Genomic DNA, 461,373 nt, shown 5'->3' with positions numbered 1-461,373 from the left:
TTGGGCAAGAACACATCAGGTTCTTATCACCATAAGCATCATCGACGCGTGCCACACTTGGCCAGAACTTGTGAGCACGGACATAAGGTAGCGGGAACGCAGCAGTATCACGGCTGTATGGATGCGTCCATTCGCTATCAGTAATCATAGAAGCTGTATGCGGTGCATTGACCAATGGGTTGTCTTCTAGTGTCCAATTATCTTCGCCTGCTTTAGCTTTCATTGCTTCAGCTTTGATAGATTTTAAGGCACTAATAAAGCGATCTAGCTCTTCTTTAGATTCAGACTCTGTTGGTTCAATCATCAACGTACCTGATACTGGGAAGCTCATCGTTGGTGCATGGAAGCCATAATCCATTAAGCGTTTAGCGATATCACTCTCACTGATGCCCGTCTCTTCTTTTAGCGGACGAATATCAATGATACATTCATGCGCGACTTGACCATTTTTACCAGTATATAAAACAGGGTAGTGGTCTTTAAGCTGAGAGGCAACATAGTTGGCATTTAATAGCGCCAGATTGGTTGCTTCAAGCAAGCCATCACGGCCCATCATCGCGATATACATCCACGAGATTGGTAAAATGCTCGCTGAACCATACGGTGCTGCTGATACTGCTGAACAGTCCTTTTGAGCGTTATGGACTGGACTGATGGTATGGTTGGCCATAAATGGTGCCAAATGCGCCTGCATACCGATAGGACCCATGCCAGGACCGCCGCCGCCATGTGGAATACAGAATGTCTTGTGCAAGTTCATATGTAGTACATCTGCACCAACGTCAGCAGGCTGCATGATACCAACCTGAGCGTTCATGTTAGCGCCATCCATGTAGACTTGACCACCATGCTTATGAATAAGGTCACAAATCTTACGGATGCCTTCTTCAAACACGCCATGCGTTGATGGGTAGGTAATCATCAAAGCGCCAAGATTTTTGCTGTGCTCTTCACACTTAGCCGTTAAATCGTCGATATCGACGTTACCGTTATCATCAGTTCTGACCACAACGACTTTCATGCCCATCATCATTGCTGTAGCAGGGTTAGTACCGTGCGCTGATTGAGGAATGAGGCAAACATCGCGGTCAGTTTCACCTAGTGACTCATGATAGCGACGGATAGCAAGAAGACCTGCATATTCACCTGATGCGCCAGAGTTTGGCTGCATAGAAACATCATCGAAACCAGTAATAGCTTTTAGCTGCTCTTGTAAGCTATCGATCATATCGATATAGCCGCTTACTTGGTCACGCGGTGCAAAAGGATGCACGTTTGCAAACTCAGGCCATGTGATAGGTAGCATCTCACTAGTAGCGTTTAGCTTCATTGTACAGCTACCGAGTGGAATCATACTGCGGTTCATCGCCAAATCTTTATCTTCAAGCGACTTTAAATAACGTAGCATTTCATGTTCGGTATGATGCGAGTTAAATACTGGATGCGTTAATATATCATCTGTACGTAAGTGCGCCGCATCTAAAGATACACTGGCCGCTTCAGGTAAGTTATGCGACTTGCTAACGAAAAGCTGAGTTAAGACATTAAAGTCTTTTTCATCACTAATTTCACTAAACGATACACCCAGTTTACTATCGCTCAGACGCCACAGGTTATAGCCAACATTGTCTGCATTTTCAAAGATTTGAGTTGCCATCTTTTCTGAACCGCAATCAACCACAACCATGTCAAAGAATTGCTTATGGACGACATTTAATTGGTTGTCGCTACCTGCATTGCTAATAACATCAGCGAAGGCAGTTGCGAACGCATGAATACGAGTAGCAATACGCTTCACACCGCTTGGGCCATGATAGACGGCATACATGCCAGCAAGGTTGGCAAGCAATACTTGTGAGGTACAGATATTTGAGTTGGCTTTTTCGCGGCGAATATGTTGCTCACGAGTTTGTAGCGCCATACGTAGGGCAGTGTTGCCTTGCGAGTCTTTTGAGACCCCAATGATACGACCAGGTGCTGAACGTTTTGCTTTATCAGAGAAAGCAAAATAGGCAGCGTGTGGACCGCCAAAGCCCATAGGAATACCAAAGCGCTGCGTGCTACCTAATGCAAGGTCTGCACCCATATCAGCAGGTGACTTTAATAACACCAAGCTCATGATATCGCTGACGACTGATGTGTAGGTTTTGTTTTTCTTAACGGCGCTAATAACGTCCGTTAAATCTTTGACATCGCCTTCTTTACCAACATACTGAAATAGTGCACCGAAGTAATCACCAGATTTTGCCAGTTCAAAATCACCAACGATAACTTCCCAACCAAAGTACTTAGCACGGGTATGGATAACGTCTAGCGTTTGTGGGTAGATACGGTCATCAACGAAGAATTGGTTTGATTTGCTTTTGCTCATGCGTTTTGACATTGCCATCGCTTCTGCAGCGGCAGTCGCTTCGTCAAGTAATGAAGCACCAGCAAGCTCAAGTCCAGTCAGATCAATACAAACTTGTTGGAAGTTAAGCAATGCTTCTAGACGACCTTGAGCGATTTCAGCTTGATAAGGCGTGTAAGCAGTATACCAACCTGGATTTTCTAGCACATTACGTTGAATAACGGCTGGCATACGCACAGGCGAGTAACCTTGACCGATATAGCTCTTGTTGACCGTAATGTTATCAGCCATGGCACGTAGTTTGGCAAGGGCTGCATGCTCACTCATCGCGAGCGGCAAGTCTAATTCTTTATGTATGCGTACTGGCTCAGGGACCGTATCATTAATAAAGCTTGCCATGTCGTTATAGCCAATCGCATTTAGCATATCGGCTTGCTTGGTATCGTTAGAACCTAGGTGACGATAAACGAATTCAGTTTCATTAAATAAACCTTTAAAAGTATCAAAGGTAGGTTTTTGAGAATTAGTCATGACAATCCTTAATAGACTGGATAAAAAAGTAATAAGTTAGGATAAAAGGGTAGAGCAAAATTGAGACGGTAACTTTAATTTAATAATCACTAAATCAAGGAAAAGCTATAGGCCGAATCAGGCAATCAGTTAAACATAGTGGACAAACTGGTCTTGGTCAAAGCGGAACTGCGAGTTATAAATACCTTTGTCAGAGCGCTCACCTGCACCAATCATCATGACAACGTGATGATCATCGCTAAGTCCAAGCAGTTTTTTCATCGCAGGCTCGTCAAATCCGCCCATAGGACAGCTATCGAAACCGTGTGCTCGCAGTGCTAGCATCAGATTTTCAGCAGCCAATGCAGTATTATTGGTCGCCCAGTTTTTGATATCTTCAGAAGTATAGTAGGGCGATTTTATCGGACCTTTTACTTGTCTGAATACTTGGGTAGCGCCCCATTTAACTGCAGATACTGTATTCACCGGACCACGTAAAAAGTCTACTGCTACCACCTTGGTGTAGTAGTCTTTGACCTTTTTTGGTACAGGCTTATCAGGGTATTCACGTAAAACTTGCTGAGCATGCTCATGCCAAATATTAGTACGGGCGACAACGGCAATTAAGCGGGCAGATGTTTTTGCTGCATTTTGATTCATACAGTTTTTGACAGCACGTTTGCGGCTATCTGTACTATCAATTACATAAAACTCCCACGGCTGCAAGTTGCTAGAATTTGGCGCTAGCATGGCCAGTCGTAGGCATTCTGCGAGCACACCATCAGGAATAGTGGTATCCGTAAAACGACGTACTGAACGACGTGATTCTATAACTTCACGAAAGGCTTGCAGTTGCGGCGTATAGCTAGGTGTTGCTAGATTAGCTGTTTTATTTCTGTCCACATGAGTACTATGCGTATCGGCTGCATCAGTATGATTGGCGTTAGAATCTGCTTGACTCATATGAGGCTCCAAAACATAGCGTTAGTATAAAGAACTATAAAAATAGGTAATCGTAGCGTGATACGAATAAAGTCATACAACAGTTAGTTTATTCGTTGAATTAGGTTGTCTGTATATTACTAAATATAAGCAGATACCAGCTGACGCTAATATCTGCAGTTTTTGGACAGCTAGTATTATTTACTAGCTTCAATACTTTAGAAGCTTACAGCTCGTTTTGGTACTCTTCAGCCGTTAGTAGCGCTTCGTAGTCATCCATGTTGTCAGGCTTCATTCTAAAGAACCAACCTTCACCGTATGGGTCTGAGTTGATGATTTCAGGATCATCTTCAAGGCTTTCGTTGACTGCGACGACTTCACCTGAGATAGGAGCATAAACGTCAGATGCCGCTTTTACTGATTCTACCACTGAGATTTCATCATCAACGACGATAGTGTCACCAACTTCTGGTAACTCAACGAACACCACGTCACCAAGCAAGTCTTGGGCATGGTCAGTGATACCAACGGTAATAGTACCGTCTTCTTCTAAGCGTAACCATTCATGGCTGGCGATGTATTTTAATTCTGCTGGAACATTGCTCATGGTGTCTCTCCTAAGTGATAGAGGCTGGATAATAAAACATATTAAGAAATCATAAAAGCCAATAATAGGCTGTGGTTAATCGAAGTTATCATTTTGGTCGTTGAAAGTTTCGATTAACCCACAATCAAACAGTATTCGTTAAGCTTAGTCAATATTAAAATCAGTCAAACTGCTGCTTGCCATTGCGTACAAATGGTAACTTAAGGACACGAGCATCTACGAACTTACCTTTACCGCGTAAGTCGATTTGTACTTTATCGTCGTCTGATAAGCTGGCTGGAACGCGTGCGATAGCGATAGAGTTTTTGAGGCTAGGGGAGAACGTACCACTGGTAATGATGCCTTTTTGCTCATTATCTGTGCCCTGATTGATAGTCACTTCCATGCCTTCACGTAAAACGCCACGGGTAGTCAGTAGTAAACCAACTTGCTTCATCGCAGTGCTGTCATCTTTTGCTTGCTGACGTTTGCTAACCATTGCTTCACGGCCAACAAAGTCGCGCTCGTCTTTTAGTGCCAGTGTCCAACCCATGTTGCACTCATAAGGACTGATATTTTCGTCCATATCATGACCATAGAGGTTCATGCCAGCTTCCATACGTAGGGTGTCACGCGCACCAAGGCCAGCAGGTTTAATGCCATTAGCTTTTAACTGTTCAAAGAATGCGGGCGCATCATCAGCATGCATAATGACTTCGACGCCATCTTCGCCAGTGTAGCCAGTACGAGCGACAAACCAATCTTTACCTTCTATATCAGTAAGGTCAGCACCAACAAAGGGCTTAAGCTCGTCAAGAATATCAGCCCAGCTTGGTTTAGCTTGTGCCAGTTTTGCTACTGCATTTGGCCCTTGAACGGCAAGCATAGCAAGATCTGGACGTTCGGTAATAGCAACCTCAAAAGCTTCAGCAACTTTATCAAAGTGAGCGATGTCCTTATCACGGGTACCAGCATTTGACACGATACGATATTCGGTTTCATCCGCATTCATCAAGTAAACAATAAGATCGTCAATGATGCCGCCTTGCTCATTAAGCATAGGCGAGTATAAGGCTTTACCAACGGTTTTTAGTTTATTGACATCGTTTGCTAGTAGTTTTTGTAGCCATGCCTTGCTTTCAGCGCCTTTGACGTCAGCCACTACCATATGTGAGACGTCAAACATCCCAGCATCAGTACGTACTGCCTCATGCTCTTCGATTTGTGAGCCGTAATGAATTGGGAGCTCCCAGCCAGAAAAATCCACCATTTTGCCATCACTATCGACGTGAGACTGATATAGAGGTGTACGTTGAGGAGCTTGGCTATTATTGTCTTGAGAACTAGTATCGGTCATAACAAATCCTTGTGTGTACGTCATCAGTACTTTGTAAAAAGCACGAGGTTGATGAGCGTCGTAACAGTAGCGAGAAGCAAGATTGCAGGGTGCAAACATTGCCACAAAGGGTAACACAAAACATAAAGCAGTGAGCCAAACAGACGCGTAACGTCCGTTTAAGCAAAAGCCCTATCTGTCCTGTGACCTGAGATTTTCAATACGACAGCTGTTTATCAGAGGCTATGCACTCAATATGAGCTCAGAGCGTGTAGTGTCGTATTTTCTCCCCTTCGGTGGGTAAGGCGTCGTCCGTCCTTACCACTCTCCAGATTTGTTATGCCACTTGTTTATGATTGCAAAATTAAAATAAAAAATGCAAATAAACAGTGGGGGCATGCGTTTTTCAGTCCTTTTACCTGAGCGATTGGCAGGGTAGATGCGCCTTCGGTGGTCGTATGACAGTATGAATAGCGCACAATGAGCGCTCATTTCTGCCAAAAAACTCTCTCCTGAAAAACGCTTTTATTATGAAAGGTTCATAGCTGTTTTACAAGTCATCAATTAGATTAATGCCAATAATTTCATAAAAAGTCGCTTTTCTGCTGGTTTTGAACGTCAAATATGCCCTAAATCATGCTTCAAGTTTCATTGATAGTTCATTCGTTAGTAATAATAAATGCTAATACAAAATATAAGTAGTAGGGAAAGAGCTGGCTGCTTTGTGAAAAAGCTACCATTGAAAGCGAGTATTGATAATAAAGTGAATCATGATAGGCTATAATCCTATTATCCATAAGTATGTTGCATGACTACTTTAATTTGCAATTTGCTTTAAACTTTAGTGTTAGATAGGTGTTCTATGCATTGTGATATTTATAAATTTCCCAAACATGACGATATGTATGTCTATATCGCGCGTCCCGATTATCCTGATGATACTGATGAAATCAAGGATTGGTTGGGTGTATTGCCAAAAGACTTTCGAGCCAGTTTAGGTATGAGTAAATTCGTTATACATCTGGATTTGGAAACGACGCCAAAGCTTGCCCGCGTCGACAAGGAAGAAGTATTGGCGAAGCTAAAATCACAAGGGTATTTTGTCCAAGTGCCACCGCAAGATGTGATGCGCCGTCAAGCAGAACTGCGCGCTCGCGAGTCTCAGGATAATATTTACGACTAGGTTATGGCTAGGCACTTATAATTCTGCCAGTGAAAACACAAGTAAGGTGATGGTAGCTGATAGTCTAAAACCACTAAATAAGCTACCAAAATCCCACGTAAAAAAGTCTTTGCACAAGAGGCTAATATGCTTTTTGCTATAAAGTCGTGATAAACTAGTCACCTATCAAGCTTGCACGTTAGGGCTGAGTTGCTAATTAATTTAGTGACTACTCAATGACTCTATTGCTAATTACAAACGTAGGTATCTAAACACGCATGGACTGGTTAAAAAGTATCTTAGAAAGCTTACCTCTGGAAAAGCTTAGTGACATTCTTGGTGAGATTGTCATTTGGTGGAGTCAGATGGTCAAAAACGTACCACCCGCCGACCTGCCAATGTACGCTTATCTCGGTGGCTCCATCGTGGTATTACTACTTTGGATTTTGGTCGCACGCATGTTACCGCGTCCATTAGGTGGCATGAGCTGGATGGTATTGTTTGCTGTGCTCTTGGCACCAGGTACTGCACTTAGTGATCCTAGTGTCATAGCGCCCGCAAGCATCAGTGTCGTTTATGCGATTATGATGAAGGATACTGCCACTGCTATTACCAATGCGCTACCAATTCTAGTGGTATTGGTCGTTGGGTTATTCGTTGGTTTTGTCTGGCAGCTTATTCGTGGCGCTTTTGATTCAAGTTTGGACAAAGCGCGTCGCCGTAGTGCTGAAGATGCGCAAGCAAATATGCAACTGGCAACGGGTAATTATATAGAAGAGAAGAATAGTGAGCCATTACCAGTAAACATTCCAGTAACTACCAAGCCTTCAAATAATGATGCTATGAATGCCAAGCAAGAGATTAATTTGAAAAAGCAAAGTTCTAACGATAATATAGATAAGAGGTTAAGTACGACAAAGCCTAGTACACAAGTTGATGATGGTTCGGTTGATTCAGATAAGAAGCTATAGTTAACAACTTACATCAGCTAGCAAGTTTTTTGTAAACTGTAGGAAGTAAAATAAAAGACACCGTTGCGTGTCTTTTTTTATGGCAATACGTTAACTTTAGATTAGCCAAATGCTTAAGATTTGTTAGCTACTGCGAACGCATGAGTATTTGGGCATTAAGAAAGGCTGTGCTAATCTAAACTATTATTTTTTGACATATATCCATATTGATTACAACGACTGAGATTTGACCATGAGCACTGAAAATAAGACTGCAAAACCAAGCTTTACAGGTACTGAGAGTTATATTGCCACCGATGATCTGCAACTGGCAGTCAATGCGGCTATGACATTACAAAAGCCACTGCTAATCAAAGGTGAGCCGGGCACAGGTAAGACCTTACTGGCAGAAGAAGTTGCCAGCAGTTTAGGTATGCCGCTTATTACATGGCATATCAAATCAACGACCAAAGCTGAGCAAGGGCTCTACGAATACGATGCAGTATCGCGCCTACGTGATTCACAATTGGGTGATGACAAGGTGTATGAAATTGGTAACTACATCAAGCCTGGTAAACTTTGGGAAGCTTTTACCAGTAAAGAGCGTAGCGTGCTGCTGATTGATGAAGTAGATAAAGCGGATATTGAGTTTCCAAATGACTTGTTGCATGAGCTTGATAAAATGTCTTTTTATGTCTATGAGACGGGCGAGACCATTACTGCTGAGCAGCGCCCTGTCGTCATTATCACCTCAAACAATGAAAAAGAGCTACCGGATGCATTTTTGCGTCGCTGTTTTTTCCATTATATCGACTTCCCAGAAGAGCAAACCATGCGTCAAATTATTGATGTCCATTTTCCTAATATTCAAGAAAAACTGGTCAATGATGCACTCGATATTTTCTATAAGTTGCGTAATATTCAAGGGCTCAAAAAGCCACCTTCAACCTCAGAGTTGGTCGATTGGTTAACCTTATTGCTGGCTGATGACATGGCACAAGAAGAGCTAGAAGAAAACTTGCGTGGTGAAAAATCTATCCCACCTTTATATGGCGCACTTCTTAAAAATGAAGCTGATGTGAACTTATTACAGCGTTTTGCCAATATGATGCGCCGCTGAGGTTAAACATTATGTTTATCAAACTATTTTATACCTTACGTACTTATGGTGTCCCTGTTAGTACACGCGAGCTGCTTGATTTAAATGCTGCGCTTGAGCATGGGTTGATGATGCAGCCGCATCCTGAATATCCAGATGACCCAGCACTGCGCGATTTTGCCAGTCGGGAAGACATGTATCGCCTTATTCGTCTGTGTATGGTCAAGGACGAACGTCATTTTGATAAGTTCGATCGGGCAATGGCAGATTATTTTGAAGGAGTCGATAGCTTAGACATTGATGAATTGATGGCGAAGCTGACGGACGTTCCCAAAGAGTGGCTGGACTTAAAGTTAGATCCAAAAAATCTAACAGAAGAACAGCGGCGATTGCTCAAAAAGTACGGTTCGCTTGAAGAGTTGATGAAGGCTTTAGAAGAGCGTCTCAAAGAGCAAAAAGAGCGGCATCAAGGTGGTAGTAAATGGGTCGGCACCGGTGGCACCTCACCGTTTGGCGCTTATGGTGATCATCCAGAAGGCGTACGTGTCGGCGGAGAGTCACGTAAACGCAGTGCAGCAAAGGTTTGGGAGCAGCGTAAATACCGTAACCTTGACGATGATAGTTTACTTGGTACGCGGCAAATTCAGATGGCACTGCGTAATTTGCGCCAATTTGCACGCACAGGTAGCGCTGACGAGCTAGATATTAATGAAACCATCAAACGTACTGCTAAGAAAGGTGTACTCGATATTCATATGCAGGCTGAGCGTCGCAATCGTGTCAAAGTACTGATGCTATTTGATGTGGGCGGCAGTATGGATATCCATGTTGAAGCATTAGAAAAGTTGTTCTCAGCGGCAAAAAACGAATTTAAAACCTTAGATTTCTTTTACTTTCATAACTGTTTGTATGATTATGTCTGGAAGGATAACAATCGTCGTCATAGTGCGCCTATGCCAACCTTTGAGCTACTAAATAAATATGGCCGCGAGTACCGAGTGATATTCGTTGGTGATGCCTCAATGTCACCATATGAGCTATTTTCAGTGGGTGGCAGCGTTGAATACATGAATAATGAAGCTGGCGTAGTGTGGTTGAAAAGGGTACTTGACCATTTTGACAAGGTCGCATGGTTGAATCCTGAAACCCCAGCTTATTGGCAATATACCCAGACTATTGGGGAAATCAAAAAGTTATTCAATAATAACATGTACCCTATGACACTACATGGAGTGGAAGATATGACAGCCTATTTAGCTCGCTAGCTGTCCATAAATTTTTACTTTTAATAAACTATAAAAACCACTGCTATGAAATAATAGTAGTGGTTTTTTGTATCTAACAGTATCATATTTAATTTAAAGTAATTATAAATTTAGAGCCGCTTAACAACAAATGTTGCTAGAAACAATTGAGTTGAGTAGGGCGATGCTATTTGTCAAGAAAATTTAACTATATAACTATTGACAATTTCAAAATATGGATAGTAATGATTATGTATTAACTGGTTGATAAGATAGGGTTTGCAGCTTCCTAACAATATACCTATATTTGATATTAAACAATGCGAATACGATAAATGAATCTATGTAATTGTTAAAGACTCACTTGTATCCTATATGATTACCTCACTACTTCCTATGCTTAAAAAATTTATCCTCAGATATCAAAAGCACAAATGAATACGAATCTTCAAAGATCTGATATTTAAATATTTATTATGTGTGGGGAGCATGATTGTAAGGTTGATAAGTAGTTGACAGACAGTAGTGTTCACAGGCTTTATTCTATTTAGCACTAAAATAAGATGGAAGGTCATAAAGTGATAATTAAGAGGGCTGAGTAATGGAAGACTAACCAAAAATACTGCCTTCATCTCTGGACCTACATAACCAAATTCAGCAACTTTTCTCAAATTATTGGCACAAATCCAATCAAATTCTTATCTCTCCCTGATAATAAATGACTTCAAAATCCCGACGAACGGACATTTTTTGCTATTTAGCTGGTAAGCAGTAAGAGTGTTATACAGTTCATTGATTGATATATGACAGGCAAGCTTGCACATTACAGAAAAAACTCTCCAATTAATAATTAATTCTATTGTCTTCTGTGGCAATTTTAAGACTCCCAACCAATACGCTGGTTTAAATCTTTAATTATAATCATATATTTGTGTATTTCACCAAGGTGAGTGCAGAGACAAAAAGACCTCAAGGCTATTAAATGCTTGGGATCTTTTTGTCTTTGTTGATATTGAATATGGTCGATAATGACTAATAATTTTGTACTAAAACGAGAATTTAGTCATAAGTTTTTTAAGATATTAACAGTTGACTTTGTTGTTAATATGTAAAGATATTGACGAACGGTTGTAAATAACTGTCTAACGGTATTGTTTCTATATATGTATATCCGTTAATATGAATACATATATCCGGAATTATGAATATATATGGAAACAGTAAGTTTACAATACAAAAAGTTTTCGCTTCTTAAAGCTTAGTAGCTGGTTACATTTCAATAAAATGTTTCTTCCGTATAAGATTAAGACCCGTTTCATTTTGGTATTTAAGCTCTCTGTAACATAGATTTTGGTTTTGTTCTTTATATCTAATAGGTCTATTTGGGAGTACACATTATGAATCGCAATTATAAAGTCATCTGGAACGACGCCCTACAATGTTTTACAGCCGTTGCTGAAAACGCTAAAGCAAATGGCAAGTCATCTAAGTCTAGCGTAAGTTCTAACGCTTCAAGTGCATCTGCTAACAAGCTGACAGCAGGTGCTTATAGCTTACGCCTTAGTGCATTACGTTCGGGGTTATTTGCGGTAGGTCTAACAGGTTTGGCAATCGGCATGTCTTCACAAGCCATTGCTGCAGTAGGGGTAAGCGGCGGTATAGGTAATGGTATGGCTGTTTCCAATTCCGAATGTACTAATGTCAGTCAAGCAAATTCAGGCACTAATAAAGAAAACATCGCTATTGGTTGCGCATCCTTTACCAATGATATTGGATATCAAATCGCTGATCGTGGCAATCCTTATTATACCAATAATGTGGCTAATGCCAGTACCGTTGATGCAGGTGATAGACAAGAATATGCGTCAGAGAGAAGGAACGCAGGCTCGGTCGCCATAGGTACGGGAGCACGCACTGAAGGTGCATTGGGATTGGCAATAGGTGAATATGCAAAAACTACGGATGTTGCTGGCGTTGCTATAGGTGTCGACTCTTTATCCGCAGGCAATACTGCTTTAGCGATAGGACGACAATCTGTTGCTACAGGTGATTATTCGCAAGCCATGGGTAACGTTGCTGCCGCAACAGGCACAGGCTCGTTAGCTGTAGGTCATTCTGCAACTGCAACTGGATATCGTGGTATCGCTATTGGCTCTGCTGATATCGAAAATGCCTCTACAGTTTCTGGACAGCAAGGTGCTGCTTATCAATCTGTGCAGCAAACTAAAGCATCTGGTAGAGACTCTATTGCGCTTGGTAGCGGCGCACAAGCGACCACTGAGGGTTCAGTGGCGATTGGTACCAATTCGAATACCTTGGCTAATGCGAACAGTGTCACAAGCGCTACTATAAATGGCGTAACTTTTGGCAACTTTGCTGGGGCAACTAATATCGCAGCAGGTGATCAGGTATCTGTTGGCGCTGCGGGTCAAGAGCGTCAAGTGAAAAACGTTGCGGCAGGCAATGTAACGGCGGCTAGTACAGATGCTATCAACGGTAGCCAGCTGTTCTCTGTTGCAGATACGTTGAACACAGATATTACTGATAATAGAAATAATATTACTAATAATACGACTAACATTACCAATAATACCACTAGCATCAATCAGGGTATTAACTTCGGAAATGGCGTTACAGCTAATAATTTTAAATTAGGTGCCACTATTGCCGTTACTGGTGATGGAAATATAACGCCAGTGACCACAGCCAATGGTGTGCAACTTCAATTGAACAGAGACTTAGGTTTAAACAGCGTCACTACTGGCAACACCCTTGTTAATAATGACGGTGTTATTCTGACTGGCGGTTCTAATCAAACTATTAGACTGAGCAACAATGGTCTAAACAATGGCGGTAACAAAATCACTAATGTTGCTAGAGCTACAGATGGCACAGATGCGGTTAACTTTGATCAATTAAATGAAGTCAGAAACAGTGCTGCTGCTAAAAGCACAGTTTCTGAAGGTAAAAATATTGTTGTGACTTCAACCGCTAATGAAGATGGTTCTACTAACTATCAGGTGGCCACTGCAGACGACCTTGATGTTACTAGTGTTACCGCTGGTAATAGCACTCTGAGCAATTCCGGCCTAGCTATTAATGATGGTACAGGTAATACAACGGCAGTGACCGCAAGTGGCACTACAGTAACTAATGCTGATGGTGATACAACGGCATTGACTGCAAGTGGCACTACAGTAACCAATGCTGCTGGTGATTCAACTAGCTACGGTGCAAACGGCTTTACGGCTAGTGATAACGCTGGTAACAGCACTGTTGTTAATCAAACAGGCGTAAGCTTTACTAATAGCGATGGCGCTACTGGACCTAGTATTACTGCAGGTGGTATTAATGCAGGCGGTACCGTAATTACTAACGTTGCAAGTGGTGGGACTACTTTGACTAACGCTGCCAACATCGGTGATATACAAGCAGCTGCTGCTGGCTCTAGAACTGAAGTTGCTGCTGGTACTAACATCACTAATGTGGTTAAAACAACAGGTGAAAATGGACAAGATATCTATACCGTTAATGCGAATGGTGCCAGCGTTTCTGGTTCTAGTGCAGTGACCGTAACAGCTGGTAATAAAAATGCCGCTAACGTTACTGACTATGCTGTAGATCTCAGTCAGGCCAGTAAAGATAGCTTAGTGAAAGCAGATAGTGCCATGCAAACAGTCGTTACTCAGATTGATGGTAATAATGTCAAGACTGTTAACCAAGCAAACAATACGGCTAACTTTGTCACCGGAAATAACATTGTCCTGAGTAATGACAATGGTGGTATTAGAGTAGCTACTGCCGAAAATATAGTAGTGACTAGTATTAAAGCTGGCAATACGACGCTTGATAGCAATGGTCTGGATAATGGTGGCAATACAATTACTAATGTCGCCGCTGGTGTTAATCCTACTGATGCTGTAAACGTGAGTCAGCTTGATACTGTCGATAGAGCAATTAATGGTGAGCTTGTGACTATTGACAGAAACGTTAATAATTTAGGCTATAGAATTGGTGAGGTTGAAGACAATGCCAATGCTGGTATCTCAGCCGCGATGGCGATGTCATCATTGCCACAAGCTTACATCGCAGGTAAGTCGATGATAGGTGGTGGTATTGCCTCATATAACGGCGAAAGCGCAGTTGCTATCGGTGTCTCAAGAGTCTCTGATAACGGTCGCTGGGTGATGAAAATAAATGGTACAGCCGATACTCAAGGTAATGCTGGCGGTGCTATCGGTGCAGGCTTCCATTTCTAATCCAATCAAACGCATTATGACAATGTCTGTACTCGGGCAGATATTGTCAAATCACTCATGACACATTAAGGAATAAACAATGAACTTATCTATTTATCGCCACGGATTGTTGGCTACTGCTCTTTTATTTGCTGTAACTGGCTGTACTTGGCATGTCAGTCCGGGCGCTCAGCATGGCTCTGTTAATCCTGATGATTTGGTATTCCCTGTTCAAAGTTCAGCATGGCAAAGAGAGGGCAGGATCGTTGAGCAAAATGATGTTGCAAAAATTAAAGTTGGCACGACTAAAAATGAGATTTACAAACTCATTGGTACTCCGCATTTTCAAGAAGGCTTCAATGCTCGCGAATGGGATTATATCCTTAAATTCTATGATGCCAATCAAAATGTAGAAACTTGCCGTTATAAGATTATTTTTGACGATAGCTATGAAGGCATACTGCGTAAAGACGAGTTTTATGCTACAGAAACTTACTGGCAGCCTGCATCATGCGCGAAGTATTCACAATTTACTAGATAGTCTGACTTAATTGTAAGTAGTGAAGAATAACAATAAAAATAAAAATAAAAAAAGAACAAGGCATTTAGTGTCTTGTTCTTTTTTTCTGAATATAGGGTAAGAAAATCTATTGTTTAAAAAATAGAGATTTATAAATAATTTTCTAAGCTTTAATTTTACTAAGCTCTGAAAACCAACATAAGAAAAGAGGCATCTATAACCATATTAAAGCTTATTTTCTGAAATGAAAATATCGTTGTGTTTAAATACTTCTTTCACCTATATATTTTTTCAATTTAACACCTTAAGTACCTGAGTAATAAGTCACTCTGTTATCACGTAAGAATCCAGCCAAGCCCAAGCTATAACGCTCGGCGACACGAACGGCGGTACTGGTAGGGGCGGACATACCAACTAACCAAGGTATACGACCACGAATGGATTTCTGCACCAGCTCGATTGATAAGCGTGAAGTCATAAGGACGCATTCAACCTCCGTCTTGTTGCGCAGTTGCCAGCCGATAAGTTTATCGAGCGCGTTGTGACGTCCTACATCTTCAAACAAATATAATTGTTGATTATACATCGTTGCGGCGGCATGTACGGCACCTGTCAACTGATGTGTATGTTGCATGGCATCGACTTGTTGCCGTATTTCTAATAGATAGCTAAGGCTTGGGGTATTTGCTTTGACCTGCTGCATGTCTTGACGATAAGCACTCAAGTCGGGCAGTGCCTGCGTTAGTCCAGTGATACCACACATACCGCAACCTGTACGCCCTGCGAGCTGCCGCTTTTGTGCTTGGATACGCTGATGACAGCGTTGATTTAGCACCAGCTCTACCACATAAATATCGTAATCTTGCAGTGATATTAAGCTTTGCTCAAATGCTTCAAATTCAAGACTTTCATTCATAGGGTTTTTTACATGCGAATCCTGCCCAAACGAATCTTGCGTAAACTTTTGATAACTTGCGATATCTGTAAGCTGGGTAACCTCCCAATCAAGCAGCTCATGACTGTGCTGAATTAAGCCTTCACTAAATAAGAATCCAACAGCTAAATATTCTAGCTGGTGAGGACTTGCCATCAATACCGCATAGTGAATACCGTTAATAACGATAGCAACCGCAGCTTCCACTGCTAAGCTAGCTGACTGGGAGTCAACTCTGATTTGATCAGTACTAGTCTGAGCAACACTGGTCCCAGCAATACTATGATGACCATACTTATCTGACGGATAATAATGCTTTTGCGCTAAATGATTACGCGCAAGTGGTACCGCAGATAATTCTATAGTTTCTGAAATTTTATTTGCCAATTTATTATTTACTAAGAATTGATCGCTATATTTCGCGTCAGTTTCAGCATTGCTTTCAGCTATCATGATGGCTCGTTATATCTTATGGGCATTGACATAGTTATTACCGTTTTCCTTTTAAATATATTCATAACTCAATCATTATCTCACGCTTACTATGCAGGGTCGGCTATGCCAGCGTTTGCATCAACACGTTGCAGAACAACGGTCGTTGATTTATAAGCTGGTATGTGGGAGTCTGGCGCATGCGTGTCTAAATCAAATAAATCATTACACTCAGGGTAGTAAGTTGCGACGGCGTTGGATGCGATATCCATCTCAGTCAATACTAAAGGCCCTAATGTACGTGGTTTATCTGTGCCGTCTGTAATGTTTGAGCTATTTGAGCTGGCTTGACGCGATACCACAACATGGTCACCTTCTTGCCAACCTAAACGGCTCATCTCATCAGGATGCATAAATAGCACATCACGGCGATTGGTTTGGCGATAGCGGTCTTGATAACCAAATATCATAGTATTGAATTGGTCATGGCTACGGACACTGGTCAATTGCCAGATTTTTTGCTCATTATCTTGCGTGCTATCGATATTGTTATCTTCTCTCGCATTGTCTATAAGGGCTGAGGTTGTCTCTGCCATCTGTGCTGCGACATAAGTAATCGGATATTTCGGTACTTCAAACTGTGCTTTGCCACTGTCGGTATTCCACACGCGATGGCGCGCTGGATGATATAAATGAAAGCCACGCTCAGCCGCACGAATACGCTCGTTAAAGTTCTCAAAACCATCAATCGCTTGTGCAACATAGTCACGAATGATGTCAAAGTCTTCACTCATTGCTTGCCAAGGGATAGATGAGTCAACTCCAAGCACGTGAGTAGCAATGTCTGCCACAATCTGCGCTTCCGACTTTAACGTATCGCTAACAGGTTTAAGGTTGCCCTGAGTAGGTACAATCTGACACATAGAGTCTTCGATAGTGGCAAACTGCTCACCTTTAGCGGTAATTATGCGTTCAGTACGACCTAAGCAAGGTAAGATGAGGTTATTTGCGCCCGGATACAGCATGGTCTCATTCAGCTTAGTTCCTACGAAAACATTGAGCTGAGTCGTGGTCAAGGCTTGTTGAATGGCACTGCTATCAGGCGCGGCAACGGCATAATTACCGCCCATACTCATAAAGACTTTGAGCTTACCAGCAATTAATGCTTTGGCGCCAGCCACCACATCAAAACCGTCCTCTTGCGGCATTGGACGCTCAAAAACGCGCTCAAGGCTATCAAGCAAAGCCTGTCCGGGACGTTCATGAATGCCCATGGTGCGATCGCCCTGCACATTGGAATGTCCACGCACTGGGGAAGCGCCTGCACCATCAATCCCAATCATACCCATCAATAGTAGCAAGTTGGTAATCATCGCCACATTGTCATCACCTTGCACATGCTGGGTGATGCCCATACCCCAAGTACAAATCGTCGCAGGACTGTTGGCAACCAGCTTTGCGATATTGATAATTTCTGTTTGAGCAATACCGCAACCAAGCTCGATATCCACCCATGACTGTTCTGTCAGCCACTGTTTTAATGGCTCAAAACCTGACGTATGCGTCGCAATAAAGTCGTTATTAATTTTATCGTTCTCAATCAGCCATTTTGCAATACCAGTCAACAGCGCAGTATCACCACCGATTTGAATTTGAATGACATCGTCGACCATATCATCACTTTGACCTGCCGCCATATGCGTGGGCTTTTGCGGATTTCTAAATTTACTTAAGCCTTGTTCACGCATGGGGTTTATCGAGATGATTCGACAGCCTTGCTCATGAGCATGGGCGAGCATTTCAAGCATGCGTGGGTGGTTAGTCGCAGGATTTTGCCCAAACATTAATATCAGTTTGGCTTGCTCAAAATCTTCTAACATCACCGTCGCTTTGCCAACGCCTAACTGTCTACCGAGCATTACTGAGGTTGGCTCGTGACACATGTTTGAGCAATCTGGTAAATTATTGGTGCCAAAACAGCGCACAAACAGTTGATACATAAAGGCTGGCTCGTTGGTCACACGGCCTGAAGTATAAAATAGCGCCTCGTCTGGCGAATCAAGCTGTGCTAACTGCTCAGCGATACGCTTGTAAGCAGCTTCCCAAGAAATCGGTACATAGCGGTCTTGGGTCGCATCATAATATACTGGCTCTGATAAGCGCCCACTATGTTCAAGCTCGTAGCCAGACCATCCTTGTAGCTCGGTTACCGTATGCCGTGCAAAGAATTGTGCATCTGCCTTTTTTGACATGGTTTCACTAGCGATAACTTTAATGCCGTTTTCGCAGACATCAATCATCTTATGTGATTTATGATCTGGCCAAGCGCAGCCTGGACAATCGAATCCGCCTTTAGGCTGGTTGCTTTTTAGCACACTTAAACTACCACGCAAAAAAGTCTGATAATCCATCAATTTACGAGTAGAGGAAATCAGCGCAGGCCAACCGGCAGCAGGGTGGGAATAAACAGGAATTTTGCGCATAACAGACCTCATAGGTAAATGGCAGCAAATAAGCTTTATATAACAACTATATAATGGCTAGCGAAAAGTTTGTAGAAGCATTAACTATAGATAACAAAAAACCTTCAAGAAAAGAGTGTTTTCTTGAAGGTTTATAATTTGATTGTCAACTAATACATCTCTTGCGAAAATAGCAGCCGTTGGGTTATTTAACTCAAAATCAAGCTGTCATCTTCAACTTTCTCACCGCGCGTTTGCTCAAACATATCAAGTAAGTCATGCACAGTCATATCTTTACGTATGTCACCAGCGACATCTAATACCACTTGTCCTTGATGCAGCATCACTGTACGCGTGCCATGCGCTAATGCTTGTTGCATTGAGTGCGTGACCATCATGGTAGTAAGTTCATTATCAGTCACAATTTTATCTGTTAGCTCTAAAACAAAAGCGGCAGTTTTAGGGTCAAGAGCAGCAGTATGCTCATCAAGCAATAAAATCTTAGAGGGTTGTAATGATGCCATCAGGAGGCTCACTGCTTGACGTTGCCCGCCAGATAATAACCCCATACGGTCGGTCAAACGATTTTCTAAGCCTAACTTTAGTACTGATAACTTTTCTCGGAATAGGTCACGGTTATTTGGGTTCAGTGCAAAGCTCAGACCGCGTTTACCACCGCGCTTATAGGCTAATGCCATATTTTCTTCAATGGTGAGCGCTTCACAGGTGCCAGCCATTGGATCTTGGAATACGCGAGCAACCCAATGAGCGCGTTGATGCGCTGTTTTTTTGGTGACATCGATGCCGTTTAGTAAGATTGAGCCACTATCGACACGCGTGGTACCACTTACGGCGTTTAGAAAAGTCGATTTACCTGCGCCATTAGTACCAATAACAGTCACAAATTCGCCATCAGCGATGTTTAAATTAATACCACGGAGGGCAGGGTTTTCGATAGGCGTGCCCGGGTTAAAGGTCAACCGTAAATCTGTGGCTTGCATCATAATCGTTATTCCTTATTGTCTCTTCAAGCTTATTACAGTTTTTTACCGCCTGCTTTGACTGTCATTGAACGCGAACTTTACGAGATAAAAACTTAGTTTTTGCTTTTGGCAATACCAGTGCTAATACCACAAGTAGGGCAGTAATCAAGTTCAAATCTTGCGGGCCAAAGCCAATACTACGCAGCGTATCGCTCGATAGCGCGACCTGAATAAATAGCTTATATAGTACCGCACCAACGATTACGGCAAAGGTAATCAGCCAAATACGCTTGGCAGGGATGATGGTCTCCCCAATGATGACTGCTGCTAGACCAATGACAATCGTACCGATACCGATAGAGATATCTGCGCCACCTTGGGTCTGTACAAACAGCGCCCCTGCTAAAGCAATTAGGCCGTTAGAGACGGCCATACCGATAATCGTCATCCAAGAGGTGTTAATGCCTTGCGCTTGGGCCATACGGAGGTTTGAACCAGTTGCACGCATGGATAAGCCAGTTTCAGTGCTATAGAACCAATCTAAGAATAGCTTGGCAAGCAATATGACCACACCAATGATAAGGCAACGCATCCAATAGCCATTTTCGTCATTGACCAAAGTGCTAAATACTGTGGTTTCACCTAACAACGGCAAGTTGGGCGCGCCCATGATGCGTAGGTTGACAGAATATAGCGCGACCATGACTAAGATGCTGGCAAGTAGTTGCAAGATACCAAGTTTGACGTGTAGCCATGCAGTGACGATACCAGCGACTGAACCTGCTAGCATACCAAAAGCACAGGCCAACCATGGATTGACACCAGCGACGATAGAGATGCCAGCGACGGCGCCACCTAATGGAAAACTACCATCAGCGGTCAAATCAGGAAAGTCGAGCGTACGAAATGAGATGAGCACACCAAGTGCTACTAGGCCGTAAATTAGACCGCTTTCAAGCGCACCAAAAAAAGCAATTAGAGACATAAGATATCAGTAAGTCATAACCAAGCGTTTAGTAAATAACATTCTATTTATTAACTCACAGAGTAAGTGGCTTATACCAGCGTGCTCTTATCTATAAATTTATAAGTCAATTTTAGCTAAACGGCTAAGCGGTGAATTTAACAGATTAAGCAATCTGCGGTTAGGGTAAACCAAAACATGTCACGATGAAAAGCTATCATAAGCTACCTTGGTTCAAAGCTTTGGTTCAAGATATCGCAAAATTTAAATGCTATGTTATAAGTGCTATGTAAATAATAAAGTCCTAAGCAAATACCTTGGCACTTATAAGTATTTTATAAGTAATGAGCTAAATAAAAGCATTTAAATAACCGCTACTTAATAATAGCCTTTTAAATAAGAAGCCCAGCCTACTAATTCATAGCTGGGTTTCTTATGTTAAACATTTAGCTTCATCGCATAAAGGTAGCTGGCGGCTGACACGCAATCTATCAAACTCGGTATCTATATTATGATTGCTATGATGAGCCAACTATAAAAGTGCGTTATTCTACCACTTCTTTTGCTTTATCGATAACCGCTTGTGGCAAAGTAATGCCTTGTTCTTTGGCATGGTTTGGACTGACATATAAATCAAGCATTTGCGGCGTATAAACAGGAATGGCGCCGGCTTCTTCACCGTTTAGAATGCGTACAACGATTTTACCAGTTTCGCGGCCAAGATCGTAATAGTTTACGCCTAAGGCAGCAATGGCACCGCGCTCAACTGAACTGGTATCTGAGGCAATCAGTGGGATTTTGCTCTCTTTAGCGACTTGATATAGTGATTCGTAGGCCGATACGACGTTGTTATCGGTTGAGGTATAGATCATATCAACCTTACCTTCGAGGCTACGGGCGGCCATCGCAATATCAGTGCTACGCTGGGCAGGCGCTTCGAGTACGTTGATACCTAGTGGTGTCAGTTTTTCTTTTAAGTTTTTCAAGATAATCGTTGAGTTGACTTCGCCTGGGCTATAAACATAACCGACATTTTTTAAGCTAGGAATGATTTGACGCATCAATTCAATTTGTGGCTCATAAGGTAGTGCATCAGAGCCACCAGTGACATTGGTGCCAGAGCCATCTAGTTTTGTGACTAGTTTGGCTGCGACTGGGTCAGTGACTGCTGAAAATACTAGTGGGATACTGCTAGTCGCAGCAGCTACTGACTGCGCTGATGGAGTGCCGATCGCGATGATAACGTCTGCATTGTCTGCAACGAATTGCTTGGCAATCTGTCCCGCCGTGGCAGTATTGCCCTGTGCACTTTGGAAGTTGACCGTTAAGTTTTCACCGTCTTTAAAGCCGGCATCATTTAGCTCATCGATGACACCTTTACGGACATCATCTAGCGCTGGATGTTCTACAATAGCAGTGATAGCGACCGTCTTCATAGCTACTGCGGCATCGCCAGTAGCAGCCGCGTCAGTAGTGCTAGTATCTTGTGCTGACTGATTACAACCAGTCAAGATAGCAGTACAAACGCCGCCTAATAATAGCGCTTTACTAAAATTGAAATGACCAAAACGATTTTGATACAACATGGGTCTTACTCCTAAAATAATAGTGTGTCCATACACTATATAAATAATTAACGTGCTAATTAATAGCCTACTACTTTCTATTTGGTATTGGTATCAGTATCAACGTTAATGGCATTCTTCAACAAATCTGCTGGCAAGCTGACACCTTGCTCAGCCGCGTGCTTCGGACTTGCATACAAGGTTAATTTATTCATGACTTCAGGCTTAATGGTATTGACAGCCTCGCCATTTAACACGCGATAAACCATTTTTCCAGTGGTACGGCCAAAGTCATAATCGTTGACACCTAGCGCAGCAGTGGCACCGCGTCTTACACTAAACTCGTCCGAGGCAATGACTGGAATATCAAGCTCGTTAGCGGCACCTGCCATTGCTTCAAATCCTGACACAACGTTATTATCTAACGAGGTATAAATGACATCGACGCGACCAGCAAGACTACGAGTCGCCATAGCAACGTCAGTTGGACGGTTGGCTGTCACATCTAATATTTTGAGTCCACGCGCTGGCGCGAGTTTTTTAAGCTGATTGAGCACTACTACAGAGTTAATCTCACCTGGGCTATAGACGTAGCCAATGGTTTTTGCATTGGGTACAATTTTTTGAATATTGTCTAACTGCGGCGCAATAGGTAACTCGCTTGATAGGCCTGTCACATTAGATTGGATAGGTACGTTATTTTCGTTAATAAGCTTCGCTGCAATAGGGTCTGAGATAGCAGTATAAATAACCGGAACGGTTTTGGTTGAGGCAACAATGGATTGGGCAGATGGCGTTGAAATGGCGACGATCGCGTCTGGATTGTCTCCTGCAAACTGCTTGGCAATCTGTCCTGCTGTCGCTGTATTACCTTGGGCACTTTGGAAGTTGATAGTTAGATTTTGGCCTTCAACATAACCATTATCAGCCAGCTCATCAATGATACCGCGGCGCATCTCATCTAACGATGGGTGTTCAACGATTTGAGTAATGGCCAACGTTTTAGCGGGTTTGTCAGTATCAGCGGCTGCACTTTCATCAGTCGTTGCAGCAGTATCGGTAGAATTTGAGCAGCCAATTAATCCAAGGGTGGCGCTAATAGCAGCGCCATATAGGCTTAAGCGTAAAGTAGAAGCAATAGTCATTATTAGGTTAACTCATAAGTTATATCAATCGTAAAAACCAAGTTAACATTATCAGAATCGCTATGTCTACTCATGGTAGTACTTGCATTCGTCTTCGTTATATTTGGTTTTAAAGATGATACTGGAAAATGCAGGTTAGCCGAGTCAATGCTATGTTGATGCCAAAATAGCAGGCTAACAATAAGGTAATCGTTCCGTCGATCATTATGTTCATATTATGACAGTAATGTAAGTTATCGCAATAAAAAATTAAGGCGTATTCGTCATAGCTGTGATTGAGTCATGTATTGATGGTTTTATTAACCTATATACTATAAAAAACGACATAAAAAAAGACGCCACTAAGGACATCTTTTTTTATGTCAATGCTGAATGGAGCAGTTAAGCTAAAGTATCACCAACCACGCAATCATCAGGCAGGGTAACAACTGTTAGACCTGTCTTTGGATCGCCAGTCGATAACACCATGCCTTCCGAGATACCAAATTTCATCTTACGTGGTGCAAGATTAGTGACGCAAATCACCTTTTTATTAAGTAATTGCTCAGGCTCATAAAATTTACGGATACCGCTAAACACATTGCGCGGCTTGTCTTCGCCAACGTCTAAGGTGAATTGCAGAAGCTTATCTGCGCCTTCGACATGGTTACACTCTAAGACGTGTGCGACTTTCATCTCAACTTTGGCAAAGTCTTCGATACCAATATAGTCAGCTTGCTCAGTACTTATATCAGTATCTGTTTCTGGTTGGATGTTTTTAGCGTCTGGTTTATTATCTTCGCTAGCAACTGGAGTAGCAGTTTGAGCTAATGACTCTTTTGACGCTTCAACCATCGCTGCAACGTCTTTTTCTTCGATACGCTGCATTAAAGGTTTAAATTTATTGATTTTATGACCAAGCAACCATTGGTTACGGCTAGCGAAACTCAAGTCATCAATGTTTAAAAATTCTTTGGCATTGGCAGTCAGCTCAGGTAATACTGGCGCTAGATAAACCATCAATTGACGGAAGATATTAATCGCAACCGAGCAAACGTCTTGAACTTCTTGCTCAGTGCCTTCTTGCTTGGCAAGCGACCATGGTTTTTTCTCGTCAATATACTCGTTGGCCTTATCTGCACATTGCATGATTAAACGCATAGCGCGCGAGAATTCGCGATTCTCATAAGCAGCAGCAATTTCATCACCAGTTTTGGTAATATCTTCTAGAAGCATTGACTCTACGCAAACGTCCGACAGCATACCGTCATATTTCTTCACTAAGAAACCAGCGCTACGACTGGCAATATTAACGACCTTACCAACCAAGTCAGAGTTGACCTTTTGCATAAAGTCTTCTAAATCAAGGTTAATGTCCTCGACTTTGTCAGACAGTTTGCTAGCAAAATAATAACGCAAGTATTCAGGGTGTAAATGATCAGCGTAAGTTTCGGCTTTAATAAAGGTGCCACGTGACTTACTCATTTTTTCACCATTAACCATCAAGAAGCCATGGGCAAAGACACCAGTCGGCGTACGGAATTCACTGCCGGCAAGCATGGCTGGCCAAAATAACGCATGGAAATAAACGATGTCTTTACCAATGAAATGATAAACCTCGGTCTTATGCTCGTTTTCTTGCATCCAATAACGGTCAAAATCAAGCGCTTTATCTGTACCTGCACGCTTATCACATAAGTTTTTAAAGCTTGCCATGTAACCGACTGGCGCATCTAGCCATACATAAAAATATTTGTCTGGCTCGTCGCTTGGGGTATCTGGAATTTGGAAACCAAAATATGGCGCATCGCGTGAGATATCCCAGCTGGTCAGGCCAGCGTCAAACCATTCTTGCAGTTTATTAGCAACCGATGTTTGCAAGCGATTATCACTACGCGTCCAATCCTTTAAGAATTGCTCAAACTCAGGTAAATCAAAGAAATAATGCTTAGAGGTTTTTAGGACAGGTGTGGCGTCAGACAACGTCGAGTAAGGATCTTTAAGATCTGTTGCATCATACGTTGTGCCGCACACTTCACAGTTATCGCCATATTGATCAAGCGCACCGCATTCAGGGCAAGTGCCTTTGACAAAACGATCCGCTAAAAACAATTGCTTTTCAGGATCAAATAATTGCTCAACGTCTTTGGTACTGATATGTCCAGCGCTATCAAGACGACGATAAATCAGCTCGGAAAAATGCTTGTTTTCTTCTGAATGCGTGGAGTGATAATTGTCAAAGTTAATCAAAAATTTAGCAAAGTCCGCTTCATGCGAGGCTTTAACTGAGGCAATTTGCTCTTCTGGCGTGATGCCATTAGCTTCTGCTTTGAGCATGATCGCCGTACCATGTGCATCATCCGCGCAGACATAAGTGACCTGATGGCCTTGTGCCTTCATCGCACGCGCCCAAATATCAGTCTGAATATATTCTACAAGATGCCCCAAATGGATATAGCCATTGGCGTAGGGCAGCGCACTGGTTACTAGAATCTCACGCACTTTCATCACCTATACTTTATATAAACGGGTTGGTTATCAAACGTCGCAAGCAGTTTATGGCGAGCAGACGCGATACTATTAATATCAAACTATCAATACTAAAACTTCTAAAAATGAAAATTCAAAAAGTGCGCCTATGATACCGTAAATCGGTCAAATTTGTGACATTACCATACTAATTAATACAGTAATTAATGTGATAACCAATACGGTAACCAATATGGTAGTTAGCTCCGTATGGTACATAAATGGTCGCTCATTTATTAGATATAAATAATACGCCCTAGCTTTGCTCGTTATAAAGTTATTATTAAAAAACCCACCAAGCAATTTGCCAAGTGGGTTTTGAATTTACACATTAAAACTCATTCATATTCAAAGCTCAAGAAACCGCTTAAAGCTTAAACGGTTTCTAAAATGAGCCAAACATCGTCCCTAAGATGATAACAGCGACCACAGCGATGAGTGGAATAATCATCGTGACCATCGCAAGATTCAGGTATGACTGCTTATGGGTCAAGCCACAAATCGCAAACAACGTGATGACCGCGCCACTGTGTGGAAGAGTATCAAGCCCGCCCGCTGCCATAACCGCCACGCGGTGCATAAGCTCTGGATCAATACCAGCTGCGACCGCCATTCTCAGGTAATCTTCGCCCAACGTCGATAGAGCGATACTCAAACCACCTGATGATGAGCCCGTAATACCAGCAAGCGTGGTCATAGCAACGGCTTCTGAGATTAGTGGGTTATCAGGATTTAGGTTTAAGATACTGTCACGAATGATAAGGAAGCCTGCAAGTGAAGCGATAACCGCACCGTAGCCAACTTCCGATGCGGTGTTAAAAATCGGCAACATCGAATCATAAGTACCACGGTTGATGGTTTTTTGTAGATTGTTCCAATGACCGATACGCAGCAAAATCAAAACAATACAGGCAACGACTAACGAGATAATAATCGACCATAGACCGAGTGAGCCGGCGATATTTAAATCCGGAAACTGAGCTTGTAAGCTGCTAAAGTCTATCGAAGGGAAAATAGCATAAGTTAATAAAGCGTTTAAAGCGATGACTAATACCAGCGGAATCATAGCAACCGTAAAGGAGGTGTGATGAGTATTTAGCACTTCGGCTTCTTTTTTTGCTGCACCAACGCCGCCTACATCCTCTTCGTCATGCTGACCGTAGCCTTCACCTGCCGCATTGGCTTTTCTAGCCCGTGACTGTAGCCATAACCAACCACAAATAAACATGATAGTACCGCCGATAATACCTAGGATAGGCGCGGCAAATACGTTGGTATTATAATAAGGAATTGGAATGGCATTCTGAATGGCTGGCGTGCCCGGCAATGCGGTCATCGTAAAGGTAAATGAGCCTAAGGCAATCGCTGCTGGAATCAAGCGCTTAGGAATATCAGCGGCTTTGAATAAGTCTTTGGCGATTGGATAGATAGCAAACGCTACGACAAATAACGATACACCACCATAGGTTAAGATAGCACAGACTAAGATGACTGCTAGAATGGCTTTGCTGGCACCAAGCTTTTCGACCACGGTATTGGCAATTGCTGTCGCCGCTCCAGAGTCTGCCATCAAACGACCAAACAATGCACCTAACAAGAAAATAGGGAAGAATTTGAGTAAGAATCCACTCAAAGCACCCATAAAGACATCGGTATAGGCAGGAATACTACTTAAAAAATCCCCTGATAGGAATACAGCTAATATCGCCATAATCGGTGCCAAAATCAGCACTGAATAACCGCGATAAGCAAAGAACATTAATAGAAATAAAGTAATAACAATAGCAAGTGTGCTAAACATGATCGCCCTCCTTGGCAAAATTCAGTCAGCGATTATGCAGTGCTTGCTAGTAGAGGTCAACACAAGATATCAAATACTTAGTAATAGATTATATTTAGTATGCATCTGTACTGATATGATTATGACCTATAATATTTTTATTCACACTACCAATCGCAACCTCTATAATCTTAAAGTTATTCTCTAGTCGCTATGAGAATAATATGTTAAGTTAGCATAAGTATCGCATATATGATATATCGATATAAATTGTATTATTATGGTTGTACTTGTATTGAGTGCTATGGATAAACTACCATATTTAACAAGCAGTAATCTACTAACAATAAGTTTGAACCATAAACATTAAATCGACAAGGAATGTGGATATGTTTAGTGCTATTACCAATGCGAGCGTACAACTGGTAAATCGGTATTTACCATCCCCCTTTGTATTCTCTATTGTTTTAACGCTCATTGCTTTTGTCGTTGGACTCGCTATTACGGGCCAAAACGTAATAGCAATGGCAGGACATTGGGGCAATGGGCTGTGGTCACTACATAGCTTTGCCATGCAAATGGCGCTCATACTAGTGACAGGCTATGCGTTTGCTAGTGCGCCATTCATTCAGCGTCTACTGGATAATATTGCCAGTCGTATTCATTCCCCTTCGACCGCTATCATAGTATCAACCTTGGTGGGTCTGGTTGGTTCATGGATAAACTGGGGTTTTGGTCTAATTATTGGCGCTATCTTTGCCAAGTCACTCGCAAAAAAAGTAGCTAATGTCGATTACCCCTTATTGGTAGCGGCCGCATATTCAGGGTTTGTTATCTGGCATGGAGGCTTTTCAGGGTCGATACCGTTAACGTTAAGCTCAGGCGGTGACACCTTGCTCACGCTATCGGGCAATGCAATAACCGAAGCAGTGCCTTTATCACAAACCGTGTTTGCCGGATACAACTTACTCATTGTTGGCTTGTTAGTAATAATCTTGCCTCTGTTAAATCGCTTTATGCACCCAAAAAATCCTACCGTTATTGACCCTAAGCTCATTAAAAAAGAAGCTTATGTGTCGCCTCGCCGAGATACCCCAGCGCAAAGATTAGATGACAGCCGTATTATCGCTGTCATTCTGCTGGCGTTAGCTTTGATGTACTATATTAGTGAGTTTGGCAGCAATGGTTTTAATCTAGGATTAAATATAGTTATTGGGCTATTCTTGTTTATAGGATTGTTATCGCATGGCACCCTAGAGCGTTACTATCGCGCAGTAAACTCAGGTATAGGCGGCATCACCGGCATTGTATTACTGTTTCCGTTTTACGGTGGCATCATGGGTATCATGACCGGAGCAAACGCTGACGGCATCTCTATTAGTACGCAAGTTACCGAATTCTTCGTCAATTCCGCTTCAGCAGACAGCTTTCCTATTTTTGCATTTCTAAGCGCAGGTTTGGTCAACGTCTTTGTACCATCGGGCGGCGGTCAGTTTGCTGTACAAGGGCCTGTCATGATACCTGCTGGTGTCGAGCTTGGTGTCAAACCAGCAGTCACGGCAATGGCGATTGCGTGGGGCGATGCGTGGACGAATATGATTCAGCCATTTTGGGCATTACCGTTATTAGGTATTGCCGGCTTAGATGCTCGAGCTATCATGGGCTACTGTCTGATAGTGCTTGCAGTATCAGGGGCAATTATTATGGGTGTGTTTTGGTTAGTGGTATAACTGGTATGGCGTGTAAATGAATACAGAAGGTAATAAAAACAACAAACTTAATGAAACGATTCAAAGGCAACAATAGAACGGATACATAATAAAGTTAAACCATTATTAATCTATGGGTTAATTAAAAAATCATAAACGATAATTATAGGAGACAACCATGAGTCAATCAAAAGTATATAGTAGTGCAGAAGAAGCGTTAAAAGGTATTGTAAGTGATGGTCAAACCCTCGCAATCGGCGGTTTTGGTCTGTGTGGTATTCCTGAAGCTTTAATCGAAGCATTGCGTGATAGCGGCGTTAAAGATTTAACCTGTATCAGTAATAACGCGGGTGTTGATGACTTTGGCTTAGGATTACTATTACAAACTCGTCAAATCAAAAAAATGATCTCATCTTATGTCGGTGAAAATAAAGAGTTTGAGCGTCAATACCTAGCTGGCGAGTTAGAAGTTGAATTGACCCCGCAAGGTACATTGGCTGAAAAGCTACGTTCGGGTGGCGCTGGTATTCCTGCGTTCTATACTGCAACTGGCGTCGGCACACTCGTCGCGGAAGGTAAAGAGACGCGTGATTTTGATGGTCGCACATATGTGCTTGAACATACATTGCGTGCTGATGTGTCATTAATCAAAGCGCAAAAAGCAGATAAATCGGGTAACTTAATGTTCAACAAAACCGCCCGTAACTTCAATCCAGACTGTGCAATGGCTGGCAAAATTACCATTGTCGAAGTAGAGGAAATCGTAGAGACTGGCACGTTCGATCCTGATGAAGTGCATCTGCCTGGTATCTTTGTGCAGCGTATTGTATTAAACAGCAACCCTGAAAAACGTATCGAAAAAACGACAACTAAAGCAGTTGAAAACGCTTAAATAAAGAGTCTGTCAAAATATTTTTTAACTTTTTAGATTAATGATAATAGAACATTGTAAAAAATAAGGAAATTACCATGGCATGGACAAGAGAGCAGATGGCGCAGCGCGCTGCGAAAGAATTACAAGACGGTTATTATGTGAACTTAGGAATTGGTCTACCAACTCTAGTGGCTAACTATATTCCTGAAGGCATGGATGTTTGGCTACAGTCAGAAAACGGTCTGTTAGGTATTGGTGAGTTTCCAACCGCTGAAAACGTAGATGCTGACTTGATTAATGCAGGTAAACAAACGGTGACAGCAGAGCCGGGTGCCAGTTATTTTGCTAGCTCAGAGTCATTTGCCATGATTCGTGGCGGTCATGTCAATTTGGCAATATTGGGCGCGATGGAAGTCTCGGAGCAGGGCGACCTTGCCAACTGGATGATTCCTAAAAAGATGGTCAAAGGCATGGGCGGTGCCATGGATCTAGTTGCAGGCGTGCAACGCGTGATTGTATTAATGGAACAAGTTAATAAACACGGCGATCCAAAAATTCTTGCCAATTGTGAGCTGCCATTAACCGGCAAAGGCGTAGTGGATCGTATCATCACTGAGCTTGCCGTATTAGATGTCACTGACAATGGTTTGAAGTTGGTTGAGCTTGCAGATGGCGTTAGCTTTGAAGAACTACAAGAAAAGACGCCAGTGAGCATTGCTCAATAAGCATGTTGCATACATATATCTTGCACAGGCATTAAAACAAGCTATTTGATAAAGGAATATAAAATATGGCGACTCAATTACAACAAGATTTGACAGGTAAGGTAGCTTTAGTCACAGGCTCTGCAAGTGGTATCGGACGTGATATCGCTGAGACTTATGCCAAAGCAGGGGCAGCGGTTGGTATTGCAGATATTAATCTTGAAGCGGCGCAGCAAACGGTCGATGCTATTGAGGCTGCTGGTGGACGCGCACTGGCGATTGCTATGGATGTGACATCAGAGGATGCCGTAAATGATGGCGTGCAACAGCTAGTTGATACTTTTGGCGGTATTGACATTCTCGTCTCCAATGCCGGTATTCAGATTATTGATCCGATTAATAAAATGGCATTTGATGATTGGAAAAAGATGCTCGCCATTCATTTAGATGGTGCATTTCTGACTACCAAAGCTGCCGTACAGCATATGTATAAAGACGATAAAGGTGGTACGGTCATTTATATGGGTTCAGTACACTCGCATGAAGCCTCACTTTACAAAGCACCTTATGTGACTGCTAAACACGGCTTGCTTGGATTGTGCCGTGTGTTAGCCAAAGAAGGCGCTGAGCACAATGTACGCTCACATGTGATTTGCCCAGGATTTGTTAAAACGCCGTTAGTCGAAAAACAAATCCCGCAACAAGCGGCAGAAAAAGGCATCAGTGAAGAGTCGGTGGTTAATGACATTATGCTGGTCAATACAGTCGATAAAGAATTTACCACCGTTGATGATATTGCTCAATTAGCGCTATTTTTAGCAGCGTTCCCAAGCAATGTGTTTACAGGGCAGTCTATCGTTGCCAGTCATGGTTGGTTTATGAATTAAACAGGTTTGATTGATATTTTATTAGTTTAGTATTCATTAGCTTGCTAATAAAAGACCAATCCATTAGCATCTAGTTTCTATTAATTTGAGCCAATAATATTGGCTCTTTTTTATGAGCTTTTGCTGCACCGTTTTGGGACGCACGGAGTAAAAATAATGAATAATAAAGATTTTGCCGAAACTTTTGCAGCGAAATTAGGCCGTGCCATCGAACAACAGCAATTCGAACAAGCGATTAATCAAGTACAAGATTTGCGACCTATTGATATCGCTGATGTGCTCGCACTCATGGAGTCCGAACTTGCTTGGCAGCTATTAGAGCGCTTATCTAATCGTTCTACCATTTTTTCTTATCTAGAACCTGATGTTCAGGTCGCTATGGCACATGAGTTTCCTCGAGATAGCATGGCGATATTAGTAGGGGAGATGCCCGCTGATGAACGCACCGATTTATATAAGCATCTAAATCAAGATCAGCGCGACGCTTTACTACCAGCACTAGCGCAAGCAAAGCGTGAAGATATTCGCAGACTATCTGCCTATGAGGAGCGCACTGCTGGCGCCTTAATGACGTCTGATTATGCTACTTTAGCTGCTCGGATGACAGTAACTGAGGCATTGGATGCGCTACGACTGGAAGCCCCCGATGCTGAGACCATCTACCATGCTTATGTGATTGATGATGAACGTAAGTTGTTAGGAGTTGTGTCGTTACGAGTACTAATTTTAGCGTCTCCTGAACAGTTAATTAATGACATTATGATGAGCACTGTGGTGTCTTGTAATGTGAACGACGATCAAGAGGACGTCGCCAAAGTAGTGGCTCGTTATGACTTGATTGCACTGCCAATTACTGATGACAGTGGTGCCTTGGTAGGCATTGTCACCCATGATGATGCGATGGATGTCGCTAGTGATGAGGCAACTGATGACTTTCATAAGTCAGGCGGTGTCACGACTATGGTTGGTAGGCTCAAAGATGTCAGCGTTAGAGTACTGTATCGTAAGCGCGTGTTTTGGCTGGTGTTTTTAGTATTTGGCAACTTGCTTTCGGGCTTTAGTATTGCCAATTTTGAAGAGGTAATTGCGGCCAACTTAGTGCTGGTGTTTTTCTTACCACTCCTAGTCGATAGTGGCGGTAACGCTGGTTCTCAGTCTGCCACCTTGATGGTGCGTGCGCTAGCGACGGGCGATGTCGTCATGCGAGATTGGCTCTCGCTATTGGGACGAGAAGCTGTAGTCGCGCTAATGCTAGGCGCTACTATGGCAGTTGCTATCTCTATCATTGGTTATGTGCGCGGCGATGCGGTAGTATCTTTGGTGCTCGCGCTTAGTATGATGTCCGTGGTTATGATTGGCTGTGTGATTGGAATGAGCTTACCTTTTGTATTAAATAAAATAGGTCTTGACCCTGCCACTGCGAGCGCACCTTTAATAACCTCAGTATGTGATGCCTCAGGCGTGCTGATTTACCTGTTTATTGCTTCTCAGTTTTTATCTATATAACTTTAATGATAGTCAATTTAATTCAGAAATACACAACGCTGCTGGGATATTTTATTTTAAAAACTAAGTCGTGTAGCCTCTGTCAGTGCCATGGTCGAATGTTAAACACTCCCTAGTCGCACGCCAAAAAGTTTTATACCTTTTTTTATTTTGAACTGACTATATATAATAGCTTATTAGTAAATAATCGTGAGCGCCAATTATAAGAGGGTAGCGAACAGCTAGAATATAGAAGCTTTTCATTGCAGTCTTTTTATTAATAACAACTATTAGTATTATAGTTTTTTTAATATTCTCAATTCAGATACACTGACTATCCCAAGAATATTTACTATTAAATTCTTAAAAGTCATGTCATCAAACCTATTCATATAGAAGTAAAGGTAGCTATGTTCAACTTTATAAAAAAAATAACGTCAGAAAAACCTGAAACTCCGCAACAGCAGGCAGAGCGTGATAGTGCTGTGGATAAAGTATTGCTTGGCTATGAAGTAGGTACTATTAGTATTGCCACTATGGTAACGGGGCTGGAACGTGATGGCGACCAATTAACCTTAGACTTACGTTTACCAGCAGATACTGATCCTGAAATTATTCAGCAAGAGCTTGGGCGACTGCTGCATCCGCACGGTATCAAAACCATTCATATGAATGTACGTCTATCAGCGGCAGCTAAGGGCGCAGGCTCAAGCTTACCGAAGCAAATGCCAAAGACGACGGATGCCATGGCTAAGCAAGCCAAGCCTACCGCACAATCCAATACAGACAGCGAACCACCGATTACTAAAGCTGCACCAACACAAGCGTCACTAGCGCCGCATCCGCGTATTCGTCATATTATCGTAGTCGCGTCAGGTAAAGGCGGTGTGGGTAAATCAACTACGACCGTTAATATTGCCTTAGCATTACAAAAGCTAGGCAACCGTGTTGGCGTACTCGATGCTGATATTTATGGCCCTAGTATGCCAACGATGCTAGGCGTCGCCGATGTAAGGCCGCAACTAGAAAATGAGCAGTTCGTTCCTGTCGATGCGCATGGCATGGCGATGTTATCGATTGGTAGCTTGCTCGATGGTGATAATACACCTGTCGCTTGGCGTGGGCCAAAAGCCACTGGCGCGCTGATGCAGCTGTATAACCAAACCAATTGGCCGCAGCTAGATTATTTAGTGATTGATATGCCGCCAGGTACGGGTGATATTCAACTAACGCTAGCACAGCGTATTCCAGTCACTGGCGCAGTGATTGTCACGACGCCTCAGCATATTGCACTACTTGATGCGCAAAAGGGCGTTGAGATGTTTAACAAAACTAATATTCCGGTACTTGGTGTAGTTGAAAACATGGCATTGCATACTTGTAGCAACTGTAACCATACCGAAGCTATCTTTGGTACTGGTGGTGGCGAGTTTATCGCTGAGCAATATCAGGTACCGCTGTTAGGGCAGTTGCCACTTGCCAGTGGTATTCGTGCCCAAGTGGATAAAGGCGAACCAAGCGTACTCGCTGATGATGAATTTGCGCCGTATTATCTGAGTATTGCTAAGAATATCGAAGCCAATATTAATAAATTCGCTAAGCCTATCGATGATAAGCGTATTTTTTGATGGTTCTTAATGGTATTGAAATAGCCTGAACGGTTAACCTGTAAAGTGCTTGTATTTTAAAAAGGAAGTATTGTGAGCTTATCTATCTATCAAAGTCATTTAGATAATATTCCCAAACAGTATAAGTTCCTAAAATTATTGCGCCCTCCGATATATGTGATTGAACTCTCAAACAATCAATTGATTGGCGTTTGCTACTATAAAGATGGTAGTAGCAAACGTCATCAGGTTAAAGCTGACTTTAGCAACCGCCGGATGGTGATTGCTGATTTTAATAAGTTTTCAAAGGCTCTCGCTGACCTGTTAATTAAGTTTCCTAGACACTTTTTATGGATGAGTGTAATGGCATCAACGAATGTGACAGAAACGTTAGTTGATGGGTGGACCAGCATTGAAGTTAAGGTAATAACGGAAGCATTTTTTGTGGCTTCTGCACAGGCAAAAAGAAGAGTTTTACACACCACAGTCAGCTATCAAGGAAAGATAGTCTCTTTTAATAAATAGTCACTCTAAGCAAATAGTCTCTTTAAAAAACCAGTACCTTTAGAAAAATTTGGCTAGGATGCCTTGACGATGTATCAAAATCGCAACGAACAAGATCAGCAACACTTATCCACCAGCTTGCGACCAGTTGCTCTTGACGAGCTTATTCAAAATGGTCAGCCTACCTTTGGCGTCTTTGCTCACGTCAAGAGTATCAACTATCTTGACTATTATAGTTATCTTATCTCACAAAAGTCCTTACCCAATTGGCGCAAAGCGCTCAAAGCCAACCAATTTTGCTTTATCCAAATTATTCAGCCTCCTTATCGAGTCTGTTTAGCACTGGCGACCATTAAGCTTGCGACTAGTGCCTTCGTCTATCTTTATAACGATGAGACTGATGAGTTAGAGGTTGATGAAGCGCTACAACCTTTGACTCGCCAAACACATTTAACAGGTGATTGCTATCAAGGGCAGATTGCGTTTGTTCATGCAAAGCTGACAGTTACTTTAGATTTTACGCCCGCGCAAGTTATCGTTGCGCTAGACAGTCAAAACCTTGCACTCCATGCAACCTTAGCAAGGCAGTCGCAGCCACTCGCTGTCTGTACACCAACGGGCAGGCGAGGCTGGACGTTCACTCAAAAAGAACCTTTGACAGCCATATCTGGGCATTTACTCATTAAAGGCAAGTCAAAGTTTAACGTTAATGCTTCTAATATTCCTGATTCTAAAGCCAAGCAAATAGACTTTACTAATACCACCATTGCCAATCTAGATTGGACACTTGGTTATATGCGTCACAAGACCAATTGGTTTTGGACGTGTATTAATAGCTATTTACCAGATGGTCGTCATTTTGCATTGAACTTATCGATGGGCGTTAATGAGACAGGAGCCAGTGAAAATGCGTGCTGGCTTGATGGACAGATATCTTACTTGCCGCCCGTGATGTTTATACGTAAAGATTTGGACGCATCAGCGCAGAATATTTGGAGTGTCTATCATCAAAACTTAGGTTGGAGCAATGTCGACATTGATTTAACCTTTACGCTTATTACTGTCTATAAGAAGACGGATAACTTTGGTGTGCTTGCCAGTATCTTTGAGCAATGGATTGGACTATATAGTGGTGAAATACGCTTAGGAAACGAGGTGATTAGAATTGATAAGATGATAGGGCTGGCAGAAGATCATTTTGCCAAATGGTGAATCATGATAGGTAATAAGTCCGTTAATATCGTTATGGATTTTAAAGTCGCCACTGCTCTATAAATTAAGCCGCCAATTCCGTATAATCGTCGCTATTAAATATTTGCTAAGGAAGAACAATGTCTATCAAGTCTGACCGCTGGATTCGTAAAATGGCTGAAGAGTATGGCATGATTGAGCCATATGAACCGGGTCAAGTACGCTTTAATGATGCAGGCGAACGCTTGGTTAGTTACGGCACCTCAAGCTATGGTTATGACGTACGCTGTGCGCCTGAGTTTAAAGTATTTACCAACGTGCATTCAGTAGTGGTTGATCCTAAAAACTTCGATGAAAAAAGCTTTATCGATATTGTAGGTGATGAGTGCATCATTCCACCCAACTCATTTGCATTGGCACGTACGATGGAGTATTTCCGCATTCCACGTGATGTATTGACGATTTGCCTTGGTAAATCAACTTATGCACGCTGCGGTATTATCGTCAACGTGACGCCACTTGAGCCTGAGTGGGAAGGGCACGTGACTTTAGAGTTTAGTAATACCACTAATTTGCCAGCACGTATTTATGCAGGTGAAGGCGTGGCACAGATGCTATTCTTCCAAAGTGATGCTGATGATGTCTGCGAGACCAGTTATAAAGACCGTGGCGGTAAATATCAAGGTCAAAGAGGTGTTACATTACCAAGAACCTAATACGGTCTTTAGGGATGCAAGCCCTTTGAACCGGCAACAAAAAAGCTGGGCGTATCTAATACGCTCAGCTTTTTTATGTCTCAGTGTTTATTAACTTAAGCTTTATTATTTTAAGACTTTTAAACCTGCTTTGTTATCACGTTTTGGCTTAGGAGTGACAGTAGGACTCTTCTTAGCAGCAACTTCTGATTCGTCCTCAGGCTTATAGTTTTCATATTCACTAGGATCAAAGAACATACCCTGTGAGTTTTCTTTTGCATAAATACCCATCACAGCAATAAGCGGTACCCAAATCTCTTGTGACACCCCACCAAAGCGTGCACTGAAATGGATGTATTCATTTTCCATACTCATGTTGCCTGTAGCACGGCTAGCGATATTTAGCACGATACGACCATCTTGGACGTGTTCGGTTGGTATTTGTACATTCTCAGCAGTGGCATCTACCATTAGATACGGTGTCAGGGCATTGTCTTCTATCCATTCGTATAATGCACGCACCATATAGGGGCGGGTTGGGGTAATAGACGTGGTTTCGCTCATCTGATGATTTCCTATATTTAATGGTCTTTAATGATTAAAAAATACCTTGTTCAGCTTTTCATTAACGGATAAAACATCAATGAAATTTGCTTATCTTTTATTTTATTAGCTTGTATTGGACTAATTTCCATTTTAATCAAGCTGTCTGCAGTCGTCTAATTAGCGAACGCTTTTTTTAAAGCTCTCACGCTCAAAGAGTCGTGTTTGATAGTCAAACAATGGACGACTGATAGCTCGAGGTAGTTCGATACCCATCTCTTCAAGACGCCATAACAAGGGCGCTAACAGCACATCGCACCAGCCAAATTCATCTGCCATAAAATAAGACTTATGAGCGAACAGTGGGGATAGGGTAATCAATGAATCAGCCAACTGTTTTTTTGCCACGGCAGCTTGGGCTTTATTAAAGCTATCTGGATGCATGAGCAGTCGTTTACCAAGTACCAGCCAATCACGCTGGATACGCCATGCTAACTGTCGAAATTGTGCCCGCTCTTGCGGGGTATCAGGCAGCAGTTTGTTTGCGTGATAACGTTCCTCAAGATACTCAAAGATAACGTTAATCTCATATAGCGAGATTTCACGTTGTTGTAAGACAGGCAAAGTATGATAAGGGTTTAGCTCGGTCAGGTCTTCAGGGCGCTCAGAATGTAAGCGTGATAAATAGTAAGCGAGCTTCTTTTCTTCAAGTAATAGGCGTACCACATGACTGTCGTAGCCATCATCAGCATATAAAATTAGCTGACTACTTGGAATGTCATTCGCATCAATCATGAAAGCCTAATGTTAATAGTTAAGGCTGCCATCGTAAACAAAGTTGCCTCGTTTATCAAGGTAGTAAGCGTAAACTATATCGAGTATCAGTACTAATAGTGCTTAATACAAAAGTATTAGAATATTCCTTAATGCAAAACAAAAAAAGAGGCACTACCGAAGTAATGCCTCTTTTTATAAATAAATATAGAATTTACATATCACATTCAATTGTTTGATTATTTTACGTCTTTCCAAAACTCTTTGTTTAGTAGATAAACAGGAATCAATAAGACGAGCAAAAATAGAATAACGAACATGCCGATGACCTGACGATCATGACGAACAGGTTCGCCCATCCATGCCATGAAGTTAACTAAATCACCAACTTCGCTTTCAAACTCTTCTTTACTTAAATCTTCTTGTAGATTATGCAGTACATGAGGCATAGCTGCATTCGCCAACACTAAGTTGTTAGCACCCCAAGGACGACTTGGGTCCTCATAGAATGATAACAAGTAAGTATAAACCCAGTCGTCACCGCGTAATCTGGTCTCAAGCGATAAGTCTGGTGGTGCTGCCCCAAACCATGATGCTTGAATCTCAGGATCAATTTCAGCATCAATATGATCACCAATTTGATCAGTGGTCACCATCAAATACTTTTCGACCAGCTCAGGTGGTATCTCTAAGTCTTTCGCTATACGTGAATGACGAACGTACTTCGCTGAGTGACAACCTGCGCAGTAGTTCATGAACATCTTAGCACCGTTCTGTAACGAACCCTTATTGGTAAAATCAATTGGGGCTGTGCTACAAGCTAAATGTTCTTCGACACCTTCGGCATTAGTGAACGTACCGCATCCACTACCTGCGGCCAGTGCAGTACCAGCAGTCAGGGTTAATGCCGCACCTAAGCCCAAACCAGTTAAGGATTTTGTTAGCGTGTTCATTAGTGACCTCCGGTAACGCGTTCTGGTGGCTGTTTACACTTCTCAATGGCAGTGTAAATCGGCATCAATAAGAAAAACAAGAAATACAATATAGTAAATATACGAGCCATTAATGTCGCTGTTGGCGTCGTTGGCGTCGCACCTAAATAGCCAAGTACCAAAAAGCTAATTGCAAAGATGGTTAGAGCAATTTTAGATAAAATACCTTTGTAACGTATCGAACGTACAGGAGATCTATCAAGCCATGGTATTAGGAACAACACTGCAATCGCAGCACCCATCGCTATAACACCACCAAGCTTATCAGGAACCGCACGTAAGATGGCATAGAAAGGAGTGTAGTACCATACTGGCGCAATATGTGCAGGCGTTTTTAGTGAGTTAGCTGCTTCAAAGTTTGGTGGCTCAAGGAAGAAACCGCCGCCTTCTGGGAAGAAGAATACCACTGCAAAGAAGCAAATAAAGAACACTACAATACCAACCATATCGTGTACGGTGTAGTAAGGATGGAACTCAATACCATCTAATGGTATGCCGTTTTTATCTTTGAGCTTTTTGATGTCGATACCATCTGGATTGTTTGAACCCACATGATGCAAAGCCACTAAATGCATAAATACTAAACCGACCAATACTAGTGGAATAGCAACTACATGTAAGGCAAAGAAACGGTTTAGAGTAATACCTGAGATAATATAATCACCGCGTACCCATTCAGCAAGACCGTCACCAATAACTGGTAGCGCAGCAGGAAGATTCAAAATAACCTGTGCACCCCAAAATGACATGTTGCCCCACGGTAGTAGATAACCGAAGAAGCCTTCTGCCATCAAGGCTAAGTAGATGCCCATACCGATAAGCCAAATAAGCTCACGTGGTTTCTGATATGAACCATAGAGCAAGGCTCTAAACATATGCAAATAGACTACTACAAAGAATGCTGATGCCCCAGTCGAGTGCATATAGCGAATAAGCCAGCCGCCTTTGACGTCACGCATGATGTATTCAACAGACGCAAATGCTCCTTCGGCACTTGGGTTGTACATCATCGTAAGCCAAATCCCAGTGACCAATTGGTTGACCAATACCACCATTGATAAAACGCCGAAGAAGTACCAAAAGTTAAAGTTCTTCGGTGCATAATATTTGGACATGTGGTATTCATAGGTTTCAGTCGCCGGAAAGCGCGCGTCTACCCAATGCATTAACTTTTTACCCATACTCATATTAAGCCTCCCCAACCGTCAAGATGGTACCATCCATACTATATTCTGGGATGGGTAAGTTAAGCGGTGCCGGAACGCCACTATAGACGCGACCCGCTAGGTCATACTTAGACCCGTGACAAGGACAGAAAAATCCACCGTACCAGTCATTACCACCTAAGTCAGCAGCACCAACATCAGGACGGTAATTTGGTGCACAGCCTAAATGCGTACACACGCCTTCTACAACCAATACACTTGGTTCTAAAGAACGAGTAGGATTCGTACAGTATTCAGGTTGTAGTGATGCACTAGAATCAGGGTCAGATAATAATGGCTTTACTGATTCAAGCGTACCTAACATGTCTTCAGTGCGTTTGACTACAAAGATAGGTTTGCCGCGATATTTTACGACAATCATTTGTCCTTCTTCGATAGAACCGATATCTTGGGTAACTGCAGCGCCTGCAGCTTCTGCTTTAGCACTTGGATACCAAGAACGAACAAAAGGTGTCGCCACAGCAGCTACCCCAGCTGCACCAATCGCGGCAGTCGAGGCAATAAGAACTCTACGGCGTTGTACATTAACGCCTTCGGCATGGCTCATTAATACTTCCTCCAGGTGAATGAAATGGGATTATCCCACACTGGGTTTGTGACTTAGAAATTTACAATACCAATATATAAGCCACGTTAGCTGTGCCTAATTTTGCTAATTGTTGCTATTCTAAGCTATTTTGGTCATAAAATAAATTATTGTGTCAAAAATAAAACTACTCTGACAGCACATCTTTTCTAGCTGTAACCTTACTAAAAAGTTACAGCCAGTCTAAAACTAACATTTCATTATATTAAAATATGATTTTAACAATTACCCTAGAATCAATAAGGATATTCAAAGACCGAGAATGATACTTGAAATTACGGTAATGTTCACTAACTTTCCATACATTTACTACTATTTGTCTCATTAAGACATATTCAAGATAACTGACAACTATTTGTCTGTTTTTTGCCTAACAATACTATATTGATTGTCTTTATCATTTTGATTGGCTAACCAAAAGCACTTCAATCATTTTCAAGGGCTTCCCAACGTTCAAGCTTATTCATCATTTCATCTTCAATGACTAACAGTCGCTCGCTTGCAACAGTTGCCGCCTCGAAGTCTTGAATGAACCATGAACCATCAGCCAATTTTTCTTGTAGCTGAATTTGCTCTTGTTCAAGAGCGGCAATCTCTTTTGGTAGATTATCAAGTTCGCGCTGATCATTATAGTTCAGCTTTTTTGCCGCTTTATTGGGCTTGGCTACTGCTGTCGACTTATTAGGAGACTTACTATTTTCAGCACCTTTGTTAGTAGACTTAACTGCATTGGCTGCTTGTGCGCGATTCTTCTGTATCAGATATTCTTGGTAGCCACCGACATATTCTTTAACGATACCTTTGCCATCTTCATCTTGGTCAAACACCCAAGTAGAAGTGACTACGTTATCCATAAATGAGCGGTCATGGCTAATCAAAAGAATGGTACCGTTAAAACTACTGACGGACTCTTCTAACAGCTCAAGGGTGGCCATGTCCAAGTCGTTGGTTGGCTCATCAAGTACCAGGATATTAGCAGGTTTTAGCAGCTGTTTGGCGAGTAACACACGGTTACGCTCACCACCAGATAGGGCTTTAACTGGGGTACGTGCACGTTCTGGAGCAAATAAGAAATCTTGTAAATAGCTCATGATATGCGTCTTACGTCCACCAACCTCGATGAAATCTGAGCCTTCTGACACGTTTTGAGCAACAGTAGCTTCAAGGTCTAACTGATCTCGAAGCTGATCGAAAAATGCGATTTTTAAATTCGTGCCTAGCTCAACGCTACCACTTTTGGTCACTTCGTCATCAGACATATCGAGTAGGGCTTTGATAAGTGTGGTTTTACCTGCGCCATTCGGCCCTATGATACCGATCTTGTCGCCACGCATAATAGTAGTGGTGAAATTATCGACCAATACATTGCCGTTGTACTCAAGATGTAGATCTTTAACCTTACAGACCAGCTTGCCGCTTTTTTCACCTTCGCCCATCGTAATATTAACGTTACCGACTTGCTCGCGGCGGTCGCTACGTTCTTCACGGAGCGCTTTTAGTTCACGTACGCGGCCTTCGTTACGGGTACGACGCGCTTTAATGCCTTGGCGAATCCAAACTTCTTCTTGTGCTAGCTTTTTATCGAAGTTTGCGTTATTTTTTTCTTCTGCTAATAGCTGTTGCTCTTTGAGCTCTTGGTAACGTGCATAACCTGTTGCACCTTGAGTGACGTCATAGCTCGTTAATTGACCACGATCAAGCTCCACAATACGAGTAGAAAGCTTATCAACGAATGCTCTATCATGGGTGACAAACAGCAGGGTCAGGCCTTGCCAATCGAGCAAGAAACGCTCTAACCATTCAATACTATCAACGTCCAAATGGTTGGTTGGCTCATCAAGTAATAGCATATCAGGCTTCGTTACTAATGCACGTGCAAGCAGTACACGACGCTTACGACCACCGGATAGAGATGATAAGTCATCTTCAGGGTCAAGTCCCATAGTAGTGATCAGACGAGTTGCTTCGCGTTCTAGATCCCAACCGTGAACGGCATCAATATCATGCTGCAACGTTGCCATACGCTCACAAGCATCCATATCACCATCTGCACATAGATTAGTCTGCTGGTTGTATTTAATCAATAGGTCAGCGGTACGACGACTTCCACCCATGACGATGTCTAATATTCTACCGCTAGTCTCAGGTACGTCCTGCTCAAGCATTGCTACGCTTGCACTACCGTTAATGATGACCTCACCACTATCAGGCTGCAATGAGCCGTTGATTAGTTTAAATAAAGTAGATTTACCTTCGCCATTGCGGCCGATCAAACAGACGCGCTCGCCTTCGTTGATGCTAAAGTCAATGCCATCGAGAACAGGAGCAACGCCAAAGGCGAGATGGATATTTTTTAAATGTATCAGTGCCATAAATTATCTTAAGCTTATATATAGTGGTGAAAGTGATGATTGAACGATAGTGATATAAAGGATGTTGCTAAATTGTCAGCAGTATAACATGCTGCCACACGACTTTAGCGTGAGCAAAGATTTTTTATCATGTCTATTATGGTTAAAGTACGAATATAAATGAGGTAATTTTCACTTTAGCACTATCATCTTATTAGTAACAATCATCATGACTAACCCCTCGTTAACTATAAATGACCTATAATATGAGACCTATACTATAAATAGTCATGACATTGAGAAAAGTATGAATACCGCATTAGAAAATACAGAAGACAGTACAAGCCAAAAAGATAGGATATCAGACCATTCTGAGCTATACACACAAATGGTTGAACTACAAATGAGTATGGCTCATCTTGAATTAACAATAGAGCGTCTTGATGAAGTGGTTACTCGCCAAGACAAACATATTCATACACTGCAGCGTCAGCTAAAGCTGGTATACAAGCAAGTGGAAAGTCAAAGTGCTGACGATGGTATTGCGCCCTTTGATGTAATAGCAGATAGACCGCCACATTATTAAATTTGAGGAAATTACCTATTATTTATCTTGGTTTTTGGTAACTTTTTAATTAACTCAACTATATCTCTATAAATAGATATACCTATTATTCTGTGACCAAACGGTCATAAACGAGAAATAATATATATTTTTTGTTGTCTTAACGTTCAAAAGACATTAACATCCTTCACCGAGGATACCACCTGCATAATGATGATTATCAGGAAGGTATGACAATGAGGACGTTTGGAGAAATATAATGGGCCCTAATTTTCATTTAAAAACACTTGTAGTAGCTATTGCAGCCTTTTCTGTTGCTAGTATAGGTAACGCCGCTGGTCTTGATCGCTCAGGGCAAGATATCACTGCATTCTTACAAGACGGCCTGTACGCAGAAGCCAGTTATACTTATATTGATGCTAAAGTTAGTGGGCATGATAATGCTTATATCGGTGATGATAACAACGGTTATCAACAAGATAAAAAAATTGATGACATCGCTGAGTCATATGACTTTTTCCGTTATGGTGTAAAAGCGGATATTAACGATACTTTTAGCGTTGGTATTTTATATGATGAGCCTTTTGGTGCAGCCGCTGACTATAGCGGTGATAATAATTTTGTTGCAAAAGGTGATACAAGTGCGACTATTAACTCTGTTTCTAGCGGAAAATTTGCCAATGTGACCGAAGCATTAGGTGCACAAGCTTTTTTACAAGGTGAAATTGATCGTACAACAGATCCAGAATTGAAAGCAGCTCTGACAAAACAAAAAAGAGAGGTAGATGTTGCTTTAGGTGCTACCCAAGCAGAACTTAATAGTAAAGGTGAAGGTACTAACGTTGAAGTACGCAGTGAAAGTATTACTGGTATTTTAGGTATGAACTTTGGTGTCAATAAAAACTTCCAAGTCTATGGTGGTCCCGTTGCACAGCAAATCCAAGCTGATGTAAAGCTACGCGGTCTTGCCTATGGTCCTGCTACGGGCTATACCGCTCATCTTAGTTCTGGTAAAGATTATGGCTGGTTAGCTGGATTATCATATAGCAAACCAGAAATTGCCTTAAAAGCAGCATTGACTTATCGTTCTGAGATTGACCACAGCATACCTATCCATGAGCAGTATCCAGCAGTTGGTCTTGAAATGGGTAGTAGCATCGATATTACTACCCCTGAATCTGTGAACTTTGATTTCCAAACTGGTGTTAACCCAACGACACTAGCCACTGCAAAAGTACGCTATGTACCATGGAGCGATTTTAATATCGTACCACCATTATATACAGCAGTTAGTAAAGCCAGATATCCTGATGGTCTACCGCTAGTCAGCTATGATGATGATCAATGGGTTGTCGAGCTTGGTTTAGCCAAACGTCTAACGCCAGCATTAGCGGTTATAGGTAATATCGGTTGGGATAGTGGTGCTGGTAATCCGGTAACGTCATTAGGTCCTATCGAAGGCTACTATAGTGCAGGCCTTGGTGCTAAATATAACGTTACTGAGAACTGGGCAGTTTCAGCAGGTGGCAAATATTTATGGTTCGGTAATGCAAAAGGCAAAACCCCAACTCAAAACATCGTTAGCAACTTTGAAGATAATGACGGTTACATACTGGGTGTTAAAGTCTCTTATCAAGCTCAATAATCTGAGTATATTCAGACTTATACTGACGTAAAAGTTCTTAACTGCATTTCTATTATTTTAAGCTATAAAAAAGCGATCCATAAGGGGTCGCTTTTTTTGTAGATAAATCTAAGTAAAAAAGGTAAATAAAGAAATCCTGCTGTTAGCATATTATTGATATTAAGAAGTCGATTTAATAGAGCTAGATTTATATATAACCCTTAGCTACGATTGATTAAAGATATGGTTATAATTAAGAACTGTCCAGTCATATTAGAGAAATAAAGCACTTTAAGTGTTGTCTTAGTGTGAGAAAGCCATTACTATTCAAATTAGGAGACCGTTTAAATAACGAGCATAACGTGGTAAATATTATCACTGGCTAATTATGGTAACGGTAAAACAACGAGGATGTTTGGAGATACACAATGCGCAATACTTTTCACTTGAAAACACTCGCGGTAGCAATCGCAACAATTTCTGTAGCTAGTTTATCTAATGCTGCTGGTCTTGATCGTTCTGGTCAAGATGTCACCGCATTCTTCCAAGATGGTACTTATGCTGAGGCTGTTTATACTTATATTGATGCTGATGTCAGTGGTAAAGATAGTGCTAACGTTATACCTACTAGTAATACTTATGTCGAAGGCGGTGATACTGGCGATATTGCTGAATCTTATGATTTCTTCCGTTATGGCGTAAAAGCTGATATTAATGATACTTTTAGTGTAGGTGTTATATACGATGAGCCGTTTGGTGCCGCTGCTGAATACACTGAGGGCAACTTTGTAGCTCAGGATGGAGACAACCGTGAGGCTACTATTACGGCTATTTCTGGAGGTGCTATTGGTCCAGGTTCACCGCTTGGAGTTACTAGTTTTGCTCAGGCACAAGGTACAGTCACTGCTCTTCAAGGTATATTGGCACAGGGTGGTACTTTGACGCCACAGCAGCAAGGTGCATTGGCAGCGTTGGCTCCAGCAGTTGGTATTGTAAATGGAGAGTTTAGTACGGCTGGTGAAAATACTAACGTTGAAGTACGTAGTGAAAACTTAACGGCTTTACTAGGGGCTAAATTTGGCGCCAATAAAGAATTCCAAGTGTATGGTGGTCCAGTCGCTCAGCGTATTCAAGCTCAAGTGAAGTTACGTGGATTGGCTTATGGTCCTGCTACTGGTTACACATCAAACAGCAATCCTGATATGGATTATGGTTGGATCGCTGGTATGTCATATAGCAAACCTGAAATTGCTTTAAAAGCGGCGTTGACTTATCGTTCTGAGATTGATCATGATATACAGATATCTGAGACTTATCCTCTAGCAGGAACGTTAGCAGGTAATCCAGCTGCTGCTACTCAAAGCAGTACTTACGAGATTACTACTCCCGAATCAGTAAACTTTGATTTTCAAACAGGTATCAACCCAACGACTTTAGCAACAGCAAAAGTACGCTGGGTACCTTGGAGTGATTTTGTAATTACACCACCACTATATAACCAAGTTAGTCAGCGTAGTTATGGTCCTGATGGTTTAAATTTGGTCGAGTATGAGGATGACCAATGGCAGGTAGAATTGGGTCTGGCTAAGCGTTTAGCACCAGCACTTGCTGTGAGTGGTACAGTTGGCTGGGATAGCGGAGCTGGTGATCCAACGACTTCACTAGGTCCTATCGATGGCTATTACAGTGTTGGTCTTGGTGCTAAGTACAACGTCACTGAAAACTGGGCAGTCTCAGCGGGTGGCAAATACCTATGGTTCGGTGATGCACAAGGTCAATTGCCAAGTGAAAAAATCGTTGCTGATTTCCAAGATAATGATGGATACATTGTTGGTGTGAAGCTTTCTTATCAAGATTACTAATAATTTCTTTATTTGCTAGTAACTGACTTTCAAAAAAATAAAAAAGCGATCCATGATGGGTCGCTTTTTTATTATTTTAATTAAGAGAAAGATAAAGGGTATGAGTGTTATAGCAGGTTTAAGGCAATGTAAATCGCGTAGATTCAGTCTCTCATTGTAAACTTGGAGGTAGCGACAATAAGGGTTATAAGTTTAGCTGATAAAAGCTTTTTTGCTTGCTGTGAGTAAGCCTATCATAGGCTGGGTAAACTCATCATAGCTACACTATATCTGTGATTAAAATGAATTGACTATAGTTACACTCATTTTCCCTGCTACTCAAATTGATGACACGCCCTAAATGATCGCTGAGCTAATGCAGATATAAATCATCAGACAGTAAAAAAAGCCAATAAAAAACCCTCGCTACCATGATAGTAACGAGAGTTGTGATAACAACAAAATATGTCGATAGCTTACTTATCTAAGTTAAGTTCCATTTCTTCAAACTTCGCAATAACAGAAGGTTTAGGACCGCCAGTAGCCATACTGACTACGACGATAGCAATCGTACTTAATATAAAGCCTGGGACAATCGCGAATAACCAGCTACCAAGTTCAGTACCGTCAGCTAGAGTGAAGCCACCATAAATCCATAGGATAACGGTCAACGCACCAACGACCATGCCTGCAACAGCACCGTTACGGTTCATACCTTTCCACATTAGACTAATAATAACTAGTGGTCCAAATGCCGCACCAAAACCTGCCCAAGCATTAGACACTAGCTTTAGTACCGAGCTGTCCGGATCAGATGCGAGTAAGATTGATACCACAGCTACAGCGACTACTGATAGTCGGCCGACCAATACTTGGCGAGCTTCTGGTGCATCTTTATCAAAGAATAACTTATAGACATCTTTAGTTAGCGAGCTTGATACTACTAACAGCTGTGATGAGATAGTACTCATGATGGCTGCTAAGATAGCTGCTAATAAGAAGCCCGATACTAGGGGATGGAATAAAAACTGTGTAAACACTAGAAAGATAGTTTCAGGATCATCTAGGGTCATTGCTGTTTTTTGTACATAAGCACGACCAGCAAAACCAGTCATCAATGCACCAATCAAGCTCACAACCATCCAGCTCATACCGATATTACGTGCGGTTGGTACATCTTTAACCGAACGTATTGCCATAAAACGCACAATGATATGTGGTTGACCGAAATAGCCAAGACCCCATGCCATCAAAGAGATAATACCAATCACACTCATGCCACTAGTAATATCTAGCAGGCTTGGATCAATGTTTCTTACTGCTGTAGTAGTCGCCGATATACCACCAAGATCGGTGAAAGCAACGACAGGTACAATCACCATCGCAAATAGCATGATGATACCTTGCACAAAGTCAGTCATTGAGACCGCTAAGAAACCACCAAATAAGGTGTAAGCGACAACAACGCCAGCGGTAACCCAAAGACCAGTACTATAAGATAGGTTAAGTGAGCTTTCAAAAAGCTTACCGCCACCCACTAAGCTTGCAGCAGTATAGACGGTGAAAAATAAGATAATAACCACTGCTGATATGACACGTAGCATGTGCGACTTGTCTTCGAAGCGGTTAGCGAAATAGTCAGGTAGAGTAATTGCGTTATCAGCGACCTCGGTATAAACGCGAAGACGCGGCGCGACAATGATGTAGTTGAGCAGGGCGCCAAGTGTTAAACCAAGTGCAATCCAAACACTAACGACCCCATCAGCATACATGTAACCGGGCAGGCCAAGTAATAACCAACCTGACATGTCTGATGCACCTGCTGACAAAGCAGTTACTGCTGGGCCCAAGCTACGCCCACCAAGCATGTAGCCTTCAGTGTCATTTGCTTGTTTAAAGTAGGCATAGATGCCAATCCCAATCATTACCAAAAAATAGGCACCAAGCGATATTAGTACACCACTAGAAATTCCATTCATAGAAACTGTCCTTAACCAACTGTATTGGTTTTAATTATATTTAACTATAAAGTCTTATGATTAAAATACGATCTACAAAGACAAGAAAAGCCATTAAGTAGAACAAAATGGCTTTTTGCTTATAGTCAGTATTCACTTCTAGTTTTATATGATTGATGCTGTTTTCACCTATAACTTATTAAGTTATCAATAATCAATTAAATTACCTAATGTTAGTAGTTCTAACTGATCATCACGGACAAAATCAATCATTTAAAACTGTCAATTCTGCAATTTGGCTATATCTCTTATACAGAATATAACATGCAGAAGTCAGCAAAAATTAAACATAAAGCACCATTGTTAAACGTTATTACTGATGGTAGTTAAATCATCTATCTACTTATCATAGATAGATGATTGGCAAAAAAAAATAGCTACATTTGCCATCATACCTTACCCAAACCATTCAGTAAGTGAGTATCAGTGTTGTTATGGTAACTATATGTTATAAAAGTAAACCTGTGCGTATTATAACGTATAGAGATTATAATTGCGAACAGCGCCTATGCATATAGACTTCGAACTATTGATTAGATTCATGTCACGAATTGATCTGCTATCTTTACTGTCAGCTATACCTATTATCAGTCAATAGGCGCAAGCAATTCTAATAAAGCTTCAACGCTACTAGAACGCGTTAGTTTGGGATTAATGACCACCCCTAAATATCGTTGTAGTTCGATATTATCAGCCATATTGATACGTTCTAGATCTTGGCTGATAAGGGTTTGCGGCAATACCGACCAGCCAAGTCCAACGGATACCAACATGCGAATAGACTCAAGTGGATTTGTACTCATGGTCGCATAGGGTTTTAGATTATGTTTGGCGAACTCTGCTAGAGTAATTTGACTGGTAAAGGTGTTAGCAGAAGGTAAAATAGCAGGGTAATGTGCCAATTGCTCTAAGGTTACATTGGTTTTCGTCGCTAAAGGCGATAGTGCACCTGTCATAAAATATAGTGGGTCTGACCATAGGGTATGATAGGTGAGGCGCTTATCATAGACAGGCGGTAGTGTTAAAAAAGCCAGAGATAAATTGCCATCAAGGACGGCTTTATGCGCTTCTTCTGAGTCTACGAAATGAACTTCAAGCTGCACCGCAGGATAACTCTGGATAAAATCCTTTAACACTGGAGCAAGATGATGCAAGCCAATATGATGACTGGTACCAATGACTAATTTGCCAGAAACGATTTGCTTAGAATGTTGCAGGTTTATCTTAAAATTCTCGTAATCTTCTAGCCAGCGCTTCGCATGCGGTAGCATTTCACTGGCTGCTTGAGTCGGTACAATACCCCGACCTACGGTATCAAATAAGGTAATTTTAAACTCATCTTCTAGATTTTTGATGCGTTTGCTAACAGCAGGCTGGGTAATAAACAGCTTCTCTGCTGCGCCTGATATGCTACCTGTTTGCATAACGGTCACAAACGTCGTCAAATTAGTGGTATTCAAACCGATGTCCTTAGCTTGGATATAAGCTATAAATAAAAGTTGGCTTGCCTATTCATAATGTATTAGAAATAAAAGTTTGTGAATAGATAAAAATCATCAATTATTATTATAGAATTAGGCTGCTATAATCACAAGACATTGGGACACTTTTTGACATTTTTATTCTGATGGCTTTATAAATTACTGTTTCAGTAAAGAGCAATAAGTATAAGAACAAATAGGTAACCCTAAGAATTTGCAATAATTAACTCTCTATTTATGAAGTATAGGCAGAGATAAATACATAATAAGTAATTGGCAATTAATAAAGGATAGCAATATGGCTGGTCATACGTTATACGACAAACTCTGGAATGCTCATGAAGTCACAAAGCGTGATGATGGTTCGAGCTTGATTTATATTGACCGCCATCTATTGCATGAAGTGACTAGTCCGCAAGCATTTGAAGGCTTAGAGCTTGCCAATCGCGCTCCTTGGCGACTCTCGGCCAACATTGCCAGCCCTGATCATAACGTACCGACAGTGAGTAAAGAGCGTCTTGAGGGTGTGGCTGGTATCAAAGATAAAGTCTCACGCTTGCAGGTGGTTACTCTAGATGATAACTGCGCTAAGTTTGATATTGCTGAGTTCACCATTAATGATGCTCGTCAAGGCATCTTGCATGTGGTTGGTCCTGAACAAGGTCTGGTGCTTCCAGGTATGACAGTCGTATGTGGTGATTCGCATACGGCAACTCATGGTGCACTTGGTTGTCTTGCGCATGGTATCGGAACTTCTGAGGTTGAGCATGTACTTGCAACCCAGTGTTTAATTACCAAAAAAATGAAAAACATGCAAATTCGGGTCAATGGTAAGCTTGGCACTGGCGTAACCTCAAAAGATGTGGTACTTGCCATTATTGCGCAGATTGGTACAGCTGGTGGCAATGGCCACGCAATTGAGTTTGCAGGGCAAGTGTTTGAAGATATGAGCATGGAAGGGCGCATGACTGTCTGTAATATGGCAATTGAAGCTGGCGCACGCGTGGGCATGGTAGCTGTAGATGACATAACGATTGATTATGTTAAAGGTCGTCCTTACGCACCAACGGATAAGCAGTGGGAACAAGCAGAAGCTTACTGGCGTACACTATATTCAGACGATGATGCAGTATTTGATACAGTTATTGAAATCGACGGTAGTCAAATTGCACCGCAAGTATCTTGGGGCACCTCACCTGAAATGGTCGTTGACATTACTCAGTCGGTACCAACCCCTGATCAAGCGGCTGATGAGTCGCAGCAAGAAGGCTGGTTACGCGCTTATACGTATATGGGCTTGCAAGCAGGGCAGCCAATCACTGATATTCAGCTTGATCGTATCTTTATTGGTTCTTGTACCAACTCACGTATCGAAGATTTGCGTGATGCAGCGGCAGTGATTAAAGGTCGTAAAGTTGCAAATACGATTAAAGAAGCTATCGTGGTGGCAGGATCTGGGCAAGTAAAACTGCAAGCAGAAGCAGAAGGTTTGGATACCTTGTTTACCGATGCAGGTTTTGAATGGCGTGAGCCGGGTTGTTCAATGTGCCTTGCGATGAATGCCGATAAGCTTGAGCCAGAAGAGCATTGTGCATCAACGTCCAACCGTAACTTTGAAGGTCGTCAAGGCACTGGTGGACGCACGCATTTGGTGAGTCCTGCGATGGCCGCTGCCGCCGCATTGGCTGGTCACTTTGTGGATGTGCGTACGTTTTAGTTGCTATATGCTAGTGTAATGCGCGTCAATTCTCTATGGATACGTGCATAGCGTTGCTTTTAATCGCCACTCAGTAGCGCCAATTAAAACAGCCACTTACTTCTAAATAAGAAATGTCATTTATAGGAAATTTTTATGCAAGCTTATAATACTCAAACAGGTATCGTTTGCCCACTTGATCGCGCAAACGTCGATACCGACCAAATTATCGCAAAACAGTTTTTGAAATCTATTAAACGTACCGGCTTTGGCGTCAATTTATTTGATGATTGGCGTTATCTTGATGAAGGCTATCCGGGCCAAGACAATAGCACACGCGTTATTAACCCAGACTTTGTCTTAAATAAGCCACGTTATCAAGGCGCAATTATTTTACTGTCACGCAGAAACTTTGGTTGCGGTTCTAGCCGTGAGCATGCGCCTTGGGCATTATCTGAATATGGCTTTCGTACGGTTATTGCCCCAAGTTTTGCAGATATTTTTTATAACAACTGCTTTAAGAATGGCATGCTACCTATTGTTTTAGATGAAGCAATTGTCGATAAGTTGATGAAAGAGACTTTGGAAAATGAAGGCTATGAGCTAACGGCAGACTTGGAGCGACAAGTCGTTATCAATTCAGTAGGACAAGAATATCCATTTGAAATTGATGAGTTTCGCAAGCATTGTTTGTTGAATGGTCTAGATGATATTGGTCTTACTCTGCAGCAGAGCGATGCCATTAAGGATTATGAAAATAAAATGATGCAACAGACGCCTTGGATATTTAATGAAGTCAAGGCATAAGCAACGAATCTTATTGGGCACTTAGCTGCAGCATTTAATAAAAGTAGATTGGTCAATAATACAACGTTGAGTTATGGTAACAAAATGGCTAGAATGAAAGGTAATTTGTTATCACTATGAAATAGTAGCCGTCATTATGAATAAAAAACGTATTGTTGTATTTACAAGTGCAGCTGTCGCAACAAGCTTGCTACTGTCAGGTTGTCAATTATTGACGGGCTACCAGCAAATAGATAAAGCAGAAAATGCTGAGAGATGGGCAGGTAAGATTGAGCCTATTGCTGGTGAAGTAAACATTGCCTGTGCAGGAACCTATCATTGTGAAATCATGCAAATCGACCAAACTTTAGTCATTGCGCCAGATACCCACAAACCAGTAGATCCTGCCATGCTGAGTGTTGAGCAAGTGGACTACGATAATATTGTTAACTCTAAATCAAGCAACATAATAGCACCGCTAAAGAGCCAAAAGTCTGTCAAGATCGTACCTTTATCCGCGTCTGGCATGCCTGGTATGACTAACTATTATGCACGGGTCAAGCCTGCAAAGCGTGAAGTGCATATAAACTTTTATCCCGAAAATAATATCGGTTATGTTGAACGCTTTGCGATGATTCATGAGTTTGTACAGCCAGATACTTATCTGTTACGTGCTTATCGCAAAAAATCCAATCAAGATACAGGCAGTTTGTTAGACACCGCTTCACCTAATCCTTTATGTATTGATCTTATCCAAGGCGATAGCATTAAGCGCCAGTTTTGCAAACAGATGAATACTGAAAGTCAGGGGGAGTTTGTAGAAAATAGCGTTATAAACCAAACAACAAAATCAAAGGCTAAGGTTTAGTATTGTATCATTTGAATAATTAATTTAGTGTCATATCTCACTAACATGAATCAAATCAAGCAATACTTTGCTCTTGTCTTTTTCCACTTTACCTACCAACAAGGATTAGTATGGCAACGATTTTAACATTAGCTGGTGATGGCATTGGTCCTGAGATTATGACCCAAGCCATTAATGTACTGCAAGCCGTCAATAAAAAATTTACGCTAGATTTGAATCTTGAGTCTGGATTGATTGGAGGTGCAGCTGTTGATGTAACTGGTGAGCCTTTACCAGAGGAAACGCTTAGTCGTGCACGTGCAGCCGACGCAGTGTTATTGGGAGCAGTTGGTGGTCCTAAGTGGGATGCTATAGAGCGCAGTAAACGTCCTGAACGTGGTCTGCTTAAAATTCGTGGTGAGCTTGGTTTATTCGCCAACTTGCGTGTCGCGAAACTTTATCCGCAGCTGGCTAATGCTTCTAGTATAAAACCTGAGATTATCTCAGGTTTAGATTTGCTCATTGTCCGTGAGCTAACGGGTGGTATTTATTTTGGTGAGCCACGTGGTATTCGTACTCTAGAGAATGGTGAGCAGCAAGGCTATAACACTATGGTGTATAGCACTAGTGAGATTCAACGTATTGGCAAGGTCGCTTTTGAGTTGGCAAAAACGCGTGCACAAGCAGCAGGTACTGCAGCCAAAGTCTGCTCAGTAGACAAAGCGAATGTGCTAGAGGTTACTGAGCTGTGGAAGCAGACGATGATTGAGATGCAACAAGCGGATTATAATGATGTGGCGTTATCGCACATGTATGCTGACAATGCATGTATGCAACTGATTAAAGATCCTAAGCAGTTCGATGTCATGGTGACGGGTAACATGTTCGGCGATATCTTATCTGACGAAGCGGCTATGCTGACAGGATCTATTGGTATGCTGCCATCAGCTAGCCTTGATGAAAACGGCAAGGGTATGTATGAGCCTTGTCATGGCTCAGCACCTGACATTGCTGGACAAGATAAAGCCAATCCATTAGCCACGATACTTTCTGTCGCCATGATGCTGCGCTATACTTTTAAACAAGAACCAGCAGCACAAGCGATTGAACAGGCAGTCAGTGACGTCCTTGATGATGGCCTGCGTACGCTTGATATTCTAGATAGTAGTGAGGCGGGGCTAATCCAAGTTGGTTGCAAGCAAATGGGTGAGGCGGTATTAGCGAAGCTAGTATAAACCCACATTATTTGGAAACTAGACGGATACAGTTGAAGCTGACTATATCGGTTAGATTATAAATAATTTATATACATGCTAAAGTCGAATAAAGCCCACAAGCTGTCTAGCAGTTTGTGGGTTTTTTATGATCGAATAAATATTCGGCATAATAATCTATTGGGTTTTTTGCACTGTGTTATGGGAAAATTTCTGACATATAGTCCATTTTTAACATAGAAACTATAAGATTAGATGTTTGTTAACATAAAACTGTTACATCAGAAAATGGTCCTGTGACATCATTATCTCTTTTAAAATAGTATGTAGAAATATACTTTTATAAAGAATAAAATTAGAAACAAATTAGTAATGATTTCGCTAAATGTTATTGTCAAAAACAAAAATAAGATAGTGATCTTAATATTTCATTAATAATCAGTTGAGGAATGAAGCATGCATCAAATAACAAAAATTAATTCTGCTATAGCGGCATTAGGGTTATCTGCCGTATTATTTATAAATCCAAGTATTGCTGCAAATACTAATACTAATACTAATACTAATACTAATACTATTAGTACTGCCAATAAGGTTGCTAGTACTGATGCTAGTCCGGTCACCAATGGTGTCAGCCAAAATCTTACTGAGAATAGTAAGACTGCGAATTCGCTGAATAAGCTGCTACCTACTATCAAATACACAACGAATAATCTGCCAAAGTTTGCTCAGAAGGTTAATAGTTCCAGCTGGAAAAAAGGCGCAAACGTAAGTCGTAGTATGAGCACTAAGCTTCAGGCTTTGCTGAATTGGAATCAAAGTAGTGTCGGACCTGTGGATGGCTATTGGGGTAAGAACTCCATCAAAGCCATGCAAGCGTTTCAAAAGTCTCGTGGTCTGAAGGTGACGAATAATCTCAACGAAGAAACATGGCAAGCTTTAACTAAAAATAATAAGCTCATGTCACAACCTGTATTGGTTAGCTACAAGCTAAGTGATGCTGATGTAAATTTAAAAACCACCACTATTCCTGCTGGTGCAGAAGCCAAAGCTAAGCTTGAAGGTATGTACTACGAAAGCGTTATCGAAGCCTTAGCAGAAAAATTCCATATGAGTGAAAAGTATCTTAAAGAACTCAATCCAAACGCCAAGTTTAATGCCGGAGAGGGTATCACTGTTTATAATCCTGGCAATCCAAACACTAAGCCCGTAAGTCGAGTAGTGGCTGACAAAACAACTGAAACTTTATATGCTTATGATGAGCAGAATAATTTGGTTGCTAGTTATCCAACTACAGTAGGTAGCACGGCAACACCATCGCCATCAGGCAAACATACCGTTGAAGTCAAAGTGCATGAACCTAACTACACTTATACTGGAGATGATGGCAGTCAAATTATTATCCCTCCTGGCCCTAATAATCCAGTAGGTGTGGTATGGATAGGGCTTAGTAAACCCTCATATGGTATTCATGGCTCGCCAGATCCAGCGCGCATTAGCAGACAAGCATCGTCAGGCTGTATAAGATTGACCAATTGGGACGCTTTAGCATTATTAGGTACAATCAAAAATGATGCGACGGTAGAGTTCAAGTAATACCACTTTTAAATAATGAGCTAAATCTATCAGTGATGCGTAAAAATTACTAGCCGTAACGCTTACGCATCTCTTTATCATTAACTTCAATTTTTGAAAATGAGATGAAGATTTTGCAATGATTTAAATATAGGCAAATGATTAGCCCTAGGAATTGCTAACGTTACAAAATGAAAACCCAGACATAAAAATACCGCTGAAGATTAGCGGTATTTTTTTATGCAAAATTAAGTAAAACAACGAGACGTTGCAAGAATAGGGACGTTGCAGAAATAGAGATATTGCAAAAATAATGTTAATTATTAAACGAGCTGCTATTTGTAGATAGTTATCTGCTGTAAGTCATAGCAATGGACAGTTTGTCGTTTTTGTTATTATTGTTATGGAGACCATTCAGTTTTGTATATCAACCAAATAACTAGTCCATTCAATAACCAGTTTAATAACTTAAAATCGAATAACTGTCGTCTTAGGAACAAGACATTATAAAAAAATTAGTTTTTGCCGCGATAAGTAATGCGACCTTTAGTTAGGTCATAAGGTGTCATTTCCACTTTAACTTTATCACCAGTTAAAATGCGAATATAGTGTTTACGCATCTTTCCTGAGATATGAGCAATAATCTCGTGTCCGTTTTCTAAACGAACTTTAAACAAAGTATTTGGAAGGGTGTCGATAACTTCACCTTCAAATTCAATAATATCGTCTTTGGCCATAATTTGTATCAATCAATGAAAAATAAGCCGATATTATACGTAAGTTTCAATATTAAAGCAACAAAACATTGTTTTTACTTGACACTGTGTAAGTGTTATGTATATTCGCCAATCCTAGCTAGGGCGTGTCTTCAATCTGAACAAGTGAACCTCTAATGGGCTAAAAATGGCTATATTTTCGTCACTCTTTGAAAATTTCTAGACAGTATGTTCATATTCTCTGCGAAATCTTCTTTGATTGACAAAAATCTATCTCATTTTTATCATCATTATCAAAATGAGGACACGCCCTATTTTCAGTCAGGCAGGTTGAGCCAAAGTGGGGTAAGAGGGGCCTGTGGCATCAGCTGCTGGTAGTGCTCAGGATAATAAGCGTTAATAAAATATAGGCCGTCACCGGATGCAGTAGGTGGAGCGATGGTGCGGTCTTTTTTTTCTAAAATAGATAAGAAGTCTGTAGGCTCAAGCTCATGTCTTCCAATCGCATATAAAGTACCCATTAGGTTACGTACCATATGATGTAAAAAACCATTCGCCTGAATGTCAAAAACGATAAATGCGCCATGGGCGAAAAGCTTGGCATGGCTGACAGTACGTATGGGCTGATTAGATTGGCAAGCTGCAGCACGATAGCTACTAAAATCATGAGTCCCAGCAATATCAGCCGCTGCAAGCTGCATCGCCGCTAAATCTAGAGGTTCGTGAATATGGGTGACTTGATGATTGAGTATGGCAGGACGTGCAGCTTGATTGAGTGTAATGTAACGATAACGTCGAGCAATAGCGCCAAAACGGGCATGAAAGTCTGCTGGCATAGGTTGGACCCAGCGTAGGGCAATATCATCAGGCAATAGGCTGTTAACACCGCGTAGCCAATTATGAGTCGGGCGGTAAGCGTGGGTGATAAAATGCGCAATCATATTGCTGGCATGGACGCCAGCATCAGTACGACCTGCCGCGACCACTTCAACAGATTCATTGGCAACAGTACTAATGGCTTTCTCTAGCGCCTCTTGTACTCCAAGCACCTCTTTTTGACGTTGCCAGCCCCGATAATTAGTTCCTAAAAATTCGATGGCAATGGCCAAGTTATAAGTAGGGTTGTCTTGTTTTTCAGCTTCCATTGGTCTCTCAACTTCCATTAATCTCTTAATTTCTCTAGTAGGCGTAGTGTTCGGGGCAGGTGCTTGTCGTTTTACTTGGTAATATTGTTCAACGATTTTTTCTTATTGCTGTTCCTGACTGATTGACAGTATATGTCCAGCGTTGTCTTCTTCGTGCAGGTGTGTCATAGCGTAGCAATAGCCATAACAATCGCGCATAGATAGCAGGAATGGTTAAGCGCCCACCAGCAATGACATGGTAATCATATTGCCAACTACCCGCAGCATAACTGTCGCTGACCCCGCCAAATGGACATTGGCTAGCGCATACCACCATATGACCATGCTCGTACGAACGTTGCAATGCTTCGGCTAAATCTTTGGAGTGAGGAACATTGCCAGCGCCGAAACCTAATAATATTATCCCGCATGGTGGCTGGGTCAATAGCGCTTCTAGCTGCGTACTCAAGATATCAGGAATATTAGGCAGACAATATATCGCATGGATATTCGCTTGTTCTGCACGGGTTTGAATATCATTCTTAACAGCTATTTGGTCATCAAGCCAATGTTGACGGCGCGTGTCTGGTAGCTGCTTTATATAACTGTTATTTGGGTAGCCAGCACGAGTATGACCGGTAAAAGCCATAAAATCATGACTATGAATTTTTTGTACTGTTTGTGCGGGCCATGACTCACCGCCAAAGCTTATCTTAACGCCAGACTCTCCAGCAGCAGCTAGACGTAAAGACTCGCTGAGATTATTCCATGCATCACTATTTGCATCTACCGTATAGGTCGGTAATACATCGCTATCTAACAATGGGCGCATACTACCAGTGACCACCAAACACATATCCGTGCCTGCAAATGCCTCCGCTAGAAACGCGCCAAGATAACTTAAAGTATCTGTACCTGTGATTAGTACAAACTGACGTTGACCTTGTGCATAGGCATCTAATAACAGCTCATAGAAATGCACAAAGTCGTTTGAGGTTAGCTGGCTACTGTCTTTAATCAGCTTATTATCTAACCACGAGACTTCTGGCAACTGATTTGTTTGATTGTGCTCAGTAAGTAGCTCTTGTAAAGCAGGCAAGAAGATATTGGCATCTAAAGGAGCTAATGGGCGCCCATAACTACCAAAAGTACCACCAGCGTAAATAAGCTGAATAGTATTAGATGATCGATTTGATAAGGTTGAAGATGATGGCATGAGATTACCGCATTAAGGTTAAGTAATAAGAATAACAGTAGGGGTAATATAAATGATAAACCGTAAAATAGAAACAAGCATCCTATTTTCATAAGATGCTTGGTGATGAACAATATAATGGTTCAAGAGATTGATAGTATAGTCAATTCAAAATAAAAAGAGCACACCTATGACAATGTCATGCTGGGATGGTCTCGGGCTGGTATAAATTTTACTTGCTTGCTATGTGCGAAGTAATACAGAGACTTCAAAAATTCATTCCAGCAGTACTGTAGCCCTATTAATATGAATGAATTATAAAGCTAAAATTAGTGCTATTCTACTGGCCCTAGCTATATCTTAAGCTGTACGCGCCAGCATCTCTTGTGCTTGATTCTGCTGTTCACTGTTACCTTGAGTAATGACTTCGTTAAGTAAGCGTTTGGCACTATCGTACTCACCCAGCTGTAAATACTGACCAGCTAAATCCAGTGTTACTTGATTACTGTCCAAGGTATTTACAAAATCAAAGTCTGTGGCAAATTGAGCTGCAAAATCAATCTCTTGAGATACAAGTGTATGGATATTTGCATTGTCATCAACAAGGCTTACATTGTTTTCACTCTCTACTGGCATGCTAACAGACGGTGAGTTTACGACTGAATCAAAATCAAACTCGTCATCTATTGCTAAACTATCTTCTATGCTTTGATTATTGAGTACTTTGTCATCATGTGTTTCATTCTTCAAAGTTTCAGTAGTAGAGACTTCATCATCTAAGAAAAGTGTAGTTGTATCAATGTCTATTTCCGACACTTCATTGACTGCTGCAGGTTGTGTGTCATCGCTAATAGAAAACTCATCTTTGACAGTCGTTGTGTCAAGTTGTGCCAACGTATCTTCAACATCGTTCTCTAGTACGTTATCGTTATCAAGTACAATGGCATTGTCGCTAGTACTTTCTTGAATGTCCAGCGTATCCATACTAAGCGTACTGTTCTCAGCCAATGGGCTATCTTCACTTTCTAAAAGTAGTGCAAAATCTTCGCTATTAGTTTGAGCGCTATTCTCTAAAAAATCAGTACTGTTTGTCTCTTCAACCAAGTCATCAAGTTCTAAAACAAAATCATCATCTGAGCTGATATGTTGTGACTGACTATCTTGTGCTTGCACATCATCAACAAAGTTTAATTCTGATATGTTGCTATCATCTGACATTAAATCGAAATCAAGCATAAAATCGTCATCGACGTTTATATTCTTATTTTTACTAACATCATCAATAGTAATAGGTTCTGCGGGCGTTTTTGCGTCGTTTGTCTCTTTAGTTATGTCAAAATCATTATCGTCGCTAGTTGTAGATTCTAAGTTGTTAACTTCTACATTTTCTGTTGCTAAATCATCCAATGTGAGATCAAAACTATCTTCAGAATTAGAGTTATCATCAAAAGTCTCTTGTTGTAACACTACAGGCTCACTGAGTGCTTCAAGACGGTCTGTACTCGAAGCAGGCTTGATATCTGTAACTGTCTGTGGCGTAGACAAGTCAAAATCAAGACTTTCAAACGCCGCTTCATTGCCAGCTTCACCAGCTTGAGGTTCTACTGGTTTGTTTTGTGTTTGCTCTTGATCTAATAACGCTTTAAGTTGATCTGCATCATTTATAGCTGTCGTATCATCAGACAACTTGATAACGTTATATGTTTTAGTGAAATCGTCATGTTGATTAGTGATAGCGTAGATGTTTAGCAGCTTGAGTAATAATTTAGAGTCTTGAGGTTTTTCTATTAATCCTCGTTCTATACTTTCAATCGCTTTATCATAACGCTGCTGATCCATAAAACGTTGGGCAACAGCTAAAGGATCAAATTTAGTAGCATTTTGCTGAGCAGAGTTTTGATTAGAGCCTGTAGATGCTGTTTTTAGTTTTGACGTTGATGCGTGAGCAGCTAAATCTTTATCAGTTTCTTTCGAGTTCTGAGTAGTCGATTTTTGAGTCTTATTTTTGCGTAGCACGAGTACCGCTACCAATAAAACGACCACCAGACCTATAATGATATATAGCATACTATCCATAAATACTCCCAAGCCTACGAGCACTGTTTACAGCAATTGATGCTGGGCAGCTAGGCAATTATTGATTGCGTAATTTTTTGAGTCGAGCTTCAAGCTCAGCCAGCTTTTGGTTTTGTAGTTGTAATTTTTTAGCATAGCTACCAAGGGTATTATTGGTCGCTGCTACTCGTTTAGCTTGCTCAGCGGTATGCTGACGCGCCGATTTGAGTGTCGCCAGAATATCAGTGCTTAATCCATTGCCAGTTTCAGCAGCAGCTTTAGTTTGAGTGCCATCGGCACTACCGTCGCGACCAGGTGCAACAACAGAAAAACGTGCCTTTGGTAAAGTTTTGGTAGCAACTTGAGAGGGCTTATCCGAACGTTCAGATACTGTTTTTGATTCTGACGGTGTTCTCTTAGAGGCTATGGCTTTTGCGTTGCTAGCAGATTCTACTGCTGTTGGTTTTTTCTCATGAGTTTTCTTCGTTGTAGATGGGTTAGTCTGCAGATAATATTGTCTTTGAGCTACAATGGCAGTTTGTAGACTCTGCTGTGAAGGCATCGTGTCGTAGCTGGGCAGACTAAGCTCAGCATTTGCCTTTAGTAAGTCAGCATCTTGTGCAATAAAAGCGTCAGGATTTTGCGCTTTAATTTGTTTCATGACAGTTGGTACATCGAGGTTGTTTTGCTGTGCAATCTGTTGAGAGATGATCCAAAGGTTGTCATTACGTTGTACAGTATAACTCGTCGTTGCTGTGCTTGTATTACCTGACATCGGAGCTGCGACTGTCATACCAGCATTATCATTATCATTATGGTTATCGTTTGATGTAGTATTGGCAGAGGAGGGCAGCGAAGCTTTGGATGGCGTGCTTTTAGCTTCAATATTGCTTGCAAATGGTATTGGTTGACTTGCTTTATTATTGCTAACGTCTTCTTTTAGCTGGATTTGCCGAGTCACTTGAATATTTAGAATATTGACCTGTGTATTTGTATTGCCGGTAGCGCCAATAGCATCAGCTGCCGGCACACTATTGCCTAGCGCACTATTTTTTTGTCCATTGTTATTATTGGTGGTCGAACTAATATTGGGAGCAGCAGCGTCTTCTAAGTTATTCATGTTCAAATGATCTATTTTATCTGCTTTTCCAACGTTACTATTATTTGCTATTAAGTTCGTATCTCTCAAAGTACTGCTACTGTTTGAGCTATTGCCATTTAAGCTATTGTTAGAGAAGTCTGTTGCTTTCGTCACCTGCGAAACATTGGCGTTTGCAATCGCTGTGTTTGAAGTTTGAGACCCTGGTAAGGTTGGTACATTGACAGCACTCATAACTGGTAACGTCTTAACGTTAGATGTTTGAAGCGAATTGGTTTCTGGCAATGATGGCGTCGATACCGATGCTTGCATACTCGGTGACGTAAATAGCGGTGGCGGTGCGCCGCGTCTAACAGTTAACGGTTTGGAGTTAGAGTTTGACACTACTGGTAGATTCGGTTTTTTTGTACCTGACATAACTCGATTAGGCTGCTTAATCGGAACATTGTTACCAAGTGGCATAAGTAAAGTCTTAGGTACTACATTGCGCTGACCATTGTCATTTATTGCCAGTACTACATCTGCAAATGGCATTGATACCGGTTGTGAGGTATTAATAAGCAGTTGACCAGTAGTGGCAGAAGTTGCTACAAACCTTACTGCCATTGATGCTGTTGGGGTTAGCCCCATCTGTTGATAAACGACAGGACTTGCAAGACTGGCGGCAAAATCCTTAGCATTAATGTCAGTTACTGTAATACTTGCAGTCAAAGGTTCGTGCTGCGCAGAGGTAATAATTGTTTTACCCATAGTGGCTGCTTGTGCAACAGGTAGCAACACTACAGAGCTCACAGAACAAAGTAGTGCTATTGACACCGCGTGATGAATATTGGTCAATCGATGAGGTAGATGCCAAGACATGCGCAGCCCTTTTATAGTGTCTTATGAGAATAACTAATAACAGTACTCTTTATAATGGTGTAATAGCTATCCGTGTTTTTAGCAAAATAATGTTCAGTTTACCATTTATTTCGTAGTGTTCATTACCAACATCACCAAGCGATGAGTGAGACTTAAATTTATTAAAGTGCTTTTTTATCCAACAACATGGCATCCCCATAACTAAAAAAGCGGTACTGATGGCTAATTGCGTGTTGATAAGCCTGTTCAATAGCTGCTTTACCTGCAAATGCGGATACCAGCATTAGTAAGGTAGATTTGGGTAAATGGAAATTGGTTATCAAGCGATCAATAACGCCAAATTTAAAACCAGGATATATAAATATGTCCGTATCTCCTGACCAAGTGGCAACAGATTGGCCATTATTTGCCGTTTTTTGATAAGCGGTCTCTAGAACACGTGCAACAGTCGTGCCAACAGCGATAACCTTATTACCCTTTGCATGGGTTTGATTAATCAAATCTGCGGTCGCTTGTGGCAGGTGTGCATATTCGCTGTGCATAGTATGATTGAGCAGGTTTTCTGTCTTAACTGGCGCAAATGTGCCAGCACCAACATGCAAAGTGACAAAGGCTGTATTAATACCTTTATTAGCCAAAGCTGACAGCACAGTTTCATCAAAATGTAGACTGGCTGTAGGAGCAGCTACGCTGGCAAGTTTGGCTGGATCATGAAATATCGTTTGATAACGAGTATTGTCAGTCGCATCGGCATGGCGCTCAAAATAGGGTGGTATTGGCAACTCACCATAAAGCTCTAAATCAGGCAAAACAGGGGCATCGAAGGCTAAGATAAATAAGTTGTCTTGACGACCAATCATCTCACAGCTCATACGCTCGTCAGCTAGCCATAAGCGTTGTCCAAGCTTTGGCGCTTTACTAGCTTTAACATGACCTAATGCGATGTTTGAATACATGGCTAATGTTTCATTGTCTATATCAACATTGTCTTTTAATCCTGAGCTATCTACCAAACGCTCAATCAGTACTTCAACGCGCCCTCCAGTGTCTTTTTTACCGAATAGTCGCGCTTTCATTACCTTAGTATCATTAAAGACAATAAGATCACCGGCACTGAACAAGGATGGCAATGCCGTAAACAAGTGGTCTTGAGGCTGACTTGGTTGTTCTTTGTGATCTATAGCTGGCAGATAAAGCAGCTTAGAGTCTGAGCGTTGGGCCAAGGGATAGCGGGCGATTAACTCGTCAGGTAGCTCATAATCATAATCAGCAACGCTTAGATAAGTCAGTGGGGCATCGTCGTGTTTAATATCATTCATATTGGTATCGTTGTCTATATTAGGATTGGCAGTTTTAAAACTGAAGTTACTCATAATGCATGATGAAGGCAGTTAAAAATTTTGGCATAAGTTTAGCAGAAACGGGATAATAGCGTGAAAAATTCCTAATGGCTTTTAACTATTATGCCTACTATAAAAATAGCCTAAGCAATCTTATATTGATTACTGCTTTGCATTAAAGTTCAAATACAGAAACGAATTAATAGAAACGAATCATAAGTCTTAATCGAATAGATTAAGCTGCGGCAGGATCTGGGTTGCAGGCATTAAAGATGAATAGGTTACACCTACAAGTCTGATAGGCAGTGTACGCGGTATATCTAAGAACAGCTTATCTAACCAATAATGTGCAGACTCTGCATTTATAAAAACAGTAGATAAGGTATATGAACGCGTTATTTGCGTAAAGTCAGCATATTTTATCTTGAGTGTAATGGTATAAGCAATAAGCTGCTTATTGTTCATTTGTCTGAATGCATCAGCGTTTTGCTCATAAATTTGTACGCGTAATTGTTCGTTATCACTCAAGTTATCCCTAAAGGTAGTTTCTGAGCCGACCGATTTATGCTGACGCTCAGATTTCACTGGTCGCTCATCACGACCGTGGGCAATATCATGATAGAACTGCCCGCGCTTGCCGAACTCATTAACTAGTGATGCTGCGGGTACCTGCCGAAGATCAGCTCCATTACTTACGCCCATTGCGTGTAAGCGTTTGGCTGTTGCCTTACCAATTCCATGAAAGCGCTCTATAGGTAGCGTACTAATAAACGCTTCTGCGTCATCGGGTGTGATAATGGCGGTACCGTTAGGTTTATTGATATCAGAGGCAATCTTTGCCAACATCTTATTGAACGAAACGCCTGCTGACGCTGTTAGCCCTGTTTGCTCTAGTATCTGTGCCCTCAACCAGTTAGCCATCAATGTCGCTGAACCTTTATGCACTTGTAGACCCGTAACATCGAGATAAGCTTCATCTAAAGATAGCGGCTCAACACGCGGTGTTAAGCTATACATAATAGTACGAATCTGGATGCTGACAGCACGATATACATCAAAACGCGGTCGTACGAATATTACATCTGGACAACGTTTGCGTGCCTCATAACAGGACATCGCAGAGCGCACTCCAAACTGACGTACCTCATAGCTGGCAGCGGCTACTACGCCACGTCCACTAGGATCTCCACCAACGACCAAAGGCTTACCACGATATTGTGGAAAATCCCGTTGTTCAACGCTGGCATAAAAGGCATCCATATCGAGATGAATAATCTTACGAGTGGCAGGTGAGGTAAAAGCTGTCATAAGCTCTATTTTACCTGAGTTTACGGATATTTTTGAGCAATACTTGCTAGATGTGGGGAGAGTATCAAACTTATAAAAATATAGTATTAGCTTATATATCAAGTATTTTGGATGTATAAACCTGATTTTGAATATATCACCATTCATTAACGCTTATAATTTTTATTGGGATGTAAAATCAGCATTTGCTTTATTTTTTTTACCACTTAAGAGTACATTCGTACCACTTATGACAATAAAAAAATAAGTGGTAGCCGACAGCACTATTAGTTTGTTAAGTTAAGTAATGATTAATCTAATTCATATCTTTTGGATAAGCACTTACTAATTTTACGTATTTAGTTTATCTAAAGAAAATATGAAAACCATTTAATTAATCTGTAGATGTTACCGTCTAGATTTTTTAGCATATGATGGTTGTATAGACATCTTTTTTTAACTAAAAGTACGAAAGATAGAATCTTTAAAATACTATGATGTACTAAATATTCTAAACTTTCAATATAACTAATGACTGAGGAGTTTAAAATGAATAATCAGTTAAAAGGTAGCGACCTAACCCGAGCAATGCTGAAAAATGGCCACCAAAATATATGGTGTGCGGTCGATGACGAAAGTGATGAGCGTGCTATTACGGATCACGAAAACAACGACTTTACAGCCCGTATTATGTACTTTGAAAATGGTAAGTTTATTTGTACAAGCGGCGCACCATGGACTTACGCTGTACCTATTAAGATAGTTGCGCTTACACAAGAAGATGCAGGGTTATAAATATTTAGTAGCCATTGAGCTAAGGAGATATAACTGAGATGATTATTAAGGGTATGAGTTGGTACTGATGATTTCTTTGCTTTAATTAAGAAATAGATGAGGTTATTTAGTAAATAGAATAAATGCCTCCATATTTATAGTTTCTATTATTAACTTATTTCCGTAACCAGTAATATTTATATATCATCGTATAATTGAATTTGTTTGCGTAAAATATTTTCTAATCAACCTGTTTTTACAGGTATTTTTATTTAGCGAAAATAAATATACTATCTTTCATATACGAAAATTTAGAGATAGTATTATTCTGAACATGTTTTTTGGATTACTAGGAAGTAATAACAGAGTTAGACTAGTATTTGTGGGGGAGATTCCTAATATATTATTATAAAATAACTTTCTCATAATTCTAGCAGCTACTGGTGTAAATATTTTAAAAAAAGGGGCAAGCGACAATTAATGTGCGCTGCCCCTTTCTTCTTTAACTATCTTTCTTTTTAGACAAACTATCTTTGCTTATACTAATTTTTCATATTAATCATTCAATATAGAAAACTGTTACTTCGTTGAGCTTTATTCAATTTAGTATAGGCAACAGGTATATCTGTATCAGACATATAGTTATCAGATATATATCAAAGATAAAATATACAAGCCATAACTTCACCAGCTAGTCAATGATGAGGCGCTACTTTGACTGATAAAGCCATCTGGCGTTTGTCCATTGTTAGCCTGCCAGCTCTGAAATGCTTTACGAGTATTGGTACCGATAATCCCATCAGTGCCTTTGGTATCGTAGCCTGCACTGGTTAAGCGCTGTTGCAAACGGGTCACTTGTGAGGTCGATAGCGGACGCTCATAACGCGGCCATGACTTGCGTAGACCACTTTTTCCAACGATTGCATTACCTAATAAGCTGACGCCCAATGCATAGTTTGATGAGTTATTATAGACTTTTATCACATCGAAGTTAGGGCTAAGCAGCAGTGCTGGGCCATCTTTGCCAGCAGGTAGCCAAAGCTCCATCTGTGTGTTCGCATCTAAATTTACATCATCAATGGTATCAAGACCAAGGGCTGCCCATCTAGCAGCGGGCTGCTTGGTGCTGACCGTAGAGTAATCAAAAGATGCTGGCAAGGTTACTTCGTAGAATGGCGCTAGCCCACGTACCCAGCCTGAGTTGCTTAGATAGTTGGCAGTTGATGCCAACGCGTCGGCTGTTGACCACGGATTGCGATGACCATTACTGTCGCCATCGACACCATGTTTTACCCAAGTATCAGGGATGAACTGCGTCTGTCCCATACCACCTGCCCAAGAGCCTTCAAGCTGAGACCAAGATACATCGCCACGTTGTAATAGCTGCATGAGTGACAGTAATTGAGTTTCAGCAAACTCTTGGCGGCGCCCATCATAGGCAAGACTTGCAAGTGCGCTTGGTAGATAGCTGTTGCCAGTGACCGCTCCGTAAGATGATTCCATACCCCAAATTGCGGCAATTATCTCTGCATCAACACCATATTGGGATTCTAAACTTGATAAATACGAGCGCTGCTCTGCAAATTTACGTTTACCAGTTGCGATACGAGCATCTGACGCCGCAGAGTCTGCATACTCCCATGGCATTTTAGAAAACTCAGGCTGACCTGAATCAAGTGAAATAACTTGCTCGTTTAAGTAGGCCGAGCTAAGTAAGCGCTGGACATCGGATGAGCTATATCCGGCAGACATAGCACGCATAGAGAAGTCCGACTTCCAATCTGAAAAACTGCGATAGCTAGGTTTGGGCGTGATGACAGTCTGTTGTTGAATAATGACAGGGGCAGGTTTTACTTTGATAGTTTGAGTCTGAGTCACCTCAACGTTGCCCTGACGCACAGGTTTGCTCGATTGCTGCATTGTCGGCTGAGTGGCACAACCAGCTGCTACTAATATAGGCAGTAGGATAGCATATTGCTTTTTTAACATCATAAAAGGTCTCGAATATCAGTAAGTACTAAAACAGTAGTAGAAAAATAGGTCAAATTTAAAACAAGTTTGAGGTCATAAAGTATCTGTGCTAAGTGCTGTTATGAACCAACAACGAAAAATTACTGTAGCAATAAATAATGATAAAGTCGATGGTATAAATACGGTTATTACTGATTTAAAAACAGTTAATTAGAAACAAAATACTATCAGGCTAGTTTTATTTTTAAGTATGGCATTAGGTTTGTTAAAGGATAGACGTAGAAATGCAGCGCCATTACGTCGCTGCATTTGTGGTACATAAGGATTGTCAAAAGCTAAGAGATACTATGATTCTTACATTTCTAGATAAAATTTATTCGATATTATGGCGTACCAGCATGACCAACTTTGACTTGCGTAGATAGCATACGACCTTTGGTCTCAGCTTTACGTGATGCCTCATCCCAGTCAGGTGCAGCACACATAAATAGTGTTTTGCCATCTTGTCCACCAAGGGCAACAGCAAAAATACCATCAGGTGCAGTATCTACAGTTTCTAAGATTTCACCGCCCTCGCTAATACGCACAGCACGCTGGTTCAAAGTATCTGCAATCCAAACAGCGCCCTCGCTATCTAATGCAAGGCCATCTGGTAGAATTTTGGCGTTTCCTATGCGCACACCAAGGTTTGGTTCATCACCCAATTCGCCAAAGCTTGCAAAGTCACGTTTTTCGCCAAGTGTCCCATCTGCATTGATATCGAATTGTGAGATTTTATTGCCAAATAGCTCGTTGACGATTAAGGTCTTTTCATCAGCTGATATCACCATGCCATTGGGAAAAGACAGCCCTTCTGCAACGACTTGTGAGCTGCCATCCGGTCTAACTAGTACTAGTCCTGCATGTTCATGATCAGCGCCACCCATCAAGTCAAAGCCAAAATTACCGACGTAAGCATTGCCATTGGGGGCGACCACCATATCGTTAGCATGTCCACCGCAATGCTCCCAAATGTCAGCGTGCACGACTAATTCGCCATTGTCTTCTAAGCGTAAGACTTTACGGTCTTTCATCGATACTACCAGCATACGACCGTCAGGCAACCAACCTAAACCAGAAGGTTGCTGTTCAATATGGACGATTTTTTCTGCCACGCCTTGCTCATTAACGCGGTAAACCCCTTGCGTATAAAAATCGACGAACCATAAAGCGTTTTTATACCAGCGAGGGCCTTCTAAATAATGAAAGTCATCAACGACAACGTCTAACTCATATTCCGACATAATTATTTCCCTTGATTAGTGGTTATCTTCCTTGATAAATCAGTACAATTATTTTAAATAATGACAGTTTTTCTTTTAGAGTATCTCCTTATATATCGTTGTAACTTCATCTAACGTCATATCCTTAGGATTGGTTGCAATCAGTCTGGCATAAGTATTCGTCACTATGTCCGCTAAAGCAGGGATATCTTGGTCTGTAATATCTAATTCACTCAAACGGTATTTAAGGCCGCTCATCTCTAAAAAACCTCGCAATTGATTGATGAACTGGCTGGCCGCGTCGAAATCATTCATACCAGATATTTGAGCAGGCATGACGGCACGAGCCAGCTCTGCATACAGAGGTGCTGCTGCTGATAAGTTAAAGGTAAAGACGCCGCACATGACAAGAGCATTGGCATGTCCATGTGGAATATGAAAGTTGATACTAAGTGGGTAGGAGAGTCCATGTACAGCGGCTACGGAAGAATTGACGAAAGCAATACCAGCCAGCGTGGAGCCTAGTAGCATATCGGCCCGGGCATCGATATCATCGCCTTGATTTAATACTTTTTCGAAATTACTCCAGAGCATCTGCAAGCCTTTAAGCGCTAATGCGTCTGAGATGGGGTTTTTTTTCGTACGGCTGGTATAAGCTTCAACACAATGCACCATGGCATCAAGTGCTGTTGCAGCAGTAATGTGGCGAGGTAGCTTAAGGGTCAGCGTCGCATCTAAAATGGCAACATCGGGTAGGATTTTTGGGGTATAAATCGCTTTCTTGCTGCCATCTTTTGCCGTGATGACTGATACAAAGGTGGATTCTGCACCAGTACCAGCGGTGGTCGGTATCGCAAACAGAGGTAGCTTGTTAAAACCACTAACATCTTTATCCAAAATATCGTTTACCGATTCAAAGTCGTTTGGATATAAAGCGACAATTTTTGCAGTATCGATAGAGCTTCCACCACCTAAACCAATAACCAGATTACACTTGTTGTCTCTAGCAATTTTGATAGCGTCATTGACGACTTGAACAGGCGGGTCGGCTACAACGGCATCGAAGACAACTACTTGTATGCCAGCTTCTTGCAACGATTGCTGAGCAATATCGACATAGCCTAGCTGAGTGATGCCAGCATCCGTAACAATAATAGCCGATGTTGCAGAGTACTGCTTGGCCAACGCGCCGAGCTTTTGGCGCATACTGTCAGCTTCGCTAATGATATGACCATTGGTATAAAACTCAATCCCTGTCATGTGTTCTTCCTTGTGTAGAGGTACGTCCATATATAAAGCAGCACTAATTGTAATGTAGTATTCATGGTTCTGTATACATAAGTTCCTTACTTATAAGTTTTCTAGTATGAACTTATAATAAGATTTTATGGTGCTACTTATCTAATGTATCAGACTTTTATCATTATTTTTAATGCGTAAATCTTGTAATAAGAATGAGCTTACTGAGTATATGATTATTAATAATACCTGTATAAACACGTCATAAAATGATTTGACAGCTATCATTATAGCTGCTAATTTCAAATAGTGTTTTCCATTTTAAATAGGGCGTGTTGAACATTCATAATTTTAGCCAGATATAAGCACAAGCAAGAGCGACCGTATTCTCATAACTCTGTCTTAGCTTATCAAATCTGGTGGCAACCGCTCTATACTGTTTTAGCTTAGCGAAAGCATTTTCTACTAAATGTCGTGCTTTGTACAAGTCCCAATCCATATGGTCGTTAGAGGACTTGGTGTTTCGTTTCCGAGGGATATTATTACAAGTTGCTGTTTGTTCAATATACTCTCGTAGTGTGTCAGAGTCATAGCCTTTATCTGCACATACAACGTCTGTCTTGCTCAAATCAACCTTATCTACTAAGTCAGATGCGACTTTAACATCGTGGGTTGTGCCATCTGACAGAATAAAGGTAATCGGATTGCCATGAGCATCGACCGCTAGATGAATTTTAGTGGCACGTCCTGCGACACTCTTACTAATGGCTTGAGCAGCTTCATGACGACCACTACTGTGCTGATGTGCCTTGATATGAGTACCATCTATAAACACCCACTCAAGGTCAGGCTCTCTGATAACTAAAGCAAATAGTCCAATGAGCTTATTACTGCGAAACCAGCGTTGATAAGCCTTGTAGACAGTATTGGGCTTTCCAAAGTAAGCCGGTAAATCGCGCCAAGGACAGCCAGTTCGCATACGATAAAGGATGCCCTCAATGGTCAGTCTCAGATTTCCTTTGTCATAGATATTAAGTTCTAGTAATATAGGTCTTAGTCTTGTCCAGTGTTCATTTTTGAGCATAGTACGAGGCATAGCGAACGAGATCTTTTTTGTGTGAGAACTTAAAGATTACCCGTTCGCTATTTTTTTTGCCAGAAATTTATACTCAATGTTCAACACACCCTAGCTTTTTAATTTAGCATTAGTGATAATTCTTCTGAATTCTATAGAAGCTTATTTATCAATGAATAGCATATATGCTGCAAAAAATCTGAATCGACAAGCTCGCAACTATCTAGCCAATCAAGAAAACAACCTCTTATTTTCAATCACTATCAAAAGGAATTAATAGTGAAACTTGCCCCTCTATTATCTATAACGGCGCTTGCAGCTGTCAGCCTACTTGGTTGTTCTAACCAGTCTGATAGCAGTAGTGACGCGGCCTCATCTCAGGAAACTACCATTCTACGTTTTTCACACTTTTATCCATCGACCTCCGATATCAACGAGCAGATATTTGAACCATGGGCCAAAAAAATCGAAGCAGATTCTAACGGACGTCTCAAGGTCGAAGTCTATCCTTCAGCAACGATTAGTAAAGCAGATACCGCTTATGAGTCTGCAGTAAAAGGAACGATTGACATCGGCTCCCAAGTACAAGGTTATACCAGCGGTCGATTCCCACTGTCTCAAATCGCAGAGCTTCCAGGTTTGTCTAATTCGTCTACGCAGACAGGCTGTATGTTACAGACGCTTTATGACAATGGTACTATTGCTAGTGAATACGAGGACTCGCACTTATTGTTCATGTTTGCGACAGGACCTGGGACTTTACATAGCACGAATAAATTAATAAAAACGCCTGAAGATATGAGAGGTATGCGCATTCGTAGGCCTTCAGCAGTGGCGGGTGACATTATTGAAAGTATGGGTGCTTCTCCTGTAGGACTACCTGCTAATGATATATATACTTCTCTACAGCGCGGTGTCGTTGATGGGTTGAGCTTTCCATGGGAAGCTATGGCAACTTTTAAGCTTGATGAGCTGACGAAATATCATACTAATATGCCATTTTATAGTTCCGCGTTAATGGTAACCATGAATAAAGATAAATATGAAGGCTTGCCAGAAGATTTGAAACAAGTTATCGATGACAACTCAGGTATGACACTTAGCAAGAAAGTAGGTGCCATGTGGGATAAGACTTATTCGGTACAATTACAAGCAGCTCGAGATAAAGGTGACGAGGTTATTGATATTCTAGATCCACTCAACGATCCAGACTGGAAAGGGCCTCTTGAAAAAGGTACACAGAAATATCTTGATGATGTCAATGCCTTAGGCTTGGATGCTGATGGTGTTTATGAAAAAGCCAAAGCTGCCAGCATCGCTTGTAAAGTCTAATAATCATAACGCATGCTTCTCCCATTGCTGATTAAAATTTGAACAATTCTTGAAGCCTTGAAAGCCCTATAGAATCAGAGAACTTAGCATAGATTTCTTATTGACTTTTATCGCCAGCATACTTTTTAGAACACCACCTCATTTTTTTATCCAATCCTGCAGGGGTATTATTTGTTTTTCTAGAATTGATTGCATACATATCAAAATTAACCATAGGACTCAGGAATTTAATCAGATAGTCGCCGTTTTATAAACCAACCAACGATAATAATTAAAGCCAATACACCAAAGATCTTGGAATAAGGTGCGAGTGCAGTTTCAACCACTTGATAGTTTTCACCAAAACAATAACCCGCAAGCGTTAGTACAGTTGTCCAGATGCTAGACCCTAATGCAGTTAAGGTTAAAAAAGGCAATAGTGGCATTTTATTCATGCCGGCGGGAATCGAGATAAATGAGCGAATACCGGGTACCATTCTTCCAAAAAATACTGCTTTTTTACCGTGGTTATCAAACCAATCATTCGTAGCTGATATATCCTCAGGCTTTACAAACACATATTTGCTGTATTTTTCTGTTAGTGTCATTAAGCGTTCTTTATCGAATAAGCTCCCTAAATAATATAACGGCAATGCACCTAGCATTGCACCAAACGTTCCCGCTAATATGACTAATATTAAATTTAAATCACCTCTTGATGCGGCAAAACCTGCTGCTGGCATAATGAGTTCAGAAGGTATAGGCGGAAAAACGTTTTCGGCGAACATAGCAAATATAATACCAAGGTAACCAAACTTTGCCATGATAGCCAGTATCCACTCGCTAATTTGATTCATTATGACCGCTCATTGAATAATTGCTGAAGAGTAGGGTTTATAACAAATACTACTAGCCTGCACTTCGCAAAACAATGCTAGTGAACATAAAAATGGGTAGGGGAAAAAAATACAATAAAAAAGCACCCATCGATGGGTGCTTTTTCAATTCTAATACAAGTTTTTAACCTGCAATAATATTTTGCTAATTGGCTACGCTATCAAGCAGCTGAACCGGAAAGGTAATTACATCAAATGCAACAGCAAAGGGCAGTAAAATAAGCTTTTCTGCGCCACTTTTTCCACTGCGCGTAACCTCACTTTGCTGTGACTGACTATAAAAAGTTACCGTATATGGTTTGGTCAATGCCTGATATTTTGACTGAATCATGCTTAGATTAGTCACTTGCGGATAGATTGCCCCTTTGACAGGTACTGTAAAGCAGAAGCGTTGAGCATTGATACGTTGGTCGCTAGCTGAAGTGCAGTCTTGACCACCATTTTGTAGAAAAAACTGATAATCAGAGCGATTGAATTCATCTTTTAACTTAGCATAAGACAGCTTCATATCACCTTGGAAATAGCCATCATTATTGGGCACATTAAAGGCCATATCGTTTTCGACTTGGATGTTTTTTGGCGTTAAGTTAGTCAGTAAGGTCACCATCTCTCTACCGCCTTGACTCAGGACGTAGCTGTTTTTTTCACCGACAATAACCATACTACTGGCTGGCATATCAGGTAACGTAATCGCTGGCCGACCAAAGGCAATGATTTGATCTTGAGATAACACCTGTTTGACAGTCTTCGTGGTAACACGACTATCACTTTCTAATAGTGAGCTTGTCGCACAGCCTGAGCTGGCGAGTAATGCAGCAATAGATGCGCCTACTACTAATGACTTGATACTGCTTACTTTTAAGTTACCATAAATGTTTTTAGTATTGTTAAGTTGAGTCATGATAGAGCGTCCTTGTCCAAAGTTTTTTAATGGGGTTTATCTAACACTTAAATTCATATAAGGCTAGAGAATATTACTAAACATTTGCTATGTATTTGATACTGTTATCCTACATTATTTAGTCGAGGTATATCCACTAATAATTTCAGCTGATAAAAATATGAATAAGGGTTTAAACGCAGTGAATCTTATTAGTTGAGTGACACGTTAGTATATTTCTCATAAAACAGTGTTATTTGCTATATCGTTTTTTTATTGTATTATCATTTATGATTATATAAATCAATAGACACAAAAAAACCTCAAGCAAATTAATACTTGAGGTTGAAACTTGCTTAAACATATTGACGTTCTTTTAACATTCTACAGATTAAGGTTCTTTTGATCTTATACTATCTAAAATTAATGCTTTTAATAAGCTAATAGCCATCAGAATAATGATAAATGAGAATGGTATTGCTGCAATAATCATAGCAGAGGTAATAGCATTCAATCCTCCAGCAAGTAATAATGCAGCGATGACGGAAGTTAATGCCACTCCCCAAACAATAATATGTTTTGAGCCATTTTCGACTTCCACTTTACCCGCAGCATTAACCATATTAACGACTAATAACGCAGAATCTGCAGAAGTCACTAAGTAAGTTAGCAACAGCACAACGACCATAGTTGATAACATAGTCGCCATTGCTGGCTCTAACATAAAGCCAATTATTTCAAACAGTTGAGCAGTCAATCCTGACTCAAATATTTTGCCACCAGCAATACCACTTAATTCTAGATCAATGCCTGTGCCACCAATTAAGGAGAACCAGACAAATAACGTGAGGCTAGGCGCTATAATACCAATTAACCCAAATTCACGAATGGTACGATTTTTGGAAATACGAGCTAAGAACATACCGACAAATGGAGCAAAGGCAATCCACCACGCCCAATAAAAAATAGACCAACTTGTCTGCCAAGCACCTAGTTCGGTGTTCGGGTCCCAAACGGTAAACACCATCGCAGGTAAGTGCACCACATAAGTAAAAATACCTTTGCCTAACATCTCCAAGGCAAACATCGTTGCCCCAAAAATCAAGAAAAATCCTAAGAGTAAGAATGACAACACCATATTGATATTACTTAGCCATTTTATCCCACGTCCTACACCCGATAAAGCAGAAGTGATCGACAGACACATCACTACAAATAGCGATAACAATAGTGCTCCTGTGGTCGGCTCCGGATTAACAGAGTTAGTCACTAACCAGGCGATACCAGTAATGCTATATAGACCAGATGCGAAAGAGCTCAAGCCTATACCAATAGTTTGAGCAATACCAAATATGGTCGCAATCACTGCAGAGATATCAATTAAATGTCCTAACGGTCCCTCTAAATGCTTACCAAATAAAGGGGTTAGTGCCGAACGCATAGTCAGTGGTAATCCACGAGCGTAGCAGAAGAAAGCCAAACAGATACCAACTAGACAATAGGTTGCCCAAGCACTAATGCCCCAATGGAGAAAGGAGTAGCGAAAGGCGGCGTCTAAAGCAGATTCGGTTTTAGGTATCACGACACCATCAATAGCACTTAATGTACTAGCAGCCACTTGGTCTTGATAAAAAGCGAATACATCAGCGCCTTCAGGCAGTTTGAGGCCGTTAGTACTTAGTGCAGATAAAATGACTTCTTTTGCCATAATGGTATCTGGATTGTTTGCCAAATGCCAAATAGGTTCAGCGGCACTATAGGTTAGTACGCCTATACCGATACCTGCCCCAAAAATCATAGAAAACCATGAAAAGTTTGAAAACTCTGGTTTTCCATTGGGGTCAGAGCCAAGCTTAGTACGACCAAACGAGGGCCATAAAATAACGGTTAAACAGACGAAAATATAGAATGCTACGGAATAGGTGTAGTAACTATTGAGGTTAGTATACGACCAGTTTTTCATGACATCTAGGATAGCACCGGAGCGTTCGATATCGCTTAAAATCCAAATAACGACTAAAGTCACCAAAACTTTTGATGTGATAGTGACAATGCGATTAAAACCCTTATAAAAGCCTTTATCGTGAGTTTTTATATTTAACTCTTTTATGGGAGGTCGGATAGGCATAGTTTTTTCCTTAAAACTTAATGCAGTGAACTACATTGATTAATAGCCTTACAACTAACTATCTCATGATAAAAGGATTAGCCATCGGCTCCGCCGAAATATTAATCCATGTCGTTTTTGTGCGAGTATATTGAAGTACGGATTCGCTACCGGCCTCACGCCCGTAACCTGATTGATTGTAACCACCAAACGGGGCCATAGGGGAGATAGCTCGGTAGGTATTAACCCAGCAAATACCTGAACGAATCTGTTGCGAGACACGGTGCGCGCGGGCCAAATTTTGAGTAAATACACCGGATCCTAAGCCATAGACGCTGTCGTTTGCCATAGCAATGGCTTCTTCTTCAGTGTCAAAAGCAACCAGGGACATCACAGGTCCAAACATCTCAACGGTTTGCGTTTCAATCTCAGTATGAGGGCATTCCACTAGTGTGGGACTGAAATAGTTGCCTCCTGCCAAAGCAGAGTCTGTAGGAGGGTGACCGCCAAAACGAATAGTAGCACCTTGTGAGACTGCTTTTTCTAGAGTATCTTTAATACGATCTACTTGAGCCTTAGTACATAAAGGGCCTACGTGAGTAGTAGAATTAAGAGGGTTGCCGATGACAATATTTTTCGCTTTTGCTTCTACGCGTTTGATGATTTCAGGCAAAATAGAGCGCTGGATGAAGCCACGAGATCCTGCCACACAAGACTGTCCAGAAGCGCCAAAGTTACCCGCAATGAGGCCATTAGCCGCACTTTCTAAGTCGGCATCATCAAAGACAATAATCGGTGATTTTCCGCCCAGCTCTAAGCTTGTAACTGCAAAGCTATTAGCCGAATTTCTAACCACATGACGTGCGGCATCAGGCCCACCAGTAAAGGCGATTTTGTCGATATCGGGATGACTGGTTAATGGAATAGCGCAGTTTTCAGCATCACCGGTGATGATCGATATCACCCCTTTAGGAAAGCCTGCTTGTTCTACTAATTTGGCAAAGGCAAACATAGGACAAGGTGCTATTTCTGAAGCTTTTAAAATGACAGTACAACCTGCTGCTAGTGCAGGTCCTAGCTTCGTTGCTGTCAAAAACATCTGTGCGTTCCAAGGCACGACAGCCGCGACGACACCGATCGGTTCGCGGCGAGTAAAGACATGCATGTCAGGCTTATCAATCGGTAGCGTTGCTCCTTCAATCTTATCGGCAAGTCCTGCAAAGTAACGATAATAATCGCCAACATAACGTGTTTGGGCCACAGTCTCATGTGCCAGTTTTCCGCTATCGGTAGTTTCTATTTCTCCAAGTTTTTCAGCGTTTTGCTCAACCAGCTCAGCGAGACGGTATATTAGCTTACCTCGCTGTGTTGCTGTCATTTTCGCCCACTCAGGATTATTTAAAGCCGCCTTTGCACCCCTGACGGCGCGTTCGACATCACTTGAGTCAGCACAAGCGAAGGTTGCCCATGCTTCGCCCGTTGCAGGGTTTAGACTGTCCATGCGTTGGTCACTATTGCCTTCGCACCATTCACCGTTTATATATAGTTGATAATGGGGTTTGGTCATCGTTATTCTCCAAATTTTTATTGAACTATCTGCTCATCTATAGATAGATGATGAGTCTTAATGAGCCTATGAAAATGCTGGCATGACTTCATCAATGAATCGGCGTAACGAGTCTCGTTTTTGCTCATAAGTCATACTAGAGTCAATCCAAAATGAAAATTCGTCATAGCCCAAAGCTTCGTAATGTTTGAGTTTTTCAATGACCTGATCAGGCGTTCCTATGGGCATGTTCTCTAGCATTTTTTCAGGAGCGTACATCTCCATCTTTGCCATTTCTTCATCACTAAGGGGTTTAATTAACCCTTGAGTGACTGGACGCTCATTTTTGAACCATGAGCCAAAATAGCAATAAAAGCGGCTAATGGATTTTGCAGCTTCAGCAACGTCATAGGCATCACTGCCTACATAGGCATGTTGTAAGAGCATGATTTTCGGGTCTTTATTTTGCCCGTACTCGTTTTTGGCATCTTTAAATCGCTGCATTAGAGTTTCAATTTCTTCAATACCCATCCATAAAGGTGTGACTTGCACGTTGCAGTTATGTTGAATAGCGAAGTTATGGCTGTTGGGGTCGCGAGCAGCAATCCACATAGGTATGCCACCTTCTTGTATAGGTTTTGGAGCTGATGTGGTAGCCGGAAATTGCGAATATTTACCATTGTGGGCATAATCACCTTTCCACAGTTGCTGAACCGCTGGAACAAGCTCGCGCATGCGGCCGCCAGCCTCCATTGCATCCATACCTGGCATTAATCGCTCATACTCAAAGCTGTAAGCCCCGCGAGCTATACCTAAGTCCAATCGTCCTTTGGTGAGAATGTCAGTCATCGCCGCTTCACCAGCTAATTTAATGGGATGCCAAAATGGTGCAATTATTGTCCCGGTACCTAGTCGCACATTTTTGGTATGGTGTGCTAAATCTACTAAGTTTAAGAACGGATTGGGGGCAATGGTGAAATCCATACCATGATGTTCACCAGTCCAAATGGCGTGCATTCCGCCTTGGTCCGCCATTTTTGCCAGCTCAATGAAATCGTTATATAGCTGCCGATAGCTTTGTGATTCATCAATTCGTTCCATGTGTAAAAATAATGAAAATCTCATAACGCAACTCCTTTGCTCGTTTTTTAATTTGACTTTTGCTGTAGTGTTTACGATAAATGTAAAGTTTAATGAACCTTACCAAACTCTTCTTTTCCAACATATACACCATAAAAGCCATTTTTGCTTTCGGTGGCATAGCGATTCATCATGGTAGCCATGGCTGGGGTCGCAAAATTTTGTTCTGCAAGACTATCAATAGCGACATATTCCCCCAGTCCTTTGGTGTCTGACGATTCTGCAAAGGCTCGGTAAAAAATATAGTTGTTATTTTTTTTTGTGTTTTCATAAATTGAGAAGACTGCACCTAGCTGGGCTTCAATACCTTTCTCTGCTAAAAATTGCTTAATAGTACTGACAGCGTTAGTATTTTCGTCAGTAATAGTGTTGGGTAGGTTGACCTTGCCGTCACTTTGGCTCAATAACACTTTTCCATCGTGTTCGATAATCACACCCACACTGACTTGTTTTTGCTGGGTACTAATCTCTGCCGCTTCGCGTTCTAGTCCTAAGCTAAAATAACCGCCAGAAGCATAACCTAAGCCACGTCCTTCACGAGCTGAAAAATCTAGTACTTGGCCAACCAAAAGGTGATGATCGCCTGCTTCAAGATTACGCTCCGTTTTACAAGAAAAATGTGTTAAGGCACCATTGATGATTGGATTACCTTGTTCATCTGTATGCCAATCAATTTGACTAAAACGGTCGTCTTTTGAGCCTGCAAAGATATTTGAGATGTTCTGCTGGTCTTCGCTTAAAATGTTGACGGCAAAGTTTTCGCAGTTGGCAAACACATCAAAACTGGATAGAGATTTTGCTGGGCACACTAATAATAGTGGTGGCTCAAGTGATACCGAAGTAAATGAGTTTGCGGTAAAGCCGACAGGCTTACCATCATCAGTCATAGCGGTTATCACAGTAACGCCAGTCATATAGCTGCCAAAAGCATTGCGTAAGGCTTTAGAGTCAAGTTGCTTCATGAGTACCTCTTGTTTTAAATTAGACGTGCTTTTAAATTAAGCAAGCGTCATATTGTGCGATTCGCATTGAGTAAAGAACGTCGCCAACGCTGCGTTAACGTCATTAGCATGGGTCATTTGGGTCATATGGCGGGCTCCAGATACGATAACCGCGTGACCATTGGGTAATAGTTCTGCCATCGCTAATGACATTTCGGGCTTAGAATTAATGTCCAATTCGCCTGTTAGAAATAACGTAGGCACATTAATAGATTTTAAATCGGCTGCTGCAATACCACGTAAATGGGCAAACATCTGATAAGCTCGTGCATATCCTAAGCGGCTGCCGTTATCCAACCATGTTCGGCATAACTCTGCCTCTGAGCGGTATTGAGGGTCGCCATCAAACCATCGAGCAATCGGTTGGTCAGTAACATTTTGGTCAAGGTTGTTTAGCAGCGATTCAGCTCGAGCTTGTACATCTTGAGCAGCTTCATCTGGACGTTCATAGATAGCATTAAATGCAGCAACACCGCGTACCACTTGGGGATAAGATACTGCAGTTTGTAACGCTGTCATTGCCCCTAGTGAATGTCCAACGATGATTGCTGGCTGACCAACAACGTTATCAATGAATGTTTTTAGCACATCAGCAAAGTCTTGCAACGTCAATGAGGGGTTAGGTAGTAACTCACTCTCCCCATGTCCGGGCATATCAATCGCATAACAGCGATAGTGCTCTGTAAATGCAGATAATTGCTGGTTCCAGCTTTCTGCTCTCAAACCTACACCATGTATAAAAACGATAGGGATGGCTTTTCCATTAACGCTGTCACTAGCATTATGATTACTATTGTAATGATAAGCGATTCCATCAGAGATTTTACGTGACCACTTCATCAATGATTGCTCCTTATACGGCTGCTGGGTTGTCTAAATCGCGACCGAGGTCTTTTAAGTCTTGGTAGCGATCACCAATACGGTGATGCGGACGGCCGCCAGTTGCTCCTCCTAAGACAATCACTACTTCATCATCACGAGGGGCATCTGGGATAGCAAATTGGATGGTCAAATAATGTGAACGTCGACCTACATCGTCCTTATCCATCAGCGGTACCATGATGGGGGAGTTTGCTGTACCGCGTATATTAGTAAATGACAAATAACTACTCGCAGATAAGGCTTCACGATAAAAATTACCAAAACGCAACGTATGAATTAAACCTGAGGCATGTTCTATTTCGCCGTTTAACCCGACTACAGCAGCCTTGCCGTAAGCCTGTATTTTGTCTGCCCCGCCAGCTAAGGCGATTATCTTATCGGTCATCAACTTACCCAAAATAGGACCAAAGGCTTGGATTTCAGGTTTTAAGTCTTCGACATAGCGTCCTGCCCATGGATTGGTAATCACCGCAGCAACAGCAAACAGTCGTAACGGTGTGTCAGTAGCTTTAAACCCTTCAATAAAAGTTTCTTCTTCGAAAGTAACGATTTTTCTGATTTCTGGTTTTAACATTATAGATTCCTTTTTAGGCTATTTAATATATTCTGTAATATGGTATACCATAATATGATATGACAAAGAATGCTATCTTTTTTTTTGATAGTCGTTATAATCTCTTTATCTTTGATAGAGTAGAAACCCTATGTTAGAAAGAGTAGAGAAGCCAAAAACGTTAAAAGAAACGGCATTAGAACAATTACGGATGGCAATTATGATAGGCCAGCTTGCGCCAGGTGAAAGATTAGTAGAACGTACAATTGGTGAACAATTAGGCGTAAGCCGGACTGTAGTACGTGAATGTATCAGGCACTTAGAAAGCGAGCATTTAGTTACCGTTTCCTTGGGCGGGCCTTCAGTAACTGTGTTGGAAAGCGATGAAATTCGCCAGATCTATCAACTACGTGCAATGCTTGAAAGTGAAGCTGTGCGCCACTGTGCCGAACAAGTTACCCCTGAAATAGTACGTACTTTGCAGAGTGGTTTGACTAAAATTAGAGCTGAACTTCATGCTGGAGACGTTGCTTGTGCCCTAGAACACTCACGTTTATTTTATGAGTACCTATTCGTTACTGCAGGTATGACAGTGGCATGGGAATTAACAGATAGGTTAAATGGTCGTATTGGTCGTTTACGGTTTATGACTTTGTCTACACCAGAGCGAGCGAATAAAGGCCCTGATAATTTGCAAGAAATTATTGACGGTATTGCTAATGCTGATAGTAAAGCAGCAGTTAAAGCCTGCCAAAAACATATTGATGAAGCATGTCGTATGGGCTTGCTTCTTAACAAACAGGATTAAGGAGCTGTAATGGATAAGCAACGTTTTGAATTAGGACTCACCCAGCGTAAGGCGACCTTAGGTGAGGATTATGTCGATAAAAATATACAGGCTGCTGATGATTTTAACCGACCATTCCAAGAAGCCATGACTGAATGGTGTTGGGGGTTCGGTTGGGGTGACGCAGCTATCGATGTTAAGACTCGTTCTTTAATGAATCTAACCATGATTGCAGCTTTAGGAAAAATGCATGAATGGGAATTGCATCTAAATGGAGCAATCAACAATGGCTGCTCTGTAGAAGAAATCCGAGCGGCCATTCATGCTATCGCAATTTATTGCGGTGTACCACAAGGGGTAGAGTGTTTTCGTATTGCCCGTAAAGTATTGACAGAACGTGAGATGCTATAGGTTTTAAGAAGGAAAAACGATACTGATATTTGGTTGGTTTTAAACCAACTACGAAAATTTTAGAAAATAAAAACACCAGACACAAAAAAACCTCAAGCAAACAAATACTTGAGGTTGAAACTTTTGTATTAAAACTAAGTTTTAAATATGGCGCAGCGGACGGGACTCGAACCCGCGACCCCCGGCGTGACAGGCCGGTATTCTAACCAACTGAACTACCGCTGCTTAGGTCATTTTTAGCGTCTTGCTCTTATAAATAGAGCCCACTTCGCTAAAAGAGTGGTGGGTGATGACGGATTCGAACCGCCGACATTCTGCGTGTAAGGCAGACGCTCTACCAACTGAGCTAATCACCCTGAGTGAGGATACAACGAAGCACTGCTTCGTCCGAGCGCAAGAGAATTTACATTGTCATAAATTCTAAAAACTACGCATCCAAACTAGGTATTACTGAAATCCTATAAATAGAATTTTCTAAAGCTTTTATTAACTAAAGTAGTCACGCTCTAGTTAATATCGAAATACCTTAACGATAATTTCTACAACTCAAAACTTATTAATTAAAGCCCCTTGCTGTGGGTGTGTATTATATAGATTTACAACTGCCTGTCAAATACTATTTTATAAATATATCAAATAATTAAAAACAGGCTGCAAATATGGGTAAGAGTAGCGGTATCCGATTGTGATAAATAACCAAGATATTTTAAGCATGCTATTGTTTATTAAGGATAAATCTAATCCAGATATGCGAGTAACGTTGATTGTTAGAATTCACTATCAATAATCATTTATTAAGCGTTACCCATTGTTTGGTAGATAAAAGCTACTATACTACCTAACTATTGACATTCGATATCCATATTTTTTTACGTTGATTGGTGGAGGCGGTTATAGAAGCTTTAGCATCTGAGCAGCACCTTACATCGTGGTCTTGGGGTGATTTTGCAGGTTTAGGTCTTATATTACACATCATCTTGATGGTGGTAATGACTCTGCGTGTGGTCTCGGTACAGCGCAATATCGGGGTGGCAATTGCGTGGATAGCGGTTCTATACACGTTACCTGTGGTTGGCTTTATGTCCTATATTCTGGTCGGTGAGCCTATGATTGGCCGTCGTTATCGTAAGCGTGTGGATCAGGCAAGCCTACTGATGAATGATATGGCAGCACGTGAGCGTTTGGTGTTTGATCAAGGACAGGATTTGCTGCCGGTCAATTACCGCGGTGTCAGCCGTATTGGTACTCGCTGGACAGGGTTTGGGGTATTTGCTGGGCATCAAATGCAGTTATTAACTTCTTCCAGATCATTTTTTAATCGTCTTATTGATGATATCGACAATGCCAAGCGTACGATTCTTATAGAGTTCTACATTATTTACCCTAAGGGCCGAGTTATAGATGTGTTGCAGTCCTTGAGGGCTGCTGCTAAGCGCGGGGTAGAATGTCATATATTGATCGATAGTGTCGGAAGTTTTAGCTTTTTTAATAGTTCTGAGCATCGAGCGTTAGAGCGGGCAGGAGTGTTTGTTCACCAGTCGTTACCAGTAGGATTATTTAAGACGCTGTTTAAGCGCTCTGATCTGCGCAATCATCGCAAAATCGTTGTGATTGATGAGTATATCGGTTATACCGGTAGTTTCAATCTGGTTGATCCGAAGTTTTTTAAACAAGACAAAGGTGTCGGACAGTGGATTGATGTAATGATGCGCAGTGTCAGTCAGCAACCGATTAGCATTGCCACAGCTATGGCCAAAGTCGTTATTACTGATATCGGTGCTGAAAATAATGACAATCTATATGCGCTGGACAAACGGGTGAACAGTTACACGCGTAAGCTATATGTATTGAATCCTACTATCAATGATATTAACAGCCGGATTCAAGTGCTCGTTGACGATTTAGATAATTATATACCTACTGTAGCAGGAGCGACCTCGATTGCGATACCGCAAATGCCAGTTGTTGATAATGTAATCGCCCAGCTGATACCCTCAGCGCCACAAGTGACCGCCCACGTTATTTATAATACCTTGGTAACTATTATTCACCGTGCTAACAAACGTATCCAAATTACCACGCCTTACTTTGTGCCAGATGAAGCTTTGTCAGGGGCGCTCGAAATAGCGGCGAAGCGCGGCGTCGATGTGACGTTAATTATTCCAGAAAAGGTCGATTCATTTCTAGTACAACATGCTTCACAAGCGTATTATCAAGAACTGCTTGAAGCTGGCGTAAAGATTGCATTATTCCAAGGTGGACTATTACATACCAAAACGGTAGTCATTGATGACGATTACTGTCTTTTTGGTACAGTGAATATTGATATGCGTAGTTTTTATTTGAATATGGAAGTCAGTTTGGCAATTTATACGCCTGAAATGGTTGCTCAAATCGCTGACTGTCAAGATACTTATCTACAAAACTGTCGCTTTTTGAGTTTAGAAGAGTGGCGGCAGCGTCGTGATTCTGAACGCTTATTTGATAATGTAGTACGTCTGTTTAGCCCCTTGTTATAGTATTTATAATTATCTTATACCTTATCTAATAATGTCATTGGTGGTTTTTATTAAAAGGATATGCTCATCTCATGCTTGCCAAGTCTAATTCTGCTTCAGCTAATGTAAATAAAACGTCGCTTGATTATATGGCGGAAGGCTATTGGCAAGACTTTATTGCGGGTCGTCCTGTCGCAGGTGGCATCGCTTATGAAGTACAGCTGCATCAATGTCAATTAGATGAGTCACTAGTCAGCTTACAGCGAGTAGATACGCTAATCTCACAGATACGCCGTGATATTGCAAAGTCCAAGGGTAGCTCTGGAGCTTTAGATGAGATTACGCTATTAACAGACGATAGTTATCGTAATTTGCTGCTGTTTTTAGCTTTTTATACAGGGCGAGTGCTAGCGCGCCAGTGGCAAAACATTCCACATTGGTATGGTCAGTTTGAGCTACGTAAACATTATCCTGAGCTGCCAGTGGTTGCAGATGATTTTTATCAACATATGGCTGTGGTATATAGTGATAACTCTAATGATAGTGCAGATGTATTTTTTGCGTTAGAGCCAATAGGCATGCGTCTATTTGGACATATTGATCGGCAGTTTCAGGCGGTACAAGGTGAGAAAATTGCCAGCGGACTTTATCAAGCAGTAAGCACGCGACTACCAAAAAATAATGGTATTGATGAGAGTGTTGCAGCTGAACCAAATTTAGAGCATCATTCTGAATCAGTAGGTATTAGACCCATATTGATTACTGATGAAACTTTTCAAAACCAACGGCTACCAGTCCAAGCTACCGAACACAGAGAAATTCCTGTTACCAAGCTAGCGGTAGCACAGCAAGCTGAGCCTTCAATAGTCAATGCAACAGCGAGCGTCAAACCTAAAATATCTGAAACGCCTATTAATCTCAGCGCGACTACCACCCAACTACAAACTGTTAAACACTCAAAGGCTTCTGTAATGCCAGAGATTTTTACGCAATTGCTTATAGAGGTAGAGGAGATTGAAGTACCACAAGATGTTGGGAAAGATGACTATCTGCAAGCGTGTAAAATACTGGATCAGTTCGAGCGGCATATTGCACGGCAAAATAAGCCACGCGACCAAATGCAGTTTTCAGAGCTGCATCAAACATCCCGTCAGCAGGCGTTAACTTTGCTACAAAACGCTAGTGCGCTCGGTAATACCGATGCAATGTTACGACTGGCCATGTATGAATTATTAGGCGAAGGGCGGATAACGGATATAGAAGCTAGCAAAGTAGCAGGTGTGGACTGGGTCAAGCAAGCTGCAAACGATAAAGATGTTCGTGCCCAACGCCTGCTTAGTAAAATGTACTATCAAGGCGTAGGAGTGCCACAAGATATTAATAGCGGTAAGTATTGGTTAGAGGAGGCCGCTAAAAATGGTCATGCAGAAGCAGCAGAGCTGGTGACCCAGTGGCAGGACGCGCAAGCATTAATAACGACTCAAAAACAAGAGCAGCATAGTATTAAACGTTATCAGCTCTTGATTGGAATAGTATTAGTTGGCGCGATATTATTAGTTGTATTTGTATGATAACGAAACATTAACTCGTAGACTTCACAAATATACTTTTAACTTTATATAGTTAGTTTAAAACAAAGCAGGGATAAGTATAACGGCACTTTCTTCTTTTTGAGTATGAACATACTATATACTTTGTTTTGATGTTAGTAATAATCGCAAGGTTTTGCTATCTAGTAAGTCAACTATATAAATTTTTAAGCATTCGAGTCACTAAGTTGTATGGCTTTCCTATAATTTGCGGTAGAATTGCCCAATTGTTGACTGCTTATTATGTGGTTTTGTCTATTATCAAACTGGGCTTCTTCATGCCATCATCTTCTGTGCCACCATCTACTGAGTCTGAGTCATCATCGGCTGTCCGTACAGACTCTAATAATTATGCTATGAATCACTCTTTGCTACCTAAACGTGCAGCTCGCACGCCGCCTTGGTATTATCGGCTTATTATTTCGTTGTTAAAGCCGTTATATCGCATACAGGTCTGGCGTCGTTCGCGCAGTCGGGATAATTATCAGCAAGAAGTTGCACAGCGTTTTGGCAAGCAGTACCCGCCGCGTCCTGTATCTATCAATAATATTGGTCATAAAATAATCTGGTGTCATGCCGTCTCGTTAGGGGAGACCAATACGGTCGCGCCCTTGCTCGATGCGTTACTGGCGCAGGGTTATGGTATCTGGTTAACCAATACCACGCAGACTGGTCATGCGCGTGGTGCTAGCCGCTTTGCTGAAGAGATTGCTCAAGGTCGTATGAGCCACAGTTATGTACCAGTAGACACGCCCGCAGTAATTGAGAGATTTTTAGCGCATGTACAGCCAGTTGCGGCGTTATTTGTAGAGACTGAGCTGTGGGCGAACATTCTAGCGACTTTAACACAGAAGAATATCCCTAGCATCCTTGTTAATGGACGGCTATCAGCAGCATCTTTTACCCGCTATCAAAAGATAAGTGCAGTAAGCGCTAGCATGATGCAAAATCTTAGTTTAATCATCGCGCAAGATAGCGAATCTGCTAAACGATTTCGGCAGTTGGGTGCAGATAGTGCTCAGATACGCGTTGCTGGCTCACTGAAATGGGTCATCAATACGCCTAGAACCACCAGTTCCAAAAACGCTACTGATTCCAAACTAGCGACTGACAAAGTCGAAGAAGAGCGCGCTATTACTGAACTGTCGAACCTGTCTGATTCTCGGACTGATTCATTATCTGATTCGCAGTTTAATTCACAGTTTGTAGACCGTCCAGTTTGGATAGCGGCGAGTACTCATAGCGGTGAAGAGACTACGGCCTTAATGTTGCAACAGCAATTTTTAGATACACCTCAACTGACTGAAACACTACTCATCATTGTGCCCAGACATCCTGAACGCTTTGATGAAGTGGCTGAATTGATTAGCAAGTCAGGTTTGCAGATGGCACGGCGTAGTAAGGACGAAGCTGTCACTACACAAACGCAAGTTTATCTAGCCGATAGTATGGGTGAGCTGATGCATTGGTATGCACAAGCAGATGTAGCGCTCGTCGGTGGCTCTCTAGTTGATATCGGTGGTCATAATCCAGTTGAGCCTATGAGTGTAGGTAAGCCGGTACTCATGGGACAATATACCCAGTCTTGCCAAAGCGTCGTAGATAAGCTGGCAAGTGTTGGTGCTTTATATCAGCCTAATAATCCCTTTTATAAAGCGCTTGGCAGTAATGAGCATTCAATAAACGAATCCAAAAATGATATTGAATTGATATATCAGCAGTTAAAGTTTTGGCTGAGTCATCCAGAATCTGCTAAGCAAGCAGGGCAGGCAGGCGCGCAACTAACCGTCCAACAGCAAGCAGTCTTGACTCGCCAACTGGCAATGATAGAAGAAACGATTGAGTAGTTTACTAGAGTTCGTCCTCATTTTTATCACCATTATCAAAATGAGGACACACCATAATGCTTGACGTTAATTCTGATAACGGTTATTACTTTATTGTGCTTAGCTTATTATTAACTTCAGTTTATTAACTCCAATTACTCCATTCTAACTGGCGTTCACTCTTATTTTTATTAAGCGATATGCTGTATGAATTGTATTTTGTTACCCACATCTAATATTGCGCAGCCTTATGCGCAAATTACTGCTTCCGCACAAATCATCCATGTCAATAAAGTATTGAACTTACAAGTTGGTGATACGCTTAAAATCGGCGAGCTTGGCGGTAATCTTGGCACAGCCATCATTGATAGCATTGCGTCTGACAATATACGACTACGTGATGTACAGCTTGATACTGCGCCACCAGCTAAGTTAGATGTTACTGTGATTTTGGCATTACCGCGTCCCAAAGTACTACGCCGCTTGATTATGGACATGACGGCACTGGGTGTTCGCGATATCGTCCTAATCAATAGTTACCGTACCCAAAAAAGCTACTGGCAAAGTCCGTTGCTTACGCGACTTGATGAGTTTGTATTGGAAGGTCTGCAACAAGGGGTCGATACGCTAGCGCCGCGCATTACTTTACAAAAACGCTTTAAGCCGTTTGTGGAAGATCAGCTGGCTAGCTTAATTACCCATAATGCCATAGTCGCACACCCTTATGGTGAGCAGTCATTCTCACAGTATTTACAGCAGCTATCTTATGAGTCGCTATCGTCTTCTACCAAGACTACTTTGCCAAGTGTGGTTTGCATCGGCGCTGAAGGTGGCTGGATTGATTATGAGATTGAACTGTTTCATGAACAGGGCTGTAAGGCGGTACATATAGGCTCAAGAATCTTACGCACGGAGGCGGCTGTCAATGTGATTTTAGGACAATGGCTAATACAGAATAATCAAGATTAAGCTGTCTATACATGCGGTATAACTTGTCTCTTGTTGAGATTATTATTAGGAAAAATAAATGTATTGATAATTAATCTCATTTCGATTAGTATGTTGCTTCTAGTTTTTTCATTAATTAATTAGCATTTTGTTGGCTTAAATGCCTAATTAATCGCTCATCATATAACGCTATCTCACCTATCTGTCGTACTACTATGGAGAAGACCATGTCATTGAACGCGGTTGCTGAACGCCTATCGTTGACTCGCCCTGTTAAGGCCACTTTATCTGTTGCTGTCTTTAGCATGATGATGGGTCTAGTGGGCTGTAATAATGCATCTACCCCGGCTGAAAATGCGGACGTAGAATCGCAAACGCCAGCAACTGAAGAGTCAAGTAATGATGATACAGCAGCGACTTCAGAAAATGATCAAGTGGTCACGATTTATTCGTCACGTAATGAGCAACTTATCAAGCCGTTACTAGATAAATATACCGAAAAAACTGGCGTGAAAATCGAGTTAGTTACTGATAAGACGGGTCCATTAATGGCGCGCTTACAAGCTGAAGGTCAGAACACACCTGCAGACATGTTATTGACTGTTGATGCTGGTAACTTATGGCAAGCAGCGCAGCAAGGGCTACTGCAACCAGTCGCTTCTACCGTACTTGAAAGTAATGTACCTGCCAAATATCGTGATCCAAAAGGTCAATGGACAGGTCTGTCATTACGTGCGCGTACGATGTTCTATGATCCAAGCAAAGTAGATGCCGATCAGCTATCTACTTATGCAGATCTTGCAGATCCAAAGTGGAAAGGCAAGCTTTGCTTACGTACCTCGAACGCAGTATATAATCAGTCTCTCGTTGCTAGTATGATAGAAAACTTAGGCGCTGAAAAAACTGAAGAGATTGTTCGCGGCTGGGTAGCTAATTTAGCCACTGACGTGTTTAGTAATGATACCAGTATGTTAGAGGCTATTGCGGCAGGACAGTGTGAAGTCGGAATTGCCAATAGTTATTATTATGGTCGACTGCTCGATGAAAAACCTAACTTCCCTGTGAAGATATTTTGGGCGAACCAAGATACGACGGGTACACATGTGAATATTTCTGGTGCTGGTGTGATAACGAATTCAGACAATCCAGATGGTGCGCTCAAATTGATGGAGTGGCTATCTTCTGATGAAGCCCAAGGTATTTATGCCAGCTCTGATAAAGAATATCCTGTAAAAGAAGGGATTGATGAGTCAGATATGCTTAGATCTTGGGGTACATTTAAGCAAGACGGTATCAACGTCCAAAAATTTGGCGAACTGCAAACGCAAGCAATCCAAATGATGGATAAAGTGGGTTATAAATAATCTGTTATAAAGTAGTTTAATCTCTATGCGTCTGACAGGGTAATATTTATATTATGACAATGACAAAAGCGTCTGCTAATGAAGACAATACTGTCAAAGATAGCCCTGTCAGTGACAATAGCGTTGCCCGCCAAGAGCGTATAGTTGCCAAGCGTATTTTTTCGAAATCAGTCTTAGGGCTGATTTCGTTGTTTATGCTGATACCGATTTTAGTTGTCCTCTTTGCATGGACGCAGCCAGTAGCAGATATTTGGACGCACATGCGCGAGTATGTGTTGCCGCAAGTTCTCAAAAACACTGCTATCTTATTGCTGATGGTGACAGTCATTGCCGGTAGTATTGGTACGGCATTGGCGTGGATAACCAGTATGTACCGCTTCCCAGGACAGCGGTTTTTTTCGTGGGCGCTGATGTTGCCACTGGCGATGCCTGCCTATGTATTGGCGTTTGTTACAGTAGGAATTGTTGATTTTAGTGGGCCATTACAGACTGGACTACGTGATTTGGGTATCAGCACGGCAATACCTTCAGTACGTAATGTCTGGGGTGCAGGACTGATATTGTCATTAGCGTTTTATCCTTATGTTTATCTGCTGGCACGGCAAGCCTTTTTATCTCAGGGTCGCCGTGCTATTGAAGCAGGTCAAATGCTTGGACTTAGCCGTGGTCGAGTGCTATTTCGTTTAGCACTACCGCAAGCTCTGCCTTGGATTATCGGTGGTTTGTTGCTAGCAACCATGGAGACTCTGGCAGATTTTGGTGCTGTCTCGGTATTTAACGTCGATACTTTTACCACTGCTATTTATAAGGCGTGGTTTGGATTTTTTAGTCTAACGACTGCTGCGCAATTGGCCGCCTTACTTATTGGCGTCGTATTTATTGTGGTATTGTTTGAGCAGTACTGGCAAGCAAGGCGCGGCAACGCGGTCATCCAAGGAAGCAATCGTCGCCTTGAAGCCAGTACGCCTGCCAAACTTGCGATGACGCTACTGTGTACGGTAGTCTTTTTGGTTGCCTTTCTCGTACCATTTTTACAATTGTTCTATTGGACGGCGATGAATTTTCGCCAAGATTTCGATGCGCGTTATATTGATTTTGTGACCAATAGCTTAATGATTGCCAGTATGACTACACTGCTTATTGCCTTTCTTGCCATCATTATTGCGTGGATTAAGCGTCAATATTCTGATAAAACAACGAAGCTCATGATTACGTTGGCCAATTTGGGCTATGTAGTACCTGGCACAGTGTTGGCTGTGGGTGTTTTTATTCCTATCGCATGGCTTGATAATCAATTAATCGCCTTTGGAATTACCTCAAAGCAGGTGCTATCAGGTAGTGTCATTGTTATGTTGCTTGCGCTCTCAACCCGCTTTATGACCGTGAGCTTCCAGCCTATCGATCGTCAGCTGCAACGATTAACTGTTAACCAAGAAGCCGCTGCCAAACTACTTAGTGATAGCCCGTTGCAGCGTTGGCATCAGGTTGTATTACCTGTACTTAAGCCCGGTATGCTGACTGCTTTATTGATGGGTTTTGTTGAAGTAATGAAAGAGATGCCAATTACGCTCATGACGCGGCGGCAAGGTTGGGATACGCTGGCCGTACGAGTGTTTGAGATGACTAGTGAAGGGATGTGGGCAAGGGCTGCGCTGCCAAGCCTACTTATCGTACTGGTTGGATTGTTTCCAGTCTGGATATTACTGCGTCAAAGTGATAAAAACAGTTAGGGTAGTCGATACACTTTAAAACTGCTACATCATTGTCAAAACTGCTACATCGTCATTCTGATTTAAAGTACTATATATATAGCGACACTCAATTATCATTATTTATAATTCATCTTTGTTTTTATCGCATTAATCATTCTATCGCTCATTGGTAACACCTATGCATACTGACCTTATTAAAGACTCAGCAGACCAAATGGCTCAATCTAAGCTCAAATCTACTGATACGAAAGTTGCGCTTGGAGATATCAAGCAAGCCTCTACATGCGCTGTCATTATTCCGCAGTCTATGCAACACGAATCAGCTGGTGCTGATAAACCTTATTTGAGTGTCAAAGATTTAGTAGTCGGTTATGATGATATGATCATCGTTGATGGATTATCGCTAAATCTACAGCAAGGTGAAATTGGTTGTTTCTTAGGGTACAGTGGTTGTGGTAAAACCACAGCATTACGTGCTATCGCAGGGTTAGAGCCTACACGTCGAGGCACTATTAGTTTAAATGGTCATCGTCTAACAGAACAGACAGCACGCACCTCTTTTGCTGTTGCACCTGCCAAACGCGGCATGGGTATGGTGTTTCAAGATTATGCATTATTTGGGCATCTAAGCGTGGCGAAGAACATCGCTTTTGGTCTCAATAATTGGTCAGCTGCCGACAAAAAAGCGCGAGTGGCTGAGATGCTAAACCTCGTTGAATTAACTGAGCATGCAAACAAGCGTCCATCTGAAATCTCAGGTGGTCAACAGCAGCGGGTTGCGCTAGCACGAGCTTTGGCACCTAAGCCTGAATTATTGTTACTCGATGAGCCATTTTCTAACCTTGACGTAGTACTGCGCGAATCACTTGCTATGAGTGTACGTGATATTCTTAAACGTACAAATACGACAGCAATATTGGTCACCCATGATCAAAACGAAGCCTTTGCCATCGCAGATAAAGTGGGCGTTATGCATAGAGGCGAGCTGGTGCAATGGGCAACGCCAAGTGAGCTATACCACGAGCCAATCAGTCCGTTTGTTGCCGAGTTCGTTGGTGAAGGAGCAATGATAGATGGGATCATCAAAGAGGGGCATGTTGAGACAGCGCTTGGTGATATTTATCGACGTATGGAAGTTTATGACGAGTTAGGACAGCCGCAGTATTGTGAGTATGATTATCCTAATGGCACACCGATTAAGGTGCTCGTGCGCCCTGATGACATCATCCATGATGATGATAGTATGCAGACGGCATTAGTCGTTGGACGTGTCTTTCGCGGTGCCAACTATCTATATCGTCTGCAACTCGATGACGGGCAGACAGTTTTATCTTTAGTCGCCAGCCATCACAATCATGAGATTGGGTCACATATTGGCATTTTGCCTTTGCTAGAGCACGTAGTCGTATTCGATGAAAAAGAAATCAATGCCACTACTTGGTCAGAATACGATAGGTCATCAAGAGTCGAAGAGACGAGGTAGTAATCGACATTTTAATGCAAGAAGATGACTGTTATTAAAATGGCCGTAATGAAACGATTGCAGTGAGACAGTCTTTTATAATTAAGTTTGACGAGTCGCCATGATATGTAAATAACGGCCAAGCCATTTATAAGGTTCTTGCTGCGAGTAGCGTAACTCCATTCGAATGACCGCTTCAGGGTCATTATGCCCACCGCGTTTTAACGGCGCATAATCATGAAACACACGCAAACCACTCTCCAATACAATTTGATAATGATGCTGTTGTAGCCACGACTCTACTTCTTGTTTGGCAACTGGATAATTGGGCGTCAAACTTTTGTTGTTATCGGCCTTATAGTTTGTGTTGTCGAGCAAATTAAAATTACCCATGATTAAGTTGCGGTAGTCAAAGCTCGCAGGATTATAAAAACATAATGACAGTACGCCCTCATCAGCAAGCTGATTATCAAAGAAACTCATCACTGCCGCAGGGTCTGCTAGCCACTCAAGTAAGGCATGACACAGTATCAAATCAAACTTACCCGCATCATCTTTAGCCAGTTTAGCTTCAAGCTCTTGGTATGGACAGACGTGCCAAGTAATATCAGGGTTTGTACCCTCCTGTTCGGCACTCACTTTTGCTTTTTCAAGCATATTAGCTGATATATCATTGATGACAACTGTATGACCTTGCACCGCGAGTTCTATTGCAATCTGTGCCAGCCCTGCGCCCACATCCAAGATACGTAATGGTCGTCCTAGCGTTTGACTCAGCTGTTCGACGTAGCCAAAGATATCGCGACGTAAAACAGCCAATCGAATGTCGCCTTTTAAACCACCATAGACCTTTTTTTCAAAGTGATCGGCAATGGCGTCAAAGCTACGGTCGCTGCGTTCGGTTTCTAGTGCTATCAATTGGTTTTCATTATTTATCATTAAGTTTAAATCTGCTATTTATTTTATGGGAAGCGGTATTTTTACTAATATGGTTGAAGGTTTACCTCTACCGTCGTCTATTGATCACCCATTTGAATACCAGCTTAGCTAAGGTAATGACGACAAATACTACTACGATAAATACCCAAATGCCGTTGCCTTTTAGATTGTCTTGGTAAGCTTGCGCTAAGTAGCCGGACAGTATCATCGCAATCAATAGTGAGCCCCAACGCACAAAGGGCAAGGCGCGGTTGTGATGGTTGGGGAAACTGACGGCATAATCGCTAGAAAAGCTGTACAGCACCATAGCCAAAATCCAGACGATAACAAGAATGATATCCATAATGATAAATGCCTATTTGATAATTGCTGATGCAAAAAGTTGCGAAAAGTATTTAGGATGTGAGGGAGTAGTGTAGCGAGTAGAAATTTTTTGTCTACAATAACCGAAAATTCCTTCTATTAAATATGTGTTTTGACTATGTGTGCGCAAGTTAGATGCAGCTCTTAAATGACAGACAGTTACACGGTTTTCAGTAGCTTTTCATAACCGTTTGCGGTATAAACAGTAAGGTATAAGAGTTAATAATAGTTAAGTTATCATTACCTAAAAGCCTGTTACAAAGGGGCTTTGTATCGACTGCCAAGGACGTTCGGCGGTTTCATTTTATCACTGCTAAGGATAGCAATCATGACCTACTCTCAATCTAATAACAATTCTCAATCTAATAAAAGTATAGATAGCAATCAAAAAAACATAGCCTCTGTTCATAATCCTCAAACAAACACCATTTTTACTTCAACTAAACCCACCATGTTACGTTGCACGCTATCAGTTGCAGTGGCAAGTAGCCTGCTATTACTAGCGGGTTGTGGAGATGATGATAACGATCAAATAATCACAGCTTATCCCACGTCCGTTCAGTCTGTTAGTGCATTTAATAGAAGCCAAATAGACAATGGACTTGGTCTGGGAAATACTGCAACACCCGCTGCGAAATGCGATATCACAATAGAAAAGGTCAGTTATCCGACTAAGGGTGCAGCGGGCGAGCGTACCAATGCAACTGCTGCGTTGATGTTACCAAGCGGAGATAGCGCAGACTGTCAAGGCGATCGACCTGTATTGCTTTATGCTCATGGCACCACCACTGAAAAGGTCTATGACTTTAGTCAAGTGGGCAATCCGCAAAATCCTGCTGGCTCAGAGGCAACTCTCATAGCAGCGAATTTTGCGGCCCAAGGTTATATCGTCGTCGCACCTAACTATGCTGGTTATGACGACTCTGATCTTGACTACCACCCTTATCTAGTCGCCGATCAACAATCCATTGATATGGTCGATGCCTTGGATAGTGCGCGCTTAATTATCGAAAGACAACAGCGGGCTAATAATAGCAAGTACACCAATATCGATGATTCTGGTAAATTGTTTATTAGTGGCTATTCGCAAGGTGGCTATGTGGCAATGGCAACGGCAAGGCTATTAGAGCAGCAAGGTAAGCCAGTGACAGCGATAGCACCCTCATCAGGTCCTTATGCGTTAGCTGCTTTTGGTGATTCTATATTCTCAGGAAACGTCAATATTGGCGCCACTAGGTTTGCGCCGTTATTGGCAACTGGTCTGCAGAAAAAGTATAAAAACATCTATCGAAACACCACGGATATTTTTACGACCAACTATTCCAATACTCAGCTACCAAGCTTGTTGAGCTTTGGAGAGCTAGTAGCCGCTAACAAGCTACCGGATAACGCATTGTTTGAAAATAATCCTCAAAACAACCCTACACTTGATATGCTACAGCCACCGACTGTTCCTTTTGCGTTCTTAGGGTTTGCGGATGATAACTATCTTATCAAAACAGATTTTCGCACTACTTATGTAGCTGATGCGCTACAAAACCCTGATAGTCTGTTGGCCAAAACGGGTGTACTTCCAGCCACTAATCCGCAAAACAATTTGCGTAAAGCTCTGAAAGCTAATGATCTACGCGGTTATATCCCTAAAATGCCAACGCTTATATGTGGTGGTAATTCAGACCCAACTGTATATTATGATCTAAATACCGGTTCGATGACCGCCATATTGCAGCAAGCAGGTGCGGCTCCAGCCTCTAATCTTAATATCACGGTCTTGGATGTGGATGTAAGAAATAATCGAGGAGCAGTGACTCCGATTGGTAGTGCTATGAGCAACCCGTGGATGTCAACGACAGCAATAGATAATATCCAAAGTAGGTTTACTACTACTTTGACAGCAGTCCAGAATAAAGCTGTTTCAGACGCTCAACAAGCAGGCGTAACTGACCCTACATTATTAGCGCAAGCCGCAGGCGCTGCGATATTAGCCAGTTATCATGGCGGTCTAGTCAGTACCTCTTGTACTCAAGCCGCGCGTGAGTTCTTTGACCAAAGCTTTACAGCGTTATAAGAATTCTTAAGCTCAATCTTTTAGATAGCTTATAAATCTGGAAAAACTGCATCTTGAAAGGTGCAGTTTTTTGTTGGATAAATCATTATAGTTAATAACACTGAGAAAATATGAAATCAATAATTGCATCGCTGCTCACATGTGCTTTTATCATTGCACCTATTAGTCATGCCCAAGCGCGTAATACGCCTTGCTCAGGAAAAATGGGCGGAGTAGCTCATTGTTCTAAAGATGGTAAATTTATATGTAAAAATGGAAAAATCAGTCAATCCAAAAAAATATGTCAATAACAATGTTTCAATATTAGCAGCGATAAATCTACTATTTAAGAATGTTAGTAAGCGCTTCAAAACATTGGTTGCTAATGAGCTGTTTTGCTTGATTTTAATGACACGTAGATACCCCTAAATCAGCAAATTTGTGCTAAAATAGCTTCTTTTATTCAACATTAAAACTATCGCCATTTTCCTATTGTTTTGCATGCTTGGTAGTGATTTTTTATAGTTCGTATATCGATAATAGCTGCGCTTTTGTGCAGCTGTATTTTTGTATGGCCATAACCAATTCTAGTAAAATTGCAAGCTTCAGAGAAAGTATGTGAGTGAAGGAGTGTATATGAGCGACTCGATCAGTCCTATTGCCATCGTGGATGAATTAAAGCAATCCTATTTGGACTATGCGATGAGCGTGATCGTCTCGCGCGCGCTGCCTGATGTGCGTGATGGGTTCAAACCGGTACACCGTCGCGTGATGTATGCGATGCATGTGTTATCTAATGATTATAACAAGCCATACAAAAAATCGGCCCGTGTGGTCGGTGACGTCATTGGTAAATATCATCCGCATGGCGATAGTGCGGTATACGACGCAATCGTAAGGATGGCGCAGGACTTTAGCTTGCGTTATCCAATGGTTGACGGTCAAGGTAACTTTGGCTCGATTGATGATGATCCTCCGGCTGCCATGCGTTATACCGAAGTACGTATGACCAAGCTTACCCATCAGATGCTTGCTGACCTAGACAAAGACACGGTTGATTGGGAAGATAACTACGACGGTTCTGAGCGTATGCCGAGTGTGTTGCCTGCACGTGTTCCTAACTTGCTAGTTAATGGTGCGACAGGTATTGCTGTCGGTATGGCGACCAATATGGCACCGCATAACTTGACCGAAGTGATCAATGCTTGCTTAGCTTATGCAGAGAACCCGCAAGTATCAGCTGAAGAGCTAATGACGCATATCTCAGGCCCTGACTTTCCAACGGGCGGTATTATTTATGGTCGTGCTGGTATTTTAGATGCTTATCGTACTGGTAAAGGCCGTTTGCATGTACGTGGTCGCTATATTATTGAACCAATGAGTGATACAGGCGTCAACCGCGATCGCGAACGTATTGTATTTACCGAAGTGCCTTATCAGACTAATAAAGCAAAACTAATCGAACGTATCGCTGAATTGGTCCGTGACAAAAAGATTGAAGGCATTACTGAGATACGTGATGAGTCTGATAAAGATGGTATGCGTATTGCCATTGATTTACGTCGTGGTGAGACGGCTGAAGTTATCGTTAATAACCTGTTTCTTCAAACACCACTCGAATCAAGCTTCAGTATTAACATGGTGGCACTCGATAATGGCCAGCCAAAATTATTGACTTTACGCCAGTTGATCGCTGCTTTTGTACGCCATCGTCAAGAAGTAGTGACGCGCCGTACGATTTATGAGCTAAATAAAGCCCGCGTACGTGGTCATTTGCTCGAAGGTTTGACCGTTGCGCTCGCGAATATTGATGAAATCATTGCCGCGATTAAAGCCTCTGCAAACCGCGGATTGGCACGTGAAAGCCTGCTCAATAATACTTGGGGTTCAGGTAGTGTCGTTGCGATGCTAACCGCTGCTGGGAGTCAGTCAGTACGTCCTGAGTTTATTGAGGGCGAAGATCCAAAAGCACCATTTGGCTTAATTGAAGGCGAAGAACGCTATCGTTTATCACTTGAGCAGGTCAACGCGATTTTGGATATGCAGTTGCATCGCTTGACAGGTCTTGAGCAAGACAAATTAACTGAAGAATATCAAGATTTATTGCGTGAAATTGCCCATTTAGAGTCTATCCTTGGTGACTTTGATAAATTGATGGCCATTATCTCTAACGAGATGATCGAGATTCGTGATAACTTTGGTGATGAGCGCCGTACCGATATCATAGATTCGCGTACTGACTTCAACCGTGAAGACCTCATTCCTGAGCAAACGGTAGTAATGACTGTCTCTCGTACTGGCTATGCAAAAACCCAGCCGATTGATGATTATGTGGCGCAAAAGCGTGGCGGTAAAGGTAAGTCTGCAACCGCAATGAAAGAAGATGATGTCATTGATCATCTGGTTGTGACCTCAACGCATGCAACGGTATTATGCTTTACTGATACTGGACGTGTCTTTAGTTTACGTGGGTTTGAAGTGCCAATTGCCAGTCGCGGAGCCCGCGGTCGTCCGCTAGTAAACCTCATTGGTTTAAATGGTGATGAAACAGTCACCACAATATTGCCAATTCCAAAGATAGTGGAAGAATTATCTGTAAAAGGTGAGACTTCATCAACAGACACGTTAATAGATAATGATATAAATGGTGATGACGCTGCATTAGAAGGTAGTAATGAAGCAGAGCCTCCTTTTGTGTTCTTTGCAACTGCCAATGGTACAGTGAAGCGGGTAGAGCTTAAGCAGTTTGCAAACATTCGCTCTAATGGCTTGATTGCTGTTGGTCTAGAAGAAGGCGATAAGTTGGTCAGCGCGCGCATTACAAATGGTAGCCAAGAAGTCATGCTGTTTGCTTCAAGTGGTAAAGCCATTCGTTTTGATGAAAATGATGCTCGTGCAATGGGTCGTACCGCAAAAGGTGTACGTGGTATGCGTCTCGCGACTAATGAATTTATCAAGTCATTGGTCGTAATCGAAGATGACGTCCGCGAGATTCTAATCGCTTGTGAAAATGGCTTTGGTAAACGTACCTTCATTGATGAGTTCAATACGCAAAACCGTGGTGGTGGCGGTGTTATCGCTATCAAGACTAGCGACCGTAACGGTGCTCTAGTTCGTGCCACTAAAGTTGAGCCTGAAGATGACATTATCTTAATCTCAGACAAAGGTACTCTAGTACGTACGCCAGTTGAGCATGTGGCCAGTTCTGGTCGTAATACTCAAGGTGTTACTCTCATTCGTCTATCGAAAGATGAGAAATTGGTAGCGATGGCGCGTGTTGAGCACGAAGAAAGTGACAATGCCTTAGTCGATGCGATGAGAGAAGATGGTACGTTTGAGCCAGAGGGTCAAGAGCAAATAGATATAGATGCTGCAACTGAAAATACAGCGCCTACTGACGAATAATTGTGACGAATGAATGTCTAGTTGAATAGCTTTTTAGTCTAGTTCTTCATAACTTTTCTATAAAAAAGCCTCTGACGTTATCGTTGGAGGCTTTTATTTTTTCCTTCTAAAAAATGCCAACAAAGTTCTATTTTTTAAGGCTGCTGTTATGCTTACTACTAATCAAACCTTTCAGGGAACCGTCGCATCGGTATCATCAAGCTTTTTATTCTCACTCATGTTCCTATTTGGGCTATTTATGCTGCCCTTGTCAGGCACACAGGTGGCATCATGGCGCGTGTTGATGATGCTATTGAGTCTAGTATTATTGGTCAGTTTTACCAAGCAGTGGCAGCATGTCTTTGATTATCTAAAAACTTTAAAGACGCCAAAAGAATGGCTAATATTTGTATTACCAACCCCGATTTTGGGTGGGCAAATCTGGCTTTTTATGTGGGGTCCGGTAAATGGTTATGGTCTTGATGTTACCTTGGGCTATTTTTTATTACCATTAGTAATGATATTAATTGGACGCTTTTTTTATCATGAATATATGAGCGCGCTACAGTGGGTAGCGGCGCTATGTGCAGCGCTGGGTATTGGCTATGATATATTTCAATACGGATCGATATCATGGGTGACTTTGTTTGCATGCTTGGGATATCCGCCATATTACCTATTACGGCGTAAGCTTTCCGTGCCACCAATTACTGGTTTGCTTTCTGATTTGACCTTACTGACGCCAGTGGTGTTAATAATGCTGTACTTTAGTGGCGGCTTTAGCGTGGCGGCACAGGAAAGTAAGTTCTGGTATTTACTACCGTTGCTCGGGGCATTTAGTGCACTTGCAATGTCACTCACAATGGTTGCTAGTAGCAAATTACCTGTCTCATTATTTGGGGCTCTTAGCTATATAGAACCTATGCTGTTATTTGTGTTATCTATCACAGTTCTGAGTCAAAGTTTGGATGAGGGAGGCTCTTTATTCATGTATGGCATGATTACTTTGGCGTTAGTATTCATGATTATGGATAGTGCCATGGGTTATGTCATTCGGCGTCGTGATGACCGTTTGCATGGCTATAACGAACCACAGGTGGGCGGCTTTCCACCGCGCCGTCGTTTGATAGACCACCGTATAGACGGTGTATTAAAGGCGCATCGTTTTCGTAAAATACGTCGTTATCAGAAAAAAATGCATAAAATACAACGAAAAATAGAGCAGCTAGACTCAAGGTAAATGGTTGTAAGAAATGAGTTGGAAGTTGAGTTGGCAGTTGAGTTGACGGGCCAGTTAAGTAGACATATTGCTTATGTAGTCTGACTTTGACATAATGATTTCCATTATATAAGTATGATGAATATAAAGTATTTATCTCAGTATTATACGGTTATCTTATAGACAAAAAGCCTCTGACGTTCGCGTCTGAGGCTTTTGTTTTTTTTTAAAACTGCCAAGGAAGTGCGCTAATTTTTAAGGCTGTTGTTATGTTCACCTCCAACCAAACGTCGCAGGGTACTATTATTGCGGTGACTGCCAACTTTTTATACTCGTTGTTATTTCTGTTTGGCTTGAGTATGCAGCCGCTGTCGGGTACACAAGTTGCCTCGTGGCGTGTGCTCATGATGTTATTTAGTTTGGTCCTTTTAGTCAGTGTGTTAAAGCAGTGGCAACATATTTTTGATTACCTAAAGACATTAAAAACCTCAAAAGAGTGGTTCTTATTTATCATTCCCACTCCTATTTTGGGCGCACAAATTTGGATATTTATGTGGGCGCCAGTCAATAATCTTGGTTTAGAGGTGACTTTAGGTTACTTCTTATATCCAATGATTATGATTATGGTTGGTCGGTTTTTTTATAATGAAGACATGAGCCTGTTACAGTGGGTTGCAACACTTTTTGCGGGTGCAGGCATTGCCTATGATGTCTTTCAATACGGCTCTATATCTTGGGCGACGTTATTTGTGTGTTTGGGTTATCCACCTTATTATCTGTTACGTCGAAAAATGGCTGTACCGCCTATTACAGGTCTTATCTCTGATCTTGTCTTATTATTACCTGTCGTTTTGGTCGCGTTATATATGAGTGGCGGTTTTGAATTGGCCATATCCACAGATAAGCTTTGGTATCTTTTGCCATTATTAGGAATTATCAGTACAGCAGCAATGTCATTGACAATGGTAGCCAGTCAGAAGTTGCCAGTCTCATTATTTGGGACTTTATGCTATCTTGAACCGATATTCTTATTTATATTTTCTGTCACTATTTTGCATCAAAGTATAGAGGAGGGTGGCTCCTTATTTATGTACGGCATGATCTTTGTTGCGTTATTGATTATGATTATGGATAGTGCGCTTGGTTACTTAGCACGCCGCCGTGACAACCGTCTACATGGTTACAATGAACCGCAAGTTGGTAGCTTTCCACCGCGTCGTCGCCTAAAAAACCGCCGAATTAAAGGTGTATTGGCAGCACATCGGTTTCGTAAAATCAGACGCTATCAATCTAAAATAAATAAGATGTCGCATAAAATTGATCAGCTATATTCAAGATAATCCCTAAAAGAGCGACCGATAAAACTGACCACACAGCCATTGTTTTTCACTGTCATTAGGTAATCGTGATGTGTTAAAGCATTAGCAAGTGCGCTATCATCAATGATATTAAGACACTACTTTTTTTTATTATTATTGGGATAAATCTATGTTACATTTGCATCATTTAGAGAATTCACGTTCATTCCGCATTATATGGCTTTTAGAAGAGTTAAATGTAGACTATCAGCTAACTTGTTATGAGCGTAACAAAGCTTATCGTGCGCCTGAAAGTTTGAAAAAAATCCATCCGCTTGGACACACCCCAATTTTAGAGGTGAATGAGCGTGTGCTGGTTGAATCAGGCTTCATCATTGAGTATCTGCTTAAGCATTATGATAAAGAACAGCAATTCAAACCTACTGACGATAATGAAGAGGCGTGGGAAGCTTATACTTTTTGGCTACATTTCGCTGAAGCATCAATAATGCCATTATTAGTAATGCGCTTGGTATTTACCAAAGTAGTCGAAAAATCGCCAATGCTCATTAAGCCAGTGAGTAAAAGCATTCGTAAGCAAGTTGAAAACAACATGATTAGTGATAGTCTTACTACAATGCTAAACATGATGGAACAGCAGCTACAACACAATCATTGGTTTGCAGGCGAAGCTTTTAGTGCCGCTGATATTCAGATGCATCTTGTGGTTGTTGCTACCAATGCGGGCAGTGGACTTGATAAAGTGAAATATGCCAATATATTAAATTGGCTAAAACGTTGCGAAGCGCGTGATGCCTTTAAACGAGCTGAGACCAAAGGCGGTAGCGTTCAATTTTAAATGTGCTTACTTTCCAAAAACACTCTAAATTTTGAATTCTTATAGATTTTGAAAGCTTACAGACATTTTATCCAGTATTCTTGTATATTGATTTTGCTTGGGGTATGTTGAATTCAATGTACCCTAGCAATAAACAGTCCTTCAAAAGGTAGTATGATGACAGACCCTAATAAATTAAATACCAAACTTGCGGATTCCGATAAGGACAATCTTGCACAGCAACAAATTAATTCTCAGCAAGTGTCTGTTAAGGCATGGTCGCAAAAGATATTGGTCGTTTTGTTATGTATAGCAAGCTTTTATGGGGGCTGGAAGTCACACGAATCTAGCATGGTCAATCAATGCTTTGCTAGTGGCGGGCAAATCGTTGAGGGTGACAAGACTATCTTATGCAAATTGTCATAAATCATATTAAATATGCAAAACTCTTTTGCTATGAATGATGAACCATGCTGCAACTAACCTTTTTAGGGACATCGGCCGGTGTACCGACTAAGCAACGCAATGTGACGGCGCTAGCGATTGAGTGTCTTAATCCTTACCTGTCAGGATCTAATCAACAGCATAGTAAAAAATCGCGTCCGTGGTTATTAATCGACTGCGGTGAAGGCACACAGCAACAACTGCTCCATACCAAACTATCACTACATCAGCTTACCGCTATTTGTATTACTCATGTGCACGGCGACCATTGCTATGGTTTGCCAGGATTGCTCGCTAGTGCTGCTATGTCAGGACGTACCGCGCCGCTGATTCTCATCGCACCCAAAGCTATTGCCAAACTATTAGATGCTGTAACACTAACCACTGAGTTGCATTTTCCATTTGCCATTAATTTTATGGCGATTGAAGATTTGCTGTCTCAGCCAGATAGTGAAAATAAAGGTCAGGTAAATATTAGCTTAGACAAGCAGCAACAGCTAGCGATAGATATCCATCCTCTATCACACCGCGTGCCATCCTATGGTTTTGGTATCACTCAGACTATCAGTCGTCGCACGCTCAATACCGACAAGTTGCTAGCAGCTGGTATTCCAGCTAGTAAGTTGTGGGGGAAGTTGCAGCAAGGTGAAGATGTTACAACTGAGGACGGTAAGCAGTTACGCTCAGCAGATTATGTCAATAATGATGAGCAGCATACAAGAGTAGTGGTGGCTGGTGATAATGATACGCCAAGTCTTTTAACTTCAGCGCTACGAGATGCGGATTTATTAGTGCATGAAGCAACTTATACAAATGAAGTCTTAACCAAGATTCAAGCGAAAAATCCAGATTTTGATCCCATGCATAGTAGTGCTCAGTTGGTGGGCAAATTTGCCCAAGATATCGGCCTACCTAATCTAATTTTGACGCATTTTAGTGCCCGTTATCAGAGTTTTGATAATCCAAATAGCACGACGCCTAATATGGGGTATATCCGTTTGGATGCCGAAAGCGTTTATCACGGTAACTTATGGTTAGCAGCTGATTTTGCGCAATATAGGGTAGATGGCGCAGCAGAATTAGTTGACGGTCAAGCAGAAAGCCGCGTACAGTATTTAGGATCTGCACGCGACAGTAAATGAGCTAAGACTGGCTATCTGCAGCAGCCAATTGTGATTGTCCTATCCAGTAGCGACTAAACTGATAAGCGACACGCCCCGAACGTCCGCCACGCTCCGATGCCCAACGCAGTGCCGCCGCTCTAATGGTTGCATTAAGTTCTTTATCAAGCTCTTCGTCAACCGCTTTGTCATTGCTATTGTTATCACTATTAGCATTCATAACATCACTAGTAATTTGTGCTGGCTGCAAGCTTAGATAATGCTGAACAATCTGTAAATACGTTTGTTGATTCATTGGATAGAATGATAACCACAAACCAAAGCGATCAGATAGCGATACTGTCTCGTCAATGGTTTCATAAGGATTGACCTCATCGGTGTTTCCATCATAAATATTGACGTTGTCTTTCATCAGCTGGGGCAATAAATGTCGGCGATTACTAGTCGCATACACCAGTAGCTTATCTTGCTCAGAATCGAGCGAACCATCCAACACACTTTTTAGCGTACGATAGCTTTCGTCCTGACCGTTAAATGCGAGATCATCACAGTACACCACATAGCGACTACCGCAATCGGCCGGTAGCTCGTTGATGGCTGCGCGAATCTTGTCGAGCACCAATAAATCATCGCGCGCAATCTCAATAACGCGTAAGCCTTCGCTATGATAGGCTTGCAGTAATGCTCGAATCAGCGATGATTTACCTGCGCCGCGTGTGCCTGTCATCAACACGTGATTGGCTGGATAGCCTTTAAGGAACTGGCGTGTGTTTTGTACCAATTTTGACTTTTGGGTGTCGATACCGTGTAAATCATCTAAACTCAAAAATAAGTTAACGGCTAACGGCTCTAAATGTCCCGTGCGACCACCAACCCAGCGATACGCCAGCTGTGCAGGATCAATTTTAATAGTTGGGGTCACGTGCTCTTCTAAATATTGACTTAATAAGTCCAATAAAGGGGCAGGTAGGGCGTAATTAGTAGATGGTTTATCAGTAGACGAATTGGTTGGTTGGGACATAATGACTCTAATAATCAAGGGTACGTTTAATTTAGTTTATAACGGTTCTATAAGGGCTGAGTGATACCATGAAAAATAGTGCCAGCAATCCGCCTACAATACAAGCGATAACGCAAACCTTGCGTATGCAAGCGGAAGAGCTATTGCCAAAAGTTAGTAATGTGCTGACAAAGCTAGGCTATCATGAGATAGCACATCAACGTATTAGCCAGCAAAACAATGACCAAAAGCGGCATGTTAAAGCAACTAGCTATCAAGGTCTAACGCGTGCAAGCCATTCGCAGTTTGGTCGTGTCATGATTAAATGGGAGCTTAGTCATGACATTAACCATAAGTTGTCTACATTAAGCCATGAAGTTGCGGCCTTAACTGCTGTGAGTCATTCCCAGTCGACTCAAGCTATAGCACCACCAGTATTAGCTTTCGAAACCGTATATGTGAACGTTTTACAGCAAAGATGGCAGCTTAATCTCCTTGCTATGCCGTACTATGAAAATGGTAGCTTAGCGTCGCAGTTAAGTAATAAGAAATACCCATTATTAAGCGATGAAAAAAAACAGCAAATCATAAAACAGGTTGCGCGCTTGATAGCCAATCTTCATAAAGCTGGATGGCTACATAATGATATTAAACCGAGTAATGTTTTGCTAGATATTTTTCTGCAGAATAGTGCGGATAATAGCAACATAATGCCTAATTTGCTGTTGACTGATTTTACATTAGCAGAGAATGTTGATAAGCCCAGCACAGCAAATCCTGCAGGTACGCCAGCTTATCTCGCGCCTGAGCGCTGGCAAGGGCAGGGCGCAACGGTACAAAGTGATATCTACGCATTTGGAATAATGCTGTATGAAGTGCTAACAGGCGCTCGACCATTTAAAATTGATAATCAAAGTTGTGAGTCGTTAAAAGAGTGGGCGATTCAGCATTGCCAGCAGTCTATTCCAACCTTGCCGCTAGAGTATCAGGGCTATCAAGGAATTATTAATAAGGCATTAGCGAAACGAGTAGAGAGGCGGTATAGAAGTATGGAAGAGCTGTTGAAAGATTTGGAAAGTGTTTAAGTCAAAAACCAAATCGTAGACACAAAAAAACCTGCTAAAAAGCAGGTTCTAATATTTGGTCTAAGATGTACTATCCGAAAATGGTGGGGCTGGAGAGACTCGAACTCTCACACCTTGCGGCGCCAGAACCTAAATCTGGTGCGTCTACCAATTCCGCCACAGCCCCATTTTCGTTACTCTATCATCAAAAGCGTTTAAACTCAAACACCATCTAGATAAATAACTGATTCGGTAGTGCGTCTCAGTGGTTGGCTATTATATAGAGTTTGAATAGTTTGGCAAGACCTTTTTGCAATTAATTTTAAATTAAACGTGTTTTTTTGCATGATTAATTATAAGTGATTGATAATATTATGATTTATAAGTAATTATTTTTATAACCATAGTGATACTTCTACTGGTGAACCGTATCTAATTCTTATTACTCTTCTGATCGATTGTCTGATGAGCCAATATCGAGTAGTTGAAGCTTACGGGTTAATGTGTTGCGTCCCCAACCTAATAAATTGGCTGCCGCAATCTTTTTGCCGCCACTATGAGTAAGCGCCGCGTCCAGTAATACGCGTTCGAAATCAGGCGTTGCTGTCTGTAAAATATCGGTTTCGCCCGCTTGTAGAGATTCTTTCGCCCAGTCTGCGAGCACTTCTTGCCAAGTTAATGTGGTAACCGAGTAAGAGGTAGGCTCTAAAGGCTGCATTAAGTCATTATGATAAGCGTCATTATGTGGCTGATTAGATTGTTGCTGCAAGGAATGATGATTATTAGCCAAGAGCTCAGGTGGTAAGTCTTCAATCAAAACTGTGTCGCCAGTTGCCATGACCGTTAGCCATAAGCAGACATTTTCGAGTTGACGCACATTACCTCGCCAGTCAAAGGCTTGCATGAGACGTAGTGCTTCAGGGTGCAGCTGCTTTGGTGCAGTGTTCATTTGCTTAGCAGCGCGCTGCATAAAGTGTGCGGTAAGGGCGGGGATATCCTCACGGCGTGCTCGTAGCGGTGGTAATGGCAAACGAATGACGTTGAGACGATAAAATAAATCTTCGCGGAATTTGCCTTGTTGTACAAGATTTTCTAAGTTTTGATGAGTCGCAGCGATGATACGCACGTCAACTTTGATAGGCTGTTGACCACCAACGCGATAAAACTCACCATTCGCCAATACTCGCAGCAAGCGTGTCTGTGTACTAAAAGGCATATCACCGATTTCATCTAAAAATAGCGTGCCACCATCTGCCTGTTCAAAGCGGCCTTGCCTGCGCGTAGTAGCGCCTGTAAAAGCGCCTTTTTCGTGCCCGAATAGTTCAGACTCTATCAAATCATGTGGAATGGCCGCCATATTAAGTGCGATAAATGGCTCTTGCTGCCTTGGTGAGTGCTGATGTAAAGCGCTGGCGACCAGCTCTTTGCCAGTCCCTGACTCGCCAGTAATAAGAACAGTGATAGGAGAGTGTGCTAATCGCCCGATTGCTCGGAAGACCGTCTGCATGGCCTGCGACTGTCCAATAATGCCGTTGGGATTGTTGTTAGACTTATCAGTAGTTTTATCTTTTATTAAATGCTTATCTTTGATCTCATTGTTAGAGCCGCTAATCGGTTTCGTTTTTAGATTAAGCTTGTTCTCTTTTTCTGCCTGAGCTTTGACATCGGCTTCGGCTTGCTTATTATTTATATGATTAGTCGGCTGATAATTGATAGCTTTATAAATCGTTGCGACCGCATCATCTAGATCAAAGGGTTTAGGCAGATATTCAAATGCACCTGTCTGATAGCTGTTGATAGCAGAGGTGAGATCTGAGTGGGCAGTCATGATGACAATAGGCAGCTGAGGGAAATGCTTATGCACCCATTCACTAAACGATAAGCCATCCATCATCGGCATACGGATATCAGTTAATATCACATCTGGCAACTGCGTCGCTGATTCGTGCTGTTGTAAGATATCATTAAGCTGGGTCCATGCTGCCTGCGCTTGCGTAAAGCTGACAACCATAAAACCAGCGTCTTCAAAATTATCCGCCAATACTAAACGCAATGCCGCATCGTCATCAATTAGCCATAAAGTCGCAGGGTTGTCGTTGGGTGCATTATTGACCGTTACTTTGCTTGCTTGCTCATTTGTTAGTTCATTATTCGATGTTTTATTATCGCTTTTAGGTTTATAGTTGTCGTTATATTCAGTCATGTATCAGGCCTAATGAGCAATTATTTCAGGGTTATTATTAGTAATTCAGGATTGGCATTAGCTTTTTATTTAGCCGTTATATTTACGCGTTAAGTGTTGGCTGATTAAATGGTAAATACAGCGTAAAGCATGTTTTTTTGGATTGACTATGATTCTTAAATTGAGTGGAGCTAACGTCAATCATACCATGATGTCGGCTGATAATATCTTGAACGATAGACAGCCCTAAGCCTGTACCAGCTGCACGGCTGGTTACCATCGGGAAAAATATTTGCCCGATTAGCGCTGGGTCAATTCCTGAGCCGTTATCGGTAATAGTGACTTGCAGCACTTGTTTGTGTTGCTGACTGCCAATAGTATGCTGAAAAGCAACGCGCGTTTGGATATGCAATTGTGGTTTATAATTATCATCATCAGCTTGAATGTCGGTCACTTTTGCATTATCGGACTCAAAGTTATTTACCGAATGCTGCTCTGTCATTGCCTCACAAGCATTATTCACTAAATTTAAAAATACTTGGATTAATTGGTCTTTATCCGCATTCAGCTCAGGTAAAGATAAGTCATAATCACGTTTTAAAGTTACTTGTGGATAATGACTCATAACCAAGGTAAGGACATGCTCCAGCGGCTCATGAATATTGACAGCTTGCCAGTTTGGCAATTGATTAGAGCCAAGAAGTTGCCCGATGAGCTGGGTTAAACGATCGGTCTCTGAGATAATAATATCGGTATAGCTACGCAGCTTTTCAGTGGTTTTTTGCAGATTTTTATTAATATTTGGTTCAGTGATAAGAGAAGGGCTTTGATTGTCAAAAATAAAAGTGTCACTGAATTTGATGAACTGCCGCTGTAATAATTGCGCTGCACCGCGTATACCAGCAAGCGGATTTTTGATTTCATGGGCGACCGAGCGCAGCATATGACGGGCAACGTTATATTGTTGCTGCTGACGTTGTTCTTCTGAGATGCGACTTTGTCGATCCTTGCCCCACATCTCAATGATAAAAAAAGGCTGCTGCTCATAAATGACTGGGGTTACACTATAATCCACTGAGAGTGATAAATTGCCATTCAGCGGTGTGCTGATAAAGTGATCATGATCGATGAAAGGTTGTTGATAGCGTTTTGCTTGATGAAATCGTTCTGTCAAAGAGCAAGTTGGTTCATTGATACCTTTACCAATACTCTTATCAACATCAACATTGTTATTATCACTATGGTTTCTATTATCTGCTGACGTCAACTCTTCGGGTGCAAGCAGCGTCAATATTGATTGATTGAGCAAGCGTCCACTGCTAATAGCCAGTAATTGCTCAGCTTGGGCGTTTAACCAAGTAATTGATAGTTCATCATCGACCCATAAGATAGCTGTGAACAAATGCTGTGATATAAATACTAAGTCAGGTGTTGGTTTTGCGGGTATCAGATTGGTTGTCATGGCTATTGCCTAGGATGAAGGAATACTCAATATAATATTTAACCATAAATCAACACTATAGAGCGGCAAAACTGGCGATTTTTGTAAAAAAAACGTACAATGCGCACAGCCAATTTATCTCTAGCAAGGTCAGCCATGCCCAATATTTCTACCGAGTCGATTAATACGACCATTACCACCTCACAGCCAGCTTCTACACCAAAAGACACTGCCACCATTTTTAATCCTGCTAAGCTAAATATAGCGCAAGAGCAGAGTCAGGCAGATACTAGCCAACCTTACCATCATAAAGCCAACCACAATCAAAACCGTAGCATTGAGCAAAGCAGCAATGTGGTTTCAGCTACGTCGAATAAAGCGACAGCAGCAACTGCTAATGCACCAGTTAACGCAGCACCGAAGATTGGTTTTGTGTCACTAGGTTGCCCAAAAGCATTGGTGGATAGTGAGCGCATTATCACTGAGCTGAGCCGTGATGGTTATCAAGTGGCGAGCGACTACGAAGGTGCAGACCTAGTTGTGGTGAATACTTGCGGCTTTATTGAATCAGCGGTACAAGAGTCGCTTGATGCAATCGGTGAGGCGATCAGCAAAAACGGTAAAGTTATCGTCACAGGCTGCTTGGGTAAAGAGGCGGATAAAATCCGTAAAATGCACCCAGCCGTCTTAGCAGTGACCGGTGCGCATGCTTATGATGAAGTGATTACAGCAGTTGCACAGCATGTACCCAAGCCAAATCGTAGCCTAGATGCAAACTACGATCCGAAAATAGATTTGATCAATGAAGCGGGTATTAAATTGACCCCAAGCCATTATGCTTATCTAAAAATATCAGAAGGTTGCAACCATCGTTGTACTTTCTGCATTATTCCAAGTTTGCGCGGTGACTTGGTTTCGCGTCCGATTGATAATGTGATGAATGAGGCGATGGCGCTTAAGAATGCTGGCGTGAAAGAGTTGCTCATTATTTCACAAGATACTTCCGCTTATGGGCTAGATCTTAAATATAAGACCAGCTTTTGGAATGGTATGCCGCTTAAGTCGAAATTTTATGACTTATGCCAAGCGCTAAATGACTTAGGTATTTGGGTACGTTTGCATTATGTCTATCCGTATCCGCACGTGGATAAAGTTGTTGAATTGATGGGCGAGAAAAAACTGTTGCCATATCTCGACATTCCCTTTCAACATGCCAGCCACCGCATCCTAAAGGCAATGAAGCGTCCGGCACATAGTGAAAACACCTTGGCACGTATTCATGCTTGGCGTGAAATTTGCCCTGATATCGTCATTCGTTCAACATTTGTTGTCGGTTTCCCTGGTGAGACGGAAGAAGACTTCCAATGCTTGCTTGATTGGCTGGTCGAAGCACGCCTTGATCGCGTTGGCGCTTTTACGTATTCAGAAGTAGAAGGTGCGGTTGCTAATGATCTGCCCGATCACGTACCTGAAGACGTCAAGCAATCTCGTTATGAGCGTTTAATGACGCTACAACAAGACATATCAGCGCAAAAGCTGCAAGAGAAAATCGGCAAAACTTTAACCGTCTTGGTTGATGAAATTGATTATGATGAAAATGTTGCTATTTGCCGTAGCTATGCCGATGCACCAGAGATTGATGGTCATGTGTACGTTGACGATATCACCGCCAAAGTGAAAGTCGGAGCGTTCTTAACTGTCACCATTGATGATGCTAGCGAATATGACTTATTTGCCAGTTATCAAGGCTAATTGCATATTATAAAAGCGCTGCATGATTTTTGAGTGTTGCTGCCCAATAAATAGCTAAATGAAAACCCATCGTTCATTAAAGTTGAAAATTGCCCAATCGTGGGCAGTTTTTGCTACAATTAGCGCAATTTAGCCTACTTGCCTATTTTGGACTGCATGTCTTAACCTGTGTTCCAACCTTATTGGTTTTAACCATAAATTAACGATAAAAAAGGTGCCCTCATGTCTGACAAAAATCCCCGTTACTCTCGCATATTGCTCAAATTATCTGGTGAAGCCTTAGCAGGCGGCAAAGATATGGGTATTGATACCGAAGTGCTCGACAAGATGAGTTTGTCTATCGCGCACCTGCGTGGTCTTGGGGTACAAGTCGGCATCGTCGTCGGCGGCGGTAACTTATATCGCGGCGCGCAGCTACAAAAAGAAGGCCTAGTTGGCCGTGTCACTGGCGATCAAATGGGTATGCTAGCTACAGTTATGAATGGTCTTGCGATGCGTGATGCCCTTGAACGCCGCAACATCAAAACGCGTTTGATGTCAGCGTTGCCGATCGGTGAAGTAACCGAAAGTTATAGCAGCCGTAATGCGATTCGTTATCTCAAAAATGGTGACGTTTGTATCTTTGTCGCTGGTACTGGTAACCCTTTCTTTACTACCGATACCGCCGCTTGTTTGCGCGGCATTGAGATTGAAGCGGGTCTTATTCTAAAAGCGACCAAAGTTGATGGCGTCTATGATAAAGATCCAAGCTTACATAGCGATGCTGTCAAATACGACGGTTTGACCTTTGATGAAGTATTAGAACAAAAGCTTGGCGTGATGGATTTGACCGCTATTGCATTATGCCGTGAGCACAACGTACCGCTACAAGTCTTCGATATGACCAAGCCTAACGCTTTATTAAATGTCATTATGGGCGAAAATGAAGGTACGCGCGTTTATCATTAATTAAGAATAATAGTTTATAAACAGATAGATAATAACTAACTGTTATAAATTACCGTAAAATAATAGCTAATGAACACCTAATAACCTAACAACATTGAGTATTATCGGTATCGATAAATAAGGACACATAATGATTAATGAGATTAAGAAAGACGGCGAAGCTCGTATGGCCAAGACTTTAGAGGCGCTTGAGGGCACTTTTAGTAAGGTTCGTACTGGTCGTGCACACCCAGGCATGCTGTCAGGCGTTATGGTTAGCTATTATGGTGCAGATACACCGCTTAACCAAGTAGCGAGTGTCAACGTTGAAGATTCGCGTACGCTACTAGTGCAGCCATTTGAGCGCACTATGGTGCAAGCGATAGATAAAGCCATTCGTGAAGCAGATTTGGGTCTTAATCCAATGACTGCCGATGTGATTCGCGTACCAATGCCAGCTTTGACAGAAGAGACTCGCCGCGATATGCAAAAACTTGCGCGTGGTGAAGCTGAAAACAGCCGTGTTTCTATCCGTAATATCCGCCGCGATATGATGAACGACATCAAAGATTTGGCAAAAGAAAAAGAAATATCTGAAGATGAAGAGCGCCGTGCTAGTGATGATATTCAAAAGATCACTGATAAGTTCATCGAGACTATAGATAAAAAACTTGATACTAAAGAGACTGAGTTGATGGCAGTATAACTGTATTCTTCTTGGTGGTAGTTTAAATAGACAGTCAGTAGCCTTTTATTACTATTGGCTGTCTATTTTTATATATGTTGATTTATAAGTATTAAGTGCAGTGCTCCATAACAGAGACCTTAATATTATAAACTGATGATTTCCGCTTATGATAAATCTGTGGAATTTAGGCGCTAGACTTTTTAAATCTGATAGCGCAGGTTATGATAAATGCAGCGTTTTTAAGCCAGCTTCTTAAAACAGTATCGCTGACAAATTTACCTTTATAATAAGCAGTATAGTCCATGTCTACTTCAGCCCCTTTGGGTTCTATCATTATCCCTCGTCATATCGCTATCATCATGGATGGCAATAACCGTTATGGCAAAGCAAATGCTTTAGGTCGCGGTGAAGGACATATTGCCGGCAAAGATGCACTAGATCCTATTGTTGAGTATTGTCTAGATACTGGCATTGAGGTGCTCACAGTATTTGCATTTTCAAGTGAAAACTGGCAACGACCGCCAAGCGAAGTGGCGTTACTTATGCGTCTGCTGACATCAACGATTCACGAGCAAATGCCGCGAATGAATAAGTACCGTATTCGGCTACGTTTTATTGGCGACCGCAGTCAGCTCGACAATGACTTACAAGCGTTGATGCTGGATGCAGAAGCTAAAACGGCACATTTTGAAGCGATGACACTAGTGATTGCTATCAGTTATGGTGGTCAGTGGGATATTGCCAATGCCGCAAAACAGTTGGCTCAACAAGTTGAAGCGGGTAATTTACGTGCTGAAGACATTGATAATGATTTGCTAGGTAAATACGTACAGCTAGCCGATGAGCCTGCCGTGGATATGTTAATAAGAACAGGTGGTGAATATAGAATTTCCAATTTCTTATTGTGGCAATCAGCCTACGCAGAGCTATTCTTCACCCAAACATTGTGGCCAAATTTTGTTGCAGATGAACTTGCAGACATGATTAAAGAGTTTGCGCAGCGTCAACGCCGCTTTGGTAAAACCAGCGAACAAGTTGAGACGCAGGCATTGCGCTAGTTAACGGATTTGTATTAACTGTTATACTATAGTACTGAGCAAATGTTTCTTATCACTATAAGGCCTGACTGGTATGTGGCAACGGATTAAAACAGCAATTATTTTAATTATTATTGTTGGGATTGCACTGTTTGCAAGTCAAACGCCCATCTTCTTTGCACCGTTACTGGCGATTGGGGTAACCATTGCTGCGCACGAATGGACGAAGCTCATGCCTGCATGGCGTCAGCCTGTCGTTTTTGTAATGATGGTGCTAGCCATAACTTTGATATCCTTGATGCTTGAAGTCACATGGGTACTTTGGTGGGTGGCGTCTTTAATCATTTGGCTAATGGCGTTATCTTGGGTCGGTAAGTTCCCTACGCATACTAACTGGTATGGCAAAAAGCTGAGTTTGATGGGGGTGGTGATATTAACCGCATCGATCACTGCGATGTTTTACTTATGGCAGCTGTCAGCATGGTGGCTGATGTATGTATTCTTATTGGTATGGTGTGCAGACAGCGGCGCTTACTTCGTCGGGCGTAAGCTAGGTCGGCGCAAAATGGCACCCAATGTTTCTCCAAATAAGAGTATGGAAGGGCTGGCTGGTGGGTTGGTTACAGGCTTGCTAGTGGTTATCGTTATTAGTGTCTTTAAACTACAGCTGACTGGTGTGGCTTTGGTTGCCTTTGTCGCGCTCTCTGCAGTGACGATTTTGGCATCAGTATTGGGTGATCTATTTGAGTCAATGCTTAAACGCCGTGCCAAAGTAAAAGACTCAGGGACCATTCTACCGGGTCATGGGGGTATTCTTGATCGTATTGATTCACTATTATCCGCTACTCCGATATTTGCGCTCGGTTTTTGGGGTCTGCAACACTTAGGGTTAATAGTTGCATAAACTTCCAAGAGCTTCCAAGTATCTCAGTCTGTCCATTTATCTTTAATTTATACTTTAAAAAGTCAGCAATGAATTGTTGCTGACCAAATATTTTTGACATTCAATTTTGTCTTCATTTTTGAATAACAACTTTTTAACAATATTCATGGGCATTGATAGTTATGACGCAACGCATCGCTGTACTTGGCGCAACGGGCTCTATTGGTGACAGCACGTTAGCAATTCTAGCGTCGCATCCACAAGACTATGACGTCTATGCTTTATCAGGTCATCAGCGTTTAGATAAACTATTTTCACTATGCCAGCAGTTTGAGCCGACACGTGTGTGTGTGTCGACGGCTGATGTCGATAGTTTTGCTAAGCGACTTGGCGTGGCAGGCTTAACGATTGATGTGGTAGGTGGTGATAATGGTTTAATAGACATTGCAACCGATACGCAAGTAGATACCGTGGTCGCAGCCATAGTCGGGGCGGCAGGACTGCCATCGACATTAGCTGCTGCGCGCGCTGGTAAGCGTATTTTGCTTGCCAACAAAGAAGCGCTCGTCATGGCAGGACAAGTAATGATTGCAGCAGTCAAGAGCCATAATGCCACCTTGTTACCTATTGATTCTGAACACAATGCAATTTTTCAATGCTTGCCGACGTCTATTCAGCAAAACAATACTCAGATTCATGAGCCAAGCCATGGCGTACGAAAATTGTGGCTAACCGCTTCAGGTGGACCATTTTTACAACAGTCTTTTGAGCAAATGCAGCGGGCAAGTGTCGCCGAAGCAGTCAAACACCCAAACTGGTCGATGGGTCAAAAGATATCGGTTGATTCTGCAACGATGATGAATAAGGGGTTAGAGCTAATAGAGGCCTGTCATTTATTCGATCTACCAGAGAATAAGATAAATGTGGTTATTCATCCACAAAGTATCATTCACTCAATGGTAGAATATAGCGATGGTAGCTTTTTAGCGCAGCTTGGCAGTCCAGATATGAAAACGCCAATCGCGCATGCCTTGAGTTATCCTAAGCGTATTGATAGTGGCTCACAGCCATTAGATTTATATGCGTTAAGTGGGTTGGAGTTTATCGAACCTGACTTACAGAAATTTGCTTGTCTTCGTCTTGCACGTCAAGCCATGCAGGCAGGTACGCAAGCTACTATAGTACTGAACGCTGCTAATGAAATTGTAGTCGCTGCATTTTTAGCGGGACAGTTGCGATTAACTGATATTGCTGAGATTAATGAACGAGCGTTAACCGAGATACAAGTGCCACTATTAGATGAAAATGCTGATATTGAAGATATTTTGGCGATTGATAAAATAGCACGGCAACATACCGAAGCGCTTGTCGCTAAAATGGTATAACCAGATTCAGAGCAACCTAAACGAGAAAAGATCATGACGTTTTTACTAACGCTGCTAGCGGCGATTTTTGTCTTAGGGCCTCTGATTGCACTGCATGAATGGGGTCACTATATAGTGGCACGACTATGCGGCGTCAAAGTGCTGACGTATTCTATTGGTTTTGGCCCAAAGCTGACTGGCTGGACGAGCAAAAAAAGCGGTATTGACTACCGTATATCTATGCTGCCATTGGGTGGTTATGTCAAAATGCTTGATGAGCGGGAAAGTGAGGTAGCAAAAGATGAGCTGCATTTGGCCTTTAATCGCCAGCATCCGCTAAAAAAGATTGCTATCGTTGCTGCTGGTCCAATCATGAACTTTATTATCGCGATTGCGCTATTTTGGGTATTGTTTATGACCCCATCTGAGCAATTGGCCACTAAGATTGGACAAGTTTTACCAGATACTCCAGCGGCAATGGCACAGTTGCCAGTCGGGGATAAAATTATCGCGATTGATGGTCATGAAGTACAGACGTGGGAAGGCATTAATTATCGCTTGGCAGGACGGATGGGTGAGACAGATAACGTCAGCATCACTCTGCAATCAGATGAACAATCTACGGATGCTGCGAAGACCTATCAAGCACCTGTGACGCAGTTTATGCAAGGCGATGCTAAAGGAAAAGATGCGTTAACCAGTTTTGGAATGTTACCTTGGCAACCACAGATTGCGCCAATCGTTGGTGACTTATCTGCTGATGGCGCAGCGCTTCGTCAAGGCTTAGCAGTAGGCGATCGCATCACTGCGATTAACGATAAAGAAATCAAAGATTGGATTAGCGCCACACGAATTATTCGTGATAATCCAGAAGTACTACTAAGCTTTACCGTCATACGTGATGGCAAGACAGTACAGCTACAAATTATGCCACAAGGCAAGAAAGACAATCTTGGTAATGCCTACGGTCAGATTGGCGCTATGGTTGAACAATCTGAGATTGTCATTCCTGATGCGTATAAAACCACGGTGGTCTACGGCCCTGGTGAAGCAATGGTAAAATCGTTTGAAAAAACTGAACAGCTGGCAGTAATGACAGTCAGCTCAATGGGAAAAATGATATCAGGTATGATCGGTCTTGATAATTTATCTGGACCTATTACTATCGCTAAAGTCGCTAAACAGAGCTTTGATATCAGCTGGGAGATGGTGCTATCTACTGCTGCTTTGATCAGCCTAAGCTTGGCAGTTTTGAATCTATTACCAATTCCTGTATTAGATGGTGGCCATATTGTGTACTATCTTATCGAGTTGATTCGCGGTAAGCCGTTATCGGAAGGGGTCCAAACCGTAGGATTAAATATTGGTTTACTCTTGCTGGCAGGTTTCATGGTGTTAGCGATTGGTAATGATATCAGTAGGCTGTTTTAGGTAAATGTAGTGTAACTTGTCAAGTAAGGCACGATACACTAACGTCTGCACAGATATCATGTTATGGTTATTCGGTTGATTTAACATCGTTGCTGCATCGATGCGACTGTACTAATCGTAATTTTTAGTTTATTTTATGATGCGTTTTATATAAAGTGTCATCTGTCATCCCATGTTTAAGTCGCAGACAGTGTGCTAATTGGGCTAGACAAAATACGCTTTTTAACTTAACTTAAGCAAGTTTTTTATTGACGGATAGTGTTTATGCGTACGCCTTTATTTATGAGTGCGGCTGGGTTGCCGTTAGTTGTAGCGATGATGAGTATGCCTGCACAGGCGGCAAACTTTGTGGTCACCGATATTGGCTTCAATGGTCTACAACGCCTAACCCCTGATAGTCTTTATCCAGTTTTACCTGTTACAGTAGGTGACACGGTTACAGATAGCAGTCTTGCAGCCAGTATTAAAGCACTGTATGCAACTGATAATTTTGCTAATATCCAAAGTCGTGTTGAAGGCAGTCAACTTAGTTTTGATGTCGTCGAACGTCCTATTATCGCTGAAGTTAACTTCGAGGGTAATAAGCTCATTCCCAAGGAAGGCTTAGAGCAAGGTCTTAAAAACGCTGGTCTATCCGCAGGTGATGTTCTTAAGCAGTCAACGCTACAGGGTGTTGCGAACGAGCTACAACAGCAATATATTAGCCAAGGTTACTACAATAGTAATATCGAGGTTGATCAAACGCTGCTTGATGGTAATCGCGTAAAATTAGATGTGCGCTTTATCGAAGGTAAGCCTGCCAAAGTTGTCGATATTAACGTTATCGGTAATAAGCACTTTAGTGACGAAGACATAAAAGACGTTTTTGCAGTAAAAGAATCTTCATGGACACGTCTACTGTCCAAATCTGATCGCTATGCTAAAGAGAAGCTAGCGGCTAGTTTAGAGAGCTTAAAAGCATTGTATCAGAACGATGGTTACGTGCGTTTTAACGTCGATAATGCTGTGCTTAATATCAGTGAAGATAAAAAAAGTGTGTTTATCGAAATCAGCTTAAGCGAAGGCGAGCAGTATCAATTTGGTGAGATAAACTTCTTAGGTGAGCCGAAATTTGCTAACGATGAGCTCGAAAAGCTGGTTACTTTCAAATCTAACGAGCAGTACTCGCAAGCCAAGCTTGATGCGACTACTGCCGCGCTCAAAAGTCGCTATGGTAATGAAGGCTATTATTTAGCTCAGGTTCGTCCAGTGCCACGTATCAATGACGAAACCAAAGTCGTTGATATTGACTACTACATCGATCCTGCGCGTCCTATTTATGTACGCCGTATTAACTTTAATGGCAATATAAAAACACAAGATGAAGTACTACGTCGCGAGATGCGTCAGTTAGAAGGTGCATTGGCATCTAACGATAAAATTCAGCTGTCACGTACACGTTTGATGCGTACGGGTTTCTTTAAAGCTGTTAATGTCGATGTAAAGCCAGTACCCAATCAGCCAGACCAAGTCGATATCAACTATTCTGTGGAAGAGCAGCCGTCTGGTAGCTCAACGATCGCTGCTGGTTATTCGCAAAGTGGCGGTGTAACGTTCCAGTTAGATCTTACTCAAAATAACTTCATGGGTACTGGTAACCGCGTCAAAGCTGCATTATCACGCTCAGAAACGCGTGACTCTTACAGCTTAGGTTACACTGATCCGTACTTTACTGAAAATGGTGTATCACAAGGTGTCAGTGCCTATTATCGTGAGACCAAATACGATGATAGAAACGTTAGTAATTATGTTACTGACTCTTATGGTGCTACGCTGAACTACAGTTATCCTGTCGATGAAACCAAGCGTGTCAGTGCTGGAGTAAACTTCGATAATACGTCAGTACGTGGTGGACGCTTCCTTGGTGTATCAAACGTCCAACAACTTGTCGATGATGGCGGTACGGTTGAAAACTTTGAGGGAAATGATGAGTTCTCTGGACGTACAGGTTTCAAAAACGACTACAATAGCTATAACCTATTGTTAGGCTGGGATTACAGTACGCTAGATCGTCCAGTATTTCCAACTAAAGGGATGAGCCATAATGTTAATGCAACCTTAGGCTTTGGCGATACGACTTATCAGAAAATGACCTATACTGGTAACCTATACTATCCTGTGTATAAAGATGTGATTGCACGCGGTTATACCAAACTTGGTTATGGTAATGACTTACCATTCTACGAAAACTTCTATGCGGGTGGTTATGGTTCTGTACGTGGTTATGAAGCATCAACCCTTGGTCCTAGATCAAAAGCTTATGATGATGCTGTAAAAGGTGTTAGTCGAATTAGAGATGAGGAAGTAGGTGGTAATGCTTTAGTAAGCTTTGGTAGTGAACTAATCTTGCCGATGCCATTCAAAGGCGATTGGGCAGACCAAGTACGCCCAGTGTTATTCGCTGAAGGCGGTCAAGTGTTTGATACTACCGATAAAGAAGATCGCACTTTCTTAGATCCAGCTAACAATAATAAAGACACGGGTGTACCGCTTCTCACGCAAGACAATGATTTACGTTTTAGTGCGGGCGCTGGTATTACTTGGTACACACCAATCGGTCCAATCTCTCTTAGTTATGCTGTACCCATCGGTGATAAAGAGAACGACGAGACTGAGAAAGTCCAGTTCCAGATTGGCAGCACGTTCTAGTCAGGATTACTCTTTAAGAGTCATTCCATATTGAAGTGGCTCTTAAATATAGGTATTGGTACTGCTTTACGCCTATTATTTTAGTTGGTCGCTAAACTGAAATTCCAGCTTGGCGCCAGTTTTATTTTTATTAATCATATTAACGCTAATTATGATAACGATTGAACAACTTATCTTCCAAATTGAGCAGCGCCAGCCAGTATTAAATAAAGCTGAGCTTAGTGCTGCCCAATTATGTCAGTCTTTAGATGGTGTCGGTAGTCTGACTGATGCAAATAGCATGCAGCTGAGCTTCTTAGCAGATCCACATTATATATCTAGTCTGGCGTCTAGTCAGGCTGGCGCGGTTCTCGTTACTGAACAATATCGCATGCAAGTTCCACTATCAACCATAGCACTAGTCGTAGCGTCACCTTATTTAGCTTATGCTACTAGTAGTCAGCTTTTTGCGCGTCGTATATTGAGTAATGGTATTCATCCAACAGCAGTTATTGCTAATAGCGCGGTAATCGGGGCTGATGTTCAAATTGGTCCTCATTGCGTGATTGGTGAAAATGTACATATCGGTGCGCGTAGTTGTTTGGATGCTCATGTAGTCATTGAATCATATACGCATATTGGTACTGACAGCGTGTTTAAGTCGCAGGTCGTTGTTGGACATGACTGTATTATTGGCGATTATGTTAGACTACATGCAGGTGTTAAAGTTGGTTCTGAAGGATTTGGTTTTGCACCGACGCGAGATCCGAGCAGCAGTGGTTGGGAACGTATTGCACAGCTTGGCCGTGTGATAATTGGAAACCATGTACGTATTGGTAGTAATACCTGTATTGACCGTGGGGCAATTGATGATACCGTTATCGGCGATCACGTGATTATTGATAATTTAGTACAGGTCGCACATAACGTCCGCATTGGTGCGGGAACCGCTATCGCTGCCAATACAGGTATCGCTGGTAGTACTACTATTGGCAAGCGCTGCATTATTGGCGGGGCAGTAGGTATTACTGGTCATATTGAAATCACAGATGATGTTACTTTATCAGGCATGACCATGGTGACTAAGTCTATTAAAGTTGCTGGTTCTTATTCATCAGGGACGTCGGCAATGCCAACCGCTAAGTGGCGACGGGCAGCAGTACGCTTTAAGCAATTAGGTGATGGCTAAATACATCGAATTTTAACTATCAACAATATTGTCAAAACAGTAATAGCTAACACTAGAATAAACAACACTATTAATCATAAACAGTACGCAAAAAAAGCAAGGAAGCCCCATTATGAGCGCCACAGATATAGATACTTTAAATGATGAAGACATCAAAACGCTATCTGAACAAGGCTTAACACTGCCGTTGACTTATCATACGCTCAAGCACTATCTGCCACATCGTTATCCGTTTATGTTGGTTGATAAAATCACCGCTTGTAAGCCTGGTGAATGTATTACTGGTATCAAAAATGTGACCATCAATGAAGAGTTTTTTAATGGTCACTTCCCTGACGAGCCTATTATGCCAGGGGTGTTAATGGTTGAGTCTATGGCTCAAGTTTCAGGGGTGTTAGGCTTTATTAGTGCTGGTTTGACCGCAGAGGATGGTTATTTATATCTGTTTGCAGGGGTTGATAAGGTTCGTTTTAAACGCCGAGTGATTCCTGGTGACCAGCTAATTATCCGCGCCAAAACAGTGATGCAAAAGCATGGTATCTATAAGTTCGATTGTACAGTACACGTTGAAGATGAGCTGGCTGCTAGTGCTCAGGTGATGATAGCTCGTCAAGAGCAATAAAGAGCTAGTAATACTAATTGCTTTTAAATTAATAGTTGGCTAGCGTGTTTAAAGATTGACGTCAATACTGGCGATGAGAATAATCATTAATAATCATATTTATGATCGGAATTAGTATTAGCATTATCATTAAGGCTAGACTATCTGTTTTACCATTTACTCGCATCAAATGATACAAAGGCCTGCATTATGAGTCAGATTCATCCCACAGCGCTCATCTCACCATCTGCTACGATTGATGAGACAGCAATTATCGGACCATATTGTATCGTTGGTGATGAGGTAACGATAGGTGCGCACACCATTTTGCATCGTCATGTGGTAGTGACTAAACTAACGCGTATTGGTAAACATAATGAGATCTTTCAGTTTGCAAGTATCGGTGAGAACCCACAAGATTTGAAGTACGCTGGTGAGCGCACTTGGCTTGAGATTGGTGACCATAATAGTATTCGTGAAGCTTGTAGCTTGCATCGCGGTACTGTGCAAGATAAAGGCTTGACCAAAATTGGCAGTCATAATTTATTCATGGTTAATACCCATGTCGCTCATGATTGCTTAATAGGCAATCATAATGTCGTAGCGAATAATGTGGGTATTGCAGGACATGTGACTATTGGTAACAATACGGTTATAGGTGGTAACTCAGGTATACATCAGTTTTGCCGAGTAGATGATTATAGTTTAGTCGGCGGTGCTAGCTTAATCTTAAAAGATGTTGCTGCCTTTACTATGGTATCAGGTAACCCAGCACATGCGCATGGACTTAATATCGAAGGCATGCGTCGCAAGGGCTGGTCACAACAAACCATTGATGCATTACGCCAAGCTTATCTCACTATATTTAGATCTGGGCTAACGACTGTACAATCTCTTAAAGTTCTACAGGAAGATTTACTACCAAAAGAGCCAAAAATCCAGTTGCTCATTGACTCGTTGCAGCATAGTAAACGTGGTGTGGTACGTTAGCATAGTACTACCAAGTCACTAAATCCTTTTATATCAACCCCCGTATTTAAACGAGCCATACATAATTGTTATGGCTTTTTATGTTTATGACTACTTGACTTTTTTGGCCGCTTAGCAGAAACTGAGCGTTTACGGTATTGTAAACAATTCTTTCTTAATGTTGCTGAGCGCGTCACATTGATGCGTTGACTAAATAGCTTGATATTAATTATAACTATTTATAATAATCAGGGATGATTATGGACAGCATTAAGTGAAGCACGAGGAAAGAAAAATGGCTATCAATAAAAAAGAACATGCTCAATGGAGTTCAAGCTTTGGTTTTGTACTGGCAGCAGTAGGATCAGCAGTTGGTTTAGGAAATATATGGAAATTTCCATATATGGTCGGTGAGAGCGGTGGTTCAGCTTTTGTTATTGCTTACTTGTTCTGTATCGCGTTGGTTGGTTTTCCAATCTTAGTAGCCGAATGGTTAATCGGTCGCCGTGGCCAAAAAAACCCTATCAACTCCTTTGCGGATGTAGCAGCAAGCGAAGGCAAATCACGTAGTTGGGGTATTGTTGGTGCTACTGGTATCTTAGGCGGCTTCTTAATTCTATCGTTTTATAGCGTTATTGGTGGGTGGGCACTTAACTATATTACTAAAGTAGGTACAGGGAGTTTTACAGGTCAAGATAGTGATTCTGTCGCTGCGACCTTCGATGCTATGCTAGCTTCAGCAGGTACGTTGACGATTTGGCATACCGTATTTATGATCATTACTGCTTTGATCGTTGGTATAGGTGTGACTAAGGGTATTGAAAATACTGCTAAAATTTTAATGCCGCTATTAGGTGTTATTTTATTCGTTATCGTTGGTTACAACGTTATGAACGGCGGTTTTGGCGAGGCAGTTAGCTATTTGTTTGCCCCAGACCTTAGCAAGTTGACTGCTGATGTGATGCTCGCAGCATTAGGTCATGCCTTCTTTACGCTATCTATTGGTATGGGTATCATGGTTGCTTATGGCTCATATCTGGGTCGTGAAGTGAACTTACTCAAAACGGCACGTACTGTTGTTATTCTCGATACAGTTATTGCTTTGGCTGCTGGGTTAGCAATCTTCCCAATCATCTTTAACAATGGTCTTGATCCTGCTTCAGGTCCTGGACTTATCTTTGTAAGCCTACCGATTGCTTTTGGTAGTATGGGCGCTGGTACTATTATTGGTACTTTGTTCTTCTTATTGATTACTTTTGCTGCAGTAACTTCGTCAATCTCATTACTTGAGCCGACAGTTGAGTTTCTAGAAGAGCGCACTTCAATGAGTCGTACTGTATCGACTATTGTGGCAAGTACGGTAATTTGGCTGCTAGGTATTGCTGCACTGTTATCATTTAACCTATGGTCTGATTTTACTATTATGGGTAATGGTATCTTTGATATTCTAGACAAAATCACTAGTAAATTCATGTTACCTTTAACAGGTCTTGCAGCGATCGTATTCCTTGGTTGGAAAATGGATCAGAATAGTATCCAGCAGGAGCTTGGCTTGTCCAATGGTGCTTGGCAGCTTTGGCAAGTAGTGGCTAAATTTGTTGCTCCGATTGCCGTGGTTGTAGTATTTATTACCACGCTAATAGGTTAGAGCTTGCGAGTGTTAAGCCATAAAATTGGTAAGTAGTAAAAAAGGGCTTAAGAATTATCTTAAGCCCTTTTTTTATGCGTGCCAATCTCAAAAACTATGATTAGCGCAGGTTTAGCTCAGGAACCGTTTGACCGCGCTTACTGTAAAACTCACTAACGAACTCATCGAAGATGTCTTGTTCAATAGCGTCTCTGATACCTTGCATCAAACGCTGGTAATAACGTAAGTTATGAATCGTTGCTAATTGAGCGCCTAGCATCTCTTTGCACTTATTAAGATGATATAAATAGGCACGGCTAAAGTTTTGGCAAGTATAGCAGTCGCACTCAGGATCTAATGAGCCTTCATCGTTACGATACTGGCTATTACGGATACGTACCACACCAGCGTTGTCTGTGTCGCCTGTGACGAAGTAATGACCGTTACGGGCGTTACGAGTCGGCATGACGCAGTCAAACATATCGACACCTCGGCGCACTGCTTCAACGATATCTTCAGGCTTACCAACACCCATGAGATAACGTGGCTTGTCTGCTGGCATCGCATCTGGCATATAATCTAAAACATCCATCATCTCATCTTTTGGCTCACCAACAGACAGACCACCTATTGCATAACCATCGAAACCAATCTCTAGTAGACCTTCAAGTGATTGCTTGCGCAAATCTGGGTACATACTGCCTTGGATGATGCCGAATAGGGCATTGGTACTGCCTAATCTGTTATGCTCGTCGACGCAGCGCTGTCCCCAACGTAGTGATAGCTCTAAAGATTTTTTGGCTTCATCGTGAGTCGCTGGATAAGGCGTACATTCATCAAATTGCATGACGATATCTGAGTTTAAGCTATATTGAATCTGCATCGACTTTTCTGGTGATAAAAACACCTTAGCACCATCAATAGGGGATTTGAAGTCGACCCCTTCTTCAGTAATTTTACGCATTGCGCCAAGGCTAAATACTTGGAAACCACCCGAATCGGTTAGGATAGGCTTATTCCAATGCATAAATTTGTGCAAGCCACCGAATTTATCGATAACTTCGGTACCTGGACGTAGCCATAAGTGGAAGGTGTTACCTAACACGATATCAGCGCCAATGGCTTCAATATCACGTGGCAGCATACCTTTGACCGTACCATAAGTACCAACGGGCATAAAAGCAGGCGTTTGCACGTCGCCATGATTGAGATGAACTGTACCACGGCGTGCACGCGTCTCGCCGCTGGCCGTTTTATGTAAGACAAATTGCATATAATAACCGCTATTTAAGCTATGAAAATGGCGCTAATTATAGCATTGTTAGCCATTTTTTGGACATAGATGTTTATGGGTTATCAACTTTATGGCTCATTCAACATAGGTATTGGATATTGTCCAGCTACAACCAAAAGATACAGACAGCGCAACTTAATGCTTGTTAAAGTAGAAAACGAGGTAATGAAGTATGGTACTAACAAAAGCCGTCAAGCACTGCTTTTGAATAGTGGAGACATAATATGACCAAAGCAATCTGTTTACTACTAAGCAGCTTATTATTTATATCAGGAGCAGCTATGGCTACCGAAGAGCCAGACTATACCGTTTTGTCACAAATTGATGATTTTGAATTGCGTCGTTACGATGAGCAGCTGGTGGCGCAGACTTGGGTAACAGGTGATCAAGACGCTGCCAGCCGCGAAGGATTTAAGATATTAGCAGATTACATCTTTGGCAATAATACCGCGCCAAGCGGGGAAAGTAGCAAGGTTAGTATGACGGCTCCCGTTACCATGCAGCCTGAAGTTAAAAAAGGTAGCGATGAATCACAGAAAATTGCCATGACTGCACCAGTAAATATGCAACAAGCCGATGGTAAATGGCGCGTACAATTTACTATGCCAAGCCAATATACAATGCAAACATTGCCTAAACCAAATAATTCAAACATCACGATTAAAGAAATACCCGCGCAGACTTATGGCGTTATTAAATTCTCAGGGTTGGCAGGCAGTAAAAAGGTAGCAGAAAAAACGCAGGAGTTGCAGTCTTGGATGAATACACAGAAATTGGAAATGACTGGAGTTCCTGAATTAGCACGCTATAATCCGCCATGGACGCTGCCATTTATGCGCCGCAATGAAGTTATGATTGCTTATCAGCCAAAATAATACTAGCCTCAAAGCATATGACTAGCAGTGTCGAATTTGCTAAGTCTACCAAATATAATACCTATACTCTTTTTCCGTGCTACTCACATTTTTGGAAATGATATACCCATAAAAAAAGACAGCAAGCGCTGTCTTTTTCGTATTTGACTTTTAGAGGAATAATCTTAGCTGTTTTGCTCACGGATGATGTTTAGCATACGGCGTAATGGTTCAGCTGCACCCCATAATAGTTGGTCGCCAACCGTAAAGGCCCCTAGATATTCAGGACCCATATTAAGCTTACGCAAGCGCCCTAATGCTACTGTCAAAGTACCCGTTACTGCCACTGGTGTTAAGCGGTTCATGGTGGCTTCCTTATTATCTTCGACCAAATCTAACCACTCATTGCCACTGTTTTTCAGTGCTGCTTCAATTTCTTCTAACGGAATATCTTTTTTTAGCTTAATAGTTAGACCTTGTGCATGACAGCGCATTGCACCAATGCGCACACACATGCCATCGATAGGAATGTTGTTAGCTTCAGAGTTGCCAAGAATTTTATTGGTTTCAACGCCACCTTTCCACTCTTCACGTGACTGCTTGTTTTCTAGTTGCGCATCAATATAGGGGATCAAACTACCGGCTAATGGTACGCCAAAGTATTGCTTAGGAAAGTCGTCCGAGCGTTGAGTTTGGGCGATTTTTTTATCGATTTCAAGGATGGCGCTTGCAGGATCAGCCAGCTCGTCTTTGACAGCATCATGTAGTACGCCCATACCATTAATTAACTCACGCATATTGTTTGCGCCTGAGCCACTCGCTGCTTGATAAGTCATGGCACTGACCCATTCGACCCAGCCTTTGTTAAATAACTCACCGATAGCCATTAGCATCAGTGACACCGTACAGTTGCCACCGATAAAGTCTTTTTTGCCATTGGCTAGGGCACTATCAATAACAGTACGATTGACTGGATCAAGAATGATAATGCTATCGTCTTCCATGCGTAATGTGCTTGCCGCATCAATCCAATAGCCATTCCAGCCATTTTCACGCAATGGTTGGTGTACTTTTGAGGTATAGTCGCCACCTTGGCAGGTAATAATTACATCACAATCACTTAGTGCTGCAATATCATGAGCATCTTTTAGTTGGCTGGTCTTAATACCATCAAAGCTTGGAGCATTACCACCAGCGTTACTGGTTGAAAAAAATACGGGTGTAATACCATCGAAGTCATTTTCTTCTTGCATACGTTGTATCAATACTGACCCAACCATACCGCGCCAGCCTACCAAACCTACTGTTAAATTACTCATGAAACTTAATCCTTCTTACAATTATTTATTGCATCGCCAACCAATAACAATGCCGTGAATAGCTATAAAAAGCAAGGATTTTTAATTAATTTTAAGCATTTTCTATTCACTATTAATTATGATAATTATAACTTTTAGTTATTGCTATTGTAATAATATTCATTAGATTTACTAATCTTTAATAGTATTGAGTTAAAATAGGGTTAAATGTTTAGCTCTTTATTTATGGTAGGGGTCAAAATTGTAGTATTTTACGGAAGGCTAGGCTTAATTAATGTTCAATAGTAGGCTATAGTCTTATGAAATGCTAAAGTAGGCTTCTATTATCACTTTAGATGAGAAGAATACAGGCTTTTGTCATCTAATGATGACGGATATAATTATCACTTCAACCATCAATTTAATAAACGGTTAATACATACTATGGATCTCTCCCTATTATATTATGGCGCACAGTGGTTAGCAGGGTTTATCGCATTTGTAACGATATGGGGTTGGTTGCCTCTTGATAATTGGTGGGTGCGAGGTGTTGAATTTCCCCGTATTCAGATAATGGTACTAGGCGTCATTGCATGGGTTAGCATGTTAATGTTTTGGCCAGACTGGCAGTTAGGACAATGGTTGTTATTTATAGCTCTAAGTCTTACTTTGGCTTTTCAGCTCAGAATGGTATTACCATATACTAAGCTTTGGAAAAAAGAAGTTCAGAATGCAAAAGACAAACTAGAAGGGCAAGCCCATCAGCTTAAAATAATGGTATCAAACGTCCTTACTCCCAATGATAAAATGCAAAAATTGGTCGATTTGGTTAATCAAAGACAGCCTGATATTTTAATTACGTTGGAGAGTGATGAGAAGTGGGAAAAAGCTCTACATCAAATTGAAGCAGATTATCCTTATACTGTAAAAGTACCGCTAGACAATCTGTATGGTATGCATCTATATTCTAAGCTTGAGCTGATAGATCCTCAAGTTAAGTATTTAATGATAGATGATATACCCTCTATTCATACTCAGATGCGCCTGCAAAGTGGTCGAGTTATTTGGTTGTACTGCTTACACCCGATGCCGCCAAGTCCGACGGAAGCAGATAAGTCAACTACCCGTGATGCTGAGCTACTTATGGTTGGCAAACACATCAAAGATAATGATCAAACCGCGATATTAGCGGGTGATCTCAATGATGTAGCATGGTCAAAGACGACCCGCCGCTTTCAACGCATTTCAGGTTTATTAGATCCGCGTATCGGTCGACATTTTATTAATACCTTTCATGTCAAATATCCGTTTTTACGCTGGGCACTAGATCATATATTTCATAGTGCTTGCTTTACCGTGGTTGATATTCAGCGTATGCCTTCTATTGGCTCTGATCATTTCCCTGTTATGACTACTTTACAGTACGAACCAGAAGAGGCGAGTAAGCAGGAACAAAATGCTCCTACCGCTCAAACTGAAGATATCAAAGAAACAGAAAACAAAATTGAAGAAGGCAAAAAGGAAGGAACCAAACTCTCAAAAGAGCATGCAGAAGAACAGGCGGATTTTAGTTAACATCATCTTTTAGCGCGCAGCTATTCTTTCTATTCAGTTAGGCGGATAAATGTAAGCTAAAGCGTACAACAAATAGGGTTTTTAGCCTCTAGCTACTCATATATGATTCCAATACAATAGCACCATCAACACAAGGATAGGCAAGGAGGCGGTGTTGAGACAGTAGCAATACAAGAACAGGTCAGCCCGCTGTCTTATAGGCTACTGTTTGTGACTTAGGATGAGTCGCGAAGGAAGAAACAATAATAATAACAATATGAAGCGTTAAAGCCCCGAACCAATCGCCCTAGGTTCGGGGCTTTTCTTTGTGTACTATTTCGTTAAATGATAGGGTTCTACCAAACTAAATACAGTAGCTCTAAATATAAAAAGCATATGCATTTGCATATACCTTTAAAAGCAATAATGATTTTCAAGCACGTTTATCTCACCCACAATCATCTCTTTGAAATAAGATAGGTTACTTCAATTGTTAGTTAAACCAGTTATAATTACAAACCCACTTCTTCTTGAGTAAGTACACTGATTTTGATGGGTACAGCGTACAACCATGTCATACCAGCGGTACAGAAAAATTTTCCATCGCGAAAAGACACAATACGAGCCGTAAAGTCATTATCAATTTGATCGCTAATAGCACGCTCATCACTATCATCGTCTACTGCACACCAAATCTGTTTATCGCCACGATCTAACATCGCTCGAGTTAAGTCGCTACCAGTTAATTTATTGTCCACGTTTATGTATCCTAAATATCAAATATGATTATGGAGGTGTAAAAGATGCACTGCGAAGCAGTGTTTTTATATTTATAATATCCATGACAGTCCCTAAAATGCTACCTCATGAGATTTTTCATTTATAGCAATGAGATTAATGAAAAACTACTTGGGCTTAGCAAACTGTTGGAGCATTATATTTACCAAACATCAGCTGATTGTTACAGTTATTGTGAATAATGGTTAGGAATAGTACAAACAGTTATAAAAGGATTTAAGTTAACAATAAACCAACAAAACCAAACTCTAGTTGGTTGTAATAATACTAGCATATAATAAGCGACTTGCGGGGCGTAAAAAACATTGAGATTTCTTAATGATTAATTGAAAATTTAATTGCTATAAACAGATTTTAAAATAATAAAAAGGGCATATACATCTGTATATGCCCTTAAAAATCTATCAGCTGTAACTTAAGCTAAAAATATGATATCTAGATATCAATTAAGCACTTGGATGTAAGCACCAGCACGTAACTCTTGTAACCAATCTTCTTGGGCTTGTGGTGCTAAGCGTTGATACAGTGCTTGACGAGCCATGTTGCGGCGATACTGCTCGCTGACATCCTGTTGGCGTTTACCTTCGACTTTTAAAATATGCCAACCAAACTGAGTTTTAAAGGGCGCAGAGTAATCACCAACGGTAGTGTTTTTCATAACAGCTTCAAATGGGCCAACCATATCTTCTTCGCTTACCCAATCAAGATCACCGCCACGTCCCGCTGAACCTGGATCATCTGAATAAGTTGATGCTAGATCTGCAAAATCTGCACCTTTACGTAGCTGATCATATAGATCGTTAATCTTCTGTTCAGCAAGTGCATCAGTTTGTAGCTCATCCACTTTGACCAATATATGACGAGCATGCCACTGCGGTATAATCATAGTGTCACTAGCTTTTTTATTAGCCAGTTTAATAATATCAATGCCTTCAGGGGTCACTAGTGGAGCGCTAACGGCACCAACTTCAAGCTTAGTAATCTCGCTAGAGAGCTCTATGGGCAGAGCAGCAGCTTTATGAAAGCCCATATCGCCACCTTGCAACGGAATTGGATAGCTGCCCTGGGCTGCGGCTACGGCAGCTTCAACATCGACATTTGGCGCTTGTAGACGAGTACGTAATGCTTGAGCGACTTTTAGCGCCTCACTACGCTGAGCTTCAGATAAGCGACTATAGTCATCTATATACGGTACGCGAACGTGAATAGTTTGATATTCACTTTGATTTAGGCGCTTGGCTTCCGGAGAGTTCAAAAACGCATCAATATCTTGCTCACTGATACGTACACGGCTGGTGATTTGGCGCTGTTGCAAAGACTGAATAGCAGCGTCTTCAATCAGTTGTGCACGTAAAGCGGCATAGCTTCCTGCTTGATTGGCATCTAGACGTTGCTGTAGAGCACTAATACTACCAAGTCCTTCAGACTGAGCAATTTGTGCAAGACGTTGATTGATGGCTGCTTCATCGGCCTTGAGACCGACACGATTGATTAACGAGAGTTGCAACTCACGTAGAATCAATGCATTTAATACCTCAGACTGCAATTGCGCTGAATTGGCGATAGGCTCGCCAGCTGCTTGCGCACGTGCTTGGGTTTGAGCAATAGCATCGACTAAATCGCTTTTTAAGATAGCGTTATCATTGACTAGAGCAATAATACCGTCAGTACTATTAGCAGGCGTTAAGCGAGCATTGTTGTTTTGACTAGCAGTTGCAACGTTTGGTTGCGCATTTGCAGGTTTAACAGTTGCTGCTTGACTACTAAAGCTTATTAAAATGCCTGCGCTCATACCCATAGAAATTAGTACAGCACGGCTGGTCTGACGTAAAGAAAAAAATCTCATGATGCTCCTCATCAATGTCATCGCATCGGATGGTGTTTGGGCAATGATCTTCATAATTATTCGCAGGTTACATTACAAATAATCATATATTGAATACTCTTGCCCACAATGTTATTACGTGATTATTTAGTCTATTGAATTGCTTCAATTACTACATTATCGCTCGTTAATTTAAGACTGCTAAATCAATATTTCTAAAAATTTCTGCTAATCTTTCCAAGCAGTTTGTACTGGCTCAAAGCCTAAGACCTTATCCGCAAGTAAGCGGGTGAGACGACTGCTACCACTGCCAAGCCCGTTGAGCCTAATCTCTGCCATAATCGCTTGCGTAGGTTTCTCTTTAAGGTTTAAATCATTATAGTAGCGGCGACCATAAACTGCAAAACCAATACAGCAGTCTTCATAATCAATACCGACGAGTGCATCTAGCATTTTATCACTACGATAATCGTATTGTCCTTGTGCCAACACGCGCCAACTGTTATTAACAGGGAAAATTGCCGATGCTGTAAATGCAGATAATGGCAATTGATCAGTATTTTCATCACGCTGGCGTTTGACAAAACCGACGTTAAATAAGCTATTATCTGACGGCTGATAGCGTAGCTCTGTCGTAAGATAATTGAGGTCGTAGCTGTTATTTAAAGCGCCACTAACATCAACCCATACGTTATTGTAAGGTTGGGTGCTAGCATTCCATACCATTCCAGATGATGAGGTGTTAAATACTGGCGTCTGATCATCAAGAGTGACGCGCCCATCACCATGATAGAACTGCTCTGCAATGCTACCATCAAAACGTGTCACACCCGTTGCGTCGATGTAACGATAATTGATACCTGGAGTAATAGCATGCAAGTCTTGCAAGCGATCATGTCCTAAGAACCAACTGTCCGAAAATAGCTGTTCATAGTTAATAGACGCAATACGAGTATTGAAGTTAGGAATATCGTTTTGGTCTTCAAATGGTGAGTAAGTATATTTTAGACGCGGACTAAGTAGCTGATAGCCGCCCATTGTATCGTCGAAGGCACCAAATGGTGAACCAGGGCGATAAAAGTGCAGACCAGCATCAATACTAGCTTGTGGTACAAATACTGATTGATTACCGTCCTCTTTATTTAATTGGTTATCCTCTAAGCTATCTTGATCATACGAGGTGTACAGGTGTTGCAGGCTAAGCTTGGGTTTTACATAACCCCATGCAGCTTCAATCGGATAAGTAGTGCTTAACTTGTTATAGACACGTACACCGCTCTTTTCATCTTCAGAACCATCATCAATGGATTTTTTGAAGTAAGCTGAGTCGTGAACGCCAGTAATATCAAAGGCATCTAACCATGGTAGGCGGTAATTTAATGATAACTGTGGTAGACGTGAGTAGGGCTTATCTTTATCTTCTAGCGCATCGCCTGCGTTAGTAAATGCACTGAGCGTTTGGAACGTTTCAAGTTTTAGCTCACCATTAACATAATCATTATAATAATTAAGTCGGGCACGTCTTGGCAGGTTCAACGTATTGTCTGATAAACCCAGCGTATCAAAGTCGTTAAGGTAGTCTTCGTCAGACACATAACTGTACTTCGCATCACCACTCAAACGTGGAATGCTATTCGATGACCAATAATGATCATAGAAAAAGCTACTCCGATCCTCATCGTCATACTCTTTGTCATTAGGTAAATATGAGCCGTTAAAGATACCTTCGCCATATTGCTCAGTTAAATAACGGAACTCACCTGAGAGCATAGGATTACGATTGGTGTAGATATGAGTGTTTAGGGTAGCATCGTAATTGGGTGCTAAATTGAAATAATAAGGAATATCGATTTCGAGACCACTTTCGCTACCAATACTGGCACTAGGTAATAAAAATCCACTACTACGGCGACTGTCGATAGGGAAGTTGAAGTAAGGTAAGTAAAATACAGGAACATCAGCGATACGGAAGGTAGTATTATAAGCTTCGCCGCGCCCTGTCTCAGTATCTAGATCAATGCTTTTAGCATCGAATTGCCACTTGCGATTTGTGGGCGGACAGGTGCTGAACATCACCTCATCAAGCTCATACTGAGTGTCGTTAGGTCGATTCAAACGCTTGGCGTAGCCATGTGCTTGCAATTCCACACTGGCAAAAGCCACTTCATCAGCAGTTGATTGTCCAGTCTCGGTATTATAAGCCAAGTTATCTGCAATACCGATGAGACCACCTTGTGTAGCCCTATTAGTGATGCTAGCTCTACCATTGTTTCTAGTGTTGTTGTTACCGGTGGCTTGGTCAGTAAACATCACCTTGCCTTGCGCAGCAGCAACGCCATTGGTCAAATCAAGCACGACTTTATCGGCTTCAATATGCTGAGTGCCTTGGTCGATAATGACGTTGCCTGATAGCTCAGCATAATCTACATTATCGTAGTAGCCGTAATCAGACTCCGCAAACAGTGGCGCTTGATTATTAGGAACGCCGTTAAGATTGGTATTTGCCTGTCCACCTGCTTCATTTACTGCGCGCTGGTAATTAGGATTACGTTTAGGATTAACCCATTGGCCTTCACAGCGCTGAGCGCTATCTACGACCCTTGGAAGTAGCCTTAAGTTTTCACCTACTTTTGGAATGGTTTGCGGCGTAGGCGTTAGCGTATTTTGAATACCGTCTTGTTCAGAGCTAGTAGTTTGTTCAGAGTTTATAGTATTGTCATTATTTCTTAAAGTTGACGGATCAGTATCTGGAGTCAGCTCATAAAATTCTGCTAAACGCATCAGACTGTCTTGAACACTTTCATCATTAAGATTAAGACGACTGTTATCAATTGCTGAATTCTTATTCGTATTTTGACGTGTCTGCGTTGAACTCTTACTATCGCTTTTATTGAATGATCGCTCTGCTTCAAGAGCTAGATTTTGAGTAGTTTCAGTTACTGGCAGCGCAGCTGTGGTGTCAGTTTCAGTAATTACATTATTAGCAGTTAATTTGTTATTAGAGTTGAAATCATCGCTAGAAGTTAAGTTATAACTGGTATCTTTAGTCTGATTGCTAATTGGCGCGACAGCAATTTGCTCAGAGTTGGCAAGCTCAATAGTGGTTGAAGAGTCCAAATTTGTCTTTGGTATAGTGCTTAATTCATTACTATAGCTATTGCTGTATTCTTTGGTAGGAGCACTAGCAATACTAGGGCTGTCAGAGATTAACGGTGCTGCCTGCTTATCATCGCTCATTATTGTAGCAGCGCTCACAGTCAAGCCGGTCAAGCTCAAGGCACCAAATAAAATCAAACGAATGCTTTGGTAAAGCGGAGAATATAACAAGGGCACACCTATGATTGCAAAGCCTATGGGGTTGCGATATTTGGTTCAGTTGTATATTTTAATCTCGTCCTATATCTAAGCTAGACTGATAAAAAACCAGTTTGAGCCAATAAAAACGAGTCAATAGCAAAGGTATATCTGACCACTATACGATAATATAGATTTGGATATCCGGTCATATTACAACTATTGATGAGTTATCATAGTCAAAAAAAACCAAATCAGCTACACTATTCATCAAATTTTATGACGTAGCAAGACGTTTTTACCATTAATGCTCAGCACAGCGCATAAAATGAGGCTTAAAAATAACCTAAAACGTCCAGCAAATAAAAATAGCTCGTCATTTTAGCAAGTATTCACTTTATTTATTACTAATTTAGTCATTAATGCTAGGTATTTTTGACGATTGTATTTTCAGTATTATTGTTCTTACAATTATCAAGTACTTAAGCTTATTGACTGTTAACCTGCGATGCACTTTATGACAGACAATATAGTTTTACAGCCTGATGCCAATACTAATATCAATACTGATGTCGATAACAGTACCCGTCAGCAGCAATTAGAGAACTGGTTGCAGCAAGTATTTGAAGATCAAACGTTTATTCTTGATAGCTTACCGGGTGATGCCAGTGCACGCCAGTACCATCGCATACAACTGTTTGATGCTAACAGCAGCGATGATACCCCAGCAGCACGGTATATCGTCATGGATTCCGCTGATGAGCAAGAAGCAATGCAGCAGTTTGTCAACGTTACTAAGCTGATGGCGCCTGCAATCAATGTGCCAGAGCTTATTGCCCAAGATATGGCACAAGGGTTTTTGGTACTACAAGATTTTGGAGCGACAGAGTTCGCGCACTTATTAGTTGATGCGCCAACTGCAAAGGTGAATGACTGTTACCAGTTGGCGATGAAAACATTAGTCGATTTACAAAAAACGCCTGTGCAGACAGCTCGCGTAGAGCACGAACTGCCTGATTATGATAGCGCAATGCTCAATCGTGAAATGGATTTGTTCCGTGATTGGTTCATACCTTATATTGGTGTAAGCCTTAATGAGAAGTTATGGGAAAATCTAAAATCGGCCTTAATCGATGATATTTTGATCCAACCGCAGGTGATTGTTCATCGTGATTATCACAGTCGCAATTTGATGCAAGATCAAGCAGATCATTCGCGCTTAGGCGTCATTGATTTTCAAGATGCTGTAATCGGTGCATATACTTATGATTTGGTATCGTTAGTGCGTGATGCCTATGTGGAGTGGCCAGAGAGTCAGGTATCAAGCTGGGTTAAGGATTTCTGGCAATTGCAGCAGCTAGCAACGCTACCGACAGCGGACAGTGCTGAGCAGTTTGAACATGATTTGAATGTAATGGGTGTACAACGACATCTAAAAGTATTAGGAATTTTTATTCGTTTGTCTGAGCGTGATGGTAAAAACCGCTATTTGGCTGATATTCCAAAAGTCATGCGCGATCTCATTCTTGAGTTAAATTGCCTTGCTGAGCAAGGTAGTGATGCTATGAAGCAAGCAATATTGCCGTTTAATCAATGGCTGCAAGATAGCGTATTACCTGCTTATCAAGACAAGTTTGCATCGCAATAGATGTTTAAATTTTGATGAATTGAGTCGGTTACTGAAATAATAACTTTAATAAGGAGCGTGCATGTCTGTTATAACGCAAGCAATGATTTTGGCTGCTGGCAAGGGAACACGCCTGCGTCCATTAACTCTTGAAACCCCCAAACCTTTAGTTGAAGTCGGTGGACAGCCGCTAATTGTCTGGCATATTAAAGCGTTACAAGCAGCGGGCATCACTGATATTACTATCAATGTCTCATGGCTTGCTGACAAGCTAATGGATACACTGGGCGATGGGTCGCAATATGGGGTGAATTTGCATTGGTCAGTTGAAGATAATGAGCCTTTGGAGACTGCAGGCGGGATTTTTCAAGCATTACAATCAGGTAAATTGCGAGATGAACCCTTTATCCTAGTTAACTCTGATGTCTGGACAACGTATGATTTTGCGCAATTGCAAGACTATACGCTGAGTGCCGATCAGCGTGCACATCTATTATTAATTGATAATCCAGAACATAATGATGGTGGTGACTTCGCTATCAATAATGGTTTGGCCAGTGAGAATCCAGTTGGTGATGCTGACAAATATACCTTTGCTGGTATTAGCGTAATGTCTCCCAGATTGGTTGATGGACTGGTAACGGGGCAACCAGCGGCACTAGCGCCATTGCTTAAGCAGGCGATGATTAAGTTTCAGATTACCGCTGAAGTGATTAAAGATAACTGGATAGACGTTGGTACGCCTGAGCGTCTAGTGCAAGTAAATGATTTTATTAACAGTAAAGGCGCGGATAATCATTATGGCGCTTGATTAGTACGATAATGAAAGAAGTTTGATAATAAAAAGCAGCGCTAATCTTATGATCAGCGCTGCTTTTTTATCACATAAATAATATTTTAAACGCCCATCGCCAATTTGATTAATTGGGCAATAGTAAAGATAACTAAAAAACCTGCTAGATATAAACCAATGAACCATGCCCATTGGGATTGTTTCTTACTAAGCTTTCTCATGGTGACCTCCCAATTTGCGTTTTGATTGTGGCTGCTATCATTTAGTACAGCAGCTACAATCATTCTAATTTATCCATTGCATACTACTATTATTGATTAATACATAGGATTATGATCAGATTTACCTTTAAAGGTATAATACGCAAAAGCGGTGTAACTTAAGATAATCGGCAGCATAATAACTGCACCAATCAGCATAAAGGATAGTGAGGTATCGGCAGCGGCAGCTTCATAAATCGTCATCTGATACGGTACTATATAAGGGAATATAGCAAAACACACACCGATATAACCCATCAAAAATAGAGCGACCGTCAATAAAAATGGACGATATTCACGCTCAGTATTTAAGTCCTTACGCATTAAGAAGAATAGCAGTAATACAATAATTGGCATCGGCGCGAGATAGAGCAAACCTGGGAAGCTAAACCAGCCCTCAAGCGCATCGATATCTGAGAAGAACATAGATATCGTGACGGCAATCATCGCGGCTACTAATGCCATCAACATCCAGCCAGAGACTTTGCGCGCCCAAATTTGCAGTTTATGTTCAGTTTTGATAATCAGCCAAGTAGAGCCCAGTAACGCATAACCGATAATAAGTGCAAACCCGCACATGATTGGGAAAGGTGAGAACCAATCAAAAGGACCACCAGTATATAAGCGGTTACTTGCTTCTAACCCCTGAACCAATGCACCAAGCATAATTCCTTGAGAGAAAGTAGCTACCACAGAACCTACAAAAAAGAAGGTATCCCAGACATGACGGCGTGAGGAAGCTTTAAAGCGAAACTCAAACGCCACGCCGCGCATAATAAGACCAAATAGCATTGCGGTAACGGGCAAGTAGAGACCCGTCATAATAATACCGTAAGCGACTGGGAAAGCGGCAAACAAGCCACCACCGCCCAATACTAGCCAAGTCTCATTACCATCCCAAAAGGGAGCAATAGAGTTCATCATCCGGCTACGGTTTTTATCTGAGCCCGCAAAGGGGAACAAAATGCCACAACCTAAGTCAAAGCCATCAAGCAGTACATAAATAAAGACAGATAGAGCGATTAGTCCGCCCCAGATTAAAGGTAAATCTAATACATCACCGTAGTTAAACATTAGCGCAACCCTCCATCTTCTTTATCATTCGCTGGCGTATCAAGATCTTCAGAGTCATGTTGCTCCATCTTTTCACTGGCATGGCTATCACCACTAAGCGTACGACCTTGACCCTCAGTGATAGAATGCTCATAAAAGTTGTCATCCGCAGGGTCTTCATACGGTTTAGGCCCTTGAGCAATCAAACGTAGGATATAGAAACTACCCGCACCGAAAACAAAGATATACAGCACGATAAAGCCAATCAGCGTTGTTGCCACTTGCTGTGCAGCAACGGGTGACATACTTTCAGCAGTACGAATCACGCCATATACCGTCCAAGGCTGACGACCAGTTTCGGTAACGAACCAGCCAGCAAGCAGAGCAATGAAACCAAGAGGCGTCATCATCATCCATGCACGGTGGAACCATTTACTTTCAGGATTGAACTGCTGTTTTTTAAAGTATTTATAGAGGCTAAATAATCCTACTAACACCATCAGCGTTCCAATACCTACCATAACGCGAAACGACCAAAATACGATAGGGACATAAGGCTGGTCCTCTGGGGCCCAGTTCTTAAGCCCTTTAACTTCGCCATCTAACGAATGAGTTAAAATCAGACCAGATACATAAGGTATTTTGACTTCATAATGGTTTTTTTGTGCCTCTTGGTCTGGAATAGCAAACAGGATTAATGGCGCACCGCGCTCATCTTCCCAAAGCCCTTCCATCGCTGCAACTTTAGCAGGTTGATGTTCAAGAGTATTTAAGCCATGCATATCGCCAATCAATACTTGTGCTGGGGCGACAAAAATAGCCATGACCATCGCCATACCTAACATAACGCGGCCATGCTGACGATGTTCGGTATGCTTTTTAGACTGAATATAATAAGCACCGATACCACCAATCACAAAGGCAGTGGTCAAAAATGCTGCCGTCATCATATGTGCATAGCGGTAAGGAAATGAGGGATTAAAAATAATCTCAAGCCAGTTGGTTGGATAGAGTAGACCGTCAGCGCCCATCATAAAACCCTGCGGCGTTTGCATAAAGCTGTTAGCCGCCAAAATCCAAAACCCTGAAATGAGCGTACCAATGGCTACAATAGCGGTCGATGCAAAGTGCATGCGCTTACTGACTCGGCCCCAACCAAATAGCATAATTCCTAGGAAAGAAGCTTCTAAAAAGAACGCGGTCAGAACTTCATAGGCGAGTAGAGGACCTAAGACGTTACCAGCTCTGTCTGAGAATACTGCCCAGTTTGTTCCGAACTGATAGGACATGACCACGCCCGATACCACGCCCATGCCAAAAACAACGGCAAATATTTTTACCCAATGTTTATAGACTTCAGCGTAAATAGGCTCGCCGGTCCTGAGCCAGCGAAATTCAAGCACTGTCAGAAAGCTGGCAAGTCCGATAGAGAAGGCAGGAAAGACAATATGAAAAGAGATAACAAAAGCAAACTGGATGCGCGCTAGCATTAGCGCATCCATCTGATCAATCATAAACGTAGCGAACATAAACGGTTACCTTTACCTGTTAGCTGACTAGCGATAGCTTCCATGATACGCTCAAGTAACTGTCCGTAATCAGTAGTACGAGCATTACGGGCAATAGCCAATTGTTATTTAGCTACAAATGACATTCAGCTAAGAACGTCTTAAATAAAGATATCTTTATTTAAGACGTTCTTAATTGCAGTAGATAACTTATATCCTTATAAATTAAAGTCATTTGTCTATAAAATCAGTAGATTAATATACATTAACGTGCATATATTATGCGCCACCATAGGTACACACGCAAGCTGTGCATAGTAAGCGTCATTAACTCAATGACTACTAGTCCGTCATTAATAACTACCAATAATTAAGGGGTGTTTTACCTATAATCAAAGCTCTGAGAAAGACTATCAATGTCGACTAGAGCTATGAATAGTTTGCTACCAGCAAAAGCATAACAAGCTATTCATGATGCTAAGTGAAGGCTACTGTTGTAGCTGTTTATGCAAGATGCGTCGCAACGTCAGAATAGTTTGCGGGTTAGCTTGGATACTATGACCACCACTGATTACGGTTTCGGAGGCAGCACCATCGAGATGGGCGCTAGTATAAGGCACAATGCCATCGGATAAACGCTCAGTGAGTGCTTGACTAATATCTTCATCCACCATCACCGCTGCTACAAGTGGCGCACTCGGTATAGAAGATGTATCGGTCTCACCATTTGTACCTGATTTTGTCGCTTGGGATAAGTCTATCCTAGCTCCACCGGGCTGCATTCTTGCCAAGCCTTGAGTGATATCTGTATCATTATTGGCAATAATGGAGTGATAGGTAATACGATCGTTGATAATGATGTCTTTAGTCAACTGAATAAATGAGGACTTGTTACTCAGTTGACTTGCACCATTTTGCAGATATAGCGCACCTAACGGGTTCTGTGCCAAATCACCTTGAGTTGCAATAGTAGCTAAATTATCAGTAACGGTTTTTACTAAGCTTATTGGCAAATATATAATACGCCGTAGTGCACGGGTGAACCAGCGGTCTGCATAATCAGTACCCTGAAATGGCGCAGACAAAAATACAGCGGTATCAACCTGTGGTAAGGTTTGCAGCTGGAAACGCTTACGAATCTCTTCCTTACCAAAAGCCTGTCTGAGAGTTTGATCAATTTGACGTTTTGCGCTATCTGAAATTAAGTTCTTATCATCTAATGCGTCGAGGTTTTTTGCCAAATTGTCGTCAGAGAGCATCATACGAGAAATAATAGCTCCCATACTGTGGCTGACAATCACGCTGTTTTTACTAGCGCGATTTTGTCCGTTAGGATCTGTTTGTTGATAAGTGGTTTCAAGAAGCTTTTGAATCTGGTAGCGATTTTCTAGAATAGGCAGGTTGGTCGGATAAAATATTTGCCATACTTGATAGTTGTCACGTAGCTTGTCATCACTGAATATATCGTTGGTTAAGTTAACCCATGTCGCAGGACTAGAGGCTAAGCCATGTATCATGACAATCACACGCTTATTAGGATCATAAGGTTCAAGCATAAATAGTTTAGGCAGTGTTGTTTCTTGACGTCGCGTCAGTAAGTTCAAATAACCGACACCGTCAAGCTGGTTCTCTGCCAACCACAGTCCATAACCTGCAGAAAAGTTAGCGGCAAGCGGATAGTCATTACCAAGGATATTGACGCTGTTACTACGATAGGGGTTATATAAGTGAATATCGAGCTGATTGCTACTAAGTACGTCAAGCACACTGTCACCTATTGGCTTTACCACACCGGTCATAAGTAGATGCCCAGTAGGATAGATGCGCGTGCTCGTTTCGCTATCTTCCATGCTACCGTTGCTTGCCATTGCAGATAACTTACCTGATAGTGATGAAGCTAATAGTTGGCGGATAGTAGTGGTATAACGGTCATCCAGTGAGGCAACTAAGCTGACCCCAAGACCTGGACGCTTACTGACTGAGTTGAGCCCAGTCAAACGCAGCTCATAAGTTGAAGTCAAATCAGCAAGAGCAGAAGCTTGCTTATGTGCGTTTTGTAGATAGTTGTTTTCATTAGGTAGATAAACGTTGAGGTCATAGTTGTCGACTTGGATATTCATGACGTTAATCTGATCAGTAGGCTTACCACGCAACGGCGCTCGATTGGCAATTGCTGCCTTGTTACTAGTATCAATCGTAGCATTGGTTGGCAGGTACTTTATTTTGGTATTGTCCATCATGCTATTTGAAGAGTCTGTTGAACGATATAACTGTGTAACAACGCTGTTAGTGGCCGCATTATAGACGTCTTGAGTTTGGATATCGATATCGGTTGGAATACGTTGGGGTTGGCGCACGACAGTTTTGTCAGTACTAGCCTCTTCAAAATCGTGGGTTAAGCTATCATAAAATAAATAAGTATAACTAAGTTTAATCGCATCAAAAAGCCGCGCCTGATAGCTGTTGACACAGGTGTTGGTATTTCGCTCTTGAGCATCTTTTTGCTCTGCTGTCAAAGGAGCATTAGCGTAATAAGGGTCAAGGGGTGGTCGTGATAAAGCCTGTTGGCAATCTGCTGAGTTAGCAAGTTGAATCGCCTTTGCATAATGAATCTCAGCATAGACAGCAAGTGCCGATCTATAGTGTTCATTGAGTATGCTATCGGTTAATTGTGCTAAACATTGGTCAAAGTACTGTATACACGCTTGCTCATTAAGACCGGCAGACAATAGTGTGGCAGAAGTAGCCGTACTAAGCTTATTTTCAGTAACGATACTACCACGCTGGTTTTTAATGGTTTTTGCCTGAGTTTGCTTATTGACTGAGACTGTACTACAGGCCGTCAATAGCATCATAGTCGCTGCCATTGCTACTGACGCGATAGGCATGGGTTTTTTCTTAACATATGCTGACAGGACTGCAGTAAGACTGGCAAATGACATAGAAGACCTCAGTAGATGAATTTTGTAAAATAACGCTTTCAATAAGTACTTCTATAACGAATGCCCATATACTTACGAGTGTAGCGTACCTTGTGCGCTTACACTATATGCATTAACTGTTAACGTTTAAATCTTAATTATTGAACGGCGCAGACTGATAGAAGTAATGGTTAATATTATGGTTTTATAGATAGTTTCTTAAGACAGATATCTTAGCCCACAAAAAAGCGCGTTTGTTTTATGATTGATGCAATATCAATATAAAACGAACACGCTTTTTAAGGTAGCTCTTTATTTAATAATATAGATCAACGGTATGTATTTATAACAATAAATCTAGGTAATTGGAGAGTTCGGTTTAACGTTGATGTTCGGTGCCGGTAAGTCCCAGATGTAGAATTTGCCATCTTCAATCAGCTTGATCTGTTGACGAATGATGCTATTGTCCGGCACTTGTTGTTCGAGTCGACGTAGGCGATCTAAGGCTTCGTTACGGCGATCGCTCAATAAGTCTGACTGAGCTAGGCTTTGTTCTGCTTCGGTATAACCAAGTGAAACAGCCTTGTCCAGATACTTTTTCCCTTCTTTAAACCCACCACCTTCCGATAACATCATGCCATATAGGAAATTGGCTTCACCACTGTCAGGTTTGGCTTTGATAGCGCGATCGACATATTTACCACCGCGAACGGCAAAATCTGAACCCAAGTCTAAGTTACGACCCATACCGTTAAGTTTTGCAGCACGCAAGAGTACATCGTAAGAGGCATTAGGTGCACTGGCGTACGGTTCAATCCACTCGGTCATTACTTTGATTTTTTCGCGAGCATAGTGGCGCTGTGAGCGGTTAGGGAAGTTCGGTGGATAATGACGCGCGTTAGGTGACACTTCTTTAATAAAGTCATCAAGTAAACTGACATCAAGCTTGTCTGTACCAAGCCCCGTTGTCTGCGGAATCAATAGCGTAGGCACAAAACTGATATCTGAGATACGTACTTGTGGCGTTGGAAAATTGCCCAGCTGACCACCGCTAATGTCAACACCAGTACTAGTAATAGGACCACGTTGATAAACTTGCGTGGCACCTGTAGGTTTCGGAGTTACAGGAACCACAGGTGTGTAAGGGGTTGGCTGAGCTGGCGCAGCTGCACTGTTTTGCTGAGGCGTAGACTGAGCGGTAGTTGGGGTAGTAGCATCGGCTTCAGGAAGGCTTGGCTGTACACTACTGATAGTTGCATTTGGCTGTGCACGGCGAATAATGCGTTTGCTTGAGTCAATAGCACTCGGTGCGCTGGTACTGATTGCCGGTGCAGCAGTCGTATCAGGGGTCGCAGCTAAGGCAGGAGCTGAAAGCATCATTGTGCAAGCCGTTGCTAGGGCGGTTAGAGTAGCAAATTTATGGTGTTTATCGTGACTTATGGGTTGGCTCATGGCAATCGTTACCTTGGTTGTTAATAAGTTATTTTTAATCAATGATGTTCCATTAACATCTGCAATACTGCATGCAGTTAAAACGTTTGGCTAATAAAATATGCTCAGTGCTATAAAAACTGATGAAAAACTGTACAAATTTTTTATACCCTATCAAACTAGCATCAAGCCTCTCAATAGTAGGATTGTTAAAAATCCTACAGATTAGCTTCAGTTATCAGAATTTTGAAGTACTTTATCGACTAAAAGATTTTATGAGATTTTGAATTTTTAGCGGGCTATTTTGATTGTAAAATATATTTTTTAACTTTACACCTTTATAAATGATAAGCAGTGGCTTTCATACGATTGGCCATCCAGCGCATGGTATGGCGAATAGGGGGCGATAATGCTGTACCGCCGCCATTGATTGCCAGCTCCCGATGATGTAGCTCTTCAATATCCATCTGTGCCAGTATCTCACGCGAGCGCTTATCTTGGATGGGTAGCTGTCCTATATGATCTTGCAAATGCTCACTAACTTGAGCTTCAGTTTCAGCGACGAAGCCTAAGCTAAACTCATTCGAGATAGCACCAGCAACCGCGCCAAGACCAAACGACATGCCATACCATAATGGTGTAAAGACACTAGGATGACTACCCAGCTCTTGCAGACGAGTCTCACACCACACCAGATGATCTACTTCTTCCTCAGCTGACTGCTGCATGGCTTGCTTCACGCCATCATCTTTTGCACTAAAAGCTTGCCCATGGTATAGCCCTTGCGCGCAGACTTCACCAGTATGATTAATACGCATGAGCCCAGCCACGTGCCGTGCTTCAGTGATACTCAGTTCAGGAATAGTATCATCGCTGACAGGTAGCGGGCGAGTACTAGGATTGGAATGTGGAACGACTGCCCGTAGCGCCTTGTCGACGCCAAGTAACAGATTGTCTATCTTAGATAAGGAACGCAGTGCCATGATTAGCTCCTGATGTAGCTTTGTTTCGTTAGTGTCTTAATTTAATTTTGCAAAAATAATGATTCATTACTATAGCAAACAATATTGATTATCGGCATGAAAATTCTGTTAGAGCGATATTATATACACTGCATTAGTCTTGCCTGCTGAATGAGTCATCATCGTCAGTTTGCATGACGGCCTGCCTGAGATGTTTGTTGAGCTTGGTATATAGAAACACACCAAAGACAACGTTAAGTATGCCAGTGACCAAAAACAACTGTGGCAGCGACATATTTAACGTATTTAATACTACGATAGCAAATATGGCAGAGGTGACCATAAAAATAGCATTAAAAATATTATTGGCACCAACAATACGCGCACGATGGCTTTTGGGTGCATAAGCTTGCATAGATGCATATAAAGGCACGATATACAGGCCACCACTGAAGCCTAAAAAGAATAAATCAGCAAACACGCGCCAGCTGCCATTTATACCAAATAAATCGCTAATACCTAATAATGCTTCAGAATTAACGTTAATGTTTAGACCTGATAAGGAGAAATAAAGGTCAATAGCAAAGATACTTAAGCCTGCAATACCAAAAGGTAATAAACGCAAGCTAACTTGGTTCTTGGTTAAGCTTTTGCATAGTAATGAACCGATAGAAACCCCAACGGAAAATAGGGTTAATAGGAAAATAACAACGGACTCATCACCATGTAAGATGACTTTGCTAAATTCAGGCGTTTGGGTCAAGAATGTTGCACCATAAAACCAGAACCAACTATTGCCCAAAATTACAAAGAACAAAAACGGCAAAGAATATAAATAGCGCACTGTGGCCATACTGGTGGTAAAAATATTCCAATTAATAGTTAGGTTAGGCTGCATTGCTGGCATGATGGGGATAAAGCGCGCTGCTACATAGCCTAGTATTGCTACCAACACAACCGTTACACTAATCCAATAAAGCGACTGCGGCAATTGCGTCAATACGCCAGCGATAATCATACCAAGCAAAATAGCAAGGGAAGTACCCATCTGAAACAAACCATTGGCACCGACTAGCTCGTCTTTTTGCATTGCCTGGGGTAGATAAGCATATTTAATCGGACCAAAAAAGGTAGAATGCGTACCCATCAAAAACAGCGCCACGAATAATAGCGCATACCACTCAAATACAAATCCTATGGCAGCGACCGTCATAATAACCAGCTCAAGTAGCTTCACAAAGCGAGTTAGTTTGGATTTTTCAAATTTATCGGCGATTTGGCCAGCCAATGCGGAAAACAAAAAATAGGGCAAAATAAATAGCATCGCTGCCAAATTATTTAAAATACTCACTTCTACGCCGATTTGACTGGCAGCGGTATAAGTCAAAACTAAGATTAACGCTTGCTTAAAAATATTGTCATTAAATGCACCCAAAAACTGGGTAAAAAACATAGCGTTAAAGCGACGACGCTTAAATAACTGAAACTGATTTGCCATGTGGACTCCTACAAGCGGCCAGCGTCTCATGCATAAAGTGGGCTAAACATAGGCAACACAAGGTGCTTCTATGTTATATAATTATTAATATTATCAAAAACTTATCGAAATATAAGATAGGTTTTATTATTTTTAGACCGTATAATAGCAAGGCTTTGCTATAAATACATGTGCTAGATGCTATGATTTGATAATTAACTAAGCTATGATTTGTAAGTTTGACATGCTTTTATCGACGTTGATTATAAGCACTATTAATTTTAAATGTGATAAGTATATTCACCGGTAAGTATAGGCGGTATCCATCGTCAGTATAAGCATGCCGCGTGAGGTGATAGGAAATAAGTATGATAAGACAGCAGCCCTCAACGCAATCAGGCAACTTGTCAAACTTGCCGCGTACCTCTTTTACTCGCTCAACGCTTTTTACTGCGCTGACGAGTGCGTTAGTCGGTTTTGGCGCAGCATCTCCTGCCATTGGTGCTGATGATGTTAAGACAAACACTGATGGCTCAGCTCAGCTTTCAAGCTTGTCCAAATACAATGCTCTAATGTCTGATCAAGAGACCGAGCTTGATGCCGCTTTAGATGCGCTACGCCTAAAAAAAGCAGTAGAGCAAGGTGTTATTGATCAATCGGTATTAGATGATTATAGTGAGCAAAGTTTAGGTGGGAAGTCGCAAAAGTCTTTATCAACCAAACCCATCAAGCGTAACCCTAACGTCTCAAAAAGCTCAGATAGCTTAAATGATGTGGATATACTGCAAGCCAATATACCCGATGATAATCTGTTAGAGCAGGCAGCCACAGTGCAGCAGCAAGGCTATCAGATGATGACGCCTGAACAGATTGAGCGTGAACTTGCTGCGGTAGATGCAGAGAATAATCAAAACGATTCTGAAGGTAACAATTCTTCAAGCAACAATGCTAATGATGGTTTTGATAATCCTGTCGCGACTTTAGATAGCCAAGAGATTCCTATTGGTTTAGATCCAAGCCTAGATGCGGCAAGTTTACCAGCGCCGACCAATCTTGATACCCTTGGACGTGTGCAAAATGCTACAGAGCGTGCTGAGACGTCTGAAATCCTGTCACGTCCGCTTGATGTGAGTGATTCTGTTAGCAGTGGTAATGTCAATGATAGCCAACAGAGCCCTGCTCAAACTCTCGCACAGCAAGATAGTGATCCGGTGACTGGCGCTGAGGACACTATCGCTGATATCAAGGCTGAGGCAAGTACAGGCAAATTACCTATCCAAGGTGAAACGGTAGGGCAGCAAGAAGGTGCGCAACCAAAGGCCTTAAATCCTGATGACTATTTACCTGAATACCAAGCTGTCTCTGAGACGCAGGCAGTCACTGACAGTATCGTGCAAGCCTCTAAACCTTCGCGCAAAAACGGTAATATTGTCAAGCGCCTATACAACCGTTTGTTTAACGGTGGGGTAATGGCGTTGCCAAACGTAGAAACGACTATTTACTTACAGCAAGCTGCCACTAATGATAATGCTCAGCCAAAATTGATCAAGGCTGACGACGACAGTCAGCCAATCAATAACATCAAAGCGGCACTTGATGATACGAACGTGCAATCTGTTGCTGATTTTACCGCCGCCTTACCACGTCTACGCCAAACTGCATTAGATGCCGCGCGTGCAGTTGGTTATTACGATGTTACCCTACGCCTGCGCCAACCAACTATTGATACTATTGACGTCATTATCGAAGAACTTGGTGAACCTGTGCGCGTTGATAGTCGTATTGTAGATATTCGCGGTGAAGGTATCGAACAACCTGAATTTCAAGCGCTCGAAAAAGATATGCCGCCACAAGAAGGAGATATCTTTAATCATCGTGTTTACAAAAACAGCAAAGCCGCACTTGAAGCCTTAAGTAATACCTATGGTTATTTTGATCAATACTGGTTAAACAAATCAGTCGATATCATTTTGCCGGACAACACAGCTGATGTTTCACTGGTTTACAATACTGGTAATCGTTATGATTTTGATGAAGTGGTGTTTTTTACCTACGATGAGGCGACAGGTACTCTTACACGAGATCCTGAAAAACTTCCGGTTGAGACTTCATTATTGAAACAGATGTTTGACTTTGAAGCAGGCGATCCGTTCTATCGTCCGGCCATTACCAAACTTGGTAATGACTTATCAGCGACCCGTTATTTTAATACCGTCAACGTTGAGACGATATTGCCACCGGATGAGCTCAGCGAAAGCAGCACCTTAGCTTTTGATAATACTCCGATAGATGCTGATAATGATGGCATCATAGATGATGATGTCGACAGTACGGCTAATGTTAACTCTTCTGATAACGGCAATAGTGGCGAGTCGGCGATGAATACCGTCAATGCTCAAAGTGCTGACGATAATGTTGATAGCAGCGATGATGTCGAGAACAATGGTGATAACATTGAAGCCAATAGTGGCGCTACTGTAGATGCAATGGATGTTGCTCCTATTGAGTTTGAAGTCGATCAAGAAACGCAAGACAAGCTGCTAGCTATCAAGCGTAAAGCAGATCGGTTAAGTGGCTTGCCAGATGATCGGCTGCTCGATGAAAAGACGCAAGAAGCAGATAGTATTCTAGGAAAAATCAGTGACTCCATTAGTAAAGTTGCCAAAAAGATCTTCCCTGATGAAGAAAGCATACTGGCTGATGAAAACTTTGTACCGCCTACACTTGCAGGACGTAAAACACCCCAGCAAGTTCAAGAAAGCAAAAAAGTACCACTGTATGTCTTTGTCTATGCTGATAAGCCACGTGATGCGCAAGTGGGTATTGGTTATGGCACAGACACAGGTGTGAGAGCAACTGCTAAGATAGACTACAACTTGATTAATCGTAAAGGTTATCAAGCAGGAGCAGAAACTGAGATCTCACGAATCAATAAAAATGTTGCCGTCTATGCCAGTCGACCATGGAAACATCCGCTCAATGATAAGCTAGAGGGACGTCTTACTTATGAAGAAGAAGTGATCGATCAAGGCGAAGGTAACTTTGATTTATCCACCAAAACGCTAAAAGCAGCGTTAGCCCGTAATATTCGTCGAGAGAATGGTTGGAATCGTAGTTATTCTGTGCGCTATCGCTTAGACGAGCTGGAAACTGGCGTTGATGATGCTGAGTTGGATGATCTGCCTATACGTTTTACCTCTTCTAGGCCTACGCAAAAGGCACTACTGTTTGGCTATGGTATAAATAAAACGGATGTCGATAGTGCTACTAATCCGACTCGCGGTATACGTCAATACTATGCTATTGAAGCAGGAGCAGATAAGGCGCTTAGTGATACTGATTTGGCTATAGTTCGCGCTGGTGTTAGTGGTATCTATAGCTTCGGAGATTCTAATAAGCATCAAGTGCTCGGTAGTTTAAATACAGGGTATATTTGGGCAGATGATTTTTATGAAGTACCTTATAAGTTGCGCTTTTTTGCTGGTGGCGATCAAAGCATTCGCGGTTATGATTATGAAAGCTTATCGCCACTAGAAAATGGCTATCTAACGGGCGGGCAAGTACTAGCAGTTGGTAGTGCCGAGTATAATTATGAATTTATTCCTGGCTTTCGTGGTGCAGTATTTACCGATGTAGGTAATGCTTATGATAATGACTTTGAAACTGAAACCAAAGTCGGTGTCGGTGTCGGTATTCGCTGGGCATCGCCTGTGGGAATCGTACGTGTAGATGTCGCTGCTGGCGTGACAGAAGAGAGTGTTCCAATTAGACTACACTTCTTTATTGGCTCGCCTTTATAGTTAAAATGATAGACTCAATCGTCAACGTATAGGTTAAGTCGATCAAACTAGAAAAGCCCAATGAGTCGCTTTTATTAATTCTACCAATTGCTGGTAATAATCTTTTAACGTAGTTGAGTGTCATGTTGACCAAAAAGACCCCGCCTGACCGTTCACCGGATGAAGATCCTGCCCAAAGAGATGCCCGCGCGGTAAGACGCTGGTATCCACTGTCCTTTGTACTTAAGCTACTGGTACTGATACTTATCGTTCTGCTGATTATGTTTGCGATCTTCTTTTACATGACAGGAACAGAGTCAGGTACGAAGTTTATCTTAGAAAAGATAAGTGCTGAGACGGGGATTGAGCTTAAATACGGTAAGGGAAATTTACGTGACGGCATTTGGGTTACGGATATAGATATCCAAGCGACTGAGGATCTTGAAATATTGGTGGACAAAGCTTATGTAAAAATAGGCTGGCGTGCTGTCTTTGCTAAAGAAGTGCATCTTAGTGATGCTGATATTCAGCGTATAGAAATTATTAATAATAAACCTCCAACTGGTGAAGCATTTGATTATAAAACGCTTAAACTTCCGGTTAATTTGCGTTTTGATCAAGCAAAAATAAAGAATATCGTTTACAAGCAAGTAACCAAAGATCCTATCGTGGTGCACGATATTAATGCCCGTGATTTAACGTGGGTAGGTAGTAAAGTGACGGTTGGTCGTGGTGATTTACGTTATGCAGATATTGTCAAAATCAGTGCATTGCAAGGCAGTATAGATTTACAAGGCGACTATCCGTTAGATCTCAGTGCTATCGCTGAAGTCAGTGCGTTAGAAAAGGCCTATATTGATCCACTAAACGTGACAGCGACAGGAACTTTAAAGCGCACAGTAGGTAAGGTGCGTAGTCGTTACAACGAGGGCGATGTCCGAGGTGAGTTTGTGGTGCAGGGGCTTGATAACGACGCACCATTCCAAGCTAAATTGCAATGGGATGATGTTGTTATTCCTTATGTAGATGCACAAAATATTCATTTAAAAAGTGGCACCGCTATCGCAGATGGGGTTATTTCTGAGATACGTCTACGTATTAATACAGAATTGACTGCTAAAGACATCCCTTCAGGACATTATCAAGGACGCGCAATCATTGCCAATAGTCAACTGCGTATTGATCGCTTAGATGCTGATGTACCAGCTGGACGTTTAGTATTGCAGGGCATTTTAGACTGGCAAGACAGCTTTGATGCAAAAATACGAGCGACAGGTAGTAACTTTGATGTGCGTCGTGCTATTCCTGATGAATATACTGATTTTAAAGCGTATGCGCCGCAAAAGCTCAACGGCCGGCTATCAATGCATTATCAACAACAAAATAGCGCTGGGAATACGCAGATTGATGCTGACTTGCGTCAGCGTGATGGCGAACACGTCAATGCCAATATTGTCCGTGGCAAAACGTCATTAAAATCTAAGCAAGTGGCACCTTGGTACATTGATGCTAAATGGCAAAATCTCACTCGTCGCAATGTACCTAACATTGGCAATATTGACAGTCCAAATGGACAGGCTGATGTCATCGTGCGTGGCTCAAGCTTATCGATCGATGCCAAGGCTCTTATCAATGAGCTAAATGCAGCGCCTAAAGGTAACTACGATGTAAAAGTTCGTAAAGTTGGTAATGTCATCGATATCAACGGTCTTAATTATAAAGGTATAGTCGGTGATTTATCAGGTAATGGGCAGATTCAGCTAGCGACTAAGCAGCGACCGTTGACATGGCAGATTGATGCACGTACCAATGGTTTGCTACCCAAACAATACCGTGACGATTTGCCACTTGAGCGCCTGACAGGAAGTCTCAGTGCTCGTGGTCGTTTGCTCAATATTACTAAAAACGGTGTCAAAGGTCAGCGACACATTATTAATTTGAATAAGACTGACTTGCAGGCTCAGCTTGATGCTACCCAAAATGGTCGCGACATTGGTATAGCAGGTAATGGCGATGCGAGCATTGATGTTGTCGGTGGCAAGCTATCAGTATTTGATGTACGTTTTAATGGTCAACTTGATACTGCTGATGTTCCCAATGGTCGACTATCCATTGATGCTGCTGGCACGCCAAAGTTAATCAACGTGCGTAAGCTAGATTATGCTGGTGAAGCAGGTGCTGTTAATGTGAAAGGTGTGATTGATTTGCGCCAAGATATTGGCTGGACAGTGAATGGGCGTTTTAACAATTTCGATTTAGGTTATTTTTTACCGAACAATCCAGCCATTCTCACTGGTGATTTGAACACGAGTGGACAATGGCAACCTGCGCCCAAAAACCGCCCTGATGCAAAGAGTAAGTTACGACGCTTTGCTATAAATTTCGATGGCGTACTGGATGCCAAGCAGCTCCCTGCTGGCAAACTGACTATTGATGCTAGTGGAGACTCACAACTCATTCGTATTAAGCGTTTCCGTCATGTGGGTGCCGCGGGTAGTATCGATGCTCAAGGGTCAATAGACGTGAGTAAAGGTATTGCGTGGGATATCAGCGCAGTGATGGATCGCTTTAACCTAGGTTACTTCCTAAAAGACACGCCAAGTACCATTACTGGCAGCATAAAAACGGATGGAAGTTGGAGTAAAGCGCAGCAAATTATCAATCTACAACAAATCAACCTAAATGGTACTTTAAAAGGTCAACCTTTGAGTGCTAAGGGTAGTTTAGCAGCCAAGTTAAACTTGCCAGAAGATTTAAGCAGTTATTTCCAGCGTCTAAAAGATCAAGATGCTAAAGCTCAATATCAGCAGGTAAACGCGCTCATCGATAGTCTCAATGCTAATAATCTTGTGCTACGTTGGGGTGATAATTATTTGACTGCCAATGGCAACGCCAAGCAGCTACAAGCAAAGATTAATATTACTAGTCTCGATCAGCTTTCAGAAAAGCTTGCGGGTAAAGTAACTGGCGGTGCGACCTTGTCCCAGCCAGCAGGACAAGCGTTACCGACTATTTATATAGATCTAGTAGGTGAGCGTATCGCGTTACCTGGTTTTATATTACGTCAAGGCCGCATACGTGGTAAGTTAGTGAATCTAGCAAACAGTCCTAGCCAGTTCATTATTAGTGCCGAAGGTTTAGATGCAGCTGGACAAAGCTTCAAAAATGTTAATGCATCTTTTAATGGTACCGAGCAGGCACATGTCGTTAATCTTGAGGTGGCTAATGAGAAATTAGATATCTCAGCACGGTTAAAAGGTGGCTTCAACCGTGACCAGTTAAGTTGGTCAGGTGTGATAGGTAAAGGTCGCATCAAGTCACAGTATGCTACTTTGAATCAGTTGCAGCCTGCACAGGTAATCGTTGACTTGCCAAAACCAGAAAAAAACGGCGGTACTAGTGATCTAAAAGTTCAATTAGCGGCACATTGTTGGCAAGCAAAAGATCAGACTGGCAAGCTATGTTTACGTGAGAATCTCATTGCTTCAGCCGCTGGTGGACAAGTCAATCTTGCGTTACAAAAGCTCGATGCATCGCTGTTTTCAGTATTCTTACCTAAAGATATCGATTGGCATGGTCAGATTAATGGTAAAGCTATTGTGGGATGGCAACGTGGTAAGCCACCTACTATCAATATGACTTTGTATTCTGACAATGGCAAAATAGGTCTGATTCAAGATGGTGATGCTGCCCCTATAACCCTACCTTATGAGCGCGTATCTCTCATCGCATTGTCGGTACCTGAAGGACTAAAACTGCGTACAGATATCAATACTGGAAACGGTGCTCGCGGCTATGCCGAAGTAATCGTAGATCCGTACAAAACACCCAAACCAATATCAGGGGCGCTAGTACTCAACGAGCTTAATCTCGCTGTATTCAAGCCTTTCTTCCCAGGTATGCGCGTACTTGAAGGTAATATTACTATGGCAGGGGGCGTTGGCGGCACCCTAGATAAGCCACAGTTTTATGGAGATGTAAAACTTGCTAATGGCCGTGTTGCCATGCTTGATTTACCAGTTAATCTATCTAACGTCAATGTAGCTGCTAAAATTCGCGGCACCCAAGCGACGATTGATGGAAAGTTTAACAGTGGTACAGGTACGGGTACGTTGATCGGAACAGTTAATTGGCAACAAAAGCTGCAAGCTAAGCTCAGTGTTGTTGGCGAAAGATTGGTATTGACGCAACCACCATTGTTGTTGGCTGAGGTTAACCCTGATATTGATATAATCGTACGCCCAGGTGATCGTTACGTTAATATCGAAGGGGCGGTCAGTGTACCATCAGCGACTATTCGTCCTCCCGAAGCTAGCGAAGATATTATTACCCAGACCGAAGACGCTGTTGTGATTGATAGACGTTTAATTGGCAACATTGAGGACGTTTTGGCAGTCTCGAAACCATGGTCTATCAATGCTGATATAGGTATCGATTTGGGTGATGACATTAATTTCCGTGGTTTTGGTGCTGTTATTCCTTTGGCAGGTGCTCTCAATATTAATCAAAACGGTACTGGCATTATGCGAGCCAAAGGGGTTGTCCAAGTATCCCGTCGTACTAATATCAATGCCTTTGGTCAGAGCTTAGAACTCAATTACGGGCAAGTACGCTTCAATGGCGATGTTATGAAGCCAAACCTTAGTATCGAAGCAGTCAAAGTTATTGATGGCAAAACGGTTGGTTTGCGGGTTAAAGGTAATACTGAAAGTCCGAATATCATCGTCTTTAACAATGCAGGACTTACCCAGCAGCAAGCGATGAATGCATTAGTAACTGGCCGTATCAATAATACAGGTGCGACCCAAATCAGTGAGCAAGGCTTTAAGTCTCAGGTAACCAACAACCTAGCCGCTGCTGGATTAAGCTTCGGCCTTAGCGGTACACGTAGTTTAACTAATCAAATAGGTCAGGCTTTTGGTCTGCAAAGCCTAACTGTTGATGCTTCAGGCAGTAGTGAAGATACGAATGTTAATGTCACAGGTTACGTAACCCCTGATTTATATATTCGCTATGGAGTAGGTGTCTTTAATGCTCAAAATAGCTTGTCTATTCGTTATCAATTAACGCGCCGTATCTATGTTGAAGCAACTTCTGCGGCTGAAAATGCAGTGGATGTGGTCTATAGTTGGCAGTTCTAAACGGTAACGCTCTACATGCTTTCTTAAAAAGTGAGCGCAGTTGAAGACTATAATAAGAAGCTGCTATAAATAATCAGTACCCATTATTTTCCAATAAAAAACGCCTTTCGATAAAGGCGTTTTTTTGTAATAGCTTTCACATTATTTAGTCAGGATTAAACGATTATTACGAGTCAAACGCAGGCGGTATTCCTCACCTTCATGCTCAATACGCACCTCTTTAGTGAGTGCAAATAAATGCTGCGACTGAAGAGTAGGTAGTCGATTTTCACGGCAGTTCAAGTAACGAGAGATGACCATGCTCATAGTAAATTCCTTTTGATGAAATAGCTGTTTAAGTAATGACGATGCAATATTAATTAACGATAATAATTATCATTTACATTGGGGTTTTTTGCAAGGTAATTAATAAAATAAAATGCAGTCATTATGTAAACTTATCTGCAGTAGTCGTCATAAAGTGGTTATCAAGGAAGTTTTGAGTAAGATTTCGAGTAGATTAAACAGCTTCTTAAATTAACGTCAGCCTTACACCCTAATCTTTGTAAAATAATGAAACAGAGCGGTGATAAAAAAACCAATATAAGAACAGTAATAAAGGACATTACCATGCCAAACCAGTCAGATAAGCAATCAAAAAATATTCCAGTAACCATCGTAAATGTCGCTATCGCCGTCATTCATTATAAAGACAAATATTTGCTTGGGTTTAGAGATGCGTTGCAGCATCAAGGCAATCGCTATGAGTTTGTTGGCGGCAAGATAGATACCAATGAAACAGCGCAACAGGCATTAATACGTGAAGTCGCTGAAGAGACGGGTATTGAAATTTCTGACAACACAATCGTTAAGCTTGGGCGCTTACATCATGATTATGGTGATAAGCAGGTAAGCTTACAGGTTTATAATATCGAGCTGACAACACAGCAGTACGAAAAATACAAACCTTTTAGCTACGGCTTAGAAGGGCAGGCTTTGACATGGGTAAATAAGTCTGAGCTATTGGCAGGGAGCTATAACTTGCCAGCTGCTAATAAAACGATTCTTGAATGGCTACATCTGCCTTCAAAGATAGTGATTACTTATCCACTGGCACACTTTAGTATAAACCCTGACCCAGCGGCAGCATGGTTACAGTTTCATCAAAAACACTTAGCTGAAGAAGCTTGGGTATATATACGGGTCAAGTATGCAAGCTCAGAGAATATGGCAGAGCAACTGATGCGTTCACGTCCAGATATCTTCTCAATTATGCCTCATAATGATGATTGTCATTACTTGACAACTAGTCATCAAATAATAGCTTACCATTTGACGCATACTGCATTGATACAATGGTTCAATGCAGTTGAAAATAACTCTGTATCTGGTCAGTTATTACCTCCTAGTCATTCACTGATAATAAGTTGTCATGATGCAGACAGTATCTATGCAGCCAATAAGCTTGCCTCTGCACGTTTAGAGCAACAGCTGCCTCCAGTAATCGGTATTTTTTTATCGCCAGTACTAGCAACTCAAACGCATTCTAATGCTACGCCACTGGGTTGGGAGGAATGGTCAGCATTGGCAGTGCTTGCGGATATGCCTGTCATTGGCCTAGGTGGATTGTCACCAACTCTATTGGAACAAGCAACGCACTATGGAGCGACCAGCATAGCTGGTATTCGACAGTTTTTGTAATATTATGATAAAAGCTTCAAAGTAATGAAAAGACTGGCTATTATTTGATGAGCTATTGATTGCAAATCTCGATAATGCTTTTACATACGAGTTACTATGTGTTCGGTTTTTCAGATTAGAATAATATTACTTACAAACCGTTGCGTTTTCCTACATTGCCACACTGTTTTAAGATCAATCATGTCGTTAATATTGCATATGAAAGTATAGGGCGCTAAGTAAAAAGTAACAGTATTAGACACACAATACTCATTCTATTTTAACTAGATATTAAAGAACTCTATATTTCTAATATTCTATATTATTTTATAGATAAAATTTTTTGATAAACAAGATTCTAACCTATAAACCTCGATGGTATTTTTATGAAAACCAATGAGTTACCTACGCCAGAATGCTCTGACTTGCAGGCAGCTGGTTCTCAGTCTGGACGGACTCACCAATCAAGTTATAATTATTTGACGGGCGACAAAACAAAAGTAGTCGGTAATACCAGTTGCGCCAGTAATGATGCTAACTACAATGATAAGGCTGTGCACATGTTCTTAAGCGAAGAGATATCGATAGACGACGACTCTGCCGACGAGTGTTTAGATCATATTGCTGACATTACATCGATAAAAAAAAGCCGTTATAAGAAAAGTAAAGGCTTAGCATCAACCAAAGTATATGGCTCGAACGAACCTAGGGCAGCATCGCTCCATGCCTCTATAGATAGTAGCGAAAATAAAAAACTTTCTAAAAATGATACATTACTAGCCGCAGCTGCTCAATGTAGCGAAGTTCCGGAGCGCGTATTTATGAATGGTCTTATCAAACATACTGGAATTGCGCTGGCAATTATTGTTCCATTGGCAGCATTTTCTGCTTACGCTGCCACGCCACCAGCGACAACTATTCAAGCGGCAGGTACAGATACAGTAAATACTGAAAAAACGACAGCGGCGCTCATAGATATCAAGTCATCTTCTATCGTTCATAATTCAGCTACTGAACCAACTACTGTAGATAGTCTAGACTTAGCAAAATATAGCGGAACATGGTATGAAATTGGACGCTTGCCGATGTACTTCCAACGAAAGTGTGCCAGTGATGTGACTGCTACTTATACGCCAAAAACTGAAGGCTCTGGTATTACTGTACTTAATCAATGTTCTGCTGAAGATGGCAAATCTATTACTGCTGAAGGATTGGCAAAGCCTGCGGACAGTACAGGCAGTAAGCTTAAAGTTACTTTTTTACCTTCATGGATTCGTTGGTTACCTGTAGGCCGTGCAGATTATTGGGTGCTAGCACATGACCCGAGTTATAAAACAGCACTAGTCGGTACCCCAGACAAAAAGTATTTATGGTTGCTGGCACGTTCACCAAATGTTTCGCAAGAGACTTATTCGAACTATCGCAAGATTGCTCAGCAGCAAGGATATAACTTAAAAGAATTTAAACTGACTGATCATCGTAATCAAACGGTTAAGTTAGTACCTTAACTTTAACTTTTAATAATTTAACCTCGTATCAAGCCATAATAGCTAGTAGCTTACCAACGAAGAGTTTGGTATTGGTTGCGAGTTTGGATTAACAAATAATCGAAGAGACAGCTGGATAGGCTGTCTTTTTTATACTTACAAATGTGATTTTTGTCAAAAACAACAGATTAACAAGGTCAAACGTTAGCAATAAGCGTTATCACTGGCAAAATTAGGCATTTTGAGCTAAAATACACACCAATTAAAAGCCAAGATAAAGACTGCCAGAGAGGCTACAAACGTACATAAAAAAGCGGTTATAAATAAGTAGTTATAAGTAGCAATCTTATCTAAGTAACGATTAACCCAGTTCTTTATATTTTTTAGTATTTCTATAATTTTTCATATCCCACCAACTATATTTTACTGACCATAAGGATGTTCCTCGTGAGCCAAGCTAATACCTTACGCCAATTGCATCAAGACCGTCTAAACAGCTATAACAATCAAGAACAACAAGCTATTGAGCTGATTGGATTGTTAAATAAACTATATAACGAGCAAGACGTGCAAGTTACCTTGTTCGGTGAGACTCTTGACACAACTTCAGTGGGTCAAGTGCTAGCACTGCATCAAAAAGCTGCAATTCGTGAGCAGAATGGCAAGCCTATCGCTATTGCTGATACTTTAGAGATGGTCAAAGCGTTAGCAACCAGTGGTGACATTCAATCCGCACGTGTGGATGTCGGTCAACTGATTGCTAATGACACCGATTTGCAAGATGCTCTGCAAGCCATTGGTGATGATAAAGCTGCACAAAATGGTACTACTGATGTAGTGTTGTATGGCTTTGGTCGTATCGGTCGTGTGTTGACACGTCTGTTGTTATCGCAAGCATCAAGCGCAAGAGGCTTACAACTAAAAGCTATCGTCGTACGTCCAGCTGCTGCAGGTGATCTTGCCAAGCGTGCGTCACTACTTGAGCGTGACTCAATCCATGGTAGCTTTACCGGTGCCGTCAGTATTGATGATGACAACAACGGTATGGTTATTAACGGCCGTTTTGTCCAAGTTATTTATGCTAATGATCCAAGTGAGATTGATTACACTGCCTATGGTATCGACAATGCGTTAGTAATCGATAATACAGGTATATGGAAAGATGAAGCGGGTCTAGGTAAACATCTGCAATCTCAAGGCGTAAATAAGGTGCTATTGACTGCTCCTGCTGGTGGTGAGATTAAAAACGTTGTTTATGGTGTTAATAACGATACTGTTGGCGATGACACTATTGTCAGTGCCGCTAGCTGTACGACTAATGCTATTACCCCAACGTTAAAAGTATTAAACGATGAATACGGTATTGAGAACGGTCATGTTGAAACGATTCACTCATTTACCAACGATCAGAACTTAATTGATAACTATCATAAAGCTGATCGTCGTGGTCGTAGCGCTGTACTAAATATGGTTATTACTAGTACTGGCGCTGCTAAAGCGGTGGGCAAAGCGCTACCAGAGCTTAGTGGTAAACTGACTGGTAATGCTATCCGTGTACCTACGCCTAATGTTAGTTTGGCGATTTTGAACCTAAACTTAAAACAAGCACCAAAGAGTGCGGATGCACTAAACGAGTTCTTGCGTAAGATGGCCAACAGCAACACTTGGCAATCGCAGATTTCATATACCGATTCGACAGAAGCGGTATCAACTGATTTTGTTGGTACTAAGCATGTCGGAATTGTAGATGCGCAAGCTACTATCGTTACTGATAACCATGCCACTGTGTACATCTGGTATGACAATGAAGTCGGCTATAGCACCCAAGTATTACGCTTAGCGACTCAAATGGGCGGCATTAGCTATACGCAAATTCCTGCGTAAAACTTGTCAATATTAAGCTAAGCTTTTATTGAGCCGCTTTTTATAAGTACATTGTTGCGTAATTGGAATGTCCTTAATGTAAAACAACACCCGATATTCCATTTGGTTATCGGGTGTTGTTGCTATAATAGCTAGCATAGTGGTTCTAAGAGTTATAAAAAATTTCTAATACCTTTATAATATGACGATAAAAGCTTTGCTAACCAGTATCTAGTTTGAATTCATAATACACTTGCTTTATGGTAAGCGTATCTTGAAGTTAATTTAGGTCATTAAGCATGAATTTGATAACTAATCGATAAACAGACTAGTAGACAGATGAGTAGCAACCTAGACAAGCATACAGACACCTTGTAAGCACAAATATAAAATCAGTCAATGACTGTAATCCAGAAAGTAAATTAAGGAACGTAACATGCGATTTATTGATGAAGCCGTCGTAACGGTAAAAGCAGGTGACGGTGGTAACGGAATCGCCAGTTTTCGCCGAGAAAAGTACGTCCCGCGTGGTGGTCCTGATGGTGGTGATGGTGGTAGTGGCGGTGATGTATATGTCATTGCTGACGACAACACCAACACTCTAGTCGATTATCGTTATACTCGTCGCTACGATGCGATGCGCGGTGAGAATGGTCATAGTAGAAACTGCTCAGGTAAAGGCTCTGAAGATGTATTTTTGTCAGTTCCTATTGGTACTACCGTTATTGATACCGAAACTGATGAAGTCATCGGCGATATGACCGAAATAGGTCAGACGTTATTAATCGCTAAAGGCGGTGATGGTGGCCTAGGTAACACACATTTTAAAAGCTCAACTAACCAAGCACCGCGTAAGGCAACTTCAGGCTTTGAAGGCGAGTTGAAAATATTAAAGCTTGAACTGAAAGTTGTAGCTGATGTTGGGTTGATTGGTCTACCTAATGCCGGTAAATCTACTTTCATTCGTCAAGTATCTTCAGCTACACCTAAAGTTGCTGATTATCCATTTACGACTTTAGTACCCAATCTAGGTGTGGTTGATATTGGTATACATCGCTCGTTCGTGATGGCTGATATTCCAGGGCTTATCGAAGGTGCATCAGAAGGTGCAGGTCTTGGCATTCGCTTCTTAAAACATGTGGCACGTACCCGTCGTTTACTGCACATCGTTGATATTCAACCTCTTGACGGTAGTGACCCTATTAATAATGCTCGTATCATTCTAAACGAGCTTGAGCGTTTTTCTCCTGAATTGGCCAATCTTCCACAGATTTTAGTTTTAAATAAAATTGATCAAGTGGTTGATGAAGAAGAGTTGAATGAGCTGTGTGACCGTATCGTCTCCGAGCTTGGCTGGACAGGCGTGGTATTTCGCACTTCAACGTTAACTGGTGATGGCGTAGATCCAGTCAAATATCATTTGATGAACGAGATTGAGCTAGAACGTGAACGAGAAATTGAAGAGCCTGCCTTTGCTGAAGTACAAAAAGCGCGCTTTGAGCGTTTAGAGGCAGAAGTGCGTCGCAATACTGATGCACAACGTGAAGCTTATCGTGCTGCTCGTAAAGCTCAGCGCGAAGGTACTGATCTGGCAGATGACGATTTTGACGATGATGACGGTGTCGAAGTAATCTATACCCCTTAAATCGCCCATCTAAAATGTAGCGACATAACAAGCCGCATATTAGAAACAAAGAAATGCTAGCCGTAATGACGACTAGCATCCTCTGCTAACCATTATACAAATTTGTTATTATTATTTGTGAGCTTTAATCAGTTCCTCATATTACAAAAGAACAGGTTGCCTATTAATCTTTTAAATCAATCCCCACAATATACAGGAGTTTTTATGGCAGATGACATGGAACAAACGACCGAAGAAGCAAGGTTCATCAAACAGAACCGCAACTTTGATATTCAGCGCGTTATTGTCAAGATTGGCTCATCATTGTTAACCAATAATGGTCGAGGGCTTGATCGAACTGCTATTTATGAGTGGGCTAAACAGATTGCTAATCTGCATAAACAAGGAGTGGAAGTACTACTGGTGTCATCAGGTGCAGTTGCTGAAGGCGTAGTACGTATGAACCTTGAGGAGCGCCCAAAAAAATTGGCGGCATTACAGGCCTGCGCTTCTATTGGTCAGATGGGTTTGATTGAAACTTGGTGGTCAGCACTAATTCAACATGGCATACAAAGCTCTCAGCTATTGTTAACCCATGATGACTTGTCTAATCGTAGCCGTTATTTAAATACGACTGGCGCGTTAACCCAATTGTTAGAATGGCGTGTGCTGCCAGTAATTAATGAAAATGACACCATCACTATTGATGAGATCAAGTTTGGTGATAATGATACTTTAGGCGCGATGTCAGCGGCTATGGTCAATGCCGACTTATATATTATCTTAACGGATCAAGAAGGCGTATTTACTGATAATCCGCGCAATAACCCTAACGCTAAAATGATACGTCAAGAGCGTGCAATGGCAGATTATCTCTTTGACATTGCAGGAGATGGTGGCAAGCTTGGACGTGGCGGAATGCTAACTAAAATTCGTGCTGGTCGTCTTGCGGCAATGGGCGGCTGCCCAACCGTTATCGTGAGCGGTGCGATTGATGATGTCATTACTCGCGTGGTATCTGGTGAAGCAGTCGGTACACTATTAACGACTAACGATGCTGATAAGATTATTGCGCGTAAGCAGTGGTTAGCAGCGCATTTGCGCATGTCAGGCACTCTCATTGTTGATGCTGGTGCTGCCAAAGCGCTGACAGAGCATAATAGAAGCTTATTGCCAGTCGGTGTGGTAGAAGTGCGTGGTGATTTTGATGAAGGCGATGTAGTAGAAATCGTTCACCAAGATACAGGCGAGCGTTTAGCAGTTGGGCAAATGAACTTCTCATCTAATGATGCGCGCCGTGTCGCCCGTGAGCGTACTGAGCAATTTGATAGAATTCTCGGTAATAAGGAAGAGCGCGTAGTAATGGTACATCGTGATAATTTAGCACTATCCATGTGATGTTATCTATCAAAGGTAGATAGATGGCTTAAAGTGGTACGGATACATAGCTGGTCTATGAAAAACACTCACTATTGCCTAAGATTACTAAATAGTAGTAAGCATCGTTACTTTTTAAAACTAATGCCATATTAGATTCTTTCTTTATGGCATTAACTATGTATACGTTTATATTTGCTAATAATTGATAGTAACCTGTATTTGATTTATATATTTTCAAGCTTAATTTTTCTTCATTTTTAATAATGATAACAATGAATATCGTACTCTTTTGGAGATTTGTGCATGAGTGCCTCAAATAGTATTAACACACCTCAGCAAGATTTTGCGCCCTTAAAAAATGACAGATTGTTACGCGCATTACGCTTTGAGCCTATAGATACCACACCGGTATGGATGATGCGTCAAGCTGGTCGTTATTTACCAGAATATAAGGCAACTCGTGCCGAGGCTGGGGACTTTATGAGTCTGTGTAGAGATACGGATCGGGCGACAGAAGTGACCTTGCAGCCATTGCGTCGTTATGATTTAGACGCTGCTATCTTATTTAGTGATATTCTGACTATTCCAGATGCCATGGGTTTAGGTTTATATTTCGAGACTGGGGAAGGGCCCAAATTTAAACATCCTATCCGTCAACAGTCAGATCTTGATAGATTGCCAACGCTCGATGTGAATGACTCTCTTGATTACGTCATGCGCGCTGTGACTAGTATTCGTAAAGCTTTAAATGGACAAGTACCGTTATTTGGTTTTTCTGGTAGTCCGTGGACGCTTGCTACTTATATGATTGAAGGCGGTAGCTCAAAAGATTATCGTTATACTAAAGGTTTTTTGTATAGCAATCCTGAGTTTTTACATCAGTTATTAGATAAGCTAGCAACTGCTGTAATTGATTATCTAGATGCGCAAGTCATTGCTGGGGCCCAAATTTTACAGATATTTGATAGTTGGGGCGGGGCGCTCGGGCATCGTCAGTTCGTTAATTTTTCACACGCCTATAATAAGCGTATCGTTGCAGAATTGAAAATACGTCATCCTGATGTGCCAGTCGTATTGTTCACCAAGGGCGGTGGCCTCTGGCTTGATATCCAAGCTGATAGTGAGGCTGATGCTTTAGGCTTAGACTGGACAATGCCGATTAATCGTGCTCGTCAAGTGTTGATTGAAAGCCAGCGTCAGTTGACCAAACAGCATAAGAAGCTCCAGAGCAGTAAAGCCATCCAAGGTAACTTAGATCCAGCGACGTTGTACGGCTCACCTGCGACTATTCGCTCTGAAGTAAACGCCATGCTTGACAGTGCTTATATTGGTGGTGAAAAGACAGGTTACGTGGCAAACTTAGGTCACGGCATCACTCAATGGGTTAATCCTGACAATGCTAAAATATTTATTGACGCCGTACATGATTACCAAATTTAAGCGTTATTAATCTAAGTACAAGCCTCAGAATAAACAGAGCTTTTAACCTCAATTAATCTAAAGCTTAGTAAGTGTAATATTTAATGACTAACTATTAGAAGGATATCTTATGATTTCAGCAGCTATTGTTGGCGGTACAGGCTATACAGGTATCGAGCTTATTCGCTTGCTATCAGCACATCCTAAGGTGTCCATTGATTTGTTAACGTCGCGAAGTGAGGCAGGAACACGGGCGGATGAGATATTTCCAAGCTTACGTGGTATCTCTGATCTTGTCTTTAGCGACTTAGGAGATGATACGTTATCTGCTTTGCAAAAATGTGATGTAGTGTTTTTTGCTACGCCACATGGGGTAGCGATGAAGCAAGCTGAAGCATTAGTTCAAGCTGGTGTGAAGGTTGTCGATTTAGCAGCTGATTTTCGCTTACAATCATTAGCAGATTTCGAGCATTGGTATCAGCAGTCTCATGCCTGCCCTGAGCTGCTTAAGACGGCAGTATATGGGCTCCCTGAGCTTAATCGTGATAAGCTTGCGGCGGCATCAATTGTAGGCAACCCTGGTTGTTACCCGACCACAGCCATCCTAGGATTAAAACCCATTATTGAGATACAAAATAAAAAAGCAACACGATTGATTGAATCACGTATCGTCATCGACGCTAAATCTGGAGTATCAGGTGCTGGTCGTCAAGCAAGCCTTGCACTAAATTATGCCGAAACGACTGATAATTTTAAGGCTTATGGCGTTGGCGGACACCGTCATTTACCTGAAATTGAACAAGGCGTTGAGCAATTATTGGGCAGTCAATTCTCGCAGCAGATTCGTTTTTTACCCCACTTAGTGCCAATGATTCGTGGTATGTTTAGCTCTATTCATATGGTGCTAACAGAAGCTGGTAGTAGCGTGGACTGGCAGCAAGAGTTTGAGACTAGCTATACAGGGGAAGCCTTTGTGGATGTTTTACCACGCGGCATCTATCCTGATACGCGTAGTGTACGTGCTAGCAATCGTTTACGTATTGCCGTACATCAAGATAATGCACGCGGAGAGTTAACTGTGCTAGTAGTACAAGACAACCTCGTAAAAGGCGCAGCAGGACAGGCAATACAAAATATGAACGTAATGTTTGGGCTTGATGAAACATTGGGGTTAAACGCTGCACCGATTGTACCGTAAAATATAAAGTTTCAAAGTTAAAAGAGATATTTATACGGAATGTAGTGCTGACTTATCACAGAAACTTTACTATTAAGTCATCACGCTTACAGCGCTATGCTAGGTATTGACTTTAAATTCCGTTATAATATCTCGCCTTTACTGTTAAGAGATATTGTCCAGATGCGTGTTAAGAATGCCCCCCGCTTGCGCTCCCAGCCAGCACGATCATCGTGTCACGCGTCTGCATTTGTATCTTGTCAATCTGTTTCTGATGATACGGTACAGCCGTTAATAAATAGGAATGACCATATAAAATATAATAAAGGCATTGGCATTAGACAACAAGGCACATCAACATGGCTGCTGGCATTATTCGTGGTAGCTATACTGGTGACCGCGATAGTTGCTATTTTACTAGGGCACAAGCTTGGCTATCAACGCGGTTATTACGCCTTAAAGTCAGAGACTCAGCAAGCGACTATTAATAGTCAGGAAGCTACTAATGAGCTCAAAGATCTACGCATTAGTCATAAAGTCTTGACTAACCAAGTAGAGACAGCTAAGCAAGAGCTTACCATTAGCCTAGCAAATTTAGATGAGCTACGTCAAAAGCAACAAGACTTGAAGGTCGATAACAGACAAGTCTCGCAGTTGAATGACTTATATGCCGAATTTATCGCTGAACAAGGAGGCATGCCTTTACAGATATTAGGTGCAAAAATTGAACCGTTACCCGAAAATGCCTTCGAATATGGTTTTGATGTAGGGATGCTTAGTGAGGATGGTCTCGCCAAAAATCTTAAGGTTACGTTGACTCTACAAAATAAAGATAACTTTGTCGAGGTTCCATTAGATCCTGCACGTTATGCTATTGAAGGAATTGTTCGTATTCGCGGTCGTTTTGTGATGCCTACAGGGTTTAAACCGTTACAAGTTAAGCTCAGCTTAGAAGCAGGTGATCAGCAAGTCGAGCAACTATATGACTGGAAGCTCGGTGCTATGGTAGATAGTATGCCATTATCATTAATGGACTTACCAGAGGTTGATCAAAGTCCTATTGAGCCATAAACAGGTTACACACGACTATTATAAAACAGTTTTTAGGTAGAGTTTATATTGACTAACTCTTCCTAATTATCTTACTTCTTTATAACCTACTATTTATTCTATATCAATTATTCTTATACTAAACTCTCTATTGAAACTACCTTTATTATGACTAAAAAACAAATAATAGCGCACCCACAACCTACTGTTGCTGACTGGCATTTTCCAAGTATCCCAGCCGATCACCGTGCTCAAGATGGTGATACTGACAGCGAGACAGCTCCACAGGCAGACGTTTTGGTTGCAGATCCTGAAGTAGCCAAGCCACCAATGTATGCTGTGGTTATGTATAACGATAATTATACTCCGATGGAATTCGTTGTATATGTTTTACAGTCGGAGTTCCGCCATAACATCGACTCAGCGGTTGAAATCATGCTGACCATTCATAATAGCAGTAAAGGTATTGCCGGTATTTACCCTAAAGATATCGCTGAAACTAAAGCCAAAAAAGTAAATAGCTTGGCTCACCGTGAAGGCTATCCATTGCTTACTCAAATTGAACCTCATCAAGGCGAATGAAATTATCCATCTTATAAACTAATATCCAGATAATAAGTCAAACTCACACCTATATTCGTATCCAATATAATCCCTCTACTCTTGATTTTTAATAATGATAGCCTTATATAAGGCTTATCGATAAATTTTGTTTACCTTGTCACTTCATCTACTTAAATCATTATATTCCGTTAATATTAATCTTATCTTACTTCTAAACGTTTTTGATTTGATAATCTAGGACGTAGTTTTCCCGTCTTTTTTACTTTGGTTTTTTGATTCAAAAACTAATTATTAGCAATGTTCCTTATCAAAACCTATCCCTAATTTATCGTCATTTTCAGCTTGATTGATATTATAAGTAGAGCTATCTGGATTGCGTAGTACGTGCTCTTATGTATAAAGTGAAGCTTATAATGCATGAATCCTGATAATTATACCCTTTGATACATTTTAGTACGTGTTAATAGATTGACTATATGTAACTATCATGTTGAGATGAATAAGTGCTGATGCTAAATGTGGTTGCAATTGTATTATAGCCAATGTCTTTTGATAACTATCATGTTTTGACCTTGAACAATCCCTTTGTCGCCCTGATTTATCAATTAAGCTATTAAATTATTATAAAGAGTTGTATAACCGTAGGAATTTCTTATGTTAAGTCGTCACCTTGAAGTCTCTTTGCGTTTGGCAATGACGCTTGCGCGCCAAAAATCACATGAGTATCTCACTGTTGAGCATTTATTATTAGCCCTTCTTGAGAACACGCATGCTGCTAATACCTTAACTGCCTGCAATGCAAATGTTTCAAATCTACGTACGGAGCTTGAAGCTTATATTGATAAGCACACGCCTACGATAGATGTAGATATGGAGCAATCACCACAGCCTACCCAAAGTTTTGATCGTATCTTGCAGCGCGCTATTTTTCATGTTCAGTCCATCGGCGGAGGCCGTTTGGTTGAAGGCTCAGATATTTTAGTATCTATGTTTTCTGAGCATGATACTTATGCTGTCTACTTGCTCAAAAAGCAAGGTATTAGCCGCTTGGAGCTTACTCAATATCTCTCACATGGACAAGATAAAGATGAGCCATCTGAGCCACGTGCTTCTATTACTGGAGAGCGACGCAGTGCCTCAGAGAAGACTAGCAAAGATCCGTTAGTAGAGTTTGCGAGCAACCTTAATCAGCGTGCGGCAGAAGGCAAGACTGATCCATTGATTGGCCGTGCTTCTGAGATTGAGCGCACCGCACAAGTACTATGTCGTCGCCGCAAAAACAATCCGCTATTAGTAGGTGAGCCAGGAGTCGGTAAAACCTCTATTGCTGAAGGTTTGGCGTGGCTAATTATCAATGATAAAGCACCAAAACCGTTAAACGGCTGCGTGATTTATAGCCTTGATATTGGTGCCCTGATAGCAGGTACTAAGTATCGTGGTGATTTTGAAAAACGTATGAAATCGCTACTCGATGCACTTAAGAAAAAACCTAATGCTATCTTATTCATTGACGAGATTCATATGATTATTGGTGCAGGTTCATCAATGAGCAGCAATATGGATGTGTCAAATCTGATTAAACCGGCTCTTGCAAACGGCGAGTTGCGCTGTGTGGGTTCGACGACCTTTACTGAATATCGTCAAGTGTTTGAAAAGGATCATGCGTTATCACGTCGCTTCCAAAAAATCGATGTAAAAGAGCCGAGTGTCGAGGATAGTATCGATATTTTACGCGGTCTCAAACCACGCTATGAAGAGTTCCATAACGTTGAATATACTGATGAGGCGCTAGTAACTGCAGTACAGCTATCGTCTAAGCATATTCATGAACGTTTTTTACCAGACAAAGCGATTGATGTTATCGATGAAGCTGGTGCCTATAAGCGTCTAGGGGTTATTCCAGATGCGGACGATATCAATGCAGAAGACAGTTTAATTGCTGATTTAGATAAAAATATCGGTGATCAAGATTATGAAAGTATCGATACTGATAATGCTGATATTGATAATGAAATGCAGGATGAGGCAGCCGCAGCTAAAGCAAATGATCAGTCTAAGAACTATGAAGATTTGCAAACTGCTAACAATAAAAAGCCACCGATGAAAATTGATGTTGCTGATATTGAAGCTATTGTAGCGAAGCTTGCACGTATTCCGCCCAAATCAGTTTCCAGCGATGACAAGAGTATTCTTGAGCATTTAGATCGCGATCTTAAGCACTTAGTATTTGGACAAGATGAAGCTATTGCGACACTTGCAGATGCAATTAAGCTTTCGCGAGCAGGTTTGAAAGCTCCAGAAAAACCTATCGGCTCATTCATGTTTGCAGGGCCTACAGGGGTTGGTAAGACAGAAGTATCGCGTCAACTAGCAAATCTATTAGGAGTAGAGCTTGTACGTTTCGATATGTCAGAGTATATGGAAGCGCATACTGCTTCACGTCTAATTGGCGCGCCTCCAGGCTATGTCGGTTATGACCAAGGCGGTTTACTTACTGAGAAGATTAATCAGCATCCGCATTGTGTGTTGCTATTTGATGAGATTGAAAAAGCGCATCCTGATGTTTTCAATTTATTGTTACAAGTTATGGATCATGGTACGTTAACCGATAATAATGGTCGTGTGGCTAGTTTTAAGCAAGTTATCGTTATTATGACTACCAACGTGGGTGCAGATAGTATTAGTCGCTCATCTATGGGCTTTACCCAGCAAGATCATAGCCGTGACAATACTGAAGCATTGAAACGAGTCTTTACGCCTGAATTCCGCAACCGTTTGGATGCAATTATTCAATTTAATCCATTAGATACATCGGTAGTTATTTCTGTCGTTGATAAGTTCTTAGTAGAGTTACAAGTACAGCTTGATGACAAACAGGTTACCTTAGAGATTGATGACGAGGTGCGTGATTATTTGGCTGAAAAAGGTTATGACCGTCTGATGGGCGCGCGTCCGATGCAGCGTTTAATCCAAGATGAGATTAAAAAACCATTGGCAAATATGATTTTATTTGGTGATTTGGTTAATGGCGGGGTGGTACATATAACCCTAGAACCAGAACAAAATGATGAGCTAGATACCGCTGCTGATAGTGTTTCGCTTGACAAGAATGAAGCTACGCAAAGTAGTAACGTGCCAAGTGGCAACATGCAAAGTGATAAAGGATCAGCAGATAGCCGGATTATACTGACTGTCGTTGAAATCCATGAACCACGTTCAGACTCTGAGTCCCTAGCAAGCTAATTACCTTCTACTTCTAAATCAAAAAACGGTTACTTCGGTAGCCGTTTTTTTATGATTTTCGTTTATGCTATTGCTATACTTTATAACAAAGCGAACATAACATTTTGCTAGTATAGATTTTAAGATGAGTTTTGGAATATTACTGCCTATCTTTTATCTAACTGATAACGAATAAAAAAAGGATACATTATGGAACTGTTCAGTGAACAGACGACCAAAACAGCAGAGCAAAAACAGGCAATTTTAGACAATGTCCGTCTACCAGAAGACTGGAAAACTGCGTTAGCAGATGAATTAACGTCTGAGAATATGGATAATCTACGTGAGTTTCTAAAGGAGTCTTATCAATCAGATGATAGTGTATATCCACCTGCTCCTTTGATGTTCAATGCTTTTAACTTAACGCCTTTATCACGAGTTAAAGTCGTTATTTTAGGACAGGATCCTTATCACCGTCCAGGTCAGGCAATGGGGTTATCATTTTCTGTACCGAAAGCAATTCCTAAACCACCTTCTCTTAACAACCTACTTAAAGAGATGGCAGATGATATCGGTACTAGTTACTCGGCACATGGCGATTTGACCTATTGGGCGCAGCAGGGTGTTCTATTGTTAAATAGTTCCCTAACAGTCAGAGAAGGTGAGCCAAACAGTCATCAAAATAAAGGCTGGGAGCAGTTTACTGATGCTGTCATTGATGTGGTCAATGAACAAACAGAGCATACCGTATTTATATTGTGGGGTAGTAAAGCACAGAAAAAAGGTAAATATATAGACACTGACAAACATCTTATTTTGACAGCAGTACATCCTTCACCTCTTGCAGCCAATCGCGGTGGATTTTTTGGTTCTAAGCCGTTTTCTAAGACCAATGATTATTTAGTACAGTACGGTCAAGCGCCGATTGACTGGCAGTTGCCACAATAAATGATAAATTACCAGAATATGAATTTACAGTCTTATGACTTAATAGATAGCCAGTTAATAGCTAATAAATTCGCTGATATCCAACTCGCAACCAGTACGTTTTGGTCAATCCAAGACGTTAAATGGATGCAGGAGGCTCTTAGAATTGCTAAGCAAGGTGCTGAGCGTGGAGAGGTGCCAGTAGGAGCAGTTCTAGTGCATGATCAGCGAATTATTGGGCAGGGATTCAATGAGCCAATTGGTCGCCATGATGTGACTGCACATGCTGAGATAGTAGCACTAAGAGATGCCTGTACGCGTTTAAAAAATTATCGTTTGCCACTTCAGACCACACTGTACGTGACTTTAGAGCCTTGCACGATGTGTATTGGTGCGCTGATTCATGCACGTGTTGATAGGCTGATATACGCAACGAGCGAGCCACGCGCTGGCATGGTTGGTAGTCAAATGAATTTACCGATACAGTCTTTTTATAATCATAATATTAAAGTGCACAATGGTTTATGTCGAGCATATAGTAGTCAGATGCTTAAGCGCTTTTTCCGTGAGCGTCGACAAGTAATGAAAAAAATCAAGCACAATATTAATAATAAACAAGATATGAGTCTTGGTGATAGTGTGGTTTCTTTGCTATAATATTGCCCTATTTGATGGCTAACCAGTTAATCTGTTGTCAATCGTCTGATAAATAAGTAAATAATGTCCTAGGTTGCTATTACATAAGTAGCGTCTATTATTAAGTGAGTGTTATGACTGTCTCTACACCTAATGCTAACAATAGTAGCCAAATGCAGCCGTTGAGCTATCCTGTCATTTGTATTGATGGGCCAAGCGGTGCAGGTAAAGGCACGGTAACATGGCGATTAGCACAAGCGTTAGATTATCAGTTGTTAGACTCAGGTGCTTTATATCGTATTGTAGGACTGAAGGCTTTTGAGGCGGGATTGATTAGTGCAGATGCAAGCGAAGCCATTGATGAGATGGCTGTATTAGCGTTGACTCAAAGCTTAGAGATTGCTTTTGTACCTAATAATAATTCAGGGCGTGTCGATATTCTTGTCAATGGTGAGGCGGTCGGTGAACAAGTCCGTAACGAGACCATTGGAGGCTATGCATCACAAATAGCAATATTTCCGAAAGTTCGTCAAGCATTGTTAAAATTGCAACAAGATATGGCAACTCGTTCAGGGTTGGTTGCTGATGGTCGCGATATGGGTACAGTGGTGTTCCCAGATGCTGATGTAAAAGTGTTTTTGACTGCCAGTGCTGAAGCGCGTGCCGAGCGCCGTGTCACTCAGCTACTAAGCGCTGGTCAAACAGCAGATTTTGAAGCGATTTTAGCCACGATTAAAGCCCGTGATGATCGTGATGAAAACCGCGCAACTGCACCATCAAAACCAGCAGAAGATGCATTGCTACTCGATAGCTCATCCTTAGATGCTAATATGGTTTACGAGAAAGTTAAGAAACATTGTCAGGATAAAGGTATTTGTTTTAATAGATAATAAAAACAACATAGTAAGTGCCAAAAACTTTGCTATAAGGTGTGGTTTTAGTATAAAATCATAGTAGTAAAAATCTATAGATTTTAGAATTCTATTTGTAGAAATCGTTTAATAATACATATACGTCTATAGTAGATATAAAAAATCTTAATGTGAGACAGTTGTTGCTAATGAGTTCGCCAAATAATTCGCTTATTATCAACAAACGTTTTTTTATATGATTATATAAGATATAAAACCAGTATTCTCGTTTTATGTAATCATAAATTTGATCCGTACTGTGCTGGACAGGCTACGGCTATACAAAGGTAGACATAATGGAATCATTTGCTGAACTATTTGAAGCGAGCATCGAAGAAACAGGTCTGGATATCGAGCGTGGCTCGGTTATCACTGGTACTGTTGTGGCCATCGATAACGACTGGATCACTGTTGATACTGGTCTGAAATCTGAAGGTATTGTCGCTCGTGAAGAGTTTTTAAGCGAAGAAGGCGAACTTGAAGTTGAAGTTGGCGATAGCGTTGATGTCGTGGTTGAAGCAGTTGATAACGGTATGGGTCAAACCTTACTGTCACGCGAAAAAGCCAAACGCGTTGAAACTTGGAATATCCTTGAAAAAATCTCTGACAATGATGAGATCGTAAAAGGTATTATCTCAAGTAAAGTTAAAGGCGGTTTCACTGTAGATATCGGTTCAGTACGCGCATTTTTACCAGGTTCATTGGTAGACGTACGTCCTATCCGTGACACTACGCATCTTGAAGGTAAAGAGCTAGAATTCAAAGTTATCAAACTTGACCAAAAACGTAACAACGTTGTGGTAAGTCGTCGTGCAGTTATGGAAGCTGAAAACTCAGCTGAGCGCGAAGAGCTATTGAACAAGCTTGAAGAAGGTATCGAAATCGAAGGTATCGTTAAGAACCTTACTGATTACGGTGCATTCGTTGACCTTGGTGGTATTGATGGTCTATTGCACATCACTGATATGGCATGGCGCCGTATTAAGCACCCATCAGAAGTTGTTGAAGTGGGTCAAGACCTAAAAGTTAAAGTATTGAAGTTTGACCGTGAGCGTAATCGCGTAAGCCTAGGTCTAAAACAACTTGGTACTGATCCTTGGGATAACGTTGGCGGCACATACCCAGTAGGTAGTGTGGTTAAAGCACGCGTTACTAACTTGACTGATTATGGTTGTTTCGCTGAGATTTCTGAAGGTATTGAAGGTCTAGTACACGTATCAGAAATGGATCATACCAACAAAAACATCCATCCATCAAAAGTCGTTCAAGTGGGTGATGAAGTTGAAGTAATGATTCTTGATATCGATGAAGAACGTCGCCGTATCAGCCTAGGTATCAAACAGACTCTAGCTAATCCATGGGATGAGTTTGACAAGAAACATGAGCGCGGTGATAAAATCACTGGTACGATTAAATCTATCACTGACTTCGGTATCTTTATCGGTCTAGACGGTGGTATTGATGGTCTTGTTCATCTATCTGATATCTCTTGGAACGAAACTGGCGAAGACGCTATCCGTAACTACAATAAAGGCGACACCGTTGAAGCAATGGTATTGTCAGTAGATGCAGAAGCTAACCGTATCAGCCTAGGCGTGAAGCAGTTAAGCTCTGATCCATTCAACGAATACCTAGTCAACAATGACCGTGGTGCTATCGTTAATGGTAAAGTGAAAGAAGTAGATGCTAAAGGCGCTACTATCGAGCTTGCTGATGAAGTTGAAGCTTACCTACGTGCCTCTGAGATTCAACGTGACCGCGTTGAAGATGCTACTAAGCATCTAACTGTTGGTGATGATGTTGAAGCGAAAATCATCAGTGTCGATCGCAAAACACGCAACATCAACTTGTCTATCAAAGCGAAAGACGAAGCTGAAGAGCGTCAAGCGATTAAAGATCTTGGTAGCACGAGCACTACTGCTACTCCAGGTTCTGATGCACAGCCAAAAACTATTGGTGACTTGATTAAAGAGCAAATGCAGTAAGCTACACGCTTTTGATATATTAATAGCATAAAAAGAAAGCGACTTCGGTCGCTTTTTTTTATTTAATTTTTATCACTACTTACAAATAGTTATAATTTCATTTTCATTGCTAATAAATTCCGCTATTATTTGCAACTCTGAGTAACGAAATGTAAACTACTACCAGTAATCTAATATGTCATAGAGATTTAAACTATGACTGTTTATATTATAATTTTTTGAAGTACGCTACTCGAAACAGATTTTGACATTATATTAGTAACTTTTAAATGAGGGAGTTGGTTTAGATATTATGTTTCGCAATTAGCGTTAAGTTGTGAATCCAATGGTAGCTAGTACCTTAGTTAGCAAATATCTAATACTTTACTCATATAATCAAGATGATGACCATAAATTAATAAGGCAAGTGTAACAATGCAACAAGCGATTAATAAGTCCGACTTTATTAGTAATTTGAGTGTGAGCTGTGACACCATGACTGAAATGGTCGTTGATGATGCAGTACGAGAAATACTAAACCTAATGGTAGATACTTTGGCGAATGATGGCCGTGTTGAGGTTCGAGGTTTCGGTAGTTTCTGTTTGCACCATAGAAGAGCTCGTATGGGACGCAATCCAAAGACAGGTGAAAGTGTACCTGTACCTGCTAAAGCTATTCCACATTTTAAGCCTGGTAAAGCACTACGTGAAGCAGTCAACGATAAAGTAGCATCATAGTCAATACAGGGTGGTAATTAACAGAATAGGTATAAAATGATAGTTGTTTATGATTTATCATAAGCAATTATTATCTCTATTATTTACCATAATATTATTTGCTGTTATTGAGCAGATATTTCTATCTACTATTGAGGTATATGTATCATGCGCTTTTTATTGTTTGTCCTACTATTTTTAAGCTTTGCTTATGCGCTTGGTTTGGTATTAGCAAATAATACTGAAATCGGGGTAAATCTACTATTTTCGCAAGCACCTACGATGAATTTGGGATTATTGCTGATACTTTGCTTAATACTGGGTATCGTAATTGGCATGTTATTGGCGCTATTGATTTTCCGTGTATTACAAAACAAATGGGAAATCTCACGTTTGCAAAAGTTGAATGCTAATTTGCAAGAACAAGTGACACAGGCTAATGTTGTTATCGATCGTCAAGCAAATGCTCCAACGGTAGAAGAAGCTGTCTATGGAGCAAATACAGGCCAAGTACAAGACGAAGTAACTAATACCCTTGATGATGAAACTATGCTTACTAAACGTAAGCGAGATTAACTCGATTGATGAGTAATCTGATATTGATTTGTATAAAAATATGATGCTTTAATAACTCCGATATAAAATGGCACAATTATGAATAACAATGTGATAACTTCTCCAGTCATTGTTGCTTTGGATAATATGACTGTAGATGCAGCGTTAGCGTTGGCCGATAAACTAGATCCAACGTTATGTCGGTTAAAGGTAGGTAAAGAGTTGTTTACGCGTTGCGGTCCTTCGATTGTAGAAGCTTTACATCAACGCCAGTTTGAAGTGTTTTTAGATCTTAAGTTCCATGATATTCCTAATACTACCGCACAAGCTGTGTTAGCAGCAGCTGAGCTTGGTGTATGGATGGTTAATGTCCATGCAAGTGCAGGTTTAGAAGCGATGTCTTTAGCAAAGGAACGTCTGTTAGCAGGTAATTATAAAACGTTGCTAATTGCGGTAACGGTGCTCACTTCTATGAGCAAAGACAACCTAGTACAGATTGGTATCGCTGATGATTTAGATGATCAAGTGAGTCGATTAGCAAAACTTACTCAGCAAGCTGGTCTTGACGGAGTAGTTTGTTCAGCACAGGAAGCAAAAGCTCTGAAAACCCTGTGTGGCACTGACTTTAAATTGGTTACTCCAGGTATTCGGTTGCCTGAAGATAGCGCAGACGATCAGCAGCGTATTTGTACTCCGAAACAAGCTCTAAGCGATGGATCAGATTATCTGGTTATTGGTCGTTCAATCACTCAAGCACCAGATCCTGCTGCTAAACTACAAGCGATAATAAAAGGTATTTAAGGTTTTTATTACTGTATAAATACTTTATTTACTTTTAAGAAATAATAAAAAGGACAGCTGAAAAGCTGTCTTTTTTACTTTTTGCTGGTAGATGGAAAAGTGCTACACTACCTTGATTTATGCTTATACCAATTCTAAAGATATAAGTAGCTGTGTCAAACTCGCTTGGTCTGCTAGATGTAGTGCTTACGCGTGTTTTCTTGGATTTTTAGAATTGAAACTATTGGATAGTATTGGATAATATGAAATTACAGATATTGAGTGACTTACACATTGATAGTTATGCTCGTCAGTCACATCCTATCGGGCACATTCCTAAAACTGATGCAGACATAGTGCTAGTGGCGGGCGACACTGCCAATAGCGATAGTGGTATGCCATGGTTACAAGAGCAAGCTACGCGTCTACAAGTGCCTTTAATCACTATTGCGGGCAACCATGAGTACTTTAATGAAGATGTGCTACATTTCGATAAAAAGCTCGCTATGTGGGACAACTATAGCGAAACGTCAGGTCAAGGCGTACGAGTACTTCAATGCCAGCATATCGATATCGGTGATATACGTATATTAGGGTGTACGCTATGGACGGATTATCAGTATCAGGCCAACGAAGATACAATGGTGGTTGCTAAACGTTTTATGCGTGATTATAAGCAGATATATGCAGGTAGCGAGCTATTCTCACCTGAGGTATCGATGCAGCTGCATGAAAAGCAGCGTCAGTGGTTAAAGCAAGCACTAATAACTGCACAGCAGCTAGGTAAAAAAACTGTTGTTATGAGTCATCACAGTATTAGCCCATTGTCAGTTTCTGAGAAGTATGCCACGCTGCCGAGCAATGCTGCATTTGTCAGTGATTTCTCTGCTTGGATGCATGAATCTTGGGCACCAATTCTATGGGTTCATGGACATACTCATGAAGCGTTCGACTATCGTATTGGCAATACACGTGTGATTGTCAATCCGCGTGCTTATCCCAATGAGGTCAGTAGCACCGAGATTGAGTTTGCGTGGGATAAGGTAATCGATATTGGTTAAAGTACTTTAGATTATGTTATTGGTTCATTGTAGTATCCATGAGTATGAACATTAATCCTTTTAAAGCTTGATTATTATGATGATTGTTAGCTATGTTTTTTATTGCTAGTCAGCTGTTATTTCGTTCACTACCGCTCAAAAATCTGCTACGCTAGCTACCATGAGTAAACTCCCTGATACCCCAAATTCCAAGCTGTCTGAGACGACAAAGCCTCTTAAGATGAGCGCGCCTGCACCCGCGCATCTGCCTGATAGCATGATATCCTCAGTCAGCTTGTTGCCTACTGACAAACGCCTGATTTTGTTTACCAGACACTCACTACGCGAGCGCTCTGATGGTAATGGGTTTGCCAGCTATCAGCTACCATTGACTCCTAAAGGCCGAATATTAGCGAAGTCTTGGGGGCGTTGGCTAGCAGGTCATCTGCCATATTCTCTCGACGTAGATAGTATCTCAAGCCCAATCGGGCGTTGTATTGATACAGCGCAGCTAATGCAAGAAGGAGCTGGGTTACAGCGTGATATAGCCCATCAGTCGCTATTGGTTGAGCCAGGTAGTCTAGTGACTGAGCCTGATATTGCTAATGCAGTATTTAAAGAGATTGGTGTGCTCAATTTTATCAATCGCTTCTTGCAAGGGAATCTTGAAGGCACCAAAAATGCCTATCAAGGTGGTCTCGATATCTTATCGCTTTTTTATCAAAACCAGCCACAGCATGGACATTTAATGCTAGCTGTTAGCCATGATACGTTGCTGTCTGCTTTCTTAGCGGTAATGTTTGATGTGAGTGAGATTGATTGGAATGATTGGCCAAAAATGATGGAAGGCGTATTTTTATGGTTTGATGATAAGCCATTCGAGCAGGCTAATGCTTATTTTGTATGGCGTGGCGAGATTTATGTTCGTCCGATCAACACGTTGTTGGACAGCTACCGTGCTGCTGGTTTTCATCCTAGCAAACTATTATTACCACCAGAGGTAAAGTGGACATAATGACAAGCATGAATATTTGGGTTGCTGTTTTAACCATTACATTTTGAATAGACATAAAAAAACCTTGCCACTAGGACAAGGTTTTTTTGATAACCGGTTATTAACGCAGCTGATCTTAAGCTTGGAGAGCTTTGATAGCTTTGTTTAGACGGCTCTTACGACGGGCAGATTTATTCTTATGAATAATGCCTTTGTCAGCCATACGATCAAGAACAGGTACCGCTTTTTTGTAAGCTTCGGTAGCTGCGTCATAATCTTTAGATTCGATTGCCGCATCAACACGCTTTAAATAAGTACGAACCATAGAGCGTTGTGACGCTGAATTCTGGCGACGTTTAGTGTTTTGACGGGCGCGTTTACGAGCTTGTGCAGTATTAGCCACGCGTATCTCCTTTATGAAAGACAGATAAAAATATGAATGTTGATTGCAATAATGGGTTTAACAATCATCGGTGACGAGCAGCCGTCTCGCCAAACATGATGTCGATGCCAAATATAAGCCATCGCAAGCGTCAAGGCCATTTGGAATAATTAAATAGCTATGACGTGTAAAGCCGGACATCTTAGCAAATTATTGCGCTTAGAACAATATATTTGACCATCAAAGCGTAAAGAAGTTGTATGTATTGCCATACTAATCCCTATCTAAGGTGGAATATGAATAAATAAACGGCTAATATTCGAGCGTTTGATAAAAACTCTTACAATAAATCATGGATAGTAGCGACAGTTATAGGGTAACTTAGTTATGATACTGCGCTATGATTTCAAGATGATACGACTTGACGATTATAAATAGTTTTTATAACACTTTACGATTATGAAAAAATGGATAGGATATGCAGCAAAAAGCAATTTTAATTGGCGCGACAGGTTTGGTAGGTCAGCATCTTGTCAAACAGCTTAGCGAGCTCTATGATACTTTAATAGTGATTGCAAGGCGTCCGCCACGGTATATCAACGCTAGCATGAGGTTTTATCAAGTTAGTGACTTTGATAACTTAGCAGAAATTTTTGCAAATGTTGGTGCAGATCGAACGACGGATGCATTTAGCTGCCTTGGTACAACTAAAAAACAGGCAGGTAGTGATGAGGCATTTAGAAAAGTAGATCATGACTACAATGTGAATTTTGCCAAACTATGCCATGACAAAGGGGTTAAGAACTTCTTTTTGTTATCGTCCATGAATGCAGATATTGATAGTCGATTTTTATATAATCGAGTAAAAGCTGAAACTGAACAGTCGATTATGGCGTTAGGCTTTGAGCAATTAGCTATCTTCCGCCCTTCATTATTATTGGGTAAGCATAAAGGTCGTCCACTTGAGAGCATTAGCCAAAAAGCCTTTCAAATTATCTCACCTTTAGTTTCTGAGTCGTTACCGTTGCATCCTATTTCAGCCAAGCGCGTGGCAATTGCTATGGCAATGAGCGCTCATGATGTATATGAACGTCGTAAGTATAGTGAATATCGTTCTGAGTCAAAGCCTAGTGCTACTGATATCATCGAAAATAAACAAATGCTGGCGATGACCCGTGTAAAAAAGTAAATCGTAAAACAACTGATAGTCATCAACAAGGAGTGTATAACTATGTCAGAATCAAGAACAATGAATAAAGAAAACTTTGTAACCTGTGATCTGTTGGATGCCAATCCAGAGTCGCAGGTATGTTTGCCAAATATTGAAGGTAAATCTTTTTATAGCTTTGGAGCAAAAGATAAATTCTGCGGTGAGATTGTGACTGTTAAATGCTTTGAAGATAACAGCCGTGTAAAAGCATTATTGAATAGTGATGGCAAAGATAAGAATGGTGAAGGTAAGGTATTGGTCGTCGATGGCGGCGGTTCTATGCGTTGTGCCTTGCTTGGAGATATGATTGCACAGTCAGCGATAGATAATGGCTGGGCGGGTGTAGTGGCCTATGGCTGTGTTCGTGATGTAGATGATATGGCGCAGATGGAGATAGGGGTCATGGCGCTAGGTTGTATCCCGCGTAAATCTACTCGCCGCGATGAAGGCCAGACGGATATTGAAATTAGCTTTGGTGACTTGACTTTAAATTCTGGTATGTTTGTTTATGCTGATAATAATGGCATTATTGCTAGTAATAACTCACTACTTTAATAAGGTGCTTTATAGCTTAGGCTTATATTGTTGAGATATAAAAAGTATGTGCTGATTAATAACAGTTATAACAAGAGTATAAGAACCAACTCAAAATCTCAGCTCATAAGCTGAGATTTTCTTATTTACTAATATTATTCTTGAAATTAAAGGGCTAACTACTAATTGTCCAGTTTTTACTCCAATCTGAGTGACAAACCGTTACGGCATTAATTTTGGTCAATTGCGAAAATGTTCGTATAATAACTCCCAGACTCTTAACTTGATCCTACCTGCTTATGTCTATCACTGCTTTAACCGACGCCTTTGCTCCTATTAATCAGCAGCTATTTCCTATCCAAAACTCGCAGCGACGCTGGCTGGCACCTGTTCATGGTGCAGTCGGTAGTCTATGGCTGGCCAGTTTGGTTAAAACACCCATATGGGAGATGGCAGATCGTCTAAAAGTCGTTGTGGCTCGGGATCAAAATCAGCTCAATCAAATAGAAACTGAGCTGGCTTTTTGCGGTGTGGATGCTTACGTGTTTCCAGATTGGGAGACCTTGACTTATGATGAACTGTCTCCGCATCAAGATATCGTTAGCGAGCGGATTAATCTATTAACGGATATGCCAACGTCAGGTGTGTTACTTATATCAGTACAGGCTTTGATGCATCGTGTTGCACCGCCCAGTTGGCTGATTGGACAACACTTTGATTTAAGCATTGGTGATCAATTTGATATTAATACCCAACGTGAGCTACTAGCAAAGGCTGGTTACCGCGCAGTTGAAAATGTGTTCGAACCTGGTGAATTTGCGGTACGTGGGAGCATTATTGATATTTTTGCGATGGGGCAGCCATTTCCCCTGCGTTTAGATTTATTTGATGATGAGATTGAGACGATTCGTTTCTTTCATCCACAGACTCAGCGCACACTAACTAATGATGATCTAAAAGCAATGATGTCAGGTAATGACAGTAGTATGGGTCAAGAGTCGCTGTCGCTACTGCATAAACTGCCAGATATCTCTAAACCTATTCAGAAGTTTCAAATCTTACCAGCAAAGGAATTTCCTTTAGAAGAGGGGAAAGAAACTTTTCGCATGAATTTTGCTGAGATGTTCCCAAATGCTAGCAGCCGTAAGTTTGAGCTGCACAAAGATGTGATGGCAGGGATTGCAAGTAGTGGACTTGAATATTACCAGCCATTATTTTTTGATCTAAAAGATTGGCAGCAAGAAAGTAGTTTATTTACTTATTTACCTGAGGATGCTTTATTCATCACGGATGAGCTAATCAATGAGCGCCAAGCGGATTATTGGTCACAAATCCAGCGCCGCTATGAAGAGCGCCGTCACGATATTGATAAACCTATCGTGGCACCCGAGCTATTATATTTACTATCTAATACTCTCAATGAGCACCTAAACCAGTATCCACGGGTGATATTGAGCGCGCGAGAAGAGCTTGCATCTATGAAAGATGTGGCCGCTATCGATGATGCGCAAACAACGCTAACATCTACGTCTGCTCCGATGCAAAATAAGCAAGGCTTGGTGACACTTAGCGCTCAAGTACCGCCGCAGCTATCAGTAAACCATCAAAAGGCAGAACCTTTAGCTGAGCTGTTGGATTTTTTACACTTGCAAGCAGAAACAGGTACACCAGTATTAATCGTTGCCGAAACTGCAGGTCGCCGCGAGATTCTCATTGAGCTGTTTAAAGGTAAAATTGATGTCAAAGCCTATGATAGCTTTAAAGAATTTTTAGCAGCAGATAGGACAAGCGCAGCCAATTCGAGTAATAAACCATATGTTGGTCTGACAGTGGCACCGATCGAACGTGGAGTCTACGTTCCCGAACGTTTGGTACTGATTAGTGAGACTCAGCTGTTTGGTAGGCAAGTACTGCAAACGCGTCGTCGTCGGCAAAGTGGCGTATCAGAAGAGTTTCTGGTTAAAAGTGTCACTGAGATGACTCAAGGCAGTCCAATTGTTCATATCGAACATGGTATTGGTCGTTATAACGGTTTAATTATTCTAGATGTGGGTGAGGGTGAGCAAGAGTTTATTCATCTGAAATACGCCGATGATGCCAGTATTTATGTGCCTGTCGCTAATTTACAAATGATTAGTCGCTATAGTGGCGGTGATCCTGCGCTTGCGCCTTTGCACAAGATTGGTAGTGGTAAATGGGATAAAGCTAAGCAAAAAGCATTACAACAAATACATGATGTTGCTGCTGAATTGCTCAACATGCAGGCAAGACGAGAAGCTAAAGTCGGTATTCATTTCAAAATAGACATCTCGCAGTATGAGCTGTTCGCTAGTCAATTTGCCTTTGAAGAAACGCCAGATCAGGCTAATGCAATCCATGCTGTCATGGAAGATATGAAGCAAAACCAGCCGATGGATCGACTCATTTGCGGTGATGTAGGCTTTGGTAAAACAGAAGTTGCCATGCGTGCGGCCTTCATTGCGGTCAGTGCTGGTTACCAAGTTGCGGTATTGGTACCGACTACTTTGCTAGCGGGACAACACGAAGACAACTTCCGCGACCGCTTCGCTGATTGGCCAGTACGTGTCGAAACCTTATCGCGTTTTGGTGGTAAAAAACATCAAGATACCGTACTGGCGGATTTAGCTGCTGGTAAAGTTGATATTGTGATAGGTACGCATAAGCTGCTACAGCCTGATGTTAAGTTTACTAATTTAGGATTAATGATAGTCGATGAAGAGCATCGCTTTGGCGTGCGTCATAAGGAGCGTATCAAGGCTATCCAGACCGATGTAGACAGTATGTCTATGACAGCAACACCGATACCTAGAACGCTCAACATGGCGCTCTCTGGAATGCGTGATATGTCGATTATTGCCACCCCACCTGCACGTCGTTTGGCCATTAAAACCTTTGTGATGCAAAAGACAGAAGCTTTAATGAAAGAGGCTATTTTGCGTGAGTTGCTACGCGGCGGGCAGGTATATTTATTGCATAATGATGTTGCTAGTATTGAGCGTATGGCAGAGACTATACGTGAGCTGGTACCAGAAGCGCGAGTAGGTGTGGCTCATGGACAGATGCAAGAACGTCAACTTGAACAAATTATGCAGCAGTATTACCATAAAAAATTCAATGTTTTAATCTGTACGACTATTATCGAAACCGGTATCGATGTACCTAATGCCAACACCATTATTATTGAGCGTGCTGATAAATTTGGTTTGGCTCAGCTACATCAGTTGCGTGGCCGTGTCGGTCGTAGTCATCATCAAGCGTATTGTTATCTACTAGTACCGTCAATTAAAGGTCTCAAAGGCGATGCTAAGCGCCGATTACATGCTATCGAACGTGCTAATACGCTGGGTGCAGGCTTTATGCTGGCAAGTGAGGATTTAGAGATTCGCGGTGCAGGTGAGATATTGGGTAAACAGCAAAGTGGCAATATGCAGGCGATTGGCTTTAGCTTATATATGGATATGCTAGAGCGCGCTACTAAGGCTATCAAAGCGGGTAAAGAGCCGGATTTAAATACACCGTTATCGCTGACTAGCGAGATTAATTTGCATAGCTCAGCTTTGATACCTGAAGAGTATCTACACGATGTGCATCAGCGCTTGTTGTTTTATAAACGGATCAGTAATGCCGATGATAAAGAAACCCTAATTGATATTCGCACTGAAATGATTGATCGCTTTGGTATACTACCAGACCAAACCAAGCATCTATTCGCTATTCATGGTCTGCGCTTACAGGCAGAGCCATTGAAGATTAATAAAATTGATGCCAATAGTAATAGTATGACGCTGGAGTTTGCACCAGATACCCCTGTTGATGCGTTAGCAATCATTAAACTGATTCAATCTGATGGTCAGCGTTATCGCATGAATGGCGCGTCAGGTATTCGTTATAGTGATGCGGATAAACTTGAAACACCGCAACAGCGAGTAACGGTTATCCAAGAGCTGTTACGCTATTTTAGCGAGCATATGGTAGCCGAACCTGCATAGATTAATTTGACGACAATTGGATACTAGATAAGTCGTATAAAGGGAATAGGTAATGGCGCTATTTTATCCAGTAGATAACTGATAAAATAGCGCCATTATATTTATTAACTTATTTCATTGATGTTTTATAACAAGAGAAGCCGTCATTATGTTCCAACTACATCCTAAGCTTGCTGCCGATAGTTTTTTAGTGGGTGATTTTCCACTATCGACATGTCGTTTGATTAATGACTGTCAGTTTCCTTGGCTGATTTTGGTGCCTCGTGTGTCAGGTATCAAAGAATTGTATGAATTATCTGAGTCGGATCAAACGCAGTTTTTACGTGAATCAAGTTGGTTATCAAGCCAACTTGCTAAAACGTTCCAAGCCGATAAGATGAATGTCGCGGCACTTGGCAACCAAATACCACAGTTGCATTTTCATCACATAGTACGCTACCAAAACGATATGCAGTGGCCAAATCCAGTATGGGGTGTGCCTGCAATACCGTACACAAAAGAAGTATTGGCTCAAATGCAACAGACTTTAATGATTGCATTGCGAGGACATCATCAGATGCCGTTCGATTGGCAAATGTAATTAATACTTAACGGTTGAATATTTTGGTTATTAGATGGTTCAGTTTCATGCTACTTACCTTTTGCCATTCATTTCTGTCATACGTTATTATATGATTTCTATTGTACGTTGTTATATTTTAGACACTATTTATCGATATTGCTAAAATTGTAGAGCAATTGAAGATAGATAGTGTCTTTTTAGTTATTAATTACATATATTATATTGGGTTATATCCTTATAATATATGTAATTATATCTCCTATTATTTTACTAACTAAAAATGAATTCTGAGTCTAAATTGCTCATGTTTTTCACTTCCTTTAACCTAAGTGAACATCAAGTATGTCTTTTTCTGTTAGATTAAAATCACCGACTTCATCAGAGAATAACGAAGTCTCTCGTTTTGACTATCCAGAAATATTGGTCTTGCTACTCACTGTCGTACTTGTCGCTGTACATTTTGAATTTGATTCTACCTCGATGGCGCTATTAGCTATCGTATGCCTGCCAAGCCTGATGATTCTAATTTATAACTATCAGCATCAGCCAAGATTTTGGACTTCTAATATTGTCGTAGTGCTATTATCAACAGTCATTGGAAGTATGCAGTTCTGCACAGTATTATCGCTCAGTCTTACTCTATTGATTGGCATTCGAATTATCTTAAGTGATCCTGAGAATCGACTTAAACTGATTATGATATCTGCCATTACGGCCATGATGTTCTATTACGTCAGTATTACTTTAAGTCGTGAGGTGATGGATTGCAATGAAGGTTTATTATCACCGACCATATTGCTAGCTAGCATTGTTACTATATTCTGGCAATTCTGGAACGTATATCATAAATACTTAAATCATAAAAAAACTGCAAAGCAAGCGAAAGGGCGACTGAATACGATGGTATCAGTCATCAGTAAATTGACCCGTTTTATACCTCCACAAGTTTGGCAACCGATTGTAAAATCAGATAGTGTCGTACATGTGAACAACAAACGCGCCAAGCTGACTATTATGTTTTCGGACATTGCTGGGTTTACTGAGCTGTCTGATAGCTTAAGCTCTGACAACTTAGCTGATATTTTAAATACTTATATGAAATGTATGACTATCATTGCTAACAGACACGGTGCGATGCTGGATAAGTTTGTTGGTGATGGCATGGTATGTTTCTTTGGTGAGCCTAATAGTCGAGGGACACGGCAAGATGCATTGGACTGCGTGGCTATGGCAATTGATATGCGCCGTGAAATGCGTAGTTTGCGACAGGAATGGCGCTTGATGGGTTTTGAAGGTCTATATGTGCGTATTGGTATTACTACTGGTTACTGTCATGTGGGGAATTTTGGTAGTAATAATCGCATGAGTTATACCATTATTGGTAAAGAGGCTAACCTTGCATCTCGTCTTGAGTCGATAGCAGGAAAGGGAGATATTCTTATTAGTCAAAGAACTTATGATTATGTTTGCCATGATTATGAATGCGAATACGCTGGCACTTATCAACTAAAAGGTTTCGATAGTAGCATCAATGCGTGGCAGGTTTTAGACCCTGACGCTAATAAAGGCCGCTTATCTAAGTGGGTAGACCATACGCTACCAGGTTTTAATTTACATCTAAACTTCAAAGACATGCAAAATTACGACTACAAAGAGATTAAAAACAAATTAAATTTTGCCCTTGAACGTATCGAAAAAGAAGAAAAGATAATGGCTCCTGATAAAGAGGGAAAGGGTAAATAGAGTAGTAAACACTAATTTAAAAACCTTATAAGTAAAGGGCATTTGAATCTAAAACAAATAAAAAGCCAGCTATTACAGTGTAATAGCTGGCTTTTTATTGCAGCAAATAGTACTTGCTGATAGCGTAGCGCTTAATGATTTTCTTTTGCATGGTTGAGCGTATATTTAGGTATCTCAATGGTTAAGTCTTCATCTTCAAGCATAACCTGACAAGATAGGCGTGAGTCAGGCTCTAATCCCCAAGCACGATCAAGTAAATCGGCTTCGATATCATCCATCTCATCTAAGCTGGTAAAGCCTTTACGGACTACCACATGACAGGTGGTGCAGGCTTTTGACATCTCACAAGCATGCTCAATCTTAATGCCTTTTTCCAATAGCGCTTTGCATAAATTGCTGCCAGCTTCTAATTCGACTTCAGTGCCTTCAGGGCAAATTTCATGATGCGGTAGTACGGTAATCTTTGGCATAAATTGTCTTTCCAATGCTAATCAATTAAAAAAATGAAAGATATAAGAGGTTAGCTTAGTACAGTCGCTAATATATATTTTCAGGCGTATGTATTATTAAACGTATCTACTACCAATCTTTGGCACTAGTACCTGCCATGCTGGCTTTAACGCTTTGATTCATAATACGAGCAGCAAAGGAATCACTATGTGGCTTGAGCTTTGCTTGCTGTGCCTCAATAAGTGGCAAGTCATCTGTACTAAGTGTTGTTTGTAGTGCTTGTATTTGCTCAGCTAATGATTGCTGTTCATCAGTTGTTAGTAGGGCTGCGAATTCTTTGAGCGCAGATTGTAAAGCAAGCACTTCACGCTCAGCTTCTACTTTGGTCTCAATTAAAGAGCGCGCATTTTTATCTGCTTCCGCGTATTTAAATCCTGCCACTAGTAGCTGCTCTTTTTGCTCATCTGATAGTCCATAAGAAGGTACAATCTCAATCTTACTTTCTGTCTTGGTAGTGGTTTCTTGAGCACTGACTGTTAGCTGTCCGTTGGCATCAATACTAAAGGTTACCTCAATACGTGCAAATCCAGCTTTCATTGGTGGAATACCGTATAGCTCAAAGCGTCCTAGTGAACGACAGTTATCAACTGTTTCGCGCTCGCCCTGTACCACATGAATCACCATGCCTGTTTGACCATCTTGATAGGTGGTAAACACTTGGCGTTTTTTGACAGGAATAGGCGTATTGCGTGGAATCAGTACCTCAACCAGACCACCCATGGTCTCAAGACCGAGCGATAACGGCGTTACGTCTAACAGTAATAAGTTATTGTCACTATCACCGTTGACCAATTGATGTGCGGTTTGGGCAGCACCTAAAGCCACCACTTCATCTGGGTTTAGACGGCAAAGCGGCTCTTTAGCAAAAAACTCAGTCACTACTTGCTGTACAGCAGGCATACGGGTAGAGCCACCGACTAAGATAACTTCATCTAAGTCCGAAGTAGATAGCTTGGCATCACGCAGTACTTGTTCACAGACACTTATCGTGCGGCGGCTAACGGGCTCTGCAATAGCCAGCAAGTCTTCACGGCGTAACACGCCTTGATAAGACTGCTCATTGACAGTGATATCGATATCGACTTGTTCAGCATCAGTCAGCGCTTGCTTATAAGCTTTGGCTTGTTGTGCCAGTATCGACTTGTCATGACGGCTCACGTCTGTAGGATCGATGTGTAATTGCTTGATAAGCCAATTAGTCATTAGACGGTCAATATCATCACCACCTAATGCACTATTACCACCAGTTGCCAATACTTCGAAGACGCCATCATTTAGCTTTAAGATAGAAACGTCAAAAGTACCACCACCCAAATCATAAATTAAGTAATAGCTTTCTTTATTACTATCTTGTGTAGGCTGATCGAGACCATAGGCAACGGCTGCGGCGGTCGGCTCATTTAATAGACGCAGTACATTGATACCAGCCGCTTGCGCCGCATCTTTAGTCGCTTGACGCTGAGCTTCATCAAAGTAAGCAGGAACGGTAATTACCGCACCTTCAATACTGTCTGCAGGTAATGCAGTGGTGGCGCGTTGCTCAAGCGTTGCCAATATCCGCGCTGATACTTCAACAGGCGATACTTCCCCTTGAGCAGTAACGAATGCAGGCATATCGTCTTTATTGCCACTCAATTCATAAGGGTGGGAGAATTTGATATCAGCTTGGCTACGACCCATAAAGCGCTTAGCCGAGACGATCGTATTTTTTGGATCATCCGCTAAGTGTGCTAGGGCATCATAGCCGACTAATGGGTTGCCTGTGCTTGGATAGTAGACGACAGAAGGTAGTAAAGTGTCATTGGCTGCGCCTGCTTCTAAGACTTGCGCCTTGCCTGAGCGTACCACAGCGACCAATGAGCGCGTGGTACCAAGATCGATTCCTAGACCAAAACGATGCTGGTGAGGTTGGGCGCTTTGATTGGGTTCGGCAATTTGCAATAAAGACATAAGATAACTCAGAGATAAAATGAATAAGTGAAATGGAGCAAATAAAAAAATATACACTATTATAGTTTAACCGCTGCAATCCCGCTTTCAAATTAGAGGAGGGTGGCGGTTAAGAGTGCTTAAAATAAGAGATTATACGGTATCGTTGGTACTATTTTAACTATCATTTTGGAATACTGCTTTTAAATGAGGTTCATATGTTAAAAGCACTTATAAATAAACTAAGTCATAAAGCTTATAAATCGGCTATTTAAACGTACAAATCATCGTCATCTGAATGTTCAGCAGTTACTACTTCATCAAGACCAGTAGTAACGTCAGCATTTAGCTTTACTAAGAACTTCAGCTTTTGCGTCGCATCGATCGCCGTTTGCCAGTCTTGACTTTGGTATGCAGTGCTAAAACGCTCAGACTGTTTAGCGAGACGCTGCGTAATCTGCGGATGTAGTTGCTGTAGGGTCGCAAGATCTTTATCTTCAATCGCTTCATCTAAATCAATACGCATCTGCATAGCATCTTCTAAGAAGTCTAAGTCTGCGATTGAATGCTCTAGATTTTGTGCTTGATCTGCCATATCTAACAAATAGCTAGCACGACTATCAGGCGTACTTAGCGTTTGATAAGCTTGATTAATCAACGCTGAAGCTTGCTCAGACTGCTGTTGCGCTTGTGCCGTATCTGACAAGTTTTTTGCGACATTATCAGGGTGATAACGTTTTTGTAGCAGACGTAGACGCTGATCGAGACTGTCTTGATTGACTTCAAATTGTACAGGCTGCTCAAATAGAGCAAAGAAGTTATTAAACTGTGCTTCTGCTGTAATGTCTGTCATATCATACGCCTTGCATTTTTATTTGTTTTTTCAAAACTTTGTCTAGTTGAGGACTTTTTTACGGATTGGTTCGTAATACTGAGTTAATCGCTCACTACTGTCTACTATTAAACTCACAAGCGTTGAGACCTTAGACTGTAAAGGATTCACCGCAACCACATTCACCTTTCTGATTCGGGTTAGTAAACTTAAAGCCTTCGTTTAAACCTTCTTTTTCGTAATCCATCAACAAGCCATCTAAATACACCAAACTTTTAGGATCAATAAAGATACTGACGTCACGACTTTCATAGCGCGTGTCATTTTCATCAGGCGTATCTACAAACTCTAAAACGTAAGCTAATCCTGAGCAACCCGCTGTACGGATACCAACTCGAATACCTTCGCCTTTACCGCGATTGTCCAAAAAATCTCGAACATGCTGAGCGGCGCGTTCTGTCATTTCAATCATGCCAACTCCCATTGACTATCAATAATAAAGATATTAATTTAATAAAAAACTGTTTAATAAGAAACTATCAATAATGAATATAAATAAAATTCTGTATAAATGGGCAACTAGGATAGCAAGATTGCCGAAATAACATTTTAATAACTTCTGGTTAATAACTGCTAGAAAATAAAAGGTGACAATTACATAAGCGTTATTGTCACCTCTTTAGCATTAGTAGCTGTTCAATGTACTGCTACTAAAGTATGACTATTAAGATAGTGTACTTAAAAATACAATACTCACGCTAATAGGCTTAGCTAGTCGCTTCTTCTGTCACTGCTGCAGCGCCATGTTTACCTTTATAGTCACTGATAGCAGCTTTAATAGCATCTTCTGCAAGTACAGAGCAATGCACTTTTACTGGTGGTAATGCAAGCTCTTCAGCGATATGGTTGTTTTTGATTTCGCCAGCTTGGTCTAGACTTTTGCCTTTAAGCCACTCAGTAACAAGTGAGCTTGAAGCAATCGCTGAACCACAGCCATAAGTTTTAAAGCGTGCATCTTCAATGATACCATTATCATCAACTTGGATTTGTAGACGCATTACATCGCCACAAGCTGGGGCACCAACCATACCAGTTCCAACGTTTTTGGCATTTTTATCAAGATTGCCGACGTTGCGTGGATTTTCGTAATGATCAATAACTTGGTCACTATAGGCCATGGGGTTTTCTCCTAGTTAGATGATGAGTAGTCAATTACTGACTTTAAATGTCTAACTACTCATCGATAATTGGGGTCAAACATTTAGTTAATAAAAACTATATTTATAATTGTCTGATCAATCGTTTAATGGCTATGGTCTATAACCATATCGTTTTTTGGTTTTAGTGCTCAGCCCATTCGACTGAATCTAAATCAACACCTTCTTGATACATATCCCAAAGTGGTGATAGGGCACGTAATTTGTCAACCGCTTCATGCATTTGCTTGATAACAGTATCGATATCTTCTTCAGTCGTATAACGACCAAAGCTAAAGCGAATCGAGCTATGTGCTAATTCGTCTGGGCGACCGATAGCACGTAATACGTAAGATGGCTCAAGTGTCGCTGAAGTACAGGCTGAACCTGATGAGACGGCTAAGTCTTTTAGCGACATCATGAGTGATTCACCTTCAACAAAGTTAAAGCTGATGTTTACAATATTAGGCACACTGTGCTCAAGATCACCATTTAGGTAAATCTCTTCGATATCTTGTAGACCGTCCCATAGTTTCTGACGCAATTTTGCTGCATGAGCATTATCTTCTTCATAACGCTCATTGGCTAAGGCAAATGCAGCACCAAGGCCAACAATTTGATGCGTTGGTAGTGTACCTGAACGCATACCGCGCTCATGACCACCGCCATGTTGCTCTGCTTTTAGGCGAACACGTGGCTTACGACTGACGAACAAGGCACCGATACCTTTAGGACCGTATGCTTTATGGCCTGAAAAACTCATCAAGTCGATTTTCATCTCTTGAATGTTAATAAGAACTTTACCAACAGACTGTGCGCCATCGACATGGAAGATAACACCAGCTTTACGGGTTATTTCACCAATAGTAGCTACATCAGTAATTGTGCCAAGCTCGTTGTTTACCATCATCAATGATACTAAAATCGTGTCATCGCGTAGCGCTTCTTTAACTTGCTCTGGCAAAATAAGACCAGTACTTGGTTGTGGCTCAAGATAAGTAATCTCAAAGCCTTCTTGCTCAAGTTCGCGACAAGTGTCCAGTACGGCTTTATGCTCGATTTTGCTGGTGATAATATGCTTACCACGAGACTGATAAAAATGCGCAGCACCTTTAATCGCTAGGTTGTCAGATTCTGTCGCACCTGAAGTAAAGACGATTTCGCGCGGATCAGCATTGATAACATCAGCAACTTGCTGACGAGCAGTTTCGACTGCTTCTTCTGCTTGCCAGCCATAGCCATGTGAGCGCGAGGCTGGGTTACCAAAGATGCCGTCTACAGTCAGATATTCGCTCATTTTAGCGGCTACTGATTTAGCAACTGGCGTGGTGGCGGCATAATCTAAGTATATAAGGTTGTTATGTTGGCTCATGCTGGGTTTGCCTCGCTGGTCGATAGGGTAATAGTATTAATGTCTTTTATGGAAATCTCTTTAGTAGAGTTTTGCTGACGCTCTGATACTGATTGCACATTTTCCATATCTAATAATTGCGCCAATGTTATATTTTTCAAGTACTGCTCAATATGATTGGACAGTGCACACCATAAATCATGGGTTAGGCACATTGTACCACCTTGGCAGTCACCACGTCCTTCACACTGCATGGCATTAACCGACTCGTCAACGGCAGATATAATACTCATTACATCTATCTCATCTAGGGGTTTGGCTAAATGATAACCGCCTGCAGCACCACGAATACTAGTAACTAAACCGCGTTTACGTAGTTTGGAGAATAACTGTTCAAGATATGAGATAGATATCGATTGCCGTTTTGCAATGTCAGATAAGGATACAGCGCTGTCTTGTTGACTGGTCTGTAACGCCAAATCTAATAACGCGGTAACGGCATACCTGCCTCGAGTAGTTAAACGCATAAAATATCTCCAAGCTAATCAGTTATAAGCCAAATTCAATAACGAGCTTAGTATCTTTAGTACTCTAAATCATGAGTGATCTAAATCATGCAAGATTATTTGTGCAATACAGATATTAAGTATACTAAGTCAAACGTCATCGCTATTAAACAACAGATGGTTAACCCGATGTGTGCTGCGATAAAGTCATTATACTTAATCCTGAGTAATTTAGTCAAGATTGAAATGTCATAGAATGGTTAATCTTACCTATCACCACTATTAATAAAAGTAATTGGCTAAATAAAGCGGCAACGAAGTGGAAAAGCGCTAATGAGTGGTAGTAAAGGCTAGGGGTAAAAAAAACGCTCAATGACAGTTCGATGACTTCGTTGAGCGTTCTTGTAAAAACAAAGGTAAACCCCGAAGGTTAGTTCATTAGCAACGTGATAACAGCAACAATCGCCATAATAACTGAAGCAATTGTGATAATAGTAAGTGTCTTTTGCCTACTCTGTAGCTCTTTCACTGTAGTTTCAAATTCGCGATTTTTTATGGTCAGCGTATTAATTTGAGTCTGTTGTTCTGCAATACGTAGTTTATAGTTGTTCTTTTTTTCTTCCATTTCATCAGCGCTAGGTTTTTGCTTTGCATTGCCACCTTTAAACTTCTTAAGGATCCCTTGAATTAAGCCACCCAAACCTAGCTGAGTAATAAATTGTTTAACCAGTTGAACCTGAATAAGCTCACCACGCATTTGCAGTTTTTCAGTCGTTTCGCTGTCGTGTGAGGTTAAAGCACTTAAAACTTGAATGCTATACGCGTTAATAATAACGTCAGGCTCACTACGACCAACAGGTAGATTGGCATCTAGCAACACACCTTTATAGCTAAAAGTTGCAAAAATCTCTACATGAGGCAAATACAAGCGTAGACAGATAACAGTGCCCTGTTTAGCAAGCGGGTAAGCGGCTTTACGTAGCTCAGGATCTAAGCGTAACAGCAAGGTCAATGCTGACTCAGTGAACACTAGGATAATGTTGAGAAGAGAGTGAGACAACGTAGAACGCTTCATGTAAGTAATCCATTTTATTGGGCAAATTAAAAGTAAACATAAAATATGAGAAGCAGTGAATAACTGCAAATACAACATTAATTATAATTTGGTTTTTATAGCATATTATGTGATGGCTATCATAACGTTTTCATCATAAAAAGTAACGTATACCTATGTCAGTTAGCAAATTATTGCGATAAAGCCCGTTTTCTATACCTAGAGTTTTTGTAAGTCAAAGCTCTACTGTACTACAAATATGAACAAAGCCAGCTGAAGTAGCGAACACTGGCTAGTAAAAAGATATTATCAATTGTCTCTTCATAATATAGACTTTAATCGCTAATTTTGATTGAAAAATCATTGATTTCGCTAAAATTAATGGTTTTTTTAAATAAACTATATGTTCTCTGACGTAAAATATATCTTAGTAACCTAAAAAACGAATATGCATTATGCGATGTTTTTGAGCAGTATCTGTGGGACAAATGACAAGTTACAGGTGATTTGCGTAACGTTAGGTGTCAAATACGTAGTTTCGCAGGCAAAAAAATGTAAAATCGCTTGCGCTCCTTATGTTGCCTTGATATAAAGACGTTAACAACGCGCAACCCGTAAATAAAAGCGTCAAAAGTGGTTTTTATTGCTTAAATCGTATGAGAGCGATACAATGCCTGACGTTAGCGTTTATTTCAGCCCTTAAACTTGAAGGAAATTGTATGAATAAGTCAGAATTAATTGATAGCATTGCAGACAAAAGCGGCCTAAACAAAACCCAAGCTGGTGATGCATTGAACGCCGTTATGGAAAGCGTTGGTGAAGCTCTAGAAGCTGGTGAAAGTATCTCACTAGTTGGTTTTGGTACGTTTAGCGTAAAAGACCGTAAAGCACGCACTGGCCGTAATCCTAAGACAGGTGAAGAGCTAAGTATCCCTGCAAGCAAAGTACCAAGCTTTAAAGCCGGTAAAAACTTAAAAGAGCGCTTAAACTAAGCCAATCTTAGCTTGTTAGTATAAATTTGCTGTTTAACTTTAGACAGTAAAACAAGCAATAAAAAGCACCTTTATATAGAGGTGCTTTTTTTATCGCTAAAATTTGTATAGCAGATGCTTGGAATATTTTGAGTCTAGACTAAAATTCACGTATCATAGGGCGCGCGTAACGCTATTGCTTTATCAAGTTACGGTTTTTACAAGCATCAAATAACATTGACATCATTTATCATGCCATTGTCTGTCCACATATCGCTGACATCGTTGCAATGGTTCTTCATCAATATAGGTTAAAAAGTAGAAATAACTATGGATAAATTGCGCGATTTTTTGAAAAGCTGGCCTGGTCGCATTTTATTGATTCTATGCCTATCGCCACTCGCTTTATTAGGCATCGAGAGCTACTTTCAGGGCAATGTTGACCCCAATCAAATAGCCCAAGTAGGTGAGGCAAGTGTGGGTTTGTCAGAGTATCAAAATGCAGTAAACAATCGACGCTCTGAGATTTTAGACCAAATTGATGACGCAAGCTTATTAAATGAAGATGTGTTACATGAGCAAGTGCTAAAAGGATTGATTGACCGCACCTTACTTGAGCAGCAAGCTGGTAAGCTAGGTATGACTGTATCTGATGACACGATCAATCGTCTGTTGCGTCAAGAGGACGCTTTTAAAGATGAAAACGGCGAATTCTCTAACGATCAGTTTTCGAACTTTTTACGTCAACGCGGCATGACTAAAGACCAGCTGTTTGCTGAATTTCGCAATCAGTTAAGCCTAGATCAGCTTAATGCGAGTATCGTTGGTACTGCTATCTATCCTATGAAAGCAGTGAATCAGCTGATTGATCTACAGCTAGAATCACGCAATATCTGGCTACATCGTTTTAATTGGCAAGATTATCAGCAGAAAGTTAAGCTTAGCAAAAATGATATCCAAGCTTATTATGATGCTAATAAAGAGACGCTAAAGAGCGATGCCATGGTTGATTTGGCGTATATTCAGTTAAGCCCTGCGACGATTAAGGTCGATCAAGTTACAGAAGAAGATCTGCAGCAGCAATATGAAGGCTATAAGCAAGGGCTTGCTGTGGTTGATGAGCGCAAGCTAAGTCAGATTCTAGTTACTGGTAATGACGCTAAGACGCGTGCTGATAAAATCAAAGCGCGTCTTGATAAAGGTGAATCATTCGCAGCATTGGCCAAAACAGAGTCAGATGATCCATCAGGCGCTACTGGCGGTGATATTGGACTTTTCAATCCATCAGTATTTGGTAATGATGCTGCTGCCGTTGAAACAGCGCTGCAAGGCTTAAGTGTAGGTGACGTTACTGCCCCTATTAAAACCAATTTCGGTTATCAGATATTTACGGTAACAGAAGACAATGGTAGTAAAATACCAAGCCTAGATAGTATGCGTGAAGAGTTAACAGCTAAGGCAAAGGAATATAAGCGTCAATCAATTTATGCTGATAAAGTAACAGCAATTAATGATTTGGCAGCAGATGGTTTTAGTATCGAAGATATCGCTCAGCAAGAAAACGTAGCGTTAAAACGTATTAAAGATTATCGTAAGAACAATAATACGTCAGTGTTGCCGCAACCTGCTGTCATCAAGCAAGCCTTTGATGAGTTTACTATCCAAGATCAAGCAGTAACGGCAGGTATTGAAGTAGGTAGCGGAACGGCATGGGTGCAACCAAGCAACTATCGTCCAACTCAAACTCTTACCTTGGCAGCTGCAACTCCAATTATTACCAAAAGGCTGCGTCAGCAAAAAGCCAGTGCTATGGCTCTTAAAGATGCTAAGCAGTTGGCTGCTGGGATTAAAACCGTGGCTGATATCAATAAGCAAGCAGTAGGTTTTCAGGCACTCGGTCAGGTTAATCGTCAAACAACGTTACTGACCGAAAAGGAGCGTAGTTTAGCATTTAGTAAGCAAGCCTCTGAGAACGGGGTTGTAGCGCTGGCAAGTGAGACTGAGGTAGGTGCTAGTGTGCTGGTTGGCGATCGTATCGAGACTGAACGCCAATCGCAGTTGTCTGATCTAGAAAAAGCGCAAACAGCCTCAATTATCCGTGATAATTTAGGTCAAGATCAGCTGCAAGATTACTTAGATTATCTACGTCTGGTATATAAGGTTGAAATTAACGAAGCTAACATGGCAGGGGCACAAGGTCAGTAATAGTGCCATTGCTTTCTGTTGAGCTATTAATAAGTAACCAAAAAAATGTATAAAAATTCTTGAATAAAAAAGCCACTGTATTGCTACAGTGGCTTTTTTAATGAGCCATATTTTTGATAGTTTTATATATATCAATTAATAGCAGTACTTATATGAAGTGCTGCTATTAATACTGCTTTAGCATTTTGTACATGAAAGTTTTAATGACGGAAATGGCGCATACCCGTAAATACCATAGCAATACCATGCTCATTTGCTGCAGCAATGGTTTCATCATCACGCATAGAGCCACCTGGCTGGATGATAGCAGAAATCCCTACTGCAGCAGCGTTATCTATGCCATCACGGAACGGGAAGAAGGCATCTGAGGCCATAACAGCACCTTCAGTTGCTAATCCAGCATGCTCAGCTTTGATAGCAGCGATACGTGCTGAGTTTACCCGGCTCATTTGACCTGCGCCAACACCAATAGTGCGCTGACCTTTAGCATAAACGATAGCGTTGGATTTGACGTATTTTGCTACGTTCCAACTAAATAACAGATCAGCAATTTGTGCTTCAGTTGGTTGTACGTCAGTGACGATTTTCAAATCATTAGCAGTGATCAAACCGAGATCCTGTTCTTGTACCAACAGGCCACCGTTGACGCGCTTATAGTCAAGTTGGATGTCGCGCTGATCTGGTGCTGGTAGTTCACCGCAAACTAAGACGCGTACGTTTTTCTTAGTCGCAGTCGCTTCAAGTACACCTGCTTCAATACTTGGCGCAATAATAACTTCTACGAATTGATTGTCAATAATGGCTTTTGCTGCGGCAAGTGTTAATGGGCGGTTAAAGGCAATAATGCCACCGAAAGAAGATTCAGGATCCGTGCTAAAAGCAGTTTGATAAGCCGCTACTTGGTCGTTATCAATGGCGACACCGCAAGGGTTAGCGTGCTTGACGATTACGCAAGCAGGTGCACTAAATGCTTTGACGCATTCAAGGGCAGCATCAGTATCGGCGATATTATTATAAGATAATGCTTTGCCTTGTAATTGCTCGGCCGTTGCTATAGAAGCTTGCTTACTTTTTGAAGGTTGGCTTTCTATATAAAAAGCAGCATTTTGATGTGGGTTTTCGCCATAGCGTAGGTCTTGTGCTTTTTCAAGCTGCACATTAAACGTTCTTGAAAAATTCTCTGGCTGTTGAGTTTCATTGACACGACTACCCAAAAAGTTAGCAATCATCCCATCGTATTGTGCCGTATGTTCAAACGCTTTAACCGCTAAGTCATAGCGTAAGGCCGTTGTCAGTTCTGTGCCATTACCTAAGGCTACAAGTACTCGTTCATAATCGGCTGGATCAGTAACAATACCTACGTGGGCATGGTTCTTAGCAGCAGAACGTACCATAGTCGGACCACCAATATCGATGTTTTCAATAGCATCGTTCATAGTGACATCAGCACGAGCAATTGTTTCAGCAAATGGATAAAGGTTAACCACGACCAAATCGATACGATCAATACTATGCGAACTCATAATCGCATCATCTGTACCACGGCGACCTAAAATACCACCATGAATCTTTGGGTGTAGCGTTTTGACACGGCCATCCATCATTTCAGGGAAACCAGTATAATCTGATACTTCAGTCACGGCCACATTATGCTCTTTGAGCAAACGATAAGTACCGCCAGTGGATAGTAAGTCAAATCCTGACTGAATAAGCCCCTGAGCAAATTCTACGATATTGGACTTATCAGAGACTGAGAGTAGAGCAAGCGGTTTGGTAGCCATAAAAACGATTCCATAAAAAAAGCCCGACACAAACGTCCGGCAAGATAGTAGTGGCAGTCACAGATAGAGTTACGTCTAATCTATGAGTTGCCATGCACAATAATGATAAAGCTTAATGTTGTAAGCTTAATAACTGTTGTAAGCTTAATAACTGTTGTAAGCTTAATAATTAAGTTTCAGTGTTTAGAGCTTAATGTTCGCAGCTAGCTATGCATTACTTAGGCATGACTAGCATTGAATGGATAGAGCTTCAAAAATCACGATGCCTATGATAAAACATCTGACCAATTTACACAAAACTCAATATCATTTTAGAGCATAAATACTAATTTCTATACAATCAACTACATTAAATCGTAGATTTTAAGTTTTTTGCGTAGTGTGCCACGATTAAGGCCCAAAATTTGAGCGCATTTGGTTTGATTTCCACGAGTTTGCTCAAGTACTACAGTTAGTAGGGGGAGTTCTACTTCTTTTAAGATGAGCTCGTAAAAGTCGGTTGGCATTTCATCATCCAAGGCCGCAAAATACTCACGTACTACGCGTTCAACATGCACACGTAAAGGCGCATTCGCTGGAGTAAGTGTCGTATCACTGTGCATATGATTGTCTGCGCTATCCAAACGATTCTGTGTATCAGTGGTTGGTTGATTAGTACTGTCCTGATCATCATAGTTGTTATGGCAATCAGGATGCTGGGCAAAACGGTTGGCAAAGGATTGAGCGGAGTGTGCCATAAGGTGATGTCCTTAAAAAAGTGTGATACGACAAAGGTCATAGACAAAAAGATAACTAGTCGCTCAACTGAATATTAATATAAGTATTAGGTTGGAGATATGAAGCTTTTTAATAAATAGGGTTGATAGTAACTTTACTAATATGATTGATGGTAACTGGTACTGTAAACATAAATGATTTGTTTTGTTCAGCGAATAGTAGATTTTGCTTACTTGCTAGATAGTCCTTTGGCAGCGCAATGAACTCTCCAGTTAGAGCGTTATTGTCATAAATGCTAACTTTGAGACTAGGTAGGAGCTGGGACTTTGTGCTTTGGTTTGCCAAAGTGGCTGTTATATCAGTAAATACATCAGCATCCATAATATCACTAGGTTTATAAACCAAATCAGTAATATCAAAAGCTGCCATGTCAGCACTAGGTAGGCTGCAAGCTGCGACTGCGCAAACTGCTTGTAAGCGTGCTGCATGCGCTGGGTTTTTGACTATGTTATCTAGATTAAAAATAACATATTGTGCAAACAATAGCATTATCAATACTAAGCAGCCGGCTACCCAAAGGATCGAAGCGGCAGAAGTTTGTGCAAGAGATTGTGATGGGTAGATACGTGACTGACCATTGCTTATTTGCTTAGGGCTAATTTGAGTTTGATCTCTAAGTGGTACGCCCATGCTAGCCAATAGCTGCGATAAATCAGTGTCAGACTCTATCGTGTTTGTATCATTGTTTTGTTCTTCAAGGAGTTTTTCAAGCCATGCATTATCGTTGTCATTGGACATATTAATATTGTCGATAGAAGCATTGATATCATTAGCGGCGACTGAACCGATATTATATTGAGGCCTAGTGTTGACAACATAATCTGATTCTTCAAATAAAGTATCTTGATCGTTAGGCTCGATATTAGACTGATTATCCACAGTAGTGGCTGGTTTAGAGTCTGTTGGTTCAGAATCTAGATTTGTAGTATCCAGCTCAGAAAACCATGCACTCATTTCATCTAGCGAGTTATATTCTGAGTTTGACTCTTCAATATCGTCAACGGGCATATCATCATAGATAAGAGTATCAGAGGATAAAAAATTATTATCCTGCTGAGAATTATTATTTTTGCTTTTTTCAAAAGAGGTGAAATTGCTATCGGTATTTGAACGATCATCACCAGAGACCACAAGATTTTCATTTACTAAAAATACTTGTTGACAGCGTCCACAGCGTGCTTTCGCATTTAACTCATTTAATTGAGCTTGCGGTAAACTAAAGTAGGCTTGGCAAGAAGGACATTGGGTTTTGATGAGCGTGGTCATGTAATTGAGTCCAAAGAAATACGATAGTAACTATCGCGCATCCACTCACCAAAACCTGTCTTATTTTTTAGATATTATTAGGCATCTTTATAGCGATAGACAATAGGGGAGCAGCGTTAAGTTTGCAAAATTCAACTGACTGCCTATCGTAACAGATGTAATAAAGTGTTGCTAGTGTGTAAACAAAACTATTAGGTATTGCTACTGTGTAAACGTTCCTGATAAACGTTGCCAATGCTGATCTTCTTGAGCAGTGAAAGCATGTTTAGAATCAAGGGCAAAATAAGGCTTGTAAGCTTCTGAAACTTGCTCAGTCTGTGACTCAATTAATCCTGCTAGAACTATGCGTCCTTGTGAGGCAATTAAAGTTGCAAAGTAAGGAGCTAAGCCGATGAGGGGCTTGGCTAGAATGTTGGCTACAATAACATCCACTGGAACGACATCATGTTGTGCACAGTAGGCCACGAAATCTTCTGGCAAAAATGCTTGCAAGTGTTCATCAACATTATTGCGTGCAGCATTTTGGTTAGTAGCCAGCACCGCCTGCGGATCGATATCGACCGCATAGACATGTTTGGCACCTAATAGCAATGCGCCAACACCTAAGATGCCTGAGCCACAACCATAATCGATGACGACTTTATCTTGTAGGTCTTGTTCAGTCAGCCAATCTAAACATAGGCGTGTAGTGGCATGGTAACCTGTTCCAAAGGCAAGTCCCGGGTCCATAATAATGTTAATGGCATCTGCATCAGGTGGCGTTAACCAGTTTGGAACGATCCATAAGCCGTTAGCGCATTCGATTGGATGATAGTGAGTCATCCATTCGCGCTCCCAGTCTTTATCATCAACAGCGCTCAGCCAAATGCGACTGGCCTGTACTTGTGCTGCAATCTCATGACTTAGTTGCTCAACAGCTTGTCGACTCCCAATTTCGGTAGTAGCATCAAAGAGACCAGTCAGTATTACTTCATCCCATAAGGGTGATTCGCCCGGTAATGGTTCGAACAAAGGCTGATCACCTGCATCGTCTAACGCAATAGATAGGGCGCCTGCTTCTAATAACAGCGCTTCTGCAAGATCGACGTTTGCTTTTTCACATTGTAGGTGAAGTTGTTGCCATGCCATAAAAGTAACCTTAATTAAATTAGAATAAATTGAAGAAAAATAAATAATTATCGTTTGTAAAAAATAGAATAAACACATTCATTATTATACGCAGTTAGCAAGTTTTTCTTTGTCTGTTGCATCGAAAATAAACTGCGATAATGACTACTTAAGAGCTAATTGTGCCTCTCGTACAACGCGTGAATTGTTCTGTTGTTGACCTGATCTTAAGATAAGCTGCCATAACGCACGGCGACGACTGTCATCCTCAGAAACTGTCAGGCCACGACGTGCCATCGCTTCGGCTTTACGTGGCTGACCTTTCTTTAGAGCAACTTGTGACAGGTAAAAATAAACCGCTGAAGATCTAGGTGCTAGACGTTGAGCACGCGTAAAACTGTTTTCAGCAGCGGTCAAATTACCTGATTTAAGCTGATTAGTGCCTGTTTGCATCAGATTACGAAATGCTGGCAAGTTGCTTTGATTGCTAGTAGGTTTACGGCTTTGCTGCTGCGAATTCTGACGTGCTTGCTCTAATAGCTCATTATGTGAAGGTGTAGCGGGCGGTTGCGAGATCATATAATCATCACGTGGTGGGGTGTACACTGGCTCGTTAAATATGATTTCTGGTTGTTCTATTATCGGTGTTTGCTGGGTTAAAGGATTGTTGGTAGTTGTACTGCTCTCAGATCTGGGTATGGTTTGGGGCTCAGAGTAAGGAGGATTTGCTGGCGTTCTAGTAGTTTCAGCGGGTGCTGTATAAGGCTCACTAGAGTAGTCAGCTGTTTTACTGGCATCATTACGGTTAGTTATAGACCCTTGAGGAATATTAATCGTAGTCGTTGTTGCGCCTGCACCGGTACTGTTAGGAGCTGAAGGCGCGGTCTGACAAGCACTTAACGTTAAAGTACCGATGAGCGCAGTTGATACTAGTAATAATTTGCCCAATCCTCTGTGTGTGTCATTCAGTACTGCCAAGTATTGCTGCTGCATAGATGCCGCCATGTCAAACCCCTTATTCTATGTAATTTTAAATAACAGTATGAACTGATAGTTAATCAAACAATTTATTAGAACCACTCAAGCGCTCTATCGTACCAAGTGTCAGTACGTCTTTGAGTATCACCATTATCGCCATTTTCCTCATTCGGGTTGATTACCTCACTATTTGGTATATCTAAACCTTCACGCTGACGCTGCTGATTCATCGAGCCTTGCTCATCTTGCCATTGCATCTGATCACGTGCTTGATCTTGCTGGTACAAAGAAATTGCACAACTACTGGCTTCCTCTGGTAAGTATGCCGACATTACTGGTAAATATCGTGCCGATGCACAACGTTCATTGGACAGCTTGCCAGAGTTGTTTTCAAGCCACAGCCATTCAATGCCTTCAGGTTCTGGCATGGATACGGGTGTCAACTTTAGGCGATTCATATAATCGACCCATACTGGTAGGGCACCTGTGCCGCCGCTAAGTCCGATTGGTTTATTGTCATCACGTCCAACCCAGACAACGCTTACGTAGTTGCCGCTATAGCCTGCAAACCAGGCGTCACGGTAGTCATTAGTCGTACCTGTCTTGCCCGCTAGATTTAAATCGCTACCAAGTGATTGGACACGTTTAGCGGTTCCATCTTTCACTACTTGTTGTAGCGCATAGTTAGTTAGGTAGTTGGTTTCAGGCGGTATACTACGCTGTGTATTAAGACCAGTACGCTGCAAGATACGCCCGCGATCATCAATAACAGTACGAATGCTGTGAATAGGAGTACGAAAGCCACCAGTCGCAAAGACTTGGTAAACGCCAAGCATATCCATTGGACTTAAGTTAACTGAGCCTAATAATGCGGATGGATACGCAGGAATTTTTTCTTCAATACCTAGACGGCGCAGCTGCTTGGCAAATGTATCAATACCGAATTCCATGCCTAAGCGTACCGTACTTTGGTTATACGATTTAGCCAGTGCAGTGGTTAACGGCACATAGCCGTGGTCGCGATTGTCATAATTTTTAGGGTTCCATTTAGTACCGTCACCTAGATTGACTGTAATCGGTGAGTCATCAACGGAGCTGGCTAAATTATAGCGACCGCTTTCAAGCGCCGTCATATAGATAACAGGTTTTAACAGCGAACCAACTTGACGCTTAGCATCAACGGCACGGTTAAAGCCAGTAAACTCACTACCACTACCAACTACTGCGACCAGCTCGCCCGTTTCAGGGTTCGCACTGACTAATGCTCCTTGTAGATCCTTAGTCTTACTACTATTACGGCGTAGCTCACCCAGCTTCTTATCAACAGCTTTATCAGCAGCTAATTGAGCAATAGGGTCGAGGGTACTAATGATGGTAAGACCTTCATTTTTGAGGTCATCAGAGTAGTACACTTCATTAAGTTCACGCTTTACGATATCCAAAAAGTCTGGAAATTGGCTTTTGCCTTCAACAGGCTTATCAACAACACCAAGAGGTTTTTCTAACGCTTTATCGTAGTCCTCTTGACTAATACTACCCATTTCTAGCATGTTATTGAGCACTATATCACGGCGTGCCTTTGAGTCGTTTGGATGACGGCGTGGATTATAAACGCTTGGCCCCTTTGCCATACCTACTAACATGGCTTGCTGATCTAAACGTAGCTCATTGAGTGGTTGATTAAAATAAAATTGTGATGCCAAGCCAAAACCATTGATAGAGCGGTTGCCATTTTGACCCAGATAGATCTCATTCAGATAGGTTTGCAGGATTTCATCTTTACTATAATGCAACTCTAGCAGCACTGCCATCAATGCTTCATTGGCTTTACGTTTCAGGGTACGATCAGAGTTAAGATAAAAGTTCTTGATAAGCTGTTGGGTGATGGTCGAGCCGCCCTGCATAGAGCCGCCAGAGAAATTGTTAAGTACGGCGCGAGCGATACCACGTATGGATACCCCTTTATGTTCATAGAAACCGCGATCTTCGGTAGCGATTAAAGCATCAATCAATGGCTGTGGCACATCATCTAACGAGACGACCATACGATCTTCATTGCTATCAGGATAAATGCCGCCAATATTCACAGGTTCAAGACGAATAATACCAGTCTTATTTTGTTCAGTACTTTGAATCGTCTGAATCTTATTATCCGCAATGGTCATTTTGATAACTTGTTCTTTATCAACATCATTCGCGCTATAGGTAAATCCACGCGTATGGATAAAGTAGTTATTGCCTGATTTATGGAAGCTACCGGTGCGATCATAGGCTTTATTGCTACGATAATTAAGCAGCTCTAGCCATTTTTTCATGGTGTCGTTATCAACGGCAGCACCTTGATAAAGCTCAAGTGGTTGTGAATATACCTTAGCAGGAATATCCCAGCGCTTGCCTTCAAATTTTTGGGTAATAGTACGATCAAGCTTGACTAAATACAGCGCCAATAAAACCATGCCAACGATGACAATAATTAATAAGATACTGCTAAATACAATACCGCGCTGTTGCGAGGGTAGAGTACTAATAGCAGACTTAGACGATTGTGGTAGCTTAAGATTAGATTTTTGCACTGATAACGCACCGTATTGGGATAAAAAACTGCCTCATAATGACGCAAATTGACAAAATTTTCAATCTATCATCATCGACTTAAGGATTCATTAGGGTTTAGCTGGGAAGGTGTATAATAAGTATAGCTTCTAATATCACTATATTAATTAACTAAATAAAGCTTTGTGATAGTCGTTTCAATATGATTTAGAAAAAAATAAAAGCAGTGAAAGCTCTGCATTTAGCAGACTAAATGCTTTTGGCACTTTATGCATTTTATATTGCATTGGCTGTGCCTTTTAATGCGTTTGGTAAGTGCCATATAGGATACAGTCTATATGTTTGGAAAGGGTGTTTTTTGTGTGGATTATCAGCTGTTACTTTGCCAGTAGTGGCTGATTTATTGTTAGGCTTAAACGCGGTCTAACTTAAGCAATACTAATGCAACACAATGTATTTAAAGCTAATGTATCTAAAGCCAGTGTATTAAAGGCCAGTTTATCTAAAGGAAGTAAGCGCGACTATGTCTAGTGCCTCGTCATCAATATCATCGACTACATCTTATGAAGATAATTCTATTACCGAAGGCTTGGTATTGCCACTCGCTGGTCACTGCTTTCACTGCGGCGATCCGGTACCGCAGCCACCATTCTATGCTGAGATATTGGGTAAGTCACGTGAGATGTGCTGTATGGGTTGCCAATTGGCCGCGCAAAGCATTGTAGAAGCGGGTCTTGAGCAGTATTACCTTGACCGCTCAGAAATTAATCGTACAGCAAGCTTGCCAACCCAGCTGACTCGCCTTGCAGCCTACGATCATGATGAGATAAAGTCACAGTTTGTCTATGCGCAAGATGGCCTGTCAGTCGCGGAATTATCTGTGAATAATCTACGCTGCGCTGCCTGCACTTGGCTAATCGAATCGCGTCTAGATGAGTTAGATGGTATCAGTAAATGTCAGGTGAATTTAACCAATCAGCGCATGCGAGTTATTTGGGATGAGACTAAGCTGCCTATTAGCCGTATCTTAGCGGTCATTAATGAGATCGGCTATGAAGCAAAGCCTTATCGGCAAGATACTCATGAGGCTATGCTGGCGCGTCATAATAATCAAATGTTATTAAGGCTAGGAATTGCTGCACTAGGTTCGATGCAAGCGATGATGTATGCCGTTGCGATTTACTTTGGTGAATATAGGGACATGTTGATATTTCAGCGTGATTTTTTACGTTGGGTATCTTTATTTGTTAGTACGCCTGTGTTCTTTTACGCCGGAATTCCTTTCTTCACATCAGCTTGGTCAGCGGTTCGGGCGCGCCAAGTCAATATGGATGTGCCAGTCAGTATTGCCTTAATAGTCACTTTCTTTGCCAGTCTCTATGCCACTATTACAGGGCAAGGGGAGACGTACTATGATTCGGTCAGTATGTTTATTTTCTTCTTACTGGCAGGGCGTTATATTGAACATAATGCGCGTCTAAAAGCAGCGACTATGGCCAATGACTTAGTCGTAGTCGAGCCAGTATTGGTACAAAAGGTCGCTGAAGACCAAGAAGCTGCAGCGCTTATGTTGAAAATGTTAGCGGAAAATGAGCTTGAGCTTAATGAGGTAAACGAAGGTTTTATTGTTCAGACCAATGATTTAGTTGTTAATGAAGCTATTAACGAGTTAGATGATCGAAACCTATCAAGCGCCATACCAAAATCTACGCCCGATTTTATGAAGGGCATAGACGTAAACGTCCATAAGTTAACAACTCGTATTGCGCAAGACTGGCAGCAGACACGCAATCAACGCCTAGACCTCTCAAAACTAAAAGATGAAGCAGAAGAAAAACAGATGGTGACAGCCCATAGCTTGCAAGTGGGTGACATCATTATGGTTGAAGCTGGATCTGAAATTATTAGTGATGGTATTTTGCTCAGCTCAACAGCAACAGTCTCGCAGAGCTTGCTAACGGGTGAGGGTGACTTGATTGTCAAAGCCCAAGGTGACTATATCGTTGGCGGCGCACAAAACGACAGTCAACCGTTTGAAATGCTGGTCACTGCACTGCCACAAGATAGTCAAATAGGCTTGATCGATAGGCTTATGAACCGTGCCATGAGTGAAAAGCCCAAGCTTGCCCAACAAGCGGACAAGCTGGCACGTTGGTTTGTCGCGCGCATTTTAGTGTTATCGGCACTGGTTTTTATCGGTTGGTACATCGTTGACCCAAGCCAAGCGATTTGGGCAACCGTTGCAGTTTTGGTAGCGACTTGTCCTTGCGCACTGTCATTAGCCACTCCAATTGCATTAACCGTCTCGACCAATCGCTTGGCCAGCTATGGCTTTCTAACGACTCGTGGGCATACGCTACAAACCTTAGCGGAAATTACTCATGTGGCGTTTGATAAAACGGGCACACTCACTTATGGTAAGCCGAACTTATTAAATATTGAGCTATTAGATTCTGTAAGCCAAAATAAAACTTACAATTTAGAGCTAGCTGAGCAAAAAGATGACGTATTAGCAATCGCTGCTGCTTTAGAAGTAGGCAGTCGTCATCCTATTGCTCATGCGCTGCTTACAGCTGCTTATCAGTTGCATTTGCCGTCTACTCAAGTTTTACAGCACTATCCAGCGGGCGGGGTAGAAGCGATGATTGATGGTGTGCTATACCGAATCGGGCATGTAGATTTTGCTTTGGATAGAATCAATAATGATTCAAGTACAACATTAATTGATGAGCCAGTTATTGATTTAGTTGCCCATCGTGCCAGCTCAGCAGTAGTGTTATCTTGTCAGCAAGATGGCTCAAACGTATGGCAAGCGCTGGCATGCTTTTACTTTAACGATAAGGTGCGTGATAGCGCCAAATCGATGCTTGATACGCTCAAAGGGCTGGGTCTCGAGTCTGTAATGCTTACGGGTGATCCAAGTCCGCAGGCGCTAGTGATGGCTGAGAGTTTAGGAATGCAGTCAGCACATAATGGTCTATCTCCAACTGATAAGGTCAATCACATTCAAGCAATGCAAGCTAAAGGCGCGGTAGTGTTGATGGTTGGTGATGGCATTAATGATGCGCCCGTATTAGCAGCGGCAGATGTCTCAACTTCAATTGCTGGTGCGGCAGATTTGGCACAAGTATCTAGCGACAGCATTATACTAAACGGTCAAATCGAAGCTATTACTGCCGCCAAGCGTATCGCTAATAAAACCGAACGTATTATTAAACAGAACTTCCGCTGGGCCCTTATTTATAATGGTAGTGTATTAATACCAGCAGCTTTAGGCTATGTACCGCCTTGGCTTGCTGCTATTGGTATGTCACTAAGCTCATTACTGGTAGTATTAAATGCACTGCGTCTAAAACGTGCTTAATATGATATTAATTCTAGGAAGTATGATTATCTATACTATGATCGTTTAGTTTGATCCATAAAAAAACCGCCTATTATTAAAGGCGGTTTTTTTGTGTAGAATAATTACTAGACAGCTCTTTCTATTAGTCCTGTAGATAGCTTAGTAGACGCATAAACTCAATGTACATCCATACTAGAGTCGCAAGAATACCAATGCTGAATAACCATTCGTAGTCTTCAGACACACCCGCTGCTACACCGCGCTCAATATTGTCAAAATCCAATAAAAGAGTGAAAGAAGCAATAACAATCACAAATAGACTAAAGCCGATAGCAATAACGCCACCTTCAAATAGGAATGGTAAGCTTGAACCAAACGCTAAAGAAAGAACCCACTGCGCAACGTAAACTAGCATGATGGCAATCAAAGCTGATGTTACTATTGAGCGGAACTTTTCAGTCACTTTAACAAGCCCAGAACGATATAGTCCAAGCATTACTGCAGCGGTGACAAAGGTCGCACACATAGCGGTAACAGGAACGCTTGGGTACATTCTCATGAAAAACAGCGAGATACCACCTAAAAAGATACCTTCTAACAGCGCATAAGGCACAGCCAAAGTTTTGGCTTTTTGCGGTTTAAAGGTAATAAAAATGGCTAGACCAAAAGCGGCGAACATACTACCAAACGCCGCCATAGTAATAAAACTTTGCGATAGACCTGCCATTAGTGCATAAAAGAAAAATCCCACACCAGTGATAGCCGATAGCCCAAGCAATAAACTGGTCTTTTGTATCACGCCTTTAACAGTCATCGGAGCACCGCCGACTGCAAGTTCTGCGCGACTCACAATAGGATTGGCCATACATGTATCCTTAATAAAAAATATAAATAAAATAATACAGATGTCAGCTACTCTAGCAAAACCGCTATTATTGTCAACTGTGTTTGCGTGACAACGTTCGCACGATAACTGCCAAGGTTTGCACGACAACTGCTAAGGTCTAATGCAACTATTGAGTTGCTTATCGGTTAATACATACAGTGTTGTTGAGTAGCCAAACGAAAACGCCTAAAAAATGCGTACGATAGTTATTATGTGGGGTCGATTACGACAGTTAACAACGATAATTGATAAAACATGCTAGTTTAAGCGCTCATTTATCGCTATCATTGCCTGGTACTTTACAGTTATGCCGAGTCGTTTTATGGAAAACTCAGCGCAGTCCGCAAGATTGCCGCATCTACACGAATCAGAGCTATTTCACGCCATCAAAAATCCTGCCTTTCGGCGTATTGGGCTGATGGGTCGAGCTGGAAAACGTAGCGTGACCCAAAGCCTTGTACAAATTGCGCAAACCATTAATGAGATGGGTTTGACGTTAATTATGGACATACAAACGTCTAACCTACCTACGTTAGATTTATCTGAAATAGAAAAAGTTAAAATCGTCAAGCGTAGTTTGATTGGCGAGATTTGTGACTTAGTCATCGTAGTAGGTGGTGACGGTTCTATTTTGCATGCCGCTGAAGCGCTGGCACGTTACCGCGTACCTGTGTTAGGTGTTAACCGTGGTCGTCTTGGGTTTTTGGCTGATGTAAAGCCTAATGAAGCGGCTTTTAAATTGCGCCAAGTGCTAATGGGCGACTATCAGCTGGATCACAGATTCTTATTGACCATGGAGATAAGAGAAGGGCGCAATATTATTCATGAAGACATGGCGCTTAACGACATAGTGTTGCATGCGGGCAAATCGGTACATATGATTGATTTTCAGATGAAAATTGATGGTCAAGATGTTTATCGCCAGCATAGCGATGGTTTGATTGCTGCGACGCCTACAGGTTCAACAGCTTATGCGCTGTCTGGTGGTGGTCCAATTATTCATCCCAGTATGGATGCAATATGTTTGGTACCTATGCATCCCCATACCTTGTCAAGTAGACCGATTGTGGTCAGTGGCAATAGTGAAGTTTGTATTCGTATTCATGAAGACAATCGTACGCAGCCAATGGTCAGTGCTGATGGCAAGGCAAGTGTGCCCTTGGAGCAAGAGCAGCGTCTATATATTCGTAAACATCCAGATAAGCTTACTTTACTGCATCCACCAGGTTTTGACTTTTATGAAGCTTGCCGTACTAAGTTGCACTGGAACGTACATGCCGAAGAATTCAGTCTTGATAGTGATGATGATATTATAGACGATGAATAAGCGCATCTAAATAATAGTAGTGGAGAGTAGGAAACATGGATAAAGAAACGATATTAGCAAGTTTAACACCGGAAGTGGTTGATAAATTCCGTGTGGCTATTGAGTTGGGAAAATGGCCTGATGGCGCTAAGTTGAGTGCTGAGCAACGCGCTACTTGCATGCAGGCAGTGATGGTTTGGGAGCATGAACATCTACCTCCTGCCGAGCGTACTGGCTTCATACACAAACCAGTAAAAGACGATGGTTCAATCGTTGGTGCTGAGTGTGATGTGGAGCATGAACATCATTACCCGAATATGCCTAACCCTAAAGGTGCGATTCAGCCAGTCAAATTTCGAAATAAATAAGACGAATAACTGTAATTAGTCAACATAAAAAAGCCACGCTATGATGATAGCGTGGCTTTTTTATGTTGACTGTCCTGTTCTGGAATGAGTTGTCACATTTAGAACGAGACAGACGAATTACTATGGCTTATAACGCAGTAGTATCTACGTTTGGACGTAAAGTAAGCGGATTTTTTTGCATCAAAAACCCTTGCCAGCCCCAATGTAAAAAATTACGTATGTTGGCATGATCAGTACCATTTGGCGTTGCTTTAACCTTTTCATAATGCTCGCCGAACAGCTTTAGCGTGTCCAGTTGGTCTAAGCCATGATGCTTAGCAAAGCCAAAAACTTTAGCACTACCTTCGTTTTCACCAGCTTCATTATGCACCATACCATTCACAAATGGCGCTGGTGCGTAGCGATAAAAATCATCGATAAAACTGATCACATCATTAAATCCAATGGCTTTTTTGTTCAAACCATTAAGCAAAGCCGATACGTCTGATTGGCGGATACTCATAAGTAAATGACCTCAAAGCAGGTTAAATTAACGATTAAAGTAGTCTTCATCATCGAATGAAGGCGCAAAGTTGCCTTGCTCAAGATGCTGCATTTGCGACTGTACAGTACGCTCCTGCTGGATACGTTGATAAATCTCTTCACGGTGTACAGCAATATCTTTAGGTGCATTAACGCCTATACGCACCTGATTGCCTTTAACACCTAGGACAGTCACACTGACCTCATCACCGATCATTAACGTCTCGCCCACGCGGCGTGTCAAAATTAGCATGCGTCACACTCCTTATGTCGCATTAAGAAATTATTTCTCATTACATTACATCTCAATTGCAGATCATCGCTACGCCGTCGCACATAAATCTTATTCACAATAATTGTAAAGTTATATATGTGACTCATGCTGTACGCAAAGTGTTACACGACAAGCGATGATGATAGGTAGGTTCATTTAGCCCAAATGAGCCCCCATTATAGGTGGCATAATAGATACTGTCACGGGTTTTCACAAAACTATTAGGTAAATACTAACCCTAGCAATAATAAAAAATAAAAATAGGATCTAAAAAGACCCTATTTCTTCATTCAAATATTATTGAAAGTAATCAATAGCCACTTAATTAATAATAATTAAAGCCAAACTTATACTTTTGAAAGTCTTTAATAACAATTACAGCCCAGCGACTTTGCTTTCACCATCTTCACGGTCAAGACCAAATGCAGTATGTAATGACTTAACGGCTTTTTCTAAATGCTGATCTTGAATCAGAACCGATACTTTGATTTCGCTGGTCGATATCATTTGGATGTTGATATTGTTTTCAGCTAAAGTCTGAAACATGAGGCTAGCAACACCTGCGTGTGAGCGCATGCCAACACCAACTAATGAGACTTTGACGACTTCGCTATTGCCCAATATCTCTTTTGCACCAATTTCGTCTTTAACCTCATCATTGAGCACTTTCATAGTTTTGTCTAAGTCAGCGCGATTGACGGTAAAGGTAAAATCTGTCGTGCCTTGATCTGAAAGATTTTGTACAATCATATCGATTTCAATATTAGCGCGACCAATCGGGCTTAGAATAGCAGAAGCGATACCAGGATGATCAGGTACACCGCGTACTACAATTTTTGCTTCGTCTCGGTTGAACGCGATACCTGAAATAACTGCCTGTTCCATATTATCTCCTTCGTCTATCGTAATTAGGGTGCCGACATTGTCTTGAAAATCTTGGTCAAAACTACCGTCGTTATTTTCATCAAAGCTAGATAGTACACGCAAGGGCACACCATACTTACCAGCGAACTCTACTGAACGAATCTGTAAGATTTTGGAGCCAAGACTTGCCATCTCAAGCATTTCTTCAAAGGTTATTTTTTCAAGCTTTTTGGCTTTTGAGGTGACGCGAGGGTCAGTGGTATAAACACCATCGACATCAGTATAGATTTGACACTCATCAGCGCCCAAGGCAGCTGCAATGGCGACGCCCGTAGTATCAGAGCCGCCACGCCCTAAGGTCGTAGCGTTGCCATGCTCGTCTATACCTTGAAAGCCTGCAACGATAACAACGTTACCAGCATCTAGCTGTTCGCGAATATTTTCATCATCGATGCTTTCGATACGGGCTTTATTGTGCGCGCCATCAGTCTTGATCGCCACTTGGCGGCCAGTAAATGAGCGGGCACCAACGCCAAGCTCTTTAATTGCCATCGCTAGTAGTGAGATTGACACTTGCTCACCAGTAGAGACCATTTGGTCGTATTCACGTGGATCAGGCTGGTTACTGATTTGACGCGCTAAGTCGATAAGACGGTTGGTTTCACCGCTCATGGCAGATACCACAACGACCACTTGATGACCATTATCGTGCCAGCGTTTGACACGTTTGGCGACGTTTTTGATACGGTCGATACTGCCCATCGACGTACCGCCGTATTTCTGTACTATTAACGCCATAAAATTTACCTATTATTCGTCAATGACTGTCTGTGAGTTATTAGCATTAATCTGTTCTGAGTCTATTTATCCATATTGCTCTAGACTAGTGCCAATAATGATTAGGCCGGATTATAAAAACTGCGCCGCTGTCTATTATTTTTAATGGCAGACTGACTTGTTGGTTAACCGCCATACTTTATACCATATTAGCGCGCTAAAATTAAGTCACAGCAGCTATTAGATATATGGCGATTGGTTATAACGGTTATAACCAATCGCATAAATTGCCCAGTTCTGACTGGATTAGCTAAGTTGAGTCTCAACCCAAGCTGGTAGAGCGTCAATTACTGATGCAGTATTATCAGCCTTAGGTGCGCCGCCTTGCGCGTAGTCAGGCTTACCGCCACCTTTACCACCCAATTCACCAGCGAGATGACGAATGATATCACCTGCTTTGATGCGAGCAGTGACAGACTTAGCGACACTTGCTGATAACGCCAATTGCCCATCTTTATCGCCAATCAACACGATAACGCTATCTGGTAGCTTGGACTTAATATCATCCATTAAAGGACGAATTGACTTACCATCAATACCCGCTAACATGCTAATCAGTACTGGTGTACCTGCAATAGTCTGCACGTCATCGAGTAAACTTGCTGCTTGGGCGCTAGCCATCTTTTGTTGTAGACGCTCAAGTTGCTTTTCTAAGTCGCGCTGCTTGTCGGCCATAGTCTGTACGCGCTGTGCTACTTCAGGACGTTTGACTTTGAGCTTAGCAGCTAAGGTGCTCAGCTGCTGATCACTTTGCTGGATATATTTAATCGCCCCCATACCTGTGACTGCTTCAATACGGCGAATACCTGCAGCAATACCAGACTCACTGGTAATTTTAAACACGCCAATATCGCCGGTACGCTGCACATGAAGACCACCGCATAGCTCGATAGAGAAGGGCTGACGCTGACCATCAACGATACTATCTGTTCCCATCGTTAGAACACGAACGTCACTACCGTATTTCTCACCGAATAGCGCTACTGCACCTTTATTCATAGCTTCATCAATAGGCATGTTTTCGATACAGGCAGGCGCATTAGCTTGTATTTGCTCATTGACTACGCGTTCTACGCGCGTAATCTCAGCGCTGCTAACTGGCTTGTCATAAGAGAAGTCAAAACGTAATACTTCGCTTGATACCAATGAGCCTTTTTGCGTGACCTCGTTTCCCAACACTTGGCGCAATGCTGCATGGAGCAAATGGGTAGCAGAATGGTTTTTAGCACTAGCTGCACGAATGCTAGAAAGCACCTGCGCGTCCGCTGTTTGCTGCGCACTAATGGTACCCATGCTCACGACACCATAATGAATGATGGCTTGCCCAGACTTTTTGGTATCTTGTACTTCAAAGACACCAGACGCGGTACGAATTTCGCCCAGCTCACCAACCTGACCACCACCTTCAGCATAAAACGGTGTGCGGTCAAGCACAACAACGCCTTCCATACCTTCATCTAAGTTGTCAGTAGATTGGCCGTCTTGATATAAGGCAATAACATTGACGTCATCTTCTTGTAGTTGCTCATAACCAATAAATTCAGTAGGGCTCTCTACTTGGATGACACTACTATAATCAACGTCGAATTTACCAGCATCACGTGCGCGTTCACGCTGTGCTTGCATATGCTCATCGAACTCAGCTTCATCAATAGCAATGCCGCGCTCTCGAGTGATGTCAGCGGTCAAGTCTAGTGGGAAGCCATAAGTGTCATAGAGCTTAAATGCGGCCTCACCAGAGAGGATGTCGCCGTCCTTCAGGTTCTCAAGCTCGCTGGCAAGTAAACGTAAACCTTGTGCCAGTGTCTTGGCAAACTGCGCTTCTTCTTTTTGAATCGCGTTTTCAATAACGCTTTGCTTATCTTTTAGCTCAGGATAAGCAGTGCCCATTTCAGCTACGAGTGGCGCGACCATCTTATAGAAGAAATCGCTATCGGCGCCAAGCTTATTACCATGGCGCACAGCTCGGCGAATGACACGGCGTAGCACATAGCCGCGCCCTTCATTACTTGGCATGACACCGTCAGCAATTAAAAATGCGACCGCACGGATATGATCCGCAATGACTTTAAGCGACGACTGCTGCTCATTTTCAATATCTAAAATCTCAGCAGCGGCATCCATCAAATGAACGAATAAATCAATCTCATAGTTACCGTGGACGCCTTGCATGATGGCGCTAATGCGCTCAAGCCCCATACCAGTATCGACACTAGGTGCAGGCAGTGGCAGCATAGTGCCGTCTTTTTGGCGATTAAACTGCATAAACACGCAGTTCCAAATCTCGATATAGCGGTCGCCATCTTCTTCAGGAGTGCCAGGCAAACCGCCTTCAATATCCGCACCATGGTCATAAAAGACTTCGGTACAAGGGCCACAAGGGCCAGTATCACCCATCGTCCAAAAGTTATCGGACGCGTAAGGTGCGCCTTTATTATCACCAATGCGAATGATACGCTCGGCAGGGATGCCAATGTCTTTATTCCAGATGTTAAAGGCTTCGTCATCAGTTTCGTAAATGGTCACATATAGGCGATCTTTATCGATAGCCAACCATTCATCGGATGTCAAAAACTCCCAGATATAAGCGATACCTGCTTGTTTAAAATAGTCACCAAAGGAGAAATTGCCCAGCATCTCAAAAAATGTATGATGGCGCGCGGTGTAGCCGACGTTATCCAAATCGTTATGCTTACCGCCTGCACGTACACATTTTTGTGAAGTTACCGCGCGTGTATAGTCACGTGGTTCCATGCCCAAAAACGTCTCTTTAAACTGGTTCATGCCCGCATTGGTAAATAACAATGTCGGATCATTATGCGGAATAAGGCTCGATGAAGGTACAGCGGTATGCTGCTTGCTTATAAAAAAATCTATAAAAGCTTGACGAATATCGGCTGAGCGAAATGGTTGGCTCACAGCGGCTCCTTACTGACGAATAGAGATAAAGTAAAAAAGGACAAAATAAAGGAAATAATTTTGCAAGCGATTTTAGCACAAACGCCTGAGGTGTGTTGAAGATTCACAAGTAGGCTCTTGGTAAACGACGGTCACACCTGTATGTTGCCCTTATAAGTATTGGAAGGTTTAGCCCTAATACTAATTCGTTAAAATTGCTGCATCAGTCTGATCAAGCTGATTTTGAATCAAAGGGTCGGATTCAATCACTTGTACAGGGAGATAACGAAGTTGTAGCTTAATGGGTAGATAATCAGGAAAATTATCCGCCATATCTTGGGTGATAACCGTTTCAATCTTCTGCACATCATATGAGGTTGGGCTTTTTTCACCACGAATAACGGCACGAACAGTCTGATAGCCACCAACTTTTTCGAATTGGGTATTGGTCAGTACGTTACCTTTATCCATAAAATAGGTATTAATAGCGCCCTTTACGTTGTTTTCAAAAGTTTGTTGTTTGGCACTGATGTTTAAGTTAATCGTCAAATAAACACCTAACCCGACCAATAATACTAACGCAACGGCATTACGGCGAAAGAAAGTTAGGTAAGTGCTTGATTTATAGTCATCAGCGACTAAACGGCGAAAGCCTAAAAACCAAAGTACCATCGCATTGGTAAATTGAATGGCAATAATGTTGGTCAAAGCAAGTAAAGCGGCACCGAGACCTAATGTCATCTCACCATTGGCAAATAAGATGCCACTTGCAGCAAGTGGCGGCACTAACGCGGTTGCAACAGCAACGCCAACCACCGCTACGGACAGGTGCGGTGAAACCATTGCATAAGCACCAGCGGTACCGCCAGCCAGCGCAATCATTAAGTCCATTGAAGTAGGCTGCGTACGCGACAATATCTCAGAGGATAGCGGTTGACCTTGATGTATATATCCGACTATGAAACCTACCAATATGACTAAAGATACCCCAGCAGCAACGGTAACCAGCGACCTGCGTAGTAATGGCATACGATAGTCAATAATCGCTAATGCAGCTCCGGTAATAGGCCCCAGCATCATAGCGACCAACATCGCTCCAATAACGACTGCTGCTGAATTGGTTATCAGTCCATAACTAGCAATGATAGCGGAGAGGGTATTCATTACAAAATACATTTTGCTGGGTAGCGCATTGGCTTCGATGGTGAGCCGTACTTTTGGATAATCTACTTTTTGATTGCTAAATTGTTCCGCTATAAACTGCTTGTAAGACTCAAGCTTGGCTTCTTTTTCTTTTTTGACCTCATGAACTTCGTCTTCATCTGTTGGCTCGTCTTCCGATTCAGTCTGATCTTCTTCGTCCGAGTCAACATCGTTATCAATATTATTCAGCACTGGCTCTGATGCAGGTTTGGATGAGTCATCATTTGAGTCTACTGGGGTTGTAGAAAGTGTTTGCGCTTGAGAATTATTGTTTGATTCATCAATGGTGTGCTGGTTGTCTTCTATATTATCACTGTTGTAATTTTCATAAGACTTACTGTCGCTAGCTTCCGCTTCCGCCGATTCAGGTATGGAATTTTCTACAGTTGCAATGACCACATCTGGACTTGGCGAGGTCATAGTTATTTTAGGTTCAGGGTGCTGCGCACCTTCTTCTGCTTTATGTGCATCATCTAGGTCATGTTCATCTGAATGATCAACGTCATCGTTCAATGTATCCTGCTGTTTTCGCGCAGCAGCTTTAGCTTCTTTTTCAAAGTCGGACAAGTCTTTTTCGGGAGGCAAAGAAGGAGAGGAATCATTGGCAGGTGAGGTCATAACAATATGGCTTTATAAGTCAAAGAAAAAAGAGTTCCTATTGTAATGATAAAACATAAGAAACGTATAAATTTTTTATAAGCAAATAACATCATTATGAGAAATATAATTTGACTGGATTTATGATCAACCGTAACCATAGAAATTGCAGGTTAGATGTAGAGGTGAAAAGAAAATGAGCAATAACAAACACTGGGATCGAGTAGGTAAGGAGCGTTTAATAAGAACTGTATTAAGTTTTATAAGTCGATAGATAACTCCCTGATATTAACACGGTTTTAAGCTTAAGTCAGCTGATGTCTATGGACTATGAGTCCAAAGGAAAAGCTTACTATTATTGTGGATTTAGCGTATAAAGGTATTATACCCACACAAACTATGAGGATTAGGATATGAATTGGACATTATTTTCTATGATTTACTCAATGACAGCAACGGTTGTAATCGGCGTACTCATGGTCGCAGCATTAGTGTCGGGATTTAATGAAATTCCCCATATACAAATTGCTGTAGTGATCGGCATCCTAATCTCAGTACCAGTTGGATTGTTTTTCACTAAAAAAATTGGCAGTATTACTGGCGATGAGGAAGGATATAAAGCATAAGAAGGGTATAAAGTATAAATAGTTATTGCGTACATCAATCGCTATTTAAACCAATAAAAAAAGACCTTTATGATAAAGGTCTTTTTTATTTTCAGATACATTAATTAAGCGATACTGGTTTAGTTGTTATTTAAGTATTACTGTCGCACCATTTTCAATGTTGGCATAGACTTCTAATACATCCCAATTAGTTAGACGCACGCAACCAGCTGATGCTTGGCGACTAATACCTTCAGGTTTAGGTGAACCGTGGATGCCATAAGAAGGTTTGGATAAACCCATCCAGACGACGCCAACAGGGTTGTTTGGTCCTGGTGGTAGCATATGTATCTTTTTATCGCTACCTTCACCGACAGTCGCTTTATACCATGGCATCTTAACTCTATTGATGATCTTGAAGGTACCTTGTGGTGAAGGAGTAGCATCACTACCAATCGTAGTTGGATAGGTGGCAACCAGCTTATCACCATTATAAGCATATAGGGTTTTGCTTGCTTTATCAGCAACGACACGATTAATGCGCTCATTGAGCGGGCCACGAGTGTTGAGAACAGTGATTGTTTCACCAGCTTGATAGTTTTTGTTTTTGTTTAACTTATCAAGGTAGCGTACATCCATATGAAAGCGTTCGGCAAGCATCTCTTTAATATCTTGATAATATAAGCCTTTCATTTTTGACTTTGCTTCTGAACCTGAAGGCGTGGTTGCAAAGTTGGTTTTAATATCATCATCAGTCAGAGTATAAGTCACTAGTACAGGCTTACTAGCAGGGATTTTCTTAGTTAGCGCATCCCATGTTTTTTGATCCATATTACCAGTCGCTGGCAAGCCTTTCATCGTTTGAAAGTTGATCAAAGCCTTTTTACTGTTCATGCCCCAGCCACCATCGATAGGGCCAGGAGAGGCATGATTCCAATCAAGCAAAGCTTGCATCTTGATAGTCATCGCTGAGTTGACATTCATGTTTGGCGACCATGTAGCGTCGTTTACTTGCTTGGCATAATTTGACAAATTGAGCGTGGTATATCTTTTTCCATCTTTATCTTCGATGCTCTTGATTGTAGGATCATTGCTGAAATCCAAACTCTGTTCGTACTTAGGTAGCTCAAAAGATAATGGGTCTGTTGAATCAATAGATGAAGCGTCACTAGGGGCGGCAACAGCTTGGCCTTCACTGATATCATCAGTACGGTCAGATTGCTCATCTTTACGTGTCAGCTCAGCAGCACTCATATTGTCAGCAGCGACGGCTTTTGGTGCAGATGCTGTCTTTTTGTCTTGCTTGGTATCAATTAACTCACCCATACTATCAGTAGTCTTAGGCTTCGTTTTAGGCGTAGAGACTGAGCTATTAGTATCGATTGAGCTGCTACGATTCTCTTGAACATCAAGACTAGCTAAGACAGCAATGCCAGGTAACTTGTCAGCCGTGCGTACTGGTAAGGTACGTGCATTATTATCAGGTGCAGCAAGGGCACTGACACTCATACTAGCGCTAAGTACAACGATAGACATAGAAGTAATAAGTGGTTTTATTTTCATCATATTTGTTCACAGTAGGTTGTTACAATGTGGCTATTATGCGCATAATTCAGGTTCTAAGCAAACTTTTGACACATCTTTTTGTGTCGATATAGTGCTAAACATCAGCAGTTGACGTATGAGATACAATGTAGTGATATTTGGCTAATAGTTTGGCTGGCATATTGCGCAAATCGTTGTTGTAGTAAGTTTTCGGTAATATTGTCATCCCATAAATTTAATAAATATTGTTTAATTATTAAACAGTTATTAGAGATTTAGGGTTGGATATATAGCTGTGAAAGACCTTACTGTTACGTTTTATTAGGGTAACCCTTATAGTTATTGGCGCTACATAACGTTTGCGTCTATAATGCATGAACAGCGTTTTATTTAATTAACTAGCATGTAACTAATGAGCATGTAATCAACAAGGTGCGATATGTCAGAACACCAGACCATGAGTGCAGAAGAATTTCAAAATCAGTATTTTAACGGCCAGGAGTCTCAAGATTTCGAGCATGATCTACAAGATGATTTGGAAAGAAATGAGACAGAACAATTTGCGAATCTACATGGCGAGCTTGAAGAAGCACGTGAGCAGCTATTTAGTATACGTGACTTTATTCGCTTTGCAGTAACGCAGTTGCGCAATTACGATGTGGTTGTAGCACAAGGTACCACTGACGAGTTCGCTGAAGCATCCGCTATTGTTTTACATTCTTTATCTTTAGACTGGGCGGCTAACGAACAAATACTTGATTGTCGTCTGACCTCTTTAGAAAAGCAAGTGGTGCTAAGTTTACTAGAAGAGCGTATCGCTGAGCGTAAGCCATTGAGCTATCTGATTAACCTAGCTTACTTTTGTGATTTGCCTTTTTATGTGGACGAGCGTGTTCTCATCCCGCGCTCACCTGTAGCAGAATTGATTCGTCAGCAGTTCCATCCATACTTCGATGTCAATGAGCTTGCTAAGCCGCTTGGTGCGACTGTCAATGAGCAACCTGCAGCATTTTATGATCATGGACTTGACATGAAGCAATTGTCACAGCCTGAGCGTATTTTAGATTTATGTACTGGTTCAGGTTGTATTGCTATCGCAATGGCGACACGTTTCGTTGATGCGCTAGTCGATGCTGTTGATATCGATAAAGGCGCATTAGAAGTGGCGATGGTCAACGTCGATCATCACGACCTTGGTCATCAAGTCAATGTGATTGAGTCTGACTTATTTGCGAAAATTCCAGCTGAAAACCAGTATGAGCTCATCGTTACCAACCCACCGTATGTTGATGCTGCCATCATGGCAGATCTACCACCTGAGTTTTTATATGAGCCTGAGCACGCGCTAGCCGCAGGTCAAGATGGTTTAGACTTGGTACATCGTATTTTATTTGAAGCGCCAGATTATCTAAGTCCAGAAGGTTTGCTTGTCTGTGAAGTGGGTGATAGTGAGTGGGCACTTAGCCAAGCTTATCCAGATATTCAGTTTGATTGGCTAAAATTTGCGCTCGGTGGTCATGGGGTCTTTGCGATTACTTTTGATGAGCTCATGGAGCATCGCGAGTTATTTGCGCATTATGTACAGCTGCTGGATAACAGTCAGTAATGAGTCAAAACTCATGATTCGCTCTTAAGTATGTGTACATAGATTTTACTGGTTTAAGGATAGATATGGCAGGCAATAGTATTGGGCAGGTTTTTACGGTCACCACTTGCGGTGAGTCGCATGGTGCAGGTTTGTTGGCAATCGTCGATGGTGTGCCACCGGGCTTAGCATTATCCGCAGAAGATTTACAGGTGGATTTAGACCGCCGCAAACCGGGTACCTCTAAGTACTCAACCCAGCGCCGTGAGTCTGATGAAGTTGAGATTATCTCAGGTGTGTTCGAAGGTAAAACTACTGGTACATCTATTGGTCTGCTAATTCGTAACACCAATCAAAAATCAAAAGACTATAGCGAGATTAAAGATACTTTTCGCCCAGGTCATGCCGACTATACCTATAGTATGAAGTATGGTTTTCGCGACTATCGCGGTGGTGGTCGCTCATCAGCGCGTGAGACGGCGATGCGAGTCGCAGCGGGTGCTATTGCTAAGAAATATCTACAAGATCGCTTGGGTGTACAAATCCGTGGTCATGTGACCCAAATTGGTAATGAATATAGTAACGTCACAGACCCCAGCCAAATTGACTGGGATTTTGTGAACAGCAACCCGTTCTTCACTGCTGATAAAGAGGCAGTTAGCCGCTTCGAGACGTTGATAGATAATCTACGCCGAGAGGGTACTAGCTGCGGCGCGCGTCTGGAGATTATTGCCAGTGGCGTACCAGTAGGACTCGGTGAGCCAGTATTCGATCGCTTAGACGCTGATATTGCCCATGCGATGATGAGTATCAATGCGGTCAAAGGCGTAGAAATTGGTGACGGTATGGCTGTTGCAGGGCAGTTTGGGCATAGTTCTCGTGATGAGCTGACGCCAGCCGGCTTCACTGCCAATCATGCTGGCGGTATATTGGGTGGTATCTCATCAGGACAAGATATCAGTGTCAGTATCGCGCTTAAACCAACTTCTAGTATTACTACCCCTGGTAAGAGTATAAATACAGATGGCGAAGCAATTGATATGCTAACTAAAGGTCGTCATGACCCTTGTGTTGGGGTACGTGCAACGCCTATTGCAGAAGCCATGCTAGCGATTGTATTGCTCGATCATTATCTGCGTCATCGTGGTCAAAACGCTGATGTTAAGCAACCGGTAGCATCGATTACTTAGAGTCGCCTCAAAGTATATTATAAAGCTATCAGCCCTTTGCTGTTTCTAATGAAATATTATTAGAAACAGCAAAGGGCTTTTTTGTGGATGATTAAAAGGGTAATTACCCAATCGATGGTTGCGTTCTAGTGGGCAAATTAATAGCAGTCTTAAGCTGCCAATTGATAATCATCAATAGCCACACATTGCTGATGACGGAAAACCAATAATAATTGCTGACTTGGGATGGCTAACCAATGGCCAAATTCAATGCTGTCGATGCCTTGATTTAACAAAGTCTGTGCGCAATGATGGCGGTTCTGACCTAACAAGCTTTTAATAACAATATTTTGCATAGGATTTCTCTCTTAAGTTTTATTTACGAATTTGAATAACGCTATCGTAAAACAAAGAGATAGAAAGCATATGTAGGAATGATGGAAAGTTTATGAACTGTCATCAATGATTTGGCTTTTAATAATTGAAAAAGACTTATTGAAAAGAGCAAGTATTTATTTTGCGCAACCTTTTTAATTTTTAGCCAAGGGTAGGGTAATACTAACCATCACGCCAGAACGATTACTTATAATAATATGTCTATTATCGTTAGCATTAATGTTACGAATGCCCACATGGCCTCCGTGATGTTCAATCACCTGTTTGACCAAAGTTAAACCAAGACCAGTGCCTTTCTTGAGGGTGCTACTAGACATACTAGACTGTTCTTTCTCAACGCTTAGTGTTGGGTTCTTATTCAATGAATGCACTGATGGATTGTCAAAAACCTGACTTTGATGAGATAGGCTAAAATAACGGTCAAAAGCTTTATCAACCGCATAACCAGGTAATAACTTGCCATCATTGAAGATATCGATGATTACAGTTTGCACGGTGTTATGAATATCAATACTGACAGTGCTCTCAGCAAAGTGAATGGCGTTATCCATTACGTTTTGTAGCACTTGCACCAACCAAAACTGATCGGCAAAAACGCTGGTATTTGCCAACATATCTGAGGATAAAGAGGTTGTTTCCGTAAAGCGTTTGTCATCAATATAGATTTCAATAGGTATTAGATGCTGCTGTTGCAACTTAGCGGCATTGTCTTTTATTAGAGTCTGTAGTAGTGGTAATAAAGGTGTCAGCTGCCGATTCAGCTTAAAGCTTGGTTGCTCAATCTTGGCAAGTAATAGCAGTCGATCAATTAACTGCTGCATTTTGATGCTTTGTTCACCGACAGATTGGATTAGCATCTGCCGATCTTCTTCATCAAGTCTATCATCCTCTAGTAGCTCGCTGCTGGCACGAATTGCCGTTAAAGGACTCTTAAGTTCATGAGTGAGGGTATGGACATAGTCAGTGACATAGGCTCTGTTTTCTAAGCGATATTTCATGGTCTCAATAGTGTCTGTCAGGCTATTAAGCTCATGACCTAAGTAAAAATAAGGCTTTTTGGTATCCTCAGCCAGCGCACTTGTATATTGGATAACTAGAGTTATGCTTTGCTTCAGCCACCAGGCGACCAGTCCTGCCAAGATCAGTGCAACAATACTAATGAGCAAAGCAGTAAGAAGCATACGATTGCGAGTATTGTCTAGATAAGGCAACACGCTATCGACTGGCTTACCAACGCTAGCGACTCCGATAAGTGCGCCAGACGCATCCTTAATAGGCTGGGCCACATACATGATAGAGCTACCACGTGTGCTATTAATATCTGGGGTGCTTCTCGCGCCATACTGACCCTTTAAGGTCAAATACACATCATTCCAGCGACTATAGTCCTGTCCCTCAGAGTTTTCAGGGGCGGGTAGTGAATCGTATATGACTATACCTTTGCTATCTGTCACATATATCCGAACGCTACTACCACTTTTGTTTTTATCCGCTGGTTTTATAGGTTTATCAATGGCTGGTACGCCGATAAATGCAGCATCAAGTTTGGCCTGATAGGCGTCTTGGTATAGCTGCCCTGAAGTTAATGGCACTTGCAAGCTTGCTGCGAGCAATTTACTAGTATCTAATAAAGTGTCTTCGATGACTTGTTGTGCTGTGGGTTTGACATAACCAAACAGCTGAGTAAACACTACCACACCGCAAAAGATAAGTACTAAAGCAACGGCTAGCCAAATCCTAAAAAAAATACTCAAGTTCAGTAATCGTTTAGGTTCAGTCGTTTGCTGCGCAGTGCCAATAGGATGCAATTTTGCATACCAGTTGCTTTGATTAGTGCTAGCGTTTGCTTTATGGTTCATATTTTTAGAAGTGCTATTTAAAGTTGTAAAATGCCAGTACTAAGTGAGATATAACTAGGCAGGACATAATGCATAACCCAGTCCGCGATGCGTATGGATGACATCAATGCTAGAATCGACAGCCGCTAGCTGCTTGCGAATTGACTTGATATGGCTGTCTATCGTTCGCGCTAGGCGATGATCTGGATAATCGCTCACTGCATTTAACAGCTGTTCACGGCTGAAGACTTGATTGGGCGCTTGTAATAAGGTTAATAAAATTTTGCGTTCCGTATTGCTAAGCTCAAGTTTTTGATCTTGCCACTTTAAAGAGTAATTGAGCGGTTGGTAATACCAGATACCAGACTGGCACTCAAAAGTCAACGCTTGCCCTGACATATGATGAGAAGAGGATGCGCTAGATGAGAGGCTAGGTGAAGTGTCGTCAGTCGCATTATCTATTGCTGTTTTATGAGCAGTGCTTTGCTCATACAGTAACTGTTCACGTCGCCAAATAGCTTTTAAGCGTGCGACCAATTCTCGCGGACTAAAAGGCTTTGCACAATAGTCATCAGCGCCCATCTCTAAACCCAAGATACGATCGACCTCATCACTACGCGCGGTCAAAAATACCACAGGCACATCTTTTAGCGTGCCAATAGCAGGCGTATGGCGTATTTGTTGGCATAAACTTAAACCATCACCATCTGGTAGTCCTACATCCAAAATAATAGCTGATAAGTCTTGCACCTCATTACTATGTAGCATCGGCAGCACGCTACTAGCATTATCTAGCCAAGTTATTTTCCAGCCTTCACGTTTGCAAGTAACTTTGAGAGACATAGCAATAGCGGGGTCATCTTCTACCAATAAAATATGGGTCATAGGCTTTATATCGTTGTATAAGAAAAAATAATTTATGATGAATTGGCGTGAATAACGCTCATAGATATACGAACATTGAAAAATAATAATAGGGCGTCATAAAGTAGCTAGAGTGCTATGCCAAAATTATTAAATTATCGTAGCATAAAAGCATGGTCATATTTTGCCATCTCCTATCAAACGATGTGAAAAATTGATGGAAATTGGATTGGTTAATCTATGAGTTTTTGATTAGCAGTTTTGCTTAAAGGCTGTAAAATAACGGGCATTATGATAATAAAGAAGAAACTAGAGGTATGGCAAATGCCTCTACTATTGGAAATATGAGTTTTTTAAATATGTGGTTTTCTACAAAAGGAATACAGGAAATATGAATAATTATTTAGATGCGGTCATTGTTGAGCATAATCCATCACAAAAGAAGATAGATAGAGCTGTTATTTGGTTGCATGGTTTGGGTGCTAGCGGTCACGATTTTGAGCCAGTCGTACCTCAGCTAGGTTTGGCTGATGATATGGCAGTACGTTTTATCTTTCCGCATGCGCCTAAGCGTCCAGTGACTGTCAATGGTGGTATGGTGATGCCAGCATGGTATGACATCTTGGAGATGAGTCTTGAACGCAAAGTCGATATCGCTCAGATTGAAGAGTCTACGCAGCAAATACATGATTTGATTAGTCGTGAGATTGAGCGTGGCGTGTTACCTGAACATATTGTCATTGCAGGCTTTTCGCAGGGCGGGGCAGTGGCTTATCATGTCGCCCTGGGTTATCCAAAGCGCTTGGCAGGATTGATGACGCTATCTACTTATCTTGCGACCAATGATAACATCGACTATAGTGCTGCTAACAAAGACATGCCAATATTAATTGAACACGGTACTCATGATCCTGTTGTGCCTGTTATTCTGGGTGAGCAGGCACATCAATTACTAGCAGCGAAGGGCTATGGTGTTGAGTATAATACTTATCCGATGGCACATCAGGTGTGTATGCCGCAGATTCAAAATATCGGTAAGTGGTTAAACAAAATTTTGAGTTAAAGTTCTTGAGATTCTGTTATTTTGAGAATATGCAATAAAAGCCAACCATATTATATGGTTGGCTTTTGTTTTATGTTACTACAACTAATCACAGTAAAAAGAGGGTTATCTACTTATAATGACCAATATAGTGGTATGAATAAATTTCTATAATATAGAGTTATAAGGTCCTTTGGAGAGTGACCATGCAACGCACGTATTTGGCTTTTTATATTGCCGATCACGGTAAGCTGCTAGACCGAATCATTAGTGTAATTGATGGTTCACCGTATAGTCATTGCGAACTGATAATCAGCGATCATGGTAATAAGTGCTATGATTGTATTAGTTCAAGCTATCGTGATGGCGGATTGCGACGCAAAAATATTGACATGTCAGGCAGTCACTGGGTATTGATACCAGTCATGTGTGATATGGGCTATGTCCTGCGCTGGTTTAATAAGCGCCGCAACTTCAAATACGATTACCTTGCTTTATTTAGACCTGAGATACCAGGATTTTATAACCCTGTATATCGCTTATTTTGTTCCGAAGCTTGTGCGGATATGCTAGAGCTGGTAGACCCTGGAAGTTATGGCCTCAAAAAGCTATATCGATGGGCTATATTAAATTCTACTACTAGCTTATTAAATGAAGAGCCAGATGATCTTTTTTGAAGTTTATGAGGGCATGTCCTAGGTTATTGTGTGAAAATATATATTTAAAAAACGTTGTTAAAATGATAGTAACTATAGACATATAAAACAAAAAAACAGTCACTTTAAGTGGCTGGTTTTTTATATCCAATAGAAATAGCGAAACCTGAACGCTCGTTAGTTACTTAAGAGGATTTTGCTAAGACAATAGTTATGTGAGATGATAAAAATATACTGTAACAGAGATAAATTTATAAGGTCATTAATCCACAAATTCGTTAGTTAAAATGTCAGAGCAATTTTGAAGTTCAGCAAAGTCTAAAATTTGACTGATGAAGAAACTTCTGGAGATTTGCTATGAAAATTACTTATTTGGCTTTCTATATTGCTAAGCAGGGTAAGGCACTAGACCGTATTATTAGTATGATTGATCGTTCGCCCTACAGTCATTGCGAGCTTGTAATTAAGAACTTAGGTGGGCAGCGCTATGATTGTATTAGCTCAAGCCATCGTGATGGTGGTTTGCGTCGTAAGACCATTCATATGGAGCCTAGTCACTGGGTGTTGATACCAGTTATGTGTGATATCGACTATGCTCTACGTTGGTTTAATAGGCGTCAAAACTTTAAGTATGACTACCTTGCTTTAATTAGAACTGTAATTCCGGGGTTTTATAATCCTGAACGTCGATTGTTTTGTTCTGAGGCCTGTGCAGATATGTTAGAGCTGGTAGACCCAGCAAGTTACGGTCTTAGGAAGCTATATAAATGGGCTCTCGACAATCCTGCTACGCAATAAGCAAGCTAATAGCAGAACTATAAAGAAAGGGTTCAGATAATAGCCTAAGTATATAATTTTGAGCCTGAATACAGAATGTTGCCAATTAGACTGCAAACATACCAAGGCTAGGGATTTTAAGGATAAAAAAAACCGACCACTTTGAGTGATCGGTTTTTTAATATTTGGTGGAGATGGCGGGAGTTGAACCCGCGTCCGCCAGCATTACGCTCATGAATCTACATGTTTAGTTTCTGTCTTTGGCTTTAATCCGCACCGATCCGACAGTCAGGATGGATTGGACGATTCTCTACTTTTGAACCCAAGCGATTGAGACAATCCCTTGTGGCGAGCCTACATGCGGACGCTTCAACTTAGTTAACCAACTGTAGGTGATCAGCAACCAAGTAAGCAGGGTTTAAGCTGCTAGAGCGTAAGTTTCGTCGTTTGCGACTATAACAATATATGTTTGATTAACGAGAGGACATACACTCTCGACATGCATCATTGAGTTTCATCACCAGCGTCGAAGCCAGAACATCCCCAATAGAACGACGTATTATAATAGACATAGCCAGTTTTGGCAATAGGGTAATGCTAAGTCGTTACACTTGATAACACACCTATGATAAACATAGAAGAGTATCATAGGTGTGTTATCACTTCTTGTTTTTACTTTCTGAAGCTTTTGTGAAGGTGTTACTAAACCATAGATTATCTTGCAGCTCGCCATTCACATTAGGTTTTGTTATATTGCGAGCCGCTTTAACATAAACCTCATGTGATGATTTTGAAAATGACTGCCATTCAGCCCAGCGCTTCAAAACATAAACTGCCTTTGGTACATGCTCATCAAGACTGTCTATAGTAGACTGTAGGGTTTGTAGCCACCATGCTTTTTTCTCCTCATTTAACTGATAACCGACAGTCTTGCTTTCTTCTTTATCAACAAGCCATTTTTTAAGTAAGGTAACTGCATCGGTCATTCCAGGACTTCCCTGAATTATGATAGTAGCCATCAGTACTCTAAACCAATAACCCAAAGCATTGCGTTGGGCGCTTTCATCAAGATGTGGCAATACACATAAAACAGCGTATAAGCTCGTTAGTCCATGAAGTATAAAAAATTCATTGTCGCTGCTGTATAAGACAGTTGTGGCAATAACAGTCAACTCTTCAATTGATGAAGTCAGATCTTGCCCGATATCAGGCAGTTTAAGCGTCACCATCTCATTGAGAAATAGCGACATCGGCTCATCCGGATTGTCAAAAGTGATTAAGCGCTGTTGAAAACTACCTCTATTTAGCCTTTTATAGTCTTCAGTTTTACTTAATAAATCGGCTTTTTCAGTCAGTTGCGGTATTCTATCGTCGTTTAGGACTTTCTCAAGCGCTTCTATAGGGCGTGGCGCATCAGGGGACCAAAGCTGATGTTCGGTATGGATTGAACCGGTAGCTAATGGTTGGAATGCGGTTGCCATATATGCCAACCCTTCCGCTGCCATGTCATCAGAGTCAACATCAACGGCCCAGCCCGTATGTATCACAGGATGAAACGCTGCACCAGCCATGCCTTCTGACAGCGCAGGGTAGTAGCGTTTAAGGCAGGCGCTTAATCCTAGCTCTGCTATTTTTTTATCAAAAAAATTACGATATAAAGGAAAGGCAATCCGAATAGACTGCAAATTATTCAACCAGTTGGCATCGGTTATTTCTGTATAATCAATCGGGTTACTGCGAGGCGATTCTAACATTCCTGGCTTTTTTGCAGCGCTTTGAGATGTATCGTTAGTGGCATTATGAGTATAAGTATCTTGCCACCACTGCATTTTTTCTTGACTAGCACCAGCAGCGTCTAATGCAATCCAATTATGAGTGATATGATTTGATAAGTAGTCACCATATTCAATGTGCCAGTTTCTACCACGCTTAAGCCACTCATGCAGATGGTCAGAATAATTTGGCTTTGAGTAAAATGTCATGTGAACACTCTAATTCATAATAATCGTATAACGCTAAAGCGATGCTTATCTTACTATTTGGCATTATGATAAGAATCTAAAATAGGTTAATAACATTTATAGTAATAGGCTGTTGCTTCTATATCAAATAGTTTTACGTAGAAATACTTTGCAAGCTTCATCCTACAGCATATTCTCATATAGTGCGTGATACTGAAATAGTCCCCAAGACTCTATAATTATTGAGAAACAAAAAAAAGCCAGTAACTTGAAGTTACTGGCTTTTTTAGACTTGATTCAAACTTTCTAAAGATTACTCTTCAGAATAGTCTTCATTTTCGTCTTGTGCTTCATTTTCGTCATCAACTAAATCTTCGTCATTACCATCTTCAGAAAGAATAGTAACTAAGATGCTAGCAGTAACGTCATGATGCAATTGGATATCAACGTTATATTCGCCAACTTGACGTAAAGCGCCTTCTGGAAGTTTAACTTCAGAGCGATCAACTTCTAAGCCTGAGTTAGTTAACGCTTCAGCGATATCACGAGTACCGATAGAGCCGAATAGTTTGCCTTCGTCACCTGATTTAGCGCGCATGATGACATTAACATCAGTTAATGCGTCAGCACGTTCTTTGGCGGCATTGATTTCTTTTGCCTCTTCAGCTTCAAGTTCAGCACGACGTGCTTCGAACTTTTCAACGTTAGCTGCCGTAGCAGGTAGCGCTTTGCCGTGAGGGATAAGGAAGTTACGTCCGTAACCTGGTTTCACATCGACAGTTTCACCGAGTTTACCAAGGTTGACGATACGCTGTAACAAAATAATTTGCATGAGTCATTCCTAGTTAAAGTTAACGGTTAACCCTGATGGTTATCAGTGTATGGAAGTAGCGATAAATAACGAGCTTGCTTGATAGCAGTCGCTAGTTGACGCTGATATTTAGTAGATGTACCGGTAATGCGGCTTGGTACAATCTTGCCATTATCACTGATATACTGTTTTAGCAATTCAACATCTTTATAATCGATGTGAGTGATGCCTTCAGCAGTGAAACGGCAGAATTTGCGACGGCGATAGAAACGTGCCATGAGTATTCTCCTTTAATTAGTCTTCACTGTTGTCGTTGTCGTCATTATCGTTTTCACGACTGTCTGGACGACGAGTAGTTGCTTTGCGTGCACGTTTTTCATCGGCATTCTTAGCTAACTGCGACTCTTCAGTGATAGCGTCGTCACGGCGCATAACTAGGCTACGAATGATCGCGTCGTTATAACGGAATAATTCTTCAAGCTCAGCTAAAGTCTCACCGTCAGTCTCAATATTGAAAAGAACGTAATGAGCTTTGTGAATCTTGTTGATTGGGTAAGCCAGTTGACGACGGCCCCAATCTTCTAGACGATGGATAACACCGCCATTGTCTTGAACCAACTTGATATAGCGTTCAACCATGCCGACCACTTGGTCGCTTTGGTCTGGGTGTACAATTAACACCAGCTCGTAATGTCTCATTTGGACTCCTTACGGATTAGTAGCTATTAACCCTATGTTAATAGCAAGGAGATTTATAAGGTAAACTCAATCTCATATAGAGAAGGTAAGCTTAGGTTATAAAGCGCCGTATTATAGCAGTAGTCGTGTACTAACACAAAGGTTAATACAGTCGTCTGCTAATAAATAAAAAGCAACGACTAAGCGCTGCTTTTTGCAAACAGATATGATTTTAAATAACGAAGTGTTTTAGCTACTTTATTTTTGGTTGCTTGACCAATTGACTGCTATCAGCTTTTACTACTAAAGTCTTAGCCAACTTATCATGCCAACCAATATTTTCAGGACTTCTAGATGCCATATAATAATGAACAGCAATGACAACAAATCCTAAGAAACTCGTGAATGAGAACAATAAATTGTAGATAATAAATAGTACCAATGTACGCATGCCGATAAGTTTGATAAACGACGGTATACGGTGTGTGGTTTGATCGACCACGCGAATACCGGTAATTAATTTACCAAGAGACTGTCCACGTAATGTAATAAATACCAGTTGTAGGGCGAATAGACCAAAGACCATAACTTGTGACATCATTAAGGTAGAGCTAGGTAAGCTCTCCATGAGTGTCATCGAGTACTGATAAGCGGCATCCATATTCTGAATATCTTGGAACTTTGAGTAATCTACATCCATTTTGGTCAATGCTAGTACTAACGGAAAAATCGCTAATATATATAATAGGCCATTAAGTGCTGTTGCCAATACGCGTGACATAATAGGTGCAAGGACCACATCGCCAAGTACTTTGTCTTTACTATTGGCAAGTTTGGTCGTACCAGGTTTGTTCAATGATACATTTTTATTTGGCGTATGATGACGGTTGGACGTCATGCCACCTTTAGCATTCTTGTCAGTATTACTTTTTGGGCGTTCAGGCTTACCATATAATCTATCAAGAGACACGTTTTTGCCATCGCGACTATTAGTATCAGAGTCTTCAGGGAATACCGTCACATTATTAATGATAGAGTCGTTAGGCGTAGGAATGTTAGCAGGACTATAAAGAGGTTGGTTACCTGTCAAGTCTCCAACACGCTGCCACTTATCTAAGCCTTCATGCCATACCAAATCATCTAATAATACCTCACCAGATGTCAGCATAATATTGAGTTGATCCAAAGTATATGGACCAGCTTGTACGTTATTTCGAGCAAGGAAAATCTGCATAATTGCCTGCATAGTTAGTCATATCTTAAGTCGCTACTGTAAGCCATAGTATTAGGGTCTATTGAGGATTTTTCAAATAGACCCTAATGATTACTTACTTAATGACTGTGTGAATTACTGCGGTGACTTAACGTTACAGCTTATTGTACTTCTTCACCAGCTAAGAAGAACCAAGTATCTAATACTGAGTCAGGGTTAAGTGACACTGAGCTAATACCTTGTTCCATAAGCCAAAAAGCAAGATCTGGGTGGTCTGAAGGACCTTGACCACAGATACCGATATATTTATCAGCTTTACGGCAGGCATCAATCGCCATCGACAATAATTTCTTAACGGCAGGATCACGTTCATCAAATAGATGTGAGACGATACCTGAGTCACGATCAAGACCAAGAGTAAGTTGAGTTAAGTCGTTTGAACCAATTGAGAAGCCATCGAAGTGCTCAAGGAACTCTTCTGCTAGTAAGCAGTTAGTTGGTAGCTCACACATCATAATGATGCGTAGACCATTTTCACCACGTTTTAGACCATTTTTCTCTAGCAACTCAATGACTTGGGCTGCTTCACCAACAGTACGTACGAAAGGAATCATAATCTCGACGTTGGTCAAGCCCATCTCATCACGTACACGCTTAAGCGCTTTACACTCAAGCTCAAAGCAGTCACGGAAGTTATCAGAAACGTAGCGGCTAGCACCACGGAAACCAAGCATTGGGTTCTCTTCTGATGGCTCGTATAATTTACCACCAAGTAAGTTGGCATATTCGTTTGATTTAAAATCTGACATGCGAACGATAACTGGTTGATCCATAAAGGCAACGGCTAACGTTGAGATACCTTCGACCAATTTATCAACATAGAAATCAACAGGCGATGCATAACCTGCAATACGCTCATTAATCGCTTGTGCCACTTCACGTGGTAAGCTGTTCATATTTAACAATGCTTTTGGATGTACACCAATCATGCGGTTGATGATGAATTCAAGACGGGCAAGACCGATACCTTCGTTTGGCATTTGCGTGAATGAGAAGGCACGATCTGGGTTGCCAACGTTCATCATAATTTTAAATGCAAGCTCTGGCATAGACTCAATAGAGTTGGTCTGAATTTCAAAATCAATTTGGCTCTCATAAATAAAGCCTGTATCACCTTCAGCACAAGAAACGGTGACGTCTTGACCATCAACCAACAATTCGGTGGCATTACCACAACCAACGATAGCTGGAACACCAAGCTCACGCGCGATAATCGCAGCATGACAAGTACGGCCACCACGGTTGGTGATGATCGCAGAAGCACGCTTCATGACTGGTTCCCAATCCGGATCGGTCATATCTGAAACTAAGACATCGCCGTCTTGTACTTTGTCCATCTCATTTAAGTTGCTAACGATACGTACTTTACCTGCGCCAATACGTTGACCGATTGAACGACCTTCACATAATACTTTTGCATTGTTAGTATCGATGATATAACGTTCCATGACATTGCTATCTTGGCGGCTTTTCACCGTTTCTGGACGGGCTTGAACGATAAAGATTTCATTCGTATCACCGTCTTTTGCCCATTCGATGTCCATTGCTTGACCATAATGCTTTTCGATGGTCACTGCTTGTTTGGCAAGGTCAGTCAGCTCTTCAGTTGATAATGAGAACTGCATGCGCTCTTCTTTTTCGACATCGACAGTTTTGACCGATTTAGTCGTGCTGCCTTCATCACCATAAATCATTTTCTTATGCTTGCTGCCAAGGTTACGGCGAATAATCGCAGGCTTACCATCAGCAAGTAGGCGTTTTGATAAATAGAACTCATCAGGGTTTACCGCGCCTTGAACGACCATTTCACCTAGGCCATAGCTTGATGTGATAAAGACCACTTGATCAAAGCCACTTTCGGTATCTAGGGTAAACATAACGCCCGCAGCACCTGTTTCTGAACGTACCATACGTTGTACAGCAGCAGATAAGGCAACGCCTTCATGCTCAAAACCTTTATGTACACGATAAGAGATAGCACGGTCATTATAAAGGGAGGCAAATACTTCTTTAATAGCGATAAGGACGTTATCAATACCGCGAATGTTCAAAAAAGTCTCTTGCTGACCAGCAAATGAAGCATCTGGCAAATCTTCAGCAGTTGCAGAAGAACGTACAGCAACCGCGATATCTTTGCCATCACTCATCTCTTCGAATGATTTGCGCACCTCTTGCTCAAGATCTTTTGGCAATTCTTGTTCAATAATCCACGTACGGATTTTTTTACCCGTAGCAGTAAGCTTATTAACATCGTTAACATCTAGCTCTTTAAGCTCGCTGTTAATCTTGTCAAGCAAACCTGTTTCAGTCAAAAAACGATTGAAAGCATTTGAAGTTGTAGCAAAGCCGCCTGGGACACTAACGCCCAAATCAGACAGATGACTGATCATCTCACCAAGCGAAGCATTCTTACCACCGACCATGTCAATGTCGTTTTTTCCTAACTGATCAAGATTGATCACAAGTGCTGTAGATTGAGCTGCCATGATAACTCCAGAAAATAAGGTTATTTAGTAAGGATTATAACGGTAAATTATACCGCTATATTTGGACAATTTCGAGGGGTTAAGCCAAAAAACTTATGAAAAAGATACAAATTATAGAGTTCAGCAATAAACAATCGCACTATTGTCTCACTTATCCGAATATAAAGCAGCTAATTCAGTCTAAATGTTCCTATAAATTATATGCCTATATGTAGCACATAATATTTTAATAGTGAAAAAGGTCTATGACAATCTGTAGCAAGAACCTGCTATTAAGGTTCGCTAGTTGTGCTAACTTTGATTCCTATTAAGACGCTATTATGAGTATAATGTAGAGCATGAAATATCAGGCGTATATGGCAATGTAACTATTAATCTACCTATTTATAGGAGTGTGTTATAGCTGCTTATTGAATGTGCGTCACACAGCGACTTAATTATCGTACTTAATTAGCATAAGTATAATGAGTCAATTAAAGCTTACTATTGAGGTTTACACTGAGGTTTTCAAGTTATGTACTCTAACAATCCGTCCGAGCAAAATAAGCCTACTATTCAAAATCATCACGCTTTAAGTTTAGATAACTCACAAACTATAAGAAGTGCTTTTTTTATCTCTGATGGTACTGCCATTACTGCCGAAACGTTGGGTCGTTCTATATTGAGCCAGTTTGCCTCGGTACCATTTGAAACATGTGTATTACCCTATGTTGATAGCATAGAGCGCGCTGAAGATGCAGTTGAGAAGATCAATATGGCCTATCAACGCGATGGATTATTACCATTGGTCTTCGATACTATTGTCAGTCCTGAAATCCGTGAGAAGATCAACTCTGCGCACAGCTGCAACTTGGATATGTATGAGGGTTTGATTGGACGTATCGCTGAAGAGACCGGAGTAGAACCTGACGGTCACTCTGGCCATGCTCATGACAATGTCGACTCTGAAACTTATAAAGAACGTATTGATGCGGTACATTTTGCCTTAGACAATGATGATGGAGCACGCACCCGCCACTATAGTATGGCAGATATTATATTGATTGGCGTGTCACGTTCAGGCAAGACACCAACTTCTCTATACTTAGCTCTACAATTCGGTATTCGCGCTGCCAACTACCCGTTAACTGAAGATGATCTGTATGATAATCAGCTGCCAAAAGCGCTGCGTGAGCATAAAGACAAGCTATTTGGTTTGCTAATTGATACTGACCGCTTGGTAAAAATCCGTCAAGAACGCCGTGCGGGCAGTCGTTATTCGAGCTATCAGCAGTGTCAGCAAGAGCAGCGTGCCATACAAGGTATTTATATCACTCATGGTATTCCAAGCCTAGATGTCTCAGAGATGTCGGTTGAAGAGATTGCTACTCGTATCTTGCAGATGACCGGTCTCAAACGCCGCATTGGTTAATTTCGCTTACGGTTGTTTTCTTCGCCATACCATACAAACTATATAAACGTTGCTATATATTTATCACCAAATAGAGAGTGTTATGAGTCTATCCCATAAATCTAAAAAATCTCCCTTATTATTGATGGGCTTGCTATGCAGTACAGTTTTGCTCAGTGCCTGTCAATCATCTCCCTTCGCACGCGAACCAGTCCCTGAACCGCGCTATATACCTACTATTGTTTTAGGTGAGGCACAGACTTTAACGATTATGCCAGAGCGAGTGGCTTGTGCATCGGCACTACCAATGCAGTGTTTGCTAGCCAAATCTAGTAAAGATGGTTCAGTATTTCAGATTCCTTATGATTGGATTGATGACTTTACGCCAAGCCTTGGTACAGAATATGTGATTAGCGCACGTCCGCAAGTTGATGAAGAGCGTCAGAGTTTAAACGGGCACTGGACATTGCAAAATATCTTGTCACAACGTATGGTGGGCACGCCATAACATCATGATCTTGACTCATGTATATATTGATTCATGCACAGATTGCTTATGACTCACATAAATAGCTTAATGATTAAGTAGTAAATAAATAACTAAAGAGGATATCATGGGAAGCAAACGCAAAGATGATACAACTAATGATACTGGTAGCGACACTCATACCGAAGTATCAAATAAAGACAGTGGTGCTGCACCTGTCACATCTCCTGAGCAGACCGAAGATAAAAATAAGCAAGAACAAATTGAGCAAACCCACGACCAAGTCACTGAAGATGTTATGCATCACCCTGATTTGGTCAATCCGCTAGATGATACGCGTATTGATATCAAATCAGGCTTCACTAAAGATTCACAACGTATAAAAGGTGATAAGCATAAGTTTGAATATGATGCTGTGATATTAGGTGCAGGTCCTGCTGGTGAAGCTGCTGCTATGAAGCTTGCTAAGTCTGGCAAAAAAGTAGTGGTTGTTGATCCGCGTGATCAGGTCGGTGGCAACTCTACGCATGTCGGTACGATTCCGAGCAAAGCGCTGCGCCAATCAGTATTCAACTTGATTAATTTCCGCCGTGATCCGATGTTCACTAAAGCTATGGAATATAAGCAAGTACCTCTAAATAAGGTGCTAGCAAATGCCCGTAAAGTAATACGTAATCAGGTCAGCACCCATACGCGCTTTTATGAGCGCAATCAAATTGAAGTTATTCATGGTTGGGGAAGTTTTTTAGATGCCAATACTTTGCGCATTGAGACTGATGAAAATATTTTTGAAACCATTACCTTTAACAAGGCCATTATCACGGTTGGTAGTCGACCTTATCGTCCTGAAATTTTAGATTTTGATCATCCGCGGGTCTTTGATTCTGACAAAATCCTACAAATGGATTATGTAGTCAAAAAAATCATCATTTATGGTGCGGGTGTCATCGGCTGTGAATATGCTTCAATTTTCACTGGCCTTGGCTACAAAGTTGATCTAATCAATAACCAAAACCAACTATTAAGCTATCTTGATAGTGAGATTAGTGATGCTATTGCGCATGACTTTAGACAGTTTGGTGTGGTCATTCGTAGTAATGAAGAGATTGACTATTTGGAGACTCATGATGACTATGTCATATTGCATCTAAAGAGCGGTAAAAAAATCAAGTCCGATGCGATTTTATGGTCAAACGGTCGCTCAGGTAATACTGAAGGACTAAATTTAGAAGCCATTGGTTTAAAGGCTAACGGCCGTGGACAGCTTAAAGTAGACGATACTTACTGTACAGAAGTTGAAAACATTTATGCCGCTGGTGACGTTATCGGTTGGCCATCTCTGGCTTCAGCTGCTTATGACCAAGGACGCTGTGCGGCGGCATTTATGGTTGGCGATAGTGATGCAGAGCCAGTATCGAGTGTACCAACTGGTATCTATACGATTCCTGAAATCTCAAGTATTGGTAAAACTGAGCAAGAATTAACGGACGAAAAAGTCCCTTATGAGGTGGGTCAAGCATTCTTTAAACACTTGGCGCGAGCGCAAATTATTGGGGAACGTTCTGGGGTATTGAAGATATTGTTCCATCGTGAGACGCTTGAAATATTGGGTATCCATTGCTACGGTAATCATGCTTCAGAGATTATCCATATTGGACAGGCTGTGATGAAGTGTAATAATACGCTGGAGTATTTTGTAAATACGACGTTCAACTATCCAACGATGGCAGAAGCTTATCGGGTAGCAGCATTAAATGGTCTTAATCGAGTGTTCTAGATTTCAGTACACCTTAATTTAATATAAAAAAGCGCCTGTTATTGAATTAACAGGCGCTTTTTTTTGACCAAATGATTTTCAAGAGGGTTCTGTGATTTTCAAAGAGGGCTGTTTTTTCGCCGTACGCCAACAAAACAGCATCAGTAAAACGAAATAAAACACCCATAGTGCAGCAAGTGCATAAAATCCTATGGAGACTTGCGAGATGCTTGCACCCATTTGATTAAGCTGTACAGAAGTATTGATAGCAGGAGTGGTAGGTGCTAGCCAGCGCACAATTTGTAGTATTTCTGGAAGTTGGTTGGCAGGCCAGGGATAGCCACTGACAAAGAATATCGGTAGCGAGCTAAAGATCAAAATCTGTAGACTACGCTCCCGCTGACGAAACCACAATCCGAGCACGCAGCCAAGCGTAGCTACTGTTGGACAGAATAAAAGCAAGAATAGCAAGCTGCCAAGCATATTTTGCCCACGCGGATAATGATGAAGCTCAAAAGCCCAGCCATAATAAAAGCAACCAATGACAAAGCTTAGCGAGCTTAATGCAGCAATTCTACCAAGCCAACCGCCTATAGTCGTCATATGACGACGTTGCTCATACCAAGTTCCAATAAGCATGGCAGTTGCCATCAGTAACGTTTGCTGCAATATAATAATAGATACCGCTGGCACTACGTAAGCCCCGTAACCTTCAGTTTGATTATACAAAGGAATAATCCGTAACGATACAGCTTGCGTGTTTTGCGCTGCAGTAGACGAATAAGCGCCTTGTGCAATGCTTTTCTTGACATCAATACCAGCTGATACCGTACTGACCGCTTGTAGAAATCCCATCTGAACATTTTTATTCAAAAGAAAGTAGCCGCCATTACCCAGTACGCTAACACTCGCTGCCTTTCCTGATAGTACTTGCTGCTCAAGACCGCTTGGAATAATCATGTAGCCTGCAATTTGATCTGACCATATTGCTTCTTTAGCCTGTTGTTCATTAAGAAAGCGTGTAGTATCAAGCTGCGGACTGGCACTAGCATAGCGAACGATAGTACGTGATAGGTCGCTATTGTCCTTATCAATAATACCGACAGGTACATGATTGACTACTTCAGTTGAATACGGCCACGGATAAAAAAAACCATAAATAATGGGCGCAATAAGCAGCATCAAAATTACACCACTATCGGTAAAGATATCTTTTAGCGTTTGTAAAAAGCTACCTAAAAAAGTTTGTGACGATGTTTGTGAAGGTAGAGTTGCTCTTGATGGTTTGTGCTTCTGTGTATATGACATTAGCGGGCTCCCCAGCGTTCAGGATGCGCCAATGCGCGTTTGGTTAACAATGTGGTAATTACCATCGCGATAATGGTCGCAATCATTAGACCGTAAACAATCGGTAAAAAAATAGCCACTGGTGCTTGCATTTGTAATTGCGCGATATGTAGTTTTAGATAATGAGTTAAAGGTAGGGCGTCCGACCAATGCTTAGCACTATCGCTAATTGCGATATAAGGGAAAGTGACACCAGCGAAAGCGTAAGAGGGCGCAGATACAAAGCCTGTTGCAGATAAGCCTGCACGCAATGAAAATGAAGCTACCGTAAATATAGCACCGAGCCAAAATGACAATATCATCAACAGAACAAGCCCAATATAAGTAGCTAGCAAAGAAGTTAACGCAATCGTCTGCTGCGGTGTGGCAAGCCATAATGCCAATATCGACCAAATACTATAAGCTAATGTAGGCCAAAAATACTTGCCTATCAGACCAAATAGCAGCACCGGAATACTGATGTTTTGAGTAGATTGTGATTTGAAGTTAGCATTATTAACTTGGCTATCAAGTTCTGTTAACTGTCTATGACTGTTGTTTATTAACGTCAGGTTAGGACTACCTGTATCAATAAAACGATACCAACGACCGAGCTGCTTATCACGTAACTCACGACCGATGGTTGTCGCACCGATTACCATTGCTAAAATATGTAGTAGGGCAGGAATAACAGTTGAGGCCAAAAATTGCTGGTAGTCAGTTGCAGCATTAAATAAACTGATACGTTGAACACTAATAGGCGAATAAGCGATAGTCGCCTGTGATGGTGCCATGCCTTGTTTGACTAAGCGTTGAATTTCAATCCCAGCTGATAGAGTACCAGCTACCGTTTGTACACTTTTTTGGATGATGCCAGAATGAGTACCGTATTGAGCATTGACTTGCAAGACTATAGGCGCAGGCTTGCCAGATAGAATGTTGCGCTCGAAGTCTTCTGGGATAATGACAACTGCATAAATATCGCGCTGCAAAATAGCTGCTTCAGCTACTGCTGGCGAGGGATATAGCTGTCTAACCGTAATATCCGGACTGGCTTCCAAATACCGTACTAATGTGTTGGCGACAGGACTATTATCTTGGTCAATTACGCCGATAGGTAAATCCGTAATTTGGGTTTGCGCAAAAATCCACCAAATGAGTAATATCGTGACCAAAGGTATCCAGACCACCACGGAGAAGTCCCAATGGTTTTTGGTTAAAAAACGACGCTCGTACGCAGCACTGCGCAGAAAAGCCTTGAACAGACGCATAACCTACTCTGGAGTCTGATTAATAGAAGTGGGGTCGATGTTCACAATGACACTCATCCCTGAACGGACGCGCGAGTCAGGATTCATAGGTCGGGCTTTGACTTCAAAAGTACGTACATCAAAACCGTCGTCATTATTGGTTGGGCGCCAAGTCGCAAAATCAGACAATGTTGAGGTTGCATAAACGATGAATTGTTTAGTATGTGGGTTGTTAGCTGATGATAGTGCTGGAATAGTGCCAGTAAACTGCCGACCGATTGCAAATTGATTGAGATAGGTTTCGGTGACGTTAAGTACTACCCATTGATCGTCTGTATTGACGAGTGTTAGGAGAGGTACACCTTGACCGATGACTTCACCAGTGCTGACAATCACATTATTTACAATTCCTGCAATAGGGCTTTTTAGATTGGCCTCTTCTTTGGCGACTAGTGCTTCTTCTAACTGGGCATCGACTTGTGCCACTTGTGCAGTAGCTGCTGACTTATCTTCGCTACGAGTACCTTCTACCGCTAAGTCATATTGTAGACGTGCCGCTATTGTTTGATCTTTAGTCGCAAGATATTGTGCGAATGCCTCATCACGTTTTTGCCGAGCCATCAAACCTTCTTCATAAAGTCGGTTGATACGTTCATAAGTACTGGCGGCTAGATCAGAGGCAGCTTTATTGGCTTGCCAAGCAGCTTTTGCTTGAGCAATCTCTTGAGGACGCGCGCCATTTTCTGCTTTATCCAACTGACTCTGTGCCATTTGTTTACCAGCACGAGCTTGATTAATCTTCGCGTTAATCTCAGGCGAATCCATCTCAATTAGCTGCTGACCGGCAGTTACTCTATCACCTTCAGTGACCATGATTTGAGCGATACGTCCAGGCACTTTGGCTGCGATAGACGTTTGCTGCATTTGCATCTGCCCTTGCAAGGTGATGACTTGCGGTTCACTATTTTGGGCGCTTCTAAACAATCCGTAAGCGATGACACCAAGCACCATGATAACGACTAACGCAATAACAGATTTTTTGACTGTCGCCTTTTTTTTCGCTGATGTAGCCTTTGAGTTTAGGCGCTGATAATCAGGTGCTGGCTGTTCAGATTTAATATTATCCATAGGTTCAATAGGCGTGTTTTCTGCATCCGAGTCGTTGTGATGTTCAGTCATGAAAATGGTATTCCTAAAGCAATAAAGTTGAGAATGAAGGGTTTATTGTAAAGGTAGCAGCATAAAAGGCTGCAAGGCAGTTCTCTAATCTTGATAACAATCAATAACGATCAGAGGTACTACCCTAAAGGCGTTTTAATGAATTATCAGTTTATCAGTACACGCGAACAGCATGAGGTTTAGAGCTTTCTATGGCTTCGAAATTAAAAATAGCACCAAAGGCTACGATGAATGCTGAATAGTAAAGCCACAGCATAATGACTACGGCTGCTGAAAGCGCACCAAACTCAGCGCTATAGTTATTAAAGTTTTGGACATAAATCGAAAACAGCACAGACAATAGAATCCAGAGAACGGTCGCAAGAGATGCTCCTGGCACCAGTTTTTTTAGCGGTATAGCGTCACGATTTGGCGCCAAACGATATAGGCTTAACAAGCTTAAGAATATGATGCCAGCTAATATAGGCCATCTGCTCCAAAGTGCAATCGTCTTCGCTATTTGAGGGAAGGGGAAATAGGCCGCCCCTAAAGGAATAATAGCGATAGACGAGATTGCTATTATTAGGACAACTACCGCGGCAAAGGTTAAACCAACCGCTCGGATCGTACCTTGTATCAAGTTGCGCTCTTGCGTGATGTGAAAGGCAAGATTGACAAGAATAATTAGGGATTTGATGCCTTTAGAGCCAGCATAAAGGGCCAGTAATGTCGATGCAATCAGACCAAAAGTCAGTTTTGACGCGGTGTTAGAGGCCAGTTCGCTTAAACGTGAATTAAGGACTTCATATACACCATCAGGTATAAACTGACGCAAAATTAAAATCTGTTCTTGCATCTCAGAGGGTGAGAAAGCGAGACCATAAAGCAGCACAAACACGGCCATTGCTGGAAAAATAGATAAAAAACCAAAAAACCCTACGCTAGCGCAATGTGCCCAAACATTAGAGTTGTTCGCTATACGCCATGTCTGTAGCAAGGGCTGAAGCCAACTTGTCAATTTAGAAATCAGTTTTTTCATAAAACAGTTATTCGCAGTAGGGTTAGTATCAGTAAGATTAGTAGCAGTAAAGTAAGGTCAGTAATAATATAGGCATTAGCAATTTAATTATAATCAGTACAAGCGCTTATCAACACGCCCTATCATTCTTAATATCAAATCATTGTTCAGAATACAAAGTAGGCAGCCTTATGTCAGCCGCATTTAGATAAGCATTAAAAGCGAGCGGCGTGCCACTACTTTGCATTAAAGCAGCTAACCCTTGTACATAAGCGTTTGCAGCTTGTGCTTGTTCGGTGCGAGCTTTGAGAGCTTGTGTTTGTGCTTGTACCACTTCAATCGTAGTATTTACGCCTTCTTGCAGTCCGAGGCGTCGTAAACGTAATACCTCTGTAGCCAAATCAACATTGCTTTGTAATGCTTGATAACGCGACTGAGCATTATTGACATCGTTCCAGTTTTTTTCCACCAGTAGTAGTAGATTGTCGCTCACTTCAATTTCGGATAGATCAGCTTGGCGAATTTTAGCATTACTGGATGCCAGCGATGCTGTTTTATCAAGTCCGCCCCATAGCTTCCAACTGGCTGATATACCTGCAATCCAGCTAGGATCCTTCTCAACTTGTCCATAGCCATATAACATAACAGTGGGTTTATGACCGGTATCAGATAGCTCATGTAGTTTTTGGGCTTGCGCGCGTTTAGCAGCGACTTTCTGTAAGCCAGGATGATGGCTGAGTGCTAAATTTTGAAAGTAACTCACATCTGGTAGAGGCCGGCTGGAGACAAATAAAGGAGTCGTAGGTTTAATACGATAGTCAGTACGTAACAGACGTTGCAACGCAATCATAGCAAGGCGGGCGTCATTATTTGCGTTAACTGCTTCACTCTTTGCATCTGCCAGTGCAGACTGCGCTTCTAAACGATCTACACGTGATATAAATCCTTCTTCATATAGTCGCTTTGCCATATGGTCAGTCTGCTGCAACGTGTCATAGGCGTCTTCACGTAGGTAGGCGGCGATGATGGCTAGCTGTGCCTTAAAGTAGCGTTCAATCAAAGTATTATAAAGCTCGTTTTTATCGAGTATGCTGTCAGCCATTGCTTCTTGAGTGCGTGCATCTGATACACCCGTAAGCGCAGTAGTACGCCCAGCAGTATAAACAGGCCAAGCAAAACCTACACCTGCTCCCGCCGTTGAACCCGAACGCTTAAAGTCATAGGAATCAGGAATACGATCGCCGACCATCTCACCAAAGTTTGGCAAATCTGGTAAGGACGGGATAGGAGGAACAATATCACCAGTATTAGCACCAGCATTATTTACTCCGTTGATTACGCCATTCTTGAGCGTTGATAAATCAATATCTTCCTGCACGTTGTAGGTACTGGCTGATAGCTGCGCAAATAAAAAAGGATTGTCTATCGTTTTAAGTGCATCGGTTTGATATTCACTGGCTGCAATCGCAGCTTGATTGGCCGCGAGCTTAGGCGAGACTTGCAACAAAATTTCTTGGGCTTGTTCAAGACTCAAAAAGCTAGCCACATCTAAAGGATAACTGTTAGCGATGCTTTTATGAGTAATAGGGTCGACGAGAGTATCTAGAGTGAGGGTGCTTGACGGCTGTACCAAAACAGAGCTGGCGGCCTCAGTATCAGCCGTTAACTTTTTACTATTGCCTACCGTGCTGTTGTTGGTTGCATTGGCATCAGATGTATAGTTTATGTCTATAATCTGAGTAGTAGCAATAGGCGATATTTCGTCCTTTGAAATAAGGTTTTTATCCTTACTCATAATTTCTGTATTGCTGTTCGCTGCGGTATGAGTTGATATTCCTATCAGCATAATAGTGGCAATAGCACTAGGTAGAGATGAGATAACAAATTTCATAAGAGATATAAACCGTTAATCAGGAAGCAAAATTTTGTCGTATAAGATGTTTTAATACAGAATACCTAAATAACAAGGATTGAATTAATCATCATTTATAGTATAAGTCTTAGCACTGATAATAAAGCGTACACTGTAGAGCCACAACCATGACGGGTCAATGCTTATTATTTACTTGTTATTCATTCAATATTGAGTTTTCTTATACTTAAGCAGGGTTTTTAACCTAAAACACTATATTATTTATAAAAAAAGATAAAAACCTGCTTCTCAATAAGAGTCTTTTGTTAATAGAAGATAGGCAAAAGACTAATGAAAAGATTTCAATGTAAGCAGTAATGCAAGCAGTATAGAGAGGCAGGCGCTATGTAGTATTATAAGACTATAAATTTCACAAAATGATGATGTATGTTTTATTTTATAACCTATTATGAGAAGAGACTACTATTAAAGTAGACCGCTATATATAAATAGATACTGAAAAATATAGACAGCTGTTAAAAATATTGGACAAATATAGCAAGCGATATTGCGAATTAAGAGTGAGAGGTAAATGATGGCAGGATATATATTAGCCTTGGATCAAGGAACAACATCGAGTCGGGCGATTTTATATGATGATCACGCGCGTCCTATTGAGATTGCCCAACAGCCCACCACGCTGCAAACGCCAAAAGCTGGCTATGTAGAGCAAGATGCGCGGCAAATTTGGCAAACTCAAATCAGCTGTGCTCACGATGTCATTAATCAAGCAGGATTACTCGCAACTGATGTCACTAGCATTGCTATTACCAATCAGCGTGAATCTATCGTCATTTGGGATAAGCAAACGGGCACACCGTTGGCACCAGCCATTATTTGGCAAGACAGGCGCACAGCAAAATACTGTCAGGACTTAGCTAACGATAGTATGGGTGATATGTCGGTAGGTCTGTCAAAGAGGATGCAGCAGATTACAGGCTTACGACTCGACCCTTATTTTAGTGCCAGCAAGATTTCTTGGCTGCTTGAGCACTATCCTAAGATTAAAGCCCGCGCTGCAACTGGGCAGATAGCAGTAGGTACTATTGATAGCTGGTTGATTTATCAGCTGACAGGTGGCGAGCATGTCATCGATGTCACCAATGCTTCACGTACACTATTATATGATATTCATAAGCTGGCGTGGTCGGAGGAGCTGTGCGCACGCTTTGATATACCGATGGCGATACTACCAAAAGTGCTGCCATCAGATGGTGAGTTTGGTAAAACCAAAAAGGGTTTATTTGCCAAGCAGATTCCTATCCATGCCGTATTGGGCGATCAGCAAGCAGCATTGTTTGGTCAAGGTTGTCTCAATCCTGGTATGGCTAAAAACACCTATGGAACGGGTTGTTTTATGCTGATGAATATTGGTCAGACCCCCAAGCTTAGTGAACACCAACTATTGACTACGATAGCTTGGCAGCGCAAAGCACCAATAAATCGTGTAGATAACTTATCTATCAGTGACATTGTGCAATCTGGTAAACGTATACTACAAGCGCCGTCCACTTTTTTTGGACGCGAAGTCACTTACGCGTTAGAAGGTAGCGTGTTTATGGCAGGCGCTATCGTACAGTGGTTACGTGATAATCTGGGCATGATTAAACAAAGCTGTGATGTCGAAGATTTAGCTCGGCAGGTAGAAAGTAGCGAGGATGTCGTGTTGCTTCCCGCATTTACTGGTCTTGGAGCACCTTATTGGCGCTCTGATATTCATGCCAGTATTAGTGGCATGAGTCGCGGTACTACCAAAGCACACATTGCTCGTGCTGCTCTTGAGGCGATTGCCTTTCAAACTTATGACGTTCTTATCGCCATGCAAAAAGACAGTCCGCATCCATTAACCGAGCTACGAGTCGATGGAGGCGCTGCTAATAATGATCTGTTGATGCAGTTTCAAGCAGACTTGCTTGGTGTACCTGTTTTGCGTCCCAAAGATACGGAAATCACTGCTAAAGGCGCAGCGCTTCTTGCTGGTTTAAAAAGTGGATTGTATGATGATCAAACTATGAAAGAATCATGGCAAGTAGACCGTATCTTTGAGCCTAACATGTCAGCTGAGAGACGTGCCCAACATCTTGATAAGTGGCAACGCGTTATTACTAAGGCGTTAATGGATATCTAAAATATCTTTCAAAATGTATTAGATATAAAATTTTCATTAGGTATAAATAGGCAAAGAATATTATCAAAGATACCTAAAACACTGTATTAACGACCATATCAGTATCAACATAAATACCTAATAATATGCTCTTTAATTACTATATTTAGCATAGATTTATATACACACGTTATAACTATACACCGTGTAACATAAGGTCATCGCAGTGTTGACATAATTTACATAAACGTTCTATCGATAAGTGTTGATAGTTTTTTATACTTCAAATGTGATTGATTAATACAACTTAATCCATTTCAAATTAATAACTAATAAGTATATAACTATCAATTTAAGGATAATATTATGAATAAACATGACAATGATCTTATAAACGACCGCGTAATCGATAATAATGACCGTGTCCTTACTGATGACTATCTTGAAGTTGGCGATAGAGAGCGTATCATCGATGACAATGAGCGCCGATTAACTGGTAGTGATCATACTATCAATAATACTGTCATTATGCATGAAAATGACAATATTATAGAGGATCATGATGCGATTGATCGTACTGCTGTCAAGCACATGTCTAAAGAATCGAGAGAAGATCTTAATGCAGATCCTATTACTGGTGAGCCAGGATCACATCCAGTAGGAACAGGTATTGGTGGCATCGGTGGTGCCGCAGCAGGCGCAGCTATTGGCACGATGGCAGGACCATTGGGTACATTAATTGGTGGCGCTATTGGTGCTATTGTTGGTGGCGGCGCAGGTCATGCAGCAGCAGAAGCTATTGACCCAACCCGTGAAGAAGCTTATTGGCGTGCAGAACATGCCAATGCTAGTTATTATCAGCAAGGACACGATTTTGACCGTGATCTACATCCAGCTTATGCAGTAGGTTATGCTAACCGAGCACGTTATCCTAGTGACGCGCGTTTCGAAGATCATGAAACAGATTTGCAGCGTTCATGGGAAGAAGTAAAGGGCGAATCACGTCTAGCTTGGGATGATGCTCGTCATGCATCACGTGATGCGTGGAACCGTGTTAGTTAATTATTATTTGAGACTAGATTGCCATCTCATTTGCTAATATATAATTATGAATTGTTCAAATATAAGCCGTATTATTTCAATTGAGTGAGAAGTGGTAAGCATAGTGTACAGAAACTTACTGCTTTGTGAATTACAAGGTGATAAATGTATACGTAGCCTGACTGACAGCCCCAACTAATGTAATTTATGCTATGTTAAAGCTTCCAAAGATGACTTTGGAAGCTTTTTTATTTGCTCATTGTTTTATTTTCTAATATCTTATAATTAACTGCCAGAAGACAGCATAATCATAAAGGATTATGAGACAATTTTGACCTCTTAGTAGAGTGATATTTTTAGTGCAATATAATAATATAAAACCAAATAAAAATAAGAATAGGTAAACTATGAATCGTCATGCGAATAATGATGAACAAAAGCAATTTTACATAGCTACTGCTAATCTACTTAATTTTGCCAATCCTGATCGAATTTATTATGACAATGCACCAGCATATGACCGTAAGGCTTACCAGTATAAGTTGCAAGGAATAACCGAATTACTTTCTAAAGCCCATGCAGATATTATTGCGGTACAAGAGGTGTGGGATAGTGACGCTCTAGAAGCATTAGCTGTTTCATTAGGTTTTAAAGCAGAACATGTGATTGCTCCACTTGCTAGTAATGACCGTACTAGTCAATATACTCAAGGCCACGGCGCGCAAAAAACGCCAGCTGTCGGTTTTATTAGCCGCTTTGCTCAGTTAGAAACTACGTTGTTAGAGAACATAGTCCCTGAAGCGGTAATGGATATCCCTGATGTTGGACCTTATCATCAATTTAATCGTCCACCATTATTACTACGTGTTGATGCGTATGGTCAACCAATAACAATTGTCACAGCTCACCTTAAAAGTAAACGCGCTTATTTTTTACGTGATGAGTCAGGCAACTTATTAGAAGATATGGATGACCCTAATATCCGTGTTCGTGCCAAGCTGCGCAGCTTGTGTATGCGAGCGGCAGAAGCTGCATCAATACGTATGTCTATTATCAAGCGGCTACAACATACTCGTGAGCCATTGATATTGTTGGGTGATATGAATGATGTCACTGGTAGCGTAACTACTCAACTAATGGCTGAGACTGGCGAGGTGAACTATGACAAAAGTATGCGTGATGTCGCATTGTTCGATGCTGCTCGTATCCAAGCTCGCTATGGTTGGATGAAAGATGTCGCTTATACGCACATCTATCAAGGTATACCAGAGGTCATTGATCAACTATTCGTATCAGAAGAGTTTTTGCCTGATAGCAAGTTTTCGCTAGGTCATGTTGAGCGAGTAGACTACTTTAACGATCATTTAAAGTGGGATTATTCAGATAGAGTAATTGACCATGGCATTGTCCGAGCAAAGATAAAACTTTACGATTAATCATATTTTGCAGTTGGTTATATCATTAATTGGCACATTATCATTCTAATCCGTTCACGCCCCTTGTTTGATAATGTGCAAGTGTTTATGATGCTTCTTCATTGGATATAGTAGTAACAATATTTACCACTAAACTGACATTAGCATGCTGATTTAGTGCTAATGTTATTCGATGAAGATCGTATTTATACATAATAGGGCGTAATACTAAGAGGTTTATAATGAGTGATCACAGAGATGACAAAATAGAAGACATATTGGTCGATTCAGAATTGGCAAAGAAGTTGGTGCCTAATAAGTTTAAGTTTACTAGTCAGCAAGGCCGCGTACGCCGTCAAAAGTTATTGATGGGTGCAAAAAAACTAAGCGAAACTCGTTCTATTAACGATATTAGTTTAGCTGATGTATGTGAAGAAGCAGGCATTCCACGAGCTTCTGCTTATCACTTTTTCCCTAATATTGAAGCTATTTTTTTAGCGCTACGCTTTTTAAATGCGATTGAGATTCTAGAGATTCTCACTACCGTTGAGACTGTAGATTACGATAGATGGCAGGGTTACTTGACTGCGCTTATCCAACGCTGCGTAAATATCTTTCATGATGACCAGACCAAAGCTAAGCTGATCTATGATACTAATACACCAGATTTTGAAGGTGATAGCTTCGGTGAAGATATGGATCATCAAATCGTTGAGTTAGTCTATAAGCGTCTATCAGAACGTTATGAGATGCCAAAGTTTGAAGATCTTCAAGATATATTCTTAGTGACTTATAGTATTATTAACGGTATCTTTACTTTATCTTACCGCCGCCATGAGCGTATTACAGATAACTATTTGCAAGAAGCTACCACTGCATCTATTGCTTATCTGCGCTGCTATCTGCCAGAAAAGCTACCACGCAAAAACCGTTAAGTTTTATTTGTCAAAATAAGGTTACTAATACGACATAATAAAAAAGCTGGCGCGATGCCAGCTTTTTTGTGTCTTACAATCAGTACTCTATTCAATTAAATGACTTATAGTTTGATATCCAATACGATAAGTGGCGGTCGGTATTGGCATCGGTATCATTGTAGATTGCGCCAAAAGTAACCTGTTATTGGTATTGCTGTCAGCAGCTTGAGTCGTCGGAGGTAATGATTGACCATGACAAACATCATCATGTGGATCTAATGGTGCATATTGCTCATAGTAATCGACAATTGCATTTTGGAGTGCTACGTTAGTCTCTGAGTCATGAGCATTAACATATGCTTCACGTACCTGCTCTAACCAGCGTTCAGCCATACGGAAATGCGTGCCAGACTGACGCCAACCGTGCGCACATTGATCAGCTGCTGCCCAGATTAGGGCAACCTCACTAAATGCTAGCTCACGTGGCGCAATAATTATACTGTGGCTATTTTTTGAAGCATTGTCTTTTAGAGCGCTTATTATTGCCCACAAATCAGGCCTCATCAAAGCAGACGTCGATGGAATATCAGTCGTTAAATTTAAGTCGTTATCAGTTTTACTTCGTAGCTTCTGTAAAATACTAGCACCAGCTTCTAATGCTTGACTACCCGCTAGTGTGCTGCTTTTAATACTATTTTCATGAGAAGCATAGTTAAGCCAAGCTTGGGCTTTATAAGCAAAATATTGTTGGCGTGAGGTTAGTGGGCTTTGCTGGTATAAGGCAAGCTCGGTCAGCAGACAGTCGATAGTTTGCTGCTCGGTCACTTTATATTTTAGACGAACGTTTTGCGCGGCTTTAGCGTCATAGCAGGGGCTGACTGAAATAACATTATCTTTAGCTAGGTTGGTATGAGTATGAACGCTATCTGCAGCCTGTACCAATGGCGACAACGATACTAAAGCCATAACAGAAAATGCAGTATATGTATGGCGCTTATAGGCCGCTACTGACGCTATCAGTTGTGAAGTATTTAGCATAACGCAAGCCTTATATTATGGTAATTCGTTTACGAGCTGTCTTATAAGTTCTAGTGTAATGGACATATATAAGACTATATTATCAGCTACATATCGCTTAAGTCTCAGTCTCAGTACTTAGTCTCAGTACTTAGACTCAGCGCTTAGGCGTTTGTTTTTGCGTGGATCATCACGTTTGAACAAGTCTTCATCAAACTTAAAGCGTAGTCTAAAGTAAGCGCCTTCTTGAGTACTATCATCATAAGCGATATCTTCATCTTCAAAGCCCATGAAATTGTAGCCAAGTGACAACCACAAGTTAGTCATTGGACTATAACCAACCTCAGCACCTAACATATAAGCTAAATCGTTGGCTTGATTATTCCAGTATGTACCTGCTTGCAAGCCAACGTCCCAACGCTCGCCAATATCGTATAGACCGCGCACATAGGCGGCATGAGCTGTGTTTTCGCTCTCGAGATTATCAGCTTGGTATTGATTGTATTTACCCGCATAGTGTCCAGATAACGTCAATGGACGTGTTGGATGATAGTTACCACTCCATGACCATATTAGTGAGTCTTTTTGATACGGATCAGTGCCCGTGTCATTATCGTCTAAGCGATATTCAAGCTTGGCTAGCATGTCTAACTGATTACTGTCATAGTCACGGTAGGCAGCACCAAGCTGAAAGCGGTTGATAGTACGATGACCATCGTCATAGTCTACTCGTGAGTAGATGTCTTTTGCCAGTAGGGTAATGTCATCAGTATAGCGATAGGCGATACCGGCACTACCGAGCAGCGTATCACTAGTGTCACCCCAGCGTTTTTCTAGGCGGCCTGATGCTTTGTAGTCTTCTTTGGCAAGGTATTCAACACCAAAACCAACTGCGGTCGCAGTGCTATCTTTTTCACCTTCAAGCGATTCAACACGCTCAAATAAAGTGTTTAAGGTCAGACCTTCTTGGACATACCATTTGTTCTTTAGACCAATAGCTGCTTCAGCTTCACGTGCACTAATAGCATCGCGAGCACGGTATTCACTATAGACCTTACCATCTTTCATATAGGTGGCATCAAAACCTACAACAGTACGCTGACGCTCATCGGTATCATCAAGACCGTAGCTGCCTGATAGGCTGTTGATTAAGTCATGACGCGCATAAAGACGACCTAAATTACCTAGCGGAGTTTCGCCGCCGATAGAGGTTGCGTTACGTGCGCTATGATCAATATCTTGCTCATATTCAGCAAACACCAACGCTTTATTAAGCTTAGGCAAGCGAGCAGTAATACGGGCGCGGGCGGTCATGCCTTCGATATCTTTTTCTAAAGTATTTACGCCATTAAGTGCCGACTGGTTAATCAGACTGTCATTAAATATTGGCTTCTCATCCTCATCTACAATATCAGTGTTTATGACATCAGTTGCAGCTTGCGTATTACGTGAGGCAGCAGTCGCTTCTTGTTTATAATAACGTAGTCCAATCTCACCAACGATGTTTTGGCTTAGGCGTTGTTCGATACTCGCCTGTATGCCTTCACGACTGGCTTCGGTAGTATGGTCTTCGGTACGTATGCCTTCAAACTTTAGCGCAGTTGTTTTGTTCTTTAACTTATGAGTGACTTCTACTCCAGATTCAGTACGTCCAGCGGTTAGTGGAGAGGCACCAGTAACGAAGCCTTCATCAGCTTTATTATAATAAGCTTTAGCGCGCGTGCGGTTTTTATCATCGTAGTTTAGCTCGATGCGTAGGGCGTCGCCTTTTGCATTGTCGCCTTCTTTTAGCTCTTTTACATTGATCTGATTGCTAGGCTCATAGTCAGGGTTTTCAGCTTTACTCTTGGCATATTCCGCAACCAGTTTTAACTTGTCGTTAAATTTGATCACACTGTTAACGCTGGCAAGCTCTTCTTTATTTAGTGGATCATCGCTATTGATGTAGCTACCACCGACAGAGACTTTATCTGTTAATTGTTGTTTGCCTGCCACGCCACCGACCCAATAGTTTTCGCCGCCTTCGTCCACTTCAACAGTGACACGTAAATAGATAGGATTGCCATCAATATCTTGACTAGCAATAGGGGCTTTAAGATACAGGCTGCGACTAATAGGATCAATTTCGTAGTCAGCAAAGCGCGTTAGTGTTTCACGGCTAATGATCAGGCCAGGGTTATTCGCATCACGAGTGATGACCTCGATGGTTTCAGAGTTTTCGAGTACCGCGTCAAAGTCGCCAGCGAGTGGATAAGGACCCGAAATACCGAGACCACGCGTTTCATTAACACGTTGTGATGAGCTGGTTTCAGCGAGGAAAGTCGTGATACGGGTATCGGTATCCTCAAATTGAGCTTTAATACCTGTTAAAGTGCGGCTGTATTTACCAAGCTTAATACCATCGTCGTTATCAATCTGAGTTTTTAGGTCGCCGTACATAGCAAATGAGCGACCTTTATCTAAACGAATATATAGCTTGCTCGTAGACTGAGCGTCAAAACCTTTGGCTGATGAATCGCCGTATACTGGATAATATTCACCTGGATCAATATCACGGAACAGACGTTCGCCTTTTTTGTCGCTATCATAAGCTAGGGTCAGCAGATAGTCTCCACGTACTTTGCCTTTTAGGAACATCGCCGCACGACCAGTTGCTGAATAGTCGTCACCACCTGCAAATTCATGTAGCTCTTCTTCAAATGCGCCTTGGGCATCGGTTATACTGCCGCTATCAAAGTCTTTTAATGATATAGCGCCTTCTACAATACCAACCGCGATGAGCGGGCGTAGCTTTGCCGTAAATTGTAGCGGAATCACTTGTTTGCTGCTACCAGTATCGATAATCAACTCACCTTTACCTGGCGCATTTGGTGCAATTACTGGAATCAGTAGCTCGCCACCGTCTACACTAAACTGGGTACCAGCTTGATCTTTATTACTGTCTTTTAGATTGATACGTCCAATATTGGTATCGATAGTGATAGGTGTTGATGGGATGTAAGGAAGGTTGTTACGATCTTTTAGGCTAATGACTACTTGGTATTCGCTCACACCGTCAGCTTCAATCAAACGCTCTTGAGTACGATAATTAATCGCTTGTAAGCTGTCAGGCGCGATGATGTCGATGGTTTGCTCTGAGATAACTTTGCCTGTTACGTCAGTGGCAACGCCGCGTAAGGTATTGCTACCACGCTTAAAATCAACAGCATAATAATCAAAAGCAGTAACGCTTTGATTGGCTTGTTCAGCTGTTTTACCGATTTTTTCTTCTGATACGGCTTTACCATTAGCATATAGGGTAAAGTTTGAGCCTAATGGTGCTTGAACTTGAACCAACTGCTTGTACGAGTTCAACTGTTGACCCGAGCTCAAGTTAATGAAGGCTACATCATTATTAGCCACCTTTTTCAGATATTCTTCAAGCTCTTTTTGTTTTGGAGGTGCGATAGTATTGACCGTTAGGTTAACACGCTCGTCAGTAGGGTTAGCCATATCAGCAACAATTGCTGAGTCACATTGAATACCACGGTCTAATTCATCATTAGACTTGCAGCCACTGGCATCGACATTGTCGTCATTATTGAGGTCGTAATCAGGCTCCAAAGCCAACTCGCTCTTGACGGCTTGCTCAAGGGCATCATTTTTAGCACTAATATTTTTGCTACGCGTAATAAGTTCTTGATTTAAACGTTCAGTACTGTCGGCCATACCGCCTACCAACGCAAAATCTGCACGATGCATTTCACCATATTTTAAGTCGACGAAACGGCTACCGGCATCGCCTGCGTTACGATTACTTTGAGTAATGAGTTCAGTACCAATAGGTAAAGTCGTGCGATCAACTTTTAGTACGTGAGTCTTGGCGCTGATACCGTAGAAATTATATTTTCCTTCAGGATCTGTGACGATATAGTTGCCGTTTTCCATATAAATACGAACACCAGCTACGCCAAGCTCATCATTATCTTTTTGTTGAATACCATCGCGGTTGATGTCATGGTATATTTTACCAACGATGATACCATCGGTATTCATAACGCCGCGGCTGACATCAATTTTCCATTGTGATTCTCTAGAGACTAATACTTGGTCGTTTTCATTGCGACCTTGAGCGATAGCGCGATTAATACCGTCACCGCCCAAGGCGGATGAGCCTACTAGAACGCGATAAGTAATTTCTTTTCCTGTCTTAGGACCCATATTACCTAAACTTAAAACCTGGTATTTACCATCTGCTTTAAACTCAGTGGTTTGAGCCTTATCAATGCGTAAGCTACCACTCACGTAATCAAAGCCACGTGGTAGGGCATCTTTTAGCTGGACGTCATAAGCAGTTGCGACGCTATTGTCATTGGTGACTTTAATAGTGTAACTGACGTAGTCGCCAAGCTCAGCAGTTTTGACATCGCTTTCTTTTTTGACTTGTAAGTCGGGAGTCTCGTCAATGATAGCGACTTCACTACTAATCTGCTCATCAATGTAGTTTAGATCAGATTGACTAGGTTGTTGATCGAGACCGACAGAAGGATCAATACAGGCGACCAGTTTAGCTTGTAGCGTGTCGTCTTGTAAGGTTTGAAGAATATTATCATCGAGTGCATTGGCATTATTTTGTGTTGGCGCTGATAAACGATACTTTCCCGTGTTATTACCTGTCTCGATAGCTTTAAGTGAGTAAGTGTCACCAGTTCCAACTGGTGGATTAGCAGACTTGATAGTCACCCAAACTTGATCTGGTTTATCAGGCTGTACATTACATTGTGCATAGCTGGCTTCAACATAAATGTCATCGCCAATTTGCGAATTTATTTTGCTACCGTTAAAGTTCCAAGTAGTGAAATTAATACTAGGCTCGACGATAATTAAACTATCGGTCACAGCTGCCTTTACTGACGCATCTTCAACGACGACTGCACCAATCTTAATATCAGCAGTATCACCATCTTTTGCATTTCTATCAGTAAGAGCCTGTACGATGAGCTGAATACTCTCACCTTGCCCAATTTTGATTGAGTTGAGATTGGTGATCAATAAGTCATCTGAATCAATCAGACCGTCTTTATTGATATCTTGATAGACTGTAAAGTTAGATAGGCTGCTTGGAATATCGTAGCTTAGAGCGATGGTTTCATCACTATAGCTATTATTGGTTAATAGGTTTTTCCATATCACTTCACTGCCAGACGCTACAGTCTGCAATGGTGATTGGCTTAGGCGAAGGTCATACTTCTCTAACGCAGATGCTTGGACTTTTACTTGGTTTGAGGTGCTGGTTAATAATACTGCTTTGTCATTACTAACGTAATAGTGAGCATTGGCAATATTATCGATGATGCTGAGTACATCAGACGTAGCTGCCGCAGCGGAATTTGATTGCATAATCAGTATAGCTGCCGTTAATGCAGATAGCTTGGCTGCTTTAGCCGATAGACGAGTAGACTGAGCGATACAGTGAAATGTCATATTACGTGATTATCCAATCAAATCCAAAAACAGAGGGGCTGTCTTTGCTTTGCTTACTTGTAGAGCAACCTAAGCAAAGACAGTTTTTGCGTTATCTATAAGCTTAATCACAGATAACGGTATATAAAAATAAGTAATTTACGTAATGCTAAAGTGAGCCAGGAGCAGCACCGTCAGGATTAATTTTTACCGAAAATACTAATGCTGCATATTTTTGAGGTGCTAAGCTAGGTACCGTGCCACTAACAGCAGTAGAATTAGCTGATGCCCCATAAGTATTGTCTGCAGGCGATGTATCTGCGTCAGCTACTTCGGCTAGCTTGACAGTAAAGGCAGGGGTAGTACTTGAAGTTAGTACTTGAGCTTTATTATTAAAGCGATCTGTCGTATCCGTTACGATCAGGTCAGTGAAGTTAAATCGTGTATCCGATGCTGAAAAGTTATTAAAGGCTGTAATTTTATAGACGATACAATCACCGGGTTTTGCAGCGACATCACCTTGTGTAAATACAAGAGAAGCATTGACAGCACAGGTTTCATTTAGTGCTTGTTTTTTGACCAGCTTTAGACCTTTTACTATAGTAGTATTCTCAACAGAGCGAGCACCTACCGTAGGCGCATCCTGTCCACCAACGACTAACGTAACTGAGGTTTTTTCAGTGGAGTCAATGATTGCTTGTGTAGACTCTACTTTGTAGTTGATAGTGACACTTGAGTTCGGTGCCATACCAGTCCATGCTGCTCCGCCATTTTTGGGTACGGCTGTACTTAGATCATAATCGCCATTACCGTCCCGTGTGACTGTGTAGGTGAGGTTGGGAGTTGCTGGGTTGTCGTCAGCATCATATACCACCTCTACCGTGTTCGGTACTCGGGTGATTTGGTCGTTGGCACCTTCAGTGATAGTGAATTTAATTTCACCTACTTGATCGCCTTCAGTCTCTCTACCAGTATTTCTTATGACAGCTGAATGTGTAATCTGCGTCGTATCTGTCGTAGTAGTTGGTATCTCTTTAGTAGTAGGTGACGATATGTTAATAGCACGCTGGTTAGAAACTAAAGGTGCTGCTGAGTCACTACCAGTAGTTGTACTAACAGTACCGTCTGTAACTTCACTATCATCAGCAGCTGGATAGAAGTTACTGGTATTTTGTTTAGGGTCAGTACTATCCGTAGTGTCATAAATGATTTGGTTTTCACCAAGATTGAGAGTTATAGAGGCGTGGTTGATAGTTTTTTTAGGATCAGCAAGTGGTTCGGCTTGATCTTTTTGCACATCGAAGGTAATAGTGGCTGTTTCACCTGGTGCTAAATTCAATAAAGTAACTCTAATGCTATCGTTAGAAGTGCTAGTACCTTTACCTTCTCTACCCGGTACAATAGTGGCATTATTACTGACGCTTAAGTTCGGCTGATCTGCTAGACGTAAGCCCTCTGGTAAACCATCGAAAACAACGATGTTGTTGGCATTGGCAGCATAAGGTGCAGTCTCATCGTTACGGACAGTGACGGTATAAGTGACCTTCGATGTTGGATCATTTAGGTTTAGGGTGCTGCTTACCTTACTGGTAATTTTAAATACAGCTACCTTAGGGTGTGTTGAACATTGAGTATAAATTTCTGGCAAAAAAAATAGCGAACGGGTAATCTTTAAGTTCTCACACAAAAAAGATCTCGTTCGCTATGCCTCGTACTATGCTCAAAAATGAACACTGGACAAGACTAAGACCTATATTACTAGAACTTAATATCTATGACAAAGGAAATCTGAGACTGACCATTGAGGGCATCCTTTATCGTATGCGAACTGGCTGTCCTTGGCGCGATTTACCGGCTTACTTTGGAAAGCCCAATACTGTCTACAAGGCTTATCAACGCTGGTTTCGCAGTAATAAGCTCATTGGACTATTTGCTTTAGTTATCAGAGAGCCTGACCTTGAGTGGGTGTTTATAGATGGTACTCATATCAAGGCACATCAGCACAGTAGTGGTCGTCATGAAGCTGCTCAAGCCATTAGTAAGAGTGTCGCAGGACGTGCCACTAAAATTCATCTAGCGGTCGATGCTCATGGCAATCCGATTACCTTTATTCTGTCAGATGGCACAACCCACGATGTTAAAGTCGCATCTGACTTAGTAGATAAGGTTGATTTGAGCAAGACAGACGTTGTATGTGCAGATAAAGGCTATGACTCTGACACACTACGAGAGTATATTGAACAAACAGCAACTTGTAATAATATCCCTCGGAAACGAAACACCAAGTCCTCTAACGACCATATGGATTGGGACTTGTACAAAGCACGACATTTAGTAGAAAATGCTTTCGCTAAGCTAAAACAGTATAGAGCGGTTGCCACCAGATTTGATAAGCTAAGACAGAGTTATGAGAATACGGTCGCTCTTGCTTGTGCTTATATCTGGCTAAAATTATGAATGTTCAACACGCCCTAGTAATACTGTTATCGATATTGGTTAACGTCGCCTTAGTGGTATCAGCACCTGTGAAGAAGTCGCTGACTGCTGATAACGTTAAATTCTGTGAGTTACCGCCAACGTTCCCTGCTGTTTTTGCTGAAATTAAGATCTCAGCGCGCTCATTAGGTTTAAGTGTAATGTCAGTGTTTTGAAAAACGGTACCAGTAACAGTAGTAGTGCTTTTTACAGAATTATCCGCATTATAGATAATGTAAGTGACATTGGTAGCGTCTAGATCATAAGAGCTTGCATCTTGCGTACTACCTGGAATAGTACCGCCCTGAGCTAAGTTAAGCTTATAAGTATCTTCTACGTTACCTGAGTTGGTTAAGATATGGTTAAAGGCAACACGACCTTTCGGGGTCACAATGATGTTGCGGTTATAGTCATCGGCAGCATTATCATCAGTAGTTGTAGCCGTTAAACTGAAGGCTGCACTTTGCGTGATGTTAACAGTTACAGGATTAGACTGAACCGCAGTTTGCGCAACAGTGCCTATTTTATACGTAGCACTGGCTATGTTTTTAATGGTAGGAGTCGATGCGGCTATTGATTCAGCTGCATTCGCAACATTAGTCATGCCAAAAGCCGCTGCGATACCGACTGTCAATACTGAGTACTTAAAGGTGCTGGATTTCATCCAGAGATTCTCCTGAGTAAAAAAATGAATAGCTAAGGTCAAAGTTAAAAGGTTTAGTTGACAGTGGTATTAAGTGATACATCTGCTGATTTTTTTGCAGGAAGTAATTTAATATTCCAACGAAGAGCTTTGTATTCAGATAATGGAACTTTGACGACTTTGCCATCTACTTTACGTACAAGCGGCATATCAGCATAATTTTTGCCATCGATAGTTGCTTGTGCGCTGTTTGGTTTTGCCTCGCCAGTAAATATCATGCTGGCAGGAATAGGGAGAGTCACAGCAACATCGCTAATAGGCTGATCAATGACATTGGTATAAGTAGCGCGGTACTGTACGGTCTCACCCTTCTGAGCATTTGATGCTGCAATGTAGCTGACCTTGCCGTCAGCAGTTTTTACAATCTTATTGGCCTGTAGCTCCATTTTTAGAGCATCTGCTGCGTACGATATATTGATTAAGCATGCAGATACTGCAGTGGTGATAAGAGCGTGGCGTAAAAATTGAAATAATTTCATATCAAAATCCTCAGTTGGGTAAATTCTACGTGCAATATCCTTGCCAACCTACATAAAAATGTGAGTACGAACAATGGTTTGCTAGTAAAAAGTGCAACAATTTTTTGTTTTTTATTCTCACAGAGAACCGATAAATAGTCACCAAATAACCGATAAATGACGTTTACGAGTTCCTCAGTGGGATGTGAATTACTTAAAAAATCAAAGCCTTAGTCATTTAAGGGTTTGTATTTTTAGAGCCATATTTAGTATTAAAGTATAAAATTGCCTTAGTTGGCTCCGTTGAAGATACAGACGTTTTTAATAAATCAAAGGCATCAGAAATAATTACACCGTTTACGCCTATAGGTGCTGATGTATTAGTGCTTCTGAATACTGATGAAGGGTTTCCTAACGGTCTTGGCAAGTTAAATACAGACTCGACGGGCGTACGCTGTAAAGAGTCGTTAATTTTAACTTCATTCAAGTCAACATGACCACGATTGTAAGCTTCTAACTTATAAGCGATACAGTTTCCTGGCTTAACATCATTGGCTGGATTGATACTAAAACCTGTAGTCGGCTGACTAGTATTAGTGATGCTAGAGTAGTTAAGCGTGTCATTACAGGTATGTACATACTGGAGCTTTTTGAGTACCAACGCTGTGTTGTCTGCTTTTACTTCACCAAAATCAAGATTGCGTGTGACATCACCTGAGCTGTTCTTTTCAGTTTTATAGTTATAGACGTTAGCGACTAGCGCGACTTCTTGAGTATTAATAGTCGTATCTTCACTATAGTCCCAAGGGTTTGGTTCAGTTTCAACTAGACAAACTTTTGATCTACCTACAAGGACGTTTGGGCTGACGCTGAAACTATATCTACCTAAACTTGCTGCAGCACTTGAGACGGTTTGCGGATTGGGTGAAGTGGATACGATATTGTTGCCATTGCAATCAGTGAGACTGATACGTAAGTTAGGGTCATAGATACCTGATTCATTGCTATCAAATACACCATTATAATAATTACCGTTACCTGTAAAGGCCGCAGAAATATCCTGCTTAGTACTGGTGCTAGCTGTGATACCGCCATTGTCATTAAAGACGATACCTGCAAAGGTATAATTCGATGGGACACTAGCAGATGGACTGTTAGTAATAGTACAAGTGATCTCGTCGCCATGAGTGGCATTGGATATAGTAAATGAGCGAGTTTTGGCAGACGCGTTATAAGTCATCGCAGTAGTAGGCATGACGGTCGTACTACCAGTCGTAGCGTTGTTGCAAGTGTAAGCCGCATTGTAGGCAATGATATCGCCATTGTTTTGATTGTTCGTAACGCGCTCAATGATCGTATAAGTCGTACTGGTTGCAAGCTCTACGACACCGCTATTATCATTAGTAACAACTTGTCCTGAGCCAGTCGTTTCAAAAGTCTTGAGTGATGTTGTAGCATTGTTGATACTGATAGAAAACTGATCGCGATTGATATTAGTATCATTGACGCGATTACCATCAAGCTGTTTTTTAACAATAATTTTGGGAGGAGCAAGACAGAAGTAAAAATCTGAATAGCCAATAGCATGCGGACTATTGTATTCGCTAAGTGTATTGTTGTGTCTCAAAATAAGAGAGGTGTTGGCGAGGTTGTAATTCCAATTAGCATCGACATTACATTCTCCAACACCACAGTTTTTACCTTTGATTGCAGTGACTATATTTCTATTAGCGTTTATGGTTTGAAAGATACTATTGAATGTTACTTGCCCACCATTGGTAGAGACATCAACTTGCTCTATATATGGCGCTTGATTATTGTTATTAACAGTTGAATCCAAATCTTGTATCTTGTAGCCCACTTTACTTACTGTACGATTAATGCTGATATTCAGATTATGGTTATTCTTGACTGCAGGGGAGGTATGAACTAAGTTTAATGCTGCTGACGTCGCACCAGTTATAGAGCCGAAGAAAGGCGAGGTCTTTGTAATCTGATTAGTATCAGTATAGATATCTACAAGTAATGGAAAGCTAATTTTGAAGGTTTTGATATCGCTACCTTCTGTGAATGTAAAGTCGCGACTGAGCGCACCATCGGTCCAGTTCAGTGACTGGTTGACAGATCCTGAAGGTGGAGTGGCTCCAATATAGTACATCTTATGGTTAGCTGGACAGCTACCTGCTGTAGAGGTTGGGGTAGATGATGGTAAGAATGGGTTGGCATGTGCATTTTGGCTACTTGTGCTTAATCCTATAAATAATAGAGTGGATATAGTTAGGCCTAGTACTGGTTTTATGTCTATATGTCTTTTGGGGGTCGCATGGTTACTTTCTTGCATCTTATTCCCTCGGAGCTAAATTTACTCTAAACATTACAATGTGGAATGATTAAAGTGCTTATACCGTAAACGGTAACTAAAGCATGACTAAAGGCAAAAAATCACTGAATTTAGATTGGAATGTGCAAAATATATGCCAAAAATTAAATATTGATTTAAGGTGGCGCTATTAAAGCTTAGGTTTAGAGATAAAGAATGAGGCAAAAATTTCCTCAGTTTCTTTGACGAAAATTGGCAATTCACACAAAATCGGCTACGCAAACCTGAGGTTTAGGTTTGTATTCTGAAAAGGGTATGTGGATAATAAAGTGATAGGCTTTAAGTATTAATAAAAGCTAGGTAGGAAAATGGAAGTTAGAAAGCAGAAGTCAGCAAACTGAAATTGGAGCTACCTTAATACGCGATTAAGATAGCTCTTTAAGCTTTAAATACAGTATATGAGAATTGAGTTAAGGTTGGTTAGTACCTGTTTGAGAAATCTTCGCAGAGAAGTAAACAGTACCTGTTTCACCTGCTGCTAGGCTACTAAACGTCCCTATCAAGTTTGGAGCAGTATAAGTTGCTGTAGCTGCAGGTGAACTTCCTGAAGTCTCAGAACTAAAGTCCTTTTCATAGATAATTTTAGGTGTCTCTAACACATCCGTTACTGCAAGACCGCTAATGATTTTAGCAGTATCTTTGAAAGTGTTTTCAGCAGTGATTTTATAGTAGATACAGTTACCAGGTTTGGCTTCACCACCACTGATAGTAGTATCAGCCCAGCTAAGCGAAGTTAAGGCTGCGCCACAAGCTGCTACTGCTTGGTACTTGAGTAAATTGATACCTTCCATAGTGGTAGTAGAGCTTACACTAGCGTTAGCAGGTGCAGGTGTGTCGGCAACTGGTCCTTGTGGCAATACAGTAATAGCCATGGTTTCAAGGCTACCAAGATCATTCGTGCCACCTGTAAGGTTACTGCTTGAACCGCTTGTATTTACTTTTACGCCAATCTTTACAAACTCGTTAGGCAATAAACCAGTTGTTGCTGCTTCATTAAGGTCATATCCCTTAGCAGTTTTGGTCAAAATGGTCTCACTGCTATCATAGCTACCATTATCGTTAGCATCTACAAACACTTCTGTTTCAACAATAGTGATGTTGGCATGATTAGTAGTTGGGGCTACCGTAAAGTAAACTTTATCAGCACTAGCGGCTTCGGTTATATCTGTACCTGCGTTAGTGATAGTATAGATATAAGTATTATTTTGACTTATAAGTCCAACTTCTTTGTCATCAGTATCGCTAGTAATCGTTAGGTTACGAGTCTGGCTACTGGTGGTAATAGTAGAGTTAGAGTTGCTATCTTTACCTTTGTAGTTGGTAGCAGTGGTATCTTCGTAGGTTTTTTCAGTAACACCACCTGCCGAATCACCTGAGCTATCAACAAGATCAAAAGAACCATTGCCATCAACATCATCTTCAACGAGGGCATAGTTGGTGATATTAGTGCCAGTAGCAGGCGTAGTCGTATCTTTCTTCGCACGGAAAGTAACAGTAATGGTTTCATTCATTTTGATATCTTGACCACTAACAGTTATCTCTTTGCCAGTGGTTGAAATATTTGCATCCTTAGCCGTACTTGTACCAGACGCGACTACCGTCGGCGTTATATAGTTAGTCTCTCCAGACTTTATGGCCACCAAACCTACAGGTAAGGCGTCAGTAATTCTTACTGCTGTACCATCGATGTTACCTTCGTTTTTCACAGTAATCGTATAGTCAACATAGGCGTTAGCATTATTGGTATCGAATGTTTTGTTGTTAAGATTGGTGGTAGCAGACTTAGTAATGGCATAAACAGGGGTAGTCGTAATAGCGTTGTTGGTGTTAAGCGCTTTTTGGTCTGCTGTTGTCTGACCTTTGTTTGTTAGATATGCACTGGTCGCTGTAACGGTAAAGGAGGTGTTATTACCGATAACACGATCAGAACTCGTGGTAGCGGTAATAGTAATGTCAGCAGTTTGACCTGGTTTAAGCGTTATCGTTCCACCAATTGCAATGGTCTCAGAGTTACCAACATTGGTATTGCCTTCTTTTATTTGGTACTTGATGGTAGCGCTAGCAGGTAAGCTGTTTGATGGATTGGCTAAACTAATAGTATACGTATCAGAGATGTTACCATCGTTACTGAGCGTATGGTTGAAGTCTACAGAAGAACCAGCGGCAGGGTGGATTGCGATGTTTTCGTTTAGGTCATCACCAATAGCACCACCACTACTTGTATCATCATTTTTGGCAACTAAGCTAAATGCTCCCGTTTCAGTCACATTGACGACGACTTCATTTGACTCGGCTCTTTGCTGATTACCTGTGTTATCAGCGATAGTATAAGTAGCCGTTGCCTTGTTCGTCACAGAAAAAGCATTCTCTTTGTCATATACTACATCGGCAGCGTTTGCAGTAGTTAAACTCATAGCGGCTACAACACCGACAGTTAATACTGAATATTTGAATATATTAGACTTCATAAATTAGTTTTCCTAAAAGTGTCGCGCAAAGTAATCAAAGTTGTTAATTGATAAAGGTTATTAATTAATAATGGTATTAAGAGATACGTCTGCTAGTTTGTTCGCAGGAAGCCACTTAATATTCCAACGAAGTGCTTTATATTCAGCCAATGGAACCTTGACGACCTTGCCGTCTACTCTGCGCATAAGCGGCATGTCCGCATAGTTTTTGCCATCGATTGTTGCTTGCGCACTTTTTGGTTGTGCTTCACCAGTGAATACCATGTTTGCAGGTATCGGCAAAGTCACAGCGACATCGCTAATAGGTTGATCAATGACGTTGGTATAAGTAGCGCGGTATTGTACGGTCTCACCCTTTTGAGCATTTGATGCGGTGATATAGCTAAGCTTGCCATCAGCGGTCTTTATAATTTTATTAGCTTGTAATTCCATCTTTAAAGCGTCTGTCGCCTGTGCGCTACTGAATAACGCAGCAGATACCATCATGGTAGTTATAAGTTTTTTTAGATAAAGTTTAGCTTTCATGATTTTTTCCTTTCTTCCTTTACCCTAATCAACCAGTCAAAAAGCCTCAATGTAGGGCAAATACAGAGTGTCTAAACACAGTAGATTTACGGCTGCACATTTCTGCAGGCAAATATAGTACTTACACTTTATATATATAAAATGTATTTTTATTATGTTAGCGATATTTGTATATTACTTATGTGGAATATAAAGGTAAAACTCGGTCAGTGCGACTAAAGTCAGATAGGTGGAGTTTTGAGATAGTTAAGCGGTAAAGGCTAAAATTTAGCCTTGTTTAAGTTTTTATTATCAATCATACAATCACAGGTTTGTAGTTAAAATAAGACCAGCTTGATCAGCTCAAGCTAATTAATCTAATAGCTAACATTAGCAACTACTTGGACTGTGTCGAACCATATTGGGTATTAAAGTAAAAAATACGTTTCTCTTTTTTGGGTAAAGTAGCAGATGTAGTAGTAATCGTGCCGTTCTGACCATTACTTAGACCATCGTTAAAGACACCAACCGTTCGTGCGGGTCCTGCTAATACAGAGGTAACCGTAGGATCTGCTGGATTGTTAGGATCTTTACGCTGTAATACGTCTTGCATCACAAAGTTATCGATAGCGACATTTGAGCGATTGGTCGCAGTGATCTTATAGGCAATGCATTGGCCTGGTTTGACATCTGTACCTGCGCCTGTAGTAGAGCTAGAAAGAGGGTTTTTACTGTAAGTTAAGCTAGCAAAGTTAGTAAGTTTACAGTCATTGGCCGCTTGTTCTTTTTCAAGAACCAGCGCTGCATTGTTGGTAATGACTCTACCAAAGTTATTATTTAAATAGTTATAATTGTTTGCTATTAGAGCAATGCTTTGCTTTTCAGTAGTCGTACGAATAGGGTAAGCAGGGCTGCTATTGTTATTGCTTTCGATAAGACATACTGAACCAACACCAGCCAATGTGGTACTAGCTACAGTAATTTGATATTTCCCTATATTAATACCAGAGTTCTCTGCAGCTTTTGTAGCATAGACAGTACTGGTATTGGTGCAATTCACCAGACTAACTGTACTACCCGCTATACCGCTCTCAGAGGGGATGCTAAATAATCCGTCAAAGTAGTTAGCATTGTTATATACACCGCTGTCTATAGTAGCGTTTCTGATATCCGCTTGAGCTTCAGTGATACCACCATTGTCATTAAAAACCGTTCCTGAGAAAGAGTAGGTTGCTGGACTATTGGTGATGGTACAAGTAATCTCATCGCCGTAAGTAGTACCAGAAATAGTGAATGAGCGAGTTTTGGCAGTAGCATCATATTTCATTGCGGTAGTCGGTATAGTAGTGCCGTTTGTCGTGGCATTAGTACAAGTATAAGTGGCGTTATAGTTCGCGATATCACCAAGCGTTGAGCCATTCATAACTCTTTCAGTAATCGTATATGTTGTGCTTTCTGCTAAACTTATGACGTTGCTACTACCGTTAGTGATCGTTGTGCCTGTGCCAGTGGTTGTAACGCTATTACTAGCGATAGAGCCACCAGTGACCTTGATCTCAAATTGATCGCGCTTGGCTTCGGTATCATTGACACGTGTACCATTGAGTGCCTTTTTTACAACAATTTTCGGTGGTGCAAGACAAAAGTAAAAGTCTGAGTAGCCCATCAAGTGATTACCAGTCGATTCTGTGCTAGATGCTCCAGAATAAGTATTACCATGAGTTACTATAAAAGGGGTGTTCGCCGATTTATAACCCCAATCTACATTGAAGTTACATGAGTTGGAGGTGCTACAGTTGTTCCACTGAGTCCCTGACACAGTACTACCAGACTGTGTTAAATAATTACTGCGTAAGTTGGAAAACAGTCCGCCGGAAGTAAGAAGTGAGATTGACTCAACATACTTGCCAGCCTCATTAGAATCCAAATCCTGAACAACAAACCCATATTTTGAGACAGGTCTGTCTATGACAGCGATTAGTTTGTGATTGATTGCAGCACGTTGGCTACTATGGAACATATTGAGAGCATTCTCTGTTACGCCAGGATCACTACCATAGCTTGGATAACCAGAAAGCAGATGTGTAGTCTCAGAAAAAGCTAATTTAAATTTGATGCCGTTAAAAGTGTATTCGTTACTCAAACTTCCATTTGCCCAGCTTACATTTGAAGGTTGTATAGCGCCAGCAGGCTTATTTCCTCCAAAGTAATACATCTGATGACCACTTGGACAAGTGGCTGGTGTGGTAGTCGAGCCTTCGTCAAATGTTGAGTTAACTGTATTGCTATCACTTGCACTTTTGGTGGCCAAATTTGCATGACTGATGGTAGCGATGTTAGTTACAGTAGCGCCTGCAGACGCAGTCACATGAGTAGGCACAATAATGCTATAGCTCTTGCCGACAGGAATAGATGGGATCGTAAATCCTGTCCCTTCTAGTTGAGACACTGTCGGTACGGTAGTACAACTATTGGTAGTATCTGTCGTGTCACACGTGATGTTGGATTGTTTGCTGAGTCCGGCAACGGCAGCATCTTTTATAGTTACGTTGTTTAAGGTAGCACCACCAGTATTGATGATTTTAACTATGTAGTTAGTCGTGTTGTTAGTGCCCATGCTATTTATACCGTCAGTCTTAGAAATTTCATAAGACAAAGGCGGGGTATAACAATAATTATCTACTTGAAAATCTATATCCTGATCTGAAGGTTTACTAATTTCGTTAGTATGGCCATAGCTCATGACTATTGATTGTACAGGTTGTGCAAACGAGATAGAGGCTTGACACTTGGTGTCAAGTTCGGCACTACACTGTGTGTTTTCCGATGAGAAAAAGGTGTTTCCAGAATTTGTTACATTGGAGCCAGTGAATGTCTTGCCAGCAATAATATCACCGCTTATAGTCTTACCAGTAATCGTTACCTGATCACTCCAGCCCCTACTATTGGCAGTGTTAAAGATGCTTTTATCAATGTCAAATATACTCAATGCAACATTGCTTAGGTAAAGAGGAGTAGTGGTGCCAGAGTTCCGAAAGCTAAGAATTACAGTAGTTGTTGTTAGGTTCTTATCATTACCAGTTTTATCAATGTGAAGGTAGTTACTCCCAATCGAAGGCGTAACTGTAGAGTTATTCGTTTGCGAAATATTCATATTGACACTGAGTGGTATGGTATTCGCAGGTGTGCCTACTACTGGTACATAACTATTGTTGTTGTAGCTCGATAATAAATTAGGATAGTCATTATCTGCAAATTTGCCTTGGACAGTGCCAGAAGGACAAGTAGCCCCAGGATTAGACTCAAAAGCAAAAGATGAATTGCTGAACAATAGTAGTACAGTAATGCTCATTGAGATTAGTGTTTTCTGTAAAGCTCTACTCAATAAAGATGAGCCTCGCGAACCTAAAAGACATTGAGCTTTGTGCATACGACTATTCCCAAAATCAGCTATTTACCACGATGGTCAATAGTTAAGCAGGTTTTCACAAGCTTACTGGTAGAAGATGTTAGGTAGTAAGTATCACAAAAGCCAGTTTAATATTACCAACGGTCATTTTGATATGATAGAGAGAATATAATTATTTAATGAATAACAATAGTTTGTTAATACGCGCTATAAATATTACATTTAGCTTTGTCATTTTTAAAAAAACTAATCGCTATTTATCTACGAAATACTTGTTATGTTGTCATTTCTCTACAGCCATAAACATTTGAGTCATAAGAGCCTATAATGAACGACTGTAATTATTTTATGATCATATATACAGATGTCACTAGTATGGTCAGCAAATGGCTTTGACAAATTAAAGTCACTATGTAGCCAATGTCATAATTGTGCTTATTAGTCACTCAACTGGCATAATATTATCTCTATTACCGCGTAAGACAATGGAATGCTTAAGCGTAGCAAGGACGTCGTAAAGTAGCCCGTTATCTCATTACACACTATTAAATAACACCCTACCTTTAGGTAGGAATGACTGATATAAAAGGACGAACAAAGATGAATTACTATAAGGATGCTGATAGCACCGAAACGCAAGAATGGTTGGAAGCTTTTGAGTCCGTCATCAAACATGCTGATAAGGATCGTGCACAGTTCTTATTAAAAGCGCTATATAATATGGCCGTACAGGAAGATCTACCTTTCAATCGTTTAGACACTGCCTATATCAATACCATCGCAGTAGAAGATGAGCCGATGTACCCTGGTGATTTGGCTATCGAGCGCAAGATTCGCGCTTTGATTCGCTATAATGCTTTGGCAATGGTGATGCGTGCAAACAAAAATGACGATGACTTAGGTGGTCACTTAGCGACATTTGCATCGAGTGCCACACTGTATGAGACGGGTTTTAACCATTTTTTCCGTGCGGCGAGCGATCATTTCGGCGGTGATATGATTTATTACCAAGGTCATTCAGCACCGGGTATCTATGCGCGCTCTTATTTAGAGGGTCGTTTAGACGAGGAGCAGTTAGATAACTTCCGTCGTGAAGTAGGTGGCAAAGGTTTATCAAGCTATCCGCATCCGTATCTGATGCCTGACTACTGGCAGTTCCCAACTGTTTCAATGGGTTTGGGTCCAATCATGTCAATTTATCATGCGCATGTGCATCGCTATATGGAAAACCGTGGATTGCTTGAGAAGGAAGGTCGCAAGATTTGGACGTTCTTAGGTGACGGTGAGACGGATGAGCCAGAAAGCTTAGGTGCAATATCACTTGCTGGTCGTGAGAAGCTTGATAATTTAATCTGGGTCGTCAACTGTAATCTACAGCGTCTTGATGGACCAGTACGTGGTAATGGTAAGATTATTCAAGAGTTAGAGTCTGTGTTCCGCGGTGCTGGCTGGCGTGTGATTAAGGTCGTTTGGGGCGGTAAGTGGGATAGTTTACTGGCTAATGATGATACTGGTGTTCTTAAATATCGTATGGAAGAAGTAGTTGATGGTGAGTATCAGCTATATGAAGCTCGTACCCCTGAATTTACCCGCAAGGAGTTCTTCGGTAAATATCCAGAATTAGAAGAGATGGCAGACGCCTTGTCTGATGAAGATATTTCACGTTTAAATCGTGGTGGTCATGATCCGATGAAAGTCTATGCCGCTTTTAGTGAAGCGATGAAGACGAAAGGTCAACCTACAGTTATTCTTGTCAAAACAGTTAAAGGCTATGGCTTATCTGCTCAGACCCAAGCCGTTAATAAGTCGCACCAAGTCAAAAAACTAGATCAAGAAGCCCTAATGTATTTCCGTGATCGCTTTGATTTGCCATTTACTGATGAGCAGTTAGAGACCCTACCGTTTTATCGTCCTGAGGAAGGTTCTGCGGAGATGAAGTACCTAAAAGGACGCCGTGAAGCCTTAGGTGGTCACTTGCCGAATCGTCGTAGTGGTCACATTCCACTGAACATTCCTGAACTGTCTATGTTTGATCGTGTACTGAAAGGCAGCAACGGTAAAGAGCAATCTACCACTATGGTGTTTGTGCGTTTGCTATCAGCAATGCTCAAAAATAAAGATATCCAAGATCGCGTCGTTCCTATCGTACCTGATGAAGCACGTACTTTTGGTTTAGAAGGTATGTTCCGTCAACTAGGTATCTATTCTGCTGTTGGGCAAAAATATACACCAGAAGATAGCGAAGCCTTGATGGGTTATAAAGAAGCAATCGACGGCCACATGTTAGAAGAAGGCATCAACGAAGCAGGCGCGATGAGTACTTGGATTGCGTTAGCAACAAGCTATTCTGTGAATGCGTTACCGATGATTCCGATGTATATTTACTATTCAATGTTCGGTTTCCAGCGCATCGGTGATCTAGCATGGGCGGCGGGTGACTGTCAGGCACAAGGCTTCTTATTAGGAGCGACAGCGGGTCGTACAACCTTAAATGGTGAAGGCTTACAGCATCAAGATGGTCATTCGCAAATCTTATTTAACGTTGTACCGAACTGTGTAACTTATGATCCTTGCTTTGGTTATGAGCTCGCAGTAGTTATGCATGATGGCCTACGCCGCATGTATGGCGAAGGCGAGCGCGTTTATTATTATTTAACTTTAATGAACGAAAACTATGAACAACCTGCGATGCCAGAAGGTTGCGAGGAAGGTATTAAACGAGGCATGTACTTGCTTGAAGATAATGGATCAACACAAGTTCAGCTGTTGGGTTCTGGTGTTATCTTACGTGAAGTACAAAAAGCGTCGCAGATATTAAAAGACGAGTTCAATATTTCGTCTAACGTATGGAGCGTGACTAGCTTTAATGAGCTGACACGTGATGGTATGGCTTGTGATGATTACAACCGTCTGCATCCTATGGAAGAAGAGAAAGTATCATGGGTGACCGAGCAGCTTGCCCCTCATGAAGGTATTGTAGTCGCCGCAACTGACTATATGCGTAACTACTCAGAGCAAATCCGTGGTTGGTTACCAGATAATCGTCCTTATACTACCCTAGGTACAGATGGTTATGGTCGTTCTGATACCCGTGAAAACTTACGTAGCTTCTTCCACGTGGACGCCGCTCACATTGTGGTAGCAACGCTCAAACGCTTAGCTGATGAAGGTGAAGTTGAGATGCGCCTTGTAAAAGATGCTATTTCAAGCTTTGGCATCGAAGTGGACCAGCCACCTGCATGGCAGCAACAACCTCATTATGATCATTTCCCAGATGCGCCAGCACCAGCACCTGATAACGTTAACCCGAATCCTGTACCTGAGTTTGTCGATGAAGATGATGATGAAGTCAGCACTGAAGGCCGCGCTGAAGATAAAGCCGATGCCAATTTGCTCAATGATGATGACATCAAAGAATGAGATTCACAAAATAAGACAAATACAAGATAAGGAGAGCAAGGATGGAAATTAAAGCCCCCGATTTGGGTGTTGATAGCGCCGAAGTCAGTGAGATTATGGTAGAAGTCGGCGATGTTATTGCCAAAGACGACAATATTATCTTGCTAGAATCTGATAAAGCCTCGGTCGAAGTGCCAAGCTCAGCTGCTGGTAAGATCACTAAAATTAGTGTTGCTATCGGCGATCAAGTTAGTGAAGGTATGGTGCTTATCGAGCTTGATAGTGATGCTGATACTGACAGTCAAGATGATAACCAAGACGACAGTAAAAGTGCGAATGAAGATAGTAAAGAAGCACCTGAAACCGAAAAACAAAACGAGCCTCAAGATACTAAGCAAGAAGAAAAACAAGACGATACTGAATCAGCTCAGTCAAATACGTCTAAACCTGCCGAAAAAGCAGGAAAAGCTACCACGCATGCATTGCCAGATTTAGGGGTTGATGAAGCGCAAGTGGCTGAGATCATGGTTAGCGTAGGTGACATAGTCAGTGCTGATCAGTCAATCTTATTAATTGAGTCTGATAAAGCCTCAGTTGAAGTGCCAGCTCCAGAAGCAGGCAAGATTGAAAAAATACTTGTTGAAGCTGGTGATATGGTTGCTAATGGTCAAGATTTCATCGTTATTGTTAGTAGTGGTTCAGATACTGCTGATAATAGTGCAGATGAGTCAAAAGATACTGAGTCACAAACGAAAGCTGGCTCTAACGATCAAGACGTTAGCACTAAGCCTGAAAGCAAAACTACTGGTGAGCCCAAGCAAGTTGCCACTAAGTCTGCGCCTGCAGCGAGTGACTCTAGTGGTAGCAAGCTAACAGAAGCTCAAGTTAATGAAAAATTAACCGAGGTTTATGCGGGTCCTGCTGTACGTAAGCTTGCTCGTCAGCTAGGCGTAGATATTACTCAGGTAAATGGCACAGCGATAAATGACCGTATCTTAAAAGAAGACTTATTTGCGCACGTCAAAAACAGCCTAACTACGCAAAAATCTGCACCTGCTGCTAGTAGCAACGTAGCAAGCTCAAGTCTGCCAAAACTGCCTGACATGAGCAATACGGATATCTGGGGCGAAACAGAAACTCAAGACCTTAGCCGTCTACAAAAGGTCTCAATACCACAGCTCAACTACAATACTTTGCTACCGCAAGTAACGCAGTTTGATTTGTCAGATATCACGGAGACTGAAAAGCTACGTGGTGAGTTAAAAGGTGGTATGAAAGCGCAAGGTATTGGTCTGACCATCTTGGCATTTATTGTCAAAGCGACCGCCTATGCGCTTACGCAGCATCCACGCTTTAATAGCCATCTAAATGATGATAATACGCAGATTATCTTGCGTAAAAGTGTCAATATGGGTATTGCCGTGGCGACTGATGACGGCTTAATTGTGCCAGTAATTAAGAATGCTCAAGATAAAGGTATTAAGCAGATTGCGATTGAGATTGGCGAGCTGGCAGTGAAAGCTCGTGATAAAAAACTCAGTACCAAAGATTTGCAAGGTGCTAGTTTCACGATTTCAAGCCAAGGCGTTTTAGGTGGGACTTCATTTACACCATTAGTGAATTGGCCGCAAGTAGGTATATTAGGCGCTTCTGAAGCAACAATGCAGCCACGCTGGAATGCCGACAAGCAGACTTTTGAGCCGCGTCTAATGTTGCCACTATCATTGTCTTATGACCATCGTGTCATTAATGGTGCTGATGCCGCCGTATTTACGCGTTATGTCGCAAGCTTACTTGCTGATCCACGTCGTATCTTGCTATAAATTGTGTAAACGGTTCATATAATGATCGAACAAAAAGACTGTCCTTGGATGGTCTTTTTTTATGGTGTAAATTTAGATTTTTTAGAATGTGTTAAGCATTTTCAAGTAGGCATTGTTTGCGAATATTCAATACGTTTGAACATTGGATGTTTTTAGTTTTATTGATCAACAGGCACAAAAAAGCCGGCAGATACCGGCTTTCTTATTACCATAAGTAATGCTAAATAAAACAGACTTCTAATTAGAAGCTTTTAACGTAAGCTACGCCATAGACCCAAGGGCTAATATCAACTTCACCAATTTCATCACCGTTTAAGCTAGCATCTGTTTTGATATCCATATAACGTGCATCAATACGGAAAGACTCAGTTGGAGCAAAAGGAATATCTAAGCCAATGTGACCTGCAACGCCAACACTATCATCAAGATCTAAATCATAGTCACCAGCAAGAGGAATATAAACTTTTTCTTTAAAGAAAGTTGTGTAGTTCACACCAACGCCAATAAAAGGCTTCACATTCATAGGCAGATTATAGCCATCGAAGTGATACTGTACAGATAGAGTAGGTGGTAGGTGCTGTGTTTTTGCATCAATAGTAGTGTCGCCAGACTTGAGAGTGATGTCATGATGAAACGGAATGGCAGCTAGTAATTCGATACCAACGTTGTTAGCAACAAAGTACTCACCACTGACTGTTGGGCGCACATCGCCATCAACGTCAACTGCAAAGTCGCCTAAGGCAGTAGATACTGTGCCATTGTCACTTTTAGGGTCAACATAATGTGCACCGGCAGCCACTGTCCAAGTACCAGCAGGGACAGCAAAAGCAGTAGTCATAGTAAGTGCAGCAGCAGTCGCTAAAACTAGGGATTGTAGCTTCATCTTGTAGATCCTTAACATAATCAGTAATAAAAAAATAAGTATTCAATGAGGGATGACATCAACTACTTATAAACAAAGTTACATTCATGAAATAAAAAGTAACTAATCAGTTGCATTATAATACATTTCCTTTACTGAGGGTAGTGTACTAAAGTCTAATAGGCGATATAACTGATATGTGGTAGTAAGTATGACTTCAGTAGCGAATAATATTTTGTGTTTATACAATGTTACTCAAATATCTCTTATAACCATAAGGATTAAAGTTGAGGATATGCTCTCAATATTTAAATAAATTATCTGTGGTAACCGATATAAGAGTGTTATAGGCTATAACGTTAGTTTTATATTTTTGACTCGCATAGATAAAGATGTCATAGACAAAACTTATTGAAATATTTTTATAAAGATAATATTAATCAGAGGAATGGCGATATATTTATGACTGGCTATTGTAGTAATTCTCCCATGCGTTGTACTAATGCACGCTCGATGACCGTACTGAACCAAGCTGACAATAGCTGTCCTCAATGTGGCTTGTCATTGGTGCCTGCTGATAACTCGAGTAGTAGCTCTCGTATGGAGTTGCAGTTTTTACATGCTAGCTTAGCTATCATAATTCTATTACTACTGGCCTTAATATATATATCTTACGCAAACTTTGTATAGTCAATCCAATCTTAAGAAGCCTAATAAAGTTCAGGATAGATATATCGAAGATACGCTATAGATTATTCTTATTATTGAGACCAACAGGGAAATGATAAATAATGCTTCTATACTGATACTTCGATGTTTGATTGTTTGATTATATAAATAACCCTATTCTTATATAGCTGTATCTATTTATTAACTTGATGGACTGAAGACTTTACCATTCATTTTTCATTCATTTAATCACGGTGTTACACCGCATAGGGACGGCATGCAATTCCAGTCTATACGGCGCCTGCGTCATTTTGTCTATGATATTTTACAAAATGATGACCACGACACCCTATTTAGTCGTTATGTCGATTACTTTCTGATTTTTTTAATTATGACGAACGTAGCTGCCGTAATTGCTGAATCTGTTGACCAATGGTATTACCCTTATCAAGAATATTTTACTTTATTTGAAAACTTCTCAATAGTCGTATTCTCTATTGAGTATTTGCTACGTTTTTGGAGTATTGCTGAAGCCAAGCCAGATAACACTACATGGCGTCAACGCTGGGACTGGGTAAGAAGCCCATCAGCTTTGATTGATTTGGTAGCGATTGTACCCGCGTTCTTAAACTTCTTTGTCAGCTTCGATCTGCGTTTCCTAAGAATTCTACGCCTGTTTAGAATTTTAAAGCTTACACGTTATTTTGTCTCAATGCGTATCTTGCTAGTGGTCATCAGTAAAGAGAAAGGCTCATTCCAAGCCGTTGTTTTTATCTTAATTATCATGATTGTGACTGCCTCTAGTGGTATTTATTTAGTAGAAAACCACGCGCAGCCAGAAGAATTTGAATCGATACCGAAAGCAATGTGGTGGGCCGTGGTAACGCTAACGACTGTCGGTTATGGTGATGTGACGCCAATAACCAATGCAGGCAAGATATTAGGTGCAGTTATTACTATCTTGGGTGTGGGTTTGGCGGCTCTGCCAGCTGGTATTTTAGCGACAGGTCTTGCTAACGAGCTTGCCCAACGCCGTGATGAGTTGGAGCAAGATTTTCGTGAACAGTTGGTGGATAGTGATTTTGACTTAGTGCAGAATCAAACGATGATTGATAAGATTCGTCGTGAGCTTGGACTGGATAAAGAACAAGCACAAGATATTGTATTACAAGTATTACGTGAACAAGAGCTTGAACGCCGCGAGCAAGAAGTTCGTAAAAAGAACTTTTGCCCCCATTGCGGTGAGGCGTTAGAGTAGAAAAAAATTGACGTAAAGTCATACGGTAAAACGACAACTATCGAAAACTAAAAAAGCTGGCGACCTACAAAATCGCCAGCTTTTTTATCTATAATTCTCAGCTAAGTGCGCACAATTTGCGGTGATGAAATAGGTAAAGCACGCGCTAGTTCATGCGCGACTTGTTGAGCTGCTTTTTGTAAGCCATTTTCAGAAAGCGGTAAGTTTTGTAGAGTGAGATGCCAATCATCTATTTCGCGGCGCAAACTAGCAATCCAAATTGCACTACAATCACGCGGAACTTGCTTTAAATTAACCTCAAAAGCACGGTTACCTTCGTCATCGCTAAGATGTACTTCACCTGCTTTTACTTTGCCTAATGGCTGTCCATAGTATGAGCTAGCAAGCAGACCAATATGGGTAATATGAGCAGGAATCTTGTCTAGATAAAGACGAATTTGCTCCTGATCTACTGGTGCATCATATAAGGCTTGCTCGCCACGATCTTTTCCATTAAGACTATCGCCTTGATGACAGACAGACTCAGCTTTATCACGCAGTTGTTTAAACCATACAATATCGTTAATCGTACAATTATCATCGTATAGTACGCAAGCAATATCGATATCAATCGCACTTTGGTTTTTTTTAAAGCGCTTCATCATGCCTTTAGGTTCGGTTTTAGTAAACTCATAATTTAGCGAAAAAAACAACATATCGGCCGTTAAGCCTAAGGCGCTTAAGCTTTCTGAAAGTAGGGGTAATGAGGCAGTGGATGGCATGGTATTCCTTGTTGATGCTTAAGTTTCTTATTAGTTAATTTGACTATTGCTCATCATCTAGTTGTTTATCCAACACTACTTGATGAAGAAGTTGCGGCTTGGCATCCAATAAACCTTTGCCAAAACCACGTAGCCACCAGACCAATTGTGACGTTAGATTAACTGTCGCATGGATAGTTAAGGTGTCATCGTCGTTGAACATTACTGTCTGATCATCACTAAGCTTGCTTTCAGTCAGGCTTTTACCAGCTCTCGTAGTAAATTTTAGCTCAATCGCGGTATTTTTACCGTGATCAGGCAATTGGCTCAATAATGGATGAGTAAAGCCCATGCTACCAGCGTCCAAATAGCTATCCAAATGGAAGTTCTCTGGTGTTAGTGCTGTGCTTTTAAGTATCTCCACACTAGCAAATCGATGCAGGGCAAAAGTGCGGATAATAGCTTCTGGATCATCAGTACGAGTCGCTAGCAAATAAATAATTACGCCACGCTGAATGATAGCAATAGGGTTTAATATATATTCGCTAGCCTCTGACTTATTACTGCGTGTATAACAGGCTTTGATTTGTAATTGATAAAACAGAGCATGATAAATATTATCTTTACTGTCCAAATCAATATGCGGGGCAATCAACGGCTGAGTTGCAGTCTCAATGCGTACACGATCAATCCAAGAATGCGTGACTTTACTATTTTTAAGCTGTCGCCGTGCCAAGTCAAACCATGGAAATAACTCATCTAAAATAGCAGGAGGAAGTAGCTGAGTGAGATTGGCCTCGACCATATTAAAGGCGACCGCTTGCGATAGATTCATATGTGGCAGGCTTTGTAGTGGCGCGTCATCTTTCCAGCGCCAGCCTTGCGGGTTGGCATTATTTTTCTCAATTGGGAAGCGTTTAGCCAAAGCATTTAAGTCTCTTTGTACCGTACGTAAGCTAATATCAAATCCTGCAAGCTTAAGCTGTTCATAGATATGCGTCGTACCAACCCAACGGTTACGCTGAAGCTGTGAGAGTACTTGCCATTGACGCGCAGTAGTCGCTGCCCCATGACGGCTAGCTGCTGTATCGGCAGCCACATTGTCAGCCTCCTCAGTAGATGATACGGAAGGCTTATCTTCCTGTATATCCTGAGCATTGGAGGTAGATCCGTCTGTTGCGTTAGCGTTTTGCACAGTCATTAAGAGATAACCTATATAGAGTCTGTCATAATGTTGAATCGATATTATCGATTACAGGGTGTCATACTAAAAACAGTATCATATTAAAGCATATCTTGCTTGCTCAGCATCGAAGACATTTATCATCGCAGAAAATAGCCGTAGCGTCTAGGAAGTTTAGATGCAGCTTTTAGGGTTCAATCATCTGGCAATTTTCTAAAAGTTTTATCTGAAAATATGAGCAAAGAGGGTTCTTTAGAAGAACGATATTGAATCCCAATCACTACTGTTCAATTCCATCACGAATTATGCTTTCTTTGCTATTGTCTTTTTTATACTGATCTTTCTTCTTATCATCTTTTTTTTGACGTTTGGCTTTTCGCTTCTTTTTGGCTTTCTTTTTTGACTTCTTATCGTCAATAACATCATCTGTATCTTGATTTTCATCCCACAACATCAAACGCTGCAAGACTTTGCCAAATAGAGTGTCCTTACGATAACGACCTTTTTTATTCATCGTATCAATGGGTAGGCCTGTCATCAGTGTCAAGGCCTCATTAATCGTGCTCACACCATAAATATGAAAGCTACTTGCTTCGACTGCTGCGATAATGTCGTCACGCAGCATTAACTGTTTGACGTTGGCCATTGGGATAACGACGCCTTGTTGCTCCGTCATACCTTGCTCGCGACAAGCATCGAAGAAACCAGCAATCTTAGCGTTAATACCACCGACTGCTTGTACTTCTCCCAGCTGATTCATTGAGCCAGTGATAGCGAAGGACTGATTAATAGGCGCGTTGGCTAAGGCCGAGAGGAGCGCACAAGCTTCACTAACTGTCGCGCTATCGCCATCAATATGAGCATAGCTTTGTTCAAAGGCTAGAGAGGCACTAAAATTCAGTGCATGATGTTGGCTAAATAGAGCACGCAAGTAGCTGGTCATAATTAACATGCCTTTCGCATGTAAACTGCCGCCCAAATCGACATCACGTTCAATATCGAGAATCTCACCAGCACCAATATTAGGCTGAATCACAGCAGTAAGACGTGCTGGCATGCCAAATTCACTATCAGCATAGCTGACGACAGTCAAGGCGTTGACCTGTCCGACGGCCTCACCTTGAGTATTGATCAGCTGTTGACCATTTTTGAGCTCATCCCAATATAAATCGCGCAAGTAGCCTGAACGTTCATCCATATCACTGATAGCTTGAGCAACATGACTGGCATCGACAATATCGTTTTCACTAAGACGTGCGTGGCGATTGGATTCATGCAAAAGCTTAATAAGGCGGTCACTGTGTAGGCTTAAACGATCTTGGTCTTCAGCCTGTAAGCTTAGATGTTCAAGAAGTGCCGCTTGCGCACTATTATCAAAAGGATAAAGGTCTGCATAATCGATAATATCTGCCATTTTGGCAACGAGGGCCAGCTCATGATCAGGTGTGCGAGTAACATCATCATGGAAGTCGGCACGAACTTTGAACACCGCATCAAACTCTGGTTCTAACTCTAATAGCTCATAATATAAATCTGCTTCTCCGAGCAAAACCACCTTAATATCAAGGTCAATCGGAGCAGGCGCTAATGACAAGCTGCCCGTTAACGTCAACATTTGCTCAAGGCTAGATAGCTTAATTTTACGTGATTGTAGGGCACGTTTTAGACCTTGCCAAGCGTAAGGGTGCTCAAGTACATGGCTGGCTTCTAACAATAGATAGCCGCCATTTGCTCGGTGTAGTGCGCCGGCACGTATCATACTGACATCAGTTGTCACGGTACCTAACTGAGTAATTTGCTCGACATGTCCTAACAAATTAAGGTGAGTAGGTAGGTCTTCAAATATGACCGGTGCGCCACTTTCAGGCTCATGACTGACCATGACATTGACTGCATATCGGCTAGGGGTTGTTGCTAGCACGGCAGTGACAAACTCTTCATCATCACCATTAACGATACGCTCTACATGGGTAACCATGTCAGCAAATATCGCATCAAGATAAGTAACGATAGCTGGGAGTTCGTCAAACTGCTCACGTATAAGTGTAAATAAAGGTTGTAGGGCTCGGCGGGCAATATTGCGATGTAGATCTTCTATGGCGTCATTGGCCTCATCTTCTAGTTGTTCTAAGGCAATGGTCAGTTGACTAAGTCGCTTTTGCATGTGGTTTTTTTGCGTAAAATTACTCAGCTCAGACTCATAGTCACTTTGCGTGTTAATGTCTGTTAGATTGGTAGTGTCAGGGCTGTTTTCTATTGAATCATGATTTATTGTAGCCCCATCTATGGCCTCATTATTTTCAGGTATATTAGTGGACGCAGATATAGAAGTGGCAAATGTTGTTTTATTATTTTCATCTACTGGCAGTTGGCTTGGATGTACAAACATCGCTTTATTATCGAACGAGCGAAACGTCAGCGCCAAATCATACTGTTTACCTTCAGCGTTTAGGGCATCATAAGCAAGGCTTTCTTTTTGATGAGTATCGTTTTTGATCGCTTCGATTTTGCTTTGATACTGATCACTACGAAAACGTTGGCTCAAACGTTTTTTTGCCTGTAACCATAAATCATTGATTTGCTGCTGTAACACTACCGCTTGTCCAGCAGGCAAGTGCATTGCTAAAGGCGTACGAGGATCAGTAAAATTATGCACATAGACCCAATCATCCGGCGTCGGCGCATCCATAGCAATACGCTGTAATAGTCGACTAATAACTGTACGTTTACCAAGCCCGTTTTCACCAGCCGCAAAGACATGATAGCCGCTAGCTTTGATATCAAGTGCAATGTGCAAGGCTTTGAGCGCACGCTGCTGTCCAAAGCCAATATCTAAATCTGGTGCAGTACGTGTATCAGTAGGCAAGATACTAGCAGCACTATAACGCTTTAGCTGTTTAACGGTAATAAGACAGCGCTCATTAACCGCTTCGAATATCGGATGGGGTGATGAGATATCCTGTTTGTCTTCTGCAGTATCTGTTTTTACTGATACCTTGTCTGTCACAATAGTAGTCGCAATCATTAAGTCGGTATCTTCTGAAGTTTGCATGTTAGGAGCAATGGGCTGTTCGGTCATAGGCGTATGGTAAGTCATCTTATAGAAGTTGAAGAAAGTAAAGAATTTAATAGATACATCTTACAAGATGTCTTAACATTTATAATCAGTCATTAAACGCAATTTTGTATCATGTAGATATGAATCTTTAAACCAACAATGATAAAACTGCGCTTATATCCAAAGCCATATTTAATGGTAGAAAGGAAGAATAAAACCTCAATGCTAGCGCAGATAGTATAAGATGACGGACATTAGCGCAATCTGCAACTATTCAATATGCAGCCTGCATGATAAAATAAAAGGTTCACATGCCAAAACTGGATAATTCGTCGTATGTCAGCTTCTGCTAAAATCGCTTCACCTTCTACTAGCACGGATAATATCAATGTTGATCCGACTGGCTTTACAAAGCTTGGGTCGCAGTTGCCAACGCTTGCGAATATATTAGTACAAGCAACGCAAGAGCTCGGTTTATCACTAAGTGGCATGCAGCAGCGCACGTTATTATTATACTTAGACCAGCTTTTATTATGGAATAAAGCGTATAATCTGACCGCCATTACTGATCCGGTAGAGGCTTTGGTCAAACATGTCATCGATTGTTTGGCTATTATACCGCATTTGCCGTCAGGGTCACTGCTAGATATTGGTACGGGAGCAGGGTTGCCTGCTGTTATTATCGCGATTTGTCAGCCTGAGCGCCAATGTACCGCACTTGATAGTAATCAGAAAAAAATTCGCTTTATTAAGCAAATTAGTAGTGAGCTTGGTTTGAGCAATGTGCAACCGATTGCTTCGCGTATCGAAGCGCATGAGACTAGCTATGAAGTGGTCACCTCTAGAGCGTTCGCAAGCCTTATAGACTTTGTCGAAGTTGCAGAGCCACGTTTGGCAAAGGGGGGGCAATTATGTGCGATGAAAGGCAAAGCGCCAACCGATGATGAGCTACAGGCGCTAAATCAGGAATGGCAAATTAAAACCATTGAGCTTAAAGTGCCACGTTTATATGATAGTCGTCATTTGATTGAATTATCTTCTAAAAATGTCTAAGCTATGAGCACCTCAGTAGCTATGAAACAACTAACGTAGCTAGTTGGACTAAAACTAGAAGTAGTGCATGAAGTAATTAGTCTGGTGTTTGCAAGGTTTTCATTCGTTATGCATTTAGAACATATTAAAATGACTATCAGATTTTTTGTGAAACATGATAATAAAAATTTAGAGTTAAAGACTGTCAGAGTGGAAATCAGTAATAGACCCTAATCAAATTGAGTAAGTGTATGGAAATCATAGCAATTGCGAATCAAAAAGGCGGCGTTGGAAAAACGACGACGGCAGTAAATTTGACTGCTAGCTTAGCTGCAAAGCGTAAACGCGTACTGTTGATTGACTTAGACCCACAAGGTAATGCTACTAGTGGCACTGGTCTAGATAAAAACGATTTAGAGCTGACAATAGCAGATGTGTTACTTGATGGCGTTTCACTGCAGGATGCTACTGTTATGAGCCCGGCAGGTTTCGATGTTATCGGAGCCAATCGTGAGCTGGCAGGTATGGACGTTACCTTAATGGGTCAAACCAATAGTCATGAGCTATTAAAGAAAGCAATGACTCATTTAGTCGATGCGCAAGTTAGCTCCAAAGAGGGGCATTACGACTATATCGTTATGGATTGTGCACCCAGTTTAAACTTACTAACGATCAATGCTTTGGTGGCAACTGATAGCGTCATTATTCCTATGCAGTGTGAATATTATGCATTGGAAGGTCTAGCCGATTTATCACAGACAATTGAGCGCTTAACTGAGCTTAATCCTAAGCTGTATATTCGTGGTGTGGTAAGAACATTGTTCGATGCACGTAACACGCTAGCCCGCGATGTATCCGCTGAACTTGAGGCTCACTTTGGCGATATTATGTATAAAACCCACATTCCAAGAAACATTCGCTTGGCAGAAGCGCCCGCGCACGGTCTACCAGTAATTGCGTATGAGAGGTGGTCAAAAGGTGCGCGCGCGTATCAAAAATTAGCAGCTGAAGTTATCAAACAGAGCTGCTAACAGACGCCAGTCACTGTCGTAAAAGCTAGCAAGTGAATAGACACTAGCTAGCCAATAAAGCATTAGATACCATATTTATCAGTAAGTACTTATTAACAACCATTTGGCTTTTATTTTAGCGTTAGAGGATAGGTAATCATGGCGAAAAAACGAGGATTGGCTTCCAATCGAGGTTTAGATGCCTTATTAGGATCAATCAAAAAAGAAAAGCAAATTACCGCCTCTGCTTTGCAAGACGATACCGTTGTGCGTGATATCGACGCAACGGTTGATGCTAAGTCTATTGCTCAAATACCAGACTTATCTGCTACACAGGTCAATAATGATCCTGCGAAAACCAGTGCAAAAGCCGTTACTGGTGCAAGTAGTCGTGCACCACGTACTATCCGCAACAGCACAAAAATCCGCCACCATGCTAAAAATAGTACTAGAACAGCTAATGAGAGTATCGATAGTAATACTTCTGAAGATCAGATAAGTTTGGTGCAAATCGCGGTGACACAATTGCAAGCTGGTAAATATCAACCGCGCCGCGATATGAGCGAAACAGCACTAGCAGAGCTAGCATCTTCTATTGAGCAGCATGGAATCATGCAGCCTATTGTTATTCGGCCACTATTGGCAAACGAAGATAAAAGTACAGCAGATGTCACTCATGAAATTATCGCTGGTGAGCGACGCTGGCGTGCCGCAAAAATGGCAGGTAAGTCGGTTATTCCAGCAATTGAACGCGCATTATCGGACGAACTAGCTATTGCATTAGCGCTGATTGAAAATATTCAACGCGAAGATTTGTCAGTGATTGAGCAAGCTGCGGCATTGCAGCGCTTTCATACTGAATTTGGCATGAGTCATGCAATGATTGCAGATGTAGTCGGTAAAGCACGAACGACAGTTTCGAACTTACTGCGTCTCAATCAGCTGCACGATACGGTAAAAGACCATTTAGCGAACAGTGCTTTAGATATGGGTCATGCGCGTACACTGCTTGCCTTATCTTCTGAACAGCAGCCTATCATTGCACAGAAAATAATTGATGGGGGGATGACTGTACGGGAGGCTGAGAAGCTGGTTAAGTCAATCTTAAATCCTGCACCTAAAGCTGATCGTACTGAACAATCACAGTCTCATGATGCTGAACGTTTAACACAGCGCCTGACAGATATGTTGGGAGCAGAAGTAAAGCTTAAACATAAAAAAGATGGTCAGGGTAGTGTGGAGATATTTTTTCACAACCAAGATGAGTTATCAGCGTTAATAAAACATCTAGAAGCGCAACGTTAATACACTCATTAGACCAACGTACTTAAATAACATACTTATTAAGTCTAAAAGACTTTTGCTATTGTACGCGATATATTATACATGGCTTTCATTATGTAATAGTTGCAATATTTTGAGCATTTTAAACGATACACAAGAGAGTCATTATGTGGGAATTGGTAAAAGCAGGTGGTTGGTTAATGATGCCAATCGTCGTATGTTCGATAGTCGCGCTTATCATTATTATTGAGCGCAGTAGTACGCTACAGTTTAACAAAATCGTACCTGGTAGACTACGTGAACAGCTCATAACCCGCCTACGTGAAAACGGTGACATCGGTCGTACCCAGTTGATGAATGTCAAAGAGAAAACGCCATTAGGTGACATCTTAGCGACGGGATTGATGTATCGTCAGTATGGTCTAGACTCTATGACTATGCATATGCAAAATAGAGCGAGCGTACAGATCCATCAATTGGAAAAAAATATCAATATGCTAGGTACGATAGGAGCAATTGCCCCACTACTTGGCCTATTAGGTACTGTATTGGGCATTATATCTTCATTTTTAGCCATTACAGATGGTGCAATGCAAGATCCTACCTTGCTTGCCGCAGGAGTCTCGCAAGCATTGATTACAACTGCCGCAGGTATGGTTGTTGCGATACCAGCACTAGTAGCTTACCGTTATTTTCAGCGCCGAGTTGTAGATGTTAATGCCAGATTTGAGACTGAAGCTGGGCTTATGATTCAAGAGCTTTACGATTATCAGCTACTAGCAGATGCTCATCTACCACTGACTAATTTGCCTACTACGACAGTGCAAAGCGCAGAGACAAGTGATGAGCAGTTGAGTGATACGTTAGGGTTTGACTCTGAAACCAAGCATCAACCTGCATAGAGAAACCTAATATTTTTATCTTCCAGCCTTAGGCCATCAGAGAAATAGCTATGCGTTTTAGAAAGCCTACCGTTGAACCGCTAGAAATCAATTTAACGCCAATGATTGATTGCTTACTGTTTTTGATTGTGTTTTTGCTATTAGCGACGTCATTTAATCATTTTAGCCGTTTAAATATTGTTTTGCCTGAAGCGGAAGGCGTTGCACTTGTCGAGCAGAAGAACAGTATTGAGGTGGCAGTACAAGAAGATGGCAGTTACATGGTTAATGGTATTAGCCTTGCTAACAACAGTGAGGCTGAGCTGACCAACATGCTACAGCAAGAAGCGGGCAGTGAGCGTGACATCCTATTTGTAATTGCTGCTGATGCTAATGCTACCCATCAATCTGTGGTACAGGTAATGGACATCGCTGGCAAACTGGGCTTTTTAAATTTAAATATCAGCACTGTAATGCCACTCGGACAAGCACTACCGCACTAGGTAGTAGACAGTTAAGCTAACTACTGGGTTCTATCTCGCCGTTATACCTCTTCTTTATGCAGTGGCGCTGCCTGTTTAATAAATTCATCTATTAATACTTGACCTGAGGCTTTTATGAGCCAATCTGATACAACTCAAACTCCTATTAACACTAAGCTTGTGCCACCGTCAAGTCCGCCTAAGAGTAAGACGCTATTGCGTCTTTTGAGCTATTTGAAGCCTTATTGGTGGGCGCTACTGCTAACAGTAGTAGGGTTTGCTATTAATGCAGCAACAGAGATCTGGATTGCCAAATTATTACAATATATCACCGACGCTATTAATCAAAATGATCAAGCGAAACAAAACCTGTTTCCAGTCTTGATTATCGCGTTGTTCTTTATACGCGGTGTTGGTAGCTTTTTGGGTAACTATTACTCTGCTTTAGTCTCACGAAATTTGGTGTATGAGTTGAGAGTGCAGGTATTTAACAAGCTGTTACGTCTACCAAGCTCGTTCTATTTAGCCAATCCTGCTGGAACTATCTCATCCAAGCTGATTTTCGATGTAGAGCAAGTGACGGCTGCTAGTACCGATTCCATGAAGACCTTGTTGCGTGATGGCTTAACAGTTGTCGCTTTGCTTGGTTTTTTACTTTATAGCAACTGGCGTTTAACCTTGATTTTGTTTTTAGTACTGCCACCGATCTTGTGGCTGATTCGTTTTGCCTCTAAGCGTTATTTAAAGCTATCCAAAGGTATTCAAGAAACCATGGGCGATGTCAGCCATATTACCAATGAGGTAATCGGCGGCTACCAAGTGGTCAAAAATTACGGCGGCCAAGCTTATGAAGCTCAGCGCTTTAACGCTACTTCAAAAAAGAACTTGCGCCAAGGTATGAAAGTGGTAGTTACCAATAGTATTAATACACCCGCTGTACAGTTATTGATGGCAATGGCGATGTCAGTGGTAGTATGGCTCGCTTTACGTCCATCGGTGATCGACAATATCTCGGCAGGTGAGTTTATCTCCTATATTGCAGCAGCAGGGCTACTCAGTAAACCTGTGCGCTCATTAACCGATATCAATCAAAAACTGCAAAAAGGTATTGCGGCGGGTGAGTCTATATTTGCATTGCTTGATGAGCCTGAAGAGAAGGATACTGGTACGCTCAGCCCATCGTTGTCAGGTGAGATTCAATTGGATAAGGTTAGCTTGGTCTATCCCGATTCAACTGTGGCGTTACATGACTTTAGCTTAGATGTACGTGCAGGCGAGACAGTAGCCTTAGTTGGGCGTAGTGGCGCTGGTAAGTCATCACTGGTTAATCTGTTAACGCGTACCTTAACCACGACCTCAGGGCAAATTACGATGGATGGTATGCCCATCGAAGATATTACTTTAGAGAGTCTACGCGCACAGATTGCGATGGTTAATCAACAAGTCGTGCTGTTTAACACTACGGTCTTTAATAATATTGCCTATGGTAGTTTGGCAGGCAAGTCACAAGCTGAGGTCGAAGCTGCTGCTAAAGATGCCTTTGCTCATGATTTTATTATGAAAATGCCACAAGGCTATCAAAGTCAGATTGGGGCAGAAGGCTTACAGTTATCTGGTGGTCAACGTCAGCGTTTATCGATAGCACGCGCACTATTAAAAGACGCACCGATTTTGATATTGGATGAAGCGACCAGTGCTCTTGATAATGAGTCAGAGTATTATATTCAGCAAGCACTCGACAATGTAATGAAAGACCGTACCACCTTAGTCATTGCGCATCGCTTGACGACGATTGAATCTGCTGACCGCATTGCAGTCCTAGATGGTGGGCAAATCGTTGAGATTGGTACTCATACTGAGCTCATGCAAAAGCAAGGCCATTATGCCCAAATGTATGCGCGCGATTTTGAATCATGAAGGCGAGATGAGCTTTGAGTTTCTGTTTAAAAGGCTTCGATGTTAATATCATCAAGTCTTTTACTTTTATACTATTCAACAACGCACTATATTAAGCAACAAATCATTGGCAAAATTGGATGGATGCTAAATAATGAGTATTGAGACCGCGATTACTCGTGCTTGGCAACGAAAAGCAGCTTGGTTATGGTTATTACTGCCTATCAGCTGGCTATATGGTTTGCTTACTTTATTGCGTCGTCAGGCTTATAAAGCAGGGCTATTTGCAAGTTATCGTGCGCCTGTACCCATTATGGTCATAGGTAATATTACGGTTGGTGGTAGTGGCAAAACGCCGTTGATTATAACTCTCGTTAGTTATTTGCAGCAACAGGGTATAAAGGTTGGTGTTATAAGTCGCGGTTATGGCGGTGATAGTAGCCAGATGCCAGCATTGGTAACCAAAGATAGTTTGCCAAGTACAGTAGGCGATGAGCCTTGTTTAATTGTCAATGTGACGGCCGCACCGATGGCAGTATGTCCGAACCGCGAACAAGCGATTACGACTTTGCTAAACGCGCATTCTGATTTACAACTTATCATTGCTGACGATGGTTTGCAGCATTATGCTCTACAACGTGATATCGAATGGATTGTGGTCGATGTAGCGCGCGGATTTGGTAATCAGCAGCTCCTACCAACAGGTTTTTTACGTGAGCCGATGGCACGATTAACAGATGCAACCGTTATTTATCATAAAAAACCAGAGGTAGTATCCGCTTTTAATAATAATGAAAATCTAGCTCAGCGTTTGACCATGCAGTTACAGCCAAGTAGCTTATATCCTTTATTATCTGACGATAACATACATGATTTAGACATACTTACCTCTTCATCAGATGCGGTAGTGCCAATGCAGGGTAGCGTGCATGCAGTTAGTGGAATCGGCTATCCGCAGCGTTTTTTTGCAACGCTCAGGACGCTTGGTTTTGATGTGATAGAACATCCTTATCCTGATCATTATGACTTTAGTCTGGTCGAGTTACTGCAATATACCGAGCATCCTATTATTGTGACGACTAAAGATGCTGTAAAAATCCGTACGTTACTATTAGCAGAACTCAACAAAATTAATTCTATAAAACCTGATGAATTAATTAATGATGATATTAAAGCCTTAGTGAATAGACTATGGGTACTACCCGTAACCGCAGAACTCTCTAATGCTTGCTATCAAACGTTACAGCAGCAATTAACAGCATTTGGTATTGATATGCCTACGTCAGGTTTTAGAGATAAGTAAAATAAACCTCATTTTTTCAGCTATTATTCAATCTCGCTTTTAAGCTTATATATTGCCTGTTATAGGAATCATCTATGTCGACTACACCTGTGCCTGCCAAAACTCATATTGTTATCCCTGCACGCTTTAAAAGCACTCGTCTGCCAGGTAAACCATTATTAAACATTCATGGTAAACCTATGATACTTTGGGTCGCTAAAAAGGCTCAGGCGGCGCACTTCGCTGATGATATGTGTATCGCTACCGATGATGAACGCATTGCCAAGGTTTGTCTAGATGCAGGGTATGAGGTAGTGATGACCAGCGCTGATCACGCATCAGGGACAGATCGCTTAGCTGAAGTTGCAGCGATTAAGGGTTGGGAAGAGCATGATATTATTATCAATATGCAAGGCGATGAGCCGCTGGTACCACCGCTGTTATTAGAACAAGTTAAAAATTTGTTAGTACAAGATAGCGATAGCGTTATGGCAACTTTATACGAACCTATTGAAGACTATCATACCTTTACAAGACCATCAGTAGTCAAGGTCGTGAGTGCAACGGTTAATGATAGACAGCGCGCGCTATATTTTAGTCGTGCGCCGATTCCTTGTGATCGTGATGTGGCGCTAGCAGTAGAAGCTGGTAATCTAGACACAACTGAACTACTTGCACCAAAAGATGCTTACCGACATTTAGGACTGTATGCTTATCGGGTAAGCTTACTACAGCAATTCGTCCATTGGCCACAAACACCGCTCGAAACGCTTGAGAGCTTAGAACAACTGCGCGTCTTAGAAAACGGTGGCAATATTGCCATCGCAGCAGCAGAAGTTCAGCTACCTGCTGGCGTGGATACGCAAGAAGATTTGGATCGCTTAAACGCTATGAGCCTTAACGAATTTAAAAGTGATATATGATAAATAGCCTAAGCAATAGTTTAAAAGTTAGCATTTAAAGGTTAACGTTTAAAAGTTACCTACAAGATAAGTGTTAAGCTCAATAAATTCTAAAAAACAGTAGGCAATAAGCGTGAATCATATGACAGACAGTATTTACTTTGCGCCGCTATTACCATGGCAGCAAGCGCTGTGGACGCAGCTCACTAGTCGTGTGCTATCACCGCCACACAATCTGCCGCATGCATTACTCGCTGCTGGTATGCAAGGGATGGGCAAGCGTGCCTTCGTTTGGCGTTTGGTTGCTTGGCTGTTGTGCCGTGAGCACGATCAGCATCCGCTTGGCGCATGTGGTGGTTGTCAGAGTTGCCAGTGGCTTAGATCTGGTACGCATCCAAGCTTACAAGTATTGCCTATTACTAGCATGCCTGTCAGTGCCGAGAGTCGAGAGATTAATGAGGCCTCAAGTAGTACCGCTAAAAAGACGAAAGCTGATACTAAATTTGCAAAAGCAACCAGCAATGCTGCGCTGACAATAAAAGTGGATGATATCCGCGCATTACAACCATTCATCTATCAAGGTGGGCAGGGGATGCGTATTTGCGTATTAGATCATGCTGAAAAAATGACCATTGCAGCGGCTAATGCGCTCTTAAAAACGCTAGAGGAGCCGCAAGCACAAGTCCATTTATTTTTGATTAGTGACATGCCAGCAAAGCTGTTGCCAACGATTAAAAGTCGTGTGCAGCAGTTACCGCTACAAACTATTGTGTCCTCTATGGCAAATGACTATGTTGCACATGAGCTTGGCAGTACGATTAATCGTGAAGTGGTGAGTCCGATACAAATTGCGCAATTACTACAATTAGCAAACGGTGCGCCGCTTGCCGCAATAGATTTGGCAAAGGCTGCATGGTATAGCAAGCGCTCATTATGGTTGACTACGTGGCAGGCTCTACGTAGCGGCAAGCGTAGCAGTACAGCGGCCAGCGACTATTGGCAAGCTGAGCTTAGTCTTCCAGATTTTCTCAAGCTCACTGAGCTGATGCTAATCGATATCCGGCGCGTCTGTCTCGGTCTTGATAGTAGCCAAAAAGATATTGCTTTATCAGCGGCTTTAGAAAAATATCAGCCGACAGATAGCGCATTAGAAGCATTGGTAAGCCAATTGCAGCAAACAAAAACGGCGCTGCAACAGAATGTGCAAGAAAAATTCGCCTATGATAAGCTGATGCAAGATTTAGCATATCTTTAAGCTAAATCTTGCATCAGCTTGTAGACAAACTATATTAAAAATATAAAGACCACCAACCGCTATCTAACCGTATATTTGAACTAAGGATTTGATTATGGCAATGCCAGGACGTGGCGGTATTATTACCTGTCATATTGAAGATGTCGAAAAGTTATATGCTAGCTATTTATCTTTCGTAGATAATGGCGCACTGTTCGTGCCTACCAGTCGTGTACAGGAAATGGGTGACGAGGTCTTTATTGCGATTACTTTACCTAATTCTAGCGAACGCTTACCGATGAATGGTAAAGTGGTTTGGATTAATCATAAAGCCCAAGCTAATCGTCCTGCAGGCTTCGCAGTGCAGATTGGTACCGATGCGGCTTGTCAAAAAATAAAACATGAAGTAGAGCGCTTGCTAGCAGGTAAAATTGATAGCCAGCAAGCGACTTATACCATGTAAACTTATTATTGGTTTAGTAGCTGCTATATTCTAATAATCTAGTAACGTGGCGGCACGTACATATCGTCTGGAATAGGTTCACGATAATACTCATCGTCGCGCTTACGCTCAGGTAATTCTACTTCTTCACGCGGTACTTCTTTATACGGTATCTGCTCAAGCAGATGAGCGATACAATTGAGGCGCGCACGCTTTTTATTATTACCTTCAACTACCCACCAAGGCGCTTCTGGGATATGAGTGCGCTCAAACATAGTCTCTTTGGCTTTGGTGTAGTCTTCCCAGCGACGCCTTGACTGCAAGTCCATTGGCGATAGCTTCCATTGTTTAAGCGGGTCATGAATCCGGCTCATAAAGCGCGAGTGCTGTTCGTCATCAGTGATAGAAAACCAATATTTAACTAACCTAATACCGGAACGTACTAACATACGCTCAAACTCTGGGACGGATTGAAAAAACTCCTCGTATTGCGCATCGGTACAAAATCCCATCACACGCTCGACACCGACACGGTTGTACCAACTTCGATCAAATAATACAATCTCACCAGCCGCTGGCAAGTGTGCCACATAGCGCTGAAAGTACCATTGTGACTGTTCGCGCTCAGTTGGTGCGGGCAGAGCAGCCACTCTACAAACGCGTGGATTGAGACGTTGAGTGATGCGTTTGATCGCACCGCCTTTGCCTGCTGAGTCGCGCCCTTCAAATATAACTACAATGCGCTCACCGCGATCGACTACCCAATCTTGTAGTTTAATTAGCTCACGCTGCAGGCGCACCAGTTCTTGAAAGTAGGTACGACGATCAAGCTTCTCTTGCTCCGTCATCTCAAGCCCATCAAAACGAAAATCACGTACATAATCGTCTATTTCGTTTTCAAGCTCTTCATCATAAGCATCGATTAAGTCTTGATGCATCTTGCGGCGTAGCTCATCATTGAAGACTTCTTTATCCATGCGTCCAATGAAGTTTCCTTGTTCAGGCTTAGTTAGTTCATGATGTTCTTGCAGTGTTAAGGATTTTGGATCAATTGCCGAAGGTATCTTTGCCATGCCAAACTCCTTTTCATTTATGTATGGTCATTCACATTAATTTTTAGTTCTTCTAAGCCTCTACTTTATCATATTAATATACCGTTTCATTAATAGGTTAAACGCTTTAAAGCCTTATTACATCCAATTTTTAGCATAATAATGACAGTTAATAACTAATAAAAAATGGACAAAAAAACACCCTCTAATCAAAAAATTAAAGGGTGTTTATCGCTAATTAACGGTTAACCTATTAATGTAGCTAGGACAACTTAATCTATAACTTATTTTTCTAAGATACAAGTCACACCTTGGCCACCAGCTGCGCAGATAGAGATAAGCACGCGACCTGAACCTTTTTGATCTAGCAATTTAGCTGCTGTCGCTAAAATACGTCCACCAGTTGCGGCAAATGGGTGTCCAGCGGCAAGTGATGAGCCATTAACGTTCAACTTACTACGGTCAATAGAGCCTAATGGCGCATCAAGGCCTAGGCGCTCTTGGCAGAATGTCTCATCTTCCCAAGCAGCAAGGGTTGAAAGCACTTGTGAGGCAAATGCTTCATGAATCTCGTAAAAGTCAAAGTCTTGTAGAGTAAGACCAGCACGCTCAAGCATACGTGGTACCGCATAGGCTGGCGCCATTAACAGACCTTCTTTGTTGCCAGATTTACCAATGAAATCAACAGCGGCAGTTTCCTGATGAACGATGTACGCTAATGGCTTAAGTCCACGTGCTTCTGCCCATTCATCATTTGCTAATAGTACACAAGAGGCACCATCAGTTAATGGGGTAGAATTAGCGGCAGTCATGGTTGGATTAGCGTTCTTTTTGCCAAATGCTGGCTTAAGCTTACCCATTTTTTCAAGAGTAGAATCTGGGCGCAGATTGTTGTCGCGAGTCAAACCTTTATATGGAGTGATGAGGTCATCAAAGAAGCCTTCATCATAGGCGCGCGCCAAGTTTTTATGACTATTAAAAGCCAATTCATCTTGTGCTTCACGGCTGATATTCCACTCAAGAGCAGTGATTGCTTGATGATCACCCATAGATAGACCAGTGCGCGGCTCGCCGTTTTGTGGTGATTCGATTAAGTCTTTTGGATTTAAACCCATTAATGCTTGCAAGCGTTGCTTGTTATTTTTCGCAGCACCTAACTTTAAAATCACTTTGCGAAGGCCATCACCAACGGCGAGAGGGGCGTCTGAAGTCGTATCGACACCACCAGTAATAGCTGAGTCGATCACGCCTAAGGCAATTTTGTTTGCAGCAGCAAAAGTAGACTGTAAGCCAGTACCGCAAGCTTGAGAGACATCATAAGTAGGTGTGTGCGGGTCTAAGGCAGTATTTAATGCTGCTTCACGGGTCAGGTTTAAATCGCGGCTAAGCTTTAATACTGCGCCAGCAACCACTTCGCCCATACGCTCATCTTGCAAGTTGTAGCGTTCGATTAGGCCATTAAGGGCGGCAGTCAACATATCAATATTGCTAGCATCCGCATAAGGACCGTTTGAGCGTGCGAATGGAATACGGTTACCACCTAAGATAGCAACGCGATGCTGGCCTGAGCTTAATGTAGTAGCACTGCTCTTTTTGGGCGCTGCGCTTGGTTTTTTAGCCTTAGCCGCTGCTTCATCAGCTTTCTTGTCATCTTGACTGCTGTCTTTTTTGCTGCTCTTAGTCGACTTTTCCGCTGTATTAGATTCAGCTGTAGTATCAAACACATTAAGATCTTCTGACTCGCTCATATTAGATTCGTCAATTAAATCTTCTTTGATTTTCGCTTTTTTCTGAGCTTGCGCGTCATTCTGAGCGTTTTTAGAGTCGTCATCGACTGGGTTGCCATCGGCATCAACGATAGCAGTTGCTTTTTTAAGCTCAGCAATTGAATCATAATGAGCATTACTATCTTGGTCATTATTTTTGGTTTGAGTGTTTTTTTGGGTATTATCAGTTGCTGTGCCGTTGCCCTTAACGACAGTACTTTCGATAACAGGGCTATTTTTTTTGTTACTCATGGAATTATCCTTAAAACGAGTGAATGTAGTAAATGATAAGGCAATAAAATATTGTGATAAATAAGTTAGATCACCAATATATAAGATGTTAGCGGTTTATCGTCGTAATTTTTACCATGTTATTGTATGCCTTTGGCAAGTCAGGTAACAGGTGTTCAGGTTTGAGTAAACAATGAACATGTAGACTGAACAGTATTACTTATTAGTATTGCCTAGATAGTTATTTGATAATATATTGTTATCGGTATTCAATTAAGCTATAACTTCTAGATTTTATTTTAACATATACATTTGTTTTTTAAATATAGAGAAAGTAACTGCTGCGTTTGTAAGTAAGCTCGTTAATCCTTGTTTATATCGTTGACTTTTGGACTTGTTTACCCTAGGCGTGTATAGTTGTGGCAGGTTAAAGCTCACTTACTAAAGACTAATAATTATTCATTATTATGATAGCAGTGAGCCTTTATAATAAGTGTATTCATAATAGGTATGTTTATTTATACCAAGCGCATTCATTAGACACATTCTTTTTTCTATTCGTTATTGATTGTTTAAATTTTCAAATACAGGAGTATTTTATGTCAGACCGTTATGGTGATTTTGTTCAATCTTCTATTGGTAAAAAAGTCGCTAAAAATTTAGGTTTACCGCTACCAGTAAGTCTCGATCGTTTTGAGAGTGGTCAGCGCCTTGTACGAGGTAGTGTATTGGTAGGTTCAGCTACCGGCAATGATAACCGCGTTAGCGAATCTATTGCCCGTATTTTGTCTGAGCTGCATGCTGAAGTCTTTGTTAATAGCAGCGATAGTATTAAAGATACGCTTGCCGATGCCAATGTTGAAGCAAAAGCCAATACAGGTAGCGAAGATAAGTTTAAGGTGTTGTTGTTTGATGCTAGCAATATCAGTAATGCAGATGAGCTAAAGCAAGTATACGAGTTCTTTCATTTTGTCGCACGCCGCGTAGAGAAGTCAGGTCGCGTCATTATCGTTGGTCGTCCACCTGAAGAGATTACTGATGTAGAGACAGCACTAGCTCAACGTGCACTTGAAGGCTTTGTGAAGTCTGTCGGCAAAGAGTTTAAACGTGGTATTACCGCGCAGCTAATCTATGTCGCTGAAGGCTCAGAAAGCAATCTTGATTCAACATTGCGCTTCTTTACCTCAGCACGTTCAGCTTATGTATCAGGACAAGTAGTACGTGTTGGCAAGGGTAGTGCAGTTGAAGTCGACTGGACGCAGCCTTTAGGCGGCAAAACCATGCTAGTCACTGGCGCAAGCCGTGGTATCGGCGAAGCGATTGCTCGCGTTCTGGCTCGTGAAGGCGCGCATGTTATCTGTTTAGATGTACCGCAACAACAAGCCGACTTACAAAAAGTTGCAAGCGAGATTAGCGGATCTACTTTAATGGTTGATATCACTAGCGATGAGGCAGGCGTACAGATCGCAGAAGCTGCTGAAAAGCGTGGTGGTCTGGATTCTATCATTCACAATGCTGGCGTGACTCGTGATAAAACGCTTGCCAAAATGGATGAGCAAAAATGGGATATGGTAATTAATATTAATCTTGCCAGTATTGCCAAGCTTAATCGTTACTTACTTGAAAATGATGTATTAAAAGATGATGCGCGCATCGTTTGTGTGTCTTCAATCTCGGGTATCGCAGGCAATCTTGGTCAGACCAACTATGCTACTTCTAAAGCTGGGGTAATTGGATTGGTCGATGCGACTGCTAAACAGCTAGTAGCCAATGACAAAGGTATGACGATCAATGCAGTGGCTCCTGGTTTTATCGAGACTCAAATGACTGAAGCCATTCCATTTGCGATTCGTGAAGCTGGTCGTCGCATGAACTCAATGAGTCAAGGTGGACTACCAGTCGATGTTGCTGAAACCATCGCATGGCTAGCGTCTCCTGCGTCTGCTGGTCTCAATGGCAACACGGTACGTGTCTGTGGTCAAAGCTTGCTCGGTGCATAATATTTTCGTACTGTATCAAAACAATGGTGACGTTAGTCAGATTATAAATCATTGATATCACTATTGATTTGTTGTAATTATAATAAGTGCTTACGAAAAATTTGCTGATTTATTGTAATAAAGCTGCCTATGGGTGGCTTTTTTATGATAAAACCACAAGACAAATAAAATAAGCAGAAAGATTTGTTGTTTAACCATTACTTTTATATATGTTTATTTAGTAACTTTTTTGTCCTGTATTTTTGGGGCAAGATGCTGCAAAATAGGCGACTCAGTAGCCAATGGATGTGCTAAGAAAATTTGCTTAAGCCCCAATCAGGATAGATTTATGTCAGATAAACACTATGATGCGTTGCCAAAAGCGCATACCACTTACGCCAATATTATCAAAAGCCTATTACCTATCGGTGATAATGCGAAAGTCGGCAAAGATGAGTTGCCACAAGCGACTTACTATGTGGACGATCTGCACATTGATCAGGGTAACTTAAAAGATTACCGTAAGATTTGCGGTTTCGCTGATGATGGTAAAATTCCGATTACTTACTTTTCGGTGCTATCACAAGCGCTACAGATGAATATGATGGTCAAAGAGCCATTTCCTTTTGCGATGTTGGGGCTAGTGCATGTAGATAATAGTGTCACGCAGTATCGTCCTATTGGCGAACGTGAGACAGTTGCTATGTCCGTGGCGTTCGATAACTTGCGCGATCATGCCCAAGGTCAACAGTTCGACTTTGTCACTACTGTTAAATCGCAAGAAAATGTTATTTGGGAAGGGATTTCAACCTATTTGGCTCGTGGTAAAAAGCCTGATAGTAACGCCAGTAGTAAAAGCAAACCACGTCCGTTGACTGTCAAGCCTATGATTGATGAAGAAGGCACACATGCTATCTTTGAAGTGCCAGAAGATATTGGCCGTCGTTATGCCTTTATATCTGGGGACTTTAATCTTATCCATTTACATCCATTATCCGCACGTGCTTTTGGTTTTCCTAAAGCAATCGCTCATGGTATGTGGTCTAAGGCTAAGTGTTTAGCAATGATGGGTGAATTACCTGATGCGTATACTGCTGAGGTATCATTCAAGCTCCCTATATTTTTGCCATCTGAGGTCGAGTTGATTGCTGAATCGGTAGCAAAACTTGAAAGCAGTGATAACACCTGTAATTTTGGGTTATATAGTGCCAAAAATGATAAGCCGCATCTTGCTGGTGTTGTTAAATTAATCGCAGAAGATTAATCAGTATAAGCTTAACTTTAATCCTAATATCTAACTAACATATATACGACTATGACTCTAAATTCAAATGCCCAACCCCTTACTGATGCAGATGATAATCAAGCTTCGATAGCTGACAATGGTATTAATCTCGCTACAATACTTGAGCCTTATTTTCGCCCTGATGAACAGACGATCGTTTGCGGAGCACTTGATGAAGCCAAAGTGAAAGCTCTAGCAGATGCAGGGGTTGAGCTAATTATTAATTTGCAGCCTGATGACGAGTTGAGCTTTGATGAATCAGCAGCGGTTGAGCGGGCAGGTATGTTTTATGAGCAGCTGCCTATCAGCGGTGTTGCAGATTTAAAGCAGCTTAAAATATTGGCATTTGACAATATTTTGCGTCAGCATCATGGTAAAAAAATAGCCATGCACTGTGGTTCTGGTAACAGAGCAGGAGCAGCGATTGCTCTGCGTGCAGGTTGGCTACGTGGGCGTAAGATGGATACTGCTATGGAACGTGGTCGCAGTCATGGGTTGACGAAGCTGGAAGACGAAGTTTATAAGCGTCTGTTAGTACCGCGTTAGAATATGACTGAGTAACGAAAAGGCGACCAATAGGTGGCCTTTTTTATTAGCAAATAATATATTTGTATTTATGATATGAATCATCAGTATTCAATGCTAAAAAGTTTTATAACCTTTAGCGATTCTAAAAAGAACGGAGCAGGACAACCATGATCGTCAATAATAAAAAAAACAATCAGAATCTTGATAAACAGATCAATAGTGAGTTTCAACAGCGCCTACAACAATTATTGACAGATTTACAATTAGATGATGCGCCAGCAGGTGGCTCATTAGTCGTCTATCAAGCTGGCAGGTGTATTGTGCAAGCAAATGTTGGTATGGCGCAGGCTAACATACCATGGCAGCCGGAAACTTTATCTTTGAATTTTTCAACAGGTAAGGGAGTATTGGCAACACTGGTTCATGTGTTGGTTTCGCAGCAGCTGCTGGATTATGATAAGCCGATTGCTAGTTATTGGCCTGAATTTTCCTCTAATGGTAAAGCAAATATCACGCTACGCACGCTAATGTCCCATCAAGCCAATTTGTTTTCGATTACCAGTATTGATGCTGATAGCGAGGTTTTGCTTGATTGGGATACCATGCTAGATAAGATTGCTGCGATGCCCACAACCTTACCTGAAGACTCATCATTGTATAGTAGTGCTTACAGTGCTTTAGTTTATGGCTGGGTGTTAGGAGGCGTAATAGAATCGGTCACTGACATGTCTCTAGCTGGGGCGCTGTGCTATTATTTAACTGAGCCCTTAGATATTGCAGACAGTTGCTATTTTGGCGTTCCAGGCGACAAAGTAGATAGAGTTGCCCGATTGGTAAAAAAATTCAACATCTCGTATCAAGGTCATACGGCAGAACAACCTCAACTTCGTTCTCGTCGGAACAAGCCAGTATTGAAAGCTGATTCTGAAAATACATTGCGTATTTATGCAAATCTACCAAACTATCGTTGCTGGGAGCAGCATGCTGCAACACCTCATGCAGTTGTAGAGAGTAATAATGACAAAAATATAGATGAATTACCTACATTAGATACGGCACAGATTAATCGCTTGTATCTCAATACCAGCCAGCTAAATTTAAAAAATTATAAGTCAGCACTCATACCTGCCAACAAACAACCTATTGATTACTATAATCGACAGACACTGCAAGCAGTCATTCCAGCGGCTAACGGTGTGGCTTCAGCAAATGCATTAGCGACTATCTATGCCATGCTAGCCAATGGCGGTACATGGCAAGGACAGACCTTAATCGACGCGGCAACATTCGAGCAGCTATCTACTCCGCAAGTCATGGGAATGGATGCGGTAATGCCAGCGCATATGAATTGGCGCTTGGGATATCATCGATTATTTAGCGTTTGCGCTGATACTGAATCGGGTTTTGGGCACATGGGCTATAACGGTTCGGTCGCATGGTGTGATCCTACACGACAACTGTCTTTTGCCTTTGTACATAATTTTGATGTGACTATGTTAAATGATATCCGTCAGTTTGCGCTAACAGAGGCTATATTAAATCTAGTTGATAAAAATATAGCTTAAATATATTTTACGCATGTGGTTTAGTTGATGTCATCTGTAATAATTTTGGAGCACTTAACCCATGCATAAAAATAGACGCTAAGATAACGATAGAGCATACAACCCAAAGTTTTAGAGCGTCTTCTTCACCAAAAAAACCCTGATTAAGCGCATACGATAAATAATACAGGGTACCAATACCCCGAATACCGAGGGCGGATATCGCATATTTTTCTGTTCGGGGTAGGTTTAATCCTGATAACGCAACAATGCCGCCAATCGGACGTATCAATAGCAAAAAGGTAAAGCTAACGATATAGACTCGCCATGTCAACTCAACACCTGACTGCAAACCTTGACCAATTAACATGCCAAAAGCTACCAGTACTAAAGACATTAACAGACCTTCTGACTGCTCAGCAAAATCATGTAATTTTTCATGATAGCTATGCTTATGCTCTGAGCGACGAAACGCAAATGCCGCAACAAATACAGCAATAAAGCCATAACTGTGTACATACTCAGCTAAGCCATAAGCCAGTAATGTCAATGCAATGACCACATAGCCTTGAGAGATAGTAGTCTCACGAGTATGTTTTGAAAACACCAGTTTTGCCAAGACTTTTCCAACGACAATACCGACTACTAGACCGGCACCAATCTTCCATAACACGTCATGTGTAAACCATGACCACAGCATCTCGCTGGTAAAGCGTTTATCTTTGCTAAACGCCTCTGCTATTTTAATTGCCAAATAAACGAATGGAAAAGCCAGTCCATCGTTCAAACCTGCTTCTGACGTTAAGGTAAAGCGCGGCGTATCTTCACCGCCCGTGTTCGGCGGGCCTACCTGAATGCTTGACGCTAATACGGGATCGGTAGGCGCAAGTACTGCTCCCAACAAAATCGCTGCACCCATGCTTAGACCAAACGCATAATAGCCCAAAAAAGCCATTGCAAAAATACCAATAGGCATAGTAATCAGCAGTAAACGTATAGTAGGGCGCCACAAGCGCCATGATAATGGCGTATCAATCTTGATACCAGCGCCAACGAGCGATACGAGCACTACAATCTCAGTGATTTTCTCAATAACGACGCCATTCTCCATAGGATCCAGAAATGACAATGAGAGCCATAAATAACCGACTATGATGCCAAAGCTTACTTGAAGCATAGGTAGAGATATGGGTAGGCGCTTAAACATAATTGGGAACAATGCCCCAAATAAAAAAGCGATACCGCAGACCAATAAGAATAAATTATAATTTTCAATCATTAGGTTTGTGTATGCCCATAGAACCATCTAAAACATTATTTCGTCTTTCAATGGAAGGTTAATGATAGTTATCGGTGAAAGTAGAAAGTTATAAGATTTCCAACACGGCTAATAAGGCGGCTGAAAAAATCTATCATGACTGGAAAATAGAATTAGTTCCGCAAAAAATCGTTATCAAAACGATAGCTGCGTTGTTTTTTGGTGAAAAAAAAGCCTGCATAGCGCAGGCTTGATTTAAAAAATTAAATTGTTTGTCTGCAATTAACGCTCGACTTGACTCACATCACGTACCGCGCCAGTATCAGCGCTGGTAGTCATGGCAGCATAAGCACGTAGGGCAGGAGAGACATGACGTTCACGACTTACTGGCTTCCAAGCATCGCGACCGCGAGCTTCCATGGCTTCGCGGCGAGTGGCCAAATCTGCATCGCTGACCTGCATATTGATGGTGCGGTTTGGAATGTCGATATGAATAGTATCGCCTTCTTCAACCAGACCAATCGCACCGCCTTCAGCCGCTTCAGGGCTGGCATGACCAATTGATAAACCTGATGTGCCACCAGAAAAACGGCCATCGGTGAGTAGGGCGCATTCTTTACCTAGACCTTTAGATTTAAGATAAGTCGTTGGATACAGCATCTCTTGCATACCAGGACCGCCTTTTGGTCCTTCATAGCGGATGATAACGACGTCACCTGCTACGATGTTGTCAGCCAATACGGCGGCGACGGCATCATCTTGTGACTCAAAGAGTCGTGCGCGACCGGTAAAGGTTAAGATGCTCTCATCGACGCCTGCGGTTTTGACCACGCAGCCACGCTCAGCGATATTGCCATACAACACTGCAAGGCCACCATCTTCTGAATAGGCATGCTTAGCACTACGAATACAGCCTGACTCACGGTTAACGTCTAGATTTGACCATTCTTTTGACTGAGAGAACGCTTCGGTTGTACGTACGCCACCAGGGGCGGCGATATATCGTGCACGCGCTTCAGAATTATCAGGATTCATAATATCCCACTTATCGATAGCTTCTTTCATCGTCGCACTATGAATGGTCGGCACGTCAGTCTTCAGTAATCCTGCACGATCAAGCTCGGCCAATAATGCAAAGACACCGCCGGCACGATGCACATCTTCCATATGGTATTTTTGTGAGGCAGGCGCAACTTTTGCAAGGCAAGGCACACCGCGACTTAGGCGATCGATATCTGACATTTTAAAATCGACTTCTGCTTCGTTAGCTGCTGCCAATAAATGCAAAATAGTATTGGTCGAGCCACCCATCGCGATATCTAATGTCATCGCATTTTCAAAAGCCGCCTTGCTGGCGATTGAGCGCGGTAATACCGAATCATCATCTTGCTCATAACGACGTTTGGCAAGCGAGACAATGGTACGCCCAGCTTCTAAAAACAGCTCGCGACGTAGAGAGTGGGTGGCCAGTAGCGAGCCATTACCCGGTAAGGCCAATCCTAAGGCTTCGGTCAGGCAGTTCATCGAGTTGGCAGTAAACATACCAGAGCACGAACCGCAAGTAGGGCAGGCTGAGGCTTCAATAGCAGCGACATCTTCATCACTAATGCTATCATCAGCGGCGTCCATCATCGCATCAACAAGGTCAAGTTTACGAACCGCACTGCCGTTACTGTCTTCATTATTGTGACTCTTACCGACCGTACTGGCTAGAATTTTGCCCGCTTCCATTGGTCCACCTGAAATAAACACTACTGGAATATTCAGACGCATTGCTGCCATCAACATCCCTGGAGTAATTTTGTCACAGTTGGAAATACAAACTAATGCATCAGCGCAATGAGCATTGACCATGTATTCGACAGAGTCGGCAATCAAGTCGCGACTTGGCAGTGAATACAACATACCGCTATGACCCATCGCAATACCATCATCGACCGCAATAGTATTAAACTCTTTTGCGACACCGCCAGCTTTTTCAATCTCGCGTGCGACCAGTTGTCCAAGGTCTTTTAAATGCACGTGACCGGGTACAAACTGGGTGAATGAGTTGGCAATGGCAATAATAGGCTTGCCAAAGTCGCCATCAGTCATGCCAGTTGCGCGCCATAGTGCGCGTGCACCTGCCATATTACGACCGCCGGTAGAGGTTTTTGAGCGATAATCCATTTGATATTCCTTACAAATAGGCGAGGTTTATTGAAAAATTTAGCCTCAGCTTTGATATTGATAGTGTGCTTTTTTAAAGTGTGCTTTTTATAGCCTCTGAGTACTAGTGAATAATACTAGGCCGTTACCATACCATTAGATATGAGTAACTAAAAACAATTCGTCGATAATGATACTTCGATTGTAATATCATAATAAGGAGCCTGAAGGTAAGGTGCTACCCAACCCGTTCTAAAATTGCCGTTTCAAACCAAGGTAGTTCTGTTTTGTCGGCTTCTAATTTGCTAATAATTGCTAAAGCGTGAGGGGCTAATAGCTGTTGATAATCAGTACTAGCATCAATAGTGAGTAGCGGCTCATCGCTTGTATTCTGCTCATCAATACTGACTAGGGTTTGCTTAGCATTTTTATAAAGAACATCTACACGGCCAAAAAATTGCCAATCTTTAAAAGCAGCTGTCATAGCATCATCCGCGTCCTTGGTGTATACCTGCTGCGTCGCTTTGCCTGTATTCGTCCAATGTAGGCGTACGGCTAATTGCAGGGCTTCACTAAAGACAACCAGCGAGCCGATTACCTTGACGTGCCAAGGGCTTGCTAATAAACCATCTGCAATCCCAATAAGCTTGGCAGCAGCATCGGCAGTCATAGGCGTATTAAATTGTGCAAGCAGAGCAGGTGTCAACGGATGGGTCTGTTTGACACTATCATCTAAACTATCGTAATGATACAAGAACTGCATTGGAACATCTTGTGTAACCGTTTTTTCACTGATTTTGCAGTTGTGAATTTGCCAACTGATAGTCGTATCGGTTAGTGCTTCAGCTAGGATAATGGTGTTTGGGGCGATAGTTTTTGGACTGGCGCTATTTTCCAGTGATTCTACATGATCTGACACTGCAGATAATGGTGTATCAGAATCAGAATTAGATGATGACTGAGTAGGTAAGGTAGTCAAATTCATAAACCTAACATTAACAAAGTGAGGGCTTAATATAGCATTGAATAGGGCTTGCACGCCAATAAAATAGAGTGTTTAGATTGCTAATATTGTTAGAAGATAGCTATCAAGTAGCGACTTGCCTGCACGTTAACAGTTTTAGATGTGTCTTGTACTCAGACTATATTTCGTCCACTATATATGGCAGGTAATATGTAACCAGATACGATGATGCATTAACCATTAATAAATATTTAAGGAAAAAATAATGACACAAGCTAATCAGAAAACCAAATACGATGAAAACAATATTTTTGCCAAAATGCTAAACGGTGATATTCCATATCACAAGGTTTATGAAGATGATAAAACCCTCGCCTTTATGGATATTATGCCGCAAGCAGAGGGTCATGTACTGGTAATACCTAAGCAAAAAGCCGTTGATTTAGTGGATCTTGAACCAAAATATGCCGCAGCTGTTTTGATGACGTCTAAAAAGGTCATGCAAGCGCAACGTCAGGTATTTGAGCGTGAAGGTATTATTCAAATGCAATTGAATGGATCGCAAGCTGGGCAGACGGTATTTCATTACCATGTACATCTGATTCCATCAAGCATCCATGAGCTAGGTCGCCATGCAGTTAAGCAGGCAGATAGTGAAAAACTTGCTGAAACTGCCAAACAACTTGCAGCGATAATTTCCGATTCATAAAATAAAAACACTGTTTTTTAATCTGTTAAAGCCAGTTTGATCGTTATATATTAAGATTTTCTCAATAAGTATAACTAGGCAGCTAGCAAGCTGCCTTTTTTATTGCTTGGTAATAGTCATGTAACAATCGTTAAAGTAGTGTTACAAGTCAGTGCTACATCTGGGGTTCAGACAAAGAGTATGGTACAAACTATATTTTGTTGGGCGCATCGGTTCTACATTGCTTCTACGAATGACCTTTTTATTCAATAACGCTGCATTAATTTGAGGACATTATTTTTTATGAGTAAATTACCTCGCTCTACCATTTTGCTGCCAGTATTTTTACCAGCAGCTGCCATCATGCTGTTGCTGGTGATTGGCACAGCGATTAATCCAGTAGCTGCTGGCGAGTTATTTAGTACAGTACTGGCTTTTACCACCGATACTTTCGGTTGGTTTTATATGTTAGCAGTCGCTATATTCTTAGTGTTTATTGTTGCCTTAGCATTTTCATCTTATGGCAGTATTAAGCTGGGTCCTGACCATGCAGAGGCTGAGTATAAGTTTCTTGAATGGTTTGCCATGTTGTTTTCGGCAGGCTACGGTATTGCCTTGCTATTCTATGGTGTCGCCGAACCTGTGCTACATTTTGCAACGCCGCCATTGTCAGAGCCTCAAACCATAGCTGCGGCCAAAGAAGCCATGCAAATTGCTTATTTTCACTGGGGTTTTCATATTTGGGCTATTTATGGCGTGGTAGGTTTATCACTGGCGTATTTTTCCTTTCGTCATGGCTTGCCATTGTCAGTGCGCTCAACCTTATATCCATTAATTGGTGACAAGATCTATGGCCCTATTGGGCATACTGTTGATGTGTTTGCAATTGTGGGTACCATGTTCGGTATCGCCACCAGTCTAGGTCTATCGGTGGCGCAAATTAATGCTGGGCTAAATTATTTGCTACCAAATATGGTTCCAGTTAATACGACTGTGCAGGTTATTATCATTGCCTTAGTGACAGCTGCTGCCTTGGTATCTGTGTTAGCAGGTATGGATAAAGGCGTAAAGCGGTTGTCTATCTTAAACATGTTGCTAGCAACGGCACTGATGCTATTTGTATTTATCGTTGGCCCTACTGTTTTTCTTCTAAATGCTTTTATGGAAAATACAGGCAGCTATTTGGGTAATATCGTTGAGCGTACCTTTAGCTTGCAAGCTTATCAATCGAGTGATTGGATTGGTAGCTGGACACTATTTATCTTTGCATGGACGATTGCATGGGCGCCTTTTGTCGGTTTATTTATTGCTAAGATTAGTCGTGGTCGCACCATTCGTGAGTTTGTATTAGGCGTAATGTTGGTGCCAACGCTATTTACTTTCTTCTGGTTCTCGGTATTTGGCGATACCGCGTTACATATGATTATGGTTGATGGTTACGACGCCTTGATTAGTGAAGTGCAGAATAACCAAGCGATAGCGTTATTTAAATTGTTAGAGAACTTGCCATTCACCCAGATAGTGTCATCATTGACAGTAATATTAATTATTACCTTCTTTGTGACCTCATCGGATTCAGGGTCATTGGTTATTGACTCGCTCGCTGCGGGTGGGCGTAGTGATACGCCATGGTGGCAGCGCTCGTTTTGGGTGATAACTGAAGGGGCAGTCGCCGCAGCTCTACTCATCGCTGGTGGTCTAAGCGCTTTGCAAACAGCCGCTATCGTCAGCGCCTTACCCTTTGCAGTCATTATATTGATTTCGACATTTGGTATGTGGCGTGCGCTACGTATTGAAGGACATCGCAATCAGAGTCTAGCCAATGACAATCATCTTCCGCCACATCTACTCAAACTCGACGCATGGCGTGACCGTATTGATTATATAACCAATCAGCCAACGCGTGATAAAGTGCTTGGTTATATAAAAGGCACGGTTCTATCGTCAATGCGTGAAGTTGCAGAGAAGTTTGCCGAAACAGGTTGGTTACCTGATGTTAACTATGATGAGGTTAATGATCGTGCTGTATTGGAGTTAAGACGTGGTGATAACGTTGAATTCTGGTACGAAGTTCGTTTGTCAGAGCATGAGATTCCTGACTATTATACTGAGGATATGGCCAATGAATTACCGCAAGAGCACCATCATCGTGCTGAGGTATATCTGCGCCGTGGCGGTCAAACCTATGATTTATATGGTTATCAATCAGAATCGGTGATTAATGATATTATTGATCAGTTTGAAAAATACCTACACTTCTTAAATGTCTCGCCAGATAGTTTACCGTGGCGCATGCAAGAGCATGATGAAGATATCACTTTAGAGCAGGGTAGTGTGTTTGATAAGTAGTGCGTTTGATAAATAGTTGGTTTAATTATTAAAACTGAGTATTTATTGTTGCAAGTTATTCATCTGAATGGCTTGCAATAAAGTCAAGAACCCTTAGAATAACGGCTTGTTTTCACCATGAATCAAGCCGTTTTTTATGCCTATAAATAATCCAGTTTCTTCTGAGTCGTCAGCACAAATCGCCAATGATCATCCGTTGTTACAACCGTTAACTATCGGTGGTCTGACGATTGAAAATCGCCTGATGGTGGCGCCGATGGCAGGTGTGACGGACAATCCCTTTCGCAGATTATGCAAATCATTTGGTGCCGGTCACGCAGTCAGCGAGATGATAATCGCTGATACGGCGCTTTATGCTCGCAAAAAATCTCTCTATCGTGCCAATTTTGATAACGAAATCGCGCCAATTTCTGCCCAAATAGCTGGGGCTGAGCCGGATAAGCTTGCTGAGGCGGCACGTTATCAGATTGATAATGGTGCGCAGATTATCGATATCAATATGGGCTGTCCCGCCAAAAAAGTCTGTCGCAAGCTAGCGGGTTCTGCATTGTTGCAAGACGAAGATTTGGTCGCGCGTTTATTAGATGCTGCGGTAAATAGCGTAAATGCACCTGTGACATTAAAAACGCGCTTGGGTTTTGAGAATGGACGCGAGAATATTTTGCGTGTGGCGAAGCGAGCAGAGCAAGCGGGTATTGCTGCCATTGCTATTCATGGGCGCACTCGTGAGGATATGTATACAGGCGAAGCGCGTTATGAGCTGATACGTGAAGTTAAAGAAAGTATCAGCATTCCGGTCATTGCCAATGGTGATATTGATAGCGCGCAAAAGGCTCAGCGTGTTTACGAGTTAACAGGCTGCGATGCGGTGATGATTGGCCGTGCTGCTCAAGGGCAACCATGGTTATTTCGTGATATCGGGCATTTTTTGCGTACTGGTGAGAGTCTATCTGCGCCAAGTGTTGGCGAAATCAAAGAGATTGTACTGGCACATCTGCAAGAGCTATATGGTTTTTATGGTGAATACTCTGGTTGCCGTATCGCCCGCAAGCATATTGCTTGGTACACCACTGGAATTCCTAACTCTAATGCTTTTCGTCAAGCTATGTATGGTGAAGAGAGCACCGCTGGACAGTTTCGCGTAGTGGAAGCTTTTTTGCACGCTCATGAGTAATAAAGCTAATCAACTTGATTGACTTTTGGTTTTTGTTCAGACGAGGGGTTTTCTTTTTGCCAAGGAAAACGTCCTTCTAGCTCGACTTGTAATGACAAGCTCAAAAAAGTTCGAATAAGTACGATAAAGCCTAATACTAGAACACTGCGTAACGTAGGTTCTGTAACGACAGTTGCCATAATGTCGGCAGCGATGAGTACCTCTAAACCTAGCAAAATAGACTTGCCAACGGTCTGCCTAATCTCGACGTAGGTATCATGATTGAAACCGCCAGTTAAACGAATGCCTCGATAAAAAGCAAAAAATAGTCCAAAGAACATAATAAGTACACCAATGACTTCGACTATCTTGGCAATCAGATCAATGTAATGGGCTAACATTTCTATCAAAATATTCATCCTCGTTATTAAGTAGGGTTAATTGGTTTGAATATAGGCAATACTCTACAATCCAGATATTCGCTTAACTTAAATTGTTATGTTATTTGTTAGGGTCTGTTGAACATTGGGAATAAATTGATGGCAAAAAAAATAGCGAAGCAGTAATCTTTAAGTTCTCACACAAAAAAGATACCGTTCGCTATGCCTCGGACAATGCTCACGAATGAGAACTGGACAAGACTAAGATTTATACTACTAGAACTTAACATCTATGACAAAGGAAATCTTAGACTAACCGTTGAAGGCGTCCTTTATCGGATGCGTGTTGGTTGTCCTTGGCGTGATCTGCCAGCTTACTTTGGCAAGCCCAACACCGTCTATAAGGCATATCAGCGTTGGTTTCGCAGCAATAAGTTGATTCAACTGTTTGCTTTATTAATCAAAGACTCAGACCTTGAATGGGTGTTTATAGACGGTACTCATATAAAAGCGCATCAGCACAGTAGTGGTGCTAATGAGACTGCGCAAGCTATTAGTAAAAGTGTGGCAGGTCGCGCTACTAAGATTCACTTAGCAGTGGATGCTCACGATAACCCGATCAGTTTTATCGTATCAGATGGTACGACTCACGATGTTAAGGTAGCACCAGATTTAGTTGATAATATCGATCTGAGTGATACAGATATTCTATGTGCTGATAAAGGCTATGACTCTGATGCGCTGCGAGAACATATTAAACGAGCAGGAAGCTTCGATAATATTCCTAGAAAGCAGAATACAAAATTGGATAATAACCATATGGACTGGGACTTGTACAAAGTTCGCCACTTAGTTGAAAATGCATTCGCTCACTTAAAACGATTCCGAGCAATAGCCACTAGATACGACAAGCTTAAACAAAGCTATGAGAATACAGTGGCGCTAGCTTGTGCCTTTATCTGGCTTAAATTATGAATGTTCAACACGCCCTAATAGTTTGAAGTGTTAGCCAAATACGCGCCATAGTATCCAAAACAATCCTGCCATAATGGCCGCAATGACTATCAGCCGCTTAGCCCAATAAGGGAGGAGCGGTTTTTTATAGCCTATATCATTTAATTTACTATCAACGCCTTTTTGTAAGCTTTTAAATCCTTGTTCAGATTTCGTTGTTTTGACGCGATGCTTGATTAATGATTCAGGCATGGTTTCTACTTCTGGCTCTCTATCAAAGCTGAGGGCTTCGTTTGGAATGCCTTGTTTATTGGCAATAGTGGTAAGGTTTTGCTGTTGTTTGTTCTTAAGCTCGGTCTCATAAGCATCGATACGCAACTTTGCTTCGTCCATACTGATATTCTCATCTTCCGCTAAAGACTTAATCGCCATGACTAAATTGCCTTTTTCGACCATCATAATGATAGCTTTTGGCAGCTTTGCACTGATAGGTTTTAAGTTTGGGTCGGAGTTAAACATGGTAGTCCTTGCTATTTAATGACGTTAAAGCGCTGGTAAAGAATGATGACCATTATAGCAATGTTATCTCTATAAAATTATTGTTGGATGGTACAGTTGATACTAGATTAAATGGATACACTAGCTTATGACGCGAGACTGGGAAAAATTTTTCTTGCGTGCTGTGTCTACGCTGACAAAGGCTGCGCAAAATTTGTCCCAGTCTCACTGAATCTCTTTTATATTGACCTGACTATAAGGTAAAACCTTTATAACTTGATAGTTTTTCAATACGACCTAAATTTACACAAAAAAATACCGCCGTCATAACGATGACTGCGGTATTTTAAATAATGCTTACTTATCACCTAAAGCGATAATTTACATATCTTTCCAGCGTTGGATAGACTCTTTAATCACTTCTTTCGCTTCTGCGACATCACCCCATGATTCAACCACAGTAGTACCTGGTTTTTTAAGGTCTTTATAGTGACTAAAATGGAACTCTAACTGTTTGATGATTTGCTCAGGTAGGTCTGCTAAGCTGTTATAGGCATTACCATTGTTGCGATCATCAGCTGGTACAACGACGATTTTGTCATCAACTTCACCATCATCAACGAACTTCATCACACCGATAACTTTGGCTTTTAAGAAAATACCAGTCGTTAAAGGCTGCTCAGTAAGAATTAGCGCATCAAGCTCATCACCATCTTCATCAAGCGTTTGTGGGATAAAACCATAGTTGCAAGGTTTGGCAAAAATCTGTGGGTCAATACGGTCAAGCTCAAATACGGCTAACTCGCGATTCCATTCGATTTTGTGACTGCTACCAGTTGGGATTTCGATTACGACATTAATAATGCCGCCATCAACGTCGCCTGCGTCTAAGATTTTATTGAAGTCTGCCATAGAATGCTCCTATTTGCTTTTGTTATAAATGCTTGGTTAGCGGAAAATAATTAAAGGGTCATATATTGGCGTAGTATGTTTATCGCTATGCCTAATCTGTGCCGCCTGCGAGTATAACAAGTTTGGCTTAAATTTTCTCATTAAGCTTAAGTCCAAGAAGGCACGATATTATGCAAAATAAGACTCAATAACGCAAATTGACACGAGACGATTAACTCAAGACGTTAAGTCCAGCTGCTATTTACAGGAGGCGATTGGACGTAATTCAATCAGGCCTGCATGACGTTTGGCAATGTTATCGATGAGCTTTTGGGTAATTTGCTCATAACTTAATGCTTCGTTTGTTTGCTTATTCTGTTTCTCACTCATCGCCACAAAGTCAGCCAATCGCAACATCTGCATGCCAGCATAACCGCAAGGGTTAATCGCATTAAATGCTGATAAATCACAATTTAGATTTAACGCAATGCCATGATAGCTAAAGCCATGCTTAATCTTAAAACCTAGTGAAGCGATTTTACCTAACATAATGGCGTCTTCTGCTGGCGAGACAGACTGGTTGTAGCCATCGCTATCAATATCAACGTCAGCATCGCCATTTTGCGTATGAGACATGTTGGCATATAAATAGACACCTGGCGCATCGCGACGCGAATGAGCGCTGATATTGCCATTAATATTGTCATTATTAATGTCAGATGATGCCAGACTTTTTAAACAGTCGTTGACTACATCTTCTATCGCTTGCTCGGCATGTGACACGAGATTGCGGACGCTCCAGCCGAGACTATGTAGGTCAAATAGCCAGTAGACGACCAGTTGTCCATGTCCATGCCACGTCACCTGTCCACCGCGATCGGTCTTAATGATGGGTGTGTCTGTATACTGCAAAATATGTTCTTCTTTACCTGCCTGCCCAAGGGTATAGACATCGTTATGATCAATTACCCATAACTCGTCAGGCGTACGCAAGCTTTGTTCTTTCTTTAAGGCGATACGTTCCAGTGTGCGCTCTAGCATCGCGTCATGAGTAGGATTGTAGTCAGCAGATGACAACGATTTTCTGACGAGCATATCGCTTATTTGTTGTGAGGTTTGTTGCGACGTTTCTGATGATGTTATTTGCATCGTTTCTGGTATGGGTTTTTGCATGACGGTCAGCATCTTATTGTTGTATGAGCAATTTGCTTTAGGTAAGATAGATAATGATACTAAATAGGTAAGGATATTAAATAATTAATGATAATAACGAGTTTAGCAGTTTTTGCTATTATCACCCAACCTTAAATAGGCGAATGCTTCCTTCTTAGATAATACAGATGCTGCTTCAAAAAATAATTTATGCAAACCTACCAGTATGTGAATCGACCTTTTCATTCATTGATCAATGCGCTACATTAAATAGCAACTGGCTAGGGTGCTTTCACTTTAGCGTGTACGACAAGGACGACACATGACAGATCATGACCAAACTATAAACGACCAAGCTATAAATACTCAAATGACAAGCAGCTCTGATACCTCGCTGAGCACTATTACTACTATAGAACAATTACAGGCGAAATTTTCACACCTGCAAACCCTAAGTCGCACCCATCCTATTACTGATTGGGCAACTCGTGAGGCTCAGTTAGACAATCTAGAAGCTCTACTTAGCGATAATCAAAAAAACTTGGCCAAGGCTATCAGTGCAGATTTTGGCTATCGTAGCGAGTCAGAAACTCAGTTTGCAGAGCTATTCCCTAGCTTTACTGGTATCAGTCATGCCAAAAAACATGGCAAGGCATGGATGAAAACCCGCCGCGTTTCTATTTCAGCATTATATATGCCCGCGCACAATGAGATTCAGCCGCAGCCATTAGGAGTGGTTGGCATTATGGTGCCATGGAATTATCCGCTATTTTTGGCAATAGGACCGATGATTGATGCGCTCACCGCTGGTAATCGGGTAATGGTTAAGATGAGTGAGGCCGCGCCCAAATTTGCCGAAGCTTTTGCTAAAGCAGTCGCGCATTATTTTTCACCAGATATGGTCTGTGTGGTACTGGGAGAAGTCGATATTGCCGAGGCTTTTAGTAAGTTACCTTTTGATCATCTACTCTATACTGGCTCTACTGCAGTGGGCAAAAAAGTCATGGCGGCTGCGGCACCGAATTTAACGCCAGTGACTCTTGAGCTTGGTGGTAAATCACCGGTCATCGTGCTTGATGATGTGAATCTTGAAAATGCGGTTAATCGGGTAATGATGGGTAAAACCCTTAATGCGGGTCAGACTTGTATCGCGCCTGATTATGTATTGATTCAACGTCAACATCACGAACGCTTTATTAGCCTAGCAAAAGAGTGGATGCAAAAACACTATCCCAATATCGACAATAACCAAGACTATAGCCACATTATCAATGATGAGCAGTTTAAGCGTGTAGCAGGTTATCTGCAAAAGTTGCCAGCTGATAGTGTGCAGCCGCTTACTGATGTTGAGGCAAGCTCTGAGACGCGCTTAATGCCACCAGTTGTCGTTGCTGATCCTGAGGCGGATAGTGAAGTAATGCAAAATGAGATTTTCGCACCGATTTTGCCACTGATGCATTATGAGACGCTTGATGATGCGATTCATTTTATCAATGCGCGTCCACGTCCATTGGCGCTATATGTGTTTGGTAACAATGATCGCGATATCGACAAGGTGCGTACGCATACGGTGTCGGGCGGAGTCTGTATTAATGAGGTCATCTTGCATGTGACCCAGCATGATTTGCCGTTTGGCGGAGTAGGACATTCAGGTGTCGGTGCGTATCATGGCAAAGCAGGGTTTGAGCGCTTAAGTCATATGAAGCCTGTCTTTGTACAATCTAAACTTAATGGTATGAACTTGCTGTTACCGCCTTATGGCGAGCTGTTTAGAAAGGGTATGGCTCTGCTGTTAAAGTAACCAATATTTGAGTTTTGCTGTTCAAATAAAAAATAGCGCCTATTAGCATAGGCGCTATTTTTTATCTGAAATACAGTCAGTCTTCAAGAAAAAGCTATAGCCATTAGAACGTGCTATTGGTATAAATTTACCTTGCTTGCTGTGCGCTATGCCAGACAGAGACTGCGCAAAATTCATTTAAGCAGCACTGTATTTGTTTTATCGTGGATTGCTGTATCGATTTTGCGATGTTATTCATCTCAGTAGTATTTGAGACTCCATATGCACAACGGTCTAAGGATTAGCGTTAGTGATTGATAAATAAGCATTTGTCATCAATACTATAAATCGCTACACTTCGTAATATTACTAGACGGTAGTTGTGGTAAATTTATATTTCTGATTAGAAACAAACTTCAATAATAATGACCAGCTAAAGTAACGACAAATAGGACATAACATGCGCCAATGGATTGCGTTAAGTTTACTGTGTATGAGCGCGTTGTTATTGCCGGTGTCGGCGTCAGCAGCTTGCGAATCACCAATCAAATTTGGCGCACTGACATGGGAGAGCGGTCAATTCATCTCTGGAGTGCTCAAGTACATCGCTGAAGATGGCTATGATTGTACGATCGAAGAGATGCCGGGTGCTGGTCCTGCGCTTGAAACTGCATTGTCTCAAAACGACATCCAAGTAATTGGGGAGCAATGGGTTGGACGCTCACCAATCATGGAACAAGCCATTGAACAAAATAAAGTGGCGGTCATTGGCGATACGCTCAAGGGCGGCGCAACTCAAGGTTGGTATGTTCCTAAATATGTACTAGAAGAAAACCCAGGTCTACGCAGTTATCAAGATTTGCCTAAGTATGCTGAGCTATTTAAAGACCCCGAAGAACCCGGTAAGTCACGCTTTATGAATTGTCCGTCTGGTTGGACGTGTGAGATTTTTAACACTCGTTTGCTTAAGAATACTGGTTTGGATAGTGTTTTTAACAACGCCCATCCTGGAACGGGTGCTGCTCTCGATGCCGAGATTGCCTCCGCTTTTGAACAGCATAAGCCGCTATTATTCTACTACTGGCAGCCTACGGGCTTGATGGCAAAGTATGACTTTGCATCATTAGAATTCCCTGCCCATAATGACGTCTGTTGGCAAGATTTGCTACGAGCTGATGGCACAGCCGACTGTGTCTCTGGATTCCCTGTATCACCTTTAGGTATCGCCGTATCTACACCATTTATTGAGTCTAATCCTGAGCTGGCCGATGTCTTCAAAAACATACAGTTCACCTCTGATGAGCTCAATGGTGCTATTTTGGAGATGAGCGAAAGCAAACGTAGTGGGGATGAGCAAGCATTAGCGTTTTTGCGTGATAACCCCAACGTTTGGCAACAGTGGTTGTCTGAGGAAGCGGCCACAAGTCTTGCTGCTAAGTTAGGTATTAGCCTAACAGGTACTGCTGTTGCTAATACTGGTATTGTTAATAAAAGTGCAGCCGGTGATAATCGATTTGGCTTATCATCAAGCTTCCCTTCATGGTCACTTGAGACTCCGCTTAATAACACATTAGCAAACGTTGTCCAAAATTACGGTGATGTGTTTCGTACCATTAGCACGATGGCATTAACCTATTTACTGTTACCCATTGAGCGTCTATTAACCATTATGCCACCTTGGCTGATTATTGCGCTTGTGACGGTATTGGCATGGTTTGGTGTGCGCAAGATATGGTTTGCGCTAGCATGCGGGGCAGGGTTATTTCTCATTGGCGCGTTTGGACTGTGGGGCGCGTTGATTGATACCTTTGCTCTGCTTATTGTATCGGTGTTGGTCACGGTGGTGATTGGTATACCTATTGGCATTGCTATGTCGGGTAGTAAGGTGCTGCGTAAAATCGTCACACCTATACTAGATGTCATGCAGACCATGCCCAGTTTTGTTTATCTCATTCCAGTGCTTATGCTGTTCGGTATTGGTAAAGTGCCAGCGCTATTTGCTACGGTCATTTATGCACTGCCGCCACTCATTCGTCTGACGACTTTGGGTATTACACAAGTCAATCACGAGATGGTCGAGGCAGGGCGTTCGTTTGGTAGTACGCATTTACAGCTGCTCATCTGGATTAAATTGCCGCAAGCGCTACCCAGTATCATGGCAGGGATTAATCAGGCAGTAATGATGTCGCTTGCCATGGTAGTACTTGCCTCCATGATTGGCGCACCTGGTCTTGGTGAAGATGTCTTGCAATCTATCCAAACGCTCAATATCGGCCAAGGCTTACAAGCAGGTACCGCTATCGTCATTGTCGCCATTATTATTGACCGTATTACTCAAGCATTTGGTCAGGGCAAGCGTGCGCGTCAAAAAACCATTGACGCAGGTAAACGCCCGATTGGTTAGTCGTTTGCTTAATGTTAAGAGTGAGCATGACCAGTTAAAAGTGAGCGTAACAAACAGCGAAAACCACAATAACGAAAATAAAAAAATATAAACAGCGAGAGCAATGATGAATCATATCCAGCTAGAGAACATCAGTAAGATTTATAATGCCAGCAGCACACAAGCACAGGCTGCTCTGGCACTACTGTCTGAGGGTATGGATAGCATTGCGGTTAAAGAGCAAACTGGCTATTCGGTTGGGTTATATGATATTAATTTGAATATTAAGGCAGGCGAGCTGCATTGTATTATGGGGTTGTCAGGCTCTGGGAAATCAACGTTGATACGGCATATCAATCGCTTAATTGATCCAACCAGCGGTAAAATATGGGTTGATACCTCTATCAATGCAAAAAGTCCTACTAATACAAAAAATCCTGCCAATATGAAAAAACCTACCACTGACATTCAGTCAACTGCAACGACTACCGATATCAATAAAGATCCAGTGGGAAACGAAAAGTCACCTTCTGCGATTAATGTGTTAGAGCTTGATGACAAAGAGTTGCAACATTACCGTCAGCAAACGGTCAGCATGGTGTTCCAGCATTTTGGCCTAGTGCCACATATGACCGTCATGCAAAACGTCGCTTATGGTCTGCGTGTGCGTAAGATGAGTATTAGCGAACGCCATGAAGTTGCAAGACATTGGCTTAACGAAGTTGGATTGCCAAACTTAGAGCATAGCTATCCTGATGAGCTGTCAGGTGGTATGCAGCAGCGTGTCGGGCTGGCACGCGCACTGGCAACAGATAATCCAATCTTGCTGATGGATGAGGCGTTCTCCGCGCTTGATCCGCTCATTCGTGCCCAGCTGCAAGATCAATTGCTTGAGCTACAAGAACGGCTGAATAAGACTATTGTCTTTATCACCCATGATATCGATGAAGCGGTAAAAGTCGGTCAGCGTATCAGCATCTTGAATGGTGGGCGTTTAGTGCAAACGGGTACACCTAATGAGTTACGCCATAATCCGGCTGATGATTATGTGGCGCAATTTATGAGTGCTAAAGCCTAGAGTGAGTTAAACATTTATAACCGTTAAAAATTTTGAATCACAAGAAGCTCTTTTATGTAATCTTTGGTACGACTTAAAGGCTTTGGGACGACGTACAGCCAGCGAATGAATTTTTCTCAGTTACACATTGTTATACCTTTTTTATTTAGGAGTGTCTGTATGTGATACTGAATCTTCTAAAATGAAAATTAAGGAGACCATAATGAGTAATTTTAAAAAATTAAGACAGCAAATGGTAAATGACCAACTTGTGGCTCGCGGCTTACATGATCAAACAGTACTTAATGCGCTAAATGCGGTACCACGTGAAGCATTTACGCCTACCGATCTCATCGAATCTGCTTACAGAGATTCACCTTTACCTATTGAGGAAAATCAGACCATTTCACAGCCTTATATTGTTGCATTGATGACTGCGGCACTTGAGTTGAAGTCAGATGACCGCGTACTTGAAGTCGGTACAGGGTCGGGATATGCCGCAGCCGTGCTTGGGGAGATCTGTAAGACTGTCTATACGATTGAGCGCCACAAAGCTTTGGCAGATACTGCTCAGGTAAAACTTAAAGAAACGGGCTATACCAATGTTCAGGTCAAGCATGGCGATGGTACCCTTGGATGGCCTGAAAAAGCACCTTTTGATGCCATCATAGTGGCAGCAGGAGGGCCTGAAGTACCGCAAACACTTAAAGAACAATTAGTCATTGGCGGACGCATGGTCATTCCCGTTGGTAAGTCCTTGAAGTCACAAAAACTTGTACGTATTCGGCGTATCAGTAAAGATGAATATAAGACAAAAGATTTGGGAGGCGTTCGTTTTGTACCTCTGATTGGTGCAGCAGGTTGGGGAGAGTAAAGTAATGAAAAATTATAGGACTTTGCCTGAATTAATTGATCAATCAAGTGAACATTTTGCAAATATTGATGACGTCAATCTAGATAATCTCATGGAGCGTATTGAAGACAGCCGTGTTGTGTTGCTTGGCGAGGCATCACATGGAACGGCTGAATTTTATGAAATGCGGGCACGTATAACTAAAGAACTCATAGAAAAGAAAGGTTTTACTATTATCACTGCTGAAGCTGACTGGCCAGATGCCGCGCATATCCATCGTTATATTCATGGCAGAGAACAGGATGCTTTGCTTCAAAATAAGCCTTTTTCCAGATTTCCTACTTGGATGTGGGCCAATCAATCCATGCTTGAATTTACCCATTGGCTTCATGCATACAATGATAAAACAGAATCTTCAGAAGAAAAAGTAGGATTTTATGGTCTGGATTTATACAGCTTATACAGTTCTATTGAAGCGGTATTGGACTATTTACAGCAAGTAGATCCTAAGACTGCAAAAATTGCCCGCGAGCGTTATGGCTGTCTGATGCCTTGGGCAGATGAACCTGCTTTGTACAGTCAGGCTATTGCAAACAAGCAACATGAGGGCTGTGAGATAGAAGTGCTCAGAAATCTACAGGGTTTACTCAAGAAATATTTAGAATATTCTATAGCCAATAGAGAACAATTTTTTGACGCTGAACAAAATGCCAAGCTGATAGTCAATGCCGAACGTTATTACCGTACTCTATATTATGCTGAGAGCAACTCATGGAACCAGCGTGATCAACATATGTTTGAAACACTACAGGCGGTGCTTGAGTTTAGAGGCTCCAAATCAAAGGCTGTCGTTTGGGCGCATAATTCGCATATTGGTGATGCTCGGGCAACTCAAATGAGCGCACGTGGAGAATTAAATATAGGTCAATTGGCACGTCAAAAATATGGTGACAAAGCTTACAATATAGGTTTTGGCACCGATTACGGTACTGTTGCCGCTGCTTCTGAATGGGGAGGGCCAATGGAGATAAAACAAGTACAGCCCTCACATATTGACAGTTATGAACGTGTTTTTCATGAGGTATCTACTGATAATTTTCTTTTACCATTGCGTTATCCACTTAATGAAGACATCCGTAAAGAATTACTCCCAGAGCGATTAGAACGAGCGATAGGCGTCATTTATAGACCTGAAACTGAGCGACAGAGTCATTATTTTTATGCCTCTTTGCCCTTTCAGTTTGATGAGTATATCTGGTTTGATAAGACGCGTGCGGTTGAAGCTTTGACGAAAGAGATAGGGGAAGGAACATTCGATACCTTCCCGTTTGGTTTATAAATATTAATGTATTAGACCTCTTGCATAAATCAGTGCTAAGCCTTGAAGCTTCGTTCATAAAGCTCAATGAAGTGCTACTTTTGCAAGAGGTCTAGCTTAAGGTGCAGATTGAGGACAAGCCCGCCATAGGCAAGCGTAGTAATTTTGCTGCAATCAAGAGCGAATTCTGAAAAAAACAACAAACTTCGTTATACTTAACTTTTTACTGATAACTCACGCTTAGTAGGCGTTGTAAGCTTATCGCCCTTATATTATGTCGCTTTACATATTGGTGACGTTTATTTCTTATTTTTGCGTTTTTAAGGCCATAGCATGACCGTTACCTATGCACCTATTATTACCTCGTTACTCGATAACGATTTGTATAAATTTACGATGTTACAAGCCATGTTGCATCAGTTTCCGCAGACGCATGGCGTTTATCGCTTTCGCTGCCGCAATAATAAAGACACGGCCTATCCGTTAGCCGATATCAAAGAGTCATTAGAGCATCAACTAGATAGCTTGTGTGAGTTACGATTTTTAGAAGATGAATTGGAATATTTGCGTGGTTTGCGCTTTATTCGTTCAGACTTCGTTGATTATCTGGAATTGTTTAAGCTGAAGCGTCGCTTTATCACTGTCAGTACCGATGGAAAAGGCCGTTTATGTATCGATATCGAAGGGCCTATGATTCAGGCGATGTTCTTCGAAGTTTTTGTCTTGGCGATAGTGAATGAGCTATATTTCAATGCCCTATCAGATCCTAGTGTCATTGAAGAAGGACAGCGTAGACTGGACGCAAAAGTTGCGTTGTTGCATCAATATGCAGAGGAACAAGCAAAGTATAGCCATGACACGCCGCCTTTTATCGTCGCTGATTTTGGTACTCGTAGGCGCTTTAGTAAAGTTTGGCAAGCTCATGTGGTTGAGACCTTGCACAAAGCTGAACCAAATATCGTTAGCGGTACATCAAATGTTTATTTAGCGAAAAAACTAGGAATGACACCAATAGGAACAATGGCGCATGAGTTTATGCAAGCATTTCAGGCCTTGGATGTGCGCTTACGTGACTCCCAAAAAGCCGCCCTTGAAGCGTGGGTGCATGAGTATCGTGGCGATTTAGGCATTGCGCTGACAGATGTCGTCGGAATGGACGCGTTCTTACGTGACTTTGATTTATATTTTGCCAAGCTTTTTGACGGCCTGCGTCATGATAGTGGCGATCCGTATATCTGGGGTGATAAGGCGATTGCTCATTATAAAAAGCTAAAAATAGATCCTAAGACTAAGATTTTGACCTTCAGTGACGGTTTGAATCTAGAGAATGCTTGGGAGTTGCATCAATATTTTAAAAATCAGATAAAAACTAGCTTTGGCATTGGTACCAATCTCACCAATGATATGGGTATCACCCCGATAAACATCGTCCTCAAATTGGTTGAGTGCAATGGGCAGCCAGTCGCTAAATTGTCTGACAGCCCAGGCAAGACTATGATCAATAATGATACCTATCTTGCCTATCTGCGCCAAGTCTTTGAGGTTGATGAGCCTGAATAGAGCTGAATTAGCTGTTACTATTCTCTGTGTTATCTTCTTCAGCAAACGCCGCATCTAGTGCTTGTTGCACGGCATTGATACGGGTTTCGCAAACACGGTAAGCGGCGATTGACTCTTCAACCGTTGTCATTAGATTATCAATGTCTGGCTCATCTTGTTGTTGTAGTTCAGCAGCATTGGTTTTTAGAATATCGTAAGCCGCCTTAAAGGTTTTTGGGGCGGCTTTTTTGCGTCGGCGAGTAGGGGTTGTCATAAGGTTTCCTAATATTCAAGTCTAAGGTTAAGAAAAAAGGTGGATAAATAGTCATTAAAAGTTTTGATTTCAATGGTTGTTGATATTACTTATTATGGTTGATCCTAAATAAAAGAAGCACACCCATTGTAATCGGCTGCTGGTACAAATTTTCCTTGCTTGCTGTGCGACTTCGTCACTCCAGAGGCTGCGCAAAATTTATCTCAGTAGACCTGTATCTTTTATAGTAAATAGACTATAACTACTTGGCCACCACATCAATAATTTGTGCTTTTGCTTTACCATCTTTTAAGACAATATGTACCGTTTGCTCAGAATAAAGCTGCGTACTGCTGGTCAGTATTTGCTTGTCTTTTGCATCAGTAAGCATGGTATAGCCTTGCTTGAGCACACGAGAAGGACGATGCAAGAGTACAATATCACGCAGATGTTCGCTGTCCCGTCGTGCTTGTATGACTTGTTGCTGAGCACTTTGCATAACAGTTTTTTGATAGTCTTGACTATAAGTAGCAGCGATTGTTAACTGCTGATAAGCAGAGGATTGAGTCTGCGCGCGCAGATCGCTTGTTAATCTTGCTGCTTGCTTAACTTGGCGCTGGGCGCTTTGCTGAATACTACGCCACGCATAATCACTATCTTTTTGCAGTGCCGTTAGCTGGCCGATAGTTTGCGATTGTATTTGGCTTAACTGGCGTGTCGTCTGTTGCTCAGCAGTGTTTAATTGCCGCTGCGCTGCTTGTTTGATTTGCGCTTGGTATTGCAGCGTCTGAGTGACTAGCTGGGCTAAATGCGCCATTATAGCTGCAATCACTTTAGATGGCGTATCAAAGCTAGTATGTGCCACCTCATCTAAGATAACTTTGTCACGCTCGTGACCAATACCGACCCACACAGGGATAGGCTGCTCAGCAACTAGGGCGGCGAGCTCATAATCATTGAGATAAGCCAAATCACCTACTGCACCACCACCGCGAATAATCACTAACAAATCAGGCAAACGCTGATAAGTATCTTGGAATTGCTGTTGAGCACTGACGATCGCTTGACGGATCTCGCTCGGGGCATGATTACCTTGAAAAGTGGCGTTATGATAATGAAAATGACAAGCACTTGTACTCGCTAAGCGATCTGCATCGGCTTGGAAGTCGCCCAATCCGGCAGCCTTTTCAGGGGCGATGACCAGCACATGCTCAATATCAAATGGAGTAGGCAGCTGCTGATTAAGGTGTAATAGTCCTTCACCCGTCAAACGGTCGACCATCTCGGCATATTGACGCGCCAAATCTCCTAACGTGTAGCTGGGGTCAATATCTTCAATAGTCAGCGAAAAGCCATATTGAGCATGAAAACCTGCCGATACTTTAAGGAGTACCGTCAAATCACGATCAAGCGGCATACCGGTTGCACGCTCAAACTTCGCTAATACGCGTGCGGCTTTAAAGCGCCAGAGGTTACCACGGCAGCTGGCAATGACTTTGCCATCGTCATCTTTTTCTGCCAATTCAAAGTAATAATGTCCACCTTTGCTAGACAGATTACGAATTTCTGCTTTTACCCATACACGGTGGTCAAAGGTCTGCTTGATAACCATCTCAACCGCTGACAAGTAGTCACTTAAACGCAGGACAGTGTCTTCTAATTCTAGACTATTCTCTTGCTCAGCGAGTTCGGCCTCTAGAGTCGCTAAATCTTTTGCAGGCGCTAAGACCTTAGCTTGTTTAACGTTTGAAAGATTGGGTTTACGCATAATAGTAGACCAAAGGTAGTTAAGACTTACAGGTTGACTAGGGGGTGCTAAACATTGAACAGGATAGTTTAACTTAAAAATGCACACACAAAAAGAGAAGCCAACAAACCTGCGATTAATATATTATTATTCTCGCAGACTTATTGGCTAAATGCTAAATCACAGTGTTTTTCTGAGCAATGTTAACGTTATTGGCAACGGAAGTTGATCGTATACTCATAGTCGTCGCTACGTGACAAGTCTGGCGAGCCAGTACCAAAAATTGAACCGAGGACTGCACCGGCCTGTCCAACCATGCGGCCAGTACGTTCATCTAAAATACCGTTATATTTGACTTTGTCATCGACAATAATAACTTGTTTGCTTCGGCAAGTTTTTTGCGCACTGTCTATCGCATTTTTTTGAGCTTTTACTTTGGTATCTGCAATGCCAGTTGTCTCATAAATAGAGTTGGCACGCTGGATAACAGGAGATGAAGGCGTACTTTGACAAGCGCTCAATGCGAGAGCTGCGGCTAAAGTAGCCGTTAAGGTTGCGGTTTTATTAAAAGTATTCATAAATTATTCCTAGTTCCTGAAAATCAAACATTAAAACTTAAGTATAAAAATCAAATATGAGTTAGGCAACTATCTCGTCATCTAATCAGTTTATTCATAGACAGCGTAAATCTAACCTATTCGACTCTTAAGTGTCTAGGCGGTTATTGTGTTCGATATTGCAGTGATATTGCATTTTGCCATTGAATTAATTGAAAACGCGATAAGATTGCTAATAATTTTAGATTATTGCTAATTGTGATAGAGCAAAAACAAGACAAACACCACCAGTACACAGCAAATCACTTGAAATATAAATCATATCTAGGATAATTAACGTATCCATTCTTAATTAGTAAGTAAGTCTATGCAATTGATTCCTGCTCCTGCTGGCGTGCTCGAAGTTGACGCACTATGGCAACAAGATAATCCGAATGATGCGAATACTGATACGGTGGCACTACTTTGTCATCCCAATCCGCTGTTCGACGGCACGATGAATAATAAAGTAGTCACGACTATGTACCGTTTTGCACGCGATAATGGCATGCATGTGGTGCGTTTTAACTTCCGCGGTGTGGGGCAGTCAACTGGTGAGCATGATTATGCTGAAGGTGAAGTAGTGGACGCAATGACCGTGCTACAATGGATCGCAGAACAAACCAATGCCCGCAAACTGTGGCTTGGTGGTTTTTCTTTTGGCGGTTATGTCACAGCGCGCGTTGCTGAGCAGGTGCTTGATGCCTCGCATATTTGGGGGTTGAGTGATTTTGAGATTTCAAAAGTTGCCCTTATTGCGCCATCAGTAGAAAAGAACGACAGTAGTGATTTGAGCTTACCAGTTGATAAAACTTTTGAGATTTACGGTAATGCTGATGAGGTTATTGACCCTGAGAATATGCAGGCTTTTGCTGACCGCTTAGGGCTTGCTGTCAGTGTCGTGGACGGCGCAGGACATTTTTTCCATGGACGCTTATCCGAATTGAAGAAGCTGCTTGAACAGCACAGTTTTAGTCAGTAAGTATGGTTTAAATTAAGCCGTGTCAACTGTATAGAGTAGTCCAAACACAATTAATTATTTTGTCTAACGATGAGTCGCATTATGAGATTATCCCCATTGCAACGCTATGAGCAAGCTATCAATACTGATGAGTTTACTCGAGATGAGCAGCAATATCAGGCCATGAGCTACCTTGATGAGCTTTATCATCAGCTCAATAGTAGTGCAGAACAGAAAAAAGGCTTTTTCAGCTTTCTAAAATCCAAGCCTGCCGCACCAAAAGGTCTGTATATGTGGGGCGGGGTTGGTCGTGGTAAAACTTGGATGATGGACATGTTTTATGATTCATTGACCATTGATCGCAAGATGCGTCAGCATTTTCATCACTTTATGCAGCGCGTGCATCGCGAGTTAAATGCGATACAAGGCGAGAGTGATCCACTCGAAAAAGTTGCTGATATTATTTATGCAGAAGCAGTGATTATCTGTTTCGATGAGTTTTTTGTCTCCAATGTCTCTGATGCTATGATTTTAGGCGATTTGTTTACCATGTTGTTTAATCGCGGCGTTACTTTAGTGGCGACTTCAAACATTGAACCATCAGGACTGTACAAAGACGGTTTGCATCGTGATCGTTTTATGCCCGCTATCGCTGAAGTTGAGCGTCATACCACTGTAATGAATATTGACTCTGGCATTGATTATCGTTTGCGCGTATTGCAGCAAGCGGAGTTGTACGAGTCGCCTATGACCAAAGCCAATCACCATTGGTTAGCCAACCGTTTTGCCAGCTTATCTAATAATCAAAAAATCAGTAACGAGCCTATCATCATTAATGGTCGTGAAATCAAAATCAATGCCCGCACCGAAGATATCTTGTTCTGCGACTTTCGTCATCTATGTATGGAGCCGCGTTCCGCTTCGGACTTTATTGAAATCGCTAAGCAATTTAATACGGTATTGGTCAATGCAGTACCAGCATTAGATGATGACTTACGTGATCCTACTCGCCGTTTTATTTATCTTGTAGATGAGTTTTATGATCGCCGCGTCAAGCTGTTGGTACGCGCGGAGCAGTCAATTCTTGAGTTATATCAAGGGGAGAAACTGGCGTTTGAGATTGAACGTACGCGTTCACGCTTGCTTGAAATGCAATCAGAAGATTACCTAAGAATGGAGCATCGCGTTGAAGATGTTGACGCTGCGTAATTACTATTCTTTGAAAGACAGCCGTTAAAGGTGGCTGTCTTTGTTTACTGTTGGTCTTAATCTCAACTCATAGCATTTATGAGTGAGTATTTTAAATGATTTCTATAACAATATTACATTCATAAAAAAATAGCTTTAATCGATAAAATAGCGCTGGCATTTCACAATAATAAGCAAGGATAAATAATGGAACCTGACGACAATAAAGATAAAAACGATAAAAAAATACTTGTTGAGAATATAGCGACTGATAGCGTCCCGCTCACGAGCGAAGAGATGATAGGCTGGATTAACTCAAGACGCAGTATGGGTAATCTGGATGCTCCAGCGCCGACTCGTTCTCAGATCGAAGCTGCCATTGAGTGCGCTGCAACAGCTCCTGATCACAAAAAGCTGCGTCCATGGCGCTTTATAGTGACTGAAGGTGATGCTCGTCATGAGTTAGGTCGTGCGCTTGTTGAGGCTGCACAAGCAAAAGCGCTGCAAGATGGTGAAGAGTTGTCTGAAAAAACCATAAAAAAGACCCATACGATGCCGTTACGTGCACCTCTCATCATTACTGTCGTCACCCACATGCAGGCGCACAAAAAAGTGCCTCCTTTTGAGCAAATGTTAAGTGCGGGCGCCGCTGTGCAAAATCTAATTTTAGCTTTAAAAGCGCAAGGTTTCAGTACGGTGTGGCGCACTGGATTACTATGTAACGAACCAGCGGTAAAAGCATATTTCGATGTAGGTCCAGATGATTATGTGACGGCTTTTGTTTATACTGGCACCAGTCCTAAGGATGAACCTACACGTAAATCTATTGATATCGAGCCATTAGTACGCTTCGAATCATAAGTGTCAAACTCAAAGCCTCACATAACGCTATACCTTTTTAAGCAGACAGTGTAATCTGCCTAAATGAAATAAGCAGTCAACACGGATAACTAGATATGACAAGCTCTACTGAAAACAATACTTCTAATAAAAAGCCTAAGAAAGAGGCTATTGATAAAGTAGTTCCTAATAAAAAGGCCACTGATACAGATTCAGACCAAATCAATGCTGAAAAATCTAGTGGGCTGCTGGCAAGCATTATCGAGCGTGCTACCAAATCAGGGCTTGGACGTAGAAAGCTTAACCCTAGTTCCGTTGAAGCAGATGTCGCTAAGAATATGGAGCAGGTACGTGATAATCCAGCTCAATTGCGCTTAGCATTCTTAGGTGGTGGTAGTTTTGGTACGGCAATGGCAAACTTAGCGGCGCGTAATGGTTGTGATGCGACGCTTTGGGTTCGCGATAAGCGTACGGTTAAAGCCATGGCTAAATCGCAGATGAATAAAAAATATCTGCCAGGTTACAAGTTGGATGATCGCCTTAAGTATAGCCATGATTTAGAGTCAACGGTTAAAGATAAAGATATTATCTTTCTTGCCGTACCGAGCTTAGCTTTCCGTGAAACTCTTAAAAATATCGCCCCATTTATTACGGGGCAATCGATTGTATCTCTAACTAAAGGTATGGAAAAAGATACCTTTGCTCTGATGAGCGACATCATCAAAGATGAGTTGCCAGAAGTAAACTTTGGGGTTATGTCAGGGCCAAACCTTGCTATTGAGATTATGAAAAATATGCCGTCGGCTACGGTAATTGCTAGTCATTCAGAGCCACTGCGTCATGCGGTACAAGCAGCGTTGCATAGTGCATTCTTTCGAGTATTCGCCAGCGATGACATTCATGGGGTAGAGCTTGGCGGTGCGCTCAAAAATATTTATGCGATCGCCATGGGTATGGCTGCTGCATACGATGTAGGCGAGAACACTAAAGCTATGCTGTTGACGCGCGCGTTAGCAGAAATGAGTCGCTTCGGAGTTGAGACTGGTGCTAATCCATTAACTTTCTTAGGCTTATCAGGGGTTGGTGATTTATATGCCACCTGTAGCTCAGAGCTGAGCCGTAACTATCAAATCGGTAATATGCTCGGACGCGGAATGAGCATTGATGCGGCAGTAAAGAAACTTGGACAAACTGCTGAAGGGGTCAATACCATTCAGCAAGTGCATGAAAAAGCGACTAAAGAAGGCATATATATGCCAATTACACATGCACTCTATGCTGTTATCTATGAAGATAAAGCGGCATTAGGTGTTGCATTGCATTTGATGGAAGCAGGGTTCCGTAGCGATGTCGAATTTGTAATGCCACATGATTATAGTAATGCTGCGCTTACTGCCCAGATGCAAGCGGCTGCTAAGAATTCAGATGACCAAGACCAAGAACAAGACTCTGAAAACGTTACTAATACTGATGATGATTCAGCTAAAAATAAAGTTGCTAAAAAAGATACTGCTAACAAAGATGATGTTAATAAAGACAAAAAGTGAGTTCGATAAAACAGCACATAAGAAGTTTTGCTAAAGGGATATTATGAAAATTATATTGATGCGTCATGGGCAAGCAGAAGATGAGACTCGTCCAGACAGTGCACGTCAACTGACCGACTATGGACAACAGCAAGCTTCACAAACAGCTGATTATATTATTGGGCGTTATGCGCCAGACCACTTTGTAGTGAGCCCTTACAAACGAGCGCAGCAAACGTTAGCTGAGTTGCAATCGCGCGCTCCTACAGTGCCAGTTACGATACAAGATAATATTACCCCATCTGATGATGCCCATGTAGCGTTAGCAGATATTGCAAAGATTGAAGCAGAATCTTTGGTCGTGGTTTGCCATATGTCTATCATCGCCTATCTTGCCAGTTTACTGACTGGCGATAGTCCTGAGTCATTTGCTTTGGCTGAAGCGCGCGTTTTTGAGATGGAATTTGTCATGACCGGTATGGCAACAGAAATAGACCGTTTTGTGCCGCAGCAGCCGTATTAATTAATGGTTGGTTTTATTTTAATAATTAGTCTCATAAGTAAGGACACGCTTGGTGTTACATGTTTGGATAAGAGCGCAACATAGTCCGTTAGCAGTTTGGCATGCTGATGCAAAAGAGTGGCAATCTGTTAGCGGCTGGCAGCAACTGTATGATATCTACGGCAATAGTAGAAGTAGCCATACATCACTGTGTCTGTATTTTCCTTCCAGTCATTTATTACAAGTCGATACCAAGCTTAATGCAGCCCAGCTTAAGCAGCTCGGTAGCACAGGCAAACAGTATTTATTTGAAGAGACATCACTAGCACCAGTTGAGCAGTTAGCCGTTCGCCAGATTAGTGATACCCATGCACATCATCTGTACGCATTGGCTGAGAGTGATATAGAAGCATGGAAACAGAGCGCCGCTTTGGTTGGCTTAAGTATCAATGCGTTACTACCAGATTTTTTGCTGTTGCCTATTCCTGAAGAAGGGGCAGGCCAGCAAGTAGTCTTATATCAAGATCAATATACCGCTCTATTGCGACAATCGCAGCGCCAGGGGTTAGCGGTCAGTTATTTACCGTTAATGTTTGAGCGCTTACCGCATTTAAGTGAAGTCTGTTTACTACGCTCAATACAGTCAACTGTCAGCTCTCCAGCTGATGCATTTAATGATATGGTGGACAATCATGTTGATTTGCAGAAGACTGTTTTAGAACCAGCAACAGAATCGACACTAGACTCTAATATCGCGACAGAAACAGCTGCTTTATTGACTGAACAGCAGATATTATTGACACCGCTATCCACTGTTCCCATGCCAATTGAAACTCCAGAACGGCATGCGCTTAATTTCTTTGTTAAGTCATCAGATACCCAGCTATCACCTTATTTGCGGATAGCTATGATGGTCGCACTGTCAGCATTGGTATTGCAAATGGCAACCGATGGCTTGCAAATCTATCGCTATAATATTGCAACCGATGCCACGCAGACAGCAATCGCAGCTCAGTATCAATCTTGGTTCCCTGATGAAGTGCTCAATACCAGTCGTACTAAGCTGCAAGTGCAGATGCAGCCAAAACTACGTAGCGACAGCCAAGAATCAGCTTCACATTTAGCAGTATTGGCACGGATATCACCGCTTATTAAGCAATCCTCGTTACATGCACAGGCGTTGGTTATGGAACCAACCGCGCTGAGCTTTACATTGATAGCGCCAGATCGTGGTAGTCTCGATCAGTTTGCTAGCACATTGACTGGCCAAGGTATCGCTGCTAGTTTAGAGCGGGTCAATAGTAATGAGCAGGGGCAGTTTAGTGGCCAGATTACTGTTAATATCGAAAATGATCCTGCTGCCACAGACAGCTCAGCTCAATCTTAGATTTTTGTAGTCTGATAAATTTATGAGGGTTTGACGATCATAGTTTTTGACAGTTATAGTCATGCGCCAATTTGGTTGCTACCCATTGTGTTTAATAGTCAGTTACTATTCATTTATTAACTACGAATTCATAGACAAATTTTATACCATCCATCAAGGTCAGGTAATGAAACTATTACAGCGCCGTGCTAAACCTAGCCGTGCTACCCATAATCAGCCAGTCACCAATGCGTTATCAGAACGCGTCGGTAACTACCAAAATGCCCTGTGGTCGCGCTGGCAGACATTATCTCCTCGTGATCAGTTAGCATTAGCTGTTTTGCTATTATTTCTACTATTATTCATTGGTGGTTACGGTGGCTATAGTGTCCATCAAGCTGCTAAAGACAGTAAAGCTGATTACCAAGAGCAAGTCGCTGATTATTTTTGGTTACGTTCGCAGGCAGGTAACATTGACCCAAATGCATTAAATGCTGCCAATACTCAAGATGGCGCTGATGCAATGCCGCCAGCTAGTCGTGTGAATGCTACGTTAAATAATTCTGGTATCGATAATGCGCAAGTGGTTGCTAATGGCGAAGGAGTGCAATTGAGCTTTAGTCATCCTAGCCAAGCGATTGTAAGTGTCGCCCTTGGTAAGCTTGAACAGCAAGGGTGGCAGTTCACTCAGCTATCGATGCAGCAGGATTTGGCTACCAAGCAGATGCAAGTGCAAGCGACTGTCACTTCTTAATACTTTTAAAAGCCACTCTGAAAACTACTTTGGAAAGCTCTTGTTAAAAACTACTTGTAGATTCATCAATATCAAACGCTCATCGTAGATCAGACCATTCATGAGCATAGCTCAGGCATTAAAGACTTGCATCTTGAAAACGGTCGCATTTGCCACAATTGAGTAGTTAATGGCTACTGTCAGTTATGGATATTTATTATGAACCAGTCTCCTAATCATAATCTCGATGAGCATTCAGGTACTCGGACGCAAACGACTGAATCTTTTATTGAGTCACAGGCGACGCACAGCCTTATGCATGGGCGAGGCCAGCTGTTGACTGAAGAAAAGCAGCGCTCATTAATTACTTATAACCATATAACTTATTTGCTTTACGTGGTCAGTTACTTTACCGCAGGATTATTGTGGGTTGTGCCGATTATAATGAATTACGGCAAACGCCGTGATGCTGATGGCACATGGCTAGCGACACATTTTGACTGGCAGATTAAGACTTTTTGGTACAGTATTGTCTTTTTTGTTATTGGTACTATTATCATCACCTTTGCATTAGGTGGCTTTGGCGTCAGCATGTTAGCCGATAGCGGCAATATAGCTATTGGTTCGTTTTTATTAGCTGGGTTTGGTGTGTTACTTATGACCTTCACTTTCATCTGGCATTTATACCGTATTGTGAGAGGCTGGATTGCGCTTACTGACAAGCGTCCTGTACCATAAGTTTGTTAATTATTAATGCTGTCATTGATGCTCGTCAAATTAAGTCTAATATTAAGTTTTTGTTAAGAATACTAGGTATGAAACTTTGGTTTTACTCCTGTTAAGCTGATATAATCGCAGCGTTTTATGACGCTCAATGCTTCATTCATGTTATTCCATTCATCATTTTCATCCAAGCAGGGTTTATTGTCATTATGTCCTACGCCTTACTTCGCCCGTTTTTGTTTAAGATGGACCCCGAACACGCTCATGATATGACCCTGTCTTTACTAGCTAAAGCTCATAAAGCACGTGCTTTGGGCTTGGTATATGGTCAATCCATGCAACCAACCGAGTGCATGGGTTTACAGTTCTCTAACCCTGTTGGGTTAGCGGCAGGATTGGATAAAAATGGTGATTATATTGACGCGCTTGCTGAGTTAGGCTTTGGCTTTATTGAAGTGGGCACGGTGACGCCCAAACCACAAGTCGGCAATGACAAGCCGCGGTTATTTAGAATAAAACAGGCAGATGCGATTATTAACCGGATGGGCTTTAATAATCAGGGTGTTGATTATCTAATTGATAATGTCAAACGCTGTAAGTATAAAGGCAATATCGGTATTAATATTGGTAAAAACGCCAGCACGCCTGTTGAACACGCTGCTGATGATTATGTGTATTGTTTAGAGCGTGTCTATCCGCATGCTTCCTATATTACGATTAATATCTCATCGCCGAATACTAAGAATTTGCGTGATTTGCAAAGTGGTGAGGCATTAACTCAGCTGTTAGATGTAATCAAAAACCGCCATAGCCAGCTGGCGACGGAGTATGGTTTTTATGTGCCTCTAGTACTAAAGGTTGCCCCTGATTTAGACCCGCTACAAGTTGATTATATCTCGCAGCAACTATTAGACTTTGAAATTGATGGTTTGATTGCGACCAATACGACCTTGAGCCGAGTAGGTGTTGAGGATCTGATTGATGGTGACCAAGCAGGCGGTTTATCTGGTCGTCCAGTCAGTCATATTAGTACCCAGATTTTGCAACAGTTCTCAGATCAGTTGGATGGTAAAGTTGCTATCATAGGTGTTGGTGGTATTGATAGCGGTGAAAAAGCCGTCAAAAAGATTAAAGCAGGTGCCGATATGGTACAGCTTTATACGGGTCTTATTTATCGTGGCCCAGGGTTAGTACAGTCTTGTATTCAAGCTATTGGCGGCTATTATGATGCGCAAGAGAGTTAATTGAAGTAGGTTCGATAGGATAATAAGGTGGTAAATATGAGTGGTTTAGATATCGTAATTGCCATTGTTGTTCTTATTGGCTTATGGCGCGGCTTTCAAGTAGGTCTGATTAAAACGGCAGTGGGTTTAGTAGGTTGGTTCATTGCCTTGATTGTTGCTACTCGACTAGCAGGTTCGATTGCCCCGCAGTTATCAGGATTGGTACAAAATCCTGTGCTACAAATGGCAACGGCTTTTTTGTTGGTAGTGATCGTTGTATTAGCTGTTATGCATTTGGTAGCGTTTGTATTTTCAGGGGTGCTTAAAACTTTACGCTTGGGCGTGGTAGATAAAATGGCGGGCGGTGTACTAGGTGCTGCCAAAAACGTCCTTGTGGTTTTAGTGGTTCTTAGTGTCAGCGCACCATTATTGGTACAGCTTCCGCAGTGGCAAACTTCTGTATTAGCACCTGAGTTGCTTCCTTACGCACCGATGGCTAAAACGCTAGCATCAGATGTGTTAGGCGGTGCTTGGGAACAGATAAATCAGTCCTAGCTATGATAAAATTAGTTAGCTTCGATAGATAAGCGTTAATAACACACCTTGATAAATTATCATTCAATATCATTTAGCATCCACAATATTTAAAATATAAATTTCTATTGTTGATAATGCATAATCTAAATATTGCCACTTATGTGTCATCATTATAATAGCTATATTCTTAAATTAAACGGTATCTTTATTCTTATATCAATTGAATCTTAAAGATAGTAGCACTCTACTGTCAATGAAGTAATTATCAGTATATAAATATCATCAGGTCATCGGTTAACTGGCACATATCACTGCCACTAAGTTTGCCGTTATTGCGTTACTAATGTATGGTTTTAAATAGGACATAACTATGTGTGGAGTCGTTGGGGTTGCAGCTCATGAGCCAGTCAACCAAATTCTTTATGATGCCTTAACTATGTTGCAACATCGTGGTCAAGATGCCGCCGGTATTGTGACTTTGCAGGATGGGCGCCTATACTTGCGTAAAGAAAACGGTATGGTTCGTGATGTTTTTATGAACCGCCATATGGTCAGACTGGTTGGTAAGTTCGGTATTGGTCATGTTCGCTATCCTACTGCGGGCACGTCAAGCAGTGCGGAGGCGCAGCCATTCTACGTAAACTCTCCTTATGGAATTACCTTGGCACACAATGGTAACTTGACCAATGCAGAGAGCTTGGCTAAATCGTTATATCAAGATGATCGTCGTCATTTAAATACCGATTCTGATTCTGAAGTATTGTTAAACGTGCTTGCCCACGAGATGCAAAACTTAGGCAAAACTCATCCAACGCCTGATGATATTTTTGAAGCGGTAAAAGCAGTTTATGCTCGCTGTGAAGGTGCTTATGGCGTAGTAGCAATGATTACGGGTCATGGCTTATTAGCATTTCGTGACCCTAATGGTATTCGTCCACTTATTTTTGGTGAACGTTTAGCTGCCAACGGTGGCACAGAGTATATGGTTGCCTCTGAGTCAGTCGCATTGACAGGTTGTGGCTTTAGCATCATCCGTGATGTTAAACCTGGCGAAGCTATCTTCATTGATTTAGATCATAAGCTGCATACGTATCAATGCGTAGAGCAACAAGAGTACACGCCTTGTATTTTTGAATACGTTTATTTTGCGCGTCCAGATTCTATTATGGACAATATCTCTGTCTACAAATCTCGCCTACGTATGGGCGAAAAACTGGGTCAGAAAATCCTTAATGAATGGGGCGAAGATCACGATATTGATGTAGTGATTCCAATTCCGGATACTTCGCGTACGTCAGCGATGGAGCTGGCACTTAAGATGAATATTAAGTACCGTGAAGGGTTTATGAAAAACCGCTACATCGGTCGTACCTTTATTATGCCAGGTCAGCAGCAACGTAAAAAGTCGGTACGCCAAAAGCTTAGCGCAGTACCGTTAGAGTTCAAAGACAAAAACGTCTTATTGGTTGATGACTCTATTGTGCGTGGTACTACTTGTCATGAAATCATTCAAATGGCACGTGATGCAGGCGCGAAAAAGGTATTTTTCGCCAGTGCTGCGCCACCGGTAAAATACCCTAACGTGTATGGTATTGATATGCCAGTACGTAGCGAGCTTATCGCTTCAGGGCATAGTGTTGAAGAAGTGCGTAATATCATCGGTGCTGATCGTCTGATTTTCCAAGACTTAGATGATCTTATCGATGCGGTAAAAGATACGAAACATAGCCGAGTGGAAGGCTTTGATTGTGCCGTATTTAACGGTTGCTATATCACTGGTCAAATCAATGAAGCTTACCTTGATCACCTGCAAGAGCAGCGTAGTGAAACCGCTAAAACAGGCAAGAAAGGCGTACAAGTTGTCGCTGATACTCCTGTCGATATGATGGGTGTGGAAGAGTTTTAAGCAGCTATATAGCTTAAGAGATGACGATATTTAAAGACAAAAGGCTGGATTCATTATGAATCCAGCCTTTTTTATTGTGTCTAATTTGAAGTTATTAGTTTAAAAAAACTATTAACTTAAAAAGTTATTTAATAGCCAAAGTAGAGCATTAATCGCTGCGATACCGACGACCATGCTTACCAATAACTGACGGCTGACATGGTACACAATGAGCACTAGCGCTAATGCACCAATCTGAGCCAGTAATAATTGTACTTGTGCGCTATTTAGCCCGGTACTAGCGGATAAGTCTTGATAGGAGAGGCTAGTTAAAATTAATAACACCATGACTGATAGCGGTAGGCTCTCATTTAGTCGATGCAGCCAAGGCGTATCAAGAAGCTTTTTGGGTATCAAGGCGGGAATAGCACGAGTAATAAAAGTAACTCCGGCCATAGCGAAAGTGGCTGCAATCAAATAGCTGCTATTCATTAGTCTCTCCTGTTACTTTACGCTGTACCCAAAAACCACGCGCCAAAATCATCAGCATGCAAATGGTGATTGCTACTAACAACAGCCAGTTACTAGTAAATAGTGAGGCGATAGCCAAAGCAATGACAGCGATACCAATAGGGAAGTAGCGTTTGATACTTTGGAATTGTTCGTAAGCCAAAATTGCGAATAAACAAACCAATGCAAAGTCTAAGTGTGGCACCAAGTCGCTAAGAGTGCTGCCTATCATTACTCCAATGATAGAGGCCAATACCCACCAGCTTTGGTTAAACAAACTTATCGGTAATATGAGTGCGCGTCGCGTCTCATTAGGTAAGCTAGTCATTACTGAAAATGTCTCATCAGTAAGTGCAAATAAGCAGTAAGCTTTAGCCAGTTTATGCGTAGGGAAATACTGTAGCAGTGGCATCCCGTAGAACACATGACGTAGGTTGATGGCTGCAATGTTGGTCGCGATACTACCAATCGGCAAACCGGCGCTAAGCATCGGTAGACAAGCGTATTGTGCAGCGCCCGCATATAAGACGATACTCAGCATAATAGTTGCCCATATTGGCACTCCAGCGACCTGAGCAAGAACGCCAAAGGCGATACCTGCAGGTAGGTAGCCCATGGCAACTGGAATGCTTTTTTTGAAGCCCTCTGCCCACTGATAGGTAGAGTCTTGATGTTGTTCAGAGTAAGTGTTCACGAGATATCCTAAGATTGTCTGACTTTGCTATTTATTAAAGACTCTTTCGTTACAAATTTTTGTTCACGTAAATGATGACTGTCAAGCTATGTTTCCTTCAAGCTATGTTTCCTTCAAGCTATGTTTCCTTCAAGCTAAGCTTCTTTCAAATTAGGCCTCTTTTGTAGGCTATCAAATTGGCTGTAATTTTTCATAGCTACCTGTTCTATGTGCATGGTATAAAAAGCCACTGAGAATAAACATGCGTAATAATAACAAGCACCAAACACTGAGCCAAATACCCGTCATATCCCACTGCTGATATAGCAGCCAGCTAAGCGGAAAAAAGATAACGGCTAATATCAAGGCGGCATTACGAATGACATGGCCTGCGGTTAGACCAAAAAATATTCCATCGAGCCAATAAGCGCCCACACCAATGAGTGGTAGCAATATCGCATAACCTTGATAAGCATTGGTTAAGGTAAAGACCGTTTCAATATTGGTCATGAGATCTAGATAGGTAGGCATTGCAAGCCACCAAATCGCGCTTAACAGTAAGGCGAGACCGTAGCTGACCACTCCTGTACGCTTTACGATAATACGAAAGCGCGGCCAATCTCGCCGCCCTGCTGCTTGACCACTTAAGGTCTCAGCTGACACTGCCACACCATCAAGTGCGAAGGCTGAAATGCTCAATACTTGCAATAAAATTGCATTGGCTGCCAAAACCAAATCGCCACTTTGAGCGGATAGACGAGTAATCCATGCAAAACTTAAGGTTAAAATGAGCGTACGAATAAAAATATCTTTATTTAGCGAGAATAGCCTAAGCATTTTTTTTTTAGTAAAGTGCTGTGGATCAACCTCAAAAAAGGCTATCCAAGTCAATTGCAAATTCCGGCGACTAAGCCATAACGCTAATACAACCCCTGACCAAAATGCGATAGTAGTCCCTAGAGCAACGCCAGCTATTCCCAACTGCATACCATAGACAAAAAATAGCGTCAGAATGATATTAAGGATGGCAATAAAACCTTGCTGATAGAGCATATAGCGAGTCTTACCTTGCCCTGCAAACCAGCCAATAAAGGCAAAGTTCATTAGCTCAGCTATGACACCCCAAAAGCGCACATCTAGATAAATCTTTGCAGCAGCACCACTATCAGGATTGGCTGACAACGCTTGCAAGCCAAAATCTATGAGCCAAGGCTTCGCTAGTAGGAGCACTAGACCAATGACGACGGCTAGTAAGAGCGCACGCTGCAAAATAGACAGGAGCGGTGATGCTTTATGCTGCAAGTTTATAGAGTCGTTATTATCAGCAAGTTGCCCTAAAGCCTGTGCGGATAAACCAGAAGACGCATACTGCAAAAAGTTAAAGCTAACGAGTAATAGGGACAAAAGCTGTATCGCTAGCCCCATACCTGCAAGCTTTGCTGCATCATTCATATTGCCGACGATAGCCGTATCAATCACGCTTTGTAGTGGCATCGCTAAGTTTGCTAGTAATACTGGAACGGCAATCGCGATAATGCGCGTATAGCGAGTATCAATAGGTGGCATAGCTTTTGGCGGGGTAGTCGTTGGCATAAAATGATCGCTTGTGCATAAAACACAGATGATAGTACCCGTCAGTGTATTGCATAGGTGCGGGATGAGCTTGTACTATTCGATATATTTGGTAATTATATAAAGATAAAAGCACCTAACTAATAGGTGCTTTTATTTGATGCTTTAGTTATGTTTAGGACAATGCTGCTATTGTTAAAAGTCAGCATTATCCAAACAACTTTTTAAGATTAATCTTGTTCAAACATCTTTGGGTCATTGAAAGTAACAATCTCTTCCTCAAACTCAGGCTTCACTTTAACGATGAAATCATCGCGTGATAGACCCATTCGAAGAGGGATAGAGCTAGCGATATAGGTTGATGAATAAGTACCAGCAAGTAGACCAATGAATAGTGCTACTGAGAACCAATACAATCCATCACCGCCCAAGAACATCATTGCTAATACAACTAACAATACCGTTGAAATAGTCATAATAGTACGACGCAGGGTCTCTGTTAATGACAGATCAACCGTCTGATAAGGACTGATGCCACGGACACGACGGAAGTTTTCACGAATACGGTCATAGACGACAATAGTATCGTTCAATGAATAGCCAATCAATGCCAAGATAGCTGCTAATACGGTTAAGTCGAATGGAAAGCCGAATAATGCAAAGACACCGATGGTGACGATAGCATCATGAAATAATGACATTACTGCGCCAAGCGATAGCTTAAATTGGAAGCGTAGGGCCACATAACCAAGCATACAAACCAGTGCCAGCACTAAAGCCATTACTGAGTTTAAGTACACCTCATTACCGACTTGGCTACCGATAATATTAACGTTACTGATATCAGCATTATTATTGGGTAGGGCTAGTGCTTGAGTCAGACTTGCGCTTAGTCCGTCAATATTATCAGATTGTGGTGGCAAACGTACTAATAGCTCTTGACGGGTGCCTAGATACTGTACGACAGCATCATCAAAACCATTATCAGCCAGCGCTTGTACGACTTCGACTTGCTCGGCAGGCTGCTCATAACGCACGTCTGCTGAAACCCCGCCAGTAAAGTCTAAACCTAAGTTGAGGCCATTCACAGCAATCGCAATGATACTACCAATCACCATCAATAGAGATAAAATTGCCATAGGCTTTTCTATCTTCATAAATGGAATAATGCGCTGATTACCAACCGCTTTAATGCCGCCTTCTTTTACAGCAGCGTCATCAGCAGCACTATCAATCAGGTGGTTATGATTGTTATCAACAGCAGCGTTAGATGCTTGGGTGCTCAATGCCTGATTATCTTTAGTGCCTTGAGCACTACGACGAGACTTATCTTTGCCAGTTTTTGCAGTCGTAGGATTATTAGCTTGGGTATTGCTACCTTTACCATCACGGCGTGGCTTGTTACGGCGACGACGTTTGTTGTTTTCGTTAGGACTGTCACCTGCACCGCCACCTGAGCTGCTAGATGTCGGCGTGTTGTCATTCTTTGGGGGATTATTCTGTTCAATCGCCATGTTATTCTCCTAGCCGATACTCAAACGTTTGATAGATTTACGCTTACCATAAGCAATTTGTACCAGTGCACGTGTTACCAAAATCGCGGTAAACAGCGAGCTGACGATACCAATAGCTAAAGTAATCGCAAAGCCTTTAATCGGACCAGTACCAATCGCAAATAAGATAAATGCGACCAACAACGTGGTGATATTGGCATCGAAAATACTACTAAAAGCACGGTCGAAGCCTGCTACGATTGCAGATTTTGGCCGCACCCCGTTCGCTAGCTCCTCTCGGATACGCTCAAAGATTAGTACGTTGGCATCTACCGCCATACCGATGGTCAAGACCACGCCAGCAATACCCGGTAAGGTAAGCGATGAGCCTAAAATTGACATAATCGCGATGATAATGATGACGTTAACTGCTAGCGCTACGTTGGCAATTACCCCAAACAAGCGATAAAAAATAATCATAAAGGCGAATACTAATAGATAACCGACCTGAGTAGAAAACAGACCTTTAGCAATGTTTTCTTGACCTAATGAAGGTCCAATCGTCCGTTCTTCAACGAAATACATCGGTGCAGCCAGTGCTCCTGAACGTAATAGTAGTGCAAGCTCAGCAGCTTCAGCATTACTATCAAGCCCTGTAATACGGAATGATGAGCCTAATACCGCTTGAATATTAGCGCGGTTAATGACTTTGGTCTCAGCATAAGGAGTGCGTACTTCGACAGATTCACCAGTAGTAGGGTCTTCTTCGTAAGTGATTCTTTGCTTATTTTCAATAAACAATACCGCCATTTGGTCACCAACAGCAGTACGGGTAGCGTTTTGCATGAGCTTCCCGCCAGCGCTATCTAAAGTGATATTGACCTCAGGGCGACCGCTTTCATCAAGACTGGTCTGGGCATTGGTGACCTTATCACCAGTGACGATAGCTTGACGCTCTAGTAATACTGGCGGACCATCAAGCGTTTCGAACGGGAACGATTCAGTACCAGCAGGAGGTATACCACCCATGAAGTTTTCGCTGTCTTTAGCGACTAGGCGGAACTCAAGGTTTGCAGTACGACCAAGTACACGTTTGGCTTCAGCGGTATCCTGTACACCAGGTAACTCGACAACGATACGGCTAGCACCTTGTGACTGTACTAAGGCTTCGGTAACGCCAAGCTCAGCAATACGGTTGCGTAGGGTCGTTAAGTTTTGATTAACTGCATAGCTATTAATCTCATCCAGCGTCGCATCGTTATATGCCATGATTAGCGCAGGGCCTTGGTCATCGATAGAGGACTGCAAACTAAAATTCAACCCCATTGAGCCTTGTAAAACATTTTGCGCACGGTTACGCGCGTCGGTATCAGCAAAATGCAATATGATACCTTGAGCCTCAGTTTTAATGCCTTTGACTGCGACACGCTCGGCCCTTAGCTCACGGCGCACGTCACGACTCGCACTGGTCAGACGCTGCTCTAAGGCTTTGTCCATATCCACTTCTAGAACGAAACGTACCCCGCCACGTAGATCTAGACCCAGCTTCATCGGCTTTGCGCCGATATCACGGAGCCACTGCGGTGTTGTTTGTGCTAAGTTAAGCGCAACCACATAATCATCGCTAAGATTTTTCTTTAGAACTTCTTGTGCTTTGAGCTGAGAGACTGGATTGTCTAAGCGTACCAGTGCGCTGTTGCCCTCAAAAGTGCCATCATGGTAGCTTATACCAGCTTCTTTTAGCAGGCTTTCTGACTCGGTCAAAATGCCTTCAGATAGCTGAGTACCCGCTGCAGCACTAGTAATCTGCACAGCAGGTTCATCAGGATAAAGGTTGGGAGCAGCATACAGACCAGCAATGATCAGCACGACGGTAATGAGTAAGTATTTCCAAGCGGGATATTGCATAATCACTTCTTTAAGTTGATAAAGTACTGGCGACGCAGGCCACAAGTCAGCAGATGGGACGTTCGTGATTACAATGGATAACTACCGCAATTAGTATGAGTAATTATTCACCATTGAGATCATCCGCTATGATAAGAGAACGTAAAGCTAAGCATCATAAAACGACTACACTATGAATCGTAATATATACGATAGAAGGTAAGTCCGCTATCGTCAGTCAGTTAGGTAACTAATTTGACAATCTAGTAGCAGAAAATGACCGTAAAACGTTAACGGCCATTTTTATCAATATACTGGTTGATACTAAGATAATGAATGTTAGGCGTGAAGCTTTACCATTAACATTTATACGCTCTCTATAGTACCTGTAGGCAATACTGAAATAACAGAAGCGCGCTGTACTTTAATGTCGGTATTGTTGTTTAAGCTTACAATAGCGTAGTCGCCTTCAAGGCCTTTGATACGACCCATAAGTCCGCCAGCAAAAATCACTTCGCTACCAACGGTCAAAGCATTTACCATGGCACGATGTTCTTTGGTACGTTTAGACTGTGGACGGATCACTAAAAAGTAAAAAATAGCAAAAAAGGCGACTGGTAATAATATTTGACCGAATGCTTCCATATCTCTCTCAATAAATTATAGATAATAGTAAAATTAAACGCATAGTAACAAAAAATCCCAAGCTTGGTAACTGTTAATCATGGGATGAGTGTATTTTCCTTGGCGCACTGGCATACTAGCAGCCGATATCTATTACGACAATCCTTTTAAAGCATTATCTATAAAAATAAAAGCGGCTGTATATAAGACTATATTACGTAACCAGATATTGAAGTTACATCTGTTTAACACCATGAATAGCCATGCTAATCGCACAACTTTTTATTTATAATGGATTTTTTCTAGACAGGTAGATAGCATGACATTTTATTGTTAAATATAAGCATCGGTGCTAATATCAAATTGTTGATTATGTTTCTTGTCTATGCTGATAGTAGCTGGTTTGTAGCTCTATTACACAGTGCTATTTTTATTAGATGAGAGCTAACCGCTACCAGTCATTATATTTACTAGCAATAAAACTCATTGTATTTTATCCTTTTTCATTCTCTTTTTTGTTTAGGTTACCTAACTTGTTCACCACTTTTTCGTTTATACCTCGTCTATGTCGTCCGCGCGCTTATCGTAAAGAAGCGTCTGCTGAACCTCCCCCGACGACACATGATTACACATGCCCTAGCAATAAGTCCGCATTTGGTTTATCAGCGCTGATAGCTGTACCAATGGTTTTTTTACCTCATTCAGCATTGGCTGTTGAAGCTTCGGCCATAGCTGCCCCAACTGCTGCAAGTATTGCTCTGTTAGTATTCTTTGTTGCTATTGCCATTGGTGTGTCATTTGTCTGCTCCTTAGCAGAGTCAGCATTACTCAGTATGACCCCGTCATATATTGCTGATGTTGAAGAAAGCAATCCCAAAAAAGCAAATATGCTAAGACGCCTGAAGATTGATAATATTGATCAATCGCTAGCGGCTATTTTGACGTTGAATACTGTAGCACACACGTTAGGTTCGATTGGCGCTGGTGCACAGGCAACGATTGTCTTTGGTAGCGCCTGGTTTGGACTGTTTTCTACGATTATGACTTTGGCAATCTTGTTTTTATCTGAGATTATTCCAAAAACATTAGGAACAGTATATTGGCGTCAGTTAAGCGGTATGGTGGCTTACTTTGTACGTGGTATTATTCTTCTTCTATATCCTCTCATTTGGTTCTCAGAGCGTTTGACCAAATTGCTTGTGCGCGGTAAAGAGACTCATGTCTTTAGTCGTCGCGAGTTTGCAGCTCTTGCTAGTATTGGCGAAGAATCAGGTCAAATCGATCCATTAGAATCACGAATCATTCGTAATTTACTCGCGTTTGGCGCGATTAAAGTCGAAGATATCATGACACCGCGTTCGGTGATGCTGGCATTTGAGCAGAACAAAACAGTTGCCGAAGTACTGGCTGATCGTCCAAAACTGACTTTTTCGCGGTTACCTATTTATGATGGTGATCTAGATAATATTACTGGTTTTGTATTAAAAACAGATATGTTGTTAGCGAAAGTCAATCATGCTATGCATAAGCCGTTAACACAGTTTCAACGCGAGATTACTTTTGTATTCTCAAAAATGAAGCTATTCGATTTATTAGAATTAATGCTAAAAAACCGTATTCATATTGCAATCACGGTAGGCGAATATGGTGAGGTTAAAGGTCTAGTGACTTTAGAGGATGTCTTCGAGACTTTATTAGGGCTTGAGATTGTCGATGAGATAGATCGTGTTGAAGATATGCAAGCATTAGCACGACAAATGATGGACAGACGAGTAGAGCGTTTGGGCATGAAGCTTAACGATGATGAACAGACGATAGATGATAATACGAAACCTTAAAACTCATTGATAAGCTACTGAAAGTTTTTGAAAAAAGTTATTGGCTATATGTAGTAGGAGAATAGGCAGGTATGCACGCAATAATTACACATGACGTTACATGGGTGTGAGGATTTAATGCTAGGCTAAAACTGCCTCTTAAAAAGCTTAAATTAACTTTAAGTAGTGGATTAACTGTACTGTGTAGCTTGTCATGGCAACCTATTATTTCTTATCAGGTACGACGTCAAATAAGTATAGATAATGACTATGCCGATATATCAAAATTGATATGTCAAACAGCTCATTCGATTATAAAAATATCAATAGAATAGAGCCACTTAACAAAAACTAGATAATAAAAGAGATACCGCTAAGGATCACAATGAAACGATTATGGAATAAAGGGCTATTAGCTCTAGTTATTAAAAGTGCTAGCGTAGCTACGCTAGCGGCTGTAGTTGGTACGGTTGCTATTAATGCCCAAGCAGCAACGATGAGTGAAGGCTTGGTGCAGAACTATGCAGCTGCAATGAAATTAGCTGCTAATAATAAAAGCATCAACCAAGTTGCTACCCTAGTGTCTGATGATGCATTGATTTCATTATCTAGAAAAGGAAAATCTACTAGCCTTGACAAAAATGCTTACTTAAAATTACTGCAAGATAGTTGGAATCAAACTTCAAACTATCGCTATGATATCAGCGTTGATAACATTGTCACTACTGGCTCACAAGCTAAAGCAAACGTCAAGACGGTTGAGAGTTGGGTAAAAGACGGCAAAAACGTTTCGTTTGTGACCACATCAAGAGTTACGCTTACTTTATCTACTGGGAACGCTGTGTTATTACGTGCAGTATCACAGGTAACTATTGATTGAAGTAATTACTAATTAAATTAATTACTGATTGAAGTAATCATCTATTAAAATAGCTGTTAATTTATTACAGTAAATAATGGCTAGGTAATTATTCAACTAGCATTCGTTAGCTGAAAAACTGTTTAATAAGCCAGTTATTGTCACTAGTGATTACCGTCACTAGTAAAGTGTAAGCGCTAAAAATATAGCCAAAAATAAGACATCTAACCGTATTATTCTAAATTTTATAGACAATCTTCTACAGAAGTATAGTTTTTGGTTTGCATTGCATACTATACTGTCGATTAACTTTATTTTTATCACTTTTTGTCGTTAGGAAAATTCTATCATCATGTCTACTGTGTCATTAAAATCCCGCTCATTTATTGCTTTACCACTGACGCTTGCGGTGTCGACTTTGCTTATTAGCGCATGTAGTAATACGTCAGCAGTGAAAGGTACAGGCGCTACCAATAGCTCGCCTGTTGTGACTAAGCGTCCAGCTAATCAGTCTGGAGCTGCTCGGCCAACCACAAGTGATGATTACTCGACTGCATTTTTGGATGCAGAGAGCTTAGATGAGTTGGCGGACTTATTAGAAGCTACTGACATGACGATGGTGGAAGATAACAAACTTGCTATTCAACAGTACGGTGATTTATGGAATCGCTTGCGTGCTGGTTATCGTATGAATGGTGGTCAGCCTATCTATAACCAACGGATTGAAGGACAGAAAAGTTGGTTTACCAGCAGACAAGACTATCTAAACCGCTTAACTGCGCGTGCAAGTCGTTATATTTATCATACGGTACGTGAAGCTGAGCGCCGTAATATTCCCACTGAGCTTGCTTTGCTGCCAGTCATCGAAAGCTCCTATGATCCAAGTGGTACAAGTAGTGCAGCAGCAGCAGGCTTGTGGCAGTTTATTCCAAGTACTGGTCGTATCTATGGTCTGAATCAAAGTAGCACCTACGATGGTCGTCGTGATGTCATTGAATCAACACGTGCAGCTTATGACTTCTTGACAGCGTTACATAATCAGTTTGGTAGTTGGGAGTTAGCATTAGCCGCTTACAATGCTGGTCCTGGTCGTGTGCAAAGGGCAATTGATGCCAATGCGGCAAACGGATTACCAACTGACTACTGGTCACTCAGACTGCCTACTGAAACCATGAACTATGTACCGCGTTTTTTGGCTGTTGCCGAAATCGTTGCTAAGCCTGAGCAATATGGTGTTTATTTACCCGCCATTGCCAACCGTCAGCATTTTCGCAGTGTGCCAGTTAACTACGGCGTAAGCTTGGCCGAAGTAGCCCAAGTTACTGGGGTTAGTTATGACGAACTAGAAAGATTAAATACTGCGCTAACGTCAGGACGTATCGATTCATCAGGCCCGCAGCGTATTATTATTCCTAATGACGTTAATACCAACCTTGATGCTAAGCTTATATCGTTGAGAGGGAATGGTACAGGTAATATACTTGCTTCAAGCAGTACGAGTAGCTCAAGCAGTACCACTACGACGCCAAGCTATAATGGCAAACCGTACACCAGCTCATCATTACCTTCTACTGGTAGCGGTTTGGCTGATTATGCTGCTACTGCTAGCGTTCCACAGCAAACAACCAGTTATATTTCGCCAACGCTGACATCGACTAGTAGCTCTGGATATAACAGCAACTCATCTATCCGTAATGAACCACCTATTACTAGTAAAGAGACCAGCAAGATTAATGCTGAGCTACAAAGCAGTAATAGTTTGCCAACTACTTCAGCTCAAATTACACAAAATAATACCATTGTTCAAGAGCCGCCTCTTAGTAAAGAAGAGCGTGATTTCATTGCCAATCAGATTCGAACTAAAACGACTGAAACCAATGTAATCAATGCTGACGGTAATATCAATCTATCAGCGGTACAGACTCAGCAGTCTATCTTAGAAGCGAGTGGGGAAGAGAAAAAACTTAGCTTTGCAAAAACGCCAGTGAGTAAGCCAAAACCTCAAGGCACACGTACCACTTATACCGTAAAACGTGGTGATACCTTATCTAATATTGCTAGTCGTGCTGGGGTAAGCTGGCGCGATATCACTGAGTGGAATCAAATAGATTCCAAAGCAAAGTTATTGTCTGGTAGCACCCTGTATTTGTATAATGCGAAGACTATTGAGCCACTAAGTAGTGCTAATACAACGACTGAAAGCCAGCCAGATAGCTATGTAGTGCAGTCGGGTGATACGCTCATCGGTACGGCTAATCGTTTTGGTTTATCCGTGACACAGCTAGCAAGTTACAATAATTTAAGTAGCCGTTCTGACTTAATGAGAGGGCAGAAGCTATGGTTGATACCCGGTAAAGTAACAGCGCCAGCTAGCACACCTGCTGCGCCGTCTTCTAAGCCTAGTAAATCTACCACTGCGACTAAGAACTATAAAGTTAAATCTGGTGATGGTTTGATTGCCTTAGCACGTCAATTTAATATCTCAACTGATGTTCTAGCTAGCCTCAATGGGATACGCACGACAGACTCGTTATACGTGGGTCAGACGTTGAAAATACCTGCCAGTGTTGACTTTACTTCTGCTAGCAACAACTCTAGTAGCACAAGTACAAATAGTAGTGCTAGCAGCTCAACCCCTACTAGTCGCTATACCGTAAAGTCAGGTGAGACGTTAATTGGGATTGCTAATAGCATCGGCGTAAGTGCAGAAGAAGTAGCAGCAGTTAATAGTAACTTTGATGCTAGAGCTCGCTTGCAACGCGGTCAGACGATTAAAGTACCAGTATCTAAGGCAGAAGTGAATCGTCAGTTAAATGATCAACCAATAAGCTATAAAGTACAATCTGGAGATAGTTTAACGGGCGTTGCCAGCCGCTACAATATCGGTGTCAGTGACTTGGCCTCAGCGAATGGTCTGAGTACGACTTCAAACTTGATACTTGGTCGCACTATTACTATTCCTGCTAGTGGCGGTAGTGTCAGTACCTCTAGTAACAGTAGTAGTGCCGCTTCTAGCAGCAGTAGCACCAGTACTGGCAAAAAACTTGGTAACACTGAGAATTACAAAGTACAGTCAGGTGATGGTTTGATCGCTCTAGCGCGCCGTTCTGGTATTTCAGTAGAAGACTTAGCGGCAACTAATAACCTAGCGACTAATGCTCAGTTACAGCGTGGACAGACAATCAAATTGCCTAAGGCGACAGTTAGATATACGGTTGGCTCTGGCGATAGTCTAATTGGGCTGGCACGTAAATATGGAGTCTCAACTCAAGAGCTTGCTGATATGAATAAAATCTCGGCAGATACTATGTTACAACGTGGTCAGCGTTTGACAGTACCTAATCGTTGATTTTAAATAGTATTTACTAAATAGTAAGTACTATTGGCAAAATGTTAACCAAAAAAAGCTGCTCTTATTATTAAGAGCAGCTTTTTTTATGTTTACGCCTTTTATCAACTCAGAGGTTAGGCCTAGACCATACGAGTTTTAATGGTTTCAAGATAACTTCTGATATTACTTACGTAGTGCATCGCTTGACCATATCGGCTATTTGAGGCTCTATTTTCTGATAGATAGGTATAGACGTTCGCCCAGTTTTTATCGTCAATACCTGCGTCACTAAGTTTGCGCTGAATACCTTTAATAGCATTAGGACCCATATTATAAGCAGCGAGTGCAAACCAAATCCGATCGGTCTTTGGCACATCAGCAAAGTCAGTTTTCATCTGCTCTAGATAACGAGCGCCACCGCCGATGCTTTGATAAGGGTCTACACGATCTGAGACCCCCATGGCTTTTGCAGTATTGTTGGTTAACATCATCAAACCACGTACACCTGTTGGCGATACTGCATTGGCATCAAGATGCGACTCTTGATAACCCATTGCCACCAGCAACTCCCAGTCATGATTGTAGTTACGCGCTTGCTCTTTAAAAGAAGACTGATAATCAGGCAGCTTTTCTGTCAGAGTCTTTTTAAAATGGTTTTGACTGTACGCATCTTTTAGCAAGTTCTGATTATAGAATGCTGCAAGCTTTTGCGTATTTTCGAGCTTGATGCTATCACATAAAAAGTAACTGGCCTTTTGTGACAATGGATCATCAGCTTGGTTGAACGTCCAGCTGACTTTTGGATGCAAGCCATTTTTAGTCAAGCTAGCATCATAACCGCAGCTGACATTGACCGACGATAGATTAAGCTGACTTTTTAGCTGCGTGCTAGCAGTAGTTAATGCCATATCAGCACTACCTGATTTTAGCGCTCGCAATGCTGCTTCTTCGCTCGCATAAGCCTTTAGATCAACCTTGACTCCCAGCTCATCAGCGTAGCTACGTACCAGATCATAACCAAAGCCATGTTGGAAACCATCGGTCGCAAAATAGGTGCTATCTCCAGGGACAGCTGCGATAGTTAGCGTCTCCTCCAGCATGACATGATCATACGCTGGCACTTTTGGGTCCATCATTGTCAGACTCTCAGCAGGTAAAGAGAGTAGGGCAATACTCGATACTTGTGCCATTTTTTTCGTCTTGGCAAAACGGTTTGACTTAGTAGGGGTAACGGATGAAACGATGTTACTTTTGGTGCTAAGTGTGCGCTTAGGACGCAGTAAATAAGAAATACGGCGTTTAGCACCTTGCGCAGATACTTTGACACGATAAGTAATACGCTGCATGGATGTCTCCTGATTTTAGCCATCCTACTTACCGTAAAGCTGCAATTATCGTCATGACTATCCAAAAAGCTATTCTAAATAACTAAACAGCAGATAGACGATAATATTGCATCTTAAATGATGATAGGCTCTTTAATAGCACAAGCACTACCGCATCTTGTATCAATATAGATATTATTATCATAAAGGCTTTCAATATAAGGTTTAATAATAAACCCATAAAAAGCCTTATAAACCGTATGCTTAAGCTATAGACGTAACATAAACTAAGCAGCATAAATAAAGGTAACAGGTAATGACAGTTATGTCACCTTTACCGATAACGGACTAAAATACTATATTGAACATAGGTAAGGTCATGAATAAGTTATTGAGACAAATGCATAAGTAATAATATTGTTGTAAAAGTAAGCGGCTATATTGATCTTAACCAAAATTAATTTTACTGTACTATCACTAGCAGATTCAGCAGCCTATGAATAACTGATAAGGCAGCATATTGCTAATACACTAATGTCCAGCAACGTTGATCATTAACCATATGAGTTTTGTCGTATCAAATGTTTTTAGCGCAAATGACACGTCATTTCTTAAAGTTAATGTACACAATCATTGCAACGTTAAGCTGAGAGAATACTAATTATCCGTAATCTGTCATAGATATACGGATAATCGCTCATTAGCTCAACGTTATAACCGGAGGCCATAGTAAATGGGAAGTTTCATGACAAAACGTTCTTTTGCAAGTTAACTTTATGCGGTTTATAACACCATTATTCAAGTAAAGTTAATAAAAGAGTGATAAAACTTAACAATTAAGGAATAGACGGTCAAAAATAGCCATTATATTCGTATAAGTGAATAAAGTCTATTTTCTCAAAGGTTAAAGGGGTTGAGCTGGTTAAAGATTATGAGCTCGTCAATATCTCGCACTGATAAAAGCTGGTTATCTAGAATGCTGGTCATGTAGAGCTATGCGGGATTGTCGATGTCTATAAATGTGACTGGCAGTCCAAAATGCTCAGTAACCAGTTTACCTAACGCCTGAATGCCGCCTCGTTCTGTCGCATGATGACCACAGGCAAAATAGTCAATCCCAAGCTCTCTAGCACTATGAGTAGTGCGCTCAGATATTTCACCAGAGATATAGGCATCACAGCCCATCGCTGCCGCTTGCTCAATCATATCTTGTGCACCGCCTGTGCAGAGACCCACACGTTCAATCAGTTTTGGTGCTGTAACATTGGTTTGATCTGATTGGTCATTCGCAGAATAGTGATAGTTACCTGAAATATGTAAAGGCACGCGTCCCAATGCTTGAGTAATCGTTTGGATTAATGTTTCAGCACTTTGCGGAGTACAAATGGCGATATTGCCGACAGGGTGCGATTCATGAGGATAAAGCGCTTCGGTAATGGTTAATCCTAGCATCTCAGCGAGCTTAGCATTATTACCAATGGTAGGGTGCGCATCAAGAGGTAGGTGATAGCCAATCATAGAGATACCGTGTTGCATCAATTTACGAATGCGTCGACCTTTCATACCAGTGATAGGCTCAGGTTCACCTTTCCAAAAGTAGCCATGATGTACCATGATGGCATCAGCTTTTGCCTCAATTGCAGCATCGATTAAGGCTTCACAGGCAGTAACGCCTGTAACAATGCGTCTGATAGGCTGTCCGCCATCTACTTGCAATCCATTAGGTGCATAGTCTTTAAAGGCACTCGCAGATAGATAGTCATCGCAAAATTGGGTCAAGGCTTGTGCGGTAATCGCTGTATTTGATGGTTCAGTTAAAATATCTTTCGCGGTCATTGTGTGTCCTTATCATTTCAATTGATATAATGATTTCAGTTGGTCAAGCGAGCGTAATTGATAAACAAGTTTTTATGGCAATCATTCTAGCATGATGTTGTAAATGAGGAGATAAACCCCATAACTGAAATGGTACACGATACGTTACTATTTTATGGTGTTGCCAGTTATAATTTACCTACGTGAGCCTGTCTAATAGATAGTGTCTGACTTATTAATAGCTGATTTACAGCAGCTTATCAACCGATTAATAACCGGTTAACAGCACCTACTTAATAACAATTTAATCGCAATCGTCTCACCACATTTATCACTGTCTGTCCGTATCAAATTTATAGAGGTTTATATATGTCGTCATCCCCAAACACCAACAATAAGGCAACTCTGTGGAAGTGGTTGCCTTGGATATTACTGCTGATAATAATCGCAGCGTTTATCTGGTTGTTTATGAGTATGAAGGCACCATCTGAGACAACGTGGGAGCCACCAAGGACGACGGCTGCTGAGCAGGAAGCGTTAGCACCTACTTCTGATAAGCCAGCACCCATCGCTTCTTATCACAATGCGGTGGCGCGAGCCTCGCAGTCAGTGGTAAATATCTATACTACCCAAACGATGGCTGAGCATCCTTATATGGATGATCCAGTCTTACGCCGCTTCTTTGAGTTCCATGGCGGACCGCAAGGTCAAGGGCCGACTAACCTAGGTTCGGGTGTCATCGTGTCAGAGGATGGCTATATCGTCACTAATGCTCATGTCATTGAAAAAGCGGATGAGATTACCGTTGCCTTCAATGACGGCCGTAAAAGCCGCGCCAAAGTTATTGGTACTGACCCAGATAGTGATCTAGCAGTTATCAAGGTTGATATGACTGGACTGACGCCATTAGGTTTTCGTGAAGCGCCTAGTCGCGTTGGTGATTTAGCCTTAGCGATTGGTAATCCATTTGGGGTCGGTCAAACGGTCACTCAAGGGATTATTTCAGCGACTGGTCGTACTGGTCTTGGCGTTAATAAGTTTGAAGACTTTATTCAGACAGATGCTGCTATCAATCCAGGTAACTCAGGTGGCGCGCTCGTCGATGCTCGTGGTGAGCTAGTCGGTATCAACACCGTTATCTTCTCCCGCTCTGGCGGCTCGATGGGTATTGGCTTTGCCATTCCAACCGCTATCGTTGAGCAGGTCATGAATGCGCTCATTAAAGACGGTAGAGTTAGTCGCGGCTGGCTAGGTATCGAAATCCAATCGCAACTACGCGACCCAACGCGCCTTGAAACTTCAACAGGGGTAGAAGTCCTGAATGTCGTCGCTCAAGGTCCTGCTGCCAAAAGTGGTTTAAAAGTCGGTGATGTGATCTTGACGATTGATGGTATCGAGATGACTGATGCAAACAAGCTTATTCAATACGTAGCACGTAAAGCACCAACGACTGAGCTAAATGCACAAGTATTGCGCAATGGTCAAAACAAGCAGGTTAAGATATTGCTTGAAGAACGTCCTGCCCAAGAAGTCGTGGAGGTTGAAGAGCCAAGAATCTTGCATGATGACAGGTTGAATGGTCAAGGTAGTCCAGATAGTCAAGGCGAGCAGCAATATTACGATGATCCAAATGCGCCTATGATGTCGGAAGAAGAGCGTAATCGTATGCGTGAAGAGCTGCTAAAGTTGTTTGAACAAGATGCTGCTGCCCAATAGTCAAGACAGATATATATAGCAAGCAGTCATGTATAAAAAAGCGCGCTATCTTATTTAGATAGCGCGCTTTTTATTGATTTTAACTTTTAATAAATGAGGTTTTATTTCACAATAGGTTCATGGTTGATATAAATCACGCCTTGCACACGGCAACAGCAAGGCAATATCTCATCATCCTCAATCATGGCTAATGGTTCAAATGGATAGTCCACCAAGTGTGAGCTGGCAATGCGCTTGACTCGGCAGCTACCACAATAGCCCTCGCGGCATTGATAGTTGACATCGTGTCCTGTACGTAGCAGCCCATCGAGCAGACTTTCATCATCATGCAGATAAAACTGTTTTTTACTGGTCATTACCCAAGTCATAGTTGATCCTATTTTAACTGGTTTGATTGTCCCAGTTTTCTTTGAGTGTTACCTTATTTAATTAGGGCGTGTTCATTTAGAGCGCGTTGAACGCAGCCTAATAAGTCCTTACTAAAACTAAAATGGCTTAAGCTTAAAGGATTAAGATTAAGCCATAACTATTAAGGTTAAGCGTTGCAAAGTTAAACTATTAAAAGTTAGCTTTAAAATATTAGTCTTAGAGCATTAGCCTTTAAAATACCAGCCTTTAAAGCTCAAAGTCATCAAAATCACTGTTTGATAAATCTGAGTCAATCTGACCTACCAAGTAAGAACTGATTTCCGTCTCTTGTGGGGCGACTTGGACGTTATCAGAGGATAGCCATGTATTAATCCACGGAATCGGATTTGATTTCGATTTCGGGAACGCTGATGGCAAGCCAACTGCTTCCATACGTAAGTTAGTAATGTATTCAATATACTGGCATAAAATATCTTTATTCAGACCAATCATTGAGCCATCTTTAAACAAATAGCTGGCCCATTCTTTTTCTTGCTCTGCCGCTTTAACAAAAATCTCAATACTTGCCTCATAGCACTCATGGGCAATCTCTACCATCTCTGGATCGTCTTTACCGTTACGCATAAGGTTAAGCATATGCTGCGTACCAGTCAAATGCAGCGCTTCATCACGAGCGATAAGCTTAATAATTTTGGCATTACCTTCCATCAATTTACGCTCAGCGAAGGCAAACGAGCACGCGAACGACACATAAAAGCGAATAGCTTCTAAAACGTTGACCGCCATAATGCACAGATACATCTGCTTTTTAAGCGACTTCAAATCGACGGTGATTTCTTTACCGTTGATATTGTGGGTACCCGGACCATACAAGCTATAGAGCTGCGAATTGCGGTACAAGTCGTCATAGTATTTGGCGATGTCAGACGCACGCTCTAAAATGTGCTCATTTTGCATAATGTCGTCAAAGATAATGCCTGGATCATTGACGATATTGCGAATGATATGAGTATAGCTGCGTGAGTGAATAGTCTCTGAAAACGACCAAGTCTCAATCCAAGTCTCCAGCTCTGGAATCGATACCAATGGCAATAGCACCACGTTTGGGCTACGACCTTGAATCGAGTCGAGTAGGGTCTGGTATTTGAGGTTACTCAAAAATATATGCTGCTCATGCGAGGACAAATTACCAAAGTCCATGCGATCTTTTGACACATCAACTTCTTCTGGACGCCAAAAGAACGATAGCTGCTTTTCGATCAGCTGCTCAAAGATGGGATGCTTTTGTTGGTCATAGCGGGCAATATTGACCGGCTGACCAAAGAACATCGGCTCTTTCATAGCATTGTTTGGCGTTTGGGAAAAAATCGAGTAAGTCATGGGACTGCCTTTATAATTGATACGGTTATTAATTTATATGGGTTTGACTGGCTTTGATTTGATGTTATTACACGTTTTCGGATTATAGCTTTTTAGCTTAGAGGTTCTCTAGTGATATCTGTGACGACTCTTGTCCGTCGTTCATATAGGCTTTAAAAATTTCGCTCAGTTCACTATCATCGAGTGCTTCTAGTTCATCAAGTGCGCTTTTGCGTAGGGTACTCACATCCATATCTTCCGCTGCTATTTTTGTGTCCTTTTTAGCCGTTCTCGATACTGGCTTTTTAGCTGCTTTTGCCACGCTTTTTTTGGTGATGGCTGTCTTTGATGCTTCATCCACACCTAACTGCTGACGCACCTCTGCAATATCAACCTCGACTTGTACGATATGCGAGCCACCATCGTTTAGGTCTGAAAATACATTTGGGATAAACAAACCACCGTCTTTGATGATTGCGGTATATTGCACATGACCTCCGTCGTTTTTATAAATTATGGTTGGCGTGACACAAGGCTTTCATATACCTTATTGTTTTCTCTTTTGCCTACGGCTAGCACATAAACCACCACTACATCATCTTTTACGGTATAAACCAGACGATAGCCTATGGTGCGTAGTTTGATTTTATAGGCGTCTGTATGTCCTGAGAGTTTTGAAGCAGGAATACGAGGGTTCAATAAGCGCTGCTGTAATTTTTTCTTAAACTGCTGCTGAATACTGGGCGCTAACTTTTTCCATTCTTTTAATGCTAAAGGATGAAACTCAAGATTATAGGTCATCCAACGTTACCTTTACAGGTATTTGCCCGTCATTCATTCGTGCGCTTACATTTTGGCTTAATGCCATATCGTCCATCGCTTCCATCATGCGCTCATACATATCTGTTGAAACTAAATAAGCCACAGGTTTATTATGATTTAAAATAGCAATGGATTCACCATCCGACTGTTTAATCAGTGCCGAAGGGTTGGTCTTTAGTTCTGAGATGCTAGCTGTCTGTGTCGCAAATATTGGTTGCATGACTCATTCTCCGCTAATATTAAGCTCTAAATATAGGGCTAATATTAGCACGAAAATTAGGTCTTATTTGTTATTGTATTAAATTTAAATATTTTGGGTAGCCAATCCCGCCTACCGCTTGTATCTGCCTAGCCGCTGGCGTGCAGTCTATTGTTATTAGGAGGATACCGCTACGGAATTTGCGAAAATGCAAATTCCCTTGCACTCGGACGAAGCAGTGCTTCGTTATTTCCTCGCTCAGGGGCTAAAAATCTTGTTAGGGTAGAGCTGATCTTTCTTACTAATATTGCTATTTATGATTATTTCGTAGGGTGCTTTTTAAGCACCGTTAAACTTAACTTTCAAACTATTGGTGCGTGGAACGCACCCTACATCACAAGCCAACATAAGCCTTAGAGTTGAATATGTTTTGCGTAGGCTGTGGCTTTACCCAGCAACCTGCTCTTGCAAAGTTACAATGCTGGGTTAAAAACCTAGCCTACAACATCCGCTACGATCTAAAGGTAGGTTAGTGTCGAGGAACGAGACCCAACAAATTATCTATTTAAAATTGTTGGGTGGTGCAAGTTCTGATCAACCTACGCTTGATTAATAAGATAGTTTATCACTCTGATTCTTAGTTTTATTTTGCGATAAACTTTCAATAGTTATTGGAATAGCTTTTTCACCGTCTAACACTTCTACCAACCCTTGAAGTAACTTGAGTTTGCTGTTCTCAATATGTTCATGGCTAATAGGTCTATACCAGTCCTTTTTAATTTGGACGTTATCGAACTCATATCCAAGATCCTGACCCATGGCGGATAACAAAGATATAAATAGATCAGTCGCTTGTTTATCCCAATTATCTATATATTGTGACTCTGTATTTAAGTAATCTTTATATAGCTTCCATGCAATCGTAACTTCTTTCTCACTATTAGATTGTTTATGTTTTCCAAAACGGGTTTTTCCATAGAATTCTATATCTATCATATTCAATGCAGATACGTGCTCTGCGGATAACTTGATTCCACGAGTTGACATTAATACATGGAAGATACTAAGCTTTTTGTTTCTATGTTCCTTACTATATTCAAGAAGTTTTTGAATTTGCACTGCGAAGATAGGACCAAGAAAAACAGCTAAAATCGTAACTATGTCTGTAGCATCCATAAATTTACCTAAATAACTAAAAATTATTTTAATTATGGTAGGTTGGTGTCAACAAACAACGTCCAACCTACAATTGCTACAACTTTAACTATCTACGCTAGTCTTTTAGCGTAGTTGCCTTTGACTTTTCTACCAATATAGCTATTCAAGCCATCTCCAGATTTCGCGAGTCTTTTCATCTCTTCGATATCAGGGACCCCAGTTGATGCATAGTTATATAGGTACGCTGCACCTGTTTTGAAACGCACAGTGATTGAGTCATTACTGATTTCATAAGCACTGACACCTGAATCGTTATTTAAATCACGATATGTTTCCATATACTTTTACCTCTCGTCTAAGTTTGTTTTAAAAGATGACTATTACTTCATCGATTTTCTTGGACAAGTGGTATGGTTTAAATTAGAATGACGTCTCTTTAGAGGTTATTCTATTGCCATACCACTTGTGGATGTCGATAGTCTCAACTTCCTGATATTGAATATTGGCGTATTCAGTATCTCCGATGGCATTGGTGATTTATCATCAATGTCATTTTTATTTTCTTCTATCGTCTACTTCTTGTGCCACCCCCTTATATACACCTTTCATACCGCTCATAAATTGACCTGTACTAGCGTTTCTTTTGAGGGAATGCTCAGAATTACTTGGATGCTTTATCTGAGTACGATTTATAACTGAACCCTTTCGAGTTCCATTTCCAGTGTTTCTTGCCATACACCTTACCTTCTATTAGTGTGAGTAAACTTCTAAAATACGCGATTTTCTAATTACTAATAATGAACCTCCTCAATAATTTTAAGTTTAAGAAAAACTATCTAGCTCTCTTAATTAAATTAGAGAGCTAGATAACAGGCTTTCTAAATCTTACAAGCCCCACCAGCACAATCATCTTCCATATCCGCTTGGGCATCGTTCGCACCATCACGAGTATTATGGTAGTACAACGTCTTCACACCCATCTTATATGCGTTTAGCAGATCTTTTAGCAATATCTTCATTGGTACACGGCCCCCTGCATAACGAACGGGATCGTAGTTGGTATTGGCAGAGATACTTTGATCGACGAACTTCTGCATAACAGCGACCAGCTTTAGGTAACCGTCATTGTTTGGCATTTGCCATAGCAGCTCGTACTGATGTCTAAGCGTACCGATATCAGGAACGACTTGCTTTAAGATGCCATCTTTTGATGCTTTGATAGAGACTAGACCGCGTGGTGGCTCGATACCATTAGTCGCGTTGGCAATCTGACTAGAAGTCTCAGACGGCATCAAAGCGGTTAGGGTAGAGTTGCGCAGACCGTGAGTGGTAATCTCAGTACGTAGCGTTTCCCAATCGAGATGTAGCGGCTCTTGGCAGATTTTATCCAAGTCTTTTTTATAGGTATCAATCGGCAAGATACCTTGTGAGTAGGTAGTCTCGTTAAAGGCAGGGCACGCGCCTTGCTCTTTTGCCAATTTGTTTGACGCTTTTAAGAGATAAAATTGTAGCGCTTCAAACGTTTGATGGGTCAGGCCTAAGGCGCTGTCGTCTGAATAGCGTACGCCATTTTTGGCAAGGTAATAAGCATAGTTAATCACGCCAACACCCAATGTACGACGACGCATACTGCCGTTTTGCGCAGCTTTTACCGGATAGTCTTGATAATCGAGTAGGGCATCAAGCGCACGCACGATGAGCTCGGCCGGTTCTTCGATATCGCTGACGTTTTCAACTTTACCCAAGTTAACTGCTGATAGCGTACAAAGGGCGATTTCGCCTTCTTCGTCATTGATGTTATCAAGTGGCTTAGTCGGTAGCGCAATTTCCATACATAGGTTTGACTGACGAATCGGCGCGACCGTCGGGTCAAATGGGCTATGAGTGTTGCAATGATCGACGTTTTGGATATAGATACGACCCGTGCTGGCGCGCTCTTGCATCATTAGGCTAAACAAATCTGCCGCTGGGATTTGACGGCTACGAATGCTTGGGTCATTCTCGTACTTGGTGTATAGCTCTTCGAACTTGTCTTGATCTTCAAAGAAGGCATCATACAAGCCAGGAGTGTCGCCTGGTGAGAATAGCGAGATATCTTGACCTTTGATGAGGCGGGTATACATCGTTTTATTTAACTGTACGCCGTAATCCATATGACGGACACGGTTGTCTTCAACGCCGCGGTTGTTTTTGAGTACCAATAGCGACTCAACTTCTAAATGCCATAATGGATAAAATAATGTCGCAGCACCACCACGGACGCCGCCTTGTGAGCAGCATTTAACCGCTGTCTGAAACAGTTTATAGAATGGAATACAGCCAGTATGTTGTGCTTCGCCGCCACGGATAGGGCTACCAAGGGCACGAATACGACCAGCGTTGATGCCGATACCAGCACGCTGTGATACATAACGTACGATGGCGCTGGTGGTAGCATTAATAGAATCTAGGCTATCACCACATTCGATCAAGACGCACGAGCTAAACTGACGCGATGGCGTACGCACACCAGACATGATTGGCGTTGGCAGAGAGATTTTGAATTGTGAAGTCGCATCATAGAAGCGTTTAACGTAGTCGAGACGCTCTGATTTATCATAACGGCTAAACAGACACATGCCGACGAGCATATATAAGAACTGCGGGCTCTCATAGACCGTCTTGGTGACGCGATCTTGCACGAGGTATTTACCAGCCATCTGCTCAACGGCAGCATAAGCCAAGTTCATATCGCGCCAGTGATCCATATACTCTTCTAACTCATCGAACTCAGCACGGCTATAATCAGCTAGGATATGCTCGTCATACTTGCCGGCATTGGTCAGGGTGGTTACATGATCAAATAGGTGCGGCGGGGTAAATCTGTTGTAAGCGATTTTGCGTAGGTGGAAGATAGCCAAACGCGCGGCTAAATATTGATAGTCAGGAGTATCTTCAGAGATTAAGTCGGCAGCAGATTTGATGATGGTCTCGTGAATATCACGAGTTTTGATACCTTCATAAAACTGAATGTGCGACTTTAGCTCAACTTGTGATACAGACACATTATCTAAATCATGAGCTGCCCACGCGATAACCTTATGAATTTTATCTAAATCAATAGGCTCTAAACGTCCGTCGCGTTTGGTCACTTGAATCTTATCGATATGTGTCATGTTACCCTCTATTATTGATTGCTGATATTTACCCTGCGTAGATTAAATCTAGCAAAGTTTTTTATTACGCTATAACAAGGTGTTACGGTCGCTGAAGTTTTTTTAGACAAAAGCATACCGCTGCTCATAGTGATGAATAAAACCACTGAGCACTAGATATAGCGTGTTTGTTAGTAAGTAGGCACAATATAGCGGGAAAATTTTGAAAATGCTATATTGATTTTAGAGTGAAACTATGTTGCTGTGAGGTTGTAGCGTGTCCAAAATTTAGCAAAGGACGATGGGATAAGGGTTAGACGCGATTGACTCAAATAATAAAATTTTTTGTAAAAAAGTAGTTGTCATTTTATTTTTATTACTCGACAAACTAACTACTAATAATAGCCGTAATCACGATAATAATAGCGGTGGTGATTGTACCTGAGACTACAAAAAATCGCCACCCATATGAGTGACGATTGCGGTATTGAAACGTTAAATTTGTTTTTTAACTTTAGCGTACGAGTTTATACCACCATGCGTACGGTTTTTGCTTCATCAAGTGAGGCATATAAGATGTTCACTTGCTCAACGGTAGTTAAATATAAATTGACTCGTACCGAATGAAAACGACCTGTTTTTGAAGGTTTTACTTCCATAGATGCCAAATCGAACTCTGGGAACTGGCTACCAAGGATAAGCTTGACTTCATTAAGTAAGGTCTCATGCTCGCCTTCATGACCGATGATGCTCATTGGGTAGTCCATCGGGAACTCCCAAAGCTCAGGGTTTTGCACGTCAGTTTTTTTACCTTTTAAGATACCGTCGTTGGCGACTAGCTCAGTGACTTTGACATCTTTTTTGGGCGCTTGGTTTTGATTACTGGTGTCTTTTGGGTCATCAGTCATGATGGTATCCTTATTTTTTATGAAAATATTGGTTTTAATATTGGTTTCCGCAAAATTAAAAAAGCTGAGACTCGCTCAGTTCTTTGGTTGATGTAATTTTTGGATTAGTACATTTGTTATGTGCGGTAGCTGTATTCACTATTTATAGTGGCATTTGGATATTATTCAAGTGCTGGGAGGGCTAGGGTAATACATTATTAATGTAGCAGAAGTGTTGGCGTTTACGCGCGCGCTGTTCTATCAATTTTTTTGAGGAGATAGAAATAGTCAAACAGGTAGTCAATGATTTGTCGCTATTTTTTACAATGTGGAGCAGTTGGACTACTTTTAATGGATGCGATTAATAAACATTTATTTAAGAGCTTTTAATCAATTATTACCTATACTATGATGCCAATGTATAGTTTGCAACTCTGTACTCGAAACACAGCCTATAATTAATACTGCGCTTACAGACCATCTCGCTAGGAAGCTAACATGATTGTCCGGCAAACACCCAATGCCCTCAAGATATTCTTTACCCTTCGCGGCTCAATCATCCCGAAGATCTATCCGCAGATTTTGCTAGTCACCTTGCTTAGTACACTCATAACGATTGTTCAGCACGAGTTTCCTTTGTCATTCCCATCTTATAGTACGGCTCCTTTTACCTTGCTTGGGATCGCCTTATCGCTGTTTCTTGGCTTTCGTAACAATGCAAGCTATCAGCGTTGGTGGGAAGCTCGCGGTTTATGGGGTCAGCTAGTTTATGATGCCCGCAGCCTAACTCGCCAACTGCTTTCTTTTATAGACGAAGAAGTTGAGACTGGACGAGACACCCAGCGTTCTATGATTTACCTGACTATTGCTTTTACTCATGCTGTACGCCACCGGCTTCGTGGTACTTCGCCTTGGGAGGATGTCGAGCGTTTCGTCGAACCAATACATCATGCCAGCATGCGCCAGACGCAGAACTTGCCCGATTATCTGATGCGCCTGATGGGTAAAAAACTCGGAGACAGTCGGCGTCAGTGCTTATCATCGGAGCAGATGATACAAAACATGGACGAGCGTCTGACTTCTATGACGATTGTCTTGGCCGCCTGTGAGCGTATTCATAACACGCCGCTGCCATTTGCTTATATGCTCTTAGTACATCGTACTACCTACCTGTATTGCTTTATGTTGCCTTTTGGCTTGGTATCCTCACTAGGCTGGGCGACCCCTTTAATTTGTGCGGTAATTGCCTATACTTTTTTCGGTCTAGATGTCCTTAGTGAAGAGTTGGAAGAGCCTTTTGGCTTGGCTGCCAATCAATTGCCACTAACTGCTTTGTCACGCACTATCGAAATCAACTTACTAGAAGCACTGGGAGAGACCGATCTTCCGCCTGATATCGCTCCCAAAAACGGTTATCTAGAATAGATAGGTATTCGACATTTTAAATACTGTGCTGTCAAAAGCTTATTACAATAGTTAAGTTGAACTTCTGATAGAGTAGAGATTAGGTATCAACAGACTCATATTAGGAGAGTAGCGATGTCAAATTTTCATCAAAAGTCACCTTTTTTAATGACCAAATCCATATTACTCTTTACTGTTATTGTCGGTAGTATGCAACTGATAACTGGCTGTGACTCACAGAGTTTATCATCCGGTAACCATAGTGCTTCTAATAATGTAAATTCACAAACTAGTGATACAGATAAAAATATAATTGAGACAAATAGTACATCGCCTAAAGATATAACCCCGACAAATGCTTCAATGGTAAGCCTATCAGGTTATCAGAAGTTAAGCTTCGGGCAAGTTATTACTCCTAAACTGTTAAGTGATTTAGGACTTACGAGAGAGGATGGCGATAACGAACAATGCTATTACGTCAGTAATGAAAAACTAAATTATGTGGATGAAGAGTACGGTAAACGTGCCTCTGTGCTATATCAGATTATAAATGACAAGGTTGCACTAATTACTATTCAGGATCCAACCATGTCGCTTTATACAGGTATTAACGTCGGTGATTCAGTCAAAGAGGTTATGAAAGCACATAATAATGACCTTATTTACGAAGTTGATAAATATGCAGTTGATGGCGACTACTATAATCTGATTGCTAATGTGAATTTTGAAGTTATCAAAGAAAATGAACAAGGAGAGTGGTTAAAAGACGAAGACGTTAAGCTTGATAATAAAGGGCACAAGATGCCTATACAGATTGAATATCATATCAAGGGCGGTCAAAAGCTTAATGACTATCAAATTAAAGCGACTGAATGGACAGCAGACAATAAAAACCTATTAAAAGGTCAGGTAGAGAGTATTGATATCGGTATACCAGAAGCGATTTATCTGGTCGAAGGTTGCTCTTAAGCCATAGATGTAAAAGAACCCAGCATTTAGCTGGGTTCTCAATAATTTATAAAGCTATTTGCATAAGGTTGCTTTGTGACTCATGCTCAATCAATGAGTCATCGCACTCTCTAAAATCGTATAGGCTGCTTTGACTCTATCTGTATTTGGATAGTTTTTATTTGCCAAAATGACAATGCCTGATTTTTTAGCAGGAATATAAGCGATATAGCCGCCAAACCCATTGGTAGCACCTGTCTTATTAACCCATACGTTGTTTAAAACAGGCGTTGGATGATTGTCGGTTGTAATGGTTTGAGGCTTTAGCACTACATCCATTGAATTGCCCTCAAGCAAGGTTTCTAGCTTGGTAGGATAAGGATACATCTCCCATCCTAAACCTTGGGTAAAAGTGCTCGCCTGATAGTAACCCTTTCTATTGTTGTCTAACGCTTGCTGGATATCTTTATCCAGCGGCACCAGCCCCATATTCGCAGCCATGAAATGCGTCATATCTGAAATGGTGGATTTAATACCATAGGCTTCGGCGTCCAACATGCCAGGATTGACTCTTATCGGTTCTCCAGCAGCATTATAACCAAACGCATAATCCGCCATTTTGTCGTTAGGAACATTGACAAAGGTATTTGGCATATTGAGTGACGGCAGTGTTTTTTCTTCCATCAGCTGTGTGTAATCAGAGTCCATACTTAGTGCTGATATATAACCAAACAGTCCTATACTGGCATTGGAATATAGACGCTTTGAGTTTACAGGAAAGACAGGCTGCCAAGACTTATAATAACGCAGTAACCCCTTATTGTTTTCAACCTCATCAGGAACTTGTAGGGGTAGACCACCAGTCGAATAGGTGGCTAAGTTTATAAGCCTAGTATTGCCAATGGCGCTGTTTTTTAGGTAAGGAATATATTTGTCAGCCGTATCTTCTAATGCCAGTGTGCCATTCAATTCAGAGTAACTGGCTAAGGTAGCTGCAAACGTCTTACTGATAGATCCTAGCTCAAAAATGGTGTTTTCTGACACAGGTTTGCCAGATTTTTTATCAGCCAAACCATAATGATAGAAATGTGATTTGCCATCAATAATAACGCCAAAAGCCATCCCTGGAATATTATGGTCCTTCATTAGTAATTTGGCTTGCTTATCAACGACGCTTTTTAGACGATCATTACTGTCTGCTGCTTGTACCGTTGCAGATATCAATGATGCTGCAATTAAAGCGGTAAGTCCCACTCGATTTAAAATGGTTTGAACTGATTTTTTCATTGTGCAATTACTCGTCCAGTCTGGTAGATATAGTAGGTATTAAATATGCTAGATTTAATAGCCAGTAAGATTACTATTTTTTGCAGTTTATCTCATAGTAAACACTCTTGTACATTTTTTATAAGTTTTTAAGTTTAGTATCTATTTTGATTGTTGCCATGATTATTTGCCTATTTATTCGTTAAATCTGACCACCATTGTCATACATAGGCACACACAGCAAGCCAAAAAAACTCATCTATTTCATTTGATATCGAATATATGACAAACCCCTATAAATAAAGGCAAACTTTATTTATAGGGGTTTGTCATAGAAATTATAGCTAGTTACGATTATTAAAAACCAATCTTAGTTAATAATAGAAAAAAGGAGTATAAATATACTATTTACTCCTCGTCTGGAATTAGGCTATGCACCCAGCCCTACCATATCGCTTATTAAATAATTTTGCCGTCATTATCAGTGTTATTGGAATAGGATTTGCATTGGTCGATAGTGGATTTACCCTATCATCTTGGCTACAACATATTTTTCATCTTTTTTACTTAATTATCATTTTACTCGGATTCGTCGCAACGGTTTGGCGCTATGTACGCGCAAAGACGCGCCTCTCTGTAAATAAAGTAGCGATTTTTGACTTACTAGCCAGTGTGGCTATTTTTGTTTTACTGGCGGTACATTTCACTGAATTAGCTCGCTCAGGGCTATCGATGCCAGTTGATGGATTTATTGCGATTAAGATTGCCGTGTTTGTCACTTTTATTCGTGAAATATCCGACAATAACTTTAATCTGAATCGTGCCTTTTTAAACCCTGGTCAATTTTTCATCTTAAGTTTTTTATCAGTGGTATTGGTTGGATCGTTACTATTGATGATGCCTAACGCTACCACTGAGCCTATATCCTTTGTTGATGCCTTATTTACTGCTACCAGCGCAGTCTGCGTCACAGGGCTGATTGTGGTAGATACGGCAACGCGTTTTACTACTTTTGGGCAAGTGATTATTATAGGGCTGATTCAAATTGGCGGCTTGGGAATCTTGACCTTTGTGACTTACTTCAGCTACTTTTTTAAAGGTGGCGTCAGTTATGAGACCCAACTCAGTATCAGTGAGATGAACTTTTCACGGCGTTTAGGCGACATGGTGTCAACATTAAAGTCTATTCTATATATCACCTTTGGCATTGAAGCACTCGCTGCTATGCTAATTTATATCAGTATTTATGATTTACCTGGTATGAACTTCTCTGAACGGATGTTTTTTTCTGTTTTTCATGCCATCTCTGCTTTCTGTAATGCTGGATTCTCAACATTCAGTGCTGGCTTATATGATGAGTCGCTACGCTTTAACTATTCTTTACAGCTGATCATTAGTACCACCTTCTTATTTGGTGGTATGGGGTTTTTGATTGTTGCCAATTTACTGCGTTATCTACGTCACCGTACCCAAAGGGCGCTCCATGCTCATGATCCGCGTTATGGTTATCAGCCATGGCTGCTCAGTATTAATAGTCGTATTACGTTGATTACTTCTGGTGCCTTATTACTGATCGGGCTGATTGGAGTGTTGATGTTTGAATACAATGGCATACTTGCTGAGCATAGCAGTGTTTACGGCAAGGTCATTACGGGGTTATTTACGGCAGCGACTCCGCGTACGGCAGGATTTAATATTGCTGATATGGATGCGCTGGCATTCCCGACCATTATGCTGACCATTTTTTTGATGTGGATTGGAGCCTCGCCAAACTCAACGGGCGGTGGTATCAAGACCAGCACCTTTGCTATTGCAGTCTTAAATACCTTGAGCTTAGCGCGCGGTCAGACCAAAGTTGAAGTATTCCAACGTGAGATTGCTGACATCTCTATTCGTCGTGCATTTTCAATTATGTGGTTGTCATTATTGGTCATTGGACTGGGCGTGACGCTCATTAGTTATGAGCAGCCCGAGCTTGATTTGATTAAAGTCGTTTTTGAATGTTTTTCGGCATATAGCACTGTAGGTCTCAGCTTAAACCTAACCGCTGATTTATCAACCTTCAGCAAGCTTGTGGTCTCAGTGATTATGTTTGTTGGGCGCGTCGGCATGTTAACTATTTTTGTTGCACTACTTAAAAACAGGCATCAACGTAACTATCGTTATCCAACCGAAGAGATTACTATTAACTAATCATGCCCCATTGCTGTATTTACGATGGCATAAATGACAAGGAGTATCATGAAATATATCATTGCAGGTTTAGGAAGTTTTGGCTCCTCGCTCGGTATGGCGCTGACCAGCCAAGGTCATGAGGTCATTGCTATCGATAGCAGCATGCAAAAGGTTGAAGCTTATAAGGAGGTTATCACCCATACCATCTGCATGGATGCAACCGATGAGTATACGGTCAACGGTCTACCGATTATGGATACTGATATTGTCGTGGTGGCAATTGGTGAAGACCAAGGGGCAAATGTGATGGCGACGGCACTGTTTAAAACCTTGAAAGCCAAGCATTTAATCAGTCGCAGTATCAATCCGCTCCACGAAAAAGTCCTCCAAGCGATTGGGGTTGATGATATTTTTCATCCCGAAAAAGAATCAGCGATGCGCTGGGCAAAACGGCTATCGCTACGTTATTTCGTCGACTCGTTTAGCTTAACGGATCACTTTAGTATCGTTGAGATTAGTATCCCAGATATTTTAATTGGAAAAACGATTGCGGCTTTACAAATGGAACATAAATTTAATCTTAAACTGCTGAGCACCATGCGCTATGAGCACTATGAAGACAGCTTTGGTCGTCACCAAAGTAAACCTAGTATCGAAGGTCTAGCAACGCCCGAGCAGATATTACAGAATGATGATGTGCTGGTGGTCTACGGGGCGAACAAACATATCCATCAGTTTTTACGTAGTGTTGGGGTTAAGGTACACTAATCGATAGAAGGTAACGTTATGAATAAATGTCGCATATCCGTCTTATGTATTACTGGCTTGCTACTGTTGAGCGGCTGTGATGCGTCTAAACAAGACCCAAATGTCATGTTTTCAGAAGAACATCAAGATCCTATTAAAGAGCTTGAGAACAGCTCAAAAAAAGTTGATCACAGCAAGTTTGGCTATAAACAAACCTTTTATGTACCGATTTATTCAGACATTTATACCGATAGAGACAATCGTAAGGTTTTACTGTCAGCGACCTTGAGCGTGCGCAACACAACATTAAAGAACTCACTATATATTAATAAAATAGATTATTACGGGACACATGGCGAGCTTGTTAAATCATACTTAACAGAAACCATTGAGCTACCAGCCATGGCAACCTTGAACTATATTGTCGAAAGAGAAGAAGATAAAGGCGGTTCGGGCGCTAACTTCATAATTGAAGTTGAAGGTGTAGATGAGACCGTGAGACCAGTCATTGAGGCAGTTATGATTGGTAACTTCAGTAATAAAAGCTTTGCTTTTAGTACAGAAGGTACACCGGTTGTGCACTGATAAAAAATCATTTTGTATTAAATGTATATTGTTCTTTATCATATATAGCAAAATACAAAATACAAAATACAAAATACAAAATACAAAATACAAAATACAAAATACAAAATACAAAATACAAAATCACATTCTCAGTGCAAATCCTTTTTCTTTAAAGTATGCCCTAAGATAACCATTCTATTAAATGAGTAAATGCATCGAAAGCGATTGAGACACTAATCTCTTAATCTATTTACCATAATCACTCGAATACGTTCGATGCGCTATACAAACATTGAACTGCGAATGTTAGATATAACTTTAGTGACTATGAAATCGATAGCATAGATTATTATCATAAAGCTATCTGATTAAAATCTTCCAAGTTAGTGTCTAGGGGATTGACAGCATAGGTCAAAGCCAGTAATGAGCAACATCTTGGAAGGTAGTGTTTAAAGAATTGGTTTGTTCTATGCGTTTATTATCACGGTGAGCTATCGGATCTATGCCTTGCGCTAACAAGCTAAGATTATCATTATATGCTTGCCGTGCAAGTTCAAACGTTAAGGCTAGGTAAAGTCCTAGTGTCATTTCCTTGCATTTAATAGTTGCTGGATGTGTGTAAAGGTGTTGGAATTCGACATTCTCACTACGTATGCGTAAACGTAAGCCAGTATAGCCGCGAATGGTGTGATAAACACGCTTTTGGCCTTGTGCACTTTTGATAGATTTTTTAACTTGAGTCTCTTGTAGTGAAAGGACTATAGCGTTATCACATGGTATCTAACAGGCACAAAAAAGCTGAGACATGCTCAGCTTTTTTGATTTTCTTTTCAGAACGTTTATATAAGTTCAGCAATTCCTATATAAATTAGTCGTTTTCAAGGAAAGAGCGTAAATGCTCAGAACGTGAAGGATGACGTAACTTACGTAGCGCTTTTGCTTCAATTTGACGAATACGCTCACGAGTCACATCGAACTGCTTACCGACTTCTTCCAAAGTATGATCGGTTGGCATATCAATACCGAAACGCATTTTTAGTACACGCGCTTCACGCTCAGTTAGGTTACCTAATACGTCACGAGTGGCTTCACGTAGACCAGCAGATGTTGCATCATCAACAGGACTTGAAATCGTTGAGTCTTCAATAAAGTCGCCTAAGTGCGAATCTTCATCATCACCGATAGGAGTCTCCATTGAGATAGGCTCTTTGGCAATCTTCAGCACTTTACGAACTTTAACTTCGTCCATCTCTAAGCGTTCGCCTAATTCCTCAGGCGTTGGCTCACGTCCCATCTCTTGTAGCAACTGACGTGAGACACGGTTTATCTTGTTAATGGTCTCAATCATGTGTACCGGAATACGAATGGTACGTGCTTGGTCAGCGATAGAGCGGGTGATAGCCTGACGAATCCACCATGTTGCATAAGTCGAGAACTTATAACCACGGCGATATTCAAATTTATCAACCGCTTTCATTAAACCGATATTACCTTCCTGAATCAAATCCAAGAACTGTAAACCACGGTTAGTATATTTTTTAGCAATAGAGATTACTAAGCGTAAGTTGGCCTCAACCATTTCCTTCTTCGCACGGCGAGCTTTGGCTTCACCAATCGCCATACCACGTGCCACATCTTTCATGTCGTGGATTTCCATGTCGAGCTTTTGCTCGTAATCACGGATTTTACGTTGTAATAAAATGACATCATCAATGACTTTTTCTAAGGTCTCAGCAAAAGCAGGCTTGCCTTTAAGACGCTCAGTGAGCCAATCAACGTTGGTTTCATTACTTGGGAAAGTTTTACGGAATTCAGAACGCGGCATACGACCACGGCGAATAACCAAGCGCATAATCTGGCGTTCTTGCTTACGTACGTCATCATAGACGTCATGCATGATAGCCATGACTTGATCTGACATGCGGTTGTTAAGCTTCAACATCATAAAGCGGCTGGCAAGTTGCTCATAAGCTTCGTCAGCTTGCGTACTGCCACGACCATAATCGAGCAAGGCTTGTTTGGCTTTAATAAATAGATGTTCGATCTCTTCTAGACGAAGACGCACTTCTTCTGGATCGATACCACCAGTTTCTTCTTCGACATCATCTGCATCAGCGTCATCTACGTCGTCGCTATCATCGTCGTCATCTTTTTCGGCTTTAGCGATAGCTTTTGACTTCATCACTAAAATTTTCTCTTTTTCTCTTTCTTTTTCTTCTTTTGCTGCTGCTATATCTTCGTCTGTTTCAGGGTCTAAAAAACCTGTGATGACGTCAGATAGCTTTTTATCACCATCCACTACGCGCTGATATTCATCAAGAACGAATTGTACTGTACCAGGCCAATAAGCCATGGCATGCTGCACATCACGAATACCTTCTTCGATACGCTTAGCAATGGCAATTTCGCCCTCACGCGTTAACAAATCGACCGTACCCATCTCACGCATATACATACGGACAGGATCGGTAGTACGACCAGGCTCAGTCTCAACAGAGGCTAATACTGCCGCTGCTTCGTCAGCTGCCATATCGTCATCGCTTGAGTCATCGTTCATCAAGATGTCATCAGCATCAGGCGCGGACTCAAAGATTTTGATACCGACGTCAGTTAGCATCTGGACAATGTCTTCGATCTGATCGCTTTCTGTAATGGAGTCGGGCAGTTGGTCATTCACCTCAGCATAGGTAAGATACCCTTGCTCTTTGCCCATTTGAATTAAGGTGGCCAGTTGAGACGTGGACTTAGAAACTGACTTATCGTTCATAAATACTCACTTGCTTGCGTCGGACATTTCCGTGATATGACGTGCCATCGCTTGCTGGGTGCGTGGATCTAATCAATAGATTGATCACAAAAAGGCGTAGGGGATGTCAATAATAACGAAAATGAGTTGATATGAATAAAGGCTCAAAAAACTACAATAAAATTGCTCAATAAAACTTACTAAAAATACTACTCAAAAAATAAGGCGATATGACCGTATCTAAAATGACAGTCAATATTCACAGCCGCATAGTTTAACACAGACCACCGCTATCGAGCACGGTACAGTCAATTAGTTGCTACTTATATCTTATTATAAATGTGTGCTAGCCATAATCATAAATGATGGGGGCAATGTACAATGTTTTAAAGGGTTGGTTCTTTATTAGCTATCTACTATCTGCTTAATAGCTAATAAATCAAGATTTAACGGTGGCCATTTGCGCTGACTGTTCTGCTTGCTGCGCACGTAACCAGTCATTTAATAGTTGTGTCTGCTTGCGTACGATGGCAAGTCTGACATGATCTGGATTTTTGATTAGATCCTGCATCTTTTTTTGCATATGAAGTTTAAGCAGCTGCATGACTAAGTTTTCGACCAGCTCATCAACACTCAAAATATTTCTAGTCGTTAGTGTCTTATAAAAAGCGCCCCAACTGCGGCTTAACATCTCTTGAGTAACAGGTTGTACATTCGACATAATAAAGTGTGCGGCGGCATTGGCATCTGTTGGTAGATATGCCAAACAACGCTTAATGGTATTGACCACATCGAGTAATGCGGCATCTTGCAAGTCTTCCCAAGCTAATGATCTAAAAGCATCAGCAGGCGCTTTTTGTTTGATATGAGCAGGGAAGTCTAAACTATCAATACCAGCTTGTCGCCAAATCGCCTCGATAGGGTCTTCTTGGAATATACGCGGCTGAAATAAAAAACATAGCTGCAACTGCTGGCTGATGGTCATATCGCCATCAAAATCTAGCAACGCGTCTTTGGCCTCAACGTTTTGGCTACGTTTGCCACCCAGTTTTTGATAAATGTCATTATTTAATAGATAACGAAAACTACTGCCTTTAGGTAGTGAGGTAGTCAAAGTGCGCACTTGTGACATGAGCTTGGCTTTACCTTCTGCCAATGCTAAATCATAACGCTCACTTAAATAGGCAAAAATGTATTGCGATAGCGGCATAGCATTGATGATTTGCTCACGCATAGCTTCCGCGCCATTAGCCTTGATAAACGTATCAGGATCATGGTTATTAGGCAATGATAGAAATCGCAGTTCTTTATCGTCGCTTAGGACAGGTAGAGCAACTTCAAGGGTGCGCCAAGCGGCTTTTTGCCCAGCGCTATCTCCATCAAAACTCAATGTTAGAGTGGGATTAAGGGTCAATAGACGCGAGATTTGGCTTTCATTAATAGCCGTGCCCATGGATGCCACCGCACCATAAATACCAGCTTGGTAAAGGGCAATCACATCCATATAGCCTTCGACCACTAGCCAGCGGTCTGCACGCTGTTGTCTTGATTCATAATAGCCATACAGTACATGCTGCTTATGAAAGACGGGCGAGTCTGAAGAGTTAATATATTTGGGCTTAACTTCATCATCTAACGCTCGACCGCCAAAACCAATAGTGCGTCCTTGATTGTCTCGGATTGGAAAGATGACTCGATCACGGAGCAAGTCATAATCACGTCCTGACTCTGATTGGCGTACCAGACCTAAGGCTTTGAGTCCCTCAATGTCTTGCGGGAACTGATGCTCAAGATGTTGCCAACCAAACGGCGCGTAACCAAGCCCGAAGGTCTCAAAGATATCTTCAGTAATACCGCGCGTCATAAAATAATGTTTGGCATGAGGGTGCGTGGTTAGATTGTGCTGATAAAACTTTTGAATCTGCTCCAGTAATTCATACAGATTACCGTCTTGGTCGCTTACATTATTATCATTCAGATCTACTGGATGGAATGCTACGGAATCAAATGATGCTGAACCATCCGCAGGCCATGTAGGCGGGTAGTCACTGTACTCTGAACTGTCATAACTTGTGCCATCATAGGGACTGTCTGTGAGCGAGCTACTATAGCTTGCATCGTCATAATTGGGCGGACTTGCATAGTCGTTAGTCTGCTGATACTCATATGAGTCAGAAGAAATAGACGGGATATCAGCTGACGACTGCCCATTAGATAGCGCTGTTGATTGTGTATCCGATGAGGTAGGTGATGAAGTAGAGGGTGTTTGCTGTATTGACCTGGCATTTGGTCTAGATGCTGGCTTGGCTGTTGGCTTACTATTAGGTTTGTTGCGCTGATAGCTGACATTTTGCTGGTCATCTTTTGGCACTTCGATGCCAGTTTGCTTTGATAACTCATTCACCGCTTCAATAAAAGTTAGACTTTCATAGTCGCGTAAAAAGCTAATGGCATTGCCACCGACACTACAGCCAAAACAGTGGTAAATGTTCTTTTGTGGATTAACATAAAACGAAGGTGACTTTTCACCATGAAACGGACAACATCCTTTATATTCACTACCAGCACGTTTAAGCGTCGTATGACGACCAATAATACTAATCAAGTCAGCTTGGCTGTTCAGTTGTTCAAGAATATGATTAGGAATGCTCATGAGAAAAAATAATTTACCATAGGATAAGACAAGCGTTATTTTAGCACTTTTATTTTTGTATTATTCTAAACCGTTAAATCAAATCCATAGCAAAGCTGAGAGAAGTGATAAGTATTTAAAGCAATAATAAAATAGCCTAAGCAATGAATAGATAACTAAATTCAAAATATTAGCGTTTCATCTATCATTATATAAGATGCAGAATTTGTAAAAAATCAATAGGAAAGTAAGGCCAACTATACAGTTGGCCCTATGGTTTATCGTAAGTTGTAGTCTATTTTAAAGGTATAACAATTACCTAGATAATTTAATTGTCATCGTCCATATCTACAGTATCATCAGTAGGTGACATAGTACTGCGAGTTGGATTCATGTTTTGTGGATTCACGGTGGCTTCTGTTGCCGCAGCACTTGGACTACCTTGACTAGATACTTGCTCAGTCACATTTTCAGGTAAACCCAAACCTATATTAACACCAGTATTGCGACGAGTTGGCGCACCACTAGCAACTGGAGAAGCAGCATTAGTAGCTGGCAATCTAAGCTGAGTAGCCGCTCGAACTATTTGAGTTTTGGTTGCTCCAGTATATTCACCATTGCTAAGCGGTGTATCTTTTAAGCTGGCACGACCAAGCTGTCCAAAGGTTAGTTTATTCAACCATGAACGGTCAGCCTTGGTAGACAACCTGACACGCCCATCGCTAGTAAGCCATTCTGGATAGTTGATCTGGAGTAGGGTTTTATATTCTTTCGCTAAGTCCGTCAATCCTAACTGCTGATGGCTGTAAGCAAGGATAGCGATCGCTTCTGGTACGGCTTCGCTCAGTGGATAATACTGGAATACCCATTTGGCACGATTTACAGCGGCTACATGCGCTTTACGTTCGATATACCAGTTAGCAGCGGTCAACTCACTATGAGCAAATTGATTATAGATAAAAGTCATACGTTGCGCTGCATCGGGCGCATAAGGACTGTTGGGGTATTTATTGATAAGCTCTTGGAAGTTAGCAAAGGCGATACGAAAATAGGCAGTATCACGTTCAGACTGATTAAGCTTAAACAGTTTAATACCTTCAGATGAGCCTTGCATATTGGCCACACCGCGTACGTAATATGCGTAACTGACTTGCGGGTTAGCAGGGTAGAGGCTAATAAATCGATCAGCACTTGCCGCTGCTGTTTCAAAGCTGCCACTTGCATATTGAGCATACATTGTGTCAAGCAGTGCTTGCTCAGCATATTGCCCTGTAGGATAAAAAGTACGTAAATTAGTCAGGTCTTCGATAGCCTGTATATAGCGTCCCTTATCGATTTGAGCAATAGCATCACTATAGTAACCTTGCTCTGACTTTTCAGCAGTTTCGACCGCATCGCTGTCTTTACTAGTCAGGTTTTTAAAAGTCTGACAGCCTACCAAGTTTACACTTATGGCAAGCAAGGTTATTGATGAGATTTTGATAAATGTGTTGCCAATAGGGCGCATACTTCTTCTCCGACACAAGGCGCATAATAGCGGTGGCGCTATCATACTAAGAACAAAGTTAATGATAAAAAGCTGACTATCAAGCTATAAGATAACAACGTGCAAAACAACAAAGGTATAAAACAGCAAGGTATCAAGTAAATAATTGCTCATAATTGAACATAGCTGCGGCATAGCATACAGCAAAACCACGATTACTTTATAGAATAACGTTTCCTTCGTCTATTTTTTCGTGCGCTATTTTGTAGTCAAATTACAATTAATCAGCACTATATTTATAGACAGTTATCCTTTTTATTGTTGCAAAGTTTGATGGCTATGCTTATCAGTAAAGCGTCATATGATAAATTTTGAATAGTTTAGCATGAGCGACTTTGATGGGCGACGACAAATATTGCTATTATTCCCGAATATACAGTAAATTACGGCAACGTTATATTATAGAGAGTTATATGTTAGAACGTCTAGTGGCATATGTCTCGATAGAAGATGATAGATAAGTACTCGCAACTGTAGGGCTAAAGGCTCTTGGCATGTTACACTATAGCGATATTTAACCGACTTTTTATTGTGATTTTTTAGGGTTCTAATTTTAATACCCTATGAATTGCGGCTTTATAGCTTTATGAAGTTACTCCTTATGACTTTTTCATTTATGGAAATTGTCACCTATAAATCTGCTACGAATAATAATGCTATGACCACAAATATAACACCGAAACAGATACCTGATACTGAACTATCAGCGCAACTACCATCCGTACAGGATGAATTGTTAAACGATGGCGACTTACTTGACGATGCTTTAATTGATGAAAATTTGCTTGACGATGAGTCGGCTCTAGATTATGAAGAAATCGATGACGACGATGATGAAAGTCATGATGAAGAGCAAGGTGACGATAATTCTATAGCTGGACAAGCTATAGCGCAAGTTATTGATATGACCTATACCGTTACTGAAAATGAAGCGGGTTTACGTATAGACAAGCTTGCTTCACAAGTTTTCACTGACTTCTCGCGTGCGCAGCTCCAGGGCTGGGTTAGCGACGGCAGCTTGTTATATAATGGCAGCGTGCAAAAGCCTAAGCAACGCGTCAAAGCGGGAGACGTTATACATCTCTCGACGACACTGCAGCAGCACAGCGAAGATCAGCCAGAAAATATCGATATTGAAGTGGTTTATGAAGATGACGCCGTATTGGTCATCAATAAGCCTGTGGGTATGGTGGTGCATCCTGGCGCTGGTAATCAGACTGGCACTTTGGTCAACGCGCTACTGTATCACTATCCGCAGCAGCATCATTTGCCGCGTGCAGGTCTGGTACATCGTATTGATAAAGATACTTCTGGGTTATTGCTTATTGGCAAAACCAAACCCGCTCAAATGGCTTTAATGGAACAGTTGAAAGACAAATCTGTTTATCGTCATTATCAATGTGTAGTAGCTGGCGATCAAGCAAGCCTGATGCGCCATCGTCGTATTGATGCACCGATTGGCCGTCATCGTAATCAGCGTACCAAGATGACTGTTATGACAGCTGGGCGTGAAGCGGTCACGCACTTGTTAAACGTCACTGCCCTTAATGATAATTATTGTCTATTAGATGTAGGGCTTGAGACTGGACGTACCCATCAGATTCGTGTGCATTTAAGTCATATTACCTATCCAATTGTGGGTGATCGCGTCTATGGTGGTCGTCGTCAATTACGAGCAGGCTTGACAGAGGCTCAGCGCAATGCGATTAGTAATTTTCCGCGTCAAGCATTACATGCCTATACCCTAGGCTTTGTTCATCCGACGACGGGTGAGGACATCGAAGTGACGACACCTATTCCTGAAGATATGCAGAAGTTGATGGCAGTGTTAAGTGATGGCTATGATGACGAATAAGATATGACAGACAAACTTCCCCTGACGATGCTGGCACAGCTTGATGATGTGACTGTGTTTCAGACAGCAGCCTTGCAAACGGCTGATTTTGAGGATACTGATTTTAAAAATCCAGGTCTTGAAGGTGCTGATTTTAAAAGTACAGAGTCTGAGACGTATAATCAGAAATCTCAAAAAATGCTGCAAACAGAGCAAGCAAGCTATGGTGAGTTGAACCTTGGATTGCATGTCGCTGATAACCCTGCACAAGTATTAGATAATCGTATGCGTCTATTAGCTGCTATCAACCAGCAATTAGCAACGCAGCAGCGTGCCTCTATCAAACGCTTACACTGGGTCAATCAGGTTCATGGTAAGCAGATTCATGATGTTGATGTCAGTCCGCTGAGTATGCGTCCGGTAGATGCTGATGCGCTAGTCAGTCAGCAAGCTGAACTGGGTCTAGCTATCATGACCGCAGATTGCGTACCTATTGTCTTATATCAACCAGCAAGTGGACAGATAGCAGCTATTCATGCTGGCTGGCAAGGGCTGGCGTGTGGCATTATTAAGACTACTGCTGAGCGTTTTGAGTCAGCAGGGCAGATTATAGCTTGGATTGGCGTTAGTATTAGCCAAGCGCACTATGAAGTAGGTAGCCAAGTTCGAGATAAGTTATTAGCAGGTTGTATAGAAAGTAACTCGTTATCAACCGAGCATCTGGATAATTTTGCCGCGCTATTTTCTATACCAGCCAATTCTATTGATGGCAGCGATAAGATAAAGCTAGATTTACCGAAGCTTGCTGCCTATCAATTAGAAACGTTAGGTATTTGTGTCTCTAACGATTCAGATATTGACTGTAGCTATGCTGATCCTCGTTATTATTCTTATCGGCGCCAGACGCATTTGCAGCAGCCAGCTACAGGGCGAATGGCATTGATTGTCGTGCGCAGTTTAGCCATTTAGGTACAATGCTTGAAAAAAATATTGGGGTATATAGAAATAAAAAATAGCAGCCTAAAACCTGCTATTTTTTATTGTCGATTCAATCTGATTACTTATTATTAGCACACAGAATCATTGGACTTCGGTACTGACAGTCCAAATAGCGGACGCAAGTATAATGCTAAGAAAGTCCCTGCCATTGCGAGTATGCCCCAAATATAACCGTGCAAACTAAAAGAAGCGATACCACCGAAGTAAGCACCGATATTACAGCCAAATGCAAGACGCGCACCGTATCCCATCATCAGTCCACCAATCACAGAAGCAGCAAAATTACCTGCAGTAATCTGGGTAAATTTGAACAAACCACCCGCTGCCGAAGCGATAAATGCGCCAATGATGATACCGATATTTAGTACAGTCGTTGAATCTGCAAAGATAGAAGCATCAAGAGCGGCAGCATTAGCCCCTTGCCAATAGCCCCAGCTGGCAACATCAACGCCCAAACCGCTAGCAATTTTAGAACCCCATAATGTAAAGGCTGAAGTAATGCCCCAAGGCTGACCACGCGTTAGTAAGGTCAATGCATTAAGTAGGGCTAGAATAATTGCCGCCGCAAACAGTGGCCAAGAGCCTCGAAAAATCCGTTTCCAACCAGATTCAGAAGGCACGGGTGCCATCTTTGGTGCGTTTCTTTTTCTCTCAATGATTAACGTTACCCATGCGATTAAACCGAATAGTGCAAGCGATACTAGCCACGCGCCTGTATAACCGAGACCTGTAGAAGTAGCTAATGAATAGGGTGCATAAGCTGGCATCTCTTCTGTCCAAAATGGGAGATGATAAGCACCAATCGTGGCTCCGACTATGAAGAAGATGAACGTTATAAACATGACAGAACGTCCACCTCCTATCGCGTAGAGCGTGCCAGAAGCACAGCCACCACCAAGTTGCATGCCAATGCCGAACACGAAAGCCCCCACGACTAAGCTGACACCCAACGGTGCGACATAGCCTGCGACTGGCCCACCAAAAATGGTGGTGCCATAGGCAAGTATTGGCGCAAACAACGTCACAGCGACCGCCAACATCAGCATATGAGAGCGCATTGCCTGCCCATTGCCTACCGCCATCATACGTCTGAACGCGGAGGTAAAACCAAAGCGAGCATGAAAAAGGGTATAGCCTAGCAAAAGACCAATGCCAAGGAGCAATGATTGGGATATGTGTTGGGTATCAAGTAAATGAATAAGCAACAGCAGACCTGCAACCGCGCCTCCCGCTATTAACGCTTTCTGCGGTGCATTTAAAGCAAGATTCTCTCTTACAACAGGATCTTTTGTGTCGTTTACCGGTTGAACTCTAGTGATAGTATTCAAAGTAATAGCTTCCTTCTCCGATGCATTTGATCGGATGTTATTTTTATAAGGATTTTTAGGAATATTGGATGTAGAAGTGTGGATTCTATGTCGATTTATAGAACTTGTTGAAGTTCTACAATGAGTAACGAATCAGCGCTACATCATAGTCTTATTAGCATTAAAGTAAACAGGAAGGCACTAGAAGAATAAGAATTAGCATATAATAATATGGAATAACATATATTTGAATCAGCTCGTTTGTTATCATCGCTTTTTACTATAACAGGAGCTGGCTCGTAGCTTATGCAGACTAATATTGATTACTTACATAAGATTGGTTGATAATCTGTCAAATCTCGCTAGAGTATGCACTAATAAAAAAAGTGTGCACTAATAAATTAAGCGCTAACCAAGACGCGTCTAATATTGATATGCTTGAATTTACTGAAGCTTACCGCATATTATTTAGTGTGTTTTATCAATATATATACTATAAGGGTGACCTTTACCGCTGCTAAACGCTGCAAAGTACAGCAATGAGCCAGATGGCACTGATTATCGTGAGCCGCTCAAATTGTTATTAATCATATTTCATGAAGTTTTAAAGTATTAACTTTTAACTATTCAATTAATTACTTATTACCCATTATTAGAGTTCGTATGAATACATCTGTAGCACCGTCTTTGCAATCTTCCAATACTGATAACCTGCGTACTGTATCAATAGCGGTTATTTATCATAGTAATTATGGTCATACCAAGCGCGTAGCTGAAGCGATAGTCGAGGGTGCACGCCAACAATTACCAGAGGCGCAAGCTAAAGCTGTCGATGTTCATGACGTTGACTGGAATTTTTTGGATCAGGCAGATTTGCTCGTTTTTGGTAGTGCGGTATATATGGGCAGTGTCACGGCTGAATTCAAAACCTTTATGGATGAGACCTCCAAGCGTTGGTACCATCGAAAATGGGAAGGTAAGTGGGCAGCCGCTTTTGCTAACTCAGGTGGTCTAAGTGGTGACAAATTGGCAGTATTACAGCAGATTTCATTATATGCTATGCAGCATGGCATGAACTGGATTGGGCTACCACTTATGCCGACAGGTCATGGTGAAAATGATTTAAACCGACTATCAAGCTTCTTAGGTTTGATGACTCAGTCGCTTGATGGACCACCAGAGGAAACTCCAGGCAAAGGTGATATTGATACTGCTATTTGGTTTGGTGATCATTTGGCAAAGACCATAATCAAGCATCAGCCAGCATGTTAAGCTGATTAAAATATAGTAAGTTAATATTCATTACGTATAAAGTAGCGAATATTAAATAATGATAAAAAAGCAGACGTCAATATTGATGTCTGCTTTTTTAATGGGCGCTGTTTATATTGATTGCTATTGATTGAACGGATTATCAACCGAATTAACATTGACTAAGTTAGGGTTAGAGGTGACAGGAATAGGACTATCAAAAAACTGAATGGCTTGGCAGCCAGTAAGTAGCGTCATGATTAAAAGCACGCAGGAAAAATTGAACGATTTCATAGTAATTCTCAGCATACCTTTTGTAGTACTCAAATAGCTTACATAATAACCAAAACCTATTATTAAGCAATAGTATACTTTTGCTTAGTGTCGTTTATTTTCAAAAATATCAAATTTACTTCAACAGAAAACAGCTGATTTTTTATGTTGTATAAATTATTTATTTGTGAGTTATATATTTACATTAAAAAATCTGTCTCAGCATTTGTATATGTTATGTATACAATACTATCTGTATAAATTAGCCTAAGCGAATAAAGTAGTGAGTTTTCATGCAACTATTAAATATCGTTTTAATAAAATAATGAACTGTACTTAAGCTTAGTAGATGTTTTTAAAGCCTTTATTAGATAATTATTAAATATTATATGATTAATTATTTTGAAAATTTTGTCACAGTTGATATGTCAATGGTAAATTTTAATTTTTGTAAAAAAATGAGTTAAATAGGTTAATATTTAAGCAATAATAGCGAAATAGTTTTACCTTAAGAGGGTAAATATAAATTACTTGACATATAACTGTAATAATTAATGTAAATAGCTATTCATAAACGAGTAACCAACACCAATACCAACACTGAAAGTCTATACAGGACTAATCACAATAATAAGGCAGAATAGAACCGGACTGTTAGTTTTGAAAACTGTTGACTACCTTTTTCTACTTCTTTTTTATTAAGCAGCCTTAATTTTTCCAGCCACTATATGCCAGCTATATGAGGATATTATGAAGCCACTTTCTATAATGTTATCGATGCTTATTATTGGTTTCACTTCCAGCACCGTGATGGCTGAAGGAGCTAACACTCCAAGTGCAAGCTTGCCTAATGTAAGCCCTGCCAATAGCGATTTAGTCAACCGCGGTGCTTATATTGCACGTGCTGCTGACTGTATGGCTTGCCATGGCGAGGACTATACGGGGGGTGTTGCAATTGAAACTCCAATGGGTGATATTTACGCGACCAATATTACCCCGTCAAAACGCTATGGTATCGGCAACTATACCGAAGCGGATCTAAAAAAAGCGCTCCAGCAAGGCCGTGCTCCCGACCACATGATTTATCCTGCCATGCCATATCCATCTTATAACGGCATGAAAGATGAAGATGTCAGTGCGCTATTTGCTTATCTGCAGACCGTACCAGTCGTTGATGAAGCTCCTGAGTACAAAACAGATTTACCTTTTCCGTTTAACTTTCGTACCTTAATGTTAGGTTGGAACGCGATTAACATACCTTCTACAGAAAATCGTGAGGGGCTAACGCAAACGCAGCAACGCGGCGAGTACTTAGTAAATAACCTTGCTCATTGTGGCACTTGTCATACGCCGCGTAACAGTACCATGGGTTTTGATAAAGATAATTATCTGTCAGGTGCACAACTTGGCACTTGGTACGCACCAAATATCACCTCTGATAAATCGAGTGGGATAGGTAATTGGAGTGAGCAAGATATCATCACCTATTTGCGTACAGGTGAGCTGGATCAACGGGTCTTTGCTGGCGGTCCGATGGGTGAAGTGGTTGCGCACAGCACTCGCTATCTAAAAGATGCAGATTTGAATGCAATTGCCTCTTATCTTAAAGCCGTACCCGCTGTCCGAACAGATGACAAAATTCATCCGGTCGATGCATCACGTTTACCAACCCCGATTAATGAATCAATCACTCATGATCTTCTTGCTCAAAAAGATTATTTGGCACAGGCTAAAGCGGATGTTAGTGGCGGTAGTAATTCGCCCGAAGCGTTATACCTTGCTGCTTGTGGTAGCTGTCATGGGGTCGATGGTTATGGTCAGCCCGATGCCCGTTATGCACCTATTATCGGTCTAAGTAGTATCCGACGTAATAATCCAGATGGTCTAATCAACGTTATTCTTCATGGTATTAATGGCGCAACCAATACCAGTCCTAAAATGCCTGGATTTTCAGAAGAGTTAAGCAGTCAGCAAATTGCTGGTATTACCAATTATGTACGCGTGAACTTTGGCAGTCTTGCTAGCAGTAATGTAAGTGCCGCTGATGTCGATAAAGTAATAGCATCAGAACCTGAGCAACCTTTTTTAATTAAGTATGCAGGCCTGCTTGCGATAATAGGCATCATCGTAGCTATCGTCATTATTATATTTATTATTCGGACGATTATACGTTCTAGGCGCCACAGATAATTGGAATTGATTTGTTCAGACAACCAAGCAAGTAATCTTATAAATGCGTATGAGACGCTTATTACAAGACATAGATTAAGTGCAAGACGGCAGAGGAATAGAGCTTGGCATAGGATACAGAGCGTATAAGCCAAACTAATAATAAGAGAAGTGCCTACTGCCACACCGTCACGCACGACAGTCTACTTAAGGACATTATTATGAATGACATGCCTCAATCACCAACGCGGCGCCAACTGCTCTCGATGATCGGTAAAACAGCGGGCGCAACTGCGATGTATCAAGCAATGACCACTTTAGGATTCGCTTCTGAATCTAGTTTTAAAGAATCTATGGATCTTCAAGGTGCGCCTCCCGGTGCTAGCATCGTCATCCTTGGTGCAGGTCTTGGCGGCCTTACTGCTGCCTATGAGCTGCGTAAAGCAGGTTATGATGTCAAGGTACTCGAGTTCCAAAACCGCGGTGGTGGACGCAGCTGGACGCTTAATAGCGGCGATAAATATACTGAGCTTGGCGGTGAAGAGGTTACCTGTGATTTTGAAGAAGGTAACTACTTTAACGGCGGACCATGGCGTTTGCCAAGTCACCATTATGCAGTATTTCACTATTGCAAAAAGTTTGGCGTTGAGATGCAACCCTTTGTTCAAACCAATGACCGTGCTTATTTGCATCGCTCTACTCACTTTGGCGGTGTGCCGCAGCGCTTAGGCGATGTAAAAAACGATATACAAGGTAACGTAGCCGAGCTGCTATCAAAGGCCGTTAACGTCGGAGGTCTTGATCGTTCGGTGAATACTGAGGATAAAGAGAAGTTACTTGAAGGCCTAAAAGGCTGGGGTGTGCTAGACAAAGACTATCGCTATAGAGCCAGCAATGAGACTACTAAACATCGTGGTTTTAGCGTTTTCCCTGGTGGTGGTTTGATGCCAAACGAAAAACCCTCAAAGCCTCTACCTATCAGTGAGATATTAGATTCTGGCATGTGGTCAGATATCTATAGCAATCATATGACTTATGGCCATCAACCAACGATGTTCCAGCCAGTAGGCGGTATGGGTAAAATCGGCGATGCTTTCACCCGCGAGTGCCGCGATATGATTGAGTTTAATGCCAAAGTCACCAAGATTCATCAAGATGAAAGTGGCGTCACTGTCAATTATGTCGATAGTAACAGTCCAGATGGGGCAACCAAGACTATACGTGCTGATTGGTGTGTTTGTAATATTCCGTTGACCGTATTGACTCAAATTGATATCAACGTCTCAAAGCCTATGAAAAAGGCAATGGCTGCCGTACCTTATGACACCTCTTATAAAGTTGGCCTAGAGTTCAACCGCCGTTTTTGGGAAGAAGACGAGTGGATCTTTGGCGGCTTGACCTATACTGATATGCCTATCACGCAAATCGCTTACCCTTCAGAAGACATGTTTAAAACGGGAACAGGGGTGTTACTAGGCGCATATGGCTTTGGCCCAACTTCTTATAAGTTCAACACGCTAACCCCAAAAGAGCGTATCAATGTTGCACTTGCTTATGGTAAATACATTCATCCACAGTATCCAAAAGAGTTCCGCGCAGGAACGTCAGTGGTGTGGCACCGTATCCCATGGACATTAGGTTGTTATGGTATCTGGAGTGAGTCAAGCCGTGAGCAGTATTATGATCAGTTGTGTAGTATTGACAACCGTATTGTACTGGCAGGTGAGCACTGCTCACACATTCCTGCATGGCAGGAGGGCGCTATTCTATCTGGCATTGATGCAGCCAATCGCTTACACCAAAAAGCAAAAATGCTTGGTTAATGTTGATAACTATAATAAATTCAGAGGCTATCATGGACAATATAAGCATAAAAAACATGACATCCAGAATGCTCAATATGATGTTGCTTAGTGGGATAAGCACTGCAGTATTGTTAGGCTGTAGCCAACAAGCAGATGATGTAGAGACACTGGCTAGTAAACAAGACACTGTGCAATCGGCTGATAATCAAGCCAGTCGTAATACTGGGGCTTGGGGCGGCGTGTATATGACTCGTGATGAATTAAGAGCGCCTAATATCAACATCGTTGATGACAGCTCACTGCCAAGCATGGAAAACGATCCAAGTATTGCAGAGTGGGAAACCAAGTTTGAAGGTTCAAATGCCTTTATTACTACCAATGGCGCCAAGCTATATCACGACTCTTGTGCAGGCTGTCATATGCATGAAGGTCAGGGCGCTTATGGGGCGGGCTATTACCCACCGCTAGCAGATAACAGTAAAATGCAGTCGAAATATTACATTATTGACATATTGATTAATGGCTTTCGCGGAATGCCGTCATTCCATATGATGATGAACGATGAGCAAATGGCAGCTGTTACTCAATATGTGGTCAATGATCTAAATGGTTTTAAGCAGACCGTTACTGCTAAAGATGTGGCACAGCTAAGGCATGCCAACCCACCAGGTTATGATCCAAGCGAATAAGTTTGTCATAATTAATCTTACTTAGGTAATAACTAACAATAGTAATCAATAAAAAGCTCAACAAAAAAGCGTCCAGTAATATTATCGGGCGCTTTTTTACTGCCCGCTATTATTAGAAGCTGGCTAAGTAATAGAGAATAATAGATATTAAAAACCGCTTAAAATCCAGCTATTCCTTCAGATGTTTTATTCCTGAGTCTTTGTAAAAAAAACGTGCTTGATAGATAATTAAGCAAGCAATTTCAGTGAAATAGTTTTATTTTAGTAGAGTTGCCTCAACGTTATTTGCTAAACATTATATAGGCGACATACAAGGATGTTTATTATGAAGCCGTTTTCTGTGCTGTTGTCAGCACTTGCATTTAGTATGGCCTCTAGCACTTTGATGGCTAAAGAGATAAGCCTTCCTATTCCTAGTGCAACTTTACCCAATGTTAGCCCAGCAAATAGTCCTCTCGCTAATCGCGGTGCTTATGTTGCGCGTACCGCTGACTGTATGGCTTGTCATCGTGAAGACTATAGTGGCGGCGTAGCGATTGAAACGCCTATCGGCAATATTTATTCGACCAACATCACACCTTCTAAACGTTATGGCATTGGCAATTATACCGAAGCTGATTTTACAAAAGCTCTGCGCAAGGGACGTGCACCGGGTTACCAGCTTTATCCTGCCATGCCATATCCGTCCTATCATGGGATGACTGATGACGATATCAGTGCATTATTTGCTTATTTTCAAACTGTACCAGTCGTTGATAAACCACCTGAAAAAACCACTAAATTACCATTTCCGTTAAATATTCGCAGTTTGATGTTAGCTTGGAACGTCATCAACGTACCTTCTACAGAAAATCGTGAGGGGCTAACGCAAACGCAGCAACGTGGTGAATATCTAGTCAATAATTTAGAGCACTGTGGCACGTGTCATACACCACGCAACCTTACTCAGGGTCTTGATAAAGACAAGTATTTATCTGGTGCGCTGCTTGGTAAATGGTATGCACCAAACATTACGCCTGACAACGATAGCGGGATTGGTCGCTGGAATGAGCAAGACATTAGTATTTATTTACGTACTGGAAAGCTTGATAAACGTGCGTATGCTGGTGGGCCAATGGGTGAGGCAGTCGCGCACAGTACTCGCTATTTAACCGATGAAGACTTGATAGCAATCGCCGATTATCTAAAGGTAATACCGGCCATCAAGACCGATGATTACTTAATACCAGTGCATGTCTCACGTTTGCCACGTCCAGCCAGTGACTCTATTACTTACAACTTACTTGAGCAAAAAGACTATTTAGCGCAAGCAAAAGCCAATACCAGTATCAACTCTAATAGCAGCTCGTCAAAAGCATTGTATCTTGCTGTTTGCGCCAGTTGTCATGGTGTCGATGGTTACGCCCAGCCTGATGCACGTTATGCCTCTATCGTAGGACTAACCAGCATTCGCCGTGCTAAGCCAGATGCGCTGATTAATGTCATTGCATATGGGGCTAAAGGCGCACTAAATACAGCGCCGAAGATGCCAGGTTTTTCAAAAGAATTAACTCATGCTCAAATTGCCAGTATCGCCAATTATGTGCGAGTTAGTTTCGGTGGACTGCCAAACAGCGATGTTAGCGCCACTGATGTTAAACGCATACTGAAGTAAGTGTAAGCATCAAGACAGATCACAAAAACGCTTATCAGTATCTAATGCTATGCACGCCTGCTTTATTACAAGGACAATATAATGAACGATATGCTTCAATCACCCACACGGCGGCAACTGCTGTCAATGATTGGCAAAACGGCTGGAGCAACAGCCATGTATCAGGCGATGACCACGCTGGGCTTTGCGTCTGAATCTAGCTTTAAGCAAGAAATGAATCTCAAGGGCGCGCCTGCTGGAGCAAGTATCGTTATCCTTGGGGCAGGCTTGGGTGGTCTCACTGCGGCTTATGAGTTACGTAAAGCGGGCTATAAAGTGACTGTTCTTGAGTACCAAAATCGCGGTGGTGGACGCAGTTGGACATTAAACAGCGGTGACAAATATACAGAGCTGGGTGGAGCTGAGGTCACTTGCGACTTTAAAAAAGGCAATTATTTTAATGGCGGCCCGTGGCGATTGCCTGTACATCATTATGCCGTATTCCATTATTGTAAAAAGTTCGGAGTCGCATTACAGCCTTTTATTCAAACCAATGACCGTGCTTATTTGCATCGTACCAATCATTTTAATGGCGCGCCGCAGCGTTTAGGGGAGGTGCAAAGTGACATTCGCGGTTATGTCTCAGAGTTATTATCCAAAGCGGTTAATACTGGTGGCCTTGATAATACCGTTAATAAAGAAGACAAAGAAAAACTGTTAGAAGGTTTAAAAGGTTGGGGCGTTCTTGATAATAATTATCGCTATGTCAAAAGCCATGAAACTAGCAAGCATCGCGGTTATAGCGTTTATCCAGGTGGCGGGTTGATGCCCGATGCCAAGCCCTCGACTCCGATACCAATGGACAAATTATTAAATTCGGGAATGTGGTCAGATATCTATGCCAACTATACCGTTTATGTGCATCAACCAGCGATGTTTCAGCCCGTTGGCGGTATGGGCAAAATCGGTGATGCGTTCACGCGTGAATGCCGCGATATGATTATGTTCAATGCCAAAGTCACCAAGGTTTATCAAGACGAGACTGGTGTAACCGTTGATTATGTCGATAGTAATAACATCGATAGTGAAACCAAAACTGTACGTGCAGATTGGTGTATTTGTAATATTCCATTATCAGTATTAACCCAAATTGATATCAATGTCTCAGCACCAATGAAGCAAGCGATGGCAGCCGTCCCTTATGACAGCTCTTATAAAGTAGGTTTAGAATTTAAGCGCCGCTTTTGGGAGGAGGATGAATGGATATATGGCGGTATCACTTATACTGATATGCCTATCTCGCAAATATCTTATCCTTCACAAGACTTGTTTACTACTGGTTCAGGCGTACTACTGGGAGCTTATGGGTTTGGAGAAGCTTCCTATAAGTTTAATTCTCTAACACCAAAAGAACGAATTAATGCGGCATTAGAGTATGGTAAATACATACATCCACAATATACCAAAGAGTTCCGCTCAGGTACTTCGGTCGCGTGGCATCGTATCCCATGGTCGCTCGGTTGCTATGGGCTTTGGAGTGAATCTAGCCGTGAGCAGTATTACGATACGATTTGCAGTATTGATCATCGAATCGTGCTGGCAGGGGAGCATTGCTCACACATTCCAGCTTGGCAGGAAGGCGCAATATTATCCGGTATGGATACAGCTAAGCGGTTACATCAAAAAGCAAAAAATCTCGGCTAATAAGGGTAACGATTAAGCAAGGATGACTATAATGAACTTAGGAGCAGTCATGGATATGATGAGATTACACCCAATTGAACCATCTCGTCCGCTCAAGTTGTGTAGAACGGCAATCATCTTAGTTATCGGAGGTGCAGCTACCTTGTCAGCCTGTAGTTCGTATACTAAAGAAAAGGCGACTACTATTGCCAGTCAACAATCAGCACCAGTGATATTTGACAATCAGGCTAGCCGTAATAATGGCGCATGGGGTGGGGTGTATATGTCGAAAGCAGCGCTTGCCCGCCCGCCTATGAATATCGTCAATGTTAGCTCGATACCAAAGATGCAGAATGATGCCAACTTACAAAAATGGCTCGCAAAATTTGAAGGTAGCTCACAAGGTAAAACAGGCTTTTTTACGATGAATGGTAAAAAGCTCTATGAGGACTCCTGCGCGGGTTGTCATATGCAAAAAGGCGAAGGTGCGCAAGGGGCAGGCTACTATCCGCCGCTAGCCAATAATAGTAAGATGCAATCAAAATACTATATCATTAGCGTTGTGATGAATGGTTTGCGCGGTATGCCATCCTTTCATAGTATGATGAATGATGAGCAAATAGCGGCTGTGACTCAATACGTGCATAGCGATCTGAATAAATTTACGGATACGGTCACTGCGGCTAACGTTGCCCAATTACGCCATGAATTTCCACCGGGTGCGGATCCTAGTGAGTAAGCTTGTTATCATAAACAAAAAAAGCGTCTGATAAATAAGTTATCAGATGCTTTTTTTTAAAACGTTACGAAGTAATAAAATTATTGCGGGCTGGCTGACCATACCGGTGAGCGGATAATGCCTTGACCAGACTTACCGAATGACTCACCACCATTTAATGACTTAATGGTTAATACGCCTTTCCCGCCTTGAGTTGAGGCATATACCACACGCTTACCATTAGGTGAGAAGCTTGGAGCCTCATCAATACCGGTATTACCCAAATTAGCAGTCACTGCACCGTTACTGTTCATAATTGCAGCTGAGCGCCCACTCAAAAAGGCAATTTGCGTGCCGTCACTACTAAACTGCGGACTGGTTGCATAACCACTATTAGATACTTTGGTTGTCCGACCTGAGCCAAACTCATAGCGATAAATTTGTGGCTTATTAAAGCCTGCTCTATCAGAAACAAATACAAAAGACTTACCATCCGGCGCATAATTTGGTTGCACTTCACTGCTTGGCCAGTTTGTCAGCTTTTTAAGGTTGCCACCACCTGCGCTCATCTCATAAATATCAGCACTACCTTCAAAACTGCTGGAGAATAGTATTTTACTACCGTCAGGAGAGAAAGATGGGCTTAGGTTGCTGCCTTTATATGGGGTAACAACAGTGGCCGCGCCGCCGCTCACGTTTTGTACGTAAATCAACGGATAGGATTTATCGCGTTGTACTGTATAGGCAATGCGCGAAGCATCAGGTGACCATGCTGGCGAAAATATTGAGCCTGTGACTTCAGTGATGGTTCTAGCGTTTTCACCATCGGCGTCCATGACTTTTAAGCGAGATATCTTATCTTTGCCGCGTCCAGTCTCTTCAATATAAGCAATACGCCCTGAGAAGTCACCCGGCGTGCCAGTAACAAGCTCATAAACTTTATCCGCGATAACGTGCGCTGCATAACGCAAACTTTCTTGATTATTATCGGCACTTAAGCTTTGCTTACCTTGAAGCACGCGACCAGATTTAACATCAATCACTTCATAGTTAGTCTCGATTTTACCGCGATTGGTACGGGTGCTACCGACTACTAGATAAGGAATACCTAAGCTTTGCCATACTGGTAATGTCCCAGCGAGCTCGCTACTACTACGCGGTTGCTGCGGTAAATTTTTGCTAGTAACGTTGAGCTCAGTTCTACTCAAGTCGTTTAAGATAATGGGCGATAGCACAGAATCACCAGCGAAAGGCACAAAAGCGACCTGATTTTGTTGTACTGGAATCTCATAATCTAATTCTAGTACGACAGGGGCAGCGTATAAGCTAGGGGCAACAAGTAGGCTTGAGGCACTGGCAAGTAAAGTAATCAAAAGTTTTTTGTGAGTACGCATGACTGAATTTAGCTCCTAGAATAAGGTGGTAATCGTTTTTTATATACTTTAATTGAGTATCACGGTAAGACAATATCACAACTGACGCAAGTTTTTTAAGATGAAATTGGCAATAAACTAGGAGTTTGCTATGTTATCAATTACTGCCCTTGAACTGTACCGTAAAGGTAGGATATTTAGGGTCGTCAGTATCAATCGGTAAATTACGGGTACTCAGTACTGCTTGTTTAGCAGCTTCGTTTACAGCTGGATCAGAGCCTGAAACAGAGACATTGACCACATCACCATTGCTATTGACTGTTATCGTTAACGTCGCACGTTGGGTTGAACCCTTAGCCGCTATGGGTGGGTTATAATTGCGTCTGATTAAGTTAATAATCTCACTGTTGCTCGCAACGCGACTCCCACCTGACGCATTGCTATTACTACCAGCTGATTGCCCTGAGGTAGTGGTACTTCCAGATACCGTTGACTGTCCATCGGATAAGCTAAAATTCTTGCCAGCACTACTTGAGTGACCAGTATCTATCTCTAAATTGGACTGTGTATTATTAGGGCGTTTGATTTTGGGTGGGTTATTCTCTGTATTTCGAAATGATTTCAGTCGAGCGCGCTCAGCATCAAGCTCATTTTGTTTCTGTTGTTCAACTTCATTGAGCTCTGCTAACGCTGACTCATCTAGCTGTGCTGCCAATTCAGCTATATTACGCTCATACTCTTGCATTTGCTCAGTACGTCGCTGATGCTGCTCTTGACTCATTAATACTGGACGATCAGCTGGGTCATCAGAGCGAGTAAATATAGACTCTCTTTGGGTGTTTGGTGATGCGTTTGTTTGGCTGGCATTGCTACTGCTATTTGCATTCATTTGTTCAATGGCAACTGCACTGCCATCACTACTACTAGCTGCTTGCATCGCTGCACGATTGGCTAATATCTGCCCTTGCATTTCAGCCAACTCTCCCGGTGTGACCATGGTAGTTTCAATATTACCCACGGCTTCTAATTCGGGCGATTGGTAGGTATAGATCAGTATTCCAAGCACAATGCCATGTGCCAACAAGCTCAATATCATGGGCAGTGTCAGCCCATTACCTTCTGGCGGAGTTGGGACATAAACGGCAGGAGCATTATTCATGGTTTTGATACTCATTGACGTGTTTCATCAGATTGTCTGCTTCGTTAAACTAAGCGTATATAGAGGCAAGTGTGTGCAGAGTACAGTAGATTTTTTAGTTAAGGCTATTATAACGTAGGTGTGGGCAGGGGAGCACCTGTTAATAGTCCTACTTTTTGAATACCTGCCTGCTGCAAGTTTGCCATTAAGGTCATAATTGAACCATATTGGTTATTCTGATCTGCATTAATCATTACCTGAAGCGGTTGCACGCCAGCGTTGCTATTTTGCGACTGTAAATTGGATAAAGTATTAATCAGTTCTGGCTCACTGATAGGCATGTCTATATTGTTCTCATAACTGATAAAAATCTCACCGCTACTTGTTAACGATACGATAACAGGTAGCTGATTTTGACTCATTGCATTGGTCTGCTCTTTTGGCAAATCAACATCGACCCCTGTCGTCAGCATCGGTGTTGTCACCATAAATATCACCAATAACACCAGCATAACGTCGATATAAGGTACGACATTCATTTCAGCGTTGAGCGCTTTTTTCTTGCGGCTATAGGGGTTTGGTTTCATAGCCCTGTCACCTGACCTGCGCCAATTATAGTCTCAGTAATTTTATTCTCTTTATGCAGTGCATTTTGGCTACTGGTCTCACGCTGTAACATACCCGTCATCTCATCGCAAAATAGTGCACGCGACTCATAAAGCTGGCCTGATTTTGCAGTGAAATGGTTATACGCTAGCACGGCTGGAATAGCAGCAAACAGCCCCATTGCAGTAGCAATAAGCGCTTCGGCAATACCGGGAGCTACGGAGGCAAGTGTAGCTTGTTCCGTTTGTGAAAGACCTAAAAAGGCATTCATGATACCCCAGACCGTTCCAAATAAACCAACATAAGGCGCTACCGAACCAATGCTGGCAAGGGTAGTGATTCCTGACTCAAGCAACTGTTGCTGACGACCAAGTCCAACCCGCAGCTTACGCTCAACGCCATCAATAATGTCATCTTTAGGTTGGCGTTTTTTGTGCATTCTTAAGTATTCAGAAAAACCAACATAAAAAATCTGCTCAAGGCCTTGACGCTCAGGAGAGCCTTGAACACCTTGGTACAGCTTGGCCAAATCTTCGCCCGACCAAAACCAAGTCTCAAACTGCTCATCGAAGTTTTTGGCCGTACCAAGACGGGCGCTTAAGCGAAAAATAATGACCCAACTAACCAAAGATGCTAGTAGCAATAGTCCCATCACAATCTGCACGAGCAGGCTGGCTTGAGTAATAAGATCTATAATGTTTAATGATTCAGGCATGTAACAGACTCACTGGTAATTAACAATAACTGACTAAAATAATGATGCTGAAGCCAGATAACCTTAAGGAACTACAATAAAAACGATAATTTAATACTTATTATGTATAATCAAATATCATGTATTTTCATATTAATTTCAATAACTTAATATGAAAATAACCGCTTAATCCAAGTGTGATATTTGCTGTAACAATATTTCAACCCCCTAGTTTACTGCTAAATGCTTAAAAGGTCATTATTAATGTGTTAAATGGTCAGTAGACAGATTTTTAATTTATTGTTTGATAATACGTTCTTACCGTGTACTATTGTTTATAAATAGAATTTAGTTTTGGTTTTGGACGCGTAAGGCATGGGTAATGATTGAATTTATGCGCTAATTTCTCTAGAATGTTGCGCTTTGTTACCACTGCCTTTTGATAATGACGTCGCAATTCCTTTGCTGACGTCATATTTATTTTAGGCACTATATTTTAAACACCATCAAACCTGTTCTTTTCACTGGCCAGTCGGAATTGACCCTTATGAATGCACTTGAGCGCTATTTTGGAATTAATGGTGACAATACCACGATCAAAACGGAAATTGTTGCCGGTATAACGACCTTTTTGACGATGGCTTATATTATCTTTGTCAACCCTAACATATTGGCAGAAGCCGGTATGGATAAGGGGGCAGTGTTCGTTGCTACCTGTCTAGCCGCTGCGATAGGCTGTTTTATAATGGGCATCTATGCCCGCCTGCCTGTCGCCTTAGCACCGGGCATGGGTCTTAACGCCTTCTTTACCTATGGCGTGGTTTTGGGTATGGGCCATGCATGGCAAACTGCGCTCGGTGCTGTATTCTTATCGGGTTGTATATTTATACTTTTAAGCTTATTTAAGATTCGGGAATGGATTATAAATTCTATTCCAATGGCTCTGAAACAGGGTGTTATTGCAGGTATCGGTGCATTTTTAGCATTTATTGCGCTACAAAGCTCTGGTGTCATCGTTGGGCAAGATGCAACCTTGGTTACCCTCGGTGATATGACGTCATTTGGACCAATGATGGCTGCTATAGGCTTTTTCGTTATTATCGGTCTATCTTACAAAAAAATCCCTGGAGCGGTAACGATTGGTATTTTACTGGTCGCTTTGATTAGTCTGTTGGCAGGTCATACTGAGTTCGCTGGTGTTATGTCCACACCACCATCCATTGCACCCACACTTATGCAGCTTGATATTGCTGGTGCGTTTGACGTGAGCATGATCAGTGTCATTTTTGCTTTCCTATTTGTTGATTTGTTCGATACCGCAGGTACGCTAGTGGCTACTACGAGTCAAGCCAACTTAATTGATAAAGACGGTAAAATCCCTAATATGGGCAAAGCACTGCTAGCGGATTCAACAGCGACGGTTACCGGTGCGATGCTTGGAACTTCATCGACTACGAGCTATGTTGAAAGTGTCGCGGGTATTGCAGCAGGTGGTCGTACTGGCCTGATGGCAGTGACGGTCGGGGTATTATTTTTATTAAGTACTTTCTTTGCACCGCTGGCTGGTATGATTCCAGCTTATGCTACCGCAGGTGCTATCTTTTATGTAGCTGTACTGATGCTAGGTACACTAAAAGATATTAACTGGGGCGATTTGACTGATGCAGCGCCCGTTGTCGTCGTTCTTTTGTTCACTCCATTAACATACTCTATCGCTGATGGTATTGCGCTTGGTTTTATTACCTTTACTGCGGTGAAGTTAATAGCTGGCAAACTTAATGAAGTGACTATCGCAGTATGGGTGCTAACGATAATCTTACTTGCCAAGATTATATGGCTATAGTTTTTTAGGTTATTTATAAGCTCTTATTAATAAGTGCTATGTTTCTAAGAAGTGTATTTACAGACAGCTAGACAGCTAGACAGCATTACCCACTCATAAACCCTCTTTATCTTTCTTTGATAAAGAGGGTTTTTTGGTTAGAGGCTAGGGCGTGTCCTCAATCTGAACGAGTGAACCTCTAATGGGCTAAAAATGGCTATATTTCCGTCACTCTTTGAAAATTTCTAGACAATATGTTCATATTCTCTGCAAAATTTCCTTTGATTGACAAAAACCTATCTCATTTTTATTACCGTTATCAAAATGAGGACAAGCCCTAGGGTATTTTTTGGCGAGAAATTCGTAATTATTACAGTTAGAAATAGTGCTTAATAGTTAATAGCAAACAAAAAACCATAAATTAAATAGCTTCAAGAACTTTGTGCTGCTATCTATTTGTTTTTAAATGATATATTTATTAATATAAATGACCGATAATGTTAGTTTGAAAAATTATTTCATGATAATATGGCGGAGTTAAGCGCATCACCTCAATCAACGCCGTAGAGGTTTTTCTTACAGTGAATTAGCGTCATATAAGATCGCAATTTTGGGTTCATTAATTTCATATTAAAGCCATTAATTGTCGATTGCACTCCTTTCACTACAAACAAGAAGAAGGCACTAATGCCGCTTAACTGTTCGTTGTTGCCTTTGAATTGTTAACGTAGTATTTTTTAACAATCGAACGACCTACTTAACCCTCTCCAGCTTATGCTGGATTTGCTCGTTTTGTGATGGCGTTGTTTGGTCTCTTATAAATAGCTATCATTGATAGGTATTTGTTGCCGCTATTTGGCTGAATGTTTAATCGCTTTATCCTAAATGTTTAAGTCATTAAGAGTCCACACGCACCATTTATTATGGTTTTTTTAACGATAGTTATGGAGTTGGTATGAACCCAATAGACCAGTTTACACCCAAAGAGCCTATTTTATTTGATCCTATCGATTTGCTTGCACCTGAGTATATTACTCAGTCGGCAGATGACCTGTATGCGCGTATTTCACCGTTATATAGTGTCGATGAAGACCGCTGGTTGACCAAGTTGCTACCACTAGCTAAGCCTAGTGATAAAGAGCGAGATGATGCTAGCGAGCAGACGCGCAAGCTGGTTGAGTATGTGCGTAATGACGGTAAAGCTATCAAGATGGTAGATTCATTGTTGCTCGAGTATAGCCTTGATACCCAAGAAGGTATCTTGCTAATGAGCTTGGCTGAAGCATTGATTCGGGTGCCAGATAACTATACGGCTGATGCGTTAATCCGTGACAAGATGAGCGTGGCGGATTGGAAAAAACATCTCAAAGATGACAATGGTTTTATGGTCAATGCTTCGACTTGGGGCATGATGATGACCGGTCGTGTGGTAAGTATTGATAGTAGTACCACAGCATCTGGGTTTTTGGATCGCATGACTAAAAAGATGGGCGAGCCGATGATTCGCGGTGCGATGCAAAAAGCCATGCGCATTATGGGGCATCAGTTTGTATTGGGCGAGACTATTGAGGACGCTAATAAAAACAGCCAACCTTACCGTAATAAAGGCTATACCTATTCGTTCGATATGTTAGGCGAAGCCGCCATTACCCATAAGGATGCCGAAAAATACTTCAATGACTATCTGCATGCGATTAAATCTACTGCTGATGTTAAAGTCAAAGAAGGTATGCCTAAGCCGTCCGTATCTATCAAGCTGTCTGCCTTGCATCCACGCTATGAAGCGACGCAAGAAGCGCAGGTTTTAGGGCTATTACGTCAGCGCTGCTTATTACTCATTGAAGCCGCTCGTGAAGTCAATGTCGATATCAGTATTGATGCCGAAGAAGCGGATCGTTTAGAGATTTCTCTCAAATTATTTGAATCGCTGTATCGTGATTCATTAACCGCTGGCTGGGATGGCCTAGGGCTAGTCGTTCAAGGTTACTCAAAGCGGGCTATTGCGATATTTGCATGGCTTGCGCGCTTGGCTACAGAAGTTGGTGACCGTATCCCACTACGTCTAGTCAAAGGCGCTTATTGGGATACAGAAATTAAGCTTGCGCAGCAAAAAGGCTTGTCAGGCTATCCAGTCTGGACACGTAAAGAAGGCACGGATACCGCATATCTTGCTTGTGCTCGCTTCTTACTATCAGATCATCTACGTGGTCTAATTTGGCCGCAGTTTGCTACTCATAACGCCCATACTTTGGCATCAGTGATGACCATGAGTACGCATAGAGACTTTGAGTTCCAGCGTCTACATGGTATGGGGGATGCACTCTATGACCATATCTTGCAATCTTACAATATTCCTGTACGTATCTATGCACCCGTTGGCGCGCATGAAGACTTACTGCCATATCTAGTACGCCGCTTGCTTGAAAATGGTGCGAATAGCTCATTTGTACATCAGTTATTAGATAAATCTTATCCGATTGATAAGCTAACGGTGCACCCGTACGACAAGCTACTGGCCAATGACAATCTGCATAATCCAGAGATTCCGTTACCATTGGATATCTATGGCACGCGCCGTGCTAGCTTTGGGCCTAATATATTTGTAGAGTCGCAGTGGTATCCGCTCAAAACAGCTATCGATAGTCATTTGCACAAAACATGGTCAGCGGCACCTATCATCAATGGTCAAGCAGTTAGCGCATATGAAGTGGATGGTGCAGCGCATCAGCTCGATAGCCATACAGTACGTGCGCCTTGGAACCATGAAGTTGTTGCTGGTGAAGTACAATATGCCAATGCTGAATTAGCTCGTCAAGCAATCGACGTTGCTGTGGCTGGGCAAGTGAAGTGGCAAGCAGTATCTGCATCTGAGCGTGCAGCTATCTTACGCAAAACTGCCGATTTATATGAAGAGAACTACGCTGAGTTAATGGCGCTATGTCAAATTGAAGCGGGTAAAACCACGCAAGACAGCATTGATGAGATTAAAGAGGCGGTTGATTTTTGCCGTTTTTATGCTGATGAGGCTGAGCGCTTAAATGATGTCACTCACGAGTTTACAGACTTGGCTGGCAAGCAATCACGCCAAGTTTATAAGGCACGTGGCACATTTGTCTGTATCAGTCCGTGGAACTTCCCACTCGCGATTTACACAGGTCAGATCGTTGCTGCATTAGCAGCTGGTAATACTGTCGTGGCAAAGCCTGCTGAACAAACAAGCTTAATCGCTCATTTTGGTGCACAGCTGATGTATCAAGCTGGCGTACCAGCAGAAGCGTTGCAGTTTGTCACTGGTGCTGGCGAAGTAGGCGGGGCCTTGACAGCAGCGGATAATATATCTGGCGTGATCTTTACTGGCTCAACGCAAACAGCGCAGCGTATTAACCAAAGCTTAAATGATCATGCGCAAACGAGTGGCGAGCTACCAATTTTGATCGCTGAAACTGGTGGTCAAAATGCCATGATCGTCGATTCCACGGCATTGCCTGAGCAAGTGGTTAGGGATGCAGTATTGTCAGCATTTGGCTCGGCAGGACAGCGCTGTTCAGCATGTCGTATTTTATGTGTACAAGAAGACGTGGCAGATGGCTTGATTGAGTTGCTCCAAGGTCATATGGCAGAGCTGGTCGTAGGAAATCCAACTTACGTCGCTACAGATGTCGGTCCAGTGATTGACGCAGATGCCAAGCAAGGACTTGAGAGTCATATCGAGCGTATGAAGTCTGAGCCAACAGCGACTATCTTGGCGCAAACACCTATGAGTGCCAGTTCAGTGGTCAGTGAAGAGCAATCTACCTTTGTATTGCCAACAGCGATTGAGGTACAAACCATCGACGTTATCGGTGGCGAGCACTTTGGCCCGATATTGCATGTACTACGTTACAACGCGCGTGACTTAGACCAGCTTATCGATGCCATTAATGCAACAGGCTTTGGTTTAACCTTAGGTATCCATAGCCGTATTGAAAATATCGTTGAGCATATTGAGCGCCGTACTGTCGTAGGTAATACTTACATCAACCGTAATCAGATTGGTGCTGTGGTCAACGTCCAACCTTTCGGTGGTTGTGGTCTATCAGGCACTGGTCCAAAAGCAGGTGGTCCACATTATGTCGCACGTTTGATGAAACTAAGTTCTGAACAGCTAAGTGCTGACAAACTAGGCTCTGAACAACTAAGCTCTAAAACATCAAATACAGCAAATAATACAACATCAACCACTCAAACAGAACTCGCATAAGGAGTAGCAACATGGCGACTGAATTCAAAAAAAATCATGCCCAAGTTTGTGAAGCTTGGCGACTACTTGGCGCAGTGCAGCGTGCTACTTATCTTGAAGCTGCTATTCCCAAGCTGGCATTGTTCACCGGTGATGCCAATAAAGCGCGTCGCTTATTCAATCATCTATTGAGCGCTGCACCAAGTCTTGACGAAGTGCACCGCATGACAGGTGCTACTGGCGAGTCCAACGACTTGTATGTGACGGCTCGCGGTAAGACGATGGTTGTTGGTGGCGAATCAGCCAAAACGATGGCGGTACTGGGGCAGCTTATCGCAGCATTGCTAACGGGTAATGAGGTAATATTGCATTGCCCAAGCCAAGAAGAGATGTGTGCGGAAGCGGCGAAAGTGCTCTATGATACAGGTATCAGTGATGATGTGTTAAGTGTCGCGAATGACTCACAAACGATTACCTTGCTACACATTGATCGTCTCGCACAAGTCGCAGTTGCAGGTAGTCATGCTGAAGTACAGGAGATTAGTCAGACATTGGCTAATACCGATGGTATCTTAACTCAAGTGATTGCAGTGACAGATATGGAAGGCTTATCCGATATGCTCACGCCAGATTATTTGTACCGCTTTGTCACTGAACGCGTGCTAACCATCAATACGACTGCTATCGGTGGTAATGCAAGCTTGCTTGAGCTTGGGACATAATAACCTAGGACATAATAAAAAGTAACGTAATAAAAATCAAATAGTTACTCGCTAAGTATTTAGAAATTGCTTAGCGTTATTTAAATGACGGTTAATGTTTATTTACAAGGGCTTTAAAACTCTTGAAAAATAAGCGTTAACCGTTTTTTTATGGTCAGCTCCAAAGTGCCTTAGGTCTTAGGAGATGAACTTTCAACATCTTACGAAACTATGTTTTAAAAATCTTATGAAGATATGTTTTATAGCTTGTAGGCAAACAATAGTAGTGATACTATAAATAAAACCTGACTAAATAGTCATCTTTTAAATTAACGTTGTCACTAAAATTAAAATGCTTAAACGAAACCAGAATAAAGTAATTAGCGAGGCAACCTAAACCTATTGACAAGGATTGTTAGTAGACTTAAGACCATATTAATCAAGGATGATTAACAATGTCTAAATCGTTAGAATCCCAAAAAAACTCCGAGTTGATGTATCAACTCAATGACAAGCCCAGCTTCTGGCCGGCAAGTTTCGCCGCTTTACAACATCTACTAGCTAGTATCGTCGCTATTGTCACTCCCACCTTGATTGTCGCCGGAACCTTAGGTTTGGGTGATTACGTTCCCTATCTAATCAGCTGCGCTCTAATCTCCTCTGGGATTGGCACTTATATCCAATGTAAAAAAATAGGCCCTATAGGCGCTGGTATGCTCAGTTTACAAGGTACTAGCTTTGCTTTTTTGACTGCTATTATCGCTGCTGGACTGATTGTAAAAGGCCGTGGTGGTTCGCCAGAAGATATTTTGGCTACCATCTTTGGGGTTAGTTTTTGCGCTGCCTTTGTTGAGATTGTTCTTAGCCGCTTTATTCACAAATTAAAAAGAATATTTACCCCTGTGGTTACTGGCACTATTATTATTCTTATTGGTGTTCCGCTGATTGAAGTCGCCATGACTGATATTGCAGGTGGCTTTGGTGCAGAGGACTTTGGCAGTTTGCAAAACCTGTTTTTAGGTATGGTTGTACTGGTGTCAGTGATTGTATTCAACCGCTCAAAAAACCCATTATTAAGACTTTCCTCCATTGTCATTGCTTTAATTTTGGGAATGTTAGCCGCCTTTTTTATGGGTAGGCTAGATTTTTCTTCCTTGAACAATGTTGGTTTTATTACTGTTCCCATCCCATTTAGGTTTGGTTTCCAGTTTGATATTGCCGCTTTCATTCCTATAGCCATTCTATATTGTGTTAGCGCCCTTGAGACTACTGGTGATCTAACAGCCAACGCTGTGGTTTCTAAAGAACCTGTCAAAGGCCCTATTTACCTTAATCGAATCCAAGGCGGTGTATTGGCAGATGGGGTCAATTCTATGATTGCTGCTACGTTAAATAGCATGCCGTCGACCACCTTTAGCCAAAACAATGGCGTCATTGCACTGACTGGCGTCGCCAGTCGTCATGTCGGTATCTACATTGCTGCCCTGATGATTATCATCGGATTATTTCCTATCTTTGGCGCTATATTGCAAACCATGCCTCAGCCGGTACTTGGCGGCGCAACGTTGGTGATGTTCGGGACAGTAGCGGTGGCTGGTATTAAAGTATTAGCTAGCGCCAAGCTTGACCGCCGTGATATGTTGATTATCGCTACCTCCGTGGGGATGGGCATCGGTGTATCTATGGTGCCTGAGGTATTATCACAATTGCCTGAATTGATACGTAACGTGCTGATATCGCCTGTAGCAATAGGCGCTATTACTGCGATTTCATTAAGTTTATTTTTGCCAGTGGACACCCAAGAGGATGATATATAGCCCATATCAAATAAAGGTGTTATGTGTTTTATATACACGTGAGGCTGATAAAAATTTCCTTGCTTGCTGTGCCTACGCAGACAGATGCTGCAAAAATTCCTATCAGCCATGCCGTAATATTGTCAAAGTAAATTGATTATATAACGCCCAAAATGTAGACAATAAAAACGTTGTTAAATGCCGTTATTGTGTGATATCTATTAAATATAGACTGATTGGTTTGCGCCATCTAGCAAGTGGTTATATTAACAATCTATTTAAGCTGTCTAATTTCACAAAGCCCAATTTTTTAGCCGAGTATTGCTATGATTAGTTTCTATCTGAACGGAAAGCGTCATGAGATAAGCCACCTCAATCCGAATACAACGGTACTTGAGTATCTGCGCTTGCACGAACATCAAACTGATACTAAAGAAGGCTGCGGTAGTGGGGATTGCGGCGCCTGTACCATTATGGCGCAACGCTTGCCTAATCATGCGACAAGCGATTCTAGTGACAGCACTCCTTTTTATACCTTCAACTCCTGTATTGCTCTATTGTCGCTGATGGATGGTCATCATTTAATGACCGCTTCTTATTTAGCGGACAATCCAGCACATCACCCAGAGCGGGCGCTATTACATCCTGCACAGCAGGCGATGGTTGACTGTCATGGCTCGCAATGCGGATTTTGTACCCCTGGTTTTGTGATGTCACTTGCGAATTTGTATGAAAACCATCGTATGCAACAACAAAAAAATGCCAAGCAGGGCAGTGCAAACGGTCAGCCAGCTAATGACAACTTAAGCTATGACGACCTAAGTTATGATGATATTGTCGCTTCAATTTCAGGAAATCTATGTCGATGTACCGGTTATCGACCCATTATCGAAGCAGGACTGACGATGGGTAAAATTGGTCAGCAAAGAGCGGCTGATAAAATGGTAGCAAAAGATTTAACCATAAGCTTAGCTACGAATGCGATGGTGAGTAACAGTCAGTCGTTACCTAAAACTGCATCATTGGATACCTCGAATAAAGCGTCAACTATTGAGCCTGCCCTTGCTGAAGGGTCGCGGCAGCTATTCATTCCAAAGACAGTGGATGAGCTTAATCAGCTATTAACCGTATATCCAAGTGCAACAATTTGGGCCGGTGGTACGGATTTGGGGTTAAGCATTACGCAGCACTTGGTTGATCATGAAGTGATTATTCAGCTGTCTGCTATTGATGAGCTAAGAACATGGTCGCTTTCTGCTTCAAAGTCTAGCTCAACGACTGGTTCAAAGTCGTTGTCTGGGTTAGATAATTCCACTGATAATAAAGCAGCAGTACAAGAATTGACGTTTGGTGCGGGCATGACCTATCAGCAAATGCTGCCAATACTTGAGCAGTACTATCCTGCTTTTGCAGCACTATTCGCAAGAACGGCTTCACCGCAAATACGTAATATGGGTACGCTTGGCGGTAATATTGCCAATGCCTCACCAATAGGAGATTTACCGCCGATTTTACTGGCGTTAGAGGCACGCATTCATTTGCGTCATTGTAGCCCCAATAATATAGATGTTGGTGGCGAAGATGCCAGTGCTAAGGATGAAAGCAATGAACATAACAAAACATCTTATGTCGACGAGATAATACCTTTATCAGAATTTTTTCTAGATTATAAAAAGACCAAACTACGAGCAGGCAGTTACATTGTTGCCATCCATATGCCACTGATGCAGGATAATCAGCATCTATTTATTCATAAAATTAGTAAGCGTTATGAAGATGATATTTCTGCTTGTTTGGTTGCCGTAAGAATCGATCTGTCGGCAGAGGGTATGACTATTGACCATGCAAAAATAGGTCTGGGCGGTATGGCGGCTATACCATTATTAGCCAAGAATTGCCAGCAAGCACTCCTAGGCCAGCCCCTCGAGATTGCAAGTTTTAAGAAGGCTGCAAAAGCACTACCGATGGATGTCTCACCATTAACGGATGTCCGAGCCAGTCGTGAATATCGCTTGCATGTGGTACAACGTTTGTTGATGAAGTGTGGCAAGCAGCTGATAAAAGAGACGCAAACTGAGAGAGAATCATCATGAGCCATCAATCTTCCTTATTTGACAGTTACAGTATTCGCCGCGTACGTCCGCCTAAAAACAAAATTGGCACTTCTGCCAAACATGATAGTGCGATAAGTCACGTCATGGGGACGGCGACCTATGTGGATGATATCCTAAAGCCGCAAGGCACTTTACATCTGGCAGTCGGTAAAAGCAGTCACGCTCATGCTCGTGTAACGAGTATGGATCTCAGCGCTGTTAAAGCAGCTGACGAGGTGATTGATGTTTTAATTTTTAAAGACTTACCCGCTCAGACGGATATCGGCGCTGTATTCGACGGTGAGCCGTTGATGGTGGATGAGATCACAGAATACGTGGGTCAGACGCTGTTTTTGGTCGTTGCAACCACTCATCGTGCCGCAAAAAAGGCGGTGCTCAAAGCAGTTGTAGAATATGAGCCATTATCAGCGATACTGAGTATTGATGAGGCTTTAGAGCAGGAGCAGTTTGTACGTCCAAGTCACTTTATGCAGCGCGGTGATACCAATGCAGCACTTGCAAATGCGCCTATGCGTATCGCAGGCCATATTCATATGCTGGGGCAAGAACACTTTTATCTTGAAGGACAAGTGTCCTATGTCGTGCCTTGTGATGATGGCGGGCTTGAAGTCTATACCTCATCGCAGCATCCGAGTGAGGTGCAGCAGTTGGTCGCTGAGGTGACGGATTTGCCATTTCATGCGGTCAATACGGTAGTACGCAGAATGGGTGGCGGTTTTGGCGGTAAAGAGACCCAAGCAGCGGCATGGGCATGCTTTTGCGGTATCGTTGCCAAGCGTCACAATGTACCTGTCAGTATGCGCTTGGATCGCCAAGATGATATGGTAGTGACCGGTAAACGCCACGAATTTGCTAACCGTTATGAGGTCGGCGTTGACGAATCAGGACAGATTCTTGGGATCGATATGCAACTTGCTGGCTTGTGTGGTTATGCACCAGACTTGTCCGATGCTATCGTCGATCGAGCGATGTTCCACTGTGACAACGCTTACTATTATCCAGCTGCGCAGGTGGCAGGACATCGCTGCAAGACACATACGGTGTCGAACACTGCTTACCGAGGTTTTGGTGGGCCTCAAGGTTTGATGACTGCTGAATATATGATGGATCATATTGCCTATACTTTAGGCAAAGATCCTTTGCAAGTGCGCTTGACGAACCTTTATAAAAATGGTCAAAGTACTCACTATGGTCAGCCAATCGAGCATTTTGATTTGGCAACGATTATGGATACATTGGTAAAAGACTGTGATTATGATAAGCGTCGCCAGCAAATTATAAAAGCCAATGAGCAAGCCGAAGCTAAAGGTAGCGACAAACGTCTTGGCATTGCCTTAACGCCTGTTAAGTTTGGCATCTCGTTTACCGTGCAGACGCTGAATCAAGCAGGCGCTCTGGTACATATTTATACCGATGGTAGTATTCACCTCAATCATGGCGGTACGGAGATGGGGCAAGGGCTATTTGTCAAAATTGCTCAAATCGTTGCCAATGAGTTTGACGTGGATTTGGATACCGTAAAAGTATCTGCAACGCGTACTGATAAAGTACCCAATACCTCGCCGACTGCGGCTTCATCAGGCACCGATATCAACGGTAAAGCAGCACAGAACGCTTGTTTAACCATTAAGGCACGTATTGTCGAGTTTGCCGCTGAGTATTTTGAGGTGGCGCAAGAAGACATACGTTTTGAGCGCAATCATGTCTATATTGGTGATAAAGAAGACTTCACTTTTGCTGAAATGGTGCAGTTAGCTTATCAGCACCGCGTTAGTCTATCTTCTACTGGCTACTATAAAACGCCAAAGATATTTTACGACCGCTCTAAAGCGTGGGGTCGACCTTTCTTTTACTTTGCTTTAGGTGCTGCGTGTTCTGAAGTTGAAATAGATACGTTAACTGGTGAGTATCAAGTGTTGCGCTGCGATATCCTGCATGATGCAGGGCAGTCGATTAATCCTGCTATTGATATTGGACAGATTGAAGGCGGCTTTGTGCAAGGCATGGGTTGGCTCACAACGGAGGAGCTTACTTGGGATAAAAAGGGCACGCTAGCATCTAATAGTCCTGCCAATTATAAGATTCCAACGTCACATGATTTGCCAAAACAATTTAAAGTTAAACTGTACGATCGTAAAAATGAAGAGCAAACCATTTATAACTCTAAAGCAGTTGGCGAGCCACCTTTTATGCTGGCAGCTAGCGTTTGGTGTGCGATCAATAATGCAGTTGCAAGCTTGAGTGATTATAAGAAAAACCCAGAGCTTACGATGCCCGCGACCCCAGAGGCGGTATTAAAAGCGGTGATGCGCATGCAAGGCGAGGCGTGGGAAATTGACACGAATGTAAACTTTGATGCGCTTGATAGTTTGACTAAAGATGAGGAGGACGACTGCGGTATTGACGATGATAAAGTTAAGCCACAACTCGTGCCGCATGCCGAAGATATCGATCCGCCAGAGGTCGAAGGTCAGACAGTCGACAATCAGCCAGAAGCGATAGAGCATCCTAACGTAGCGGGTTCAAGAGGCCCTGCACATAGTGAGCCTACGCACAGTGAATAATTCATTATTGCCACCAGTGCCAATACCAGTACGTTGGTATGATGGTCTAGCACAATATCAGCAGCAAGGATCTGCGCACGTGTTGGCGACTGTCGTTGCGGTCAATGGTTCTGCGCCCCGAGCGCTACAGGCCAAAATGGTGGTCACACAGGATTACTGCTGCGATACGCTCGGTGGCGGCGGTCTTGAGCATGATATTGTTGCGACAGCACGGCAATTGCTAAATGGTGAGATAGATACAACCATACCAAAAACTTCTAAAAGAGATAAAGGTGTCAATAAGAGTATCGACAATGACAATGATAACGACAGTGATTCGACGCCATCTAAAGTGGTAAGACGCGATACTGTTTATACCAAGCATTATCCGCTAGGCGCAAAGTTGGCGCAGTGCTGCGGTGGTAGTGTCACCGTTATGTTTGAATGTTTCAACGTGACGCCACCGATGTCGATATTGGTATTTGGAGCAGGGCATGTGGCAGCAGCGTTGATGACGATACTGGCAGAGCTACCTTGCCAAGTCGATTGGGTAGATAGTCGCCCTGAGATGTTTGAGCGTTATTTATTAGAAAATTCTAATTTGCCAAATAAATCTATTAAAACAGAAGGCTTAACTCAAACACTAGAAACCCAGCCAAGCTTAAATCAGCCTAAGCTTTATAATCTTCCTGCCCATATCCGTCCGCATATTGACGATGATCCTGTTGATTTCATTCGCCCGTTTATTGAGCCATTTCTTGAACAAAGCGGTCAGCGTTTTATTTTGGTTATGACCCATGATCATAGTCTGGACTTTGAGTTAGTACGTGCCGCTTTGGATGCTAGTTCAGAGGCAAATCGTTTAGCAACTAGTCTCGATAATGATGATTTAGGTAACGATCTAGATAATGACTATTCAAAAATATCTATGCCTTATATCGGTTGTATTGCCTCGACAACTAAAGCAGAGCGTTTTAAAAATCGTCTGCTGCAACGTGGTTATGATAAGCAGATAGTCGATCAACTAACTATGCCCATAGGACTACCAATCGGTGGTAAAGAACCTATGGCCGTTGCTGTATCTATCACTGCGCAAATTTTGCAGCATTATCATCAAAAATAATCTATAAGTGATAGACCATCAATACTGATTTCTACCTCTACTATTAAATTCTAACCAAAACGTTTGGTATGACCAAGTGACGGGAGATTTACCCATGGCTCTACATATTTATCAAGCGCAGCTCCTGCACTATCTTACCGAAGATGATCTGAATCAAGTGGCTGAGCGTGCGCATGCTGAAAAACCCAACTCAACATCTTCTAATTATCCAAATACAGCAACCATTGATAAAAGCATAACGCTATTACCAGTTATTGCGGGCGTGAACGTCTATCCTGAGTATATTGCTAATGGTGCGCTGGTTGTAGATGATGTGACAGGCTACATTGTAGATTATGGTAGTAGCGAGGCAATGTTAGCGAATTATGCTGAAACTAATGATCAAGCAACGGTAAAGATTCATGATTATCGAGATAAGCTGATTATGCCGGGCTTCATCGATACCCACGTGCACTATCCGCAGATAGATATGATTGCGGCTTACGGTGAGCAGCTACTTGACTGGCTTAATAATTATACTTTTGTCACTGAAGCCAATTTTGGTGATCCAAAGGTTGCCCATGATACCGCGCAATTCTTTTTAAATCAGTTGCTCGCCAATGGCACGACCAGTGCCATGGTGTTTTCTACTAGTCATCCTCAGTCCGCAGAAGCCTTTTTTACTGAAAGCCACAGGCTTAATACTCGCATGATTACGGGTAATGTGTTGATGGATCAAAACGCCCCTGAGCATCTGTGTGTGCCTGCTGAACAGAGCATTCGAGACACGCAAGACATTATTAATAATTGGCATGGTCGTGGACGCCAACATGTGGCGATTACCCCAAGGTTTGCTATTACTTCAACGCCAACACAGCTGCAATTAGCAGGCGAGCTCTATGCCAGCTATGATAATGTTTATCTACAAACACATCTGGCAGAAAACCGTGATGAGGTTGCTTTTGTACGTAAGCTCTATCCCAAACATAAAGGCTACTTAGATGTTTACGAGGATATGGGACTGCTGGGTCGTTATACCACTTTAGCACATGGCATTTACCTTGAAACCTCAGAGTATGAAAGGCTTCGCGCAACTGGCACCCAGATAGCGCATTGCCCAACGTCCAATTTATTTTTAGGTAGTGGACTATTTGATCTACCTAAAACATTAAGCTATACCGGCGTCAGTATTGCCACTGATGTAGGGGCGGGAACCAGTTTATCGATGCTCGTCACCTTGTCAGAAGCCTATAAAGTTCAGCAGCTACAGAACAACCAACTGTCCGCTCATCAAGGGTTATATCAAATTACCTTGGGCAATGCGCAGTCGCTGATGCTAGATGATAAAATCGGTAACTTTATGCCTAATAAGGAAGCTGATTTTGTCGTGATAGATATGGCAGGAACGCCTTTGTTAGAAAGACGTATGGCACAGACTAAAACCCTTGAAGAACGATTATTTGTAATGATGATGCTCGGTGACGATAGGGTGATTGAGGAGACGATTATTGCTGGGGTGAGTCGTTATAAATCGGGGTCATCTTAAATTTAAAGCAACTTAACGTTTATTCTTTTCAAAAATTATTTTACCTACAAAATTGTTCATCTATAAGGCAATTCTCTATGCTAACATTATTCATGATTCAACTAGGCGCTCGCCCTAAGGGTCGGGTAATTGAGCAGCATGATATTTTCTTTGGAGTTGCTAACCAAGTCAGCGAGTTGATAGCAGACATCAACAGCCATTGGCCAGAAGTAAAAAATAAATGGCATATTGATTCGTACCGAGCCATTAGCAAAGTCGATAATTATAGTATCAAATTGGTTGAGTCAAACAATCAAGTAGAGAGTGCTAACGGTTTAAAATTGTTTTTTATCAATTTAGGTGGCTATCAGCAGGGCAGTTTTGAGGAGTTTCATCACAAGTTACTTATCGTTGCTGTTACTCAAGCCGATGCTATTAAACAAGCCAAACAAAGTCAATTTTACAAACAGTTCAATTATAAAGATAAAGACTCACCTTTCAACGCAGCCTCGCATATCGATGATAAGTTTGAGGTGGATATTGATGATATTTATAACGTCAATGACCTTATCTCAAACGTACAGATTTTAATTGAACATATTGATAATGATAGCCATGAACTTGCAAATGCTGATGACGATAAAGAGTACGTTGGTTATCTCAGTATCAAAAATTTAAGGAAGTTACTCTAATATGGCTCTAAATATGTATTTTAAGAACGGCATGATTCGTAAAACGCGCTGCCAAATTCCCGATGACCTAATGCCTACTCTTTATCAGGTTCATAACAATGCTAGTTTTCCGCAATTAACTTGGCTGATTGATAATCTTTATGAAAATCCACAGATTGGGCCGGACATCGCTCGCGCATTAGCTGATGAGATAGTAGCGTTTGAGAGGTTAATACTGTCGCTACACCTACCTTTTCCTAGAGTACCACTGCAAAAATTGCAGACTTTCTTTACGGGAGCTGCTACCAGTCAACAGACTGTTTATACTAGTAGTGATTGATTTGGCTATCTAGCTGTTTTTATAGTTTTAAGCCGTATTGGATGATTCTCAAACAGGCATTGCTGATTAAATTTAATGATATGACTGATGAGCTTGAAGAATTTCTGAATAAGCGTTTTGAAAATAGGTAAAAGACTTTGCAGTTGCGAAGCAAACACCACAACCAACTTGAATCACACCCAAACTACCTCCATAATCTAACTACTTTCAAATAATAAATAGCCTAAGTAAATATGCCCAATACTTCTAAGAGTGTCTCAGAAATCCTTATTGAAAACACAGCTAGCGAAACAAATAACTCTATAAGCTTAAATAACGAAGATTCAAATATTACAGTAAACAGTGATAAAGCGTCTTTTCAAGCTGATATTTCTGCTGATTTACCAGTACTCGCTAAAGACAGTTACTATTTAAGTCGCTTAGAGCGTGAGCTGGCGCGTGCTGCTGTTGCTAAGAATAAGAAAGCCAGTAGCGACTCTGATAATAAAGTAGTTGATGAGCTCACTAAAAAACGTGCGCAGTATGACAAAATTAAAACCCGCTCACAGCAAGCGGTGCAAGCACGTATGGATAGTATTCCTGAAAATTTACCTGCTAAGTTAAATCTCGATCTACCCGTTAGTCAACGTGGTGATGACTTAATTCAGGCTATTATCGATAACCAAGTCATTATCGTCGCAGGGGAGACTGGCTCTGGTAAAACAACGCAATTGCCGAAATTGGCAATGTTGGCAGGACGCGGTATTACTGGGCAAATAGGGCATACCCAACCAAGGCGACTAGCGGCTAGAAGTGTGGCAAACCGTATCGCCGAAGAATTGGGCGAGCAGCTTGGTAATACGGTCAGTTTTAAAATTCGTTTTAATGAGCAAGGTACGGCGCAATCTGTTGTTAAGCTTATGACTGATGGTATCTTATTGGCGGAATTGGGTCATGATCGATTTTTAAGTAAATACGATACTATTATTATTGATGAAGCGCATGAGCGTAGCTTAAACATTGACTTTATTATGGGTTATCTGAAAAAGTTGCTACCAAAACGCCCCGATTTAAAAGTCATTATTACCTCAGCAACGCTTGATACCAAGCGCTTTAGTGAATACTTTAGCCGTTATGATAATAAGCTCAAGCGCAACGTCCCTGCGCCGATTTTTAATGTTGAAGGCCGTAGTTTTCCAGTGGAAGTTCGTTACCGTCCGCTCACTGATGAGCCGGTGAATAGCTCGGATGATGACAGCTACGACGACTTTGAAGAGAATCTACCGCGTGCGGTGGTTGCCGCAGTTGAAGAATGCTTCAGCGATGCGCAAAATAAAGGTCATGCCGACCAAGCGGATATTTTAATATTTGCCGCCACTGAAGCAGAGATTCGTGAGCTCCAAGACGTGCTTGAACGTCATGGACCCAAGCATACTGAAGTGTTGCCATTGTTTGCACGGCAGACTTACGAAGAGCAGCAACGTATTTTTCAACCCTCAGGTCGCGGTCGGCGTATCGTTATCGCCACCAACGTTGCTGAGACCGCGCTTACTGTACCCGGTATTCGCTATGTCATTGACTTAGGCTTTGCACGAATATCACGCTATTCTTATCGCTCACGCGTACAGCGTCTGCCGATTGAAGCCATCTCGCAAGCCGCTGCCAATCAGCGTAAAGGGCGTTGCGGTCGTGTCGCGCCAGGTGTTTGTATTCGTCTGTATAGTGAAGAGGACTTCACTGGTCGTCCTGAATTTACGGAACCTGAAATTTTACGTACTAACTTGGCGTCAGTTATTTTACAGATGGCAAACCTGCGCTTAGGTAGTGTCGATGATTTTGCCTTTATTGAGCCACCTGATAGCCGCTTGGTCACTGATGGGCATAAACTGCTCGATGAGTTAGGGGCGATTACGTCTAAAGATGAAGCAACTTCTACTAAGCAAACCAACAAGCCAAAACCAAAAAAAGGTCTCGATCATCTACGTCTGACTCCTACTGGTCAAAAGATGGCACGTATGCCAATTGATCCAAGGCTGGCACGTATGCTGGTTGCCGGTTCTGACTTTGATTGTATTCGTGAAATGCTTATCGTTGTGGCAGCGCTTGCCGTGCAAGATCCGCGTGAACGTCCAGCCAATAAACGTCAGCAAGCCGATCAAAAGCATGCAGAATTTCGTCAAGATGACTCTGATTTTTTATTCTATTTAAGTCTGTGGAAAGCACTGTTTGAAAAAGACGAAGACGGCAATAAGTTGTCTGGCAATCAGCGTAAGCAGTTTACGAAGAAAAACTATTTGAGCTTTCCAAGGGTGCGTGAATGGCATCAAACTCATCGCCAGTTGGTACAAATGGTTACTGAGCTTAAGCTGACTGACGTTAATGATGTAAAACCTGCTCATAGAGGTAATGATAAGAATGCCTCTATAGATAACACTACCAGCGATCCTACCGCGATTGAAGATGAAGAACTTAAAGCCGTCAAATATGCCAATTTACATCGAGCTTTATTGACAGGGTTGTTGTCCATCATTGCTCATAAAACCGAGAATCGTGGTGAGTATCTAGCAGCTCGCCAACAAAAAGCCAAAATCTTCCCAGCCAGTACGGTATTTAAACAAATACCGCCTTGGGTCATGGCTTTTGAGATGGTAGAGACCTCGCAAGTCTTTATGCGTACCGTTGCCAAGATTGAACCGGAATGGATTATCTCAGCCGCCGGTGACTTATTAAAATATCACTACTTTGAGCCGCATTGGTCGAAGAAGACGGGTCGCGTCAAAGCCTACGCGCAAATTAGTTTGTTTGGGCTGATTATTATCAGTAAGCAGTTGACTAATTATGAACAAGTCAATCTTATAGAGTCACGAGAAATCTTTATACGTGATGGTCTGGTCACGGGTAACTTTGGTCGCCAAGCGCCGTTTTTACAGCACAATATGGACAAAATTGCGGACATTGAACGCATTGAAGATAAATTGCGTCGCCGTGATTTGCTCGTTGATGAAGAGACGCTATACCAGTTCTATGATAAAAAGATTCCTGAGCATGTTGCCAGTCGTAAAGCTTTTGAAGATTGGCGCGCAGAGGTAGAGAAGAATGATAGCAAATATTTATTCTTTACTGATGATGACGTGCTCAATAGTCAAGCGCCGACCACAGGTGACTTCCCAGAAATCTGGCAGTTGGGCGATTTAAAACTGCCGCTACGTTATATCTTTGACCCTGCCAGCGATGATGATGGCGTGACCATTCGAGTGCCACTCGTTGCGTTACCGCAGCTAGATGCCATTGAGCTATTGTGGGGCGTACCCGGTTGGCGCTATGAGCTGGTATTGCAATTGCTTAAATCTCTACCCAAAGACATCCGCCGCCAAATCGTACCGATTCCCGACACTGCTGATAGCTTGTTTGATGAGCTACAGCCAGAGGGCGGACAAGGATTGCTTAAGCAGCTTTGCCAAGCGCTAAATCGTCGCGGCATTATGTCAGTCACGCCTGATAAGTTTGATCCGTCTAGCATTGATCGCTATTTGCAGCCGCAAATCTGCGTGGTCGATGACAAGAACCGCATTATCGAAAAGGGTCGTGACCTGCAAACGCTACAAATTCGTCATGCCTCTGAAACCAGACAAGCAGTGAACGAGCAACAAGGCGCGCATACGGAGTTCCCTGAGCATTTTGCCTTTAGCAAAAACCATCATAGTGCAGGCGTAGTAATGAAGCAGTTTGCTGCTTTGGTCGCAGACGCGTCGGGTGAGGCAGTATCGATTCATCAATATACCGATGTAAATGCTGCATTACAGGCGCACCGTATCGGGGTTTTGACATTAATTAAAGGTAAGCTTGGCGCCAAGAAAAAACAGCTGACCAGCCAAGTCGATAAGATATTTAAATTGGCATTTGCACCGCTGGGTGATATGGAAAAGTTAAAAACCATCGTCATCGATGCCACACTAGATGCGGCACTTGAAGAGCATTATGTCTTATTCGATCATAGCGCCGATCTACCTGAGAGCGCGGATGATATCGCGGTTGGACTGAGCGAAGAGCTGCCGTTTACCCCTGAGGAATATAGCCAAACGCTCGATGTGGTATTAAGCAACTTCTTATTAACCGGTCAAAGCGTTATAAAAACCCTCAAAAATGTCTATACCCGCTGGCAACGTATTCGTCAGAGTCTGCTGATGCTTGACCGTGAAGTGTTTGGCGAGTCTATCGATGATATCGAAGACCAGTTAGAGGATTTGCATCTAGCCAACTTTGTCTACCGGATGGATTATAGCCATTGGCAGCAGTATCCGCGCTATCTAGAGGCGCTGGAAATTCGTATCGAACGCCTTGAGCACAATCTTGAAGCTGATCTCGACGGTGTCTATGCGTTGGACGTACACATGGAGCGATTGGGCAATCGCGCTAGTGATAAGGCGATTAGTGAATATCGTTGGATGGTGGAAGAATATCGCATTCAACTGTTTGCCCAACCGATGAAAACTCGTATGGCAGTGTCACCTAAGCGTTTGAGTAAAATGTGGGATAAGGTGGGTTAGCGGATGCGTAACCCATCGATTTTTTGAGGTCTTAAATATTTTGGAGCCAATCGCGCTTTTCGCTTGTAGTTGATGAGCTATGAGGCACAGCGCCTAAACACAGTAGCGTTCCAACATCCGAGCGACCTGAGGCGGGATAAAGCAAAGCACCGCTTTGCCCCAACGCAAGAGAAAATCTGTGATTTTCTGACGTGCAAGGCGCTATATGCCCCACAGCCCACCAAGTTACCGCTTCAATCACGGCTAGCTGTAAAGCTATGATTTTGCAAATATCAATCGTGGTTAGTGTGCTTTCAACTAAAAACTAAATGCGCGTAGGGTGTCTCTCACGCACCAATTTCATGCGATATACTTCTTATCGGTGCGCTAGGCGCACCCTACGCGAACTTTAGACAACTCAATAAAAAACCCACGACCAATTAAAGTTGTGGGTTTTACTTTATCAACATAACTCTATCAGAATGTCATCTTTCACTTCCCACTCGTCATCTTAATAAGCGTCCGATCTTTTTTCACATAGTGATGATATAAAGCTGCCAAAATGTGTCCTACGACGAGCATCCAAGCCAACCACTTACCGAATACTTGTTTATGAAGGAAATCTAACGGTGCTTCAAATGCCTCATAGCTGATACCCATCCCATCACGGATGACAGATCGGAACAATGAAGTGCTCTCAAATATCGGAATATCAAACAAGAAATAAAACTCCGTATTCACTTTAGAACCTAAATAGCCTGTAACTGGCATAATGATCAAGACCGCATATAAAGCGAAATGTCCAGCATGGGCTGCGAGATGTTCCATCTTAGTGCCAGGTTCTTCGTCTGGGGTAAGGTTCATGATACGCCAGATAATACGCAGCACCACTAAAACGGCAATACTCACACCGAAAGATAAATGTAGCTGAAGCGCCGTCCAGTTAATAGGCGTATCATCTACCGTAAACCAATGGCGAAAATAAACGCTAGCATAAGCACCTAAGAATAATAAAGCCGATCCCCAATGCAAGCATTTTGCTATAGTACCGTAGTTATAACTGGTATTTTTTAAACTCATAAATTCCTCTAAAATTTATAAATATTCTGAAAGGTTGTAAAAATGCCTCTGAAATCAGGTGTTTTTCTTTCACGTTAAATTACGTACTCAATAGCTCACGTTTAACCAGTATGAGTTGATATCAATGTAGTTATTCTAATAGTACGGTAGGTTATATTAAGAAAAACTTAATTTAAAGTTTTATTTCCACTGTTATAACATGCTTTTAATTATATTTTTCTTACATTGCTATTACGCTTAGCAAGCGTAGGTTAATCAATGCATAATTATTTCTAGATTAATTATGACTGTTATAAATGTGAGTATTTTTATCTTCGAAATTACAGTTTCCATGAAGTTGTACCCACGGTAATATAACTATAATAATTAGAATGCTAAATAAAATAGAAAAGGAAAACGATATGTGGAACGAACGCTACAGCGAACCAGGCTTTGCTTTTGGTACAGAACCAAATGATTTTTTGGAAGAGCAGTTCCAGCACATACCAGCAGGTGGACGAGTACTGTGTTTGGCAGAAGGCGAAGGTAGGAACGCGGTATTTTTAGCTGAGCAAGGCTATCAAGTGACTGCCATGGATTTATCCGATGTGGGTTTAAATAAAGCCTTGAAACTGGCTAGTGAGCGGGGCGTTGAAATCATCACTCAAATAGCTGACTTAGCCGATTATCAATTTGGGGTAGGAGAGTGGGATGGGATTGTCTCTATTTGGGCGCATATGCCTGAAACTGTTCGTCAGTACGTTAATGCGCAGATTGCACCAGCACTAAAACCAAATGGCATATTCATTGTCGAGGCTTATACTGAGCAGCAACTTGATATGGAAGCCGTCGGCGGACCACCTGCTGCGCAAAAGGAACGTTTTAATTCACTAGAAAATTTGCAGACAGAATTGGCTGAGCTAGAAGAAATTATTGGCGTTGAAAAACAGCGCATGATTTCAGAAGGCAAACATCATCAAGGTTTAAGTGCTGTCGTACAATATGTTGGTAGAAGAAAGTAAAATTGCTAGAGAAACTGCTATATAAGAAAAAGAGCAAAGGTAACATAAGGCTACCTTTGCTCTTTTTTATTCGTTTTTTATAAATGTTTTTGATCGTTATTTATTGGTCATTTTTTGATGACAGTTAAGTGACTTTATACCAGTCAATTTTACGAGTCAAGACCATAACGCTGGCGAGTACAACGAAGCAGAATACTGCACCAAGCAGCAAGTTTAAATCTTCTACTGTTAAAATGCCGTAAAAGGCAGCGTATAGTCCTGCTAGTATCGCAGTAAAAATAAGGGCTCGTTTTACCCCATTGAGCACATAGTAGGTGTACCAACCGATCAGGCCGACACAAGCAGTCGCTGCAGTCGCATAGGCCTTCCAAAAGGAGATTTGCTCAGCTAACGGCAGTAATAAGACATAAAAAACCAATAGGGCGCAGCCGACCAATAAGTACTGTATAGGATGGATGCGGCTAGATTTAATCACTTCAAATAAGAAGAATGTACCGAACGAGACCAATATCAATAGCAATGCATACTTTAAGGTACGCTCAGTTTGCAGATAGACATCATTAGGCTCAGCAAAACTTACGCCAAAGCTGTTTAAATGGGTACTATTTGAATTCCTAGAAGTTGATGTTCCTTCTTCTACCAATACTACATCATCAATACCTAAAGGATTACCCGCTTTACTTATGACGCTACATTGATTGTTAGGTGTGCTTAAACACTGTGATAGGCGTTGATTGTTGGCAACAGTCAAATATTCATTTTGCCAGTTGGCTTCAAAGCCATTGGAAGTAAAGTTTTTCATATTTGGCAGCGCTTTTCCAATGAAATTTGGTGCATGCCAGTTGCTTTGCATCGCTAGTGTAAAGCTTTGCCCAGTCGGTACTGTATTTAGGCTGCTAATGCCGGATAAAGGCAGGTCGATTATAATTTTAATCATTCCAGTTTTAAGCGCATCAGTTTTGCTAGCTTTGTCAGCTTCACTAATGACAGTTTCAGTACTACTAACTACAGCATTAGCAGCATCGTTACTTAGATTAGAAGTTTGCGAGTTATCAGGGCTAATGGATAAGCTTTGACTGGCTAAGTTATCACCAATGTCACCTGTTCCATTTCGCCCAACCAAATTACCGTTATTTGATGGCTTTATCATATCTTGAGAATTTAAAATGTCTTGAGGAACAGGAACTTCAACGTACGTTAAGCCTTTTATCATAGGTGTTTTCGGGTAAGTCGCTTTGATTTGCTTGTTATTAATGGTTACCGTTGGTGTTATGGCAACGCCGCGTAAGTCTGACACTGGAATAATCAGCTTGGCTTCGTCCCAATGAAAAACCGTCTGTTTTGGTTGTAATTTATCAGTATTCAATTCTGTATTTAACGATGCTTGGGTTTCATTAGCATTAAGGTCGATACTAGGTGTATAGTTTAAATCCTTAACGTATTGGCCTAACGCATAGTTTTGGTCAAATTTTATATCACCATCGTAGCTGGTAGCATGATAAACCCCGCGCTGATAAGTGTCGGTACTGACCTTAAGATTTTCTATGGCCTGTGTTTGAGTCGCAAAGAGAGTTTCGATGGCTGAATAGGACGGCTTACATTTAGTAGCGTTTTCTAAATCTACTAAGCATTCTGGCGTTACAGTGGTTGGAATAGCGATAAATGGGGTAATAACCTCTTGCGGATTGACGTGCTGCTCGGCAATCTCTGCTACGACGATATCTGCATAATGTTGTCGTTCGGAGATCACAGTGCGAAACATAGTCAGACCAACAGCGAAGATTATGCAAAGGCCAACGATGATATACAGTTTATTAAGCAGTGTTTTTTGCATGCGCATTCCTCTAAATGATGTTTGAATCGACGGCTACTAATATTGTCAATGGATTAGATAACATCATAGAGAGGGTATAGAGAGAACATATGTAGATTAGATGGAAAGTTTATGGAAATATAAGCTTTGTTCATACATGGTTGCACGTCATCATTGTTTGAAATAAAAAGACAGCTTTTAATAAAGGAAATTTCGCCATATTTTTAACGTCGGCATTCGTTCCTTTATTAAACAGAGCTGCTATAAAGCGCTGTTGAAAAAGTGTCATCAAAACGTTATAAGTAATGCGCAAAAAAGCCCGCGTAATACATTACGCGGGCTTTTCCTAATGGCTATTTGTAATAACTACGATTGTTATTATTAATTAGATATTACAATTAACTTGATATTGTTGACCGTTATCAGATTTTACAGTCATGATGCCAAAATCAGCTTTAGTCTGCCAATCGTAAGTCGTTTTAGGATTAACATCGTTGACATAACGAGCGCCAGAACCCGATACAGCTTGTTTCATTGTGATTTTTGCATTGCTCAAGCCAACTTTAGGCAAAGTAACATTTAAGTCTGCAGCTTGACCATTCGCTGCGTAAGTAGCAGTAATGACACCCTCGTCTTCACATGTAAATGATTGAACGACTTGTTGAGCATTGGTAGTCGGTGTTGTAACAGTTGGTGCGTTAGTTGCACAGGCTGACAATAGTACTGCGAAAGGTGCTACGGCTAATAATTTTTTCATAATAATCCTCAATAATGTTGGTAAATTTATCGTTTGAGATGTAAAGCAGTATATTACAATATAGCGTTTTTTTTCGCGTTGTTGTTTACCATTAATATGGTATTCAAAGTGTTTCAAGGTATTGCCTAAACGGTTTTTTTCATTAATGCGAGCGACTATTCACTGGTTTTTATTTGAATAGAGAGTTTAGGTTTTTTCTTGTTTAAAACAAACACCGAGACAGCACCTAGAATAACCACACTGGCAATAATAAATCGCAGGATTAATTGTTCAGACAAAAACACCACACCTAGTATTGCTGCCAGTACTGGCACACAGAACTGCACAACAGCTGCTTGGGTACTTTTTAACAACGGCATCGCTACATACCAAAGACTGTAGCCAACGCCAGAGGTGATTGCTCCTGATACGCCCGCTAATATGACACCCTCTGTACTAACATCTGCTAGATAACTTATTCCTATCAATAACAATAGGGGAAGCGCGACAAGGCTTCTGATAAAGTTAAAACCAGTAGCGCGAAGAGGGGATACACAGGCTTTGCCGCGTATACTGTAAATTCCCCATGCAATGCCGCTCATTGCCATAATCACTGCCCCAAAAAGCGAAGGCACTGCCGCTGAAGGCAGCATCAAGTAAACAAAACCTGTAAAGGCTATAAAAAGAGCCGCCCATTGCACTGTACTTAATTGCTCTTTTTGGTAGATGCCCCAGCCAATCATCGTGAACTGGACTGCTGCAAATAAAATAAGCGCGCCAGTGCCAGTATCAAGCTCCACATAGGCGAGCGAAAAGCAAAGCGCGTAAACCACCAAGCTTATACTGCTGAACCAGCTGCCCTTGTCTTGCAAAATAGGATCTTCTAAAATTGCGATAGCTGCGGTATTGGTATTATTACTATTAACAGTGTGTTTATGTTTTAGCTTGCGTGTATGCACGCTCATGATTATTGTAAGGCAAACAGCACCACCTAATAGGCGAATAATAGTAAAATTCCAAGGATCAATATAGCCTTCAGCTAACGCCATCCTACAAAGCAGAGAGTTTGCGGCAAAAGCTATTAGAGCAATAATCGTGTATAACGTAGCTTTCAAAAAAATTCCTAATAAACGATAGTTTGAGTGTGGTGATAGCAGGACTGATGACTATCAACATAAATTAATTGTTAATAAAATAGCCTAAGCATTGATATATTAACTATCTAATTCCTTTAACCATCCTATAACTTGACGAACTCGTTCTCCTCTATCACCGCCAACTCGCTTAAAGTTTTTCTCATGACAATTTAACTGACTTTCGAAATAAGCGCTTATCTCTTCACGTTGATACGGACTGTCTCGCAAGTCATCAGCGACCCAAGGAATATCTACTGCTGTTAGCAGTATTAAATCGTAATGATGTGACAGTGCTGCCTGTGTGAGCGCATCAGGACAATCGCTATAATACCAATTAGAATAAACCATTAGCTCAAACAAACTGGTATCACAGAATAGATATTTTTGAGTCTCAGGGTTAGGATTGGGGTTTCGGCTAGGTTGCAGGTTTTGAGCCGCTTGCTGGGTAAGTTTATTCTCCAGATCAATTTGACCTTGGGCAATTGGTAACAAATCGTCCCAAGTGCATGTCACTTGCTCGTTATCCCATTTCTCCTGCAAATAAATACGCATATACTCTGGCACCCAAGGGCTACCAAAATATGCTGCCAAATCACGAGATAAAGTAGTCTTACCAGTGCTTTCTGCACCTAAGATGGCAACCTTGATGACCGATTTATGCGTATGCTGCGTGAGATTGAATGCGGTAGCGTCGTTGCCATTCATAATATGCCCAAACTGCGATGAGAGTAAACACTACGTATTGTAGTGCGGTAAAGGTAAGGCCTTTATAGAAATATAACGGCACTGAAATAGCATCGGCGACTATCCAAAGTAACCAATGTTCTATCTTTCGGCTTGCCATCAGCCACATGGCCATTAAGAACAGCGCGGTGGTCAGCATATCGGTATAATCAACCCAAGTAAATAAATGCATCCCTAGTACTGCGCCATCGAAGCTAAAGTTATTGTTAATCACGGGACGGAAATAATAAACCAGCGCCACAAAGGCTACTGTCCCAACCGCTAATAGTGCCATGATTGGCATATCACTTGATTGAATATGCTCAATACTGATTTCGTCTTCACTAGCACCTTTATTGCTCTCCCTGACTGCCTCTTTGTTCTTTGACCAGTTAAACCAGCCATATAATCCCATGATCGTGTAATAAGCATTTATAAACATGTCGCCGAATAGCTGCCATTCCCATAGCAAATATACAAAAATAGCGGTACTAACCAGACCAATAGGGAAGACTAGTACACTGAGCTTGCGGGCAAGTAACACGCTTGCCACTCCAAAGATAACGCCAATGATTTCGAGTATAATAAAGAGTGTAGGATAGTCGGCGTACTGTCCGAATAACCAATTAAGAAGATCTTCCATTATGTTCCCTAGCTATTATTTTGACAAAATTAAATACTTTTTATTGAGGTTAATTATATAGTAGCTAGGCAGCGATGACGTCAGCCTTTGCCAATTATTGACGTGAAATTGATTATTTGTAACAAAGTATTAGAAAAATAATAATATTCAGGCATAATAAAGACATCGATTTTAAGTTTACAGTTATTCACCGAAATTAGACTTGCGCTATTTTCTCTTTTTTTACGCTTATTCATAAGCCAAATAGTAGTAGACAAGGAAGCTTATCATGACGACTTGTATCACCGGCACTGGCCTGTATATACCACCCTTTAGCATTAGTAATGAAGAGCTAGTAGAGTCATTTAACCAGTATGTTGACAATTATAACGAGCAACATGCTGACGAGATAGCCAATGACACTATTCCTGCACTTCAACATTCATCAGCCGAATTCATTGAAAAAGTATCGGGCATTAAATCACGTTATGTGATGGAAAAAGCAGGTATTTTAAATCCTGAAATTATGGCACCAGTCATCGCTTATCGTAATCTGGGCGAGGAGCTGTCTATTATGGCCGAAATGGGTGCAGCAGCCCTCAAAGACGCGCTTGCTGATGCAGGACTCGAAGCCAATGATTTAGACGGTATTATACTTGCCTGCTCAAACTTTCAGCGCACTTATCCTGCAGTCGCTATTGAGATTCAAAAAGAAATTGGGATGGTTGGCGGCTATGCTTATGACATGAACGTTGCTTGTAGTGCCGCGACTTTCGGACTATCACAAGCACATGGTTCTATTGCATCTGGTCTCGCTAAACGTGTCGCTGTGGTTAACGTTGAGATTACCTCTGCACATTTAAACTGGCGTAATCGTGACAGTCACTTTATTTTTGGTGATGTCGCAACTGCTTGTATTGTAGAAGAATTGGACACGCCTAAAGGCTATGAGATTTTAAGCAGTAAACTATTTACTGAATTCTCAACTAATATCAAAAACGAATACGGCTTTATGGATCGCTCAGAGTTCTTGGCGGCTGAAACGCAAATGTATCCTGATATCAAAGAGCCAGTAACGGATAAGTTGTTCTTACAAAATGGTCGCAAGGTATTCCGTGAAGTCTGCCCGAAAGTCTCGGAAATTATACTCCAGCATCTACAAGAGAATGATTTTGAGCCAAGTGAAGTCAAAATGATGTGGCTACACCAAGCCAATGCTAATATGCTCGATCTTATTTTGCGTACGGTAATGGGCAAAGAGGCGGATAAAGCTATCGTACCAAGCGTTATCGCTGAATTTGCTAATACTAGCTCATCAAGCCCGATGGTGGTCTTTCACCGTCATAAAGATGATTTGAAATCTGGCGATTTAGGCGTGATTTGCTCGTTTGGGGCAGGTTATTCTATTGGTTCGGTAATAGTACGTAAGGTTTAAAAACAGTCTTTTTTGACTGTCAAATCTTATAGTAAATAAAATAGCCAAGAGCAATCTTGGCTATTTTTTATGGTTTAAAATTTATATTTTGGGCAAATTTAGCGCTATTTATCGGTATAAAGCTTAAGTTTACGCAGTGGTTTTAATTTCACTGCAAAAATTTGCTATAATCGCCATCTTATTTCCCTCATTTGAAAAAGCCCTTTTATGAAAGAATCCTTGCGCTTGCGCTTAGACCAGATGGTAGACCGCTATGAAGAGGTTACCGCTTTATTGTCCGATCCTGGTGTTATCAGCGATAATAATAAATTCCGTGAGCTGTCGGTTGAACACAGTGACTTGATGGAAATCACTACTTTGTGGTTGAATTATGGCCGTGCAGAAGCCGATCAAGCTGATGCTGAAAGTATGCTAGCGGACGCCTCAGACCCTGAAATGAAAGAGATGATGCAGGATGAGATTGATAACGCCCGAAATACCATCGTAGAGATGGAAGAGGCGCTCAACGTCATGATGCTGCCAAAAGATCCCAATGATAAAGTACCAGCATTTCTAGAGATTCGAGCGGGTACAGGCGGTGATGAAGCGGCAATATTCTCTGGTGATTTGTTCCGCATGTACCAAAAGTACGCGCAAACTCAAGGCTGGACGGTGGAAGTGCTGTCAGCTAATGAAGGTGAGCATGGCGGCTATAAAGAAATTATCAGTCGTGTGTCAGGCAACAGTGTATATGGTCGTCTAAAGTTTGAATCAGGCGCTCACCGTGTGCAGCGTGTACCCGAGACTGAAAGTCAAGGCCGTGTACATACCTCAGCTTGTACCGTTGCAGTAATGCCAGAAGTTGAAATCGATGACAGCGTTGATATCAATCCTGCAGATCTAAAAATGGATACGTTTCGCTCCAGTGGCGCAGGTGGTCAGCACGTTAACACTACTGACTCAGCCGTACGCTTAACTCACATTCCTACCGGTACCGTGGTAGAGTGTCAGCAAGAACGCAGTCAGCATAAAAACCGTGCTCATGCTATGAAAATGCTGATTTCTAAAATTCAACAAGCTAAAGTTCAAGCGCAAGTCGATGTAGCAGATTCTATCCGTCGTGACTTAGTCGGTAGTGGTGATCGCTCAGAGCGTATCCGTACCTATAACTTTCCGCAAGGGCGTATGACTGACCATCGTATCAATCTGACTTTATATAAGCTTGATTCAATTATGGAAGGTGATTTGGATGAGATTCTAGACTCACTATTACGTGAGCATCAAGCGGACTTGATGGCCAGTATCGGCGGTGAGTAAGAAAATAAGTAGCTAGTAAAATAAATCTACCAGCCATTATCATGATAATCAGCAGCTCGTCATCAAGATAAATTTATTATTTTAATGTGTGCATTTAATTATCCAACAATTTTGAGAGTGTTATGTCAAAGCCCAACAACCCAAACCAAGACCAAGCCCCAACTTTAGAAGAAGCGAATGAGCTTATCCTTCAGCTACAAGCTAAGCTAGATGATATTAGCGCTTCAGGTAAACAGCCTTATCCAAATCAGTTTAAACGCACTGATTATGCGCAAGACTTGCAAGCAGCCTTTGAAGGCGTATCAAAGCAAGAGATTGAAGATAACGCTGCTAAAGGTGAAAAAACACAGGTCAATGTGGCTGGGCGCGTCATGCTGAACCGCGGGGCATTTATTGTCATTCAAGATATGACTGGTCGTATTCAGTTATATGTAGCACGTAAAGAGTTGGATCCAGAGACGCTCGCGAGCATCAAGTCGTTAGACTTAGGCGATATCGTTGGCGTATCAGGCTATATTGGTCGCTCAGGTAAAGGCGATTTATATGTGCATATTGAAGAGTTTAATTTACTGACCAAATCACTACGCCCAATGCCAAATAAGTTTCATGGCTTAGCTGACATAGAAGCGCGTTATCGCAATCGCCATCTTGATTTGATGACCAATGAGACGACTCGTGATACGTTTGTGATTCGCAGTCAAGTGATCAGCGGCATTCGTCAGTTTATGTTGAATGAGCGCTTCATGGAAGTCGAGACGCCGATGATGCATCCTATCCCAGGTGGTGCCGTTGCGCGTCCATTTGTGACGCATCACAATGCGCTAGATATGCCGTTGTATCTACGTATCGCTCCTGAGCTTTACCTAAAACGCTTGGTCGTTGGTGGTTTTGAAAAAGTATTTGAGATTAACCGCAGCTTCCGTAACGAAGGTGTATCCACGCGCCATAATCCTGAATTCACCATGATTGAGTTTTATCAGGCCTATGCTGATTATCATGATTTGATGGATTTAACCGAGCGTCTATTTAATAAGCTGGCGATGGACATTTTAGGCACTACTGAAATTACTTATCAAGAAGAAAGTATCAGCCTACAAGCGCCATTTGCACGTCTATCAATGTCAGATGCTATTGCGCAATATGCTGAAGACTTTGATATGTCGCGTATCAATGACCGTGATTACTTAGCGGATTATGTAGCGAACACGCTTAAGCAACCAGTAAAAGACGTCTTTGGTATCGGTAAACTAATTACTATCATCTTCGAAGAGACGGCTGAGCATCAATTACGTCAGCCAACGTTCATTACAGAATATCCAGCTGAGACTTCACCATTAGCGCGCCGCAATGATGACAATCCTGAAATCACCGATCGTTTTGAGCTATTCATTGGTGGTCGTGAATTGGCTAATGGCTTTAGTGAGCTCAATGATCCGGCTGATCAGGCAGAACGTTTCCGTGGTCAAGTCGCTGAAAAAGATGCTGGCGATGTGGAAGCCATGCATTTTGATGAAGAGTATATTGAAGCCTTATCTTACGGTTTACCCCCAACAGCAGGTGAGGGTATCGGTATTGATCGTTTGGTCATGCTATTTACTGACTCTGCCAGCATCCGTGATGTGATTTTATTTCCACATATGCGCCGCAAAAATGATTAGTGGTTAATCGGTCTTTAATTAATCTTTAATTAGAATTGATTATTGAGCGGACGTTAAGTCATTTTTGAACCAGCAAGAAGCCAGACGAATGCGCTGGCTTTTTGCTATAATAAGCACTCAAAAAATCATACTCAAAATAAGAATTCTAACCACTTGGCACAATGGATAGCTATGTCGCAGCAATATCAAGTTCTAGCGCGTAAATACCGCCCCAAAAACTTCCATGAGTTAATTGGGCAAACGCACGTCTCTCAAGCGTTGATTAACGCGATTGATTATAATCGTCTGCATCATGCTTATCTGTTTACTGGGACACGTGGCGTTGGTAAAACCACGATTGCTCGTATTTTGTCTAAGTGTTTGAACTGTGATACTGGCGTGACCAGTACGCCTTGCGGTGTTTGTGATAATTGTGTCGCCATCGATCAAGGTCGTTTTATCGATCTAATTGAGATTGATGCAGCCTCGCGTACCAAAGTTGAAGACACACGTGAGCTACTTGATAATGTTCCTTATGCGCCAAGCCAAGGCCGCTATAAAGTGTACCTTATTGATGAAGTGCATATGCTGTCTACGCACAGCTTTAATGCGCTACTCAAAACCTTAGAAGAGCCGCCTGAGCACGTTAAGTTTCTACTTGCGACCACCGATCCGCAAAAACTGCCGATTACTATTATCTCGCGCTGTTTACAGTTTGTGCTGCGTCCTTTGCCGCAGACATTGCTTAGTGAGCATTTAGCAAACGTTTTGACTCAAGAACAAGTTGCCTATACGCAGCCTGCACTTTGGCAGCTGGCAAGTGCTGCAAAAGGCTCCGTACGTGATGCGCTGTCTCTTACCGATCAGGCGATTGCCTTTGGTCAAGGTGCGCTTGATGATGTTACAGTTAATGCTATGCTTGGCTTAATCGATGCCGCTGATTTGGTAAGCTTGATTACTGATATTTACAACCATGATAAGTCTGCAGTTGCCGCTCATATTGAGCAGATGCGCGCGCAAATGGTCGATGCCACTAGCATGTTTGATGGACTCGCTGAACTACTGCATCAATTAGCCTTGACGCAGCTATTACCGGAAGTCGCTTTAAATGTAAATGAAGCGCAAGCACAAGATATTAATGCACTGGCCCAGCATATTAGTCCTGATGTTTTGCAGTTGTATTATGAAATCGTAGTACAAGCACGCGAAGGTATCAAGCTTGCTAGTACGCCAATGCAAGCACTTGAGATGTGTATCTTACGTCTATTAGCGTTTCGCCCATTACCTGTTGATGAAGTCTTAAAGTCTCATTCTATTGAGTCAACTAGCTCAACAGATATATCAGAACCTATAGCTCCTGTAGGTCATGTTGCATCATTGCACGAACCGCAACCTTATAATCTTGATAATGTCAGTAATGTTCATGAGCAAGTTGCTATTAATGAAGAAGTTAATAATAGTGTTGAGCAAAGTGCTAATAAGATGACGGGCAATGAAGCTCACTTCTCAGAAAGTGCATTTGCAACAGATACAGCCAATATTAATCAGTCTATCAAAATGGCTGATACTAATATTGTTATAGATAATTTTTCTAAACTACCTCAAACTTCTGAGTCATCAATTAACGATAGCGTAGAGCCTGAACCAATTGCTGAGCCTGAACCAATTGCTGAGCCTGAACCAATTGCTGAGCCTGAACCAATTGCTGAGCCTGAACCAATTGCTGAGCCTGAACCAATTGCTGAGCCTGAACCAATTGCTGAGCCGAGTCGAAATGATTCTCAGTTAATCTCACAATCTGATGACCCACGTACTTTACTACGTTGTCCAGTGCAAGAGCTCATGGGAGAATGGACGCCAGAGAAGTGGGACTATTGGTTACAAGAAGCTCGTGAGGATGGCAATCTTGCTCAAGATGAGCTGGCACTTGCTCGTCAAGGTATGATGACAGGTAGTTGCAATGGCGAAGCAATATTTGTGACCGGTGTCGATAGCAAGCATTTACAAGCAACCTTTCAAGAGCTGGCTACCAAGCTCCAGCAACAATTCCCAGAGGCGGATATTAGCTTACAGGTAGACAATAGTGTGATGCAGGATGAGAATAAAACGCCTGAACGTCGTCAGCGCCAACGGGTTGAGCAAGCGACCTCAGTTGCGGAAACCATGCTACTTGAGTCGCCTGTCATGCAGTATTTATTGTCTCGTGGTGAAGGAAAAATGGGTAAAGTTAAGCTGATCTAACATCCAACATATATTTTTCAGTAAATAATTTTATCAGCATGATATGCTGATTTGATATGTTATTTTTTACCCAATTATTAGACATTAATATTTTAAACATACTCGATGTTCATGTTTAACTTTCATATATATGCTTAAATTATCTATCGAGTAGAATGTTAATTTATATTAAACAGTCAACTAAATTTTTTTTTGAAAATTTCAATGATTAAAGCAACAGTTGAGTAATATTGTCTAACAACAAATTATCATAGTCAAACACCAAGATATTGATGTTGTTGATATTTTTGTATACCAATAATTAATCATACTGACGTATGGTAATATGAAAAATATATAAAATCAGCTATACTGATTAAGTTATATTAAAAATTAGAAAATTTATCAGGTGAGAGTATGTTAGATAATTTACGCGGTATGGCCGTGTTTGCCAGTGTGGTCGGACATGGCTCTTTTAGTGGATCAGCTCGTGAGCTTGGTATCACAACTAGCGCAGTTAGTCAGCAAATTCGGTCATTAGAAAATGAGTTAGGTGTGGTGTTATTGCATCGCTCTACTCGTAAGCTAAGCTTGACCGAAGCTGGTGAAAGTTTTTATGAAGCAGCAAGAGATGTGGTTAGTGCTGCAGAGCAAGGTAGAATTAAAGTCAATCAGTTGCGCGATGAGTTAGCGGGTAGTTTGCGTATTGCTACTACACCAGAACTTGGCGTAAATCATATTTTGCCAGCTTTATCTACATGGATGGCTGCGCACGATGACTTAAGTATTACTTATCTGGCAGACAATCATTATATCGATATGATTGATGAGCGTATTGATATTGCGATACGTATGAGTCCAACGATTAATGACTCTACGTTGAGTAGCCATCCGCTGACAGATGTGCGACAAGTGCTTATTGCTTCACCCCAGTATCTGCGTCAGCATAAAAAGCTTACGAGCCCCAAAGATCTCGCTGAACATCAGCTGATTTGTATTGATATCATGAAAGATTCTAATCAAGTCGATCTTACCCAGACTGAAACAGGTAAGAAAACACGTACAAAGATGAACTCCCGTATCCATACTAATAATGTCTTTATGGCTACTACCTTGGCTAAAGAGGGTCATGGTTTGGTTAGGATGATGGAGATGGATGTTAGAAAAGAGTTAGAAAGCGGTGATTTGGTCGAAGTATTAACCGGCTATCAATTACCGAGCTTTGTATTATATGCAGTCACCTTAAACCGTGAACAGCAACCTGCAAAGATTACTCGCTGTTTAGAAGTGTTGAAAAAATATTTTCATGCTTGTTAATGGTTAATGTAGTCTAAGTTAAAAAAACGTAAAAAGAGCCCTTAAATTAATATTGATTTAAGGGCTCTTTCGTATCTAAAATTGAGTTACAACTGCAAAAAGTATTGTTTAAAATAACGGTTTGAATAGATTAATCAAACGCTCAACGACTTGCCGGCTTTCAATACGGCTTATATTTAATGGCGGTAATAAGCGCACAACATGACCACCAGTGACATTGATGATTAGTTTTTGCTCATCGCGTGCATGGTCAACCAGCTGACTACAGTCCATGGTATCAGGCAAAGCAATACCTATCATCATTCCAGCACCGCGGCTACTGACGCCATACTGTTGCAATTCGTCTGTTATGCTTTTACGAATAAACTGACCTTCGGTTACCGCGTTTTCCATTATGCCGCTATTTGTTAACACATCATAGACGCTGTGTACTACGCGACTTGCAAGCGGTGTACCGCCATAGGTAGAGCCATGACTACCTGCACCAAACAAGCCATTAGCACGTCCGCGTACCATACACGCCCCGACTGGAAAACCATTACCAAGGCCTTTAGCGGTAGTCAATACATCAGGGCGGGCGTTACTATGTTGATAAGCAAAGTATTTGCCCGTGCGGCCGTTACCGGTCTGTACTTCATCGATCATAAAGAGCCAGTTGTGTGCGTCACATTCCGCTTGTAGCTCTTCCAGATAGGTAAAGCCATTAGCTGCAGTATTAAGGCCGCCTTCACCTTGAATAGGCTCTACGAATATTGCACAAATATCATCGTGATCTTGAGCGGCTTGCTTGATAGCTGCAATGTCACCAAACGGCACACGGATAAAGTCATCATCTAAAGTAAAAAACCCTTCACGCGCTTTAGGATTGGCGGTCGCTGATAATGATAATAAAGTACGACCGTGGAATGATTGCTCCATGACGATGACTTTTGGACGCTTGAAGCCTTGCTGGTGAGCATATAACCTTGCAAGTTTTAGTGCAGCTTCGTTAGCTTCGGCACCACTATTGGCAAAAAACACACTATCCATTTGCGCAGCAACACAAAGCGCTTCTCCCGCGCGCTCTTGCCAGTCAATACCAAATAAATTACTGGTATGAACTAAGGTAGCTGCTTGCTGTTGAATAGCATTAGTCACTTGTGGATGGCAATGCCCTAAACCGCATACTGCGATGCCAGTGAGCGCATCTAAATACGGAGTATCATCTTTGGTATATAGCCAGCTCCCTGAACCACGGGTAAAGCTGATCGGCTGACGATTATAGGTAGGCATCAGATAAGTAGCTGACATGCAGACATCCTTGGATTATTAAGGTAATGAGTTACTCAAAACGAGCCATATAATATGGCACTATATACGGATCACAACAAGTTAAAATTCATCAGAAAATGGCGTAGACTCAGCAGGCAAGCTATAATCTTCATTCGCCCAAGCGCCAAGGTCAATAAGCTTACAGCGCTCACTACAAAAGGGCTTAAACTTATTGTCTTGCCAAGCAGTTTTAGTGCCGCAACATGGACATGGGTAAGTTTTGGGTGTGGAGTTGGGGGTAGATTGCGTCATAATGAAGTGAGGTTAGCCTCATGGTTATGAAGGAAAGTATGATCAGTGAACAAGAGCCGTTATAATAGCACGCGGTCAAAAAAAGACAAATATAGAGCAGGGTATATCAAACTAACTTTAGTGATATTTCTGTAGCATCGTATAGGTTATAACAATAATACCTCTATTTAGTCTGCAGTATAATCAGACCTTTATTTAAATTGACACTTTATCAAAAATTACAACGAACAAAGTAAGGACAACTGATGAATCATGAGCAAACGCTTTCACACAAGCAAGTACGTGTATTCCAACCAGAAAAGCTCTCAGCCCCGCGCGACTTTTTTATTCCAGAGGTTATCCAAAATACAGCTAATAAAGATGATGGCGATAAGTTGCCATTAATATTGGAGATTGGCGCAGGGAAGGGCAAGCATGCGTTAAGTTTCGCAGCAGTACATTCTGAAAAGCATTTGATTGCTATTGAGCGCACACGTAATAAGTTTGAAGCTTTTACCAAACTATTTAATCAACAGCTGCTGGACAACCTAACTCCAATTCATGCTGATGCTATCGCTTGGACTGTACACGCTATCCCTCCTGATAGTCTTGCAAGTATCTATCTGCTATATCCAAACCCTGAACAACACAATCCTAACCAACAATGGCTGAATATGCCATTTTTTGAATTTTTATTATCACGCTTGCAAGTAGGTGGTGAAGTCATTTTAGCGACTAATATAGAATCTTATATGGATAATGCAGAACAGCAAGCATTGAGTATTTGGCAATTGCCAAACAGGCGTCATAAGGTGCCATCTGATAACCAGCGTACGCACTTTGAGGTAAAGTACTTGGCTCGTGGAGAGACATGCTGGCAGTTAACAATGACCAAGCCTGAAGGTTATAAAACTAGGTTTGATAATTGGTTTGTAGAGGAAGATAGCGTTAACGATAAAAAATAGCCTAAGTAAAAATAATAAAAACATAAACGATAAAAATTACTCAACAACCCTCAAAATAAACCATATAAAATAGCCTAAGCAAATAAAATTAGATACTAAAAAAACCGCTCCAGAAGAAGCGGTTTTTTTAGTATCTACCTGACTATTTATAGAAAAGGTTTTACCAACTTTTCGGAGTCAGTATAAGCGTTTATTACTGTCAAAAACGTATAAGCACCGATAAACTTACGGCTAATAAACATAAACTCTTTAGGAGGTAGGTTAAATTCAAATGATTGAATGGCACGAGTAGCACTCGCTGAGATACGCGAATGTAATTTGCTATTAGCCCAAATATAACGCTTTTGCTCATCTAAACAATCTGCAGGGATATCAGGATTAGCATCAGGATGACTGAATGGCTCTGTAGCAAGTAGGAATAACGATGCAATATCTGCTCGCACTTTATCGCTCATCGTATTAAAAAATTCATAGCCTGTCATACCTTCCATCATTGCTTGATGGTCATGATGATAGCCTGCGCGTAATAGGCTACGAGCAATGGTAAGTAGGGTATTATCAAACTGACGGATAGCGCCAAAATCCAATAATATCAGTTTATCTGGCTCATCAACATTATCGCTGATACGTACTAAATAGTTGCCAAAATTTGGATCCGTCTGCATCTCACCCCAGACAAAAATCTCCTGCATCATGATCTCTATTGCTGCTTGACCAATAGCATTGCGTCGTTCATGCGGCACTAGTTGCAATGTTTCAGAGGTAACGGAAACCCCAGGCTCATAAGTCATGCAGAGTAAACGCTTACTTGAGTATTTACGATTAATCTTAGGTACCACATAACGAGGATCATCGACTAAGCGCTCATAAAAGCGTTCTGTCGTTGCCGCCTCTGCATCATAGTCAACTTCATGATGGAGCAGGTCACGTATCTCTTCAAACCATGTATCAAGTGCCCGTGTTTGCGGAACGATATTGCTTACTTTCAATAAACGCTTAAATAGTGCAAGATCGGAGTTAATAGCGTCGGCCACCCCTGGGTACTGAATTTTCAGCACCACTTGCTCACCTGTTTCTAGTACCGTTGCACGGTGGACTTGGGCGAGGGAAGCTGTGCCAATAGGAACGGAGTCAACCTCAAGTTCGCTGAGCTTATCTCCTAAGATATGCTGTAAAGTTTGTTCTATTTTTGGCCAAGTAAGAGTAGCGGTATCGTCGTTAAGTGTTTGTAGCGCCCGAGTAATCTCAGGCGGTAATATATGCTCACCATACATTGCTAGCATCTGGCCAATTTTAACTACTGAGCCTTTAAGTTTACCTAGCTCCTCTGCGACATAATTTGCCTGCGCCTCCATAAATACTTGATTACGCTTCGAGCGTGCCTGCTTATCCAAAAACATACCAGACATACTATTGCCTGCCCAGCGGCGACCAATATTTAGGGAAGTCTTGGCAATCGATAATCGACGTTCAAACCCAGAAGTTTTTAGGCTATCGATTGATTGCTTATTATTAGAAGGTCTAGACGGATCATGTGCCATAAATATAACCATTCATCAGGTTGTACTGATTTGCGGGTTTAAGACTAACAATACAAGTGAGATGCAAGGTTAGCATACAAAATCGTACTGACCCGTAGGTCATAGCACGAATGATGGTGTTACATTAATAATGCTAATAAAAGTGATTTTATAAAACTAGTGCTCACGAATTAAAGGTGTCGTACTTGCTGTAATATTATTTTTTCGTACTATTACAGCAAGCTGAATACTAAGAAATTAGTACTGAATTGAAAATGCCATTATTGAGAGTTTAACTCATTAGAAGCACTAAAATCACCCCAGCTTGTACTGAGACTGGGGTTGGAACTCTACAGCTTAACAGAGCATCAAAAACATTGTCTAAAGCATGATTTATATTAAGACTGTTCACGTGCAATAGCATGATGACCAATATCACGGCGATAATGCGCACCATCAAAACTGATCGCAGCCGTCACTGCTAATGCAGCTTGCTGAGCGTCCAAAATGCTATCTGCTAAAGCAGTCACACACAATACACGTCCACCGTTAGTGATAACTTCTTTGGTGTTTCCAGTATTGTCGCTATGTGCAGCATCTGTATTGCTATCATGAGAAAACGCTGTGCCAGCATGGAATACTTTTACCGGATTATTATTATTAGCATCTAATTCTGGCAAACCAGCGATCACGTCACCCTTTGACGAGCTTTCAGGATAGCCTTTTGAAGCAACCACGATACCAAGAGCAGGGCGGGTATCCCATTTAGCATCACTAGGTAGTTGACCTGCTAGTCCTTGTGCAACTAGATCTACCATCGACGACTGCAAACGCATCAAAATAGGCTGCGTCTCTGGATCACCAAAACGGCAGTTAAATTCAATGACATAAGGATCTCCTGCTTCATCGATCATGAGGCCTGCATACAAGAATCCAGTATAAGGGTGACCGGCAGCATTCATTGCGTCGACCACTGGCTGAATGACTTGCGCCATGACTTTATCGTGGACATCTTGAGTAACGACTGGTGCTGGAGAATATGCTCCCATACCGCCCGTGTTTGGACCTGTATCACCTTCAAACGCACGCTTATGATCTTGGCTAGTTGCCATTGGTAAGATGTTATTACCATCAATCATACAGATAAAACTGGCTTCTTCACCTTGCAAAAATTGCTCGATTACCACACGGCTACCGGCGTCTCCAAATTTATTGTCTGCCAGCATATCATCGATGGCTTCATGTGCTTGTTCAATAGTTTCAGCAACGATAACGCCTTTACCAGCGGCAAGTCCATCGGCTTTGATGACAATTGGTGCACCTTGTTCATCAATATAGGCTTTGGCAGCTGCGGCATCCGTAAAGCCTTGGTAGGCAGCCGTAGGAATACTGTTTTGTGCCATAAATTCTTTGGCGAAGGTTTTTGAACCTTCTAGTTGTGCACAATATGCAGTCGGCCCCCATGCTTGAATACCAGCCCCACGGCAAGCATCAACAATACCAGCAACTAATGGGGCTTCAGGACCAACGATGACCATATCAATAGCATTATTCTGGCAAAACTCTATGACAGCACTGTGTTCACTAGCGTCATTGTTAGTCGCTTCTAAGATAACATTTTGGCATTTAGGTTCTAAAGCAGAGCCTGCATTACCAGGTGCGACATAGATGTGCTGCACATTCTCATCTTTGGCACACTGCCAAGCCAATGCGTGTTCGCGACCACCTGAGCCAATCACCAAAATATTCATCATACGTCTTGCCCTTAATTAAGCGTTAATAGCGAATCAGTAAAGCACTGTCAAACATACTGCCGTATTCTAACAAAAAAGTCGTACCTATTGCCATGAGTATCCACTTGCCAGCCACACTCAATACACTATAAAAATAATATAACGAAAATTTGTTGAACAATTGCTTATCAATGGCGTAGACTATTTGGATAAATGAATATTTAAAGGTTATTAGGGTTGAATTGACGATATAATAGACAATTATCCTATGAATAAAGGTTATTAAGACAATAAATATTCATGAAATATTTTTTTACACTTTAGCTATGTTGATAGGTGCGTTACAATCCAATAGATTAGCGATAGATAGCTGAGCCAAGGATCTTTAAGACCTAGCTTATCGTAAGAAATGGGTTCTAAGGTAAAAGAGTCAGTGGTTTGACCGATTCAGTGTTTTTAGCTCAAATCGATCTCAAGCTAACATACCATCGTAAATATTCGCTAATAGATACCATTAAAAGTAATTAATATTAATCTAAAAAATCAAATTTATAAAAAGGACGGATACTATGCCCAACTCTCTTGGTATCACAAAAGAGCGTATTGGCCAGATAAGTGATATTGCCACCAGTTATGTGCAAAAGGATAAATCACTACTTGATCATTTTATTAACAGCTATTATCGACCGCTCCATCATGAGACTGCAGATGTCATCGATGATACAGATTTGGCAGGTATGGCACTACACCATTTTACGCTACTAAAAGCCTATGAGGGTAGTAAGCCACAATTGGCCGTCTTTAACCCAATTGCTGAAGAGCAGCATTTTCATAGCTCACATACTATTATCCAAATGGTGGCGTATGACCGTCCGTTTTTGGTAGATACAATGCTGATGAGCCTTGAAGCACAAGGTATTGATGTCCATCGTACTTATAATACGATCATTAGTGTTAAGCGTGACGAAGACGGTAATCTTACCCACGTCGATAGCGCCCATGAAAGCGCAACTTCTCATATGTCACTAATTCACTGTGAGATTGCCTACCAAGATAATGATGAGTTAGAGGCGCTACATCAAATACTTTTAGACAAGGTTGATACGCTTGATACTGTAGTTGGTGATTGGAAAGAGATGCGCTCGCGTCTGACTGATATTAAGGCTGAGCTGGCGCAAAAACCACTACCTGAGGTCTTTTACTCTCAGCAAGAAATTCAAGCGTTCTTAGACTGGATATTAGACGATCATTTTATCTTTTTAGGCTATCGTGAATATCGCCTTGAAGGTGGCAACTATATTGACGTCACTGATACAACTGACGATAGTAAACAAGGTGGTATCAATAAAAACGCGGACCTAGACTTGTTTGCAATCGGTAATAGTGGTCTTGGTCTATTACGCGGCGCCGAAGAAGATAAGCTATCTGAAAGCTTTGATAGACTGCCTAAAGAGCTTAAGCAACTTTTGACTGAGCCGCGTGTACTAATGCTTTCTAAGTCAAGTCGAGTGTCACCTATTCATCGTCCAGTATATATGGACTTTTTGGGTATTCATAAATTTGATGACAATGGTAGATTGGTAGGTGAGTATCGTTTTATCGGTCTACTTACCTCACAAGCGTATCAGCTTACAGTTCAACAAATCCCGCTATTACGTGAAAAAGCTAATAAAATCATGGCAATGGCTGACTTGCCACGTGCAGGCCATGCTTATTATAAAATGATGCATGTCATCAATACTTTACCACGCGATGACTTATTTCAAGCCAGCGTCGAAGAGTTATATCCTATCGTCTCTGGTATTAGCCAATTACAAGATAAAAAGAGTCTGCGCTTATTTAGTCGTATTGACCATTATCAACGTTTTGTGTCGTGTCTGGTTTATATTCCCCGTGACAAATTCAATACCGAATTGCGCATTGAAGTACAGCAAGTACTAAAAGATGCTTATGGCGGTACATCATCTGGCTTTACTACTGAATTCAATGAGTCTGAACATGCTCGCGTGCATGTGCATGTCCGTACGGTACCAGGTCAAGTCAATAGTGTAGATAACGCTGCGCTTGAGGCTGAATTATCAGCACTTATGGAGTCATGGACTGATCATTATCAGCAAATGCTGCTTGATAATGTTGGCGAGCAACAAGCTAACTCCTTAACACGTCGCTTCTTAAACTATATCCCAGCTGCTTATGAAGAGCGTTTCGATGCTCGTACAGCGGTTGAAGATACCAAACGTCTGGCTAGCTTGACCAATGAGCAGCCAATGATTTGGCATTTATATCAGTCAACAGGAGACGCGGGCAATCAGTTGCATTTGAAACTGTATGGACGTGAGCAACCAGTTATTTTGTCTAAAGTGTTGCCGATTCTTGAAAACTTTGGGGTGTCGGTTATTTCAGCACAAACTTACGAGTTTGATCTGCCAGATCAGCCGATTTGGATGCAAGAATATGAGCTAATCTTAGAAAACGTCGATACGGTCAATATGCAAGTGGTTCGTGGTCAGTTTGAAGACAGTCTGAAGCAAATTTGGGCAGGACGCGTTGAGAGTGACTCCTTTAACGAGCTAGTACTAATTACTAAGCTAGATACTTATGATGTGGTCGTGCTGCGTGCATTATCACGCTATATGATACAAGCAAAAGCGCCTTTCTCTAGTGCTTATATACAGCAAACTGTGGTAAAAAATAGTGCTATCAGTGTGGCTTTAGGCAGTCTGTTCGATGCGCGCATGAATCCTAAGTATAATGAAGATGAACGTAGAGAAAAAACCACTCAGATTCAACAGAAAATTATAGCGGCATTGGCAGATGTAGATAGTCTAGATGAAGATCGTATCTTGCGTTGGTACTTAGATTTGATTAATGCCATGGTGCGTACCAACTTCTATCAAACCGATACCGATGGTCAGCGTAAAGATCGCCTATCGTTTAAGTTTTTGGCAGCAGATATTCCAAATCTGCCCAAGCCTAAGCCCATGTTTGAGATATTTGTTTATTCACCGCGCGTTGAAGCAGTGCATTTACGTGGTGGTAAAGTTGCCCGTGGTGGTCTGCGCTGGTCAGATCGCATGGAAGATTTCCGTACTGAAGTACTGGGCTTAGTCAAAGCACAGATGGTCAAAAACGCAGTAATTGTCCCTGTTGGTTCAAAAGGCGGCTTTATTGTCAAAACTAAAACCATGGCAGATGGTCGTGAAGCGTTCCAAGCCGAAGGTATCGCCTGTTATCAGACATTCTTACGCGGTATGTTAGATGTCACTGATAATATCGTTGATGGAAAAATTGTCCCGCCAGCCAACACCGTGCGTCATGATGAGGATGATCCGTACTTGGTAGTGGCAGCCGATAAAGGCACGGCAAGTTTTTCTGATATTGCTAATGCTTTGTCTGCTGAATATAACTTCTGGCTTGACGATGCCTTTGCTTCAGGCGGCTCAGTTGGCTATGACCATAAAGCGATGGGCATTACGGCACGCGGTGGTTGGGAATCGGTCAAACGTCACTTCCGTATGCGCGGTATGGACATTCAAAACCGTGATGACTTTACCGTAGTCGGTATCGGTGACATGAGCGGTGATGTATTTGGTAATGGTATGCTGAGATCTACTCATACCAAGCTAGTCGCTGCCTTTAACCATCTACATATCTTTATTGATCCTAATCCGGATACCGCTGCTTCTTATGCAGAGCGCGAGCGTTTGTTTGAAATGCCTCGTTCGACGTGGGATGACTATGAAAAGTCGCTCATCAGTCAAGGTGGCGGTGTGTACTCACGCCAAGATAAGAGCATCGCTATCAGTGCTGAGATGAAAGAGCTGTTCGATATTAGTGAAGATAATCTAGCGCCTAATGAGTTAATCACTGCACTAATGAAATCGCCTGTTGATCTTATTTGGAATGGTGGTATCGGTACTTATGTGAAAAGCGAAAACGAAAGTCATGCTGATGTCGGTGACCGTGCTACCGATGCGTTACGTATCAATGGTAATGAGCTACGTGCAGCGGTCGTTGGTGAAGGTGGTAACTTAGGCTTTACTCAACAAGGTCGTATCGAATATGCACAAACGGGCGGGCGTATTTATACCGATGCTATTGACAACTCAGGTGGCGTTAACTGCTCAGATCATGAAGTCAATATCAAAATCTTACTTGGTAAAGTCGTTGAGCAAGGTGATATGACCTTAAAACAGCGCAATGAATTGCTTGAGAGCATGACCGATACCGTTGCAGAATTAGTATTGCGCCAAAACTATCTACAACCACAAGCGATTGAGCTTAGTCACATTCGTGCAGCAGCTAACTTAAGTGATCATCAGCGTTTCATTCAGATGTTAGAGGGTGAAGGGCGTCTTGACCGCGCGATTGAGTATTTACCATCGGACGAAGAAATTGCCAAACGTCAAAAAGCAACTACTGGCCTGACCAATCCTGAGCTAGCAGTCGTCATGGCTTATGGCAAAATGTGGGTGTATGACAACTTGTTGTTGTCCGATTTGCCAGATGATCCGTACTTCGTTAATGAGTTACGTAAGTACTTCCCTGATGAGCTGGCCTCACGTTTCTTTGATGAGATGACTGAGCACCGCTTGCATCGCGAGATTATCAGTACTTATCTGACTAATAGTGTGGTTAACCGCTTAGGTATTGAGGCTCTATTCCGTCTTTATGAGGAAACAGACCAGTCGCTGGCAACCATTGTTCGTGGTTATGCGATTAGCCGTGATGTCTTTAATGTGTCAATAGCATGGAAAACGCTTGAAGCGTTAGATAATCAGGTCGATGCAACGCTATTGTTAAACCTTGAGCTACGTCTACGCGATGCGCTTGAGCAAGGTGTTGTCTGGTTTATCAATGCCTTTGGGCAAGATTTGCAAGTCGCTGATATGATTAGCCGCTTTAGAGAAAGTGTTGAGAAATTGACTAAATCTGGCGGGTTCATTGAACAGCAATTTGCAGAGTACTTGCAAGAAGATGCCACCAGCTTGATGCAAGAGGATCTGTCGGAGAGTGATGCGACAATGTTTGCTATGCTGCCTTACCACGTTGATGCGCTTGATGCGGCGTTACTGGCTGAACAATATGAACGTCCTGTCGATGAAATTGCAACATTATACTTCGAGGCGTATCACGTCTTGCAGTTAGATTGGATGATGGATAATATCGCCACTTTACCACAGCATGACTACTGGGATCGCCGTGCGCGTCATGCCTTAGTAAATGAGCTATCACGTAGTTTGCGTCTATTAATGGATGCAGTATTATCGAAGCCAGATGCCAAGCAAGCCTTTAGCGAGTGGCGTTCACGTCATCTCGATCAGCTAGCATCTGTTGAGACAGAGATGCACAAGCTCGATGAGCTCTATAGTGAAGATGAAGATGGGCAAGTTGGTTTATCAACATTGTCAGTGCTGATGAGTGAGCTTAGCGGCTTGGCTACTAAGTAGCGATCTAAATGCAGACTATAAAGTAAAGTGTAGGCTGCTTAATGAAATTGCTTGAATCAGCAGATATTTTTAAAATAAAACCCCACCGTTATTAATTAGCGGTGGGGTTTTTTATTGTGTAGGCCATATACTTATTAAAATCAAAAAACAGTAAAGCTGATGCTGAGAAAATAAGCGCTTAGTCCAATTCAAGCAATGTATTTAAATGTATCATCTCGCCATTTTTTTCAAGCCAGACTTTATCCGCGTCATCACGATAGCTATCAAATTGAGGTTCTAATACGACATTGCCTTTATCGTTAAGTAGACCAATCTTGCCAGCCTGCTTATAAGTATAAAGTTGGTGATATAACAGCTTTCTAATGGGCGCGTCCGAAGAGAGAATTAACTTACCATTAGCATCAATAATTTGGGCGCTAACTATTTCATCTTGAATGTCTTCGCTCATGCCAGCAGCTGTGCTACCAGTGATTAAAGTACTGCGCAAAAACAACGGCACATCGCCATAACTATTAAACAATTCAATATGTTGGTTGGCTGCTAATGGGATAACTACGTCATTTCTCTGATCAATAAGCGCGGTTTTATTTTGCAGACTGACTTGTAAATATAGTGGCTCGCCAGTACAAGCGTTCAGCGGATTAATTACATCATACTGCGGCATAATTGCCCAGTAACCTCTATCGTCGAGCAGTCCTGTTAGCCCGTTACTTTTATGAACTATAAAGTAATCTTGGTCATAATCAGGGACGTAGTGTGCGTGCTGAATACGAACATCTGCTAGCGGGTAAACCCAGTCACCATGACGATTGATGATGCCTTGTTTAGTGGCATTGCTAGCATTGTTTGAGGTGTTAATACTGACGATAAAGCTGGTCGCAATATCAGGCTCCGTTTGAATCTCATCATACTTAAAAGGCACGATAGTTTTGCCAGCGGCATTGACGACACCATATTTCCCATGCTGTTTGGCAAGCAAGTAAGTGTCCATCAATATATAAGCATCGGTCAGATTGTCTATGATGACATTACCGTTTAGGTCTTGTAGCTGCTGCGACCCATCGGTTTGCTCGACCAACTTGCCAGCAAAAGACTTATTGTTTTCGATACGCTCAAAATAGCTATTGGGTAAGTAACCAGCACAACTGATGGTAGCGTGGGCAGGGGTGATAGTACTAACTGCACCAACAGACAAAATAGATATCGATGTTAAGAGCGCTAACTTATTAGTCATGGCTATTGCCTTATTGTCATACTTTTTATTAACTGCCTTAACTGCTGTCTTAATTTACGAGGCTTTTTCGTCGGTAACATTGGTAACTCGGCGACAGCCTTGACCACTGATTTGGCTAAAGCCGCCAGAGAGTTTTTCGACCTTGATTTGGGTTAGGATACGATCCTTTAATGCCTGTACGTGCGAGATAATGCCAATGAGCTTACCTTCTTGCTGCAAGTTGGTTAAGGTGTCGAGCGCTATATCAAGTGACTCTTCATCAAGCGTACCAAAGCCTTCATCCAAAAATAATGAATCGACGCGAATGTTGTGACTGGCCATTTGCGATAGCCCAAGTGCTAAGGCTAGACTGATAATAAATCCTTCACCGCCGGAGAGGTTTTTGGTACTGCGAATATCTCCGCCTTGATAGTTGTCGATGACATTGAGCTCAAGCGGATTACTGTCATCATGAATGAGCAGATAGCGATCACTCATTTTTTGTAATTGCGTATTGGCATGACTGATCATGACCTCAAACGTTAAGCCTTGGGCAAAAGTGCGATACTTCTTGCCATCAGCTGAACCAATTAACGTATGTAGCTGCTGCCAAACTTGTAGTTTCTGTTTTTGCTCATTGATAGCCATCAGCTGTGTCGCTTGTTCACCTTTACGGTCGTCATTATCCTTGAGCTTTTGGTCAATCGCACCGATTTTTTGACTTAACTCGTCGATATCTATTTGTATTTGCTGATGCTGGCTTGCAAGCGTTTCTTGGCTTTCATCTGTCATAGGGTTGGCAAGTTTTTGTTCTAACGCTTGCTGGGTGCTATCTAACTGCAACTTAGCTTGATGCAATGCATTATCAATCGCTAATTTACGTGTATGTAGTGCTTCGCGCTCTTCTTTAGGCAGGCGGGCACTCACAAAAGCAGCTTCATTGACGAACTGTGACTCTGCGAGTAAATCAGAAAAGATGCTTTGCTGCGTATTCAGTGTGGTAGTCGCCGACTGTAGCTCTGTGTCTAGCTGCTCCTCTCTAATCTTTAATTGCTCTAATGCTTGCTGTACAGAATCTAGCTGCCTCTGTGCTACTACTTGTTTGGTTTTAGCTGCGTCAACCGTACTGCGTAATTGATTTTCTTCATTGTCCGTATTTTTATCAGCAAAAAGCTCTTTTCTATCTTGCTTTAATTGTTCGATAGCCTTGGTTTTATGAGCAATTAAGCGCTCTAGCTCTTTGAGCGCTGTTTCATCATTGCTAAGCTGTATTTGCTTGGTTTCAATCTGCGCGGTCAAACTGCTTAAGGTATTGGTTAGCTGCTGCTGGCTGTCTTTTCGATCGTTAAACTGTCGTTTTAACTGGTTTAAAGCGCAGCGCTGTTGACGTAATTTTTCAATATGGTAGTCATAGTCTGCGCTGTCCATTAGCGTTTGCTTATCAAAACTGTTATGCAGCTGTTTAAGTGCGTCAGATAAGTCTGCCGCGTTAAGCGCTGTAGTTAAATGATCTTTATATTTATCCGCTGGGTATTTATGCGTTAGAGATGAAACAGCGGTCATTATGGGCCCCAACTCCGAGAAATTAGCGGCAATCTTATCTTTTATTCCATCAATATTTTGCGAGTTAAGCTTAATGTCAGTTGTTAGGTTGCTAATGTCGCGACTAAGTGCTTGTTGCTGCTTTTCATCGGTTTCGATAGCAGTACTGAGCTTTGCCGCACTTTCAGTTAAATGCTCATATTCGACCACTATGGTTTTAAGAGATTGTTTATGTCCACTCAGATCGTGTTTGGCGGTGTCCAATAAGGATAAGCTATGATCTATATTCGTGATGGTCGCATTAATATCATCGTTTATCTGATTAAGAGTATTGATAATCGCCACAATCGATTCAGAGTAATTTTTTTCAGACTCAAATAGTGAGGCTATGTACTCCTGAATATCACCATGTAATATTTCGGATTGCTGCTGTAGTGGCGCTAGTTGTTGCTCTTGGTTGTTGAGCGTCTCTTTCTTTGTGGCATATTCGATATTGTATGTTGATAAAGCCTGCTCAAGGTTATCAATAACGGTCTCTAGTTCAGCTATTTGCTGCTGAGTTTGTTGCGTCTTAGTCTGTTTTATTGTGGACGACTGATTTTGCTCGGCATCTTTATCAGTATTATTGCTGTCTAATAATGGATGATGTTTGCTATAAGGATGCTCATGCGCACCGCAAAGTGGGCAGGGCAATCCATCTTCTAGTTCTGCTATGTAGTCTTCAAGCTTAGAGACCTTTTGTAGTAAATTCAGATGCTCTTGTTTTTCTTGCCTCTTGAGCTTAGTGTCTTGAATATCCGATTGATGACTAGCAATCAATCCTGCTAAGGTCGTTAATTCCTCGGTTAGCGTGGGCAGCGAGAGATTGGTCTTTTCGATTTGGCTGGCAAGATCGGATAGCTGCTGTAGCTTAAAGCTGGCTTGCGCAATCTGAGTGTTGATCTGATCGATTTGTTCTTGCTCGCTGCGCATACTAGTTAGCGATTGTTTTTCGATGAGTGCTGCTTGCTGCTGTTGTAAGCTGACCAGTTGCTCGCGTTGCCCAGTTATTAACAACTTATCAGCATCTTGCTGCGTAGAGAGCTTATCGAAATGAGCTTGTAGCTGGCTTGATTGATTGTCATGCGCAAGCTTATCCGCCGCTAAGCTGACATTATCTTCTAGCAACGCCTTTAATCGGCTACAGCTACTATCAAAGGTCGCCATATCTGTATCAAGATCATTTAGCTCTTGATAATCGCTAAAATATTTTTCTATACTGCTAAGCTGAGCTTTGGTCTCTTGTTCTGTTTGTCCATGGCTGGCTATTTCTTGGCGTAATCGTTGCGTATTATTGACTAAGACGTCTTTACGTTGCTTATCGTCTGCCAAAGAATGGGATTGCTGTTTTATTTCAGCATCCAACTCGCGCGTTTTTGCAATGATTGGTAAGGTGGTCTGCAGATTGTCCGTAGCTTGCTTTTCAAGCCCATTAACGCTATTTAGATGGGTCGTGGCTTGTGCCAGCGCTTCTTGCTGTGTTGGAATCTTATTAAGCAATTCTTGCTGCTCCAAACCCAACCTCTTGACCGACTCTCGGCTATAACTCAGTTCTCGAAATTGACTATCAATCTCCAAGGCTTTATTAGCAATATCTAGGCGCTGCGCTTCTGGAGTAAAGGCTTGCTGAGCCTGCTGAGCCGATGCAAAATCATTTTGATAAGTTAATATATTTTGCTGCAGCTGCTGTACATTATCCAGCCACTGCAGTTGCTCGCTCAGAGTTTTGAAAGTTTGTCGCTGCTTGCTTTGCTGTTGATTAAGGGTCTGTAGCTCTGCTACCAGTAGCTTTTCATCTTCAAGACTTAATAACGATAGGCTATTAACGCCCGCTTGTAGCTTACCCAGTATTTCTTCCTCAAAGCGTTTCTTTTCATGGACGTTTAGCGATATTTTGGCATAGATAGCAGTACCGGTTATTTTTTCTAAAATCGCCGCTCTATCGCCAATATCTGACTTTAAAAACGCGGCAAAACTGCCCTGTGCTAGCATGATGGAGCGGGTAAATTGATTAAAATCCATGCCGATAAGGTCTTGAATGTAGGCGGAAGTCTTAGACTTTTTCTCTTCTAAAATCTTACTGGTTTTAACCTCGCTAATCTCGTGTCTAATCGGTAATAAGTTACCCTTGGCTTTTTTGTGAGCGCGATGCTGGTACCAGTAGCATTGATAGCGTTTGGAATCTATCTCGATGATAACCTCTGCTGAGCATTCACCCGTACCTTGGGTCATGATCTCGTTCGTTGAGCCAGTAATATCACCCAATCTTGGCGTTTGACTATATAAGGCTAAGCAAATCGCATCCAAAATAGTAGTCTTGCCAGCGCCCGTCTGCCCAGTAATGGCAAAAATCCCTTCATTCAGAAAAGCGGGGTCACTAAAATCAATGTGCCATTCGCCTTTTAGGGAGTTCAAGTTTTTAAGTCGTAGTTCAATCAGTCGCATGGGCAGGTCTTATTTTTATATAGAGCAGTTATAAAGAGAATAGTGATGAAAAGTGAAGAAGTTGTTGGCAGGCATCCAAAATGCGCTGCTATTATTCAGCCTGAGTGTCTTCATGACGCAAGTTATAAACGATTTGATCATAGGCGTCACGTAAAGATAATTTTTGCTCATCAGGAATATTATGAGCGGTTAAGCAGCGCTCAAATACTTCCTCCTCATTTAAGTCTTGTAGCGTCTCAGAGATCTGCTGTTGGTTAAGTACTTTATTATAGGAGCTGGCATTTTTTGTTATCAGTACTTCAAGCGACAAGTTTTCTACCATCTGATTAATTTGTTCTTTTAGCCCACTTACAATCTCATTTCCAGTATAAACAACCTCTAACCAAATGGACTCAGTTGGATCAATAGATCTAATGGTTTCTGAAATAGTAGCTAGGTCGCCTGAGATTTGCGCCAATTTTTGAAATTTTGGGATGGGTAGGGAAATAACCTGCATCTGCTGTGATTCGTTATGATGTAATAGGTTAGAGGTAGAGTTATTTGTAGCATCGTTACCCTGTATAGCGTCTATCTGATTAGAAATTGATCCTTCAAAGACTTTTTGCGTATTCTCTTCGCTTTCTACTGTGTTATCAAAACCAAATAAATCGTCCATAAAATCCGTCGCCTGACTGGCTACTTTTTTAGTGGTTTTTTCTACCGATTGTTCAATCTTAGTCACTGTATTAGTAAGCTGAAGAATAGTGCTCTCAGATGTACTATTTGACGCTGGTTTTTGATTGCCAAAATCATTTTCTACTGCGCCAAACTGTACCAGTAATACTTGTTTTTGTTGCTTAGCCTCACCAAAGCCCATCGCAATAGGCGAGCCTGAATAGCGAATACTCTCACGACCACCGACGCGCTGCGGGACATGCAAATGCCCAAGTGCCACATAGTCAAAGCCTTCATCAAACATATCAGCAGAGATCTTGCCGAGTGAGCCGACATAAAGCTCACGCACACCATCGTCCTCAGTAGTAGTGCCACCAGCTGCAAATAGATGCCCGGTGGCGATGATAGGAATGTGACGTTGGTGCACTTCGGCTAATTTAGCCTGCTTCGCTTTAGCAATGCTGGCGACTTTATCATAATGGGCACGAATGCCTTTGATGACATTGGCATCTTTACTATCCGCAGACTCGCCAGCGGCACTGCTACGCACGTCACGGTCACGTAAATAAGGGACTGCGGCGATGATGCAATGAGGTGCACCGTCTGCAGCATCTAACACCAAGACCTCATCGTTTAAGTCTTCACAAGCAGTGCCAATGACATGAACGTTTAGGAATTTTAAGACATTGCTTGGTGCGTCCAAAAAAGTAGGTGAGTCATGGTTGCCCGCGACGATAACGATATGCTGGCAACATGATTTTGAAACTTTGCCCAAAAATTCATAATATAGCGCCTGCGCTCTGTTACTCGGCGTCATGGTATCAAAGATATCACCCGCGACGATAAGGACATCGACTTTCTGCGTGCTAATGGTATCTTGTAGCCAATTTAAAAACGCTTCAAATTCATCATAACGCATGCGCCCATAAAGCCTACGCCCCAAATGCCAATCTGAGGTGTGTAAAATGGTTAAGGGTTTGGAGATGGCAGACAATTCGGTAGACTTTGACATAGAGGATATTACAACGCGTAAATAATTAAGAGGATGGCTTAATCAATAAGTGATTTAGAGTTAAATAATCATACCATAAATGATAATTTACCAGTCTCGCTTTTGGCTACTGACTCTTTATTAGGGCTTGCCCTACATTAACGACCTGTGAAGATTTTATAATTAACCATATATTCAGGTAGGATTTCCCAAGTAATGCCCTGTACGGCCCAATCCTCTGGTAGATTTTCTATCGAAAAAATCTTAAGCCAAGTGGCTTCCTTGCTTTTTCTTAGTAAATTCTCATTATCTTCCTGATTTTCATACTGTTCATAATAATTATACTCTGCATCAGTTTCACAGAAGTGGTGATTGTTTAGTACAGCATGCCAGCCGTCAAAGTCACTGAGTAGTACTTTATGAGAGGGTATTTCTAACTCAATCCTAACCGCTTTGCATCCTCTCTCAACATGCCCGCCAGCTCTTAAGTCGGGCTTCGCTCTTTGTTTACCTTCCCAATATCGCCATAGCCAAATAGGATACTCAACACCTTGCGGGGGTGTCACCTTTTTACTTAACTGCTTTGAAATCCACTGATAAGCCTCTTTACGGTCCTTATCTACTTTATCAGGGTCGGTTCTTAATGGCTGACCACTTAATAGAATCTCTAATTCTTCAAGGGTTCTAATAGACCAAAACTTCATTTTCAGCGCTCACAATAGTGATAACAGTAATTATTTTTAGGTATGTTAAGGTTGAGTAGGCATAAACTTAGTATCGGTAGGTGTGGACATAGTTGAGCTTAATGATGAATAAAAAACAGCGATTATTCTAGCAAGAATTGCTGTGGTTTGCTGTGCTTATAAACCTTTTAGCAAAGCAGAATAGATCAAGTCGAATAGCGGTATTTAGGAGTGGTCACGTAGATGATGAATTATTATAGAAGGTTTTGATTATGAGCCTCATTACGAGTACACCTTGCTTATCAAGAATAAAACAGTCGCCAATCCACCTGCGGATGCATCGTCCATTCATAGTAAGCTTATAAAGATAATTGAGAAGAAGAGGACTACAGAGTAAGGGTTACAAAAATCTCTATTAGAGATTGCTTAGAGTATTGATGCATTCTGGCTTGTTACAAACATTTTGTGAATTTTCTAATGCTTGGCTTGCGCATCCTCTCACAGTTAATCAGCCCCAAAAACCAACTCTTTATTAACACTAATTATTAATATTGAATTTCATTACGGCTTAGGCTTATCGTCCCAATCAAGCAAGAATTTTCTACGCAATTCAGGGGTTAGGATTTCAATAGAATGTATAGTTGCTACTCTATCCGTTAAGCATTTTTCATTGCCAGTAGTTTGAAGTGGAGGAAGATTTTTCTTATCAATAAAACCGCCTCCTGCGTAAACTTCTGTATCAAATGGAACTGCTGTTGCATTTAAGATTACAGTCTTTGAATCTAAGTCAACCTTGATATTACTAGCTTTCGTATCAAACACTGGAGTTATATAACCATCTTCATCGCCAAATAGAAGACAGCCATTCTTCATTGTAAATTTACCTGATAATAATGCAGTTAGTTGAACATTATTACTTTCATTATAATAAGAGAAGAGATCGAGTGAATTTTTCGTTCTTATCACTGGGTTAGAAGTATTACTTACTGTTTGATTAGTGCAACCAAACTGAAATAGAACTACGATAGGAATTAGGAACAAATATCTACTTATCATGTTTAATAACCTCATGGCACTGATGGAATACTAACAGATATTTCATGTGCGTTATGTATTGAGGAAAAGTATTTTGGTAATGAATCGACAATCTCGATAGTAGCTTGACCTTAAATAGCACTTAGCCAATTATTAATTGCTCCACATCATCAGCGGTCGCTAAATTAGCGACCATCGATAGCGCATGTGCTTGCTGGCTAGTAGGGGCTTTTGCCACCACTGTCTTACCACCACGTAACCAATTATCATCGGTATCAGCAGTATTTTGGTTGTTTTGCTCATTGTCTACATGATACCAAGCCAAGTCATGATGCAGAGCGACCACATTACCCATGATAAGTAGCGCTGGCGTGGGCAACTGGTTTTGTTCTTGCAACTCAACAATATTGGCAAGCGTACCTGTTAATACTTGTTGATTGGGCATACTGGCATTGGAGACGATGGCAATTGGGGTGTCGCTACTACGCCCAGCGTCAATCAAGCCTTCAGTCAAGCGCGGCAGCGAGTGTAGACCCATATAAAACACCACGGTCTCATCAGTGTTTAAAAAGCTCTTAAAGTTGCTATTGGGCGCGCCAGCCTTTAAAAACCCTGTAACGAAACGCACTGATTGTGAGTGGTCACGGTGCGTGAGTGGAATGCCAGCATAACTGGCGGCAGCGTTAGCAGCAGTAATACCAGGTACAACTTGATAAGGGACGTCATGCGCACGTAAGCTTTCAATCTCTTCACCGCCACGCCCAAAGATAAAGGGATCGCCACCTTTTAGCCGTACCACACGGCGACCTTCTTTTGCACTATTGACCAACAGCTCGTTGATACCAAGCTGAGCTACCGCATGGTTGCTGCGCTTTTTACCTACAAATACTTTATCAGCATCACGGCGGCATAGGTCTAATACTTGCGGAGAAACTAACGCATCATAATAGACAATATCGGCTTGCTGCATGAGGCGCAGCGCTTTAAAGGTAAGCAGCTCTGGATCACCAGGACCAGCACCAACGATATAAACTTCGCCTATCCCGTTTTGCATGGTTTGGGATTCTGTAGATGTATTATCTGCTGTATTTTTTTCATTGATAGCGGATGCAGTGTTATCTAAATCGGCTTGCAATTGGGCAGCCGCTTCCTTCTCATTACCGGCAAACATCAGCTGACTGACTTGACCTTCAAAGGCGCGTTCCCAAAACTGCCTGCGTCCTGTAAGGGTTGGTATTTTGGTTTTGACTTCCGCGCGAAACTCACCAGCAAGCTTAGCCAGTTTGCCATAACCTTGCGGAATTAAAGTCTCTAAGCGTGCGCGCAATAGACGTGCCAGCACCGGCGCTTTACCGTTAGATGAGATACCAATCACAATTGGATTGCGATCAACGATAGCAGGGAAAATAAAGTCGCATAAAAGTGGAGTGTCGACCACGTTTACTGGAATGTTGAGTTCGGTAGCATCAGCATGTATTTGATGATTCAGCCCTTCGTCATCAGTCGCGGCGATAATAACGCGCGCACCTGTCATGTAAGCTTTATTGTAGTTTTCATAAATCAGTTCGTGCTTACTATCTGATAGCAAAGCTTGTATTTCAGCACTGATACTTGGCGCAAGAATAGTGATACAAGCTCCAGCGCGACTGAGTAAGTCAGCTTTACGTAGCGCGACATCACCGCCACCAACGATCAGTACTTTGCGGTCTTCTAATTTAAAAAATAGCGGAAAGGTGTTCATAGCATCACCAATAATTCAATCAATATAAAATATGCCATCATTATGCGGTATCACGCGCTACGTCTCATGCAGTGAATTGGCATTAGTATATTCGTTTTTGTCATGTTAGCGATAAGTTTTGGGGAAAAAGGGAATAGGGACGAGAGCAGATAGAATGATAAGGGAAGAAAGATGTCTATCATAAAAAACCCCTCTTACGTAAGGGTAAGAGGGGTTTTAACATCATGGGTCATTGCAACGCTTGACTACAACTGCGTATGCAAACCACACTCACGGCTTTCTTCTACCTTAGTCGGATCAAAATAATCAAACTCATTTGGCAAATTATGCTCTTCAAGATACACATCTAAATCAGTGTCTGTTTTTTCAAATAATGGCGCAACTTTTAACACGCCATCTTTTGATAGGCTGAGTACATCAAGACCTTGACGGAATTCCGTTTGATCTTTACGGATGGCATTAAACCAGACGTCAGGCTTTAGTTCGTCTAGTGCACGGCGAAATGGCTCAAGTTTTACTTGATCGGTGAATTCATCATGCTGTGGATTATCAATGCCTGGGATGCCATTCATGGTCGCGTCACGATAGGCGGCCGTTTGCTTAGGAATATAAGTGATGACGTTTAAGTTTAAATCACGAATGACTTTATTGGCAAACTGATACGTCGCGTCCGTGTTGTAGCCTGAGTCCACCCACAATACGGTGATATCGGGGCGCTGCTTGGCGACCAAATGCAAGATCGCTGATTCATAAGGACGGAAGTTAGTCGTGATAATTGGGTTTTTAGCTTGTGTTAGTGCCCATGCCACGATTTCTTCTGGTGATTTGCCTTGCAGGTCTTGGTTAGCTTGGTCGATATC

At 41.7% G+C, this 461,373-nt stretch carries 339 protein-coding genes, 3 tRNA genes, 1 other RNA gene, 2 pseudogenes and 2 riboswitches (2 of these 347 cut by a window edge); of the genes and pseudogenes, 179 read left to right on the top strand and 166 right to left on the bottom strand.

Features of this window, described 5'->3' with window-relative positions; all coding sequences use genetic code 11:
• The 4 genes from gcvP to gcvT form a co-directional block, all read right to left on the bottom strand.
• Positions 1-2,881: the 5' portion of an aminomethyl-transferring glycine dehydrogenase gene (gene gcvP / locus ACTQ9S_RS02825; protein ID WP_068036551.1), read on the bottom strand. 20 nt of this gene lie to the left of the window's left edge; the window shows 2,881 of its 2,901 coding nt (coding positions 1-2,881); its start codon is at positions 2,879-2,881; its stop codon lies beyond the left edge, outside the window.
• A gap of 129 nt (positions 2,882-3,010) precedes the next feature.
• Positions 3,011-3,823: a nitroreductase family protein gene (locus ACTQ9S_RS02820; RefSeq protein ID WP_350657027.1), complete on the bottom strand. Its 813-nt coding sequence runs from the start codon at positions 3,821-3,823 to the stop codon at positions 3,011-3,013.
• Positions 3,824-4,028: 205 nt separating this feature from the next.
• On the bottom strand, positions 4,029-4,409 hold the full coding sequence (gcvH, locus tag ACTQ9S_RS02815; protein WP_068036548.1) for a glycine cleavage system protein GcvH: 381 nt from the start codon (positions 4,407-4,409) through the stop codon (positions 4,029-4,031).
• Positions 4,410-4,569: 160 nt separating this feature from the next.
• Complete coding sequence (gene gcvT / locus ACTQ9S_RS02810) at positions 4,570-5,745, bottom strand: glycine cleavage system aminomethyltransferase GcvT (RefSeq protein ID WP_350657028.1); 1,176 nt, start codon at positions 5,743-5,745, stop codon at positions 4,570-4,572.
• Between the two features lie 165 nt (positions 5,746-5,910).
• Positions 5,911-6,066, bottom strand: a riboswitch (glycine riboswitch).
• Positions 6,067-6,121: 55 nt separating this feature from the next.
• Positions 6,122-6,249: riboswitch (glycine riboswitch) on the bottom strand.
• Between the two features lie 337 nt (positions 6,250-6,586).
• On the opposite strand from gcvT, the gene ACTQ9S_RS02805 reads away from it, so the two are divergent.
• The 6 genes and pseudogenes from ACTQ9S_RS02805 to ACTQ9S_RS02780 all read left to right on the top strand — a co-directional run bounded on the left by ACTQ9S_RS02805 (position 6,587) and on the right by ACTQ9S_RS02780 (position 14,958).
• The gene (locus ACTQ9S_RS02805; protein WP_068036543.1) at positions 6,587-6,907 is read left to right on the top strand and encodes a YcgL domain-containing protein; all 321 of its coding nucleotides are present in this window, start codon (positions 6,587-6,589) and stop codon (positions 6,905-6,907) included.
• Between the two features lie 257 nt (positions 6,908-7,164).
• Entirely contained in the window at positions 7,165-7,857 is a 693-nt protein-coding gene (locus tag ACTQ9S_RS02800; protein ID WP_227514045.1) for a hypothetical protein, read from the top strand.
• Positions 7,858-8,089: 232 nt separating this feature from the next.
• Positions 8,090-8,956, top strand: a complete 867-nt coding sequence (locus ACTQ9S_RS02795; protein WP_068036540.1) for an AAA family ATPase — start codon at positions 8,090-8,092, stop codon at positions 8,954-8,956.
• Between the two features lie 11 nt (positions 8,957-8,967).
• Positions 8,968-10,200: a vWA domain-containing protein gene (locus ACTQ9S_RS02790; RefSeq protein WP_440453638.1), complete on the top strand. Its 1,233-nt coding sequence runs from the start codon at positions 8,968-8,970 to the stop codon at positions 10,198-10,200.
• Positions 10,201-11,576: 1,376 nt separating this feature from the next.
• Positions 11,577-14,423, top strand: a pseudogene (locus ACTQ9S_RS02785) (ESPR-type extended signal peptide-containing protein); the annotation flags it as partial.
• Between the two features lie 94 nt (positions 14,424-14,517).
• A complete protein-coding gene (locus ACTQ9S_RS02780) occupies positions 14,518-14,958 on the top strand; it encodes an outer membrane protein assembly factor BamE (protein WP_440453637.1) in 441 nt (146 codons plus the stop codon).
• A gap of 283 nt (positions 14,959-15,241) precedes the next feature.
• Here the strand turns inward: ACTQ9S_RS02780 and ACTQ9S_RS02775 are convergent, their stop codons facing one another.
• From ACTQ9S_RS02775 to ACTQ9S_RS02740, 8 genes are all read right to left on the bottom strand, one after another.
• Positions 15,242-16,324: a formate dehydrogenase accessory sulfurtransferase FdhD gene (locus ACTQ9S_RS02775; protein WP_440453635.1), complete on the bottom strand. Its 1,083-nt coding sequence runs from the start codon at positions 16,322-16,324 to the stop codon at positions 15,242-15,244.
• Between the two features lie 89 nt (positions 16,325-16,413).
• On the bottom strand, positions 16,414-18,786 hold the full coding sequence (locus tag ACTQ9S_RS02770; RefSeq protein WP_440453634.1) for an FdhF/YdeP family oxidoreductase: 2,373 nt from the start codon (positions 18,784-18,786) through the stop codon (positions 16,414-16,416).
• 188 nt (positions 18,787-18,974) lie between these two features.
• Positions 18,975-19,769, bottom strand: coding sequence for an ABC transporter ATP-binding protein (locus ACTQ9S_RS02765; RefSeq protein WP_440453632.1), 795 nt, complete (start codon positions 19,767-19,769; stop codon positions 18,975-18,977).
• A gap of 61 nt (positions 19,770-19,830) precedes the next feature.
• Positions 19,831-20,733 carry an ABC transporter permease gene (locus tag ACTQ9S_RS02760; RefSeq protein WP_068036528.1) on the bottom strand — a complete coding sequence of 301 codons (903 nt, stop codon included), beginning with the start codon at positions 20,731-20,733 and terminating at the stop codon, positions 19,831-19,833.
• A 524-nt stretch (positions 20,734-21,257) separates the two neighbouring features.
• Positions 21,258-22,298 carry an ABC transporter substrate-binding protein gene (locus ACTQ9S_RS02755; RefSeq protein ID WP_068036527.1) on the bottom strand — a complete coding sequence of 347 codons (1,041 nt, stop codon included), beginning with the start codon at positions 22,296-22,298 and terminating at the stop codon, positions 21,258-21,260.
• Between the two features lie 77 nt (positions 22,299-22,375).
• Positions 22,376-23,422: an ABC transporter substrate-binding protein gene (locus tag ACTQ9S_RS02750; RefSeq protein ID WP_440453631.1), complete on the bottom strand. Its 1,047-nt coding sequence runs from the start codon at positions 23,420-23,422 to the stop codon at positions 22,376-22,378.
• A gap of 381 nt (positions 23,423-23,803) precedes the next feature.
• A complete protein-coding gene (gene metG / locus ACTQ9S_RS02745) occupies positions 23,804-25,909 on the bottom strand; it encodes a methionine--tRNA ligase (protein WP_350657036.1) in 2,106 nt (701 codons plus the stop codon).
• Positions 25,910-26,315: 406 nt separating this feature from the next.
• Positions 26,316-27,731: a GntP family permease gene (locus ACTQ9S_RS02740; RefSeq protein ID WP_068036523.1), complete on the bottom strand. Its 1,416-nt coding sequence runs from the start codon at positions 27,729-27,731 to the stop codon at positions 26,316-26,318.
• Between the two features lie 368 nt (positions 27,732-28,099).
• Between ACTQ9S_RS02740 and ACTQ9S_RS02735 the strand changes: the two genes are divergently transcribed.
• The 9 genes from ACTQ9S_RS02735 to dcd all read left to right on the top strand — a co-directional run bounded on the left by ACTQ9S_RS02735 (position 28,100) and on the right by dcd (position 37,387).
• The gene (locus tag ACTQ9S_RS02735) at positions 28,100-29,440 is read left to right on the top strand and encodes a short-chain fatty acid transporter (RefSeq protein WP_440453629.1); all 1,341 of its coding nucleotides are present in this window, start codon (positions 28,100-28,102) and stop codon (positions 29,438-29,440) included.
• Between the two features lie 157 nt (positions 29,441-29,597).
• Complete coding sequence (locus ACTQ9S_RS02730) at positions 29,598-30,311, top strand: CoA transferase subunit A (RefSeq protein WP_068036521.1); 714 nt, start codon at positions 29,598-29,600, stop codon at positions 30,309-30,311.
• Between the two features lie 77 nt (positions 30,312-30,388).
• Positions 30,389-31,018 carry a CoA transferase subunit B gene (locus ACTQ9S_RS02725; RefSeq protein WP_440453627.1) on the top strand — a complete coding sequence of 210 codons (630 nt, stop codon included), beginning with the start codon at positions 30,389-30,391 and terminating at the stop codon, positions 31,016-31,018.
• A gap of 65 nt (positions 31,019-31,083) precedes the next feature.
• Positions 31,084-31,884, top strand: a complete 801-nt coding sequence (locus ACTQ9S_RS02720) for a 3-hydroxybutyrate dehydrogenase (protein ID WP_068036519.1) — start codon at positions 31,084-31,086, stop codon at positions 31,882-31,884.
• Positions 31,885-32,040: 156 nt separating this feature from the next.
• On the top strand, positions 32,041-33,390 hold the full coding sequence (mgtE, locus tag ACTQ9S_RS02715) for a magnesium transporter (protein ID WP_068036518.1): 1,350 nt from the start codon (positions 32,041-32,043) through the stop codon (positions 33,388-33,390).
• Positions 33,391-33,779: 389 nt separating this feature from the next.
• Positions 33,780-34,997, top strand: coding sequence for an iron-sulfur cluster carrier protein ApbC (apbC, locus tag ACTQ9S_RS02710; RefSeq protein WP_350657040.1), 1,218 nt, complete (start codon positions 33,780-33,782; stop codon positions 34,995-34,997).
• A gap of 72 nt (positions 34,998-35,069) precedes the next feature.
• Positions 35,070-35,501, top strand: coding sequence for a hypothetical protein (locus ACTQ9S_RS02705; protein WP_350657041.1), 432 nt, complete (start codon positions 35,070-35,072; stop codon positions 35,499-35,501).
• A gap of 69 nt (positions 35,502-35,570) precedes the next feature.
• Entirely contained in the window at positions 35,571-36,692 is a 1,122-nt protein-coding gene (locus tag ACTQ9S_RS02700; protein WP_350657042.1) for a DUF2804 domain-containing protein, read from the top strand.
• A 119-nt stretch (positions 36,693-36,811) separates the two neighbouring features.
• Complete coding sequence (gene dcd, locus ACTQ9S_RS02695) at positions 36,812-37,387, top strand: dCTP deaminase (RefSeq protein WP_068036512.1); 576 nt, start codon at positions 36,812-36,814, stop codon at positions 37,385-37,387.
• 105 nt (positions 37,388-37,492) lie between these two features.
• Here dcd and ACTQ9S_RS02690 read toward each other — a convergent pair whose 3' ends face one another.
• The 6 genes from ACTQ9S_RS02690 to ACTQ9S_RS02665 all read right to left on the bottom strand — a co-directional run bounded on the left by ACTQ9S_RS02690 (position 37,493) and on the right by ACTQ9S_RS02665 (position 43,859).
• Positions 37,493-37,930, bottom strand: coding sequence for a ClpXP protease specificity-enhancing factor (locus tag ACTQ9S_RS02690; RefSeq protein ID WP_350657043.1), 438 nt, complete (start codon positions 37,928-37,930; stop codon positions 37,493-37,495).
• A 159-nt stretch (positions 37,931-38,089) separates the two neighbouring features.
• Positions 38,090-38,704 carry a glutathione S-transferase N-terminal domain-containing protein gene (locus ACTQ9S_RS02685; protein WP_068036508.1) on the bottom strand — a complete coding sequence of 205 codons (615 nt, stop codon included), beginning with the start codon at positions 38,702-38,704 and terminating at the stop codon, positions 38,090-38,092.
• 218 nt (positions 38,705-38,922) lie between these two features.
• Positions 38,923-39,636: a cytochrome c1 gene (locus ACTQ9S_RS02680; RefSeq protein WP_350657044.1), complete on the bottom strand. Its 714-nt coding sequence runs from the start codon at positions 39,634-39,636 to the stop codon at positions 38,923-38,925.
• Positions 39,636-40,841, bottom strand: coding sequence for a cytochrome b (locus ACTQ9S_RS02675; protein WP_203226538.1), 1,206 nt, complete (start codon positions 40,839-40,841; stop codon positions 39,636-39,638). Before ACTQ9S_RS02675 ends, ACTQ9S_RS02680 begins: the two co-directional genes overlap by 1 nt.
• 22 nt (positions 40,842-40,863) lie before the next feature.
• Positions 40,864-41,448, bottom strand: coding sequence for a ubiquinol-cytochrome c reductase iron-sulfur subunit (petA, locus tag ACTQ9S_RS02670; protein WP_068036502.1), 585 nt, complete (start codon positions 41,446-41,448; stop codon positions 40,864-40,866).
• A gap of 464 nt (positions 41,449-41,912) precedes the next feature.
• A complete protein-coding gene (locus tag ACTQ9S_RS02665; RefSeq protein WP_068036497.1) occupies positions 41,913-43,859 on the bottom strand; it encodes an ATP-binding cassette domain-containing protein in 1,947 nt (648 codons plus the stop codon).
• A gap of 286 nt (positions 43,860-44,145) precedes the next feature.
• Between ACTQ9S_RS02665 and ACTQ9S_RS02660 the strand changes: the two genes are divergently transcribed.
• The 3 genes from ACTQ9S_RS02660 to ACTQ9S_RS02650 all read left to right on the top strand — a co-directional run bounded on the left by ACTQ9S_RS02660 (position 44,146) and on the right by ACTQ9S_RS02650 (position 47,889).
• Positions 44,146-44,424: a SlyX family protein gene (locus ACTQ9S_RS02660; RefSeq protein WP_350657045.1), complete on the top strand. Its 279-nt coding sequence runs from the start codon at positions 44,146-44,148 to the stop codon at positions 44,422-44,424.
• A gap of 238 nt (positions 44,425-44,662) precedes the next feature.
• Positions 44,663-46,048, top strand: a complete 1,386-nt coding sequence (locus tag ACTQ9S_RS02655) for an outer membrane protein transport protein (protein WP_350657046.1) — start codon at positions 44,663-44,665, stop codon at positions 46,046-46,048.
• Positions 46,049-46,455: 407 nt separating this feature from the next.
• Positions 46,456-47,889, top strand: a complete 1,434-nt coding sequence (locus tag ACTQ9S_RS02650) for an OmpP1/FadL family transporter (protein ID WP_350657047.1) — start codon at positions 46,456-46,458, stop codon at positions 47,887-47,889.
• A 455-nt stretch (positions 47,890-48,344) separates the two neighbouring features.
• Here the strand turns inward: ACTQ9S_RS02650 and putP are convergent, their stop codons facing one another.
• Positions 48,345-49,847: a sodium/proline symporter PutP gene (gene putP, locus ACTQ9S_RS02645; RefSeq protein WP_068036492.1), complete on the bottom strand. Its 1,503-nt coding sequence runs from the start codon at positions 49,845-49,847 to the stop codon at positions 48,345-48,347.
• Between the two features lie 626 nt (positions 49,848-50,473).
• Complete coding sequence (locus tag ACTQ9S_RS02640; RefSeq protein ID WP_068036490.1) at positions 50,474-51,346, bottom strand: LysR family transcriptional regulator; 873 nt, start codon at positions 51,344-51,346, stop codon at positions 50,474-50,476.
• 319 nt (positions 51,347-51,665) lie between these two features.
• On the opposite strand from ACTQ9S_RS02640, the gene leuC reads away from it, so the two are divergent.
• From leuC to ACTQ9S_RS02615, 5 genes are all read left to right on the top strand, one after another.
• Positions 51,666-53,084 (top strand): 3-isopropylmalate dehydratase large subunit, encoded by a 1,419-nt coding sequence (leuC, locus tag ACTQ9S_RS02635; protein WP_068036488.1) that lies wholly within the window; start codon positions 51,666-51,668, stop codon positions 53,082-53,084.
• 135 nt (positions 53,085-53,219) lie between these two features.
• Positions 53,220-53,870 (top strand): 3-isopropylmalate dehydratase small subunit, encoded by a 651-nt coding sequence (gene leuD, locus ACTQ9S_RS02630; RefSeq protein ID WP_068036486.1) that lies wholly within the window; start codon positions 53,220-53,222, stop codon positions 53,868-53,870.
• A gap of 136 nt (positions 53,871-54,006) precedes the next feature.
• Complete coding sequence (locus tag ACTQ9S_RS02625) at positions 54,007-54,717, top strand: hypothetical protein (protein ID WP_068036484.1); 711 nt, start codon at positions 54,007-54,009, stop codon at positions 54,715-54,717.
• Positions 54,718-54,827: 110 nt separating this feature from the next.
• Positions 54,828-55,931 carry a 3-isopropylmalate dehydrogenase gene (leuB, locus tag ACTQ9S_RS02620; RefSeq protein ID WP_350657048.1) on the top strand — a complete coding sequence of 368 codons (1,104 nt, stop codon included), beginning with the start codon at positions 54,828-54,830 and terminating at the stop codon, positions 55,929-55,931.
• A 435-nt stretch (positions 55,932-56,366) separates the two neighbouring features.
• A complete protein-coding gene (locus ACTQ9S_RS02615; protein ID WP_440453625.1) occupies positions 56,367-57,506 on the top strand; it encodes a L,D-transpeptidase family protein in 1,140 nt (379 codons plus the stop codon).
• Between the two features lie 494 nt (positions 57,507-58,000).
• Here the strand turns inward: ACTQ9S_RS02615 and infA are convergent, their stop codons facing one another.
• The 7 genes from infA to dinB form a co-directional block, all read right to left on the bottom strand.
• Positions 58,001-58,222, bottom strand: coding sequence for a translation initiation factor IF-1 (gene infA, locus ACTQ9S_RS02610; protein ID WP_068036477.1), 222 nt, complete (start codon positions 58,220-58,222; stop codon positions 58,001-58,003).
• Positions 58,223-58,518: 296 nt separating this feature from the next.
• Positions 58,519-59,364, bottom strand: a complete 846-nt coding sequence (gene truA / locus ACTQ9S_RS02605) for a tRNA pseudouridine(38-40) synthase TruA (RefSeq protein ID WP_350657051.1) — start codon at positions 59,362-59,364, stop codon at positions 58,519-58,521.
• Between the two features lie 70 nt (positions 59,365-59,434).
• A complete protein-coding gene (locus ACTQ9S_RS02600) occupies positions 59,435-60,541 on the bottom strand; it encodes an asparaginase (protein ID WP_350657052.1) in 1,107 nt (368 codons plus the stop codon).
• A 339-nt stretch (positions 60,542-60,880) separates the two neighbouring features.
• Positions 60,881-62,596 (bottom strand): FimV/HubP family polar landmark protein, encoded by a 1,716-nt coding sequence (locus ACTQ9S_RS02595; RefSeq protein WP_350657053.1) that lies wholly within the window; start codon positions 62,594-62,596, stop codon positions 60,881-60,883.
• A 58-nt stretch (positions 62,597-62,654) separates the two neighbouring features.
• Complete coding sequence (locus ACTQ9S_RS02590) at positions 62,655-64,535, bottom strand: type IV pilus assembly protein FimV (RefSeq protein ID WP_350657054.1); 1,881 nt, start codon at positions 64,533-64,535, stop codon at positions 62,655-62,657.
• Positions 64,536-64,696: 161 nt separating this feature from the next.
• A complete protein-coding gene (queA, locus tag ACTQ9S_RS02585; RefSeq protein WP_350657055.1) occupies positions 64,697-65,854 on the bottom strand; it encodes a tRNA preQ1(34) S-adenosylmethionine ribosyltransferase-isomerase QueA in 1,158 nt (385 codons plus the stop codon).
• Between the two features lie 243 nt (positions 65,855-66,097).
• Positions 66,098-67,183 (bottom strand): DNA polymerase IV, encoded by a 1,086-nt coding sequence (gene dinB / locus ACTQ9S_RS02580; RefSeq protein WP_350657056.1) that lies wholly within the window; start codon positions 67,181-67,183, stop codon positions 66,098-66,100.
• A gap of 528 nt (positions 67,184-67,711) precedes the next feature.
• Here dinB and ACTQ9S_RS02575 point away from each other — a divergent pair.
• Positions 67,712-67,957: a hypothetical protein gene (locus ACTQ9S_RS02575; protein WP_082785684.1), complete on the top strand. Its 246-nt coding sequence runs from the start codon at positions 67,712-67,714 to the stop codon at positions 67,955-67,957.
• 663 nt (positions 67,958-68,620) lie between these two features.
• Here ACTQ9S_RS02575 and ACTQ9S_RS02570 read toward each other — a convergent pair.
• From ACTQ9S_RS02570 to ACTQ9S_RS02555, 4 genes are all read right to left on the bottom strand, one after another.
• Positions 68,621-69,928 carry a lytic murein transglycosylase gene (locus tag ACTQ9S_RS02570; protein WP_350657057.1) on the bottom strand — a complete coding sequence of 436 codons (1,308 nt, stop codon included), beginning with the start codon at positions 69,926-69,928 and terminating at the stop codon, positions 68,621-68,623.
• A gap of 362 nt (positions 69,929-70,290) precedes the next feature.
• Positions 70,291-71,190 (bottom strand): SMP-30/gluconolactonase/LRE family protein, encoded by a 900-nt coding sequence (locus ACTQ9S_RS02565; RefSeq protein ID WP_440453623.1) that lies wholly within the window; start codon positions 71,188-71,190, stop codon positions 70,291-70,293.
• Between the two features lie 75 nt (positions 71,191-71,265).
• Entirely contained in the window at positions 71,266-72,429 is a 1,164-nt protein-coding gene (locus ACTQ9S_RS02560) for an iron-containing alcohol dehydrogenase (RefSeq protein ID WP_068328290.1), read from the bottom strand.
• Positions 72,430-72,751: 322 nt separating this feature from the next.
• Positions 72,752-73,504 carry an IS5 family transposase gene (locus ACTQ9S_RS02555; protein WP_440453480.1) on the bottom strand — a complete coding sequence of 251 codons (753 nt, stop codon included), beginning with the start codon at positions 73,502-73,504 and terminating at the stop codon, positions 72,752-72,754.
• A gap of 258 nt (positions 73,505-73,762) precedes the next feature.
• Here ACTQ9S_RS02555 and ACTQ9S_RS02550 point away from each other — a divergent pair, with 258 nt between their 5' ends.
• Positions 73,763-74,815 (top strand): TRAP transporter substrate-binding protein, encoded by a 1,053-nt coding sequence (locus ACTQ9S_RS02550; RefSeq protein ID WP_068328288.1) that lies wholly within the window; start codon positions 73,763-73,765, stop codon positions 74,813-74,815.
• A 227-nt stretch (positions 74,816-75,042) separates the two neighbouring features.
• On the opposite strand, the gene ACTQ9S_RS02545 is transcribed toward ACTQ9S_RS02550, so the two are convergent.
• The 8 genes from ACTQ9S_RS02545 to ACTQ9S_RS02510 form a co-directional block, all read right to left on the bottom strand.
• Positions 75,043-75,651 carry a DedA family protein gene (locus ACTQ9S_RS02545; protein ID WP_440453622.1) on the bottom strand — a complete coding sequence of 203 codons (609 nt, stop codon included), beginning with the start codon at positions 75,649-75,651 and terminating at the stop codon, positions 75,043-75,045.
• Positions 75,652-75,835: 184 nt separating this feature from the next.
• Positions 75,836-76,591 (bottom strand): hypothetical protein, encoded by a 756-nt coding sequence (locus ACTQ9S_RS02540; RefSeq protein WP_440453620.1) that lies wholly within the window; start codon positions 76,589-76,591, stop codon positions 75,836-75,838.
• 370 nt (positions 76,592-76,961) lie between these two features.
• On the bottom strand, positions 76,962-78,698 hold the full coding sequence (locus ACTQ9S_RS02535) for a BCCT family transporter (protein ID WP_440453618.1): 1,737 nt from the start codon (positions 78,696-78,698) through the stop codon (positions 76,962-76,964).
• A 58-nt stretch (positions 78,699-78,756) separates the two neighbouring features.
• Positions 78,757-80,244, bottom strand: a complete 1,488-nt coding sequence (locus ACTQ9S_RS02530) for an aldehyde dehydrogenase (protein WP_440453616.1) — start codon at positions 80,242-80,244, stop codon at positions 78,757-78,759.
• A gap of 66 nt (positions 80,245-80,310) precedes the next feature.
• On the bottom strand, positions 80,311-81,348 hold the full coding sequence (locus ACTQ9S_RS02525) for an LLM class flavin-dependent oxidoreductase (protein ID WP_440453614.1): 1,038 nt from the start codon (positions 81,346-81,348) through the stop codon (positions 80,311-80,313).
• Between the two features lie 65 nt (positions 81,349-81,413).
• A complete protein-coding gene (locus ACTQ9S_RS02520) occupies positions 81,414-82,325 on the bottom strand; it encodes a flavin reductase (protein ID WP_440453612.1) in 912 nt (303 codons plus the stop codon).
• A gap of 36 nt (positions 82,326-82,361) precedes the next feature.
• Positions 82,362-83,204, bottom strand: a complete 843-nt coding sequence (locus ACTQ9S_RS02515) for an alpha/beta fold hydrolase (protein WP_440453610.1) — start codon at positions 83,202-83,204, stop codon at positions 82,362-82,364.
• Between the two features lie 13 nt (positions 83,205-83,217).
• Entirely contained in the window at positions 83,218-83,820 is a 603-nt protein-coding gene (locus tag ACTQ9S_RS02510; protein WP_350657069.1) for an amino acid synthesis family protein, read from the bottom strand.
• A gap of 130 nt (positions 83,821-83,950) precedes the next feature.
• Here ACTQ9S_RS02510 and ACTQ9S_RS02505 point away from each other — a divergent pair, with 130 nt between their 5' ends.
• Both ACTQ9S_RS02505 and ACTQ9S_RS02500 read left to right on the top strand, forming a co-directional pair.
• Positions 83,951-84,607, top strand: coding sequence for a GntR family transcriptional regulator (locus ACTQ9S_RS02505; RefSeq protein WP_440453608.1), 657 nt, complete (start codon positions 83,951-83,953; stop codon positions 84,605-84,607).
• Between the two features lie 9 nt (positions 84,608-84,616).
• Positions 84,617-84,997, top strand: a complete 381-nt coding sequence (locus ACTQ9S_RS02500) for a carboxymuconolactone decarboxylase family protein (protein ID WP_440453606.1) — start codon at positions 84,617-84,619, stop codon at positions 84,995-84,997.
• Positions 84,998-85,145: 148 nt separating this feature from the next.
• Here the strand turns inward: ACTQ9S_RS02500 and ACTQ9S_RS02495 are convergent.
• Together ACTQ9S_RS02495 and ACTQ9S_RS02490 are read right to left on the bottom strand one after the other, a co-directional pair.
• A tRNA-Asp gene (locus ACTQ9S_RS02495) sits at positions 85,146-85,222 on the bottom strand.
• A 55-nt stretch (positions 85,223-85,277) separates the two neighbouring features.
• A tRNA-Val gene (locus ACTQ9S_RS02490) sits at positions 85,278-85,353 on the bottom strand.
• 525 nt (positions 85,354-85,878) lie between these two features.
• Here ACTQ9S_RS02490 and ACTQ9S_RS02485 point away from each other — a divergent pair.
• The 7 genes from ACTQ9S_RS02485 (at position 85,879) to ACTQ9S_RS02455 (ending at position 96,417) form a co-directional block, all read left to right on the top strand.
• Positions 85,879-87,516, top strand: a complete 1,638-nt coding sequence (locus ACTQ9S_RS02485; RefSeq protein ID WP_440453604.1) for a cardiolipin synthase — start codon at positions 85,879-85,881, stop codon at positions 87,514-87,516.
• A gap of 71 nt (positions 87,517-87,587) precedes the next feature.
• Entirely contained in the window at positions 87,588-89,066 is a 1,479-nt protein-coding gene (locus ACTQ9S_RS02480; protein ID WP_440453603.1) for a tetratricopeptide repeat protein, read from the top strand.
• A gap of 296 nt (positions 89,067-89,362) precedes the next feature.
• A complete protein-coding gene (locus ACTQ9S_RS02475; protein WP_440453601.1) occupies positions 89,363-90,931 on the top strand; it encodes a 3-deoxy-D-manno-octulosonic acid transferase in 1,569 nt (522 codons plus the stop codon).
• Positions 90,932-91,117: 186 nt separating this feature from the next.
• Complete coding sequence (locus ACTQ9S_RS02470; protein ID WP_440453599.1) at positions 91,118-91,879, top strand: 16S rRNA (uracil(1498)-N(3))-methyltransferase; 762 nt, start codon at positions 91,118-91,120, stop codon at positions 91,877-91,879.
• Between the two features lie 206 nt (positions 91,880-92,085).
• Complete coding sequence (locus tag ACTQ9S_RS02465; RefSeq protein WP_440453597.1) at positions 92,086-93,222, top strand: extracellular solute-binding protein; 1,137 nt, start codon at positions 92,086-92,088, stop codon at positions 93,220-93,222.
• A 53-nt stretch (positions 93,223-93,275) separates the two neighbouring features.
• The gene (locus ACTQ9S_RS02460) at positions 93,276-94,952 is read left to right on the top strand and encodes an ABC transporter permease (protein WP_440453595.1); all 1,677 of its coding nucleotides are present in this window, start codon (positions 93,276-93,278) and stop codon (positions 94,950-94,952) included.
• Positions 94,953-95,241: 289 nt separating this feature from the next.
• Entirely contained in the window at positions 95,242-96,417 is a 1,176-nt protein-coding gene (locus tag ACTQ9S_RS02455; RefSeq protein ID WP_440453697.1) for an ABC transporter ATP-binding protein, read from the top strand.
• An 81-nt stretch (positions 96,418-96,498) separates the two neighbouring features.
• On the opposite strand, the gene ACTQ9S_RS02450 is transcribed toward ACTQ9S_RS02455, so the two are convergent.
• Entirely contained in the window at positions 96,499-97,335 is an 837-nt protein-coding gene (locus ACTQ9S_RS02450) for a methyltransferase domain-containing protein (protein WP_440453593.1), read from the bottom strand.
• A 67-nt stretch (positions 97,336-97,402) separates the two neighbouring features.
• Entirely contained in the window at positions 97,403-97,678 is a 276-nt protein-coding gene (locus tag ACTQ9S_RS02445; protein WP_440453591.1) for a hypothetical protein, read from the bottom strand.
• A 348-nt stretch (positions 97,679-98,026) separates the two neighbouring features.
• On the opposite strand from ACTQ9S_RS02445, the gene ACTQ9S_RS02440 reads away from it, so the two are divergent.
• From ACTQ9S_RS02440 to ACTQ9S_RS02410, 7 genes are all read left to right on the top strand, one after another.
• Entirely contained in the window at positions 98,027-99,766 is a 1,740-nt protein-coding gene (locus ACTQ9S_RS02440; protein WP_440453589.1) for an alpha/beta hydrolase family protein, read from the top strand.
• Positions 99,767-100,381: 615 nt separating this feature from the next.
• Positions 100,382-103,150: a DNA gyrase subunit A gene (gene gyrA / locus ACTQ9S_RS02435; protein ID WP_068036390.1), complete on the top strand. Its 2,769-nt coding sequence runs from the start codon at positions 100,382-100,384 to the stop codon at positions 103,148-103,150.
• Positions 103,151-103,298: 148 nt separating this feature from the next.
• Positions 103,299-104,369, top strand: coding sequence for an EamA family transporter RarD (gene rarD / locus ACTQ9S_RS02430; RefSeq protein WP_068036388.1), 1,071 nt, complete (start codon positions 103,299-103,301; stop codon positions 104,367-104,369).
• A 248-nt stretch (positions 104,370-104,617) separates the two neighbouring features.
• On the top strand, positions 104,618-105,688 hold the full coding sequence (rarD, locus tag ACTQ9S_RS02425) for an EamA family transporter RarD (RefSeq protein WP_440453587.1): 1,071 nt from the start codon (positions 104,618-104,620) through the stop codon (positions 105,686-105,688).
• Positions 105,689-105,836: 148 nt separating this feature from the next.
• Complete coding sequence (locus ACTQ9S_RS02420; RefSeq protein WP_440453585.1) at positions 105,837-106,505, top strand: glutathione S-transferase; 669 nt, start codon at positions 105,837-105,839, stop codon at positions 106,503-106,505.
• 156 nt (positions 106,506-106,661) lie between these two features.
• A complete protein-coding gene (locus ACTQ9S_RS02415; protein WP_068036382.1) occupies positions 106,662-106,910 on the top strand; it encodes a hypothetical protein in 249 nt (82 codons plus the stop codon).
• Between the two features lie 44 nt (positions 106,911-106,954).
• A complete protein-coding gene (locus ACTQ9S_RS02410; protein WP_440453583.1) occupies positions 106,955-108,070 on the top strand; it encodes a ribonuclease Z in 1,116 nt (371 codons plus the stop codon).
• A 1-nt stretch (position 108,071) separates the two neighbouring features.
• Here ACTQ9S_RS02410 and ACTQ9S_RS02405 read toward each other — a convergent pair whose 3' ends face one another.
• A complete protein-coding gene (locus tag ACTQ9S_RS02405) occupies positions 108,072-109,070 on the bottom strand; it encodes an ATP-binding protein (RefSeq protein WP_440453581.1) in 999 nt (332 codons plus the stop codon).
• Positions 109,071-109,138: 68 nt separating this feature from the next.
• Between ACTQ9S_RS02405 and ACTQ9S_RS02400 the strand changes: the two genes are divergently transcribed.
• Positions 109,139-110,134, top strand: coding sequence for a serine/threonine-protein kinase (locus ACTQ9S_RS02400; protein WP_440453579.1), 996 nt, complete (start codon positions 109,139-109,141; stop codon positions 110,132-110,134).
• 81 nt (positions 110,135-110,215) lie between these two features.
• Here ACTQ9S_RS02400 and ACTQ9S_RS02395 read toward each other — a convergent pair.
• The 3 genes from ACTQ9S_RS02395 to ACTQ9S_RS02385 form a co-directional block, all read right to left on the bottom strand.
• Positions 110,216-110,300 (bottom strand) — tRNA-Leu (locus tag ACTQ9S_RS02395).
• Positions 110,301-110,555: 255 nt separating this feature from the next.
• Entirely contained in the window at positions 110,556-112,316 is a 1,761-nt protein-coding gene (locus ACTQ9S_RS02390) for a sigma 54-interacting transcriptional regulator (protein WP_440453577.1), read from the bottom strand.
• A gap of 82 nt (positions 112,317-112,398) precedes the next feature.
• Positions 112,399-113,757 (bottom strand): two-component system sensor histidine kinase NtrB, encoded by a 1,359-nt coding sequence (locus ACTQ9S_RS02385; RefSeq protein WP_440453575.1) that lies wholly within the window; start codon positions 113,755-113,757, stop codon positions 112,399-112,401.
• Positions 113,758-113,892: 135 nt separating this feature from the next.
• Between ACTQ9S_RS02385 and rimO the strand changes: the two genes are divergently transcribed.
• The 12 genes from rimO (at position 113,893) to ACTQ9S_RS02325 (ending at position 128,892) form a co-directional block, all read left to right on the top strand.
• Positions 113,893-115,488 carry a 30S ribosomal protein S12 methylthiotransferase RimO gene (gene rimO / locus ACTQ9S_RS02380; RefSeq protein WP_068036370.1) on the top strand — a complete coding sequence of 532 codons (1,596 nt, stop codon included), beginning with the start codon at positions 113,893-113,895 and terminating at the stop codon, positions 115,486-115,488.
• Between the two features lie 222 nt (positions 115,489-115,710).
• Complete coding sequence (pyrH, locus tag ACTQ9S_RS02375; protein ID WP_068036369.1) at positions 115,711-116,436, top strand: UMP kinase; 726 nt, start codon at positions 115,711-115,713, stop codon at positions 116,434-116,436.
• A gap of 130 nt (positions 116,437-116,566) precedes the next feature.
• The gene (gene frr / locus ACTQ9S_RS02370; protein WP_068036368.1) at positions 116,567-117,121 is read left to right on the top strand and encodes a ribosome recycling factor; all 555 of its coding nucleotides are present in this window, start codon (positions 116,567-116,569) and stop codon (positions 117,119-117,121) included.
• Between the two features lie 284 nt (positions 117,122-117,405).
• A complete protein-coding gene (uppS, locus tag ACTQ9S_RS02365; RefSeq protein ID WP_068328241.1) occupies positions 117,406-118,161 on the top strand; it encodes a polyprenyl diphosphate synthase in 756 nt (251 codons plus the stop codon).
• A gap of 73 nt (positions 118,162-118,234) precedes the next feature.
• Positions 118,235-119,044, top strand: a complete 810-nt coding sequence (locus ACTQ9S_RS02360) for a phosphatidate cytidylyltransferase (RefSeq protein ID WP_440453573.1) — start codon at positions 118,235-118,237, stop codon at positions 119,042-119,044.
• 161 nt (positions 119,045-119,205) lie between these two features.
• Positions 119,206-120,408 (top strand): 1-deoxy-D-xylulose-5-phosphate reductoisomerase, encoded by a 1,203-nt coding sequence (gene ispC / locus ACTQ9S_RS02355; protein ID WP_440453571.1) that lies wholly within the window; start codon positions 119,206-119,208, stop codon positions 120,406-120,408.
• A 33-nt stretch (positions 120,409-120,441) separates the two neighbouring features.
• Positions 120,442-121,818 carry an RIP metalloprotease RseP gene (gene rseP / locus ACTQ9S_RS02350; RefSeq protein ID WP_350656571.1) on the top strand — a complete coding sequence of 459 codons (1,377 nt, stop codon included), beginning with the start codon at positions 120,442-120,444 and terminating at the stop codon, positions 121,816-121,818.
• A gap of 264 nt (positions 121,819-122,082) precedes the next feature.
• The gene (gene bamA / locus ACTQ9S_RS02345; RefSeq protein WP_068328235.1) at positions 122,083-124,506 is read left to right on the top strand and encodes an outer membrane protein assembly factor BamA; all 2,424 of its coding nucleotides are present in this window, start codon (positions 122,083-122,085) and stop codon (positions 124,504-124,506) included.
• 151 nt (positions 124,507-124,657) lie between these two features.
• Positions 124,658-125,674 carry a UDP-3-O-(3-hydroxymyristoyl)glucosamine N-acyltransferase gene (gene lpxD / locus ACTQ9S_RS02340; RefSeq protein WP_440453569.1) on the top strand — a complete coding sequence of 339 codons (1,017 nt, stop codon included), beginning with the start codon at positions 124,658-124,660 and terminating at the stop codon, positions 125,672-125,674.
• A gap of 112 nt (positions 125,675-125,786) precedes the next feature.
• On the top strand, positions 125,787-126,296 hold the full coding sequence (gene fabZ, locus ACTQ9S_RS02335) for a 3-hydroxyacyl-ACP dehydratase FabZ (protein WP_068036355.1): 510 nt from the start codon (positions 125,787-125,789) through the stop codon (positions 126,294-126,296).
• Positions 126,297-126,485: 189 nt separating this feature from the next.
• Complete coding sequence (gene lpxA, locus ACTQ9S_RS02330) at positions 126,486-127,265, top strand: acyl-ACP--UDP-N-acetylglucosamine O-acyltransferase (protein ID WP_068036353.1); 780 nt, start codon at positions 126,486-126,488, stop codon at positions 127,263-127,265.
• 274 nt (positions 127,266-127,539) lie between these two features.
• Positions 127,540-128,892, top strand: a complete 1,353-nt coding sequence (locus ACTQ9S_RS02325; RefSeq protein WP_440453567.1) for a sodium-dependent transporter — start codon at positions 127,540-127,542, stop codon at positions 128,890-128,892.
• A gap of 100 nt (positions 128,893-128,992) precedes the next feature.
• On the opposite strand, the gene tgt is transcribed toward ACTQ9S_RS02325, so the two are convergent.
• Complete coding sequence (gene tgt, locus ACTQ9S_RS02320) at positions 128,993-130,144, bottom strand: tRNA guanosine(34) transglycosylase Tgt (protein ID WP_350656565.1); 1,152 nt, start codon at positions 130,142-130,144, stop codon at positions 128,993-128,995.
• Between the two features lie 302 nt (positions 130,145-130,446).
• On the opposite strand from tgt, the gene ACTQ9S_RS02315 reads away from it, so the two are divergent.
• A complete protein-coding gene (locus ACTQ9S_RS02315; RefSeq protein WP_228138835.1) occupies positions 130,447-131,040 on the top strand; it encodes an SOUL family heme-binding protein in 594 nt (197 codons plus the stop codon).
• Between the two features lie 164 nt (positions 131,041-131,204).
• Here ACTQ9S_RS02315 and asd read toward each other — a convergent pair whose 3' ends face one another.
• Positions 131,205-132,338, bottom strand: coding sequence for an aspartate-semialdehyde dehydrogenase (gene asd, locus ACTQ9S_RS02310; protein ID WP_068036343.1), 1,134 nt, complete (start codon positions 132,336-132,338; stop codon positions 131,205-131,207).
• A gap of 423 nt (positions 132,339-132,761) precedes the next feature.
• Between asd and ACTQ9S_RS02305 the strand changes: the two genes are divergently transcribed.
• Entirely contained in the window at positions 132,762-133,892 is a 1,131-nt protein-coding gene (locus ACTQ9S_RS02305; protein ID WP_440453565.1) for an endonuclease/exonuclease/phosphatase family protein, read from the top strand.
• A 491-nt stretch (positions 133,893-134,383) separates the two neighbouring features.
• Here the strand turns inward: ACTQ9S_RS02305 and ACTQ9S_RS02300 are convergent, their stop codons facing one another.
• The 3 genes from ACTQ9S_RS02300 to lptD form a co-directional block, all read right to left on the bottom strand.
• Positions 134,384-134,629, bottom strand: a complete 246-nt coding sequence (locus ACTQ9S_RS02300) for a hypothetical protein (RefSeq protein WP_068036338.1) — start codon at positions 134,627-134,629, stop codon at positions 134,384-134,386.
• Positions 134,630-135,111: 482 nt separating this feature from the next.
• Positions 135,112-136,515, bottom strand: coding sequence for a peptidylprolyl isomerase (locus tag ACTQ9S_RS02295; protein WP_440453563.1), 1,404 nt, complete (start codon positions 136,513-136,515; stop codon positions 135,112-135,114).
• A 207-nt stretch (positions 136,516-136,722) separates the two neighbouring features.
• Entirely contained in the window at positions 136,723-139,821 is a 3,099-nt protein-coding gene (lptD, locus tag ACTQ9S_RS02290; RefSeq protein WP_440453561.1) for an LPS assembly protein LptD, read from the bottom strand.
• 484 nt (positions 139,822-140,305) lie between these two features.
• Between lptD and ACTQ9S_RS02285 the strand changes: the two genes are divergently transcribed.
• Positions 140,306-141,436 carry an aminoglycoside phosphotransferase family protein gene (locus ACTQ9S_RS02285; RefSeq protein WP_440453559.1) on the top strand — a complete coding sequence of 377 codons (1,131 nt, stop codon included), beginning with the start codon at positions 140,306-140,308 and terminating at the stop codon, positions 141,434-141,436.
• 61 nt (positions 141,437-141,497) lie between these two features.
• Positions 141,498-142,226, top strand: a complete 729-nt coding sequence (gene murU, locus ACTQ9S_RS02280) for an N-acetylmuramate alpha-1-phosphate uridylyltransferase MurU (protein ID WP_440453557.1) — start codon at positions 141,498-141,500, stop codon at positions 142,224-142,226.
• A gap of 86 nt (positions 142,227-142,312) precedes the next feature.
• Here the strand turns inward: murU and ACTQ9S_RS02275 are convergent, their stop codons facing one another.
• From ACTQ9S_RS02275 to ACTQ9S_RS02245, 7 genes are all read right to left on the bottom strand, one after another.
• Positions 142,313-142,429: a DUF2474 domain-containing protein gene (locus ACTQ9S_RS02275; RefSeq protein ID WP_149038799.1), complete on the bottom strand. Its 117-nt coding sequence runs from the start codon at positions 142,427-142,429 to the stop codon at positions 142,313-142,315.
• 96 nt (positions 142,430-142,525) lie between these two features.
• Entirely contained in the window at positions 142,526-143,542 is a 1,017-nt protein-coding gene (cydB, locus tag ACTQ9S_RS02270) for a cytochrome d ubiquinol oxidase subunit II (protein WP_350656553.1), read from the bottom strand.
• The gene (locus tag ACTQ9S_RS02265) at positions 143,542-145,050 is read right to left on the bottom strand and encodes a cytochrome ubiquinol oxidase subunit I (protein WP_068036325.1); all 1,509 of its coding nucleotides are present in this window, start codon (positions 145,048-145,050) and stop codon (positions 143,542-143,544) included. The genes cydB and ACTQ9S_RS02265 overlap by 1 nt, the downstream gene beginning before the upstream one ends.
• 467 nt (positions 145,051-145,517) lie before the next feature.
• The gene (locus tag ACTQ9S_RS02260; protein WP_440453555.1) at positions 145,518-147,917 is read right to left on the bottom strand and encodes an esterase/lipase family protein; all 2,400 of its coding nucleotides are present in this window, start codon (positions 147,915-147,917) and stop codon (positions 145,518-145,520) included.
• A gap of 390 nt (positions 147,918-148,307) precedes the next feature.
• Complete coding sequence (locus ACTQ9S_RS02255) at positions 148,308-149,402, bottom strand: tetratricopeptide repeat protein (protein ID WP_068039254.1); 1,095 nt, start codon at positions 149,400-149,402, stop codon at positions 148,308-148,310.
• 317 nt (positions 149,403-149,719) lie between these two features.
• Entirely contained in the window at positions 149,720-150,358 is a 639-nt protein-coding gene (gene coq7 / locus ACTQ9S_RS02250; protein ID WP_440453695.1) for a 2-polyprenyl-3-methyl-6-methoxy-1,4-benzoquinone monooxygenase, read from the bottom strand.
• A gap of 139 nt (positions 150,359-150,497) precedes the next feature.
• Positions 150,498-151,841 (bottom strand): MFS transporter, encoded by a 1,344-nt coding sequence (locus ACTQ9S_RS02245; RefSeq protein ID WP_440453553.1) that lies wholly within the window; start codon positions 151,839-151,841, stop codon positions 150,498-150,500.
• 347 nt (positions 151,842-152,188) lie between these two features.
• On the opposite strand from ACTQ9S_RS02245, the gene ACTQ9S_RS02240 reads away from it, so the two are divergent.
• Together ACTQ9S_RS02240 and ACTQ9S_RS02235 are read left to right on the top strand one after the other, a co-directional pair.
• Positions 152,189-155,620, top strand: coding sequence for an autotransporter assembly complex protein TamA (locus ACTQ9S_RS02240; RefSeq protein WP_440453551.1), 3,432 nt, complete (start codon positions 152,189-152,191; stop codon positions 155,618-155,620).
• A 122-nt stretch (positions 155,621-155,742) separates the two neighbouring features.
• Entirely contained in the window at positions 155,743-160,740 is a 4,998-nt protein-coding gene (locus tag ACTQ9S_RS02235) for a translocation/assembly module TamB domain-containing protein (protein WP_440453549.1), read from the top strand.
• Positions 160,741-160,881: 141 nt separating this feature from the next.
• On the opposite strand, the gene hemP is transcribed toward ACTQ9S_RS02235, so the two are convergent.
• Positions 160,882-161,040, bottom strand: coding sequence for a hemin uptake protein HemP (gene hemP, locus ACTQ9S_RS02230; RefSeq protein ID WP_227672156.1), 159 nt, complete (start codon positions 161,038-161,040; stop codon positions 160,882-160,884).
• A gap of 309 nt (positions 161,041-161,349) precedes the next feature.
• Here hemP and ACTQ9S_RS02225 point away from each other — a divergent pair, with 309 nt between their 5' ends.
• The 19 genes from ACTQ9S_RS02225 (at position 161,350) to ACTQ9S_RS02135 (ending at position 184,730) form a co-directional block, all read left to right on the top strand.
• Complete coding sequence (locus tag ACTQ9S_RS02225) at positions 161,350-162,420, top strand: NUDIX domain-containing protein (protein WP_440453547.1); 1,071 nt, start codon at positions 161,350-161,352, stop codon at positions 162,418-162,420.
• A gap of 365 nt (positions 162,421-162,785) precedes the next feature.
• The gene (locus ACTQ9S_RS02220; RefSeq protein WP_440453545.1) at positions 162,786-163,907 is read left to right on the top strand and encodes a lipocalin family protein; all 1,122 of its coding nucleotides are present in this window, start codon (positions 162,786-162,788) and stop codon (positions 163,905-163,907) included.
• Positions 163,908-164,324: 417 nt separating this feature from the next.
• Complete coding sequence (locus tag ACTQ9S_RS02215) at positions 164,325-165,770, top strand: glyceraldehyde-3-phosphate dehydrogenase (RefSeq protein ID WP_440453543.1); 1,446 nt, start codon at positions 164,325-164,327, stop codon at positions 165,768-165,770.
• A 415-nt stretch (positions 165,771-166,185) separates the two neighbouring features.
• A complete protein-coding gene (gene cgtA / locus ACTQ9S_RS02210; RefSeq protein ID WP_440453541.1) occupies positions 166,186-167,394 on the top strand; it encodes an Obg family GTPase CgtA in 1,209 nt (402 codons plus the stop codon).
• A gap of 204 nt (positions 167,395-167,598) precedes the next feature.
• A complete protein-coding gene (gene proB, locus ACTQ9S_RS02205; protein ID WP_440453539.1) occupies positions 167,599-168,771 on the top strand; it encodes a glutamate 5-kinase in 1,173 nt (390 codons plus the stop codon).
• A 285-nt stretch (positions 168,772-169,056) separates the two neighbouring features.
• A complete protein-coding gene (gene hemE / locus ACTQ9S_RS02200; protein WP_440453537.1) occupies positions 169,057-170,193 on the top strand; it encodes a uroporphyrinogen decarboxylase in 1,137 nt (378 codons plus the stop codon).
• Positions 170,194-170,302: 109 nt separating this feature from the next.
• Positions 170,303-171,370, top strand: a complete 1,068-nt coding sequence (gene argC, locus ACTQ9S_RS02195; protein WP_068328193.1) for an N-acetyl-gamma-glutamyl-phosphate reductase — start codon at positions 170,303-170,305, stop codon at positions 171,368-171,370.
• Positions 171,371-171,532: 162 nt separating this feature from the next.
• The gene (locus ACTQ9S_RS02190; RefSeq protein ID WP_068039252.1) at positions 171,533-172,420 is read left to right on the top strand and encodes a hypothetical protein; all 888 of its coding nucleotides are present in this window, start codon (positions 171,533-171,535) and stop codon (positions 172,418-172,420) included.
• Positions 172,421-172,567: 147 nt separating this feature from the next.
• Complete coding sequence (locus ACTQ9S_RS02185) at positions 172,568-172,981, top strand: ATP-dependent Clp protease adaptor ClpS (protein ID WP_440453535.1); 414 nt, start codon at positions 172,568-172,570, stop codon at positions 172,979-172,981.
• A 636-nt stretch (positions 172,982-173,617) separates the two neighbouring features.
• Positions 173,618-176,206, top strand: coding sequence for an ATP-dependent Clp protease ATP-binding subunit ClpA (gene clpA, locus ACTQ9S_RS02180; RefSeq protein ID WP_440453533.1), 2,589 nt, complete (start codon positions 173,618-173,620; stop codon positions 176,204-176,206).
• 189 nt (positions 176,207-176,395) lie between these two features.
• A complete protein-coding gene (locus tag ACTQ9S_RS02175; RefSeq protein ID WP_068036297.1) occupies positions 176,396-177,133 on the top strand; it encodes a uracil-DNA glycosylase in 738 nt (245 codons plus the stop codon).
• A gap of 18 nt (positions 177,134-177,151) precedes the next feature.
• Complete coding sequence (gene tadA, locus ACTQ9S_RS02170; protein WP_440453531.1) at positions 177,152-177,769, top strand: tRNA adenosine(34) deaminase TadA; 618 nt, start codon at positions 177,152-177,154, stop codon at positions 177,767-177,769.
• Between the two features lie 113 nt (positions 177,770-177,882).
• A complete protein-coding gene (gene cmk, locus ACTQ9S_RS02165; protein ID WP_068036295.1) occupies positions 177,883-178,638 on the top strand; it encodes a (d)CMP kinase in 756 nt (251 codons plus the stop codon).
• 314 nt (positions 178,639-178,952) lie between these two features.
• A complete protein-coding gene (gene rpsA / locus ACTQ9S_RS02160) occupies positions 178,953-180,644 on the top strand; it encodes a 30S ribosomal protein S1 (RefSeq protein ID WP_203226536.1) in 1,692 nt (563 codons plus the stop codon).
• A gap of 414 nt (positions 180,645-181,058) precedes the next feature.
• Entirely contained in the window at positions 181,059-181,361 is a 303-nt protein-coding gene (locus ACTQ9S_RS02155; RefSeq protein ID WP_068036291.1) for an integration host factor subunit beta, read from the top strand.
• A 147-nt stretch (positions 181,362-181,508) separates the two neighbouring features.
• Positions 181,509-181,916, top strand: a complete 408-nt coding sequence (locus tag ACTQ9S_RS02150) for a lipopolysaccharide assembly protein LapA domain-containing protein (protein WP_068036289.1) — start codon at positions 181,509-181,511, stop codon at positions 181,914-181,916.
• Positions 181,917-181,994: 78 nt separating this feature from the next.
• Positions 181,995-182,696: an orotidine-5'-phosphate decarboxylase gene (gene pyrF, locus ACTQ9S_RS02145; RefSeq protein WP_068036287.1), complete on the top strand. Its 702-nt coding sequence runs from the start codon at positions 181,995-181,997 to the stop codon at positions 182,694-182,696.
• Positions 182,697-182,938: 242 nt separating this feature from the next.
• Positions 182,939-183,736, top strand: a complete 798-nt coding sequence (locus ACTQ9S_RS02140; protein WP_068036285.1) for a metallophosphoesterase — start codon at positions 182,939-182,941, stop codon at positions 183,734-183,736.
• A 160-nt stretch (positions 183,737-183,896) separates the two neighbouring features.
• A complete protein-coding gene (locus ACTQ9S_RS02135; protein WP_068036283.1) occupies positions 183,897-184,730 on the top strand; it encodes a histidine phosphatase family protein in 834 nt (277 codons plus the stop codon).
• Positions 184,731-184,845: 115 nt separating this feature from the next.
• Here the strand turns inward: ACTQ9S_RS02135 and rpsT are convergent, their stop codons facing one another.
• Positions 184,846-185,112, bottom strand: a complete 267-nt coding sequence (gene rpsT, locus ACTQ9S_RS02130) for a 30S ribosomal protein S20 (RefSeq protein ID WP_058369082.1) — start codon at positions 185,110-185,112, stop codon at positions 184,846-184,848.
• Between the two features lie 457 nt (positions 185,113-185,569).
• Here rpsT and ACTQ9S_RS02125 point away from each other — a divergent pair, with 457 nt between their 5' ends.
• The 5 genes from ACTQ9S_RS02125 (at position 185,570) to ACTQ9S_RS02105 (ending at position 193,150) form a co-directional block, all read left to right on the top strand.
• Positions 185,570-186,280, top strand: coding sequence for an NAD-dependent epimerase/dehydratase family protein (locus tag ACTQ9S_RS02125; protein WP_440453529.1), 711 nt, complete (start codon positions 185,570-185,572; stop codon positions 186,278-186,280).
• 60 nt (positions 186,281-186,340) lie between these two features.
• Positions 186,341-186,856 carry a ribonuclease E activity regulator RraA gene (gene rraA, locus ACTQ9S_RS02120; RefSeq protein ID WP_440453693.1) on the top strand — a complete coding sequence of 172 codons (516 nt, stop codon included), beginning with the start codon at positions 186,341-186,343 and terminating at the stop codon, positions 186,854-186,856.
• Positions 186,857-187,134: 278 nt separating this feature from the next.
• On the top strand, positions 187,135-190,845 hold the full coding sequence (mfd, locus tag ACTQ9S_RS02115; protein ID WP_440453527.1) for a transcription-repair coupling factor: 3,711 nt from the start codon (positions 187,135-187,137) through the stop codon (positions 190,843-190,845).
• Between the two features lie 148 nt (positions 190,846-190,993).
• Positions 190,994-191,425 (top strand): HIT domain-containing protein, encoded by a 432-nt coding sequence (locus ACTQ9S_RS02110; RefSeq protein WP_440453525.1) that lies wholly within the window; start codon positions 190,994-190,996, stop codon positions 191,423-191,425.
• Between the two features lie 324 nt (positions 191,426-191,749).
• Positions 191,750-193,150, top strand: a complete 1,401-nt coding sequence (locus ACTQ9S_RS02105; RefSeq protein ID WP_440453523.1) for an adenylate/guanylate cyclase domain-containing protein — start codon at positions 191,750-191,752, stop codon at positions 193,148-193,150.
• 131 nt (positions 193,151-193,281) lie between these two features.
• On the opposite strand, the gene fdx is transcribed toward ACTQ9S_RS02105, so the two are convergent.
• The 8 genes from fdx to ACTQ9S_RS02065 form a co-directional block, all read right to left on the bottom strand.
• Positions 193,282-193,620 (bottom strand): ISC system 2Fe-2S type ferredoxin, encoded by a 339-nt coding sequence (gene fdx, locus ACTQ9S_RS02100; RefSeq protein WP_350656532.1) that lies wholly within the window; start codon positions 193,618-193,620, stop codon positions 193,282-193,284.
• Between the two features lie 109 nt (positions 193,621-193,729).
• Entirely contained in the window at positions 193,730-195,610 is a 1,881-nt protein-coding gene (gene hscA / locus ACTQ9S_RS02095) for a Fe-S protein assembly chaperone HscA (RefSeq protein ID WP_068036269.1), read from the bottom strand.
• Positions 195,611-195,860: 250 nt separating this feature from the next.
• Complete coding sequence (gene hscB / locus ACTQ9S_RS02090) at positions 195,861-196,442, bottom strand: Fe-S protein assembly co-chaperone HscB (protein ID WP_068036267.1); 582 nt, start codon at positions 196,440-196,442, stop codon at positions 195,861-195,863.
• A gap of 130 nt (positions 196,443-196,572) precedes the next feature.
• Positions 196,573-196,893 carry an iron-sulfur cluster assembly protein IscA gene (gene iscA, locus ACTQ9S_RS02085; RefSeq protein ID WP_025653020.1) on the bottom strand — a complete coding sequence of 107 codons (321 nt, stop codon included), beginning with the start codon at positions 196,891-196,893 and terminating at the stop codon, positions 196,573-196,575.
• Between the two features lie 295 nt (positions 196,894-197,188).
• Entirely contained in the window at positions 197,189-197,599 is a 411-nt protein-coding gene (gene iscU / locus ACTQ9S_RS02080; protein WP_350656530.1) for a Fe-S cluster assembly scaffold IscU, read from the bottom strand.
• Between the two features lie 163 nt (positions 197,600-197,762).
• On the bottom strand, positions 197,763-198,989 hold the full coding sequence (locus tag ACTQ9S_RS02075) for an IscS subfamily cysteine desulfurase (protein WP_440453521.1): 1,227 nt from the start codon (positions 198,987-198,989) through the stop codon (positions 197,763-197,765).
• Entirely contained in the window at positions 198,986-199,495 is a 510-nt protein-coding gene (locus ACTQ9S_RS02070) for an Rrf2 family transcriptional regulator (protein WP_068036260.1), read from the bottom strand. The genes ACTQ9S_RS02075 and ACTQ9S_RS02070 overlap by 4 nt, the downstream gene beginning before the upstream one ends.
• Before the next feature lie 409 nt (positions 199,496-199,904).
• On the bottom strand, positions 199,905-200,549 hold the full coding sequence (locus ACTQ9S_RS02065) for a hypothetical protein (RefSeq protein WP_440453519.1): 645 nt from the start codon (positions 200,547-200,549) through the stop codon (positions 199,905-199,907).
• Between the two features lie 698 nt (positions 200,550-201,247).
• Between ACTQ9S_RS02065 and ACTQ9S_RS02060 the strand changes: the two genes are divergently transcribed.
• Together ACTQ9S_RS02060 and ACTQ9S_RS02055 are read left to right on the top strand one after the other, a co-directional pair.
• Complete coding sequence (locus ACTQ9S_RS02060) at positions 201,248-201,520, top strand: HU family DNA-binding protein (RefSeq protein WP_025653024.1); 273 nt, start codon at positions 201,248-201,250, stop codon at positions 201,518-201,520.
• A 309-nt stretch (positions 201,521-201,829) separates the two neighbouring features.
• Positions 201,830-203,704, top strand: coding sequence for a SurA N-terminal domain-containing protein (locus tag ACTQ9S_RS02055; protein ID WP_068036256.1), 1,875 nt, complete (start codon positions 201,830-201,832; stop codon positions 203,702-203,704).
• Positions 203,705-203,904: 200 nt separating this feature from the next.
• On the opposite strand, the gene purH is transcribed toward ACTQ9S_RS02055, so the two are convergent.
• The 6 genes from purH to mrcB form a co-directional block, all read right to left on the bottom strand.
• The gene (gene purH / locus ACTQ9S_RS02050) at positions 203,905-205,485 is read right to left on the bottom strand and encodes a bifunctional phosphoribosylaminoimidazolecarboxamide formyltransferase/IMP cyclohydrolase (RefSeq protein WP_068036254.1); all 1,581 of its coding nucleotides are present in this window, start codon (positions 205,483-205,485) and stop codon (positions 203,905-203,907) included.
• 344 nt (positions 205,486-205,829) lie between these two features.
• The gene (gene fis / locus ACTQ9S_RS02045) at positions 205,830-206,087 is read right to left on the bottom strand and encodes a DNA-binding transcriptional regulator Fis (protein WP_068039245.1); all 258 of its coding nucleotides are present in this window, start codon (positions 206,085-206,087) and stop codon (positions 205,830-205,832) included.
• A 244-nt stretch (positions 206,088-206,331) separates the two neighbouring features.
• Positions 206,332-207,528 carry a DUF3426 domain-containing protein gene (locus tag ACTQ9S_RS02040; protein WP_440453517.1) on the bottom strand — a complete coding sequence of 399 codons (1,197 nt, stop codon included), beginning with the start codon at positions 207,526-207,528 and terminating at the stop codon, positions 206,332-206,334.
• A 201-nt stretch (positions 207,529-207,729) separates the two neighbouring features.
• Entirely contained in the window at positions 207,730-208,656 is a 927-nt protein-coding gene (prmA, locus tag ACTQ9S_RS02035; RefSeq protein WP_350656523.1) for a 50S ribosomal protein L11 methyltransferase, read from the bottom strand.
• A 144-nt stretch (positions 208,657-208,800) separates the two neighbouring features.
• A complete protein-coding gene (locus tag ACTQ9S_RS02030) occupies positions 208,801-209,640 on the bottom strand; it encodes a tetratricopeptide repeat protein (RefSeq protein WP_350656522.1) in 840 nt (279 codons plus the stop codon).
• Positions 209,641-209,705: 65 nt separating this feature from the next.
• Positions 209,706-212,186, bottom strand: coding sequence for a penicillin-binding protein 1B (mrcB, locus tag ACTQ9S_RS02025; protein ID WP_068036245.1), 2,481 nt, complete (start codon positions 212,184-212,186; stop codon positions 209,706-209,708).
• A 503-nt stretch (positions 212,187-212,689) separates the two neighbouring features.
• On the opposite strand from mrcB, the gene ACTQ9S_RS02020 reads away from it, so the two are divergent.
• Positions 212,690-215,530 (top strand): heavy metal translocating P-type ATPase, encoded by a 2,841-nt coding sequence (locus tag ACTQ9S_RS02020; protein ID WP_440453516.1) that lies wholly within the window; start codon positions 212,690-212,692, stop codon positions 215,528-215,530.
• Positions 215,531-215,654: 124 nt separating this feature from the next.
• On the opposite strand, the gene ACTQ9S_RS02015 is transcribed toward ACTQ9S_RS02020, so the two are convergent.
• Complete coding sequence (locus ACTQ9S_RS02015) at positions 215,655-216,377, bottom strand: Bax inhibitor-1/YccA family protein (RefSeq protein WP_068036241.1); 723 nt, start codon at positions 216,375-216,377, stop codon at positions 215,655-215,657.
• Positions 216,378-216,720: 343 nt separating this feature from the next.
• Here ACTQ9S_RS02015 and ACTQ9S_RS02010 point away from each other — a divergent pair, with 343 nt between their 5' ends.
• Both ACTQ9S_RS02010 and ACTQ9S_RS02005 read left to right on the top strand, forming a co-directional pair.
• Complete coding sequence (locus ACTQ9S_RS02010) at positions 216,721-217,725, top strand: NAD(+) kinase (RefSeq protein WP_227514040.1); 1,005 nt, start codon at positions 216,721-216,723, stop codon at positions 217,723-217,725.
• 35 nt (positions 217,726-217,760) lie between these two features.
• Positions 217,761-218,072, top strand: coding sequence for a YeaC family protein (locus ACTQ9S_RS02005; protein ID WP_068036232.1), 312 nt, complete (start codon positions 217,761-217,763; stop codon positions 218,070-218,072).
• Between the two features lie 127 nt (positions 218,073-218,199).
• On the opposite strand, the gene ACTQ9S_RS02000 is transcribed toward ACTQ9S_RS02005, so the two are convergent.
• The 5 genes and pseudogenes from ACTQ9S_RS02000 to ACTQ9S_RS01980 all read right to left on the bottom strand — a co-directional run bounded on the left by ACTQ9S_RS02000 (position 218,200) and on the right by ACTQ9S_RS01980 (position 225,288).
• Positions 218,200-218,574, bottom strand: a complete 375-nt coding sequence (locus ACTQ9S_RS02000) for a HopJ type III effector protein (RefSeq protein WP_068036230.1) — start codon at positions 218,572-218,574, stop codon at positions 218,200-218,202.
• 105 nt (positions 218,575-218,679) lie between these two features.
• Positions 218,680-218,847 (bottom strand): annotated as a pseudogene (csrA, locus tag ACTQ9S_RS01995) (carbon storage regulator CsrA); the annotation flags it as partial.
• A 396-nt stretch (positions 218,848-219,243) separates the two neighbouring features.
• Positions 219,244-220,530, bottom strand: coding sequence for an aspartate kinase (locus tag ACTQ9S_RS01990; RefSeq protein WP_440453514.1), 1,287 nt, complete (start codon positions 220,528-220,530; stop codon positions 219,244-219,246).
• Between the two features lie 285 nt (positions 220,531-220,815).
• Positions 220,816-223,488 (bottom strand): alanine--tRNA ligase, encoded by a 2,673-nt coding sequence (alaS, locus tag ACTQ9S_RS01985; protein WP_440453512.1) that lies wholly within the window; start codon positions 223,486-223,488, stop codon positions 220,816-220,818.
• Positions 223,489-223,668: 180 nt separating this feature from the next.
• A complete protein-coding gene (locus ACTQ9S_RS01980; protein ID WP_440453510.1) occupies positions 223,669-225,288 on the bottom strand; it encodes a DUF389 domain-containing protein in 1,620 nt (539 codons plus the stop codon).
• 392 nt (positions 225,289-225,680) lie between these two features.
• On the opposite strand from ACTQ9S_RS01980, the gene ACTQ9S_RS01975 reads away from it, so the two are divergent.
• Positions 225,681-225,893, top strand: a complete 213-nt coding sequence (locus ACTQ9S_RS01975; RefSeq protein ID WP_068036223.1) for a hypothetical protein — start codon at positions 225,681-225,683, stop codon at positions 225,891-225,893.
• 126 nt (positions 225,894-226,019) lie between these two features.
• On the opposite strand, the gene ACTQ9S_RS01970 is transcribed toward ACTQ9S_RS01975, so the two are convergent.
• The gene (locus ACTQ9S_RS01970) at positions 226,020-227,438 is read right to left on the bottom strand and encodes a L,D-transpeptidase family protein (protein ID WP_203226467.1); all 1,419 of its coding nucleotides are present in this window, start codon (positions 227,436-227,438) and stop codon (positions 226,020-226,022) included.
• 418 nt (positions 227,439-227,856) lie between these two features.
• Here ACTQ9S_RS01970 and prmB point away from each other — a divergent pair, with 418 nt between their 5' ends.
• The gene (prmB, locus tag ACTQ9S_RS01965; protein WP_440453508.1) at positions 227,857-229,023 is read left to right on the top strand and encodes a 50S ribosomal protein L3 N(5)-glutamine methyltransferase; all 1,167 of its coding nucleotides are present in this window, start codon (positions 227,857-227,859) and stop codon (positions 229,021-229,023) included.
• A gap of 65 nt (positions 229,024-229,088) precedes the next feature.
• Entirely contained in the window at positions 229,089-230,192 is a 1,104-nt protein-coding gene (gene aroC / locus ACTQ9S_RS01960; RefSeq protein ID WP_440453506.1) for a chorismate synthase, read from the top strand.
• 149 nt (positions 230,193-230,341) lie between these two features.
• On the opposite strand, the gene ACTQ9S_RS01955 is transcribed toward aroC, so the two are convergent.
• From ACTQ9S_RS01955 to ACTQ9S_RS01945, 3 genes are all read right to left on the bottom strand, one after another.
• Complete coding sequence (locus ACTQ9S_RS01955; protein ID WP_068328145.1) at positions 230,342-230,527, bottom strand: hypothetical protein; 186 nt, start codon at positions 230,525-230,527, stop codon at positions 230,342-230,344.
• A gap of 174 nt (positions 230,528-230,701) precedes the next feature.
• Positions 230,702-232,426, bottom strand: a complete 1,725-nt coding sequence (gene creC / locus ACTQ9S_RS01950; protein WP_440453504.1) for a two-component system sensor histidine kinase CreC — start codon at positions 232,424-232,426, stop codon at positions 230,702-230,704.
• 54 nt (positions 232,427-232,480) lie between these two features.
• Complete coding sequence (locus ACTQ9S_RS01945; RefSeq protein ID WP_440453502.1) at positions 232,481-233,290, bottom strand: response regulator; 810 nt, start codon at positions 233,288-233,290, stop codon at positions 232,481-232,483.
• Positions 233,291-233,660: 370 nt separating this feature from the next.
• Between ACTQ9S_RS01945 and ACTQ9S_RS01940 the strand changes: the two genes are divergently transcribed.
• The 3 genes from ACTQ9S_RS01940 to ACTQ9S_RS01930 all read left to right on the top strand — a co-directional run bounded on the left by ACTQ9S_RS01940 (position 233,661) and on the right by ACTQ9S_RS01930 (position 235,765).
• On the top strand, positions 233,661-234,332 hold the full coding sequence (locus ACTQ9S_RS01940; protein ID WP_068328134.1) for an alpha/beta hydrolase: 672 nt from the start codon (positions 233,661-233,663) through the stop codon (positions 234,330-234,332).
• A gap of 185 nt (positions 234,333-234,517) precedes the next feature.
• Positions 234,518-234,988 (top strand): hypothetical protein, encoded by a 471-nt coding sequence (locus ACTQ9S_RS01935; RefSeq protein ID WP_068036208.1) that lies wholly within the window; start codon positions 234,518-234,520, stop codon positions 234,986-234,988.
• Between the two features lie 336 nt (positions 234,989-235,324).
• A complete protein-coding gene (locus ACTQ9S_RS01930) occupies positions 235,325-235,765 on the top strand; it encodes a hypothetical protein (RefSeq protein ID WP_068036206.1) in 441 nt (146 codons plus the stop codon).
• Between the two features lie 165 nt (positions 235,766-235,930).
• Here ACTQ9S_RS01930 and ssrA read toward each other — a convergent pair.
• From ssrA to ppsA, 7 genes are all read right to left on the bottom strand, one after another.
• Positions 235,931-236,289: a transfer-messenger RNA gene (gene ssrA, locus ACTQ9S_RS01925) on the bottom strand.
• A gap of 114 nt (positions 236,290-236,403) precedes the next feature.
• Complete coding sequence (locus ACTQ9S_RS01920) at positions 236,404-237,726, bottom strand: questin oxidase family protein (protein ID WP_440453500.1); 1,323 nt, start codon at positions 237,724-237,726, stop codon at positions 236,404-236,406.
• A 292-nt stretch (positions 237,727-238,018) separates the two neighbouring features.
• A complete protein-coding gene (gene rplI / locus ACTQ9S_RS01915) occupies positions 238,019-238,537 on the bottom strand; it encodes a 50S ribosomal protein L9 (protein ID WP_068036202.1) in 519 nt (172 codons plus the stop codon).
• 26 nt (positions 238,538-238,563) lie between these two features.
• Positions 238,564-238,794 (bottom strand): 30S ribosomal protein S18, encoded by a 231-nt coding sequence (gene rpsR / locus ACTQ9S_RS01910; RefSeq protein ID WP_010198808.1) that lies wholly within the window; start codon positions 238,792-238,794, stop codon positions 238,564-238,566.
• Between the two features lie 16 nt (positions 238,795-238,810).
• Positions 238,811-239,215 carry a 30S ribosomal protein S6 gene (gene rpsF, locus ACTQ9S_RS01905; protein WP_068036200.1) on the bottom strand — a complete coding sequence of 135 codons (405 nt, stop codon included), beginning with the start codon at positions 239,213-239,215 and terminating at the stop codon, positions 238,811-238,813.
• Positions 239,216-239,447: 232 nt separating this feature from the next.
• Positions 239,448-240,440 carry an RDD family protein gene (locus ACTQ9S_RS01900; RefSeq protein WP_068036197.1) on the bottom strand — a complete coding sequence of 331 codons (993 nt, stop codon included), beginning with the start codon at positions 240,438-240,440 and terminating at the stop codon, positions 239,448-239,450.
• A 128-nt stretch (positions 240,441-240,568) separates the two neighbouring features.
• Positions 240,569-242,953, bottom strand: coding sequence for a phosphoenolpyruvate synthase (gene ppsA, locus ACTQ9S_RS01895; protein WP_068036195.1), 2,385 nt, complete (start codon positions 242,951-242,953; stop codon positions 240,569-240,571).
• 514 nt (positions 242,954-243,467) lie between these two features.
• Between ppsA and ppsR the strand changes: the two genes are divergently transcribed.
• The 3 genes from ppsR (at position 243,468) to sthA (ending at position 246,607) form a co-directional block, all read left to right on the top strand.
• Positions 243,468-244,364 carry a posphoenolpyruvate synthetase regulatory kinase/phosphorylase PpsR gene (gene ppsR, locus ACTQ9S_RS01890; protein ID WP_068036193.1) on the top strand — a complete coding sequence of 299 codons (897 nt, stop codon included), beginning with the start codon at positions 243,468-243,470 and terminating at the stop codon, positions 244,362-244,364.
• Between the two features lie 82 nt (positions 244,365-244,446).
• On the top strand, positions 244,447-244,851 hold the full coding sequence (locus ACTQ9S_RS01885) for a DUF4377 domain-containing protein (RefSeq protein WP_068036191.1): 405 nt from the start codon (positions 244,447-244,449) through the stop codon (positions 244,849-244,851).
• A 106-nt stretch (positions 244,852-244,957) separates the two neighbouring features.
• Entirely contained in the window at positions 244,958-246,607 is a 1,650-nt protein-coding gene (sthA, locus tag ACTQ9S_RS01880; RefSeq protein ID WP_440453498.1) for a Si-specific NAD(P)(+) transhydrogenase, read from the top strand.
• 78 nt (positions 246,608-246,685) lie between these two features.
• Here the strand turns inward: sthA and ACTQ9S_RS01875 are convergent, their stop codons facing one another.
• The 5 genes from ACTQ9S_RS01875 to ACTQ9S_RS01855 form a co-directional block, all read right to left on the bottom strand.
• Positions 246,686-247,894 carry an ABC transporter permease gene (locus tag ACTQ9S_RS01875; RefSeq protein ID WP_440453496.1) on the bottom strand — a complete coding sequence of 403 codons (1,209 nt, stop codon included), beginning with the start codon at positions 247,892-247,894 and terminating at the stop codon, positions 246,686-246,688.
• Positions 247,894-249,183, bottom strand: coding sequence for an ABC transporter permease (locus ACTQ9S_RS01870; protein ID WP_440453494.1), 1,290 nt, complete (start codon positions 249,181-249,183; stop codon positions 247,894-247,896). The genes ACTQ9S_RS01875 and ACTQ9S_RS01870 overlap by 1 nt, the downstream gene beginning before the upstream one ends.
• Positions 249,184-249,186: 3 nt before the next feature.
• Positions 249,187-250,341, bottom strand: a complete 1,155-nt coding sequence (locus ACTQ9S_RS01865; RefSeq protein WP_440453492.1) for an HlyD family secretion protein — start codon at positions 250,339-250,341, stop codon at positions 249,187-249,189.
• 154 nt (positions 250,342-250,495) lie between these two features.
• Complete coding sequence (locus tag ACTQ9S_RS01860) at positions 250,496-251,359, bottom strand: YihY/virulence factor BrkB family protein (protein WP_440453491.1); 864 nt, start codon at positions 251,357-251,359, stop codon at positions 250,496-250,498.
• 139 nt (positions 251,360-251,498) lie between these two features.
• Complete coding sequence (locus ACTQ9S_RS01855; RefSeq protein ID WP_440453489.1) at positions 251,499-253,229, bottom strand: TolC family protein; 1,731 nt, start codon at positions 253,227-253,229, stop codon at positions 251,499-251,501.
• Positions 253,230-253,785: 556 nt separating this feature from the next.
• Between ACTQ9S_RS01855 and glpK the strand changes: the two genes are divergently transcribed.
• From glpK to ACTQ9S_RS01835, 4 genes are all read left to right on the top strand, one after another.
• A complete protein-coding gene (gene glpK, locus ACTQ9S_RS01850; RefSeq protein ID WP_440453691.1) occupies positions 253,786-255,378 on the top strand; it encodes a glycerol kinase GlpK in 1,593 nt (530 codons plus the stop codon).
• 507 nt (positions 255,379-255,885) lie between these two features.
• Positions 255,886-256,419: a hypothetical protein gene (locus tag ACTQ9S_RS01845; protein ID WP_440453690.1), complete on the top strand. Its 534-nt coding sequence runs from the start codon at positions 255,886-255,888 to the stop codon at positions 256,417-256,419.
• Positions 256,420-256,805: 386 nt separating this feature from the next.
• Positions 256,806-257,834: an endonuclease/exonuclease/phosphatase family protein gene (locus tag ACTQ9S_RS01840; RefSeq protein WP_440453487.1), complete on the top strand. Its 1,029-nt coding sequence runs from the start codon at positions 256,806-256,808 to the stop codon at positions 257,832-257,834.
• A 221-nt stretch (positions 257,835-258,055) separates the two neighbouring features.
• On the top strand, positions 258,056-258,748 hold the full coding sequence (locus ACTQ9S_RS01835; RefSeq protein ID WP_440453485.1) for a TetR/AcrR family transcriptional regulator: 693 nt from the start codon (positions 258,056-258,058) through the stop codon (positions 258,746-258,748).
• Positions 258,749-258,835: 87 nt separating this feature from the next.
• On the opposite strand, the gene ACTQ9S_RS01830 is transcribed toward ACTQ9S_RS01835, so the two are convergent.
• From ACTQ9S_RS01830 to ACTQ9S_RS01820, 3 genes are all read right to left on the bottom strand, one after another.
• On the bottom strand, positions 258,836-259,768 hold the full coding sequence (locus tag ACTQ9S_RS01830; RefSeq protein ID WP_440453484.1) for a hypothetical protein: 933 nt from the start codon (positions 259,766-259,768) through the stop codon (positions 258,836-258,838).
• 123 nt (positions 259,769-259,891) lie between these two features.
• The gene (locus ACTQ9S_RS01825; protein ID WP_440453482.1) at positions 259,892-265,210 is read right to left on the bottom strand and encodes a hypothetical protein; all 5,319 of its coding nucleotides are present in this window, start codon (positions 265,208-265,210) and stop codon (positions 259,892-259,894) included.
• A 148-nt stretch (positions 265,211-265,358) separates the two neighbouring features.
• Positions 265,359-266,876, bottom strand: a complete 1,518-nt coding sequence (locus ACTQ9S_RS01820; protein WP_440453481.1) for a hypothetical protein — start codon at positions 266,874-266,876, stop codon at positions 265,359-265,361.
• A 17-nt stretch (positions 266,877-266,893) separates the two neighbouring features.
• Between ACTQ9S_RS01820 and ACTQ9S_RS01815 the strand changes: the two genes are divergently transcribed.
• A complete protein-coding gene (locus ACTQ9S_RS01815) occupies positions 266,894-267,646 on the top strand; it encodes an IS5 family transposase (RefSeq protein WP_440453480.1) in 753 nt (250 codons plus the stop codon).
• 4 nt (positions 267,647-267,650) lie between these two features.
• Here the strand turns inward: ACTQ9S_RS01815 and ACTQ9S_RS01810 are convergent, their stop codons facing one another.
• The 6 genes from ACTQ9S_RS01810 to ACTQ9S_RS01785 all read right to left on the bottom strand — a co-directional run bounded on the left by ACTQ9S_RS01810 (position 267,651) and on the right by ACTQ9S_RS01785 (position 277,529).
• Positions 267,651-268,328, bottom strand: a complete 678-nt coding sequence (locus ACTQ9S_RS01810; protein WP_440453478.1) for a hypothetical protein — start codon at positions 268,326-268,328, stop codon at positions 267,651-267,653.
• Between the two features lie 53 nt (positions 268,329-268,381).
• Complete coding sequence (locus ACTQ9S_RS01805) at positions 268,382-268,846, bottom strand: hypothetical protein (protein ID WP_068036170.1); 465 nt, start codon at positions 268,844-268,846, stop codon at positions 268,382-268,384.
• 217 nt (positions 268,847-269,063) lie between these two features.
• Positions 269,064-271,166 (bottom strand): hypothetical protein, encoded by a 2,103-nt coding sequence (locus tag ACTQ9S_RS01800; protein ID WP_350656482.1) that lies wholly within the window; start codon positions 271,164-271,166, stop codon positions 269,064-269,066.
• A gap of 449 nt (positions 271,167-271,615) precedes the next feature.
• A complete protein-coding gene (locus ACTQ9S_RS01795) occupies positions 271,616-273,673 on the bottom strand; it encodes a hypothetical protein (protein ID WP_440453476.1) in 2,058 nt (685 codons plus the stop codon).
• A gap of 60 nt (positions 273,674-273,733) precedes the next feature.
• Complete coding sequence (locus tag ACTQ9S_RS01790; RefSeq protein ID WP_350656480.1) at positions 273,734-274,198, bottom strand: hypothetical protein; 465 nt, start codon at positions 274,196-274,198, stop codon at positions 273,734-273,736.
• Positions 274,199-274,574: 376 nt separating this feature from the next.
• The gene (locus ACTQ9S_RS01785; RefSeq protein ID WP_440453474.1) at positions 274,575-277,529 is read right to left on the bottom strand and encodes a hypothetical protein; all 2,955 of its coding nucleotides are present in this window, start codon (positions 277,527-277,529) and stop codon (positions 274,575-274,577) included.
• A 657-nt stretch (positions 277,530-278,186) separates the two neighbouring features.
• On the opposite strand from ACTQ9S_RS01785, the gene aceE reads away from it, so the two are divergent.
• Together aceE and ACTQ9S_RS01775 are read left to right on the top strand one after the other, a co-directional pair.
• Positions 278,187-281,006 carry a pyruvate dehydrogenase (acetyl-transferring), homodimeric type gene (gene aceE / locus ACTQ9S_RS01780; RefSeq protein ID WP_068328088.1) on the top strand — a complete coding sequence of 940 codons (2,820 nt, stop codon included), beginning with the start codon at positions 278,187-278,189 and terminating at the stop codon, positions 281,004-281,006.
• A 41-nt stretch (positions 281,007-281,047) separates the two neighbouring features.
• On the top strand, positions 281,048-282,808 hold the full coding sequence (locus ACTQ9S_RS01775) for a 2-oxo acid dehydrogenase subunit E2 (RefSeq protein WP_440453473.1): 1,761 nt from the start codon (positions 281,048-281,050) through the stop codon (positions 282,806-282,808).
• 241 nt (positions 282,809-283,049) lie between these two features.
• Here the strand turns inward: ACTQ9S_RS01775 and ACTQ9S_RS01770 are convergent, their stop codons facing one another.
• Positions 283,050-283,691, bottom strand: a complete 642-nt coding sequence (locus ACTQ9S_RS01770) for an OmpW/AlkL family protein (protein ID WP_440453471.1) — start codon at positions 283,689-283,691, stop codon at positions 283,050-283,052.
• Between the two features lie 925 nt (positions 283,692-284,616).
• Here ACTQ9S_RS01770 and ACTQ9S_RS01765 point away from each other — a divergent pair.
• Entirely contained in the window at positions 284,617-285,597 is a 981-nt protein-coding gene (locus ACTQ9S_RS01765) for an ion transporter (RefSeq protein WP_440453469.1), read from the top strand.
• Between the two features lie 101 nt (positions 285,598-285,698).
• On the opposite strand, the gene ACTQ9S_RS01760 is transcribed toward ACTQ9S_RS01765, so the two are convergent.
• The 3 genes from ACTQ9S_RS01760 to ACTQ9S_RS01750 form a co-directional block, all read right to left on the bottom strand.
• Entirely contained in the window at positions 285,699-286,358 is a 660-nt protein-coding gene (locus tag ACTQ9S_RS01760) for a TerD family protein (RefSeq protein ID WP_440453467.1), read from the bottom strand.
• A gap of 43 nt (positions 286,359-286,401) precedes the next feature.
• The gene (locus ACTQ9S_RS01755) at positions 286,402-287,538 is read right to left on the bottom strand and encodes a helix-turn-helix transcriptional regulator (protein WP_350656861.1); all 1,137 of its coding nucleotides are present in this window, start codon (positions 287,536-287,538) and stop codon (positions 286,402-286,404) included.
• A 262-nt stretch (positions 287,539-287,800) separates the two neighbouring features.
• Positions 287,801-290,599: an AAA family ATPase gene (locus tag ACTQ9S_RS01750; protein WP_440453465.1), complete on the bottom strand. Its 2,799-nt coding sequence runs from the start codon at positions 290,597-290,599 to the stop codon at positions 287,801-287,803.
• A gap of 315 nt (positions 290,600-290,914) precedes the next feature.
• On the opposite strand from ACTQ9S_RS01750, the gene rsmG reads away from it, so the two are divergent.
• The 10 genes from rsmG to ACTQ9S_RS01700 all read left to right on the top strand — a co-directional run bounded on the left by rsmG (position 290,915) and on the right by ACTQ9S_RS01700 (position 301,044).
• Positions 290,915-291,631 (top strand): 16S rRNA (guanine(527)-N(7))-methyltransferase RsmG, encoded by a 717-nt coding sequence (rsmG, locus tag ACTQ9S_RS01745; protein ID WP_440453463.1) that lies wholly within the window; start codon positions 290,915-290,917, stop codon positions 291,629-291,631.
• Positions 291,632-291,861: 230 nt separating this feature from the next.
• On the top strand, positions 291,862-292,641 hold the full coding sequence (locus tag ACTQ9S_RS01740; protein ID WP_350656857.1) for a ParA family protein: 780 nt from the start codon (positions 291,862-291,864) through the stop codon (positions 292,639-292,641).
• 138 nt (positions 292,642-292,779) lie between these two features.
• Positions 292,780-293,925, top strand: a complete 1,146-nt coding sequence (locus tag ACTQ9S_RS01735; protein ID WP_068036144.1) for a ParB/RepB/Spo0J family partition protein — start codon at positions 292,780-292,782, stop codon at positions 293,923-293,925.
• Between the two features lie 146 nt (positions 293,926-294,071).
• Positions 294,072-294,806, top strand: a complete 735-nt coding sequence (locus ACTQ9S_RS01730; protein ID WP_068036143.1) for a MotA/TolQ/ExbB proton channel family protein — start codon at positions 294,072-294,074, stop codon at positions 294,804-294,806.
• Between the two features lie 50 nt (positions 294,807-294,856).
• Positions 294,857-295,288, top strand: coding sequence for an ExbD/TolR family protein (locus tag ACTQ9S_RS01725; protein ID WP_068036141.1), 432 nt, complete (start codon positions 294,857-294,859; stop codon positions 295,286-295,288).
• Positions 295,289-295,402: 114 nt separating this feature from the next.
• Positions 295,403-297,184 carry a lipid A export permease/ATP-binding protein MsbA gene (msbA, locus tag ACTQ9S_RS01720; RefSeq protein ID WP_068036139.1) on the top strand — a complete coding sequence of 594 codons (1,782 nt, stop codon included), beginning with the start codon at positions 295,403-295,405 and terminating at the stop codon, positions 297,182-297,184.
• A gap of 133 nt (positions 297,185-297,317) precedes the next feature.
• Positions 297,318-298,466: a tetraacyldisaccharide 4'-kinase gene (lpxK, locus tag ACTQ9S_RS01715; protein WP_440453461.1), complete on the top strand. Its 1,149-nt coding sequence runs from the start codon at positions 297,318-297,320 to the stop codon at positions 298,464-298,466.
• 74 nt (positions 298,467-298,540) lie between these two features.
• Positions 298,541-299,368, top strand: coding sequence for a 3-deoxy-manno-octulosonate cytidylyltransferase (gene kdsB, locus ACTQ9S_RS01710; protein WP_440453460.1), 828 nt, complete (start codon positions 298,541-298,543; stop codon positions 299,366-299,368).
• A 121-nt stretch (positions 299,369-299,489) separates the two neighbouring features.
• On the top strand, positions 299,490-300,602 hold the full coding sequence (locus ACTQ9S_RS01705) for a DNA polymerase III subunit delta' (protein ID WP_440453689.1): 1,113 nt from the start codon (positions 299,490-299,492) through the stop codon (positions 300,600-300,602).
• 94 nt (positions 300,603-300,696) lie between these two features.
• On the top strand, positions 300,697-301,044 hold the full coding sequence (locus ACTQ9S_RS01700; protein WP_440453458.1) for a PilZ domain-containing protein: 348 nt from the start codon (positions 300,697-300,699) through the stop codon (positions 301,042-301,044).
• A gap of 38 nt (positions 301,045-301,082) precedes the next feature.
• Here the strand turns inward: ACTQ9S_RS01700 and ppk2 are convergent, their stop codons facing one another.
• Positions 301,083-302,096, bottom strand: a complete 1,014-nt coding sequence (ppk2, locus tag ACTQ9S_RS01695) for a polyphosphate kinase 2 (protein ID WP_440453456.1) — start codon at positions 302,094-302,096, stop codon at positions 301,083-301,085.
• 263 nt (positions 302,097-302,359) lie between these two features.
• Positions 302,360-303,823 (bottom strand): acetyl-CoA C-acetyltransferase, encoded by a 1,464-nt coding sequence (locus tag ACTQ9S_RS01690; protein WP_350656872.1) that lies wholly within the window; start codon positions 303,821-303,823, stop codon positions 302,360-302,362.
• Between the two features lie 848 nt (positions 303,824-304,671).
• On the opposite strand from ACTQ9S_RS01690, the gene ACTQ9S_RS01685 reads away from it, so the two are divergent.
• The 4 genes from ACTQ9S_RS01685 to ACTQ9S_RS01670 all read left to right on the top strand — a co-directional run bounded on the left by ACTQ9S_RS01685 (position 304,672) and on the right by ACTQ9S_RS01670 (position 309,429).
• Positions 304,672-306,072 (top strand): 3-oxoacyl-ACP reductase, encoded by a 1,401-nt coding sequence (locus ACTQ9S_RS01685; protein WP_440453455.1) that lies wholly within the window; start codon positions 304,672-304,674, stop codon positions 306,070-306,072.
• Positions 306,073-306,400: 328 nt separating this feature from the next.
• Complete coding sequence (locus ACTQ9S_RS01680; RefSeq protein ID WP_068036126.1) at positions 306,401-307,315, top strand: MaoC family dehydratase; 915 nt, start codon at positions 306,401-306,403, stop codon at positions 307,313-307,315.
• Between the two features lie 51 nt (positions 307,316-307,366).
• A complete protein-coding gene (locus ACTQ9S_RS01675) occupies positions 307,367-307,882 on the top strand; it encodes a beta-lactamase hydrolase domain-containing protein (RefSeq protein WP_068036124.1) in 516 nt (171 codons plus the stop codon).
• 149 nt (positions 307,883-308,031) lie between these two features.
• Positions 308,032-309,429: a serine hydrolase domain-containing protein gene (locus tag ACTQ9S_RS01670; protein ID WP_440453453.1), complete on the top strand. Its 1,398-nt coding sequence runs from the start codon at positions 308,032-308,034 to the stop codon at positions 309,427-309,429.
• A 7-nt stretch (positions 309,430-309,436) separates the two neighbouring features.
• Here ACTQ9S_RS01670 and ACTQ9S_RS01665 read toward each other — a convergent pair whose 3' ends face one another.
• From ACTQ9S_RS01665 to ACTQ9S_RS01655, 3 genes are all read right to left on the bottom strand, one after another.
• Positions 309,437-310,687, bottom strand: a complete 1,251-nt coding sequence (locus tag ACTQ9S_RS01665; protein ID WP_440453451.1) for a cation:proton antiporter — start codon at positions 310,685-310,687, stop codon at positions 309,437-309,439.
• Positions 310,688-310,948: 261 nt separating this feature from the next.
• Entirely contained in the window at positions 310,949-312,835 is a 1,887-nt protein-coding gene (gene ilvD / locus ACTQ9S_RS01660) for a dihydroxy-acid dehydratase (protein WP_068036118.1), read from the bottom strand.
• A gap of 217 nt (positions 312,836-313,052) precedes the next feature.
• Positions 313,053-313,799, bottom strand: coding sequence for a hypothetical protein (locus ACTQ9S_RS01655; protein ID WP_440453449.1), 747 nt, complete (start codon positions 313,797-313,799; stop codon positions 313,053-313,055).
• A gap of 244 nt (positions 313,800-314,043) precedes the next feature.
• Between ACTQ9S_RS01655 and ACTQ9S_RS01650 the strand changes: the two genes are divergently transcribed.
• The 3 genes from ACTQ9S_RS01650 (at position 314,044) to dusB (ending at position 317,989) form a co-directional block, all read left to right on the top strand.
• Positions 314,044-314,487 carry an HIT family protein gene (locus ACTQ9S_RS01650; RefSeq protein WP_440453447.1) on the top strand — a complete coding sequence of 148 codons (444 nt, stop codon included), beginning with the start codon at positions 314,044-314,046 and terminating at the stop codon, positions 314,485-314,487.
• Positions 314,488-314,769: 282 nt separating this feature from the next.
• Complete coding sequence (locus ACTQ9S_RS01645) at positions 314,770-316,815, top strand: BCCT family transporter (RefSeq protein WP_068036112.1); 2,046 nt, start codon at positions 314,770-314,772, stop codon at positions 316,813-316,815.
• A gap of 136 nt (positions 316,816-316,951) precedes the next feature.
• Complete coding sequence (gene dusB / locus ACTQ9S_RS01640) at positions 316,952-317,989, top strand: tRNA dihydrouridine synthase DusB (RefSeq protein WP_440453446.1); 1,038 nt, start codon at positions 316,952-316,954, stop codon at positions 317,987-317,989.
• Positions 317,990-317,994: 5 nt separating this feature from the next.
• Here the strand turns inward: dusB and ACTQ9S_RS01635 are convergent, their stop codons facing one another.
• Complete coding sequence (locus ACTQ9S_RS01635) at positions 317,995-318,369, bottom strand: DUF1622 domain-containing protein (RefSeq protein ID WP_440453687.1); 375 nt, start codon at positions 318,367-318,369, stop codon at positions 317,995-317,997.
• 201 nt (positions 318,370-318,570) lie between these two features.
• Here ACTQ9S_RS01635 and ACTQ9S_RS01630 point away from each other — a divergent pair, with 201 nt between their 5' ends.
• On the top strand, positions 318,571-319,323 hold the full coding sequence (locus tag ACTQ9S_RS01630) for an IS5 family transposase (RefSeq protein WP_440453444.1): 753 nt from the start codon (positions 318,571-318,573) through the stop codon (positions 319,321-319,323).
• A gap of 30 nt (positions 319,324-319,353) precedes the next feature.
• On the opposite strand, the gene ACTQ9S_RS01625 is transcribed toward ACTQ9S_RS01630, so the two are convergent.
• From ACTQ9S_RS01625 to ACTQ9S_RS01615, 3 genes are all read right to left on the bottom strand, one after another.
• The gene (locus ACTQ9S_RS01625) at positions 319,354-319,821 is read right to left on the bottom strand and encodes a hypothetical protein (protein WP_068036110.1); all 468 of its coding nucleotides are present in this window, start codon (positions 319,819-319,821) and stop codon (positions 319,354-319,356) included.
• Between the two features lie 360 nt (positions 319,822-320,181).
• Positions 320,182-320,712 (bottom strand): inorganic diphosphatase, encoded by a 531-nt coding sequence (locus ACTQ9S_RS01620; protein WP_068036108.1) that lies wholly within the window; start codon positions 320,710-320,712, stop codon positions 320,182-320,184.
• 237 nt (positions 320,713-320,949) lie between these two features.
• Positions 320,950-321,852, bottom strand: coding sequence for a lipoyl protein ligase domain-containing protein (locus ACTQ9S_RS01615; RefSeq protein WP_440453685.1), 903 nt, complete (start codon positions 321,850-321,852; stop codon positions 320,950-320,952).
• Between the two features lie 313 nt (positions 321,853-322,165).
• On the opposite strand from ACTQ9S_RS01615, the gene ACTQ9S_RS01610 reads away from it, so the two are divergent.
• From ACTQ9S_RS01610 to pncB, 6 genes are all read left to right on the top strand, one after another.
• Complete coding sequence (locus ACTQ9S_RS01610) at positions 322,166-323,644, top strand: coniferyl aldehyde dehydrogenase (RefSeq protein WP_068328041.1); 1,479 nt, start codon at positions 322,166-322,168, stop codon at positions 323,642-323,644.
• A gap of 439 nt (positions 323,645-324,083) precedes the next feature.
• Entirely contained in the window at positions 324,084-326,027 is a 1,944-nt protein-coding gene (locus ACTQ9S_RS01605) for a glycine betaine ABC transporter substrate-binding protein (RefSeq protein ID WP_440453442.1), read from the top strand.
• 106 nt (positions 326,028-326,133) lie between these two features.
• Complete coding sequence (locus tag ACTQ9S_RS01600; RefSeq protein ID WP_350656868.1) at positions 326,134-327,084, top strand: ATP-binding cassette domain-containing protein; 951 nt, start codon at positions 326,134-326,136, stop codon at positions 327,082-327,084.
• A gap of 202 nt (positions 327,085-327,286) precedes the next feature.
• Entirely contained in the window at positions 327,287-327,937 is a 651-nt protein-coding gene (locus tag ACTQ9S_RS01595; protein ID WP_440453441.1) for a protein-L-isoaspartate(D-aspartate) O-methyltransferase, read from the top strand.
• A gap of 4 nt (positions 327,938-327,941) precedes the next feature.
• Complete coding sequence (locus tag ACTQ9S_RS01590; RefSeq protein ID WP_440453439.1) at positions 327,942-329,255, top strand: erythromycin esterase family protein; 1,314 nt, start codon at positions 327,942-327,944, stop codon at positions 329,253-329,255.
• Positions 329,256-329,567: 312 nt separating this feature from the next.
• On the top strand, positions 329,568-330,794 hold the full coding sequence (gene pncB / locus ACTQ9S_RS01585; RefSeq protein ID WP_440453437.1) for a nicotinate phosphoribosyltransferase: 1,227 nt from the start codon (positions 329,568-329,570) through the stop codon (positions 330,792-330,794).
• 7 nt (positions 330,795-330,801) lie between these two features.
• Here the strand turns inward: pncB and xseB are convergent, their stop codons facing one another.
• The 3 genes from xseB to ACTQ9S_RS01570 all read right to left on the bottom strand — a co-directional run bounded on the left by xseB (position 330,802) and on the right by ACTQ9S_RS01570 (position 333,351).
• Positions 330,802-331,047: an exodeoxyribonuclease VII small subunit gene (gene xseB, locus ACTQ9S_RS01580; RefSeq protein WP_440453435.1), complete on the bottom strand. Its 246-nt coding sequence runs from the start codon at positions 331,045-331,047 to the stop codon at positions 330,802-330,804.
• Positions 331,048-331,288: 241 nt separating this feature from the next.
• Positions 331,289-332,794, bottom strand: a complete 1,506-nt coding sequence (gene xseA, locus ACTQ9S_RS01575) for an exodeoxyribonuclease VII large subunit (RefSeq protein WP_068328029.1) — start codon at positions 332,792-332,794, stop codon at positions 331,289-331,291.
• Positions 332,795-332,982: 188 nt separating this feature from the next.
• Positions 332,983-333,351 (bottom strand): hypothetical protein, encoded by a 369-nt coding sequence (locus ACTQ9S_RS01570; protein ID WP_068328027.1) that lies wholly within the window; start codon positions 333,349-333,351, stop codon positions 332,983-332,985.
• A 346-nt stretch (positions 333,352-333,697) separates the two neighbouring features.
• Between ACTQ9S_RS01570 and ACTQ9S_RS01565 the strand changes: the two genes are divergently transcribed.
• From ACTQ9S_RS01565 to purF, 11 genes are all read left to right on the top strand, one after another.
• Positions 333,698-334,351 carry an alpha/beta hydrolase gene (locus tag ACTQ9S_RS01565; protein WP_068036091.1) on the top strand — a complete coding sequence of 218 codons (654 nt, stop codon included), beginning with the start codon at positions 333,698-333,700 and terminating at the stop codon, positions 334,349-334,351.
• Between the two features lie 81 nt (positions 334,352-334,432).
• The gene (gene zapE, locus ACTQ9S_RS01560) at positions 334,433-335,539 is read left to right on the top strand and encodes a cell division protein ZapE (RefSeq protein WP_068036089.1); all 1,107 of its coding nucleotides are present in this window, start codon (positions 334,433-334,435) and stop codon (positions 335,537-335,539) included.
• 186 nt (positions 335,540-335,725) lie between these two features.
• On the top strand, positions 335,726-336,379 hold the full coding sequence (locus ACTQ9S_RS01555; RefSeq protein WP_440453433.1) for a nitroreductase family protein: 654 nt from the start codon (positions 335,726-335,728) through the stop codon (positions 336,377-336,379).
• A 95-nt stretch (positions 336,380-336,474) separates the two neighbouring features.
• Positions 336,475-337,905 carry an NAD(P)H-dependent glycerol-3-phosphate dehydrogenase gene (locus tag ACTQ9S_RS01550; protein ID WP_350656835.1) on the top strand — a complete coding sequence of 477 codons (1,431 nt, stop codon included), beginning with the start codon at positions 336,475-336,477 and terminating at the stop codon, positions 337,903-337,905.
• Positions 337,906-337,948: 43 nt separating this feature from the next.
• Positions 337,949-338,407 carry a phosphohistidine phosphatase SixA gene (gene sixA / locus ACTQ9S_RS01545; protein ID WP_068036087.1) on the top strand — a complete coding sequence of 153 codons (459 nt, stop codon included), beginning with the start codon at positions 337,949-337,951 and terminating at the stop codon, positions 338,405-338,407.
• A 52-nt stretch (positions 338,408-338,459) separates the two neighbouring features.
• A complete protein-coding gene (gene gspL, locus ACTQ9S_RS01540) occupies positions 338,460-339,773 on the top strand; it encodes a type II secretion system protein GspL (RefSeq protein ID WP_440453683.1) in 1,314 nt (437 codons plus the stop codon).
• Between the two features lie 166 nt (positions 339,774-339,939).
• Entirely contained in the window at positions 339,940-340,506 is a 567-nt protein-coding gene (gspM, locus tag ACTQ9S_RS01535; RefSeq protein ID WP_440453431.1) for a type II secretion system protein GspM, read from the top strand.
• A 198-nt stretch (positions 340,507-340,704) separates the two neighbouring features.
• A complete protein-coding gene (locus ACTQ9S_RS01530; RefSeq protein ID WP_227514038.1) occupies positions 340,705-341,223 on the top strand; it encodes a DUF4870 family protein in 519 nt (172 codons plus the stop codon).
• A gap of 194 nt (positions 341,224-341,417) precedes the next feature.
• A complete protein-coding gene (locus ACTQ9S_RS01525; protein ID WP_068036081.1) occupies positions 341,418-342,452 on the top strand; it encodes a quinone-dependent dihydroorotate dehydrogenase in 1,035 nt (344 codons plus the stop codon).
• Between the two features lie 36 nt (positions 342,453-342,488).
• Entirely contained in the window at positions 342,489-342,986 is a 498-nt protein-coding gene (locus tag ACTQ9S_RS01520; RefSeq protein WP_068328020.1) for a CvpA family protein, read from the top strand.
• A 352-nt stretch (positions 342,987-343,338) separates the two neighbouring features.
• Positions 343,339-344,874: an amidophosphoribosyltransferase gene (purF, locus tag ACTQ9S_RS01515; protein WP_068036077.1), complete on the top strand. Its 1,536-nt coding sequence runs from the start codon at positions 343,339-343,341 to the stop codon at positions 344,872-344,874.
• A gap of 111 nt (positions 344,875-344,985) precedes the next feature.
• Here purF and ACTQ9S_RS01510 read toward each other — a convergent pair whose 3' ends face one another.
• From ACTQ9S_RS01510 to yajC, 6 genes are all read right to left on the bottom strand, one after another.
• Positions 344,986-345,345, bottom strand: a complete 360-nt coding sequence (locus ACTQ9S_RS01510; RefSeq protein ID WP_068328017.1) for an AzlD domain-containing protein — start codon at positions 345,343-345,345, stop codon at positions 344,986-344,988.
• Positions 345,338-345,979, bottom strand: a complete 642-nt coding sequence (locus ACTQ9S_RS01505) for an AzlC family ABC transporter permease (RefSeq protein WP_440453681.1) — start codon at positions 345,977-345,979, stop codon at positions 345,338-345,340. Before ACTQ9S_RS01505 ends, ACTQ9S_RS01510 begins: the two co-directional genes overlap by 8 nt.
• Positions 345,980-346,228: 249 nt before the next feature.
• Positions 346,229-347,629 carry an MATE family efflux transporter gene (locus tag ACTQ9S_RS01500; protein ID WP_440453429.1) on the bottom strand — a complete coding sequence of 467 codons (1,401 nt, stop codon included), beginning with the start codon at positions 347,627-347,629 and terminating at the stop codon, positions 346,229-346,231.
• A gap of 209 nt (positions 347,630-347,838) precedes the next feature.
• Positions 347,839-349,122, bottom strand: a complete 1,284-nt coding sequence (gene secF, locus ACTQ9S_RS01495; RefSeq protein WP_350656832.1) for a protein translocase subunit SecF — start codon at positions 349,120-349,122, stop codon at positions 347,839-347,841.
• Positions 349,123-349,131: 9 nt separating this feature from the next.
• Positions 349,132-351,009, bottom strand: a complete 1,878-nt coding sequence (secD, locus tag ACTQ9S_RS01490; protein WP_068036066.1) for a protein translocase subunit SecD — start codon at positions 351,007-351,009, stop codon at positions 349,132-349,134.
• A gap of 345 nt (positions 351,010-351,354) precedes the next feature.
• Positions 351,355-351,633, bottom strand: a complete 279-nt coding sequence (yajC, locus tag ACTQ9S_RS01485) for a preprotein translocase subunit YajC (RefSeq protein WP_068036063.1) — start codon at positions 351,631-351,633, stop codon at positions 351,355-351,357.
• Between the two features lie 662 nt (positions 351,634-352,295).
• On the opposite strand from yajC, the gene ACTQ9S_RS01480 reads away from it, so the two are divergent.
• The 3 genes from ACTQ9S_RS01480 (at position 352,296) to ACTQ9S_RS01470 (ending at position 357,637) form a co-directional block, all read left to right on the top strand.
• The gene (locus ACTQ9S_RS01480) at positions 352,296-353,450 is read left to right on the top strand and encodes a CNNM domain-containing protein (protein ID WP_440453679.1); all 1,155 of its coding nucleotides are present in this window, start codon (positions 352,296-352,298) and stop codon (positions 353,448-353,450) included.
• 364 nt (positions 353,451-353,814) lie between these two features.
• Complete coding sequence (locus tag ACTQ9S_RS01475; protein WP_068328008.1) at positions 353,815-354,309, top strand: hypothetical protein; 495 nt, start codon at positions 353,815-353,817, stop codon at positions 354,307-354,309.
• 331 nt (positions 354,310-354,640) lie between these two features.
• Complete coding sequence (locus ACTQ9S_RS01470; protein WP_068036059.1) at positions 354,641-357,637, top strand: LysM peptidoglycan-binding domain-containing protein; 2,997 nt, start codon at positions 354,641-354,643, stop codon at positions 357,635-357,637.
• Positions 357,638-357,759: 122 nt separating this feature from the next.
• Here ACTQ9S_RS01470 and ACTQ9S_RS01465 read toward each other — a convergent pair whose 3' ends face one another.
• On the bottom strand, positions 357,760-358,965 hold the full coding sequence (locus tag ACTQ9S_RS01465; RefSeq protein ID WP_068036057.1) for a transglycosylase SLT domain-containing protein: 1,206 nt from the start codon (positions 358,963-358,965) through the stop codon (positions 357,760-357,762).
• A gap of 972 nt (positions 358,966-359,937) precedes the next feature.
• Positions 359,938-360,780 carry a Nif3-like dinuclear metal center hexameric protein gene (locus ACTQ9S_RS01460; RefSeq protein WP_440453427.1) on the bottom strand — a complete coding sequence of 281 codons (843 nt, stop codon included), beginning with the start codon at positions 360,778-360,780 and terminating at the stop codon, positions 359,938-359,940.
• A 348-nt stretch (positions 360,781-361,128) separates the two neighbouring features.
• On the opposite strand from ACTQ9S_RS01460, the gene ACTQ9S_RS01455 reads away from it, so the two are divergent.
• Positions 361,129-362,475: a S1C family serine protease gene (locus ACTQ9S_RS01455; RefSeq protein ID WP_068328001.1), complete on the top strand. Its 1,347-nt coding sequence runs from the start codon at positions 361,129-361,131 to the stop codon at positions 362,473-362,475.
• A 101-nt stretch (positions 362,476-362,576) separates the two neighbouring features.
• Here ACTQ9S_RS01455 and yfaE read toward each other — a convergent pair whose 3' ends face one another.
• The 9 genes from yfaE to ACTQ9S_RS01410 all read right to left on the bottom strand — a co-directional run bounded on the left by yfaE (position 362,577) and on the right by ACTQ9S_RS01410 (position 370,424).
• Positions 362,577-362,843: a class I ribonucleotide reductase maintenance protein YfaE gene (yfaE, locus tag ACTQ9S_RS01450; protein ID WP_068036052.1), complete on the bottom strand. Its 267-nt coding sequence runs from the start codon at positions 362,841-362,843 to the stop codon at positions 362,577-362,579.
• A 247-nt stretch (positions 362,844-363,090) separates the two neighbouring features.
• Positions 363,091-364,224: a class Ia ribonucleoside-diphosphate reductase subunit beta gene (gene nrdB / locus ACTQ9S_RS01445; RefSeq protein WP_440453425.1), complete on the bottom strand. Its 1,134-nt coding sequence runs from the start codon at positions 364,222-364,224 to the stop codon at positions 363,091-363,093.
• Between the two features lie 97 nt (positions 364,225-364,321).
• A complete protein-coding gene (locus tag ACTQ9S_RS01440; protein WP_068327995.1) occupies positions 364,322-364,693 on the bottom strand; it encodes a hypothetical protein in 372 nt (123 codons plus the stop codon).
• 23 nt (positions 364,694-364,716) lie between these two features.
• Complete coding sequence (locus tag ACTQ9S_RS01435; protein ID WP_440453423.1) at positions 364,717-365,004, bottom strand: type II toxin-antitoxin system RelE family toxin; 288 nt, start codon at positions 365,002-365,004, stop codon at positions 364,717-364,719.
• The gene (locus tag ACTQ9S_RS01430; protein ID WP_440453422.1) at positions 364,994-365,245 is read right to left on the bottom strand and encodes a type II toxin-antitoxin system Phd/YefM family antitoxin; all 252 of its coding nucleotides are present in this window, start codon (positions 365,243-365,245) and stop codon (positions 364,994-364,996) included. The genes ACTQ9S_RS01435 and ACTQ9S_RS01430 overlap by 11 nt, the downstream gene beginning before the upstream one ends.
• 588 nt (positions 365,246-365,833) lie before the next feature.
• Positions 365,834-366,400 (bottom strand): DUF6680 family protein, encoded by a 567-nt coding sequence (locus ACTQ9S_RS01425; protein ID WP_440453420.1) that lies wholly within the window; start codon positions 366,398-366,400, stop codon positions 365,834-365,836.
• A gap of 92 nt (positions 366,401-366,492) precedes the next feature.
• The gene (locus ACTQ9S_RS01420) at positions 366,493-366,720 is read right to left on the bottom strand and encodes a hypothetical protein (RefSeq protein WP_440453418.1); all 228 of its coding nucleotides are present in this window, start codon (positions 366,718-366,720) and stop codon (positions 366,493-366,495) included.
• A 540-nt stretch (positions 366,721-367,260) separates the two neighbouring features.
• Entirely contained in the window at positions 367,261-369,537 is a 2,277-nt protein-coding gene (gene nrdA / locus ACTQ9S_RS01415; RefSeq protein WP_350656819.1) for a class 1a ribonucleoside-diphosphate reductase subunit alpha, read from the bottom strand.
• A gap of 506 nt (positions 369,538-370,043) precedes the next feature.
• Complete coding sequence (locus tag ACTQ9S_RS01410; protein ID WP_082785672.1) at positions 370,044-370,424, bottom strand: YbeD family protein; 381 nt, start codon at positions 370,422-370,424, stop codon at positions 370,044-370,046.
• Positions 370,425-370,901: 477 nt separating this feature from the next.
• Between ACTQ9S_RS01410 and ACTQ9S_RS01405 the strand changes: the two genes are divergently transcribed.
• A complete protein-coding gene (locus tag ACTQ9S_RS01405; RefSeq protein ID WP_068036037.1) occupies positions 370,902-371,828 on the top strand; it encodes a bestrophin family protein in 927 nt (308 codons plus the stop codon).
• Between the two features lie 114 nt (positions 371,829-371,942).
• Entirely contained in the window at positions 371,943-372,776 is an 834-nt protein-coding gene (locus tag ACTQ9S_RS01400; protein ID WP_440453417.1) for a hypothetical protein, read from the top strand.
• Positions 372,777-372,866: 90 nt separating this feature from the next.
• Here the strand turns inward: ACTQ9S_RS01400 and ampC are convergent, their stop codons facing one another.
• The gene (gene ampC / locus ACTQ9S_RS01395) at positions 372,867-374,042 is read right to left on the bottom strand and encodes a class C beta-lactamase (RefSeq protein ID WP_350656815.1); all 1,176 of its coding nucleotides are present in this window, start codon (positions 374,040-374,042) and stop codon (positions 372,867-372,869) included.
• Positions 374,043-374,453: 411 nt separating this feature from the next.
• Between ampC and ACTQ9S_RS01390 the strand changes: the two genes are divergently transcribed.
• From ACTQ9S_RS01390 to ACTQ9S_RS01380, 3 genes are read left to right on the top strand one after another with little or no spacing between them, the layout of a single operon-like run.
• Positions 374,454-376,214 carry a TrkH family potassium uptake protein gene (locus ACTQ9S_RS01390; protein WP_068036032.1) on the top strand — a complete coding sequence of 587 codons (1,761 nt, stop codon included), beginning with the start codon at positions 374,454-374,456 and terminating at the stop codon, positions 376,212-376,214.
• A gap of 48 nt (positions 376,215-376,262) precedes the next feature.
• Complete coding sequence (locus tag ACTQ9S_RS01385) at positions 376,263-376,964, top strand: potassium channel family protein (protein ID WP_068036030.1); 702 nt, start codon at positions 376,263-376,265, stop codon at positions 376,962-376,964.
• Positions 376,965-376,982: 18 nt separating this feature from the next.
• Positions 376,983-377,528 carry a DUF3124 domain-containing protein gene (locus ACTQ9S_RS01380; protein ID WP_068327971.1) on the top strand — a complete coding sequence of 182 codons (546 nt, stop codon included), beginning with the start codon at positions 376,983-376,985 and terminating at the stop codon, positions 377,526-377,528.
• 393 nt (positions 377,529-377,921) lie between these two features.
• Here the strand turns inward: ACTQ9S_RS01380 and ACTQ9S_RS01375 are convergent, their stop codons facing one another.
• From ACTQ9S_RS01375 to ACTQ9S_RS01360, 4 genes are all read right to left on the bottom strand, one after another.
• Positions 377,922-378,272, bottom strand: coding sequence for an integrase arm-type DNA-binding domain-containing protein (locus tag ACTQ9S_RS01375; protein ID WP_350656864.1), 351 nt, complete (start codon positions 378,270-378,272; stop codon positions 377,922-377,924).
• Positions 378,273-378,378: 106 nt separating this feature from the next.
• The gene (gene rpoD / locus ACTQ9S_RS01370) at positions 378,379-380,277 is read right to left on the bottom strand and encodes an RNA polymerase sigma factor RpoD (RefSeq protein ID WP_068036027.1); all 1,899 of its coding nucleotides are present in this window, start codon (positions 380,275-380,277) and stop codon (positions 378,379-378,381) included.
• A gap of 418 nt (positions 380,278-380,695) precedes the next feature.
• Positions 380,696-382,909, bottom strand: coding sequence for a DNA primase (locus ACTQ9S_RS01365; protein WP_440453415.1), 2,214 nt, complete (start codon positions 382,907-382,909; stop codon positions 380,696-380,698).
• A 307-nt stretch (positions 382,910-383,216) separates the two neighbouring features.
• Complete coding sequence (locus ACTQ9S_RS01360; protein ID WP_068036023.1) at positions 383,217-384,395, bottom strand: outer membrane protein assembly factor BamD; 1,179 nt, start codon at positions 384,393-384,395, stop codon at positions 383,217-383,219.
• A gap of 697 nt (positions 384,396-385,092) precedes the next feature.
• On the opposite strand from ACTQ9S_RS01360, the gene ACTQ9S_RS01355 reads away from it, so the two are divergent.
• Both ACTQ9S_RS01355 and pgeF read left to right on the top strand, forming a co-directional pair.
• Positions 385,093-386,289 carry an RluA family pseudouridine synthase gene (locus tag ACTQ9S_RS01355; protein WP_440453413.1) on the top strand — a complete coding sequence of 399 codons (1,197 nt, stop codon included), beginning with the start codon at positions 385,093-385,095 and terminating at the stop codon, positions 386,287-386,289.
• A 3-nt stretch (positions 386,290-386,292) separates the two neighbouring features.
• On the top strand, positions 386,293-387,237 hold the full coding sequence (gene pgeF, locus ACTQ9S_RS01350; RefSeq protein ID WP_440453411.1) for a peptidoglycan editing factor PgeF: 945 nt from the start codon (positions 386,293-386,295) through the stop codon (positions 387,235-387,237).
• A gap of 98 nt (positions 387,238-387,335) precedes the next feature.
• On the opposite strand, the gene ACTQ9S_RS01345 is transcribed toward pgeF, so the two are convergent.
• Positions 387,336-388,595 (bottom strand): YeeE/YedE family protein, encoded by a 1,260-nt coding sequence (locus tag ACTQ9S_RS01345; RefSeq protein ID WP_068327965.1) that lies wholly within the window; start codon positions 388,593-388,595, stop codon positions 387,336-387,338.
• Positions 388,596-389,237: 642 nt separating this feature from the next.
• Here ACTQ9S_RS01345 and ACTQ9S_RS01340 point away from each other — a divergent pair.
• From ACTQ9S_RS01340 to ACTQ9S_RS01310, 7 genes are all read left to right on the top strand, one after another.
• The gene (locus ACTQ9S_RS01340; RefSeq protein WP_068327963.1) at positions 389,238-389,846 is read left to right on the top strand and encodes a flavodoxin family protein; all 609 of its coding nucleotides are present in this window, start codon (positions 389,238-389,240) and stop codon (positions 389,844-389,846) included.
• A 1,002-nt stretch (positions 389,847-390,848) separates the two neighbouring features.
• The gene (locus tag ACTQ9S_RS01335) at positions 390,849-392,288 is read left to right on the top strand and encodes a cytochrome c (protein WP_440453409.1); all 1,440 of its coding nucleotides are present in this window, start codon (positions 390,849-390,851) and stop codon (positions 392,286-392,288) included.
• 200 nt (positions 392,289-392,488) lie between these two features.
• Positions 392,489-394,090, top strand: coding sequence for an NAD(P)/FAD-dependent oxidoreductase (locus ACTQ9S_RS01330; protein ID WP_068036012.1), 1,602 nt, complete (start codon positions 392,489-392,491; stop codon positions 394,088-394,090).
• 56 nt (positions 394,091-394,146) lie between these two features.
• Positions 394,147-394,761, top strand: a complete 615-nt coding sequence (locus ACTQ9S_RS01325; RefSeq protein WP_440453407.1) for a c-type cytochrome — start codon at positions 394,147-394,149, stop codon at positions 394,759-394,761.
• Between the two features lie 325 nt (positions 394,762-395,086).
• Positions 395,087-396,415, top strand: coding sequence for a cytochrome c (locus ACTQ9S_RS01320; protein ID WP_440453406.1), 1,329 nt, complete (start codon positions 395,087-395,089; stop codon positions 396,413-396,415).
• Positions 396,416-396,496: 81 nt separating this feature from the next.
• Positions 396,497-398,098: a flavin monoamine oxidase family protein gene (locus ACTQ9S_RS01315; protein WP_440453404.1), complete on the top strand. Its 1,602-nt coding sequence runs from the start codon at positions 396,497-396,499 to the stop codon at positions 398,096-398,098.
• 58 nt (positions 398,099-398,156) lie between these two features.
• On the top strand, positions 398,157-398,816 hold the full coding sequence (locus tag ACTQ9S_RS01310; RefSeq protein ID WP_440453677.1) for a c-type cytochrome: 660 nt from the start codon (positions 398,157-398,159) through the stop codon (positions 398,814-398,816).
• 80 nt (positions 398,817-398,896) lie between these two features.
• Here ACTQ9S_RS01310 and ACTQ9S_RS01305 read toward each other — a convergent pair whose 3' ends face one another.
• The 4 genes from ACTQ9S_RS01305 to tolQ all read right to left on the bottom strand — a co-directional run bounded on the left by ACTQ9S_RS01305 (position 398,897) and on the right by tolQ (position 402,627).
• A complete protein-coding gene (locus ACTQ9S_RS01305) occupies positions 398,897-400,189 on the bottom strand; it encodes a translocation protein TolB (protein ID WP_440453402.1) in 1,293 nt (430 codons plus the stop codon).
• A gap of 136 nt (positions 400,190-400,325) precedes the next feature.
• Positions 400,326-401,342 carry a cell envelope integrity protein TolA gene (locus ACTQ9S_RS01300; RefSeq protein ID WP_440453400.1) on the bottom strand — a complete coding sequence of 339 codons (1,017 nt, stop codon included), beginning with the start codon at positions 401,340-401,342 and terminating at the stop codon, positions 400,326-400,328.
• A gap of 92 nt (positions 401,343-401,434) precedes the next feature.
• Positions 401,435-401,893 (bottom strand): protein TolR, encoded by a 459-nt coding sequence (tolR, locus tag ACTQ9S_RS01295; RefSeq protein ID WP_068036002.1) that lies wholly within the window; start codon positions 401,891-401,893, stop codon positions 401,435-401,437.
• Positions 401,890-402,627, bottom strand: a complete 738-nt coding sequence (gene tolQ, locus ACTQ9S_RS01290; protein ID WP_068036000.1) for a protein TolQ — start codon at positions 402,625-402,627, stop codon at positions 401,890-401,892. Before tolQ ends, tolR begins: the two co-directional genes overlap by 4 nt.
• 526 nt (positions 402,628-403,153) lie before the next feature.
• Here tolQ and ACTQ9S_RS01285 point away from each other — a divergent pair.
• The 11 genes from ACTQ9S_RS01285 (at position 403,154) to hrpA (ending at position 423,965) form a co-directional block, all read left to right on the top strand.
• The gene (locus ACTQ9S_RS01285) at positions 403,154-404,449 is read left to right on the top strand and encodes an NCS2 family permease (RefSeq protein WP_068327942.1); all 1,296 of its coding nucleotides are present in this window, start codon (positions 403,154-403,156) and stop codon (positions 404,447-404,449) included.
• Positions 404,450-405,383: 934 nt separating this feature from the next.
• Complete coding sequence (putA, locus tag ACTQ9S_RS01280) at positions 405,384-408,668, top strand: bifunctional proline dehydrogenase/L-glutamate gamma-semialdehyde dehydrogenase PutA (protein WP_440453399.1); 3,285 nt, start codon at positions 405,384-405,386, stop codon at positions 408,666-408,668.
• A gap of 11 nt (positions 408,669-408,679) precedes the next feature.
• Positions 408,680-409,369 (top strand): 1-pyrroline-5-carboxylate dehydrogenase, encoded by a 690-nt coding sequence (locus tag ACTQ9S_RS01275; protein ID WP_068035993.1) that lies wholly within the window; start codon positions 408,680-408,682, stop codon positions 409,367-409,369.
• A gap of 434 nt (positions 409,370-409,803) precedes the next feature.
• The gene (locus ACTQ9S_RS01270) at positions 409,804-411,165 is read left to right on the top strand and encodes a uracil-xanthine permease family protein (RefSeq protein WP_440453397.1); all 1,362 of its coding nucleotides are present in this window, start codon (positions 409,804-409,806) and stop codon (positions 411,163-411,165) included.
• A gap of 305 nt (positions 411,166-411,470) precedes the next feature.
• On the top strand, positions 411,471-413,237 hold the full coding sequence (locus ACTQ9S_RS01265; protein WP_440453396.1) for a xanthine dehydrogenase small subunit: 1,767 nt from the start codon (positions 411,471-411,473) through the stop codon (positions 413,235-413,237).
• Positions 413,234-415,822 carry a xanthine dehydrogenase molybdopterin binding subunit gene (xdhB, locus tag ACTQ9S_RS01260; RefSeq protein WP_440453395.1) on the top strand — a complete coding sequence of 863 codons (2,589 nt, stop codon included), beginning with the start codon at positions 413,234-413,236 and terminating at the stop codon, positions 415,820-415,822. The genes ACTQ9S_RS01265 and xdhB overlap by 4 nt, the downstream gene beginning before the upstream one ends.
• Positions 415,815-416,924: an XdhC family protein gene (locus ACTQ9S_RS01255; protein ID WP_440453393.1), complete on the top strand. Its 1,110-nt coding sequence runs from the start codon at positions 415,815-415,817 to the stop codon at positions 416,922-416,924. Before xdhB ends, ACTQ9S_RS01255 begins: the two co-directional genes overlap by 8 nt.
• A gap of 94 nt (positions 416,925-417,018) precedes the next feature.
• Positions 417,019-418,449 carry a guanine deaminase gene (gene guaD, locus ACTQ9S_RS01250; protein ID WP_440453391.1) on the top strand — a complete coding sequence of 477 codons (1,431 nt, stop codon included), beginning with the start codon at positions 417,019-417,021 and terminating at the stop codon, positions 418,447-418,449.
• A gap of 77 nt (positions 418,450-418,526) precedes the next feature.
• Positions 418,527-419,120: a DUF1543 domain-containing protein gene (locus ACTQ9S_RS01245; RefSeq protein ID WP_440453389.1), complete on the top strand. Its 594-nt coding sequence runs from the start codon at positions 418,527-418,529 to the stop codon at positions 419,118-419,120.
• A 1-nt stretch (position 419,121) separates the two neighbouring features.
• Positions 419,122-419,439, top strand: coding sequence for a hypothetical protein (locus ACTQ9S_RS01240; RefSeq protein WP_440453388.1), 318 nt, complete (start codon positions 419,122-419,124; stop codon positions 419,437-419,439).
• 233 nt (positions 419,440-419,672) lie between these two features.
• Positions 419,673-423,965: an ATP-dependent RNA helicase HrpA gene (gene hrpA / locus ACTQ9S_RS01235; protein ID WP_440453386.1), complete on the top strand. Its 4,293-nt coding sequence runs from the start codon at positions 419,673-419,675 to the stop codon at positions 423,963-423,965.
• 471 nt (positions 423,966-424,436) lie between these two features.
• Here hrpA and ACTQ9S_RS01230 read toward each other — a convergent pair whose 3' ends face one another.
• Positions 424,437-425,024, bottom strand: coding sequence for a cytochrome b (locus ACTQ9S_RS01230; protein ID WP_440453384.1), 588 nt, complete (start codon positions 425,022-425,024; stop codon positions 424,437-424,439).
• A 401-nt stretch (positions 425,025-425,425) separates the two neighbouring features.
• On the opposite strand from ACTQ9S_RS01230, the gene ACTQ9S_RS01225 reads away from it, so the two are divergent.
• Positions 425,426-426,025, top strand: coding sequence for a class I SAM-dependent methyltransferase (locus ACTQ9S_RS01225; RefSeq protein ID WP_440453383.1), 600 nt, complete (start codon positions 425,426-425,428; stop codon positions 426,023-426,025).
• A gap of 124 nt (positions 426,026-426,149) precedes the next feature.
• Here the strand turns inward: ACTQ9S_RS01225 and creD are convergent, their stop codons facing one another.
• From creD to pnuC, 5 genes are all read right to left on the bottom strand, one after another.
• A complete protein-coding gene (gene creD / locus ACTQ9S_RS01220) occupies positions 426,150-427,859 on the bottom strand; it encodes a cell envelope integrity protein CreD (protein WP_440453381.1) in 1,710 nt (569 codons plus the stop codon).
• A 364-nt stretch (positions 427,860-428,223) separates the two neighbouring features.
• Entirely contained in the window at positions 428,224-428,595 is a 372-nt protein-coding gene (locus ACTQ9S_RS01215) for an MliC family protein (RefSeq protein WP_068327910.1), read from the bottom strand.
• A 155-nt stretch (positions 428,596-428,750) separates the two neighbouring features.
• Complete coding sequence (locus tag ACTQ9S_RS01210; RefSeq protein WP_440453379.1) at positions 428,751-429,689, bottom strand: DMT family transporter; 939 nt, start codon at positions 429,687-429,689, stop codon at positions 428,751-428,753.
• A gap of 99 nt (positions 429,690-429,788) precedes the next feature.
• A complete protein-coding gene (locus tag ACTQ9S_RS01205; protein ID WP_440453377.1) occupies positions 429,789-430,415 on the bottom strand; it encodes an AAA family ATPase in 627 nt (208 codons plus the stop codon).
• The gene (gene pnuC, locus ACTQ9S_RS01200; RefSeq protein WP_440453375.1) at positions 430,366-431,076 is read right to left on the bottom strand and encodes a nicotinamide riboside transporter PnuC; all 711 of its coding nucleotides are present in this window, start codon (positions 431,074-431,076) and stop codon (positions 430,366-430,368) included. The genes ACTQ9S_RS01205 and pnuC overlap by 50 nt, the downstream gene beginning before the upstream one ends.
• Before the next feature lie 268 nt (positions 431,077-431,344).
• Between pnuC and ACTQ9S_RS01195 the strand changes: the two genes are divergently transcribed.
• The 5 genes from ACTQ9S_RS01195 to ACTQ9S_RS01175 all read left to right on the top strand — a co-directional run bounded on the left by ACTQ9S_RS01195 (position 431,345) and on the right by ACTQ9S_RS01175 (position 438,960).
• Positions 431,345-432,490: a beta-ketoacyl-ACP synthase III gene (locus ACTQ9S_RS01195; RefSeq protein WP_068327899.1), complete on the top strand. Its 1,146-nt coding sequence runs from the start codon at positions 431,345-431,347 to the stop codon at positions 432,488-432,490.
• A 207-nt stretch (positions 432,491-432,697) separates the two neighbouring features.
• On the top strand, positions 432,698-433,786 hold the full coding sequence (gene prfA, locus ACTQ9S_RS01190; RefSeq protein ID WP_068035963.1) for a peptide chain release factor 1: 1,089 nt from the start codon (positions 432,698-432,700) through the stop codon (positions 433,784-433,786).
• A 122-nt stretch (positions 433,787-433,908) separates the two neighbouring features.
• Positions 433,909-435,444 (top strand): lysine--tRNA ligase, encoded by a 1,536-nt coding sequence (lysS, locus tag ACTQ9S_RS01185; protein WP_440453373.1) that lies wholly within the window; start codon positions 433,909-433,911, stop codon positions 435,442-435,444.
• 171 nt (positions 435,445-435,615) lie between these two features.
• The gene (gene dnaX, locus ACTQ9S_RS01180) at positions 435,616-437,664 is read left to right on the top strand and encodes a DNA polymerase III subunit gamma/tau (protein WP_440453372.1); all 2,049 of its coding nucleotides are present in this window, start codon (positions 435,616-435,618) and stop codon (positions 437,662-437,664) included.
• A gap of 396 nt (positions 437,665-438,060) precedes the next feature.
• The gene (locus ACTQ9S_RS01175) at positions 438,061-438,960 is read left to right on the top strand and encodes a LysR family transcriptional regulator (RefSeq protein WP_068327889.1); all 900 of its coding nucleotides are present in this window, start codon (positions 438,061-438,063) and stop codon (positions 438,958-438,960) included.
• Positions 438,961-439,068: 108 nt separating this feature from the next.
• On the opposite strand, the gene ACTQ9S_RS01170 is transcribed toward ACTQ9S_RS01175, so the two are convergent.
• Both ACTQ9S_RS01170 and ACTQ9S_RS01165 read right to left on the bottom strand, forming a co-directional pair.
• Positions 439,069-440,250 carry an aspartate aminotransferase family protein gene (locus ACTQ9S_RS01170; RefSeq protein ID WP_440453370.1) on the bottom strand — a complete coding sequence of 394 codons (1,182 nt, stop codon included), beginning with the start codon at positions 440,248-440,250 and terminating at the stop codon, positions 439,069-439,071.
• Between the two features lie 81 nt (positions 440,251-440,331).
• Positions 440,332-440,523, bottom strand: a complete 192-nt coding sequence (locus ACTQ9S_RS01165) for a DNA gyrase inhibitor YacG (RefSeq protein WP_068035953.1) — start codon at positions 440,521-440,523, stop codon at positions 440,332-440,334.
• 245 nt (positions 440,524-440,768) lie between these two features.
• Here ACTQ9S_RS01165 and ACTQ9S_RS01160 point away from each other — a divergent pair, with 245 nt between their 5' ends.
• Positions 440,769-441,467 carry a DUF938 domain-containing protein gene (locus ACTQ9S_RS01160; RefSeq protein WP_440453368.1) on the top strand — a complete coding sequence of 233 codons (699 nt, stop codon included), beginning with the start codon at positions 440,769-440,771 and terminating at the stop codon, positions 441,465-441,467.
• Positions 441,468-441,613: 146 nt separating this feature from the next.
• On the opposite strand, the gene ACTQ9S_RS01155 is transcribed toward ACTQ9S_RS01160, so the two are convergent.
• Both ACTQ9S_RS01155 and purD read right to left on the bottom strand, forming a co-directional pair.
• Complete coding sequence (locus ACTQ9S_RS01155) at positions 441,614-443,008, bottom strand: ABC1 kinase family protein (protein WP_068035950.1); 1,395 nt, start codon at positions 443,006-443,008, stop codon at positions 441,614-441,616.
• A gap of 377 nt (positions 443,009-443,385) precedes the next feature.
• Positions 443,386-444,738 carry a phosphoribosylamine--glycine ligase gene (gene purD, locus ACTQ9S_RS01150; protein WP_068039174.1) on the bottom strand — a complete coding sequence of 451 codons (1,353 nt, stop codon included), beginning with the start codon at positions 444,736-444,738 and terminating at the stop codon, positions 443,386-443,388.
• Positions 444,739-445,289: 551 nt separating this feature from the next.
• Here purD and ACTQ9S_RS01145 point away from each other — a divergent pair.
• Positions 445,290-450,170 (top strand): NAD-glutamate dehydrogenase, encoded by a 4,881-nt coding sequence (locus tag ACTQ9S_RS01145; RefSeq protein ID WP_440453366.1) that lies wholly within the window; start codon positions 445,290-445,292, stop codon positions 450,168-450,170.
• 178 nt (positions 450,171-450,348) lie between these two features.
• On the opposite strand, the gene ACTQ9S_RS01140 is transcribed toward ACTQ9S_RS01145, so the two are convergent.
• From ACTQ9S_RS01140 to ACTQ9S_RS01125, 4 genes are all read right to left on the bottom strand, one after another.
• Positions 450,349-451,404: a WG repeat-containing protein gene (locus ACTQ9S_RS01140; protein WP_440453365.1), complete on the bottom strand. Its 1,056-nt coding sequence runs from the start codon at positions 451,402-451,404 to the stop codon at positions 450,349-450,351.
• Between the two features lie 54 nt (positions 451,405-451,458).
• Positions 451,459-455,409, bottom strand: coding sequence for an AAA family ATPase (locus tag ACTQ9S_RS01135; protein WP_440453363.1), 3,951 nt, complete (start codon positions 455,407-455,409; stop codon positions 451,459-451,461).
• A gap of 91 nt (positions 455,410-455,500) precedes the next feature.
• Positions 455,501-457,075, bottom strand: a complete 1,575-nt coding sequence (locus ACTQ9S_RS01130; protein ID WP_440453361.1) for an exonuclease SbcCD subunit D C-terminal domain-containing protein — start codon at positions 457,073-457,075, stop codon at positions 455,501-455,503.
• A 137-nt stretch (positions 457,076-457,212) separates the two neighbouring features.
• Positions 457,213-457,758 carry a DUF3841 domain-containing protein gene (locus ACTQ9S_RS01125; RefSeq protein ID WP_440453360.1) on the bottom strand — a complete coding sequence of 182 codons (546 nt, stop codon included), beginning with the start codon at positions 457,756-457,758 and terminating at the stop codon, positions 457,213-457,215.
• A 229-nt stretch (positions 457,759-457,987) separates the two neighbouring features.
• Here ACTQ9S_RS01125 and ACTQ9S_RS01120 point away from each other — a divergent pair, with 229 nt between their 5' ends.
• The gene (locus ACTQ9S_RS01120) at positions 457,988-458,134 is read left to right on the top strand and encodes a DUF4377 domain-containing protein (RefSeq protein WP_440453676.1); all 147 of its coding nucleotides are present in this window, start codon (positions 457,988-457,990) and stop codon (positions 458,132-458,134) included.
• 164 nt (positions 458,135-458,298) lie between these two features.
• Here the strand turns inward: ACTQ9S_RS01120 and ACTQ9S_RS01115 are convergent, their stop codons facing one another.
• From ACTQ9S_RS01115 to ACTQ9S_RS01105, 3 genes are all read right to left on the bottom strand, one after another.
• Positions 458,299-458,793, bottom strand: coding sequence for a hypothetical protein (locus ACTQ9S_RS01115; protein WP_440453359.1), 495 nt, complete (start codon positions 458,791-458,793; stop codon positions 458,299-458,301).
• Between the two features lie 121 nt (positions 458,794-458,914).
• The gene (gene cysG / locus ACTQ9S_RS01110) at positions 458,915-460,513 is read right to left on the bottom strand and encodes a siroheme synthase CysG (RefSeq protein WP_440453357.1); all 1,599 of its coding nucleotides are present in this window, start codon (positions 460,511-460,513) and stop codon (positions 458,915-458,917) included.
• A gap of 245 nt (positions 460,514-460,758) precedes the next feature.
• Positions 460,759-461,373, bottom strand: the 3' portion of a protein-coding gene (locus ACTQ9S_RS01105; protein WP_440453355.1) for a phosphoadenosine phosphosulfate reductase domain-containing protein. 24 nt of this gene lie beyond the right edge of the window; only the last 615 of its 639 coding nucleotides appear in the window; the start codon falls outside the window, past its right edge; it ends in the stop codon at positions 460,759-460,761.

It is taken from the genome of Psychrobacter sp. ASPA161_9 (genome assembly GCF_051970275.1).
Lineage (GTDB): Bacteria > Pseudomonadota > Gammaproteobacteria > Pseudomonadales > Moraxellaceae > Psychrobacter.
The sequence above is the reverse complement of the archived record's forward strand: the minus strand, read 5'-3'. Positions and strand labels throughout refer to the sequence as shown.

Coding starts and splice junctions, on each gene's coding strand:
- ACTQ9S_RS02820 (WP_350657027.1), bottom strand. CDS start 3,823: ATGAGTCAAGCAGATTCTAACGCCAATCATACTGATGCAGCCGATACG.
- gcvH (WP_068036548.1), bottom strand. CDS start 4,409: ATGAGCAATGTTCCAGCAGAATTAAAATACATCGCCAGCCATGAATGG.
- gcvT (WP_350657028.1), bottom strand. CDS start 5,745: ATGACCGATACTAGTTCTCAAGACAATAATAGCCAAGCTCCTCAACGT.
- ACTQ9S_RS02805 (WP_068036543.1), top strand. CDS start 6,587: ATGCATTGTGATATTTATAAATTTCCCAAACATGACGATATGTATGTC.
- ACTQ9S_RS02800 (WP_227514045.1), top strand. CDS start 7,165: ATGGACTGGTTAAAAAGTATCTTAGAAAGCTTACCTCTGGAAAAGCTT.
- ACTQ9S_RS02795 (WP_068036540.1), top strand. CDS start 8,090: ATGAGCACTGAAAATAAGACTGCAAAACCAAGCTTTACAGGTACTGAG.
- ACTQ9S_RS02790 (WP_440453638.1), top strand. CDS start 8,968: ATGTTTATCAAACTATTTTATACCTTACGTACTTATGGTGTCCCTGTT.
- ACTQ9S_RS02780 (WP_440453637.1), top strand. CDS start 14,518: ATGAACTTATCTATTTATCGCCACGGATTGTTGGCTACTGCTCTTTTA.
- ACTQ9S_RS02775 (WP_440453635.1), bottom strand. CDS start 16,324: ATGATAGCTGAAAGCAATGCTGAAACTGACGCGAAATATAGCGATCAA.
- ACTQ9S_RS02770 (WP_440453634.1), bottom strand. CDS start 18,786: ATGCGCAAAATTCCTGTTTATTCCCACCCTGCTGCCGGTTGGCCTGCG.
- ACTQ9S_RS02765 (WP_440453632.1), bottom strand. CDS start 19,769: ATGATGCAAGCCACAGATTTACGGTTGACCTTTAACCCGGGCACGCCT.
- ACTQ9S_RS02760 (WP_068036528.1), bottom strand. CDS start 20,733: ATGTCTCTAATTGCTTTTTTTGGTGCGCTTGAAAGCGGTCTAATTTAC.
- ACTQ9S_RS02755 (WP_068036527.1), bottom strand. CDS start 22,298: ATGTTGTATCAAAATCGTTTTGGTCATTTCAATTTTAGTAAAGCGCTA.
- ACTQ9S_RS02750 (WP_440453631.1), bottom strand. CDS start 23,422: ATGACTATTGCTTCTACTTTACGCTTAAGCCTATATGGCGCTGCTATT.
- metG (WP_350657036.1), bottom strand. CDS start 25,909: ATGAAAGTGCGTGAGATTCTAGTAACCAGTGCGCTGCCCTACGCCAAT.
- ACTQ9S_RS02740 (WP_068036523.1), bottom strand. CDS start 27,731: ATGTTTAGCACACTTGCTATTGTTATTACTTTATTTCTATTAATGTTC.
- ACTQ9S_RS02735 (WP_440453629.1), top strand. CDS start 28,100: ATGTTTAGTGCTATTACCAATGCGAGCGTACAACTGGTAAATCGGTAT.
- ACTQ9S_RS02730 (WP_068036521.1), top strand. CDS start 29,598: ATGAGTCAATCAAAAGTATATAGTAGTGCAGAAGAAGCGTTAAAAGGT.
- ACTQ9S_RS02725 (WP_440453627.1), top strand. CDS start 30,389: ATGGCATGGACAAGAGAGCAGATGGCGCAGCGCGCTGCGAAAGAATTA.
- ACTQ9S_RS02720 (WP_068036519.1), top strand. CDS start 31,084: ATGGCGACTCAATTACAACAAGATTTGACAGGTAAGGTAGCTTTAGTC.
- mgtE (WP_068036518.1), top strand. CDS start 32,041: ATGAATAATAAAGATTTTGCCGAAACTTTTGCAGCGAAATTAGGCCGT.
- apbC (WP_350657040.1), top strand. CDS start 33,780: ATGTTCAACTTTATAAAAAAAATAACGTCAGAAAAACCTGAAACTCCG.
- ACTQ9S_RS02700 (WP_350657042.1), top strand. CDS start 35,571: ATGTATCAAAATCGCAACGAACAAGATCAGCAACACTTATCCACCAGC.
- dcd (WP_068036512.1), top strand. CDS start 36,812: ATGTCTATCAAGTCTGACCGCTGGATTCGTAAAATGGCTGAAGAGTAT.
- ACTQ9S_RS02690 (WP_350657043.1), bottom strand. CDS start 37,930: ATGAGCGAAACCACGTCTATTACCCCAACCCGCCCCTATATGGTGCGT.
- ACTQ9S_RS02685 (WP_068036508.1), bottom strand. CDS start 38,704: ATGATTGATGCGAATGACATTCCAAGTAGTCAGCTAATTTTATATGCT.
- ACTQ9S_RS02680 (WP_350657044.1), bottom strand. CDS start 39,636: ATGAACACGCTAACAAAATCCTTAACTGGTTTGGGCTTAGGTGCGGCA.
- ACTQ9S_RS02675 (WP_203226538.1), bottom strand. CDS start 40,841: ATGCATTGGGTAGACGCGCGCTTTCCGGCGACTGAAACCTATGAATAC.
- petA (WP_068036502.1), bottom strand. CDS start 41,448: ATGAGCCATGCCGAAGGCGTTAATGTACAACGCCGTAGAGTTCTTATT.
- ACTQ9S_RS02665 (WP_068036497.1), bottom strand. CDS start 43,859: ATGGCACTGATACATTTAAAAAATATCCATCTCGCCTTTGGCGTTGCT.
- ACTQ9S_RS02660 (WP_350657045.1), top strand. CDS start 44,146: ATGAATACCGCATTAGAAAATACAGAAGACAGTACAAGCCAAAAAGAT.
- ACTQ9S_RS02655 (WP_350657046.1), top strand. CDS start 44,663: ATGGGCCCTAATTTTCATTTAAAAACACTTGTAGTAGCTATTGCAGCC.
- ACTQ9S_RS02650 (WP_350657047.1), top strand. CDS start 46,456: ATGCGCAATACTTTTCACTTGAAAACACTCGCGGTAGCAATCGCAACA.
- putP (WP_068036492.1), bottom strand. CDS start 49,847: ATGAATGGAATTTCTAGTGGTGTACTAATATCGCTTGGTGCCTATTTT.
- leuC (WP_068036488.1), top strand. CDS start 51,666: ATGGCTGGTCATACGTTATACGACAAACTCTGGAATGCTCATGAAGTC.
- leuD (WP_068036486.1), top strand. CDS start 53,220: ATGCAAGCTTATAATACTCAAACAGGTATCGTTTGCCCACTTGATCGC.
- ACTQ9S_RS02625 (WP_068036484.1), top strand. CDS start 54,007: ATGAATAAAAAACGTATTGTTGTATTTACAAGTGCAGCTGTCGCAACA.
- leuB (WP_350657048.1), top strand. CDS start 54,828: ATGGCAACGATTTTAACATTAGCTGGTGATGGCATTGGTCCTGAGATT.
- ACTQ9S_RS02615 (WP_440453625.1), top strand. CDS start 56,367: ATGCATCAAATAACAAAAATTAATTCTGCTATAGCGGCATTAGGGTTA.
- infA (WP_068036477.1), bottom strand. CDS start 58,222: ATGGCCAAAGACGATATTATTGAATTTGAAGGTGAAGTTATCGACACC.
- truA (WP_350657051.1), bottom strand. CDS start 59,364: ATGGAAGTTGAGAGACCAATGGAAGCTGAAAAACAAGACAACCCTACT.
- ACTQ9S_RS02600 (WP_350657052.1), bottom strand. CDS start 60,541: ATGCCATCATCTTCAACCTTATCAAATCGATCATCTAATACTATTCAG.
- ACTQ9S_RS02595 (WP_350657053.1), bottom strand. CDS start 62,596: ATGGATAGTATGCTATATATCATTATAGGTCTGGTGGTCGTTTTATTG.
- ACTQ9S_RS02590 (WP_350657054.1), bottom strand. CDS start 64,535: ATGTCTTGGCATCTACCTCATCGATTGACCAATATTCATCACGCGGTG.
- queA (WP_350657055.1), bottom strand. CDS start 65,854: ATGAATGATATTAAACACGACGATGCCCCACTGACTTATCTAAGCGTT.
- dinB (WP_350657056.1), bottom strand. CDS start 67,183: ATGACAGCTTTTACCTCACCTGCCACTCGTAAGATTATTCATCTCGAT.
- ACTQ9S_RS02575 (WP_082785684.1), top strand. CDS start 67,712: ATGAATAATCAGTTAAAAGGTAGCGACCTAACCCGAGCAATGCTGAAA.
- ACTQ9S_RS02570 (WP_350657057.1), bottom strand. CDS start 69,928: ATGATGTTAAAAAAGCAATATGCTATCCTACTGCCTATATTAGTAGCA.
- ACTQ9S_RS02565 (WP_440453623.1), bottom strand. CDS start 71,190: ATGTCGGAATATGAGTTAGACGTTGTCGTTGATGACTTTCATTATTTA.
- ACTQ9S_RS02560 (WP_068328290.1), bottom strand. CDS start 72,429: ATGACAGGGATTGAGTTTTATACCAATGGTCATATCATTAGCGAAGCT.
- ACTQ9S_RS02555 (WP_440453480.1), bottom strand. CDS start 73,504: ATGCCTCGTACTATGCTCAAAAATGAACACTGGACAAGACTAAGACCT.
- ACTQ9S_RS02545 (WP_440453622.1), bottom strand. CDS start 75,651: ATGAATCAAATTAGCGAGTGGATACTGGCTATCATGGCAAAGTTTGGT.
- ACTQ9S_RS02540 (WP_440453620.1), bottom strand. CDS start 76,591: ATGACTCAACTTAACAATACTAAAAACATTTATGGTAACTTAAAAGTA.
- ACTQ9S_RS02535 (WP_440453618.1), bottom strand. CDS start 78,698: ATGCCTATCCGACCTCCCATAAAAGAGTTAAATATAAAAACTCACGAT.
- ACTQ9S_RS02530 (WP_440453616.1), bottom strand. CDS start 80,244: ATGACCAAACCCCATTATCAACTATATATAAACGGTGAATGGTGCGAA.
- ACTQ9S_RS02525 (WP_440453614.1), bottom strand. CDS start 81,348: ATGAGATTTTCATTATTTTTACACATGGAACGAATTGATGAATCACAA.
- ACTQ9S_RS02520 (WP_440453612.1), bottom strand. CDS start 82,325: ATGAAGCAACTTGACTCTAAAGCCTTACGCAATGCTTTTGGCAGCTAT.
- ACTQ9S_RS02515 (WP_440453610.1), bottom strand. CDS start 83,204: ATGAAGTGGTCACGTAAAATCTCTGATGGAATCGCTTATCATTACAAT.
- ACTQ9S_RS02510 (WP_350657069.1), bottom strand. CDS start 83,820: ATGTTAAAACCAGAAATCAGAAAAATCGTTACTTTCGAAGAAGAAACT.
- ACTQ9S_RS02505 (WP_440453608.1), top strand. CDS start 83,951: ATGTTAGAAAGAGTAGAGAAGCCAAAAACGTTAAAAGAAACGGCATTA.
- ACTQ9S_RS02500 (WP_440453606.1), top strand. CDS start 84,617: ATGGATAAGCAACGTTTTGAATTAGGACTCACCCAGCGTAAGGCGACC.
- ACTQ9S_RS02480 (WP_440453603.1), top strand. CDS start 87,588: ATGCTTGCCAAGTCTAATTCTGCTTCAGCTAATGTAAATAAAACGTCG.
- ACTQ9S_RS02475 (WP_440453601.1), top strand. CDS start 89,363: ATGCCATCATCTTCTGTGCCACCATCTACTGAGTCTGAGTCATCATCG.
- ACTQ9S_RS02470 (WP_440453599.1), top strand. CDS start 91,118: ATGAATTGTATTTTGTTACCCACATCTAATATTGCGCAGCCTTATGCG.
- ACTQ9S_RS02465 (WP_440453597.1), top strand. CDS start 92,086: ATGTCATTGAACGCGGTTGCTGAACGCCTATCGTTGACTCGCCCTGTT.
- ACTQ9S_RS02460 (WP_440453595.1), top strand. CDS start 93,276: ATGACAATGACAAAAGCGTCTGCTAATGAAGACAATACTGTCAAAGAT.
- ACTQ9S_RS02455 (WP_440453697.1), top strand. CDS start 95,242: ATGCAACACGAATCAGCTGGTGCTGATAAACCTTATTTGAGTGTCAAA.
- ACTQ9S_RS02450 (WP_440453593.1), bottom strand. CDS start 97,335: ATGATAAATAATGAAAACCAATTGATAGCACTAGAAACCGAACGCAGC.
- ACTQ9S_RS02445 (WP_440453591.1), bottom strand. CDS start 97,678: ATGGATATCATTCTTGTTATCGTCTGGATTTTGGCTATGGTGCTGTAC.
- ACTQ9S_RS02440 (WP_440453589.1), top strand. CDS start 98,027: ATGACCTACTCTCAATCTAATAACAATTCTCAATCTAATAAAAGTATA.
- gyrA (WP_068036390.1), top strand. CDS start 100,382: ATGAGCGACTCGATCAGTCCTATTGCCATCGTGGATGAATTAAAGCAA.
- rarD (WP_068036388.1), top strand. CDS start 103,299: ATGCTTACTACTAATCAAACCTTTCAGGGAACCGTCGCATCGGTATCA.
- rarD (WP_440453587.1), top strand. CDS start 104,618: ATGTTCACCTCCAACCAAACGTCGCAGGGTACTATTATTGCGGTGACT.
- ACTQ9S_RS02420 (WP_440453585.1), top strand. CDS start 105,837: ATGTTACATTTGCATCATTTAGAGAATTCACGTTCATTCCGCATTATA.
- ACTQ9S_RS02415 (WP_068036382.1), top strand. CDS start 106,662: ATGACAGACCCTAATAAATTAAATACCAAACTTGCGGATTCCGATAAG.
- ACTQ9S_RS02410 (WP_440453583.1), top strand. CDS start 106,955: ATGCTGCAACTAACCTTTTTAGGGACATCGGCCGGTGTACCGACTAAG.
- ACTQ9S_RS02405 (WP_440453581.1), bottom strand. CDS start 109,070: ATGTCCCAACCAACCAATTCGTCTACTGATAAACCATCTACTAATTAC.
- ACTQ9S_RS02400 (WP_440453579.1), top strand. CDS start 109,139: ATGAAAAATAGTGCCAGCAATCCGCCTACAATACAAGCGATAACGCAA.
- ACTQ9S_RS02390 (WP_440453577.1), bottom strand. CDS start 112,316: ATGACTGAATATAACGACAACTATAAACCTAAAAGCGATAATAAAACA.
- ACTQ9S_RS02385 (WP_440453575.1), bottom strand. CDS start 113,757: ATGACAACCAATCTGATACCCGCAAAACCAACACCTGACTTAGTATTT.
- rimO (WP_068036370.1), top strand. CDS start 113,893: ATGCCCAATATTTCTACCGAGTCGATTAATACGACCATTACCACCTCA.
- pyrH (WP_068036369.1), top strand. CDS start 115,711: ATGTCTGACAAAAATCCCCGTTACTCTCGCATATTGCTCAAATTATCT.
- frr (WP_068036368.1), top strand. CDS start 116,567: ATGATTAATGAGATTAAGAAAGACGGCGAAGCTCGTATGGCCAAGACT.
- uppS (WP_068328241.1), top strand. CDS start 117,406: ATGTCTACTTCAGCCCCTTTGGGTTCTATCATTATCCCTCGTCATATC.
- ACTQ9S_RS02360 (WP_440453573.1), top strand. CDS start 118,235: ATGTGGCAACGGATTAAAACAGCAATTATTTTAATTATTATTGTTGGG.
- ispC (WP_440453571.1), top strand. CDS start 119,206: ATGACGCAACGCATCGCTGTACTTGGCGCAACGGGCTCTATTGGTGAC.
- rseP (WP_350656571.1), top strand. CDS start 120,442: ATGACGTTTTTACTAACGCTGCTAGCGGCGATTTTTGTCTTAGGGCCT.
- bamA (WP_068328235.1), top strand. CDS start 122,083: ATGCGTACGCCTTTATTTATGAGTGCGGCTGGGTTGCCGTTAGTTGTA.
- lpxD (WP_440453569.1), top strand. CDS start 124,658: ATGATAACGATTGAACAACTTATCTTCCAAATTGAGCAGCGCCAGCCA.
- fabZ (WP_068036355.1), top strand. CDS start 125,787: ATGAGCGCCACAGATATAGATACTTTAAATGATGAAGACATCAAAACG.
- lpxA (WP_068036353.1), top strand. CDS start 126,486: ATGAGTCAGATTCATCCCACAGCGCTCATCTCACCATCTGCTACGATT.
- ACTQ9S_RS02325 (WP_440453567.1), top strand. CDS start 127,540: ATGGCTATCAATAAAAAAGAACATGCTCAATGGAGTTCAAGCTTTGGT.
- tgt (WP_350656565.1), bottom strand. CDS start 130,144: ATGCAATTTGTCTTACATAAAACGGCCAGCGGCGAGACGCGTGCACGC.
- ACTQ9S_RS02315 (WP_228138835.1), top strand. CDS start 130,447: ATGGCTACCGAAGAGCCAGACTATACCGTTTTGTCACAAATTGATGAT.
- asd (WP_068036343.1), bottom strand. CDS start 132,338: ATGAGTAATTTAACAGTAGGTTTGGTAGGCTGGCGCGGTATGGTTGGG.
- ACTQ9S_RS02305 (WP_440453565.1), top strand. CDS start 132,762: ATGGATCTCTCCCTATTATATTATGGCGCACAGTGGTTAGCAGGGTTT.
- ACTQ9S_RS02295 (WP_440453563.1), bottom strand. CDS start 136,515: ATGAGATTTTTTTCTTTACGTCAGACCAGCCGTGCTGTACTAATTTCT.
- ACTQ9S_RS02285 (WP_440453559.1), top strand. CDS start 140,306: ATGACAGACAATATAGTTTTACAGCCTGATGCCAATACTAATATCAAT.
- murU (WP_440453557.1), top strand. CDS start 141,498: ATGTCTGTTATAACGCAAGCAATGATTTTGGCTGCTGGCAAGGGAACA.
- ACTQ9S_RS02275 (WP_149038799.1), bottom strand. CDS start 142,429: ATGAGAAAGCTTAGTAAGAAACAATCCCAATGGGCATGGTTCATTGGT.
- cydB (WP_350656553.1), bottom strand. CDS start 143,542: ATGTTTAACTACGGTGATGTATTAGATTTACCTTTAATCTGGGGCGGA.
- ACTQ9S_RS02265 (WP_068036325.1), bottom strand. CDS start 145,050: ATGTTCGCTACGTTTATGATTGATCAGATGGATGCGCTAATGCTAGCG.
- ACTQ9S_RS02260 (WP_440453555.1), bottom strand. CDS start 147,917: ATGCCTATCGCGTCAGTAGCAATGGCAGCGACTATGATGCTATTGACG.
- ACTQ9S_RS02255 (WP_068039254.1), bottom strand. CDS start 149,402: ATGAGCCAACCCATAAGTCACGATAAACACCATAAATTTGCTACTCTA.
- ACTQ9S_RS02245 (WP_440453553.1), bottom strand. CDS start 151,841: ATGGCAAATCAGTTTCAGTTATTTAAGCGTCGTCGCTTTAACGCTATG.
- ACTQ9S_RS02240 (WP_440453551.1), top strand. CDS start 152,189: ATGATAAGACAGCAGCCCTCAACGCAATCAGGCAACTTGTCAAACTTG.
- ACTQ9S_RS02235 (WP_440453549.1), top strand. CDS start 155,743: ATGTTGACCAAAAAGACCCCGCCTGACCGTTCACCGGATGAAGATCCT.
- hemP (WP_227672156.1), bottom strand. CDS start 161,040: ATGGTCATCTCTCGTTACTTGAACTGCCGTGAAAATCGACTACCTACT.
- ACTQ9S_RS02225 (WP_440453547.1), top strand. CDS start 161,350: ATGCCAAACCAGTCAGATAAGCAATCAAAAAATATTCCAGTAACCATC.
- ACTQ9S_RS02220 (WP_440453545.1), top strand. CDS start 162,786: ATGAAAACCAATGAGTTACCTACGCCAGAATGCTCTGACTTGCAGGCA.
- ACTQ9S_RS02215 (WP_440453543.1), top strand. CDS start 164,325: ATGTTCCTCGTGAGCCAAGCTAATACCTTACGCCAATTGCATCAAGAC.
- cgtA (WP_440453541.1), top strand. CDS start 166,186: ATGCGATTTATTGATGAAGCCGTCGTAACGGTAAAAGCAGGTGACGGT.
- proB (WP_440453539.1), top strand. CDS start 167,599: ATGGCAGATGACATGGAACAAACGACCGAAGAAGCAAGGTTCATCAAA.
- hemE (WP_440453537.1), top strand. CDS start 169,057: ATGAGTGCCTCAAATAGTATTAACACACCTCAGCAAGATTTTGCGCCC.
- argC (WP_068328193.1), top strand. CDS start 170,303: ATGATTTCAGCAGCTATTGTTGGCGGTACAGGCTATACAGGTATCGAG.
- ACTQ9S_RS02190 (WP_068039252.1), top strand. CDS start 171,533: ATGCGTGTTAAGAATGCCCCCCGCTTGCGCTCCCAGCCAGCACGATCA.
- ACTQ9S_RS02185 (WP_440453535.1), top strand. CDS start 172,568: ATGACTAAAAAACAAATAATAGCGCACCCACAACCTACTGTTGCTGAC.
- clpA (WP_440453533.1), top strand. CDS start 173,618: ATGTTAAGTCGTCACCTTGAAGTCTCTTTGCGTTTGGCAATGACGCTT.
- ACTQ9S_RS02175 (WP_068036297.1), top strand. CDS start 176,396: ATGGAACTGTTCAGTGAACAGACGACCAAAACAGCAGAGCAAAAACAG.
- tadA (WP_440453531.1), top strand. CDS start 177,152: ATGAATTTACAGTCTTATGACTTAATAGATAGCCAGTTAATAGCTAAT.
- cmk (WP_068036295.1), top strand. CDS start 177,883: ATGACTGTCTCTACACCTAATGCTAACAATAGTAGCCAAATGCAGCCG.
- ACTQ9S_RS02155 (WP_068036291.1), top strand. CDS start 181,059: ATGCAACAAGCGATTAATAAGTCCGACTTTATTAGTAATTTGAGTGTG.
- ACTQ9S_RS02150 (WP_068036289.1), top strand. CDS start 181,509: ATGCGCTTTTTATTGTTTGTCCTACTATTTTTAAGCTTTGCTTATGCG.
- pyrF (WP_068036287.1), top strand. CDS start 181,995: ATGAATAACAATGTGATAACTTCTCCAGTCATTGTTGCTTTGGATAAT.
- ACTQ9S_RS02140 (WP_068036285.1), top strand. CDS start 182,939: ATGAAATTACAGATATTGAGTGACTTACACATTGATAGTTATGCTCGT.
- ACTQ9S_RS02135 (WP_068036283.1), top strand. CDS start 183,897: ATGAGTAAACTCCCTGATACCCCAAATTCCAAGCTGTCTGAGACGACA.
- ACTQ9S_RS02125 (WP_440453529.1), top strand. CDS start 185,570: ATGCAGCAAAAAGCAATTTTAATTGGCGCGACAGGTTTGGTAGGTCAG.
- rraA (WP_440453693.1), top strand. CDS start 186,341: ATGAATAAAGAAAACTTTGTAACCTGTGATCTGTTGGATGCCAATCCA.
- mfd (WP_440453527.1), top strand. CDS start 187,135: ATGTCTATCACTGCTTTAACCGACGCCTTTGCTCCTATTAATCAGCAG.
- ACTQ9S_RS02110 (WP_440453525.1), top strand. CDS start 190,994: ATGTTCCAACTACATCCTAAGCTTGCTGCCGATAGTTTTTTAGTGGGT.
- ACTQ9S_RS02105 (WP_440453523.1), top strand. CDS start 191,750: ATGTCTTTTTCTGTTAGATTAAAATCACCGACTTCATCAGAGAATAAC.
- fdx (WP_350656532.1), bottom strand. CDS start 193,620: ATGCCAAAGATTACCGTACTACCGCATCATGAAATTTGCCCTGAAGGC.
- hscA (WP_068036269.1), bottom strand. CDS start 195,610: ATGTCTTTATTGCAAATTGCCGAACCCAATCAAAGCGCCCAACCTCAC.
- hscB (WP_068036267.1), bottom strand. CDS start 196,442: ATGACAGACATTACAGCAGAAGCACAGTTTAATAACTTCTTTGCTCTA.
- iscA (WP_025653020.1), bottom strand. CDS start 196,893: ATGATTGAAATGACAGAACGCGCCGCTCAGCATGTTCGAGATTTTTTG.
- iscU (WP_350656530.1), bottom strand. CDS start 197,599: ATGGCCTATAGTGACCAAGTTATTGATCATTACGAAAATCCACGCAAC.
- ACTQ9S_RS02075 (WP_440453521.1), bottom strand. CDS start 198,989: ATGAGCCAACATAACAACCTTATATACTTAGATTATGCCGCCACCACG.
- ACTQ9S_RS02070 (WP_068036260.1), bottom strand. CDS start 199,495: ATGCGTTTAACTACTCGAGGCAGGTATGCCGTTACCGCGTTATTAGAT.
- ACTQ9S_RS02065 (WP_440453519.1), bottom strand. CDS start 200,549: ATGAAGCGTTCTACGTTGTCTCACTCTCTTCTCAACATTATCCTAGTG.
- ACTQ9S_RS02060 (WP_025653024.1), top strand. CDS start 201,248: ATGAATAAGTCAGAATTAATTGATAGCATTGCAGACAAAAGCGGCCTA.
- ACTQ9S_RS02055 (WP_068036256.1), top strand. CDS start 201,830: ATGGATAAATTGCGCGATTTTTTGAAAAGCTGGCCTGGTCGCATTTTA.
- purH (WP_068036254.1), bottom strand. CDS start 205,485: ATGGCTACCAAACCGCTTGCTCTACTCTCAGTCTCTGATAAGTCCAAT.
- fis (WP_068039245.1), bottom strand. CDS start 206,087: ATGCACAGTGATACGACACTTACTCCAGCGAATGCGCCTTTACGTGTG.
- ACTQ9S_RS02040 (WP_440453517.1), bottom strand. CDS start 207,528: ATGACCACGCTCATCAAAACCCAATGTCCTTCTTGCCAAGCCTACTTT.
- prmA (WP_350656523.1), bottom strand. CDS start 208,656: ATGGCATGGCAACAACTTCACCTACAATGTGAAAAAGCAAACGTCGAT.
- ACTQ9S_RS02030 (WP_350656522.1), bottom strand. CDS start 209,640: ATGGCGGCATCTATGCAGCAGCAATACTTGGCAGTACTGAATGACACA.
- ACTQ9S_RS02020 (WP_440453516.1), top strand. CDS start 212,690: ATGTCTAGTGCCTCGTCATCAATATCATCGACTACATCTTATGAAGAT.
- ACTQ9S_RS02015 (WP_068036241.1), bottom strand. CDS start 216,377: ATGGCCAATCCTATTGTGAGTCGCGCAGAACTTGCAGTCGGCGGTGCT.
- ACTQ9S_RS02010 (WP_227514040.1), top strand. CDS start 216,721: ATGGAAAACTCAGCGCAGTCCGCAAGATTGCCGCATCTACACGAATCA.
- ACTQ9S_RS02005 (WP_068036232.1), top strand. CDS start 217,761: ATGGATAAAGAAACGATATTAGCAAGTTTAACACCGGAAGTGGTTGAT.
- ACTQ9S_RS02000 (WP_068036230.1), bottom strand. CDS start 218,574: ATGAGTATCCGCCAATCAGACGTATCGGCTTTGCTTAATGGTTTGAAC.
- ACTQ9S_RS01990 (WP_440453514.1), bottom strand. CDS start 220,530: ATGGCGTTAATAGTACAGAAATACGGCGGTACGTCGATGGGCAGTATC.
- ACTQ9S_RS01980 (WP_440453510.1), bottom strand. CDS start 225,288: ATGACCTCACCTGCCAATGATTCCTCTCCTTCTTTGCCTCCCGAAAAA.
- ACTQ9S_RS01975 (WP_068036223.1), top strand. CDS start 225,681: ATGAATTGGACATTATTTTCTATGATTTACTCAATGACAGCAACGGTT.
- ACTQ9S_RS01970 (WP_203226467.1), bottom strand. CDS start 227,438: ATGATGAAAATAAAACCACTTATTACTTCTATGTCTATCGTTGTACTT.
- prmB (WP_440453508.1), top strand. CDS start 227,857: ATGTCAGAACACCAGACCATGAGTGCAGAAGAATTTCAAAATCAGTAT.
- aroC (WP_440453506.1), top strand. CDS start 229,089: ATGGCAGGCAATAGTATTGGGCAGGTTTTTACGGTCACCACTTGCGGT.
- ACTQ9S_RS01955 (WP_068328145.1), bottom strand. CDS start 230,527: ATGCAAAATATTGTTATTAAAAGCTTGTTAGGTCAGAACCGCCATCAT.
- creC (WP_440453504.1), bottom strand. CDS start 232,426: ATGAACCATAAAGCAAACGCTAGCACTAATCAAAGCAACTGGTATGCA.
- ACTQ9S_RS01945 (WP_440453502.1), bottom strand. CDS start 233,290: ATGACCCATATTTTATTGGTAGAAGATGACCCCGCTATTGCTATGTCT.
- ACTQ9S_RS01940 (WP_068328134.1), top strand. CDS start 233,661: ATGAATAATTATTTAGATGCGGTCATTGTTGAGCATAATCCATCACAA.
- ACTQ9S_RS01935 (WP_068036208.1), top strand. CDS start 234,518: ATGCAACGCACGTATTTGGCTTTTTATATTGCCGATCACGGTAAGCTG.
- ACTQ9S_RS01930 (WP_068036206.1), top strand. CDS start 235,325: ATGAAAATTACTTATTTGGCTTTCTATATTGCTAAGCAGGGTAAGGCA.
- ACTQ9S_RS01920 (WP_440453500.1), bottom strand. CDS start 237,726: ATGACATTTTACTCAAAGCCAAATTATTCTGACCATCTGCATGAGTGG.
- rplI (WP_068036202.1), bottom strand. CDS start 238,537: ATGCAAATTATTTTGTTACAGCGTATCGTCAACCTTGGTAAACTCGGT.
- rpsR (WP_010198808.1), bottom strand. CDS start 238,794: ATGGCACGTTTCTATCGCCGTCGCAAATTCTGCCGTTTCACTGCTGAA.
- rpsF (WP_068036200.1), bottom strand. CDS start 239,215: ATGAGACATTACGAGCTGGTGTTAATTGTACACCCAGACCAAAGCGAC.
- ACTQ9S_RS01900 (WP_068036197.1), bottom strand. CDS start 240,440: ATGCAGGCAATTATGCAGATTTTCCTTGCTCGAAATAACGTACAAGCT.
- ppsA (WP_068036195.1), bottom strand. CDS start 242,953: ATGGCAGCTCAATCTACAGCACTTGTGATCAATCTTGATCAGTTAGGA.
- ppsR (WP_068036193.1), top strand. CDS start 243,468: ATGTACTCTAACAATCCGTCCGAGCAAAATAAGCCTACTATTCAAAAT.
- ACTQ9S_RS01885 (WP_068036191.1), top strand. CDS start 244,447: ATGAGTCTATCCCATAAATCTAAAAAATCTCCCTTATTATTGATGGGC.
- sthA (WP_440453498.1), top strand. CDS start 244,958: ATGGGAAGCAAACGCAAAGATGATACAACTAATGATACTGGTAGCGAC.
- ACTQ9S_RS01875 (WP_440453496.1), bottom strand. CDS start 247,894: ATGTCATATACACAGAAGCACAAACCATCAAGAGCAACTCTACCTTCA.
- ACTQ9S_RS01870 (WP_440453494.1), bottom strand. CDS start 249,183: ATGCGTCTGTTCAAGGCTTTTCTGCGCAGTGCTGCGTACGAGCGTCGT.
- ACTQ9S_RS01865 (WP_440453492.1), bottom strand. CDS start 250,341: ATGACTGAACATCACAACGACTCGGATGCAGAAAACACGCCTATTGAA.
- ACTQ9S_RS01860 (WP_440453491.1), bottom strand. CDS start 251,359: ATGAAAAAACTGATTTCTAAATTGACAAGTTGGCTTCAGCCCTTGCTA.
- ACTQ9S_RS01855 (WP_440453489.1), bottom strand. CDS start 253,229: ATGAAATTTGTTATCTCATCTCTACCTAGTGCTATTGCCACTATTATG.
- glpK (WP_440453691.1), top strand. CDS start 253,786: ATGGCAGGATATATATTAGCCTTGGATCAAGGAACAACATCGAGTCGG.
- ACTQ9S_RS01845 (WP_440453690.1), top strand. CDS start 255,886: ATGCATGAAAATGACAATATTATAGAGGATCATGATGCGATTGATCGT.
- ACTQ9S_RS01840 (WP_440453487.1), top strand. CDS start 256,806: ATGAATCGTCATGCGAATAATGATGAACAAAAGCAATTTTACATAGCT.
- ACTQ9S_RS01835 (WP_440453485.1), top strand. CDS start 258,056: ATGAGTGATCACAGAGATGACAAAATAGAAGACATATTGGTCGATTCA.
- ACTQ9S_RS01830 (WP_440453484.1), bottom strand. CDS start 259,768: ATGCTAAATACTTCACAACTGATAGCGTCAGTAGCGGCCTATAAGCGC.
- ACTQ9S_RS01825 (WP_440453482.1), bottom strand. CDS start 265,210: ATGACATTTCACTGTATCGCTCAGTCTACTCGTCTATCGGCTAAAGCA.
- ACTQ9S_RS01815 (WP_440453480.1), top strand. CDS start 266,894: ATGCCTCGTACTATGCTCAAAAATGAACACTGGACAAGACTAAGACCT.
- ACTQ9S_RS01810 (WP_440453478.1), bottom strand. CDS start 268,328: ATGAAATCCAGCACCTTTAAGTACTCAGTATTGACAGTCGGTATCGCA.
- ACTQ9S_RS01805 (WP_068036170.1), bottom strand. CDS start 268,846: ATGAAATTATTTCAATTTTTACGCCACGCTCTTATCACCACTGCAGTA.
- ACTQ9S_RS01800 (WP_350656482.1), bottom strand. CDS start 271,166: ATGCAAGAAAGTAACCATGCGACCCCCAAAAGACATATAGACATAAAA.
- ACTQ9S_RS01795 (WP_440453476.1), bottom strand. CDS start 273,673: ATGAAGTCTAATATATTCAAATATTCAGTATTAACTGTCGGTGTTGTA.
- ACTQ9S_RS01790 (WP_350656480.1), bottom strand. CDS start 274,198: ATGAAAGCTAAACTTTATCTAAAAAAACTTATAACTACCATGATGGTA.
- ACTQ9S_RS01785 (WP_440453474.1), bottom strand. CDS start 277,529: ATGAGCATTACTGTACTACTATTGTTCAGCAATTCATCTTTTGCTTTT.
- aceE (WP_068328088.1), top strand. CDS start 278,187: ATGAATTACTATAAGGATGCTGATAGCACCGAAACGCAAGAATGGTTG.
- ACTQ9S_RS01775 (WP_440453473.1), top strand. CDS start 281,048: ATGGAAATTAAAGCCCCCGATTTGGGTGTTGATAGCGCCGAAGTCAGT.
- ACTQ9S_RS01770 (WP_440453471.1), bottom strand. CDS start 283,691: ATGAAGCTACAATCCCTAGTTTTAGCGACTGCTGCTGCACTTACTATG.
- ACTQ9S_RS01765 (WP_440453469.1), top strand. CDS start 284,617: ATGCAATTCCAGTCTATACGGCGCCTGCGTCATTTTGTCTATGATATT.
- ACTQ9S_RS01760 (WP_440453467.1), bottom strand. CDS start 286,358: ATGCCATCCACTGCCTCATTACCCCTACTTTCAGAAAGCTTAAGCGCC.
- ACTQ9S_RS01755 (WP_350656861.1), bottom strand. CDS start 287,538: ATGACTGTGCAAAACGCTAACGCAACAGACGGATCTACCTCCAATGCT.
- ACTQ9S_RS01750 (WP_440453465.1), bottom strand. CDS start 290,599: ATGACCGAACAGCCCATTGCTCCTAACATGCAAACTTCAGAAGATACC.
- rsmG (WP_440453463.1), top strand. CDS start 290,915: ATGTCAGCTTCTGCTAAAATCGCTTCACCTTCTACTAGCACGGATAAT.
- ACTQ9S_RS01740 (WP_350656857.1), top strand. CDS start 291,862: ATGGAAATCATAGCAATTGCGAATCAAAAAGGCGGCGTTGGAAAAACG.
- ACTQ9S_RS01735 (WP_068036144.1), top strand. CDS start 292,780: ATGGCGAAAAAACGAGGATTGGCTTCCAATCGAGGTTTAGATGCCTTA.
- ACTQ9S_RS01730 (WP_068036143.1), top strand. CDS start 294,072: ATGTGGGAATTGGTAAAAGCAGGTGGTTGGTTAATGATGCCAATCGTC.
- ACTQ9S_RS01725 (WP_068036141.1), top strand. CDS start 294,857: ATGCGTTTTAGAAAGCCTACCGTTGAACCGCTAGAAATCAATTTAACG.
- msbA (WP_068036139.1), top strand. CDS start 295,403: ATGAGCCAATCTGATACAACTCAAACTCCTATTAACACTAAGCTTGTG.
- lpxK (WP_440453461.1), top strand. CDS start 297,318: ATGAGTATTGAGACCGCGATTACTCGTGCTTGGCAACGAAAAGCAGCT.
- kdsB (WP_440453460.1), top strand. CDS start 298,541: ATGTCGACTACACCTGTGCCTGCCAAAACTCATATTGTTATCCCTGCA.
- ACTQ9S_RS01705 (WP_440453689.1), top strand. CDS start 299,490: ATGACAGACAGTATTTACTTTGCGCCGCTATTACCATGGCAGCAAGCG.
- ACTQ9S_RS01700 (WP_440453458.1), top strand. CDS start 300,697: ATGGCAATGCCAGGACGTGGCGGTATTATTACCTGTCATATTGAAGAT.
- ppk2 (WP_440453456.1), bottom strand. CDS start 302,096: ATGGCAAAGATACCTTCGGCAATTGATCCAAAATCCTTAACACTGCAA.
- ACTQ9S_RS01690 (WP_350656872.1), bottom strand. CDS start 303,823: ATGAGCGAGTCAGAAGATCTTAATGTGTTTGATACTACAGCTGAATCT.
- ACTQ9S_RS01685 (WP_440453455.1), top strand. CDS start 304,672: ATGTCAGACCGTTATGGTGATTTTGTTCAATCTTCTATTGGTAAAAAA.
- ACTQ9S_RS01680 (WP_068036126.1), top strand. CDS start 306,401: ATGTCAGATAAACACTATGATGCGTTGCCAAAAGCGCATACCACTTAC.
- ACTQ9S_RS01675 (WP_068036124.1), top strand. CDS start 307,367: ATGACTCTAAATTCAAATGCCCAACCCCTTACTGATGCAGATGATAAT.
- ACTQ9S_RS01670 (WP_440453453.1), top strand. CDS start 308,032: ATGATCGTCAATAATAAAAAAAACAATCAGAATCTTGATAAACAGATC.
- ACTQ9S_RS01665 (WP_440453451.1), bottom strand. CDS start 310,687: ATGATTGAAAATTATAATTTATTCTTATTGGTCTGCGGTATCGCTTTT.
- ilvD (WP_068036118.1), bottom strand. CDS start 312,835: ATGGATTATCGCTCAAAAACCTCTACCGGCGGTCGTAATATGGCAGGT.
- ACTQ9S_RS01655 (WP_440453449.1), bottom strand. CDS start 313,799: ATGAATTTGACTACCTTACCTACTCAGTCATCATCTAATTCTGATTCT.
- ACTQ9S_RS01650 (WP_440453447.1), top strand. CDS start 314,044: ATGACACAAGCTAATCAGAAAACCAAATACGATGAAAACAATATTTTT.
- ACTQ9S_RS01645 (WP_068036112.1), top strand. CDS start 314,770: ATGAGTAAATTACCTCGCTCTACCATTTTGCTGCCAGTATTTTTACCA.
- dusB (WP_440453446.1), top strand. CDS start 316,952: ATGCCTATAAATAATCCAGTTTCTTCTGAGTCGTCAGCACAAATCGCC.
- ACTQ9S_RS01635 (WP_440453687.1), bottom strand. CDS start 318,369: ATGTTAGCCCATTACATTGATCTGATTGCCAAGATAGTCGAAGTCATT.
- ACTQ9S_RS01630 (WP_440453444.1), top strand. CDS start 318,571: ATGCCTCGGACAATGCTCACGAATGAGAACTGGACAAGACTAAGATTT.
- ACTQ9S_RS01625 (WP_068036110.1), bottom strand. CDS start 319,821: ATGTTTAACTCCGACCCAAACTTAAAACCTATCAGTGCAAAGCTGCCA.
- ACTQ9S_RS01620 (WP_068036108.1), bottom strand. CDS start 320,712: ATGGCAGACTTCAATAAAATCTTAGACGCAGGCGACGTTGATGGCGGC.
- ACTQ9S_RS01610 (WP_068328041.1), top strand. CDS start 322,166: ATGACAGATCATGACCAAACTATAAACGACCAAGCTATAAATACTCAA.
- ACTQ9S_RS01605 (WP_440453442.1), top strand. CDS start 324,084: ATGCGCCAATGGATTGCGTTAAGTTTACTGTGTATGAGCGCGTTGTTA.
- ACTQ9S_RS01600 (WP_350656868.1), top strand. CDS start 326,134: ATGAATCATATCCAGCTAGAGAACATCAGTAAGATTTATAATGCCAGC.
- ACTQ9S_RS01595 (WP_440453441.1), top strand. CDS start 327,287: ATGAGTAATTTTAAAAAATTAAGACAGCAAATGGTAAATGACCAACTT.
- ACTQ9S_RS01590 (WP_440453439.1), top strand. CDS start 327,942: ATGAAAAATTATAGGACTTTGCCTGAATTAATTGATCAATCAAGTGAA.
- pncB (WP_440453437.1), top strand. CDS start 329,568: ATGACCGTTACCTATGCACCTATTATTACCTCGTTACTCGATAACGAT.
- xseB (WP_440453435.1), bottom strand. CDS start 331,047: ATGACAACCCCTACTCGCCGACGCAAAAAAGCCGCCCCAAAAACCTTT.
- xseA (WP_068328029.1), bottom strand. CDS start 332,794: ATGCGTAAACCCAATCTTTCAAACGTTAAACAAGCTAAGGTCTTAGCG.
- ACTQ9S_RS01570 (WP_068328027.1), bottom strand. CDS start 333,351: ATGAATACTTTTAATAAAACCGCAACCTTAACGGCTACTTTAGCCGCA.
- ACTQ9S_RS01565 (WP_068036091.1), top strand. CDS start 333,698: ATGCAATTGATTCCTGCTCCTGCTGGCGTGCTCGAAGTTGACGCACTA.
- zapE (WP_068036089.1), top strand. CDS start 334,433: ATGAGATTATCCCCATTGCAACGCTATGAGCAAGCTATCAATACTGAT.
- ACTQ9S_RS01555 (WP_440453433.1), top strand. CDS start 335,726: ATGGAACCTGACGACAATAAAGATAAAAACGATAAAAAAATACTTGTT.
- ACTQ9S_RS01550 (WP_350656835.1), top strand. CDS start 336,475: ATGACAAGCTCTACTGAAAACAATACTTCTAATAAAAAGCCTAAGAAA.
- sixA (WP_068036087.1), top strand. CDS start 337,949: ATGAAAATTATATTGATGCGTCATGGGCAAGCAGAAGATGAGACTCGT.
- gspM (WP_440453431.1), top strand. CDS start 339,940: ATGAAACTATTACAGCGCCGTGCTAAACCTAGCCGTGCTACCCATAAT.
- ACTQ9S_RS01530 (WP_227514038.1), top strand. CDS start 340,705: ATGAACCAGTCTCCTAATCATAATCTCGATGAGCATTCAGGTACTCGG.
- ACTQ9S_RS01525 (WP_068036081.1), top strand. CDS start 341,418: ATGTCCTACGCCTTACTTCGCCCGTTTTTGTTTAAGATGGACCCCGAA.
- ACTQ9S_RS01520 (WP_068328020.1), top strand. CDS start 342,489: ATGAGTGGTTTAGATATCGTAATTGCCATTGTTGTTCTTATTGGCTTA.
- purF (WP_068036077.1), top strand. CDS start 343,339: ATGTGTGGAGTCGTTGGGGTTGCAGCTCATGAGCCAGTCAACCAAATT.
- ACTQ9S_RS01510 (WP_068328017.1), bottom strand. CDS start 345,345: ATGAATAGCAGCTATTTGATTGCAGCCACTTTCGCTATGGCCGGAGTT.
- ACTQ9S_RS01505 (WP_440453681.1), bottom strand. CDS start 345,979: ATGGGCTACCTACCTGCAGGTATCGCCTTTGGCGTTCTTGCTCAGGTC.
- ACTQ9S_RS01500 (WP_440453429.1), bottom strand. CDS start 347,629: ATGCCAACGACTACCCCGCCAAAAGCTATGCCACCTATTGATACTCGC.
- secF (WP_350656832.1), bottom strand. CDS start 349,122: ATGGCGATTGAACAGAATAATCCCCCAAAGAATGACAACACGCCGACA.
- secD (WP_068036066.1), bottom strand. CDS start 351,009: ATGCAATATCCCGCTTGGAAATACTTACTCATTACCGTCGTGCTGATC.
- yajC (WP_068036063.1), bottom strand. CDS start 351,633: ATGGAAGCATTCGGTCAAATATTATTACCAGTCGCCTTTTTTGCTATT.
- ACTQ9S_RS01480 (WP_440453679.1), top strand. CDS start 352,296: ATGGTTTTTTTACCTCATTCAGCATTGGCTGTTGAAGCTTCGGCCATA.
- ACTQ9S_RS01475 (WP_068328008.1), top strand. CDS start 353,815: ATGAAACGATTATGGAATAAAGGGCTATTAGCTCTAGTTATTAAAAGT.
- ACTQ9S_RS01470 (WP_068036059.1), top strand. CDS start 354,641: ATGTCTACTGTGTCATTAAAATCCCGCTCATTTATTGCTTTACCACTG.
- ACTQ9S_RS01465 (WP_068036057.1), bottom strand. CDS start 358,965: ATGCAGCGTATTACTTATCGTGTCAAAGTATCTGCGCAAGGTGCTAAA.
- ACTQ9S_RS01460 (WP_440453427.1), bottom strand. CDS start 360,780: ATGACCGCGAAAGATATTTTAACTGAACCATCAAATACAGCGATTACC.
- ACTQ9S_RS01455 (WP_068328001.1), top strand. CDS start 361,129: ATGTCGTCATCCCCAAACACCAACAATAAGGCAACTCTGTGGAAGTGG.
- yfaE (WP_068036052.1), bottom strand. CDS start 362,843: ATGACTTGGGTAATGACCAGTAAAAAACAGTTTTATCTGCATGATGAT.
- nrdB (WP_440453425.1), bottom strand. CDS start 364,224: ATGACTTACTCGATTTTTTCCCAAACGCCAAACAATGCTATGAAAGAG.
- ACTQ9S_RS01435 (WP_440453423.1), bottom strand. CDS start 365,004: ATGACCTATAATCTTGAGTTTCATCCTTTAGCATTAAAAGAATGGAAA.
- ACTQ9S_RS01430 (WP_440453422.1), bottom strand. CDS start 365,245: ATGCAACCAATATTTGCGACACAGACAGCTAGCATCTCAGAACTAAAG.
- ACTQ9S_RS01425 (WP_440453420.1), bottom strand. CDS start 366,400: ATGGATGCTACAGACATAGTTACGATTTTAGCTGTTTTTCTTGGTCCT.
- ACTQ9S_RS01420 (WP_440453418.1), bottom strand. CDS start 366,720: ATGGAAACATATCGTGATTTAAATAACGATTCAGGTGTCAGTGCTTAT.
- nrdA (WP_350656819.1), bottom strand. CDS start 369,537: ATGACACATATCGATAAGATTCAAGTGACCAAACGCGACGGACGTTTA.
- ACTQ9S_RS01410 (WP_082785672.1), bottom strand. CDS start 370,424: ATGACTGATGACCCAAAAGACACCAGTAATCAAAACCAAGCGCCCAAA.
- ACTQ9S_RS01405 (WP_068036037.1), top strand. CDS start 370,902: ATGATTGTCCGGCAAACACCCAATGCCCTCAAGATATTCTTTACCCTT.
- ACTQ9S_RS01400 (WP_440453417.1), top strand. CDS start 371,943: ATGTCAAATTTTCATCAAAAGTCACCTTTTTTAATGACCAAATCCATA.
- ampC (WP_350656815.1), bottom strand. CDS start 374,042: ATGAAAAAATCAGTTCAAACCATTTTAAATCGAGTGGGACTTACCGCT.
- ACTQ9S_RS01390 (WP_068036032.1), top strand. CDS start 374,454: ATGCACCCAGCCCTACCATATCGCTTATTAAATAATTTTGCCGTCATT.
- ACTQ9S_RS01385 (WP_068036030.1), top strand. CDS start 376,263: ATGAAATATATCATTGCAGGTTTAGGAAGTTTTGGCTCCTCGCTCGGT.
- ACTQ9S_RS01380 (WP_068327971.1), top strand. CDS start 376,983: ATGAATAAATGTCGCATATCCGTCTTATGTATTACTGGCTTGCTACTG.
- rpoD (WP_068036027.1), bottom strand. CDS start 380,277: ATGAACGATAAGTCAGTTTCTAAGTCCACGTCTCAACTGGCCACCTTA.
- ACTQ9S_RS01365 (WP_440453415.1), bottom strand. CDS start 382,909: ATGAGCATTCCTAATCATATTCTTGAACAACTGAACAGCCAAGCTGAC.
- ACTQ9S_RS01360 (WP_068036023.1), bottom strand. CDS start 384,395: ATGCGCCCTATTGGCAACACATTTATCAAAATCTCATCAATAACCTTG.
- ACTQ9S_RS01355 (WP_440453413.1), top strand. CDS start 385,093: ATGACCACAAATATAACACCGAAACAGATACCTGATACTGAACTATCA.
- pgeF (WP_440453411.1), top strand. CDS start 386,293: ATGACAGACAAACTTCCCCTGACGATGCTGGCACAGCTTGATGATGTG.
- ACTQ9S_RS01340 (WP_068327963.1), top strand. CDS start 389,238: ATGAATACATCTGTAGCACCGTCTTTGCAATCTTCCAATACTGATAAC.
- ACTQ9S_RS01335 (WP_440453409.1), top strand. CDS start 390,849: ATGAAGCCACTTTCTATAATGTTATCGATGCTTATTATTGGTTTCACT.
- ACTQ9S_RS01330 (WP_068036012.1), top strand. CDS start 392,489: ATGAATGACATGCCTCAATCACCAACGCGGCGCCAACTGCTCTCGATG.
- ACTQ9S_RS01325 (WP_440453407.1), top strand. CDS start 394,147: ATGACATCCAGAATGCTCAATATGATGTTGCTTAGTGGGATAAGCACT.
- ACTQ9S_RS01320 (WP_440453406.1), top strand. CDS start 395,087: ATGAAGCCGTTTTCTGTGCTGTTGTCAGCACTTGCATTTAGTATGGCC.
- ACTQ9S_RS01315 (WP_440453404.1), top strand. CDS start 396,497: ATGAACGATATGCTTCAATCACCCACACGGCGGCAACTGCTGTCAATG.
- ACTQ9S_RS01310 (WP_440453677.1), top strand. CDS start 398,157: ATGAGATTACACCCAATTGAACCATCTCGTCCGCTCAAGTTGTGTAGA.
- ACTQ9S_RS01305 (WP_440453402.1), bottom strand. CDS start 400,189: ATGCGTACTCACAAAAAACTTTTGATTACTTTACTTGCCAGTGCCTCA.
- ACTQ9S_RS01300 (WP_440453400.1), bottom strand. CDS start 401,342: ATGAGTATCAAAACCATGAATAATGCTCCTGCCGTTTATGTCCCAACT.
- tolR (WP_068036002.1), bottom strand. CDS start 401,893: ATGAAACCAAACCCCTATAGCCGCAAGAAAAAAGCGCTCAACGCTGAA.
- tolQ (WP_068036000.1), bottom strand. CDS start 402,627: ATGCCTGAATCATTAAACATTATAGATCTTATTACTCAAGCCAGCCTG.
- ACTQ9S_RS01285 (WP_068327942.1), top strand. CDS start 403,154: ATGAATGCACTTGAGCGCTATTTTGGAATTAATGGTGACAATACCACG.
- putA (WP_440453399.1), top strand. CDS start 405,384: ATGAACCCAATAGACCAGTTTACACCCAAAGAGCCTATTTTATTTGAT.
- ACTQ9S_RS01275 (WP_068035993.1), top strand. CDS start 408,680: ATGGCGACTGAATTCAAAAAAAATCATGCCCAAGTTTGTGAAGCTTGG.
- ACTQ9S_RS01270 (WP_440453397.1), top strand. CDS start 409,804: ATGTCTAAATCGTTAGAATCCCAAAAAAACTCCGAGTTGATGTATCAA.
- ACTQ9S_RS01265 (WP_440453396.1), top strand. CDS start 411,471: ATGATTAGTTTCTATCTGAACGGAAAGCGTCATGAGATAAGCCACCTC.
- xdhB (WP_440453395.1), top strand. CDS start 413,234: ATGAGCCATCAATCTTCCTTATTTGACAGTTACAGTATTCGCCGCGTA.
- guaD (WP_440453391.1), top strand. CDS start 417,019: ATGGCTCTACATATTTATCAAGCGCAGCTCCTGCACTATCTTACCGAA.
- ACTQ9S_RS01245 (WP_440453389.1), top strand. CDS start 418,527: ATGCTAACATTATTCATGATTCAACTAGGCGCTCGCCCTAAGGGTCGG.
- ACTQ9S_RS01240 (WP_440453388.1), top strand. CDS start 419,122: ATGGCTCTAAATATGTATTTTAAGAACGGCATGATTCGTAAAACGCGC.
- hrpA (WP_440453386.1), top strand. CDS start 419,673: ATGCCCAATACTTCTAAGAGTGTCTCAGAAATCCTTATTGAAAACACA.
- ACTQ9S_RS01230 (WP_440453384.1), bottom strand. CDS start 425,024: ATGAGTTTAAAAAATACCAGTTATAACTACGGTACTATAGCAAAATGC.
- ACTQ9S_RS01225 (WP_440453383.1), top strand. CDS start 425,426: ATGTGGAACGAACGCTACAGCGAACCAGGCTTTGCTTTTGGTACAGAA.
- creD (WP_440453381.1), bottom strand. CDS start 427,859: ATGCAAAAAACACTGCTTAATAAACTGTATATCATCGTTGGCCTTTGC.
- ACTQ9S_RS01215 (WP_068327910.1), bottom strand. CDS start 428,595: ATGAAAAAATTATTAGCCGTAGCACCTTTCGCAGTACTATTGTCAGCC.
- ACTQ9S_RS01205 (WP_440453377.1), bottom strand. CDS start 430,415: ATGAATGGCAACGACGCTACCGCATTCAATCTCACGCAGCATACGCAT.
- pnuC (WP_440453375.1), bottom strand. CDS start 431,076: ATGGAAGATCTTCTTAATTGGTTATTCGGACAGTACGCCGACTATCCT.
- ACTQ9S_RS01195 (WP_068327899.1), top strand. CDS start 431,345: ATGACGACTTGTATCACCGGCACTGGCCTGTATATACCACCCTTTAGC.
- prfA (WP_068035963.1), top strand. CDS start 432,698: ATGAAAGAATCCTTGCGCTTGCGCTTAGACCAGATGGTAGACCGCTAT.
- lysS (WP_440453373.1), top strand. CDS start 433,909: ATGTCAAAGCCCAACAACCCAAACCAAGACCAAGCCCCAACTTTAGAA.
- dnaX (WP_440453372.1), top strand. CDS start 435,616: ATGTCGCAGCAATATCAAGTTCTAGCGCGTAAATACCGCCCCAAAAAC.
- ACTQ9S_RS01175 (WP_068327889.1), top strand. CDS start 438,061: ATGTTAGATAATTTACGCGGTATGGCCGTGTTTGCCAGTGTGGTCGGA.
- ACTQ9S_RS01170 (WP_440453370.1), bottom strand. CDS start 440,250: ATGTCAGCTACTTATCTGATGCCTACCTATAATCGTCAGCCGATCAGC.
- ACTQ9S_RS01165 (WP_068035953.1), bottom strand. CDS start 440,523: ATGACGCAATCTACCCCCAACTCCACACCCAAAACTTACCCATGTCCA.
- ACTQ9S_RS01160 (WP_440453368.1), top strand. CDS start 440,769: ATGAATCATGAGCAAACGCTTTCACACAAGCAAGTACGTGTATTCCAA.
- ACTQ9S_RS01155 (WP_068035950.1), bottom strand. CDS start 443,008: ATGGCACATGATCCGTCTAGACCTTCTAATAATAAGCAATCAATCGAT.
- purD (WP_068039174.1), bottom strand. CDS start 444,738: ATGAATATTTTGGTGATTGGCTCAGGTGGTCGCGAACACGCATTGGCT.
- ACTQ9S_RS01145 (WP_440453366.1), top strand. CDS start 445,290: ATGCCCAACTCTCTTGGTATCACAAAAGAGCGTATTGGCCAGATAAGT.
- ACTQ9S_RS01140 (WP_440453365.1), bottom strand. CDS start 451,404: ATGACTAATAAGTTAGCGCTCTTAACATCGATATCTATTTTGTCTGTT.
- ACTQ9S_RS01135 (WP_440453363.1), bottom strand. CDS start 455,409: ATGCGACTGATTGAACTACGACTTAAAAACTTGAACTCCCTAAAAGGC.
- ACTQ9S_RS01130 (WP_440453361.1), bottom strand. CDS start 457,075: ATGTCAAAGTCTACCGAATTGTCTGCCATCTCCAAACCCTTAACCATT.
- ACTQ9S_RS01125 (WP_440453360.1), bottom strand. CDS start 457,758: ATGAAGTTTTGGTCTATTAGAACCCTTGAAGAATTAGAGATTCTATTA.
- ACTQ9S_RS01115 (WP_440453359.1), bottom strand. CDS start 458,793: ATGATAAGTAGATATTTGTTCCTAATTCCTATCGTAGTTCTATTTCAG.
- cysG (WP_440453357.1), bottom strand. CDS start 460,513: ATGAACACCTTTCCGCTATTTTTTAAATTAGAAGACCGCAAAGTACTG.